At 71.1% G+C, this 448,095-nt stretch carries 427 protein-coding genes, 36 pseudogenes and 1 riboswitch (2 of these 464 running past the window's edge); of the genes and pseudogenes, 257 read left to right on the top strand and 206 right to left on the bottom strand.

The genetic code is table 11. From position 1 onward, the window contains the following. Positions 1–433: the start of an NADP-dependent oxidoreductase gene (locus tag AB5L52_RS39005; protein ID WP_369368029.1), read on the bottom strand. It extends 575 nt beyond the left edge of the window; 433 of the gene's 1,008 nt are visible here — the first part of the coding sequence; it begins with the start codon at positions 431–433; its stop codon lies beyond the left edge, outside the window. 1,259 nt (positions 434–1,692) lie between these two features. Between AB5L52_RS39005 and AB5L52_RS39000 the strand changes: the two genes are divergently transcribed. The 5 genes from AB5L52_RS39000 (at position 1,693) to AB5L52_RS38980 (ending at position 7,641) form a co-directional block, all read left to right on the top strand. Beyond that, positions 1,693–2,514 (top strand): hypothetical protein, encoded by an 822-nt coding sequence (locus AB5L52_RS39000; protein WP_369368028.1) that lies wholly within the window; start codon positions 1,693–1,695, stop codon positions 2,512–2,514. A 721-nt stretch (positions 2,515–3,235) separates the two neighbouring features. After that, positions 3,236–4,252, top strand: a complete 1,017-nt coding sequence (locus AB5L52_RS38995; RefSeq protein ID WP_369368027.1) for a GlxA family transcriptional regulator — start codon at positions 3,236–3,238, stop codon at positions 4,250–4,252. Continuing rightward, complete coding sequence (locus AB5L52_RS38990) at positions 4,249–6,000, top strand: thiamine pyrophosphate-binding protein (protein ID WP_369368026.1); 1,752 nt, start codon at positions 4,249–4,251, stop codon at positions 5,998–6,000. Before AB5L52_RS38995 ends, AB5L52_RS38990 begins: the two co-directional genes overlap by 4 nt. Next, positions 5,972–6,625 (top strand): SRPBCC family protein, encoded by a 654-nt coding sequence (locus AB5L52_RS38985; protein ID WP_369368025.1) that lies wholly within the window; start codon positions 5,972–5,974, stop codon positions 6,623–6,625. The genes AB5L52_RS38990 and AB5L52_RS38985 overlap by 29 nt, the downstream gene beginning before the upstream one ends. Further along, the gene (locus tag AB5L52_RS38980) at positions 6,622–7,641 is read left to right on the top strand and encodes a 3-oxoacyl-ACP synthase III family protein (RefSeq protein ID WP_369368024.1); all 1,020 of its coding nucleotides are present in this window, start codon (positions 6,622–6,624) and stop codon (positions 7,639–7,641) included. The genes AB5L52_RS38985 and AB5L52_RS38980 overlap by 4 nt, the downstream gene beginning before the upstream one ends. Positions 7,642–7,927: 286 nt before the next feature. Here the strand turns inward: AB5L52_RS38980 and AB5L52_RS38975 are convergent, their stop codons facing one another. Next, positions 7,928–8,842: a 4-hydroxy-tetrahydrodipicolinate synthase gene (locus tag AB5L52_RS38975; RefSeq protein WP_369368023.1), complete on the bottom strand. Its 915-nt coding sequence runs from the start codon at positions 8,840–8,842 to the stop codon at positions 7,928–7,930. 71 nt (positions 8,843–8,913) lie between these two features. Between AB5L52_RS38975 and AB5L52_RS38970 the strand changes: the two genes are divergently transcribed. The 4 genes from AB5L52_RS38970 (at position 8,914) to AB5L52_RS38955 (ending at position 13,661) form a co-directional block, all read left to right on the top strand. After that, on the top strand, positions 8,914–9,864 hold the full coding sequence (locus AB5L52_RS38970) for a LysR family transcriptional regulator (protein WP_351578929.1): 951 nt from the start codon (positions 8,914–8,916) through the stop codon (positions 9,862–9,864). A 252-nt stretch (positions 9,865–10,116) separates the two neighbouring features. Continuing rightward, entirely contained in the window at positions 10,117–11,019 is a 903-nt protein-coding gene (locus AB5L52_RS38965; protein WP_351578932.1) for a VCBS repeat-containing protein, read from the top strand. A 303-nt stretch (positions 11,020–11,322) separates the two neighbouring features. Next, positions 11,323–12,147: a M55 family metallopeptidase gene (locus AB5L52_RS38960; RefSeq protein ID WP_351578935.1), complete on the top strand. Its 825-nt coding sequence runs from the start codon at positions 11,323–11,325 to the stop codon at positions 12,145–12,147. A 146-nt stretch (positions 12,148–12,293) separates the two neighbouring features. Then, entirely contained in the window at positions 12,294–13,661 is a 1,368-nt protein-coding gene (locus AB5L52_RS38955) for an IS701 family transposase (RefSeq protein WP_369362616.1), read from the top strand. 266 nt (positions 13,662–13,927) lie between these two features. Here AB5L52_RS38955 and AB5L52_RS38950 read toward each other — a convergent pair whose 3' ends face one another. The 4 genes from AB5L52_RS38950 to AB5L52_RS38935 all read right to left on the bottom strand — a co-directional run bounded on the left by AB5L52_RS38950 (position 13,928) and on the right by AB5L52_RS38935 (position 18,296). Beyond that, entirely contained in the window at positions 13,928–14,233 is a 306-nt protein-coding gene (locus AB5L52_RS38950; protein ID WP_351019171.1) for a hypothetical protein, read from the bottom strand. Positions 14,234–15,196: 963 nt separating this feature from the next. Further along, the gene (locus AB5L52_RS38945; RefSeq protein WP_369368022.1) at positions 15,197–16,033 is read right to left on the bottom strand and encodes a hypothetical protein; all 837 of its coding nucleotides are present in this window, start codon (positions 16,031–16,033) and stop codon (positions 15,197–15,199) included. After that, complete coding sequence (locus AB5L52_RS38940) at positions 16,030–16,350, bottom strand: PadR family transcriptional regulator (RefSeq protein ID WP_369368021.1); 321 nt, start codon at positions 16,348–16,350, stop codon at positions 16,030–16,032. The genes AB5L52_RS38945 and AB5L52_RS38940 overlap by 4 nt, the downstream gene beginning before the upstream one ends. A 632-nt stretch (positions 16,351–16,982) precedes the next feature. Further along, positions 16,983–18,296: a helix-turn-helix domain-containing protein gene (locus AB5L52_RS38935; protein ID WP_369368020.1), complete on the bottom strand. Its 1,314-nt coding sequence runs from the start codon at positions 18,294–18,296 to the stop codon at positions 16,983–16,985. Positions 18,297–18,517: 221 nt separating this feature from the next. On the opposite strand from AB5L52_RS38935, the gene AB5L52_RS38930 reads away from it, so the two are divergent. The 6 genes from AB5L52_RS38930 to AB5L52_RS38905 are packed head-to-tail and all read left to right on the top strand — an operon-like array spanning position 18,518 to position 23,907. After that, on the top strand, positions 18,518–19,957 hold the full coding sequence (locus AB5L52_RS38930) for a hypothetical protein (RefSeq protein WP_369368019.1): 1,440 nt from the start codon (positions 18,518–18,520) through the stop codon (positions 19,955–19,957). Positions 19,958–19,983: 26 nt separating this feature from the next. Continuing rightward, positions 19,984–21,033: a hypothetical protein gene (locus AB5L52_RS38925; RefSeq protein ID WP_369368018.1), complete on the top strand. Its 1,050-nt coding sequence runs from the start codon at positions 19,984–19,986 to the stop codon at positions 21,031–21,033. A gap of 1 nt (position 21,034) precedes the next feature. Then, the gene (locus AB5L52_RS38920) at positions 21,035–22,108 is read left to right on the top strand and encodes a hypothetical protein (RefSeq protein WP_369368017.1); all 1,074 of its coding nucleotides are present in this window, start codon (positions 21,035–21,037) and stop codon (positions 22,106–22,108) included. After that, a complete protein-coding gene (locus tag AB5L52_RS38915) occupies positions 22,101–23,333 on the top strand; it encodes a hypothetical protein (RefSeq protein ID WP_369368016.1) in 1,233 nt (410 codons plus the stop codon). Before AB5L52_RS38920 ends, AB5L52_RS38915 begins: the two co-directional genes overlap by 8 nt. After that, on the top strand, positions 23,330–23,641 hold the full coding sequence (locus AB5L52_RS38910; RefSeq protein ID WP_351580540.1) for a hypothetical protein: 312 nt from the start codon (positions 23,330–23,332) through the stop codon (positions 23,639–23,641). Before AB5L52_RS38915 ends, AB5L52_RS38910 begins: the two co-directional genes overlap by 4 nt. Continuing rightward, on the top strand, positions 23,638–23,907 hold the full coding sequence (locus AB5L52_RS38905; protein ID WP_351580543.1) for a hypothetical protein: 270 nt from the start codon (positions 23,638–23,640) through the stop codon (positions 23,905–23,907). The genes AB5L52_RS38910 and AB5L52_RS38905 overlap by 4 nt, the downstream gene beginning before the upstream one ends. 223 nt (positions 23,908–24,130) lie before the next feature. Here AB5L52_RS38905 and AB5L52_RS38900 read toward each other — a convergent pair. Further along, positions 24,131–24,811 (bottom strand): annotated as a pseudogene (locus AB5L52_RS38900) (phytanoyl-CoA dioxygenase). 239 nt (positions 24,812–25,050) lie between these two features. Beyond that, positions 25,051–25,503 (bottom strand): MarR family winged helix-turn-helix transcriptional regulator, encoded by a 453-nt coding sequence (locus AB5L52_RS38895; protein ID WP_351019199.1) that lies wholly within the window; start codon positions 25,501–25,503, stop codon positions 25,051–25,053. 445 nt (positions 25,504–25,948) lie between these two features. On the opposite strand from AB5L52_RS38895, the gene nthB reads away from it, so the two are divergent. The 6 genes and pseudogenes from nthB to AB5L52_RS38865 all read left to right on the top strand — a co-directional run. Continuing rightward, positions 25,949–26,614 carry a nitrile hydratase subunit beta gene (gene nthB, locus AB5L52_RS38890; RefSeq protein WP_369368014.1) on the top strand — a complete coding sequence of 222 codons (666 nt, stop codon included), beginning with the start codon at positions 25,949–25,951 and terminating at the stop codon, positions 26,612–26,614. Further along, positions 26,611–27,210, top strand: a complete 600-nt coding sequence (nthA, locus tag AB5L52_RS38885; protein ID WP_369368013.1) for a nitrile hydratase subunit alpha — start codon at positions 26,611–26,613, stop codon at positions 27,208–27,210. The genes nthB and nthA overlap by 4 nt, the downstream gene beginning before the upstream one ends. After that, positions 27,207–27,563, top strand: a complete 357-nt coding sequence (locus AB5L52_RS38880) for a nitrile hydratase accessory protein (RefSeq protein ID WP_369368012.1) — start codon at positions 27,207–27,209, stop codon at positions 27,561–27,563. The genes nthA and AB5L52_RS38880 overlap by 4 nt, the downstream gene beginning before the upstream one ends. Positions 27,564–27,897: 334 nt before the next feature. Next, on the top strand, positions 27,898–28,602 hold the full coding sequence (locus AB5L52_RS38875) for a hypothetical protein (RefSeq protein WP_369368011.1): 705 nt from the start codon (positions 27,898–27,900) through the stop codon (positions 28,600–28,602). Between the two features lie 83 nt (positions 28,603–28,685). Next, on the top strand, positions 28,686–29,591 hold the full coding sequence (locus AB5L52_RS38870) for an NAD(P)H-binding protein (RefSeq protein WP_351578547.1): 906 nt from the start codon (positions 28,686–28,688) through the stop codon (positions 29,589–29,591). A 322-nt stretch (positions 29,592–29,913) separates the two neighbouring features. Further along, positions 29,914–30,264: pseudogene (locus tag AB5L52_RS38865) on the top strand (MFS transporter); the annotation flags it as partial. Here the strand turns inward: AB5L52_RS38865 and AB5L52_RS38860 are convergent. Next, a complete protein-coding gene (locus AB5L52_RS38860) occupies positions 30,169–30,969 on the bottom strand; it encodes a helix-turn-helix transcriptional regulator (protein WP_369368009.1) in 801 nt (266 codons plus the stop codon). The pseudogene AB5L52_RS38865 and the gene AB5L52_RS38860 overlap by 96 nt on opposite strands. A 157-nt stretch (positions 30,970–31,126) precedes the next feature. Here AB5L52_RS38860 and AB5L52_RS38855 point away from each other — a divergent pair, with 157 nt between their 5' ends. Then, positions 31,127–31,342, top strand: a complete 216-nt coding sequence (locus AB5L52_RS38855; RefSeq protein ID WP_351019219.1) for a 4-oxalocrotonate tautomerase family protein — start codon at positions 31,127–31,129, stop codon at positions 31,340–31,342. Positions 31,343–31,443: 101 nt separating this feature from the next. Continuing rightward, positions 31,444–32,526, top strand: coding sequence for a Kelch repeat-containing protein (locus tag AB5L52_RS38850; protein WP_369368008.1), 1,083 nt, complete (start codon positions 31,444–31,446; stop codon positions 32,524–32,526). A gap of 60 nt (positions 32,527–32,586) precedes the next feature. Here the strand turns inward: AB5L52_RS38850 and AB5L52_RS38845 are convergent. Together AB5L52_RS38845 and AB5L52_RS38840 are read right to left on the bottom strand one after the other, a co-directional pair. Beyond that, a pseudogene (locus tag AB5L52_RS38845) lies at positions 32,587–32,709 on the bottom strand (transcriptional regulator); the annotation flags it as partial. A gap of 145 nt (positions 32,710–32,854) precedes the next feature. After that, the gene (locus AB5L52_RS38840) at positions 32,855–33,928 is read right to left on the bottom strand and encodes an alkene reductase (protein ID WP_369368007.1); all 1,074 of its coding nucleotides are present in this window, start codon (positions 33,926–33,928) and stop codon (positions 32,855–32,857) included. Positions 33,929–34,042: 114 nt separating this feature from the next. Here AB5L52_RS38840 and AB5L52_RS38835 point away from each other — a divergent pair, with 114 nt between their 5' ends. Beyond that, entirely contained in the window at positions 34,043–34,468 is a 426-nt protein-coding gene (locus AB5L52_RS38835) for a MerR family transcriptional regulator (protein WP_369368006.1), read from the top strand. On the opposite strand, the gene AB5L52_RS38830 is transcribed toward AB5L52_RS38835, so the two are convergent. From AB5L52_RS38830 to AB5L52_RS38810, 5 genes are all read right to left on the bottom strand, one after another. Continuing rightward, positions 34,427–34,816: an AQJ64_40280 family protein gene (locus AB5L52_RS38830; RefSeq protein WP_351766902.1), complete on the bottom strand. Its 390-nt coding sequence runs from the start codon at positions 34,814–34,816 to the stop codon at positions 34,427–34,429. The genes AB5L52_RS38835 and AB5L52_RS38830 overlap by 42 nt on opposite strands. Before the next feature lie 148 nt (positions 34,817–34,964). Next, positions 34,965–35,252: a hypothetical protein gene (locus AB5L52_RS38825; protein ID WP_351578568.1), complete on the bottom strand. Its 288-nt coding sequence runs from the start codon at positions 35,250–35,252 to the stop codon at positions 34,965–34,967. 661 nt (positions 35,253–35,913) lie between these two features. Continuing rightward, the gene (locus tag AB5L52_RS38820; protein WP_369368005.1) at positions 35,914–36,360 is read right to left on the bottom strand and encodes a heme-binding protein; all 447 of its coding nucleotides are present in this window, start codon (positions 36,358–36,360) and stop codon (positions 35,914–35,916) included. A 66-nt stretch (positions 36,361–36,426) separates the two neighbouring features. After that, the gene (locus AB5L52_RS38815) at positions 36,427–36,747 is read right to left on the bottom strand and encodes an NIPSNAP family protein (protein WP_351019239.1); all 321 of its coding nucleotides are present in this window, start codon (positions 36,745–36,747) and stop codon (positions 36,427–36,429) included. Positions 36,748–36,777: 30 nt separating this feature from the next. After that, complete coding sequence (locus AB5L52_RS38810; protein ID WP_369368004.1) at positions 36,778–37,746, bottom strand: NADP-dependent oxidoreductase; 969 nt, start codon at positions 37,744–37,746, stop codon at positions 36,778–36,780. Positions 37,747–37,887: 141 nt separating this feature from the next. Between AB5L52_RS38810 and AB5L52_RS38805 the strand changes: the two genes are divergently transcribed. The 5 genes and pseudogenes from AB5L52_RS38805 to AB5L52_RS38785 all read left to right on the top strand — a co-directional run. Further along, positions 37,888–38,262, top strand: a complete 375-nt coding sequence (locus AB5L52_RS38805; RefSeq protein ID WP_351019245.1) for a helix-turn-helix domain-containing protein — start codon at positions 37,888–37,890, stop codon at positions 38,260–38,262. Between the two features lie 309 nt (positions 38,263–38,571). Next, complete coding sequence (locus tag AB5L52_RS38800) at positions 38,572–39,003, top strand: IS110 family transposase (RefSeq protein ID WP_369368003.1); 432 nt, start codon at positions 38,572–38,574, stop codon at positions 39,001–39,003. A 106-nt stretch (positions 39,004–39,109) separates the two neighbouring features. Continuing rightward, positions 39,110–39,253: pseudogene (locus AB5L52_RS38795) on the top strand (transposase); the annotation flags it as partial. A gap of 206 nt (positions 39,254–39,459) precedes the next feature. After that, the gene (locus AB5L52_RS38790) at positions 39,460–40,674 is read left to right on the top strand and encodes an FAD-dependent oxidoreductase (protein ID WP_369368002.1); all 1,215 of its coding nucleotides are present in this window, start codon (positions 39,460–39,462) and stop codon (positions 40,672–40,674) included. 56 nt (positions 40,675–40,730) lie between these two features. Continuing rightward, positions 40,731–41,384, top strand: a pseudogene (locus AB5L52_RS38785) (FAD-dependent oxidoreductase); the annotation flags it as partial. On the opposite strand, the gene AB5L52_RS38780 reads toward AB5L52_RS38785, so the two are convergent. The 8 genes from AB5L52_RS38780 to AB5L52_RS38745 all read right to left on the bottom strand — a co-directional run bounded on the left by AB5L52_RS38780 (position 41,295) and on the right by AB5L52_RS38745 (position 48,031). After that, on the bottom strand, positions 41,295–41,480 hold the full coding sequence (locus tag AB5L52_RS38780; RefSeq protein WP_369369098.1) for a hypothetical protein: 186 nt from the start codon (positions 41,478–41,480) through the stop codon (positions 41,295–41,297). The pseudogene AB5L52_RS38785 and the gene AB5L52_RS38780 overlap by 90 nt on opposite strands. A gap of 129 nt (positions 41,481–41,609) precedes the next feature. Then, entirely contained in the window at positions 41,610–41,837 is a 228-nt protein-coding gene (locus AB5L52_RS38775; protein ID WP_369369097.1) for a hypothetical protein, read from the bottom strand. A 366-nt stretch (positions 41,838–42,203) separates the two neighbouring features. Further along, positions 42,204–42,434: a hypothetical protein gene (locus tag AB5L52_RS38770; protein WP_369368001.1), complete on the bottom strand. Its 231-nt coding sequence runs from the start codon at positions 42,432–42,434 to the stop codon at positions 42,204–42,206. Positions 42,435–42,533: 99 nt separating this feature from the next. Beyond that, complete coding sequence (locus tag AB5L52_RS38765) at positions 42,534–44,102, bottom strand: serine/threonine-protein kinase (RefSeq protein WP_369368000.1); 1,569 nt, start codon at positions 44,100–44,102, stop codon at positions 42,534–42,536. Between the two features lie 593 nt (positions 44,103–44,695). After that, positions 44,696–45,577, bottom strand: coding sequence for a cyclase family protein (locus AB5L52_RS38760; protein ID WP_369367999.1), 882 nt, complete (start codon positions 45,575–45,577; stop codon positions 44,696–44,698). After that, positions 45,552–45,944, bottom strand: a complete 393-nt coding sequence (locus AB5L52_RS38755) for a hypothetical protein (protein ID WP_369367998.1) — start codon at positions 45,942–45,944, stop codon at positions 45,552–45,554. The genes AB5L52_RS38760 and AB5L52_RS38755 overlap by 26 nt, the downstream gene beginning before the upstream one ends. A gap of 73 nt (positions 45,945–46,017) precedes the next feature. Beyond that, the gene (locus AB5L52_RS38750; protein WP_369367997.1) at positions 46,018–46,959 is read right to left on the bottom strand and encodes an alpha/beta hydrolase family protein; all 942 of its coding nucleotides are present in this window, start codon (positions 46,957–46,959) and stop codon (positions 46,018–46,020) included. 52 nt (positions 46,960–47,011) lie between these two features. Continuing rightward, on the bottom strand, positions 47,012–48,031 hold the full coding sequence (locus AB5L52_RS38745; protein WP_369367996.1) for an aldo/keto reductase: 1,020 nt from the start codon (positions 48,029–48,031) through the stop codon (positions 47,012–47,014). A gap of 154 nt (positions 48,032–48,185) precedes the next feature. On the opposite strand from AB5L52_RS38745, the gene AB5L52_RS38740 reads away from it, so the two are divergent. Together AB5L52_RS38740 and AB5L52_RS38735 are read left to right on the top strand one after the other, a co-directional pair. Beyond that, positions 48,186–48,776 carry a TetR/AcrR family transcriptional regulator gene (locus AB5L52_RS38740; protein ID WP_369367995.1) on the top strand — a complete coding sequence of 197 codons (591 nt, stop codon included), beginning with the start codon at positions 48,186–48,188 and terminating at the stop codon, positions 48,774–48,776. A gap of 5 nt (positions 48,777–48,781) precedes the next feature. Further along, on the top strand, positions 48,782–48,916 hold the full coding sequence (locus AB5L52_RS38735; protein ID WP_369367994.1) for a hypothetical protein: 135 nt from the start codon (positions 48,782–48,784) through the stop codon (positions 48,914–48,916). 24 nt (positions 48,917–48,940) lie between these two features. Here AB5L52_RS38735 and AB5L52_RS38730 read toward each other — a convergent pair whose 3' ends face one another. Both AB5L52_RS38730 and AB5L52_RS38725 read right to left on the bottom strand, forming a co-directional pair. Next, on the bottom strand, positions 48,941–49,198 hold the full coding sequence (locus AB5L52_RS38730; protein ID WP_369367993.1) for a hypothetical protein: 258 nt from the start codon (positions 49,196–49,198) through the stop codon (positions 48,941–48,943). Between the two features lie 332 nt (positions 49,199–49,530). Beyond that, positions 49,531–50,142, bottom strand: a complete 612-nt coding sequence (locus AB5L52_RS38725) for a TetR/AcrR family transcriptional regulator (RefSeq protein WP_351578612.1) — start codon at positions 50,140–50,142, stop codon at positions 49,531–49,533. 137 nt (positions 50,143–50,279) lie between these two features. Between AB5L52_RS38725 and AB5L52_RS38720 the strand changes: the two genes are divergently transcribed. The 4 genes from AB5L52_RS38720 to AB5L52_RS38705 all read left to right on the top strand — a co-directional run bounded on the left by AB5L52_RS38720 (position 50,280) and on the right by AB5L52_RS38705 (position 53,929). Next, positions 50,280–50,738 (top strand): cupin domain-containing protein, encoded by a 459-nt coding sequence (locus AB5L52_RS38720; protein WP_351019275.1) that lies wholly within the window; start codon positions 50,280–50,282, stop codon positions 50,736–50,738. A 49-nt stretch (positions 50,739–50,787) separates the two neighbouring features. After that, positions 50,788–51,606: an alpha/beta fold hydrolase gene (locus AB5L52_RS38715; RefSeq protein ID WP_369367992.1), complete on the top strand. Its 819-nt coding sequence runs from the start codon at positions 50,788–50,790 to the stop codon at positions 51,604–51,606. Between the two features lie 14 nt (positions 51,607–51,620). After that, on the top strand, positions 51,621–53,111 hold the full coding sequence (locus AB5L52_RS38710; RefSeq protein WP_369367991.1) for an MFS transporter: 1,491 nt from the start codon (positions 51,621–51,623) through the stop codon (positions 53,109–53,111). A 224-nt stretch (positions 53,112–53,335) separates the two neighbouring features. Then, a complete protein-coding gene (locus tag AB5L52_RS38705) occupies positions 53,336–53,929 on the top strand; it encodes a hypothetical protein (RefSeq protein WP_369367990.1) in 594 nt (197 codons plus the stop codon). 96 nt (positions 53,930–54,025) lie between these two features. On the opposite strand, the gene AB5L52_RS38700 is transcribed toward AB5L52_RS38705, so the two are convergent. Beyond that, the gene (locus tag AB5L52_RS38700) at positions 54,026–54,787 is read right to left on the bottom strand and encodes a DeoR/GlpR family DNA-binding transcription regulator (RefSeq protein ID WP_351578622.1); all 762 of its coding nucleotides are present in this window, start codon (positions 54,785–54,787) and stop codon (positions 54,026–54,028) included. A 471-nt stretch (positions 54,788–55,258) separates the two neighbouring features. Between AB5L52_RS38700 and AB5L52_RS38695 the strand changes: the two genes are divergently transcribed. Beyond that, a complete protein-coding gene (locus tag AB5L52_RS38695; RefSeq protein ID WP_369367989.1) occupies positions 55,259–56,014 on the top strand; it encodes a LamG domain-containing protein in 756 nt (251 codons plus the stop codon). 109 nt (positions 56,015–56,123) lie between these two features. After that, positions 56,124–56,684 carry a sigma-70 family RNA polymerase sigma factor gene (locus tag AB5L52_RS38690; RefSeq protein ID WP_351578627.1) on the top strand — a complete coding sequence of 187 codons (561 nt, stop codon included), beginning with the start codon at positions 56,124–56,126 and terminating at the stop codon, positions 56,682–56,684. 27 nt (positions 56,685–56,711) lie between these two features. On the opposite strand, the gene AB5L52_RS38685 is transcribed toward AB5L52_RS38690, so the two are convergent. After that, positions 56,712–57,671 (bottom strand): hypothetical protein, encoded by a 960-nt coding sequence (locus tag AB5L52_RS38685; protein ID WP_369367988.1) that lies wholly within the window; start codon positions 57,669–57,671, stop codon positions 56,712–56,714. 213 nt (positions 57,672–57,884) lie between these two features. Between AB5L52_RS38685 and AB5L52_RS38680 the strand changes: the two genes are divergently transcribed. Beyond that, a complete protein-coding gene (locus AB5L52_RS38680) occupies positions 57,885–58,028 on the top strand; it encodes a hypothetical protein (protein WP_369367987.1) in 144 nt (47 codons plus the stop codon). 6 nt (positions 58,029–58,034) lie between these two features. Further along, positions 58,035–58,331: pseudogene (locus AB5L52_RS38675) on the top strand (TetR/AcrR family transcriptional regulator); the annotation flags it as partial. A gap of 590 nt (positions 58,332–58,921) precedes the next feature. Here AB5L52_RS38675 and AB5L52_RS38670 read toward each other — a convergent pair. The 3 genes from AB5L52_RS38670 to AB5L52_RS38660 are packed head-to-tail and all read right to left on the bottom strand — an operon-like array spanning position 58,922 to position 61,520. Beyond that, entirely contained in the window at positions 58,922–59,824 is a 903-nt protein-coding gene (locus AB5L52_RS38670) for a PHB depolymerase family esterase (protein WP_369367986.1), read from the bottom strand. Further along, positions 59,821–60,186 carry a hypothetical protein gene (locus AB5L52_RS38665; protein WP_369367985.1) on the bottom strand — a complete coding sequence of 122 codons (366 nt, stop codon included), beginning with the start codon at positions 60,184–60,186 and terminating at the stop codon, positions 59,821–59,823. The genes AB5L52_RS38670 and AB5L52_RS38665 overlap by 4 nt, the downstream gene beginning before the upstream one ends. Beyond that, entirely contained in the window at positions 60,183–61,520 is a 1,338-nt protein-coding gene (locus tag AB5L52_RS38660) for an acyclic terpene utilization AtuA family protein (RefSeq protein ID WP_369367984.1), read from the bottom strand. Before AB5L52_RS38660 ends, AB5L52_RS38665 begins: the two co-directional genes overlap by 4 nt. A gap of 122 nt (positions 61,521–61,642) precedes the next feature. Between AB5L52_RS38660 and AB5L52_RS38655 the strand changes: the two genes are divergently transcribed. Next, positions 61,643–62,560 (top strand): LysR family transcriptional regulator, encoded by a 918-nt coding sequence (locus AB5L52_RS38655; protein WP_369367983.1) that lies wholly within the window; start codon positions 61,643–61,645, stop codon positions 62,558–62,560. A gap of 648 nt (positions 62,561–63,208) precedes the next feature. On the opposite strand, the gene AB5L52_RS38650 is transcribed toward AB5L52_RS38655, so the two are convergent. Beyond that, positions 63,209–63,655, bottom strand: coding sequence for a MarR family winged helix-turn-helix transcriptional regulator (locus AB5L52_RS38650; protein WP_369367982.1), 447 nt, complete (start codon positions 63,653–63,655; stop codon positions 63,209–63,211). A 108-nt stretch (positions 63,656–63,763) separates the two neighbouring features. Between AB5L52_RS38650 and AB5L52_RS38645 the strand changes: the two genes are divergently transcribed. After that, positions 63,764–64,693: an alpha/beta hydrolase gene (locus AB5L52_RS38645; protein ID WP_369367981.1), complete on the top strand. Its 930-nt coding sequence runs from the start codon at positions 63,764–63,766 to the stop codon at positions 64,691–64,693. Between the two features lie 274 nt (positions 64,694–64,967). Next, positions 64,968–65,120 (top strand): annotated as a pseudogene (locus AB5L52_RS38640) (IS5/IS1182 family transposase); the annotation flags it as partial. A 337-nt stretch (positions 65,121–65,457) separates the two neighbouring features. On the opposite strand, the pseudogene AB5L52_RS38635 reads toward AB5L52_RS38640, so the two are convergent. Beyond that, a pseudogene (locus tag AB5L52_RS38635) lies at positions 65,458–65,643 on the bottom strand (transposase); the annotation flags it as partial. Between the two features lie 32 nt (positions 65,644–65,675). Then, entirely contained in the window at positions 65,676–66,089 is a 414-nt protein-coding gene (locus AB5L52_RS38630; RefSeq protein WP_351578653.1) for a helix-turn-helix domain-containing protein, read from the bottom strand. Positions 66,090–66,188: 99 nt separating this feature from the next. Between AB5L52_RS38630 and AB5L52_RS38625 the strand changes: the two genes are divergently transcribed. The 3 genes from AB5L52_RS38625 to AB5L52_RS38615 all read left to right on the top strand — a co-directional run bounded on the left by AB5L52_RS38625 (position 66,189) and on the right by AB5L52_RS38615 (position 70,581). Next, positions 66,189–67,040 (top strand): alpha/beta fold hydrolase, encoded by an 852-nt coding sequence (locus AB5L52_RS38625; RefSeq protein ID WP_369367980.1) that lies wholly within the window; start codon positions 66,189–66,191, stop codon positions 67,038–67,040. Between the two features lie 623 nt (positions 67,041–67,663). Next, the gene (locus AB5L52_RS38620) at positions 67,664–68,905 is read left to right on the top strand and encodes an IS110 family transposase (RefSeq protein ID WP_369362924.1); all 1,242 of its coding nucleotides are present in this window, start codon (positions 67,664–67,666) and stop codon (positions 68,903–68,905) included. A gap of 290 nt (positions 68,906–69,195) precedes the next feature. Continuing rightward, the gene (locus tag AB5L52_RS38615; RefSeq protein WP_369367979.1) at positions 69,196–70,581 is read left to right on the top strand and encodes an MFS transporter; all 1,386 of its coding nucleotides are present in this window, start codon (positions 69,196–69,198) and stop codon (positions 70,579–70,581) included. Between the two features lie 128 nt (positions 70,582–70,709). Here the strand turns inward: AB5L52_RS38615 and AB5L52_RS38610 are convergent, their stop codons facing one another. From AB5L52_RS38610 to lnt, 4 genes are all read right to left on the bottom strand, one after another. Next, positions 70,710–72,629 carry a helix-turn-helix domain-containing protein gene (locus AB5L52_RS38610; RefSeq protein ID WP_369367978.1) on the bottom strand — a complete coding sequence of 640 codons (1,920 nt, stop codon included), beginning with the start codon at positions 72,627–72,629 and terminating at the stop codon, positions 70,710–70,712. A 100-nt stretch (positions 72,630–72,729) separates the two neighbouring features. Beyond that, positions 72,730–73,545 carry a 3-hydroxybutyrate dehydrogenase gene (locus tag AB5L52_RS38605; RefSeq protein WP_369367977.1) on the bottom strand — a complete coding sequence of 272 codons (816 nt, stop codon included), beginning with the start codon at positions 73,543–73,545 and terminating at the stop codon, positions 72,730–72,732. Between the two features lie 54 nt (positions 73,546–73,599). Further along, positions 73,600–74,079: an NUDIX domain-containing protein gene (locus tag AB5L52_RS38600; protein WP_351565132.1), complete on the bottom strand. Its 480-nt coding sequence runs from the start codon at positions 74,077–74,079 to the stop codon at positions 73,600–73,602. A gap of 119 nt (positions 74,080–74,198) precedes the next feature. Next, the gene (gene lnt, locus AB5L52_RS38595) at positions 74,199–75,809 is read right to left on the bottom strand and encodes an apolipoprotein N-acyltransferase (RefSeq protein ID WP_369367976.1); all 1,611 of its coding nucleotides are present in this window, start codon (positions 75,807–75,809) and stop codon (positions 74,199–74,201) included. Between the two features lie 410 nt (positions 75,810–76,219). Between lnt and AB5L52_RS38590 the strand changes: the two genes are divergently transcribed. After that, positions 76,220–77,200 (top strand): O-antigen ligase family protein, encoded by a 981-nt coding sequence (locus AB5L52_RS38590; RefSeq protein WP_369367975.1) that lies wholly within the window; start codon positions 76,220–76,222, stop codon positions 77,198–77,200. Between the two features lie 91 nt (positions 77,201–77,291). Here the strand turns inward: AB5L52_RS38590 and AB5L52_RS38585 are convergent, their stop codons facing one another. Together AB5L52_RS38585 and AB5L52_RS38580 are read right to left on the bottom strand one after the other, a co-directional pair. After that, positions 77,292–77,837, bottom strand: coding sequence for a hypothetical protein (locus tag AB5L52_RS38585; RefSeq protein WP_369367974.1), 546 nt, complete (start codon positions 77,835–77,837; stop codon positions 77,292–77,294). A gap of 104 nt (positions 77,838–77,941) precedes the next feature. Then, a complete protein-coding gene (locus AB5L52_RS38580; RefSeq protein WP_351019313.1) occupies positions 77,942–78,727 on the bottom strand; it encodes an aspartate/glutamate racemase family protein in 786 nt (261 codons plus the stop codon). 39 nt (positions 78,728–78,766) lie between these two features. Here AB5L52_RS38580 and AB5L52_RS38575 point away from each other — a divergent pair, with 39 nt between their 5' ends. Then, positions 78,767–79,960, top strand: coding sequence for a glycosyltransferase (locus tag AB5L52_RS38575; RefSeq protein ID WP_369369040.1), 1,194 nt, complete (start codon positions 78,767–78,769; stop codon positions 79,958–79,960). A gap of 6 nt (positions 79,961–79,966) precedes the next feature. Here the strand turns inward: AB5L52_RS38575 and AB5L52_RS38570 are convergent, their stop codons facing one another. Then, the gene (locus tag AB5L52_RS38570; RefSeq protein ID WP_369367973.1) at positions 79,967–81,334 is read right to left on the bottom strand and encodes a TerD family protein; all 1,368 of its coding nucleotides are present in this window, start codon (positions 81,332–81,334) and stop codon (positions 79,967–79,969) included. A 275-nt stretch (positions 81,335–81,609) separates the two neighbouring features. Between AB5L52_RS38570 and AB5L52_RS38565 the strand changes: the two genes are divergently transcribed. From AB5L52_RS38565 to AB5L52_RS38545, 5 genes are all read left to right on the top strand, one after another. Further along, positions 81,610–82,047, top strand: a complete 438-nt coding sequence (locus AB5L52_RS38565; protein WP_351019322.1) for a DUF6643 family protein — start codon at positions 81,610–81,612, stop codon at positions 82,045–82,047. 43 nt (positions 82,048–82,090) lie between these two features. Next, positions 82,091–82,915, top strand: coding sequence for an MOSC N-terminal beta barrel domain-containing protein (locus AB5L52_RS38560; RefSeq protein WP_351565151.1), 825 nt, complete (start codon positions 82,091–82,093; stop codon positions 82,913–82,915). Between the two features lie 230 nt (positions 82,916–83,145). Next, positions 83,146–83,751 (top strand): hypothetical protein, encoded by a 606-nt coding sequence (locus AB5L52_RS38555; protein ID WP_369367972.1) that lies wholly within the window; start codon positions 83,146–83,148, stop codon positions 83,749–83,751. 226 nt (positions 83,752–83,977) lie between these two features. Then, the gene (locus AB5L52_RS38550; RefSeq protein WP_369369039.1) at positions 83,978–86,422 is read left to right on the top strand and encodes a right-handed parallel beta-helix repeat-containing protein; all 2,445 of its coding nucleotides are present in this window, start codon (positions 83,978–83,980) and stop codon (positions 86,420–86,422) included. Positions 86,423–86,460: 38 nt separating this feature from the next. Then, on the top strand, positions 86,461–86,811 hold the full coding sequence (locus AB5L52_RS38545; protein WP_369367971.1) for a VOC family protein: 351 nt from the start codon (positions 86,461–86,463) through the stop codon (positions 86,809–86,811). 7 nt (positions 86,812–86,818) lie between these two features. Here the strand turns inward: AB5L52_RS38545 and AB5L52_RS38540 are convergent, their stop codons facing one another. Then, positions 86,819–89,056 (bottom strand): hypothetical protein, encoded by a 2,238-nt coding sequence (locus tag AB5L52_RS38540; protein WP_369369038.1) that lies wholly within the window; start codon positions 89,054–89,056, stop codon positions 86,819–86,821. 401 nt (positions 89,057–89,457) lie between these two features. Here AB5L52_RS38540 and AB5L52_RS38535 point away from each other — a divergent pair, with 401 nt between their 5' ends. Continuing rightward, positions 89,458–90,288, top strand: coding sequence for a DeoR/GlpR family DNA-binding transcription regulator (locus AB5L52_RS38535; RefSeq protein ID WP_351019332.1), 831 nt, complete (start codon positions 89,458–89,460; stop codon positions 90,286–90,288). 71 nt (positions 90,289–90,359) lie between these two features. Then, on the top strand, positions 90,360–90,833 hold the full coding sequence (locus tag AB5L52_RS38530; protein WP_351019335.1) for an SRPBCC family protein: 474 nt from the start codon (positions 90,360–90,362) through the stop codon (positions 90,831–90,833). A 53-nt stretch (positions 90,834–90,886) separates the two neighbouring features. Here AB5L52_RS38530 and AB5L52_RS38525 read toward each other — a convergent pair whose 3' ends face one another. The 6 genes from AB5L52_RS38525 to AB5L52_RS38500 form a co-directional block, all read right to left on the bottom strand. Further along, positions 90,887–92,191, bottom strand: a complete 1,305-nt coding sequence (locus AB5L52_RS38525) for a cytochrome P450 (RefSeq protein WP_351019490.1) — start codon at positions 92,189–92,191, stop codon at positions 90,887–90,889. A gap of 118 nt (positions 92,192–92,309) precedes the next feature. After that, positions 92,310–92,912 carry an ATP/GTP-binding protein gene (locus AB5L52_RS38520; protein ID WP_351019336.1) on the bottom strand — a complete coding sequence of 201 codons (603 nt, stop codon included), beginning with the start codon at positions 92,910–92,912 and terminating at the stop codon, positions 92,310–92,312. Beyond that, positions 92,887–93,261: a DUF742 domain-containing protein gene (locus AB5L52_RS38515; RefSeq protein WP_351019338.1), complete on the bottom strand. Its 375-nt coding sequence runs from the start codon at positions 93,259–93,261 to the stop codon at positions 92,887–92,889. Before AB5L52_RS38515 ends, AB5L52_RS38520 begins: the two co-directional genes overlap by 26 nt. Beyond that, complete coding sequence (locus AB5L52_RS38510; RefSeq protein WP_351019341.1) at positions 93,258–93,659, bottom strand: roadblock/LC7 domain-containing protein; 402 nt, start codon at positions 93,657–93,659, stop codon at positions 93,258–93,260. Before AB5L52_RS38510 ends, AB5L52_RS38515 begins: the two co-directional genes overlap by 4 nt. Beyond that, complete coding sequence (locus AB5L52_RS38505) at positions 93,656–94,858, bottom strand: ATP-binding protein (RefSeq protein WP_351019343.1); 1,203 nt, start codon at positions 94,856–94,858, stop codon at positions 93,656–93,658. Before AB5L52_RS38505 ends, AB5L52_RS38510 begins: the two co-directional genes overlap by 4 nt. 232 nt (positions 94,859–95,090) lie before the next feature. After that, positions 95,091–96,215: a PLP-dependent cysteine synthase family protein gene (locus AB5L52_RS38500; RefSeq protein ID WP_369367970.1), complete on the bottom strand. Its 1,125-nt coding sequence runs from the start codon at positions 96,213–96,215 to the stop codon at positions 95,091–95,093. A gap of 353 nt (positions 96,216–96,568) precedes the next feature. Here AB5L52_RS38500 and AB5L52_RS38495 point away from each other — a divergent pair, with 353 nt between their 5' ends. Next, entirely contained in the window at positions 96,569–96,892 is a 324-nt protein-coding gene (locus AB5L52_RS38495) for a hypothetical protein (protein ID WP_351019349.1), read from the top strand. 252 nt (positions 96,893–97,144) lie between these two features. After that, positions 97,145–97,555: pseudogene (locus AB5L52_RS38490) on the top strand (ATP-binding protein); the annotation flags it as partial. 585 nt (positions 97,556–98,140) lie between these two features. On the opposite strand, the gene AB5L52_RS38485 reads toward AB5L52_RS38490, so the two are convergent. From AB5L52_RS38485 to AB5L52_RS38475, 3 genes are read right to left on the bottom strand one after another with little or no spacing between them, the layout of a single operon-like run. Next, positions 98,141–100,702 (bottom strand): ABC transporter permease, encoded by a 2,562-nt coding sequence (locus AB5L52_RS38485; RefSeq protein WP_369367969.1) that lies wholly within the window; start codon positions 100,700–100,702, stop codon positions 98,141–98,143. Next, positions 100,699–101,448, bottom strand: coding sequence for an ABC transporter ATP-binding protein (locus AB5L52_RS38480; RefSeq protein WP_369367968.1), 750 nt, complete (start codon positions 101,446–101,448; stop codon positions 100,699–100,701). The genes AB5L52_RS38485 and AB5L52_RS38480 overlap by 4 nt, the downstream gene beginning before the upstream one ends. Next, positions 101,445–101,735: an SHOCT domain-containing protein gene (locus AB5L52_RS38475; RefSeq protein ID WP_351019426.1), complete on the bottom strand. Its 291-nt coding sequence runs from the start codon at positions 101,733–101,735 to the stop codon at positions 101,445–101,447. Before AB5L52_RS38475 ends, AB5L52_RS38480 begins: the two co-directional genes overlap by 4 nt. Positions 101,736–101,961: 226 nt before the next feature. On the opposite strand from AB5L52_RS38475, the gene AB5L52_RS38470 reads away from it, so the two are divergent. The 3 genes and pseudogenes from AB5L52_RS38470 to AB5L52_RS38460 all read left to right on the top strand — a co-directional run. Beyond that, positions 101,962–102,537 (top strand): TetR/AcrR family transcriptional regulator, encoded by a 576-nt coding sequence (locus AB5L52_RS38470; RefSeq protein WP_369367967.1) that lies wholly within the window; start codon positions 101,962–101,964, stop codon positions 102,535–102,537. Positions 102,538–102,542: 5 nt separating this feature from the next. Further along, positions 102,543–103,127, top strand: a complete 585-nt coding sequence (locus AB5L52_RS38465) for a DUF4865 family protein (RefSeq protein ID WP_351565177.1) — start codon at positions 102,543–102,545, stop codon at positions 103,125–103,127. A gap of 12 nt (positions 103,128–103,139) precedes the next feature. Further along, positions 103,140–103,238 (top strand): annotated as a pseudogene (locus AB5L52_RS38460) (phosphotriesterase); the annotation flags it as partial. Between the two features lie 15 nt (positions 103,239–103,253). On the opposite strand, the pseudogene AB5L52_RS38455 reads toward AB5L52_RS38460, so the two are convergent. Beyond that, positions 103,254–103,657: pseudogene (locus AB5L52_RS38455) on the bottom strand (ketol-acid reductoisomerase); the annotation flags it as partial. A gap of 2 nt (positions 103,658–103,659) precedes the next feature. Between AB5L52_RS38455 and AB5L52_RS38450 the strand changes: the two are divergent. Continuing rightward, positions 103,660–104,236 (top strand): annotated as a pseudogene (locus tag AB5L52_RS38450) (LysR substrate-binding domain-containing protein); the annotation flags it as partial. On the opposite strand, the gene AB5L52_RS38445 reads toward AB5L52_RS38450, so the two are convergent. The 3 genes from AB5L52_RS38445 to AB5L52_RS38435 are packed head-to-tail and all read right to left on the bottom strand — an operon-like array spanning position 104,221 to position 106,874. Then, complete coding sequence (locus AB5L52_RS38445) at positions 104,221–104,946, bottom strand: NUDIX domain-containing protein (RefSeq protein ID WP_351565180.1); 726 nt, start codon at positions 104,944–104,946, stop codon at positions 104,221–104,223. The pseudogene AB5L52_RS38450 and the gene AB5L52_RS38445 sit on opposite strands and share 16 nt — an antisense overlap. Then, positions 104,943–106,181 (bottom strand): ROK family protein, encoded by a 1,239-nt coding sequence (locus tag AB5L52_RS38440; RefSeq protein WP_351565182.1) that lies wholly within the window; start codon positions 106,179–106,181, stop codon positions 104,943–104,945. The genes AB5L52_RS38445 and AB5L52_RS38440 overlap by 4 nt, the downstream gene beginning before the upstream one ends. Before the next feature lie 48 nt (positions 106,182–106,229). After that, a complete protein-coding gene (locus AB5L52_RS38435; protein WP_369367966.1) occupies positions 106,230–106,874 on the bottom strand; it encodes an alpha-ketoglutarate-dependent dioxygenase AlkB in 645 nt (214 codons plus the stop codon). An 80-nt stretch (positions 106,875–106,954) separates the two neighbouring features. Here AB5L52_RS38435 and AB5L52_RS38430 point away from each other — a divergent pair, with 80 nt between their 5' ends. Beyond that, positions 106,955–108,088 carry a methyltransferase gene (locus tag AB5L52_RS38430; protein WP_369369037.1) on the top strand — a complete coding sequence of 378 codons (1,134 nt, stop codon included), beginning with the start codon at positions 106,955–106,957 and terminating at the stop codon, positions 108,086–108,088. A gap of 60 nt (positions 108,089–108,148) precedes the next feature. Here AB5L52_RS38430 and AB5L52_RS38425 read toward each other — a convergent pair whose 3' ends face one another. Then, positions 108,149–109,006, bottom strand: a complete 858-nt coding sequence (locus AB5L52_RS38425) for a class II fructose-bisphosphate aldolase (RefSeq protein WP_351020270.1) — start codon at positions 109,004–109,006, stop codon at positions 108,149–108,151. Positions 109,007–109,031: 25 nt separating this feature from the next. Then, on the bottom strand, positions 109,032–109,913 hold the full coding sequence (locus tag AB5L52_RS38420) for an SIS domain-containing protein (RefSeq protein ID WP_369367965.1): 882 nt from the start codon (positions 109,911–109,913) through the stop codon (positions 109,032–109,034). 167 nt (positions 109,914–110,080) lie between these two features. Here AB5L52_RS38420 and AB5L52_RS38415 point away from each other — a divergent pair, with 167 nt between their 5' ends. Continuing rightward, the gene (locus tag AB5L52_RS38415) at positions 110,081–110,860 is read left to right on the top strand and encodes a DeoR/GlpR family DNA-binding transcription regulator (protein ID WP_369367964.1); all 780 of its coding nucleotides are present in this window, start codon (positions 110,081–110,083) and stop codon (positions 110,858–110,860) included. A 143-nt stretch (positions 110,861–111,003) separates the two neighbouring features. Here the strand turns inward: AB5L52_RS38415 and AB5L52_RS38410 are convergent, their stop codons facing one another. Then, a complete protein-coding gene (locus AB5L52_RS38410) occupies positions 111,004–111,399 on the bottom strand; it encodes a luciferase family protein (protein WP_351020264.1) in 396 nt (131 codons plus the stop codon). Between the two features lie 393 nt (positions 111,400–111,792). Between AB5L52_RS38410 and AB5L52_RS38405 the strand changes: the two are divergent. Beyond that, positions 111,793–112,953, top strand: a pseudogene (locus AB5L52_RS38405) (MFS transporter); the annotation flags it as partial. 3 nt (positions 112,954–112,956) lie between these two features. After that, on the top strand, positions 112,957–113,754 hold the full coding sequence (locus AB5L52_RS38400) for a maleylpyruvate isomerase family mycothiol-dependent enzyme (protein ID WP_369369036.1): 798 nt from the start codon (positions 112,957–112,959) through the stop codon (positions 113,752–113,754). A gap of 25 nt (positions 113,755–113,779) precedes the next feature. Here the strand turns inward: AB5L52_RS38400 and AB5L52_RS38395 are convergent, their stop codons facing one another. Then, positions 113,780–114,178 carry a MarR family transcriptional regulator gene (locus AB5L52_RS38395; protein ID WP_351020260.1) on the bottom strand — a complete coding sequence of 133 codons (399 nt, stop codon included), beginning with the start codon at positions 114,176–114,178 and terminating at the stop codon, positions 113,780–113,782. Positions 114,179–114,263: 85 nt separating this feature from the next. Here AB5L52_RS38395 and AB5L52_RS38390 point away from each other — a divergent pair, with 85 nt between their 5' ends. Then, positions 114,264–115,754: an MFS transporter gene (locus AB5L52_RS38390; RefSeq protein WP_369367963.1), complete on the top strand. Its 1,491-nt coding sequence runs from the start codon at positions 114,264–114,266 to the stop codon at positions 115,752–115,754. 71 nt (positions 115,755–115,825) lie between these two features. Further along, the gene (locus tag AB5L52_RS38385; protein WP_351020258.1) at positions 115,826–116,110 is read left to right on the top strand and encodes a DUF6332 family protein; all 285 of its coding nucleotides are present in this window, start codon (positions 115,826–115,828) and stop codon (positions 116,108–116,110) included. Here AB5L52_RS38385 and AB5L52_RS38380 read toward each other — a convergent pair. From AB5L52_RS38380 to AB5L52_RS38370, 3 genes are all read right to left on the bottom strand, one after another. After that, on the bottom strand, positions 116,071–116,736 hold the full coding sequence (locus AB5L52_RS38380) for a response regulator transcription factor (RefSeq protein WP_351565208.1): 666 nt from the start codon (positions 116,734–116,736) through the stop codon (positions 116,071–116,073). The two genes, AB5L52_RS38385 and AB5L52_RS38380, sit on opposite strands and share 40 nt — an antisense overlap. Then, a complete protein-coding gene (locus AB5L52_RS38375; protein ID WP_369367962.1) occupies positions 116,733–117,953 on the bottom strand; it encodes a sensor histidine kinase in 1,221 nt (406 codons plus the stop codon). The genes AB5L52_RS38380 and AB5L52_RS38375 overlap by 4 nt, the downstream gene beginning before the upstream one ends. A 121-nt stretch (positions 117,954–118,074) precedes the next feature. Continuing rightward, positions 118,075–118,761, bottom strand: coding sequence for a TetR/AcrR family transcriptional regulator (locus AB5L52_RS38370; protein WP_369367961.1), 687 nt, complete (start codon positions 118,759–118,761; stop codon positions 118,075–118,077). Between the two features lie 127 nt (positions 118,762–118,888). On the opposite strand from AB5L52_RS38370, the gene AB5L52_RS38365 reads away from it, so the two are divergent. After that, complete coding sequence (locus AB5L52_RS38365; protein WP_369367960.1) at positions 118,889–119,338, top strand: nitroreductase family deazaflavin-dependent oxidoreductase; 450 nt, start codon at positions 118,889–118,891, stop codon at positions 119,336–119,338. Positions 119,339–119,402: 64 nt separating this feature from the next. On the opposite strand, the gene AB5L52_RS38360 is transcribed toward AB5L52_RS38365, so the two are convergent. Continuing rightward, on the bottom strand, positions 119,403–120,644 hold the full coding sequence (locus AB5L52_RS38360; protein WP_351020248.1) for a geranylgeranyl reductase family protein: 1,242 nt from the start codon (positions 120,642–120,644) through the stop codon (positions 119,403–119,405). 131 nt (positions 120,645–120,775) lie between these two features. Here AB5L52_RS38360 and AB5L52_RS38355 point away from each other — a divergent pair, with 131 nt between their 5' ends. Then, the gene (locus AB5L52_RS38355; RefSeq protein ID WP_369367959.1) at positions 120,776–122,131 is read left to right on the top strand and encodes a dipeptidase; all 1,356 of its coding nucleotides are present in this window, start codon (positions 120,776–120,778) and stop codon (positions 122,129–122,131) included. 62 nt (positions 122,132–122,193) lie between these two features. Next, entirely contained in the window at positions 122,194–122,898 is a 705-nt protein-coding gene (locus AB5L52_RS38350; RefSeq protein ID WP_369367958.1) for an MBL fold metallo-hydrolase, read from the top strand. Between the two features lie 220 nt (positions 122,899–123,118). Here AB5L52_RS38350 and AB5L52_RS38345 read toward each other — a convergent pair whose 3' ends face one another. After that, positions 123,119–124,162, bottom strand: coding sequence for an NUDIX domain-containing protein (locus AB5L52_RS38345; RefSeq protein ID WP_369367957.1), 1,044 nt, complete (start codon positions 124,160–124,162; stop codon positions 123,119–123,121). 156 nt (positions 124,163–124,318) lie between these two features. After that, on the bottom strand, positions 124,319–124,525 hold the full coding sequence (locus AB5L52_RS38340) for a hypothetical protein (RefSeq protein WP_351565227.1): 207 nt from the start codon (positions 124,523–124,525) through the stop codon (positions 124,319–124,321). 305 nt (positions 124,526–124,830) lie between these two features. On the opposite strand from AB5L52_RS38340, the gene AB5L52_RS38335 reads away from it, so the two are divergent. The 3 genes from AB5L52_RS38335 (at position 124,831) to AB5L52_RS38325 (ending at position 128,329) form a co-directional block, all read left to right on the top strand. Continuing rightward, entirely contained in the window at positions 124,831–125,184 is a 354-nt protein-coding gene (locus AB5L52_RS38335; protein ID WP_351565230.1) for a hypothetical protein, read from the top strand. Beyond that, on the top strand, positions 125,181–126,011 hold the full coding sequence (locus AB5L52_RS38330) for a maleylpyruvate isomerase family mycothiol-dependent enzyme (protein ID WP_369367955.1): 831 nt from the start codon (positions 125,181–125,183) through the stop codon (positions 126,009–126,011). Before AB5L52_RS38335 ends, AB5L52_RS38330 begins: the two co-directional genes overlap by 4 nt. Positions 126,012–126,274: 263 nt before the next feature. Next, complete coding sequence (locus AB5L52_RS38325) at positions 126,275–128,329, top strand: NPCBM/NEW2 domain-containing protein (RefSeq protein ID WP_369367954.1); 2,055 nt, start codon at positions 126,275–126,277, stop codon at positions 128,327–128,329. Positions 128,330–128,752: 423 nt separating this feature from the next. Here the strand turns inward: AB5L52_RS38325 and AB5L52_RS38320 are convergent, their stop codons facing one another. Next, positions 128,753–129,703: an ROK family protein gene (locus AB5L52_RS38320; RefSeq protein ID WP_351020232.1), complete on the bottom strand. Its 951-nt coding sequence runs from the start codon at positions 129,701–129,703 to the stop codon at positions 128,753–128,755. A 274-nt stretch (positions 129,704–129,977) separates the two neighbouring features. On the opposite strand from AB5L52_RS38320, the gene AB5L52_RS38315 reads away from it, so the two are divergent. Both AB5L52_RS38315 and AB5L52_RS38310 read left to right on the top strand, forming a co-directional pair. Further along, a complete protein-coding gene (locus AB5L52_RS38315) occupies positions 129,978–131,027 on the top strand; it encodes a LacI family DNA-binding transcriptional regulator (protein WP_351020230.1) in 1,050 nt (349 codons plus the stop codon). 7 nt (positions 131,028–131,034) lie between these two features. Beyond that, positions 131,035–131,832 (top strand): hypothetical protein, encoded by a 798-nt coding sequence (locus tag AB5L52_RS38310; RefSeq protein ID WP_351020228.1) that lies wholly within the window; start codon positions 131,035–131,037, stop codon positions 131,830–131,832. Positions 131,833–131,876: 44 nt separating this feature from the next. On the opposite strand, the gene AB5L52_RS38305 is transcribed toward AB5L52_RS38310, so the two are convergent. Beyond that, positions 131,877–132,443: a hypothetical protein gene (locus AB5L52_RS38305; protein WP_369367952.1), complete on the bottom strand. Its 567-nt coding sequence runs from the start codon at positions 132,441–132,443 to the stop codon at positions 131,877–131,879. 303 nt (positions 132,444–132,746) lie between these two features. Then, on the bottom strand, positions 132,747–134,045 hold the full coding sequence (locus AB5L52_RS38300; RefSeq protein ID WP_369367951.1) for an aldolase: 1,299 nt from the start codon (positions 134,043–134,045) through the stop codon (positions 132,747–132,749). A gap of 213 nt (positions 134,046–134,258) precedes the next feature. Here AB5L52_RS38300 and AB5L52_RS38295 point away from each other — a divergent pair, with 213 nt between their 5' ends. Then, positions 134,259–135,185: an endonuclease/exonuclease/phosphatase family protein gene (locus AB5L52_RS38295; RefSeq protein WP_369367950.1), complete on the top strand. Its 927-nt coding sequence runs from the start codon at positions 134,259–134,261 to the stop codon at positions 135,183–135,185. Positions 135,186–135,228: 43 nt separating this feature from the next. Here the strand turns inward: AB5L52_RS38295 and AB5L52_RS38290 are convergent, their stop codons facing one another. From AB5L52_RS38290 to AB5L52_RS38270, 5 genes are all read right to left on the bottom strand, one after another. Further along, on the bottom strand, positions 135,229–136,191 hold the full coding sequence (locus tag AB5L52_RS38290) for an electron transfer flavoprotein subunit alpha/FixB family protein (RefSeq protein ID WP_351020220.1): 963 nt from the start codon (positions 136,189–136,191) through the stop codon (positions 135,229–135,231). Positions 136,192–136,244: 53 nt separating this feature from the next. Further along, positions 136,245–137,030, bottom strand: coding sequence for an electron transfer flavoprotein subunit beta/FixA family protein (locus AB5L52_RS38285; protein ID WP_351565253.1), 786 nt, complete (start codon positions 137,028–137,030; stop codon positions 136,245–136,247). A 217-nt stretch (positions 137,031–137,247) separates the two neighbouring features. After that, complete coding sequence (locus AB5L52_RS38280; RefSeq protein WP_351565255.1) at positions 137,248–137,757, bottom strand: flavin reductase family protein; 510 nt, start codon at positions 137,755–137,757, stop codon at positions 137,248–137,250. Between the two features lie 44 nt (positions 137,758–137,801). After that, positions 137,802–137,882, bottom strand: coding sequence for a putative leader peptide (locus AB5L52_RS38275; RefSeq protein ID WP_351020305.1), 81 nt, complete (start codon positions 137,880–137,882; stop codon positions 137,802–137,804). Between the two features lie 71 nt (positions 137,883–137,953). Continuing rightward, positions 137,954–138,367, bottom strand: a complete 414-nt coding sequence (locus tag AB5L52_RS38270) for a TlpA family protein disulfide reductase (protein WP_369369035.1) — start codon at positions 138,365–138,367, stop codon at positions 137,954–137,956. A gap of 75 nt (positions 138,368–138,442) precedes the next feature. On the opposite strand from AB5L52_RS38270, the gene AB5L52_RS38265 reads away from it, so the two are divergent. Further along, on the top strand, positions 138,443–138,859 hold the full coding sequence (locus AB5L52_RS38265; RefSeq protein ID WP_351020214.1) for a DUF4395 domain-containing protein: 417 nt from the start codon (positions 138,443–138,445) through the stop codon (positions 138,857–138,859). A 188-nt stretch (positions 138,860–139,047) separates the two neighbouring features. After that, positions 139,048–139,776, top strand: a complete 729-nt coding sequence (locus AB5L52_RS38260; RefSeq protein WP_351020212.1) for a lysophospholipid acyltransferase family protein — start codon at positions 139,048–139,050, stop codon at positions 139,774–139,776. Positions 139,777–140,083: 307 nt separating this feature from the next. Here the strand turns inward: AB5L52_RS38260 and AB5L52_RS38255 are convergent, their stop codons facing one another. The 3 genes from AB5L52_RS38255 to AB5L52_RS38245 form a co-directional block, all read right to left on the bottom strand. Next, positions 140,084–141,304 carry a beta-ketoacyl-[acyl-carrier-protein] synthase family protein gene (locus AB5L52_RS38255; RefSeq protein ID WP_351020210.1) on the bottom strand — a complete coding sequence of 407 codons (1,221 nt, stop codon included), beginning with the start codon at positions 141,302–141,304 and terminating at the stop codon, positions 140,084–140,086. After that, complete coding sequence (locus AB5L52_RS38250; protein WP_351565263.1) at positions 141,301–141,555, bottom strand: acyl carrier protein; 255 nt, start codon at positions 141,553–141,555, stop codon at positions 141,301–141,303. The genes AB5L52_RS38255 and AB5L52_RS38250 overlap by 4 nt, the downstream gene beginning before the upstream one ends. Positions 141,556–141,634: 79 nt before the next feature. Then, complete coding sequence (locus AB5L52_RS38245) at positions 141,635–142,645, bottom strand: 3-oxoacyl-ACP synthase III family protein (RefSeq protein WP_369367949.1); 1,011 nt, start codon at positions 142,643–142,645, stop codon at positions 141,635–141,637. Positions 142,646–142,868: 223 nt separating this feature from the next. On the opposite strand from AB5L52_RS38245, the gene AB5L52_RS38240 reads away from it, so the two are divergent. From AB5L52_RS38240 to AB5L52_RS38230, 3 genes are read left to right on the top strand one after another with little or no spacing between them, the layout of a single operon-like run. Beyond that, on the top strand, positions 142,869–143,795 hold the full coding sequence (locus tag AB5L52_RS38240; RefSeq protein WP_369367948.1) for an alpha/beta fold hydrolase: 927 nt from the start codon (positions 142,869–142,871) through the stop codon (positions 143,793–143,795). Positions 143,796–143,798: 3 nt separating this feature from the next. Next, complete coding sequence (locus tag AB5L52_RS38235; protein WP_369367947.1) at positions 143,799–145,496, top strand: AMP-binding protein; 1,698 nt, start codon at positions 143,799–143,801, stop codon at positions 145,494–145,496. Then, complete coding sequence (locus AB5L52_RS38230) at positions 145,493–146,470, top strand: NAD-dependent epimerase/dehydratase family protein (RefSeq protein WP_369367946.1); 978 nt, start codon at positions 145,493–145,495, stop codon at positions 146,468–146,470. The genes AB5L52_RS38235 and AB5L52_RS38230 overlap by 4 nt, the downstream gene beginning before the upstream one ends. Here the strand turns inward: AB5L52_RS38230 and AB5L52_RS38225 are convergent. From AB5L52_RS38225 to AB5L52_RS38210, 4 genes are all read right to left on the bottom strand, one after another. Further along, positions 146,413–147,030 carry a transglutaminase domain-containing protein gene (locus tag AB5L52_RS38225; protein WP_369367945.1) on the bottom strand — a complete coding sequence of 206 codons (618 nt, stop codon included), beginning with the start codon at positions 147,028–147,030 and terminating at the stop codon, positions 146,413–146,415. The genes AB5L52_RS38230 and AB5L52_RS38225 overlap by 58 nt on opposite strands. Before the next feature lie 78 nt (positions 147,031–147,108). Beyond that, positions 147,109–148,179 carry a low specificity L-threonine aldolase gene (locus tag AB5L52_RS38220; protein WP_351020196.1) on the bottom strand — a complete coding sequence of 357 codons (1,071 nt, stop codon included), beginning with the start codon at positions 148,177–148,179 and terminating at the stop codon, positions 147,109–147,111. Then, a complete protein-coding gene (locus tag AB5L52_RS38215) occupies positions 148,176–148,976 on the bottom strand; it encodes an SDR family NAD(P)-dependent oxidoreductase (RefSeq protein ID WP_351020194.1) in 801 nt (266 codons plus the stop codon). The genes AB5L52_RS38220 and AB5L52_RS38215 overlap by 4 nt, the downstream gene beginning before the upstream one ends. Then, on the bottom strand, positions 148,973–150,370 hold the full coding sequence (locus tag AB5L52_RS38210; RefSeq protein WP_351020192.1) for a DUF6421 family protein: 1,398 nt from the start codon (positions 150,368–150,370) through the stop codon (positions 148,973–148,975). Before AB5L52_RS38210 ends, AB5L52_RS38215 begins: the two co-directional genes overlap by 4 nt. Before the next feature lie 436 nt (positions 150,371–150,806). Here AB5L52_RS38210 and AB5L52_RS38205 point away from each other — a divergent pair, with 436 nt between their 5' ends. Further along, positions 150,807–151,490, top strand: a complete 684-nt coding sequence (locus AB5L52_RS38205; RefSeq protein WP_351020190.1) for a glycerophosphodiester phosphodiesterase family protein — start codon at positions 150,807–150,809, stop codon at positions 151,488–151,490. 17 nt (positions 151,491–151,507) lie between these two features. Here AB5L52_RS38205 and AB5L52_RS38200 read toward each other — a convergent pair whose 3' ends face one another. Further along, positions 151,508–152,047, bottom strand: coding sequence for a GNAT family N-acetyltransferase (locus tag AB5L52_RS38200; protein WP_351020188.1), 540 nt, complete (start codon positions 152,045–152,047; stop codon positions 151,508–151,510). A 69-nt stretch (positions 152,048–152,116) separates the two neighbouring features. Between AB5L52_RS38200 and AB5L52_RS38195 the strand changes: the two genes are divergently transcribed. Further along, positions 152,117–152,509 carry a VOC family protein gene (locus AB5L52_RS38195; RefSeq protein WP_351020186.1) on the top strand — a complete coding sequence of 131 codons (393 nt, stop codon included), beginning with the start codon at positions 152,117–152,119 and terminating at the stop codon, positions 152,507–152,509. Here AB5L52_RS38195 and AB5L52_RS38190 read toward each other — a convergent pair. Then, positions 152,506–153,360, bottom strand: coding sequence for a methyltransferase domain-containing protein (locus AB5L52_RS38190; RefSeq protein WP_351020184.1), 855 nt, complete (start codon positions 153,358–153,360; stop codon positions 152,506–152,508). The two genes, AB5L52_RS38195 and AB5L52_RS38190, sit on opposite strands and share 4 nt — an antisense overlap. Positions 153,361–153,513: 153 nt before the next feature. Here AB5L52_RS38190 and AB5L52_RS38185 point away from each other — a divergent pair, with 153 nt between their 5' ends. Beyond that, the gene (locus AB5L52_RS38185) at positions 153,514–154,278 is read left to right on the top strand and encodes a VOC family protein (protein ID WP_369367944.1); all 765 of its coding nucleotides are present in this window, start codon (positions 153,514–153,516) and stop codon (positions 154,276–154,278) included. 25 nt (positions 154,279–154,303) lie between these two features. Here AB5L52_RS38185 and AB5L52_RS38180 read toward each other — a convergent pair whose 3' ends face one another. Both AB5L52_RS38180 and AB5L52_RS38175 read right to left on the bottom strand, forming a co-directional pair. After that, positions 154,304–154,786 (bottom strand): MarR family winged helix-turn-helix transcriptional regulator, encoded by a 483-nt coding sequence (locus AB5L52_RS38180; RefSeq protein WP_369369034.1) that lies wholly within the window; start codon positions 154,784–154,786, stop codon positions 154,304–154,306. Between the two features lie 212 nt (positions 154,787–154,998). Next, on the bottom strand, positions 154,999–156,696 hold the full coding sequence (locus AB5L52_RS38175; RefSeq protein ID WP_369367943.1) for an FUSC family protein: 1,698 nt from the start codon (positions 156,694–156,696) through the stop codon (positions 154,999–155,001). A 222-nt stretch (positions 156,697–156,918) separates the two neighbouring features. Here AB5L52_RS38175 and AB5L52_RS38170 point away from each other — a divergent pair, with 222 nt between their 5' ends. From AB5L52_RS38170 to AB5L52_RS38150, 5 genes are all read left to right on the top strand, one after another. Then, positions 156,919–157,512: a DUF5134 domain-containing protein gene (locus AB5L52_RS38170; RefSeq protein WP_369367942.1), complete on the top strand. Its 594-nt coding sequence runs from the start codon at positions 156,919–156,921 to the stop codon at positions 157,510–157,512. A 93-nt stretch (positions 157,513–157,605) separates the two neighbouring features. Beyond that, positions 157,606–158,541, top strand: coding sequence for a M56 family metallopeptidase (locus tag AB5L52_RS38165; RefSeq protein ID WP_369367941.1), 936 nt, complete (start codon positions 157,606–157,608; stop codon positions 158,539–158,541). A gap of 74 nt (positions 158,542–158,615) precedes the next feature. Beyond that, entirely contained in the window at positions 158,616–158,876 is a 261-nt protein-coding gene (locus AB5L52_RS38160; RefSeq protein ID WP_351565303.1) for a hypothetical protein, read from the top strand. Positions 158,877–159,123: 247 nt separating this feature from the next. After that, entirely contained in the window at positions 159,124–159,870 is a 747-nt protein-coding gene (locus AB5L52_RS38155; protein WP_369367940.1) for an HAD family hydrolase, read from the top strand. A gap of 409 nt (positions 159,871–160,279) precedes the next feature. Next, on the top strand, positions 160,280–160,945 hold the full coding sequence (locus tag AB5L52_RS38150; RefSeq protein WP_351020170.1) for a helix-turn-helix domain-containing protein: 666 nt from the start codon (positions 160,280–160,282) through the stop codon (positions 160,943–160,945). A 24-nt stretch (positions 160,946–160,969) separates the two neighbouring features. Here AB5L52_RS38150 and AB5L52_RS38145 read toward each other — a convergent pair whose 3' ends face one another. Next, on the bottom strand, positions 160,970–161,875 hold the full coding sequence (locus tag AB5L52_RS38145) for a DUF6214 family protein (RefSeq protein WP_369367939.1): 906 nt from the start codon (positions 161,873–161,875) through the stop codon (positions 160,970–160,972). A gap of 115 nt (positions 161,876–161,990) precedes the next feature. Between AB5L52_RS38145 and AB5L52_RS38140 the strand changes: the two genes are divergently transcribed. Next, positions 161,991–163,361: an FAD-dependent oxidoreductase gene (locus tag AB5L52_RS38140; RefSeq protein ID WP_369367938.1), complete on the top strand. Its 1,371-nt coding sequence runs from the start codon at positions 161,991–161,993 to the stop codon at positions 163,359–163,361. A 182-nt stretch (positions 163,362–163,543) separates the two neighbouring features. Further along, positions 163,544–164,884, top strand: a complete 1,341-nt coding sequence (locus tag AB5L52_RS38135) for a nucleobase:cation symporter-2 family protein (protein ID WP_369367937.1) — start codon at positions 163,544–163,546, stop codon at positions 164,882–164,884. Positions 164,885–164,935: 51 nt separating this feature from the next. On the opposite strand, the gene AB5L52_RS38130 is transcribed toward AB5L52_RS38135, so the two are convergent. Continuing rightward, the gene (locus tag AB5L52_RS38130) at positions 164,936–165,292 is read right to left on the bottom strand and encodes an ArsR/SmtB family transcription factor (protein WP_369367936.1); all 357 of its coding nucleotides are present in this window, start codon (positions 165,290–165,292) and stop codon (positions 164,936–164,938) included. A 186-nt stretch (positions 165,293–165,478) separates the two neighbouring features. On the opposite strand from AB5L52_RS38130, the gene AB5L52_RS38125 reads away from it, so the two are divergent. Next, a complete protein-coding gene (locus tag AB5L52_RS38125; RefSeq protein WP_351020162.1) occupies positions 165,479–166,558 on the top strand; it encodes an NADH:flavin oxidoreductase/NADH oxidase in 1,080 nt (359 codons plus the stop codon). Between the two features lie 593 nt (positions 166,559–167,151). Further along, on the top strand, positions 167,152–169,368 hold the full coding sequence (locus tag AB5L52_RS38120; protein WP_369367935.1) for a DEAD/DEAH box helicase: 2,217 nt from the start codon (positions 167,152–167,154) through the stop codon (positions 169,366–169,368). Positions 169,369–169,415: 47 nt separating this feature from the next. On the opposite strand, the gene AB5L52_RS38115 is transcribed toward AB5L52_RS38120, so the two are convergent. Next, positions 169,416–169,826, bottom strand: a complete 411-nt coding sequence (locus AB5L52_RS38115; protein WP_369367933.1) for a DUF6221 family protein — start codon at positions 169,824–169,826, stop codon at positions 169,416–169,418. Next, positions 169,823–170,581 carry a PaaX family transcriptional regulator C-terminal domain-containing protein gene (locus tag AB5L52_RS38110; RefSeq protein WP_369367932.1) on the bottom strand — a complete coding sequence of 253 codons (759 nt, stop codon included), beginning with the start codon at positions 170,579–170,581 and terminating at the stop codon, positions 169,823–169,825. The genes AB5L52_RS38115 and AB5L52_RS38110 overlap by 4 nt, the downstream gene beginning before the upstream one ends. 70 nt (positions 170,582–170,651) lie before the next feature. On the opposite strand from AB5L52_RS38110, the gene AB5L52_RS38105 reads away from it, so the two are divergent. Next, complete coding sequence (locus tag AB5L52_RS38105) at positions 170,652–172,367, top strand: DNA alkylation response protein (RefSeq protein ID WP_369367931.1); 1,716 nt, start codon at positions 170,652–170,654, stop codon at positions 172,365–172,367. Positions 172,368–172,544: 177 nt separating this feature from the next. Next, positions 172,545–174,533, top strand: a complete 1,989-nt coding sequence (locus AB5L52_RS38100) for a HEAT repeat domain-containing protein (RefSeq protein WP_369367930.1) — start codon at positions 172,545–172,547, stop codon at positions 174,531–174,533. Between the two features lie 418 nt (positions 174,534–174,951). Here AB5L52_RS38100 and AB5L52_RS38095 read toward each other — a convergent pair whose 3' ends face one another. Beyond that, complete coding sequence (locus tag AB5L52_RS38095; RefSeq protein WP_369367929.1) at positions 174,952–175,563, bottom strand: hypothetical protein; 612 nt, start codon at positions 175,561–175,563, stop codon at positions 174,952–174,954. 286 nt (positions 175,564–175,849) lie between these two features. On the opposite strand from AB5L52_RS38095, the gene AB5L52_RS38090 reads away from it, so the two are divergent. The 4 genes from AB5L52_RS38090 (at position 175,850) to AB5L52_RS38075 (ending at position 179,927) form a co-directional block, all read left to right on the top strand. After that, on the top strand, positions 175,850–176,938 hold the full coding sequence (locus AB5L52_RS38090) for a sialidase family protein (RefSeq protein WP_351565337.1): 1,089 nt from the start codon (positions 175,850–175,852) through the stop codon (positions 176,936–176,938). A gap of 225 nt (positions 176,939–177,163) precedes the next feature. After that, a complete protein-coding gene (locus AB5L52_RS38085; protein WP_351020146.1) occupies positions 177,164–177,841 on the top strand; it encodes a uracil-DNA glycosylase in 678 nt (225 codons plus the stop codon). Further along, positions 177,838–178,812: a BadF/BadG/BcrA/BcrD ATPase family protein gene (locus AB5L52_RS38080; RefSeq protein ID WP_351565340.1), complete on the top strand. Its 975-nt coding sequence runs from the start codon at positions 177,838–177,840 to the stop codon at positions 178,810–178,812. Before AB5L52_RS38085 ends, AB5L52_RS38080 begins: the two co-directional genes overlap by 4 nt. A 230-nt stretch (positions 178,813–179,042) precedes the next feature. Then, the gene (locus AB5L52_RS38075; RefSeq protein WP_369367928.1) at positions 179,043–179,927 is read left to right on the top strand and encodes a sirohydrochlorin chelatase; all 885 of its coding nucleotides are present in this window, start codon (positions 179,043–179,045) and stop codon (positions 179,925–179,927) included. Between the two features lie 211 nt (positions 179,928–180,138). On the opposite strand, the gene AB5L52_RS38070 is transcribed toward AB5L52_RS38075, so the two are convergent. Together AB5L52_RS38070 and AB5L52_RS38065 are read right to left on the bottom strand one after the other, a co-directional pair. Continuing rightward, entirely contained in the window at positions 180,139–181,176 is a 1,038-nt protein-coding gene (locus tag AB5L52_RS38070) for a lactonase family protein (protein ID WP_351020142.1), read from the bottom strand. 414 nt (positions 181,177–181,590) lie between these two features. Beyond that, positions 181,591–183,081 carry an FUSC family protein gene (locus AB5L52_RS38065; protein WP_369367927.1) on the bottom strand — a complete coding sequence of 497 codons (1,491 nt, stop codon included), beginning with the start codon at positions 183,079–183,081 and terminating at the stop codon, positions 181,591–181,593. A 230-nt stretch (positions 183,082–183,311) separates the two neighbouring features. Between AB5L52_RS38065 and AB5L52_RS38060 the strand changes: the two genes are divergently transcribed. The 4 genes from AB5L52_RS38060 to AB5L52_RS38045 all read left to right on the top strand — a co-directional run bounded on the left by AB5L52_RS38060 (position 183,312) and on the right by AB5L52_RS38045 (position 188,895). Beyond that, the gene (locus AB5L52_RS38060) at positions 183,312–183,788 is read left to right on the top strand and encodes an Lrp/AsnC family transcriptional regulator (protein WP_369367926.1); all 477 of its coding nucleotides are present in this window, start codon (positions 183,312–183,314) and stop codon (positions 183,786–183,788) included. Between the two features lie 28 nt (positions 183,789–183,816). Next, the gene (locus AB5L52_RS38055) at positions 183,817–184,506 is read left to right on the top strand and encodes an HAD family phosphatase (protein WP_351565352.1); all 690 of its coding nucleotides are present in this window, start codon (positions 183,817–183,819) and stop codon (positions 184,504–184,506) included. A 146-nt stretch (positions 184,507–184,652) separates the two neighbouring features. Continuing rightward, positions 184,653–187,349 carry a beta-L-arabinofuranosidase domain-containing protein gene (locus AB5L52_RS38050; RefSeq protein ID WP_369367925.1) on the top strand — a complete coding sequence of 899 codons (2,697 nt, stop codon included), beginning with the start codon at positions 184,653–184,655 and terminating at the stop codon, positions 187,347–187,349. Positions 187,350–187,431: 82 nt separating this feature from the next. After that, positions 187,432–188,895, top strand: a complete 1,464-nt coding sequence (locus AB5L52_RS38045; protein WP_369367924.1) for an MFS transporter — start codon at positions 187,432–187,434, stop codon at positions 188,893–188,895. Positions 188,896–188,995: 100 nt separating this feature from the next. On the opposite strand, the gene AB5L52_RS38040 is transcribed toward AB5L52_RS38045, so the two are convergent. Continuing rightward, a complete protein-coding gene (locus AB5L52_RS38040) occupies positions 188,996–189,802 on the bottom strand; it encodes a LysR family substrate-binding domain-containing protein (protein WP_369367923.1) in 807 nt (268 codons plus the stop codon). Positions 189,803–189,908: 106 nt separating this feature from the next. Here AB5L52_RS38040 and AB5L52_RS38035 point away from each other — a divergent pair, with 106 nt between their 5' ends. The 5 genes and pseudogenes from AB5L52_RS38035 (at position 189,909) to AB5L52_RS38015 (ending at position 194,356) form a co-directional block, all read left to right on the top strand. Further along, positions 189,909–190,310 (top strand): DUF5997 family protein, encoded by a 402-nt coding sequence (locus tag AB5L52_RS38035; RefSeq protein WP_369367922.1) that lies wholly within the window; start codon positions 189,909–189,911, stop codon positions 190,308–190,310. A gap of 135 nt (positions 190,311–190,445) precedes the next feature. Beyond that, positions 190,446–191,298, top strand: a pseudogene (locus tag AB5L52_RS38030) (DUF4132 domain-containing protein). After that, on the top strand, positions 191,295–191,456 hold the full coding sequence (locus AB5L52_RS38025; protein WP_351020308.1) for a hypothetical protein: 162 nt from the start codon (positions 191,295–191,297) through the stop codon (positions 191,454–191,456). Before AB5L52_RS38030 ends, AB5L52_RS38025 begins: the two are co-directional and overlap by 4 nt. A 185-nt stretch (positions 191,457–191,641) precedes the next feature. After that, on the top strand, positions 191,642–192,433 hold the full coding sequence (locus tag AB5L52_RS38020; RefSeq protein ID WP_369367921.1) for a response regulator transcription factor: 792 nt from the start codon (positions 191,642–191,644) through the stop codon (positions 192,431–192,433). 231 nt (positions 192,434–192,664) lie between these two features. Then, on the top strand, positions 192,665–194,356 hold the full coding sequence (locus AB5L52_RS38015) for a hypothetical protein (protein WP_369367920.1): 1,692 nt from the start codon (positions 192,665–192,667) through the stop codon (positions 194,354–194,356). Here AB5L52_RS38015 and AB5L52_RS38010 read toward each other — a convergent pair. After that, positions 194,349–196,778 (bottom strand): NB-ARC domain-containing protein, encoded by a 2,430-nt coding sequence (locus AB5L52_RS38010; protein ID WP_369367919.1) that lies wholly within the window; start codon positions 196,776–196,778, stop codon positions 194,349–194,351. The two genes, AB5L52_RS38015 and AB5L52_RS38010, sit on opposite strands and share 8 nt — an antisense overlap. Positions 196,779–196,936: 158 nt before the next feature. Between AB5L52_RS38010 and AB5L52_RS38005 the strand changes: the two genes are divergently transcribed. Further along, positions 196,937–197,941 carry a hypothetical protein gene (locus AB5L52_RS38005; protein WP_369367918.1) on the top strand — a complete coding sequence of 335 codons (1,005 nt, stop codon included), beginning with the start codon at positions 196,937–196,939 and terminating at the stop codon, positions 197,939–197,941. Between the two features lie 59 nt (positions 197,942–198,000). Here AB5L52_RS38005 and AB5L52_RS38000 read toward each other — a convergent pair whose 3' ends face one another. After that, positions 198,001–199,452 carry an amidase gene (locus tag AB5L52_RS38000; RefSeq protein ID WP_369369033.1) on the bottom strand — a complete coding sequence of 484 codons (1,452 nt, stop codon included), beginning with the start codon at positions 199,450–199,452 and terminating at the stop codon, positions 198,001–198,003. Between the two features lie 212 nt (positions 199,453–199,664). Beyond that, a complete protein-coding gene (locus AB5L52_RS37995; protein ID WP_351020085.1) occupies positions 199,665–200,087 on the bottom strand; it encodes a secondary thiamine-phosphate synthase enzyme YjbQ in 423 nt (140 codons plus the stop codon). A gap of 121 nt (positions 200,088–200,208) precedes the next feature. On the opposite strand from AB5L52_RS37995, the gene AB5L52_RS37990 reads away from it, so the two are divergent. From AB5L52_RS37990 to AB5L52_RS37970, 5 genes are all read left to right on the top strand, one after another. After that, the gene (locus AB5L52_RS37990) at positions 200,209–200,292 is read left to right on the top strand and encodes a putative leader peptide (protein WP_313884353.1); all 84 of its coding nucleotides are present in this window, start codon (positions 200,209–200,211) and stop codon (positions 200,290–200,292) included. Positions 200,293–200,429: 137 nt separating this feature from the next. Next, entirely contained in the window at positions 200,430–201,362 is a 933-nt protein-coding gene (locus AB5L52_RS37985) for an ABC transporter permease (protein WP_369367917.1), read from the top strand. Continuing rightward, positions 201,335–202,072 (top strand): ABC transporter ATP-binding protein, encoded by a 738-nt coding sequence (locus AB5L52_RS37980; protein ID WP_369367916.1) that lies wholly within the window; start codon positions 201,335–201,337, stop codon positions 202,070–202,072. Before AB5L52_RS37985 ends, AB5L52_RS37980 begins: the two co-directional genes overlap by 28 nt. An 86-nt stretch (positions 202,073–202,158) precedes the next feature. After that, entirely contained in the window at positions 202,159–203,172 is a 1,014-nt protein-coding gene (locus AB5L52_RS37975) for an ABC transporter substrate-binding protein (protein ID WP_369367915.1), read from the top strand. A gap of 107 nt (positions 203,173–203,279) precedes the next feature. Further along, the gene (locus AB5L52_RS37970; protein ID WP_369367914.1) at positions 203,280–204,359 is read left to right on the top strand and encodes an NAD(P)-binding domain-containing protein; all 1,080 of its coding nucleotides are present in this window, start codon (positions 203,280–203,282) and stop codon (positions 204,357–204,359) included. Between the two features lie 12 nt (positions 204,360–204,371). Here the strand turns inward: AB5L52_RS37970 and mltG are convergent, their stop codons facing one another. Beyond that, positions 204,372–205,253 (bottom strand): endolytic transglycosylase MltG, encoded by an 882-nt coding sequence (mltG, locus tag AB5L52_RS37965; protein ID WP_369367913.1) that lies wholly within the window; start codon positions 205,251–205,253, stop codon positions 204,372–204,374. A gap of 109 nt (positions 205,254–205,362) precedes the next feature. After that, the gene (locus AB5L52_RS37960; protein WP_369367912.1) at positions 205,363–207,171 is read right to left on the bottom strand and encodes an ABC transporter ATP-binding protein; all 1,809 of its coding nucleotides are present in this window, start codon (positions 207,169–207,171) and stop codon (positions 205,363–205,365) included. A gap of 113 nt (positions 207,172–207,284) precedes the next feature. Here AB5L52_RS37960 and AB5L52_RS37955 point away from each other — a divergent pair, with 113 nt between their 5' ends. Further along, positions 207,285–207,734: a MarR family transcriptional regulator gene (locus AB5L52_RS37955; protein ID WP_351020071.1), complete on the top strand. Its 450-nt coding sequence runs from the start codon at positions 207,285–207,287 to the stop codon at positions 207,732–207,734. Between the two features lie 19 nt (positions 207,735–207,753). Here AB5L52_RS37955 and AB5L52_RS37950 read toward each other — a convergent pair whose 3' ends face one another. The 3 genes from AB5L52_RS37950 to AB5L52_RS37940 all read right to left on the bottom strand — a co-directional run bounded on the left by AB5L52_RS37950 (position 207,754) and on the right by AB5L52_RS37940 (position 211,856). After that, on the bottom strand, positions 207,754–209,163 hold the full coding sequence (locus AB5L52_RS37950; RefSeq protein ID WP_369367911.1) for a cation:dicarboxylase symporter family transporter: 1,410 nt from the start codon (positions 209,161–209,163) through the stop codon (positions 207,754–207,756). Between the two features lie 166 nt (positions 209,164–209,329). Next, entirely contained in the window at positions 209,330–210,940 is a 1,611-nt protein-coding gene (locus tag AB5L52_RS37945; protein ID WP_369367910.1) for a peptide-N4-asparagine amidase, read from the bottom strand. A 181-nt stretch (positions 210,941–211,121) separates the two neighbouring features. Continuing rightward, on the bottom strand, positions 211,122–211,856 hold the full coding sequence (locus tag AB5L52_RS37940; protein ID WP_369369032.1) for a L,D-transpeptidase family protein: 735 nt from the start codon (positions 211,854–211,856) through the stop codon (positions 211,122–211,124). Between the two features lie 291 nt (positions 211,857–212,147). Between AB5L52_RS37940 and AB5L52_RS37935 the strand changes: the two genes are divergently transcribed. From AB5L52_RS37935 to AB5L52_RS37920, 4 genes are all read left to right on the top strand, one after another. Then, the gene (locus AB5L52_RS37935) at positions 212,148–213,953 is read left to right on the top strand and encodes an ABC transporter transmembrane domain-containing protein (protein ID WP_369367909.1); all 1,806 of its coding nucleotides are present in this window, start codon (positions 212,148–212,150) and stop codon (positions 213,951–213,953) included. Next, positions 213,950–215,731, top strand: coding sequence for an ABC transporter ATP-binding protein (locus tag AB5L52_RS37930; protein ID WP_369367908.1), 1,782 nt, complete (start codon positions 213,950–213,952; stop codon positions 215,729–215,731). The genes AB5L52_RS37935 and AB5L52_RS37930 overlap by 4 nt, the downstream gene beginning before the upstream one ends. 593 nt (positions 215,732–216,324) lie before the next feature. After that, a complete protein-coding gene (locus tag AB5L52_RS37925; protein WP_351020061.1) occupies positions 216,325–216,795 on the top strand; it encodes a DUF5709 domain-containing protein in 471 nt (156 codons plus the stop codon). A gap of 39 nt (positions 216,796–216,834) precedes the next feature. Further along, positions 216,835–217,098 carry a type B 50S ribosomal protein L31 gene (locus AB5L52_RS37920; RefSeq protein WP_369367907.1) on the top strand — a complete coding sequence of 88 codons (264 nt, stop codon included), beginning with the start codon at positions 216,835–216,837 and terminating at the stop codon, positions 217,096–217,098. A gap of 70 nt (positions 217,099–217,168) precedes the next feature. Here the strand turns inward: AB5L52_RS37920 and AB5L52_RS37915 are convergent, their stop codons facing one another. Next, entirely contained in the window at positions 217,169–217,963 is a 795-nt protein-coding gene (locus tag AB5L52_RS37915) for a metal-dependent hydrolase (protein WP_351020057.1), read from the bottom strand. Between the two features lie 145 nt (positions 217,964–218,108). Here AB5L52_RS37915 and AB5L52_RS37910 point away from each other — a divergent pair, with 145 nt between their 5' ends. Together AB5L52_RS37910 and AB5L52_RS37905 are read left to right on the top strand one after the other, a co-directional pair. Continuing rightward, positions 218,109–220,622 carry a DEAD/DEAH box helicase gene (locus AB5L52_RS37910; RefSeq protein WP_369367906.1) on the top strand — a complete coding sequence of 838 codons (2,514 nt, stop codon included), beginning with the start codon at positions 218,109–218,111 and terminating at the stop codon, positions 220,620–220,622. Between the two features lie 40 nt (positions 220,623–220,662). Beyond that, positions 220,663–221,532 (top strand): acyl-CoA thioesterase II, encoded by an 870-nt coding sequence (locus AB5L52_RS37905; protein WP_351020053.1) that lies wholly within the window; start codon positions 220,663–220,665, stop codon positions 221,530–221,532. Between the two features lie 52 nt (positions 221,533–221,584). Here the strand turns inward: AB5L52_RS37905 and AB5L52_RS37900 are convergent. Further along, positions 221,585–222,226: pseudogene (locus AB5L52_RS37900) on the bottom strand (substrate-binding domain-containing protein); the annotation flags it as partial. A gap of 173 nt (positions 222,227–222,399) precedes the next feature. Here AB5L52_RS37900 and AB5L52_RS37895 point away from each other — a divergent pair. After that, positions 222,400–222,685 (top strand): annotated as a pseudogene (locus tag AB5L52_RS37895) (transposase); the annotation flags it as partial. Between the two features lie 92 nt (positions 222,686–222,777). On the opposite strand, the gene AB5L52_RS37890 reads toward AB5L52_RS37895, so the two are convergent. After that, the gene (locus AB5L52_RS37890) at positions 222,778–224,928 is read right to left on the bottom strand and encodes a recombinase family protein (RefSeq protein ID WP_369367905.1); all 2,151 of its coding nucleotides are present in this window, start codon (positions 224,926–224,928) and stop codon (positions 222,778–222,780) included. Between the two features lie 343 nt (positions 224,929–225,271). Between AB5L52_RS37890 and AB5L52_RS37885 the strand changes: the two are divergent. Together AB5L52_RS37885 and AB5L52_RS37880 are read left to right on the top strand one after the other, a co-directional pair. Next, positions 225,272–225,394, top strand: a pseudogene (locus AB5L52_RS37885) (IS701 family transposase); the annotation flags it as partial. Positions 225,395–225,513: 119 nt separating this feature from the next. Then, a pseudogene (locus AB5L52_RS37880) lies at positions 225,514–225,687 on the top strand (acyl-CoA thioesterase II); the annotation flags it as partial. 468 nt (positions 225,688–226,155) lie between these two features. Here AB5L52_RS37880 and AB5L52_RS37875 read toward each other — a convergent pair. Both AB5L52_RS37875 and AB5L52_RS37870 read right to left on the bottom strand, forming a co-directional pair. Beyond that, positions 226,156–226,941: pseudogene (locus AB5L52_RS37875) on the bottom strand (DUF6397 family protein); the annotation flags it as partial. Between the two features lie 126 nt (positions 226,942–227,067). Beyond that, positions 227,068–227,481: a roadblock/LC7 domain-containing protein gene (locus AB5L52_RS37870; protein WP_023552660.1), complete on the bottom strand. Its 414-nt coding sequence runs from the start codon at positions 227,479–227,481 to the stop codon at positions 227,068–227,070. An 89-nt stretch (positions 227,482–227,570) separates the two neighbouring features. On the opposite strand from AB5L52_RS37870, the gene AB5L52_RS37865 reads away from it, so the two are divergent. Next, positions 227,571–227,999 (top strand): PPOX class F420-dependent oxidoreductase, encoded by a 429-nt coding sequence (locus tag AB5L52_RS37865; protein ID WP_369367904.1) that lies wholly within the window; start codon positions 227,571–227,573, stop codon positions 227,997–227,999. 9 nt (positions 228,000–228,008) lie between these two features. Here AB5L52_RS37865 and AB5L52_RS37860 read toward each other — a convergent pair whose 3' ends face one another. The 5 genes from AB5L52_RS37860 to AB5L52_RS37840 form a co-directional block, all read right to left on the bottom strand. Continuing rightward, positions 228,009–228,611 carry an ATP/GTP-binding protein gene (locus AB5L52_RS37860; RefSeq protein WP_351020049.1) on the bottom strand — a complete coding sequence of 201 codons (603 nt, stop codon included), beginning with the start codon at positions 228,609–228,611 and terminating at the stop codon, positions 228,009–228,011. Positions 228,612–228,883: 272 nt separating this feature from the next. Beyond that, positions 228,884–229,297 carry a DUF742 domain-containing protein gene (locus AB5L52_RS37855; protein ID WP_351020047.1) on the bottom strand — a complete coding sequence of 138 codons (414 nt, stop codon included), beginning with the start codon at positions 229,295–229,297 and terminating at the stop codon, positions 228,884–228,886. Between the two features lie 19 nt (positions 229,298–229,316). Next, positions 229,317–229,757, bottom strand: coding sequence for a roadblock/LC7 domain-containing protein (locus AB5L52_RS37850; RefSeq protein ID WP_351020045.1), 441 nt, complete (start codon positions 229,755–229,757; stop codon positions 229,317–229,319). Then, on the bottom strand, positions 229,754–232,294 hold the full coding sequence (locus tag AB5L52_RS37845) for a nitrate- and nitrite sensing domain-containing protein (protein WP_369367903.1): 2,541 nt from the start codon (positions 232,292–232,294) through the stop codon (positions 229,754–229,756). Before AB5L52_RS37845 ends, AB5L52_RS37850 begins: the two co-directional genes overlap by 4 nt. Positions 232,295–232,364: 70 nt before the next feature. Further along, positions 232,365–233,138, bottom strand: a complete 774-nt coding sequence (locus AB5L52_RS37840) for an MHYT domain-containing protein (RefSeq protein ID WP_369367902.1) — start codon at positions 233,136–233,138, stop codon at positions 232,365–232,367. Positions 233,139–233,289: 151 nt separating this feature from the next. Here AB5L52_RS37840 and AB5L52_RS37835 point away from each other — a divergent pair, with 151 nt between their 5' ends. After that, positions 233,290–233,889 carry a class I SAM-dependent methyltransferase gene (locus tag AB5L52_RS37835; RefSeq protein WP_369367901.1) on the top strand — a complete coding sequence of 200 codons (600 nt, stop codon included), beginning with the start codon at positions 233,290–233,292 and terminating at the stop codon, positions 233,887–233,889. 27 nt (positions 233,890–233,916) lie between these two features. Here AB5L52_RS37835 and AB5L52_RS37830 read toward each other — a convergent pair whose 3' ends face one another. Next, positions 233,917–234,672, bottom strand: a complete 756-nt coding sequence (locus AB5L52_RS37830) for an alpha/beta fold hydrolase (RefSeq protein ID WP_369367900.1) — start codon at positions 234,670–234,672, stop codon at positions 233,917–233,919. Between the two features lie 61 nt (positions 234,673–234,733). Here AB5L52_RS37830 and AB5L52_RS37825 point away from each other — a divergent pair. After that, positions 234,734–234,963 (top strand): annotated as a pseudogene (locus tag AB5L52_RS37825) (PadR family transcriptional regulator); the annotation flags it as partial. On the opposite strand, the gene AB5L52_RS37820 reads toward AB5L52_RS37825, so the two are convergent. After that, complete coding sequence (locus AB5L52_RS37820; RefSeq protein WP_369367899.1) at positions 234,940–235,845, bottom strand: oxygenase MpaB family protein; 906 nt, start codon at positions 235,843–235,845, stop codon at positions 234,940–234,942. The pseudogene AB5L52_RS37825 and the gene AB5L52_RS37820 overlap by 24 nt on opposite strands. A gap of 106 nt (positions 235,846–235,951) precedes the next feature. Here AB5L52_RS37820 and AB5L52_RS37815 point away from each other — a divergent pair, with 106 nt between their 5' ends. Next, positions 235,952–236,236, top strand: coding sequence for a hypothetical protein (locus AB5L52_RS37815; protein WP_351020292.1), 285 nt, complete (start codon positions 235,952–235,954; stop codon positions 236,234–236,236). Positions 236,237–236,374: 138 nt separating this feature from the next. After that, positions 236,375–237,301, top strand: coding sequence for a hypothetical protein (locus AB5L52_RS37810; RefSeq protein ID WP_369367898.1), 927 nt, complete (start codon positions 236,375–236,377; stop codon positions 237,299–237,301). A 284-nt stretch (positions 237,302–237,585) separates the two neighbouring features. Here AB5L52_RS37810 and AB5L52_RS37805 read toward each other — a convergent pair whose 3' ends face one another. After that, the gene (locus AB5L52_RS37805) at positions 237,586–237,768 is read right to left on the bottom strand and encodes a hypothetical protein (protein WP_351020031.1); all 183 of its coding nucleotides are present in this window, start codon (positions 237,766–237,768) and stop codon (positions 237,586–237,588) included. Between the two features lie 254 nt (positions 237,769–238,022). Between AB5L52_RS37805 and AB5L52_RS37800 the strand changes: the two genes are divergently transcribed. Next, entirely contained in the window at positions 238,023–240,893 is a 2,871-nt protein-coding gene (locus AB5L52_RS37800) for a DEAD/DEAH box helicase (protein WP_369367897.1), read from the top strand. Continuing rightward, positions 240,890–242,344 (top strand): SWF or SNF family helicase, encoded by a 1,455-nt coding sequence (locus AB5L52_RS37795; protein WP_369367896.1) that lies wholly within the window; start codon positions 240,890–240,892, stop codon positions 242,342–242,344. The genes AB5L52_RS37800 and AB5L52_RS37795 overlap by 4 nt, the downstream gene beginning before the upstream one ends. A gap of 92 nt (positions 242,345–242,436) precedes the next feature. Here AB5L52_RS37795 and xylA read toward each other — a convergent pair whose 3' ends face one another. Beyond that, entirely contained in the window at positions 242,437–243,603 is a 1,167-nt protein-coding gene (xylA, locus tag AB5L52_RS37790) for a xylose isomerase (RefSeq protein ID WP_351020029.1), read from the bottom strand. Between the two features lie 164 nt (positions 243,604–243,767). On the opposite strand from xylA, the gene xylB reads away from it, so the two are divergent. From xylB to AB5L52_RS37745, 9 genes are all read left to right on the top strand, one after another. Then, positions 243,768–245,222 (top strand): xylulokinase, encoded by a 1,455-nt coding sequence (xylB, locus tag AB5L52_RS37785; RefSeq protein WP_369367895.1) that lies wholly within the window; start codon positions 243,768–243,770, stop codon positions 245,220–245,222. 35 nt (positions 245,223–245,257) lie between these two features. Continuing rightward, on the top strand, positions 245,258–246,463 hold the full coding sequence (locus tag AB5L52_RS37780; RefSeq protein WP_369367894.1) for an ROK family protein: 1,206 nt from the start codon (positions 245,258–245,260) through the stop codon (positions 246,461–246,463). A 332-nt stretch (positions 246,464–246,795) separates the two neighbouring features. After that, entirely contained in the window at positions 246,796–248,280 is a 1,485-nt protein-coding gene (locus AB5L52_RS37775) for an APC family permease (RefSeq protein WP_369367893.1), read from the top strand. Between the two features lie 144 nt (positions 248,281–248,424). Beyond that, positions 248,425–249,438, top strand: coding sequence for an acetamidase/formamidase family protein (locus AB5L52_RS37770; RefSeq protein WP_369367892.1), 1,014 nt, complete (start codon positions 248,425–248,427; stop codon positions 249,436–249,438). A 108-nt stretch (positions 249,439–249,546) separates the two neighbouring features. Continuing rightward, positions 249,547–250,191: an N-acetylmuramoyl-L-alanine amidase gene (locus AB5L52_RS37765; RefSeq protein WP_351020288.1), complete on the top strand. Its 645-nt coding sequence runs from the start codon at positions 249,547–249,549 to the stop codon at positions 250,189–250,191. Between the two features lie 58 nt (positions 250,192–250,249). Then, positions 250,250–251,557: a GAF domain-containing protein gene (locus tag AB5L52_RS37760; RefSeq protein WP_369369031.1), complete on the top strand. Its 1,308-nt coding sequence runs from the start codon at positions 250,250–250,252 to the stop codon at positions 251,555–251,557. Between the two features lie 56 nt (positions 251,558–251,613). Next, positions 251,614–253,137 carry an aldehyde dehydrogenase gene (adh, locus tag AB5L52_RS37755; protein WP_369367891.1) on the top strand — a complete coding sequence of 508 codons (1,524 nt, stop codon included), beginning with the start codon at positions 251,614–251,616 and terminating at the stop codon, positions 253,135–253,137. A gap of 206 nt (positions 253,138–253,343) precedes the next feature. Further along, a complete protein-coding gene (locus AB5L52_RS37750) occupies positions 253,344–253,916 on the top strand; it encodes a PadR family transcriptional regulator (protein ID WP_369367890.1) in 573 nt (190 codons plus the stop codon). A 97-nt stretch (positions 253,917–254,013) separates the two neighbouring features. Continuing rightward, on the top strand, positions 254,014–255,738 hold the full coding sequence (locus AB5L52_RS37745; RefSeq protein ID WP_369367889.1) for an acyl-CoA dehydrogenase family protein: 1,725 nt from the start codon (positions 254,014–254,016) through the stop codon (positions 255,736–255,738). Between the two features lie 501 nt (positions 255,739–256,239). Here the strand turns inward: AB5L52_RS37745 and AB5L52_RS37740 are convergent. Next, positions 256,240–257,138: pseudogene (locus tag AB5L52_RS37740) on the bottom strand (amidohydrolase family protein). 327 nt (positions 257,139–257,465) lie between these two features. Here AB5L52_RS37740 and AB5L52_RS37735 point away from each other — a divergent pair. Genes AB5L52_RS37735 through AB5L52_RS37725 form a run of 3 tightly spaced genes read left to right on the top strand, consistent with a single transcriptional unit; the run spans position 257,466 to position 261,410 of the window. Then, positions 257,466–257,843, top strand: coding sequence for a hypothetical protein (locus AB5L52_RS37735; protein WP_351020011.1), 378 nt, complete (start codon positions 257,466–257,468; stop codon positions 257,841–257,843). Positions 257,844–257,845: 2 nt separating this feature from the next. Continuing rightward, a complete protein-coding gene (locus AB5L52_RS37730) occupies positions 257,846–258,736 on the top strand; it encodes a hypothetical protein (RefSeq protein WP_369367888.1) in 891 nt (296 codons plus the stop codon). 16 nt (positions 258,737–258,752) lie between these two features. Beyond that, entirely contained in the window at positions 258,753–261,410 is a 2,658-nt protein-coding gene (locus tag AB5L52_RS37725) for a CHAT domain-containing protein (RefSeq protein ID WP_369367887.1), read from the top strand. Between the two features lie 26 nt (positions 261,411–261,436). Here AB5L52_RS37725 and AB5L52_RS37720 read toward each other — a convergent pair whose 3' ends face one another. The 9 genes from AB5L52_RS37720 to AB5L52_RS37680 form a co-directional block, all read right to left on the bottom strand. Beyond that, positions 261,437–262,036, bottom strand: a complete 600-nt coding sequence (locus AB5L52_RS37720; protein ID WP_351020003.1) for a YdcF family protein — start codon at positions 262,034–262,036, stop codon at positions 261,437–261,439. 216 nt (positions 262,037–262,252) lie between these two features. Further along, a complete protein-coding gene (locus AB5L52_RS37715) occupies positions 262,253–263,551 on the bottom strand; it encodes an ATP-grasp domain-containing protein (RefSeq protein ID WP_369367886.1) in 1,299 nt (432 codons plus the stop codon). Next, entirely contained in the window at positions 263,548–265,173 is a 1,626-nt protein-coding gene (locus tag AB5L52_RS37710; RefSeq protein WP_369367885.1) for a condensation domain-containing protein, read from the bottom strand. The genes AB5L52_RS37715 and AB5L52_RS37710 overlap by 4 nt, the downstream gene beginning before the upstream one ends. Before the next feature lie 17 nt (positions 265,174–265,190). Further along, the gene (locus AB5L52_RS37705) at positions 265,191–266,474 is read right to left on the bottom strand and encodes a cytochrome P450 (RefSeq protein WP_351019997.1); all 1,284 of its coding nucleotides are present in this window, start codon (positions 266,472–266,474) and stop codon (positions 265,191–265,193) included. Next, positions 266,471–268,255, bottom strand: coding sequence for an amino acid adenylation domain-containing protein (locus AB5L52_RS37700; RefSeq protein WP_369367884.1), 1,785 nt, complete (start codon positions 268,253–268,255; stop codon positions 266,471–266,473). The genes AB5L52_RS37705 and AB5L52_RS37700 overlap by 4 nt, the downstream gene beginning before the upstream one ends. Beyond that, positions 268,252–269,046 (bottom strand): thioesterase domain-containing protein, encoded by a 795-nt coding sequence (locus AB5L52_RS37695; protein ID WP_351019993.1) that lies wholly within the window; start codon positions 269,044–269,046, stop codon positions 268,252–268,254. Before AB5L52_RS37695 ends, AB5L52_RS37700 begins: the two co-directional genes overlap by 4 nt. Further along, positions 269,043–270,305 (bottom strand): MFS transporter, encoded by a 1,263-nt coding sequence (locus AB5L52_RS37690; protein ID WP_369367883.1) that lies wholly within the window; start codon positions 270,303–270,305, stop codon positions 269,043–269,045. Before AB5L52_RS37690 ends, AB5L52_RS37695 begins: the two co-directional genes overlap by 4 nt. Continuing rightward, positions 270,302–270,535, bottom strand: coding sequence for an MbtH family protein (locus AB5L52_RS37685; RefSeq protein ID WP_351019989.1), 234 nt, complete (start codon positions 270,533–270,535; stop codon positions 270,302–270,304). Before AB5L52_RS37685 ends, AB5L52_RS37690 begins: the two co-directional genes overlap by 4 nt. Beyond that, positions 270,532–276,372 carry an amino acid adenylation domain-containing protein gene (locus AB5L52_RS37680; protein WP_369367882.1) on the bottom strand — a complete coding sequence of 1,947 codons (5,841 nt, stop codon included), beginning with the start codon at positions 276,370–276,372 and terminating at the stop codon, positions 270,532–270,534. Before AB5L52_RS37680 ends, AB5L52_RS37685 begins: the two co-directional genes overlap by 4 nt. Before the next feature lie 549 nt (positions 276,373–276,921). On the opposite strand from AB5L52_RS37680, the gene AB5L52_RS37675 reads away from it, so the two are divergent. Next, positions 276,922–277,695 (top strand): SDR family NAD(P)-dependent oxidoreductase, encoded by a 774-nt coding sequence (locus AB5L52_RS37675; protein ID WP_369367881.1) that lies wholly within the window; start codon positions 276,922–276,924, stop codon positions 277,693–277,695. A 67-nt stretch (positions 277,696–277,762) separates the two neighbouring features. Here AB5L52_RS37675 and AB5L52_RS37670 read toward each other — a convergent pair whose 3' ends face one another. Then, complete coding sequence (locus tag AB5L52_RS37670) at positions 277,763–278,695, bottom strand: LysR family transcriptional regulator (RefSeq protein ID WP_369367880.1); 933 nt, start codon at positions 278,693–278,695, stop codon at positions 277,763–277,765. Between the two features lie 146 nt (positions 278,696–278,841). Between AB5L52_RS37670 and AB5L52_RS37665 the strand changes: the two genes are divergently transcribed. The 3 genes from AB5L52_RS37665 (at position 278,842) to AB5L52_RS37655 (ending at position 281,730) form a co-directional block, all read left to right on the top strand. After that, on the top strand, positions 278,842–279,918 hold the full coding sequence (locus tag AB5L52_RS37665) for a YncE family protein (protein WP_369367879.1): 1,077 nt from the start codon (positions 278,842–278,844) through the stop codon (positions 279,916–279,918). Between the two features lie 104 nt (positions 279,919–280,022). Next, complete coding sequence (locus tag AB5L52_RS37660) at positions 280,023–280,985, top strand: alpha/beta fold hydrolase (protein WP_369367878.1); 963 nt, start codon at positions 280,023–280,025, stop codon at positions 280,983–280,985. A gap of 118 nt (positions 280,986–281,103) precedes the next feature. After that, positions 281,104–281,730, top strand: coding sequence for a DedA family protein (locus AB5L52_RS37655; RefSeq protein ID WP_351020284.1), 627 nt, complete (start codon positions 281,104–281,106; stop codon positions 281,728–281,730). Between the two features lie 318 nt (positions 281,731–282,048). On the opposite strand, the gene AB5L52_RS37650 is transcribed toward AB5L52_RS37655, so the two are convergent. Continuing rightward, positions 282,049–282,585 (bottom strand): hypothetical protein, encoded by a 537-nt coding sequence (locus tag AB5L52_RS37650; protein ID WP_369367877.1) that lies wholly within the window; start codon positions 282,583–282,585, stop codon positions 282,049–282,051. A 106-nt stretch (positions 282,586–282,691) separates the two neighbouring features. Further along, complete coding sequence (locus AB5L52_RS37645) at positions 282,692–283,180, bottom strand: hypothetical protein (protein WP_369367876.1); 489 nt, start codon at positions 283,178–283,180, stop codon at positions 282,692–282,694. A gap of 77 nt (positions 283,181–283,257) precedes the next feature. Here AB5L52_RS37645 and AB5L52_RS37640 point away from each other — a divergent pair, with 77 nt between their 5' ends. The 3 genes from AB5L52_RS37640 to AB5L52_RS37630 all read left to right on the top strand — a co-directional run bounded on the left by AB5L52_RS37640 (position 283,258) and on the right by AB5L52_RS37630 (position 285,408). Continuing rightward, the gene (locus AB5L52_RS37640) at positions 283,258–283,605 is read left to right on the top strand and encodes a VOC family protein (protein ID WP_369367875.1); all 348 of its coding nucleotides are present in this window, start codon (positions 283,258–283,260) and stop codon (positions 283,603–283,605) included. A 111-nt stretch (positions 283,606–283,716) separates the two neighbouring features. Then, positions 283,717–284,085, top strand: coding sequence for a DUF779 domain-containing protein (locus AB5L52_RS37635; RefSeq protein WP_369367874.1), 369 nt, complete (start codon positions 283,717–283,719; stop codon positions 284,083–284,085). Between the two features lie 150 nt (positions 284,086–284,235). Further along, positions 284,236–285,408: a phosphodiester glycosidase family protein gene (locus AB5L52_RS37630; RefSeq protein ID WP_369367873.1), complete on the top strand. Its 1,173-nt coding sequence runs from the start codon at positions 284,236–284,238 to the stop codon at positions 285,406–285,408. 2 nt (positions 285,409–285,410) lie between these two features. Here the strand turns inward: AB5L52_RS37630 and AB5L52_RS37625 are convergent, their stop codons facing one another. The 6 genes from AB5L52_RS37625 to AB5L52_RS37600 form a co-directional block, all read right to left on the bottom strand. Continuing rightward, positions 285,411–285,605 carry a hypothetical protein gene (locus AB5L52_RS37625; RefSeq protein ID WP_351019970.1) on the bottom strand — a complete coding sequence of 65 codons (195 nt, stop codon included), beginning with the start codon at positions 285,603–285,605 and terminating at the stop codon, positions 285,411–285,413. 102 nt (positions 285,606–285,707) lie between these two features. Next, positions 285,708–286,571, bottom strand: a complete 864-nt coding sequence (locus AB5L52_RS37620) for a phosphatidylinositol-specific phospholipase C/glycerophosphodiester phosphodiesterase family protein (RefSeq protein ID WP_369367872.1) — start codon at positions 286,569–286,571, stop codon at positions 285,708–285,710. A gap of 173 nt (positions 286,572–286,744) precedes the next feature. Next, entirely contained in the window at positions 286,745–287,818 is a 1,074-nt protein-coding gene (locus AB5L52_RS37615; RefSeq protein WP_369367871.1) for an acyl-CoA dehydrogenase family protein, read from the bottom strand. Beyond that, positions 287,815–288,996 carry an acyl-CoA dehydrogenase family protein gene (locus AB5L52_RS37610; protein ID WP_351019964.1) on the bottom strand — a complete coding sequence of 394 codons (1,182 nt, stop codon included), beginning with the start codon at positions 288,994–288,996 and terminating at the stop codon, positions 287,815–287,817. The genes AB5L52_RS37615 and AB5L52_RS37610 overlap by 4 nt, the downstream gene beginning before the upstream one ends. Next, the gene (locus tag AB5L52_RS37605) at positions 288,993–289,958 is read right to left on the bottom strand and encodes an NADPH:quinone oxidoreductase family protein (RefSeq protein WP_369367870.1); all 966 of its coding nucleotides are present in this window, start codon (positions 289,956–289,958) and stop codon (positions 288,993–288,995) included. Before AB5L52_RS37605 ends, AB5L52_RS37610 begins: the two co-directional genes overlap by 4 nt. Positions 289,959–290,064: 106 nt before the next feature. Beyond that, on the bottom strand, positions 290,065–290,637 hold the full coding sequence (locus tag AB5L52_RS37600; protein WP_351019960.1) for an XRE family transcriptional regulator: 573 nt from the start codon (positions 290,635–290,637) through the stop codon (positions 290,065–290,067). Between the two features lie 65 nt (positions 290,638–290,702). Between AB5L52_RS37600 and AB5L52_RS37595 the strand changes: the two genes are divergently transcribed. The 5 genes from AB5L52_RS37595 to AB5L52_RS37575 all read left to right on the top strand — a co-directional run bounded on the left by AB5L52_RS37595 (position 290,703) and on the right by AB5L52_RS37575 (position 295,503). Next, the gene (locus tag AB5L52_RS37595; RefSeq protein WP_369367869.1) at positions 290,703–291,728 is read left to right on the top strand and encodes an NAD(P)/FAD-dependent oxidoreductase; all 1,026 of its coding nucleotides are present in this window, start codon (positions 290,703–290,705) and stop codon (positions 291,726–291,728) included. A gap of 46 nt (positions 291,729–291,774) precedes the next feature. Next, positions 291,775–293,313, top strand: coding sequence for an ATP-dependent DNA ligase (locus tag AB5L52_RS37590; protein ID WP_369367868.1), 1,539 nt, complete (start codon positions 291,775–291,777; stop codon positions 293,311–293,313). Then, positions 293,310–293,783, top strand: a complete 474-nt coding sequence (locus AB5L52_RS37585; RefSeq protein ID WP_351019955.1) for an NUDIX domain-containing protein — start codon at positions 293,310–293,312, stop codon at positions 293,781–293,783. Before AB5L52_RS37590 ends, AB5L52_RS37585 begins: the two co-directional genes overlap by 4 nt. A gap of 75 nt (positions 293,784–293,858) precedes the next feature. Beyond that, on the top strand, positions 293,859–295,244 hold the full coding sequence (locus tag AB5L52_RS37580) for an NADP-dependent succinic semialdehyde dehydrogenase (RefSeq protein WP_369367867.1): 1,386 nt from the start codon (positions 293,859–293,861) through the stop codon (positions 295,242–295,244). A 25-nt stretch (positions 295,245–295,269) separates the two neighbouring features. After that, on the top strand, positions 295,270–295,503 hold the full coding sequence (locus AB5L52_RS37575) for a DUF6213 family protein (protein ID WP_023552609.1): 234 nt from the start codon (positions 295,270–295,272) through the stop codon (positions 295,501–295,503). Between the two features lie 14 nt (positions 295,504–295,517). Here the strand turns inward: AB5L52_RS37575 and AB5L52_RS37570 are convergent, their stop codons facing one another. Beyond that, complete coding sequence (locus AB5L52_RS37570) at positions 295,518–296,165, bottom strand: transcriptional regulator (RefSeq protein WP_369367866.1); 648 nt, start codon at positions 296,163–296,165, stop codon at positions 295,518–295,520. Positions 296,166–296,351: 186 nt separating this feature from the next. On the opposite strand from AB5L52_RS37570, the gene AB5L52_RS37565 reads away from it, so the two are divergent. Genes AB5L52_RS37565 through AB5L52_RS37555 form a run of 3 tightly spaced genes read left to right on the top strand, consistent with a single transcriptional unit; the run spans position 296,352 to position 299,167 of the window. After that, positions 296,352–297,416 carry a type III polyketide synthase gene (locus tag AB5L52_RS37565; RefSeq protein ID WP_351019949.1) on the top strand — a complete coding sequence of 355 codons (1,065 nt, stop codon included), beginning with the start codon at positions 296,352–296,354 and terminating at the stop codon, positions 297,414–297,416. Positions 297,417–297,423: 7 nt separating this feature from the next. Continuing rightward, positions 297,424–298,638, top strand: a complete 1,215-nt coding sequence (locus AB5L52_RS37560) for a cytochrome P450 (RefSeq protein ID WP_351019947.1) — start codon at positions 297,424–297,426, stop codon at positions 298,636–298,638. A 7-nt stretch (positions 298,639–298,645) separates the two neighbouring features. Next, complete coding sequence (locus AB5L52_RS37555; protein WP_351019945.1) at positions 298,646–299,167, top strand: cupin domain-containing protein; 522 nt, start codon at positions 298,646–298,648, stop codon at positions 299,165–299,167. Between the two features lie 83 nt (positions 299,168–299,250). Here AB5L52_RS37555 and AB5L52_RS37550 read toward each other — a convergent pair whose 3' ends face one another. Beyond that, complete coding sequence (locus AB5L52_RS37550) at positions 299,251–300,477, bottom strand: acyl-CoA dehydrogenase family protein (protein WP_351019943.1); 1,227 nt, start codon at positions 300,475–300,477, stop codon at positions 299,251–299,253. A 170-nt stretch (positions 300,478–300,647) separates the two neighbouring features. Between AB5L52_RS37550 and AB5L52_RS37545 the strand changes: the two genes are divergently transcribed. After that, entirely contained in the window at positions 300,648–301,292 is a 645-nt protein-coding gene (locus AB5L52_RS37545) for a TetR family transcriptional regulator (RefSeq protein WP_023552603.1), read from the top strand. 12 nt (positions 301,293–301,304) lie between these two features. On the opposite strand, the gene def is transcribed toward AB5L52_RS37545, so the two are convergent. Continuing rightward, on the bottom strand, positions 301,305–301,844 hold the full coding sequence (gene def / locus AB5L52_RS37540; protein WP_351019941.1) for a peptide deformylase: 540 nt from the start codon (positions 301,842–301,844) through the stop codon (positions 301,305–301,307). A gap of 154 nt (positions 301,845–301,998) precedes the next feature. On the opposite strand from def, the gene AB5L52_RS37535 reads away from it, so the two are divergent. The 10 genes and pseudogenes from AB5L52_RS37535 to AB5L52_RS37490 all read left to right on the top strand — a co-directional run. Next, the gene (locus AB5L52_RS37535) at positions 301,999–303,237 is read left to right on the top strand and encodes a MurT ligase domain-containing protein (RefSeq protein WP_351019939.1); all 1,239 of its coding nucleotides are present in this window, start codon (positions 301,999–302,001) and stop codon (positions 303,235–303,237) included. A 21-nt stretch (positions 303,238–303,258) separates the two neighbouring features. Next, positions 303,259–303,987 carry a glutamine amidotransferase gene (locus AB5L52_RS37530; RefSeq protein ID WP_351019937.1) on the top strand — a complete coding sequence of 243 codons (729 nt, stop codon included), beginning with the start codon at positions 303,259–303,261 and terminating at the stop codon, positions 303,985–303,987. Positions 303,988–304,211: 224 nt separating this feature from the next. Further along, positions 304,212–305,237: a 6-phosphofructokinase gene (locus AB5L52_RS37525; protein ID WP_351019935.1), complete on the top strand. Its 1,026-nt coding sequence runs from the start codon at positions 304,212–304,214 to the stop codon at positions 305,235–305,237. Positions 305,238–305,339: 102 nt separating this feature from the next. Continuing rightward, positions 305,340–306,290: a cytochrome c oxidase assembly protein gene (locus tag AB5L52_RS37520; protein ID WP_351565561.1), complete on the top strand. Its 951-nt coding sequence runs from the start codon at positions 305,340–305,342 to the stop codon at positions 306,288–306,290. A gap of 95 nt (positions 306,291–306,385) precedes the next feature. After that, positions 306,386–306,565, top strand: coding sequence for a hypothetical protein (locus AB5L52_RS37515; RefSeq protein WP_351019932.1), 180 nt, complete (start codon positions 306,386–306,388; stop codon positions 306,563–306,565). Between the two features lie 36 nt (positions 306,566–306,601). After that, positions 306,602–307,087, top strand: a complete 486-nt coding sequence (locus AB5L52_RS37510) for an Lrp/AsnC family transcriptional regulator (protein ID WP_351019930.1) — start codon at positions 306,602–306,604, stop codon at positions 307,085–307,087. A 153-nt stretch (positions 307,088–307,240) separates the two neighbouring features. Further along, a complete protein-coding gene (gene ddaH / locus AB5L52_RS37505) occupies positions 307,241–308,050 on the top strand; it encodes a dimethylargininase (RefSeq protein WP_351565564.1) in 810 nt (269 codons plus the stop codon). Next, positions 308,050–309,270 carry an ornithine--oxo-acid transaminase gene (gene rocD / locus AB5L52_RS37500; protein ID WP_369367865.1) on the top strand — a complete coding sequence of 407 codons (1,221 nt, stop codon included), beginning with the start codon at positions 308,050–308,052 and terminating at the stop codon, positions 309,268–309,270. The genes ddaH and rocD overlap by 1 nt, the downstream gene beginning before the upstream one ends. 144 nt (positions 309,271–309,414) lie before the next feature. Beyond that, positions 309,415–311,886 (top strand): SpoIIE family protein phosphatase, encoded by a 2,472-nt coding sequence (locus tag AB5L52_RS37495; protein WP_369367864.1) that lies wholly within the window; start codon positions 309,415–309,417, stop codon positions 311,884–311,886. Between the two features lie 205 nt (positions 311,887–312,091). After that, positions 312,092–312,597, top strand: a pseudogene (locus tag AB5L52_RS37490) (PP2C family protein-serine/threonine phosphatase); the annotation flags it as partial. 71 nt (positions 312,598–312,668) lie between these two features. Here the strand turns inward: AB5L52_RS37490 and AB5L52_RS37485 are convergent. Beyond that, positions 312,669–313,361 carry a DUF305 domain-containing protein gene (locus AB5L52_RS37485; RefSeq protein WP_369367863.1) on the bottom strand — a complete coding sequence of 231 codons (693 nt, stop codon included), beginning with the start codon at positions 313,359–313,361 and terminating at the stop codon, positions 312,669–312,671. A gap of 204 nt (positions 313,362–313,565) precedes the next feature. Continuing rightward, on the bottom strand, positions 313,566–313,970 hold the full coding sequence (locus tag AB5L52_RS37480) for a DUF6153 family protein (protein WP_351019918.1): 405 nt from the start codon (positions 313,968–313,970) through the stop codon (positions 313,566–313,568). 145 nt (positions 313,971–314,115) lie between these two features. On the opposite strand from AB5L52_RS37480, the gene AB5L52_RS37475 reads away from it, so the two are divergent. Together AB5L52_RS37475 and AB5L52_RS37470 are read left to right on the top strand one after the other, a co-directional pair. Next, positions 314,116–314,841 carry a lysophospholipid acyltransferase family protein gene (locus tag AB5L52_RS37475; protein WP_351019915.1) on the top strand — a complete coding sequence of 242 codons (726 nt, stop codon included), beginning with the start codon at positions 314,116–314,118 and terminating at the stop codon, positions 314,839–314,841. Positions 314,842–314,901: 60 nt separating this feature from the next. Next, the gene (locus AB5L52_RS37470) at positions 314,902–315,927 is read left to right on the top strand and encodes an NAD-dependent epimerase/dehydratase family protein (protein ID WP_369367862.1); all 1,026 of its coding nucleotides are present in this window, start codon (positions 314,902–314,904) and stop codon (positions 315,925–315,927) included. Between the two features lie 51 nt (positions 315,928–315,978). Here the strand turns inward: AB5L52_RS37470 and AB5L52_RS37465 are convergent, their stop codons facing one another. From AB5L52_RS37465 to AB5L52_RS37430, 8 genes are all read right to left on the bottom strand, one after another. Further along, positions 315,979–317,580 (bottom strand): alpha/beta hydrolase, encoded by a 1,602-nt coding sequence (locus AB5L52_RS37465; protein WP_351019909.1) that lies wholly within the window; start codon positions 317,578–317,580, stop codon positions 315,979–315,981. Between the two features lie 177 nt (positions 317,581–317,757). Beyond that, positions 317,758–318,516, bottom strand: a complete 759-nt coding sequence (locus AB5L52_RS37460) for an urease accessory protein UreD (protein ID WP_369367861.1) — start codon at positions 318,514–318,516, stop codon at positions 317,758–317,760. Next, positions 318,513–319,190 carry an urease accessory protein UreG gene (gene ureG, locus AB5L52_RS37455; RefSeq protein WP_351577192.1) on the bottom strand — a complete coding sequence of 226 codons (678 nt, stop codon included), beginning with the start codon at positions 319,188–319,190 and terminating at the stop codon, positions 318,513–318,515. The genes AB5L52_RS37460 and ureG overlap by 4 nt, the downstream gene beginning before the upstream one ends. Positions 319,191–319,244: 54 nt before the next feature. Continuing rightward, positions 319,245–319,919 (bottom strand): urease accessory UreF family protein, encoded by a 675-nt coding sequence (locus AB5L52_RS37450; protein WP_351019900.1) that lies wholly within the window; start codon positions 319,917–319,919, stop codon positions 319,245–319,247. A gap of 10 nt (positions 319,920–319,929) precedes the next feature. Next, a complete protein-coding gene (locus tag AB5L52_RS37445) occupies positions 319,930–321,651 on the bottom strand; it encodes an urease subunit alpha (protein WP_351577189.1) in 1,722 nt (573 codons plus the stop codon). Continuing rightward, on the bottom strand, positions 321,644–321,955 hold the full coding sequence (locus AB5L52_RS37440) for an urease subunit beta (RefSeq protein ID WP_351019894.1): 312 nt from the start codon (positions 321,953–321,955) through the stop codon (positions 321,644–321,646). Before AB5L52_RS37440 ends, AB5L52_RS37445 begins: the two co-directional genes overlap by 8 nt. A gap of 10 nt (positions 321,956–321,965) precedes the next feature. Next, entirely contained in the window at positions 321,966–322,268 is a 303-nt protein-coding gene (locus AB5L52_RS37435) for an urease subunit gamma (RefSeq protein ID WP_030339960.1), read from the bottom strand. 226 nt (positions 322,269–322,494) lie between these two features. After that, entirely contained in the window at positions 322,495–322,827 is a 333-nt protein-coding gene (locus tag AB5L52_RS37430; RefSeq protein WP_351019891.1) for a type II toxin-antitoxin system Phd/YefM family antitoxin, read from the bottom strand. Positions 322,828–322,912: 85 nt separating this feature from the next. On the opposite strand from AB5L52_RS37430, the gene AB5L52_RS37425 reads away from it, so the two are divergent. From AB5L52_RS37425 to AB5L52_RS37415, 3 genes are all read left to right on the top strand, one after another. Continuing rightward, positions 322,913–323,548 carry an ATP-dependent Clp protease proteolytic subunit gene (locus AB5L52_RS37425; RefSeq protein WP_369367860.1) on the top strand — a complete coding sequence of 212 codons (636 nt, stop codon included), beginning with the start codon at positions 322,913–322,915 and terminating at the stop codon, positions 323,546–323,548. A gap of 7 nt (positions 323,549–323,555) precedes the next feature. Continuing rightward, a complete protein-coding gene (locus tag AB5L52_RS37420) occupies positions 323,556–323,861 on the top strand; it encodes a hypothetical protein (protein WP_351019885.1) in 306 nt (101 codons plus the stop codon). A gap of 341 nt (positions 323,862–324,202) precedes the next feature. Continuing rightward, positions 324,203–324,434, top strand: a riboswitch (cyclic di-AMP (ydaO/yuaA leader). 3 nt (positions 324,435–324,437) lie between these two features. Beyond that, positions 324,438–324,911 carry a C40 family peptidase gene (locus AB5L52_RS37415; RefSeq protein ID WP_351019882.1) on the top strand — a complete coding sequence of 158 codons (474 nt, stop codon included), beginning with the start codon at positions 324,438–324,440 and terminating at the stop codon, positions 324,909–324,911. Positions 324,912–324,918: 7 nt separating this feature from the next. Here the strand turns inward: AB5L52_RS37415 and AB5L52_RS37410 are convergent, their stop codons facing one another. Next, positions 324,919–325,536, bottom strand: a complete 618-nt coding sequence (locus AB5L52_RS37410) for a LysE family translocator (RefSeq protein ID WP_369367859.1) — start codon at positions 325,534–325,536, stop codon at positions 324,919–324,921. Between the two features lie 83 nt (positions 325,537–325,619). On the opposite strand from AB5L52_RS37410, the gene AB5L52_RS37405 reads away from it, so the two are divergent. Beyond that, the gene (locus AB5L52_RS37405; protein WP_351019876.1) at positions 325,620–326,531 is read left to right on the top strand and encodes a LysR family transcriptional regulator; all 912 of its coding nucleotides are present in this window, start codon (positions 325,620–325,622) and stop codon (positions 326,529–326,531) included. 10 nt (positions 326,532–326,541) lie between these two features. On the opposite strand, the gene AB5L52_RS37400 is transcribed toward AB5L52_RS37405, so the two are convergent. Next, entirely contained in the window at positions 326,542–326,979 is a 438-nt protein-coding gene (locus tag AB5L52_RS37400) for an ATP-binding protein (RefSeq protein WP_351019873.1), read from the bottom strand. 214 nt (positions 326,980–327,193) lie between these two features. Between AB5L52_RS37400 and AB5L52_RS37395 the strand changes: the two genes are divergently transcribed. Then, positions 327,194–328,057 carry a helix-turn-helix transcriptional regulator gene (locus AB5L52_RS37395; protein ID WP_351019870.1) on the top strand — a complete coding sequence of 288 codons (864 nt, stop codon included), beginning with the start codon at positions 327,194–327,196 and terminating at the stop codon, positions 328,055–328,057. Positions 328,058–328,066: 9 nt separating this feature from the next. After that, positions 328,067–328,288, top strand: a complete 222-nt coding sequence (locus tag AB5L52_RS37390; RefSeq protein WP_351577176.1) for a DUF397 domain-containing protein — start codon at positions 328,067–328,069, stop codon at positions 328,286–328,288. Between the two features lie 56 nt (positions 328,289–328,344). Here AB5L52_RS37390 and AB5L52_RS37385 read toward each other — a convergent pair whose 3' ends face one another. Next, positions 328,345–329,472, bottom strand: a complete 1,128-nt coding sequence (locus tag AB5L52_RS37385) for an 8-amino-7-oxononanoate synthase (protein WP_351019864.1) — start codon at positions 329,470–329,472, stop codon at positions 328,345–328,347. A gap of 147 nt (positions 329,473–329,619) precedes the next feature. Between AB5L52_RS37385 and bioB the strand changes: the two genes are divergently transcribed. From bioB to AB5L52_RS37365, 4 genes are all read left to right on the top strand, one after another. Then, entirely contained in the window at positions 329,620–330,810 is a 1,191-nt protein-coding gene (bioB, locus tag AB5L52_RS37380) for a biotin synthase BioB (protein WP_369367858.1), read from the top strand. Then, positions 330,803–332,092, top strand: a complete 1,290-nt coding sequence (locus AB5L52_RS37375) for an adenosylmethionine--8-amino-7-oxononanoate transaminase (RefSeq protein ID WP_369367857.1) — start codon at positions 330,803–330,805, stop codon at positions 332,090–332,092. The genes bioB and AB5L52_RS37375 overlap by 8 nt, the downstream gene beginning before the upstream one ends. Position 332,093: 1 nt before the next feature. Then, complete coding sequence (gene bioD / locus AB5L52_RS37370; RefSeq protein WP_369367856.1) at positions 332,094–332,810, top strand: dethiobiotin synthase; 717 nt, start codon at positions 332,094–332,096, stop codon at positions 332,808–332,810. A 121-nt stretch (positions 332,811–332,931) separates the two neighbouring features. Then, positions 332,932–333,624, top strand: coding sequence for a class I SAM-dependent methyltransferase (locus AB5L52_RS37365; RefSeq protein ID WP_369367855.1), 693 nt, complete (start codon positions 332,932–332,934; stop codon positions 333,622–333,624). Here AB5L52_RS37365 and AB5L52_RS37360 read toward each other — a convergent pair whose 3' ends face one another. Both AB5L52_RS37360 and AB5L52_RS37355 read right to left on the bottom strand, forming a co-directional pair. Then, positions 333,625–333,999 (bottom strand): fic family toxin-antitoxin system, toxin component, encoded by a 375-nt coding sequence (locus AB5L52_RS37360; protein ID WP_351019849.1) that lies wholly within the window; start codon positions 333,997–333,999, stop codon positions 333,625–333,627. 4 nt (positions 334,000–334,003) lie between these two features. After that, positions 334,004–334,267: a toxin-antitoxin system HicB family antitoxin gene (locus AB5L52_RS37355; protein ID WP_351577163.1), complete on the bottom strand. Its 264-nt coding sequence runs from the start codon at positions 334,265–334,267 to the stop codon at positions 334,004–334,006. A gap of 161 nt (positions 334,268–334,428) precedes the next feature. On the opposite strand from AB5L52_RS37355, the gene AB5L52_RS37350 reads away from it, so the two are divergent. The 7 genes from AB5L52_RS37350 (at position 334,429) to AB5L52_RS37320 (ending at position 343,051) form a co-directional block, all read left to right on the top strand. Next, positions 334,429–335,229: an ABC transporter ATP-binding protein gene (locus tag AB5L52_RS37350; protein WP_369367854.1), complete on the top strand. Its 801-nt coding sequence runs from the start codon at positions 334,429–334,431 to the stop codon at positions 335,227–335,229. Between the two features lie 4 nt (positions 335,230–335,233). Next, a complete protein-coding gene (locus AB5L52_RS37345) occupies positions 335,234–337,804 on the top strand; it encodes an ABC transporter permease (RefSeq protein ID WP_369367853.1) in 2,571 nt (856 codons plus the stop codon). A gap of 82 nt (positions 337,805–337,886) precedes the next feature. Continuing rightward, complete coding sequence (locus AB5L52_RS37340) at positions 337,887–338,312, top strand: GNAT family N-acetyltransferase (RefSeq protein ID WP_351019837.1); 426 nt, start codon at positions 337,887–337,889, stop codon at positions 338,310–338,312. Positions 338,313–338,463: 151 nt separating this feature from the next. Next, on the top strand, positions 338,464–339,807 hold the full coding sequence (locus AB5L52_RS37335) for a hemolysin family protein (RefSeq protein ID WP_351019834.1): 1,344 nt from the start codon (positions 338,464–338,466) through the stop codon (positions 339,805–339,807). Further along, positions 339,804–340,823: a hemolysin family protein gene (locus AB5L52_RS37330; RefSeq protein ID WP_369367852.1), complete on the top strand. Its 1,020-nt coding sequence runs from the start codon at positions 339,804–339,806 to the stop codon at positions 340,821–340,823. The genes AB5L52_RS37335 and AB5L52_RS37330 overlap by 4 nt, the downstream gene beginning before the upstream one ends. Positions 340,824–340,885: 62 nt before the next feature. Next, entirely contained in the window at positions 340,886–341,734 is an 849-nt protein-coding gene (locus AB5L52_RS37325; protein WP_369367851.1) for an SGNH/GDSL hydrolase family protein, read from the top strand. 210 nt (positions 341,735–341,944) lie between these two features. Next, complete coding sequence (locus AB5L52_RS37320; RefSeq protein ID WP_369367850.1) at positions 341,945–343,051, top strand: hypothetical protein; 1,107 nt, start codon at positions 341,945–341,947, stop codon at positions 343,049–343,051. A 42-nt stretch (positions 343,052–343,093) separates the two neighbouring features. Here AB5L52_RS37320 and AB5L52_RS37315 read toward each other — a convergent pair whose 3' ends face one another. The 3 genes from AB5L52_RS37315 to AB5L52_RS37305 form a co-directional block, all read right to left on the bottom strand. Continuing rightward, positions 343,094–343,936 (bottom strand): IS5 family transposase, encoded by an 843-nt coding sequence (locus tag AB5L52_RS37315; RefSeq protein ID WP_369367849.1) that lies wholly within the window; start codon positions 343,934–343,936, stop codon positions 343,094–343,096. Positions 343,937–344,070: 134 nt separating this feature from the next. Beyond that, positions 344,071–345,411 carry an NF041680 family putative transposase gene (locus AB5L52_RS37310; protein WP_369364252.1) on the bottom strand — a complete coding sequence of 447 codons (1,341 nt, stop codon included), beginning with the start codon at positions 345,409–345,411 and terminating at the stop codon, positions 344,071–344,073. Positions 345,412–345,643: 232 nt separating this feature from the next. Next, on the bottom strand, positions 345,644–346,501 hold the full coding sequence (locus AB5L52_RS37305; protein WP_351580049.1) for an alpha/beta hydrolase: 858 nt from the start codon (positions 346,499–346,501) through the stop codon (positions 345,644–345,646). A gap of 100 nt (positions 346,502–346,601) precedes the next feature. On the opposite strand from AB5L52_RS37305, the gene AB5L52_RS37300 reads away from it, so the two are divergent. Both AB5L52_RS37300 and AB5L52_RS37295 read left to right on the top strand, forming a co-directional pair. Then, positions 346,602–347,012 (top strand): helix-turn-helix domain-containing protein, encoded by a 411-nt coding sequence (locus AB5L52_RS37300; protein WP_351580052.1) that lies wholly within the window; start codon positions 346,602–346,604, stop codon positions 347,010–347,012. A 26-nt stretch (positions 347,013–347,038) separates the two neighbouring features. Then, entirely contained in the window at positions 347,039–347,335 is a 297-nt protein-coding gene (locus tag AB5L52_RS37295; RefSeq protein WP_369367848.1) for a hypothetical protein, read from the top strand. Between the two features lie 54 nt (positions 347,336–347,389). On the opposite strand, the gene AB5L52_RS37290 is transcribed toward AB5L52_RS37295, so the two are convergent. Further along, positions 347,390–348,082, bottom strand: a complete 693-nt coding sequence (locus tag AB5L52_RS37290; protein WP_351580058.1) for a hypothetical protein — start codon at positions 348,080–348,082, stop codon at positions 347,390–347,392. Next, positions 348,082–348,690, bottom strand: coding sequence for a hypothetical protein (locus tag AB5L52_RS37285; protein WP_351580061.1), 609 nt, complete (start codon positions 348,688–348,690; stop codon positions 348,082–348,084). Before AB5L52_RS37285 ends, AB5L52_RS37290 begins: the two co-directional genes overlap by 1 nt. A 390-nt stretch (positions 348,691–349,080) precedes the next feature. Between AB5L52_RS37285 and AB5L52_RS37280 the strand changes: the two are divergent. After that, positions 349,081–349,200, top strand: a pseudogene (locus tag AB5L52_RS37280) (SGNH/GDSL hydrolase family protein); the annotation flags it as partial. A gap of 79 nt (positions 349,201–349,279) precedes the next feature. On the opposite strand, the gene AB5L52_RS37275 reads toward AB5L52_RS37280, so the two are convergent. Next, the gene (locus AB5L52_RS37275) at positions 349,280–350,005 is read right to left on the bottom strand and encodes a hypothetical protein (RefSeq protein WP_369367847.1); all 726 of its coding nucleotides are present in this window, start codon (positions 350,003–350,005) and stop codon (positions 349,280–349,282) included. A 263-nt stretch (positions 350,006–350,268) separates the two neighbouring features. Here AB5L52_RS37275 and AB5L52_RS37270 point away from each other — a divergent pair. Continuing rightward, positions 350,269–350,936, top strand: a pseudogene (locus tag AB5L52_RS37270) (transposase); the annotation flags it as partial. Between the two features lie 31 nt (positions 350,937–350,967). Here AB5L52_RS37270 and AB5L52_RS37265 read toward each other — a convergent pair. Together AB5L52_RS37265 and AB5L52_RS37260 are read right to left on the bottom strand one after the other, a co-directional pair. After that, entirely contained in the window at positions 350,968–351,825 is an 858-nt protein-coding gene (locus tag AB5L52_RS37265; protein ID WP_369367846.1) for an IS3 family transposase, read from the bottom strand. A 350-nt stretch (positions 351,826–352,175) separates the two neighbouring features. Then, positions 352,176–352,496: a hypothetical protein gene (locus AB5L52_RS37260; protein WP_351580095.1), complete on the bottom strand. Its 321-nt coding sequence runs from the start codon at positions 352,494–352,496 to the stop codon at positions 352,176–352,178. 52 nt (positions 352,497–352,548) lie between these two features. Here AB5L52_RS37260 and AB5L52_RS37255 point away from each other — a divergent pair. After that, positions 352,549–353,043: pseudogene (locus AB5L52_RS37255) on the top strand (helicase associated domain-containing protein); the annotation flags it as partial. 756 nt (positions 353,044–353,799) lie between these two features. Here the strand turns inward: AB5L52_RS37255 and AB5L52_RS37250 are convergent. Both AB5L52_RS37250 and AB5L52_RS37245 read right to left on the bottom strand, forming a co-directional pair. Then, positions 353,800–354,144 carry a MerR family transcriptional regulator gene (locus tag AB5L52_RS37250; RefSeq protein WP_351554943.1) on the bottom strand — a complete coding sequence of 115 codons (345 nt, stop codon included), beginning with the start codon at positions 354,142–354,144 and terminating at the stop codon, positions 353,800–353,802. A 470-nt stretch (positions 354,145–354,614) separates the two neighbouring features. Next, entirely contained in the window at positions 354,615–354,782 is a 168-nt protein-coding gene (locus tag AB5L52_RS37245; protein WP_351580101.1) for a hypothetical protein, read from the bottom strand. Positions 354,783–355,202: 420 nt separating this feature from the next. On the opposite strand from AB5L52_RS37245, the pseudogene AB5L52_RS37240 reads away from it, so the two are divergent. Next, positions 355,203–356,096 (top strand): annotated as a pseudogene (locus AB5L52_RS37240) (MFS transporter); the annotation flags it as partial. A gap of 149 nt (positions 356,097–356,245) precedes the next feature. Here the strand turns inward: AB5L52_RS37240 and AB5L52_RS37235 are convergent. Then, positions 356,246–356,353: pseudogene (locus tag AB5L52_RS37235) on the bottom strand (alpha/beta fold hydrolase); the annotation flags it as partial. A 100-nt stretch (positions 356,354–356,453) separates the two neighbouring features. Between AB5L52_RS37235 and AB5L52_RS37230 the strand changes: the two are divergent. Then, on the top strand, positions 356,454–356,645 hold the full coding sequence (locus AB5L52_RS37230; RefSeq protein ID WP_351580066.1) for a hypothetical protein: 192 nt from the start codon (positions 356,454–356,456) through the stop codon (positions 356,643–356,645). 259 nt (positions 356,646–356,904) lie between these two features. Further along, positions 356,905–357,096: a hypothetical protein gene (locus AB5L52_RS37225; protein ID WP_369367845.1), complete on the top strand. Its 192-nt coding sequence runs from the start codon at positions 356,905–356,907 to the stop codon at positions 357,094–357,096. A gap of 140 nt (positions 357,097–357,236) precedes the next feature. Here the strand turns inward: AB5L52_RS37225 and AB5L52_RS37220 are convergent, their stop codons facing one another. Next, a complete protein-coding gene (locus AB5L52_RS37220) occupies positions 357,237–357,440 on the bottom strand; it encodes a cold-shock protein (protein ID WP_071377710.1) in 204 nt (67 codons plus the stop codon). A gap of 282 nt (positions 357,441–357,722) precedes the next feature. Here AB5L52_RS37220 and AB5L52_RS37215 point away from each other — a divergent pair, with 282 nt between their 5' ends. Together AB5L52_RS37215 and AB5L52_RS37210 are read left to right on the top strand one after the other, a co-directional pair. After that, the gene (locus AB5L52_RS37215; RefSeq protein WP_351580072.1) at positions 357,723–357,935 is read left to right on the top strand and encodes a hypothetical protein; all 213 of its coding nucleotides are present in this window, start codon (positions 357,723–357,725) and stop codon (positions 357,933–357,935) included. 138 nt (positions 357,936–358,073) lie between these two features. Then, positions 358,074–358,265, top strand: coding sequence for a hypothetical protein (locus AB5L52_RS37210; RefSeq protein ID WP_351580075.1), 192 nt, complete (start codon positions 358,074–358,076; stop codon positions 358,263–358,265). Between the two features lie 303 nt (positions 358,266–358,568). Here AB5L52_RS37210 and AB5L52_RS37205 read toward each other — a convergent pair whose 3' ends face one another. From AB5L52_RS37205 to AB5L52_RS37185, 5 genes and pseudogenes are all read right to left on the bottom strand, one after another. Beyond that, positions 358,569–358,766: a hypothetical protein gene (locus tag AB5L52_RS37205; protein ID WP_369367844.1), complete on the bottom strand. Its 198-nt coding sequence runs from the start codon at positions 358,764–358,766 to the stop codon at positions 358,569–358,571. Between the two features lie 199 nt (positions 358,767–358,965). Then, positions 358,966–359,301 (bottom strand): annotated as a pseudogene (locus AB5L52_RS37200) (DUF3883 domain-containing protein); the annotation flags it as partial. Between the two features lie 54 nt (positions 359,302–359,355). Continuing rightward, positions 359,356–361,295: pseudogene (locus AB5L52_RS37195) on the bottom strand (catalase); the annotation flags it as partial. Continuing rightward, on the bottom strand, positions 361,292–361,840 hold the full coding sequence (locus AB5L52_RS37190; RefSeq protein ID WP_369367843.1) for a type 1 glutamine amidotransferase domain-containing protein: 549 nt from the start codon (positions 361,838–361,840) through the stop codon (positions 361,292–361,294). The pseudogene AB5L52_RS37195 and the gene AB5L52_RS37190, both read right to left, overlap by 4 nt. 334 nt (positions 361,841–362,174) lie before the next feature. Then, on the bottom strand, positions 362,175–363,515 hold the full coding sequence (locus tag AB5L52_RS37185) for an NF041680 family putative transposase (protein WP_369364252.1): 1,341 nt from the start codon (positions 363,513–363,515) through the stop codon (positions 362,175–362,177). Between the two features lie 433 nt (positions 363,516–363,948). Here AB5L52_RS37185 and AB5L52_RS37180 point away from each other — a divergent pair, with 433 nt between their 5' ends. Further along, positions 363,949–364,899 carry a cation diffusion facilitator family transporter gene (locus AB5L52_RS37180; RefSeq protein WP_369367842.1) on the top strand — a complete coding sequence of 317 codons (951 nt, stop codon included), beginning with the start codon at positions 363,949–363,951 and terminating at the stop codon, positions 364,897–364,899. Between the two features lie 260 nt (positions 364,900–365,159). On the opposite strand, the gene AB5L52_RS37175 is transcribed toward AB5L52_RS37180, so the two are convergent. Then, a complete protein-coding gene (locus AB5L52_RS37175; protein WP_351580084.1) occupies positions 365,160–365,435 on the bottom strand; it encodes an isoamylase early set domain-containing protein in 276 nt (91 codons plus the stop codon). 624 nt (positions 365,436–366,059) lie between these two features. Here AB5L52_RS37175 and AB5L52_RS37170 point away from each other — a divergent pair. The 4 genes from AB5L52_RS37170 (at position 366,060) to AB5L52_RS37155 (ending at position 369,807) form a co-directional block, all read left to right on the top strand. After that, complete coding sequence (locus AB5L52_RS37170) at positions 366,060–366,359, top strand: hypothetical protein (RefSeq protein ID WP_369367841.1); 300 nt, start codon at positions 366,060–366,062, stop codon at positions 366,357–366,359. Beyond that, complete coding sequence (locus AB5L52_RS37165) at positions 366,338–368,362, top strand: hypothetical protein (RefSeq protein WP_351580089.1); 2,025 nt, start codon at positions 366,338–366,340, stop codon at positions 368,360–368,362. Before AB5L52_RS37170 ends, AB5L52_RS37165 begins: the two co-directional genes overlap by 22 nt. Before the next feature lie 6 nt (positions 368,363–368,368). Further along, complete coding sequence (locus AB5L52_RS37160; RefSeq protein ID WP_369367840.1) at positions 368,369–369,475, top strand: hypothetical protein; 1,107 nt, start codon at positions 368,369–368,371, stop codon at positions 369,473–369,475. Positions 369,476–369,564: 89 nt separating this feature from the next. Further along, entirely contained in the window at positions 369,565–369,807 is a 243-nt protein-coding gene (locus AB5L52_RS37155) for a hypothetical protein (protein WP_369367839.1), read from the top strand. A 341-nt stretch (positions 369,808–370,148) separates the two neighbouring features. On the opposite strand, the gene AB5L52_RS37150 is transcribed toward AB5L52_RS37155, so the two are convergent. Beyond that, a complete protein-coding gene (locus AB5L52_RS37150; protein ID WP_369367838.1) occupies positions 370,149–372,455 on the bottom strand; it encodes a tetratricopeptide repeat protein in 2,307 nt (768 codons plus the stop codon). A gap of 255 nt (positions 372,456–372,710) precedes the next feature. On the opposite strand from AB5L52_RS37150, the gene AB5L52_RS37145 reads away from it, so the two are divergent. Then, a complete protein-coding gene (locus AB5L52_RS37145) occupies positions 372,711–373,220 on the top strand; it encodes a hypothetical protein (RefSeq protein WP_351580689.1) in 510 nt (169 codons plus the stop codon). Positions 373,221–373,618: 398 nt separating this feature from the next. Here AB5L52_RS37145 and AB5L52_RS37140 read toward each other — a convergent pair whose 3' ends face one another. The 8 genes from AB5L52_RS37140 to AB5L52_RS37105 form a co-directional block, all read right to left on the bottom strand. Further along, positions 373,619–374,185 carry a dihydrofolate reductase family protein gene (locus AB5L52_RS37140; RefSeq protein WP_369367837.1) on the bottom strand — a complete coding sequence of 189 codons (567 nt, stop codon included), beginning with the start codon at positions 374,183–374,185 and terminating at the stop codon, positions 373,619–373,621. Positions 374,186–374,943: 758 nt separating this feature from the next. Continuing rightward, the gene (locus AB5L52_RS37135) at positions 374,944–375,099 is read right to left on the bottom strand and encodes a response regulator transcription factor (RefSeq protein WP_369369030.1); all 156 of its coding nucleotides are present in this window, start codon (positions 375,097–375,099) and stop codon (positions 374,944–374,946) included. Between the two features lie 26 nt (positions 375,100–375,125). After that, positions 375,126–375,632 (bottom strand): response regulator transcription factor, encoded by a 507-nt coding sequence (locus tag AB5L52_RS37130; protein ID WP_369367836.1) that lies wholly within the window; start codon positions 375,630–375,632, stop codon positions 375,126–375,128. After that, positions 375,629–376,882 carry a sensor histidine kinase gene (locus AB5L52_RS37125; RefSeq protein ID WP_369367835.1) on the bottom strand — a complete coding sequence of 418 codons (1,254 nt, stop codon included), beginning with the start codon at positions 376,880–376,882 and terminating at the stop codon, positions 375,629–375,631. Before AB5L52_RS37125 ends, AB5L52_RS37130 begins: the two co-directional genes overlap by 4 nt. A gap of 52 nt (positions 376,883–376,934) precedes the next feature. Further along, a complete protein-coding gene (locus tag AB5L52_RS37120; RefSeq protein WP_369367834.1) occupies positions 376,935–377,540 on the bottom strand; it encodes a hypothetical protein in 606 nt (201 codons plus the stop codon). A gap of 739 nt (positions 377,541–378,279) precedes the next feature. Then, on the bottom strand, positions 378,280–378,663 hold the full coding sequence (locus AB5L52_RS37115) for a VOC family protein (RefSeq protein ID WP_351580674.1): 384 nt from the start codon (positions 378,661–378,663) through the stop codon (positions 378,280–378,282). A gap of 154 nt (positions 378,664–378,817) precedes the next feature. Then, complete coding sequence (locus AB5L52_RS37110) at positions 378,818–379,141, bottom strand: TfoX/Sxy family protein (RefSeq protein WP_351580671.1); 324 nt, start codon at positions 379,139–379,141, stop codon at positions 378,818–378,820. 153 nt (positions 379,142–379,294) lie between these two features. Continuing rightward, positions 379,295–379,735, bottom strand: coding sequence for a VOC family protein (locus AB5L52_RS37105; protein ID WP_369367833.1), 441 nt, complete (start codon positions 379,733–379,735; stop codon positions 379,295–379,297). A gap of 216 nt (positions 379,736–379,951) precedes the next feature. Between AB5L52_RS37105 and AB5L52_RS37100 the strand changes: the two genes are divergently transcribed. From AB5L52_RS37100 to AB5L52_RS37080, 5 genes are all read left to right on the top strand, one after another. Continuing rightward, positions 379,952–380,983: a WYL domain-containing protein gene (locus AB5L52_RS37100; protein ID WP_351580666.1), complete on the top strand. Its 1,032-nt coding sequence runs from the start codon at positions 379,952–379,954 to the stop codon at positions 380,981–380,983. A gap of 628 nt (positions 380,984–381,611) precedes the next feature. Continuing rightward, positions 381,612–382,529, top strand: a complete 918-nt coding sequence (locus AB5L52_RS37095) for an NADP-dependent oxidoreductase (RefSeq protein ID WP_351579045.1) — start codon at positions 381,612–381,614, stop codon at positions 382,527–382,529. 447 nt (positions 382,530–382,976) lie between these two features. Beyond that, positions 382,977–383,201 carry a hypothetical protein gene (locus tag AB5L52_RS37090; protein ID WP_351578941.1) on the top strand — a complete coding sequence of 75 codons (225 nt, stop codon included), beginning with the start codon at positions 382,977–382,979 and terminating at the stop codon, positions 383,199–383,201. Between the two features lie 64 nt (positions 383,202–383,265). After that, positions 383,266–384,267, top strand: coding sequence for a Ku protein (locus AB5L52_RS37085; protein WP_369367832.1), 1,002 nt, complete (start codon positions 383,266–383,268; stop codon positions 384,265–384,267). A gap of 32 nt (positions 384,268–384,299) precedes the next feature. Beyond that, entirely contained in the window at positions 384,300–384,578 is a 279-nt protein-coding gene (locus AB5L52_RS37080; protein WP_369367831.1) for a hypothetical protein, read from the top strand. A gap of 13 nt (positions 384,579–384,591) precedes the next feature. Here AB5L52_RS37080 and AB5L52_RS37075 read toward each other — a convergent pair whose 3' ends face one another. The 3 genes from AB5L52_RS37075 to AB5L52_RS37065 are packed head-to-tail and all read right to left on the bottom strand — an operon-like array spanning position 384,592 to position 386,125. Next, on the bottom strand, positions 384,592–384,900 hold the full coding sequence (locus tag AB5L52_RS37075; protein ID WP_369367830.1) for a hypothetical protein: 309 nt from the start codon (positions 384,898–384,900) through the stop codon (positions 384,592–384,594). A 26-nt stretch (positions 384,901–384,926) separates the two neighbouring features. Then, a complete protein-coding gene (locus AB5L52_RS37070) occupies positions 384,927–385,373 on the bottom strand; it encodes a DNA-formamidopyrimidine glycosylase family protein (RefSeq protein ID WP_369367829.1) in 447 nt (148 codons plus the stop codon). Between the two features lie 2 nt (positions 385,374–385,375). Then, positions 385,376–386,125, bottom strand: a complete 750-nt coding sequence (locus tag AB5L52_RS37065; RefSeq protein WP_351578953.1) for a UdgX family uracil-DNA binding protein — start codon at positions 386,123–386,125, stop codon at positions 385,376–385,378. A gap of 122 nt (positions 386,126–386,247) precedes the next feature. Here AB5L52_RS37065 and AB5L52_RS37060 point away from each other — a divergent pair, with 122 nt between their 5' ends. After that, positions 386,248–386,430, top strand: coding sequence for a hypothetical protein (locus tag AB5L52_RS37060; RefSeq protein WP_369367827.1), 183 nt, complete (start codon positions 386,248–386,250; stop codon positions 386,428–386,430). A gap of 49 nt (positions 386,431–386,479) precedes the next feature. On the opposite strand, the gene AB5L52_RS37055 is transcribed toward AB5L52_RS37060, so the two are convergent. The 3 genes from AB5L52_RS37055 to AB5L52_RS37045 form a co-directional block, all read right to left on the bottom strand. Beyond that, positions 386,480–386,974: a hypothetical protein gene (locus AB5L52_RS37055; protein ID WP_369367825.1), complete on the bottom strand. Its 495-nt coding sequence runs from the start codon at positions 386,972–386,974 to the stop codon at positions 386,480–386,482. Between the two features lie 141 nt (positions 386,975–387,115). Further along, positions 387,116–387,583, bottom strand: a complete 468-nt coding sequence (locus AB5L52_RS37050; RefSeq protein WP_351578959.1) for a hemerythrin domain-containing protein — start codon at positions 387,581–387,583, stop codon at positions 387,116–387,118. Positions 387,584–387,823: 240 nt separating this feature from the next. Further along, entirely contained in the window at positions 387,824–388,300 is a 477-nt protein-coding gene (locus AB5L52_RS37045; RefSeq protein WP_351578962.1) for an SRPBCC family protein, read from the bottom strand. A 176-nt stretch (positions 388,301–388,476) separates the two neighbouring features. Between AB5L52_RS37045 and AB5L52_RS37040 the strand changes: the two genes are divergently transcribed. The 20 genes and pseudogenes from AB5L52_RS37040 (at position 388,477) to AB5L52_RS36945 (ending at position 406,591) form a co-directional block, all read left to right on the top strand. Further along, entirely contained in the window at positions 388,477–389,166 is a 690-nt protein-coding gene (locus AB5L52_RS37040; protein ID WP_351579048.1) for an HAD family hydrolase, read from the top strand. A gap of 343 nt (positions 389,167–389,509) precedes the next feature. Further along, a pseudogene (locus AB5L52_RS37035) lies at positions 389,510–390,465 on the top strand (LLM class F420-dependent oxidoreductase). Positions 390,466–390,486: 21 nt separating this feature from the next. After that, positions 390,487–390,810 carry a hypothetical protein gene (locus AB5L52_RS37030; RefSeq protein WP_369367824.1) on the top strand — a complete coding sequence of 108 codons (324 nt, stop codon included), beginning with the start codon at positions 390,487–390,489 and terminating at the stop codon, positions 390,808–390,810. Further along, positions 390,807–393,860, top strand: a complete 3,054-nt coding sequence (locus tag AB5L52_RS37025) for an FAD-binding and (Fe-S)-binding domain-containing protein (protein WP_369367823.1) — start codon at positions 390,807–390,809, stop codon at positions 393,858–393,860. The genes AB5L52_RS37030 and AB5L52_RS37025 overlap by 4 nt, the downstream gene beginning before the upstream one ends. Before the next feature lie 36 nt (positions 393,861–393,896). Beyond that, positions 393,897–395,687 (top strand): thiamine pyrophosphate-requiring protein, encoded by a 1,791-nt coding sequence (locus AB5L52_RS37020; RefSeq protein ID WP_369367822.1) that lies wholly within the window; start codon positions 393,897–393,899, stop codon positions 395,685–395,687. Then, positions 395,684–396,793 (top strand): enolase C-terminal domain-like protein, encoded by a 1,110-nt coding sequence (locus AB5L52_RS37015; RefSeq protein ID WP_369367821.1) that lies wholly within the window; start codon positions 395,684–395,686, stop codon positions 396,791–396,793. The genes AB5L52_RS37020 and AB5L52_RS37015 overlap by 4 nt, the downstream gene beginning before the upstream one ends. A gap of 89 nt (positions 396,794–396,882) precedes the next feature. Then, positions 396,883–397,440 (top strand): hypothetical protein, encoded by a 558-nt coding sequence (locus tag AB5L52_RS37010; protein ID WP_351578977.1) that lies wholly within the window; start codon positions 396,883–396,885, stop codon positions 397,438–397,440. A 20-nt stretch (positions 397,441–397,460) separates the two neighbouring features. Continuing rightward, positions 397,461–397,991: a hypothetical protein gene (locus AB5L52_RS37005; protein WP_351578980.1), complete on the top strand. Its 531-nt coding sequence runs from the start codon at positions 397,461–397,463 to the stop codon at positions 397,989–397,991. Between the two features lie 33 nt (positions 397,992–398,024). Beyond that, positions 398,025–398,180, top strand: a complete 156-nt coding sequence (locus AB5L52_RS37000; protein ID WP_351578983.1) for a DUF6131 family protein — start codon at positions 398,025–398,027, stop codon at positions 398,178–398,180. 279 nt (positions 398,181–398,459) lie between these two features. Beyond that, positions 398,460–398,960 (top strand): hypothetical protein, encoded by a 501-nt coding sequence (locus tag AB5L52_RS36995; RefSeq protein ID WP_369367820.1) that lies wholly within the window; start codon positions 398,460–398,462, stop codon positions 398,958–398,960. Next, a complete protein-coding gene (locus tag AB5L52_RS36990) occupies positions 398,957–399,247 on the top strand; it encodes an MrpF/PhaF family protein (RefSeq protein ID WP_351578989.1) in 291 nt (96 codons plus the stop codon). The genes AB5L52_RS36995 and AB5L52_RS36990 overlap by 4 nt, the downstream gene beginning before the upstream one ends. Position 399,248: 1 nt before the next feature. Beyond that, positions 399,249–399,557 carry a monovalent cation/H(+) antiporter subunit G gene (locus AB5L52_RS36985; protein WP_351578992.1) on the top strand — a complete coding sequence of 103 codons (309 nt, stop codon included), beginning with the start codon at positions 399,249–399,251 and terminating at the stop codon, positions 399,555–399,557. Further along, positions 399,554–399,859, top strand: coding sequence for a DUF4040 domain-containing protein (locus tag AB5L52_RS36980; RefSeq protein WP_351578995.1), 306 nt, complete (start codon positions 399,554–399,556; stop codon positions 399,857–399,859). Before AB5L52_RS36985 ends, AB5L52_RS36980 begins: the two co-directional genes overlap by 4 nt. Further along, positions 399,849–400,604, top strand: coding sequence for an MnhB domain-containing protein (locus AB5L52_RS36975; RefSeq protein WP_351578998.1), 756 nt, complete (start codon positions 399,849–399,851; stop codon positions 400,602–400,604). Before AB5L52_RS36980 ends, AB5L52_RS36975 begins: the two co-directional genes overlap by 11 nt. Beyond that, on the top strand, positions 400,601–400,945 hold the full coding sequence (locus tag AB5L52_RS36970) for a sodium:proton antiporter (RefSeq protein ID WP_369367819.1): 345 nt from the start codon (positions 400,601–400,603) through the stop codon (positions 400,943–400,945). The genes AB5L52_RS36975 and AB5L52_RS36970 overlap by 4 nt, the downstream gene beginning before the upstream one ends. A 10-nt stretch (positions 400,946–400,955) precedes the next feature. Next, a complete protein-coding gene (locus AB5L52_RS36965; protein WP_369367818.1) occupies positions 400,956–402,809 on the top strand; it encodes a complex I subunit 5 family protein in 1,854 nt (617 codons plus the stop codon). Positions 402,810–403,070: 261 nt separating this feature from the next. Further along, a complete protein-coding gene (locus AB5L52_RS36960; RefSeq protein ID WP_369367817.1) occupies positions 403,071–403,217 on the top strand; it encodes a hypothetical protein in 147 nt (48 codons plus the stop codon). Positions 403,218–403,399: 182 nt separating this feature from the next. Further along, a pseudogene (locus tag AB5L52_RS36955) lies at positions 403,400–403,981 on the top strand (hypothetical protein). A 310-nt stretch (positions 403,982–404,291) separates the two neighbouring features. After that, positions 404,292–405,335, top strand: a pseudogene (locus tag AB5L52_RS36950) (SDR family oxidoreductase). Positions 405,336–405,589: 254 nt separating this feature from the next. Further along, a complete protein-coding gene (locus AB5L52_RS36945; protein ID WP_369367816.1) occupies positions 405,590–406,591 on the top strand; it encodes a YihY/virulence factor BrkB family protein in 1,002 nt (333 codons plus the stop codon). 13 nt (positions 406,592–406,604) lie between these two features. Here AB5L52_RS36945 and AB5L52_RS36940 read toward each other — a convergent pair. Beyond that, positions 406,605–407,147: pseudogene (locus tag AB5L52_RS36940) on the bottom strand (TetR/AcrR family transcriptional regulator). Here AB5L52_RS36940 and AB5L52_RS36935 point away from each other — a divergent pair. From AB5L52_RS36935 to AB5L52_RS36920, 4 genes and pseudogenes are all read left to right on the top strand, one after another. Next, positions 407,130–407,793 (top strand): annotated as a pseudogene (locus AB5L52_RS36935) (zinc-binding dehydrogenase); the annotation flags it as partial. The pseudogenes AB5L52_RS36940 and AB5L52_RS36935 overlap by 18 nt on opposite strands. Positions 407,794–407,853: 60 nt before the next feature. After that, positions 407,854–408,663, top strand: a complete 810-nt coding sequence (locus tag AB5L52_RS36930; RefSeq protein ID WP_369367815.1) for a patatin-like phospholipase family protein — start codon at positions 407,854–407,856, stop codon at positions 408,661–408,663. Next, on the top strand, positions 408,660–408,899 hold the full coding sequence (locus tag AB5L52_RS36925; protein WP_351579016.1) for a hypothetical protein: 240 nt from the start codon (positions 408,660–408,662) through the stop codon (positions 408,897–408,899). Before AB5L52_RS36930 ends, AB5L52_RS36925 begins: the two co-directional genes overlap by 4 nt. Before the next feature lie 20 nt (positions 408,900–408,919). Then, on the top strand, positions 408,920–409,717 hold the full coding sequence (locus tag AB5L52_RS36920; RefSeq protein ID WP_351579019.1) for a 1-acyl-sn-glycerol-3-phosphate acyltransferase: 798 nt from the start codon (positions 408,920–408,922) through the stop codon (positions 409,715–409,717). A 94-nt stretch (positions 409,718–409,811) separates the two neighbouring features. Here the strand turns inward: AB5L52_RS36920 and AB5L52_RS36915 are convergent, their stop codons facing one another. Together AB5L52_RS36915 and AB5L52_RS36910 are read right to left on the bottom strand one after the other, a co-directional pair. Further along, the gene (locus AB5L52_RS36915; RefSeq protein WP_351579022.1) at positions 409,812–410,003 is read right to left on the bottom strand and encodes a hypothetical protein; all 192 of its coding nucleotides are present in this window, start codon (positions 410,001–410,003) and stop codon (positions 409,812–409,814) included. A gap of 158 nt (positions 410,004–410,161) precedes the next feature. Beyond that, positions 410,162–410,506 carry a helix-turn-helix domain-containing protein gene (locus AB5L52_RS36910; RefSeq protein ID WP_071384668.1) on the bottom strand — a complete coding sequence of 115 codons (345 nt, stop codon included), beginning with the start codon at positions 410,504–410,506 and terminating at the stop codon, positions 410,162–410,164. Between the two features lie 195 nt (positions 410,507–410,701). Between AB5L52_RS36910 and AB5L52_RS36905 the strand changes: the two genes are divergently transcribed. Continuing rightward, positions 410,702–411,391 (top strand): ANTAR domain-containing protein, encoded by a 690-nt coding sequence (locus AB5L52_RS36905; protein ID WP_351766988.1) that lies wholly within the window; start codon positions 410,702–410,704, stop codon positions 411,389–411,391. Between the two features lie 316 nt (positions 411,392–411,707). Further along, a complete protein-coding gene (locus AB5L52_RS36900; protein ID WP_143076795.1) occupies positions 411,708–411,863 on the top strand; it encodes a DUF6131 family protein in 156 nt (51 codons plus the stop codon). Between the two features lie 137 nt (positions 411,864–412,000). Here the strand turns inward: AB5L52_RS36900 and AB5L52_RS36895 are convergent, their stop codons facing one another. The 4 genes and pseudogenes from AB5L52_RS36895 to AB5L52_RS36880 form a co-directional block, all read right to left on the bottom strand. Next, positions 412,001–412,174, bottom strand: coding sequence for a CsbD family protein (locus AB5L52_RS36895; protein ID WP_351579029.1), 174 nt, complete (start codon positions 412,172–412,174; stop codon positions 412,001–412,003). 156 nt (positions 412,175–412,330) lie between these two features. Then, positions 412,331–412,750, bottom strand: coding sequence for a gas vesicle protein K (locus AB5L52_RS36890; protein ID WP_351579032.1), 420 nt, complete (start codon positions 412,748–412,750; stop codon positions 412,331–412,333). Further along, a pseudogene (locus tag AB5L52_RS36885) lies at positions 412,747–412,981 on the bottom strand (gas vesicle protein). Before AB5L52_RS36885 ends, AB5L52_RS36890 begins: the two are co-directional and overlap by 4 nt. After that, entirely contained in the window at positions 412,978–413,097 is a 120-nt protein-coding gene (locus tag AB5L52_RS36880; protein ID WP_369369029.1) for a GvpL/GvpF family gas vesicle protein, read from the bottom strand. The pseudogene AB5L52_RS36885 and the gene AB5L52_RS36880 overlap by 4 nt, the downstream one beginning before the upstream one ends. Before the next feature lie 45 nt (positions 413,098–413,142). Between AB5L52_RS36880 and AB5L52_RS36875 the strand changes: the two are divergent. From AB5L52_RS36875 to AB5L52_RS36860, 4 genes and pseudogenes are all read left to right on the top strand, one after another. Further along, positions 413,143–413,587 (top strand): annotated as a pseudogene (locus AB5L52_RS36875) (transposase); the annotation flags it as partial. Next, positions 413,584–414,006 (top strand): hypothetical protein, encoded by a 423-nt coding sequence (locus AB5L52_RS36870; RefSeq protein WP_351579037.1) that lies wholly within the window; start codon positions 413,584–413,586, stop codon positions 414,004–414,006. The pseudogene AB5L52_RS36875 and the gene AB5L52_RS36870, both read left to right, overlap by 4 nt. Positions 414,007–414,157: 151 nt before the next feature. Next, a complete protein-coding gene (locus tag AB5L52_RS36865) occupies positions 414,158–415,153 on the top strand; it encodes a recombinase family protein (protein WP_369367814.1) in 996 nt (331 codons plus the stop codon). 472 nt (positions 415,154–415,625) lie between these two features. Further along, positions 415,626–416,495 carry an IS5 family transposase gene (locus AB5L52_RS36860; RefSeq protein ID WP_369367813.1) on the top strand — a complete coding sequence of 290 codons (870 nt, stop codon included), beginning with the start codon at positions 415,626–415,628 and terminating at the stop codon, positions 416,493–416,495. A 427-nt stretch (positions 416,496–416,922) separates the two neighbouring features. Here the strand turns inward: AB5L52_RS36860 and AB5L52_RS36855 are convergent, their stop codons facing one another. Both AB5L52_RS36855 and AB5L52_RS36850 read right to left on the bottom strand, forming a co-directional pair. Then, positions 416,923–417,282 carry a nuclear transport factor 2 family protein gene (locus AB5L52_RS36855; protein WP_351548614.1) on the bottom strand — a complete coding sequence of 120 codons (360 nt, stop codon included), beginning with the start codon at positions 417,280–417,282 and terminating at the stop codon, positions 416,923–416,925. Positions 417,283–417,307: 25 nt separating this feature from the next. Continuing rightward, a complete protein-coding gene (locus AB5L52_RS36850; RefSeq protein ID WP_351571580.1) occupies positions 417,308–418,093 on the bottom strand; it encodes an SDR family oxidoreductase in 786 nt (261 codons plus the stop codon). A 98-nt stretch (positions 418,094–418,191) separates the two neighbouring features. Between AB5L52_RS36850 and AB5L52_RS36845 the strand changes: the two genes are divergently transcribed. Then, positions 418,192–418,770 (top strand): helix-turn-helix domain-containing protein, encoded by a 579-nt coding sequence (locus AB5L52_RS36845; protein WP_351571583.1) that lies wholly within the window; start codon positions 418,192–418,194, stop codon positions 418,768–418,770. Positions 418,771–418,883: 113 nt separating this feature from the next. Here AB5L52_RS36845 and AB5L52_RS36840 read toward each other — a convergent pair whose 3' ends face one another. The 4 genes from AB5L52_RS36840 to AB5L52_RS36825 all read right to left on the bottom strand — a co-directional run bounded on the left by AB5L52_RS36840 (position 418,884) and on the right by AB5L52_RS36825 (position 423,066). Then, positions 418,884–420,476 (bottom strand): hypothetical protein, encoded by a 1,593-nt coding sequence (locus AB5L52_RS36840; protein ID WP_369367812.1) that lies wholly within the window; start codon positions 420,474–420,476, stop codon positions 418,884–418,886. 4 nt (positions 420,477–420,480) lie between these two features. Continuing rightward, positions 420,481–420,810 (bottom strand): helix-turn-helix transcriptional regulator, encoded by a 330-nt coding sequence (locus tag AB5L52_RS36835; protein WP_351571589.1) that lies wholly within the window; start codon positions 420,808–420,810, stop codon positions 420,481–420,483. Beyond that, the gene (locus tag AB5L52_RS36830) at positions 420,807–421,886 is read right to left on the bottom strand and encodes a site-specific integrase (protein WP_351571592.1); all 1,080 of its coding nucleotides are present in this window, start codon (positions 421,884–421,886) and stop codon (positions 420,807–420,809) included. Before AB5L52_RS36830 ends, AB5L52_RS36835 begins: the two co-directional genes overlap by 4 nt. 757 nt (positions 421,887–422,643) lie before the next feature. Next, positions 422,644–423,066, bottom strand: a complete 423-nt coding sequence (locus tag AB5L52_RS36825) for a transposase (RefSeq protein WP_351571595.1) — start codon at positions 423,064–423,066, stop codon at positions 422,644–422,646. Between AB5L52_RS36825 and AB5L52_RS36820 the strand changes: the two genes are divergently transcribed. Further along, on the top strand, positions 423,053–423,331 hold the full coding sequence (locus AB5L52_RS36820) for a hypothetical protein (protein ID WP_351571598.1): 279 nt from the start codon (positions 423,053–423,055) through the stop codon (positions 423,329–423,331). The genes AB5L52_RS36825 and AB5L52_RS36820 overlap by 14 nt on opposite strands. On the opposite strand, the gene AB5L52_RS36815 is transcribed toward AB5L52_RS36820, so the two are convergent. Beyond that, a complete protein-coding gene (locus tag AB5L52_RS36815) occupies positions 423,312–423,815 on the bottom strand; it encodes a recombinase family protein (protein WP_351571601.1) in 504 nt (167 codons plus the stop codon). The two genes, AB5L52_RS36820 and AB5L52_RS36815, sit on opposite strands and share 20 nt — an antisense overlap. Before the next feature lie 219 nt (positions 423,816–424,034). Between AB5L52_RS36815 and AB5L52_RS36810 the strand changes: the two genes are divergently transcribed. From AB5L52_RS36810 to mug, 3 genes are all read left to right on the top strand, one after another. Beyond that, entirely contained in the window at positions 424,035–424,376 is a 342-nt protein-coding gene (locus tag AB5L52_RS36810; protein WP_369369028.1) for a DUF4326 domain-containing protein, read from the top strand. Between the two features lie 73 nt (positions 424,377–424,449). Further along, a complete protein-coding gene (purB, locus tag AB5L52_RS36805; RefSeq protein WP_369367811.1) occupies positions 424,450–425,892 on the top strand; it encodes an adenylosuccinate lyase in 1,443 nt (480 codons plus the stop codon). Positions 425,893–425,939: 47 nt separating this feature from the next. Further along, positions 425,940–426,461, top strand: a complete 522-nt coding sequence (mug, locus tag AB5L52_RS36800; RefSeq protein WP_351571838.1) for a G/U mismatch-specific DNA glycosylase — start codon at positions 425,940–425,942, stop codon at positions 426,459–426,461. Positions 426,462–426,533: 72 nt separating this feature from the next. On the opposite strand, the gene AB5L52_RS36795 is transcribed toward mug, so the two are convergent. Genes AB5L52_RS36795 through AB5L52_RS36785 form a run of 3 tightly spaced genes read right to left on the bottom strand, consistent with a single transcriptional unit; the run spans position 426,534 to position 428,652 of the window. After that, positions 426,534–426,977 carry a hypothetical protein gene (locus tag AB5L52_RS36795; RefSeq protein WP_369367810.1) on the bottom strand — a complete coding sequence of 148 codons (444 nt, stop codon included), beginning with the start codon at positions 426,975–426,977 and terminating at the stop codon, positions 426,534–426,536. 41 nt (positions 426,978–427,018) lie between these two features. After that, the gene (locus AB5L52_RS36790) at positions 427,019–427,729 is read right to left on the bottom strand and encodes an ABC transporter permease (RefSeq protein WP_369367809.1); all 711 of its coding nucleotides are present in this window, start codon (positions 427,727–427,729) and stop codon (positions 427,019–427,021) included. A 2-nt stretch (positions 427,730–427,731) separates the two neighbouring features. Next, positions 427,732–428,652, bottom strand: a complete 921-nt coding sequence (locus tag AB5L52_RS36785) for an ABC transporter ATP-binding protein (protein ID WP_369367808.1) — start codon at positions 428,650–428,652, stop codon at positions 427,732–427,734. A 107-nt stretch (positions 428,653–428,759) separates the two neighbouring features. Here AB5L52_RS36785 and AB5L52_RS36780 point away from each other — a divergent pair, with 107 nt between their 5' ends. The 3 genes from AB5L52_RS36780 (at position 428,760) to AB5L52_RS36770 (ending at position 431,881) form a co-directional block, all read left to right on the top strand. Continuing rightward, entirely contained in the window at positions 428,760–429,914 is a 1,155-nt protein-coding gene (locus AB5L52_RS36780; protein ID WP_351571618.1) for a histidine kinase, read from the top strand. A gap of 41 nt (positions 429,915–429,955) precedes the next feature. Then, positions 429,956–430,612: a response regulator transcription factor gene (locus AB5L52_RS36775; RefSeq protein ID WP_351019809.1), complete on the top strand. Its 657-nt coding sequence runs from the start codon at positions 429,956–429,958 to the stop codon at positions 430,610–430,612. A gap of 114 nt (positions 430,613–430,726) precedes the next feature. Further along, the gene (locus tag AB5L52_RS36770; RefSeq protein WP_369369027.1) at positions 430,727–431,881 is read left to right on the top strand and encodes an ROK family transcriptional regulator; all 1,155 of its coding nucleotides are present in this window, start codon (positions 430,727–430,729) and stop codon (positions 431,879–431,881) included. Positions 431,882–431,925: 44 nt separating this feature from the next. Here the strand turns inward: AB5L52_RS36770 and AB5L52_RS36765 are convergent, their stop codons facing one another. After that, on the bottom strand, positions 431,926–432,687 hold the full coding sequence (locus AB5L52_RS36765; protein ID WP_369367807.1) for a GntR family transcriptional regulator: 762 nt from the start codon (positions 432,685–432,687) through the stop codon (positions 431,926–431,928). Positions 432,688–432,928: 241 nt separating this feature from the next. Continuing rightward, positions 432,929–433,813: an RNA polymerase sigma-70 factor gene (locus AB5L52_RS36760; RefSeq protein ID WP_369367806.1), complete on the bottom strand. Its 885-nt coding sequence runs from the start codon at positions 433,811–433,813 to the stop codon at positions 432,929–432,931. A gap of 122 nt (positions 433,814–433,935) precedes the next feature. Here AB5L52_RS36760 and AB5L52_RS36755 point away from each other — a divergent pair, with 122 nt between their 5' ends. The 4 genes from AB5L52_RS36755 to AB5L52_RS36740 all read left to right on the top strand — a co-directional run bounded on the left by AB5L52_RS36755 (position 433,936) and on the right by AB5L52_RS36740 (position 439,046). Beyond that, positions 433,936–434,589, top strand: coding sequence for an NAD(P)-binding domain-containing protein (locus AB5L52_RS36755; protein WP_351019800.1), 654 nt, complete (start codon positions 433,936–433,938; stop codon positions 434,587–434,589). A gap of 105 nt (positions 434,590–434,694) precedes the next feature. Next, the gene (locus AB5L52_RS36750) at positions 434,695–435,528 is read left to right on the top strand and encodes an alpha/beta fold hydrolase (protein ID WP_369367805.1); all 834 of its coding nucleotides are present in this window, start codon (positions 434,695–434,697) and stop codon (positions 435,526–435,528) included. 217 nt (positions 435,529–435,745) lie between these two features. Next, on the top strand, positions 435,746–437,329 hold the full coding sequence (locus tag AB5L52_RS36745; protein WP_351571629.1) for an alkaline phosphatase D family protein: 1,584 nt from the start codon (positions 435,746–435,748) through the stop codon (positions 437,327–437,329). A gap of 271 nt (positions 437,330–437,600) precedes the next feature. Beyond that, positions 437,601–439,046: a GNAT family N-acetyltransferase gene (locus tag AB5L52_RS36740; protein WP_351571632.1), complete on the top strand. Its 1,446-nt coding sequence runs from the start codon at positions 437,601–437,603 to the stop codon at positions 439,044–439,046. A 150-nt stretch (positions 439,047–439,196) separates the two neighbouring features. Here the strand turns inward: AB5L52_RS36740 and AB5L52_RS36735 are convergent, their stop codons facing one another. Further along, entirely contained in the window at positions 439,197–440,396 is a 1,200-nt protein-coding gene (locus tag AB5L52_RS36735) for a PLP-dependent aspartate aminotransferase family protein (protein WP_369367804.1), read from the bottom strand. A 60-nt stretch (positions 440,397–440,456) separates the two neighbouring features. Here AB5L52_RS36735 and AB5L52_RS36730 point away from each other — a divergent pair, with 60 nt between their 5' ends. Next, positions 440,457–440,942 (top strand): Lrp/AsnC family transcriptional regulator, encoded by a 486-nt coding sequence (locus AB5L52_RS36730; protein ID WP_351571638.1) that lies wholly within the window; start codon positions 440,457–440,459, stop codon positions 440,940–440,942. 53 nt (positions 440,943–440,995) lie between these two features. Continuing rightward, positions 440,996–442,687: a DUF885 domain-containing protein gene (locus AB5L52_RS36725; RefSeq protein ID WP_369367803.1), complete on the top strand. Its 1,692-nt coding sequence runs from the start codon at positions 440,996–440,998 to the stop codon at positions 442,685–442,687. Positions 442,688–442,715: 28 nt separating this feature from the next. On the opposite strand, the gene AB5L52_RS36720 is transcribed toward AB5L52_RS36725, so the two are convergent. Then, on the bottom strand, positions 442,716–443,588 hold the full coding sequence (locus tag AB5L52_RS36720) for an SDR family oxidoreductase (RefSeq protein WP_369367802.1): 873 nt from the start codon (positions 443,586–443,588) through the stop codon (positions 442,716–442,718). Positions 443,589–443,867: 279 nt separating this feature from the next. Between AB5L52_RS36720 and AB5L52_RS36715 the strand changes: the two genes are divergently transcribed. From AB5L52_RS36715 to AB5L52_RS36700, 4 genes are all read left to right on the top strand, one after another. Beyond that, complete coding sequence (locus tag AB5L52_RS36715) at positions 443,868–444,539, top strand: hypothetical protein (RefSeq protein ID WP_369367801.1); 672 nt, start codon at positions 443,868–443,870, stop codon at positions 444,537–444,539. A gap of 175 nt (positions 444,540–444,714) precedes the next feature. Continuing rightward, on the top strand, positions 444,715–444,960 hold the full coding sequence (locus tag AB5L52_RS36710; protein WP_351019774.1) for a ferredoxin: 246 nt from the start codon (positions 444,715–444,717) through the stop codon (positions 444,958–444,960). Continuing rightward, on the top strand, positions 444,950–446,341 hold the full coding sequence (locus AB5L52_RS36705; protein WP_351571648.1) for an FAD/NAD(P)-binding oxidoreductase: 1,392 nt from the start codon (positions 444,950–444,952) through the stop codon (positions 446,339–446,341). The genes AB5L52_RS36710 and AB5L52_RS36705 overlap by 11 nt, the downstream gene beginning before the upstream one ends. A gap of 34 nt (positions 446,342–446,375) precedes the next feature. Beyond that, complete coding sequence (locus AB5L52_RS36700) at positions 446,376–447,611, top strand: cytochrome P450 (protein WP_369367800.1); 1,236 nt, start codon at positions 446,376–446,378, stop codon at positions 447,609–447,611. 18 nt (positions 447,612–447,629) lie between these two features. On the opposite strand, the gene AB5L52_RS36695 is transcribed toward AB5L52_RS36700, so the two are convergent. Further along, a protein-coding gene (locus tag AB5L52_RS36695; RefSeq protein WP_369367798.1) for an immunity 21 family protein crosses the window boundary here: on the bottom strand, positions 447,630–448,095 show its 3' portion. 50 nt of this gene lie beyond the right edge of the window; the window shows 466 of its 516 coding nt (coding positions 51–516); its start codon lies beyond the right edge, outside the window; it ends in the stop codon at positions 447,630–447,632.

Raw genomic sequence — 448,095 nt, 5'->3', positions numbered from 1 at the left:
TCAGTGCCCCGACGTCCAGCAGGCCGAAGTACGCGGTCATGCCGGGCATGCCCAGTGCGCCGAGATACGTCGAGGGCGGGGCGAGGGCGGTGTCGATCTTGATGGCGCCCTTGCCGTCGGAGACCACGTGCTCCTGAACGCCGAACATGCCGACCACATGATCTCCCGGCTGGAAGTCGGGGTGGTCCGAGGCGGTGACCTCGATGACCGATCCGGCGCGCATCACCTCGCCGATGCCCACCGGCGGCAGGTACGAGGGACGATCGTCCAGCCAGCCCCGCATCGCAGGGTCGAGGGAGATGACGCGCGTCCGGCCCGCGAACCGGCCCGGGCCCGGCTCGTCGACAGGCCCTGAACCGTGCTGCCAGTCATCGGGTTTGACCTCGCCCACGGGGCGGGCTGCCAGACGGATCTGGCGGTTGGTCGCAGACATCACGCCTCCTGTCGCTCACGCTTCACCGCAGGATACCGACCAGTAGGTACGTCGACGTGTGTGATGTTCGCCATATGCCGCGCTCAGCCCCTTCGTGGTGCATGTCATGCTGGTGCTGCAAGGAGGCCGCCCTTCGGCCGGGCACCTGGCTCGGAGCGTGTCAGACCCGGATTCCACGGGAACGCCCGGGCGGGCGGGAAGAGCGCGAGCCGGCGCTGGGCCCGATGGCGTTCGGTGATGCCCTCGATCATCTCGCCCCCCCGGGATGCGGCCGGAGCGGTCCTCCGTCCCGAAGGACGAGACCGCCATGACCCGCTCTCCAGTCGGATCCCACTTCAGACGAACAAGTTGCTCGGAATAGACCAGCAGTCTCCCGGTCTCCATCACCTGACGTACCCGGTCCACAGCTTTGCGGGCCCGGATCCCTCTTTCCACGTGCCGTCCGTCGCGGTGCCGTACCTTCAGCACCCCGGGCCAGCCGCCGGCTCTCCTCGCAGCAGGCCACCGGTCGCCTGGGGAAACACCGTGGGAGTCGGGTCTCGTCGTCGGTTCCGTGGCGGGGCTGCGCGCCTTGCCGCCACCGACTCGCCCGCCTACGACAGGTCCAAGGCGGGCCTGTTCGGGCTCACCCGCCATGCCGCCATGACGCCAAGGAGGGTGCGCCGCGCGGGATCCGCGCCGACCTGGTCGTCCCGGGCCCGATCGACACCCCGATGAGCCGCGAGGCCTCGGGTCTTCGGGCATCACCTGCATACCGCCCGGGCCGCCAGGGCACCCCCTGGGCACCGCCTGGGAGGTGGCCGAAGTCGTCGCCTTCCTGCCGAGCGGGCCGACTCTTTGCAGCTGTTCACCGGGCTTCACGTCTGCCAGGTTTGTGCACCGCTTACCACAGCCCTTCCCTGGCCGGGCACTTCATCGCGTCCACGGCCTTGTGCGGGCGGGAGGCTACGGCCCGGACGAGGCCACGTTGTTCTAGGGTCGGTGACCTCGGCGCCACGCGCTCGCGCCCTTGACAGCCCGCCCTCCCACCTGAAGGCTACCGACCAGTCGGTATGAGGAGGCTGAGGGTGACCGAGCTGAGCAACTCCACTATCGCGGGCACGTTCGACGCGATCGTGGTGGGTCCGCCCGAGGGCCGCCCGGTCCTGTAGGAGGTGCCGAAGACACTGAGCCGCCTGCTGCCACAACGCCCGCGAACGCACTGCGAGTACAGGACCACGACGCACATCCCGCTCATCGACTCCCCGAAGAGGTGACCCATGAAGACAGCACATGCGGCCTGGCGCCGGCTCGAACCCGTACACGGCATGATCTACTTCGTCCCCGAGGCAAGACAACGATACGCGGACCTGGGACTGAGCGGACGCGCCGGGTACTTCGCCTCCCGGAGCGCCGCGTTCGGCCGGGCATCCGCCGAGCTGATCATCTCCACCTTCTACAACTTCAATCCCGCATTCGTACGCCAGGCGATCGACGGGGTCTGGGACGCGACGACGCCGCAACAGGTGCTGGATGCGCGGTACGCCGCAGCGGGCGATGCCCTGCGGCGGGCCGGAATCCACGAGCTGCCCCGCTTGCCGGAGGTCCTCACACTGGTGCGCCGGGCAGCCGAGGCGGCCTGCGAACACATGGAGGGCCGCCCGCTGTTCGCCGCTCACGCCGCACTGCCGTGGCCGGAGGAGCCGGTACTGCAGCTGTGGCACGCCCAGACGCTGCTACGGGAGTTCCGTGGAGATGCCCATGTCGCATGCCTGCTGAGCGAGGGCGTCGGAGGCCTGGAGGCCCTGATTCTGCATGCCGCCACCGGTGAGATTCCGGTCGACTTCCTCAAGGCGAGCCGCGCATGGCCCGAGGAGCAGTGGGCCGAGACCGAGGAACACCTGCGCAAGCGAGGTCTCCTCGACGGCGACTCCCTCAGCCCGGAGGGCGCCCTCCTGCGCCGGCACATCGAGGACCGCACCGACCGTCTGGCCCTGCCGGCCTACGCCGCCCTGGGTGAAGCCGGCTGTGAGCGTCTCGCCGAACTCGCGAGCCCCTTCGGCCGCGCCGTGGTCGAAGCCGGCCTTCTCAAACTCGGCTGACCCGGCCTCGTACGCCCTCCACGTCGCGCTCGATCTGCTGGAACTGGTGGCCATATCCTGCGAGAAGAGGACGCGGCGGCTCGACTTCGCGCCCGGTTCACGCGCCGCTCCCTGCCCGCAGAGGCGCGAACCGGCCTCGCCAACGCGCCGTTACCGCGCCGTTGATCCCGCTGACCGGCCGGCACACTTCCCTCCGTAGGTAAGCCGGCAGGCACACTTCCCTACGGAGGGACTCGGCCCGGCGAGCGTCACTACGACGGCTCTGCCGAGCCCCCCTCGCCCCCGCAGCTTCCGTCAAGCGCCGCGCCATCTCGATGCGCAGCGCACTGTCATGCCTCGAACCGCACCGAGCCGCGTCGACCGGGAAATGCTGAACGCAGCCGCAGCCTCTGGCCCTTGCCTTTCGACGGCGCCCTCGCCCCCCAAGCCCGCACTCGACGCGCCTGATGCACATCGCTCCGGCATCGCGCACACAGGCCGTCTGGCCTCAGATCTGAGCCGTGGCTGGCCGCGACATGCGATGGGCCAACGACGGTCGACGAACAGCGACGACACGAGCCGTCCCGTGAGCTGTCCTGTGAGCTGTCTCACCCCTCGCTGTCTGCTCGGCGCGCGAAGTGCCTGACCAGCGCCCTTCCTTCCCGTCCGACGGCGCACGCTGGCCGGATACGTCAGTAATCTGTCATTGCAGCCAGTGCGGCGCCCGATACAGGCTGTGACCGTGTTGGAGCGACGTGTTGTTGTGGTGGTGTACGCGGGCGCGATGGCCCTGGACATCACCGGACCGATTGAAGTGTTCGATACCGCGAACCGGCTCCTGGGCCCCTCGGGCACCCACTACCGGACCGACTTCGTCTCTGCCGACGCACCACTGGTGCGGATGAGTTCGGGTGTGGTGATGGAGGCCTCGCCACTGGAGGCGGGGCAGGGCCCGATCGACACGCTCCTCGTGCCGGGCGGATGGAGTCTCGACAGCGCGCTCAGAAATCAGGCTCTCGTGTCCTGGATCGGCAGGGCAGCGGCCCGGTCGCGCAGAGTGGCCTCCGTATGCGGCGGATCCTTCCTGCTCGCGGAGGCGGGGCTCCTCGACGGCAGACGCGCCACCACGCACTGGGCGTACAGCGAGGCGATGGCGTGCCGCTATCCGGATGTGACGGTGGACGCCGAGCCGATCTTCGTCTGGGACGGCCCCTTCGTGACCTCCGCGGGCGTGTCGACGGGCATCGACATGGCGCTGGCTCTGGTGGAAGCCGACCATGGATCGGCGCTCGCGCTGGAGACGGCACGGTTTCTGGTGCTGTTCCTCAAGCGGCACGGAGGACAGTCCCAGTACAGCGCCGTCCTCGACGCCCAGTTGGCCGACCATCCGCCGATCCGGGCGGCACAGGAGTGGATTCTCGACAACCTGGACAAGGCGCTGCCCGTGGCCGAGATCGCGCAGCAGGCCAACATGAGTCAGCGCAACTTCGCCCGGGTCTTCCGGCGCGAGGTGGGCACGACGCCCGGCCAGTACGTCGAACGGACGCGTATCGCCCGCGCACGCGAACTGCTGGAAACCACAGACCTGACGATCAGGCAGATAGCCGGCCGCTGCGGATTCGCCGCCACCGAGACGTTCTTCCGTTCCTTCGGACGAACCCTGGGACTCAGTCCCAAGGAATACCGGCTCCGTTTCCAGGTCATCTCGCCGTCCGGCCTCATCGACCACCGCCACGACAGGGAGGGGAGCCCCGCATGACCACCACGATCTCGGAGTTGCCCGAGACACGAACGGTACGCCTGGTCGACCATCTGGCCGGGGAACTCGCCAGGGCCGGCGTCACCCACGTGTTCGGGGTCGGCGGCGCGAACATCGAGGACCTGTATGACGCTGTGCACCGCGGAGGCACAGTCCGCGGCATCGTCGCCAAACACGAGTTCTCCGCCGTCACCATGGCCGACGGATACGCACGTACCACCGGGCGCCTCGGCGTCGTTGCCGCCACCTCGGGCGGTGGGGCGATGAACCTCGTACCGGGTCTGGCGGAGGCGTACGCCTCCCGGGTGCCCGTGCTGGCCCTGGTGGGCCAGCCGCCGACCGGCCAGGAAGGGCACGGGGCGTTCCAGGACTCCAGCGGCAAGGCGGGCTCCTTCGACGCACGGGAGGTCTTCGCACCCGTATCCCGGTTCTGCGCCCGGGTCGACGACGCGGACTCGCTCCCGGAGTTGCTGCCTCGGGCAGTCGCGGCGGCACAGGCCGATCCGCGCGGGCCGGCCGTGCTGTTGCTGCCCAAGGACATACAGCAGGCACGGATCCGGGTGCCCGCCCGCGACGCGGCCCCGATACCGGGCGGCCCCGCGACGGCCTCCGCGGCGCGGCCCGACACCGCTGCCGTCAGCGCCGTGTCGGACGCCCTGCGCGGAGCCGGTCGGGTCCTGGTCATCGCCGGTGAGGATGTCGCCGCCGCCGACGCACGTGACGATCTGGCCGAACTGGCCCGGCGCCTCGGGGCATGGGTGGCCGTCACCCCCGACGCCAAGGACGTCTTCGACAACCGTGATCCCCGATTCGCGGGCGTGGCCGGGGTGATGGGGCACGCCAACGTCGAGGACTGTCTACGGCGGGCCGACCTGTGCCTGCTGGTCGGCACCCGACTGCCGCTCCTGGCACGCGGGGGCCTCGACGAGGCCCTGGCCGCGACCGACGTCGTCTGTCTCGGTCCGGAACCGCCGTTCGTGGCAGGCACCGCACTCGGCGGGAACCTGCGGGACGCACTCCGCGCGGTGACGAGCCGACTGCCGTCGCACCCACGTCCCTGCCCGCCGCACGCCGGCCCCCTTCCCACACCCATGCCGGGTCCGCTCGTTCAGGCCCAGGAGCGAACCGTCCCCCATGCCCAGGCGATCGCCGCGGTGGAGGCGGCACTCCCCCAGGACGCACACGTCTTCGTGGACGCCGGCAACACAGGAGCCGGCGCGGTCCATCTCCTCCCGGCGCCGCGCCACGGCCGCTTCGTGGTGGCGGTCGGCATGGGCGGCATGGGCTACACCTTCGGTGCCGGCATCGGCGCCGCGCTCGCCACCGGCCGACGCACCTACGTTCTCGCAGGCGACGGAGCCTTCTTCATGCACGGGATGGAAGTGCACACCGCCGTGGAGTACGACGCACCCGTGACGTTCGTGGTCTTCAACAACAACGCCCACGCCATGTGCGCACTGCGAGAGGAGTTCCTCCAGGGCGGGGTCCGCAGCGACGACCTGTTCGCCCCGACCAACCTCGCCGCCGGAGTGGCCGCCGCCTTCCCGTCCCTTGAGGCCACGGGAGCCCTCGACGCGGCGCACCTGCGCACGGCCCTGCTGCGCAGCAACGCGGCCGGCGGCCCGGCGTTCGTCGCAGTGGCTTGCGACCCCCGCGAGATCCCCCCGTTCCTTCCCTTCCAGTCCTTCACCGAAGCCGCCAAGAGCAAGGAGGGTTCAGATGAACGAGGAGTCGTCCACGTTGGCTGACATCCCCGGTCTGATACGCATCGAGAACGCCGGCAAGGAGGAACTCACCGCCCGCTGCATGGAACTCACCCACGCGGTCTACCCCCACCATCAGGTCTACGGGCAGTACTGCACCATCCACGAGTACGTCGACTGCCCCCCGGAACTGGCCTACGACTACCTGCGGCAAGGACACCATCTGGAGGAGTGGACCTGCAGCCTGCGGGACTTCGCGCCCACCGGCTCACCGGGGCTGTGGGTCGGTCACGACCGGTTGGAGGACGACACCAGGATCTATTGCAAGGTGCTAGCGAACCCCGAGGCCATGACCGTGGACTACCACTGCTCCTGGGACCAGGGCGAGAAGCTGTGGATGATCTACCTGATGCGTGTCGTACCCGCCCGACTGGTTCTCGACAAGCCGGGTTCGGTGATCACCTGGACCAACTGCCGACACCCCTACTACGACGACAACCCGCACCCCGACCTGGCGCCCGGCCCGGACCGCCCCTGGGTGGGCGACTACTGGGACCTCTTCTACGCAGGGCACACCGTGGAGATGCACAACCTCAAGGCCATCCTGGAACACCGTCACCGGCGCGGCCTGCCGATCGGTTCGGCTCCGACGAGGGCGGTGGCGCAGTGACCACGGTCAGCCTCACCGACGTGGCGAGCTACCTGCCCGGCAAGCCGGTCCCCGCGGAGTTCTACACGGACTTCCCCGGAGCCGAGGACAAGCTCCGCGACCATCCCATGTTCAGGGTCCCGCCGTTACGGCATCACGTGGCCAGGGACGAGACCAACGCGGACATGGTCGAGCGCGCCGTACAGCCCCTGATCGAACGGCACGGCAGGGCCGCGATCCGAGGTGTCGACGTGCTGTTGGTGCACAGCCAGTTGCCGGACCTGCCGTTCGTGGGCGCCGGAACCGAGGTGGCGCGCCGGCTGGGCCTGAACCCGGAGTGGCTCGTCGACGTGGCCACCGCGGGCTGCGCGTCCTTCGTGCACATGGTGAAGCTGGCCCGGCAGATCCTCACCTCCACCGATGCGAAGACCGCGCTGATATGCAACGCGCAAAGCGCCGCGGGGCAGTGGTTCACCCAGTCCGAGGTGCGGAAACTCGCCCAGGCGGCGGTCCCGGGCGACGGGTGCGGTGTCGGGTACGTGACGACGTCGGCACAGTCGCCGGTCCTGGACGTGGAGACCCGGCACATCGGCGAGTACGCCGGCGACATGACCGTGGCGGTCGACGACGGTCGCAAGTACTGGGAGCCGGGAGAGTCCCAGCTGCGGATCGGGTTCACCGACGCCGGCGTCGCCAAGGTCCTGGCACGCGGGAACCGCCTCGTCCCCGAGGTGGTCACGGACCTGTGCCGGCGGCTGGGCGTGGCGAGCACGGACATCGATGTCCTCATCACCAACCAGCCCAACCGTGCCTTCTTGCGGAACTGGCGCGAGGCGCTCCAACTGCCGGCCGAACGGCACCTGAACACCTTCGATGAATACGGGAATCTGTTCGGAGCGGCGATCCCGATCACCCTGGACCGCGCGATCGGCTCCCGGCAGGTGAAGGAAGGCGACCTGATGGTGCTCGGGGGATTCGCCCATGCCGGCGACTTCGCCGGTGCCGTCGCCGTTCGCTGGCACGGCGGACGGAACTGAACCACGGACATCTCCGCGCTGCACCGTCATACGGGACCTGCGCGAGTACCGACCGTCGGCTTCCGTGGAGGAGCCGGAGCGTAGGCCAAGTCCGAGCGCAATTCCCCGGGACTCACGGCGACGAACCCGAACTAGGCAGGACGACATAGCCGCGTTCGACCCTCCCGTCCACGGCCCCTCGACGGCCATTCGCAGTCCGAGGGTGACCAGCACGGTCCCGCTGACGGTGTCCAGCCGACGGCGGACGGTCGTCCGGCGAAACCACGCACCCCGCCGGCTCGCGGGGTCAGGCCGGGGACGTGTGGCGTGCACGGCTGTTGGCCAGGAGCGCCGCTCGGCGGACCGTACTGGCGGAAGCGGCCAGCAATGGCAACCGGACGGCCGGGCTCGGAATGCGTTCCTGAGCGTGCAGTACTCCCTTGATCACCGTCGGGTTCGGTTCAGCGAAGAGAGCAGCGGACAACCGGGCCAGCTCGGCTCCGAGCCTGCGAGCGGGTGCACCGCAGCCACGCCGCCACAACGAGATCAGTTCGGCGTAGTCGGCGGTGCGGACATTGGCCGATGCGACGATTCCGCCGTGGGCGCCCGCCGCGACGAGCGGTGAGATGACGACGTCGTCGCCGCCGAGCACGGCGAAGCCGGGCGGGGGGCAGCCGAGCAACTCCACCGTGGTCGCGTCGATCGCGCCGGTCGCGTGCTTGATCCCGACGATCCCTGGTAGACGGCCGAGTGCGGCGATCGCGCCGGCGCTGAGGGTCTGTCCGGTGCGGTAGGGGATGTCGTACACGATCAGCGGTATGCCGCCGTGTTCGGCCAGCGCGGTGAAATGCGCCAGTGTCCCCGCTTCACCGGGTCGGATGTAGGGCGGCGCGGGAACCAGCGCTGCGGCTATGTCGCCGGTGGCCGCCAGCTCGCGCAGCGACTTGACGGCGGTGGCGGTGTCGTTGGTGCCGACACCGACGATCAGTGGGGCGCCGTGTCCCTGGCAGGCGGCTGAGCAGATGCGCACCACAGTCTGCTTCTCCTCCGCGGTCAACGCGGCCGACTCCGCGGTGGTGCCGAGGGCGACGAGTCCGGAGGCGCCGGCTGACAGCGCCTCGTCGGCGAGTCGGGCCAGCGCGTCGGGGGCCAGGCGCAGATCGTCGGTGAACGGAGTCACCAAGGGGACATACAGGCCGTCGAAGAGGCGATTGGGCTTCATGGTCCTACCCTGGCTCACACTGATCCGGTAGATCCATTTCTGATTTCTACCTCAATACCTAAGGTGAACTTATGCTCGATGTTCGTCGTCTCCACCTGCTTCGCGAGCTGGACCGGCGGGGCACGATCGCGGCCGTGGCCGAGGCGCTGACGTTCACCGCATCCGCCGTCTCCCAGCAGCTGGGTGTGCTGGAACGTGAGGCGGGCGTGGCCTTGCTGGAACGCAGCGGCAGGCGCGTGATCCTCACGCCCGCAGGCCGGTCCCTCGTCGCACACGCCGACGCCGTGCTGCAACGCCTTGAGCTGGCGGTGTCCGAGCTGGCCGGCGCGCGGGAGGGCATCGGTGGGCCGTTGCGTATCGGGACCTTCCCCTCCGGTGGCCACACCATCGTGCCCGCCGCGCTGGCCGAGTTGACTCAACGGCATCCCGCACTGGAACCGATGGTGCAAGAGATCGACTCTGCGCGCGTCTCCGACGGTCTGCGAGCCGGCGAACTCGATGTGGCCCTTGTCCATGACTACGACTTCGTACCCGCGTCACCGGACACCGCGGTGGACGAGGTACCCCTGCTGGAAGAGCCGATGTACCTCGTGACCGATACCGCGACCACGGCCACGGCCACGGCCACCAGCCGCAGTGACACGCTGGCAGAGCTGCTCGGTCCCCATGCCGACGTCCCGTGGATCACCGCGCGGGATGGCACGACCGGTCACGCGATGGCCGTGCGCGCCTGCCAGGCGGCCGGGTTCCAGCCGAGAATCCGCCACCAGGTCAACGACTTCCGCACCGTGCTGGCCCTGGCCGCCACCGGGCAAGGGGCCGGTTTCGTACCGGAAATGGCCACTGCGCACAGCCCCGCAGATGTGGTGTTGACCAAATTGCCGTTGTGTCGTCGCTCGAAGGTCGCCTTCCGCGCGGGCGGCGGTACTCATCCGGCGATCGCCGCTTTCGTGGCTGCGGCAACAGCGGCGGTGGGCCGCACGCTGGGTCGAGGACTCGATGAGAAGACCGCGATGCGCTAGGCGGACTCCGCACAGACCCCGCTGGTCAGCCATGCCCGCGGAGTTTCTGACTGACGAGCAGGCCGAGACGTACGGCAAGTTCGCTGCCGTGCCGGCGCGTCCGGAGCGGTGCCGTCTGGGCGGAATTGCGCATTCCGTACCCCACCGCAAAACCGCTGGGACAGACGTGCGAAGATCCGGACAATGATGCGGGCGCTCCCCATATCCATACAGAGCGCACCGCCTGATTCCGCATACCTCATGGAGTCATACGTGACCCAGTCTTCCCGGCGTGCACGTGCCCTGTCGCGTCTCGTCACCTCGGCGATCGCCGTCGCCCTGGTCGGCACCACCGCCGGCACCGCTCTGGCCGACGCCCCTGCGACGACCGTTCCGGCGAAGAACGTCGCCCGGAGCGCCTCCGCGGCCGGTCAGCACAAGCCCACCCCCGCCGCGCCGGACTTCTTCCTGTCCGGGATCCTGCCGTCGGGCCAGATGTACGTCTACTCGCCCGATGGGAAGGGCGGCTTCGACGAACGGTCGGGTGCCTACGTCTGGCCGCACTTCAGGTACGGGGTGTCGATCGACCCCGATCTGACCGGCTACCAGGACGGTGCGTACCACGTCATGGACGACGGCACGCTGAACCTCTGGCGCAACGCGCGCCTCAAGAAGGTGGCCAGTGGCTGGGGTCAGTACAACCTCGTCTTCTCCCCCGGCACCCTGGTCGGCGCCAAGCACCCCGACCTGCTGGCCCGCGACAAGCAGGGCATCCTCTGGCGCTTCCAGACCAAGGCGGACGGCTCGCTGGCACCGCGCGTCGAGGTCGGCCCCGGCTGGAGCCAGTTCACCCAGATCACCGGCCAGGGCGACCTGACCGGCGACGGCAAGCCGGACATAGTCGCCCGCGACAAGCAGGGCGTCCTGTGGCTGTACAAGGGCACGGGCGATGCGCGCAAGCCGTTCGCCTCCCGGGTGAAGGTGAGTGCCGGCTGGAACCAGTTCAACAAGCTGGTGGCGACGGGTGACGTGGACGGCGACGGCCACAGTGACCTGCTCGCCCGGGACCTCGAGGGCAACCTGTGGCTGTTCAAGGGGACGGGCAAGGCGGCCGCGCCCCTCAAGTCCCGAGTCAAGGTCGGCACCGGCTTCAACCAGTACCGCGACCTCTTCTGACGTGAGAGAGCCGAGTTGACGTCCTGCGCCGGCGTCACCATTCGCGGCTGGGACATCGGGAAGTGGCCGGCTGGACCACGCCAACGCATCTTCCGAAAGGGCCTGATCGCCACGCGGCGTGTACCGCATCGCGGGAGGCCATGGGAAGAGCGCAAGGTGCCAGGGCCCGGACAGAGAACCGTCCGGGCCCTGGCGCCTGTCAGGGTTGACTGCACCAGCACGCCGACTACCGGACTTTCCCGGCCCGGGACGATGATGTGTTCCTGACTCCCCAACTCGTCACCGATGTTGAGAGGAACACGGATGAGGGTCTTCATCTCGTCGGACATGGAGGGCACCGCAGGGGTCGTCGACTGGAACCAGTGCCGGCCATCGGGCTCCGAGTACGAGCACTATCGGGAGTTGCTGCAGCAGGAGGTCAACGCGGCGATCGAGGGCGCGGCGGCGGCCGGCGCACAGGAGTTCCTGATCAACGACTCGCACTCGGCGATGTCCAACCTGCGGCCGGACCGCCTGGCACGCCGGGCTCGTTACCTGTCCGGCCGGCACAAGCCCCTGTACATGATGCAGGGACTCAACGCGTCGTTCGACGCGGTCTTCTTCGTCGCCTACCACGGATCGATGTCCGGAGCCGCTGCCACCCTGTCGCACACCTACAACCCACGTGCGATCGCCGAGGTCCGGATCAACGGCGTGCCGGCCGGAGAGGCCGCAATCAACGCCTTGGTCGCGCTCGGGCACCGGGTTCCGGTCGTGCTGATCACCGGCGACGACGTCACCGCCGCACAGATGGAGCCGTTCTGCCCCGGCATCCAGGCGGCAGTGGTCAAGAACTCGGTCTCCCGCTTCGCCGCCGACAGCCTGCACCCGGAGGAGGCCCGCGAGGTGATCACGCGGAGCGCTGGTGCCGCGATGCGCCGGCTGGCAGACGCCCGCCTCCCCACGATCGCCCTGCCGGCAAGTCTTACCGTCCGCTTCAACAACGCGGACCTGGCCGAGATGGCGACCTGGATCAACGGCGTGGTCCGCGAGGACGACCTCACCGTCCGCCTGCGCGATGACGACCCAGTCCGCCTGTACCGCACCTTCGTCACCCTCGTCCTGCTCACCCGCGGCATCGCCGAGTAGCGGTAGTTCGTTAAATCCGGTGGCGGTGCGGGTTGACGGCAGGTCGGATTGGCCGTAGGTCGGGTGGTAGGGGTCAACAAGTTCAACCGCCTTGCTGGGGGCTGAAGATGACTGCTCGCCGCCCGTGTCCGCCTGCGCCGGGGCCGTTGGAAGAGTACGCGGCCCGGTTCGACGACCTCTTCTTCAGCCTGGCCCAGCGGCGGGGGTTTCGCGAGTACCTGACCGGACTGCTGGCGCCGCGGGAGCGGAACAAGACGATCACCTGCCTGGCAGGTGCGGAGCCGGTGGCGGGTGCGGGGATGCCGGGGGTGCAGCGGCTGCAGTTCTTCCTGTCCGAGTCGCCTTGGGAGGCCGAGCAGGTCAACGACCGGCGGCTCGAGCTGCTGCGCGAGCAGCCGGCGACCGCTCCGCACGACGGCGGGGTCATCGTGATCGACGATTCCGGGGACCGCAAGGACGGCACGGCGACCGCGCATGTCGGCAGGCAGTGGCTGGGCCGGCTGGGCAAGACGGACAACGGCATCGTCACGGTGACCACGGTGTGGACCGACGGCCGCGTGTACTACCCGCTGCACGCGACTCCCTATACCCCCGCCCATCACTTCGACCGCGGCCGGTCCGATCCGGCCTTCCGCACGAAACCGCAGCTGGCCGCCGCCCTCGCGGCCCGCGGGAAGGAGGCGGGCTTCGGCTGCCGCGCGGTGGTCGCCGACTGCGCCTACTCCGTCAGCGACGACTGGTACCTCGCCCTGCGCGAAGCCGGCCTGGCCTACGTGGTCGCGCTCAAGCCGCACCGCGGCACCTGGGCTCGGGCCGACCAGCCGCACACCCCCATCGAAGCCGCCCATGCCCTGGCCTGGAAGGATGCCAGGCGTCCAGGCGACTGGACACCCGTTGAGCGTCACTTCCGCGACGGGCACACCGAGACCTGGTGGGCCGCCGATGCCCGCCTGGGCGGCTACGGACCCGACTCACCCTGCCGGCTGGTCGTGGCCACCACCGACCCGGCAGGCCTGCCGGAGAAGGCCACCTGGTATCTGGCCACCAACCTGCCCCACCCCGACGCCCCGCACGCCACCACCGGCCCGCACCCGCCGGCCGACCTCGCCGAGATCGTCCGCCTCTACGGACTGCGGCCCTGGATCGAGCAGAGCTACAAACAGATCAAGGACGAACTCGGCTGGGCCGACTTCCAAGTCCGCTCCGACCGAGCCATCCGCCGCCACCAGACCCTGGTCAACTGCGCCTTCTCCTTCTGCTGGGACCAGTGGTTCACCCCCGGACCCCTGGATGCCACCGCGCCCGACCCGTGCCCCGACGAGGGCCCAGAGAGGGGGCCAAGCCTTACCCCACCAGCCCCAACAGCCCTGCTGGCCCAGGGCCTTACGGGCCATCCGCTCCTGGCTCACCCCAGCCATCACCCTCACCCGATGGTGGCGAGCCTGGACGGACACGGACCCACCCTCCGAGCTCCAGGCGCTGATCAACGCGGTCACCACAGGACACGGCATTGACCTCTATCTCCGGATTTAACGAACTACCGGTAGTCCGCGCTGTTCCTGCGGACGCGCCCATGCACCGGTAGGCCCTCTCGCGAAAGGGCGCGGGAGGGCCTACCGGTGTGCAGGTGGATCTTCGTCTCACAGGTCGTCAAGCCGGGGCAGTTGCACAGCTCAGGCGGCCGCAACACCGCGTACAGGACGAGGGAGCCCAGAACAGTCCGCCCGCAGCGGCGGGTCCCGGCGCCGGGCGGGTGGCTCGGCGCCGGGACCCGTGCGATCTACTTGCCGATGACGAGGGTGTTGTTGCACCCCAGGCTTGAGCCGACGTTGGTCTTCTGCGGGCCGGGTGAGCCCTTGCCGTTGGACCGGTTGGCCTCCCGGCCGTTCTCGTACCCGGACTCGCCCTGTACGTCCTCGTTCTCTTCGGTCGTCGTGCATGAGGTGCCCTGGTTGATGATCGTCGTCGTGCTCTCTCGACCGTGGTGCCCTTTCCCTTGGCCGTGAGCGTAGGCGGTGCCGGCGCCGAGGAGGCCGACGGTACCGAGAAGGAGGGCCACGACAGCGGTCTTGCGAGTCTTGCGCATGTCTTCTCCGAGCCTTGAAACGGACGCGTACGCGATCCGCCACGTCATAAGATGACGAGAGGTTAAAGCACAAATGCCCGATATCCGCTCGTCGGCACGCCGCATCGTACGATCAACGAGCACGGGCGTCGACCCGGCGGCCGGCCCAACTCCCCTGTGCTGTCAAGGCATCACGAGGCGGAACGCGGGCCTGGGCGCTCCGCGCAGAACCACCCGTGTGGCCGCGCCGCGAGCGTGCTGCGGCATGGGCCATTCGGCGCTGAACTCGGGCCCACCGACGAAACTCCCGTGCGTCGACGCCGAGTTCGCCTCACGACGGCGCGGCTCGACGATGTCAGCCGCCGCGTACAGCGAGAAACGATCTACGGCAGCGTGGGAAGCAGCCACGGGACTGGGGCACGTCGCCCCTGGCCACGGAGACTCGTCCGTGCCCCATCGGCGGATCTCGGCTTGCCGTGCCGATGCGCTCGCGCCTCGTACGATCATGGAGGGTGCGGGGCCGCCGGGAGTGATCGCCGCTTTCGGTGCCGCCGAGCGCCGAGCCCACCTTGTGGGAGCCACACGGTGCCGTGTCGCAGCCGCGTGAGGATCTGCGCGGCGAGCATGATCAGCGGCGGAGCGTGCCGAGCAGCAGCACCGTGAGACCAAGCGCAGGCCACGGCGGCGCGGCGGCCAGGTGTGCTGTCCGGGATCTTGGTGACAGGTGACGCGCCTTGGCTGGTCCTTGAATGGAACGAGGGCCTCTGTGTCCGGTATGTGGATTGCGAAGTCTGCGCCGACGCTCACGCGCCGATGCGAGGGGCACGTCCGCGGGCAGGCCGGCCCACTTGACGCGAGTTGGACTCCTCGCACGCGAGCACGAAGAACTGCCGCAACATGGCCTCCTGGCGCTGGGGTTGGTTCGCACCCCGAGCTGCCAAGAGGCCCTGCCTCTCGTGCACCGGCGCCGACGCGATCGCCCGGTCAGGAACTCTGTTCCCTGTGGAGCGCCGCCTTGGCCCCGCGACCAGAGCTGACCAGGGCTGCTGCAGAAGCGGCAACGGTGACGGCGAGCATGGGCACCGTGACCAGCTGGGCCGCGTCACCGGCATTCATGATCAACCCCGTGACGACCGCGACGCAGGCGATGCCCGTCGTCGTCACGGCGAACGCCACCGCAACCCCGGACAGGGCAAGCAGCCGCAAGACCTTGGCAGATGGCCGGCACCGGGTGATGGCGACGGCCGGTGCCACCGCCATCGTGATCAGGAACGCTACCGGCCCAAGCACCGCCAAGGCCGCGACCCAATAGGAGAGCGGGTCGATGGAGGCGAACGCCAGGAGGAACGGCGCGATCAGCCACGTGGGCAGCGTCGGGGCAAGAGCCACCAGTGGGCGCCATGCGGCCCTGTTGCCGGTTCTGGAGGTTTCCGCAAGGAGCGCGAGGGCGCCGACCAGCAGGATGAGCCCGGTGCCGAACATGGCGTACTGCGCAACGTCGAGCAGTCGGCGTACCAGGTCCGGAGTCGGCCAGGGTTGCTCGGACAGGATGAAGTCCAGCATCGGCAGGGCATACAGTGCGGCGCACCAGGTGACCCAGGTGGTGGCGACGCTTGCCTGCATGCGGCGCCGGCGCCGTTCGGCGGACTCATCGGGCATCACCGGGCGAAGCCATGCCCGCAGCGCGCCGACAAGAAGGTCCGCGACGATGCTCGGGCCGGCGCCGGTGTCCTCGACCAGTGCTTCAAGTTCGCAACCGTAGCGCTCCCGGAACGAGGGAGGGTATGACCGCAAAGCCACCCGGGCCGCCATGTTGATCACGCGTTTGCCACCCCCAGCCGGGTCAACCCGGTGCGTGCGAAGCGGGCCATCGCCCGGAGTTTGTCGTCGAGCACGGTCTGGCCCTCCGCGGTGAGGCGGTAGGGCCGCCGACGCTCGTCCTCGTCCAGCGGCGCGACCAGGCCGCGTTCCTCCATCCGCGCGATGGCGGCATACAGCGTGCCTGGTCCCAGCCTGATGGATGTCTGTTCCTCGACGTCCTTGGTGATCGCGTAGCCGTGCTTCGGGCCATCGGCCAGGCTGGCCAGGATCAGCAACGCGGGTTCGGCCCATCCAACGCGGTCCCGTTGACGCGGCATCAGGCACCTCCTTCGCCCCTCCTGATACTACGTTATACGATACTGCGTAGTACGTAGTAAAAGTCCAATGCGGCAGTACCCGACCACGATGACTCTCGCAGCGCCCCGCCCACCGTGGAGTCCACGCTGACCAGCGGCAGTTCCACCTGCCCCGGCATGCCCCCATGGTGATCATCCCGCCCATCAGCCGCTCGAAGACGCCCACTTCAGGCCCTGTGCTCGCGGCCCGTGGACGACGGCGCCGTGCGGTGGCGGTCCCTTGCCGACGGTGCCCGTACGCGTGCCCGTACCCCAAGGCGACGTCGTTCGGAGGATCTGTCCGGCTCGATGCCGGTTCAGGTAGCTGTGATGCCCTCGACGCCGCCGTCGGTGCCTGGTTCGCCCACCGCGAGGCAGACCGGACCGGCCCCGCCCGACCGGCGTTCCCGCCCTGGCCGTGGACGGCAAGACGGTCCGAGCCGCCCGCCGCGCGGACGGCACCCGGGCCTACCTTCTCGCCGCGATGACCGGCACCGGCACCGGCAAGGTCATCACCCAGCGCGAGGCCCGGCAAAGCAGGTTGTTCTGGCCGAGGCCACGCGGATCTGTGCGACTCCGCGGATCCGGCTGCCCTGACCGCAGCCGGCAGCGTCTCATGTGCCGCCCCTTGCCGCATCGTCGCCGGAGAGGTCGGTGCGCACGTATTCGCGGACGCTGCTGGTGATCAGGTAACGACCGTTGGTCGAGCTGTGGTTGACCAGGCCGTGAGCGACCAGGGGGCGCAGTTCGGTGATCACGTGGATGCCGGGTGCGTGGTGGCGAGCCGCCGTGTGGGCCTCGTCGAGGGTCCAGGCGGAGGGGAGACGAGTGGCGAGGACCACGAGCAGGTCCCGTTGGCCAGGAGTGAGCAGCTGGACGCTTCCGGCGATGGTCGCCGTAATGGCTTTGTGGCGGGCGGGCCCGTCGCGGTGGGAGTCGGCGAGTATCTCCAGGTGGCGGCCGGGGGTGTCGAGGCGGTCGGCAATCTGTTTGAGGGTGAGTGTCTCCGTCCAGCCCGCGGCGAGTTCGAGGGAGAGCGGGAGCCCTGCGACGGCCCGGCAGATGCGGGCGAGGTCCACGGCCGCATCGTCACCGGGGTCCCAGTCCTTGCTCAGCATTCCCGCGTAATAGTGGAACAACTGTCCGGACGAGGTGGTCAGGACCTGCTCGATCGTCGGCTCTTTCCCCTCGGGGACGGCGAGCATGCAGAGCCGGATCCGGTGTTCGCCGCGCAGACCCAGGGGCGTTCGGCTCGTCGCCAGGATCGTCAGGCGTGGGCACTCGGCGAGCAGGTGGGCGATGAGCGGCGCCGCGCCGGGCAGTTGCTCGACATTGTCGAGCAGGAACAGGACGTGCCGTGCGCCGATCATGCGGGAGAGTTCGGTGTGTTCCCGCACGGCCGTGGCGGGTGAGAGGGCGGCACCGATCGCGGGGGCCGGGTCGTGGTCCTGGGGAACGGCGGACAGGTCGGCGGCATGGCATCCACCGGAGAAGCGTGACCCGGCGAGTTCGAACGCCCGGGTCGCGGTCCTCGTCTTCCCCACGCCTCCGGGACCGGTCAGGGTGGCGAGCCGGACGTCCTCGCGGCATATCGTGTCGACAAGTTCGCCGAGCTCGCCGTCGCGCCCGATGAGCCGCGTGGGAGGTACGTACACCGGTGCGCCGCCCCAACGGCGGCCGTCGATGCAGGCGTCCCGTCCCATGGACGAGGTACGGCTGTAGGGCCAGGCGAGTACGCGTTTGCGCTCCTCGCCTGCCAACTCCAGGGCGCCGGCGAGCAGCAGCGCCGTGTCGGCGCGCGGCTTCACCTTGTCCCTTTCCAAGTTGGAGATGGTGCTCTCGGAGACGTTGGCGCGTCTGCCGAGTTCGCTCTGGGTGAGGCCGGCGAGCTCACGGAGCTCACGCAACCGCTGACCGTTGCCGTGCATATGGCTTACTGCTCCCTCACCACCGGGGGTGAAACGTCGGCAGTATCCTCATCGCCCCGTTACGGAGGAAAGGCTTCCATCCGCAATTGGCCGCGTTATCCCGCAATTGCGGTAACAGCTCACCCGTAGCTTGGAGTTGCGGCCACAGGACAGGGTCTGTCGATGCCGGTGGACGCCTACGGTCAACGCATCAGCACCCTCGATCCGGAAGGCCGGAGGCGATGGCCACGAAACCTTCCCTGCCGAAACCCGTCCAGGAGCTCGTGGTTGACGGCGTGTACGCCACCAAACGCAATCTCACCCTCATTCGCACCACCGACACCAGGATTGCCGCCGAAAGCGCCGCCCTGAACAAACAGCTGGAATTCGAAGAGAAACTGACCCATGCGAAGATCGCGGCCGACGTCGGGGTGCGCATGGTCGAACTCGCGGGCCGCACCAAGATGAGCAAGGCCGACCTGGCCGTCAAGATCGCGATGACGACGCTGTCGGTCGGCACCCAGGCGTTCACCGCCTACCAGCAACAGCAACGCCTGATGAAGGAGTCGCGCGCCGCGGCCGACCGGCGGGCGGAGGAACTGGAGGAGCAGTTCGCACGCTCCTTGCAGGCGATGGACCGCAAGGCCGCGCTCGAGCTGATGGTGGCGCGCCGGCGCATCGCCGACGCCCAGTACCCCTTCGAGGCCGGTCCAGGAGCGCTGGCAAGCAACCTGGCACTGGCCTACACGCCCGGAACGCTCCCGCTTCTGCTGGTGATGTCACCCGCTGCGCACCATGACGGTGACGGTACCCGGTGGAAGGGAATCAGCGCCCGGGCCGAGATGGAACTGCAGGAGTACCACACCCGGACGCTGCTGCGCCCCGTCCTGGCGGACCGGTCCTTCACCTGGCCGAACCGTCCGTTGTACGAGGGGGACTTGGCCGGTCGGCCGACCATTGTGCTCGGCTCGAAGGTCACCCGGGAACGCCTGACGGTCTGGCTGGGCGGATGCCACCTCGACCCCGCCGCCAGCCCCCCGGTCCAGGACAGCTTCGACGTCCTCAAGCTGGGCTACCTCGACGCGCACGTCTGGACGCCGGAACTCGTCGCCCATGTCAACGCCACCAGCTCGCTGCCGCAGATCTTCGAGATCCCCCAGCCGGGCAGCGACCCGATCCTGCTCGACCGCCTCAACCAGGAAGCAGCCGCCCGTGCCATCGCGCTCTGCGCGGTCGCCGCGATGGACGCCTACTATCTGCTGACCAAGCCCGGCTACGACGAACAGATCGATCATGCCGTGCGGGCAGCGGCGCTGTTCGGTGAGGACTGGCCCGTCGACCAGACGCTCCCTCTGTGGCAGCTGGCCGACCCGGCGTACCACCTGCTGCACCGGGCTCGCCGCTACCTGCGCTCCGGCGACGAGGCGGCGGCCGAACTGGAGACCTGCCTGGCCCTGAACATCCTGGCCGGCCACCGCACGGTCCCGCTGGACGCGACCACCGACGAACTCGCGCGAGAAGCCGTCCACGGCAGCGCCGCCCGCCACCACCTGCGCCTGGCCACCGCGATCCTCAGCGAACTGCCCGACACCCGCGACGCGGCGGCAACGCTGCGACACGCCCTGCAGACCATGCCCGACCAGCCCGGCATCGAAGCCTCGCGCGACGACGACCTGCTGTGAATCTCCGACCCGGAGGGAGAACCCTCATGGACACCCTCACCGCTCCCCATCTGGACGCCGTCCTGTTCGGCATCCCCGGCGCGGACACCAGCGGCCATCTGGCCGCCGCCTATGGGACGTTGTGCCGCGGGCTGGCCGGAATCGGCGTCCGGGCCGTCCAAGGTGCCGAGCACGAACAACTGCACACCGCTTGGCGACGCCTGCAGCAAGCCCCCACGGCCCCCTGCCGGATTCCTCCCGACCGCTACCGGATGCGGGCCAGTCACCGGGCCGAAGAGATCCGTCAGGTCACCCTCGTGCATCTCCCGCCGGACGCCTTGCCCCCGACGGGCACCGAAACCGACAGGACGCGGTCCTTGGACCGGGCCTTCGCCACCTGCGGCGCGCTCATCATCTGCCTGCCCGCCCGGCAACTCGCCGACCAGGACGGCACGCCCGGACTCACCGGCCTGACCCTGCGACTGCACAAGACCCTCACCGAACGCACTGCCCCGCTGTCGGTCGCCTTCGCCTTCACCCACGACCCGGCCCTTCCGGGAGCACCGGACGACCTCCGACCGGCCCTTCCGGGAGTATCGGCCGACCTCCCACCGGCCGTCCGGGAACTGCTCGACTACACCGCCGCCATGAACCACGTATCCGCCGCCGTGATCCACATCCGCCCCGGAGCCTCCGGCCAGGACCACGCCGCGCCTCTCTTGTGGTCCCTGCTGCACGGCTCAACCCGCACCGCCTCCGAGACCCCGCCACCGGCACACACGAGAACGGCGTTCAACAGCCGATCGGCAGTGCCAGCCGCCGTCTCCGGAGCAAGGGCCGGCGCCCGGTGGGGTCCCACCGGCATGGTTGTCGGTGCGGTGATCGGTGCGACCCTGGGCGGCGCGGTCGGCGGCCTCCCGGCGAACCCCGACAGCGAGAACCGACCTCAGGGCCCGACGGACACCGTAACCGCGCCGAAGACCGGCACGGCCACCCCCGAATGGAAAGCCCGCGCCGAGCAGCTCCTCAGGGCGTCGTCCATGATCCCACTCGGCGCGGACCCGATGCCCAGCGACCGTGGCGAAGGAGGCCGGTGACATGGCAGAGGTTCCCCGCAAAGGGGTGTTCCTGGCAGGCGCGACAGGATCGGGGAAGTCCACCTTCCAGATCGGCATGTACGCCACACTCGCCGGCGGAATGATCAGCGGCTGCTCGCTGCACTGCCGCGATCGCCGACTGGGACTCGAACTGCTCGGCCTCTGGGACGAGTTCGCCGACACCGGCAAGCTCCCGCCCATCACGGCCCGGGGCGTCGCCGTCACGTACCCGTTCACGTTCAAGCTGGGGATCGAGCCGTGGCTCGACTTCGACATCATGGACTATCGCGGCGGCGTGTTCACCGAGCTGGATGAGGCCCAGGACGAGGTGGCGGCGATGCTCCAGCATCTGAGCCGCTCCTCCAGCATCTACCTCGTGCTGGACAGCAGTTACCTGACCGCTCCCATCACCAGCAAGAACCGGGGCATCGTCACCCGGAAATTGCAGCTCAACCAGCTCGCCGACCCCCTTGACCGGGCCATCGCGCAAGCCCGGCAGGAGGGGCGGCCCGCACCATCGGTGGTGTTCCTGCTCACCAAGTCCGACAAACTGCGCCCCCGGTTCTCCTCCGGAATCCCCACGTCCGAGGAGTGGCGGGACCTCATCGACGACCTGGAACAGCTGATGCCGCTCGTCTTCAGCACAGGCATCTCCGCCCTCGTCTGCCCTGTCCGCATCGGGCGCATCGACAAGGACCACGGGGAGGCCGATCCCAAGAACCTGCACCTTCCCATCGCCTTCACCCTCCTGCACCACCTCCAGGCCGACAGGAACACCGTCACCGCCCAGCTCGCCCAGCTCCAAGGGCGGCTTACCGCCGTCTCCCGGGTGAAGGACCAACTCGACCAGAAGCTCTTCAAGTTCGCCCGCGTCAAGGCGGAACTCGCGCAGGCCGACCAGAACATCGCCCAGTTCAAGAGCCAGATCCGGGCCGCCAAAGCTGACCTGGCGGACATCGACCAGCGGACCGAGGAGCTGGCCAGGCTTCTGGACCGGGTACCGATCCTGCAGGACGGTGTGGTCGTCAACATGGACCTGGCCGACCCCGGCACCACGGAGACCTCCGATGCCTGACCTTCCCGCCCAGCCACCCGCCTCCACCGAAGCGTGGGCCGACGTACTGGTCAGCCGTACCCTGCGCGCCGACAGCTGGTGGCGTGCCGAACCTCCGGGCTCCCGCGCTCTCGTCCGCTCGCTGTGGGCGGCGGTCCTCGGTCGCAGCATCCAGCACGATCTCGACCACGGCGCCCGCTACGTCCTGCACCGTACCGAGGACGGCCGGGTGTTCGTCGGAGCCGCCTGCATGGCCGGCGACCTGCGCGACATCAACATCCGCGACCACGTGAACCGACCCATACCGATCATGATCGGCTGGCTGTCCGAATCCGAGCCCGGGCACGTCCCTGCACGCGCACAACTCGAAAGCAACCTGCGACGCTGGGCCGCGCCCGTCCTGGCACACTGGCTCGACGACGTGTGGGCCGCTCCGGACGGGCACCTGCTGCGCGATCCCCGGCCCAGCCCCTACCAGCCTCCCCTCTGGGGGGACACCGGCCCCAAGGACGTGCCACCGCTCGAACACCCGGCGCTCGACGGGCACGTATGGCTGTACCCGGCCGGGACGGCAATGGACGACCTGTGGCTGTCCTCGGCGGCCGACAGCCGCCCCTGCACCCTGATCACCGGCTGGGCCAGGCACACCATGGCCGATCTCACCCTCGCCACGCACATCAGCGCCGAGGACGTCGTGGAACCCCGTAGTGTGCCCGCATCGGACGTCAGGGACGTCAGCACCTCGTCGGCCATGCCATCGGCCTCGCCGCGCGACACCTTCTCGGATCCTGACACCGCCCTCGTCCTGGAACCCGACACAGGGCACGACGAAGAACCCTCGCCAAGGCGGCCGGTCCTGACGAAGCTGGCCGGAGCAGGAGGCTTCTCGGGAGCGGGAGCGGGAGCCCTGTTGGCTTCCCAGCTCGACCAGACCCCGCAGTACATTTCGCTGGCTCTCGCAGGTGCGGTGATCGGCGCTGCCCTCGGCGGCGCTGTGGGCACGGCGATCGGTGGGCGACGAGGCGGGGAGCAGGGAGGGAGAATCGCCCAAATCGGATGGGATGTCATCAGGAGCGAGGCTCGCAGAACTTCGCGGCGTGAACCCGATCCGCGAGCCGCTCGCGCCGAACTCCCCGAACTCCCCGAACTCCCCGAGCCCGAAGGATCCCCGGCGTCCCCCACCCTCAACCGCTCCCTGTTCGGCCGCCGCAATCCGGTGCACCGTGATGAGGAGGACCTCCTATGACCTCCCGCTCCGCCAACAGCGGGCTGCCGGCCAGGAGAGCCAAGGCCCGTTTCGTCGGAACCGTCGTCGGTGCCGCCGTCGGCGCGGTCGTCGGCGCCGCCGTGGGGGTGGCCAGAGGCGCCACCGCAGGAGCGGCCGAGGCCCTGCGGTGGCACGAAGCCCGGTCGGGCGCCGCGCACACCAGCCAGGGCGCCGAACCCTCCTCGCCGTCGGCCCGCACCGACCACAGCGTTCCCGAGGCAAGGCTCGACGGCCTGTTCCCCAAGCCCCACCGTGCAGCACCGAACGATGAAGGAGACCTGCTGTGACCTTCGAGCCGGATCCATGGAACCCGACCGACCAGTGGTCCTCTGACCCCGAGTCGTGGGAAAGTCCGTACGCGGACGACCCGTTCACGGACGACAGCGATTCCGCGGCTCTCACCCCGGTCGCCGAAGACCCGGCAGCGCCCGACCCTGACGTCCGCTTCGGCAGCGGCGGCTACTCCGGAAGCTACGACGGCATCGCCGACTGCTGGTTCAGCAGCGACGGCTATGTCTACGCCCCTGACGGAACCCGCGTCGGCGCCCACTGACGAAGGCAGTCACTTCTCGCCCTCAGGCAGCGAGAAGAGCGTCGAGATCACGAATGAACTCTCCCATGCGCCCGCTCAAGGTTCCCCACGGTGACACGCCCGTCATCTCCGGATGCCAACTCCTCCGCTCGTGCCGTCGCCGACAGACTTGGCGCGGCGCTGCCTGACATGCCGCTGCCGGGCACTGGTGCTCCGCCCAGTTCCAGGAGCGGATGAATCATGTCTACCCGGCGCTGCAGTCGGTGCCGTCCCCGTCCGGACCGGGGGTGTCCTGTCCCAGGCCCCGACGGATCGCGATCTCCACGGGTGAGTGCGCGCCGTCGGCCCGCTCCGGTTCGTACGGTGGAGCCGGCATCAGCGGCGGCTGGGCCATGAACCGCGGCCGTACGCCATGGTGCGGTTGCGCCGCGTGCACAGGGAACGGATGGCATAGGAAGACGTCGCCCGGGGACCCGGTGGCGAGGGCGAGTGGCCGGTGGTCGGACGCCGCCACCAGGTCGGGCGCAAGGGTCAGCCCGCTCGCCCCGTCCTCACCGTACTTCTCCAGCACTTCGGCACGTCGAGGTGCGAGCCGACCCGGATCCGGGTCAGGGTGTCTCCCCTCGATGTGCCAGCCCGCGTCGTCCGGCTCCTCCTCGTGCGGGAAGCGCAGCGGGAACGTGCCCAGCGAGTAGCGCGGCTCCCAGCGTCCCACGCCGACGAGCAGGTCGTACGCGCGCTGCAGGGACGGGGAGTTGGGTGCGGCGGCGAACGGCCCCTGCGCCATGCCGGCCACCCCGTGCGCGGGTTGCGTCCACGTCGCTGGATCGTCCGGGTCACAGCCCGTCTCTCGCCACAGCAGCCGCGCGCAGTCCGCGGCCACACGCGGCGCGACGGCGCCTCCACACGACAGCGACTGACACACCGCCCCGCATCACGGTGCTGGGTGGGAGACGAGAACGTGCTCGGTCTGGCTGGCTGGCTGGCTGGCTGCGGGTCGATGACACCTACCAACTATCATCACTCACCGTAGCGCTTGCGTCTGTTTCCACCTGTCTCCGGTGGTCGCAACAGGTGGGCATAGTGAACACCGCTCGTGTCGGACGAGCGGCGGTCCGGTGGCGCGTCCGGATGGCTGCGATCGGCCTCGATGGCGTTCCGAACCTACTCGGCCCAGGGTTCGAAGCCGGTCTGGAGGACGGCTCCGAGGGATGTGCGCAGTTGGGCCGCCTCGTCGGCTCCGAAGCGCTCTTCGAACTGGGCTTGCACGGCTTGCCACAGTGGCAGCGCGGCCTTCATTCGGGCGAGGCCGTCAGGTGTGAGCGTGACGATCCGTGCGCGGCGGTCGGTTGCCGATGGCTCGACGGTCACCAGGCCCTCCCGCGCGAGCGGCTTGAGGTTCGAGGCCAACGTCGTGCGGTCCATGGCGATCGTGTCGGCGAGGCTGGTTATCGTCATCTCGTCGTGAGTGCTGAGCTTCTGCAGGATGCTGAACTGGGTTGCGCGAAGTCCGACCGGGGACAGGGCCTTGTCGTAGGTGGCACTGAGGTACCGGGACGCCTTGCGAAGCGCCAGGTTGTTGCAGGGGTCGTTCAGGTGGGTCGGTGCCGCGGTCATCTTTGTCCTCCAGAGCGTGCACGCCCATGATAGGAGCATGTGCTCGCAGATGTGAAGGGGCACTCAGTTCGCGCCTACGGGCACAACCCCCGTCGAGCCAAGGGGTCGCACCTGCGGATACGCGTCAGCGCATCGGCGGCAACCGTGACGCCACCTTCCAGCCGCCTTCAGTGTGAGTTGCGCCGCCCTGGGTGACCGGACCGCTGGGCCGAAGCGCCCGGGCTTGCCACTCTGCGAATACGTGCATATGCTCGTAATGCTTGCGGAGCTCATGGTTCAGACACCGACACCCCCGGCCGCCGGCGAATCGGCGCATCCGCCGAACGGTGTCGCACGTGCCGCAATGGCGCGTTCGGGCCCGGCCCGGCCAAGACGCCGAAGGCGCCATCAGCATAAAGTCAGTAACACGCGTATCCGTCATCACGGACACGTGAGAGGTGATGTCATGGATGGTATTGCCGACATGGGAGGAACCCCTGGCTGGGGTCCCGTGCAGCCACCGAAAAAGAACGAACCCGTCTTCGCGGAGCCCTGGCAGGGCCGGGCCTTCGCTCTGGCAATCTTGTCCAATCGGGTGTCCGGAGGGAATCTCGACTCCTTCCGGCACGCGCTGGAGCGCCTGGACCGGGCCGCCTACCTCGAGGAGGGCTACTACGGTCGCTGGCTCAACGCCGGAGAGCTGAGACTCCTCGACAGCGCCATCCTGGCGCCTGGTGCGGTCGACGCCCGCGCCCGCAACCTCCGCGGCGAGCACGTGGAGGAGCCCCCGATCCCGGCGCCGGCCAAGCCCGACTACACGCCCGCCGCCGAGGGCACGCTGCGCTCCGTAGACACTGCGCCCGCGTTCGGCGACGGTGAGCACGTGCGCGCGAAGGACATGTCGCCAGCCGGACACACCAGGCTGCCGCGCTATGTGCGAGGGCATATCGGCGTTGTCGACATGGTTCAGCCCGCCGGCGTGCTGCCGGACACCAACGCCCACTTCCTGGGCGAGAACCCGCAGTACGTCTATTCGGTGCGGTTCGACTCCCACGAGCTGTGGGGCGCCGACGCCGAGTCCTTCGACCTCACCGTAGAGCTTTTCGAGAGTTACCTGGATGCGACCTCATGACCACCACCAGCGGACCGGACGAGACCCTTCCCCCAGCCCTGCGCACCGAGGCGCTTGAGCAACTGCTCACCGAGCGGGGCCTGATCGACCCGAAGATGATCGACGGAATCATCACCACCTACGAGACCAACGTCGGTCCGCTCAACGGCGCCAAGGTCGTTGCCAGGGCCTGGACCGACCCGGAGTACCGTCGCCGGCTGCTCGAGGACGGCACGGCCGCCATCAAGGAAATGGGCTTCGGAGGGTTTCAAGGCGAGCACATCGTCGTCGTGGAGAACTCCCCCACCATGCACAACGTAGTGGTGTGCACGCTGTGCTCGTGCTACCCCTGGCCGGTGCTGGGCCTGCCGCCGGGCTGGTACAAGGACCCGGCCTACCGCGCGCGCGTGGTGAAGGAGCCCCGCGCGGTGCTGTCGGAGATGGGGCTCGACCTGGTCGACGACGTGCAGATCACCGTCCGCGACTCCACCAGCGAGGTGCGGTGGCTGGTCCTGCCCGAGCGTCCGGCCGGCACCGAGCACCTGACCGAGCAGGAGCTCGTGCCGCTGGTGACGCGGGACGCGATGGTGGGCGTGGCGAAGGTGGCGGCACCGTGAGCGCGCCGCTGGACATCGAGGGCCCGGCCGCACCGCCCCGCTCCAACGGGGAGCTCGTCTTCGCCGAGCCGTGGGAGAGCCGCGCCTTCGGCATGGCCGTCAGCCTGTACGAGGCAGGCGTGTTCACCTGGCCGGAATTCCAGGCCGCACTGATCGCCCGGATCGCGGCCTGGGAAACCTCGGCAGCCCCAGGTGAGCCGTACAGCTACTACCAGCTGTGGCTGGCCGCCCTGGAGGACGTCCTCGCCGGCCTGTGCGCCGTTTCCCCGGATGAGGTCACCACGCGCACCCGAGCTCTGGCGCAACGCCCCGCAGGCCACGACCACTCCGACGGCCACGACCACCCGCACTGAGCCGCAACCGCCTCCCGGTCTCAAGGCAATGCAGTGTGTGCCGGCGTGCCGGAGGGTGCATGCGGTATCAGCACTTGCCACGTCCCAGATACGAGCATATGCTCCTAAGTGTCGATGGGGCCTCCTCCTTCCCGCGAGGATGCATGCTCCACGCGCGCATCCCGACCAGGCGGCCGTCCGCTGGGGAGCGAGAGGGCGGTAACTGGTGCGGCGCAGCGGGAGCTGCGCGGGCGTCCGGGAGCAGTGTGTCGGTTGCGCCCTATCCAGCGGCTTGAGCCCTGTCCAGCAGAGCAGCGCGCAGAGCGCGACTGCGGTACCAGCGAAGGAATCTTCTATGTCTGTCGAGAACAAGGTGCTCACCAACAAGGTGCTCACTGCGGCGGCGATGGTCACCATGGTGGGTGGCCTCGGTGTGGCGGGAACGCTGTCCGCGAGTGCGGCCACCCCGGAGTGCGGCGACAGCTGCATCAAGATCTACAGCACCGAGTTCGGCACCTCCGAGCAGCCCAATCTGGTCGAGACCGTGTACCAGGGAGCAGCCAGGGTCGGCCGGCCCACCGCGATGTACCCCGTCAGCAACACGGACCCGGCCGGGGACATAGTCGGCCACCGCAAGGGCCTGGTCACCGACTTCTACAAGGACGGCTTGGTGTCCGCCGAGGTGAACAGGCACTACGGCAACCTGACCGCGGTGGAGGTCGAGTACGTGCCGCACGGCAAGCGCACCGGCCTGTGCGCGGGCCTGGCCGACACCGCGTACCAGAACGAGGGCCTCACCCTGCAGAAGTGCGGCACCTCCGCCAAGACTGTCTGGATCATCAACACCGCGGACTCACCCTCCACCGCCCCCCAGGGACACTTCCCCCTGGTCAGCGGCTCGACCACCAACTTCACCCACCCCTACGCCATGACCGCCACCCACAGCGGCTCCACGCGCAGCCGCCACCAGACCACGGCACCCATGCAGATCCGGGTCACCAAGCTCACGGGCTCGCCCTACCACGTGCCCGCCGGCCAGCTCTGGGGCACGACCAAGTAGGCGGCTCTCCCCGAGCCCTCAGCGGCCCTGCTGCGGCGCTGCGACAGCCATGTTCTCGATGAGTCATTAAGGAAAACAAACTGATGGTTACCAGCAATCTCGTTCTCATTCCCGGCGCCGGCGGCGTAGGCCGCAGCGTCTTCGAGTATCTGCGCGCGCAGGACGTGCCGGTGCGCTTCATGGTTCGCAGCGAGGACGAGCGAGCCGCCGAGTTGCGCAGGCTCGGCGCGGAGGTCGTCATCGGCGATCTGACCCGGCCCGAGACCGTCGCGGCCGCGCTGCAGGGTGTGTCACGGATGTACTTCGCGATGCCCGTGTCGCCGGACCACCTGCTGGCGGCCGCCGTGGTGGCCTCCGTCGCGCGGGAGTACGGACAGCTGGACGCACTGGTCGACCTGTCGCAGATGACGGTGTCGCAGATGACCGCCACCAGCACCTCGGAGTCGCACCAGCAGCGGCTGCACTGGCTGGCCGAGCAGGTCTTCGACTGGTCGGGCCTGCCGGTGGTGCACATCCGGCCGACATCGTTCCTGGACAATCCCCTCTTCACCGCACTGGCGGCGCGGACGATCCAGGAGAACGGCACGATCGCGCTGCCGTTCGGCACCGGACGCACCTCGCCGGTGGCCGTGGACGACGTCGCCAGGGTGGTCGCCACCGTACTGCGCGACCCGGCCCCGCACATCGGGCAGGTCTACGAACTGACCGGGCCACGGTCGGTCGACATGAACGAGTTGGCGCGGGAGTTCTCCCACGCGTTGGGACGGCCGGTGACCTACGTGGACGTGCCCCCGGAGAAGTGGGAGGCCGAGGCGCTCGCCAAGGTGGGCCTGCCGCCGCACGTCGAACGGCACATCGCCGTCATGGCCCGGCTCCACCGGGAGAACCGCTATGACCGCACAGCCGACGGCGTCCAGCGCGTGACCGGCACCCCCGCCCAGTCGATCGAGGAGTTCGTGGCCGCTCGCAGGGACTTCTATCTGGGCTGAGCCCCCTTTCGTCAGGGACATAGGTGCGTCAGGGACATAGGTGCGCTTCGCCGGGTCGGCATGCACATACCCAAACCCTTCATGGCCATGGCGCTGGCAGCGCTCTCGGCAGCCGTTGCCGTGGGCTGCTACGCCCAGGTCTTCTGACCATCGCCGACGCTCGAAGGGGTCAAGGATCGCGTGACCCCCTGAGCGGACTGCCCCTTCATACAAGCCGATCCGCATGTGATCGGCCTCGCCGCGGGCCATTTCCGTATCCGATCCCCTACATCAGGGGGGAACCTCCAACGTGTACCGATCACTCCTCGTACTGACCGCTGCAATGTTCGCCATCGGCACCGACAGCTTCGTGATCGCCGGGATCCTGCCGGGCGCGGCCCACTCCCTCGGTGTCGGCGTCGGCACCGCAGGATGGCTGATCACCGCCTATGCCTTCTCCTACGCCGTCCTCGGCCCCGTCATGGCAGCAGCCACCACGCGGTGGCCGCGTCGCAGGCTGTTCCTCACCGGGCTCGGCATCTTCGTCGTGGGCAACCTCCTGACGGCCCTCGTCCCCGTCTTCGGCGTGGCCCTGGCCTCACGGGCGGTCGCCGGGCTCGGCGGCGCCCTGGTCAGCCCCACCGCCGTCGCTGCGGCCGCCGCGCTCGCGCCGCCTGAGCGCCGGGGACGCGCCATCGCCACGGTCCTGGCCGGCCTCAGCGCCGCGACCGCCCTTGGCGCCCCCATCGGCACGGGTGTCCCACAGCGCCGCGAACTCCTCGCTGTGCCGCCGCAACACGCCCACAAGACCGTCCACTTCGGCATCACGGCCGCGCCGGGCAGCAACCGCCCGCAGGTCGGCGACGAACACCCGGGACTGGTGCGGGTGTTCGTCCGAGGGGTAGATCGCGCGGGAGGCGGGATCGGTGAACCAGCGGTGGATGAAGCTCGCCCTGGCCCCGCGCCTGGTCGGCTGCCGGCCCACGAGCGCGATGGCCGCCTCGTTCTGTACGAGGGTCTCGTGCAGGTCGGTGATGATCTGCGCGGGAGTCGCCGCGAGCCGGTCGAGGAGCGCCAGCAGCCCCGGCGTGATGTGCGCGGTCAGGCCGCCCGCGGCTGGGGGCACGGGACGCTCGGCCAGGTGGAACAGATGGTCGCGCTCGTCGCCGCCGAGGCGCAGCGCACGGGCGAGGGCGGCCAGGACCTGCGCCGACGGCCGAGTGCCGCGCCCGCGCTCCAACTCGGTGCAGTAGTCCGCCGACAGGCCCGCGAGCTGAGCCACCTCCTCCCGCCGCAGCCCGGGTACCCGGCGGCGGGGCCCGGCGGCCAGACCGACGTCGCCCGGCCGGATCCGCGCCCGCCGGGACTTGAGGAACGCGGCGAGTTCGGAAAGGTCCACGCCCGCATCGTGCCGTGTACGACGCGTGCGAACCAGGGGCCGGCAACCGCAGGGTGTGCACAGCCTGGTTGCCGCCCGCAGACCGGGTGATGGTGGGAGGGCGGCGAGCGCACGACGTCGCGGCTCACCCATCCGAACCCTGGCAGGAGCGAAACCGATGCCGTACGCGAACTTCAAGGTCCCCGCAGGCACCCTCACCGACGAGCAGAAGGCGCAGATCATCACCCGCACCACCGACCTGTACAGCGAGATCTACGGCGAACGTGCCCGCGCCACCACGCTGGTGCTCGTCGAGGAGGTGCCCGACGGCGGCTGGGGCATCGGCGGCCACGTCCTGACCGCCGCCGAGATCCAGCAGCCGCCCGCCGGCTGACCGCACCTCCGTCGGCGCCGGCCCGGCCCCGCGCATCCGTGGCCGGGTCGGGCCGGCGCCGACGGCCACCCCCCACCCGCAGGAGCGAAAGGCAAGCCGAGATGCACCGACGCGACGTTCTGATCCGTGGAACGGCCCTGCTGGCCGCGCTGGCCACACCCGCCGTGCCGGCCCACGCCCATCCCGGACCCGTGGAACCACCCGGCTCACCGGGCACTCCGAGCTCACCGGTCCCGCCCGAGTACCGCAGCGGGTGGCAGACACTGCCGCCCATAGGAGGCGGCGCCCGACAGGAGCACGGTGTCGTCGCCCTCGGCAGCAAGGTCTACGTGATCGCGGGCATAGCCCCGACACCCGGCGGCGGCTTCACCACCACCAACCGGGTCGAGGCCTACGACTCCCGGACCGGGCGCTGGTCGGACGTCGCTCCGCTGCCGGTGGCGATGAATCACCCCAACGCGGCGGCGGTCGGCGGCAGGATCTACGTACTCGGCGGCCTGTCCGGTGGGGAATCCTGGCAGGCGCTGCGCGACGCCTATGTCTTCGACCCGCGCACGAACCGGTGGTCCCCCGTGCCCTTCATGCCGCCGGGCACCGAGCGGGGCAGCGCCGCCGTCGGCGTACACGGACCGAAGATCTACCTCGCGGGCGGGATGCGGACACTGACGCCCCAGCCCGGCGGCCTGCAGGACACCGTCGATGCCGTGTCCTGCTTCGACGTCACCACCGGCCGTTGGGAATCGCTGCCCAGCCTGCCCGAGGCCCGCGACCACGCCGGTGGCGCCCTGATCGCGGCGACCCTGTACGTCGTCGGTGGCCGTGACCGGGGGCAGGCCCACGTACGGGGCGAGGTCTACGCCCTCGACCTGCGCACCCGTCGGTGGAGCCGGCGTGCCTCCATGCCGACGGCCCGTGGCGGCATCGCGGCGGCGGCCATCGGCACGACGATCTACACCTTCGGCGGTGAAGGAAATCCGGCACCCGGATCCCAGGGCGTCTTCCCCAACACCGAGGCGTACGACACCACGCGCGACCGCTGGCAGATCCTCGCGCCCATGCCGGTGCCCCGCCACGGCACCGCCGCTGCCGCCGTGGGCAACACGATCCACATACCCGGAGGAGGCACCAAGGGCGGCGGCGCCCCCGTGGACACCCACGACACCTACCCCCCGCACGGACGCTGACCCGGACACGTTCCTCCGTAGATCAGCAGTGTCCGTTCCGGCTGTTCGGCCAAGTGAAACGCGGTGTCGAACGTCCCGGGCCGCAGGTTCGAGGAAGACCCAGCGGGCGAAGTTCGCCGACCGGTCCGGGGCCGTGGTGAGGTGCGGAAACAGCTCGTCGGCCGCCTCCTTGTAGCTGAGCACGTCGTAGGTGCCGCCGATGGCGTACGCGGGGGTGGCCGGAGCAGGAGCGGGACCATCGCCACCTCGGCCGCGAGCGGCTCAGCTACTTCGGGCTCGGCCACAGGCGCGTGTCCGGCCAGCCGGAAGAGGTGACCGCGCGTGCGCGTCAGGCCGTGTGCTGGTAGGCCGGATAGGTGAGGTAGCCGGTGTCGCCGCCCTGGTAGTACGTGTTCTCGTCGACGGGGGCGATCGGCAGGCCGGTGCGGAGGCGTTCGACAAGGTCGGGGTTGGCGAGGAAGCCGCGGCCGAAGCTGATCAGGTCGGCGCCCAGGCCCAGCCAGTGGTCGGCTTCCGCGCGGCCGGTCTGCTTGGGGCCCATCGGGAGGACCGGATTGACGATCAGGGTTCCGGGCCAGGTGCGGCGCAGGCCGATGAGCACCTCTTCGTCCGTGGTCATCTCCAGGTGGACGTAGGCGAGTTGGAGCCGGTCCAGTTCGGTCAGCAGTGCGGTGTTGAGGGCGAGCGCGTCGGTCTCCTCGACGCCCCAGAAGCCGCCCCCTGGGGAGAGCCGGATGCCCGTCCTGGCCGCGCCGATCGCGTCCACCGTCGCGGCCACGGCCTCTACGGCGAACCGGATCCGGCCCGTGATCGTGCCACCGTAGCGGTCCGTGCGCCGGTTGGCGTTGGAGGAGAGGAACTGGGAGATCAAGTAGCCGTTGGCACCGTGGAGTTCGACTCCGTCGAAGCCCGCGTCGATCGCGCGGCGGGCAGCCTCGGCGTACGCGTGGGCATGCTGGGGCACCTCGGCGGTGTCCAGTGCGCGGGGCGTGGGTGCGGGCTGCGGGCCGGTCGGGGTGAAGACGTCACCCACTGCGGCGATCGCCGAGGGGCCGACGGGCTGGTGGCCGGTCGTGTCGGGGTGCGAGACCCGGCCGCCGTGCATGAGCTGGGCGAAGATCCGCCCGCCGTTGATGTGTACGGCGTCGGTCACGGCACGCCACGAGGTTACTTGCTCATCGGTGTGCAGTCCGGGCGTGCCGGGGTTGGACTGCCCGATGAGGCTGGGCTGCACGCCCTCGGACACGATCAGTCCGGCTGTCGCGCGTTGCGCGTAGTACCTGGCCATGGACGGTGTGGCGAGGCCGCCGGCCGCGGCCCTGACGCGGGTCATCGGGGCCATCACCATCCGGTTGGGCAGGGTCAGGTCGCCGAGTCGGTAGCTGCTGAACAACGTCGTCACGTCGGGCTCCTCCGTCCGTATCGTGTGCCCGGATGCCGGGCACAGCGCTACGCTAAAACCTGACATGGATGTCAGAGGCAAGCGGTGTGGCGTGGTTCACCAGGGGAGGCAGTCGTGCGGATCGGCGAGCTCGCGGCGCGTACCGACGTCAGCGTCCGGTCGCTGCGCTACTACGAGGAGCAGGGGCTGCTGACCAGCAGCCGTAGCGCCAGTGGACAACGGCATTACACGGAGGCCGAGGTGGAGCGGGTGCGATTCATCCAGCGCCTGTACGCGGCGGGCCTGTCCAGTCGTACGATCGCCGAGCTGCTGCCCTGCGTCGAGACACCCAGCGAGGGCAACTCCGATGCCGCTCTTGAGCGGATGGCGCAGGAGCGCAACCGGCTCACCGAGCACATCGACGAACTCCTGCGGACCCGGGCCGCATTGGACGGCCTGATGGCCACGGCACGGGCCCATCGGGAGAGCGAGGCAACCGCTTCAGGTGTCCGGTCCGGGTCAGGTGAGGGGACGAGCGCCCCACGCGTTCTGGAGAGCTGACTGCACGCCTTCCCCGAGAACCAGGTGTGTCATCCCGCCTGGCAGGGTGGGCAGCTCAGCCCAGTGAGTCACGGTCTCATCACTGGCCAGGCCGTGAGGCAAACGGACAACGCCGTCGGAGTCGACGAAGCAGTCCCTGTGCTCCGCCCCGTCCTCACTCCGGTGCACAGTCGTGAAGACCATTGGCCTCACCAGCCAGAATTCCTCACCCAACGCCGTATCGGCCCCGGACTCAGTGGCGCTGTCAGCTGGATACCGGCCCGTGATCGCCGCTGCCACCGGTGTACCGCTCCGAGGCAGCCTCTCGCGTGCGTCAACCCACGTCACCACGGTGTTCAGATTCGTCATCTTCACCCTCGCTTCGGGCACTCGGCACATCGTCTTCTGCCCCTATGCCGACGCCCGGCATAGTGACACTGCCCCGACCCCGGCATCTGGCAAGACCCACCGGCGCGCGCGAGGGTTGCTCGAGCCGGAACGAGCACGGCCGACGACGTCAGGTGCGTTCCGGCTCGTTCGTCTCCTCGGTAGCGGCGGTCCGGGCGCGACGGCGGCTCAGCAAGGTGCCGCCAGCGACCACCAGGCCGATGGCGATGACCCTGGCGGCCTGGTAGTAGCCGGACGCCGGCTCCTCCGGGGTGCCGGGCAGCCGGAAAAAGACCCACACTGCCGCGAGACCCCCGAAGACGATCAGTGCGACAGCCCCCCACGTCCCGAGGCCCGCCCACCAGGGCCCGGGGTCGTAACCCCGCTCGTCGGTCTGCTCAACGTCCTTGTCGGCCACGGTCAGTTCTCCTGGGCGTGTGGTGGCGGTCGCGCGGGAAGACGCGGGCCGGGCGCGGAAGGTTCACCGGGCTGCACGTTCCCTGCTGGAGCCGCATCCTGCCAGCCGACGAAATCCCCCGCCGCCCAACCCAGATGAACGACTCCCGCAGGGGTGCCGGCGCCCTCCCGGCTCACGTGCTTCCAGCGGTCGAACCGGACATCGCCGCGCATTCCATCGCCATGACCATCAACTCGGCGAACTTATGTGGTCACAGCGCCGGGGGCACCGGGCAGGTGCCCCTCACCGGTCCGCGTGTGCCCCTCAGCCGTGGCCCGCACTGCCGAGAGGCACTGATCCGTAGGGGTCTGCCAGGTCGCGTAGTCCCTCGTGTCCGGCCCGTGGCTCGGTTGCCGTGTCGACGCAGGCCACGCGCACACCCTCACCGAGGGTGCCGGCGCTGCGTGAGTCCGGTCGTCCTGACGCTCGACCGCCGCACACCACCACCGAGCGTCTTCTCCGGCCGCCTCAACCGCACGATGGCGACCCTGGCCCGCAGCAACGCCGGTGAGGACGCAAGCCCACCCTTGGTGGGAGATCTTCGACGCGATCCGGTTGTAGCTGGTCTGTGCGGGCCATGGAGACCGTCGGTCGGGCTTCTCAGGGCTTGGATGACACCTCGTCAGTGAGTGGGCAGCTCGAACCCGAGGGCGACCAGGGCTTCTTCGGCGGCCTGCTGGTCCTGCTCGTAGCTGCCGCCGGAGATTCCGAGACCTCCCACACACCGACCGTTGTCGACGATCGGGTAGCCGCCGCCGACCGCCATCAGGCGGGGGTGACCGGCCAGCGGCGCGACCCGCGGATCAGCGAGGTAGTCGTTCCACACGTGGGTGGGGATGTGGAAGGAGGCCACGGTCCAAGCCTTGTCGACAGCCACCTCGGCGGCGAGGAAGGGCACGCCGTCGGCGCGGTCGAACGCCTTGAGGTGCCCGCCCGGGTCGGTGACGGCGACGGCAGCGGCGAAGCCGATCCGGGCGGCGGCCATGTGCACCGCCGCGACAAGTGCACCGGCGGCGGCCTGAGTGATCGAGGAGGCGGGGCAGGACTTTTCGAGCGTGTCGGTGTTCATGAACGGTTCCCTTTGTAACTGTGTTGTACGGGTGGCGCAGTGACAGTCGGCACCGTCGCGGCGCGGTCAGCGCAGAGGCGAGGCGGGGGTGGGGGCCACGCGGGTGACAACGGTCTTCTCGGGGATCAGCAGGCTGTGGACGACCGGGCCGATCTCGTCCTTCCACCGGTCGTGGTGGTAGACCGCCGCGTACAGGGCCTCGCTGTGGGCCTCGTTCTCGAACCGGCGGATCCACACATAGCGGTCCTCGTCCTCGTCGTCGATGAAGGAGGCGGTCACGTCCATGCCCAGCGAGGTCTGGAACGGGAGGACGACGTCCTCCATGTAGCGCACCCATTCCTCGCGACGTCCGGGCTGTGCCTGGTAGCGGCGGATCTCGTAGTACACAGTGCTACTCCAAACTACTTGAGGGGATGGTCAGTTGGTGATGGTGAGGACGAGCTTGCCGCGGGTGCGGCCGGTCTCGCCACGGGCGTGGGCCGTGCCCGCCTGCTCCAGCGGGAAGGTGTCCTCCACCTCAACGGCGACATGACCGGCGTCGATCAGGTCGGCGATCGTCGTCAGCGCCGCGCCGTCCGGCTCGACCAGGAACGGCGTGACCCGCATACCAGCCGTCTCGGCGGCCTGAGCGAGTTCCGGGGAGACGCCGGCCGGGATCGCGACCAGCAGACCGCCTGGGCGCAGGACCTTCAGCGAGCGGGTGCTGGTCCGGTCGTGGGCATCGCCCACCAGGTCGATGACGACGTCGACGTCGGCGGTGGCGTCCTCGAAGCGGGTGGTGGTGTAGTCGATGGCCTGCTGCGCGCCGAGCTCCTTGAGCCAGGTGTGGCGGGCCGTTCCGGCGGTGGCGATGACGTGGGCGCCCAGGTGCCGGGCGAACTGGACCGCGAAGTGGCCGACCCCGCCGGCGGCGGCGGTGACGAGGACGCGCTGGCCGGCCTGGACATGGGCGGTGTCGACCACGGCCTGCCAGGCGGTCAACGCCGCCAGCGGCACCGCGGCCGCGTGCACGTGATCGAGGGTGGCGGGCTTTCGGGCGAACTGACGGGCCGGAGCGGTCACATATTCGGCATAGGCGTTCGCGACACGTGGGAACCACGGCATGCCGTACACCTCGTCGCCGGCCTTCAGCGTGGTCACACCGAAGCCGACCTCCTCCACCACCCCGGACACGTCCCAGCCGAGGGTGAACGGCGGATCACCCAGCACTCCGGCCATGCCGGTGCCGCCGCGGGTCTTCCAGTCCACCGGATTGATCCCGGCCGCGTGCACCCGCACCAGCACTTCGGTGGGCAGCGGTACCGGGCGCGGAACTTGCTGCATCCGCAGCACCTCCGGACCGCCGAAACGGTCCTGGACCACTGCGCGCATCGTGTCTACGGACATGCGTCATCTCCTGATAAGGCACTCAGCGGACGGCCCTCGGCGGGCCCTCCCTTGGACGTCGACGACGCTATCCCCGGGGATATAGTTACCTTCAAGGTCTAGTACTTCCCATTGGGAAGTGACCTGGTGAGGAGAGCGAGCATGACAACCACCTGCCCCAGCGGCCAGCACGCGCATCACGACGTCTACGCCGCGCAGTGCCCATGCCGCGCCCTGCTCGACCTGCTCGCCAACAAGTGGTCCGCGCTGGCCATCGGCGCCCTTGAGGACGGGCCGCAGCGCTTCGGAGAACTGCAGCGCAGGCTCCAGGGCGTCAGCCCCAAGGTGCTGACCCAGACGCTGCGCCGCCTTGAGGACTTCGGCATCCTCGACCGCACGATCTACCCCGCCGTACCGCTGCACGTCGAGTACGCCCTCACCCCTCTCGGTCAGAGCGCCGCACTCCCGCTCAACGCGCTCCGCGCCTGGGTCGAGGACAACATCGACCAGGCGTTCCGGCCGGAACCTGGTCGCTGATCACCCCGACGAGCACCGCCGGGTCCGCCAGAGCTACTTCACCCACCGGACCATGCAGCGTTCGAGCACATCACGCCCCACCCTTCTTCTCGGTCTGAGCTGGTCACTCGTAAGTTGGATGGTTCATGGAGCTTGGCCGCCAGTGGTCCTGCGACGACTCCACCGCCAATCGGGAACTGCGACTCGATCGTTGCTGCAGGGCGACGCCGGCGAGGTCGTCTGCGGATTCGATGTACGACGAGTTCGCGGAGAGGACGTGCCGGAGATCTGGGCCGGACTGGACATCGGCAAGACGCGTCACCACTGCTCATGATCAACGCGGACGGCACACGCCTGCTGTCCCGCCGAGTTCACAACGACGAGCCCGAATTACTCGAACTCATCGCTGACGTCCTGGAGATATCCCACGACGCCCTACGGGCTGTCGACCTCAATCACGACGGCGCCGCGCTGCTGGCCGGCCTGCTGGCCAACCATCAGCAACCCGTCGCCTACCTCACCGGCCGGCCTGTGCATCGAGCCTCGGGCGCCTACCGAGGGGAGGGAAAGACTGATGCCAAGGACGCGTTCCTCATCGCAGACCAGGCGCGCGGCCGCCGGAACCTCGGGTTGCTGCGGCCGGGAGACGAGATCGCCGTCGACCTGCGCACGCTGAACCGGCTCCGCGCTCAACTGGTGGAAGTCTTCCCGGCGTTGAAACATACCTGGACCGGACGATCAAGGGTCCGGTCACACTGCTGACCGGGTATCAGACCCCGGCCGCCATCCGCCGCGCGGGACCCAGTCGGATCGAGACCAGGCTGAAGAACCGCAAGGTCCACGGCGCCGCCGCCCTGGCGCGAACCGTGGGAGCCACCGACTCGGTGCCGAGTTCATGGCCGCGACCGGCGGCGACATGGACGCCTTCGGGAGCGCGGACCGGCTGGCCGGCTTCGCCGGGCCGGCGCCCAGACCTCGTGACTCCGGCCGCGTCAGCGGCAACCTCCACCGGCTGAACTCGCCGCTTGCTTCGCGGTGGCTCGGCGAGGGGCGACACGCCCCGGTGCTTGCCGATGAACCTGTGCTAGCGTTTTTGACGGACGTACGAAAGTCACGGTCCGGTAGGTAGTCCGGATGGCGAACAGTCGCTCGTACAGTGCCCGTTGAGGCACGTCCGGTGCGTCCCTTTTCGTTTCACGATCGAGAAGGGACACGACTGTGTCGGATCTGCACGTCATCATCGCCGGCGGCGGGCTCGGTGGCCTGGCCCTCGCGCAGGGGCTTCACCAGGCGGGGATCAGCGTCGCCGTCTACGAGAAGGACCCCATCCCGGCCTTCCGCAACCAGGGCTACCGCATCCGGATCAACCCCGACGGCATCACCGCCCTCAAGGCCGTGCTGACGCCATCGGCGTTCGAGGTCTTCGCCGCCACCGCCGGTACCCCTGGTCCTCGCATGGACACCTTCGACCACCAATTGAACCTGCTGCACGCCCAGGAACTCCCGCCCTTCCCGGACCTGCCCGGCGGCGGGAACCTGGCGGTCAACCGGATGACGCTGCGCCAGATCCTGCTGTCCGGCCTGGAAAAGACAGTGCACTACGGCGCCCGGCTCACCCACTACGACATCAACGTCTCAGGCTCGGTGACCGCGCACTTCGCTGACGGCACCAGTGCCCGCGGCGACGTACTGATCGGTGCGGACGGGGTCAACTCGGCGGTCCGCAAGCAGTACCTGCCCAAGGCCCGGGTCGTCGACGCCGGACTGCGGCTGCTCTACGGCAAGGTCCGCTTCACCGGCGACGAGGCCCGCTCCCCGCTCCCGCCGGAACTGCTCGGACTGTGGACCACCGTCGTCGGCCCGCAACGGCGATTCGTCGGATTCGCCCCCGTGCAGTACCGCGAACCGATGCACCAGGTGACAGCCCGGCTGGCCCCCGGCGTCGAGCTCAGCGACGACAGCGACTACCTCGCGTGCGTCTTCGGTGCTCGCCGGGAGCAGTTCCCCTGCGGCGACGCGGAACTGTTCGCCATGAGCGGCGCACAACTGCAGGCGCTGACGTTGTCCCTGGTGGAGGGCTGGCACCCGCAGCTGATCGAGACCGTGGCCCGCCAGGACCCCGCCTCGATCTTCCCGGTCTCGGTGCGCACCAGCATCCCCATCGCCGCCTGGGAGACCACCGCGGTCACCCTGCTGGGCGACGCCATCCACGTCATGAGCCCCGCCATCGGCGTCGGCGCGAACACCGCGCTCCGGGACGCCCGCGTCCTGACAGACCGCCTCCTCCAGGCCGCCGGCGGTCGGCCGCTCGCCGAGGCCCTGCATGCCTACGAGGACGAGATGCGCGGGTACGGCTTCGACGCCGTGCGCGACTCGGCCGCCCGCGGACACCGCCTGGTGGGCCAGGACCCACTGCCCACCCCGCAGGCCTAGGGGCAGGAGGCGTCCGCCGGCTCGGCGCCCGACCGCACACTCAACCGCGCGAACCGGTGCCGGCCCTGCCTCTGTGTCCGCCACCCCGGGGGCCGAGCCCAGGGCCGAACCCCGACGACCCGCGACACCGCCGCAGAACACAGACCGGCTGCCCGCACACCCTACGTCCGGCACATCCCTGTGCCCGACGTCCACGCGGTCACCGGAACGCGTACCCAGCACGCCTTCGAGGAGGAAGTACCGTGCCCGCTCTCCGTGTCTCCGCCGTCGGCTCCGGGCTCGCCGGACTGACGCTGGCCCACCACCTTCACCGCCACTGCCTGGACGTGACCGTCTACGAGCCCGACCCCTATCTGACCAGCCGAAGCCCGGGCTACCGGCTGCACATCAACTCCACCGGTACCACCGCCCTGAGCAGCGTGCTGCACCCGCGACTCGGTGAACTGTTCGCGGCCACCGCAGGCATACCCCGCCAGGGCGCCCTGCTGTTCGACGCACAGCTCACCCCGGGCCCGGCTCGCGACCTCAGCGACTCCCGAGGCATCGGCGACCCGGCCTCGGGCCTCCCGGAACACCTCGTGGTGGACCGCTCGACCCTGCGCAGAATCCTGTACACCGGGCTAGAGGGCGTGGTGCAATTCGGCGCCCGAGTCACCGGCTACCACCACAACCCGGACGCCGACGTCACCGTGCACCTCGCCGACGGACGCCGCGCCGACGCCGACGTACTGATCGGCGCGGACGGCATCAACTCCGCCGTGCGGGCCAGGCGCCTGCCCGAGCACAACGCCGTCGACCTGGGGCACGACACATCGCCGCGAAGATCCCCCTCACCGACCGCACCAGAGCCCAGATCCCGCGAAAGCCGTACGCGGATCCGCGCACAAGGGAGAACGCATCATCGGGCACCGTCCGCTGCCCGCTTGATCCCGCCATCAGATGCTGGACTCCGGCCCCGGGGGGGGGCAGGGCTGGGCGTCGCCGTCGGCGCGGTCGAGCGCCTTGAGGCGCCCTCCCGGATCGGTGACGGTGACGGCGACGGCCGCCGGGAAGCCGATCCGCGCGGCGGCTGTGTACGCGGCCGCGACAATGCGCTGGCGGCGGAAGGAGGCGGTCACTTCCATGCCCAGCGAGGTCTGGAACGGGAGGACGACGTCCTCCACGTAGCGCCCCCACTCCCTCGCCGCGGGCGTGAGCCGCGCCGGCCTGCTCCAGCGGGAAGGATTCCTCCGCTTCGACGGCGACATGGCCCGCGTCGATCAGACCGGCGATCGTCGTCACCGCGGCACCGTCCGGCTCGGCCAGGAAGGGGGTGACCCGCACACCGGCCGCCTCGGCTGCCTGAGCCAGCTCCGGGGAGATGCCGGCCGGATGGCGACCAGCAGGCCGCCGGGGAGCGGGACCAGCGCTGAGGCGCCGGCGGGGACGTCGGTCTCCGGGCCGAAGGGCATGCCCGCTCCGCGGTACTCGGGCAGGACGACGGGCTTGAGGGCGGCGAGAGTCTGTTCGCAGATCGCCGGATCCGGCATTCAGATCTGACCGGCAGCCTTGGTGAAATCCCATCCGTGGCCGAGTACTTCGGCGATGAGACTGTTGATGACAAGGGTGCCCGGCAGGTCGCCGCCGACAGGCGGCATGTTCACGTTGCTGCTTTCGACATCCTTCGCCAACGCGACACGTACCGTGTCGGCGTGACGCCGGATCTCTGCTGCAGCGTCCTTCGAACCCTTCTGATGAGCCCGGACGACCGTGGACTCCACCGAGCCGGCCCGGCCCGTGGCAAAGCCCCTTCCCCGGATGCCGTCGATGCGGGTGCCGCCGCCCGAGCCGTGGTGTGACGAGTGGTCGGCAGCTGTCCGTCAGGGATGGGGCGTGACGCTCACCTTTACGGTCAGCGCGCCCCTGTTGTCCTGGGAGCAAGCCCCGGCAGCGTCGTTCATGCCCAGCTGCAGAGTGCCGTCCCGGGTGGCTCGGAAGGTCAGTTTCCGTCCTACGACGTGGACAGGGGGGTTCTTGTCGCCGTCAAGGACCGCCAGTAGCGTCCCGAACGGCGCCTCGGGCCTGATCTTGCAGGCCTTCGCGCCGTCCAGCCGCTTGTCGGTGTCCGCGTCGTAGCCGGCCGGTCCTGTCATGGGCATGCTGCGATAGTCGGCCGTCCACTCTCCTGAGACGAACCGCACGGTGACCAGGTCTCCGCGCCGGACGGACGCTCCGGTCACCGGCTGCCAGCCGGTCGCCGACTGGACGACCTGGCTGGTGGCCGTCGTCTTCGGGCCCTCCTTGAACGGCAGTGTCCCGGTGAGGAACAGGCCGCCTCCGACACCCGCCGCCAGCACCGCCGCGGCGGACAGTGCCCACCACAGACGCTTCGGCCCCGGCGGACGGCGCGACGGATGCTGTGAGGGCTGTAGCGCGGTGGTGTGCCGGGCCGTCTCCCTGGTGGGGACGAGCCGCGCCTGGCCACTGGTCACGGTGTCGGCGTCGGCGTCGGCGTCGGTCAACTGGGGCGAAGGCCGCGGCGTGCGCACGGTCGCCGGCGGCAGCGGCCCGGCGTCCGGCTCGTCCGCCGCGACACGCCGCAGCGCGGAACGCACGCGTTCCGTCGACGGGCGCTCGCTCGGAGACTTACGCAGCAGTGCCTCGACGATCGGGCGCAACGGGCCGAGCCGCTCTGCCAGGACGGGCTCCTCGTACGCCACCGCGTTGAGCGTCGCGGGTGCTGCCGGTCTGCGAAACGGGGATTGACCGGCGCAGACCGTGGCGAGGGTCGCGCCCAGTGACCAAAGGTCGGAGGCCGGTCCGGCCTGCGTTCCCGTCACCCGCTCCGGCGCCATGAACTCCAGGGAGCCGACCAGTTCGCCGGTGACGGTGAGGCCGTCGCCGTCATCGAGGGCCGCGATGCCGAAGTCGGTGAGGACGGCGTCATCGTCGCGGCGTAGCAGGACGTTGGCGGGTTTGACGTCACGATGCAGGGCGCCGGCGGCGTGCACGGCTTCCAACGCGTCGAGCAACTGCAGGCCCAGCGCGGCGGTGTGCTGCGGTGTGAGCGGCCCGGTCTCGGTGATCCGATCGGCCAGTGAGGGCCCCTCGACGAGTTCCATGATGATCCACAGCCGGTCCTCGGCCTCGACGAGGTCGTGGACGCCCACCACGTGCGGGTGCGGCACCCGGGCGACCGCGCGCGCCTCTCGGGTCGCCCGGCGCAGCCGTGTACGATGCTCCTCGTCGCCATGGGTGAGGATGTGCAGTTCCTTGGCGGCCACCGCCCGGTCCAGCAGCCGGTCGTGCGCACGCCAGACCGTGCCCATGCCGCCTCGGCCGAGGACGTCATGGAGCAGATACCGATCGGCGATCAGCCGTCCTGAGCCGTGTTCCGGACGCGTCGCCGGCTGGTGATCGCCGTCTCCGGGTATCACGCGGTCCCTCACTCTTCCTTCCCGGCGGGCCGGGCGCCCGCCGGTCCTCGTGCGTTCAGCGCTCGAACCGGGCCGAGCATAACGGAGCGCGGTACAGGGGCATGCCGTCAACTGCCATGCATCAGCCGGGCTTTGATGTGACAGGCCGTCTCCGGAGGTGCGGTTGGCAACGAAGTCTTGCTGCCGTACCAGGAAGGCTTCAGGGCCACTCGAACGCTTCCGTCACCCCGGAGTCGGGCAGGCGTTCGCTTGTGAGCACCGTTCACAGCGTCGGCGCGCTGTCGCCCGCCGGAGTCCGGGGTACGGACCGGCCATGCCGCCTTGGCCGTGGCGGTGGGAGGCTCGATCCGCACGTTGGTCGGGGCCGTGCCTGCACTGGTCTTCGAGCCGCTGGGCGCACCACCGCTGCCGGTGGAGCCGGCGACCTTCTTCTCCAAGCCGGCGGCGACGGCCACCAGGCCGCGTGGAACGGATGTGGACTGCCGGCATGTGAACTGGCCAACAAGAGAACTGCCAACATGGCGGCTGGGCGGGAACCGGCCGCACCTCCCGAAGTAGCGCACGCGGGCGGCGGTCCTGGCGACCAGGCGGGAACTCATCGGGTCTCAGAAGATGGCGAGCGGGTTGACGGGAACCCCGGTCAGTGCGTGGATACGTGGCGCCGCGACCGTGAGCAGGAAGCTGTAGCGAGAAAGCTCCTCGCACACGGCAGCCAGTTCTTCGACGTTCGCGGCATCGATCAGCGGCATGCCCAGCCGCACCAGGCCGATCCCGTGCAGGGGCGCCGGCGCTTCCGCGTCCAGGGCGGGGAGGGCGTCGCCGGTGTCGCCCACGTAGATCGACACGCCGCGCAGGTGCATCCACCGCACCGCGTCGACGCTCATGCCGGGCATCGGTGAATCGAGCGTGGCGGTCCATCCGAGCCGGACCACCAGCGCGTCACCGGCTTCAACCGTGACACCTTCGCGCTCCTCGGCGGCATCGAGGTCCCGCGCGGTGACCGCGTAGCCTGCGGGCAGCGGGCCGTCCGCCGCCAGATCGAGCAGCACCCCCCGCGTGACCACGCCGGCGGCGAACGCCGTCGTGGAAGCATGCTTGACCCCGGCCGGGGACACGCTGTCGCCGAGCAGCCGACCCGGGTAGACCCGTCCGTCCATCGACTGGTGGCTGAGAGCGTCCAGATGCGTCGAGCGCGGATGGTGGTTGGTCACCACCATCACATCCGCCGTCGCATGCATCGCCGGCCCGGTGTGGACCATCAGCTGCTGGACCGGTGAACCCTCCGTCGTGGCCGGTGCGAAAGGACCGCTGATGATGGGCGTCGGCTGGATGGGCAGCGCCAGCGACACCACCCGGCCGCTCAGGACCTCTGCCGCCGCCCTGGCCCGTGTTTCGTCGGTGATGAGGTTGAGCGTGCCGAGCTCGTCGTCATCGCCCCACCGACCCCAGTTGCTCGGCAGATCACTCAATCCCTGCGTGATAGCCACTCCTTGATCGTGTCCTTCCATGCTCATGACGAGTGTTGTTCCTGGTCGAGGTGGTGATGAGTTCCTCGGTGAGCCACCGTGCGACGTGGTCGGGGTAGGGCGGTGCCGGTCCGAGGATGGTGTGCCGGAAACCGGCGTCGGTGCCTCTGCCGATCGTGTCCCGGGCGGGGTCGGCGTGCTCGGCGGCCATGCGAGGCGTCGAGGAGACGCGTCCGCCGATGTGGATCGGTGGGTGGGTTGGGGGGACGGGTTTGGGGTTGCCGAAGCCGTCGGTCAACTGGAGGCGGGTGCCGTGGAAGTGGAAGGCGAACGGTTCGGCCTCGGTCCGTCGGAGAGGAGCGAGCCGCCCTGCCGCGTATATGCGCATGGTGCTTGGTCGTGTCGGCGGTTCCCGCCGGATGTGCGGCGCCCGAGGCGGGGCGGGTCCTGGTGCGACTCGTCTACTTCCTCTGCAGCTTGCCCAGCGGGTTGGGGTGTTCCTCCAGCGCGGTGGCAGCCGCCTGCCAGCTGGTGTCCTCGGGGTAGAGGGCGCTGCGCAGGAAGGCGGAGGTGAGCTGCTGGATCAGAGCGACACGCGCGGGACTCTCGTCCGTCGTCTCGGCGACCTCGTACCCGGGGATGCCGCCGAGCGAGTGCTCTGCTCCGAACAGTGTGAGCAGGCTCTTGCTCCCCGGGCTGTAGGTGTAGGGGTCGGTGAACCAGTCCGGTCCGCGAGTGGACAGCGCGGACTGGTCGTGGTCCCCGGCCACGATGAGAGCTGGCGTGGCCATGGTGTCGAAGGATGGCTTCAGGAAGGGGAGGTTCTCCGCGGCGAACGGGGTCAGGTCGTCGCCCAGACCGGTCAGGGCCAGCAGCACGCCCGCCTTGACACGCGGGTCGGACATGTCCTCGCCGGGAACGCCGTCGGAGTCGAGGACGCGCGCACCCAGCAGCGTGCTCGCCGTCTGGGCTCCCCAGGAGTGTCCGGCCACCGCGATGCGGCTGCCGTCGAGGCGCCCGCCGAGGCCCGGCACGGAGGTCTCCAGCACCTCAAGCCCGTCCAGCACGCGCTTGAGGTCCTCAACGCGGAAGCGCCAGATCCGCGGCGTACGCCGGTCCTCGGCAGGAAGGCCGAGCGTCCGTGAATCGAGGTGGGTGGGCTGCAGGACCACGAAACCGTGAGCGGCCCAGAAGTCCGCCAGCGGGGCGTAGCCGTTCATCGACCAGCCGAAGCCGTGCGAGAAGACGACGACGGGCAAATCGCCGCCGGTCGCGGGCGCGGACACGCGGACCTGGAGGTCCTCACCACGGCCGGGGGCGGACAGGACGACCGGCTTCACGGACACGATCGCAGCGGGCGCACCCACGGCCCTCTGCGTGATCGCGATGTGCGAGTCGGACATCGAAGTACCTCCGTTCAGCTTCTTTACGTGGTCGGCGGGGCGGGCCCGGTGGTCAGCGGCGCCGCAGTGCCGCGTCGAGCAGGGCGGGCGGAGCGTCGTTCTTCTCGTGCGCGGCCAGGTCGACACCGGGAGCGACGACGGTGTCGATGGCGTCGAGTACGTCGGCGGAGAGCACGGTGTCTGCGGCGGCGAGCTGCGAGTGCAGGTGGTCCAGCGTGCGGGGGCCAATGAGCGCGCTGGTCACGGCGGGATGCGCGGTCACGAATCCGAGCGCGAGCTGGATCATGGTCAGGCCCGCCTCGTCGGCGACCTCGGCCAGCCGCTCGACGGCATCGAGCCTGGCCCGGTTGGCGGTGAAGGTGACATCGAAACGCTGCGGCATGAACGCCGAGCGGTTGCTGGTGATCTCCCGGCCCTCGCGAACCGCCCCCGACAGCCAGCCCGAGGACAACGGGCTCCACACCAACACACCGAGTCCGTATTCCTCGGTCACGGGCAGGACGTGGGTCTCGATCCCGCGCTGGAGGATCGAGTAGCTGGGCTGTTCGGTGACGTACCGGCCCAGGTGGTGCTCGCGGGCGGCCCACTGGGCTTGCACGATGCGGTACGCCGGGAAAGTCGAGGAACCGAAGTAGCGGATCTTTCCTGCGCGTTGCAAGTCGGTCAGCGCCGACAGCGTCTCCTCGTCGCTGGTGCTCGGGTCCCACCGGTGGATCTGGTAGAGGTCGACGTGATCGACACCCAGACGGCGCAGACTGTTGTCCAGCTCGGTGACCAGCCAGCGACGCGAACTGCCCTGGTGGTTACGTTCGTCGCCCATCGGCAGGCTCGCCTTCGTGGCCAGGACGATGTCGTCGCGGCGGCCGGCGATGGCCTTGCCGACCATCTCTTCCGACTCGCCGGCGCTGTACACGTCGGCAGTGTCGATGAGGTTGACCCCGGCCTCGAGAGCGGCGTCGACGATGGCGGTGACCTCGTCCTGGGTGGTACGCCCCATCCTGCCGAAGTTCATCGCGCCGAGCGCGAGGGAGCTGACCTGCACACCGGTACGGCCCAAGGTGCGGTACTGCATGACCGTGTTCCTCCATTGCGGGTGAAGCATGGTGGCAATGCATGGCTTTGTTGTCGGGCCCCTGCTCTGACATCATGAACAAGCGGAACCTCGTTCCGGAACGATACGGAACACTGTTCCGTTTAGCAAGCTCGGCAGTGGAGGAAGTGGCGCGGTGAACGACAGCGACGAGGGCGCGGGGCCCGCAGCCCAGTCCAAGCGCAAGGACGCCCGGCGCAACAAGGAGACTTTGCTCGACGCGGCCGCCGCGGTCTTCGTCACGTCGGGCGTGGAAGCGCCGGTACGTGACATCGCGGCCAAGGCCGGCGTCGGGCTGGGCACGATCTACCGCCACTTCCCGACTCGAGCAGATCTCATCATCGCCGTCTACCGGCACCAGGTCGACGCCTGCGCGGAGGCCGGCCCGGCTCTGCTGGCGACCAGCCCGACACCTCACGCCGCCCTCGGACGGTGGGTCGGCCTCTTCGTCGATTTCTTGGTCACCAAGCACGGACTCGCGGCCGCGCTGCAGGCCGACAGCTCCGGCTTCGAGACGCTGCACGCCTACTTCCTCGACCGCCTGCTGCCGGTGTGCACCCAGCTCCTCGACGCTGCCGCCGACGCCGGCGAGATCCACTCCGACGTCAGCGCCTACCAACTCATGCGCGGCATCGGGAACCTCTGCATAGGCGCCGACAACGACCCCCGCTACGACGCACGTCGAGTGGTCGAGCTCCTCGTCGCAGGACTACGCCAACCGCACTGACTGCGATGCCGGTGAATGTCAGCGCCCTCGCACAGACGGTCATCCGCGACATCGGCGCGCTGCGCACCGACCTGTCCGAATTCCCCAAGCACGCATGGCAATTGGCCGGTGAGCGGGCGCCTGATGCCGACGGAGAGTGATCGTCAACGTCGATGGCGTCCTGGTCATCGCACGCTACCGAGCGCGTGCCAGGTGTCGGCCGGCGAGTACGGCCCGAGGCCGTCGCCGAGCGTGAGCGCCGCCTGCTCGTGCGCAGGGCCGAGCCGGCCGAGCCGCACCTGGGCCCAACCCACCGCGTTGAGCGCCCAGGCCCGGTGACTCGCACCGGTGCCGGACGGGCACATGCCCAGCAGGCGTTCCGCCAGTTCGAGTTGCGGTTCGTGCTCACGGGCCGCGGAGTACCGGCCCAGGTTCGACTCCACGAGCGCCGACCCACGCCGGGAGTGTCCCTCCGACGAGCCGGTCCCCCAGTCGCCACGAACGCCCGTCGAACCCCTCCCGGTGGGCGAGGTCGTACGCTGCCACCAGCGCAGGGTGCTTGTCGGCGAACCACGTGGCGGTATCCGGCGACGGGGCGGAAACCACCACGCACGGCAGCGCGGGCGGACCTCGACCCCGTCACGCCGTAAGACGAACGGCGAACGGCGAACGGCGAACGGCCCGAGCATCTCGACCCGGATCACCCCTCACCTCTCCCGGCCCGCAGCATGTGCACATGCTCCCCCCGCTGGACGACTTCGGCGGATGTCCCGGCTCACCCCTGTGCGATCGCGCGCACCGCGGATTCGGTCAGCGTGGTCGCTGTCCGTACCGCGCTCGCGACGGCGACGTCGGGGGCGAGGCCGCACAGGTCGGTAAGGGTGAAGAGGGCTTCGGCGCTGACGACTACGGCGAGGTCTCGCTTCAGCTGGGCAAGGGCTTCCGGATCCGTCGCCCCCAGAGTGTCCTCCAGGGGGGCGAGCGCCTGGTCGATCAGCCCGAAGCGGACCCCGGGCCTCTCGGCCGCCGCCGCGGGGCGGGTGATGGTGGCCGCGATCATGGCGCGAACCGCGCCCTGGCGCCGAAGTATGCCGCGGAGCAGGAACTCGCAGGCGAAGGCGACCCGTTCGGCGGGGTCGGTGGAGTCCGCGACCGGCGCGAGCGCCTCGGCGGGGGGCGGCCAGGCGCCGGCCAGGGCCTCGCTGATCAGCGAGGGGAGGTCGGGGAAGTAGCGGTAGGCGGTGGCCTCGGAGACCAGGGCGGCGCGCGCGACCACGGGCATGGTTACCTCGCCGCCCGAGGCGATGAGTTCGCGAGCGGCTTCGATGAGGGCCGTACGCGTGCGCTTCTTCTGGTTGCTGCGGCCGGTGTCGATCGGCGTCGTCATCGGTGCGTCCCCTTCTCGCTCTTCCCTTTCACAGCCACTTTAGCACTGTGAACCCTCGTAATGAGAGCTCACTTGCATGAAGAGAGTCGACCGCCTACTCTCCTTCCTGAGAGTTGGCTCTCACGAAGGAGATTGTGATGACACGGACTTCCGTAGTCGGCCCGGACGATGGCGAGACGATCCGACTGGGACCGGCGCAGATCCGCATCCTGGAAGACGGCAGCACCACCGGGCACCGGATCGGGATCGGCGAGATCACCCTCGCCCCGCACTCCGAAGGGCCGCCGCAACACCGCCACGCCCAGCACGACGAGGGCTTCTACGTCGTGTCCGGCACCGTGCACTTCACCATCGGCGAGACGACCCACGTGGCGCCCGCCGGCACGCTGGCGATGGTGCCGCCCGGCGCTCCGCACACCTTCGCCAACCACGGCGACGAGCCCGCGGTGATGCTCAACACCTTCACGCCCGACCTGTACGTGCAGTACTTCCGGGACCTGCGCGACATGATCGCCGCCGGTCAGGAGCTGACCCCGCAAGCCACGGTCGAGGTGATGAGCCGGTACGCCACCGTTCCGGCCACCGACTACGCGTAACGGCCTGCGCCAGTAACCCCCAACAACGAAAACCGACTTGGAGACTCCCATGACCAGCACCGCCCACACGATCACCCTCACCCTCGACTCCGGCGACGTCGACCTGAACTTCACCGTCGACGAGCGGGGCAAGGGCCACCCCTTCCTGCTCCTGCACGGCGGCGGCGGTCCGCAGACCGTCGCCGGGTTCGCCGGGTTCCTCGCCGAGCAGCGGCCGGCGCGGGTCATCACCCCGGTCCACCCCGGCTTCGGCGGCACCGCCAGGCCCGACTGGCTGACCGACGTGCCCACCCTCGCCCAGGTCTACGTACGGCTGCTGGACGAGCTCGGCCTGAGCGACGTCACCGTCGTCGGCAACTCCATAGGCGGCTGGATCGCCGCCGAGATGGCCCTGCTCGGCAGCGCCCGGATCAGCAGTGTCGTCCTCGTCAACGCCGCCGGCATCCACGTCCCCGGCCACCCGGTCGCCGACCCCTTCACCCTGACACCGGCCGAGCTGTCCGCTCTCTCCTTCCACGACGTCGAGAAGTTCCGAATCGACCCCAGCACGTTCTCCGACGAGCAGCGCGCGGCGGCCGTCGCCAACCGGGCCGCGCTGCAGGTCTATTCGGGCCCGCACGCCATGGCCGACCCCACCCTGCGCGAGCGCCTGACCAAGATCACGCACCCGGTCCTCGTCGCATGGGGCGAGAGCGACCAGGTGGTCGACACCGACTACGGGCTGGCCTACGCCGACGCCATCCCCGGCGCCCGGTTCGAACTCCTCCTTCGCACCGGTCACATGCCCCAGATCGAGACCCCTGAGCAACTCCTCCCCGTGGTCTGGGACTTCGCCGACACCCACGCCACCAACCGGCCCAACGACTGAGCCGGGGGACCCACATGCCCGTCCCCCGACGCGGGCGGCGCGTGCCCGTCCTGGCCGTCTGCTGCCTGAGCGTGCTGCTGGTCAGTCTCGACGTCACGATCCTCAACGTCGCGCTGCCCTCGATGCAGCAGGACCTGGACTCCTCGGTCTCCGGGCTGCAATGGACGCTCGACGCCTACACCCTCGTACTGGCCTCGCTGCTGACCCTGGCCGGTTCCACCGCCGACCGCGTAGGACGCCGACGGATCTTCCAGCTCGGTCTCGTGCTGTTCACCGCCGGGTCGGCCCTGTGCAGCCTGGCACCCGCGACCGACTGGCTGGTGGCCTTCCGCATGGTGCAGGCGGCGGGCGGCAGCATGCTCACCCCCGTCGCCATGGCCATCCTCACCAACACGTTCACCGAGCCGCGCGAGCGCGCGCGGGCCATCGGCATCTGGGGCGGGATCGTCGGCCTCAGCATGGCGGCCGGGCCGGTCCTCGGCGGCGTACTGGTGGAATCGGTCGGATGGCGATCCGTGTTCTGGCTGAACGTGCCGATCGGGCTGGCCACGCTCGCACTCGCCGCGCTGTTCGTGCCGGAGTCCCGCGCGCCGCGGACCCGACGGGCCGACCCGGTGGGGCAACTCCTGCTGATCGTCCTGCTCGGCACACTGACGTACGCCATCATCGAGGCACCCGGCGAGGGATGGACCGCGCCGCCGATCGTGGCCTGCCTGATCGTCGCGGCGTGCGCGCTGGCCGCCTTCGTACCGTACGAGAACCGGCGCGCCGAACCACTGATCGAACCGCGGCTCTTCCGCAGCGCGCCCTTCAGCGGAGCCACCGCGACAGCGGTCCTCGCCTTCGCCGCGCTCGGCGGCTTCCTGTTCACCAACACCCTCTATCTGCAAAAGGAGTTGGGGCTGAGTGCCCTGGGCGCCGGGCTGCACCTGCTTCCGATGGCTGTGCCGGCCCTGATGTGCCCGCCGCTGTCCGGGCGGATCGTGGGCAGCCGCGGCCCACGGACTCCCTTGCTTGTCGCGGGGGCCGGCATCACGGCCAGCGCAGTACTGGCCGTCGCCGCCACCCGCTCCGCCCACCCGTCCGACACCCTGCTGTACGTCACATACGCACTGTTCGGCCTCGGCTTCGGTTTCGTCAACGCACCGATCACCTACACAGCGGTGTCCGGCATGCCGCGCGCCCAGGCCGGGGTCGCCGCCGCCATCGCCGCGACCAGCCGTCAGATCGGCTCCTCACTCGGCATCGCGGTGATCGGCGCCGCGGTCGCCGCCGGGGCGCGCCCGGCCGCCTGGTGGATCATCGCCGGCTGCGGAGCGGCCATCCTCGTCCTCGGCGCCGTCACCACCGGGCGCCGGGCTGCCGCCACCGCGGAACGCGTCGCGGCCGTCCCCACGGCCGACCCGACATACACCCTGGAGGAGACCGCCACGCTTCCGCTGCCGATTTCCCTGCCGGAACCCCGGGACGGCAGACGCACGCGCCGACAGGGAGAGCAGCTGTGATCACCGCAGAGCGTTCGCAGACGCACTGGCCGCAGGGACCACGACCGTCGGCACCCCCAATCCCGGGCATTCGACACCCCCATTAGCGGCGCGCGCGTCGTCGCGAGGGCATTGAACCGTTTTGGCTCCCCTTCCCGTCTCCCCGGTCGATGTGCCACTTGGACGAGAAGTGCCTCGGGGTGGCACAGACCCCTACGAGTACCTACTGAAAGGTCTCCGAAGTGATGGCAGAGAACTACCGGAACAAGGCCGTCCGTTGGATCGCCGGGGCCGCGCTGGTGGCGACCGTCGCGGGTGTCACGGGCTGCTCGAAGGGCACGGACTCCGCCGCGGACAAGAAGCCAACCGCGAGCAGGTCGACGGCAGCCTCGCCGCCCTCGGCCACACGCCCGTCGACAGCCGAAGGGGCGGTTGCCGCCTGGGTCACCGCGATCCTCAAAGGCCGGCCGAAGCAGGCGTGCCTGGTGATGGCATCCCCCGCCGCCGATGCGTCGCCCGCCCGGGTCGGTACCCCGGCCATGTGCAACAGCAACACGCCCGACGTACGGAAAATGCTGGACAACGTCGGGAAGTTCCGCGCGTCGTTCACGCCCAAGGGGTCCACGGGCGACCCGAAGGTGGACGTCGCGCAGGTACCGGTCACGGGCGACAAAGCGGTAGTGCCCGCCGACAAGGTCACCGTCGACGGACAGACTCTCGACAAGGTCATCCTGTCCAACTCCACCGGACTGAAGCCAGGGCAGTTGGACGTCAAGATAGAGTCCGCCAAGATCGACGGCGCCTGGTACGTGACCAACTTCGATCTCCACGTCGGCTGATGAATGACCCGATGGCCATGCGCAGAACGGGGAGGGCGACGTGAAGCACCGCTCGACCACTGCACAACTGGCGTGCGCCGACGGCGGACAGCGAGCTCACACCCGGATGACGTCGGGTCCCAACTGTTCATAGCGACGGGCCTCCGACCGGGCCAGCGAGGTGTCGGTGACGATGGCTTCGAAATCCCGCACTTCGGCGAAGCGACAGAAGCTGACCGCGCCGAACTTGGTGTGTATGCCGCAGAACACCCGCCGCCGGGACGACTCCACGGCCTGTGCCTTGACGTGGCCGACCGCCGGGTCCGGCGTGGTCAGGCCGAACTCGCGTGAGATGCCGTTCGCCCCGACATAGGCGAGGTCGATCACGAACCCGGCCAGCATCCGCGTCGCCCATTGGTCCACCGTGGCCGCGGTGCGTCCGCGCACCCGCCCGCCCAGCAGGATCACCTGGATGTCCTCCCGCGTGCACAGCGTGGCCGCGGTGGCCAACGAGGCCGTGACCACGGTCAGCCGGCGCCCGTGTGGCAGGGCCTCGGCGATCAGTTGCGGGGTGAAGCCCTCGTCGATGAAGACGGTCTCCGCATCACTCAGGAGGTCCGCGGCCGCGGCGGCTATCCGGGCCTTCTGCGGCACATACCGGGTGGTGCGCACGGCGAGGGCGGTCTCGAATCCGGCGCTCTCCACCGGATAGGCACCTCCGTGCGTCCGCCGCACCAGACCGTTGTCCTCCAGCATGCGCAGATCGCGGCGCACGGTCTCGGGGGACACTTCCAACTCCACGGCGAGCGCAGCGACATCGACCGAGCCGTGGTGCCGGGCGATCTCGAGCGCCCGGCGCCGGCGAGCGTCTGAGTCCACGACGTCGTCTCCTTCGACGAGTGATCCCGGAGTGTCGGCTCCATCCTCCCGGGTGCGCAATCGTTCCCGCATGCGTACGAACGGGCAGGGTCTGGGCCCGTGGTTTGGAGGAATTGGGCACACCAAAAGATGGACCGAAATCGCTGTCTGTTCGCTGACCTGCATCGATGCCCCTGACTGAACGGGCAACGTTGGTCATGAATCGATCAATCAGGCTCCTGTGCAGCGCCAGCCGCGCCCTTATATACACATTTACAAGCCTGAACGGGCATCGAGTCGCACCGACGCGAGGAAGAGTGCCGTGGACGCCGGGAAGGGACGAGGAGCACCTGTCGCCGTTCCACGTCGCCGTCTTCGGTACACGTCCCGGCGTGCACGTTTCTCCATCCTCTGCGCGGACCGGTGCGAGCCCGCGGCCCTGGCGCCGACCGCACTTCGCCCCGCACCTCATCGAGTTACCGGGAGTTATTCATGACGCGCAGATGGTCGCTCATCGCCCTGACCGTTGCGCTGACCTTCGTCATCATCGACATCAACAGCACCGCGGACTCCGGCAAGAAGGCGGACTCCGGCAAGAAGAAGGCCCCGGCGGCCGGGGCCGACCTGCGGGGTGTGGGCTGGTGGCCGCTGCACGAGAAGAGCGGCACCGTCGCCGCGGACAAGGCCGGCCGGCACGACGCAACGGTCCAAGGCAGAACGAAGTGGGTGGACGGCCCGCGCGGCGGGGCGCTGGAACTCGACGGCTCCACCGGATACGCCGACGCCGGAGATCCGGTCCTGGACACCGGGCGCGACTACTCGGTGGCCGCCTGGGTGCGGCTCGACAACCCGGGATTCCGCACCGCCGTTTCCCTCGAGGGCCAGCACGGGAGCGTCTTCTACCTCCAGTACTCCGGCTACGACCAGCGGTTCTCCCTGAGCTTCGTCAACGTGCGGGCGCTGGCCGCCCGGGTGGGTCCGGCCGTGTCGGGCCGCTGGTACCACCTCGTCGGCACCTACCGCCGCTCCGCGGGGTTGCTCAGTCTCTATGTGAACGGCGCCCTCGCCGGTTCCGCCCACGCCGACAACCCGGAGCCGGCGGCCGGGCATCTCCTGATCGGCCGAGCCAAGACCGATGACAAACCTGCCGACTTCTGGTGCGGCGCGATCTCCGACGTACACGCCTATCAGCGGGTCCTCACCCCGACCGAAGTCAGGGCACTCGCCGCCGCGGAGCCCGGCGCCTAGCGCCTGCGCCGCCCGTGCCGAGGCGGCCGTAGCGCGAGGCCGGCCACCTCCGGGCCGTGGCCGGCATCCGCCCCGCCGAGTCCAGCATGCCCAGCCCGAAGGAGCCGTTGTGCCCGAAATATTAGTGTCCGCCACCGGTGCGACGGGCAACCGGGACCAGGAACCGACCGAGGAATTCCTCAGAGCCCTCTACGAGCGGCACGGGGCGGTCCTGCGGCGCTTCGCGACGCGGCTGCTCGCCGGCGACTGGCACCGCGCCGAGGACGTGCTGCAGGAGGCTGCGATACGTGCCTGGCAGCACGCCGAGGAGCTGGATCCCACGGCGGTGGGAGTCCGCCCCTGGCTGTTCGCGGTCATCCGCAACCTCGTCATCGACGGCTACCGGGGCCGGCAGGCGCGGCCACCGGAGGCCGGTGACCCGGACCTGACCACCCTGTCCGTGCCGGACGGCGTGGATCGCGTGCTCACCGCACAGGTGGTGGTCGACGCTATGGCGGACCTGGCCCCGTTCCAGCGCGAAGTGCTGCTGCAGCTGTACTACATGGGCCGCACCGTGACCCAGACTGCCGAACTGCTCGGCGTGCCGCCCGGCACGGTCAAGTCACGCTCGTACTACGCGATCCGGGCCCTGCGCAAGGGCCTGAGCAGCCGCGGTCTGAGTGCCGGCTGAGCCCGTCCATCCCTCGCCGGCGGACGGTCAGCTCGGTGACAGGCGTCCGGCGTGGACATCCACCCTGACCCCCAGCGGACCGGTGTCGAGCGAGCCGTCGGCCTCGACCTGGAATCGCCAGACGCAGCCGGGCGCGTCCCCGAGCACCAGCAGGGCGTCCCCCGCGTGCAGACCGTCCACGGCGTCCTTCTCGTCGCGGTACGCCGCGGCATCCAGGACGAAGAGCCGGGGCGTACGGCCCTCCACCCCCACCGGGCTGCTGCCCTCGATGAGCCGGTAGACCTGGGTGACCTGATCGGCCGAGGCCGACGAGGCCGCTCCGTGCGCCGGCTCCGCCCCGTTGGACAGCGCCTCCTCCAGCGTGGCCACCGTGTGCAGCCGTACCGAGTGCATGCCGAGGCCCACGGTCAGTTCGGCACCGGCCGCCGAACCCACCAGGGTCACCTCGGCGTGCCGGCCCACCGGGCCCGTGATCAGCTCGGCGACGAACGCCCGCACCAACTGCCGTACGCCGTCCATGGCACCGGTCACGGCGATCGCCGCCGAGGCCCGGGACAGGTCGACCAGCACTCGGGAGCCCTGGTCCAGCCCGATGGTGACGGCCAGTGCGTACGGGTGCGACGCCCCCGCCGCACCGCCGTGCCCGGCCAGTTGCTCCGCATCGAGCAGCCACTCCTCACCCCTGTCGTCGGTGACCCAGGAGGCGGGGGCGTTCAGATCGACGCCGGCCAGCCGCAGCGCCAGCCCGTCACCCGAGTACGCCAGCGCGTACACATCGGGCAGCGGACGCCGGGACCGCACGCACTCCGCGGCCAGGGTGCGCAGCCCCAGGTCGATGCGCTCCAGGGCCTCGCGCCCCGTCACCACTGCGGGCGGCGGCCCGGCCGGGGCGGCGCCGGGGGACTTCAGCTCGGTCACGACGAGCGCGGCGATGGCACCGATCAGCGCCACACCGAGCACCACAGCCAGGACAACGGACAGCGACATACGGCCACCTCGGGATCGGGGCGAGGATCACGTCAAGGGAAGTCGATGACGAGCCTCGGGCCGGCTGCTACGGACCCGGCGGCGAAATGGTTCACGGGACTGGCCGCATCGGTGAACCCCCCGAGTGGATTGTGCGTAGGGCCCGGAGCGATCCGGGGTGCCCGAGCATGCCCGATGCCGCCAACCGTCCCATCCGCCCCGTCGGGAGTCCTCGTGCCGTTGATATTCACTGTCGTCGACGATGTCGGCGAAGCCTTTGACGTCCACCTCGACGCCGACCCGGACACGCCTGTGGGAGCCATCGCGCAGGCCCTGGCCGAGACCTGCGGCTCCGCGCTGCCCACGACGCCTTCATGACGACCCTTCCCCGAGGTCATGGACTTCGCCGCCGAACGAGAGCGGACATCGCGCGCGGTTGGCGAACTTGCCCGACGTGCCCAGGAGAGCGGCCGGCTGCGACCTGGCTTCGTCGTCGACGACCTGATCCTCATGCTCATGGCCCACCGGGGCGTCCAGGGCCTGCCGCGTGCCGCTCAGCTCGCGGCTTCCCGCCGCTTCGCCGCCTGCGTCGTCGAGGCGTTCCGTGCCGTACCGGAGATGCGAGAAGCTGCGCCGCCGGCGCCACGCCTGTGGCTCGCGCACTCTCCCAGCACGCCATAGATCCGTCATCAGGAGGTCTGTCGATCCTTGCAGCCCGGCAGCCTCATCGGTATCCAACCGCGGCCAGGTTGGAAGAGGCTCGTTGCCCCGCTCCACCTTCAGGTGCAGCCGACGAGCATCGACCGCATCAGTCGAGGGGCGGCTGCCGCCGGGTTCGGCATGGGCTCCGCAAGACGGTGCGTCCGCGTCGGCAGGACGCCCGCCCATACGGGCCGCCAGCCGTTCGGCGAGGGGAGGCTGAACGAGTTGCCGAGGAGTCGGGGCGGGAATCTCACGCCTGACCGCCGTCCATCCGGGTCGGCCACCTCACGATATTCGGCACCCGGATGCCGTCTTCCCGCAACGTCGCAGGTCGACGAGCCAAGGTACCCCTCGGTGAACGGATGCCCTCGGCGGCCGGCTCGTGAAGGTGGGGGGCTTGAAGTGCGGCGATCCGTAGCGCGAGAGATCAGCCCGGCCCGAAGTCGTCGTCGGCTTCGACGGTGTCGCCGAAACCGCGGCGGCACGGGTTGTGTTCGGACACGGACTCGGTTCGCTCCTTTGCCGGGCGGACGAAACTTGCAGGCACACGTGGTGGTCGGTGCGGAGGGCTACGCGGGGTGCGCGGCGCCGGCGGGCAGGGCGTGGAAGGCGGCTACGGCGGCGACCGTGTCGAAGGTCAGGTCGGTGCGGCCCATGAGGAAGGGTGCCTTCTTCGTGCCGGGGATGGTGTGGCCGCCGCCGTTGACCGTGTACAGGGAGACGGGATGGCGGCCGGGCTGGCGGTAGTGAAGCGCCGTCACGGAGGTCTTTCCACGCCCGGTGCCGCTGCCGTCCATGGTGCCGACCTGCTCGGTGACCGGTTCGGTACTGATCTCGTTGCGCTGAGCGTAGTAGCGGGCGGTCTGGGGTGCCGACAGGCCGAGGCCGCGGGGGCGCAGGCCCCACATGCTGGCCATGCCACCGTTGTAGGGCACGAGGGGGTCCTTGGTGCCGTGTACGAGCATGATGGGCAGTGGGTGGTGTACGGGGTAGGTGGGGGCGAAGTTCTCTTCGGCCGGCTGGGTGGCGGAGATCACTGCGGCTCCGGCCAGCAGGTCGGGGATTTCATGGACGAGGCGAATCGTCATCTGTCCGCCGTTGGAGAATCCGACCACGTACACCCGGGAGGGGTCACCGCCGTGGCGGCGCACCAGCAGGTCGATGGCGTCGCGCACAAAGGCGACGTCGTCGTACCCCTCGGTGCGCGCGGCGAACTGATTCGAGACGCGGGCGTCGTTCCAGTGCTGCTGGTAGCCGTCGAGATAGGCGAGCACGGTTGCGCCGTCGGCGGTGAGCCGGTCGAAGGCGTGGGCGGTGAAGGCACGTAGCTTGGCGGCCGTCTGGTTGGAGCCGTGCAGCAGCAGGACGATCGGTCGCGGCTGCTCGCCCGTTCGGCCTACGACGGTGAGTGTGCGGGTCTTTCCCTGGACCTGGAGCGTCTGTGTGGTCGCGGGTATGTCAGGTGGGGTCATGTTGATTCCAGTCGTCGGGAGGGGGCGGACGGTTCCGTGGGGATGGGGAGGTCCAGGAGAAGGCCGGAGAGGGTCTTGCCGTGCCGGTCGCGGTGCAGCGAGGTGGTGACGGAGTCGTCGGGAGCGCGTTCGCACAGGAACAGCAGCATTGCGGTGACGGGCATTTCATAGCGGTGGACGTCGCCGCTGATGCGCGGTGACAGGTGCTCGCGTACGGCGGCGGCGGTGAGGCCGGCACGCAGCATCGGGTAGTCCGCCGCGTTGCGGGCCACGACGGTCAGGGTCACGCTGCGTCCCTTGTCGCCGGCACGCGCGTGGGCTCGATCGCGCAGGGTCGGGCCGGGTGGACTCGCCGATGTCATGAGCGGCTCCCCAGCAGGTCGATCGAGGGGACGGCGGCGCTGCGGTGCACAGTGCCGGAGACCACGCCGAGGACCGGTTCGGTGGTCGCCCGAACCCCGCCTCCTCCGGCGGGGCCGTTGGTGTACAGCGCGGTGACCTCTTCACCGAGCCGGGCGGCCGTGTCCGCGTCATCCGCGTGCGCGACCATGGACAGCCGGCACCGGCCCGAACCCGGCAGCAGGGTGCCGTCCGGCTGCACCATCGGATCGACTCCCAGCAGATCCTCCTGCAAGCGCCGGAAGAGTCCCCGGGTGCGCTCGCGCACGACCGCCGCCGCGAGTTCGGCCCGCCCGCGGGCGCCGGACCCGCAGTAGTCGATTTCGGCCTCACACCGGTAGCCGGCCTGGAAGCCCACGCTGACCTTGAGGTCTTCGGGAGCCGTCCGTCCCCGTGCGCCGCTCACACGTACCCGGTCGCCGCCCTGGTCCTCGATGACGACGCCGGTGAAGTCGGCCCGCACATCGGGAGTGACGTAGTCCGACGGATCGCCGATCTCGTAGCCCAGTTGTTCGGCGACGGTGGCGCCGTCCACCCGGCCGCCGGTGCCCGGGAGCTTGGTGATCACGGCGTCGGTGTCGGTGACCTCGGCGATGGGGAAGCCCAGGTGCGCGAGGCCGGGTACCCGGCTCAGCGGTGGGTCGGCGAAGTACCCGCCAGTGACCTGACCCGCGCATTCCAACAGGTGGCCGACCAGCGTGCCGTGGGCCGCCAGGTCCGCGTCCTGCAGGTCCCACCCGCGATGGTGGGCCACGCAGCCGACGAACAGCGAGGGGTCGGCGACACGACCGGTGATCACCACATCGGCACCGGTGTCCAGCGCGGCGCGGACGGCGTCCGCCCCCAGGTAGGCATGGGCGGCGACCAGGCGGCCGTGATCGGCGAGGGCCACTCCGTCCTCCTGCGCCGGTCGGAGGGGGTCCATGAGCGCCGTCACCTCGTCTCCGGTCACCACGGCGATGGTCATCTCCAGCCCGAGTCGCTGGGCGAACCGGGCGGCCACTTCGCCGGCGGCCGCGGGGTTGGCCGCTCCAAGGTTGGTGACCAGCCGTGTCCCGTGTGCGGCCGCCGCGGGAAGCAGCGGGGCCAGCCGCCGTTCGAGGAGCGGGTCGTAGCCGCCCTGCGGGTCCGTGAGACGGTGCAGCGTGGCCGCGGCGATGGTGCGCTCGGCCAGGCACTCCAGGACGAGATAGTCCAGCCCACCGCGCTCCAGCAGGTCGGACGCCGCATCGAAGCGGTCGCCGGCGAACCCGGCCCCGCAGCCGATCCGGGTTGCCGCGAGCGCCTTGACTCCCATGAGACCAACTTCCGCCTAGATGAAGCCATTTGCCTGCGCGCAGGCGGCCGATGCCCCCACGCTAGGTCGGCCACTTACCCATGAGAAGACATTGATTCTGCATAGACCTATGCTCTGCCAACATGGACGTGTCCCTGTCCCAGATGGCGGTCCTCGACGCCGTGGCCCGCAACCGCTCGTTCAGCGGCGCGGCCCGCGACCTGCACATCGGCCAGCCGGTGGTGTCACGGACCGTGGCTCTCGTAGAGCGCGTGTTGAACGCCACGCTGTTCACCCGGACCACACGGGCGGTCGAGCTGACGGATGCCGGCCGCGCCTACCTTGCGATCGCCCGGAGCGTCCTCGCTGCCGCCGACCGCGGTCACCGGCAGTGGGACGGATACCTGGCGGGCGAGAACGGCGAGGTCGCCGTCGCCGTGCTGCCCTCCGTGGCGGCCACTGTGCTGCCGGCCGCCGTCAGAGAGTTCACACGCGGCAGGCCAGGCCGTTCGGTCACCGTCTTCGACGTACCGTCCGACGAAGGCATAGACATGCTCAAGGCCGGACACGTCGATCTGGCGATGTGCGAGGCCCGGCAGACGTACCTGGCTCCCGACTTCGCCGACGTCGAACTCCTGACCACCGACACGCTGGTCGCCGTCACACCCCCGGACAGTCCCCTCGCCGCCCTGGACGAGATCACCTGGGCGCAACTCGCACAGCACCCTTTTGTCGCCCTGCTGCCCGGCAGCAGCGTCCGCGCGCTGACCGATTTCGGATTCGACGCGGCAAGCATTAGTCCCCGCGCGCTCGTCACTGCCCGGGGGGTGCCCACGGTGGCCGGACTGGTCGCGGCGAACATCGGCGTCAGCGCGGTCCCGACAGGAGTCCTGCCGCTGCTCGGCTCCCAGGCACTCGCCGTCAGACCACTGGTCGATCCCGTGGTCACCAGGCGAATCCACCTGCTCGAACGCACACCACCGTCACCCGCGGCACACGCGTTCCGAAAGGCCCTCACGCACGCGTTTGCAGTCCGACCCACCCAAGGGTGGGTGCTCTGATCGAGCGAGGTCGACCCCGAGTTCCAGGAGTGCTCCGGTGCCGGTGAAGCCGGTGTGGTGGTAGGTGAAGCGTGTTCCGCCGCCGCGCGGTTCGAGTGGGTAGGCGACTTCCGTCACCTCGCCGCCGCCCTGGTCCTGCCAGGAGTAGCGCAGCAGCGAGGGACTGGGCCGTCTCGGTGGACTCCACGATCGTGCGGGTCCACCAGCACGCCGGCCGGAGCCCGCAAAAAGGGCTCCGACCCCGGCCTGGGAACCGGACGATCATGCCATCGGCCGGTCTCGCGGCGGACTGACCACGAAAACCCACCTCGCCACCGACGGGAACTGACGACCGCTGGCCTTCGTCCTCACCGCGGGGCGACGCCGACAGGCATCCGGCTTGCTGATTGAGATATGCGCTTCGGTCGCTAATTACGAAGATGACAGCGGGGTGTTCCTCGGGCCGCCGGCGAGCCGAGCGAAACTGCCTAGTTCGGTCGACGACCTGTGTGTTCAGTGGCCGATGCTGTCCAGTTCGGCGAAACAGGCGACGGGTGAGTGAGGTTTTCTCAGAGGCTACTGAACTTGAATGCGTGATGTCGGCCTTGCGGGGCCAAACAGCGTCACTCAACCCTGGAGGGTCGGATGCCATTCCCGGGTCATGTCCCCTCATCCCGGCCGGCCATGAGAGCCCGCCTCTAGGGTTGCGCGAAGGGTGGCCAGGGTTGAGGCGATGCGGGCCAGGGCGTCAGGGGGAACCGCCGCGGTCAGTGAGATGAGCTCGCTTTCGACAATGGGGCGGGAAGCGGACAACTGCTTCTCGCCCTCGGATGTGAGGCGGAGGACGGACGAGCGGCGGTCCTGAGGGTGCGCGACTCGCAGGCACCAGCCCGCAGCCACCAGCCGGTCGACCGCCTTGCTGACGGCCCCCACGGTGATCGCCAGTTCGCCGACGATGTCGAGCACGCGGCACCCCGGCACGCGGTCGATGATCTCCAAAAGCTCGAACTGTCCCAGCCCCAGCCCTTGTTTGGCGCGCAATCGGGCGCTCACCGCGTTGTAGAGCCGGGTCTCGACGCGGACCAGATCGCTGAAGATTGGGGTGATGTGGCTCACATTAGCTCCAGTGGATTCCTGGGAATCATCTTCCTTGGAATCCGGTTGGGGTCAGACAGGTGGATTCCCAGGAATCCATCCTCGCACCCCGACCCATGGAGGCCCCGCATGTCCCGACAGCAGCGCGACGCCCTGGACGCCATACTCCGTTCCGCCCCTCGCAGCGACAGGCGGCCCACTCCCGAGGAGCAGCGCAGCGGTTTCGCCGCGGCTGTCACCCGCCCCGCACCGGAGGGCGTGGTCACCCGCAGGACCGTCCTGGGCGGGCGGCCGACCCTGGAACTGGAGCCGGCCGAAGCCTCCGGCCGCGGCCGACTGCTCTACCTGCACGGCGGCGGCTACGTCATCGGCTCACCGGACACCCACGCAGGGCTGGTCGGTGAACTGGCCCGCCGCGCCGGGCTGCGCGCGACGTCGGTGGATTACCGGCTGGCGCCCGAGCACCCTTTCCCCGCGGCTGTCGACGACGGGCTCGCGGCCTACCGCGAGCTGCTGGCGTCGGGCACCGACCCACGGGACCTCGTCATGGCCGGTGACTCCGCCGGTGGCGGATTGAGCATCGCCACGCTGCTCGCCGCCCGGGAGGCCGGGCTGCCGCAACCAGCGGCCGTGGTCGTCTTCTCCCCCTGGGCCGACCTCACCCTCGCTGGAGGAAGCATCCGTTCCAACGAGGGCGCCGATCCCATTTTCACAGAGGCCGACGTGCGCGCCTACGCCGATCTCTACGTCGGCGCAGGCGACAGGGCGCACCCCCTGGCCAGCCCGGTGTTCGCCGACCTCACCGGACTGCCCCCACTCCTCGTGCAGGTCGGGGCGAACGAGGTGCTCCTCGACGACGCGGTCCGGCTGGCCGGCCGCGCGGGCGCCGACAGCGTCGAGGTCACGCTCGAAATCGGCCCCGGCCTCCCCCACGTCTTCCAACACCACTACGGCCACCTCGACGAGGCGGATGCCGCACTCGACCGCGCCGCCCGCTTCCTCACCGCCCACCTGAGCGCCGGGCGCCCGCGCGCCGACCACCTCGAACCGCTCCACTGACACCGACCCCGGCGGCTTCCACGTGATGTCGGCGACGGCCGCAGGAGCACCATCGCCAACATCACGGGCTCAATGTCAGTTAGTTCAACGTCTCCGCGGGATCAGGCTGGTCTGCCAAGACCATGTCCGCTCGAATCAGAGGCTTCAGGTTGGGCACCTATGCTGCCGCGCTCGATGTCCCACGCCAGATCGTGGAGTCCTCGCCCGGTTGTCGGCCGCCCACCAGCGCGGGATCGCCACGCCGAAGGGCTCTCGCGCCCTGGGCCCGTTCCGCCAGGCGGCACTGGTGCTGCGCTGGTTCCGAGAACACGGCTGCGTGCACTGCCCCGCCCGGGACACCGGGATCTCGCAGGCCACCGGCTACCGCTACCTCCATGAGGGCATCCGTGTGCTGGCCGCCCAAGCTCCCGATCTCCACGAGGTGTTGGGCCTCTGCCGCGCCCAGGGTGTGACAGATCACGATGGACATGGACTTCTGGCCTTGTTCGACGGCCAGGTGCAGCTTGGTGGTCAGGCCGCCACGCGAGCGCCCGAGCCCGTGGTCGTCCGGCTCGACGCCGACGCCGCCGGGCAGCTCCTTCTGCAGGTCCACTTTTTTTCCTCGCCGCGGCGGCGTGCTGGTGGGCCCGGCCCACGGTGGAGGCGACGTTGATGTCCCAGGTGATCAGGCCCTTGGCGTCGGCTCGGGCTTGGAGCTGCTCAACGATGCGGTGCGAGGTGCCGTCCCGCTGCCACCGGCGGAACAGGTCGTGCACCCGGCCCCACTGCCCGTACTCGGCGGGCAGGTCCCGCCACGGGATGCCGGTGCGGACCCGGAACCGTATGCCGTCGATCAGTTGCCGCCTGGCCCACGTCGGCGGGCATCCGGGCTTCTGGCCCTTCGGCAACAGCGCTTCCAGCACCGTCCATTGCTCGTCCGTAGATCTCCACGCGCCACAAACCAAGACCATCCCATGTCCAAGATCCACTTCCGATGCACGCCCTAGTTGGTGAGTGACTCGTCGGCGAGCTGGTTGTTGCGGTCGATCTCCGGCATGTGTGTCTCGGCCCAGACCCGCAGGGCGGAGAGCGGCCCTTCGAGGGACAGGCCGAGCTCGGTGAGCCGGTAGTGGACGGCGGGCGGCACGGTGGGTTCCACGCGGCGCGCGACCAGGCCGTCGCGGACCAGGCTCTGCAGGGTGACGGACAGCATCTTCTGTGAGATGCCCGGGATGCGGCGCCGCAGTTCCGCGAAGCGGAGCTCGCCCGGAGCCTCCTCGGCCAGCACCTTTACCGCCATCGACGTCCACTTGGTGCCGATGCGGTCGAGTAGCCGGCGGGTCGGGCAGCGCGGATCCAGCAGGTCGCCGCGTCCACCGGTCCGCTGGTCTTGTTCGCCGGGCCTCGACGTGGTCACCCGGGGCTCACCGCCTGAAGGGAAAGTGCCGTCTTGGGCAGACCAGGTTAGTTCCCTAGCGTGACCTTGTCACTTTCTCTCACCACCCGGAGTCCTTCCATGCCCGAGCTGCGATGCGTCCCTGTCAACGGTGTCGAACTGAACGTCGCCCTCGCCGGATCGAGCCCGGCCGTCCTGCTCCTGCATGGCTTCCCGCATACCTGGGAGCTGTGGACGGACGTCATGGCCGATCTGTCCGGCCGCTACCGCGTCATCGCGCCGGACCTGCGCGGTTTCGGCGGGAGCAGCCGGGCCGCCTCGGGGTACGACGCGGGCACCCTGGCCGAGGACGCCGCGGCACTTCTCACCGCGCTCGGCGTGTCCTCGGCCGCGGTGGTGGGCATCGACGCAGGCACCCCGCCGGCCTTCCTCCTCGCCCTGCGCCGTCCCGGTCTCGTCCGGCGCCTGGTCGTCATGGAGTCCCTGCTGGGCAGGCTGCCCGGCGCCGAGGACTTCCTTGCCGACGGACCGCCGTGGTGGTTCGGCTTCCATTCCGCAGCGCCCGGCCTCGCCGAGACCGTGCTGGAGGGCCACGAGGCCGCTTACGTCGACTGGTTTCTACGAGCCGGCACGCTCGGCGACGGGGTGCGCCCCGCAGTCCGGGACGCCTTCGTCCGCGCATACACCGGCCGCCAGGCGTTGAGCTGTGCGTTCTCGTACTACCGGGCCCTGCCCGAGAGCGCTGTACAGATCGAGCAGGCGGTCACCACTGCCCGCCTGACGGTGCCGACGATGGCGCTGGGCGCCCGGCCTGTCGGTGCTGCGCTGGAACGCCAGCTCCGCCCGGTCACCGACGATCTCACCGGACACGTCATCGAAGACTGCGGCCACATCATCCCGCTGCACCGGCCGCGCGAACTGCTCACGCTGCTGCGTCCGTTCCTGGCCGGCGAGGACGCGAGAGCCGCGTGACGGGGGCGGGGGCACTCCGACGCGGGGCAGTCGGGTATCGCCTACGTCATGTTGTCCGGTGACGTACGACCCCGAGGACTACAAGGCGAGGCATGCGGTCGAGCGCGGCATCAATCGCCCGTACCCTTCAAGCAGGCTCGATCGGGCATGAGCGGCAGCCCTGGGACACCGGTGCCGCTGCTCGCCCTCGCTGCTAATTAAGAGCTGCGATCATGATCGCTACAGTACGGGCGTGCAGGTGGGCACCCGGTCGGGCTGTAAACTCCGCGTCCAGCCAGAAGGCCGGATGCGACTCTCATCAGCCTGCCCACCAAGGGCTCTCCAAGACTCCGTCGGCCGGCCTTCTGGGGCACCCCAGACTGCTGATTAAGAGTGGCGACTCGATCGCTTGTACGGACTTGCCAGCGGGTGTCCCTGCTGTCCGATGATCGTTACATCTACAGCCTGGAAGGCTGGATGCGACTTTCAATCGCCTGCCCATCGAAGGGGCTCCTTGAGACTGCGTCGGCCAGCCTTCAGGCCACCCTCACTAACTGATTAAGAGCTGCGATTCGATCGCTCGTACGGACTTACTCCAGGGGTGGCCTGGCACTTTTTGTCCGTGATCGACCTGGAGAGACGAGATGACGCAGCGGCCACCGCAGGTATGGGCTGGGATCGACGTAGGAAAAGGACATCACTGGTTCACAGTGGTCGACAGCGACGGCGAGTCGCTGTGGAACCGCAAGGTGGTTAACTCTGAGTCCGACATCCTGGCCGCATTCGGCGAGGTCATGGGCATGTCGGACCACGTAACCTGGGCTCTCGACCTCATTGACGGCCCGGCATCTCTGCTTCTAGGAATTATGGCTAACCACGGCCAGAACCCGCGGTACGTCGCCGGCTCGAAGTTCGCGGCCTTCAAGAAGAGCTTCAGTGGGCAGGGCAAGACCGACTTGAAGGACTCCTACATCATTGCCGAGTTCACCCGTTGCCTTCGACGGCAGACGGTCCCTGTGCCAGCGCCCCCAAGGGTCACCAAGGAACTCACGCTCATCCTGTCCCACCGCAACGGCCTCTCAACCGAACGCACCAGGACCATCAACCGCATGAGAGCCCTGCTCACCAGCATGTTCCCGGAGCTGGAGCGGTCCTTCGACTACGCCCAGGCCGCAGGGCCTCTGGTCCTCCTATCCGGATACCAGACACCAGCTGCCATCCGACGCATGGGCGAGAGCAGGCTGACTGCCTGGCTCACCAAGCGTGGAGTAAGGAATGCGGCAGCCCTCGCAGAAAAGGCCGTAACAGCCGCTAAATCCCAGGAATCAGCAGCCAGTGAAGAAGACCTGGCAGCCGAGCTGGTGGCCGAACTCGCTCAAAAGATCACGGAGATGAACAACCGGCTGAAGGAGCTGGAGAAGAAGATCAAGGAACTTCTCTCCCAACACCCCCAGGCGCCCATCGTCCTTTCCATGCCTGGCTTCGGCCAACTCCTTGCGTCCGAACTTCTCGCAGCGATCGGCGACATCTCACGGTTCCCGACCGCTGGGCGACTCGCTGTCGCGTCGGGAATGGCTCCCGTCTCTCGTGACTCCGGATCAAACACGGGAAACCGCCTGCGCCCGACCCAATACAGCCGCCCCCTCCAGCGGGCATTCTTCCTGTCGACCCAGGTCGCATTCTTGACCGCGGGGACGTGGGAGAACGAGATGTACCTGCGCAAGTACAAGGGCTACACACACGACAAAGGCCGCCACAAGAAGGCCGTCATCGCTGTCGCCCGCCAGCGAGTCTCCATCCTGTGGGCCATGCTCCGGGACGGTCGGCTCTACGAGAGGGAGTACAACCCCCGCGAGAAGACAGCCACAGAGGTTCAGGCTGCTTGACGAAACCCATTAAGAGTCTCAAGAGGCACCGGGCCGTGGCCACCCGGTACGACATGTTGGCGGTCCGCTACGAGGCGAGCGTCCTCGTCGCGGCCATCAACGAGCGGCGGAGCTCTGCGTTGCGTAGTCAGCACCAAGTCAGCACGGGAGTCAGCACGGCGCCTCCATGGTGTTCGCGCGGACTCCGACGCCCAGAACTATGGTGTCCCACCACATACGCCCCTGACCTGCACGTTCCTACGGTGTGGCAACACGCAAACGTCCCCGTCGAACGCCAGGAAGTGGTGCCGATGTCGTCGCCCGCAAGCGCTCCACCAGCCCCGACCAGTCTCGCCCGCATCGTCGCCGCCAGCCTCATCGGCACCACCATCGAGTGGTACGACTTCTTCCTCTACGGTTCCGCCGCCGCGCTGGTGTTCAACAAGCTGTTCTTCCCGGGCTCCGATCCGCTCGTCGGGACGCTGCTGTCGTTCCTGACGTATGCCGTCGGGTTCGCGGCGCGCCCGTTGGGGGCGCTCGTGTTCGGGCACTACGGTGACCGGCTGGGGCGGAAGAAGCTGCTGGTGCTGAGCCTCGTGATGATGGGCGGCGCGACGTTCGCCATCGGGCTGCTGCCCACGCACGCCGCGGTCGGATCCGCCGCACCCGTACTGCTCACCGCTCTACGGCTCGTCCAGGGGTTCGCGCTCGGCGGCGAGTGGGGCGGTGCCGTCCTACTGGTGTCGGAGCACGGGGACGCGCGGCGGCGCGGCTTCTGGGCCTCGTGGCCGCAGACCGGCGCGCCGGCGGGCCAGTTGCTCGCGACCGGTGTGCTCTCGCTGCTCACCGCCGTGCTCTCCGACGACGCCTTCGGAACCTGGGGATGGCGGATCCCGTTCCTGCTCTCCGGGGTGCTCGTGCTCATCGGTCTGTGGATCCGGCTCTCCGTCGATGAGTCGCCCGTTTTCAAGGAGGCGTTGGCGCGCGCCGAGTCCCGGCGGACGGCGGAGCCGGAGAAGCTGCCGATCGTCTCCGTGCTGCGGCACCACTGGCGGGACGTACTGGTGGCGATGGGCGCCCGCATGGCGGAGAACATCGGCTACTACGTCATCACCGCCTTCATCCTCGTCTACGCAACCACCTCCGCCGGCGTCTCCAAACAGACCGCGCTCAACGCCGTACTCATCGGCTCCGCCGTGCACTTCGCCGTCATCCCGGCCTGGGGCGCGCTGTCCGACCGCGTCGGCAGGCGGCCGGTGTATCTGTTCGGTGCGGCCGGTATCGGCCTGTGGATGTTCCCGTTCTTCTCGCTCGTGGACACAGGTTCGTTCGGAAATCTGGTCCTGGCCGTCACCGTCGGGCTCATGCTGCACGGCGCCATGTACGCGCCCCAGGCGGCCTTCTTCGCCGAGATGTTCGCCACCCGGATGCGGTACTCGGGCGCGTCCATCGGCGCCCAGTTCGCCTCGGTGGCGGCCGGTGCGCCTGCCCCGCTCATCGCTACCGCCCTGCTCGACGGCTACGGCAGCTCCACCCCGATCGCCCTCTACGTGATCGCCGCCGCGGTGCTGACCCTGGTCGCTGTGGGCGTGGCGCGGGAGACACGGCACCGGGATCTCGCCCGCGTCGAGGGGGAGGGCGGCGAGAGCGGCGGGGCCGCCGGTTCGAGCCCGACCACGAAGGCGCGGACGGTCTGACCGGCGCGCCCAGCTCACCACACGCGCGCCCCTTGCCTGCCCATCCTGTGCGCGCCCTCCGCCCGGCCCTCCCCGGCCCGCCACACGCACTCTTTGCCCGACCCCCCGTACGGCACATCCGTACGGGGTCACCGTCTGTCCGGGGACGCCAACCGGTGCAGTCGCAGGGCCAGTTGGATCTCCAGGGCGCGGGCCGGGGTCTGCCAGTCCTCGCCCAGCAGCCGTCCCACCCTCTCCAGCCGCTGGGCGACCGTGTTCACATGGACGTGCAGCGCGTCCTTGGTGCGGGCCGGGCTCATCCCGCAGGCGAAGTAGGCGTCCAGGGTGCGCAGCAGTTCCGTACCGCGTCGGTCGTCGTAGGCCGCGACCGGGCCGATGGTGCGGTCGACGAAGCCGGCGACGTCCCGGTCGCCGGCGAGGAGCAGACCGAGGAACCCGAAGTCCTCGGCTGCCGCTCCGTCCCCGGCGCGGCCCAGCAGGTGCAGCGCGTCCAGACAGCGCCGGCCCTCGGCGTAGGCGGCGGCGACCGTCTCGGGGTGGGTGGTGAGGCCGGTGACCGGGGCCGAGGCGCCGACCGTGACGGGTTGGTGCACGGCCGTGCCCAGCTGGCGGGCGGTGCGGCGGGCCAGGTCCGTGGCGCTGTCGTCGGCGCCGAGCGGCAGCAGCAGGACGGTTCCGCCGTCGCGTGCGGCGGCCAGGCCCTGCCGGGTCGCGGCGAGGTGGGAGGCGGCGGACCACAGGCGACGGCGGGCCGCGGCCTCCTCGTCGGCGTCGGCCGCCGGACCGTCCAGGCGTGCGGCGAGGACGACATGGGTGGCGTCCAGGTCGGCGCGCAACCGGGCGGCGCGCTCGCGCAGCAGGCGCGGGTCCCGGTCGCGCGCGTCCAACAGGTCGTCCAACAGCTCGCCCCGCACCCGCTGTTCGGCCTCGGCCGCCGAGCGGCGGGCGAGCAGGAGCAGCGAGGTGACCATCGCCGCGCGCTCCAGGGTGCGCTCGTCGACGGGGTCGAGGCCGGGGTGCCCGCGCAGGACCAGCGCGCCGAGGAGTTCACCGCCGGCGGCGACCGCGGCGATCCAGGCACTGCCGTGCTGTACGGCGTGTCCCTCGGCGCGGGACGCCTCCAGCGCCTCGGCCGGTGCCGCGTCGGCCTCCGTGAACTCGACGGCACCGCCGAGGACTTCGGAGACGGCGGCGGCCACGTCGTGCACCCCGCCGCCGCGCAGGACGAGCTCGGCGAGACGGTCGTGGACGTCGGAGGCGCGCTCGATGACGGCGCTGCGATCCCGGATGATCTCGTTGGCCCGCTCCAGGCTGGCCAGGGCCGCGCGGGTCTCGGTGAGCAGATTGGCGGTGTCGATGGCTGCCGCGGCGAGCGCGGCGAAGGAGCCGAGCAGGGCGATCTGCGCGCGTTCGAAGACGCGTGCCCTCCGGTCGGCGGCGAAGAGGACACCGATGACCTGCGGACCGAGCATGAGAGGGACGCCGAGGATGGCGACAAGGCCCTCGTCCCGGACGCCGGCGTCGATGGTGAGGGTGTGCTGGAAGCGGGCGTCCTTGAAGTAGTCGTCCGTGACGTACGGCCGGGTCGTCTGGGCGACCAGTCCGCCGAGTCCCTCGCCCATGCCGAGGCGCAGTTGCTGGAAACGGGCGGAGACGGAGCCCTCGGTGACCCGCATGTAGGTGTCGCCGCGACCCGGGTCGTTCAGGGTGAGGTAGGCGACGTCCGTGCCGAGCAGGGAGCGGGCGCGCTGCACGATGGCCTGCAGGACGGCGTCCAGATCACGCAGGCCCGCGAGGTCGTGAGCGGTCTCGAAGAGCGCGGACAGCTCCGCCTCGCGGCGCCGGCGCCCCTCCAGCTCGGCCCGGACCCGCAGGGCGAGCAGCTTGGCCTCTTCCAGCGCGGCGATCCGGTCGGCCGGTCTGCCCTCTGCGCGGGCAAGCAGCACCGGCTGCTCGTACGCCTCCGCGGAGGCGTCACGGGCCAGCAGTTCGAGGTACGGGGCCTCGGTGCCGGCGCTGGGTGCCGGCTGAACGTGATCGCGAGACATGGTCACAGGATTCCGCATCGGCCGCCGGGCCCGGCGGGTCTGTGGACAACTCCCGGTCCGCGCGCCGCCGGGCACTTCGGTGGGCCGTACGCGCGCCGTTTCAGTGCGCCGTCCAACCGCCGTCGAGCGCCAGCGAGGTACCCGTGACGAAGGAGGCCTGCGGGCTGCACAGATAGGCCACGGCCTCGGCGACCTCCTCGGGTTCGATGAGCCGCTGGACCGCGCTGTCCCTGAGCAGGACCTCGGACAGCACACGCTCCTCGGGGATGCCGTGCGCCTGCGCCTGGTCGGCGATCTGCTTCTCGACCAGGGGGGTGCGCACATAGGCGGGGTTCACACAGTTCGAGGTCACCCCATGGGCGGCGCCTTCCAGTGCGGCCGTCTTCGACAGGCCTTCGAGGCCGTGTTTGGCGGCCACATACGCGGACTTGAACGCGGAGGCACGCAGACCATGGACGGAGGACACATTGACGATCCGGCCCCAGCCCTGCGCGTACATGTGCGGCAGGGCGCCACGCATGAGGCGGAACGGCGCCTCCAGCATCACGGTCAGCACGGTGTGGAAGACCTCGGGCGGGAACTCCTCGATGGGGCGCACCAGTTGCAGGCCCGCATTGTTGACCAGCACATCGGTACCGGCGGCGGCGCGTTCGGTGGCGTCGAGGTCGGTGAGGTCCACGACCTGCGGTTCGACGGTTCCCGGGAGGTCGCCGGCCCGTTCCGCCCGCTGGGCCAGCTCGGCAAGGCCCGCCGCGTCCCGGTCGACGGCCCGCACCCGCGCCCCGGCGGCCGCGAGGCGCAGCGCGCAGGCGCGGCCGATGCCGCCGGCGGCACCGGTGACGAGGGCGGTGCGGCCGCCGAGGTCGAGGGCGAGGGGCTGTAGGCGCAGGCCGGGTGCGGGGCTGGACGTGGTCATGCGCCGACCCTAAGCGGACCCCACAGCTCACCACATATGGTGAGCACCCATACTTCAGCCGAGAGTCGTAGGGTCAAACCATGTGGGTGCGTCAGATATGGCCTGCTTGATCCGGAAGCGGCTGAACTCGTCGAGATCGGGCAGCGCGTCCACCGCGAACCAGCCCACGTCCACGGACTCGTCGTCGTTGACCCGGGCCTCGCCGCCCACCGCCCGGCAACGGATGGTGATGTCCATGAACTGGCAGCAGTCACCGTTGGGGTAGGTGAACGGATCCAGCGCCTGGACGAGCACGACCCGCTCGGCCACGCAGTGCACCGCCGTCTCCTCGAAGACCTCCCGCACGGCACAGGCCGCGGGCTGCTCGCCGGGATCCGGGATGCCCCCGATCACCGACCACCTGCGGGTGTCGGACCGCCGGCCCAGGAGCACTCTGCTCTCGTCGTCGAGGACGATCGCGGTGACTCCTGGGAGCCAGAGCAGCTGACGGCCGGCGGAGGCCCGGAGCGTGCGGATGAAGTCAGGAGTAGCCATGCGCCCGACCCTAACCGGCCGGGCCCGCGCCTTCCTCGCGGTTCGGACGTCGTGCGCACCAGTTCAGAGGGCGTATGCCGGTCGTACCGCCCGGCGCCACCGGGGTCGTACGGATACGGCTATGCGCCGGCGGCACGCCGGGCACGCAGCCCCGAGCCGATCGCCCAGCCGAGACCGCCGGCGGCGACCAGCACCAGAGCGATCTCCGGGAGGATGCCCAGCTCGGTCGCCGGGGTCCTGGACGTGCGCAGCGGCACCTTCTGGACCAGGTAGGCGGGCACGAACATGCCGGTCCGCTGGGTGATCTTCCCGTCCGGCATGATGACCGCGCTGACGCCGCTGGTCACCGGCACCGTGACGGTGCGGCTGTGCTCGACGGCGCGGATCCGGGACATGGCGAGCTGCTGGTAGGTCATCTCGCTGCGGTCGAAGGTCGCGTTGTTGCTGGGCACGGAGATCATCTCCGCGCCGTGGGTGACGTTGTCCCGCACGGCCCAGTCGAAGGCGGCCTCGTAGCAGGTGGCGAGGCCGACCTTGGCGCCGTCGATGTCGAACACGCCCGGCTTGCTGCCCCGGCTGAAGTCCTGCCGGACCATGCCGGTCCAGTTCTTGTTGACCGCGCCGACGAGCCCGCGCAGCGGAAGGTACTCGCCGAACGGCTGGATCTGCCGTTTGTCGTAGGTCTGCGTCGGCCCCTTGGCCGGGTCCCACAGGATCTGCTCGTTGAGCAGCTTGCCGTCCTTCTCGACGACACCGCCGACCGAGATGGGCACGCCGACCGCCTTGGCGGCGCCGTCGATGACGGCGGCCGCGTCGGGGTTGGTGAAGGGGTCGATGTCGGAGGAGTTCTCCGGCCACAGCACGTAGTCGGGCTTCGGGGTCTTCCCGGCCTTGACGTCGGCGGCGAGCTTCAGCGTCTCGCGCACGTGGTAGTCCAGGACGGCCCGCCGCTGGGCGCTGAACTCCAGCCCGGAACGGGGCACGTTGCCCTGGATGAGCGCGACGGTCCGGGTGCCGTCCTCGGCCTTGTCACTCACGAGCGGCCGGGCCGCGACCGCGCCCGCCACCGGAACGGCCACGCTCAGCAGCGCCGCGGCCGCCGCACCGCGCCGCACCGTCCGTGACCTGCGCCGCTCGGTGATCAGCCAGCCGGCCTCGTACAGGCCGAATCCGCACAGCACCACCGCGAACCCGAGCACGGGCGTGCCGCCCACCGCGGCGAGCGGCAGGAAGACGCCGTCCGCCTGCCCGAACGCGATCTTGCCCCAGGGGAAGCCGCGGAAGGGCACACGCGCGCGTACCGCCTCGCCCGCGATCCAGACGGCGGCGGCCCACAGCGGCGAGGCGGGCAGCCGGGAGACAGCGGCGACGCCGACACCGACCAGGGCGATGAAGACCGCCTCGATGGCGACGAGGGCCAGCCAGGGTCCGGGACCGACCTCCACGCCGGTCCACACCAGCAGCGGCAGCAGGAAGCCGAGCCCGAAAAGGTAGCCGAGGCCGAGGGCCGCCTTCCAGCCCCGGCCGCGCAGCACCCAGCCGAAACCGGCGAAGGCGGGCAGCGCCAGCCACCACAGGGTGCGCGGCGGAAAGCTGACGTAGAGCAGCACTCCGCAGAGCGCGGAGGCGACGGCCGGGACCAGACGCAGCAACCGGCCGCCGCGCACGCCGGAGGCGGAGGTCGGCTGGAGCTGGTCCGGCTGGTCCACGGAAGTTGCGGTGACGGTCACCCGGGTGAGTGTACGGCGGCTTCCTGGGCCTTCGACAGCGCGGTACGAGGGCCGGGCACCGGCTCGGCCGACCGCGATCACCCCTGGTCGCCGCCCTGCCGGACCCGCGTCTTTCGTGGCAGGGCACCCACCGCCGGCGCCGGTCCGCACCCGCTCACCAGCCGCATACAAGCGGCGTTCCGCCCATTCCCCCAGCGACGTTCCGTCGCATCTCGTACCCAAACCGGTCATCAGCCGCTACGGTGAGCCCAGCCTCGGCAGTGCGGCCGGATCCGCCGCCGTACCCGGCCGTGGCCTGCGACAGGGACGGGGACGAGGGGCGGCGGGTGGGGTCGACGGGGACGAGGTCCGTGGCCGGCGTGGACAGGGACGTGGCCGGCGTCAGGCGAAGCGTTTCTGACGGGGCGGGCATGATCCTGCTGGGTGCCTGCGCCGGCTGGTCGCTGATCACCGCCGCGGTCCACGACGGACGGCCCGAGGGCGTGCTGCTCGCGGTGCTCGCCGTGACCGCCGGTCATGCCGCCGGCCGGGTCTCCGGGGCCTTGCTGCCGGTGGCCGCGCCGGGTGCCGGGGCGGCGGCCGGACTCGCGCTGGCCATGGCGCTGCCCGCGCTGTCCGCCGGTCCCCGCTACGTCGCCCCGCTGGGCCACGCCGGTGGCACGGCCGCGCTGCTGACGCTGGCCACGGGAGCCGCGTGCTGTGCCGCCTGGGCGACGTCCGTACCGGAGCTGCGGCTGGCGCTGCGGGCGCTGGCCACAGGCATCGTGCTGACCGGGGCCGTGCTGGGGTCGGTGGCCGGTTGCGTGGCGAGTGCGGCCGTACTGCTGTGGTCGCTGGCCATGGGCTGGGTGTCCCGCCGGGGTGGCTGTCTGCTGGGTCTGGCCGGGGCAGCGGCTCTGGTGGCGGGCACGGCCTGGGCGCTCGCCGGGGACGTGCTGCCGGACGGCCTCGCCCGGGTGCTCGAAGGCCGGCTGACCGCGCCCCGGGTGGCCCTGTGGCAGGACGCCCTGCACCTCGCGGGCCGGAATCCGGGGCTCGGGGTCGGTCCCGGACGGTTCGGCGAGCCGGGCGGCCCGGCGCCGCAGACGCTGTCGACGCTGCCCGCCGACGGCAAGCCGCACTCGGCCGTGCTCCAGCTGGCGGCGGAGCAGGGCCTGGTCGGGGTGTCCCTGTGCGTCGCCGCGTTCTGCTGGGTGCTGTACGCGCTGTGGCGCAGCCCCCGCTCCACCCCGGTCGCGCTGACCGCCGGCGCCGCCCTGACGGCCCTGGCCGCGCTCGCCACGGTGAGCAACGCCCTCAGCTTCACGACGGTGACCGTGGGCGCGGGGCTGCTGGCCGGATGGGCGACGGCACGACCGTGGGCGCGGGATTGCGTGGAGGCACGCACCTGAACGCGAGGGCACGGAGCCACGGCCCCGACGTGGCGGCGTGGAGTCATGCCTCCGAACAGTGCTCTGCCCCGCACGAATGCACGGTGCGGCCTCAGCGGGCCGGACCGGGGGTGATCGTGCGCAGCCGGTCCCGGATGACCCGGACCGCCGACTCCGCGTTGTCCACGGTGATCGTGAAGGTGTGGCCGTCCCACAGACGCAGCACGATGCCCTCGCCACGGCGTACGACGACGGCAGTGCCCTTCTCGGGACGCCACCGGTAGCCCCAGCCGCCCCAGTGCCGCGGCGTGACCAGCGCGGTGAAGTCGGCGCCCGCCACATGGGAGAGCGGGATACGGCGGCGCGGCACCCCCATGTGGCCGCAGCGCACCTCGAGGGACTCCTTGTCGAGCCTGAGGTCGACGTGCACGAAGGCGAGTGTCCCGAAGAGGACCAGCAGACCGGCGGCGATGCAGCCCACGACGGACATCACCAGCGGGGCGATACCGGAGGTCCATGCCGAGTCCACCGCCAGCTCGATACCGAGCGCCATGCAGGCCGCGCCGACCAGGGCCAGCAGCCACTGGATCCGGTTGGTGGCGCGTCCGGTCCAGACCTCGGGGTGCGGGGTGTCGTCGGTGTGGGACTGGTCCCTCATGTTTATGAGGTTACTCAGGTTTCGCTGCGCGGGTAGGGCGTAGCGGAGGGTGACGCCCTAGGAGCCCGCACTGTGCCGAGTGCGCTCCGGCGGCGCCGGTCCGGTCAGCGGACGGGGCTGACCGCCTGCAGAAAACGGCCTTCCCCGTAGGACAGCGCCGTGTCCGGGAGGGTGGCCTCGCGACCGCTGAGCAGCACCGTGAGCGTGGTGTCGGCGACGGCGTCCGGGGCGGGCCGCGCGCCGATCCGGCGCAGGGCCTGTGCGGCCACCGCGTCGGCGGAGCCGTGCAGCATCAGCGGCGGACGGCCGGGCCGCTCGACGGCTGCCCGGATCCGCTCACCGACCAGCTCGTAGTTGGTGCAGCCGAGGACGACGGTGGTCACGTCCTCGGGGGTGCGGGCGGCGGCCGAGGCGATCGCGGCCTCGATCGCGGCCTCGTCGGCGTGGTGCACCGCGTCCGCGAGGCCGGGGCACGCCACCTCGGTGACGGCGACACCGGCGGCGAACTCCTCGATCAGACCACGCTGATAGGCGCTTCCGGTGGTGGCGGGGGTCGCCCAGATCGCGACGTGGCCGCCGCCCGCCGCGGCCGGCTTGATCGCCGGGACGGTGCCGATGATCGGCAGAACCGGTTCGAACCGGGCCCGCAGCTGCGGCAGGGAGTGCACGGACGCGGTGTTGCAGGCGACGATCAGGACATCGGCCTCATGGGCTGCGGCGGCCTCGGCCACGGCGAGGGCCCGCTGGGTGATGTCCTGCGGGGTGCGCGGTCCCCAGGGCATCCCGTCCGGGTCCCAGGAGAGCACGAGATCCGCGTCGGGCCGCAGCCGCCGTACCGCCGCGGCGGCGGGAAGCAGACCGATTCCGGAGTCCATGAGCGCGATCTTCACCCGGCCACGATAGACGATCGGGCCGTACGGGCCGGTCTGCTGGGGCAGACTGCGGGCGTGAGCGCCCCCCTGTGGATCACCGTCGTATCGCTGGCCGCCTGGTGCTGGCTGCTGCTGTGCCAGGGCTTCTTCTGGCGCACGGACGTCCGGCTTCCACCGCGCCGGGAGCCGGAGGCCTGGCCGCCGGTCTGTGTGGTCGTACCGGCCCGGGACGAGGCCGCCGTGCTGCCCGCGAGCCTGCCGTCGCTGCTGGCGCAGGACTATCCGGGGCGGGCCGAGGTCTTCCTGGTCGACGACGGGAGCACCGACGGCACCGGGGAGCTGGCCCGCGAGCTGTCCCGGCGGCAGGGCGGGCTGCCGCTGACCGTGGGCTCGCCGGGCGACCCGCCGGCGGGCTGGACGGGCAAGCTGTGGGCGGTGCGGCACGGCATCGGCCTGGCACGCGCGCGTGACCCCGCATACCTGCTGCTGACGGACGCGGACATCGCGCACGCGCCGGACAGTCTGCGCACGCTGGTGGCCGCGGCCCACGCCGGGGGCTACGACGTCGTGTCGCAGATGGCGCGGCTGCGGGTGGAGAGCGCGTGGGAGCGGCTGGTGGTCCCGGCGTTCGTGTACTTCTTCGCGCAGCTGTATCCCTTCCGGTGGATCGGCCGGAAGGGCTCGCGTACGGCCGCGGCGGCGGGCGGCTGTGTCCTGCTGCGCACGGGGGCGGCGGAGAAGGCGCGCATCCCGGACGGCATCCGGCACGCCGTCATCGACGACGTGGCGCTCGCCCGCGCGGTGAAGGGCGCCGGGGGGCACGTCTGGCTGGGGCTGGCGGACCGGGTGGACAGCGTGCGGCCGTATCCGCGGCTGCACGACCTGTGGCGCATGGTCTCGCGCAGCGCCTACGCCCAGCTGCGGCACAACCCGCTGCTGCTCCTCGGTACGGTCGCCGGGCTCGCGCTGGTGTACCTGGTGCCGCCCGCCGCGGTGGCCGTGGGAGCGGCGGGCGGCGGTACGGCGACGGCGGTCGCCGGCGCGGTGGCGTGGGCGGTGATGGCGGGGACGTACGTGCCGATGCTGCGCTACTACGACCAGCCGCTGTGGCTCGCCCCGCTGCTGCCGTTCACCGCGCTGCTGTACCTGCTGATGACGGTCGACTCGGCCGTGCAGCACTACCGGGGGCGCGGGGCCGCCTGGAAGGGCCGCACGTACACGCGTCCCGGCGCGGTGCCCGACGAGGGCTGAACCGGGTCACTTGCGGCCGGGGGTCCAGTTCATGCCCCATCCGTAGGCGCGGTCTATGGTCCGCTGCGGGCTCACCCCGCGCTCCGGCACCAGATACCGCGCCTCGCGCTGCACGAGGAGGTCACCGCCCGTGTTGGTGATGAGGGCGAGCGCGCACACGGTGGAGGGGACGGTGCACTCGTCGAGCGAGAAGTCGATCGGCGCCCCGTGCTGCGGCTGGAGGGTGACCGTGGCGTGCAGGTCGGCGAAGGAGCTGGCGCCCTCGTAGATGGTGACGAAGACGAGGATGCGCCGGAAGTCCTGCTTGTGGTCGAGGTTGATCGTCAGGTTCTCGCCGCTCGCCACCGCACCGGTGCGGTCGTCGCCGTCAAGGTGGATGTACGGCGGCCGGTTCAGCGCCCCGAAGGCGTTGCCGAGGGCCTGGACGACCCCTTTGCGGCCGTCGGCGAGCTCGTACAGGGCGCACAGGTCGAGGTCGACGTCTCCCTGCCCGCCTCCCCAGCGGCCGCCCCAGCCGGAAAGGTGTTTCCGCATCTGCCAGTTGAGGTTCACCCGCATCGCTCCGGAGGTGCCGCCCTGCTTGGCGAGCGAGACGGACGGCGCCGCCTTGGTGAGGGTGACCTTGGACAGCCGGACCGGCTGCGGCGCCGGGGGCGGGGCCATGGGCGGGGACGGCATGGCCGCCGGGGGCGGGGGCGTGGTCACCGGGTACGGCGCCGGGGCGGGCGGGGCGGGCGGAGCCGGGTAGGGCGCGGAGGCCGCCACGGTCGGTGGCGCGGGGTGTGGCGCGATGGGCGGTGCCGGGTGTGGGGCCGGGGCGGGCGGAGCCGGACGCCGGGGCTCGTCCACGGTGATGCCGAAGTCCGTTGCCAGACCTTCGAGTCCACTGCTGTAGCCCTGACCGACGGCGCGGAACTTCCACGCGCCCTGGCGGCGGTAGAACTCGCCGAGCACGAAGGCCGTCTCCACGGTCGCGCCGGGGCTGTCGAAGCGGGCGACCGCCTGGCCGCTCACGGCGTCGGTCACCTGGACGTAGAGGCCGGGAACCTGCCCGAAGGTCCCGCCGTCGGCGGAGGCCGCGAGCACGATCCGCTCGATCGCGCCCTCCACGCGCGCGAGGTCCACGGAAAGCGTGTCGGTCACGCCCGTGCCCGCCGTCCTCTTGCCTTCGTGACGCACCGCGCCGGAGGGATGGGCGGGCTGGTTGTAGAAGACGAAGTCGCCGTCGGAGCGGACCTTCCCGGTGGCCAGCAGCAGTGCGGAGGCGTCCGCGTCGGGCACCCCGGGCCCTGATCGCCAGCCCAGTTCGACGCGCAGGGCCGTGGTCGGCACCGGCGTGTTCGATCCTTTCTGCATTGACATGTCCGCCCCCATCCGTGTCGGTTTCCGGGCGGCCTCGGCCGTCGAGGTCACCCCTACCCGCACAACCTATTCGCGGGCACAGCGATCTCCCATGACCGGCACCGGAAGATCACCGGCCAACTGCCGGTAACCCCGCAGGAACTCGCCCTTTACACGATTAAAACGCCGGCAGACGTCCCATTTTGCCAAGTTCGCTCGGATTGGGGATCCCCGGTCACTGCCGGCACGGAAAACAACCCTCTTATCGGTCTCCCCAACGAGCACATCGTGGGCTTAACTTATGTCCCATGACCTCCCCCCGCTCCACTTATGGTGGCGGCTACTACTCCGCCTCCTTCCCGGACACCCCGATCTACGACTCGCTCGTCGCCGAGCGTGGCACCCCGCAGATCGCCCCGATCCGGGTCCCCGCCGCCTACGACACGGGCAGCAGCCTGCCCGCTCTGCCGTCGGCACTGCCCGCCCTCCCGGCGGCCCCCTCCCCGCAGGCCCCCGCCTACGGCTACCCCCAGACGCCGCAGCCCGCACCGCTGCAGCAGGCGCCCACGGCGTACATCCCGCAGCAGGCGGGCGCCCCGCGCGGCTATCCCGGCCAGCAGGCGCCGCAGCAACAGCGCCCGATGGGCATCGGCACCGGGTACGAGGCCATGCGCCCGGCCGCGCCGCGGCCCACGCCGGCTCCGTACCAGGACCCGTACAACAACCAGCAGTACCGCGGCTACTGACCGGCACCCCACCGCTGTCGGTGCCGGCTGGCACGATGGCGGTATGGGACACGCCGAAGTGCAGTCGATTCACGTTCATCCGGTCAAGGCACTCCAGGGGCACGCGCCCCGGGAGGCTGTGGTGGAGCCCTGGGGCCTGGCCGGAGACCGGCGCTGGACACTGATCGACGACGGGGGAAAGGTCGTCACTCAGCGCGAACAGGCGCGCCTCGCCCTGGCCGCCGCCGAGCTGCTGCCCGGCGGCGGCGTTCGTCTGTCCGCGCCCGGCCAGGAGCCGCTGACGGTGTCCGTGCCCGAGCCGGCCGGGACCGTGCCGGTGAACGTCTTCGGCGCGAAGGTCGAGGCGGTTCCCGCCGCGCCGGCCGCGCATGCCTGGTGCAGCGCCTATCTGCGGGCGGACGTCCGCCTCGTGCACATGGACGATCCGGCCACCCGCCGCCCGGTCGACCCCGAGTACGCCCTGCCCGGCGAGACGGTCAGCTTCGCCGACGGCTACCCCCTGCTGATCGCCACGACGGCCTCCCTCGACGCCCTGAACTCGCTGATATCCGACGGCTCGCACGCCCACGAGGGCCCGCTGCCGATGAACCGTTTCCGGCCCAACGTCGTCGTCGCCGGCACCGAGGCCTGGGCCGAGGACCACTGGTCACGGATCTCCGTCGGCGAGGTGGTCTTCCGCGTCGCGAAGGCGAGCGGGCGCTGTGTCGTCACCACCATCGACCAGGACACCGCCGTACGCGGCCGGGAGCCCCTGCGCACCCTGGCCCGCCATCGCAAGGTCGGCACGAGTCTGATCTTCGGCCAGAACCTCGTGCCCGTGTCGCCCGGCACGATCAGGGTGGGGGACCCGGTCCGGGTGCTGGGCTAGCCCTGACGACGGCCCCGACGGCCTCGACGGCCCGCGCGGCCTGCACGGCCTCGACGTAGAGACGAAGAGGGGAACCGTCGGCGGGGCATGGTCGTTGGGAGAACATGAGAGATTCATGAGAAGCCGCGTTCGCGAGCGTCCGCGGTGGACGTGATGTCGCTCTCTCTTGCTCCGGGCCGTGGATGCCCGCGCGGTCCGGGAGTTATGACGGAGCGGAAGGGGGTGGGGAGATGCGCGCTCTCAGCGGCCTCTGGCGCTGGCGGCACAATCCGCTGCGCCGCTCGACCGATCTCGCCGAGGCATGGGTGGCTCTCGTGGCGCTGGCGCTGATCGCCGTGGCCGTGCCCGTGACCGGCTGCCTGGTCGGCGCCGCCGCCCAGGACTCGCTGCAGCGGTCCGTGCGCGAACAGCACCGCACACGCCACCTGGTGATCGCCACAGTGGTGCGTGACCTGGGTGAAACCGCGCTCGACCCCGACCCGGACACCACGACGGTGCACGAGACCCACAGGCGGGTCCTGGCGGACTGGACCGCGGCGGACGGCACGCACCGCAGCGGCCCGGCCCTGGCGGACCTCAAGTCCCCGCACCCGGGTGACCACTTCAGGCTCTGGACGGACCCGCAGGGCCGAATAGCGGCTCGCCCGCTGGACTCCCCCACCGCGACGACCCACGCGGTGCTGGCCGGGATCGGCGCGGCCCTGCTGGTCGCAGGCCTGGTGGAAGGCTGTCGGCGGCTGACCGTGTGGCGCATGGTCCGCAGCCGGTACGCACGTTGGGACCAGGCCTGGGACCGGGCGGGACCGGACTGGGGCAAGGCGGGCACCGGCAGCTGACCGCCTTCCCGCTCTGGTCTACCCACCCTGCACGCACACGCTACGGTGGACCGGCCGAAGCGCTTTCGGCGACAACCCGCGGATGAGCGAACCGCAGGGGCACGCAGGTTTCGGGAGCGCGAGCGCGCACCAGCCCAGGCTGAGCACGGTCGCGATCCCGGCACCGGCGGCGCTGCCCCGACGGGAGCGAGCCATCAGTACGACGAGGTGGGGGCACAGCAACGCCATGGCACAGGGCACGGTCCAGGTGACGCACACCGGTACGTCGCGGTGGCGGCGCCGCACAGGTGAGTACGCTTCGCTCGCCGCCGCCCTGGAGGCCGCCGCCGACGGCGACGTCCTCACCATCGCCCCGGGCACCTACCGGGAAAATCTGGTGGTACAGCGGGCGGTGACGCTCCGTGGGCCCGAGGGCTCGCCCGGCTCCGTGCGGATCGCGCCCGTGGACGGCGTGCCGCTCACCGTGCGCGCCTCGGCCGTGGTGCAGGACCTGCATGTGGAGGGCCAGGACGCGGCGTCGCCCGCGCTGCTGGTCGAGGAGGGCACGCCCGAGCTGATGGACGTGCGGATCGTCACCCGGTCCGCCGCGGGCATCGAGGTGCGCGGCGGCGCCCGGCCGACGGTGCGCCGCTGCACCGTCGACAATCCGGCGGGCATCGGCATCGCCGTACTCGACGGCGGGGGCGGGGTGTTCGAGGAATGCGAGGTCGTCGCGGCCGGGCAGGCGGGCGTGGCCGTCCGGGGCGGCGCCCATCCGCGCCTGGAGCGCTGCCGGGTGCACCATGCCTCAGGAACCGGGCTGTCCGCGACCGGGGAGAACTCCGCGCTGGAGGCGGTGGGTTGCGAGATCTACGAGGTCCGCGGCTCCGGTGTGCAGGTCACCCAGCGGGCGGCGGCACATCTCACCGACTGCGATGTGCACCGCACCACCGCCGACGGCGTCACCATGGACACGGACGCGGTGCTCACCCTCGCCGACTGCCGTATCCACGACATCCCCGAGAACGCGGTCGATCTGCGCTCCCGCTCGGTGCTCACGCTCACCCGGACGACGGTCCGTCAGTTCGGGCGCAACGGCCTGTCGGTGTGGGACCCGGGGACCCGCGTGGACGCCAACCAGTGCGAGATCTTCGACAGCACCGGCGACTATCCGGCGGTGTGGGTCAGTGACGGCGCCACCGCCGTCCTCGACTCCTGCCGGGTGCACAATGTGCCGGACGCCCTGTTCGTGCTGGACCGAGGGTCGCGCGCGGACGTCGTGGACAGCGATCTGTCGCAGGTGCGCAACACGGCGGTGTCGGTGAGCGACGGTGCGACGGCGCAGCTCGACGACTGCCGGATCCGGGAGGCGGCGACCGGAGCGTGGTTCCGCGACCACGGCAGCGGCGGCACGCTGAACAACTGCACCCTGGACGGCACCCAGACCGGTGTGATCGTCACGAAGGGCGCCGACCCGACCATCGAGCGCTGCACGGTCGACTCCCCCGCCGAGGCCGGCTTCTACGTCTCCGCGGGCGGCCGCGGCAGCTTCCTGAACTGCCGGGTCAGCGGCAGCGCCGGGTACGGCTTCCATGTGATCGACGGCTGCCGCGCGACGCTGCGCAAGTGCCGTACGGAGCGCTGTGCGCGCGGCGGATACGAGTTCGCCGACGCGGGCCCCGACGCCGGGTCCGGGACGGGCCCGGTCGTGGAGGACTGCACCAGCGACGAGAGCGCCGGGCTGCGGCCGCCCGCGGCCCGTGAGACCGCCGTACAGACGATGGCGCACTCCCCCGGTCTGCTCGGCTCGATCCCCGGGCAGCGCAACACGGAGCAGGAGCCGCTGATCGCGGCCGCCGCGGCGGAGCCGCAGCAGCCGGTGCGGACGTCGAAGGACGTGCTCGGGGAACTCGACGCGCTGGTGGGCCTGGAGAGCGTCAAGCGGGAGGTGCGGGCGCTGACCGACATGATCGAGGTGGGCCGGCGCCGGCAGCAGGCCGGACTGAAGGCGGCCTCGGTCAAGCGGCATCTGGTCTTCACCGGCTCGCCGGGCACCGGCAAGACGACGGTCGCCCGGCTCTACGGCGAGATCCTCGCCGCCCTCGGTGTGCTGGAGAAGGGGCATCTGGTGGAGGTGTCCCGGGTCGACCTGGTCGGCGAGCACATCGGCTCCACGGCGATCCGCACCCAGGAGGCCTTCCAACGGGCGCACGGCGGTGTGCTGTTCATCGACGAGGCGTACGCGCTGTCCCCGGAGGACGCCGGGCGTGACTTCGGCAAGGAGGCCATCGACACGCTGGTGAAGCTGATGGAGGACCAGCGGGACGCGGTGGTGGTGATCGTCGCCGGCTACACGGCGGAGATGGAGCGCTTCCTGTCCGTCAACCCCGGTGTCGCCTCCCGCTTCTCGCGCACCATCACCTTCGGCGACTACGGCCCCGACGAACTGCTGCGGATCGTGGAGCAGCAGGCCGACGAGCACGAGTACCGGCTGGCGCCGGGCGCGTCCGAGGCGCTGCTGAAGTACTTCACGGCCATCCCCAAGGGCCCGGCGTTCGGCAACGGCCGTACCGCGCGCCAGACGTTCGAGGCGATGGTGGAGCGGCACGCGAGCCGCGTCGCCCAGCTGACGGACCCCACGACCGACGACCTGACCCTGCTGTTCGCGGCGGACCTGCCGACTCTGCCCTGAGCATCCGGCCGCACACGTTTTCCTGAGGGGGATCCGGTATGAAGGCGCTGGTGACGCTCGCCCGGCTCTATGTGACCGACCTGGACGAGGCACTGCCCGCACTGCGCGAGCTGACGGGTCAGGACGTGCGCACCCGGTTCTCCTACGGCGAGGTGGAACTCGCCAGTATCGGCGGCTTCCTGCTCGTCGCGGGCAGCGAGCAGGCCCTCGCCCCGTTCCGGGACGTGCAGAGCACGGTGCTCGTGGACACCCTGGACGGCCTGCAGGCGCTGCTGGCCGAGCACGGCGGAGAGCTTCTCGACGGCCCGAACGAGGTGCCCACCGGCCGCAACGCGACCGTGCGGCATCCGGGCGGTGTCGTCCTGGAGTACGTCGAGCACACGGCCTAGCCGAGGCCTAGCTGGGCTCCCCCGTAGGCACCCCGGGCTCGACCGGTTCCGGTCGTTGCCTCGGCAGCTCGGGGCGTAGCCGGTTCAGCAGTCTGGCGCGTTCTCGGGCGAAGTCGGGGTCGGCCTGGTAGTCGGAGTGGCCGAGGATGGGGGCGGGGAGGGGGTGCGCGGGTGTGCGGCCGTAGGCGAGCGGGTCGCGCAGGGGGGCGTGGTCGACCTCGGGGGTGGTGTCGTCGGGGACGCGGACGGGGCCGCCGATGGGGTCGGTGAGCCGGTAGAGATTGCCCCAGCAGGCGACGTCGCGGTGCAGGGCGGCCAGCGCGGGCGGTCCGAAGTGGGCCGGGAACCAGCGGCCGTAGAGGCGCTCCAGCGGGGAGCCGTAGGTGAGCAGCGCGATCCGGCCGCGGACGGACGGGGGCAGCTGCCAGGCGGCCGCGGCGGCGAGGACGCTGCCCTGGGAGTGGCCGGAGAGCACGAGACGGCCTCCGGTGCGCTGGGTCCAGGTGGCCATGCGCCAGGTCAGGTCCGGCACGGCGCGCTCGGCGTAGCACGGTGGGGCGAAGGGGTGCGCGGCGCGCGGCCAGAAGGTGCCGACGTCCCAGAGGATGCCGATGGTGCGGCGCGCCGAGGCGTCCTTGTAGGCGCGCCGGCCCCAGGTCACGAACAGTATGAAGCCGAGGCCGACCAGCCAGGAGCCCAGCGCCTGTGAGGTCTCGGCGACGGCCTGCATGACGTCGTAGGTGCGGCGGGCGGCTCCGTCGGGCGTCTTCCCGGTGGCCAGCGCACCGGCCAGCGCCACGGCACCGAGCACCAGGGTGGTGACGGTGAGCACGGCGACGACGAAGGGAGCCCGGTCGGTGAGGGCGGCCATCGCACGGACCTGGGCGATGGCGTGGGTACGGCCCGGGTCCTCGGGTTCGCCGGGATGCTCCTCGCGGACCCGGTCGCGTTCGGCGCGGGCCAGCCGGGCGGTGCGCATCCCGAGACCGGCGGCGACGATCAGCAGGACCGCGAGGACCGGCGGGATCGTGGACGCCTGCCAGGTCAGCAGGACGGGCGGCCCGGGCAGCAGGGCGTGGGTGCCGTCCAGCCAGTCGGCGACGCGCTGCGCGACCCCGCCGGACATCACACCGCCCAGTGCACAGGCGAGCAGGGCGACGGCCGGTCCACTGAGGCCGCGCATCCCGGCGCGCGGATCGGGGCTGCGGCGGTACAGGTCCCGGGCCACCACGGCGAGCGCGACGACCAGCAGCCCCTGGGCCAGCATGAGGGTGCCGAAGGCCGGGTCGCCCGCCAGCCGCCCGGTGGACCGCCAGCCGGGCCGGGCCCAGCCGGCGTAGACCATGGTGAGCAGGAGCAGAGCGAGCGCACCGAGCGGCAGCCCGCGGACGAGTTGCCGGTCGAGTCGCTGGTCCAGCAGGTTCTCGCTGCGGCCCCGGCGGCAGACGACGGCCACCGCGGCCATCGCGCAGGCCAACAGGGCCGCGGTGAGCAGCCAGCTCAGGACGTCCAGGGCGGCGGGGCCGCCGGGCCGGTGGTCGAAGGCGGCCGGCGGGGCGGCCACGGCGGCGGCGACGGTCAGCAGGGCGGCGGCGGTGTGCGCGGCGCGCAGCCGGGCCACGATCCGGCGGCCGTACCAGAAGCCGGGCAGGGCGAGTGCGCTGCCCTCGGTGTCCGGTTCGGGGTCGTGGGACATCGGCCGGTGGGATTCGTACGCGCTCCATGTGCGGTGCGACAGGTACCAGAGCAGGCAGGTCAGCGCGGCCGGCGCCAGTGCGGCGAGGGCGAGCCGGCGGCCGGGCAGGCTCCACCAGGTGTCGTGTCCGGCGCGGGCCGCGGGCACCCGGGGGGCGAGGAAGGCGAGCCAGGAGTGACGGCTGGTGCAGTCGTGGACGCCGGCGCATTGCCAGGCGACCAGGTCCAGGGCCACCTCGCAGGCGGCGGCGACCAGCAGCACGGTCAGGGTGAGGGCGGCCAGCCGTACGAGGAGGCCGTACAAGCGTACGGCGCGGTGCCGGCCGGGGGCGGCGGGGCGCATCCAGTGGGCAAGGTTGACCACCATGAACGGGAGCAGCACCAGCCACAGGGCGCGACTGCTGTCGCCGGAGGTGAGGTTGCACCAGACGTACGCCTCCTGGACGGGTTCGTCCCGGTGGCTGTCCTTGGCCTCGGTGTCCTCGGCGCGCCGGTAGACGGCGGCCGTGTCGTCACCGGTGACCCGGACGGTGCGCGGGTCGCCGAGCATCTGCTCGGGAGTGGTCCCGCCCACCCCGTGCACCAGCAACTCCAGCTCGGGCTCCGGCCCGACATCGTTGTCAGCTCGCTGTCCGGCAGGGCGTTCCTGTGTGCGGTCCACTGTTCTCGCACCCCCGAGAGGCGCCGAAGGCAGGTGTCGATGCGGGCTTCAGGTTCTCCGCTCCGGTGGCGGTGTACACCTCTCGTCACGGAATCTCCCCGATCCGTGTGACGGCGGCCGAAACGGGCGGGGCGGGCGTGGCATGTGCGCATGGTGACAGGTGGTGGCGCAATCCCCGCCGACCCGTGAAAGGATGGGGCGCCCGCGTGTCTCCGGACGGACGGTATCTCCTGGTCGGAGGCGTGGCGCGGGGGTGTCCAGCGGATGACGGCGAAAGGACCGGAGCGTACGTGAGCGAGAATCAGAACCTCCTCGCGGAGCAGCGACGCGCCCTGATCCTGGACGAGGTCCGGCGCCGGGGCGGTGTGCGCGTCAACGAACTGACCCGCAAGCTCGGCGTGTCGGACATGACGGTGCGCCGCGACCTGGACGCCCTCGCCCGCCAGGGCGTGCTGGAGAAGGTGCACGGCGGCGCGGTGCCCGTGGTCGAGGCCAGCACCCATGAGCCGGGCTTCGAGGCCAAGTCGGGTCTGGAGCTGACGGCCAAGGAGGACATCGCGCGGACCGCCGCCCGGCTGGTCACCCCGGGCACGGCGATCGCCCTGTCCGGCGGTACGACGACGTACGCGCTCGCGCAGCACCTGCTGGAGGTGCCCGACCTGACCGTGGTGACGAACTCGGTGCGGGTGGCGGACGTCTTCCACGCGGCGCAGCGCACCTCGGGCCAGCGGCAGGGCGCGGCCACGGTGGTGCTGACCGGCGGGGTGCGCACCCCGTCGGACTCGCTGGTGGGCCCGGTGGCCGACCAGGCGATCGCCGCCCTCCACTTCGATCTGCTCTTCCTCGGGGTGCACGGCATATCGGTCGAGGCCGGTCTGTCCACGCCGAACCTCGCCGAGGCGGAGACGAACCGGCGGCTGGTGCACTCCGCACGCCGGGTCGTGGTGGTCGCCGACCACACCAAGTGGGGCACGGTGGGCCTGAGTTCGTTCGCCACGCTGGAGCAGGTGGACACGCTCGTCACCGACGCGGGGCTGCCGGCCGAGGCGCGCACGGAGATCTCGGAGCATCTGCGCGTGGTGGTGGCGGGCGAGCCCGGGGAAGACGACACAGACATCTGAGGGCCCGTCAGCTATGGTGGCCCTTGCCCGGTCGGCCGCCCTGCGGGAGGGGCACAAGGGGGTTTGCGTCCATGGCTCGTCGTCTGCGCCCGGTGGGCCTCGACTTCGTCGGGGCGGCGCCCGTCCGTCTGGTCTTCGCGCGGAACCTGTCCGCGTCCCCCGAGCAGGTCTTCCACGCGCTCGCGGAGGACGTGCCCGGCTGGACGCAGTGGTTCTCGGCGGTGACGCTCGCCCGGGCCACCGACGGCGGCGCCGGGCGTGAGATCCGGCTCCGGGGCGGGACCCGCTTCACGGAGACGGTCCTCGTGGCCAAGGAGCCCGAGGTGTACGCCTACCGCGTCGACACCACCAACGCACCGGGCGCTCAAGCCCTGGTCGAGGAGTGGCGCCTGACCCCTCGCGGCGCCGGCACACTCGTGCAGTGGACCTTCGCCGCCGACGGGACGGCGCCGTTCCGGTTCGTCCTCGGTCTGGCCCGGCCGGGCCTGGGGCGCGCCTTCCGTGACGCGGTGACATCCCTGGACCGGCGCCTGACGCAGCGGTGATCAGCCGGGGCCGCGGGCGTGAAGTGCCGCGGCCCCGGAGGGACTCCGCCGCGTCAGACCCGGAAGATGTCCAGGAAGGTGCTCCAGAACCCCTTCTTCCTGGCCGGTTCCTGGCGGGCGGCGGTGGCCGACACCGTGGAGAGCGGCTGGTCCGCTGCGGCGGGAACGGTCCGGCTCTGCAGTGCGGAGGCCATGCGGGTGGCCGGTGTCGGGCTGAAGGCCACGGGCAGCGCGACCAGCGCCCGGTGGAACGGGCCCGGCCGCCATTGGAGGTCCTTCTCGGGGACGGCCAGGATCAGATCGGGCAGGGCGTTGAGGAGCTTCTCGATCGCGGTGACGGCGATGACCTGCGCCGGGTCCTTGGCCGGGCACGCATGCGGTCCTGCTCCCCAGCCCAGGTGGGCGCCCTTGCTGTGCATCCGGCGGGCCTCGACGAGCGCGGGATCGCTGTTGGCCGCGGCGAAACTGATGACGACCGGCGTCCCCTCCTCGGCCACCACTCCCCCGAGGTCCACGTCCTGGACCGGGTAGTGGGTGGCGTAGTTGGCGATCGGCGTCTGGTTCCACAGCACGTGATCGATCGCCTCCTCGATCAGCAGCCCGGAGTCGCGCCCGCTGGTGTCGGGTGACAGCAGCAGGAGCAGTGCGTTGCAGATGAGGTTGCGCTCGGGTTCCACGCCGGCGCCCATCAGAACGATGAGCTGGTCCCTGAGCTCCTCGTCGGTCAGTCCCGCGGGGTGCTCGATCAGCCAGGAGGTGACGTCGTCGCCGGGCTGGCGCCGCTTCAGGGCGACCAGTTCCATGAGGCAGGTGTTGATGTCCTCGCTGGCGCGCTGGGCGTCGTTGCCGTCGAACATCGCCGACATGGCGCTGGTGAGGGTGTCACCGATGTCCGCCGGGCAGCCGAAGAGCTTGTTGAACAGCAGCAGCGGCAGCAGTTTGGCGTAGTCGTTGAGGAGGTCGGCCCGGCCCCGCTCGCTGAACCGGTCGATGAGGTAGTCGGCGATGGGCTCGACGTCGCGGCGGACACGGGTGATGTTGAGCCGGGCGAGGCTGTCCGTGACGGCCTTGCGCAGCCGCAGGTGCACGGCGCCGTCGGTGAACAGGCAGTTGGGCCGGTACGCCATCATCGGCAGCACCGGGCTGTCCAGCGCGATCCGCCCTTCGTTCAGCGCCTTCCAGCGGCGGGCGTCCCGGGCGAAGAGCGTGGAGTTCTGCAGCACGCGCAGCGCCAGCTCGTGGTCGACGACCAGATGGGCGTCCACGCCGGGGGCGAGTTCGACCGGGCCGGCCGGACCGTGGGCGCGCAACCGGTCGTAGACCTGGTGGGGGTCGGTGGCGAACGCCGCGTCGTGCATGGGGCATCTGGCCCCGGCGGGGGCGGGGACTGACTGGCGGTCCATGGGGGTTCCTTCTGCTGGCTCCGGGCCGATGGTGCGGCGGGGATGGTCCGGCGGGGATGGGGGTGTCTGGGGGTCAGGCGGCTCGGGTGAGCAGGTGACGCACGAGCTCGATCAGCGCGTGGGCGGAGGACTGCCGGTCGCGGGCGTCGCAGTAGACGACGGGGGTGTCCGGGAGCAGGTCGAGCGCCTCACGCACCTCCGCCTCCTCGTACACCCGGCCCTCCGTGAAACTGTTGACCGCGATGGCGTACTCGAGGCCGTAGCGCTCGACGAGGTCGATGACGGGGAAGGTCTCCTCCAGCCGGCCGGGGTCGACCAGGAGCAGCGCGCCCAGCGCGCCGCGGGCCATGTCCTCCCACAGCTGCATGAAGCGCTGCTGTCCGGGGGTGCCGAACAGGTACAGCACCAGTTCGTCGCTGAGCGTCAGCCGGCCGAAGTCCAGGGCCACGGTGGTGGTGGTCTTGTCCGTCACGCCCCTGAGGTCGTCCACGTGGAGGGACGCCTGCGTCATCTTCTCCTCGGTCCGCAGCGGGGCGATCTCCGACAGCGAGCCGATGAAGGTCGTCTTGCCCACCGCGAAGTGCCCGACGACGAGGATCTTGGCGGCGTTGGTCACCGCGCTGGAGACGTAGATGGATCCAGAGGCCGTCTCAGCCGATGAGGGATTGGAGTCCATGCAGAACCTTCTCGAGGGTCGCTCTGTCAACGTTCTGAGCCCGGGGTGGCTCGGCGCGGCGCAGGAGGTGTCCCTGCTCGAATAAATCGGTCAGCAGCAGCCGGGCCACCCCCACCGGCAGTCCCACATGGCCGGCCACTTCGGCCACCGAGAGGTAGCCGCCCGCGCACAGCTGCCAGATCGCCATCACCTCGGGGCCGGCTCCCAGCGGAGGAGTCCGCTCGGGAGCCAGGGTGACGAGGGTGTGCAGCGCCAGGTCATCCGAGGCCGGCAGGCTCCGCCCGCCGGTGATGACGTAGGAGCGGACGAACGCGCTCGTGACGGAGGCTTCCTCGCCGGGCCTCGTCATGCTCCGGCACCGTTGTCCGAACGCGGCGCCACGCTCATCGCCTTGCTCAGGCCCGCCACCGTCTTCTGCATCCGGAACGACATGGCCTCCATGTCCACGTCCAGCGCGGCCGAGACAGCGAGATACGAGCCCTGGCCGGCGGCGATCAGGAAGATCCAGCCGCCGTCGTACTCCAGCAGCGTCTGCTTCCAGATCCCGTGTCCCGCTCCGACGAACCCCGCGACGGCACGGCTCAGCGACTGCATCGAGCTCATCGCGGCGGCGTTCGTCTCGGCGTCGTCCCGTGCGATGTCGTCGGAGCGCTGCAGCAGCAGGCCGTCACCCGAGACGAGGACCGCGTGCCGGGCTCCGCGCACTTCCAGCACGTCGTTCAGCACCCAGGACAGGTCGATCTTCACTTGTTGTCAGATCCTTCCGTGGTGTTCGTGGTGCGCCCGAGCTGTGTGCCGCGCGCGAACGCCCCGAGCCGCGACGCCGTGACCTCGTTGTCCGGCTCGGCCGTTCCCTCCCGGCCGGCGGTGTCGAGGGCCGGGACCACCGTGACCGGGCCACTGCGCCTGCGCCGCTTGGGCAGACCTCCATGGGTCGTTCCCACCACGTGCGAGGGGCCCACGACCGGGACCGACGCCAGTCTCTGGGGGGCCTCCTCCGGGCCTACGGGGTCCTGGGCTTCGGCCGGCGGGGAAGGAACGTCGGCCGCGAGAAGGCTTTCGGGTACACGGATCACTGCACGCACTCCGCCGTAGGGGGACACGGAGCCGACGGAGACGGCGAAGCCGTAGCGGGCGGCGAGCATGCCGCACACGGCGAAGCCGAACCGCGGCGGATCGCCGAGACCGGTGATGTCGACGGGACCGTCGACGGTGAGCAGCGCCGCCGCCCGGTCCTTGGTCTCCTGGTCCATGCCCAGACCGGCGTCATCCACGATGAAGCACACACCGGTCGGTACGGCCTGGATGTTGACCTCGACGGGCGTTCCGGGCGCGCTGTAGTTCGTCGCGTTGTCCAGCACCTCGGCCAGCACGACGGCCACCGGCTCGACCGCCTTGCCGACGAGCGAGACGTTGACCTGCGAGTGGACGCTGACCCGGTTGAAGTCCTTGATCCGGCCCTGGGCACTGCGCGCGACGTCGTAGACCGTGGCGGCGCCGTCACGCCGGCCCAGCCACCCGCCGCACAGCACGGAGATGCCCTTGGCGCGGCGGCCGAACTGGCTGCCGGTGTGGTCGACCGACATCAGGTCGGCCAGGACCTCCGTGGTGTCGCCGTACTTCCGCAGGAGGCTGTCCAGGAGAACCTGCTGCTCCTCGGCGAGCGACTGCAGCGTTCCCATCGCGGACTTCAGCACCGCCTTGGTCGCCGCCTCGGCGTCCGCCCGTACGTCCGCGAGATCGCGCTGTTGCTGTGCGGTCAGCGCGGCGATGTGTGTGTGGAGCTGACCGACATCGCCGCGGGCCTCGCTCAGTCCTGTCTCCAGATCCTTCCTCGTTCTTCGGAGCGCCATGTTGGTTCTCCGGGCCCGCATCACTGCGACGACCGCAGCGATGAGCACCACCAGCAAGATCCACAACAGTGGATCCTGGGTCAATGACGTCATGAGACTCTCTTCAAGTCGCATCGCGCCAGGAGCAATTGAGCGCGATGGTGGCTTTGCGACTGTCCCCCAGGCGCGCAACGTGACACGCCGTCAGCCCACTGAAAAGTGGGATGATCTTATCAGTCACTCAGACACAACCAGCTTGCCCACAAGCCGGATTGAGACGTCACCAAACCCACACAGTCCCGTCACCCTCCCGTCGGGCAACGGCCGCCGAAGAGGCGGGACCGGGTCAGTCCGGCCACACGCCCGTCGCCAGGAGCGTGTCGATCGCCGCCGCGTACGGCGTGATGTCCAGGCCCTGTTCCGCGAGCCAGGCGTCGGAGTAGTACTTGTCGAGGTAGCGGTCGCCCGGGTCGCAGAGCAGGGTGACGACGCTGCCCCGGCGGCCTTCGGCCACCATCTCGGAGACGATCTTCAGCGCGCTCCACAGTCCGGTGCCCGTGGAGCCGCCCGCCTTGCGGCCGATGGCCGCCTCCAGGGCGCGTACGGCGGCGACGCTGGCCGCGTCCGGGACCTTCATCATCCGGTCGATCGCGCCGGGCACGAAGCTCGGCTCCATGCGCGGCCGGCCTATGCCCTCGATCCGGGAGCCGCAGTCGCACGTGACGTCCGGATCGCCGGTGGTCCAGCCCTCGAAGAAACAGGAGTTGTCCGGATCGGCGACACAGATACGGGTGTCGTACTGCATGTAGTGGACATAGCGCGCGAGGGTCGCGGAGGTGCCGCCGGTGCCCGCCGTGGCGACGATCCACGCCGGCTCCGGGAATCGCTCCAACTCCAGCTGGCGGAAGATGGATTCGGCGATGTTGTTGTTGCCGCGCCAGTCGGTGGCCCGCTCGGCGTAGGTGAACTGGTCCATGTAGTGGCCGCCCGTCTCCACCGCGAGGCGGGCCGACTCCTCGTACATCTTCCGTGAGTCGTCCACGAAGTGGCACTGGCCGCCGTGGAACTCGATGAGACGGCACTTCTCGGCGCTGGTCGTGCGCGGCATGACCGCGATGAAGGGCACGCCGATCAGCTTGGCGAAGTAGGCCTCGGAGACGGCGGTGGAGCCGCTGGACGCCTCGATCACCGGGCGACCGGGGCGGATCCAGCCATTGCAGAGGCCGTAGAGGAAGAGGGAGCGGGCGAGGCGGTGCTTGAGGCTGCCGGTGGGGTGCGTCGATTCGTCCTTGAGGTAGAGGTCGATGCCCCAGTGCTCGGGCAGCGGGAAGCGCAGCAGGTGCGTGTCCGCGGACCGGTTGGCGTCGGCCTGCACCTTTCGGACGGCTTCTTTCAGCCAGTCACGGTAGGCGGCGTCGCTGCGGTCGAGGTCGAGGGTGGCGCCGGGTCTGCTCTGGTGGGTAGTGCTCACGACGGTGCTCCTTACGCTGGGCGCCGACGACGCCTCACGCGCCCGGCATCTCGAGCATAGGCATCTTTGACACCGCTTCCCACCTGCATAAACGCATCTTTGGTCCCCCCAAAGCCACCCTGTGCCACAGGCGTAGCGGGTCTGCGGGGGCGCATTTGGCGGGAGTGCTCCGGGCGGCCGCGGTACGCACCCCGCGTGCACTGGTGCTCCCGGCCGCATCGGGGCAGACTGCACGCGATGGGGCGATCGTCCCTGGGTGCCGCCTGCCGGGCGGACGAGGGGGATCGCCGCACAGGCGCTGCCGGAGGCGCACACTGGATCGCGGGAGCACACGGGCAAGGGGGCGGCGAGGGATGGCGGAGCCGGAGTTCACAGCCTCGGGCGTGCGGATCGGCAAGCGGATGCGTTCGCTCACCCGCGCCGGGCAGGTCCGGATCAATGACGGCAGGGTGGAGTTGCTCACCAGCTACGGCAGCGAGATCGACAGCGCCCCGGTGCAGGCGGTGCGTGCGTCCAAGCCGTGGTTCGGGCCGGGCGACAAGGCGTTGGCCGACATCAACGGCAAGCGGTACCAGCTGACGCTGGGCGAGCAGGACCCCGCCCCGGGCGAGCCGGGGCCGCCTGCGGCACGGCGCTTCATCGAGGCGGTGCGCCGGGCCGCCAAGCGCGACGGCTGACCGACCTGCGGCAGCCGGCCGGGATCACCCCGGCGGCGTACTCCGGGCAGCGGACCGTCGCGGCGAGTTGCGGGAGCGCATCACCTGCGTCACGCTGGTCACACATCACTCTGGGTTTACCGGCGATAACGCTGCGAACCAGCCCGCCGGCCATGGCAGCAGGCGGCTGTCTGGACGCAAGCACCCTGCTGGATCCGTTGTTCTCCGTGTTCTTCCGGTCCCTTCGGACCTCTACATCGGGGAGTCGCAGCCGTGATCAGTCACCCAAGCAGGCACTGCACGGTGGAGCTCCAAGCCCTGCCGTCGCGGATCGGCCAGGTCCGCAGAATCGTATCTGCGCAGTTGCGCTACTGGCATATGGACCCGTTGATAGACCGGGCCGCGCTCGGTGTGACGGAGCTGCTGAGCAATGTGCACCGGCATGCCAGGCCCGACAAGTCGTGCACGGTCGAGCTGGAGCTCGCGCCGGACCGGCTCACGGTCTCCGTGCGCGATCACGACCCGCGGCTGCCGGTAGTGGCCGACGCCGCGCACGTGCTGGAGGCCGCGCCGCTCGCCACCTGTGGGCGGGGGCTTGCGATGGTGGCGGCGGTGAGCGAGAGCTGGGGCGCCCGGCCGGACGGTGAGAACGGCAAGGTCGTGTGGTTCACGCTGTCCGCGCCGGCGGTGGCGCGACCACATCCGACCCATACGCCGCGCCGCACAACGGAGCCACGGCCCGCGCCGGAGCCGGCCGCGGTGCGGTCCACGGTGCCCGTGGTGGTGGCACCTGTGCCGGTGTCAGCACCTGTTCCGGTGTCAACACCCGTGCCCGCGGCGACTTCGGTGCCCACCTCGGCACCCGTGCCGGTCGTGGCTCCGGTGCCCGCCGGGGCTCCCCTGGGCGCCGCGGCACCTGTCACCGGCGCGGCGCCCGCCCCCGCTGTGACCGGGGTACAGACTCCCGCCCGGTCGGCCGTTCCTGGCTGACCGGGCGGTGACTTGGCCCGGGCGCGGGGGTTTCGCTGACCGGCACTGAGAGGGCGCGGGCTGCTGTGGCTGCGGGGGTGGGTTCGCTTGCCGACGCTTGCCGGGTGCCCCCTCTGAGGGAGGCACGAGTGCCCGCAGCGACATCGGGGCCACGCAGCGGATGGCACGGCAACTCCCCAAGGGGCGCGGGGAACTGCGCGACCAGCCACAACGGACCCGAACCCGAAGCCGCACCCGCACCCAGTCCCCCGCGGCCCAGCGGATACGCGCCCCCGCACGTCACTCCGTCGCGATGGCCCGCAACACATCCAGCCGGGACGCGCGGCGCGACGGGCGGAGGCCCGCGAGGGCGCCGGCGGTGAGGCCGACCAGGGCCACCACGGCGAGCCGCGCGGGTGGGAGGGCGAAGGCGAAGGCCGTGTCGCTCGCGCCGTCGGACGCCTTCACCAGCACCCAGCCCAGGAACGCGCCGAGCCCGAGCCCGCCCGCCGTGCCGAACGCGGCGACCAGGACCGACTCCCAGCGGACCATGGCCCGCAGCTGGGCGCGGGTCTGGCCGACGGCACGCAGCAGGCCCAGTTCCCGGGTGCGTTCGTGCAGCGCGAGGGTCAGCGTGTTCGCGATGCCGAGCAGGGCGATGACCACCGCGAGGGCGAGCAGCGCGTAGACGAGGGTCAGCATCATGTCGATGCCCTTGGCCGACGACTGCGCGTACTCGTCGCGAGTCTGCACCTCGGGGTTGCCGTACCGCGCGGCCGCCTCCCGCACCGCCGCCTTGCCCGCGTCGACACTCACCCCGTGCCGGAAGGTGACGGCGACCAGGGAGTCGGCGTCCTGGATGCGATGCGGGGCCCAGGCGGCACGGGTGATGACGTAGTCGCCGGCGAGTTCCGACTGGCCGTACACGGCCCGGACGGTGAAGTTCTCGCTCTTTCCGTCGGTGAAGGTCAGGCGTGCGCTGTCGCCGGTACGCAGATGCTGCCGGTCGGCCTCCGTCCGGGTGATCGCGACACCGTCGACGCCCAGGTCGCGCAGCGAGCCCGTGACCGTGCCGAGGTCGAAGGTGCGGGCGAGTGCCGCTGGATCGGTCACGGTCAACGCTCTTCCCCTGCCGTTGACTTCGGCGACTCCGCGGCCGAGCCCCACGGCCGTGTCCACCTGGGGCAGCCGCTGCAGGGCAGGGGCCAGCCGGGGGCTGAGTCCGCTGCCGCCCGCGCCGAAGGACGGGCTGCTGACGGCGACGTCACCGGCGAAGGACCGGGACACCGTCCGGTCCATCGTGGCCTTCAGCGAGGCCCCGAAGACGGTGAACAGCGACACGACGGCCACGCCGATCATCAGCGCGCTCGCGGTGGCCGCCGTCCGTTTCGGGCTGCGCAGGGCATTGCGCCGGGCGAGCCCGCCGGTCACACCGCGCAGCCTGTCCAGGGGGGCGCCCAGCAGCCGTACGGCCGTCGTCGCGGCTACCGGGCCCAGGACGACGAAGGAAGCCAGGGCGAGCACCGCGCCGAGTCCCGCCAGCCAGACCGACGGGGTGACGAACACCCCGGCGAGCGTCGCGGCGAGCGCGAGCGCGCCCACGACGGTTCCGGCGAGCGCACGGGGGCGGGACGCGCCCGAGGTGTCGACGGCCGTCTCACGCAGGGCGGCGAGCGGCGCGGTGCGCCCGGCGCGCCGGGCCGGCAGCAGCGCGGAGCCGAGGCACACCACGATCCCCACCGCGAGCGGCAGCACCATCGACAAGGGCTTGATCACCAACTCGCCGTCGGGGAACGGGAATCCGATCGCGGGAAACAGCGCCTGGAGCCCGGCTGCGATGCCGATGCCGCCCGCGAGTCCGGCGAGGGACGCGGTGAGGGCGACGAGGCAGGCCTCGGCGAGCGCGGCGGCGGTCACCTGTCGGCGGGCCGCGCCCAGGGCCCGCAACAGGGCGTTCTCGCGGGTGCGTTGGGCGACCACGATGGCGAACGTGTTGTGGATGGAGAAGGTGGCGACGAGCAGGGCCACGCCGGAGAACACGAGCAGGAAGGTCGTGAAGATGGTCAGGAACTGACTGGAGATCATGTCGGTGTTCTCCTGCGCCGCCCGCTGACCGGTGATGGCCTCGACTCCCCCGGGCAGCACGGGAGTCAGCCGCCGCACCAGCTCCCCCTGGCTCACTCCGGGTCCGGCCCGCACGTCGATCGCCGCGGCCTGGCCGGGTCGCGCGGTGAGGTACTTCTCGGCGTCGGCCCGGGTCATCCCGGTGAACGTCACCTGGGCCATGCCGTCCTGGCCGCCGAAGGTGGCGAGGCCGACGACGGTGACCTTCACCGGGTCGGGGGTGCGCAGGGTGGTGGTGTCACCGATCTTCAGACCGCCCTTCTTCGCGGCACCCCGGTTCACCACGACCTCGCCGGGCCTGGCGGGCGCACGCCCCTCGGCGAGCCGGTACGGGTTGAGCCGTGTGTCGGTGATCCAGTTCCCGGCGAGCGTCGGCGGTCCCTGGCCGCCGACGGGCTTGCCGTCGGAGCCGATCAGTTGGCCGGCACCCTGGATGTCCGGGGCGGCGGCCGCCACACCGGGGACCCGTTCGATGGTCCGCACCAGCGAGGTGTCCACCGGCCGTCGTACACCCTGGGCCTCGCCGGGTGTGGTGATGGCGTCGGCGCCGCGTACGACGGCGTCCGTGCCGCTGGTGGCCTCGCCGAACATGCTGCCGAAGCTCGCGCGCAGCGTGTCGCCCATGACGAGGGTGCCGGCCAGGAAGGCGACGCCGAGGAACACGGCGAGGAAGGTGCCGGCGAACCGGCGCCGGTGCGCGCGCAGGGACGTGAGGCTGAGCCGCAGCGAGGCGTTCATGTCCGCACCTCCAAGGCCTTCATGCGGTCCAGGACCCGGTCCGCGGTCGGCGCCTGGATCCGGTCGACCAGACGTCCGTCGGCGAGGAAGAGCACCTCGTCGGCATGGGCGGCGGCCACCGGGTCGTGGGTCACCATGACGACCGTACGGTCCATCTGCCGTACGGCACGGCCCAGCAGGCCGAGGACCTCCGCGCCGGAGCGGGAGTCGAGGTTGCCGGTCGGCTCGTCGGCGAAGACCACGTCGGGCCGACCGGCGAACGCCCGTGCCACGGCGACGCGTTGCTGCTGCCCACCGGAGAGCTCCGCGGGCCGGTGGTGCAGCCGGTCGCGCAGCCCGACGACGTCGACGAGCGCGTCGATCCACTCCCGGTCGCCGCGCCGGCCGGCCAGGTCCAGCGGCAGCGTGATGTTCTCCGCGACGGTCAGCGTCGGCACCAGGTTGAACGCCTGGAAGACGAAGCCGATCCGGTCGCGGCGCAGCAGGGTCAGCCGCCGGTCGTCCAGCGCGCCGAGTTCGGTGTCGCCGATGTAGGCGGCGCCGGAGGTGAGCGTGTCGAGGCCGGCCGCGCAGTGCATCAGGGTGGACTTGCCGGAGCCCGAGGGGCCCATGATCGCCGTGAAGCGGCCGGCGGGAAAGGAGACGTCGACGCCGTCCAGGGCGCGTACGGCGGTGTCGCCACCGCCGTACACCTTCACCGCGTCGGCCACGCGGGCGGCGGCCCGCAGGGCGGTCATGGTGGTCATGCCGCTCCTCCCTTGCCGGCGCGGCCGAACTGCTCGTCCAGGACGGACAGACGGCGCCAGTACTCGTCCTCGTCGATCTCGCCGGAGGCGAAGCGGCGGCCGAGCACCGCGAGCGGCGAGTCGCCCGCCGGGCGCCCGCCGTCCATGGACCGCCAGGGGCCGCCGCGTCCGCGCCAGACGGTGCGGCGCAGCACGGTGACGGCGCCGAGCACGACGGCCGCCCAGATCAGCGGGAAGAACAGGATCCACGGGCCGGGCCCGCCGTTCCAGCTCGCCAGGGTCTGCATCTCGGGTCATCTCCCAGGTCGTTTTCGTCGTCTTCGGGGATGCCACGAGGCTCCCTCCGGCAGGGGGTCCGGGTCGTCGTGCGGCCGGCGGCAGTGCGGCTACCTCCCGGGGAGTACGGCGCGGGCGGCGCGCTGCTCCCTACGGACTGGCGGAGGACGGGCTGGCGGAGAGCGGGCTGGCGGAACGGGCTGGCGCTCTGTAACTACTGGTATGTACAGTGTGGGCATGAGCACCCCGGAACGACTGATCGAGTCCACCCGTGAGCTGCTGTGGGAGCGCGGGTACGTGGGCACGAGCCCGAAGGCGATCCTGGAGCGCGCGGGCGCGGGCCAGGGCAGCATGTACCACCACTTCAAGGGCAAGCCGGACCTCGCCCTGGCGGCGATCCGACGGACCGCGGAGGAGTTGCGCGCCACCGCCGAGCGGGCACTGAGCGGGCCGGGCACGCCGTACGAGCGGATCGAGGCCTATCTGCTGCGCGAGCGTGAGGTACTGCGCGGCTGTCCGATCGGCCGGCTGACCATGGACCCGGACGTGATCGCCAGCGACGAGCTGCGCGCGCCGGTGGACGAGACGATCGCGTGGATCCGCGAGCGGATCGCCGGGATCGTCGAAGAGGGCAAGCGCCAGGGGCAGTTCGCGTCCTCGCTGGACGGCGAGGAGATCGGCGCGGCCGTCCTCGCGACCGTGCAGGGCGGCTACGTCCTGGCCCGCGCCGCCGGCTCCCCCGCCGCCTTCGACGCCGGCGTCCGCGGCCTGCTCGCCCTCCTCGCGCCCCGAACCCCCGGACAGGAGCACTGAGTCACATGCACGCCATGCAGTACGAGTTCACCCTACCCGCGGACTACGACATGGGCGTCATCCGGTCCCGCGTCGCACGCGTCGGGCATCTGCTGGACGACTGGGACGGCCTCGGCATCAAGACGTATGTGCTGCGCGAGCGCGGGGTGCACGGCTCGCCGGTGAACCAGTACGGGCCGTTCTACCTCTGGAACACCGTGGAGGGCATGAACAGCTTCCTGTGGGGAGGCGCCTTCCAGGGACCCGTGGACGACTTCGGGCGGCCGGCGATACGGCAGTGGAGCGGCCTGGCGTTCGAGGAGGGCGCCGCCACCGGGTCCGCGCCCGCGTACGCCGTGCGCCGACGCCAACCGGTGCCGGAGGGAGTGGAGTTGGCGGCCTTCATGGCGGACGCGGCGGCCGAGACCTGCCGACTGGCGGCGGAGGACGGTGCGGTGCTGGCGGCGGCCGCCGTGGACACACGCGTATGGGAACTCGTCCACTTCTCGCTCTGGGAGCACGACACACCGAAGGCCGACGGGGACGTCTACCAGGTGCTGCACCTGTCCGCGCCGGGCCGGGACCGGCTCCCGCGCGGACGGCAGTGGTGAACCGCGTCCGGCCTGCTGTGCGGCGAGTTGGATGTCCCCGGTGACCGGGGGAACCTGGGCCATCTGAACCGCTTCCCCGACCCGGTGGTACAGCGGCAGGCCGCCGCGTCGTCCATGGAGGCTCGCTCACGCCACCGAAATGTCCACCGCCGGGCGGAGTTTCGCCGCCGCGGCCAGGGCCTCGTGCACCAGGTGTTCGGTGCAGGCCGTCAACAGGGCCTGATCCGCGGGGTGTTCGGTTCGGATGCCGGGTAGGCGATCTGCTCGTAGGCGGCCTGGAACCGCGGGCCCCAGCGGCGGGCGCCTAGGCGGGCCGTGCGGGAGCAGTTGTCGACCCTGTACGCCACGTCGCGGGCGTGCATGTACGGGAGCAGGGAGTCGACGGCCTCGATGACCGACTCGTTGACGATCTCGGACCAGGGGTGGCCGCGCTCGGCGAACTCGTCGATCTGGGCGGTCATGGTGGCGACGAAGACGTCTGCGGTGAACGGCTCCACGGAAAGGGTGCGTTCGGCGCGGCGGGCCCGCACCGGTGGCGGTTTTCGCCACCGTGACCGCGTGCCAGACGCTGCTGCCGGACCTGCTGGCGCCGTTGCGTGCCGCGCATCCTCAGGTGCGCCTGGATCTGCGCACCGGCGATGCGGCGGCGGCCCTGGCCCGGCTGGACGAGGGCGAGGTGGACGTGGCGGCGGGTGTTCCGGCGCGGTTGCCGGATCCCCTGGTGAGCCGGACGGTCGCGGTCACCGGCCTGGTCCTGGTGACCGCTCGCGACCGCCCGGACCCGGGCCTCTCGGGCCCGTTCGTGCTGCCCCGCCGGGGCTGGTGCGCGACGCGGCGGACCGCTGGTTCCCGCGCGCGGCCGGCTGCCGGAGGCGGTCTGCGAACCGGACGGCCACGAGGGCCTGTTGACCCTGGTCGCGCTCGGCTGCGGCACGGGTGTGGTGCCCCGGCTGGTGCTGGAGAACAGCGCGGTCCGCGACCGGCTGACCGTCCTTGCGGCGGACCCGGCCCCGGAGCGGTTCCCGATCGGGCTGTGCATCCGCAGAGCGGACCTGCGCCGGCCCCTGGTGGCGGCGCTGTGGAGCCTGACGGCTCAGGACCCGGTGTAGCGGCGTACGACGGGGCGCAGATAGTCGACGTGCGGTCCTTCGAGCCCGTCCAGATCCGACGGTGAGCCGATCAACTCGACGCGGTCCAGCTCCGGTTCCACGCCTTGGGCGGTCTCCGAGCGCACCAGCTGCGCGTAGCGGTCGTGCAACTCCCGTGCGGGGCGCGGCGGGGCGGTGAACATGATGCCGACGTCGCCGCGCCCGCCCCGGGTGGTGAGCCACGGGGTGAGGCCGTCGGCCGGGGTGTCGGAGCCGGTCTCCTCGGCGAGTTCCCGGGCCGCGTGCGCGCACAGCACCGTCAGGTCCAACTCGCCCTCTCCGTCCGGGGGTTCGACGGTTCCGCCGGGCAGCTGCCAGCGGCCCGGGGCGGAGGTCGAGGGCGCCATCCGGCCCACCATCAGGCGGCCGTCGGAGCTGGGCTGCAGCACGGACACGAACAGGGACGACAGCACGGGCGCGCCGGGCACCTTCCGCAGCGCGCGGTACCGGTAGCTCGCCCGGGCCCAGGACAGCACCAGGCCGTCCGCCGCGTCCCGCGCCGACGCGGTGAGGGCGGCCACCGGGCCGTCGAAGAGGGCCGGGTTCGCCCGTACGGCCTCCTCCCACACCCGGTCCATCTCCGCACGGTGCCGCTCCGACAGCCGCGGCAGCTCCGTCTCGACCAGACGGATGCGCCCGGCGGGCAGGATCTCCACGGTCGCAGCGGTCACCGCAGGGCCCCCAGCGGATCGTCCAGGACCGGCTGCCAGGCCAGTTCGGCGGCTCCGACGAGGCTGTTGTGGTCGAGGGTGCAGGGCAGGATCGGCACTCCGCCGCTCTGGCCCCACAGGCTGCGGTCGGCGACGACCGCGCGCAGTCGGTCGGGGTCGGTGTCCAGGAGGGTGCGGTGCAGGCCGCCGAGGATGATGCGGTCGGGGTTGAGGATGTTGACGAGGCCGGCGAGGCCCAGGCCGAGGCGGTCGATCAGGGCCTCGGCGGCCCGGCGGACGGCCGGGTCGGCGTACTGCGTGCGCAGCAGATCGTCGGCCTGCTGGAGCAGGGACACCTCGGGGCCCGGCTCGCGGCCGGCCTCGACCAGCAGGGCCAGCGGGTCGGCCTCGACGTCCAGGCAGCCCCTGCTGCCGCAGTGGCAGGGCCGTCCTTCCGGGTTCACGGTGAGGTGGCCGACCTCCAGAGCGAGGCCCGAACTGCCCGTGTGCAGGCGGCCGTCCAGGACCAGGGCGCCGCCGACGCCCCGGTGTCCGGTGGCCACGCACAGCAGGTCCCGGGCGCCACGGCCGGCGCCGTGCCGGTGCTCGGCGAGCGCGGCGAGGTTGACGTCGTTGCCCGCGAAGGCCGGTCCGGTGATGCCGGCCGCGCGCACGCACTCGGCGAAGGTCCGCCGGACGGGGGCGCCGACGGGCCAGGCCAGGTGCAGCGGGTTGAGGGCCAGGCCGTCGGGTTCGGCCACGGCGGACGGTACGGCGAGGCCGGCGCCGACACAGCGGCGGCCGGTCGTGCGCAGCAGTTCCGCGCCCGCCTCCACGACCGAGCCGAGCACCTTGGCCGGGTCGGCGTCGACGGTCTCGCAGCCGGGCGAGGTCGCCACGATCCGTCCGCCGAGGCCGACCAGGGCCGCCCGGAAGCCGTCGGCGTGGACCTGCGCGGCGAGCGCCACCGGCCCGTCCTCGGCGACCTCCAGGCGGTGCGAGGGCCGCCCCTGGGAGCCGGCCGCGGCGGCCGGGCGGGCGTCCACCCGGATCAGCCCGAGCGCCTCCAGCTCGGCCGCGACCGCGCCCGCGGTCGCCCGGGTGACGCCGAGTTCCGCGGTGAGTACGGCGCGGGTCGGCGCCCGCCCGGTGTGCACCAGCTCCAGCGCGGGTCCGAGCGCGCCGCGCCCTCGGTCCAGCCGCGCTCTGGAGGTGGTCCTCTCCCCCGCCGTCCGGGGCTCCGCCTTGCCGCTCATGAGGGCGAGTCTCCCATGATCCGTATCTGTGGTGGCCCGGGGCGCCGGTTACCGGCCGCTCACCCGCAGGGTGATGTTCAGGCGGCCGGTGAGGCCCAGCGCGGGCGGGGCCGTGCCCGGGTGTACGCGCGGCACGCCGTGGTAGGCGAGCCGGGAGGGCCCGCCGAAGACGAACAGGTCACCGCTGCGCAGCTCCACGTCGGTGTACGGCCTGGTGCGCGTCTCGGTGTTGCCGAAGCGGAAGACGCAGGTGTCGCCGAGGCTGAGGGACACCACCGGCGCGTCCGCCCGCTCGTCGCTGTCGCGGTGCATGCCCATGCGGGCGTCGCCGTCGTAGAAGTTGATCAGTGCGATGTCGTACCGGTACGGCTGCTGCGGGCCGAGCGCGGTCTCGGCGGCGCGGTGGCCCAGTGCGCCGAGCCAGTCCGGGAACGGTTTCACGGGGGCGCCGTCGCCGTCCACGGCGGTGCGGGCGTAGGCGTACGGGTACCAGTGCCAGCCGAGGCAGACCTGCCGGGCGGTCATCGTGCCACCGCCCGGGGTGCGGACCGTGCGCAGGCCGGCCGGTGGCCGCGCCCACTTCCGGCAGGCGGCGAGCAGGTCGCGCTGCCGGCCGGCGTCCAGCCAGTCCGGGACGTGCACGGCGCCCGGCGCGACCTCCGCGCGCTCCCGGGCAAACAGCTCCGCGTCCATACGCTCCATCGTGCCGCAAGCCCGCCCCACCCCTGCTGAGCTGCGGCTCCGCTAGCCTGGGAGGCACGATGAGCGACCGTATGACGACACCGTGGGGCGAGATCGAGCTGGCCCGCTTCCCCGAGGACCCGCGCGACCGGCTGCGTGCCTGGGACGCCTCCGACGCGTACCTGCTGCGCCATCTGGCCGAGGAGGGGGTGCCGCTCACGGGCGCGGTCGTGGTGCTCGGGGACCGCTGGGGCGCGCTGGTCACGGCGCTCGCGGCGCACCGTCCGACACAGCTCACCGACTCCTTCCTGAGTCAGGAGGCGACGCGGGCGAATCTGGCGCGGGCCGGTGTCGAGCCCGGTGCCGTACAGCTGCTGACCACGCAGGATCCGCCGCCCGAGCGGGTGGACGTGCTGCTGGTGCGGGTGCCGAAGAGCCTGGCGCTGCTGGAGGACCAGCTGCTGCGGCTGGCGCCCGCGGTGCACGCGGACACGGTGGTCGTCGGCACCGGGATGGTGAAGGAGATCCACACCTCCACGCTGCGGCTGTTCGAGCGGATCCTGGGGCCGACCAGCACCTCGCTGGCCCGCCAGAAGGCCCGGCTGATCTTCTGCACCCCGGACCCCGAGCTGGATCGGCCGGTGAACCCGTGGCCGTACGGCTACACCCTCCCGGACGGGATCGGGGCGGTCTCCGGGCGCACGGTCGTCAACCACGCGGGCGTCTTCTGTGCCGACCGGCTCGACATCGGCACCCGGTTCTTCCTGCGGCATCTGCCCGGGCCGGGCGCGGGCCGCGTGGTGGACCTCGGGTGCGGCAACGGCGTGGTCGGTACGGCGGTGGCGCTGGCGGATCCGTCGGCCGAGGTGCTGTTCGTGGACGAGTCCTTCCAGGCGGTGGCCTCGGCGGAGGCGACGTACAAGGCCAACGGGGTGCCCGGGCACGCCGAGTTCCGGGTCGGCGACGGGCTGGCCGGGGTCGCCCCCGGCAGCGTGGACCTGGTCCTGAACAACCCGCCGTTCCACTCCCACCAGGCGACGACCGACGCGACGGCCCGGCGGATGTTCACCGGGGCGAAGCGGGCGCTGCGGCCGGGCGGCGAGCTGTGGGTGGTCGGCAACCGGCACCTGGGCTATCACGTGACGCTGCGGCGGCTGTTCGGGAACAGTGAACTGGTCGCCGGCGACCCGAAGTTCGTGATCCTGAGGGCCGTGAAGAAGGACTAGGTCCTGTCGTCAAACTCCCGTCTGCCCTCCGGGCGGACGACGGGAGTTTGACGACAGGACCTAGGCCGTCCCGGACAGCACGCCGATGATGCGCCGTACCTCGTGGGCCATCGCCTCCCGCCCCACGCTCAGGTACTTGCGCGAGTCGACGGCCTCCGGATGGGCGGCGAGGAACTCCCGGATCGCGCCGGTCATGGCCATGTTGAGGGCCGTGCCGACGTTGACCTTGGCGATGCCGCCGGCGACCGCCGCGACCAGTGCGTCGTCCGGCACGCCGGAGGAGCCGTGCAGGACGAGCGGGACGGGCAGCGCGGCGGACAGCCGTTTGAGCAGGCCGTGGTCGAGGGTGGCGGTGCGGGTGGTCATCGCGTGCACGCTGCCGACGGCGACGGCGAGCGCGTCGACGCCGGTGCCGGCCACGAAGTCGCGGGCCTGGTCCGGGTCCGTGCGGGCGCCGGGCGCGTGGGCGTCCAGCGGAGGCCTGCCGTCCTTGCCGCCGACCTGGCCCAACTCGGCCTCGATCCACAGCCCTTGGGAGTGCGCCCAGTCGGCGGCGGCCCGGGTCGCGGAGAGGTTGTCGGCGTACGGCAACCGGGCCGCGTCGTACATCACCGAGCTGAACCCGGCGTCGAGGGCCTGGCGCAGCAGGCTGTCGCTCTGCACATGGTCCAGGTGCAACGCGACGGGTACGGTGGCCCGTTCGGCGGCGGCGACGGCCGCGCGGGCCAGCGGCAGCAGCCGGCCGTAGCGGAACTTGACGGCGTTCTCGCTGACCTGGAGGACGACGGGCGCACCGGCCGGCTCGGCGCCGGCGATGACGGCCTCGATGTGTTCCAGGGTGATGACGTTGAACGCGGCGACGGCGGATCTGGTGCGGGCGGCTGCGGTGACCAGCTCGCCGGTGGACGCGAGGGGCACGGGGGGTCCTTCCGGAGCGTGGACTCTAGAGGGCGAGGATCACGGAGCGGGTGAGGTGGCGCGGCTGGTCGGGGTCGAGTCCGCGGGCGGCCGCGACGGCGACCGCGAGCCGCTGGATGCGGACGAGTTCGGCGAGCGGGTCGAGTCCGCCGTCGATCCACAGCCCGCCGGTCGCCCCCACCTGCTGGGCGAGCCCTTCGGGTGCCGCGCCGAGCATCCAGGCGGCCGTGCCCTCGGTGGTGACGCTGATCGGGCCGTGCCGGTACTCCATCGCCGGGTACGCCTCGGTCCAGGACAGCGAGGCCTCGCGCATCTTCAGCCCGGCCTCGTTGGCGAGCCCGACGGTCCAGCCGCGCCCGAGGAACGTGAACTGGGTGCAGCCGACGAGTCCTTCGGGAAGAGAAGTGGACAGGGCGGTGCGCGCGTCGGCGACGACGGAGTCGGTGTGCAGGCCGAGATGGGCGCGCAGGAGGGTGAGGGCGGTGGTGGCGAAGCGGGTCTGGACGACGGAGCGTTCGTCGGCGAAGTCCAGCACGACGAGGTCGTCGGCGGCGGACATGACGGGAGTGCCGGGGTCGGCGGTGACGGCGGTGGTACGGGTCCGTCCCCTCAACTCCCCGAGTAGTTCGAGTACTTCGGTCGTCGTACCGGAGCGGGTGAGGGCGAGGACCCGGTCGTACGACCGCCCGTGCGGGAACTCGGAGGCGGCGAACGCGTCGGTCTCGCCCTGCCCGGCGCCCTCCCGCAGTCCGGCCACCGCCTGCGCCATGAAGTACGAGGTCCCGCACCCCACGATCGCGACCCGCTCTCCCGGCTCCGGCAGCGCGTCCCGGTGCCGCCCCGCCGCCTCGGCCGCCCGCATCCAGCACTCCGGCTGGCTGTTCAGCTCGTCCTCGACATGAGTCATGCCCACACCCTCCCCCTATCTGATTGTTCTTGCAAGATACAGCGAGCTTTCGAACACAATCAAGCATTTGAGCGCAGCTGGGGTGCGCTAGGGTCGCCGAGGAGTCGGAGTGCGGTCGGCGAGCGACCGGGGAACGGCCGAGGAACGGCCGGAGAACGGAGGTCCGGATGTCCCGGGACGCCCGCTGGAAGGCGCTGCTGGAACTGCTCGTCGAGCGCGGCCGGCTGGAGGTCGAGCAGGCGGCGGCCGAGCTGGAGGTGTCGGCGGCGACGATCCGCCGGGACTTCGACCAGCTGGCCGAGCAGCAGATGCTGGTGCGCACCCGGGGCGGAGCAGTGGTGCACGGGGTGTCGTACGAACTCCCGTTGCGCTACAAGACGGCCCGGCGCGCCTCGGAGAAGCAGCGCATCGCCAAGGCGGTGGCCGAACTCGTCGCCCCCGGCGAGGCGGTGGGGCTGACCGGCGGTACGACCACCACGGAGGTGGCCCGCGCCCTGGCCGTACGCGGCGATCTGTCCACCGGCTCGCCCCCGCTGACCGTCGTCACCAACGCGCTCAACATCGCCAACGAGCTCGCCGTACGGCCCCAGTTCAAGATCGTGGTGACGGGCGGGGTGGCACGCCCGCAGTCGTACGAACTCATCGGCCCGCTCGCGGACGGGGTGCTCGGGCAGATCACCCTCGACGTGGCGGTGCTCGGTGTCGTCGCGTTCGATGCCGTGCACGGCGCGGCCGCCCATGACGAGGCGGAGGCCGCGATCAACCGGCTGTTGTGCGAGCGCGCCGAGCGAGTGGTGGTCGCCGCGGACTCCAGCAAGCTGGGCCGGCGGGCGTTCGCCCGTATCTGCGACACGGCACTGGTGAACACGCTCGTGACGGACACGGCGGTGGAGCAGGAGACGGTACGCCGCTTCGAGGAGGCCGGCGTCCGGGTCCGCACGGCGTGACGGAAGGCCGCCGGTGCGACGGGAGGCCGGCGGCATCGCGGAGGACCGGCCCGGCTGCGGTCGGCCGCGCCGAAGTCGTCGCAGGTCACCCGGCCCGGATGCGGCCGAGGCCGGCCCGCACGGAGTTTTCGCGGGCGCCCGGCTCAGAGACGGCTGAGGTCGGCCTTCACAAAGCCCGCGCCGCGCTGGTCGTTGCAGCCGGTCGGCGGTCTGTCGAGCGGGTCGGGCCAGGCCTGTTGGGCCTGCAGCGCCACGCTCACCAGGGTCAGCAGCAGGTCGACGTCGCTCGCCGCATCGAGGCGGAGCGTCACCCACTGCGAGCCGGGCACGATCCTGATCGCACCCGAGCCCCTGAGGTCCTTGGCGAACCGCCTGATCGCCCGGTCGGTCAGCCGTAGATCGACATCGCGGTCCGAGTGGAAGTGGGCGATCTCGCCCTGGGCCGAACTCACCGCCTGTCCCAGGCCGCAGCTCGGGGCCGCCTGCCTCAGGTCGGGCCAGGTCGCCAGTTGCGCGAGCGCGCGCGAGGCCAACGTCATGGGCTCATCATGGCCCGCTCACCCTTCGGCAACCAGCTCGTGAGCAAGCATTAACCAACCCGTTTCCCGCCGCTGACCGGGCACGTGCGCCCCCGGAGCACCCGAACAGGACATGCGGAACGCCGTGTTGACGCCCTCGCCATCCCGGACGTGCGCAAGTCGGCGCAGGTCATGGCCGCGTCGGTCAACCCGCGCGCACACGGACCCCGGTCAAGGAGTGTCCGGAACCAGACCGTCGCGCGGGCGAGGAAGGACCACTGTCGCCGAAGCCGGTGACCGCGGAGAAGTCCCCAACCCCGGCCCTCATCTCGCCCCTCGCGCTTGCCGCACCCCCGCATCCCCGCCTAGCCTGAGTTTGTGCCGCAAATAAACAAACTCCGCTCGCACAGTGTCGTGCCGGATGCCGGCCGTGATCTCACCCGCCTCCGCATCGCCCTCACCACCTTCTTCGCCCTCGACGGCTTCATCTTCGCGGGCTGGGTGGTCCGGATCCCCGCCATCAAGCAGCAGACGAACGCCTCCGCCGGCGATCTGGGGCTGGCCCTGCTCGGTGTCTCCGCCGGTGCCGTCGTCACCATGACCCTCATCGGGCGGCTGTGCCGTCGCTACGGCAGCCATCCGGTCACCGTGGTATGCGCGGTGGCGCTCTCCCTCAGCGTCAGCCTGCCCCCGCTGACCCACTCCGCACCCGCCCTCGGCGCCGTCCTTCTCGTCTTCGGAGCCGCCTACGGCGGTATCAACGTCGCCTTCAACAGCGCCGCCGTCGACCTGGTGGCCGCGTTGCGGCGGCCGGTCATGCCCACGTTCCATGCCGCGTTCAGCCTCGGCGGCATGACCGGCGCCGGCCTGGGCGGGCTGGTCGCCGGGGCGCTCTCCCCCACCCGGCATCTGTTCGCCCTCACCGTCGTCGGGCTCGTCGTCACCGCCGTCGCCGGACGCACCCTGCTGCGCCAGGAGCCGCCCGCACCGGCGGAAGCACGCCCGTCGCCGCACCGCGCGGAGCGGCAGGGCACAGCACGGACCGGGCAGCGCGGGCTCGTCCTCGTCTTCGGCCTGGTCGCGCTGTGCACCGCCTACGGCGAGGGCGCCATGGCCGACTGGGGCGCGCTCCACCTCCAGCAGGACCTCACGGCGTCCTCCGGTGTGGCGGCGGCCGGGTACTCGTGTTTCGCGCTGGCCATGACCGTGGGCCGGGCGACCGGCACAACCCTCCTGGAACGGCTCGGCCGGGCCCGTACCGTGATCGCGGGCGGCACCGTCGCGGCGGCGGGCATGCTGCTCGGCTCGCTCGCGCCCTCCGTGTGGGCCGCGCTGATCGGCTTCGCCGTCACCGGGCTCGGGCTCGCCAACCTCTTCCCGGTCGCCGTGGAGCGGGCGGGCGCGCTGACGGGTCCGTCCGGCGTGGCCGTCGCCTCGACGCTGGGCTACGGGGGCATGCTCCTCGGACCGCCCGCGATCGGGTTCATGGCCGACTGGTTCTCCCTGCCGGCCGCACTCACCAGCGTGGCGGCGCTGGCCGCCGTCGCCGCGGTCATCGGAGTGGCCACACGGCGGACGATGGGCAGTTTGACCCGGAAAGGGCACTCCTTCGACCGCACTTCATCCGGCAGACTCACCCCCATGGACACTGCCGACTTCCTTCACACCCTGGACCGCGAGGGCCGACTGCTCGCGGCGGCCGCCGAGGCCGCGGGGACCGACGCCAAGGTGCCCACCTGCCCGGAGTGGCAGGTGCGGGACCTGCTGCGGCACATCGGCGCCGTGCACCGCTGGGCCGCCGGTTTCGTCGCCGACGGACTCACCGCGCCGCACCCCCTGGACGACGCGCCGGACCTGAACGGCGCCGAGCTGGTGGACTGGTACCGGGACAGTCACCGGCTGCTGGTCGACACCCTGGCCGCCGCGCCCGCCGACGTGGAGTGCTGGACCTTCCTTCCGGCACCCAGCCCGCTGGCGTTCTGGGCCCGCCGGCAGGCACACGAGACGACGGTCCACCGCTACGACGCGGAGGCGGCACGCGGGGGTACGGCATCCCCCATCGCGCCGGACTTCGCGGTGGACGGCATCGACGAACTGCTGCGCGGCTTCCATGCCCGCTCCAGGAGCCGCATGCGTACCGAGGAGCCGCGGGTGCTGCGGGTGCGCGCGCTGAACGCGGGGGCGGACGCCGTGTGGACCGTACGGCTGACGGCCGAGCCGCCGGTGACCGAGCGGGCGGCGAACGGGGAGGCCGCGGCCGAACTGTCCGGTCCCGCCGAGGAGTTGTATCTGGCGCTGTGGAACCGAAGGGCCGTGCCGAGCGTGTCCGGTGACCGCTCCCTCGCCGCGCTGTGGCAGGAGAAGGGCGGCATCTGACCCGCGGCCGACCGCCGGCGCCCCGTCAGTCGGCGTCGGCCAGCATCCGGGCCAGCACCGCGCGCTGCACGGGCCGCACCTCGCCGTGCAGCGCGCGCCCCTTGGCCGTGAGCGCGACCCGCACCCCGCGCCGGTCCTCGGCGCACATGGCGCGCTCGACCAGGCCGTCCTTCTCCAGGCGGCCGATCAGGCGGGACAGCGCGCTCTGGCTCAAGTGGACGCGCTCGGAGATCTCCTGCACGCGGAAGGCACAGCCGCCGTCCGTCACCGCGCCCTCGGCGAGCAGGTCGAGAACCTCGAAGTCACTGGCGCACAGGCCGTGTCCGTGCAGCTCCCGGTCCAGCTCGCACTGGGTGCGGGCGTGCAGCGCGAGGATGTCCCGCCACTGCTCCACGAGCGCCTGCTCGGCCCTGTTCGACGCCATGGGCGCACCGTAGCAGAGAAACAAGATTATTGCATCGGCATTAAATGCATTTGCATTCAATGCATACGCATGTAGTCTTATCGCCATGACCTCTCCGCTCAACCCCTCCGCGGCCCCGTCCCCGTTGGTCCGCTGGACCCCCCGGCTGTGGGGCACCCTGCTGGTGCTCTGCGCGGCGATGTTCCTGGACGCGCTGGACGTGTCGATGGTGGGCGTCGCACTGCCGTCCATCGGCTCGGACCTGCATCTGTCCACGTCGACGCTGCAATGGATCGTCAGCGGCTACATCCTGGGCTACGGCGGCCTGCTCCTCCTCGGCGGCCGCACCGCCGACCTGCTCGGCCGGCGTCAGGTGTTCCTCGTCGCACTCGGTGTCTTCGCGCTCGCCTCGCTGCTCGGCGGGCTCGTGGACTCGGGTCCGCTGCTCATCGCCAGCCGTTTCATCAAGGGTCTGAGCGCGGCCTTCACGGCACCGGCCGGCCTGTCGATCATCACCACGACGTTCCCGGAGGGCCCGCTGCGCAACCGCGCGCTCTCCATCTACACCACCTGCGCCGCCACCGGCTTCTCCATGGGCCTGGTGCTCTCCGGCCTGCTCACCGAGGCCAGCTGGCGCTTCACCATGCTGCTGCCCGCGCCGATCGCCCTGCTCGCGCTCCTCGCCGGCCTGCGGCTGCTGCCGCGCAGCGCCCGCGAGGAGAACCACGACGGCTACGACATCCCCGGCGCCGTCCTCGGCACCGCGTCGATGCTGCTGCTGGTCTTCACCGTCGTCCAGGCCCCCGAGGCCGGCTGGGCCTCGGCCCGTACGCTGCTGTCCTTCCTCGCCGTCGCCGTACTGCTGACCGCGTTCGTCCTCATCGAGCGGCGCTCGCCGAGCCCGCTGGTCCGGCTGGGCGTGCTGCGCGCGGGCAGCCAGGTCCGCGCCCAGCTCGGCGCCATCGCCTTCTTCGGCTCGTACGTCGGCTTCCAGTTCCTGACGACGCTGTACATGCAGTCCCTGCTCGGCTGGTCGGCGCTGCACACGGCGCTCGCGTTCCTGCCGGCGGGCGCGCTGGTGGCGGTGTCCTCCACCAAGGTCGGCGCGATCGTCGACCGGTTCGGCACGCCCCGGCTGATCGCGGCCGGCTTCGCCTTCATGGTCCTCGGCTACGCGCTGTTCCTGCGCGTCGACCTCGACCCGGTGTACGCGGCCGTGATCCTGCCGTCCATGCTGCTGATCGGCGCGGCCTGCGCGCTGGTCTTCCCCTCGCTGAACATCCAGGCCACCAACGGGGTCGAGGACCACGAGCAGGGCATGGTCTCCGGGCTGCTGAACACCTCGGTACAGGTGGGCGGCGCGATCTTCCTGGCGGTGGTCACCGCCGTGGTGACCGCGGCCGCCCCCGCGCACGCCACCCCGCAGGCCGTCCTCGACAGCTACCGGCCCGGCTTCATGGTCGTCACGGGCATCGCGGCGGCGGGCCTGCTGATCACCCTCACCGGACTGCGCGGCCGTCGTACCCAGTCGTCGCTCGTGGTCGCCAGGTCCACCGTGAAGGAGGCGGAAGCGGAACGCGTCGCGGTCCGCGACTAGGGGGAAGCCTCCAAGTGCGCGCCCGGCGGAGCTGGTTGCTCCGCCGGGCGCGCTTCTGTGAAGCTGGGGGAATGTACGCATACGGGGGACGCCGTACCAAAGCCCAACAGGACGCGGCGACGGTGGAGATCGGCTATGCGCTGGCGAGCGCGACCTTCGCGGCGGCGGTGCTGTTCGGAGCCGTGGCCGGCCCCGCGCTTCTCTTCGACCTGCCGCACCTGCCGGCCAAGATACTGGTGCGGCTCGGCATGGCGGTCGCGGTGCTCGTGTTCGTGGCCCGGGTGGTGAGCGTGCTGGTGCGTTTCCGGCAGACGGCTCAGCCCAGCCAGCCGGGCCGCACCAACCCCGACTCGTAGGCCAGCACGACGAGTTGGGCGCGGTCCCGCGCGCCCAGCTTCACCATCGTGCGGCTCACATGGGTCTTGGCGGTGAGCGGGCTGACCACCAGCCGGCGGGCGATCTCCTCGTTGGACAGGCCGATGCCGACGAGCGCCATCACCTCCCGTTCCCGCTCGGTGAGCCGGCCGAGGGCGTCCGCCGCCGCGGGTTCCTTGGAACGGGCCGCGAACTCGGCGATCAGCCGGCGGGTCACGCCCGGCGACAGCAACGCGTCCCCCTGCACCACCGCCCGTACCGCGCGCAGGAGTTCCTCCGGTTCGGTGTCCTTGACCAGGAACCCGGAGGCGCCGGAGCGGATCGCCTCGAAGACGTACTCGTCCAGCTCGAAGGTGGTGAGCATGACCACCTTCACGTCCTGCAGCTCCGCGTCGCCGGTGATGCGCCGGGTCGCGGCGAGACCGTCCAGCCGGGGCATGCGGATGTCCATCAGGACGACGTCCGGCCGCAGTTCGCGCACCAGGCGCAGCGCCTCTTCGCCGTCGGCCGCCTCTCCGGCCACCTCGATGTCCGGCTGTGCGTCGAGCAACGCCCGGAAACCGGCCCGCACCAGCGACTGGTCGTCGGCGAGCAGTACCCGGATCACTGGTCCTCCCTGAGGTGCGACGGCAGTACGGCGAGCACCCGGAAACCGCCGTCGGGGCGCGGGCCCGCCTCGATCGTGCCACCGAGCGCGGCCGCCCGCTCCCGCATGCCGGCCAGCCCGTTCCCGCTGCCCCCGGCGTCGGCGCCGGTGGCCGGACCGTCGTCGTCGATGCGCAGCCGCAGCGCGTCGCCGTCGTGGGCGAAGCGCACGCGCGCGTGCCGCGATCCGGAGTGCCGTACGACGTTGGTCAGGGCCTCCTGCACGATACGGAAGGCGGCGAGGTCGGCACCGGGCGGCAGCTGCGGCGGCTCGCCCTCGATCCGCACGGTCAGTCCGGCGGCGGCCGCCTGCGCCACCAGCTCCGGCAGCCGGTCCAGGCCGGGCGCGGGGGTGCGCGGCGCGGCGCCGGACGTGCGCAGGGTGTCGAGGACCTGGCGTACTTCGCCGAGGGCTTCCTTGCTGGCGGCCTTGATGGTGGTGAGCGCGGCCCGCGCCTGCTCGGGGTCGCTGTCGAGCAGTGCGAGCCCCATGCCGGCCTGGACGTTGATGACGGAGATGCTGTGTGCGAGGACGTCGTGCAACTCGCGGGCGATCCGCAGCCGTTCCTCGTCCGCGCGGCGCCGCGCCGCCTGCGCCCGGTCGGCACGCTCCCGCGCCCACTGTTCGCGCCGTATCCGGGCCAGTTCGGACAGGGCGACGATGGCCAGTACCCAGGTGGCGATGACGATCTCCTGGGTGAGGCCGGCGCCCTTGTCGCCCGCGGGCGGCAGCCAGCGGTAGAGCCAGAGGGCGATCAGGGTGTGCCCGCACCACAGCAGGCCGACCGAGGCCCAGGCGGCCCGCCGGTGCCCGGCGACGACGGCGCTGAAGCAGCCGACGGCGACGGTCAGGAAGACCGGCCCGTAGGGGTAGCCCGCGGCGAAGTAGGCGAGGGTCACCGTCGCGGTGCCGAAGGCCACCGCCACCGGGTACCGGTGCCGCCACAGCAGCAGGACCGAGGCGACGAGCAGCAGCACGCGCGCGTACGGATCGAGCGGCACACGGAGCGGCTGGCTGTGCGCCGCGAAGTTGGTGCCGACCAGGACGAACGCGGTGAGCAGCACGGTCGAGCGCCAGGGCCGGCGGGCGTGGTGCGGCTCCGCCCCGTCGCCGTCCGGGGCGCCGCGCCACGGCGGCCCGTACCGCCACCCGTGCGAGGGGGCGCGCTGCTCTTCCATGACCGCCACGCTAGACGCCGGCGGCAGGGCAGGGCGTCAGCCGAGCGAGGTGATCACTCGTACTCCCCGGGAAGTACGGCGCCGGGCACGGCGAGGTGCAGCGCCCGGCCGCCCGCCCCGCCTAGCGCAGGCCCACCGTGTGTGCCAGCCCCGTCGCCGCGTACCGGAAGAAGTCCTCCCGGTCCTCGACCAGGTTGTTGAACTGGCCGAACAGCTCGAAGCTCACCAGCCCGAACAGCTGGGCCCAGGCCGCCACCAGGGCCGCGATCACCTCGGGGGGCAGTTCGGGAGCGAGTTCGGCGGTCAGGCGCTCGGCCTCGGGACGCAGCCCTGCGGGGAGGGCGAGGTCCGCGAGGCCGAAGCGCTCGCGGGCGTCCCGCACGATGCCGAGGAAGACGAAACCGATGCGGGCGGCGGCCGGCACGGTGGTCTGGGGGGCGGCGTAGCCCGGCACGGGCGAGCCGTAGATCAGCGCGTACTCGTGCGGGTGGGTGAGCCCCCATGCGCGCACCGCCTCGCACACCGCGGTCCATCGGGCCACCGGAGCGGCGTCGGCTGTGGCGTCCCGGACCTGCTCCGCCGCCTCGCCGAGGGAGTCGTAGGCGTCAATGATCAGGGCGGTGAGCAGCTCGTCCCGGCTGGGGAAGTAGCGGTACAGGGCCGAGGAGACCATGCCCAGCTCGCGGGCGACGGCCCGCAGCGAGAGCTTGGCCGCGCCTTCGTCCGCCAGCTGCCTGCGGGCCTCGTCCTTGATGGCCGCCGTGACGGCGATCCGAGCCCGTGCGCGGGCGCCCTGTGCAGTGCTCATGCCAGCAGTATGCCACGCAGCGAGAGCATCGCACACAAAAGAGAACGCTGCTCTTGCTTTGGAGCGGCGCTCTGCTCCACACTGGAGTCAAGCGAGAGCACCGCTCTCCCGAATCGTGGGGGTCGTCATGTCGACACACGTCAAGAAGCCCGGCTGGCTCACCGTCAACGTCCTCAACCGGGCCGTCGCCTGGCTCACCCGGCGCGGCATGAGCGTCTGGGGTTCCCGGGTCCTCGCGGTGCGCGGACGCAAGAGCGGAGAGTGGCGCACCACTCCGGTCAACCTGCTGACGGTGGACGGGCAGCAGTACCTGCTCGCGCCGCGCGGCCATGTCCAGTGGACCCGCAACATGCGGGCGGCCGGCGGCGGCGAGCTGCGGCTCGGCAAGACCGTGGACGTGTTCACCGCCACCGAGGTCGCCGACGACGACAAGATCCCGCTGCTGCGGGCCTACCTCAAGCGCTGGAAGGCGGAGGTCGGTGTCTTCTTCAACGGCGTCGGCGCCGACTCCCCGGACGCGGACCTGCGCCGTATCGCCCCCGACCACCCGGTCTTCCGGATCAGCGTCACGAGCTGAGCCGTCACGAGCCCAATCGTCACAAGCTGAGCCGTCGCGGTCCGAGTCGTCACGCACCGAGCGGTCAGGAGCCGACGGGTTCCTCCGCCGGGACGGCCTCCCCGCGGTCCAGCGCGGTCAGGGCGCGCTGGGCGATCGGGTGGGAGCGGACGATCTCGCCCAGCGAGGTCGAGCCCTGCGTGATGTCCCGGAACGCCTTCCACGCCGGGCGGAAGCCGGTGAGGGCCGCGTGGAAGAGTCCGGGACGCTTCTCGAACACGGTCAGCATGCGCCTGCCGACACTCATCTCGACACCGAGCCCGGCCTTGATCGCGAACGCGTAGTTCAGCGCCTGGCGCCGCGTGTCGACCGCGTCGTGGGCCTCGGCGATGCGGACCGCCCACTCCCCCGCGAGCCGGCCCGAGCGCAGCGCGAAGGAAATACCTTCGCGGGTCCACGGCTCCAGCAGCCCGGCCGCGTCACCACAGACCAGCACCCGCCCCCGGGACAGGGGCGAGTCGTCGGCGCGGCAGCGGGTGAGATGGCCGGAGGAGACGGTCGGCTCGAAACCGGACAGACCGAGGCGGGCCGTGAAGTCCTCCAAGTACCGCTTGGTGGCGGCGCCTTCGCCGCGCGCGGAGATCACCCCGACCGTCAGCGTGTCGCCCTTCGGGAACACCCAGCCGTAACTGCCGGGCATCGGGCCCCAGTCGATGAGGACCCGCCCCTTCCAGTCCTCGGCGACCGAGTCCGGGACCGGGATCTCCGCCTCCAGACCGAGGTCCACCTGGTCCAGCTTCACACCGACATGCGCCCCTATGCGGCTGGCGCTGCCGTCGGCACCGACGACCGCGCGGGTCAGCACCGTCTCACCGCCCTGCAGGACGACGGCGACCGTGCGCCGGTCGGGGACCGCCGAGCCGTGCTGCTCGACCCGCTGCACCGTGACGCCCGTACGCAGCTCGGCGCCCGCCTTCTGGGCGTGCTCGACCAGCTGCTGGTCGAACTCGGGCCGGTTGATCAGCCCGAACAGCATCTGCTTGGAGCGGCGGGTGCGGGTGAAGCGGCCGTTGTTCGAGAAGGTGACCGCGTGCACCCGGTCGCGGAGGGGCAGCTCGAAGCCGGGGGGCAGCGCGTCGCGCGAGGGGCCGATGATGCCGCCGCCGCAGGTCTTGTAGCGGGGCAACTCGGCTTTCTCCAGCAACAGCACGCGCCGTCCCGCGACCGCGGCCGCATAGGCGGCCGAGGCCCCCGCGGGTCCCGCGCCCACCACGACGACGTCCCACACCCGCTGCACGTCGTCCGCCGAAGAGTTCTCGCCGCTCACGATGGTCTACTGCTCCGATCCAGCCGCTGCCGTAGTGTCCCTCGCATCCTACGGCGGCCGTCGTCGCAGGCCACTGTGGGAGTATCGGGGCTATCACCCCGTACAACGTCGCACCCACGAGGAGCGTGCCCATGTCGTCGAATCCGGTCGCCGAGACCGTCGCCTCGCTGCTGCCGCAGGCCAAGGCGGAGCTGGCCGAACTGGTCGCCTTCAAGTCGGTGGCGGATTTCGCGCAGTTCCCGAAGAGCGAGAGCGAGGCCGCCGCGCACTGGATCGCCGACGCCCTGCGCGCCGAGGGTTTCGCCGACGTGGCCCTGCTGGACACCCCGGACGGCACCCAGTCCGTGTACGGCTTTCTGCCGGGCCCGGAGGGTGCGAAAACGGTTCTCCTCTACGCGCACTACGATGTGCAGCCGCCGCTGGACGAGGCCGGCTGGACCACTCCGCCGTTCGAGCTGACCGAGCGTGACGGCCGCTGGTACGGCCGCGGCAGTGCCGACTGCAAGGGCGGCGTCCTCATGCACCTGCTCGCGCTGCGCGCCCTGAAGGCGAACGGCGGCGTCCCGGTCCACGTCAAGGTGATCGTCGAGGGCTCGGAGGAGCAGGGCACGGGCGGCCTGGAGCGGTACGCCGAGCAGCACCCGGAGCTGCTGGCCGCGGACACCATCGTGATCGGCGACGCGGGCAACTTCCGCGCCGGCCTGCCGACGGTGACCACCACGCTGCGCGGCATGACCCTGGTCCGGGTGGCCGTCGACACGCTCGCGGGCAATCTGCACTCCGGCCAGTTCGGCGGTGCCGCCCCGGACGCGCTGGGCGCGCTGGTCCGTGTGCTGGACTCGCTGCGCGCCGAGGACGGTTCGACCACGGTCGACGGGCTCGACGCGACGGCGGCGTGGGACGGCCTGGAGTACACCGAGGAGCAGTTCCGTTCGGACGCCAGGGTGCTGGACGGCGTGGAGCTGATCGGTGACGGCTCGATCGCCGACCGTATCTGGGCCCGCCCGGCGGTCACCGTGCTCGGCATCGACTGCCCGCCGGTCATCGGCGCCACCCCGTCCGTGCAGTCGAGCGCCCGTGCCCTGATCAGCCTGCGGGTGCCGCCGGGCGTGGACGCCGCGGCGGCGACCAAACTGCTCCAGGCGCACGTCGAGGCGCACACACCCTGGGGCGCCCGGGTCACCACCGAGCAGATCGGCCAGGGCCAGCCCTTCCGTGCCGACCCCTCCAGCCCGGCGTACCAGGCGATGGCCGACGCGATGGCGGTCGCCTACCCCGGCGAGACCATGCAGTACGCCGGCCAGGGCGGCTCCATCCCGCTGTGCAACACCCTCGCCCGCCTCTACCCGCAGGCGGAGATCCTGCTCATCGGCCTGAGCGAGCCGGAGGCACAGATCCACGCGGTCGACGAGAGCGTGTCCCCCGAGGAACTGGAGCGGCTCTCGGTCGCCGAGGCGCTGTTCCTGCGCAACTACGCGGCGGGCTGAACCCTTCTGCCGACGGCAGAGCGCCCTCGCCCGCGGGCGGGGGCGCTGCCTACGGTCGGCGCATGGACGTCATCGAACTGCTCCCCCGCCTGCACCTCCTCCGCTTCCCCGTGGGCCAGGCCTATCTCTGGCGCGACGACGACGCGTTGACACTGATAGACGCGGGCACGATCGGCGCCGGCCGCGCGATCGCCGACGCGGTCACGGCGCTGGGGCACGCGCCGGGGGACGTACGACGGATCGTGCTCACCCACTTCCACGAGGACCACGTGGGCGGCGCGGGCGAGTTCGCCGCGCTCAGCGGTGCCGAGGTGCTGGTGCACCGGCTGGAGGCGCCGTTCATCCGCGGTGAACTCCCCGGTCCGCCCCCGCGGTTCGAGGAGTGGGAGCTGCCGATCCACGCGGCGGCGACCGAGCTCCTGCCCGCGGGCACACCGGTGCCGCCGGCGTCGGTCACCACGGTGTCCGACGGCGATGTACTGGACGTCGGCGGCGGCGCCCGGGTGCTCCACGTACCCGGCCACACCGACGGCAGCATCGCTCTGTTCCTGCCCGCGCAGGGCGTGCTGTTCACCGGGGACACGGTGGCGGCCTCGCCGGCCGACGGTACCGTGATCCCGGGCGTCTTGAACCTCGACCGCCCCCAACTCCTCGCCTCGCTCGACCGGTTGGCCGAGCTGGACGCGGACGTGGCGTGCTTCGGCCATGGAGACGCGGTCGTCGGGGGCGCGGCCGCCGCGCTGCGCAAGGCGGCGAGCGCCCGATGAACGCGGGGCACAGCATCCAGCAATCGCAATCGCCGGTCGGCATCCATCAGTCGCCGGTCCACGCGGCTGGACACGGAGGCACGGCTTTCGGCCACCGTCGGCGGACGTGTGCCGGGCGGCTCGGCTGACCCCGAGGCACGACTTTCTGCCGCGTTGGGCTGGCGCATGAGCGCCGTTGGGCTGGCGCATGAGCCCCGTTGGGCAGGCGCGTGCCGGCGGCTCAGCCGACCGGAACCCCGGCCTCCAGGTACAGGGCGGTGCCCCGCTCGCGGGCCCGCAGGGCCCAGTGCAGGCGCTCGTAGCGGACCGGTGGCAGCATCCCGGCCGCCTCCTGCTCGGTGGCGAAGCGCCAGGCGCGCAGTTCCGGGCCGGGCAGCAGCACCCGGGACGCCTCGCCGGATTCCAGCCGGCCGCCGTCGAACAGCAGCCGCAGCCCGCCGAAGCCGGGCGGCACCGGCCGTTCCCAGTCGACGACGAGGAGCCGGGGCACCTCTCTCAGCCGTATCCCGGTCTCCTCGGCGACCTCGCGCATCCCGGCGCGGGCCGGCGCCTCGCCGCGCTCTACCACCCCGCCGGGGAACTCCCAGCCGGGCTTGTAGGTGGGGTCCACGAGCAGCACCCGGTCGTGCTCGTCGAAGAGCAGCACCCCGGCGGCGAGGGTCTCGGCGGTCGGCTCGGGGGTCTGCACGATGTCGCAGGGCGGTACGGCCCCGCTGCCGACGGCGTCGGCGATGCGGACGGCGGTGGCGTACGGCGTGAGGGCGCTGGTGTCCACGAGGTGCGCGTCGGCGGTGAGCCAGGAGGCGAGGGCGGCGCGGTAGGGCTCGATGTGGTCGTAGGCCCACTGCCGCTGCCGTATCTCGCCGTCGGGCAGGTCCGGCGGGATCTCCCGCGCGGCTGTCCGTTCCCGCAGGATCGTTTCAGCCGGAGCGAGCAGAAAATGGTGCACCGGGATGCGGCGGGCGGCGAGGCCGCCGAAGATCTCGTCGCGGTATTCCTGGCGGAGCAGGGTCATGGGCACGACGAGGGTCCCGCCCAGCTCGGCGACGAGCGCGGCCGCCGTGTCGACCACGAGCCGACGCCAGATCGGCAGGTCCTGGAAGTCACCGACCTCGGCGAGGCGCTTGGCCGGCAGCAGCTGCGCGAGCCCTCCGCCGATGACCTCGGGGTCGAAGAGCGTGCTGTTCGGGATCAGTTCGATCAGCTCCCGTGCGGTGGTGGTCTTCCCCGCACCGAACGCGCCGTTGATCCAGACGACGGTCACGGACTCCCCCTCTTCTGTTGGCCCCCTGAGGCTTGCCCGCTCCACCCTGCCACGGAAACCCCGCCCCGGTGAGGGCGCCGGAACGGCGGTGCCGGTGCCCCCTGTAGCGGGGACACCGGCACCTGCACCGCGAGCCGTCGGGGACCTCCGGCGTGTCTACTCCGGCGCGCGGGTGCCGTTGTCGATGCCGAGGCTGTCCAGGGCGACCGGGTGGCCGCCGGTGGACTCAAGGGTGTCCGTGACGTTGACGCCGTCGACGGTCATCCCGCCGTGGCCCTTGTCCGCCGCGTGCGAGGGTGTGACAGCGGCCACGACGAATCCGGTGGCCAGGGTGGCGATGGCGAGCATGCTGCGCTTCTTCATGCCCTGACCAACTGCGGATCCGGCCCGGAGTCACGCCCATACCGGCAAGCGGAGGACCCCGGACATCGTCTGCGCGGACAGGCCACCGGCTCGCCGACCGCCTCGACGGCCTGACCGGCGCCCTGTCCGCCGGGCCCGGCTGGAGCGGGCGATCGCCCAACACCGCGCGTCGGCACGGCGGTTCGCGACGCCGTGAGGGTGCGGGCCGCGCCGTAATCGGCTGGCCGGCCCCCGCATGGCACCGGTATCGTCCGGCATCCCGCCCTGCCCGCTCGTACGGCAGGCCCGAACGGAAACGCGTCATCATGACCAGCCCGCCCCTGACCACGACCCTCTGGCGCCCCACCGGCCCCAAGGAGCTGGAGCTGGTCCGCGCGCTCGATTGGCGGGCCTGGCCGCCCCGGCTCCCGGAGCAGCCGATCTTCTACCCGGTCCTCAACGAGGACTACGCGATCCGGATCGCCCGGGACTGGAACGTCAAGCACGACGGCGCCGGTTTCGTGACCCGCTTCGAGGTCGACACCGAGTTCCTCGGCCGGTATCCGGTACGGCAGGCCGGGGGCGAGACGATCCTGGAACTGTGGGTACCGGCCGAGGAGTTGGATGAGTTCAACGCCCATATCGTCGGCCGTATCGAGGTCGTAAGGGAGTTCCGGTGAGCGGACCCACGGCCTCCGGACCCGCGGACGATCGCGCCGCGGAAGCACGCACCGCAGACGACAGCGGCACAGTCGATCACATCGCAGTCGAGCGCATCGAGGACGTGGTGTGCTCGGGCGACCGGCTGGTCCGGGCCGCGGCCCGGCTGTCCGACGGCGGGCTGCGCGCCCCGTCGGAGCTGCCCGGCTGGACGCGCGGCCATGTGCTCGCCCACGTCGCCCACAGCGTCGACGCCTATGTGTGGCTGCTGCGGCTCGCGCACACCGGCCGGGAACCGAGCCCCCGCGCGGACGCGGCGACGCTGTCCGCGGCGGTCGGGCGGGACGCGACACTGTCCGCGGACCGGCTCGTGGCCCGGCTGCGGGAGAGCCTGGACCGGTTCGCGGCGCAGGCGCGTACGACGCCCGCCTACGCCTGGGACCGTCTGGTCCCGGCGCTGGCCGGCTGGCGCCACCCGGCCTGGTATCTGCTGCTGCGCTGTCTGCGGGAACTGGAGACCCATCACCTCGACCTGGGCGTCGGCCACCGCACCGACCAGTGGCCGGACGCGTACGTCTCCTGGGCGCTGGACGACACCCTCGCCACGCTGCGCGCCCAGGACTTTCCGCTCACTTCGGTGGAGGCGGTGGACCTCGGCCGGCGCTGGCCGATGGCGGCTCGGGGCCCCTCGGTAGCCGGGGCCGGGCACCAGGTACTCGGCTGGCTCAGCGGACGGACTCCGGCCGACACGCTGACGTGCGACCGCCCGGAACACCGGCTGCCCCGCCCGCCCGCCTGGCCCCAGCCTCCACTGCCCGGCTGGGGGCGCGTCGACGGCGAGGTGTGAGCCCGGGAGTCCGCATGATCCGAAGCCACGAAACCCCGCACAGCCAAAGCTCCGGAAGCCAACACATCCGAACGCTCCATCACACCTGCGGGGCGAATCAACCCTACGGTCCTGGCATCTGACGGGGTTTCGAACAGTTCGGACGCGCCTCTTCCAACACAGTCCGACACGTCCTACCGTAAACGCGCACAGTCGGCACACAGATGACGCCCAGGCGGCGCCATGTCGTCATCCACCGTTCGCGAGTCGGAGGAACGTCAACGATGCGTCACCCTCACACCCGCACAACCTGCACAACCCGCCGAAGAGTGGTCGAAGCGTGCACCGCGGGACTGCTGTGCACGGCGGGCCTCGCCACCCCCGCACACGCCTCCCCCGCGCAGGCGGCCCGCGCCCAGGCCCGTGCCGCCTCCGCCGCTCCCGCCCTGGCCGACGGTCTCGCCCTCACCCCGCCGATGGGCTTCAACAACTGGAATTCCACGCACTGCGGTGCCGACTTCAACGAGAGCATGGTCAAGGGCATCGCCGACCTGTTCGTGGCGAAGGGCCTGAAGGACGCCGGCTACCAGTACGTCAATCTGGACGACTGCTGGGCGCTGCCGCACCGCGACGCCGACGGCAAGCTGGTGCCCGACCCGGCCCGCTTCCCGAACGGCATCAAGGCCGTCGCCGACTACGTCCACGCCAAGGGGCTCAAACTCGGCATCTACACCAGCGCCGGCACCAAGACCTGCAACAGCGCGGGCTTCCCGGGCGCGCTGGGCCACGAGTACAGCGACGCCCGGCAGTTCGCCGACTGGGGCGTGGACTACCTGAAGTACGACAACTGCAACAACCAGGGCGTCGAAGCCAAGCAGCGCTACACGACCATGCGCGACGCGCTCAAGGCGACCGGGCGGCCCATCGTCTACAGCATCTGCGAATGGGGCGAGAACAAGCCCTGGGAGTGGGCGGCGGACGTCGGTCATCTGTGGCGCACCACCGGTGACATCAGCGACAACTGGGGCTCGATGCTGTCGATCCTCAAGCAGAACCTGCCGCTCGCGCCGTACGCCGGACCCGGCCACTGGAACGACCCCGACATGCTGGAGGTCGGCAACGGCGGCATGACGGACACCGAGTACCGCTCGCACTTCTCACTCTGGTCGGTCATGGCGGCACCGCTGCTCATCGGCACCGACCTGCGCAAGGCCTCCCCGGCGACCTTCGGCATCCTCGACAACAAGGAGGTCGTCGCCGTCGACCAGGACCCGCTCGGCAAGCAGGGCACGGTCGTCTCCGCCACGGGTGGACGCTGGGTCATCGCCAAGGCGATGAAGGACGGCAGCCGGGCGGTCGCCCTGTTCAACGAGTCCGGTTCCGCCCAACGGATCGCCACCACCGCGGCAGCCGTCGGCCTGCCCGACGCCCCCGCGTACACCCTGCGCGACCTGTGGCAGCACAGCAGCTACAACACCGCCGGCGCCATCGCGGCCACCGTCCCGGCCCATGGCACGGTCCTGCTCCGCGTCTCGGCCGACCCGCACTGGGCGGCCCACCCTCCCGCCGCCGAACTGGGCCTGGGCGGCAGCCCGTTGCTGGAGGCCGCCACCCCGGCCACGCTGACGAGCACCGTCACCGACCTCGGCCGTACCCCCGCGCGCGGGGTGTCCGTGTCCCTGACCGGCCCCGAGGGGTGGACCGTACGGCCCGCATCGGCGACCACGGCCACCGCCCTCACCACCGGCAAGGCGCTGCGCACCGGCTGGAGTGTCACCGCCCCGGCCGGGACCCCCACCGGCTCCTACGGCCTCACGCTCCAGGCGCGCTACCGCTCACCGGCCGGACAGCGCGTCACCAGCACGCTGCCGCTGACCGCGTCGGTCGTGGTACGGCCGCCCGCCGGTACGTCGTATCTCAGCGATCTGAACTGGCTGTCGGCGACGAGTGGTTGGGGCCCGGTGGAGCGCGACACCAGCAACGGGGAGAGCGACGCGGGCGACGGCCGCCCGATCACGATCGGCGGCACGGTGTACGCCAAGGGCCTCGGTGTCCATGCGCCGAGCGACGTCTCCTTCTACACCGGCAAGGCCTGCCGGAAGGTCACCGCGGACGTCGGCGTCGACGACGAGAAGGGCACGAAGGGCACCGTCGCCTTCGAGATCTGGGCGGACGGCACGGAGGTCGCCTCGACCGGCGTCCTGACCAACGCGATGCCCGCCCAGCCCCTCACCGCCGACGTCACCGGCGCCCAGGTGGTCCGCCTCGTCGTCACCGACGGCGGAGACGGCAACGACTCCGACCACGCGGACTGGGCGGACGCCCGCCTGAGCTGCTGAACCGGACGGTCGGGCGCCGGGTCTCACCCCGGGGCCTGACCGAAGTCCCCCACGGCCCCCGGGCGAGGAGGATGTGGGGGGCGCGAGAGGTGTCGCGCGGTGCGGTACGGCCCGGCCGGGTTCGGCGGACCAGCATCCGGCTCGGCGCCCCCACGCCCCGTCAGGTGGCCGACTTGAGCCGGCCGGCGGGGTCCGTGCCCATGACCACGTGGGTGCTGCGCTTGCTCCCGGTTCCGATCGTCCTCCTGGTCCTCCTGCTGTGGCACCGCCGGCGCCGCCGGGTCGCAGCCATGGCCGGCCTGATGGCTCGCCCCGGCCGCCACCCGGCGGGTCGCTCAGCCCCAGCCGGCCGACCACGCCTCGACTGCCCCTCCAAACAAGCGACCTCACCAGAGCGCCGTCCGTGCGGAACCGCCGCTCGGGTCAGACCCCCGCGCGGGCGTCCGGTCGGCAGACCAGTGCGGCGGCTGCGGCGCCGACCAGGCCCGCGTCCGTGCCCATCTGGGCGGGGACGACGGTCAGGCGTTGGACGAAGGACAGGGTCGCGTAGTCGGTCAGTGCCTTGCGCAGGGGGGTCAAGAGGATGTCGCCGGCCTTGCCGACGCCTCCGCCGATGACCGCGATGTCGATCTCGACCAGGGTCGCGGTGGCCGCGATCCCGGCGGCCAGTGCCTGCGCCGCCCGCTCGAAGGAGGCCACGGCGACCGGGTCGCCCTCGCGGGCGGCGGCGGCCACCGCGGCGGCCGAGGTGTCTCCGTCGGGGCCGGGACGCCAGCCCTGTTCCACGGCGCGGCGGGCGATGTTGGGCCCGCTCGCGATCCGCTCCACACAGCCGCGCGAACCGCACGGGCACGGGTCACCGTCGAGGTCGACGCTGATGTGTCCGATGTGCCCGGCGTTGCCGGTCGGGCCGGGGTGCAGCCGGCCGTTCAGGACCAGGCCGCCGCCCACACCGGTCGACACCACCATGCACAGCGCGTTGTCGTGGCCGCGCGCGGCGCCCTGCCAGTGCTCGGCGGCCGTGATCGCGACGCCGTCGCCGATCAACTCCACCGGCAGCCCGCCGGTGGCCGCGCGCACCCGCTCGACCAGCGGAAAGTCGCGCCAGCCCGGCACGTTCACCGGGCTCACGGTGCCCGCCGAGGCGTCCACCGGGCCGGCACTGCCGATGCCTATGGCGCCGGCGCGTCCCCACAGCGGTGACGCGGCGAGGTCGCCGAGCACGTCCTCGACGGCCCGCATGACCGCTTCGCCGTCCTGCTGGGCCGGCGTGCCTCTCTGGGCCCGGGTCAGGATCCGTCCGTCGTCGGCCACCAGCGCGCCGGCGATCTTGGTGCCGCCGATGTCCAGGGCCGCGACGAGGTCGGTGTGCATCAGAGTCAGATCTCCCCGTTGAAGCTTGAAAACCAAAGGAGGTGCGGGCCGGTCACACGGTGGGGGCGCAGGCCGACGGAGAACGGTGGACAGTGTCTCGCGCATCTGACAACGTTGTCCAGGCCCTATGCTCGACGCCACATCCTCGTACAATCCACGGGTCGGCGCATCACCCCGGACACATTCGGTACCGAGCACCTCGTGCGTACCGCCGCAGCGCTCCGGACGCACCGATTCCGCGGACCATACGGACGACAGGACAGGACACCGCATCGTGCCCGAGACCACGCGCCGCGCAGACAGCCTTCCCGGCACCCGTTACGGCAACCGCCCGACCATGAAGGACGTGGCGGCACGGGCCGGTGTTGGACTGAAGACGGTCTCCCGGGTGGTCAACGGCGAGCCCGGTGTCACCCCGGACACCGAGCGCCGGGTGCAGGAGGCCATCGACGCGCTGGGCTTCCGCCGCAACGACAGCGCCCGGGTGCTGCGCAAGGGCCGTACGGCGAGCATCGGGTTGGTCCTGGAGGACCTCGCCGACCCCTTCTACGGTCCGCTCAGCCGCGCCGTGGAGGAGGTGGCCCGAGCCCATGGCGCCCTGCTGATCAACGGCTCCAGCGCCGAGGACCCGGAGCGCGAGCAGGAGCTGGCGCTGGCCCTGTGCGCCCGCCGGGTGGACGGTCTGGTGGTGATCCCGGCCGGTGACGACCACCGCTATCTCGAGCCGGAGATCAGGGCGGGCGTCGCGACCGTGTTCGTGGACCGTCCGGCCGGGCGGATCGACGCCGACGTGGTGCTCTCCGACAACTTCGGCGGTGCCCGGGACGGCGTCGCCCATCTGATCGCGCATGGCCACCGCCGGATCGGGTTCATCGGCGACATGCCCCGCATCCACACCGCCGCCGAGCGGCTGCGCGGCTACCGGGCGGCCATGGAGGACGCCGGGATACCGGTCGAGGACGCCTGGATGTCCCTCGGTGCGACGAATCCGGAGCGGGTGCGCCGCGCGGCGGAGGAGATGCTGTCCGGGCCCGACCCCGTCACCGCGATCTTCGCCGGCAACAACCGGGTGACGGTCACCGTGATCCGGGTCCTGGCCGAGCAGTCCCGCCGGGTCGCCTTCGTCGGCTTCGACGACATCGAGCTGGCCGATCTGCTCCAGCCGGGTGTCACGGTCGTCGCCCAGGACGCGGCCGCCCTCGGCCGTACCGCCGCCGAGCGGCTGTTCCGTCAGCTGGACGGCGGGCTGATCGCACCGGAGCGCATCGAACTGCCCACCCGGCTGATCACCCGCGGCTCGGGCGAGCTGCCGCCAGCCGACTGAGCCGCCCATGACCGGCCGCACTCTGGCGGAGCTCGGCCTCGCCGACGCTCCCCGCGAACATCCGCTGACCTATCCCGGTGCCTGGCCCGCCGAGTCCGGGCTGCTGCACGGCGACCGGATGCTCCCGCTGGAGCGCCTGGTGTACGACGACCGGGTGCCGGTGCTGGCCGTCGGCTCCAACGCCTGTCCCGGCCAACTGCGCTACAAAATGGAGCAGTTCGGGATCGACTCCCCGCTGCCGATGGTGCGGACCCGGGTGTCCGGGCTGGACGTGGGCGTCTCGGCGCACGTCAGCCGCTTCGGCTATGTATCCGCGTCTCCCGCCAAAGCCCCGCGCGCGTCCACCGAGTTGTTCGTCCTCTGGCTGGACCGGCGCCAGCTGGAGGTGATCGACGCGAGCGAGGGCGTGCCGCTGCCCGACGGCAACTTCTGGCGGGCCTGGCTGCCCGCGCCACAGGTGCGGATCGAGTTGCCGGACGGTTCCGCGCTCACCGGGGCGTACGCCTATGTCAACCGGCACGGGGTGCTGCACAACGGCGTCGGTGTGCCGCGCCGCCATCCCGGCGACCAGCATGTCCTGCTCACCGAACTCCTCGCGGGATCGGCTCCGTTGCGGGAACTGTTCGGGGTCACACCGGAGGAGTTCTGTGCGCGGGCGCGCCGCGACGCCGGGCTGTGTGCGCGGGGTACGCGGCTGTTCGCCGAGCAGAAGTGGGTGACGCAGTCGGGCTTCGAGCCGTACGCCGGCGGTCAGCAGACCGGGAGCCCGGGGACCGGGGCGTCGTTGTTCCCGCCCTTCAGGTAGACGTCGCTGACGTAGACGCCGGTGTTGCCGCTGTCGTCGTCGGTCTACGCCCACCACACGTTCGTCCAGCGGCCGTAGGTCTCCCTGCGCCCCAGATTCCCCTGGCAGTAGAAGTAGTTGATTCCCGCGTTCACGGTTCCGGCCGCGGTGCCGGAGGCCGTGTAGGACGTGGCGGTGCGCCAGACCTGGCAGTTGTACTTGCCGCCGCCGATGGACGCGCAGGCCGGTGCCGCGCTGGAGGTGTGCCCCGTACCTCCGGTCCCGGTCGGGGTGTGGGAGGGTTCGGCGGGCGTGGAGGCGGAGGCCGAGGGGGTGGCGGAGGCGCCCGAGGACGGCTTGGCGTCACCGGCCCCGCCCGGCTTCCCGGTGGGCCCGGCGCTCTTCCCGCCGGCCCGGTGCGGATGTCCGGGCCGGGTGGACCACTCGGTACCGGCCCGTTGCGTGCTGGCGTCCGCGCTGGACGAGGCGGCCGAGGCGGAGTCCGTCCTCGACGCTCCCCGATCGCGCACCAGGGCCACCGTGACTCCGGCAGCGGCGAGCACGACGGCGACGGCAGCGGCGGCAAGCAGAGCCCGCCCCTTCCGGCGAGGCGAACCGGAGGCCGTACTCATGGGCCCGGTGGGCGCATCGGACGCGAATGCAGGGACTGGACCTATGGGCGCGCCGGTGTGCGGAGCGGGGCCCTCCGGGTGGGAGGACACCGGCCCCATCGGCCCACCGGCCTCCGGGGCGGAATCACGCGCACCAGCCTGCTGCCCAGAACCTTCTGCACCGGTCAGCTGAGCAGGGCCGTAAGCCGCCGCCGGAGCGCCGGCGCCCGGCGTACGGGGCGGCGGCGACGGCTCAAGCCGCCGGCCGAGGCTGTGGCAGCTTCTCCATCCGGCCTCCGCTGTATCGCGCAGGCGCCGCGTCCGCTACTTCGCGGAGGCCGTCAGGTCACCGCGCCGGGGTGCCGCGAAGCCTTCCAGGTCGGCGCGGGTCAGGCCGGTGAGGCGGGCGACCTCGGTGATGTCGAGGGCGCCGCAGTCCAGGCCGCGCAGCAGATAGCCGCTGAGGGCCTTGGCGGTGGCGGGCTCGTCCATCACGTCGCCGCCCGCGTGGTTGGCGTAGCGGGCGAGGCGGGCCGCCGCCTGCTCGAAGCCCTCACGGTAGAAGGCGAAGACGGCCGCGTAGCGGGTCGGGATGTGCCCGGGGTGCATGTCCCAGCCCTGGTAGTAGGCGCGGGCGAGGGCGCGGCGGGTGAGGCCGTAGTGCAGGCGCCACGCGTCGTGGACCTTCTCGGTCGGGCCGACGGGCAGCACGTTGGTCGAGCCGTCCGAGACGCGTACGCCGGTGCCCGCGGCCGCGACCTGCATGATCGCCTTGGCGTGGTCGGCGGCCGGGTGGTCGCTGGCCTGGTACGCGGCGGAGACGCCGAGGCAGGCGCTGTAGTCGAAGGTGCCGTAGTGCAGCCCGGTGGCGCGGCCCTCGGCGGCCTGGATCATGCGGGCGACGGTGGCGGTGCCGTCGGTGGCGAGGATGGACTGGCTGGTCTCGATCTGGATCTCGAAGCCGAGCCGGCCGGCGTCCAGGCCGTGCGCCTTCTCGAAGGCCTCCAGGAGGCGTACGAAGGCGCTGACCTGCTCGGCGTAGGTCACCTTGGGCAGGGTGAGGACCAGGCCCTCGGGCAGGCCGCCCGACTCGATCAGGCCGGTGAGGAAGACGTCGAGGGTGCGGATGCCGCGGTCGCGTACCGCCGCTTCCATGCACTTCATGCGGATGCCCATGTACGGCGCCGCCGTGCCGTTCCGGTACGCCTCGGCGATCAGCCGGGCCGCGCGGGCCGCCGTGGCGTCCTCCTCGGCGTCGGGGTGGGCGCCGTAGCCGTCCTCGAAGTCGACGCGCAGATCTTCGATGGGCTCGCGCTCCAGCTTGGCGCGGACGCGGGAGTAGACCGGCTCGGCCAGCTCGTCGGACAGGCCGAGGAGCGCCGCGAAGGAGGCGGCGTCGGGGGCGTGCTCGTCGAGGGCGGCGAGGGCCCGGTCGCCCCAGGAGCGGATGGTGTCGGCGGCGAAGGCGTCACCGGGGACGTAGACGGTGTGGACGGGCTGCCGGGTGCCCGGGTCCCCGGGGTAGCGGCGCTCCAGCTCCGCGTCGACCGGTGCGAGGGAGGCGCTGATCTCCTCGCTGACGGCGCCCGCGAGGCTTGTCGCCACCTTCTCCTGCTGACCCATCCCACACCCTCCAATGTTTCCGCACTACGGAATCAACAATCCGTATAGCGAAGTTATCTGCCAACCTTCCCGCTGGTCAACACCGCATTCCGTTTGCTGCACCCTGCCATCCCGGCGTGTTCACGTCCCTCTGCCAGCGTCCGGGGCCGCACTGCCCCTACCGTCACAGCGCATCCGCAACGCCTCGCCGAAGCCGCCGCAGAAGGAGCGCCCGTGCCGACCCGCAGCCGCGTCACCCGCCGTCTGGGCCTGAAGTCCGTGCCGGCGGTCACGATGCCCCTGTCCCTGTCCAGTACAGCACTCTCGGTGGGCCCCGCCGCGGCCGGCGAACGGCACAGCGGTCCGCTGCGCGTCATGTCGTTCAACCTGCGCTACGCGAGCACCGTCGAGCCCCACAGCTGGGCCGCCCGCAGGCCGGCGATGCGCGCTCTGCTGCAGCGCGAGGGCCTGCATGTCATCGGCACCCAGGAGGGCCTCTACAAGCAGCTGCGCGACATCGAGGCCGACCTCGGCGCCGCGTACGACTGGATCGGCACCGGACGCGCCGGCGGCAGCCGCGACGAGTTCATGGCGGTCTTCTACGACACCCGCCGGCTCGCCCCGCAGGAGTACGACCACTTCTGGCTCTCCGGCACACCGGACGTGATCGGCTCCAACACCTGGCGCGGCGGCTCCGTCCGGATGGTGACCTGGGTGCGGTTCCGGGATCTGCTCGACGGCGACCGTGAGTTCTACGTCCTGAACACACACCTCGACAACCGCCGTCAGAACGCACGCGCGCGTGCCGCCGCCCTGATCGCCCGGCGCATCGCCGGGCTCGACCGCTCACTCCCGGTCGTCGTCACCGGCGACTTCAACGTCGCCGCCCACAAGAACCCGGTCTACGACACGATGCTGGGCGCCGGCCTGGTCGACACCTGGGACAGCGCGGCCGAGCGCAGCGAGCTGTACGGGACCTTCCACGGCTACAAGCCGCTGACCCCCGACGGCGACCGTATCGACTGGATCCTCGCCACCCCCGGCGTCACGGTGCACCGGGCGGCGGTCAACACCTTCTCGCTGAACGGCCGGTTCCCCAGCGATCACCTGCCGGTGCAGGCGTCCCTGACGCTGGGACGAGACGAGGCGAGGCCCCCGTGACCGGCTGGGCGGTCGCGGGGGCCTCGTACGGCGAGGGCGGGGATCAGCCCTTGCGGGACTTGATCTCCTCGGTCAGCTGCGGGACGACGTCGAAGAGGTCGCCGACGACGCCGTAGTCGACCAGCTCGAAGATCGGGGCCTCGGCGTCCTTGTTGACGGCCACGATCGTCTTCGAGGTCTGCATACCGGCGCGGTGCTGGATCGCACCGGAGATGCCGTTGGCGATGTACAGCTGCGGCGAGACCGACTTACCGGTCTGGCCGACCTGGTTGGTGTGCGGGTACCAGCCGGCGTCGACGGCGGCACGCGAGGCACCGACGGCCGCGCCGAGGGAGTCGGCGAGCGCCTCGATGATCGAGAAGTTCTCGGCGCCGTTCACACCGCGGCCGCCGGAGACCACGATCGCGGCCTCGGTCAGCTCCGGGCGGCCCGTCGACTCGCGCGGGGTGCGGGCGGTGACCTTGGTGCCGGTCGCCTTCTCGGAGAAGGACACCGACAGGGCCTCGACCGCGCCGGCGGCCGGGGCGGCCTCCACGGCGGCCGAGTTCGGCTTGACCGTGATGACCGGGGTGCCCTTGATGACCCGGGACTTGGTGGTGAAGGACGCGGCGAACACCGACTGGGTGGCCACCGGGCCCTCGTCGCCGGCCTCCAGGTCGACGGCGTCGGTGATGATGCCGGAGCCGATGCGCAGCGCCAGGCGGGCGGCGATCTCCTTGCCCTCGGCGGAGGACGGGACCAGCACGGCGGCCGGGGAGACGGCCTCGTAGGCGGCCTGCAGGGCGTCCACCTTCGGCACGACCAGGTAGTCGGCGTACTCGGACGCGTCGTGGGTGAGGACCTTCACCGCGCCGTGCTCGGCGAGCGTGGCGGCGGTGTCGGCGGCGCCGTTGCCGAGGGCGACGGCGACGGGCTCGCCGACGCGGCGGGCCAGGGTCAGCAGCTCAAGGGTGGGCTTGCGGACGGCACCGTCCACGTGGTCGACGTAGACGAGGACTTCAGCCATGGGATTGCTCTCCTGCGTAACGAAGTTGAGGGGCGGTCAGCGGGGGCGAGCCCTTAGATGAACTTCTGGCTCGCGAGGAACTCAGCGAGCTGCTTGCCGCCCTCGCCCTCGTCCTTGACGATGGTGCCGGCCGTGCGGGCCGGACGCTCGTTGGCCTCGTCGACCTTGGTGAACGCACCTTCCAGGCCGACCTCTTCGGCCTCGATGTCCAGGTCGGACAGGTCCCAGGACTCCACCGGCTTCTTCTTGGCGGCCATGATGCCCTTGAAGGACGGGTAACGCGCCTCGCCCGACTGGTCGGTGACGGAGACGACGGCCGGGAGGGAGGCCTCCAGCTGCTCGCTGGCGGCGTCGCCGTCGCGGCGGCCCTTGACCGTGCTGTCCTCGACGGAGACCTCGGAGAGCAGGGTGACCTGCGGGACGCCGAGACGCTCGGCCACGAGGGCCGGGACGATACCGCCGGTGCCGTCGGTGGACGCCATGCCGGAGATCACCAGGTCGTAACCGGCCTTCTCGATCGCCTTGGCCAGCACCAGGGAGGTGCCGATGGCGTCGGTGCCGTGCAGGTCGTCGTCCTCGACGTGGATGGCCTTGTCGGCACCCATGGAGAGGGCCTTGCGGAGCGCGTCCTTGGCGTCCTCGGGGCCGACCGTCAGCACGGTGACCTCGGCGTCGTCCGCGTCCTCCGCGATCTGCAGCGCCTGCTCGACCGCGTACTCGTCCAGCTCGGAGAGCAGACCGTCCACGTCGTCGCGGTCGACGGTCAGGTCATCGGCGAAGTGCCGGTCGCCAGTGGCGTCGGGCACGTACTTCACAGTGACAACGATCCTCAAGCTCACGCCGGCTCTCCTACTGCATCGTCTATTTCGGGCTGCCTCTTGCAGGCAGCATAGGCGCCTCAAGCGGCCGATTCCGGTCGGGGCGTCCGTGCGCTCCGACCGAAATATTACTCGTCAGTACACCCAGTTCACGTCCGCTAAGCAAGCGCTTTGAAGTGTGACCTTCGCAACGCAGCGTAACCGGAACTCGACGGGCCCCCAGGGGACGGACGCGTGATCAGTCCCGCAGGCCGTTGAAGCGGCCCTGGTGGTACAGGAGCGGGCGGCCGGAGCCGGAGAGGTCGCCGAGGACGACCTCGGCGAGCACGATGCGGTGATCACCGGCCGGGACGCGGCCGGTGATCCGGCAGACCAGCCAGGCCAGCACGCCGTCGAGCACCGGTACGCCTTCCGGGCCCTCCCGCCAGGCGGTCGGCGCGCCGAAGCGGTCGGCGCCGCTGCGGGCGAAGGTGGCGGCCAGCTCGCTCTGGTGCTCACCGAGGATGTGGATGCCTATGTGGTCGGTCTCGGCTATCGCGGGCCAGCTGGAGGCGCCCGTGCCGATGCCGAAGGAGACGATCGGGGGCTCGGCGGAGACGGAGGTGAGGGAGGTGGCGGTGAAACCGACCGGACCGGAGTCACCGCGTGCGGTGATCACCGCCACACCGGCGGCGTGCCGGCGGAAGGCGGAGCGCAACAGGTCGGGGGAGGCGAGCTGAACGGTGCCGAGGTCGGGCGAGGCCGTCATCGAGGTGTCCTTCTGCTGGAGGTCGCGAGCTGGGCCGTCGGTGCTCAACAGTCCGGACAGGTGGCGCTCGCGGTGCGGGCGAGGTCGACGTGGACCCGCCCGTGGAGAAGGAGTTCGATCGGCATAGGGTCAGGCTGACGATAGGTGGCAGGCGCAGTCAAGTACGTTCCGCGATCCGGGAGATACGTCACCGCGCTCACACGGCCTCCCCCACCGCCGCGATGACGTCGGCCTTGCGGGGCTGTCCGGTGGCGCGCCGCACCACCCGCCCCTCGGCGTCGAGCACCAGCACGGTCGGCGTCTTCAGGATCTCCAGCCGGCGTACGAGGTCCAGGTGGGCCTCGGCGTCGATCTCGATGTGGGTCACCCCGGGGACCATGCCGGCGACCTCGCCGAGCACGCGCCGGGTGGCCCGGCAGGGCGCGCAGAAGGCGCTGGAGAACTGGACCAGCGTGGCCCGTTCACCGAGTTCGCCGCCCAGTTCGGCGGCGCCGAGCCGCTTGCCGTCGTCCCGCCCGCGCACCCGCACTCTTCCGCTCCGCCACTTGTGCAGCACTCCGGCGGCGCTCGCCACGACGAGCACCGCCACGCACACCACCATTCCGGTCATCATCTGCACAAGCATTCACGAGACTGCAAACATTCCCTCCTCCCGCGGGAGATTCCGTTGCGGAATGCTTGCTTCATGGACATCGATGCGAGGGGGCCGCGGTTCGCGGCGGCCGTGACGACGGTGGTTCTGGTAGCCGCCCTGAGCCTGCAGAGCGCCTGGCTGCTGGGCTGGCAGACGCTGGTGTTCGCGCTCGGCGCGGCCGCGGGTGTGCAGCGGTCGCCGTACGGCTGGGTGTTCCGCACCGCCGTACGGCCGCGGCTCGGGGCGCCACGGGAGTTCGAGGCGCCGGAGCCGCCACGGTTCGCGCAGGCGGTGGGGCTGGTGTTCGGCGGGCTCGGCCTTGTCGGGTTCACGGTGGGGCCGCAGTGGTTGGGGCTGGCCGCGACCGGGGCCGCGCTCGCCGCCGCCTTCCTGAATGCGGCATTCGGGTACTGCCTGGGGTGCGAGATGTTCCTGCTTCTGAAGAGGGCAACAGTACGGGCGGAGTAAAGGGGCCTTAAAGATCCAAGGTGGGATGGCGGCCGACGTGACGAGGATCTCGCCACTCCGGGGCACGAGGACTGGCTACCCGTCCGTTCTTCGGGCACGATCTGCGAGACGCCGTAAACCTACGGCTGCGTAACTTTCCCGCCGGGAGCCCCCTTTCCCGAGCAGAGCAGAAAGGGTCCGTCCCGCCCATGGCAGAGCTGGTCTACCGTCCCGTCGTCGGATTCGCCAAGACGTTGTTCAAGGTCTGGGACCTGAAGATCGACTGCCAGGGGTCGGAGAACATCCCGCGCTCGGGCGGCGCCGTGCTGGTCAGCAATCACATCAGCTATCTGGACTTCGTCTTCAACGGCCTGGCGGCCCTGCCGCAGAAGCGCCTGGTGCGCTTCATGGCGAAGGAGTCCGTCTTCCGGCACCGGATCTCCGGTCCGCTGATGCGCGGCATGAAGCACATCCCGGTGGACCGCAAGCAGGGCGAGGCGGCCTATGCGCACGCGCTGGACTCGCTGCGTTCGGGCGAGGTGGTCGGGGTCTTCCCGGAGGCCACCATCTCGCAGTCGTTCACACTGAAGAGCTTCAAGTCCGGTGCGGCCAGGCTCGCCCAGGACGCCGGCGTCCCGCTGATCCCGATGGCGGTGTGGGGCACCCAGCGGCTGTGGACGAAGGGCCAGCCCCGCAACCTGAAGCGCAACCACCTGCCCATCACCATGCGGGTCGGCGAGGCGGTCGAGGCGCCCCGCGACCAGTACGCGGGCGCGATCACCCGCCGGCTGCGCGAGGCCGTCCAGGACGTGCTGGAGGCCGCGCAGCGCGCCTACCCGGGCCGCCCCAAGGGCTCCGAGGACTCCTGGTGGCTGCCGGCCCATCTGGGGGGTACGGCACCTACGGTGGAGCAGCTGCGGGCGGCGGAGGCGCACTGACCCCGCGGTGCGTCAGCAGTTTGGGGTCCTGCGCCGTTTGTACGGCTGCGGGCCGGTGGGGGGCCGGTCCGGCTCGGGGGGGCGGCCGTCTTCGGGCTGCAGGTCCGTTGTCGCTTGTCGCGCAGTTCCCCGCGCCCCTCGGGAGTTGCAGAGCCGTCGGCTTCACGGCGCCGCCCGCACGAGCCTCGGCCTGTACGAGACGGTCGTTCCCTCCGTACGTCAACTCCGCCTCCCGGCATATGGGTTGCGGCGCAGTGCCCGCGCCGGCGGGCTCTTCCCGATAGGCGCCGTTCTGCTCCCCCGTTGCTCAGGGCACGGTGAGGACGAGGACGACGTTGTGGCCGCCGAAGCCGAAGGAGTGGCTGACCGCGATGCGCAGGTCCTGGCGGCGGGGTTGTTTGGTGACACAGTCGATGTCGAACTCGGGTGCGGGCGCCTGGAGGTTCGCGATCGGCGGGATGCGGCGGTGCTGGAGGGTGAGGACCGTGAGCGCCGCTTCGATCGCGCCGGACGCGCCGAGGGTGTGCCCCAGCACGCCCTTGGCGGCGGTGACGCTCGGGCGGTGCGGCAGGACGCGGGCGATCAGCGCGGCCTCGGCGGCGTCGTTGAGCGGTGTCGAGGTGCCGTGCGCGTTGACGTGCTCCACGTCGTAGGGGGCCAGGTCCGCCTCGGCGAGGGCCGTACGCAGGGCGGCCTCGGCACCGTGGGCGTCCTCGGGCAGTGCCGTCGGGTGGTGGCCGTCGGACGTGCTGCCGCAGCCGGCGAGCAGGGCACGGGGGCGTACACCGCGGGCGGTGGCGTCGGCGGTGCGTTCCAGGACGAGGATCCCGGCGCCCTCCGCCATGACGAAGCCGTCCCGGTCGGCGGCGAACGGGCGGGAGGCCGCGGCCCGGTCGGCCCGCTCGGAGAGGGCGCCCATGCGCCAGAAGCCGATGGTGGACACCCGGCTGACCGCGGCCTCCACGCCTCCGGTGACCGCGATGTCGCACAGATCGGCGGCCAGCAGATCCCGGGCCGTGGCGAGGGCACTGGCGCCGGAGGCGCAGGCGGTGGCGGGGCTGAGGCCGGGGCCGCGGGCCTGGAGGTCGATGGAGACCTCGCCCGTACCGAGGTTCGGGATGATCATCGGAATGGCGAGGGGTGACGTCAGGTCGGCTCCCCGGTGTTCGAGGCGTGCGTACTGTTCCTCGAACTTCTCCAACCCGCCCATGCCGCAGCCGATGACCGTGGCGACCCTGGTCCCGTCCCAGGTGGCGGGGTCGAGCCCGGCGTCGCGGACGGCCTCCCGGGCCGCCAGGACGGCGAGCTTGGCGAAGCGGCCCATGCGCCAGGCCTTGCGGCCGGTCCGCCGGTCCAGCTCCCGCTCCGTGAGCGGGATCCGGCAGGAGAAGTCGACGGGCAGTCCGGCGAGGGCGGGGTCCGGGGCCGCGGTGGCCTGTCCCGCGCACACGCCGGTCCAGGTGTCGTCGACGCCGATCCCGGCGGGAGTGACGAGTCCCAGGCCGGTGACGGCGATCGAGGCGGTCACGGGGCCGTCACCGGGTCCGAGGTGCGCAGTGTCTCGACGTACTCGGTGACTTCGGCGAGTGTGGCGGTCCGGGTGGCGCGCTCGCTGTCGATCCTCACTCCGAGTCTCTCGTCCAGGATCAGCGCGAACTCGGCCAGCGCCAGGGAGTCCAGTTCGAGCTGCTCCAGAGTGACCCCGGGGCCGAGTTCGGTTTCCGGAACGAGGAAGCTGCCGGTCAGTACGGAGCGGATGGTGGCGTAGGTGTCGGTCATGGCCTGTTCCTCAGGGGTGCGATGGGGGTGCGATGGGGGTGCGGTCGTCGGAACCGCGGGCGGGGACTGCGGACGTGTGTCAGGGCCGCCACTCCAGGAGCACCAGCCCGCCGGAGGCACCGCCGGCCAGCCCGAACAGGGCGACCAGATCGCCCGGGTGCAACCTGCCCTGCCGCGCGGCTTCCACGAGCTGCAGGGGAAGGCCGGCGGTGGCGACGTTGCCGTAGGCCGTGAAGACGGGTACGGCCTTGTCCTCGGGTACGCCGAGGGTGCCGAGGATGGTGCGGGTGAGGGCGACGGACGGCTGGTGCACGCACACGAGGTCCAGGTCTCCCGGCTTGCGACCGACCGCGCGGAGCACGTCGAACACGCGGGCCTCCAGTCCCGGGAAGGAGGCGGCGAGCGCCGCGGAGTCGAAGCGGACCACAGGCCCGTCGACTGCTTGCGCGAAGTACGGGTTGGCGACGGTCGCGGCCTGCCAGCCGGACGAATTGGCGCAGAACGCGGCGGCGAGGATCCCGGGCCGGTCGCTCGCCTCCACGAGCAGCGCGGCCCCGAGGTCGCCCAGCGTCAACGCGGGCAGCAACAGGGCCAGTTCCCGGCGGTCGCGGACCGGGAGCGCGGACAGCCGGCTGCTGCCCTCCCCCGTGGTCACGAGGACGCATGCGTAGCGGCCCGCCCGGATCAGGGCATCGGCGATCTCCAGGGCGTTCAGGACGCCGTTGCAGGCGTTCTGCACGTCGAAGACCGGTGCGGTGACGCCGAGTTTGTGCGCCACCGCGTGGGCGGTGGCCGGTTCCTCGACGTCCTCGCTCGCGGAGGCGAAGATCAGCAGGTCGACGGCGTCGGGGGCCAGGCCGGCCTGCTCCAGGGCGCGGCGGCCGGCCGCGGCGGCCAGGTCGGAGGGCCAGGTGCCGGGCGGGGCGACGCGGCGCTCCTCGAAGCCGTACATCTGCCTCAGCAGGCCGGGCATGAGCCGCACGCCGGGGTTCCGGGAGCGGACCTCGTCCTCGATCTCCGGGCCGGTCTGCCGGCCGGCGGGCACATGGACGGCGACCCGACGGATCGTGCTGTAGCGGGGGTTGGTCATCGAAGTCGTGTCGTCTCCGCGGCGTACCGCATTCGGTGCGGCATACCGCAGTCGTCGTCGAGTGCCGCCCGTCGGCGGCTCGGGCCAGTGAAATGAGCAGGAGCGGTGCACCGCAAACGGATGAAGGCCCGCATGCGCCCATTGGAGTGATCATGGTCGGGGGCTTCATACGGTGGAGTTACGCGCGACACGCAGAGGGTGTCCGGGGGCCGACAATGCTCCGGTGTCGCTGACCGAGGCCGAATTCCCCCTTGCCGATTACGACTTCAGCCCCCACTGGTTCGAACACGAGGGTGTGCGGCAGCACTACCTCGACGAGGGGGCGGGTGCGCCGCTGCTGATGCTGCACGGCAACCCCACCTGGAGCTACATGTGGCGGGCCCTGGTGCGGGAGTTCCGCCCCGGCCACCGGTGCGTCGTCCCGGACCACGTCGGTATGGGTCTGTCCGACCGCCCCGGCGAGTCCGCCTACCCCTACACCGCCTCCCGCCGCCTGGCGGATCTGGAGCGGCTGGTGGAGCATCTGGTGACCGAACGCGGGCTGCCGGACCGGGGCTGGACGCTGATCGGGCACGACTGGGGCGGGGTCATCGGCATGGCCTGGGCGCGCCGTCGGCCCGAGTGGCTGTCCCGCATCGTCATGCTCAACTCCGCGGCCTTCCCGTTGCCGCCCGGTGCCCGCCTGCCGTGGTACCTCCGGCTGATCCGCGGCGGGGGCCGCCCGCCGGCCTGGTTCGTGCACCGCACCAACGCCTTCGTCCTGGCCGCCTCCCGCCTCGGGGTGACCTCGCCGCTGCCCGCGCCCGTGCGCCGTGCCTATACAGCCCCCTATCGCGGCAGGCAGCGGCGGCTGGCGGTGGTGCGGTTCGTCCAGGACATCCCGCTGGCCCCCTCCGACCCGGCGTGGCCGCTGATCGATGTGGGCCCCGTCGAGGAACCGGAGATGACGTCGCTGCCCATGCTGGTGTGCTGGGGCGGCCGGGACCCGGTCTTCGGCCACCGCTTCCTCGCCGAGTGGATGCGGCGCTTCCCCGCCGCCGAGGTGCGGCTGTTCCCCCGCGCCGGGCACTTCGTCCAGGAGGACGCCCGCGACGAAGTCATCGCGTGCGTACGGGACTTCCTCGGCCGCCACGCGGAAGGGCGGAGCTGAGCCGTGTCCGTCTCCGCAACCGCCGCTACCGGTGCGCAGGCCGGGCTGCTCGGGCAGCTGGCGTACTGGCAGGAGTCGCAGCCCGCCGCCGTCGCCCTCGACCTGTTCTGCGGCCGGCGCCGGCAACGGATCACCTATGCAGGGCTGTACGCCCGCTGCCTGCGCACCGCGGACGCGCTGGCGGCCGCGGGCATCGGCCCGGGCACGCGTGCTGTGGTGCTGACCCGCCGTCCGCTGGACCTGTTCACCACGGTGTACGCGCTGTCCGCGCTCGGCGCCTGCGCCGTACTGATCGACCCCGGCCTGCCCCGTGCGGCCCTGCACCGGTGTCTGCGGGAGGCCGCCCCGCAGGCGTTCGTGGCGGAACCGCTCGCCCACGTGGCACGGGTGCTGTGCGGCTGGGCACGACCGAGTGTGCACACGGCGGTCTCCACCGGGTCGGGACCCGGGCCCTGGCCGACGGTCGCCGCGCTCGCCCGCACGGCACCACGCGCCGCGCTCGACGCCACCGGCGACGGCACGGCGCTGATCGCCTACACCTCCGGCTCCACGGGCACGCCGAAAGGCGCCGTCTACACCAACGAACAGCTGGTGCGCCAGTGCGGCGCCACGGGAGGCGTGCTGGGAGCACAGCCGGGAACCGTCGCGGTCGTCGGCTTCCTGCCCTTCGCCCTGGGCGGCCCGGCGCTCGGCGTCACCGTCGTCCTCCCCCGGATGGACTTCCGCAGGCCGGGCCGGGCCCGCCGGGACGACCTGCTGCGCGCGGCCGCGCAGACCCGTGCGGCCTGTGTGCTGGGCTCCCCGGCGCTCATGGACGTGCTCGCCGGTGACGGCCGCGGGGAACCGGCCCTCGCCACCGTACGGTCGGTCGCCACCTTCGGGGCCCCGCTGGAGTACGGCCTGCTGGACCGCCTCACCTCCGCCCTGCCGGACCAGGCCGTGATCCGGAGCGTGTACGGCGCCACCGAGAGTCTTCCGGTGAGTGCGATCGACGGCCGGGACCTGCGGGCCGCGCGCGCCGTGTCCGAACGGGGCGGTGGCCGGTGCGTGGGCCGGGTGGTGCCGGCCATGTCGGTGCGCGTCATCCCGGCCGGCGCCGGACCGATCGCCCACTGGTCCGCGGTCGAGCCGCTGCCCGCGCACGCCGTCGGCGAGATCACCGTGCGCGGCCCCCTGGTCAGCCGCGGCTACTACGGCCGCCCGCACGCCGACGCCCAGGCGAAGATCCCCGACGGGGAGTACGTCTGGCACCGCACGGGCGACCTGGGCCGCACGGACGACGAAGGCAGCCTGTGGTACTGCGGGCGCAAGGCCCACACCGTACCCGGCCCCGACGGTCCCCTGTACACCGAGTGCGTCGAGCCGGCGTGCAACGCGGTCGACGGAGTCCGGCGCACCGCGCTGGTCGACGCCGGCGGCGAGCAGCAGGCCCGGCCCGCGCTGTGCGTGGAGACCGACGGCCCGCGGCGCGGCGCCGAGCGCGGCCGGATCGTCGCGGACCTGCGTCGCGCCCTTGCCTCGCTGGAACGCGGCTCTCAGGTCCGGGCGATCCTCTTCCACCCGGGGTTCCCGGTCGACATCCGGCACAACTCGAAGATCGACCGAGGCGTGCTCGGCCGGTGGGCGCGGCGTCGGCTGGCGGCGGACGCCGCTGCCGCGAGGGCGCCGGAGCACGGCGTGGGTACGGAGGTCCGTGGATGAAGATCCTGGTCACGGGCGGCAGCGGTTTCCTGGGCGCCGAGATCTGCCGGCGCCTCGCGGCCCGGGGGCACCAGGTGCGTTCCCTGCAACGCGGCCACCGGGCGCCGCCGCCGCACGGGACCGAGGCCGTGTGGGGCGACATCCGCGATGTCGCGGCGGTCGGGGCCGCCGTACGCGGGTGTGACGCGGTCGTCCACACGGCCGCGCTGGCCGATGTGTGGGGTCCGCGGCACGACGTCGCCTCCGTCAACATCGCGGGCACGGCGGCCGTTGTCGACGCCTGCCGGCGCCAGGGGGTGCCCCGGCTGGTCCACTGCTCCAGCGCCAGCGTGGTCTTCGCCGGCGCTGACCTGGAAGGCGTCGACGAGTCCGCCCCGTACCCCCGGCGGTTCCTCGCCCCTTATCCCTGGTCCAAGGCCCGTGCCGAGCAGCTGGTGCTGGCCGCCAACGGCCCCCGGCTGGCCACCGTGTCCCTGCGCCCGCATCTGATCTGGGGCGAGGGCGACCCGCATCTGCTGCCGGGGCTGCGCGCCGCGGTCCGGCGCGGGACACTCCTGCTCCCCGGAACGGGCACCAACCGCGTGGACACCGTCCATGTCGCCGACGCCGCCGAGGCACATGTGCTGGCGGTGGAGAAGCTGACCGCGAACTCCCCGCTGGCAGGCGCCCGTTACTTCATCACCCAGGGGCGGCCCTGCACCCTCGCCGACACCGTCCGGGGCCTGCTCGCGTACGGCGGCGGCACCGTGGAGGTGCGCGGTGTCCCCGCCTCCGCCGCGCTTGCCGTCGCCGCGCTCCTCGAAGCCACGGGGAAGGCGACCCGCAGGCGCCGGCGTCCCCTGCTGACGCGCTTCCTCGTGGCCGAACTGACCCGTGCCCATTGGTTCGACATCAGCGCGGCGCGGCGCGACCTCGGCTACGTCCCCGCCGACCACTCGTGGTCCAGTGCGTCGGGCAGCGTCTTCCACAGGTAGGGCCGGTCCGGAGCCGCCTTCAAGGCGTCGAGGACGACCGGGTGGGGTGCGGCGTACAACACCGGATAGTCGACCTCGCCGGCCGCGGGGTCGGGGATCCAGGCGAGCCGCTCGCCGTCCAGGGAGAACCGGGCGTCCACGCCGGGTTTGTTGCCGCGCGGGTCCTGGCGGTGCCAGGCGCCGTGGAAGCGGACGGCGACCAGACCGTGCACGGCATGACCGTTGCCGTCGTCGTGCGCCAGGCGTTGGTAGCACAGGGCCGTGGGGATGTCCTCGGCACGCAGCAGGGCGGCCAGCGCGTGGGCCTTGGCGTAGCAGATGCCGGTGCCCAGGGTCAGCACGTCGGAGGCGCGCCAGGTGACGCGCAGGTCGCCGGAGTCCTGGGAGTGCGGGATGGTGTCCCGTACGAAGTCGAAGGCGGCCCGCGCATAGGCATACGAGTCGGCGGCCCCTGCGGCCAGCCGCGCGGCCGTCTCGCGGACCACGGGATGGTGATGGTCGATGACCTCGTCGGCGGCCAAGTATGCGGAAAGGTCGGCGGTGTTCTGGATCAGCTCCATGCCCGCAGAGCATAGGAATGCGATCACTCGACAGTCAATGACTTTTCGAGCGACCGCATACCTATGCACAGCCTGGAGCTAGCGCGCCATCTCCTCCTTGAGTGCGGCCACGAAGGTGTCGACGTCCTCCTCCGTGGTGTCGAAGGAGCACATCCAGCGCACCACTCCGGCCGCCTCGTCCCAGAAGTAGAAGCGGAAGCGCTGCTGCAGGCGCTCGCTCACGTCGTGCGGGAGCTTCGCGAAGACGCCGTTGGCCTGCACCGGGTAGAGGATCTCCACACCGTGCACCGCGCGCACGCCCTCGGCGAGCCGCTGGGCCATCTCGTTGGCGTGCCGGGCGTTGCGCAGCCACAGGTCCTTCGCCAGCAGCGCCTCCAACTGCACCGACACGAAGCGCATCTTGGAGGCCAGCTGCATCGACATCTTGCGCAGGTGCTTCATCTTCCGCACCGCGTCCTGGTTGATGACCACGACCGCCTCGCCGAAGACGGCGCCGTTCTTCGTCCCGCCCAGCGAGAGGATGTCGACGCCGACCGCGTTGGTGAACGTCCGCATGGGCACGTTCAGGGAGGCGGCCGCGTTGGCTATCCGGGAGCCGTCCAGGTGCACCTTCATGCCGTGGGCGTGGGCGTGCTCGCAGATCGCCCGGATCTCCTCGGGCGTGTAGAGCGTGCCCAGCTCCGTGGACTGGGTGATCGAGACGACCTGCGGCATCGCGCGGTGCTCGTCCTCCCAGCCCCAGGCCTGCCGGTCGATCAGCTCGGGGGTGAGCTTGCCGTCGGGCGTGGGCACGGTGAGCAGCTTCAGGCCGCCCATGCGCTCGGGCGCGCCGCCCTCGTCGACGTTGATGTGCGCGCTCTCGGCGCAGATCACCGCGCCCCAGCGGTCGGTGACCGCCTGGAGCGCGACGACGTTGGCGCCGGTGCCGTTGAAGACCGGGAAGGCCTCCGCGGTGGCCCCGAAGTGGCCGCGGATGATCCCCTGGAGGTTCTCGGTGTACTCGTCCTCGCCGTAGGCCACCTGGTGGCCGCCGTTGGCCAGGGCCAGGGCGGCCAGCACCTCGGGGTGGGCTCCGGCGTAGTTGTCACTTGCGAAACCGCGGACCAGCGGGTCGTGATGGCGACGCGCGTCGGTCTTGGGAGGGTTCACGGCTTCTCGGTCAGCCACAGACGGTTTCCATTCACTTCGGCGGCGGACTTGGCCCAGACGCCCTCGATGGCCTCGGCGAGGTCCTTGACGTCCGTGAAGCCCGCGAACTTCGCGTTGGGGCGTTCGGCGCGCATCGCGTCGTGCACCAGCGCCTTCACCACCAGGATCGTAGCCGCGGAGGTGGGACCCTCGGCGCCCTCGGAGACCCCCGCCTTGCGGAAGTAGTCGGCCATGGCCAGCGTCCACGCCTCGGCCGCGGCCTTGGCGGCGGAGTACGCGGCGTTGCCCGCGGTGGGCTTGCTCGCGCCGGCCGCACTGATCAGGACGTACCGGCCGCGCTCGCTGCGCTGCAGCGCCTCGTGGAAGGCGAGGGAGGTGTGCTGCACGGTCTTGACGAGCAGCAGCTCCAGGAAGTCCCAGTCGTCCAGGCTGGTCTTCGTGAAGGTCTCGCTGCCGCGCCAGCCGCCGACCAGGTGGACGAGGCCGTCGACCCGCCCGAAGTCCTTCTCGATGTGGGCGGCCCACTCCCGGGTGGACTGCAGGTCGAGCAGATCCACGGTGTCGCCGGTGACGGTGGCGCCACCGGAGGCGTAGCGGGCCGCGTCCACGGCCTCCGACAGACGCTGCGGGTCGTTGTCCGCCCCGACGACGGTCGCCCCGGCCTCGGCCAGGCGCAGCAGCGTCGCGCGCCCCGCGGGTCCGCCCGCGCCGGCCACCGCGATCACCGCACCACTCAGAGACCCGTTGTTCCCCACGTTCTTCCCCTCTTGAACAGTGTTCTGGACGCGGTCGCTCACGCGGCGATCCGCTCGGCGCCGTCCGCCGTGATGCCCTTGGTGGAGGCGATCACATTCTTCAGCTTCTTGGACAGAGCCTCATAGAACATGCTCAGCGGAAACTCGTCCGGAAGCACGTCGTCCACGAGTTTGCGTGGCGGCTGGGTCAGGTCGAGGGCGTCCGGGCCCTTGGCCCACCGGGAACCGGGGTGCGGGGCGAGGTAGGTCGAGACCAGCTCGTAGCCGGCGAACCAGTGCACGAGCTTGGGGCGGTCGATGCCGTCCTTGTAGAGCTTCTCGATCTCGGCGCACAGCTCGTTGGTGACCTGCGGGGCGCGCTCCCAGTCGATGGAGAGCTTGTTGTCGGTCCAGCGGATGACGTCGTGCTTGTGCAGGTAGGCGAAGAGCAGCTGGCCGCCGACGCCGTCGTAGTTGCGGACGCGGTCGCCGGTGACGGGGAAGCGGAACATGCGGTCGAAGAGGACCGCGTACTGCACGTCACGGGCCTGTGGGACGCCGTCCGCCTGCAGCTTCACGGCCTCCTTGAAGGCGGTGAGGTCGCAGCGCAGCTCCTCCAGGCCGTACATCCAGAACGGCTGGCGCTGCTTGATCATGAACGGGTCGAACGGCAGGTCGCCGTGGCTGTGGGTGCGGTCGTGGACCATGTCCCACAGCACGAAGGCCTCTTCGCAGCGCTTCTGGTCGTGGATCATCGCGGCGATGTCCTCGGGCAGCTCCAGACCCAGGATGTCGACGGCGGCGTCGGTCACCCGGCGGAAGCGCGCGGCCTCGCGGTCACAGAAGATGCCACCCCAGGAAAAACGTTCCGGCGCTTCGCGTACGGCGATCGTCTCCGGGAACAGGACGGCGGAGTTGGTGTCGTAGCCCGAGGTGAAGTCCTCGAACGTGATGCCGCAGAACAGCGGGTTGTCGTAGCGGGTGCGCTCCAGCTCGGCCAGCCAATCGGGCCAGACCATCCGCAGCACGACCGCCTCCAGGTTGCGGTCCGGGTTGCCGTTCTGCGTGTACATGGGGAAGACGACCAGGTGCTGCAGGCCGTCCGCGCGCTGCGCGGCGGGCTGGAAGGCCAGCAGGGAGTCCAGGAAGTCCGGCACCTGGAAGCCGCCCTCGACCCAGTGGTGCAGATCCTTCACCAGGGCCTCGTGATAGGCCTCGTCGTGCGGGAGCAGCGGGGAGAGCTGCTCGACCGCGTCGACGACAAGCCGTACGGCGGCCTCGACGTCCGCCCTGACCGGGGCGCCCTCGGCCTCGAAGTCGATCGATCCGTCCTTCGACTGCCATGGCCGGATCTGCTCCACGGCATCCTTGAGCACGGACCAGGCCGGGTGCTCCACCACCCTGATCGATGAAGGAGCCGGTCCCCCCGTAGCCGCCTGCACAAGAATTTCCGTCATGTCCCATCCTCCACGGGAGAACCTCGCGTAAGGACACCGTATGCATACCCGGTTTCCGCCAGCAAGAGCCTGCTCGGGAAATTATTCTGTCCGGCGCCTTGGTCACCGATGTTTTTCCTGCCGGAAACCGTGACGACGCTCACTTTCATCGAGGGCGACCGGCCCTGGCGTGGCACTTCGCGGCGCGGTCACGCGCTCGACGCAGGGTGGTCACGCGCACGTCGCGGAACGGTCAAGGCGAGCGGGGACTCGCCCACGGCAGGGTGATGCGGGGGCGGTTACCGGCCAGCTGGGACACGGCCGCGCCCCGGATGCCTCATGCACGTGCGGGTTCATCGCGGGTCACGCCCACTAGGCTGCGATTCTGCTCGCGCGGACGACGGCGTCCGCCCGTCCCGCGCGTGCCGAGCCGCCGTCGACGGAAGCGAGTCGAACCTTGAACTTTCTTACCATCGGTCACCGCGGGGTCATGGGTGTCGCACCCGAGAACACCCTTCGCTCCTTCGTCGCCGCCCAGGAAGCCGGCCTCGACGTCATCGAACTCGATCTGCACCTGAGCAAGGACGGCGCCCTGGTCGTCATGCACGACGCCGAGGTGGACCGTACGACCGACGGCACCGGGCCGATCGCCGACAAGACCCTCGCCGAGCTGCGGGTCCTGGACGCGGGCGACGGAGCGCGGGTGCCGGTGTTCGAAGAGGTGCTGAGCGCGGTGCGCACACCGCTGCAGGTCGAGATCAAGGACGTGGCGGCGGCCCGGGCGCTGGCGGCGGCGATGCACGAGCGCGACCTTGTCGGGCGCGTGGAGGTGTCCTCGTTCCAGGACGAGGTGATCACCGAGATCGCCCGGCTGGTGCCCGGCGTCCGCACGGCGCTGATCGCGAGCCGCTACGGCATGGACGTGGCCGAGCGCGCGGTCGCCCTGGGCGCGGCGACCGTCTGTCTCGACATCCGCCGGCTCACCCTGGAGGTCGTCGAGCACGCGCGCGCGTCCGGGCTGCGGATCATCGGCTGGGTCGTCAACACGCACAATCATCTCCGGTTGGTCCGCGCCCTGGAGCTGGACGGCGCGACGACCGACCTCCCGGAGATCAAGCGCACGGCACGCTTCACCGCGTAGGGATCACGCGGGAATGTTCAGCCGAGCTTCTTGACCAGGAGCTCGAACTGCAGGTCGTCGCGCTGCGGGATGCCGAAGCGTTCATCGCCGTACGGGAAGGGCGACATCTGTCCCGTACGGCGGTAGCCGCGACGCTCGTACCAGGCGATCAGATCGTCCCGGACGGAGATCACCGTCATGTGCATCTCCGTGGCCCCCCAGATCTCGCGCACCCGGCGCTCGGCCTCGGCCATGACCTGCTTGCCGAGACCGGCGCCCTGCAGGGTGGGGCTCACCGCGAACATCCCGAAGTAGGCGTGGTCACCGCGGTGTTCGAGCTGGCAGCAGGCGATGATCCGGCCGTCCTGTTCCACCGTCAGCAGTCGGCTGTCCGGTGACTTGATCACCTCGCGCACGCCCTCGGGATCCGTCCGCCGGCCGTCCAGGATGTCCGCCTCGGTGGTCCACCCGGCCCGGCTGGCGTCCCCGCGGTAGGCCGACTCGATCAGCGCGACCAGCGCGTCGACGTCGGCGTCGGTGGCGTCCCGGAAGCTGGGTCCGGCGGCGGGGTTCTCCATGAGGCGGTCTCCGATCTCGGCGTGGCTCAGCCAGGGTCGAGGGTAACCCTGCCATTAGGCTCCGCCTGCATGGTGCACGTACTCAGCAGCCGGACACTGCTCTGCCCCACCGACCCCGAGCGCTCCCGGACCTTCTACGGTGAGCGGCTGGGGCTGCCCGTCTACCGCGAGTTCGGTACGGGGCCCGAGCGCGGGACGGTCTACTTCCTCGGCGGCGGCTTCCTGGAGGTCTCCGGGCGGTCCGAGACCCCGCCGTCGTCCGCGATCCGGCTGTGGCTGCAGGTCGACAGCGTGGCGGCCGCGCACGAGGAACTGCGGGCGAAGGACGTCGACGTCGTCCGGCCGCCGATGAAGGAGCCGTGGGGCCTGATCGAGATGTGGATCGCCGACCCCGACGGCATCCGCATCGCGCTGGTGGAGGTCCCGGCGGACCATCCGATGCGCTACCGGCCGGGGATCTAGGGTTCGGCCGTCTGACGTCCGTTCCCCTTCGCGGGCCTGGTGCCCGCGGTGAGCACGTGACCGCTGATGCCGAGCAGTGAGGGAACGGACTCGGTGCGCCGCATCGCCGCGAGAACCAGCGGCCGGCGCTCGGGGTCGTCGAGCCAGGAGGCGATGTCGCCCATCAGCCAGGCCGCGCCTTCGAGACCGTACTGCCCCTGCGGCGTCAGTCCGGCGTCCGCGAACTCGGCGGGAACGTCGGCGGGTTCATGGAAGTAGGCCGTGGTGAACAGGGACTTCGGCCGACCGGTCGGGCGCATCCGCCCGTCCCCCACGGCGGCCTCGATCTGCGGCCGGTGCTCGGCATCGAAGTAGAGCCCGGTGCTCAGATTGTCGTGCAGCGGAGCGAACCGGTTGATCGTGGCGGCGACCACCAGACCGCCCGGCCGTACCACCCGGCGGGCCTCGGCGAGGGCCCGGATCCGGTCCGGGCGCTCGGGCAGGTGGTAGAGCGGCCCGAGGAGCAGCGCGACGTCCACGGACGCGTCCGGGGCGGCCAGGGCGCGGGCGTCGCCCTGGCGTGCCCGCACGCCCGGCAGCCGCGCCGCCCTCTCGACGTGCAGGGGTACCGGGTCGAGGACTTCCACGTCGTGGCCGTCGCCGGCGAGCCACTCCGCGTGCACGCCGCTGCCGCCGCCCACGTCGAGGATCCGGACCGGAGCGGGCGGCAGGAGCCTGCGCAGCACGTCCTGGGTGCGCCAGAACTCGAGCCGCCCCGTGCCCGCGCGCAGCCGGGCGTCCTCCCGGTCGCGTCCGTAGTACTCGGCGATCTCCCCGGCCAGCGAGGGTGCCGTGGTGTCCTCGGTCTCCATGGCGGGAACCCTCGCGCACCCCGCGCCGCGTCGGCAAGCGAATTGCGTGCCCGCGGGGAGCGCCCCGGATGGCCGCGACTGGAAGCCGGGGTTAGCGTGCCGTAAGACGTCCCTGGGCGCTGCGGCGGCCCGCCCCGACGCAAAGGAACCGTGATGAAGTTCGACAAGCCGGTGACCGGCGGACCGTGCTGGACGGAGCTGGGGACCAGCGATCTGGAGGGGGCCAAGCGGTTCTACACCGAGTTGTTCGGATGGCGGCCGGAGACCGATGCACGCAAGGAGGCGGGCGGGTACACGGTGGCGCACCTGGGCGACGCGGCGGTCGCCGCGCTCACCCCGCTGTACCAGGAGTCCCAGCCGGTGGCGTGGAACGTCTCCTTCGCGGTGCCGGACGCGGACACGGCGGTACGACACGTGGAGGAGGCCGGCGGGACGGTGATCCTCGGCCCGACGGACGTGTTCGACCTGGGCCGGTTCGCGGTGGTCCGTGATCCGACGGGCGCGGTGTTCCAGGTCTGGCAGGCGCGGTCCTACGCGGGCGCCGGGCTGTTCAACGCGCCCGGGTCCCTCGGCTGGGTGGAGCTGGCCACCCGGGACACCGAGCGGGCCCGGGACTTCTACACCACGGTGTTCGGCTGGAGCGTCAACGCCTCGGAGTGGTACACGCAGTGGGGCATCGACGGCGACGACTTCGGCGGCATGGCCGACATGGGCGACCGGTTCCCGCCCGAGGTGCCGCCGCACTGGCTGCCGTACTTCGCGGTGACCGACGTGGACGCGACGGCCGACGTCGCGCAGAGCGCGGGCGGAGCGGTCGTCCTGGCCCCCGTGTCGGTGCCGGACGGGCCGCGTATCGCGGTGCTGCGGGATCCGCAGGGCGCGGCGTTCGGGGTGCACCTGGCGGGCGAGGAGGGGTGAGAGCGTTCCGGGGCGCACCGGGCCCCTACGCCCGCAGCGCTCCCGTCCGTCCCTCCAGTCGGCCGAGCAACTCGGCGAGCAGGGAGGCGAGTTCGCCCTGTCCTTCGGGCGCCAGGACGGACAGTACGGCGGTCTCGTAGGCGAGTTGCTCCGGGAGGATGCCGTCGACCAGCCCGCGGCCGGCGTCGGTGAGACGCAGATGGGCGACGCGGCGGTCGCGGGTGTCGCCGCGCCGCTCGACCAGTCCGCGTTCCGTCAGCTGCTTGAGCCGCTTGGTGACGGCGGCCCCGGAGGAGAAGGTCTCCCGGGCCAGCTCACCCGGGGTGAGCTCGTGGCCGGTCCGGCGCAGCGCGCCCAGCAGATCGAACTCGGGGCGGCTCAGCCCGGCCCGGCGCAGCGGCGCGTCCTCGGCCTGCTGGAGCAGCGCGGCACAGCGGTTGATCCGGCCGATGACCTCCATGGGCCCGGTGTCCAACTCGGGGTGCACGGCCTGCCACTGCCGGACCACGGCGGCGACGGTGTCCTGACGGTCGGCGGCTCGGGTGTCCGTGCCGGGGCCGGTTGCGGGTGAGCCGCTGTGCCGTGGGCGGGTGCCGGCCGTGGCATCGCCGCTGCCCGGTTCGGCGCCGGCGGGCCCATGGCCGCCCGCAGGATCCCCTTCGGCCGCGCCGTCCGATCCGGCCGTGTCGTCCACCGGCGCCCGTCCGCCGTTCGTCGCCGTCATGGCCGTATGCCCTCCGTCGTCCTGCCCGGGTCATGACCCCGGTCCTGGTCCTGGACCTGGTCGTCGTAGTCCTGCGGTACGAAGCCCTGCCGTCGTACCGTCGCCGCGAGCGTACGATGTCCGGTCTGTTCGGCGAGGACGACCCGCTCCTCGGGCAGGGCGCGTTGCCACCACTCGCCTGACGCGGCGTCGGCCGTGGCACGCAGGTCGGCGAGGGCGGCGGCGAGGGCACGGCGGGCGGACTCCAGGGCGCGGGGTGCCGGGTGCGGCTCGGCCAGCAGCCGTGCGGCGTTCTCGCGGGCGCGTTCTGCCATGGTCAGGGCGTGTTCGAGGCGGTCGCCGGCGCGCCGGTTGGTGACCGCGACGGCCGCGCCGAAGCCGACCAGGGCACCGACGAGGGTGTCCGCGACCCGCTCGGTGATCAGCTCGGCCGGGTTCTGGGCGTGGGCGAACTCGGTGACGAGCAGGGCCATCGGGGTCACACAGACGCTGCCGAGCCAGTAGTTGCGGCCGATCAGCGCCTCGGCGCCGAAGTTGAGGGCGAGGCAGCACAGCACCAGGACGGCCGGATGGAGATGGGCGAGCGGGGCGAGGGCGGCGAAGAGGAGGACGCCGACCACGTTGCCGACGACGCGCTGGATGCCGCGGCTCCAGGTGAGGGTGACGTTGGCCTGGTAGAGGGAGGCCGCGGTGACCAGCGCCCAGTAGGGGCGGCCGACGCCGAGGGCGAGGGAGGCGTAACCGGCGAGGGCGCAGCCGATCGCGGTGCGCGCGGCGATCGGGGCGAGGGGGGCCAGCCGGTGCCGCAACGGCCTGCGCGGCTGGGCGAGTTCGGTCTCGACGCCGAGGAGTTCGTCGGCGGACTCGCGCGGGGACTCGACGCGCGGGATCCGCGCGGTGCCGCGCAGCTTGCGGGCCCAGGCGCGCAGCCGGGCGGGGTCGGTGTCGGCGGGGGCGGCCAGGGCGACCTCGGCGCGCACGAGGAGCCGTTCGAGGGCGCGCCGGGTGCGGTCGGGGCGGGCCCCGGGGGCGAGCAAGGACTGCCAGGCGGCGTGGATCGCGGCAGCGCTCGCGGCGCGGGCCCGGGCGTGGCCGTCGGCGGTGCCGCGGGTGTCGGCGTACGCGGCGGCGGAGTTCAGGGCCTGGGCGGTGGCGCGGCGCTCGGGACCGTACGGCCGGAGCAGTCCGGGCGCCATGCCGACCAGCCAGGCCCAGGCGCCGGCCGCGAGGGCCAGCCCGATGTGTCCGGGCACCTGACCGAGGGTCTGCGGCGCGAACAGCGAGGCGGAGCTGATGAAGGTCAGGACCACGTGCGCGGGCGGTCCGAGCCGGGTGGCGTCACAGACGGTCTTCTGGACGGCCGCCATGACGGCGCCGACGGTGACGAGGACGACGGCGTCGCCGGTGAGCGACGCGGCGAGCAGGGAGACGGCGAGGCCGCCGACCATGCCGAGCACCACCCAGGCCAGGACTCGGGCGCGGGCGGCGTAGGGCCGGTGGTGGCCGTAGAGCGCGCACAGCGACCCGGCCATCGTGTACATGGCGAGGTCGAGGCGGCCGAAAGCCAGCAGGGTCAGATTGGGCGGGGCGACCGCGGCGACCACGCTCAGCGCGGGCTTGAACCAGATGTCGGAGGGACGCCCGAGGCGGAGCACTCCGGCGAGGGGAAGTCGGTGGAGGGTCGCACTGCTCATTTCAACAATTTAGCATATGTTTTACTAGTGAAATATTTGGGGCCGTCACTCGCGGAGTCTCACACCCGGACTCGCTGCGCCCTCGCCCCCGCGCCACGCTCACCTGCTGTCACCTGCTGTGCTCCGCTACGTGCTCCCCGTGTACACCCTTGCGCTCGCGTGCGCTCCGCCCGGCGTGGGCATCGCATCCCTCGACCGACTGTCGAGCGGGGAGGTGCGCGCGTGCACGGACCGGTGTCGGCAGCGTGGCTGCTGGTCGCGCTCTGCGCGGCGACCGGCGCCTACTGCCTCCTGCGGATGCGCAGCGGCGTCGAGGAGCAGCGCCGGGCCGCGGGCGGCGAGGCACTGATGGGCTTCGGCATGGCCGTGATGGCCGTACCGGCGGCCGTGTTCACGCCGCCGCGGTGGGCGTGGCCGGTGTACGCGGCCGTGTTCGGCGCGGCGGCACTGCGCACGCTGTGGGCCGCGCTCGCCGCCCCGCACCATCTGCACCACCTGGTGGGCGCGTCCGCGATGGTCTACATGTCGGTGGCGATGGCCGCGGCCCCGCCCGAAGCACATCACGCACACGCCGGCACCGGCGTGCCGCTGCTGACCGGTGTCCTGCTGGTGTACTTCGCGGGTTACGTCCTGCTCGCCGGCGCCCGCCTGGTGCCGGCCGCCGTCGCGACGACCGGGCGCGGGTCCGCAGCCGTGACCGGGCCCGGAGCGGGGATCCGGGCCGGGGCCGTCGGCTGGGGCGACCGGCCGGAGCTGGCGCGGGCCTGCCGGCTGTCCATGGGGATCGGGATGGTGGCCATGCTGATGACCATGTGAGCGGAGCAGGTGAGCCATGGGGCGCGTTGTGTGCGTCACTTCGCGTACGCGGACCGTACCCGTGAGCGGCCTCGCGCTCATAGGGTGCTGACCATGATGGTCCCCGTGACCCTGCTGCTGCTCGGCGCCCTGACCGCCGTCGTCGCCCCGCGGCTGCTGGCCCGGGCCGACTGGCCGGACCGCGAACCGGTCGTCGCCCTCTGGGTGTGGCAGTGCGTCGTGGCGGCCGTCCTCCTGTGCTGCGCGCTGTCGATGACGCTCAGCGCCTCGGCGGCCTGGCAGGCGGTGCGCGGGCACGTCTTCGCCCGGGCTCCGCGCGTGGTCGTCGACGCGTACGCCCTCGGTACGGCCGACCCGTGGGCGGCCCTCACCGCCGTACTGCTCGCCGCCGGCGGCCTGTGGAGCCTCGCGATGCTGGTGCGCGAGGTCGTACGAGCCCGTGCCCGGCGGCGCACCCGGCGGGCCGAACTCCTCGTGCGCGCCCCGCTGTTGCCGGGCGAGGAGCCGGCGAGCGGCCGGCTGGTGGTCCTGGAGGGCGAGCGACCCGACGCCTGGTGGCTGCCCGGTACGGCACCCCGGCTGGTCATCACGACGGCCGCGCTGCGCCGCCTGAAGGGGCGTCAGCTGGACGCGCTGCTCGCGCATGAGCAGGGTCACGCACAGGCCCGGCACGACTGGCTGCTGCACTGTTCGGCGGCGCTCGCGGGCGGGTTCCCGCAGGTGCCGGTGTTCGCCGCGTTCCGCGACGCGATGCACCGGCTCGTGGAGCTGGCCGCCGACGACATGGCGTCCCGGCGTTTCGGCCGGCTGACGACCGCGCTGGCGCTGGTCGAACTGAACGAGGAGCGGGGCGTGTTCGGCCCTTGCCCCACCCCGCAGGCCCATGTGCCGCAGCGGGTGCACCGGCTGCTGACTCCCCCGGACCGGCTCCCCGCCCTGCACCGGCTGCGGCTGACAGCGGTGGCGGCGCTGGTGCCGGTGCTTCCGGTGCTGGTGGCCGTGGTCCCCGGGTTGCGGGCGCTCGGCTGACCTGACGGCCCGGTGCGCCACGCGGCCGGCCGGACGGTGACCACAAGGCCGCCCGACCGAACAAGGATCGCGGCATGCTCACGGCCCTCGTCGCGGTCGACTGGCAGCCGCTGCTCACCGTGGACGGCACCCTCTCCCGCACAACCCACCGCTGGGCCGTCCACGATCGCGCCCTCACACAGGCCTTCCGGAGGCTGACGGACTGGGCCTGGGACCCGCTGACCATGGGCCTGGTGCGCGCGGCCGTCGCGGTGCGGCCGGCACGGCCACCTGGTGGGCGGCGCTGTGGCCGGCGGTCACCGTGGCCGTGGCGTCGCTCGTGCGGCAGACGGTGAAGGGCGCGGTCGGCCGGCCCCGCCCCGCCCGCGAACGGTTCGTACCGCGACCTTCCCGTCCGGCCAGGCCATGACGGCCACCGTCATGTGCGGCCTGTGGCGTGCACTGGCCTTCGCACGTCCTCGGCGGCCGGCTGTTCGGGCGTTGATAGTGGCGCTGGTGGTGGCGTCGGCCGTGGTGGTCCAAGCGGGGGCGCGGTGCGGTGGCCCGGTACGCCGGTGCACCGCCCGCCGATAGGGTCGGCGCATGACTGCCGTGTTGTTCGACTTCTCCGGGACGCTGTTCCGCGTCGAGTCCACCGAATCCTGGCTGCGTGCGGTACTGGACGAGACGGGACACACCCTGCCCGAACCGGAACTCAAGGCAACCGCACAGGCCTTGGAGACGGTTGGCGCGCTCGCCGGCGGTGCGTCGCCGGTGGAGCTGCCGCAGGACCTGGCCAGGGTCTGGGCGGTGCGGGACGAGAGCGCGGAGTTGCACCGGGCCGCCTACACGGGCCTGTCCCGGCGGGTACCGCTGCCCGATCCCGCCCTGCATGACGCGCTGTACGAGCGGCATATGACCCCCGCCGCCTGGGCCCCGTACCCGGACGCCGCCGAGGTGCTGCGCACGCTGCGCGAGCGCGGGATCGGCGTGGGCGTGGTCAGCAACATCGGCTGGGATCTGCGCCCGGTGTTCCGCGCGCACGGGCTCGACCGGTACGTGGACGCGTATGCGCTGTCGTACGAGCACAGCGTGCAGAAGCCGGACCCGCGGCTGTTCTCGGTCGCCTGCGCGGCGCTGGGCGCCGATCCGCGCGAGGTGGTGATGGTGGGTGACAGCAAGGAGGCGGACGGCGGCGCGGCCGCGCTCGGCTGCCGCGTGCACTTCGTCGACCACCTGCCGGTGACGGACCGGCCCGACGCGCTGCTGCCGGTGCTGGACCTGGTGGACCAGGGCCTGCCGTCCGGGCCAGGACCCACGACCCGGCAAGATCCGAAAGAGCGCCTCTAGGACCGGAAAGCGGCCGACTGCGGAGCGGTCGCAGCGCCGGCGGTCGTGGAGCGGTCAGCCCTGGTAGTCCTCGGGCTGGGTGGCGGGGCCCGCTCGCGCCTCGTCCTGGTTCTCGCCGAACCCGGTCTTGGCGCGGCGCCGAAGGCCGGGTGGGATGCCTGACCGGACGCATGAGTCCGGGCGGCTCGGGCTGCCCGGGCACCGCCGGGCACGGCATCGCGAGCGCGGGGAGCTGCCCGCGGCAAAGGGCTCGGCCGCGGGTGATAAACGCTCGCACGTGCGCCGTCCGCCTGAGACGATCCCCCGCGTCGCCCCAGACGGACGGCAGCCCTGGGCGGGCCCCGCGCGTGCCGGTGCCCGCTGCGTTGAGTATAGTTGGCTGGCAGCCAGTCAACGCAGGAGTTTCGGAATGTCCCCGCGCAGCGCCTCGGTCAATGAAGAGTTGCGGCGCCGTTCCCGGGAGCGGCTGCTGCAGGCCGCGGTGGAACTGGTCGACGAGCGCGGTTTCGAGGCCACGACACTGGGCGACATAGCGGACCGGGCCGGTTCGGCGCGCGGACTGGTGTCGTACTACTTCCCCGGCAAGCGCCAGCTGGTGCAGTCCGCCGTGCACCGGCTGATGCACCGCACGCTGGAGGAGGCGCTGGAGCGGGAGCCGCGCACCGAGGACGGCCGGGAGCGGCTGGCCCGGGCCATCGACGCGATCCTGGGCCTGGCCCGCGACCGCCCGGTGCTCATGCGGCAGCACATGGCGGGGCTGCTGCAGGCGGAGGGCTTCGTGCCGTGCCCGGAGCAGCGCCGGCTGGCGGAGCTGCTCAGCGACACCGTCGCCCGGTACGGCTCCGAGGACGTCACCGCCGACTACCCGATGCTGCGCGCCCTGCTGATGGGCGCGGTGTACGCGGCGCTGATCCCGGGGGCGGCGATGCCCGTCCCGGTGCTGCGGGCCGAGCTGTTCCAGCGGTACGGACTCGACAGGGAAGCGGGCGTGCCGGAGAGCGAGAGGGGCGAGGAGGCGCGGGAACGGGATCTGTCCCGGTTCTTCGCCACGGAGGAGCGCCCGAGCGGCCAGTGACGACCGCTCGAACCTCAACTCCCCTCAGCGACGGCGCGCGTGACGCGGCGTCAGCAAACCGGCGTCCCGTGCCTGGGCGATCATCCTGAGGGAGCGGCGGCGGCTGCGTCCGGTCGCGCTCATCACGGCGAGCACCGGATCGACGCCGCCCTGCTGTGCGGCGCGGTACTCCCGTGCGACGAGCCGACGGCCCTCGATGCCCCGCGGCCAGCCGGCCCGGGCGCGCCGGAGACCCACGCCGAGTGCGATCTCTTCCACGGCGCGGACCCGCGGTGCGTACGGCCCCTGCGGCCGCTCACCGGCGCACCACCCCTCGGGGCGCTCGCCGTCGATCCGCCCCTGAGGACGCTCGCCGTCGATCCGGTCCTGCGGCGGCTCGCCTTCGCGCCGTTCTGTCATGTCGCCGGCTTGCGGTTCGTACCGTTCGTGCGGTTCGAACCGTTCATGTGCTTCGAACCGTTCATGCCCTTCGAACCGCTGCCGCGGATCGCACCGCCCCCCTGGTTCATCCGGCTCGCACGGCTTCTCCGGCTGCTCGCCTTCGGGTCGCCCCTCCGGCTGCTCGCCCTCGTGCCGTTCCTCGGGGCGCCCGTCGCCGTCGCCCTCGTGCGGCCGCTCCCCGGCCACCCCGCAGGATGCGAACAGCGGGCCCCCGATCCAGTTGGCGAGTGCCGTGAGGTCGGCGAGGGACAGGGCCGGCTGCGCGGTGACGTCCTCGATGGACACGCATCCGTCGTGCAGGACGGCCAGGGCGTCGACCCGGGCGCCGTCGGGGAAGGCCAGCCGGACCTGGTACCAGGAGGTGGTGCCGCCGTGCTCCCGCACCTTCCACGCGGGCCACACGGACACCGCGCCGTCCTCCGCGTTTCGATCGGAAAGATTAAGCAAGGATGCTTCTAGCACACACGCAAAGTAACCGCATGATCGCATTCCATACGAACGGACACGCGTCGGGGTCACCCCGCCGGACCCTGCCGCCATGGGCCAGGGGATGCAATGCTGGAGCCGTCCGCACACCACCCTCCTTCGGGCAAGGAGTACCGCTGTGCTGCGTGTCGCCGTCGTCGGTTCGGGGCCGAGCGGGTGCTATACCGCCCAGAGCCTGGTCCAGGGGGATCCCGGCGTCCACGTGGACGTCGTGGACCGGCTGCCGTGCCCCTACGGCCTGGTCCGCTACGGTGTCGCCCCGGACCACGAGAAGATCAAGTCCCTGCAGGGCAGTCTCCGTACGGTTCTGGAGCACGAGCGGGTGCGGTTCCTCGGCGGTGTCCGGGTGGGCGGCCCCGGCGGGCTGCCGGTGGAGCGTCTCAGGGAGCTGTATCACGCGGTGGTGTACTGCGTGGGCGCCGCCACCGACCGCCGGCTGGGGATACCGGGCGAGGAGTTGCCCGGCAGCTGGTCGGCGACCGACTTCGTGGCTTGGTACAGCGCACATCCGGACGCGGCCGACGCCGGCTTCCTACACGGAGTGCGATCGGCCGTCGTCATCGGCGTGGGCAATGTGGCGGTCGACGTCACGCGGATGCTGGTGCGGGGCGCCGCGGAGCTGCGCCCGACGGACATCCCGCAGGCGGCGCTGGACACGCTGACCGCGAGCGGCATCGCCGAGGTGCACATGGTGGGCCGGCGCGGCCCCTCGCAGGCCCGTTTCACCACCAAGGAGCTGCGCGAGCTGGGCGGGCTGCCCGGCACCGAAGTCACCGTCGATCCCGCCGACTTGGCGCTGGATCCGGCCGACCCCGCCGCGCTGCCCGCCGTACAGCGCCGCAATCTGGAAGTGCTGCGCGGCTGGGCCGAGCGGCCGCCGGCCGACGCCGCCCGGCGGATCGGGCTGCGGTTCTTCCTGCGCCCCGTGGAGGTGCTCGCGAGTGGGGGCACCTCCCGCTCGGGCGAAGCGGGGAGCGGCGAAGGCCGGGTGGGCGCCGTGCGGTTCGAGCGGACGGCGCCGGACGGGCACGGCGGGGTGACGGGCACGGGCCGGTTCGAGGAGGTGCCCGCCCAGGTGGTGCTGCGCGCGGTGGGCTATCGCGGAGTGCCGCTGGACGGGCTGCCGTTCGACGCGGTGACCGGTACGGTGCCGAACGCGGCGGGGCGCGTCGTCCGCGACGGCGCCCCCTCCCCCGGCGAGTATGTCGCCGGGTGGATCAAGCGCGGCCCGACGGGTGTGATCGGCACCAACCGGCCCTGTGCCAAGGAGACGGCGGCCTCGGTGCTCGCGGACGCTCCCGCGCTGGTCGCCCGGCAGGTGCCCGAGGATCCGCTGGCGGCGCTGCGGGCGGCCGGGATCGAACCCGTCCTGTGGACGGGGTGGCTGGCGATCGAGCGGGCCGAGGCCGCACTGGGCGCGCAGCTCGGGCGGGGCGTGGTCAAGCTGGCCGACTGGGACGCGCTGCTCACGGCGGCAGGGTCGGCATAGGCCTCGTCGACGGACATTCCCTCGCGGCGCGGTGGGCGCGGGCCCGGTGGCCAGGGATGTCCCGGCTGCCCGGCGGGCATGACACACAGCGGCAACAGACCGGAAATCAACAAACTGTTCAAGAAGCTTACGGTCTCGTGCTGTTCGGATGTCCCTTCCCGCCCGGCACCGTTGGAGTCCCCATGGCCACCACCGCAGAGGTCCACCCCGTCGACGAGATGCCGCCGGCACGGCAGTTGGCCGCCTTCGGGCTGCAGCATGTGCTCGCGATGTACGCCGGTGCGGTCGCCGTGCCGCTGATCGTGGGCGGCGCGATGAAGCTGTCGCCCGCCGACCTGGCGTATCTGATCACGGCCGATCTGCTGGTGTGCGGGATCGCGACGCTGATCCAGTGCGTCGGCTTCCGGCGGTTCGGCGTCCGGCTGCCGATCATGCAGGGCTGTACGTTCGCGGCCGTGTCGCCGATGGTGCTCATCGGCACGACCGGCGGCGGACTGCCCGCGATCTACGGCGCGGTGATCGTCGCGGGTCTTGCGATCATGCTGCTGGCGCCGGTCTTCGGCCGGCTGTTGCGGTTCTTCCCGCCGCTGGTGACCGGCACGGTGATCCTGATCATCGGGCTCTCGCTGCTGCCGGTCGCGGGCAACTGGGCGGCGGGCGGAGCCGGTGCGAAGGACTTCGGGGAGCCGAAGAATCTGGCGCTGGCCGCCTTCGTGCTGCTGGTCGTGCTGGCCGTGCAGCGGTTCGCGCCCGCCGCGCTCGGCCGGATCGCCGTCCTGACCGGCATCGCGGTGGGCCTGGCGGTCGCGGTGCCGTTCGGGTTCACGGACTTCAGCGGGGTCGCCGACGCCGACTGGGTGGGCATCAGCACGCCGTTCCACTTCGGGACGCCGGTCTTCAAGGCGTCCGCGATCGTGTCCATGCTGGTGGTTGCGCTGGTGACGATGACGGAGACGACCGGCGACCTGATCGCGGTCGGCGAGCTGACCGGCCGGAAGGTCGAGCCGCGCTCGCTCGCCGACGGCCTGCGCGCCGATGGCCTCTCGACCGTCCTGGGCGGTGTCTTCAACACCTTCCCGTACACGGCGTACGCGCAGAACGTGGGCCTGGTCGGCATGACCCGGGTGCGCAGCCGCTGGGTGGTCGCGGCGGCGGGCGGGATCCTGGTGCTGCTCGGGCTGCTGCCCAAGCTGGGCGCGGTGGTCGCGGCGATCCCGGCGCCGGTGCTGGGCGGCGCCGGTCTGGTCATGTTCGGCACGGTCGCGGCGAGCGGGCTGCGGACGCTGGCCGGGGTCGACTTCCGGGGCAACCACAATCTGACCGTGGTGGCCGTCTCGGTGGCGATCGGCATGCTGCCGGTGGGCGTGCCGACGGTCTACGAGAAGTTCCCGGACTGGTTCCAGACGGTGATGAACAGCGGCATCAGCGCGGGCTGCCTGTCCGCGATCGTACTGAACCTGCTGTTCAACCACCTTCCCGCTCAGGCGGGTTCGGAGGTGGGTGCCGTAGCCGAGGCGGACTGACTGCCGGCCGGCGGCGGACCGAGCCGCTCTGCTGCACCCCGTACGTTCCCGTCAGCCACCGTCGCCGAGGCGGGCGGCCTGCCGGTCCGCTGCGGCGAGGAGGCTGTCGAGCAGGCCAGGGAAGAGATGCTCCAGGTCGTCCCGGCGCAGGGCGTTCATCTTGGCCGTGCCGCGGTAGACCTGCCGGATGACCCCGCTTTCGCGCAGCACGCGGAAGTGGTGCGTGGTGGTGGACTTGGTCACCGGCACGTCGAACTGGGAGCAGGACAACTCGGCTTCCACGGCGGCCAGTTCGCGCACGATCCGCAGCCGCATCGGATCGGAGAGCGCGTGCAGCACGGTCTCCAGGCGGATCTCCTGCGGCCGCGGGTGCGGCAGTGCGCGGCCGGTTGTGGCGGTTTCGGTCACGGCGGCTGCCCTTCTTCGCGGAACTCGTCGACTCGTCGACTCTTCGCGGAACCCGCGGAACCCATGGAACCCGCGGAACCCGTCGACCGCGACCATTGTACGAGACGCATCGTAGTTTGACAGATCTCGTAGTACGAGGGTTATCGTACGAGTCGACCAGTGGTCCCGTGACGAATGGAGTCCGTCGTGAGCGCGCTCTTCGAGCCCATCACTCTGCGCGAAGTGACCATCCCGAACCGGGTGTGGATGCCTCCGATGTGCCAGTACTCGGCCGAGCCGGAGGGGCCGCTCGCCGGCACCCCGAACGACTGGCACTTCGTGCACTACGGCGCGCGCGCCACGGGCGGCACCGGCCTGATCATCGTGGAGGCCACCGCGGTCTCGCCGGAGGGCCGGATCTCCCCGTACGACCTCGGCCTGTGGAACGACACACAGGTGGAGGCCTTCCGCCGGATCACCCGCTTCCTCAGCGCCCAGGGCGTGGTCCCGGGGATCCAGCTGGCGCACAGCGGGCGCAAGGCGTCGACCGACCGCACGTGGACGGGGGGCGCGCCGGTCGGACCGGAGGCGCACGGCTGGCAGCCGCTCGCGCCGAGTGCGGTGCCGTTCGACGAACGCCACCCCGTGCCCACCGAGTTGACCGTGGATCAGATCCACGAGGTCGTCGGGCAGTTCGCGGCCGCAGCGCGCCGGGCGCTCGCCGCCGGCTTCGAGGTCGCCGAGGTACACGGCGCCCACGGCTATCTGATCAACGAGTTCCTCTCGCCGCACTCCAACCGCCGCACCGACGCCTACGGCGGCTCGTACGAGAACCGCACTCGGTTCGCGCTCGAGGTCGTGGACGCCGTACGCGCGGAGTGGCCCGAGGACAAGCCGGTGTTCTTCCGCATCTCGGCCACCGACTGGCTCCAGGACGGCGGCTGGACCGAGGAGGACACGGTCCGCTTCGCCCGCGATCTGCACGCCCACGGCGTCGACCTCCTCGACGTCTCCACCGGCGGCAACGCCTCCGGCGTGACCATTCCGACCGAGCCCGGCTACCAGGTGCCGTTCGCCGCCCGGGTGAAGGCCGAGACCCCTTTGCCCGTCGCCGCCGTGGGACTGATCACCGAGGCCGAGCAGGCCGAGAAGATCCTCACGAACGGCGAGGCCGACGCCGTCCTGCTGGGCCGCGAGCTGCTGCGCAACCCCTCCTGGGCCCGGCACACCGCTCGTGAGCTGGGCGGCGAGATCAACGTGCCGAACCAGTACCACCGCTCGGTCTGAGCAGAACCGCCCCGCCGCCCGGCAGTCCCCTCCGGGACGGGGCCGTCTCCTCCCGGCGAGGTGGCTGAGCGGGGCACACCGACGACTGCCCCAGGGCCGCCGGCCGTCACGGACGACTCCCCGAGGCCGCCTGCCGCCACGGACGACGGCCTCCAGGACCGCTTGCCGTCACGGACGACTGCCCCGGTCCGCGAGTCGGCACGCCCCGCACACCCCGCCCGCCAAGCCACCGCCCGACCCCGCACGTGCTCCAACCCACCGGGTCCGCGCCGGACTTGCTCCGGGCCCGCCCCGAGCCCCCGTCTACCAGCCGTCCCCTCCGGACGTCGGGGCCGAGCGGGGCACACCCGAGGACTGCTCGGGGCCGCCTGCCGCCACGGACGACGGCCTCCAGGGCCACCTGCCGTCACGAACGGCGGCCCCGGTCCGCGAGACGTCACACCCCGCCCGCCGAACCACCGCCCAACCTCGCACGTACTCCAATCCACCTCCCCGCACACGCTCCAACCCACCGGGTCCGCAACGGACTTGCTCCGGGTCCGCCCCGAGTCCCCGCTCCCCGCGATGCGAGGATGTGGCGTGAGGGAGGGTGGATGGGGCGCAGGGAGCGGGAGGCGGTCGCGCGGGCGGCGCGGCTGTACGAGGCGGCGCGGTCGCTGGCCGACGACCACGACAGGGCGGTCGAAGCGGCACGCGCGGCGCTGCAGCCGATCCAGGACGCGACGGTGGAGCAGGCGCTCGACGCCATACCGGTGGCGCGGCTGCAGGACGCCACGGGCGGTCGGCTGCGGCTGGGCAGTGTCGACAAGAGCGGGCTGCACACGGTCCGGCAGGTGCTCGACGCCGGTCCGTACCGGTTGCGGCAGGTCCCCGGAGTGGGTCAGCGGACCGCGGACCAGATCGTCGCGGCCGCTCGACAGCTGTCCGCCGCCGTGCACGAGACGGCGGCCGTACACATCGACGTCGACCACCCGGAGCCACGGACGACCGCGCTCGTCCAGGCCCTGCACGTGCTCGTGGAGGCGGGGCCGGAGGCCCGGCGCGCCGTCGACACGGCCGCCGCGCTGTCGAAGCGGCTCGGTCCCCTGCTCGCCGACGCCCGGCCCGCCGCCGGCCGGCTGAGCATGCTGGTGGCCGGGCAGGCGAAGAAGGCCCGCGCGCTGGAGGCGGTCGAGGAGATACGGACGCTGGTGGCGGAGGCGGAGCAGGCCGGCACCCCCGAGGCGCTCGCGCAGGCGTCGGTGGACCTGCTGCGCGGGACGTCGGCCGACCTCGCCGCCTGGGTGGACTTCGAACTGCGCTCCGCCGAGTACTACGGCCTGCTCGCCGAGATCTCCGGGCGCGCTCCGGACCCGGCCGCCGCCGAGGGGTTCCTGCCCGACGGCATCGCCGAGCGGGTGCGGGACCAGCAGCTCGACGACTCCCGGCTGCGGGTGTCGCTGCGCGGCTATCAGGCGTTCGGCGCCCGCTTCGCCCTGGCGCAGCGCCGGGTGATCCTCGGCGACGAGATGGGGCTCGGCAAGACCGTCCAGGCCATGGCCGCGCTGACGCATCTGGCCGCCGCAGGGCAGAGCCGCTTCATGGTCGTCTGCCCGGCGAGCGTGCTGGTGAACTGGACTCGGGAGATCGAGGCACGCACCTCGCTGCACGTCACTCCCCTGCACGGGCCGGACCGGCACGACGCGTTCGCCTACTGGAAGGGGCGCGGCGGCGTCGCCGTGACGACGTTCGACGCCCTGCGCGGATTCCCGGTGCCGGGCGGAGGAGAGATCGGGATGCTGGTGGTGGACGAGGCGCACGCCGTGAAGAACCCCAGGACCCTGCGGTCCCAGGCCGTCGCCCAGTGGGCCGGGCACTGCGAACGGGTCCTGTTCATGACGGGCACCCCGATGGAGAACCGGGTGGCCGAGTTCCGCAACCTGGTCCGGCTGCTCGACGAGACGGTGGCGGAGCGCATCGGCGACCAGGCCGGGGTGCCCGGCTCGGTGGCCTTCCGGAGGGCGGTCGCCCCTGTCTATCTGCGCCGCAACCAGGTGGACGTCCTCGCCGAACTGCCCGCCCTGCAGCAGACGGACGAGTGGGAGGAGCCCAGCGCCGCGGACGAGGAGGCGTACCGCGAGGCGGTGTGGTCCGGCAACTTCATGGCGATGCGCCGGGCCGCGTACGCCCGCCCGGAGAAGTCCGCCAAACTCGTCCGGCTCCGCGAGATCGTGCACGAGGCGGGCGAGAACGGGCTGAAGGTGGTGGTGTTCTCCAACTTCCGGGACGTCCTGGGCGTGGTGCGGGACGCGCTCGACACCGGGCCGCGGACCGGCGGGCCCGTGGTCGGCCCGCTCACCGGAAGCGTGCCGCCCGAGCGGCGCCAGGGGCTCGTCGACGCGTTCACGGCCGTGTCCGGTCCGGCGGTGCTGCTGGCCCAGATCCAGGCGGCGGGCGTCGGGCTCAACCTGCAGGCCGCCTCCGTCGTGATCATCTGCGAGCCCCAGATCAAGCCCACCGTCGAGCAGCAGGCGGTGGCACGGGCCCATCGCATGGGCCAGGTACGGCCGGTCCGGGTGCACCGTCTGCTGGCTCCGGGCGGCGTCGACGAGCAGATGGTGGAGATGCTGCGGCGAAAGGCCCGCCTGTTCGACCGATACGCCCGCCGCAGCGCGGTGGCGGAGGCGACCCCGGACGCCGTCGACGTGTCGGACACGGAGATGGCGCGGCAGATCGTCGCGGCGGAACAGAGCCGCCTGGGCTGCGGAAGCGGCCCCACAGGTGACGCCGACTCCAGCGAAGGCGTCGACGGCCGCACTTCTCCGGCCTAGGTCCTGTCGTCACACTCCCGTCGTCCGCCCGGGTTCGACGACAGGACCTAGGGCCGCCAGGAGTCGTCGTACCCGGGGTGGTCGGCGAACGGCACGGCGAGCAGGCGCAGCGTGGTGCAGGGTGATGGGAGGCCGGCCTCCTCGCGGCAGGTGCGGCAGCCGCCGTCGTTCCGTGTCCGGTGCTCCGCCAACAGCACCTGTTTCGCCTCCAGTTCGCGCAACACCCGGGCCGGATCGTGCCGGGCCACATGGGTGAGCAGCCGCACCGGGTCGGGGGCGCCGAACTGCACCATCGGCGTGTGCGTGGTCCCGCGGTCCTGGGAGGTGAGCACCTGCTCGATGTCGTCGGCCATGACGCCCCAGACGGCGCCGGGCGCGCCGGCGATCGCGTCGCGGGCCACCCGTTCCTCCTCCTCGTAGCGGGCCCGCAGAAACCGTTCGAGGGTCGCCGCCGTCATGCGGCACGCTCCCTTCGCCCCACCGACGCGGCCAACTCCCGCTGGTAGCCGGCGTACGCCGTGCGCAGGGCCTCTCCGGGCCAGTCGGCGGGGAGGAGTTCGGGCGGCAGGACCGGGTCGGTGAGCAGATGCCGTACGGCCGCGGCGTAGGCGGTGAGGCGGTCCGCCGGGGTCCGGGCGGCCGCCGTGCGGGCGAGCAGGGTCCGCGCGGTGGCCGCCCAGGCGTCCAGCGGCCAGAGCCGGGTCACCAGGTCGTGCGGGGGCTCGTCGGGGCGTGCGGTGTACGTCCGGGCGACGGAGTTCAGCGTGTCCGGCAGGGCGCGGTCGAGGTTGGCCGGGCGCAGCCACACGCCCTCGCGGAGTTCGGCCAGGCGCAGGGCGGTCAGCCGGGCGCGCAGTTCCGCGCGTTCGGCCGGGCCGCGGCCGGTCGCCGTGATCACCAGCATCTCCCAGTCGCCGCCCCACGCGCGCGTGCCGGGGCGCAGCGCCTCGTCCTGGCGCCGCTGGCGGGCCAGCAGCCGGTCACTGAGCCGATAGACGGCGTCGGTGCGGCGCAGGTCCCCGGCGGTCACCATCCGGCTCAGCGCGGCCCGCAGCGTGGAGCCGCCGACGCCGAAGGGCTCCACCAGCCGGACCAGGTCCTTCACCGGCAGCTCCGCCGGGTGCGCGCCGAGGAGCAGGCTCAGCACCACCGACCGCGCGGACAGCGGCCGCAGGCCTGGCTCCGCCGGCTCGAGCGAGACGTTCATGCGCATGGGCACGTACTGTACGTGGACTCCGTGTTGCACTATTGCTACAGCTGCAGGAAGAGTGCAACATGCTCTCATGGCCTCGATCCCCGCGCCCCCGCCGTCGCCGTCACCTTCGCCTTCGCCTTCGCAGTCACGGTCGACGTCGTCGTCTCCACCGCAGTACGCCACCCACGACGTCACCAATCAGGCCCCGCCGCTGGCTCCGTACGACGCCTCCGACGACCCTGCCCTGCTGGAGGGGCTGCGCCGGGAGGGGGCCGGGTGGGCCGAGGACGGCATCCGGCGGTTGGGAGCGCACGCCGGGAGCGCGGAGGCGCAGGAGTGGGGTGAGCTGGCGAACCGGTACGAGCCGGTGCTGCGCACGCACGACCGTTACGGCCATCGCGTCGACGAGGTGGAGTTCCACCCCAGCTGGCACCACCTGATGCGCACGGCGGTCGCCGAGGGACTGGCCGGGGCGCCGTGGGCGGACGAGCGACCCGGCGCCCATGTGGCCCGTACCGCGGGCGGACTGGTGTGGGGGCACACGGAGGCCGGGCACGGCTGCCCGACGTCGATGACGTACGCCGCCGTGCCCGCGCTGCGCGCCCAGCCGGATCTGGCCAAGGTCTACGAACCGCTGCTGACCAGCCGGGAGTACGACCCCGAACTGCGCGTGCCCACCGAGAAACCGGGCCTGCTCGCGGGCATGGGCATGACCGAGAAGCAGGGCGGCTCGGACGTCCGGACGAACACCACCGTGGCCACGCCCACCGGGGAGCCCGGGGTGTACACGCTGCGCGGGCACAAGTGGTTCACATCGGCGCCGATGTGCGACGTCTTCCTGGTGCTCGCGCAGGCCCCGGGGGGCCTGTCGTGCTTCCTGGTGCCGCGCGTGCTGCCGGACGGCAGCCGCAACACCTTCCGCATCCAGCGCCTGAAGGACAAGCTGGGCAACCGTTCCAACGCGTCCTCGGAGCCGGAGTTCGACCGGACCGTGGCCTGGCTGGTGGGTGCCGAGGGGCGGGGTGTGAAGACCATCATCGAGATGGTCAACTGCACCCGGCTGGACTGTGTGATGTCCTCCGCGACGCTGATGCGCAAGACGCTCGTCGAGGCGGGCCATCACGCCCGGTACCGCAGCGCCTTCGGTGCCCGGCTCGTCGAACAGCCGCTGATGCGCAACGTCCTGGCCGACCTCGCCCTGGAGTCGGAGGCGGCGACGACGCTCACGCTGCGGCTGGCCGGCGCCGCCGACCGCGCGATGCGCGGGGACGCCGGGGAGCGAGCCTTCCGGCGGATCGCCACCGCCGTCGGCAAGTACTGGGTGACCAAGCGGGGCCCGGCGTTCACCGCGGAGGCGCTGGAGTGCCTGGGCGGCAACGGCTACGTCGAGGACTCCGGCATGCCCCGGCACTACCGGGAGGCTCCGCTGCTGTCGATCTGGGAGGGCTCGGGCAACGTCAACGCGCTGGACGTGCTGCGCGCCCTCGGCCGTGAACCGGACACCGCCGAGGCCCTGTTCGCCGAACTCGCCCTCGCGCGCGGGGCGGACGCCCGCCTGGACGCGACCGCCGCGTCCTTGAGGGACGAGTTGGCCGAAACCGACCAGGTGGGCGCGCGCCGGCTGGTCGAGCGGATGGCGCTCGCCCTGCAGGCCTCCCTGCTGGTCCGGCACGCCCCGCACCCGGTGGCGGACGCCTTCTGCACGAGCCGGCTGGGCGGCGACTGGGGGCACGCTTTCGGCACCCTGCCCGCCGGTTCCGGCCTCGACACCATCCTGGAGCGCGCGCTGCCCGGCCTGAACTGATCCCTCCCCCGGGCGAGCACGAGCCCCGCGCACTCCTCCCGCCGGGCGGGCACGGGGCCCTCCCACACTGGCCGGTGACAGCCGACGGATCGCACACAGTCAGCGCGCGGTTCCGGTCCGTTGTCAGTGCCGTGGTGCACACTCGCGATCAGGTGGCGCTCGTCTGGGGAGGACAACGTGTTCACGGGGATCGACGAGGTCGACTGGGCCTCGCTGCAGCACGCGTACGGCAGCGCGGAGGACGTGCCCGGGTGGTTACGGGCGCTGGCCTCCGCGGACACCGCCGAGCGGGCGACCGCGCTCGACGGGATGTACGGCGCGCTGTACCACCAGGGATGTGTGTACGACTCGACGCTGGCCTGCGTCCCGTTCCTGCTCTCGCTCGTGGCCCGCGAGGAGCTGCCGGACCGGGGCGGCATCGTGGAACTGCTGGTCGGCATCGGCACGCAGAGCGCGGACGCAGACCTGCGGGCGCGAGAGGCGGTGTGCGCGGGCGCCGAGGTCTTCGTCGGGCTCGCCGGGGACCCGGACCCGGCGGTGCGCCGGGCGAGTGCCGGGGCCCTCGTGCACTTCCTGGCCGAGCCCGCGCGGATCCTGGACCTGTTACGGCAGCGGCTGCGGGCCGAGCGGGACGACCGCGTCCTGCTCGCCCTCACGGAGGCGCTGGGCCTGTTCGTCCGGCGGTACCCCGCGCACGCCGACGGTGCGGTGGACCTCCTGACCGAGCACAGTGCGCCGCCGTACGCGCCGGAGCTGCGGCTCGCCGCACTCGGGCAGCTCGCGCTGGTCGCGCCCGCCCGGCTGCCCGCAGAGCCGGTGCCGACGGCCGTCCGGCTGCTGCGGGAGCGCTCGGCGCATCGAGCCCGGGTGCCCGAGCCCCGCGCCGCCGACACCCTCGTCGGGCGCATACGGCGGCTGCGCCCGTCCGACGAGGAGGGCGCCCGTCTGCTGCGCACCCTGCACACCGCGCTCGGCGACCGCGTGACCGAGCGGACCGCACTGCTCGGCGGGCAGTTGACCAGTCCCGACCCGGTGGACCGGTGCAACGGGGTATGGATGGCGGCGGCACTGCTGCGCGGCTGGCGCGGCGACCACAGTGGCACGGTCCGGCTGCTCGGCGCTCAACTGGACGCGGAACAGGACCGGTTGCGGGACGCGGCGGTGACGGTCCTGGCGGAACTGTGCACGTCGGCCGCGCCCGCCGCGGACGCCCTGCACGCACTGGTCCGCGCCCGCCCCGACCTGTGGACGCACCGCTTCGAGCGCGACTCCCCCACGCTGGGCGGGCCGCTCAAGGCGCTGGCCAGGAGCGGCGATCCGCGCGCGGTCCCGCCCCTGGCCCAACTGCTGGCCGGCCCAGCCGCACCGCTGGACCTGGGCTTCGAGCTGGCCCACCTGGGCGCCGCCGCGGCCCCGCTCGCACCCGCGTTACGGCACCGGCTCCGCCGCATCCCGCTGTCCTCCCCCGCCGCCGCCCGGCTCGCCGCCCCGCTGCTGGCCGCGGTCGCGGCCGTAGGAGACGAGGAGGCGGTCCCGGAGGTGCTACGGCTGCTGTCGGGTGCCCCCGACCGGCTGGGGGCGCGGAACGCGATCGCGGGCCAGGCCATCGGGACCCTGGAGACCCTGAGCGGCGCCGCTCAGGCAGCGCCGACACTCCGCGCGCTCCTGCGCACCCGGCACGCCGCCGCAGCGGCCGGCGCGCTCTGGTCGGCGCGGGAGGACGTCGACGTCGTACTCCCGGTGCTGCTACGGGAGTTGACCCAGGGTGATCCGGCGCACCGGCGGCTGGCCGCAGGTCAGCTCGGCCGACTGGGGCCGGCCGCGCGCGCCGCGCTGCCCGCGCTGCGCCGGATGCCCCGCTCGTGGCCCGCGCGGGAGCGGGTGGCGGCCGCGTGCGCGCTGTGGCGCATCGAGGGGGACCCTGAGCCGGTCCTGCCCGTGTTCCGGGCGGCCTGGGCCGAGGACCCGCACACCCGCACCCCGATCGCCCACTGCCTCACCACGATGGGCCCGGCCGCCGCGCCCCTACGGCACTTGGTGGCGGCCGAGTTGTCCGCCCCACGCCGCCACCGTGCCCACGCGGGCGGATTCGGCGGCCGAGGCATACCGGAGGACGAAGCCCTGCTGAGAGCCTGCCGGAAGGCGCTGACGGAGATGGAGATGTAGATGCAGCAGCGGCACGGCAGACACGCGCCCGAGCAGCCGAGTTCGGGGGAGGTGGCTGTTCACCTCGGGCACGCGGACACTCCACCCGTGCGGCTGAACAGCCCACCCCGGGCGGGCTTCAATCGGTGCGGTGGAGCGACGTGGGGCAACGCACCCCGGGCGGCTCTCAACCAGTGCGGTGGAGCGACGTGGACGAGCGCACCCCGGGCGGCCCTCAGCCGGTGCGGTGGACCGGCACACGCCGGGAAGCCTGAGCCGGAGCCGGAGCCGTAGAGCGACCCACCCGGGGCAGACCTCAGCCGCCGCAGCGGCTGGCGCGCCCCGGGCAAGCCTCAGCTCAGCCGGTGTGATCGCCCAACACGCCCAGGGCAGGCCTCAGCTCAGCCGGTGCGGTGGCTCAACACACTCAGGGCAGGCCTCAGCCGGACCGGCGGTCGTGGTCGGACCAGCCGCCCCACTGGGGTCCCAGCCGTGCCCATTCCGTGTCCCAGGCGGCCATGCGGCGCCGTTCCAGCCGGCCGCGCACGGCGAGGCCGGCGCCGAAGGGGACGGCCGCCGCGCTCACGCCCACCAGGCAGCCGATCAGCGCGCCGCGGAAGTCGGCCTCGGCGGCGGAGGTGGGGCGGTTGACGAGACGGCCCTGCGGGTCGGTCCAGACGGTGACCGGCGTGCCGGCCTTGCTGCCGGGCCGCACCCGGACCTGCCCGGTGTGGGCGGAGCCGTCGGCCACGGTCCAGCGCACCTTGGCCCAGACCCGTTCACCGGCGGAGGTGTGACCGTGTCCGGGGGAGGTTCCCGGCGCGCGGCGCACGACACGGGCCACGACGGGACGCCAGTCCGCCCGCTCCTCGGCGAGTCCGTGCTCCACCGAGCGGGCCGCCAGAAGGCCGGCCGAGACTCCCGCCAGGACGGTCAGTAGCCAGGCACCGAGGAGCACCCAGGCCTCCACCACGTCGGCCCGGCGTTTGAGCGGGCTGCGCCGCCAGCGCCACAGCCACGCCTTCGGACCACGGATCGCCTTCAAAGGCATCCTCCTCACGAGCGCACCGACCGGCCGGAACGCCCTCCCATACGCGGGAGATCGCCCCGTTGCTCACGAAGCCGTCTCCTCGACGGTCGCACGAGGCACCCCGGTCGCGCAGGCGCATGCCGCAACGGACCGCGGCCGATCTCCGTCAGCTACCGACGACACCGCTCTGACCTGCGGAAACATGCACGGCAGGGGAGAGTGTCAGTGGTGGGGTGCAGACTGGCCGATAACCGACGACTACCTGTCTCACTACTACCTGGACGAAGGCGTCCCGGAGGTGATCGGCATGACCGAGGTACTGCTGGCGGTGGGCACCCGCAAGGGGCTGTTCATCGGGCGGCGAAGCGCCCGCGCCGCCTGGGAGTTCGACGACAGTCCCTACTTCAACGCACAGGCGGTCTACTCGGTCGCCATCGACACCCGCGAGGACCGGCCGCGGCTGCTGGCGGGCGGCGACAGCGCCCACTGGGGTCCGTCGGTCTTCCACTCCGACGACCTCGGCCGCACCTGGGCCGAACCGCCCCGGCCTGCCGTCAAGTTCCCCAAGGACACCGGTGCTTCCCTGGAGCGCGTCTGGCAGCTGCACCCGGCGGCGGCCGAGCCCGGCGTGGTCTACGCGGGCACGGAACCGGCGGCGCTGTACCGCTCGGAGGACCGCGGCGAGAGCTTCGAGCTGGTCCGACCCCTGTGGGAGCATCCGACGCGCTCGCGCTGGGTGCCGGGCGGCGGCGGTGAGGGCCTGCACACCGTGCTCACGGACGCCCGCGATCCCCTGGCGGTGACCGTGGCCGTCTCGACGGCCGGGGTGTTCCGCTCAACCGACGGTGGCGCGAGCTGGGTGCCGTCCAACTCCGGTGTGTCCGCGGTGTTCCTGCCGGATCCGAACCCGGAGTTCGGCCAGTGCGTGCACAAGATCGCCAAGGACGCGGGCGACCCGGACCGGCTGTATCTGCAGAACCACTGGGGGGTGTACAGAAGCGACGACGCGGGCGCGCACTGGACCGACATCGGCGCCGATCTGCCGTCCACGTTCGGTTTCGCGGTGGCCGCCCATCCGCACCGGGCCGACACGGCCTACGTCTTCCCGATCAACGCCGACGCGGACCGGGTGCCCGCCGAGCACCGGTGCCGGGTCTTCCGCACCACGGACGCGGGCCGGACCTGGGAGCCGCTGGCCAAGGGCCTGCCGGAGGAGGATCACTACGGCACGGTCCTGCGCGACGCCCTGTGCACGGACGATGCCGACCCGGCGGGCGTGTACTTCGGCAACCGCAACGGCGAGGTGTTCGCGTCGGCCGACGACGGCGACAGCTGGCAGCAGCTGGCCGGACATCTGCCGGACGTGCTGTGCGTACGGGCGGCGGTGATCGGCTGAGGCGTGATCGACGGACAGCTGATCGACCGAGAGGTGACGACGAGAGGTGATCTACCGGGAGGTGATCTATCGAGAGGTGGCATACCGAGACGTGATGAGCCGAGAGGGGACCGGCCCCATGGGGCATCGGGCTGAGACTCACGGGCGGGCCGCAAGGGGTGTCGGCTCGTCGAGCTTCGGCCATCGCTTGATCGCCTCCCTGTGCGCGGCAGTAGGGTGACGCCCGTGGCACCACGACCCTTGCATGAAATCGTCGAACCGGGCTGGGCGAAGGCCCTGGAACCCGTCGCCGGACGGATCGCCGAGATGGGCGACTTCCTGCGCACGGAGATCGCCGCGGGGCGCACCTACCTCCCGGCCGGACCCAACGTCCTGCGGGCCTTCCAACAGCCCTTCGACGACGTACGGGTGTTGATCGTCGGTCAGGACCCGTATCCGACCCCGGGGCACGCGGTGGGCCTGTCGTTCTCGGTCGCGCCCGAGGTACGCCCGCTGCCACCCAGCCTGATCAACATCTTCCGTGAGCTGAACACCGACCTGGGGCTGCCCCAGCCGGCCAACGGCGACCTGACGCCGTGGACCCAGCAGGGCGTCCTGCTGCTCAACAGGGCGCTGACCACGGCGCCGCGCAGCCCGGCCGCCCACCGCGGCAAGGGCTGGGAGGAGGTCACCGAGCAGGCGATCCGGGCGCTGGCGGCACGTGGCAAGCCGCTGGTGTCCATCCTGTGGGGGCGTGACGCGCGCAATCTGCGGCCGCTGCTGGGCAGCCTGCCGGCAGTGGAGTCCGCGCATCCCTCACCGATGTCGGCCGACCGCGGCTTCTTCGGTTCGCGCCCGTTCAGCCGCGCCAACGACTTGCTGGTCCAGCAGGGCGGACAGCCGGTGGACTGGCGCCTGCCGTGACCGTCCCGGGCTATCTGGCGGTGGACTCCGGAGGCTCCGGTCTCCGGGTCGCCGTCGGTGTGCCGGACCAGGCACCCGCCGCACAGCGGGAGTCACGGGAACCGGTTCGCACGGGTGCGCGGGGCATCGATCCGGGCCATCTGATGACCCAACTCGTCCCGCTGGCCCGCGCCTTGGCCGTTGAGGCCGGAGTGGACGCGCTGGACACGGCCGTCGTCGGCGCCGCCGGGTTCGCCAGCCTGGGCGACGAGCTGCGGGCGGAACTGCCGGGCGCCCTCGCCCGCGAGCTGGGCGTACGGCGCGTAGCGCTCGCCGCCGACGCCGTCACCGCCTATGTCGGCGCCCTCGGGCCGCGTCCGGGCGCGGTGCTCGCCGCGGGCACCGGGCTGATCGCCGTCGGCACCGATCTGACGTCCTGGCGACGGGCCGACGGCTGGGGGCATCTGCTCGGCGACTGCGGCAGCGGCGCCTGGATCGGACGGGCCGGCCTGGAGGCGGCGCTGCGCGCCCACGACGGCCGGGACGGCGGCTCCGCTGCGCTGCTGGGCTGCGCGGAGCAGCGGTTCGGCCCGGTGCCCGGCCTGCCGGGGCAGCTCTATCCCCGCTCCGACCGGCCCGCCGTACTGGCCTCCTTCGCACCCGAGGTGGCCGGGTGCGCCGCGCACGACCCGGTCGCCGCGCGCATCCTGCGGGCCGCGGCCCGGCACATGGCCGAGTCGGCCGCGGCCGTGTGCCCGGCGCAGGGGGTACCGCAAGTGGCGCTCACCGGTGGACTGTTCCGCCTGGGCGACCCCCTCCTCGACCCCCTGCGGGAGGAGCTGGCGGCCCGGCTGCCGCATGCCCGGCAGGTACCGGCCGAGGGTGATCCGCTGCACGGCTCGGTACGGATCGCGACCGATCTGGCGGCCGGGCGGCTCACCCTGCCGGGTGAATCGACCATGCTCCATGTGATCTCCGTACGACGGGATTGAGTTCACTATTGAGTTCACCGTAAAAGCGGCCTGTTCCCCCTTATGGAGCTTTTGTCGCCCCATGTGCTCGGCACGTGCCCGGAACATGTGTCCTTAGCGTGTAACTCATCAGACAAAACCGGACGGAAACCGCTCACCTGCACCCTCCCCGAACGGAGGAACCCCCGAAGCCAGTAACATGCGGCGCCATGAGCTCCCCCACTGGACCCGAGTCCGGCCTGCCAGTACGAATGCCGCGACCCCGCCAGCCCGGACGGCACCGCCGCCCGGAGCCGCTGGTGGCTCCCGAGGGCGCGCCCACGCTCGCCCTCGCGGTGCCCGGTGCGCCCAGCGCTGCCACGCGCGGCCTCGCCGAGGAGGTCGTGAGCATCGCCCGCTCCGAGCTGCCCGGACTGGACGCCCGGATCGGGTACCTGGACGGGGACGACGCCGAGTTCCCCACGCTTCGGTCCGTGCTGGCGCGGGCCGCGGAGGAGCGGGCGGCCCGTTACGAGCAGGCCGTCGCCGCCGGGCTCGAAGGCGTCAAGGAGCCCGACGGCCCGGTCGCCGTCGTCGTGCCGCTGCTGGCCGGTCCGGACAGTGCCCTGCTGCGGCAGATCCGTCAGGCCGTGATGGACAGCCGGGTCGCGGCCGATCTGACCGACGTCCTCGGTCCGCACCCGCTGCTCGCCGAGGCGCTGCACGTGCGACTGTCCGAGGCGAGTCTGGCCCGCGCCGACCGTGCGCGCCTGTTCACCGTGGCCACCGCCGCGGACGGCATCATCCTGGCGTCCGTGGGGGGCGAGGAGGCGGTGCAGGCGGCCGGGATCACCGGCATGCTGCTCGCCGCGCGCCTGGCCGTGCCGGTGATGGCCGCGGCCCTGGACCAGGACGGTTCGATCGCCTCCGTCGCCGAGCAGCTGCGTTCCTCAGGCTCGCAGCAGCTGGCCCTGGCGCCGTATCTGATCGGCCCGGAGATCGACCCGGCGCTGCTGGCGACGGCCGCCCAGGAGGCGGGCTGTGCCACGGCCGAGGCGCTGGGCGCGTACCCGGCGATCGGCAAGCTCGCCCTCGCCAAGTACACGACAGCGCTGGGCATCACCCCCCAGCAGCCCCAGGGCATGCCGGTCCGCTGACCCGCGCCCACGGCACCCGTACGGCGGAGGGCCCGCTCCACACTTCGGAGCGGGCCCTCCGCCGTGCCGGGGCCTCAGCCGACGACGCCGTGCCGTGCGGGATACAGCGGACGATGCCGGCTCGGCCAGACCTCGGCCGACCACACCTCGGCCGACCACACCATGACCGCCACGCCTCAGCCGATGACTCCGCGCCGCGCCGCGCAAGACCTCAGCCGAAGACGATGCAGGAGGCCGCGGGGACCCGTACCGCGCCGTCGTAGCGGGGCAGTCCCGTCGTCTCGTCGACGGCGAACCACGCCACGTCCCCGGAGCGCTCGTTGGCCGTGTAGAGGAAGCCGTCGCGTTCGGCGAGCGCGCGTGGCCAGCGGCCGCCGCAGGGCACCGTGCCGATCAGCCGGAGTCCGTCGCCCTCGACGGCGAGGACCGACAGGACGTCCTCGCCACGGGTCGCGGTCCATACGAAACGGCCGTCGGGCGACACCACGATCCCCGACGGATAGGCGTCGCCGGCCGGGGCGCCGGGCAGCACGGGGATCTCGGTCAGCGGCCTGAGGGAGCCCGCCTCGGCGTCCCAGCGGCACACGGTCACCGTCGGGGTGAGTTCGTTGACGACGTAGGCGTGCGCGCCGTCCGGATGGAACGCCAGATGGCGGGGGCCGGAGCCGGGGCGCAGGGCGAACTCGCGGTGCAGGGCGGGAGCGCCGTCCGCGAGGGTGCAGACCCGTACCGAGTCCGTGCCGAGGTCGACGCTCACGGCCCACCGCCCGCTCGGGTCGGCCTGCACCTGATGGGCGTGCGGGCCGCGCTGCCGCCGGTCGTGCGGGCCGGAGCCGGTGTGCTGGAGCCGTCCGGAGGGCTTTGCGGCGAGCGTGCCGTCCGGCCGCAGGGGTACGGCGGTGACGCTGCCGCAGCCGTAGTTGGCGGTCAGCACGTGCCCTGCGTACAGGCCGAGGTGAGTCGGTCCGCTGCCGTCCACCGACACGGTCGGTCCGGCGAGTTCCGGCCGGTCGCCGTCGACACGGTAGGCGGCTACGGCGCCCTCCGCGATCTCGCTGACCGCGTAGAGCGTCCCGCCGTCCGGCGACAGGACCAGGTAGGACGGGTCGCGTACGTCGTTCACGGCGATGCCGAGGGTGAGGGCGCCGCCCTCCGGCACGACATCGGCGGTCACGAGGCCGGGGCCGCCCGCTGCCGTGAAGGAGCCGATGAACGCCCGGCGCCTGCCGGACCTGCCGCCCTGTGCCACCGCTGTCCCCTCTCGGTCGAGCCCGTCCGGGGCCGACGGTAGCAGTCGATCAAGGCGGTCTAGACCAAGGGGCGGGTGTGGGGCGAGATTGTTTTCCCCGGTTTTCCTCGCGCGCCCATGCACCGGCGCCGCACACCTCCGAAGGCGCCCGTCTCAGGCGCCCACGAGCCGCGTCCCGAAGGTGCCTGACCCAGACCCCGACCAGCCACACCCTCGACGGCACCCGCCTCGGACCCCGACCAGCCCCCCGACGGGCACCGCCTCAGACCCCCACCAGCCACACCCCCGACGGGCACGGCCTCACACCTCCACCAGCCACGCCCCTCGACGGCACCGCCTCACACCCCGACCAGCCAACCCTCGACGGGCACCGCCCGACGTCCCCACCAGCCACACCCACCGACGGGCACCACCTCACACCCCCACCAACCGCGACCCCGACGGAGCCCGCAGGGGCTCGGCCAAGTCGGCGAGGGCTCGTTCCAGGCCGTACAGGTGGGCCAGCGCGGGTTCGGCGGGCGGCTCGGCGGGGTGGTGGACGGGCTCCGGGCGGCTCGTGGTGAGCGCCTCGACCGCGGCCTCCACCCGCCGGCAGGCCGCGGTCAGCCGGGCATCGTGGGAAGCCTCGGGATCGGCGGCGACCGCCACCAGGCCACGGACCTCGCGGGCGCAGTCGTCGAGGAGCGCTAGGACGCGGCGGGCGCGCGCTTTGCGGGCCGGCATCGGGTTCAGCGGATGGACCAGCGGGGCCACCGAAAGCCGTACCCGGCCGAGCAACTGCTCCAGTTCGGCCACGCGCGGCGCCGGGTCGGCGGTCGCGGAACCCCCGAGCCGGGCCGCGACCTCTGCCGTGCAGGCGTGGACGCAGCGCAGCGCCCGCTGGATCCAGGCGTCCGTGATGGCGTGGGTGGTGACCGGCAGGACGAACAGCACGGCGAGCGCGGCGCCGAGCGCGCCCACTCCGGTCTCGGCGACGCGCAGCGCGAGCAGGCCGGGGCTCAGGACGCCGAGGAGGCCGTAGAGCAGTTCGGCGAGCAGGGTCACGCAGAGCATCATCCAGGTGTAGGAGACGGCGGCCGTGTAGAAGATCCCGAAGACCGCGACGGCGACGAGGACGGCCGTCGGGACCGGCGCCCCGCCCACGGGTACGGCGACGAGGAAGCCCAGGCAGATGCCGATCACCGTGCCGAGGACCCGGCGGAAGCCGCGGACCAGCGTCTCGCCGCGCGAGGCGGTGTTGACGAAGATCCACCAGGTGGCGCCGACGGCCCAGTACCAGCGCTGCCCGGACACCAGCTGGCCCACGACCAGCGCGAAGCCCGCACCCGCGGTCGCCTGCACGGCCTGCCGGGTGGTCACCCGCGCCAGGCCCCGTCCGGCGGGCGGGGCGGGTACGGGGGCCGGGGGCAGCCGGCGCTCGTAGCACCACACGCCGAAGCGCACCACGGCCGCGCTGAGCACGGACAGCAGGACGGCGGCGTACAGCTGGGGCAGCTGCGCCGGGGTGGCGTGCAGGAACTGGGCCACGAAGAAGGTCATGAAGGCGAACACGCCGAGGCTGTGCCCGCGCGGGCCCCAGCGGCGCGCGTACACCCCGGCGCCGACGACGGCCAGGAAGGCCAGGTCGCGGGCGACGGGAACGGCGTGCAGCTCGGCCGCGGCGGCCAGCACCGGCACGCCCACGGCGGGCAGCAGCGCGGTGGTGACCGCCTGTCCGCGCACGGTCGGGTCGGCGACGGTGAACAGGGTGAGCAGCGCGGCGAGGCCACCGGTGACCGCGCCGACGACGGAGTGTCCGGCGAGAAGACAGACGGCGACCGCCAGGCCGGTGCCGAGGACGGCCCGCGCGGCGAAGCGCAACCGCGCCCGGCCCGGGTCCGGAGCCACGAACATCCTCTTCAGCACTGCTGCCCTCCCCAGGGAACACCGGCACGGAAAAGGCGCCGCGGGGACCCGCAGCGCCATCGACGTGTCCATGAGAGCATCACCGAGGTCACTGGCTCAAGCGTGCTCCGAATCGCTGAGCCATTGGCCCAGCGGAGCGCGGGCGATCACGCCGACCGGAAAGCCAACGGACCAGGTCGGACGGCATACCCGGACGCCTGGCCGCTGAGCCATTGGTACAGTCGTCCATCATGGCCGTGGACGAACTCGACACCCGCATCCTGCGGCTGCTCCTGGAGCAGCCGCGCACCAGCGTGCGCGAGTACGCCCGCATCCTCGGCGTCGCCCGCGGCACGCTCCAGGCCCGGCTGGAGCGCATGGAACGGAACGGGGTGATCACCGGCACGGGCCCCTCCCTCTCCCCCTCCGCCCTCGGCCATCCGGTGCTGGCGTTCGTGCACATCGAGGTCACCCAGGGCCACCTGGACGACGTGGGGGACGCGCTGGCCGCCGTGCCGGAGATCGTGGAGGCGTTCTCGATCACGGGCGGCGGGGATCTGCTCGCCCGGGTGGTGGGCCGGGACAACGCCCATCTGGAGGACGTCATCCAGAAGCTGATCAGCCTGCCGGGCGTGGTGCGCACCCGCACCGAGGTCGCGCTGCGCGAGCGCGTCCCGTACCGGCTGCTGCCGCTGGTGGAGTCGGTGGGCCGGTCGGCTCGCACCTGACGGCCCGCCCCTTGGCATGCTGGACGGCATGAGCGAGCTCGGCGCCCTCGCGGCCATCTTCGATCTCGACGGGACGCTGGTGGACAGCGAGCCGAACTACTACAAGGCGAGCCGGCAGATCCTGGCCGAGCACGGCGTCCCCGACTACACCTGGGCGGACCACCAGAGCTACGTCGGGATCAGCACCCGGGAGACGGCGGCGATCTGGCGGGAGCGCTACGGCCTGCGCGCCCCGCTGGACGAACTGCTGGCCGCGACGAACCGGCGCTACCTGGAACTGGCCCGCGCCCACACACGCGTGTATCCGGAGATGCGCAAGTTCGTGGAACTGCTGGCCGCCGAAGGCGTGCCGATGGCGGTCGCCTCGGGCTCCTCTCCGGAGACCATCGACGCGATCCTGGCGGGCACCGGCCTGGACGCGTTCCTGCGTACGGCGGTCTCGGCCGACGAGGTCCCGCACGGCAAGCCCGCCCCCGACGTCTTCCTGGAGGCGGCCCGGCGGCTCGGCGCGGACCCCGCGCACTGCGTGGTCCTGGAGGATGCGGCACCGGGCGCGGCCGCCGCCCACGCGGCCGGCATGCGCTGCATCGCGATCCCGTACGTGCCCGCGCAGGCCGACGCACCCGAGTTCGCCACCGCGGGCCTGCTGCTGCGCGGCGGCCAGCCGGAGTTCACGGCGCAGTCGGCGTACGCGTGGCTCCGCGGGACACCCGCCTGACCGGCACCACCTGACCGGCAACATCCGTACCCGACAGGACTGTTGACGCCCCTTCGACCCTTCTCTATCGTCTGGTCGGCTTCGCGAACCACATACGAAATGCCGGACACACTCGAACACACCCGAGCGGCTCCAACAAGGACCCCATGCCCCCGCACCCCCCTCTCCGGCCGTTCGCCCTCGCGGACGTGGCCCTCGGACCGGGCCTGTTCGCCGACAAGCGGGCTCTCGTGCTCGAACACGCCCGTGGGTACGACGTGAACCGGCTGCTCCAGGTCTTCCGGGCCACCGCGGGCCTGGACACGGGCGGCGCCGTCGCGCCCGGTGGCTGGGAGGGGCTGGACGGGGAGGCCGACGGCAATCTGCGCGGGCACTACACCGGGCACTTCCTCACCATGCTGGCGCAGGCGTACGCGAGCACGGGCGAGGAGGTGTTCGCGGAGAAGATCAGCGGCATGGTGGGCGCGCTGGCCGAGGTCCGTGCGGCGTTGCGGCACGATCCGGTGGTGCTGAGCAGGGGCGGCCGGTTCGGCCCGGCCGTCGAGCAGCTGCGCGGGTCGTACCAGTACGTCGAGCTGCCCGCCGGGGTGCTCGACGGTGCGTCCGCCCTCACTCTGTCCGTCTGGGTGAAGCCCACGCACGACGCGAGCGGGGCCCGTGTCCTCGACTTCGGCGACGGCACCACCCGGTGGCTGTATCTCGCGGTGCGCAACGCCGCCGGCGCACCGCGGTTCGCCGTCACCGTCTCCGGCGCCGGCGGCGAGCAGGGGCTGGACGGCACCGCACCGCTGCCACTGGGCGAGTGGAGCCATCTGGCCGTGACGCTCGGCGGCGGCACCGGCACGCTCCATGTGAACGGCACGGCCGTCGCCCGCAATACCGCCATGACGCTCACCCCGGCGGACCTGGGCGGCCTCGCTGGCCACTGGCTGGGCCGCTCGCACCATCCCGCCGACCCGGTGTTCGCGGGCGGCCTGGCGGAGTTCCAGATCTGGTCACGGGTGCTCGGCGCCGACGAGATCGCCGAGCTGCGGCGGGCACGGGCGGCCGAGACCGCCGCCGGGCCCGGCGACCTGGTGTCATACCGCCTCGACGAGCAGTCCGGCTCGCGCTTCGCCGACTCCTCCGGGCGCGGCCTGACCGCCGCCTTGCGGCGCACCTGGGGCGGACCGAGCCATCCGGGGTTCCTCGCGGCGTACCCGGAGACGCAGTTCGTCCTGCTGGAGTCGATGACGAGCAGCGACTACACGAAGGTGTGGGCGCCGTACTACACCGCGCACAAGATCCTCAAAGGCCTGCTGGACGCCCACTGCGCCACGGGCGACGCGCGGGCGCTGGACCTCGCCTCGGGCCTGGGCGACTGGATGCACGCCCGGCTGTCCCTGCTGCCCGCGGCCACGCTCCAGCGCATGTGGGGGATCTTCTCCAGTGGCGAGTACGGCGGCATCGTCGAGGCACTCTGCGAACTGCACGACCGCACCGGCAGACCCGAACATCTCGCGCTGACCCGCCTGTTCGACCTCGACCGGCTGATCGACGCGTGCGCCGCGGACACCGATGTGCTCGACGGGCTCCACGCCAACCAGCACATCCCGATCTTCACGGGCCTGGTCCGGCTGTACGAGAAGACCGGCGAGGAGCGCTTCCTCGCCGCCGCGAGGAACTTCTGGCGGATGGTCGTACCGCACCGCATGTACGCCATCGGCGGCACCAGCAGCGGCGAGTTCTGGAAGGCACGGAACGTCATCGCGGGCACGGTCGGCGCGACCACGGCGGAGACGTGCTGCGCGTACAACATGCTGAAGCTGAGCCGAGCGCTGTTCCTGCACGAGCAGGATCCGGCCTGCATGGAGTACTACGAGCGGGCGCTGTACAACCAGGTGCTCGGCAGCAAGCAGGACCGGCCCGACGCCGAGAAACCGCTCGTCACCTACTTCATCGGGCTGGGTCCGGGGCACGTCCGGGACTACACCCCCAAGCAGGGCACGACCTGCTGCGAGGGCACCGGCATGGAGAGCGCCACGAAGTACCAGGACTCGGTGTACTTCACGGCGGCCGACGGCAGCGCCCTGTATGTGAACCTCTACACCCCGTCGACGCTGACCTGGGCCGAGCAGGATGTCACGGTCACCCAGCGCACCTCCTTCCCCTACGACCAGGGCAGCACCCTCACCATCGGCGGGCGCGGCCGCGCCCGGTTCGCGTTACGGCTCCGGGTGCCCGCGTGGGCGACGGACGGATTCCGGGTGACGGTCAACGGGCGCATGGCGCAAGGGAGTTCGGTGCCAGGCCGGTACTTCACGGTCGCCCGGACCTGGCAGCACGGCGACACCGTACGCGTGCGCATGCCGTTCCGGCTGCGGGTGGAGCGGGCCCCGGACGATCCGTCCCTGCAGGCGCTGTTCCTCGGCCCGGTCAACCTGGTCGCCCGCGACCCCGCCACGGACTACCTGAAGGTGAGCCTGTACGGCAATGCCGCGCTCTCCGGCGACCTGCTGCCCTCCCTGACTCCGGTCCCGGGCGCCCCGCTGCACTTCACCCTGAACGGCATCACGTTCGCCCCGTTCCTCGAAGGGACCGAGGACCCCACCCACGCCTACGTGCGGCGCTGCGAGCCCCGGGTGGTCCTCGGCGGCCTCGACTCCGGCGTCGCCAACCCCGCCCGGCCCGACGGCACCACGCTCCTCGACGCGGTGTGGGCCGGAGCACCCTTCCGGAGCAAGGGGGCGCTGCTCGCGCGGGTCGGAGCCGTCGTGGACGCGTGGGTGGCGGACGGACTGCTGGAACGGGCGGGCGGCGTGGCGGTGCTGCGGACCGCGCGGCAGGCGTCGTACCCGCGCTGAGGGGGTGTCGTACCCCGTCGGCAGGGGTGGAGCGGGAAGTTCCCGCCGTGCGCGGGGTGCGGTGGCTGCCTAGCGTGATCCCATGACCACAGACCGAGCCGGGCCGGACCCGCACGACCGACGGTGGAAAGCGCTCGCCGTCTGTCTGACCGCGGCCTTCATGACATTGCTCGACACGTCGATCGTGAATGTGGCGCTGCCCTCGATGGAGCGCGGACTGCACGCCAGCACGGCCGACCTGTCGTGGGTGATGTCCGGATACGCCCTCACCCTCGGTCTGGTCCTGGTCCCGGCGGGACGCCTCGGTGACATGCGCGGACGGCGCCGGACCTTTCTGACCGGGCTCGCCCTGTTCACGCTCGCCTCGGCCGCCTGCGGGCTGTCCTCGGGCGCCGGCTGGCTGGTGCTGTTCCGGCTGCTCCAGGGGGCGTCGGCGGGCCTGATCGCACCGCAGACCTCGGCGCTGATCCAGCAGATGTTCCAGGGGGCGGAGCGGGCTCGCGCGTTCGGCATCATGGGCAGCACGATCGGCATCTCCACGGCGGTCGGCCCACTGGCGGGCGGTCTGCTGATCCAGGCGGCCGGCGGCCCCGACGCCTGGCGCTGGGTGTTCTACGTCAACCTGCCCATCGGGGTGGCCGTGTGCTGCGCGGGGCTGCGGCTGCTGCCCCACTCCCCCGGCTCGCCGGGCAAGCGCGAGTGCTTCGACATCCCCGGCGTCCTGCTCCTCGGCTCCGGCGTGCTCGCCCTGATGCTGCCCCTGGTGCAGCAACAGCAATGGCACGGGCGGCTGAAATGGGCTCTGCTTCCGATCGGCGCCGGGCTGCTGGTCGCGTTCTGGGCGTGGGAGCGACGGCAGGGGCGGCGCGGCCACGCACCACTCGTCGACCTCAAGCTCTTCTCCCTGCGCTCCTTCTCGCTCGGCGCGCTGCTGAGCCTGGTGTACTTCGCCGGCTTCACGACGCTGTTCTTCGTCTACACGCTGTTCCTGCAGAACGGCATGGGCTACGGCGCGCTGGCGGCGGGCCTGTCGTCCATGCCGTTCGCGGCGGGGTCGGCAGCGGGGGCCGCGGCCGGCGGCCGCCTTGTGGTGCGCTTCGGACGCAAGCTGGTGATCGCCGGGCTGTGCACGGTGGCGGTGGCGATGCTCGGGGTCGTCGCCGCCGTGCACTGGGCACCGGGGCGGGGCGTGGCCTGGGCGGTCGCGCTCCCGCTGCTCGTCGCCGGCATCGGCTCCGGGCTGACCATCTCCCCGAACACCACGCTCACGCTGTCCCTCGTGCCCGTGCGAGGAGGCGGAGCGGCGGGCGGGGTACTGCAGACCGCGCAGCGCATCGGCTCGGCGGCCGGAGTCGCCGCGGTCGGCTCGGTGTACTTCGCCCACCTGGCCAACCGCGCCGCCCCCGCGACCGCGCTCCAGTACGGACTGCTCACCTCCGTCGCCATCATCCTGCTCGCCCTCTGCCTGGCCTTCGCCGACCTGCACGAACGCCGGGTCCGTCCCCGGACGGAGCAGAAGCGGGAGGCGGCACGGCAGGAGGCGTAGGACGCCATGGCATCCATGGCATCCATGGCTTCCATGGCATCCATGGCATCCATGGCATCCATGGCTTCCATGGCTTCCAGATGAAGCGCCGCTGCGGCTCTCACGACCTCCGGCGCGGTTTGCCCCGCTTGGGGGTCTGCTTGGCGCCCGCTGTGCGCGCGCTGCCCCCCGCCGTGCGGGCGCGCGGGTTGCGGCCCGTGGACGCCGCCGCCGGCTTCTGCCGGGTGCCCTTCGCCTTCGGCTCCGCACGCTTCGGTTCGGACCGCTGCTGCTTCTGCTGCTCGGCCGGAGGCTTGGCGCGGCCCCGGGTGCTGTTGACCGTGCGGCCGCGCACGATGCCGATGAAGTCCTCCACCAGGCCGGTGGTGGCCTCCTCCGGCCAGGACAGGGCGATGCTGGATTGGGGGGCGTCGGTGACCGGGCGGTAGGTGAGGTCCTTGCGGTGGTACAGGCGGGCCAGGGACTGCGGCACGAGCAGGAGGCCGACGTTCGCCGCCACCAGCTCGATCGCGTCCGGTGTCGTCGCGGGCCGCTCGAAGGCGGGCTCGCCGGGCGGGCTGTCCCAGTCGAAGACGTCGTCCAGAGGGTGGAAGAGCACCTCCTCGGCGAGATCGGCGAGGGTCACCTCGTCCGCGGCCGTGATCAGGTGGTCCTTGGGGACGACGACCACCGTGGTCTCGGTGTAGAGGGGGATCGCGCTGAAGTGCGTACGGTCCACGGGGAGCCGTACGAACCCCGCGTCGGCCTCGCCCGCCCGCAGCACCTCGGGCGCCTCCGCGGCCGGGACCTGGACGAGGGTGAGCGGGATGTCCGGCAGGCGCTCGTTCCAGATCCTCACCCATTTGGCGGGCGTCACTCCGGGTACGTACGCGAGCCGGAACGACGGTGATTCCTCCGAGCCTGTCACCAGGCCAGGTTACCGGCCGCGGCCTGCCGCCCGTCACCCGCCGCGGCCCAGCCTCCGTCACCGGCCGTGGTCGGCGGCCGGGCACGCGGCCCTTACCCTTGACCTCATGAGTTCGCAGCAGAGCACCCAGTCGATGAAGCCCGCGACCGCGGCGAAGAAGCTGGGTGTGTACCTCCCCGCCACCCCCGCCTCGTTCCAGGAGGGCGTCGTCACGCGCGCCGAGCTGAACGAGCTGCAGGCGAACCCGCCGGAGTGGCTGAGCGAGCTGCGGCGCAACGGCCCGCACCCGCGTCCTGTGGTCGCCGCGAAGCTCGGCGTGTCCATCGCCGGCCTCGCGCGCGGCGGGGTCACCGAAGCGCTGACCACCGAGCAGATCGAGGCGCTCAAGCAGGAGCGGCCCGAGTGGCTGGAGAAGGAGCGCGCCACCCAGGCCGAGGTCCGCAAGGAGGCCGTGCGGATCAAGCAGGAGAAGCAGGAGAAGGAGCAGCGGGCCGCCGAGCGCGACTGACTCCTCCCCCCGAATCCTCCCCCTGTCTCGGTCCAGAACCGTTTTCCCACAACGCCCTCCGGCTTCCGGAGGGCGTTGTCAGTGCGCTGCCCTACAGTTCCCGTCACTTGATCAACGCGGGTGCGGGAGGCACGCATGGGGTGGGTGCCGGCCGGTCTACGAGGTCGCCCTGGACGACGGCACGGTGGTGTGCCGCAACGCGTCCGGACGGCGGCTGAAGTCGGTGCCGCCGAAGATCGCCGACGATCCGGCGGTCGTGGGGGCTCAGGCAGCTCGTCGCATGGCTGGCGCGGCATGAGCGGGAGTGCCTGGCCACCGCCGAGCGCTGAATGGTCCGCTCGCTGCCGGTGCCGCTCGCCGTCGTCACGCGCGTGTGGCCCGACCCCGCCGGGCGGGCCGCGCTGCGCGACCTCGTGGTCACCGGCGCCGACGGGAGATCGTCGGCTTCCTGCGGGACGCCGGCCCCGAGCGCGCTCTGGGCCTGGTCGACCTCGACGGCGACACCGTCCGTATCGCCCCCGACCTCGTCCGCATCCCCCACCCGGTCCTCCTCGAAGACCTGGCGGAGCTGCGGGAGTTCGCCATCGAGGTGGGCGTCGAGCAGGGCGCGCAGCAGCTCTTCCGGGAGGCCTGGCACCGGCCGGCCGCGCGTGACTCCGAGGCGACCCAGGTCGAGGAGTACGTCGGCGGCTCGTTCAAGGAGCTGCGCTTCCTGCACCGCCGGGCCACCCAGCTCGGCTACCGCGTGCGCGGTGGCAACGCCGTGTGCCCGGTCCTGGAGGACGGCCGGGGCGTGGAGGCCCGGGTGTGGATGGGGGACTACGACGGCTGGTCGGAGACCGAGACCGGTCCGCCGGCCTGGTCCGGCCCCTCCGGAAGGGTGCTGAAGCTCGGTCAGGTCGGGCCGGTGGCCTGGTCGGAGGGCAGGCGGATGGCAGCCGCGCTGTACGCGGGGCGGGACATCGAGGACGAGGAGCGGGCGGCATGACGTACACGGAACTGCACGCAGCGGCTGCCGAGCGCTCTCGCGATGTGTTCGGCCGCCTCCTGCCGGCCGACCCGGACCGCGTCGCCCACGCATGGCTGGCGGCGGCACGCTGCACCGAGGAGGTGGATCGCGCGCTCTGCATCGCGGCCTGGAGGTGAGGGGAAGGGATACGACACCGGGCGGGCCGCCGTTCCCCCGTGTCGGCGGCCCGCCGGGACATACGTCCCGCCCAGGCCGGTGTCGCAGGGTTGCAGTGTGCGACAGCCGGGACCGGCGGTGGTATGCGTACAAGTACGTACGCGGACGGGGCGGACGGGCCGCGAGGCGACCGGAGAGGAGGCAGGTGGGGCTGGACAGGGCCTACGAACGCATGACGGCCGTCGCCGTGGCGGCGCTGCACGAGCGGGAGCCCGCGCTCCTGTGGCCGATACTCGCCGGTGCTCTGGCGGACCTGTGCGGCGGTGAGGCGGTCGTGCACAAGCTGGACGAGTGGAGCGAGCGCGAGGGCACGATCGGTGTGGCGCCCGACGCCGCGGCCGCCGAGTTGGAGCGGCTCGGGAACGCGGACCTGGCTCTGCTGCGCGCGGGCTACCCTCTCGCCCAGCACTACGCGGACAGGACCGACCGGATGCCGGCGACCGCGCACCGGGCGGTGGGCCGCGCCTGGCCGGACAGCCCGACGGCACGTCTGCTCAACGACGTGTGGGACGTCGACCACATGCTGGGCGTTCCGCTCCCCGACAGCACCAGCCCCGTCACCGGGTGCCTCGTCTACCGGGCCGGTACGGACTTCACCGACGACCAGCTCGCCATGGCGGAGCGAGCCCAGCCGCTGCTGGCGGCCGTCGAGCGGCAGCGGCAGCTGCTGGAGGAGTGGCGGCGCGTGCTCGGCCCGGCCGGAGCGCCGGACGAGCGGGCGGCGGACGCTGCGCTGACGCCCCGCGAGGCAACCGTACTGCTGCTGCTCACCGACTCGCTCACCGCCGACGCCATCGGCCGACGCCTCGGCATCTCGGTCCGCACGGTGCACAAGCACGTCGAGAACATCTACCGCAAGCTGGGCACCCGCGACCGCCTGGGCACCGTACTGCGGGCCCAGCGACTCGGCCTGGTGCCGGCGCCCGGTCCCCCCTGAGCCTGGGCTCGCCCTGCGAGATTCGTTACCGTGGACCGGCCCGCACCCGCAATCGAGCCGACCTGAAGGGTTGTCAGCCAACTTGTCCCGTGATAGGCCGACGGTCCCGCGAACCGCGAACCGCGAACCGCGAACCGCGAACCGCGAACCGCGAACCGCGAACCGCGAACCGCGAACCGCGAACCGCGAACCGCGAACCGTCTGACGTCTGAGAGCTTTCTGCGGGTTCCGGTGGGCCCCGACGCCCACCGCTGGCGCACCTTCCCCGCCGAGCGGACGCTCGTCGTCGCCGCCCGTACCGTCACCTCCACCGTGCGCGTACTCGAGACGCTGCCGGCGCTGCTGCGTGACGACCCACGGGTGAGCGTGGTCTTCGCCCACGACCCCACCTCAGCGTTCGCCTCCGGGGTACGGGATCTCCTCCAGGCGTCCGGTTGCCGGATCATGCCCTGGGAGCAGCTGGCGCACATCAGCGCGGACCTCATCCTCACGGCCAGCGAGAACGTGGACATACCGGAGGGCGACTGCCCGGTTCTGGTGCTGCCGCACGGTGTGGGGTTCCAGAAACGCGTCCCGGACGCGCGCGGACCGCAGGACCGGCTGTCCGGCCTCGTCCCCGACGCCCTGCTGGAGTCCGGCCGCGCGTGGCTCGCCGTCTCGCACCCGGACCAGGAACGACAGCTCCTGGCCGCCCACCCCAAAACCGCCGGCCGCACCCTGCTGCTGGGCGACCCCTGCTACGACGAGTTGCTCACCGGCCGAACCCTCCGGAACACATACCGGCAGGCTCTCGGTGTCGCAGACGGGCAACGGCTCGTCGTGATCAGCTCAACCTGGGGTCCCACCTCCCTGCTCGGCCGCCACCCCGATCTACCGGTCCGCCTCCTCGGCGCACTGCCCCACGACGCCCACCGCATCGCGGCCATCGTCCACCCCAACGTCTGGTCGGCACACGGGTCCTGGCAGATCCGCGCGCTTCAGGCCTCGGCACTCGATGCGGGCCTGATGCTGATGCCGCCCGTGCACGCCTGGCGTCCCGCGCTCGTCGCGGCGGACGTCGTGATCGGTGACCACGGCTCGGTGACCCTGTACGGCGCCGCCCTCGGCCACCCGGTCCTGCTCGGCGCGTTCGGCGCGGACGCGGTGCCGGGGACGGCGGCCCACGACCTGGCCGCCGCGGCCCCGCGGCTGGATCCGGGCGGTGATCTGGCGGCCCAGATCGAGGATGCCGTAGCCGCTCACACCCCCGAGCGGTACGCCGAGGTCACGCGGCGGGCCTTCGCCGCGCCGGGGCAGGCGCCGGCCCGGCTCCGCGAGGTCGTCTACGAGTTGCTCGGCCTCCCGGAGCCCGGCTCCGCGCCCCCGCCGGACCTGCTGGTGCCCGCCCCGGAACCGGCCCCCGATCCCGTCACCTCGTGGCTGGTCGTCACCGGGCTGAGCGAGGAGTCGGCCGGCCTGGTCGTGACGGTACGGCGGTATCCCGCGGCGGCGCGCGCGTATGCGCAGGGCGGGACAGGACCCGAGGACGGGTCGCTGGGCCACGTCCATCTCGCCTGCTCGGACGGCGAGCGCGACCGCCGACGGCTGGAGAGCGCATCCGTGATCGAGCGGACCGCTCCGGCCGATTCGCCGACCGAGGCACTGCGCTGGGCCCGGGCCACCTTGGCCGAACTGCCCGGCAGTCTGCTGGCCGCCTGCGCCGTGCGGGGTGGCGGTCATCTGGTGGGGCTGCGCGACGGCCGGGTGGTCGAGGCGACGGTGACCGGACCGGCCACGGCTCCCGGGCTCGCGGCCGCGGTCGTCTACGCCTGGCTCCGGCAGGGGCGTCCGCCGGGCGAGGCGCTGCTGACCCTGCGCCTCGCCGGCGTGCGGGACGAGGACGTACTGCTCCGCCCGCGCCCCGCGGCTCCGAGCATCAGCTGAGGTCCGTCAGGCGCCGGCGCAGCTCTTCCGCGCGCCGACTGCCGTTCGCCTCCCGGATCTCGACGACCCGGCCCAGCCACTCGCGCACCCTCTCCGGGTGGCTGCCGGTGCGCTCGGCGATACCGATGAGGGCCTCCAGGGCATCGGCTTCGTAGCTGGTCGCGCGCTGCTCCCGCAGGATCTCCGCCGCCGTGGTCAAGGCGTGGACGGCGTCCTCGGTCTGCCGCAGGTGGTCGTGGGCGAGACCGGCGGCGAGGAGAGCACGTGCGGCCATGCGCTCGTCGGGCTCGGGAAGGTTCAGCAGATAGGCGCGCGCCTGCCGGAGTACGGCGAGGGCTTCCGCGTGCTCGCCCCGCGCGTCCATGGCGGATCCGAGGAAGAGCAGGGCCAGGGCCTCACCGCGCTTGTCCTCGGCCCGCCGGTTGAGTTCGACGCAGTACCGGTAGGTGTCCACCGCGCGGCGCGGGTCGAGGCGATCGAGGCAGCGGCCGTGGAACTCCTGGACGGACGCGCGCAGCAGCAGGCGGTCGGTGGACTCGGCGAGCGTCACGGCGCGTTCGGTCTCGGCGCGGGCGCGGTCCCCCTCACCGAGGTCCATCAGCGGCCGGGAGAGCAGAGCGCGCAGGCGGGCCTCACCGGCCACGGCCTCGGCGGCGGGGCCGTCGGGACGGTCGGAGGCCGCAGCTGCCAGCGCGGCGGCGGCCTCGGCGCCCAGCTCCAGCGACTCCTTCCAGGCGCCGAGGTAACGGTGGTGCAGGAAGAGCACCGTGAAGGCCTCGGCCAACGGCCAGGCAAGGGCATGCAGTCCATGCCGTACGGCGGCGCGCAACACGGCCAGGATCGTGGCGCACTCGGCGTCGAGCCACGTCAGCGCGGAGGGGCCGTCGGCTGCGGCGAAAGGATCGGTCGCGTCGGCGAGCAGGCTGCTCAGATCGGCGATGCGCAGCCGGTCCGCGCGCACCGCACGGTCGGCGAAGGCGACGAGCACGAGGTAGTGGGTGGTGACCCGCTCGATGAGAGCCGTCTCCTCGGCGGCCCGCTCCTCCTCGGCCGCGCGCTCACGGGCGTAGAGGCGGACCAGGTCGTGCATGCGGTAGCGGCCGTCGCGTGCGGACTCCAGCAGGCTCGCGGCGACGAGTTCGCGCAGCAGCCGCCGGGCCGTGCGCAGGTCGACGCCCGTCGCGGCGGACGCGACCCCGGCGTCGAAGAGCCCGGCCGGAAGCCAGCCGAGAAGACGGAACATCCGCGCGGGTCCGGGCGGCAGCAGACGGTACGACGGTCCGAGTACGGCGGACACCGAATAGCCGCCACCCGGCAGGGACATGCCGTCCAGGCGTGCGGCCTCGTCCTCGAGTTCGCCGACGAGGTCGGCCATGGTCAGGAACTCGTCGCTGAGCAGCCGGGCCGCCACGATCCGCAGCGCCACCGGCAGACCGCCGCACAGTTCCACGAGGCGTTCCGCGGCGGCGCGGTGGGCCGTCACCGTGGACTCACCGAGGCGGTCGGCGAGCAGTTTCAGACCGCCTTCGGCATCGAGCGGTTTGAGTGCGATGAGTTCGGCACCGTCCAGGGCGACGAGTTCGCCGAGCTTGCTGTGGCTGGTGACGACGACCGTGCTGCCGGGTCCGCTCGGGATCAGCGGCCGGACCTGGGCGGGCAGGGTGACGTTGTCGATGAGGACGAGCATCCGCCGGTCGCGGGAGTGGGTCGCGTACCGCCGGGTCAGCTCCGCGAGCGTCGCGGGGACGTGCTCGTCGCTCCCCAGCAGCGCCTGCAGGATCCCGGCGAGGGCCTGGGAGACGTCGGCGCCCATGGCGGCACCGACGGCGGCCTCGTCGCGCAGGGCGGCGTAGTCGACGTAGAACAGGCCGTCGGGGAAGCGTCCGCGTTCCTTGTCCGCCCAGCGGCAGGCGATCGCGGTCTTGCCCACGCCGGGCAGCCCGGCGAGCACCGCGAGGTTGACCCGGCCGGGTGCGCCGCACACGGTGTCGAGCCGGTCGAGTTCGGCGACGCGGTTGCTGAACGTGCCGGTCAGGGCGGGGAGATGGTCGGGCTGGGTGCCGGGCGCGGTCGGTGCGGCCCGGCGGACGTCGAAGGTGATGTCGTACGACGTTCTCGGCAGGATCTCGGCCAGCAGCCGGCGCAGTTCCTCGGCCGCCTCGGGGTCGTCCTCGAGGATGCGGAGCAGGCGCCGTTCCCAGTCGGCGGCGACGCGGCCCGCCACGCTCTCCTCGTCACCGCTGTCCCGGGCCGTCTCCAACTCTGCGCGCGAGGCGTCCAGTTCGTCATCCGCTCCGCGCCGGGCCAGCCAGCGGGTCACCCGTGACCGGGCCTGCTTCATCTGCGCCCAGGCGTCCGCGATCACGAGCCCGACAAAAGTCGTGGCCGCCTGCGCGGCGAGCGTCCCCAACTCGGCTTCCACCAAGCCCCCTTACGTCGTCCAGCGGCACCGGGACAGGCGGACCCCACGGTAGAAGGATCTTCGCCGGATTCCCAGTCGGCACGACGGGAGCGGGGGCGCGGGGGCGGGGGGCGGGCGGAGTCGGCCCAGGGCCGTAGCCAGCGGTGGGATCGGACAGCGTGCCCGCGCCCTGGGCCGAGGCGTTATGGCTGACCCACGACGCGGCCGACCGATGGGCGATCGCCATCGCCTTCGCCGTGGCGGCCTCCGGCGCCGTGGACAAGGCGCTGTCTCCGTGGGCCGGCCACGCCCCGTCCCCGTCCGGGCCGTCGCCCGGTCCGGGCGACGGCCGGTCGGCCGCCTCCGGGACCACACCCCCGGACGCGGACCCGCCCGGCCCTCCGCCGGAGCCGTCCGGCGGGCGTCGCACACGAACCCGGGGCCGGGTGACGACCGCCTTGGTGTCGGCAGCTGTCACGGCCGCGCTGGTCGGTGTGGTGTACGGCCTGCTGGCGCCGAAGGCCGGACACAGCGGGCCGGCATCGTCCGCAACGACCCCGACGACCTCGGCGGCATCACAGACGACTCCACCGCCCGGCGGCGGGTCGACCCCGGACGGCTACACCCTGGTCTACGGGCACCGGACACTGTCCTTGAAGAATGACAACTACTACTTCGACCTGCGCGCAGGCGCGGTCAGCGGTTCGGAGACGGCGTGGAGCGTCAGCACGAACGCCGGCGGCGACAGCAAGGGTGCCTTCGAACTCCAGCCGCTCACCGACGTGTACGTCGTGCCCGGCAAGGCCGCGCCGAGCGCCGGACTGTGCGCTGCCAACCATCATCGATGTCGACTACGGCAATTGGGCCACCACGGACGACATCATCTACTACCGCCACCGGAGTTGACCGACCACGCACGCACTCGCCACTGCCGCAGCGGCCCGTCACGTTCCTGGCTCCCCTCCGTCCTGGCGCCCGCGCAAGCCCGCCCGACCATGACGACCGCGAGGCCGTCGGTCACCACGCGCACCGGTCCGATCGCGAGCAGCTCGTGCGCCGCGGTCAAAGCCGCCCTTCGACCGCGGATCGCGGCGCGTCTGGCCGAGGCGGACCAGCGGGCAGCAGGAGATACTCGACGGTGCCGAGGCGACTCGGGAAGACTCAGCCGTGACCAGAGCCGATGACACCACCCGCCAGGCCCCACTCCGCCGGGGCTTCGTCTCGGACACCCGGTAGTGCCCCCCTATTTCGGCGCCTCGAAGCCGCCGATCTTCTGCTCGAGCAGTTCGGCCAGCCGCAGCGGGGTGCGGTCCTCGAACATCGGGCCGATGAGCTGCACTCCCACTGGCAGCCCCTCGGGGGACCGGCCCGCTGGTACGGCGGTGGCGGGCAGGCCGGGCATGGTGGCCAGACCGGCCCAGACGAGCTGGTCGAGGTACGGGTACTCGACGCCGTCGATGTCGATCCGGCGTTCCCTCAGATCGGGGTTGTGGTCGTGTTGGAACGCGGGAGTGGGCGTGATGGGACACACCACGGCATCGAACTCGGCGAAGAGCTGCCGCCACCCGTGGCGGTGAAGCTCGCGACGGTTGTCGGCCTCGATCCAGTCGCGGTGGCTGAACACCATGCCGCGCAGCCGCACCGCGTCGAGACTCCGGTCGTCTGCGCTCAGTCCGGCGGCGATGGTCCGCAGCTGCTCGTACGCTTCGACGGGAAAACGCGCAACGGCGCTCGAAAACAACAACTGCATGTAGAGCACCGCGGCTTCGGTCAGATCGGGCAACAGCGGACTGTGCCGTTCGACGCGGGCGCCGCCATCGGCGAGCGCGTCGGCCACCCGGTTCACGCCCGCCAGCACAGCGGACCCGGTCGGAATGAGCGGATGCGTGTCGAGGACCAGGACCCGGAAGTCGCAGAGCCGCTCGTGGCGCGCGGGCGGCAGCGTCAAGTCGTGCGCCTTGCCGAGCGTCAGCGGGTCCGGTCCGGCCATGACGTCGAGCAGGAGCGTGAGGTCGCGGGCAGTGCGCGCCATCGGACCCACGACGGCGAGGTCAAGGTCGGCCGGCAAGGCCGGCGCGGGCGGCGGGACCATACCGCGGTTCGCTGCCAGGCCGAGTGTCGGCTTGTGTGCGTAGACACCGCAGAAATGCGCGGGTGTGCGCAACGAACCGCCGATGTCGGAGCCGATGGACAGCGCACCGAATCCGGACGCCAGGGCCGCCGCTGATCCGCCGGAGGATCCGCCCGACGTGCGATCGTGATCCCACGGATTGTTAGTGGTGCCGTAGATCTCGTTGAAGCTCTGGATATCTTGCAGCCCCAAGGGCACATTGGTCTTACCCAGCACCACCGCGCCCGCGGCCTTGAGCCGCGACACCTGTACCGCGTCCTCGGCCGGCACATAGGCCCGGTGTTGCGGCATGCCCCAGGTCGTGGGCAGCCCAGCTATGTTGTAGGACTCTTTGACCGTCACCGGAATACCGAGCAGCGGCCGGTCCTCACCGCGGGCGCGTACCTGGTCGGCACCGCGCGCGGCGGCCCGTGCACGGTCGAAGTCCGGCACACAGATCGCGTTGATCGCCTTGTCGTCCCGCTCGATACGAGCGATCGCCTCGTCGGTCAGTTCCGCCGAGCTCACTTCACCGGCACGCAAAGCAGCCGCGAGTTCTTCGGCCGACTGAAAATTCCACTCCATGAATCCGACCGTACCGGCCGCTGGAACAGGCCATGAAATGCCGTTTCGCGCAACAGGGTTGAACGTTTCCATGCGTGTCATGTTCCGCTCCGGCACGGACAATTCGCCCGACCGCCGGCGATGGCGACGCGCGGCGGGATCGATCCGCAGGGTGCGGGGAACGACTCGCTGCACCCACCGGCCGACCGCCGAAGTTGCTCCTCGGAAGGCGGTTACGCCAGGAAGCTCAGCCGCACCTGACGGTTGGCATTGTCCCGATTCGTATCGACCAGGCAGACCGACTGCCAGGTGCCCAGCTCCAGACGGCCGGCGATGACCGGGAGGGTCGCGTGGGGCGGGACGATGGCCGGGAGGACGTGGTCGCGGCCGTGGCCGGGGCTGCCGTGGCGGTGCTGCCAGCGGTCGTCGGCGGGGAGCAGGGTGTGCAGCGCGGCAAGGAGGTCGTCGTCGCTGCCGGCACCCGTCTCGATGACGGCGATTCCGGCGGTGGCGTGCGGGACGAAGATGTTGAGCAGGCCGTCGCGGCCGGCCGCCGCCTCCCGGAGGAAGTCCTCGCAGTCGGCGGTGAGGTCGACGACACGTTCCCGGGAGCCGGTGGAGACGTGCAGCATTCGGGTGGTGAAGGCATCTGGCATGCCCCCATCCTGGCCCAACACCGGGTTCGACACCTTGTGGCGCGGCCGTTTCCTGATACGCGAGGTCCACAGGCCGAGACGCCGTTGACCATGGCACGGCAGGCTGGCTACGTTCTGCCGCATGTTGCGTTCAGCCCTGCTCACCACGCGCGGTCATATCGACCTGCTGCGGGTGGCCTCCGCCGCGTGTCGCCGCGGCCGCTGACGCCCTTCTCGCCTTTCCCCACCTCACCCTTCTTCAGGGCTCCGCCGCCGTGTCCGTGACCTGCCTTTGAGGCGGGCCGGGCGTATCGGCGCCGAGCCGAATGCCCCCTGCCCCGCCCTCTTCCGCGTGGAGCGTTCATGAGCATCAGCCATGCCCCACCCAGCTCTCCAGAACCCGATATTTCCGGTATATCCAAGTCCAAGGCTGCCGGAGCAGAGCACCCCGACCGCGCCCCTGCCGACATCCAAGCGACCGATCCCCAGCCCACCGATCTCCAGCCCGTCGTCCCCGCCTCCTCCCGCCGGCTCCGTATCCCCCGCTGGCTGCGCCGTACCGCAGGCCCGATCGTGCTGCTCGCCCTCTGGCAAGTCCTCACCGTCACCGGTGTATTGACGGCCGACGTACTCGCCTCGCCGGGCAGGATCGCGCAGGTCGGCTGGGATCTGGTGAGGGACGGTTCGCTGCCGTCGGCCATGGGGACCTCGCTTCGGCGCGTCGCGTTCGGCTTGCTGTTCGGGACCGCGATCGGCACCGGACTCGCCCTGGTCTCCGGCCTGTTCCGGGTCGGCGAGGACCTGGTGGACGCGCCGGTGCAGATGCTGCGGACGGTGCCGTTCGTCGGTCTCATCCCGCTGTTCATCATCTGGTTCGGCATCGGCGAGACCCCGAAGATCGCCATCATCACGCTCGGCGTGACCTTCCCGCTCTATCTCAACGTGTATGCCGGGATCCGTGGCGTGGACTCCCAACTCATCGAAGCAGGTGAGTCGTTGGGGCTCTCCCGGTGGGGTCTGGTGCGGCACGTCGTACTGCCGGGCGCGTTGCCCGGCGCGCTCACCGGGCTGCGCTACGCGCTCGGCATCGCCTGGCTCGCGCTGGTCTTCGCCGAACAGGTCAACGCCGACTCCGGCATCGGGTTCCTGATGGTGCAGGCGCGGGACTTCCTGCGGACCGACGTGATCGTGGTCTGTCTGATCGTCTACGCCTTCCTCGGCCTGCTCGCCGACTTCGTCGTCCGCTCCCTCGAAAGGCTGTTGCTGCAATGGCGACCGACGTTCACCGGCCGGTGACCGGGCACGCTGTCCATGTCGAGGGGCTGACCCGCTCCTTCGACGACCGCGCCGTGATCGACGACCTCCACCTCGACATCGCTCCCGGCGAGTTCGTCGCGCTGCTCGGCCGCAGTGGCTGCGGCAAGTCGACGCTGCTGCGCATCCTTGCCGGGCTCGACCGTGACATCCGGGGCACCGCACTCGTACCGCGCCGCAGGGCCGTCGCGTTCCAGGCGCCCCGGCTCATGCCCTGGAAGAAGGTGTGGCGCAACGTCCTGCTCGGGTTGCCCGGCAGGCCCGAACGCACCGTCGCCGAGCGGGTGTTGGACGAGGTGGGCCTCGGTCACCGGATCGACGCCTGGCCGAAGACCCTCTCCGGCGGCGAGGCCCAGCGCGCCTCCCTCGCCCGTGCCCTGGTGCGCGAGCCCGACCTACTGCTGCTCGACGAGCCGTTCGGCGCCCTCGACGCGCTCACCCGTATCAAGGCTCAACGGCTGGTCGGGGAGGTGTGGCAGCGCCGGGGCTGCGCCGTGCTGCTGGTCACGCACGACGTCGAGGAGGCCGTGTTGCTCGCCGACCGGGTCCTGGTGATGGACGCCGGCCGCATCGCCCATGAGCAGCGCATCGGCCTCGACCGGCCGCGTGAGATCACCGACCCGCGCTTCGCCGCCCTGCGTGCCGGTCTGCTGGCACGGCTCGGCGTCGACACGGCCACCGAGGCCGCCTGAACCCACCTCGATCCACCTCAACCCACCTCGATCCACCTCCCCCCGTCGAACCCCCTTTGAGACTCTCGCTCAAGAACGGAACCCCCATGCGCCGACGACTTCTCCCCGCCGCGCTGCTCCTCCCCTTCGCCCTCCTGCTCACCGCGTGCGGTGGGAACTCGTCCGCCAGTACGGGCACCGACACCGACGGGAAGGGCTCCGTCACGCTCAACGTCGGTGACCAGAAGGGCGGTTCCGAGGCCATCCTGCGTGCCGCCGGTGAACTGAAGAACCTGAACTACAAGATCCAGTGGTCGACCTTCACCTCCGGCCCGCCCCTGCTGGAGGCCGTCAACGCGGGGGCCGTCGACATCGGTGGCGTGGGCAACACCCCGCCCGTCTTCGCGGCCGGCGCCGGCTCGAAGATCTCCGTCGTGGCCGCCTGGCACGGCACGTCCAAGGGCGACGCCATCCTGGTGCCCGTCAGCTCCAAGCTCACCGAGGCCAACCAGCTCAAGGGCAAGTCGATCGCCGTGGCGCAGGGTTCGTCGGCGCACTATCAGCTGGTCGCCTCGCTCAAGGCAGCCGGGCTGAGCCTGTCCGACGTCCAGGTGAAGTACCTCCAGCCGGCCGACGCCCTCGCCGCGTTCACCTCCGGCAAGGTCGACGCATGGGCGGTCTGGGACCCGTACACCTCGCAGATCCTCCAGGCCAAGCAGGGCCGCGTGCTGACCACGGGCGACGGCATCACCAACGGGCTCACCTTCCAGGTGGCCGCGCCCGCCGCGCTCAAGGACCCGAAGAAGACCGCCGTCATCAAGGACTATCTGGCCCGGCTACGACGGGCACAGGTCTGGGTCTACAGCCATCAGGAGGAGTGGGCCAAGGTGTGGGCCAAGAACACCGGGCTGCCGTACGACGTGGCGCTGGCCTCAGTGAAGCGAACCAACGCCACCCGCGTCTCGGTCGCCGTCGACAAGCCGCTCGTCGCCTCCGAGCAGCAGATCGCCGACGCCTTCGCCGAGTTGAAGCTCATCCCGAAGAAGGTGGACTTCGCCGGTTTCGTGGACACTCGGTTCAACGGCGATCTGCCACCGTCGACGACGCCGGCCAAGGGCTGAGGAGGGGCTGGGGCTCCCCGGCTCAGGCCTGGGCGTGGCAGATGCGACGTATGGGCCTGCAACGCTGCCCCGGGAAGGTCTCCGCCCCGCTCATGGTTGGTAGAAGCGTGAACGAATCGCGTGAGGTCGAGGTCGTCGTCATCGGTGCTGGTCAGGCCGGGCTGTCCAGCGCCTTTCACCTGGTACGCAGCGGCTTCGCGCCGGAGCGCGACTTCGTGGTCCTCGACCACTCCCCCGCACCGGGCGGCGCCTGGCAGTTCCGGTGGCCCTCGCTGACGTACGGCAAGGTGCACGGGATGCACGCGCTGCCCGGCATGGAGCTGACCGACGCCGATCCCGGGCGGCCCTCGGCCGAGGTGATCGGTGACTACTTCGACCGGTACGAGCGCACTTTCGACCTGCGGGTACGCAGGCCTGTCGACGTGCGGGCCGTACGGCAAGGTGACGGCGGGCGGCTGGTCGTGGAGACGTCGGACGGTACCTGGTCGACACGGGCCCTGATCAACGCGACCGGCACCTGGGACCGGCCGTTCTGGCCGCGCTATCCCGGTCAGGAGACCTTCCGCGGGCGGCAGTTGCACACCGCGCAGTACGCCGGGCCCGAGGAGTTCGCCGGGCGTCGGGTGGTGGTCGTGGGCGGCGGTGCCTCGGGCACCCAGCATCTGCTGGAGCTGGCCCCGTACGCGGCCGCGACCACCTGGGTCACGCGGCGCCCTCCGGTGTTCCGCGAGGGTCCGTTCGACCAGGAGGCGGGCCGCGCGGCCGTCGCGCTGGTGGAGGAACGGGTGCGCCAGGGGCTGCCGCCGCGCAGCGTGGTCTCGGTCACCGGGCTGCCCCTCAACGACGCCGTCCGTCAGGGGCTCGCGGACGGCGTCCTGGACCGGCAGCCGATGTTCGACCGGATCATCCCGGACGGCGTGGCGTGGGACGACGGACGGCACGTCGCCACCGACGTCATCCTCTGGGCGACCGGATTCCGGGCCGCGCTGGACCATCTCCGTCCGCTGCGGCTGCGCGAACCGGGCGGCGGGATCCGGGTCGAGGGCACCCGGACCGTGGCCGATCCACGGGTCCACCTCGTCGGCTACGGCCCCTCGGCCAGCACCATCGGCGCCAACCGGGCCGGCCGCTCGGCCGTCCGGGACATCAGGCGGTTGCTGGCCGAGGAGCAGCCGGTCGCCGCGTGACGTCCCGCCGGCTCAGCGGACCGCGGGCGCGGAGCCGGCCGGGCTCTGGGACGGGGGCTGCGGCTGCGCCGCGCCTTGGTGCAGGGCGTTGAAGTCCGCCACATTGCGCAGGTGCGTCGCGTAGTCGGCGGTGAAGCGGGTGTCCCCCGGTTTGACCGTGACGAAGTACAGCCAGTCGCCCGGCGTCGGATTCAGCGCGGCGTGCATGGCCTCCTCACCGGGGTTGTCGATGGGCGTGGGCGGCAGGCCCATGCGCTGGTAGGAGTTGTACGGGCTCTCGACACGGGTGTCGTCCTGGCTGGTCTGGACGGTGCTGCGGTTCAGCGCGTAGTTGATCGTCGAGTCCATCTGCAGCGGCATGCCACGCTCCAGCCGGTTGATGACGACCCGGGCGACCTTGCCCATGTCCGCCCGCGTCGCGGCCTCGGCCTGGACGATGCTGGCGATGGTGACCGCCTGGTAGACGTTCATCGCGTCCTGCTGCGCCCCCGCCGCGATCGGTGCCGCGTTGAACACGCTGCTGGCGGTGTCGACCATGGAGCTGAGCAGGGACTCGGGCGTCGCACCTTTGCGGACGGAATAGGTCGCCGGAAACAGGTAGCCCTCCGGATTGCCCAGGGCGTCGCCGGGCAGTTTCAGGCCGGCCTTCCCGATGGACTTGCGCGTGCTGCCCGGGGGCAGTTCGAGAGCCTTGTCGATCGCGTCGTACACCTGGCTCGCGCGCCAGCCCTCCGGAACGACCAGGGCCTTGGGCGGTACTTCCTCGGGACCGCTGTCCGGCGTCAGCAGCGGCACCGCCACGGCGGTGCCGACGACGAGGCCGGCCACAACCAGGACCAGCCTGCCCCGGCGTGTCAGTCGGATCGCGCTCCGCGGCGGAATCTTCCTCTGCATGCGGGCACGGTAATACGCATATCGCCATTAACCCGGCACATATTCCATGTGGCCGTCACGGCTGTTCCATGTGGCCGTCACAGCGTCGGCTCGGCGGTCACGGCTCGTTTCAGCTCGTCGGTTCCAGCTGCGCGTCCCGGCGCACCAGGGCGGCGTACCTCCCGTCCGTTTCCAGCAGTTCCTCATGGCTGCCGCGTTCGGCGACCCGCCCGGAGTCGAGGACCACGATCTGGTCGGCGCCACGGATCGTGGACAGACGGTGGGCGATGGTGATCGTCGTCCGGTCGGCCGACAGGGCGTCGATCGCCTCCTGCACGGCGGCCTCCGTACGAGTGTCGAGCGCGCTGGTCGCCTCGTCGAGGATGAGGACCGGCGGATCGCGCAGGATCGTGCGGGCTATCGCGAGGCGCTGCTTCTCACCGCCGGAGAAGCGGTGGCCGCGTTCACCGACGACCGTGTCGTAGCCGTCGGGCAGCGCGGCTATGTGGTCGTGTATCTGCGCCGCCCCGGCCGCCGCCCGCAGTTCCTCGTCGGTGGCGTCCGGCTTGGCGAAGCGGAGGTTGTCGGCGACGGAGGCGTGGAAGAGATACGTCTCCTGCGAGACGACGCCGACCGCGCGCGCGAGGGTGTCGAAGTCGAGGTCCCGGACGTCGACGCCGTCCACCGTGACACGGCCGCCGGTGACGTCGTAGAGCCGGGGCACCAGATAGCCGAGGGTGGACTTGCCGGCTCCGGTCGGCCCGACGACGGCGAGGCTACCGCCCGCGGGGACGGTGACGTCTATGCCGTCGAGGACGGGACGGGTCCTGTCGTCACTGTCGTAGCGGAACGCCACGTCCTCGAAGCGGACTTCGCCCTTGACCTGGTCGAGGTGGACGGGACGCGCGCGCTCGGTGATGTCGACCGGCAGGTCCAGATATTCGAAGATGCGCTGGAAGAGCGCGAGAGAGGTCTGGATCTGGACACCGGTCGCGAGCAGACTCACGGCCGGGCGGAACAGCCCCTGCTGGAGCGAGACGAAGGCGACGATGGTGCCGAGCGAGACCTTGGGGCCGCCGAACTGAAGGGCGAGACCGGCCGTCCAGTAGATGATGGCGGGCATCGCGGCCATGACGATCGTGATCACGGCCATGCGCCAGCGGCCTGCCATGTTCGCCTTCACTTCCAGGTCGACCAGGCGCTCGGACTCGTCGGCGAAGGAGGCGGTCAGCGAGTCGGAGCGGCCCATGGTGCGGCCGAGCAGGATGCCGCTGACCGAGAGTGACTCGGTGACCGTGGCCGCCATCGCGGCCATCTGCTTCTGCCGCTGCGTGGTGATCTTCTTGCGTTCGTTGCCGACACGGCGGCTTATCCATACGAACGCCGGCAGCAGGACCAGCGAGACGATCGTGAGCCGCCAGTCGAGGGCGACCATCGCGACGATCGTGGCGACGACGCTGGTGGCGTTGGATACCAGGGAGGTGGCGGTGGAGGTGACGGTGGCCTGCATGCCGCCGATGTCGTTGGCGATCCGGGACTGGACCTCGCCGGTGCGGGTCCGCGTGAAGAAGGCGAGCGACATGCGCTGCAGGCGGCCGTAGACGGCGGTGCGCAGGTCGTGCATGACGCGCTGGCCGACGGTGGTGGAGATCAGCGTCTGGAGCACGCCGAAGACGCTGGAGAGGACCGCGCTGAGGATCATGCCGAGCGCGAGCAGGCTGAGCAGGCCGGTGCGGCCCTGGGGGATCGCGACGTCCAGGGTCTCCTTGAGCAGGAACGGCGTGGCCACCGAGACCAGCGAGGAGGCGCCGACCAGCAGGCCGACGATCGCGAGGCGCCCGCGGTAGGGGCGGAAGAGTTTCAGGATGCGGCGCACCTGCCGGGGCTGTTCCTTGGCGTCGGCAGGCGGGGTCCAGGACGTTTCACGGTCGGGGTGCATGGGCTCCTACGGAGGTGAACGGGCACCGGCCTGAGTCGGCCGACGATGACGAACGGATCGTAGCTCATTGTTACCTATACTCACAATGAACGGTATCCTGATATTGTTCCCGCATGACCACCCCCGATCCCGACGGCCTGCTCGCCGAGCAGTTGCTACGGCTGACCCGCCGGGTGCACCGCATCCAGAAGCGCCATCTGGAACAGCACGATCTGGGTGTCACCCCGGCCCAGTCCCGTCTGCTGCGCACCCTCGCGCACTACGCCTCGCCCCCGCGCATGGCCGACCTCGCCGAGCGCCTGGAGGTGGTGCCGCGGGCGGTGACGACGCTGGTAGACGGCCTGGAGGCGAGCGGGAAGGTACGGCGGATGCCGGATCCCGCGAACCGGCGCGTGACCCGGATCGAGCTGACGGACGAGGGGCTCACGACCCTGCGCGAGCTGCGCGGCGCACGCCGCTCGGCGGCCGAGGAGATACTCGCTCCACTGACGGAGAAGGAGCGCCAGGTGCTCGGCGTGCTGCTGGACACCCTGATCGAGGGGGACAGCCGCACGCGCTGCTGAGCGGCCCGTCGGCGCACGATCACCCCGCTTCCGGCGCGGGCTCCTTGGCAGTGGACCGTTTCTCCACGGTGGACTCCGCCCCAGAGCCCTCGTCGGATGCGGCAGATTCCGCCTCCGGGCCTTCGCCGACCGCGCAGGCAATCCCGCCGTCCAGCACCTTCTTGGCCCGCGCCGTGTCCAGCGCGCCCTCCCAGCGGGAGACCGCGAAGACGGCGACGCAGTTGCCGAGCAGGTTGGTGGTGACCCGCATGGAATCCATGATCCGGTCGACGCCGAGCAGCAGGGCGACCGCTCCGGCGGGGACGACGCCCAGCGAGGTCGCGGTCGCGGACAGCGCGAGGAAGGCCGAACCGGGCACACCCGCCATGCCCTTGCTGGTCAGCATGAGCACGAGGACGACCGTGATCTGACGGCCCAGGTCGAGGTCGACGCCCACCGCCTGCGCGATGAACAGGGTGCCGATGGAGAGGTAGATCGAGGCGCCGTCGAGGTTGAAGGAGTAGCCGGTGGGCAGCACCAGGCCCACGGCGTCGTCCCGGCAGCCGGCCTGCCGCAGCTTCTGCATCATGCGCGGCATGACGCTCTCGCTGGAGGCCGTACCGAGAGCGAGCAGCAGCTCCTCCCGGGTGTAGCGCACGAACTTCCACAGGCTCAGTCCGCTGACCAGCCGCAGCGCGACCCCGAGCAGCACGAGGAAGACCGCGGCGACGGCGTAGCACAGGACGATGAGCTTGCCGTAGGTCTGCACGACCCCGAGGCCGTACTGCCCGACGAGGTGGACCATCGCGCCGAACACGGCGAGCGGCGCGAGCCGCATGACGAAGCCGACGACGGCAAAGACGACCTCCTGCGCCTGCTCGATCGCCGGCAAGATCTTCGGGACTCTGGTGTGACCGAGGTGGAGCAGTGCCGCACCGACCAGACAGGCCAGGACGAGGACCTGCAGCAGCGCGTTGTCCGCGAAGGCCCCGACGGCACTGTTCGGCAGGGCGTTCAGGACGAACTCGGTCGTGGACGGCAGCGCGCCGCCCTGGGTCTGCCGGTCGACCGCCGAGGCGTCGAGCTTCGCGGGGTCCACATGCATCCCGGTGCCGGGACCGGCCACATTGGCGGCGGCCAGGCCGAGGAGCAGGGCGGCCGTGGACGCCACTTCGAACCAGACCAGGGCCTTCAGCCCGATCCGCCCGAAGGCCTTCAGGTCACCGGCCTTGGCGATGCCGACGACGACCACGCAGAACACCAGCGGCGAGATGACCGCCTTGATCAGGCGTAGGAAACCGTCGCCGAGCGGCTGGAAAGCCGTGGCCGACTCCGGCCACAGCTTCCCGACGACGATGCCGAGCACGAGCGCGCAGGCGACCTGCGCGAAGAGGGAGGTACGCAGTATGCGTGCGACGCGTCGCGGCAGGGACAGTACGGACTGCGGCACGGGCACTCCTAGAGGGCGTCGACTCGCAGAGGCCGAACGGGACTTCTGCGATACGGAAGGCGGCTTCCGTGTCGATCACTCTGGAGCCGTTGTCGATCCCCGCGGAGACACCCGTGTCACAGCCAGGTAAATCACCGCGCGAGTGGCGCACTCCACATCGCCCTGCTCAACAGCGGTAGCGGTCCTCCGTCAACACCCCCTGAACCGTGGTCAGCGCATGGTCGTAGCAGCCGTCGGAGCCGTACAGCCGATAGCGCTCGCTCGACGTGCCGACCGCGTGCCGCTGATCGCGCGGGACGTTCATCGTGTACGCGGCGTCGCCGCTGTAGGTGTCGTCGAGCCGCGACCACGCGGTGCGCCGGCCGTCCCGCAGCTCCACGACGGACGCGCGGTCGCCGAGCGTCAGCACGGTGCGCAGCCGGTTGTCCGTGCCGATGGTCGTGGCACCGTTCATGGTGTACGTGCGGTGGGTGTGCGTCGTCCGCGCGGGCCCCTGTCCGCCGACGGTGACCGTCTGGTCGTCGGACCACGTCGCGTCCAGTCCGTCCGTGTTCTCGCCGTCGGTCCAGCGGTGGACGGAGGTGTTGGCGAGCGTCCGTGCGACGGTGGTGGTCACCCGGCCGTGCGAGGTGTCGAGGTAGCCGGACACCGTGAGCCGGTGCCCGGCGTCGGTGTTCACGCGGTTCTCCGAACCGGGCGTGTAGGTCGAGGAGTTGGCGATGTCCGTCGCCTTGTGCGCGGTGAGCGCGCCGGTGACCTGGGCGCGGTGCGCGTCCTGCCAGACCAGGACGTTCACCGGCGCGCTCCAGCCCGACTGGCCCGCGGGCACGCCGACGACGGACACGTCGACGCGATGCGGACGGCCGTCGTCGAGCAGACCCGCGAACGGCGTGAGGTCGTATGCGATGGGCCGCACGTCGAAGGCGCCCGGCGCCGGGAGGACGTACCAGAGGAAGGGGTTGGACCAGCCGCCGGTCCAGACGTTCGGGAACGGCGCGGCGATTCCGGCGAGTTGGCCGTCGACCTTGATCTGCACCTCACGGTAGGGACCGTGATCGGCCTTGCAGGAGTACGACGCCGGGTCGGCCACGGTGAGATACCAGAACTCCTCGCAGCCGCCGCCCGAACCGGTCGCGTAGACCTCGGCGACGATCCGCTCGCTGTTGCGCGGGGTGGTGAGGGTCGTACCGTCGGGCGAGTCGGCGAGCGTGAGGACGCGGTCGGGGGTCCGCTCGGCGGGGCGCCCCGCGTAGAAGGTCAGGGTGACGTGCACATCGATGACGCCGGTGTATGTGCCGTCGACCGTGTTGCCGATCAGCATCTCGACGTCTTGCGGGCTGCGGAAGGTGTCGCTGTAACGGGTGACGTCCTTCTCGGCATGCCATGCGATGCCGTCGGGCGAGGGCTCGGGAGTGGAGGTACGCAGGATCTCGACGCCGCCGACGTGCAGATAGCCGAGGCGGTCGTACTGACGGCCCTTCACCTTGCCGTCGAGCCGCAGCACGACCTTGCTCCAGTGGTCGCCGCAGCCCTGGGGCGGGGTGTAGGCACCGCGGTAGGGCGTGAAGTCGCGGAACTGGGCGTCGGCAAGGGTGACCTGGCACGACGTGGTGTGCGGCCGGTCGACGGGCGGGGCCGCGGTAATGGGGTCGTGCCAGCCGGTACCGAACTCGGGCGGAACGTCGGCCGCTTGGGCGACGGCGGCTCCGGTGCCGAAGAACGCGCCCGCCAGGAGGGTCACTCCGGCGAGCATGGACATGACTATCCGTCTACTCATGGCCGGTGTTCTACGGGGAGTCGGGGCCGGCCCGCAATGACGCGTCGGGAAGAACGGCGTGATCGGGCCTGATCGGGCCCGATCGGCCCAGAGGCCTGTCGGCGCCGAGATGCGCCTTCGGCACGCTGACGTCAGCGGCAGTCTTGGAAAGACCGTCTGAAGCGCACGAGGTGCTGGTGCGTCAGGCGCGCAGTTCCTCCCTGTCGCCCATCACCATCACCGGATGCCGGGCCGGATCGAGCGTGCGCAGCAGGAACTGCATGGCGTCCTTGGGGACGCTGACGCATGCGGACGTGCCGTCACCGTGGTCGAGGTGCAGCCAGATGCCGCCACCCTTCGCGTCACCCTCGGGGCGTGCGCCGTCGTCCGGCGGGCGGCCCGGGCGACGGTTGTAGTCGATGGCGATGACGTAGTCGAAGTCGTGCTGATGCGCCTCGCCCCGGTTCGGGGGCGCGAAGGAGTTCGGGTCCTGGAGGTACGGCAGCCTGGTGCCGGGGTTGTCGAGCACACCGCCCGCGTCGGAGAGGCCGAACACGCCGACGGGACTGCGCCCGTCACCCTCGCGATGGGCTCGGGTCCAGCCGTTCCGGCCGTTGTGCGCCGGCCACGTGGCCATCGGCCGCCACTCCGGCCCCTCCCGCATGTACAGCACGGCCGTGGAGTAGGGCGAGTTCTCGCCTTCGCCGTACACCACGAGGACCTGGCCGGAGTCCTGGGGGATGTACCGGTACAGCCGGTCGCCGACGCCCGGGATGCGAGTTGGGTCGGTCACGGGGACGGTCGACACCATCGGGGTGCGTGGGGCCTGCCCGCGGGGGCCCGCCGCCCCGCCGGCGCGAGCCGGACCGGAGGCATCGATCCCGCACGCGGACAGAGTCGTCATGAGCGTCCCAAAGGCCGTCACCGCGACCGTCATTCGCCACACGTTGTCCATCAGCACACGACCATCGTGGATCACATACGGGTCGATAGTGCGATCTTCTGGACATTCGGGTGACGGCCTCCCGGCCGCATGGCCGGAAGCCGGTGGATTTCACCGCTTCGTCAGGAAAACCGTTTGAAATTCACCACTCGGCGACGCGAACCTTTCACGTCTCGTCACCGCTTCCAGCCGCCTCCCCACGTCCCCTCCCCTCTCCTCCCGTCCCCCTCCCTTGCCTCCCCTGTATCCCCGTCCCTTCCTCCTGACACGAGCCACTGAGACCTCATGCAGATTCAAGACCTTCCGTACTCCGATCCGGGCGTCCCGGACGCACGTTCGGGCCCCCGATTCCTGTGGTGGCTCTGGCGGAACCAGCTGGGCGGTCAGCTGAAGTCACTCGCCTGGGGCCTGCTGCACTTCGTCGCCGTCTCGGCCCTGCCCTTCTGTGTGGGCCTCGCCGTCCAGGCGGTAGTCGACCGCTCCGGCATCCGGCTCGCCCTGACGGGTGGTCTGATGCTGCTGTGCGGCGCGGGCATCGCCCTCGGTGACACCTTCCTGCACCGCACCGCCGTCACCAACTGGATCACGGCCGCCGCCCGCGTCCAGCAACTGCTGGCTCGCAAGGCCGTCCAGCTGGGCTCCGCCCTGACCCGGCGGGTCGCCGCCGGCGAGGTGGTGGCTGTTTCCACCGGCGACGTCGAGAAGATCGGCTGGTTCGTCGAGGCGGTCTCCCGGTTCACCGCGGCCGCGCTGACGGTCGTGGTGGTCTGTGTCGCCCTCGCCGTCTACCAGCCCGCCCTGGGCGTGGTCGTCGCCGTCGGACTGCCGGTGGTGGCGCTCGCGGTGCTGCCACTGCTGCCCCGCGCGACCCGCCGTGCCGACGTGCAGCGCGAAAAGGCGGGCCGGGCCACCGAGCTGGCCTCGGACACGGTCGCCGGGCTGCGTGTGCTGCGCGGCATCGGCGGCGAGGAGCTGTTCCTCGACCGCTACCGCCGTGCCTCGCAGGAGGTACGGCACGCCGCGGTGCGCAGCGCCCGGATGTGGTCGCTGATCTCCGCCATTCAGGTGCTGCTGCCCGGACTGCTGCTCATCGCCGTCGTCTGGCACGGCATCCAGCTGGCCCGCCAGGGCCGGATCACCGTCGGCGAACTCGTCACCGTCTACAGCGCGGTCATGGTTCTGAACTACCCGCTGCGGCACTTCGAGGAGATCGCCATGGCGTACTCCTTCTCGCGCCCGTCGGCCAAACGGGCGGCCCGGGTGCTGTCACTGGAGCGGTCGACGGCCACCGAGGGCACCCGTGCGGCAGAGGTGCCGGGCGGCGATCTGTACGACCCGGTCACCGGTCTGCTGGCTCCCGCCGGCCGGCTCACCGCCGTGGTCTGCGGCGACCCGGATGCCGCGGGCAGGCTCGCGGCGCGGCTGGGCGGCCACGCGTCCGAGCAGGGCCGCTCGGTGCTGCTCGGCGGTATCGCCCTGGACGAGCTCCCGCTGGACAGCGCCCGTACCGCCGTCCTCGTCCAGGACAAGGAACCGGTGCTGCTGTCCGGCACGCTGCGCGAGCTGCTCGACGTGCCGACCTCCGGAACCGTTGAGGCCACGGACGCGCTGGCCGCGGCGCAGTGCGACGACGTCCTGGACGCGCTCGTCCAGGGCTCACTGGACGCCGTGGACCCGATGGACGCCCGGATCACCGAGCGCGGACGGTCCCTGTCCGGCGGCCAGCGCCAGCGGCTGGCACTGGCCCGGTCGCTGATCACCGACCCCGAGGTGCTGGTGCTGGACGAGCCGACGTCCGCGGTCGACTCGCACACCGAGGCACGGATCGCGGACGGGCTGCGCCGGCTGCGCTCGGGACGCACGACGGTGGTGTTCACCTCCTCACCGCTGCTGCTGGATCGCGCGGACCGGGTCGCCCTGGTCCATGAGGGCGAGGTCGTGGCAGTCGGAGTGCACCGCGAGCTGATCGGCAGCGAGCCCCGATACCGGGCCGTGGTCACGCGCGAGACGGACGACGAACTGGCCATGGCCGACGACGCTGCCCTTGTGGGCGCGAACCAGGAACGGAAAGAGATCGAGGAGAGCGCATGATCGGCGTTGCACCGCCGGCGTACGACCCGGCGGCCCCGACGACCGCCACCACCCTGCCCGTCGGTGCGGCCGCGACCGTGCGCGGCTATGTCGCCGAGCTGTTCCGCCGGCACCGCCGGGCGTTCCTGCTGCTCATCGGCGTGAACACGGTGGCCGTGATCGCCTCCATGGTGGGTCCGTACCTGCTCGGCGGCTTGGTCGAGCGGGTGTCGGACCGGTCCAGGGAGCTTCATCTCGGCCTGACCGCCGGGCTGTTCGTGCTCGCGCTGGCCGTGCAGGCCGTGTTCGTACGGCAGGTGCGGCTGCGGGGCGCGATGCTCGGCGAGCGGATGCTGGCCGACCTGCGCGAGGACTTCCTCGTCCGGTCGGTCGGGCTGCCGCCGGGCGTGCTGGAACGGGCGGGCACCGGCGACCTGCTCTCCCGCATCACCACCGACATCGACCGCCTGGCCAACGCGATGCGCGAGGCGGTGCCGCAGCTGGCGATCGGTTTCGTATGGGCCCTGCTGCTGCTCGGCGGGCTCGTCGTGACGGCTCCGCCGTTGGCGGCAGCCGTGCTGCTCGCCGTGCCGGTGCTCGTGATCGGCTGCCGCTGGTACTTCAGGCGGGCACCTGCCGGATACCGCTCCGAGGCCGCCGGATACGCGGCCGTCGCCGCCGCCCTCGCCGAGACGGTGGACGCGGGCCACACCGTCGAGGCGCACCGGCTCGGCGCCCGCCGCATCGCGCTGTCGGAGCGGCGGATCAAGGAGTGGACGGCCTGGGAGCGGTACACACTCTGGCTGCGGTCCGTGCTCTTCCCGGTCATCAACGCCGTCCATGTGATCGTGCTCGGCTCGGTCCTCATGGTCGGCGGGGTGTTCGTCCTGCGCGGCTGGATCGGGGTGGGGCAGCTGACCACGGGCGCCCTTCTCGCGCAGATGCTCGTCGACCCGGTGAACCTGATCCTGCGCTGGTACGACGAGGTGCAGGTCGCCCAGGTGTCGCTGGCCCGGCTGGTCGGTGTGCGGGACATCGAGCCGGACGCCGGGGACGCTGCGCTGGCGCCGGACGGCCGGGAGGTGCACGCCGACCGGGTGCACTTCGGCTACCGCGAGGGTGTCGACGTGCTGCGCAAGGTGTCCCTGGAGGTCGCCCCGGGCACCCGGCTGGCCCTGGTCGGCCCCTCGGGTGCGGGCAAGTCCACCCTGGGCAGGCTGCTCGCCGGGATCTACGCACCCCGCGACGGGCGGATCACCCTGGGCGGCGCGGAACTGTCCCGGATGCCCGCGGAACGGGTCCGCTCCCACGTCGCCCTGGTCAACCAGGAGCACCACGTCTTCGTCGGCTCCCTGCGGGACAACCTCCGGCTGGCCCGGACCGGTGCCAAGGACGCCGAGCTGTGGGCGGCGCTGGGCGCGGTCGACGCGGACGGCTGGGCCCGGGCCCTGGACGACGGCCTGGACACCGAGGTCGGGTCCGGTGGTCTCGCGCTGACCCCGGCGCAGGCCCAGCAGATCGCACTGGCCCGGCTGGTGCTGGCCGATCCGCACACGCTGGTCCTGGACGAGGCGACCTCGCTGCTGGACCCGCGTGCGGCCCGGCATCTGGAACGCTCCCTGGCCCGGGTGCTGGACGGCCGCACCGTCGTCGCCATCGCACACCGCCTGCACACCGCCCATGACGCCGACGTGATCGCCGTCGTGGAGAACGGCCGCATCAGCGAGCTGGGCAGCCACGACGACCTGGTCGCGGCGGACGGCGCGTACGCGGCACTGTGGCGGTCCTGGCACGGGTGAGGATGCGCCCGGTGCGCGGATGCCCGATGCCGCGGCGCAACGCCGGCCGACGGCGCCGGTCACCGTGATCACCGCGGCTGCGCCGCAGACAGTGCCCGGGACGGCACCGCCGGGTGCCGTGGCCACCACCGCCAGGGCCTGACGCAGCCGGGCCGCGGCGAGTCGGCGTGCGGTGGGGCCTGCCGACGCTGGAGGCCGGGCCGCGTCGGGCCGGCCGCACGGTGCCGTCTTTCCGTGCCTGAGGCCGGCCCGTCGCGACGCGCCAGCACGCAGTGAAGCCTGCCGAACGTCTGGAGCCACCAGGCCGAGGCGGGCCGATGCGCCGTGCAGTCTGCCGACGCTCGGGGTCGCCGGGCCGCGCCGAAGGGGTGGACTCCGGCGGCTGCCGGACGCCGGTGCACGGGTGCGTGCACTGAGCCGCGTCCGTGCCGTTGCGCGGTGCCGAGCTGGGGTGGAAGGCTGGAGAACGGCACCGGCTCGGGGAACGTCTCGGAACCACCCGGTTCACGGCGTGTGACACCCGTGCCGCGCGTGCCGGCGGCCCGCCGCCCGCTGCGGTGGCACATGGCCGTCCTCACCACCTGGAGGTACTCGTGGACCGCGCCGACAGCTGGGGGGACGATGTCTACCAGCCCGATTCCTCGGAGATCCGGGAGGACTCGGGGGTGCTCGACGTCGAGGACACACTGGACTTCGACGGCGTCGAGGACCCGCTCGACCGCGGCTGGTCCCCTCCGGAGCGTCCCTGGGCGGTGGAACACAGCGGTGTGACGGCGGCTGAGCGCCAGGCGGGCGAGACCCTCGACCAGCGGCTCGCCGAGGAGCAGCCCGACCTGGCCACGCCGGACGGCGACGACCTCGGCGACTGCTCCGGAACCGACGGAGAACTCCTCGACAACGAGGTCGGCAACCTGCGCTCCGGCCGGCTGGTGGCCCCGGACGAGGGAGCGCACGAGGACGAAGAGGCCGCCCTCGTCGCCACCGACGTCGGCATCGACGGCGCCGCCGCCTCCGCCGAGGAAGCCGCGATGCACATAGTCGACGAGGAATCGCTGTCCGGCTGACCCATACATCCCCTGCCCCGCCCCGGACGAGGAGCCGCCATGCAGCAGGACAAGCACCCCGGCTACCACGCCGTGGTCTTCCGTGACCGCGCCGCCGGCTACGCCTTCCTGACCCGCTCGACCGCGCAGAGCGAGCAGACCATCGAGTGGGACGACGGCCGGACCTACCCGGTGATCGACGTGGAGATCTCCTCGGAGAGCCACCCCTTCTACACGGGCAAGGCCCGCACGGTCGACACCGAGGGCCGCATCGCCCGCTTCGAGCGCCGGTACGGCGGGGCGGAGTCCGGCGAGGCGACCTGATGGCGAGCGGTGCCTCGGGTCAGGTGCCGGGCGCCTCGAGGTGTAGGACGCCCCGGTGGTGAGGGGCACCTCAGATCACGTTGAGGGCCGCCGCGCAGCCTATTCCGCCGAGCAGCATGAACAGCGGCATCAGCACCTTCAGCTCCACCCAGCTCCCGGCCCGGAACCGCATCGCCTTCGGCGGCCCCAGGGGATACCAGCGCTTGCGGCCGACGGGGATCGGCCACAGGATCGGGCAGCCCGAGACCGTCAGCGCGTCCCCGATGTCGTGCACCAGCGCGCCCAGCACCACCGGCAGCCCCAGCCACAGGTACGGCTGGCCCGGCGCGGTGAACAACCAGTCGGAGCCGTTGCCGGGCTTGTCCAGGACCCCCGCGAGGATCCACGCGCTGGTCGCGGCCAGCAGCCAGACCAGGACGTCCGCACTGGAACCCCGGGCCGCCCGCCACAGCAGACCCTCGATCGCCAGCACCATGTGCACGAAGAGGATCGCCAGCACCGCCCAGCGGCCGCCCGCGATCGCCGCCGCCGAGCAGCCGGCACCGAGCAGGGCCGCCCACAGCCAGGTGTGCGTCAGTGTGCGGTGGCCGCCGTTGCGGCGCGGGTCGCCCTTCATCCTGGTCGCCTTGTAGACGGCGTAGGACAGCTTGTCCACGATCTCGCAGATCCAGTGGGAGATCGGCCCGAAGGAGCGCGAGATGGTCGCCGCCTTGTGGTCGAGGTCCGGGGCGAGTGCGGCACCGGCACAGATCAGCGCCCCGACGAGGAGGACCGGCCAGGGCATCGGGTGCCCCGTCGCCGCGGCGGCCGCTCCGACGCCGAGCCACGCCGCGGCCCCCGACAGTGAGTGTGCTGGTCCCATCATGGCCGCTTCCCGCTCCATTCCTCGTGTGCCGCTGTCCAGTTGACCCGGTGCGCTGACGCTCCGTCGGCGACCCAGCGTAGCGTCCGTGATCTTCGCTCTCGCAGTCGATTCCCCTCTTGAGGACAAGGGCAGGCAAGATGGGTCCGTGACCCTCATCGATCAGCTCCCGCCGACCGCCGACCCCGACGCCCTGTACGAAGCCTTCGAGTCGTGGGTGCAGGAGCGCGGCCTCACCCTCTACCCGCACCAGGAGGAGGCGCTGATCGAGGTGGTCTCCGGGGCGAACGTGATCGTCTCGACCCCCACCGGCTCCGGCAAGAGCATGATCGCCGCGGGCGCCCACTTCGCCGCGCTGGCACGGGACGAGGTCACCTTCTACACGGCCCCGATCAAGGCGCTGGTGTCGGAGAAGTTCTTCGAGCTGTGCAAGATCTTCGGCACCGAGAACGTCGGCATGCTCACCGGCGACGCCTCCGTGAACGCCGACGCCCCCGTGATCTGCTGCACCGCCGAGGTGCTGGCGTCGATCGCGCTGCGCGACGGCAAGAACGCGGACATCGGCCAGGTCGTCATGGACGAGTTCCACTTCTACGCGGAGGGCGATCGCGGCTGGGCCTGGCAGATCCCGTTGCTGGAGCTCCCCCAGGCGCAGTTCATCCTGATGTCGGCCACTTTGGGCGATGTGTCGTTCTTCGAGAAGGACCTCAGCCGCCGTACCGGCCGCCCCACTTCGGTGGTCCGTTCGGCGACCCGCCCGGTGCCGCTCTCCTACGAGTACCAGCTCACCCCGCTCACCGAGACCCTCACCGACCTGCTGGAGAGCAGGCAGGCGCCGGTGTACATCGTGCACTTCACGCAGGCGCAGGCCGTGGAGCGGGCACAGGCGCTGATGAGCATCAACATGTGCTCGCGCGAGGAGAAGGACCAGATCGCCGAGCTGATCGGCAACTTCCGCTTCACCACCAAGTTCGGCCGCAACCTCTCCCGTTACGTCCGGCACGGCATCGGCGTCCACCACGCCGGCATGCTGCCCAAGTACCGACGCCTGGTGGAGAAGCTCGCCCAGGCCGGACTGCTGAAGGTCATCTGCGGCACGGACACCCTCGGCGTGGGCGTCAACGTGCCGATCCGCACGGTGCTGTTCACCGCCCTCACGAAATACGACGGCAGCCGGGTGCGCACCCTGCGCGCCCGGGAGTTCCACCAGATCGCGGGCCGGGCCGGCCGGGCCGGCTTCGACACGGCGGGACTGGTCGTGGCACAGGCGCCCGAGCACGTCATCGAGAACGAGAAGGCGCTGGCCAAGGCCGGCGACGACCCGAAGAAGCGGCGCAAGGTGGTGCGCAAGAAGGCGCCGGAGGGCTTTGTCGGCTGGACGGACAACACCTTCCAGAAGCTGATCGATTCGGATCCGGAGCCGCTGACCTCGCGTTTCCGGGTGACGCACACGATGTTGCTGTCGGTGATCGCCCGCCCGGGCAACGCGTTCAAGGCGATGCGTCACCTCCTGGAGGACAATCACGAGCCGCGCAGGCAGCAGCTCAGGCACATCCGCCGGGCCATCGCGATCTACCGCTCGCTGCTCGACGGCGGGATCGTGGAGAAACTCGACAAGCCCGACGCCGAGGGCCGGATCGTCCGCCTCACGGTCGACCTGCAGCAGGACTTCGCACTCAACCAGCCGCTGTCCACGTTCGCGCTCGCCGCGTTCGAACTCCTCGACCCCGAGTCGCCCTCCTACGCCCTCGACATGGTGTCCGTGGTCGAGTCCACCCTGGACGATCCACGGCAGATCCTCGTCGCCCAGCAGAACAAGGCACGCGGCGAGGCCGTGGCCGCGATGAAGGCGGACGGCGTCGAGTACGAGGAGCGCATGGAGCGCCTCCAGGACATCACGTACCCGAAGCCGCTGGAAGAGCTGCTCTTCCACGCGTACAACACCTACCGCAAGAGCCACCCGTGGGTCGGCGACCATCCGCTGTCGCCGAAGTCCGTCATCCGGGACATGTACGAACGGGCGCTGTCCTTCACCGAGTTGGTGTCCTTCTACGAGCTGGCTCGCACCGAGGGCATCGTGCTGCGCTACCTCGCCAGCGCCTACAAGACCCTCGACCACAACATCCCGGACGACCTCAAGTCCGAGGACCTGCAGGATCTGATCGAGTGGCTGGGCGAGATGGTGCGCCAGGTGGACTCCAGCCTGCTGGACGAGTGGGAGCAGCTCGCGAACCCGGAGGAGATGACCGCCGAAGAGGCCCAGGAGAAGGCCGACGAGGTCAAGCCGGTCACCGCCAACGCGCGCGCGTTCCGGGTCCTGGTCCGCAACGCCATGTTCCGCCGTGTGGAGCTGGCCGCCCTGGATCAGGTCGAGGAGCTCGGCAAGCTGGACGCCGAGTCCGGCTGGGACGCAGACGCCTGGGGCGAGGCGATGGACAAGTACTGGGACGAGTACGAGGATCTCGGCACCGGCCCCGACGCCCGCGGCCCCAAGCTGCTGGTCATCAAGGAGGAGCCGGAGAACGGCCTCTGGCGCGTCCGTCAGATCTTCGACGACCCGAACGGCGACCACGACTGGGGCATCAGCGCGGAGATCGACCTCGCGGCCTCGGACGCCGAGGGCCGTGCGGTCGTCCGCGTCACCGAGGTCGGCCAGCTGTAAGCCGTTCGCGACCCGTTGTGAGCCAAGGAGAATCCCACCGATGACGAACCCGGCCGAGAGACTGGTCGACCTGCTCGACCTCGAACAGATCGAGGTCAACATCTTCCGTGGCCGGAGCCCGCAGGAGTCCCTGCAGCGGGTCTTCGGCGGCCAGGTGGCGGGCCAGGCGCTGGTCGCCGCCGGCCGGACCACGGAGGGCGACCGCCCGGTGCACTCCCTGCACGCGTACTTCCTGCGCCCGGGCCGCCCCGGGGTGCCGATCGTGTACCAGGTGGAGCGGGTCCGCGACGGCCGGTCGTTCACCACGCGCCGGGTCACGGCCGTACAGCAGGGGCGCACGATCTTCAATCTGACCGCGTCCTTTCACAAGCCTGAGGAAGGATCGTTCGAGCATCAGCTGCCGCCTGCCCGCGAGGTGCCGCACCCGGAGTCGCTGCCGACGGTCTCCGAGGAGATCCGCAAGCATCTGGGCGCGCTGCCGGAGCAGCTGGAGCGGATGGCGCGCCGCCAGCCCTTCGACATCCGCTATGTCGACCGGCTGCGCTGGAACGCCGAGGAGATCGAGGGCGCCGAGCCGCGCAGCGCGGTGTGGATGCGTGCGGTCGGACCGCTCGGCGACGACCCGCTGGTCCACACATGCGCGCTGACCTACGCCAGCGACATGACCCTCCTGGACGCGGTCCGTATCCCGGTCGAACCCCTGTGGGGTGCGCGGAACTTCGACCTGGCCTCGCTGGATCACGCCATGTGGTTCCACCGGCCGTTCCGCGCGGACGAGTGGTTCCTGTACGACCAGGAGTCGCCGATCGCGGTGGGTGGCCGAGGTCTGGCCCGGGGCCGCATCTACAACTTGGAGGGGCAGCTGATCGTGTCCGTGGTGCAGGAGGGGCTGTTCCGCAAGCTGGGCTGACCTGCGGTTTCACCAATCGTCGACGTTCTTGCCGAGAATGAAGCAGGGGCGTCTAGGCGGGCGCCGACGCCGCTGGGCCGGCTCGCCAGGTTCTGGCGGCGGCCAGCAGGTGCTTGCCGACCAGGATCAGGTGGGGGTTGGTGGGGCTGCCCGGGCGTCGGACCAGGTAGGCGGTGTTGATCCCCGGGTCGTGCGGCTGGTGCAGCAGCTGCAGGACGCCGGAGGCGAGTTCGGTGCGGCACAGCTAGCTGGGCAGGACGCTCCAGCCGGCGCCGGCGGTGACGGCGGTGAGGACGCCGCGCATGTCGGGGATGGTGATCGCGGCCTGGGTGTGCAGGCGGCGGTCGAAGACGTGACGCCAGTAGCGGCGGGCGATGGGCAGGTCCTCGGCGTAGGCGATCAGCGGGAGGCACTCCAGGGCGATGGGCAGCTCCCGGCCCTTGAGCCGTTCGGCCCATGCCGGGGCGGCGACCAGGACGAATACCTCGTCGGCGAGGAGTTCGGCGTGCAGCGTCCGGCCGTGGGGCCGCCGGGTGGCGACGACGAGGTCGTGGCGTCCGGCCCGCAGCTCTTCGAGCAGCGGTTCGGTCAGTCCAATGGCCACCCGTAGCCGTACGCCCTGTGCGACCAGCGGGGCCGGCACCTTGAGGCCGGTGCCGCTCAGGAACTCCGCGGGCCCGGCCAGATGCACCGGCGCCGGGGGGCTGCTCGGCGCCTCGCCGGTAGTTCGACATGGGCGGAACGGTCTTGGGCCGGCCGTCCCGCGAACGTGTGCCCGCGCCGGATGTAATGACAGCGCTGCGAGCATTCCCACACGGCCTGCACCATCTGCTCTCCCACAGCCGGCTGGGACAGTGACGGCCTGGCGACGGCCTCCAGGCATACGTGGCCGAACAACTCGGCCAGACAGACGGCGTGTTGATCCTCGACGACACCGGCTTCGTGAAAAACGGGCACCACTTCCGCGGGGGTGCAGCGCCAGTACTCCGGCACCGCCGGGCGAACGGAGAATCGCCAGCTCGCCCGAGGGATGATCCTGCGCGCCCTGGCCTCCCGGCTCCCCATCGCCTGGGTCACCGCGGATCCCGCCTACGGCCAGGAATCGCATTTCCGGCGCCTCCTCGAAGACCGCGGCCCCTCCTACGTGGTCGCCGTGCCCAAGTCCCAGCCCGTCCATAGCTCGCACATCGACCACCTCCTCGCCGGATGCCGCTGGCGGATCGAGATGTGTCAACCACAGTGCACTCATAAATGGGAACTGGCTGTTTGATCTCCGTCTTGGGCCGGGAGGGGTGGTTCGGTGTCGGTCCAGCGGAGTCGGGTGTACCAGCCGGGCGGGCGGGTGCGTCGCTCGCGGAGTTCGGCGAGTTGGGTGGGTCCGGCGTGGAGGATCCAGCGGTAGGGGCGCCGGGACTCTTTGCGGGCGTTCACCCAGCCGCGGTAGATCCACGAGTAGAGGGTGACTGCAGGCATGTCGAGTTCTGCGGCGAGGTCTTCCAGCCACCATTCATCGCGGCCGGGTTCTTCGCCGGGTGGCGGGGCCGACCGGGTGCGGGCGGGCGGCTGCAGGCAGCCGAGTTCGCGCAGGATCTCCTTGACCGCGGTGGCGCTGATCCGGTTCCCGCGTCCTCGGGCCGGGCGGAAGCCCTCTGCGTGCAGGCGCCGGGCGATCGCCTCGGGGCGGTGTCCCTGTCCGGCCAGCTCGCGGACACGTTCCTTGATCTGCGGGAAGTAGCTGAGCTGTTGCAGGAGGGCGACGGGGCGGGCGGTCTCGTCGGTGGTGGTCTGGCCGCCGGCCCAGGTGATGGTGACGGTGACCCGTTCGCTGGTGCCCAGCACGGTGACGGTGACCTGCTCCACGAGCGCGCGGATGATTTCTTTGCGATCGGTGGTGGTTGTCGTCGGTGCACTCCACAAGCCTTCGATGTCGCCGGCGAGCGCGGTGATGGCCTGCTGCTCGGCGGCAGTGAGGGTGCGCGGACGGGTCAGGGTGAAGCGGTCGTACTCCTCCTGCAGGGTCTGCTGGGCGACAAGGGCCTGTTCCCAGTCCTTTTCTAACTGCCGTACGACCAGGCGGTTCTCGGGCTCGGCAAGGCGGTAACAGCGCCGGGCCCGGTCGACGCTGATCGCAACGCGTTCCAGCCGCTGGGACCAGATCTTCTCGAGCTCGGCCCGTTCGGCCAGGACATGCTCGGCCGCACGTAAAGAGACCTCAAGCGCGGCCGGGGCCAGCGCGGCCAGGACATGGGCGGTCACGAAGGCGTCCACGCAGGCCCCGTTCAGTGCCTGGCAACGGTCGCCGGCCCCGTAGTCGGTCATCTGCCGGGCGCACACGTAGTCGGGGCGGGTGCCGCCCGCCTGCTGGTGATAGCGCACGGTCATGCGCTTGCCGCAGCGACCGCAGCGCACCAGCCCGGCCAGCAGCGCGGGGCCGCTGCGGACCGTGCCGGGGGCCTCGGCCCGGGCAGCGTTGGCCTGAAGCCGAGCCAGGTTGGCCCGGTACTGCTCGACGGTGATGTAGGCGGGCAGGGCGTCGGGGATGAACACCAGCCACTCCTCCTCACCGCGCACCACCCTGCCCGTGGAGGGGCGCCCCGGTTGCTGCCGGCGGTGCTCGACCCTGCGGCGCCCGTAGGCGTAGATCCCGGCATAGACCGGACTGTGCAGCATGCACTGCAGCGTCATCCGGTTCGGCCGCCGCCACTCCAGCTCGCCCTTGTCCGGGCCCCGGCGTAACCTCACGGGCAGTTCGATCCCGTGCTCGACCAGCCAGCGCAGCACCGCATGCAGGGTGCCGAGCTCGGCGAACTTCGTGAAGACCAGCCGCACCACGGTCTGTGCCTGCTCGTCCGGGTCGAGGACCGCCTCGCCGGACGGCCGGCGCACGTAGCCGATCGGCAGCGGCACGGCCAGTTCTCCGCGGCGGGCCTTGCTCACCCGCCCGGTCTGCATGCGCTGCTTGATCAGATGGAGTTCGGCCTCGGCCATCGTCCCCTTCAGTCCCAGCAGCAACCGGTCATTGTGCTCCGCTGGGTCGTAGACCCCGTCGGTGTCCGCCAGCAGCGCACCGGACAGGGCGCACAACTCGATGCGCTGGTACCAGTCCTTCCCCGATCGTGCCAGGCGAGACATCTCGATGCCCAGCACCAGGCCGACATGGTCCAGCCCGATCTCGGTGACCAGGCGCTGGAACCCCGAGCGTGCGACCGCACTCGCCCCGGAACGACCCAGGTCCTCATCGATCACCACCACCCGCGAGGCAGGCCAGCCCAGCGCGACCGCCCTGTCCACCAGCGCGTACTGCAACCGCGTCGACTCCTGATGATCCGCGACCTGCTGCATGCTGGACTGCCGCACATACACGACCGCGAGCCTGGTCAGCTGCCGGTCGCTCACCTTGCTCCCCGACCGCTCTACGGCATCAGCACCGTCATGACCGGTACGCCTCACCGCTCACCGACGGAGCCATGTCCGGCAGAGCCCGGCCCGCCAACACCGCCAGCCATCGCACCGCCAGCAGCCGGTTCACCTCCGGCAGCCCCGCCCACACTTCCGCGCCCAGGCCCTGACTGGTCAGGCTCTGGGGCAGCCGCCCCCTGCGTCGTCCACGACGACTCGCTCTCCTCTTCACCTTGACGAGCCCGCAGCCGCTCGACCACCGCGACCAGCCGCAACAGCCCCTCACGTCCGATTACTGGCACATCACCTACTTGATACCCATTCATAGGTGCAGTGTGCTTGGCAGATTGAGGAGTGCTTCCAGAGCGCGAAGAACGAGTGCGGCCTGGACCAGTACGAAGTCCGCCGCTCTGTGGGCTGGTACCGGCCCATCATGCTCGCCCACGCCGTCCTTGCGGTGATGGCCGTGCAGGAGCACGAAAAGGGGGGGCCCAGACCGACACACCCGACCTCGTGGACCTCACGCCAGCCGAGATCCATCGCCTGCTGGCAGCTGAACCCCGCCGCCGCCCTGCACGCCGCGATCACGCGGTGTGGTTCCACCGGCCGTTCCGTGCGGACGAGTGGTTCCCGTACGACCAGGAGTCGCCCATCGCCATCGGCGGGCGCGGTCTGGCCCGCCGCGGGCGCATCTACGACCCGCTGGGGCGTCTGCTTGTCTCGGTCGTCCAGGAGGGCCTGTTCAGGTCCCTGTAGCGAGCCGTCGGCCGGAGTCTCGACCGGATGGGTTCACACCCGGGCAGTGCGAGGGCTTCTCCGACGTAGCCAAGCCCGCAGGCCGCGGTCGGGGCGCGTCGGGGCCGACTCCCGACGGCGCCCCCTGCGGACCGGGGGCGGCGCGGCCTGCAGCACCACCGGCGTGCGGTGCCACTCGAACGCCCGGGTCACGGGCTCGTCCATCGGCTCGGACGTTGCCGGCAGCGGCTCTCCGTTCGGCCCGGACGCCCCCGCCACCGGCCCGGTCTTCGGCCCAGACGCCCGCGCCGCCGCCTCGGTCTTCGGCTCGGACGGCTCCAGCAGTGGCTCGGGTGCGTGCACTCCGGTCGGCTCTTCGCCGAGGGTCGGCCACGCCCGTGCTGTCGGCTCCGCGCCTCGTGTGACCGTTCGGGCCATGGAGGGGATGGGCCGTGCGGCTGCTCGCGGGGGCGGTGCGGTGCGGCGGGCGGCCGGGCGTGGGGCCGGTGCGAGGGCGCGGGCCTCCTCTAGCACTTGGGCCAGTTCGCTGCGCAACCATGCGATCTCGTCCGCGTCCTGCGCCGTCGTGATCCGCTCGGCGAGGTGCGCGGCAGGCGATCCCGGAGTGCCCTGGCCGGGTGGCGCGGGACGGAACCGGTTCAGAAAGGCACGCTCGTACGGGTCCCTGACGACGTCGGCGATCTCGACAGGTGAGAGGAACGCGGCCACGGCTCCGGCCCGGGCCCACGGCTCGCCGACTTGACGCAGCAGAAACCCGAGGTGGCGTCCTCGCCAGTTTCGGGCGCGCAGGTCCACCCCGGCCTCCAGCTGGCCGCGCAGGTTCTCGGGAGTGCGCCCCTTGAACAGATGCGCGTTCTCGGCGTCCGAGGTGAACGCGCGCAGGTCTTCCGCCAGATAGAGCCAGACCACGACCCTGTAGCGGTTCAGGTACCACTTCACCGGCACGAGCAGGCCCAGTCGGGCGAAGCGGGTGAAGCGGCCGGCCGGGATCTCCATGAGCGCGGCGCCCTCCGTCGTACCCACCACCCGCACGCGATCACGCAGAGTTTTCGGGTGGCCCTCCTGTGCGCGCAGGCGGTCGATCTCCGCGCGCTCCACCCTCCGGCCTCCTCCCCCGCCCTCGTCGGGCACGGTCCGGATGTGGCCGAGGTGGACAGCGAGGTCGAACTCGCCTCGTTTCAGCTCCAGTTCCCGAGCCGCATGGCTCAGGGTGCAGGTCATGGGCCGGGGCGGGCTGGCGGTGCTTGCAGACATGGTCGTACTCCCCCGCGAAGTCCTTGGCTCACGCCCTGTGCGTTCGCCGTGCACACACCGTAGCCAATTCGCCGCCAGTCGTGGCGAGCCTGTGGATAACTCCACGAGGGAAGGAGAATCCGCAGGTCAAGCGTCTTTGATGGGGGTTCGCTCGGGTTGCCTGGCGTCCACGCCGAGATGTTCGCCGACGCGATTGACGAGGAGGGTCATCTCGTAGGCGATCTGACCGATGTCGGCCTCCGCACCGCTGAGCACGCACAGGCAGCTGCCGGTGCCGGCCGCGGTCACGAACAGCACCGCGTCGTCGTACTCGATCATGGTCTGGCGCACTCTGCCCGCGCCGAAGTGGCGCCCCGACCCCTTGGCCAGGCTGTGCAGCCCGGACGCCACGGCGGCCAGATGCTCGGCGTCCTCCCGGCGCAGGCCCGTACTCGCCCCGGTGACCAGTCCGTCGTTCGACAGGACCAACGCGTGCCGCACATGGTCCACCCGCTCGGTCAGATCGTCCAGGAGCCATCCGAGTCCCTGGTTCTGCCCCATCTCCGTCTCCCCGTGTGATCTCCCCCTGGCTGGAGGAACTCTGCGCCAGCCTTCCCCACGACCGGCGTCCGGGCAAGCAAGATGGGCGTATGGCACAGAAGATGACCGACGAGGAATGGCGGGCGTTCGTCTCGAACGGCACCCGGACCGGCAAGCTGTCCACCGTTCGCGCCGATGGGAGCCCTCATGTGGCCCCGATCTGGTTTCTGCTGGACGGGGACGAACTGGTCTTCAACACCGGTAAGGACACCGTAAAGGGGCGCAATCTCGCCCGCGACGGACGGATCGCCCTATGTGTGGACGACGATCGGCCGCCGTTCCACTTCGTGGTGCTGAACGGCAGCGCACGGCTGTCGGAGGACCTGGACGAGGTGCGTCACTGGGCCACCACGATCGCCGCCCGGTACATGGGCGAGGACCGCGCCGAAGAGTACGGCGCCCGCAACGGCGTTCCGGGTGAGCTGCTGGTCCGTGTCACGGTCGACAAGGTGGTGGCCGTGAAGGATCTGGCGGCCTGAGCGCCGGGCTCAGCCGACCGAGTCCAGCAGCCGGGCGGTGTGCATCCGCCCGGCGTACTCGACGAGCCGGATCAGGACTTCCTTGCCGGAGTCCCGGTCGCGCGCGTCGCACAGCACCACGGGGGTGCCACGGTCGAGGTCGAGGGCACGGGAGACGTCGTGGGCACCGTGGGCGCGGGCTCCCGCGAAGCAGTTGACGGCCACCACGAACGGGATGCGCCGGTGCTCGAAGTAGTCGACCGCGGGGAAGCAGTCCTCCAGGCGCCGGGTGTCGGCGAGAACGACGGCGCCGAGGGCGCCTTGGGACAACTCGTCCCACAGGAACCAGAAGCGGTCCTGTCCCGGGGTGCCGAAGAGGTACAGGGACAGGCCTGAGCGGATGGTGATGCGGCCGAAGTCCATGGCGACAGTGGTGGTGACCTTCTGGTCCACGCCGTCGGTGTCGTCCACCAGCTGCCCTGCCTCGCTGAGGAGTTCCTCGGTGCGCAGCGGCCGGATCTCGCTGACGGCGCCGACCAGGGTCGTCTTGCCGACGCCGAACCCGCCGGCGACCAGTATCTTCAGTGCCAGGGCGGAGGTGTCGTCGACGGCTTCGGAGTGCTCGGTGACCATGATCACTTCTCTCGGGAGGGCCGGCTGCGGTCGGCGTCCGCCTGACGCGGGGATGAAGGCAGCATCATGACAACGGGGCCGTTTCTCGGGGCGGTTGGACCGAAACGCACCTGATGTGACCGACTCGGACCCGGTCGGCGGCGCAGTGCGCACGGATCGGGATCCCACGCGCTCGGATCGGCGGACGACGCGTACGGACCAGGATGCGACGCGTACGGATCGGCGCATGGAGCCGCACGCGGCGCGGTGCACGGCGAGTTCTGAACGTTCATCTACAGCGCTCGCAATCCCTCGATGACCTCGCGCAGAATCCGTTCGTCGGGCAGCTGCGCCGGGGGCACGGGGCGGCTGATGACCACGCAGCCCAGTTCCAGGAGGTCGCCGAGCAGCACCCTGACCACGCCGACGGGGAGGTCCGCGTCCGCCGCGAGTTCGGCGACGGACTGTGTCTCGGTACGGCACAGCTCGATCAGGGTCCGGTGTTCGGGGCCGAACGCGGTGTCGCCGTCGAGCGCCGGCGCCGCGGGGTCGAGGGTGACGAGGGCGATCAGGTCGAAGCGCACCCCCGTGGGTCCCGGCTGGGTGCGCCCGCCCGTCATCGCGTAGGGGCGCACCAGTGGTCCGGCCTCGCCGTCGTACCACTGGCTGCCCGGCTCCCGCAGGCCGCCGGTCCGGTTCTCGGTCATCGGTGCCGCCTTTTCGGGGTCATCCGGCGGCCGGCGGCTGCGCGGTGACGCGCGGTGCTGTGTAGAGGTGTTCGCCGACCCTTTTGACCAGGCGTGCCATCTCGTAGGCGACCAGTCCGATGTCGGCGGTGACGGCGGTGAGGACGGCGAGGCAGGAGCCGTCGCCGGCGGCGGCCACGAAGAGGAACGCGTCGTCCATCTCGACCATGGTCTGCCGCACGCCACCCGCTCCGAAGTGCCGTCCCGCGCCCTTGGCGAGACTGTTGAAGCCGGAGGCAACGGCGGCGAGATGTTCGGCGTCCTCCCGGGCGAGGCCGGTGGAGGCGCCGACGGCCAGACCGTCGTTGGAGAGCACGACGGCGTGCCGCACCTCGTTCACGCGCATCACCAGGTCGTCGAGCAGCCAGTCCAGTTCGCCGGAGCCCTGGCCGGCGGCCCTCGTGTTCGGGTCCTGGATCATGCCGGGTCTCCTTCGCTGCTGTCTCTGCCCGTTTCGGGTTGCGGGGCGCTGCCGCGACCGGGCTGTCTGCCGCCGCCGCGCGCCCAGCCGTCGCGGTAGGCCGTCATGCGGTCCCGTACCAGTTCGGGGGTGCGCCGTTCGTCGTCGTGCCGTGCGGTCTCCAACGACGGTGCTTCGGGGCGTTGTTGCCGGAGTTGGGGAGCGAGGCTTGCCTGGCGCACGCGGCGTGGGAGGTCGTCGGTGGTCTCGGAGTCCTGGGGCGGTCGGTGCAGCCTCAAGGCGGTGACTCCGGGGGGCGGGGTTTCGTCGAAGGTCGCCTGCCGAGCCGATTCCTCCGCGGCGCCGTGCGGGCTGGGAGCGGTGGCGGCGAGGGCGGGCCGGTCCGAGCGGGCGACGACGGATTCCTGGCGCGGGCTCGTGCCGGGCACACGCGCGTACTCGCGTTCCGGCTCGTGACGGGCTTGCTCGCCTTGATGGGAGGCGCGTTCCGCCACACCGCTGTGCAGCAGGGCGGTGGGCAGCAGGACGACGGCGGTGGTGCCTCCGTAGGGGGAGGGCCGCAGATGCACCTTGACGGCGTGCCGTGAGGCGAGCCGGCTGACCACGAAGAGGCCGAGCCGGTCGCTGTCGAACAGGTCGAGGGCCTCGGACTGTTCGATGCGGCGATTGGCCTTGGCGAGAGTCTCGGCGCCCATGCCGAGTCCACGGTCCTCGATCTCCAGGGCGTAGCCGTTGCCGACGGGTTCGCCGGTGACGCGCACGCGCGTGTGCGGCGGTGAGAACTGGGCGGCGTTCTCGATGAGTTCGGCGAGCAGGTGGGTGAGGTCGGCGACGGCGGCGCCGATGACATGGGCTTCGGGGAGCTGGCGCACCTCCACGCGCGCGTAGTCCTCGACTTCCGACACGGCGGCCCGTACGACGTTCGTCAAAGACACCGGCACACGCCAGGCCCGGCCGGGTGCGGCGCCGGAGAGGATGATCAGGCTCTCGGCGTGCCGTCGCATACGTGTGGTGAGGTGGTCCAGGCGGAACAGGTCGCTCAGCTCGTCGGGATCGTCCGAACGGCGCTCCATGCTGTCCAGGAGGCTGAGTTGGCGATGGACCAGCACCTGGCTGCGGCGGGCCAGGTTGACGAAGACACCGGAGATTCCGCTGGCGAGTTCGGCGCGCTCCACGGCGGCGCGCAGGGCCGCGCGGTGGACCGTGGTCAGGGCTTCCGCGACCTGACCTGTCTCGTCCTCGGCGGGTGGTCCGGCGGGCGCCTCCGCCTGGATGTCGATCTCCTCGCCCGCGCGCAGTCTGCGTATCGCTTCGGGGAGTTTGCGGCGTGCGATCTCGAGGGCGTCGTTGCGCAGGCTCACGAGTTCGACGACGAGTGCGCGTCCGATGCGTACGGAGATGACGAGTGAGGCGGCGACCGCGGCGAGGCCGAGGAGCACAGCGGCACCGGCGGGGCTGAGCAGGCCGCGCGTGACCGGGTCGGCGCGGCCGGCGACAACGCGGCTCGTGTCTGTCGCGATGTCCCGCATGCCGTCCTGCACGCGCGCGTGGGCTGCGTCCCAGGCAGCCTGCGGTGCCGCGGTGGCCGGCTTGGCGCCGGGACCGGCGGCGAGGATCTTGTCCTCGGCGCCGCCGAGGGCGGTGTAGGAATCGCTTTCCGCGAGGTGCTGCCACGCGGCGCGCTGAGCGGCGGGCAGATCGGAGACGGCGGCCTCGGTGAGGGTACGGCGTGCGGCGACGGCAGCACCGAACAGCCGTAGCCGCTCGCCCTGCTGCTGCCCGGCAGCCCGCGCACCGCCGAGAACGGTGTCCTCCTGGGCCAGCGCCTCGGCGGCCCGGCTGAATTCGAGCAGCACGCGCGCGTCGGAGCCGACGTCGGCCTGCTGAATGCCGGTGAGGGCGCCGTCCACGGCGAAGGCCGCGCCGATGGTCTTCGTGTACTGCGCGTACACCGTGTCCCAGCCGGCCTTGTGGTCGAGTACGGCCGTACGCAGTGCGCGCAGGCGCTCGGCACCGGAGACGAAGGTGTCGAGGCGCCCGGAGACACCGGCGGGCAGTTCCTCCGTGTCGGCGACGGTGTTGTCGCGGCCGAGCCGCAGTTTGGCCACGGCCCCGTCGGTGCGGGCGGCCAGGCTCTGGACGTCGCTGCCGTCGTCGGCGCCCGGCGCGGTCGCGTACCGCACGGCTGCGGTGCGCTCGGCCTGGAGGGCGGCGACGGCCGTGGCCACCGGGGTGCGCAGTTCGGCGTCGATGCGCTGGGACTGCCGCAGCCGGGCGACGTCCTGGGCGGTGGTGACGGTGGCGTACGCCCACAGGGCGAGCAGCGAGACGACCGGCACCATCAGCAGGCTGACCACCTTGGCGCGCACGGTGCGGGGGCGCAGGTGCCGGCGATTCGCACGCGTGCGTGCCTTGGCCGGTGGTGTGCCGAGCGGGCGGTCGGTTCCCTCGGCTGCGGGCGGTCCGGCGTGTGCGCGGCGGCCGCGCGGCGGGCGCGCCGGAGTGCCGGCTTTCGGGGTAGCACGGGGTGGGCGCATGGCCTCCTCGCTCGGTGAGTGGAATGGGCTCGCTCGGGACGTGGGTCGGGGCGCTCGGCCCATGCTCCCGCTAGCGGGCGAAGCTCTCGACGGGCCGCTGGGCGGAGGCGGAGGCCTCGCGCTCGTCGGCCGTGGGCGAGAGGGCGACGAAGGCCGAGGTGATGAAGAGATAGGACCCGAGGCCGACGGCGAGGGGGAAGATGAACTGCATCGCCGTGGCCCCGGGAAGGGTTTGGCCGGACGGGTCCACATGCACGCTCACCGCGAACATCCCGGTGTAGTGCATGCTGCTGACGGCCGCTCCCATGACGAGGGAGGCGACGGTGACCGCGCGCGGCGACTTGATGTTGAGGCCCGCCCACAGCGCCGCGGTCGCCGCGACGACGGCGATCAGCACCGACACACCGACGAGGACGGGGTCGTAACTGATGTCGCCGTGCAGCCGGACGGCCGCCATGCCCAGGTAGTGCATGCTGGCGACGCCCAGTCCGGTGGTGAGGCCGCCGAGGAGGAGCGCCCGGTTGCGGTCCCGGCTGTAGCCGACCGCGAAGACGCCGACGCAGACGACGACCACGGCGATGAGAAGGCTGAGGATGGTCAGCGGCACGTTGTAGCGGATGTCGGTGCCGCTGACACGGAAGCCGAGCATGGCCACGAAGTGCATGGTCCAGATGCCCGTTCCGATCGCGGAGGCCGCGGTGACGAGCCAATTGCGGCGCGAACGGCCGGTGGTGGCGAGCGCGCGGACGGTGCAGCGCAGTCCGAGCGCGGCGCCTATACAGGCCATGACGTATGACAGCACGGGGGTCAGCCAGCCGAAGGCTGCGTGGTCCAGGTGTCCCATGGCCAAAGGACGCTAGGGGGGCACGGGCGCGCGAAGGGGGCGCATTTCGAAAGCTGTTGGAATATGACAGACGGATGCGACGGAACGATCGAGTCCGGCTCGAACATGTGCGCCTACGTATCCCCCGCGACGGTGAGGAATCATGCCGAGCATGAGCGATGACCACACACATGTGCAGGATTTCTTCACCGCCCGAGCGGCCGACTGGGACAGCCGGTTCCCGGACGACGGTCCCGCCTACGCGGCAGCCGTCGCCGATCTCGAACTGCGGCCGGGCGACCGGGTGCTGGACGCGGGCTGCGGCACGGGACGCGCCCTGCCACCGCTGCGGGCCGCCGTGGGCCCGTCCGGGGTGGTGCTGGGCGCCGATCTGACCCCGGCGATGCTCGAGGCCGCCGTGCGGGCGGGCCGGGACCGGGACGGCCGGCTGCTGCGCGCGGACGTCGCCGCGCTGCCGTTCATGTCCAAGTCCCTGGACGCCGTGTTCGCGGCCGGCCTGATCGCCCATCTGCCGCGTCCGGAGGCGAACCTGCGGGAGCTCGCCCGTGTGGTGCGTCCCGGTGGCACGCTCGCGGTGTTCCATCCCATCGGGCGCGCGGCCCTGGCGGCACGTCAGGGCCGGCAGATCACCCCCGGCGATCTGCGCGCCGAGGCCAACCTCGCCCCGCTGCTGATCCGTTCGGGGTGGAGCATGACGTCGTACGTCGACGAGGACAACCGCTTTCTCGCGCTCGCCACGTGCGCGAACTGACCGTCGTAACGGCGCAGGCCGGGCGGGTCAGTCCGTTCCGGCCACGGCCGCCGCGAAGGCGTCGGGGTTGTCGAACATGACGTTGTGCCCGGCGCCGGGCACCGTCACCACGCGCACCCCGGCGGCTTCCAGGCTCTCCCGGCCCTCCAGTTCACCACTCAGCTCGCCCTGCAGATAGACACGCTCGACGGGCAACTTTTCGAGGATCGTGCGCATCACAGGAGCGGAACCCTGACACAGCCCGACGGCGCTGCGGTGCAGGGCGCGGGGGTCGGCCAGGCGCATGGTGGCCGCCCACAGCGGGCCGACGGACTCCAGCACACGCGCGTGCTGCCTCTCGACGAAATCGTCCTCTTCGTATGCGGCGATTCCGCTGCTGGCGGCCGTGAGCGGCGGAAAGGCGTCGAGGTTGGCCTCCGTGAGGACGAGCCGGGAGACAAGGTCGGGCCGCCGGTGGGCGAGCACAATCGCCACGGCGCCGCCCATGCTGTGCCCGATCAACTCGGCACCGCGGACTACGGAATCGTCCAGAGCGGCCGCCACCGCGTCGGCGTGCTCCTCCAGCGTGTATCCGAACGCACTGGGCCGGTCACTGATGCCGTGTCCCGGCAGGTCCACGAAGAGGCTGTGCCGACCCGCGAGTTCGGGCCGGGCCGCGATGTGTGCGTGGTAGACGGCGGACATCGAGCCAAGCCCGTGCAGATACACCCGCGCGGGCTCCGCGCCCGGCACCTCGGTCCAGCGGATCCGGCTTCCCTCGTCGTCGAACACGGCCTGCTTCATAGCGCCCCTCCCTGGTGCCATCCTGTGCTCCGGACGATACTTCGGTATCGAGGTATGACGGCAAACCGGTGCGGTGGCGGCCCCGCGCCACGTGCTGCGGCTGACCGATGAGGGCGGCACCGAACTGAAACGCCGACGAGCTCCTTCTACGACGGGGACCGGACCATGCGCGCCGAAGAGTCGGACGACCCGTTCCGGCGCGGTGTGCTCCTCAGCGCGCGTGCCACCAGCCGGGCCGAGCCGGCCTGGCTGCGCGACACCCTGGCGTCACTCGACGGTGCCGGCCGCTGAGCTGTCCGTGTGCCGCACTGGGCAGCCGCGGGGCCCGGGAACCGGGCGAGTGCCGAGGTCGGCCACCCGGTAGCCGCCCGGGTAGCCCTTGATCTCCCAGTTCTGGCGTGCGAAGTGCGGGGAGCGGCGCGGCGGCAGCAGTCGGACGAGCCGGCCACGCGCGCGTACAGCACGGCGCACGTACGCCGTGGTGCCCGCGCCGGGCCGGGGGTATCGGAACGCGCGCAGCAGGTGCTCGTCGAACAGGGCGAGCATCGCCTTGCGCAGCAGGGGCGCCAGAGGGCGCGGATACCAGGACACCATCAGGTCGAGGGTGGCGTCGGAGACCGTCCGGGACCGCTCGTCCCAGCCGAAGTGCTCCCGCTCGTAGGTGTCGAGGAGGGTCTCGAACTCCTCGTACGTCTCCGGAATGTCGGGGATGCCCATGTGCCGGCCGAGGGTGCGGTAGTACTCGGTGGCGGCGACGACCTCGTGCCGGGACAGCCGCCGCCAGCCGTAGGCGTCGATCCAGCGCCGGGGCACCACGACGAAGGTACTCAGCACATACCGCATGTCGTCGTCGCTGATGTCGTAGCTGCGGTGCATCTGGTTGATGCGGCGGATCGCGGTACGGCCCTCCTCGGCGACGAAGCCGTGCTCGACGATGGTGTCGAGGAGCAGCGCGGTGTCGTCGTACCGCTTCTGTGTGCGCTCCGTCAGCTCCGCCGTCCCCGCGAGCAGCCGCCCGATGCTGGGGACGGCGTAGGTGCGGTACAGGGCCAGTTCGAGTGCGCGCGTGTAGTCCCACGGGAACTCGAAGGTCGCACTGAGCCGGTAGATCTCCAGCGCGTCCGCCACCGGATCCAGCCGGCGGATCTGCCCGAGCCGCTCGAAGCGCTTCACCGCGCCCTCCCCCTTCTGCCGCAGAAAGTTCAACTCTACGTTGAATGACAGCAGATGAGCGTCGACATGACGCCGTTCAGGGAGGGTGATTTGCGTGCTCGGCCAGATACGCAGGTACGCCAGCAGACTCCGCACTGCCACGCCCGCGCAGCCGACGGGCACGCGGGAGAGACGTGCACACAACTTGTTCGAAGCGGCGGCCGTCTACGTCGTGGCCCGCGCGGAGGACGATCAGGAGCGGATCGAGGAGGCCGCGGCCTGGGTGTCTCCGGAGGCACTGTCGTTCGGGGTGAGCGAACTGGCCTGCCGTGCCGTCGTGGCGCTGGCCCGGGAGCGTGACGAACCGCCCGCGGCAGTGGCCCGCGACCTCCTCGGGCTGCCCATGGAGTGAGGAAGACCCGCCAACTGTGGTCGTTTCGCCCCCGTCCAGGCGGAAACCTGCAGGTCCGCGTGGTGTGAGGAGTCGTGACAAGCGGCTTCCGCTCGCACTAGGGTGCGCGCCGTTGGACGAACCACTGGGGAGGCAGGGATGGCCCGGACCGACGATGAGGCCGTCGCCGCCGCGGACGATGCGCTGTACGTGCTGACGGCGGTGCTGCTGACGCCGGCACAGTTTCCGAGCGTTCTGGGCGACGACTATCCGGAGGCGTGCGCGGCGCTGGGACTCGTGCCGCACGCCGACGGGTACGGCCTGGTGCTGGGCCAGGACGGCGACGGCGCGCGCTGGACGGTCGTCATCGACGACGTCTCGCTGGTCGCCGTGGCGATCGCGTCCTGGGACTGCGGCATGGAGTACGAGCTGTCGCCGGACGAGCGCGCGGTCGTGGCCGCCCTGCCGGGCTGGCCGCTGGCGGTCGCCGTCGCGGCTCCGGGCATCCCCGCCCCGCACGATCCCGCTCCCGACGTGGCGGACCGGCCTGCGCTGAGCCCGCCGGACACCAGCGCCTGGGGGCCGGCCCAGCGCCGCTTGGGCGCCGACGAGATAGCGCTGCAGTGGGCGGCATGGCGCGACCAGATCAACGACGAGGAATTCTCCGTGCCGGGCGGGCAGAAGGCGGCGGACGGACAGAAGGCTCCGGACGGGCCGGAGGAGCCCGCAGGGCAGGACAGCCCGGGAGGACTCCCGGAAGGGCAGGAGAAGGCCGAGGAGCCGTCGCCGGAGGGCGCGCAGGACGTGCCACAGAGCGGCCACCGGGGAGTCAGGCGGGTGCTCGCGGAGGCGCGCGCCTATGTCGACTCGCCGCCGCCACTCGGCCGGGTGCGCTCGTCGTTCGCCCCGGGAGACGCGCGTACGCTGCGCGCCGACGGCCCGGGCTGGTCGATGGTGGCCCGCACCGACGACATCGCCTTCGTCCTGCTCGACGACGAGCCGGGCGAGGTCCTGCCGGTGGGCCGGGGCCCCGAGCTGCCGGGCCTGCTGGAGGCACTCGACAAGATGGCCGTACGCCCCATCTGAGGCCGCACGCCACTACGCGGTGCGGTGCCGCGCTCCGGGGAACGGCGTGTCGGGGCTGCCCTCCAGTGCCAGGTGCCCCGTGCCAGGCACCCCAAGCCAGGCACGCGCCCTGCAGGGCCGGGCGCCCCACGCCAGGCGCATCCTTCGGAGCCAACACCGGCCCTCAGAGGCCGAGGCACCCCCGCCTCAGGGGTCAGGCGTCGCCCGCGAGAGCCGGACCAGCCCAAAACCGGTCCGGCCCCGCGGCCGACTGCGCGAGCCTTCCAGGGGCCTCCGCCCGCCCCTCAGCGGCCGAGTTCCTTGCGGGTGACCCTGCGGAGCCTGCGCCGCTGTGCGGGGTCCAGCGCCAGATACGCGGCGACCGGAACTCCGACCACGATCAGGAACGCCACCCACCAGGGCAGCCAGATCAACAGGATCAGCCCGACCGCCACACCCCCGACGGCGATCTTCGCGTTGTTCGACATGAGCGTCGCCTCCTTCACGGCCACTGCCGCTCTCTGCCGTGAAAACGGCCCTCAGGTCCGCACAGTTCCGGAACCCGGCCCTGAGGCGTCCCTGAGGCCCACCCCTAGTGGGTTCCTGGTCGGTGAGACCCTCCGCCGTCGAACAGATTGTGAAGTGGCCTGGATCACGACGCCAGTATGCCGGGTCATCCTCGCCGTGCTGTACCCTCGGCGACTCCGACTCATTAGTCAAATTTGAGGAGTGCGCAAGAGCTGTGCAGCCCCTTCCCACGGCACCACCCTCCGAGCTCCCCGAACTGGCCCGATGCTGTACGACGTTCCTGCCGTCCGACCCCGCTCGCACGAGCCGGATCGCATTCTGGCGGTGGGACGGTGCGGTCCTTCCCATCGTCGCCGACGGATCTCCGGCGGAACTGGACGTCGTGATGCCCGCGGTGGACGGCGGCATCGAGCCGGTCCGCACGCCCGTGCTCCTGCTGCCCGCGCACCGTGCCCTGCCGTTGCTCACACGCGCGCGTGCGCTGCCCCAGAACCACCGCTCGACCGCCTTCTGGGGTGCCGCCTGCCAACTGGCCCTGCACTTCCTGGCGCGGGGCCTGCTGCTACCGGGGCTCTCCCCAGGCGATCACGACGTCTGGCGGGTGGCCCCGCTGTCCGCGCGGGACGCGGAGCTGATCCGTGAACTCGCCGCCGCCATGCCTCCGGAAGCGCATGCGATACCGCTCGCGGCCGAAGAGCCACCTCGGCTGCCGGAGCCTGAGCGGCTCCTGCGCGCCTTCCTGGACACGGTCGCCGATGTACTCCCGCGCTCCCCCGCGGCCCAGTCGGTGACCGGTGGCCCCGCCTTCGCGGCGCACGAGCCGCAGCACTTGCCCGCCCTGCGGGCGTGGGCCGACGACATCGCCGCCGGCCATGACGCGGATGTGCGGCTGTCGCTGCGCGTGGAGGTCGACGGGCTCGACGACGCCGCAGCGGGGGACGACGCTCCGGTCCGGTTCCGGGCGGTACCGCAGGTGCACGGCGTGAGCGGAGCGGCAGACGTCCTGGACGCAGCCGCCCTGTGGACCAGTACGGAAGCTGTACACGAAACAGACGGTCCACGCGCGCGTGCCGACGCGTTGCTGGCACTGCGTCGCGCCGCCCACGCCTGGCCGCCGTTGGCGCCGCTGCTCTCCGCCGCCGTACCGGACGCCGTGGAACTCGCCGACGACGAGATCGCCGAACTGCTGGGCGCGGGCACCCGGGCGCTGGCCACGGCGGGAGTCGAGGTGCACTGGCCGAAGGAGCTGTCGCGGGACCTCACGACGCACGCGACCGTCGGCCCGCCGGAGGACGGCACGTCCGCCCCTCGGTATGCCGCGGGGCCCGCATCGCTGCTCTCGTCGGACGCCACGGTCGGCTTCAGATGGTGGTTCGCGCTGGGCGGGCGGGAGTTGTCCCGCCAGGAGCTGGACCGGCTCGCGGAGGCGAAGCGTCCGCTCCTGCGACTGCACGACGGATGGGTCCTGGTCGACCCACAGCAGGCACACCAGGCCCGGACCCGCCAGGGCCGCACTCTCACCCCCGTCGAGGCGCTGGCCGCCGCTCTGACGGGTTCGGCGGAGGTCGACGGCCACGAGGTCGACGTACGGTCGTCGGGGTGGCTGGAGCGGCTGCGGGAGCGGCTCGCGGACACCGGGGCGGGACACACCGTGGGGCAGCCGCCCGGACTGGCCGCCACCCTGCGCGCGTATCAGCTCCAGGGACTCGACTGGCTCGCCCATGTGACCTCCCTCGGCCTGGGCGGCTGCCTGGCCGACGACATGGGCCTCGGCAAGACGGTCACCCTGATCGCGCTGCATCTGCACCGGCAGACGGACGCCTCGGCCGCCGGACCCACGCTCGTCGTCTGTCCGGCCTCCCTGCTCGGCAACTGGCAGCGCGAGATCGAGCGGTTCGCTCCGGGTGTGCCGGTGCGCAGGTTCCACGGGCCCGGGCGCACTCTCGGATCCGTCAGGGACGGGGAGTTCGTGCTGACGACCTACGGCACGATGCGTCTGGACGCCGAGCGGCTCGCCGCACAGCCCTGGGGCATGGTCGTGGCCGATGAGGCGCAGCACGTGAAGAACCCCTACTCGGCGGCCGCGCGGGCACTGCGTTCGATCGGAGCACGCGCGCGCGTGGCGCTCACCGGCACCCCGGTGGAGAACAACCTCACCGAATTGTGGGCCATCCTCGACTGGACGACTCCCGGCCTGCTGGGCCGCCTCGGCATCTTCCGCGCCCGCTACGCACAACCGGTCGAGAGCGGCCTCGACCCCGCCGCCGCACAGCGGCTCGCGAAGCTCGTGCGGCCGTTCCTGCTGAGACGGCGCAAGTCCGACCCCGGAATCGCCCCCGAGTTGCCGCCGAAGACCGAGAGCGATCACCCGGTGGCGCTCACGTCCGAACAGGCGGGACTGTACGGGGCGCTGGTGCGCGAGACGCTGGACCGGATCGCGGCAGCCGACGCCATGGCCCGCCGGGGCCTGATCGTGCAGTTGCTGACCGGGCTTAAGCAGATCTGCAATCACCCGGCGCAGTTCCTCAAGGAGGACGAGCCAGGGCTGTCCGGACGCTCGGGGAAGCTGGAGCTGCTCGACGAACTCCTCGGCACAGTCCTCGCCGAGGGTTCTGGGGTGCTCGTCTTCACGCAGTACGTGCGGATGGCCCGCCTGCTCGAACGGCATCTGGCGGCCCGTGGGGTGCCCTCGCTGCTGCTGCACGGCGGGACCCCGGTCACGGCGCGCGAGGAGCTGGTACGGCGCTTCCAGGACGGCGAGGTACCGGTGTTCCTGCTGTCCTTGAAGGCCGCGGGGACGGGCCTGAACCTCACCCGGGCCGAGCATGTCGTGCACTACGACCGCTGGTGGAATCCGGCGGTCGAGGCCCAGGCAACCGACCGCGCGTACCGCATCGGGCAGACCCGCCCGGTGCAGGTGCACCGGCTGATCGCCGAGGGAACCCTGGAGGACCGGATCGCGGATCTGCTCGGCCGCAAGCGGGAGTTGGCGGACGCGGTGCTCGGCACCGGCGAGGCCGCGCTGACGGAGCTGACGGACGCGGAACTGGCCGCGCTGGTGGAACTGCGGGAGGAAGCGCGATGAGCCGCTACGACGACGAACACGGCCGCGCGAGGGAGCGCACGATCACCGCGCCGCCACCCGCGCGCGGGCGTGGATTCGCGCAGACCTGGTGGGGGCGCGCTTGGCTGCGGGCCCTGGAGGACGCCGCCCTGGACGGTGCCGCGGTCAAGGCGGGCCGGCGGCTCGCCCGCGCGGGCGGTGTGGGGGCGGTGACCGTGCGGCCGGGCCGGGTCACCGCCGTCGTACGCGAACCCGGGGGCGCGGCCCACCGGGCCGACGTTCTCCTGTCGGAGCTGTCCGAGGAGGAGTGGGGACGGCTGCTGGACGTGACCGTGGAGCAGGCCGGGCACCTGGCCGCGCTTCTCGACGGGGAGCTGCCACCGCATCTGATCGAGGACGCCACGGTCGGCGGTGTCGAGCTGCTGCCGGGCCTCGGCGATCTGGAGCCCGAGTGCGACTGCGGGTCATGGGATCACTGCGGGCACACCGCAGCGCTGTGTCACCTGGCGGCCCGGCTGCTGGACGAGGATCCGTTTCTGCTTCTGCTGCTGCGCGGGCGCGAGAAGGAGGCGTTCCTGGCGGAACTGCATCTGCGCAGTGCGACGTCCCGCATGGCACCCTTCGCACCCGGGATCGCAGGGGTCGACGCGGCTCAGGCGTGGGCCGACGGGGACATCCTGCCTCGGCTGCCCGAGCTGCCCGGACTGCCGCAGGCACCGGGCACGCCGCCACCCCTCACCGCCGGGACGGCACCGGCGCCCGGGATCGATGCCGTGGCACTGGAGCACCTGGCGGGCCGCACCGCCGTGGAGGCGTACCGGATCCTTGCGGAGACCTTCCGCACGGATCCGCAGGTCCCTCACACGGATCCGGGGGTCCCTCGCACGGATCCGGGGGTCCCTCGCACGGATCCGGAGGTCCTCCGCCCGGAAGCCGTCGGTCTCCGCCCGGATCCCGACGATCTCCGCCCGGAAGCCGACGGTCTCCGCCCGGTTCCGCCGGCCCTCCGCTCGGATCCCTGGGACAGGGCCGGCGTCACGGCCGCCCAGGACGCCGTACGACTCGCGTGCGGCGCGCCTTCCGGCGCCGTCATTGAACGACTCGCCGAGGAATCAGGCTGCGGCCGAGCCGGGTTGGCGACGGCTGTCCTGGCCTGGAGTGCCGGGGGTGCGGCGGCGCTGGCCGTGCTCGACGAAGAGTGGCAGGTGGAGGGTCTGGCGCTCGCACGCGCGCGTGCGGCACTCGAAGCGGCCTGGGAGGCGGACGAGCGGCCGCCGTTCCACAGGAGTGGCAACCGGTGGACCGCCCCGGGCCAACGGGTCCAGCTGCGCCTCGACCGGGACGGCCGCTGGTGGCCGTATCGCGACGAGGAAGGCCGCTGGGTCCCCGCGGGCGCTCCGGACCGTGATCCGACGACGGCGCTCGCCACGGCGCAGCTCGCCGCCGATTCACAGACCACAGAAGGCATCTGACGTATCGCCAGATCCGAGCTGAGGGTCTCCTCGGTCGTGGGGGAAGAACGGGAGGGCGGCGCGCACCGCAGCCCTCCCGCCCCTCTCCACGTTCAGCCCCGTGCCCCCAGCAGATGGTCCATCGCGAGCTGGTCGAGACGCTCGAACGCCATGCCGCGCGCGGCCGCCGCCGTCGCATCGAAGTCCTCGAAGGCGGCGCGGTCGGCGAGCAGGGCCTGCAGGCCGTCGGCCGCGGTCGGCTGGGCGAGCTGGTCCAGCCGTGAGGCGCGCAGCGCCTCCTGGACCTCCGGGTCGGCGCGGAAGGCGGCCGAACGCTCCTTGAGGATGAGGTAGTTGCGCATGCAGCCGGCCGCCGATGCCCACACGCCGTCGAGGTCCTCGGTCCGCGGCGGCTTGAAGTCGAAGTGGCGCGGCCCGTCGTAGCCGGCGCTCTCCAGCAGGTCGACCAGCCAGAACGCGGCCCTCAGGTCGCCGGCGCCGAACCGCAGGTCCTGGTCGTACTTGATGCCGGACTGGCCGTTGAGGTCGATGTGGAAGAGCTTGCCCGCCCACAGCGCCTGCGCGATGCCGTGCGGGAAGTTGAGCCCCGCCATCTGCTCGTGGCCCACCTCCGGATTGACGCCGTACAGCTCGGGGCGTTCCAGGCGCTCAATGAAGGCCAGCGCGTGGCCGACGGTGGGCAGCAGGATGTCGCCGCGCGGCTCGTTCGGCTTGGGCTCGATGGCGAAGCGGAGGTCGTAGCCCTGGGAGGTGACGTACTCGCCGAGGAGGTCGAAGGCCTCCTTCATGCGGTCGAGGGCGGCGCGTACGTCCTTGGCGGCACCGGACTCGGCGCCCTCGCGGCCGCCCCAGGCGACGTACGTCTTCGCGCCCAGCTCGACCGCCAGGTCGATGTTGCGGATCGTCTTGCGCAGCGCGTAGCGACGCACGTCGCGGTCGTTGGCGGTGAACGCGCCGTCCTTGAAGACGGGGTGCGTGAACAGGTTCGTGGTGGCCATCGGGACGGTCATCCCGGTCGCGTCCAGGGCCTGGCGGAACCGCTTGATGTGCGACTCGCGCTCGGTGTCCGAGGATCCGAAGGGGATCAGGTCGTCGTCGTGGAAGGTCACCCCGTAGGCGCCGAGCTCGGCCAGGTGCTGCACCGTCTCGACCGGGTCGAGGGCGCGGCGGGTGGCGTCGCCGAACGGGTCCCTTCCCTGCCAGCCGACGGTCCACAGGCCGAAGGTGAACCTGTCCTCGGGGGTGGGCTGCAAGCTCATGCCACGGCTCCTCGCTGCGTACGACTATTTCGTCATGGCCGTTTACAAATTAGTATGCGCTCGCACCGCTGGGAAGAGACAAGATGTCTTTGTCCCCCAATGTCTTTGTCCCCATGTCTTTGTCCCCGCAGAGTCGCGGAACATCGCGGAAAAGGGAGAGCTCGATGTCAGCAGCCGAGGGTCCGCTCGTCGTCGGCGTGGACACATCCACCCAGTCCACGAAGGCACTGGTCGTCGACGCGGCCACCGGCGAGGTGGTGGCGAGCGGCCAGGCGCCGCACACCGTGTCCTGCGGCGCGGGCCGTGAGAGCGATCCACGTCAGTGGTGGGAGGCGCTGTGCGAGGCCCTGCGCCAGTGCGGCGACGCGGCGCACGAGGCGGCGGCCGTGTCGATCGGCGGCCAGCAGCACGGCCTGGTCACGTTGGACGAACAGGGCGAGCCGGTGCGTCCGGCGCTGCTGTGGAACGACGTCCGTTCGGCACCACAGGCCCGCCGCCTGGTGGAGGAACTGGGCGGCCCGAAGGCCTGGGCGGAGCGCACCGGCAGCGTGCCCGGTGCGTCGTTCACCGTCACGAAGTGGGCGTGGCTGGCCGAGCACGAGCCGCAGTCGGTGCGCGCGACGCAGGCGGTGAGGCTCCCCCATGACTACCTCACCGAGCGGCTGACCGGGCAGGGCACGACCGACCGCGGCGACGCGTCCGGCACCGGCTGGTGGGCGTCCGGGACGGAGACGTACGACGCGGAGACCCTCGCACACGTCGGTCTCGACCCGGCGCTGCTGCCCCGGGTGGTACGGCCGGGCGAGGTGGCCGGCACCGTGCGCGACAGCCATGACCTGCCGTTCTCCAAGGGAACGCTGGTCGCCCCCGGCACCGGCGACAACGCTGCGGCGGCCCTGGGCCTCGGCCTGCGGCCCGGCACCCCGGTGCTCAGCCTCGGCACGTCCGGCACCGTGTACGCCGTCTCCAGACGCCGCCCGGCCGATCCGACCGGCACGGTGGCGGGGTTCGCCGACGCGCACGGGGACTGGCTGCCCCTGGCCTGCACGCTGAACTGCACGCTCGCCGTGGACCGGGTCGCGGCGCTGCTCGGCCTGGACCGGGAGGCGGTGGAGTCGGGTGGCTCGGTGACCCTGCTGCCGTACCTGGACGGCGAGCGCACGCCGAACCTGCCGAACGCCTCGGGTCTGCTGCACGGCCTGCGCCACGACACGACCGCCGGGCAACTGCTGCAGGCCGCGTACGACGGTGCCGTCCACGCGCTGCTCGGCGCGCTCGACCTGGTCCTGGACGACGACGCGGACCGCAGCACCCCGCTGATGCTGATCGGCGGCGGGGCACGGGGGACGGCCTGGCAGCAGACGGTACGGCGGCTGTCGGGGCGGCCGGTGCAGGTGCCGGAGGCCAGGGAACTGGTCGCACTCGGCGCCGCGGCGCAGGCCGCCGGCCTGCTGACCGGCGAGGACCCGGCCGCCGTGGCCCGCCGCTGGCACACGGCCGCGGGCCCGGTGCTGGAGGCCGTGGAGCGGGACCAGGAGACGCTGGAGCGGATCACCGGGGTACTCTCCGACGCGGCCCCGCTGCTGGACCGGGGGATGGAGACCACGCCGCGCGCATGACACCGGGCGGAAGACACCGAGGATCGACTTCAGGCATGAGCGCACCGCTGCACGAGGCCCGCCCGCCGGACGGCCGCGCCCTGCCGGACACCCAGCAGGGCATACGCCGGCGCAATCTGGCCCGCGTGCTGCATGCCGTCAGCGCCGAGGGTTCGCTGTCGCGGGCCGCGGTCGCCTCGCGCATCGGGCTGACCCGGGCGGCGGTGTCGACGCTGGTGGACGAGCTGATCCGGTGGGGACTGCTGGAGGAGCTGGGCCCGGAGCGGCCGGGCCGGGTGGGCCGGCCGGGGTCGCCGCTCACGGTGAGCGGCCTCGGTCCGGCCGGGATCGGAGCCGAGATCGGCGTCGACCACCTCGCGGTGTGCGCCGTCGACCTGCGCGGCACGGTCCGTGCGCGGGCCGCACGGCACAGGGCGAACCGGGGCCGGGCGCCCGCAACGGTGGTCGAGGAGCTGACCGAGCTGGTGCGCCGGGTCGTCGCGGAGGCGGAACGGGAGGGGCTGTGGCCCGCCGGGCTCGCGGTCGCCGTGCCCGGACTCGTGGCCCGGGACGGGCGTACGGTCGTCCGCGCCCCGAACCTCGACTGGCACGACGCCGACCTCGGCGCCCTGCTGCCCGGCGACTGGCCGCTGATGGTGGACAACGAGGCCAACTTCGGTGCGCTCGCGGAGCTGTGGCTCGGCGAGCGCACCCCGCGTGACTTTCTGCATGTGTCGGCCGAGATCGGCATCGGCGCGGCGGTGGTCGTGGACGGCGCGCTGCTGCGCGGCACCCGCGGCTTCGCGGGCGAGCTGGGCCATGTACCCGTGCGGCCGGACGGGCCGCCGTGTCCGTGCGGCGGCCGGGGCTGCCTGGAGCAGTACGCGGGCGAGGAGGCGGTGCTGCGCGCCGCCGGGCTGGAGCCGCGCGAGGACTTGGTGGGCCTGCTCGCGGGGCACGCCGACCGGGGCGACGCGAGCGTACGGGCGGCCCTGCGGGACGCCGGTGCGGCACTCGGGATCGCGCTGACCGGGGCGGTGAATCTCCTCGACCCCGAGACGGTGGTCCTCGGCGGTGCCCTGGCCGGTCTCTCCCCCTGGCTGCTGCCGTCCCTGGAGACGGAGCTGACCAGCCGCACGGCGGGCCCGCCCTGCCCGGTGACGGTGTCCCGGCTGGGCCCGGAAGGCCCCCTGCTGGGCGCGGCGCACTCGGTCGTCCGGGGCGTACTGGACGATCCGGCCGTGGTGGCGGAACGATCCTGAGACCCCGGGTCAGGGCCAGGACCTGGACCAGGGCCAGAGCCAGGGCCTGAGGCTCAGCGGGGAGCACGACAGGCGGGAGGGACTGTCGCCGGGCTGGGGACAAACGGCCCGGTGGCGGCCGATGTTCGCCTGATCGGGTGGCCGGGTTTTCCACAAGCAGGGGCTTCTCCACGGAACCGGTGCGGGCTCTTCTGCGCAACCCACCTGCGCCGTACCGTGATTCACGCGAGGCGCAGCCGCTGGGCCGTCAAGAACGGCTGGTGGTGGCTGACGGTTGACGGTACTTCACACGCATCGGGTGACAGTGGGCTGACGGACATCGGGGGACGGACATGTACGAGGACACGGCCGGGGCGCTGCGCCGCGACGCCGTCGGGTTGCGCGAGGTGCTGTTCCAGAGCGTCACGGCGATGGCGCCGGCCGCAGCGGTGGCCGCGTCGATTCCGGCCGGTGCTGCCTTCGCGGGCGGCAGCCTGCCGCTGGCTGTGCTGATCGCACTGGTGGCCTGTCTGTTCACCGCTTCCTGCGTGGCCGAGCTGGCCCGGGAGCTGCCCGCGGCGGGCTCGGTGGCCACGTATGCGGCGCGCGGCCTGCATCCCGCGGTCGGCTTTCTCGTCGGCTGGGGTTACGTCTTCGTGGAGATGCTGGTCCCCCCGCTGCTGCTCCTGCAGCTGGGCTTCACGGCGGCGGGGACGCTGCACGAGGAGTGGTCCTCGTATCCGGCGGACCTCTGGTGGCCGTGGTCCCTGGCGGGCGCCGGTGTGATCGCTGTCGCCGGCTATCTGGGTGTCCGCGCCTCGGCCCGCTTCGGTACCGTCCTCGGCGTCTTCGAGATCGTCGTCTTCCTGGTGTTCGCGGTGCTGCTCATCGGCAGGGCGGGCGACGCCAACACCCTGTCGGTGTTCGGCACTTCGCACACCGCCGACGGGTACGCCGGGATCAGCGGCGTGTTCGCGGGATCCGTGTACACGGTGCTGGCCTTCGCGGGGTTCGAGGCGGCGGCGCCGCTCGCGGAGGAGACACGCGACCCACGGCGGACGATGCGCCGCGCGGTCCTCGGAGCGGCCCTGGGCATCGGTCTGTTCTATGTGATCACGACGTATGCGATGACGGTCTACTTCGGCCCGGACCGGTTCGCGAAGTTCGGCGCCTCGGGGGCGGCCTCCTGGGACGGTGTCGCCCGGGCCTCTTTCGGCCTGTTCTGGGTGCTGGTCTTCCTGGCGGTGATCAACTCCACGATCGCCAACGCCAACGCGTGCGCCACCGTCTCGACCCGTACGGCCTTCGCCCTGGCCCGCATCCGGGTCCTGCCCCGCCTGCTCGCCACGCTCCACCCCCGGCACCGCTCCCCCGTGGCCGGTATGGCGCTGCAGACCGTCGTGGCGGTCGGGGCGGTGCTGGGGCTCGGTTTCGGCTACGACCCCGTGACCGCGTTCCTGCTGCTCGCGACGGTGATCGTCACGGTCGTCGTCGGTGTCTACATCGTCGTGAACCTCGCCTGTGCGGGCTACTTCCTGCGGGCAGGCCGGGCCACCTTCAAGCCGCTACGGCATCTGCTGTTCCCGGTGCTCGGCACGGTGGCCTTCGTCCCGGCCCTGCTGACGGCCGCCGGTCTTCCGGTGTTCGACTTCGTCACCGGGCTGACGGCCCCGGTGTCCTACGCCGGCCCGCTCGTCGGCGTCTGGATGGCGGTGGGCGTGGTGGTGCTCCTCGTGCTGATGCGCCGTCACCCCGACCGCATAGCCGAGACCGCGCGGGTGCACCTCGACGCGTACGACCCGGCCGGCGACCGACAGGACGGGACGGTGCCGCGCTGACCTGCCCACGCCCCGCCCACGGCCTCCCCGCCGGCCCACCGACGCCACGCAGATGAGCCACCCTCCGCAAGCCCGCGCGCGATGGAGCCGCAGCCGCGGGACCCCGTCCCACCGACCGACCCGTCAGAAGGGACCACCCCGACGATGACCGATCCCCGAATCCTCACCGTGCGCCCGGAACCGGACGCATACGCCTGGACGTTCGGCGGCGCGCCGCCCGTGGCACGGATCGCGCCCGGCACGGTCCTCGACCTGTACACGGAGGACTGCTTCGCCGGGCGGGTGCGCTCAGAGAAGGACCTCGTCTCCGAGGTCTGCGAGTTCCCGTTCCTCAATCCGCAGACCGGCTCCTTCCACATCGAGGGCGCCGAGCCCGGCGACACCGTGGCCGTGCACTTCGTGTCGATCGAACCGGCCCGTGACTGGGCGGCCTCGACGACGGTCCCGCTCTTCGGCGCGCTCACCTCCACCCACACCACGGCCACGCTGCAGCCCCCGCTGCCGGAGCGCGTGTGGATCTGGCAGCTGGACCGCGCGCGCCGCACCGCCCTGTTCCAGGCACAGGACAGCGACATCGAGGTGGAGCTGCCCATGGACCCCATGCACGGCACGGTGGGCGTCGCCCCCGCCAGTCTGGAGGTGCGCTCGGCCCTGGTCCCGGACGCCCACGGCGGGAACATGGACACGCCCGAGATGCGGGCCGGCGTCACCTGCTATCTGGGCGTCAACGTCGAGGGCGCCCTGCTCAGCCTCGGCGACGGACACGCCCGGCAGGGCGAGGGCGAGACCTGCGGCGTGGCCGTGGAGTGCGCGATGCACACCGTGGTGGTCGTGGACCTCCTCAAGGACGTCGCCACGCCGTGGCCCCGGCTGGAGTCGGACACCCACATCATCTCGACCGGCTCGGCCCGCCCGCTGGAGGACGCGTTCCGGATATCCCAGCTCGACCTGGTGCAGTGGCTGGTGCGCGACTACGGGTTCAGTGCGCCGGACGCGTACCAATTCGCAACCCAGACGGTCGAGTCACCGTTGGCCAATGTGTGCGACACGAACTACACGTGCGTGGCCAAGCTCCGCAAGGAGTGGCTGCCGGCCCGCGAGACGTACCGCGGCGTGCACACGCGGCTACGGGAGACCTCGCGAGCCCTGCGGGGCTGAGGCCGACCACGTCCCCGTGGGGCCTCTCTGCCCGCCGAACCCCGTCCCCCGCAATCCCCCGCACAACTTCTGACACCCCCACACGCTGAAAGGCATCCGCCGATGGACATGGATCCGGCCGGCCCGGCACAGCCGACAGAGTCGGCACGAGCGGCGAACGCGGCACAGCCGCGTGTTGACAGGCGACGGCTGTTGAAGGGTGCGGCACTCGCCGCCATTCCCTACGCGCTGCTTCCCGACCCGCGAGCCGACGCACAGTCCCCGCCCGTCGACTACCCGCCCGCGGAGTGGCAGCCGGCGAGCACCTCCAACTACACCGCGTCCGAGCGCCCCGACACCTTCGCGATCGACCGCGTGATCATCCACGTCACGCAGGAGACGTACGCCAACGCGCTGGCGATCTTCGCCAACCCGGACAAGAAAGTGTCCCCGCACTATCTGGTCCGGTCGAGGGACGGGCACGTCACCCAGTGCGTGCACGAGGCGGACATCGCCTGGCACGCGGGCAACTGGGACTACAACACCCGCAGCATCGGCGTCGAACACGAAGGATGGGTGGACCGGCCCGCCTATCTCACCCACGCCCTCTACCAGCAGTCGGCCAAGCTCACGGCGGCGATCTGCACCAAGTACGACATCCCCAAGGACCGAGAGCACATCATCGGCCACTACCAGGTGCCCGGCACCGACCACACCGATCCGGGTCCGAATTGGGACTGGGTGCGGTACATCAGACTGGTCAACTTCGCCTAGCCGCAAGACGATGGGTCGCAGCACCGACATCATCGTTTCACCGTCCGGGGAGGCCGAGTTGACCGATCCGTGGGTGGCCCTGGAGCCGGGGGCCGACCCCGCCGAGCGGGTCCGTGTGCTGCGCCGGGCGCATGAGACGTTCACCAGAGTGGGCACGGTGCCGCGCCCGGTGCGGTCGGTGGTGGCGGAGTCGTGGCGGCGCAGCGCACGGGCCGGAGTCGGGCCGGACGGCACCGCCAGCGTCGAGCTGAGCGACGGCGCCCTCGGGACCTATCGGGCGGAGCACCCGCTGGCCAGGGTGATGCCGCTGTTCCGGGAGCTGATGGGCACGTTCGCCGCCGACGGCGAGCATCTGCTGGCGGTGTGCGACGCGCACGGAAGGCTGCTGTGGGTCGAGGGGCACCGGGCGACCCGGCGCCGGGCGGACGGGATGAACTTCGTGCCGGGGGCGCGCTGGTCGGAGAGCGCGGTCGGCACCAACGCGCCGGGCACCGCGGTCGCCGTGGACCGGCCGGTGCAGGTGTTCGCGGCGGAGCACTTCATACGGCGGGTCCAGCCGTGGACCTGCGCGGCGGCACCGGTGCACGATCCGCGCACCGGCCGGGTGCTGGGTGCCGTGGACATCACCGGCGGGGACGGGCTGGCGCATCCGCACAGCCTCGGTTTCGTACAGGCCGTGGCGCGGGCCGCGGAGGCACAGCTCGCCCTGCTCGCGCCGCCGCGGAACGCCCCGGACACCCCGCTGCTCGGCGCGCTCGGCCGGGACGAGGCGGAGCTGGTCCTGGACGGCCGCCGGGTCCGGCTCAGCCGTCGGCACAGCGAGATCCTCGTGCTGCTCGCCCGGCATCCCGAGGGGCTGACCGGAGACGAGCTGCTGTGCGCGCTGTACGCGGACGAGTCGGTGACCCCGGTGACCCTGCGTGCCGAACTGGCCCGGTTGCGCCGAGTGTTGGGAGCGGGATTGCTCGGCTCGCGGCCGTACCGGCTCACCGCCGCGGTCGAGTCGGACGTCACCGTGGTGGAGCGGCGGCTGCGGGCGGGGGCGGTCACGGCGGCGGCGCAGGCGTACACCGGTCCGCTGCTGCCCGGTTCGCAGGCGCCGGCGGTCGTACGGCTGCGGGACCGGGTCGCCGACGGGCTGCGGACGGCACTCGTGGCGCACCGCGACCCGGACCTGCTGGCGGACTGGGCGCACGCACCCTGGGGTGAGGACGACCTGGAGGTGTGGCGGGCGCTCGCCGCGGTGCGGCCCACCGCGCCGGTGCGCGCCCGACTCGCCGCACTGGAGGCCGAGCTGGCGGCACCGGCCGGCCGGGCACGGCGACGAGCCTGCGGCGCAACGTACTTGCAACGTCCGCACGCCTAGCCTCACGCCGACCGCTGCCCAACGGCGGGCAGCGCTGCACCGGGAGGCAGACCAGCATGACTCGTTACGCGGCGCCGGGCACAGAAGGCGCGATCGTCTCCTACCAGGCGCGCTACGACCACTTCATCGGCGGGGAGTACGTGCCGCCGGTGCGCGGGCAGTACTTCGAGAATCCGTCGCCGGTCAACGGGCAGCCGTTCACCGAGATCGCGCGCGGCACGGCGGAGGACGTCGAGCGGGCGCTGGACGCGGCGCACGAGGCCGCGCCCGCGTGGGGTCGTACGCCGGCGGCGGAGCGCAGCGACATCCTGCTGAAGATCGCCGACCGCATGGCGGCCCATCTGGAGCCGTTGGCGGTGGCCGAGAGCTGGGAGAACGGCAAGCCGGTCCGGGAGACGCTGGCGGCCGACATCCCGCTGGCGATCGACCACTTCCGGTACTTCGCGGGGGCGATCCGGGCGCAGGAGGGGTCGCTCGCCGAGATCGACGACGACACGGTGGCGTACCACTTCCATGAGCCGCTCGGGGTCGTCGCGCAGATCATCCCGTGGAACTTCCCGATCCTGATGGCGGCGTGGAAGCTGGCGCCGGCCCTCGCCGCGGGCAACGCGGTCGTCCTCAAGCCCGCCGAACAGACCCCGGCCTCCATCCACTACTGGGTCGGCCTGATCGCGGACCTGCTGCCGCCGGGCGTGCTGAACATCGTCAACGGCTTCGGTGTGGAGGCGGGCAAGCCGCTGGCGTCGAGCCCGCGGGTGGCGAAGGTGGCGTTCACCGGGGAGACCACGACCGGGCGGCTGATCATGCAGTACGCCTCGGAGAACATCAAGCCCGTCACCCTGGAGCTCGGCGGCAAGTCGCCGAACATCTTCTTCGACGACGTGTGGGCGCACGACGACGAGTTCCGGGACAAGGCGCTCGAGGGCTTCACCATGTTCGCGCTCAACCAGGGCGAGGTCTGCACCTGCCCGTCCCGGGCACTGATCCAGCGCGGTCACTACGCGGACTTCCTCCAGGCGGCGGTCGAACGCACCCGGCAGATCAAGCCAGGGCACCCGCTCGACACCGACACGATGATCGGCGCCCAGGCCTCCAACGACCAGTTGGAGAAGATCCTCTCCTACCTGGACATCGGCCGGCAGGAGGGCGCGAAGGTGCTCACGGGCGGTGAGCGCGTGGAGTACGACGGCGAGTTGAAGGGCGGTTACTACGTCCAGCCGACGATCTTCGAGGGCGACAACCGGATGCGGATCTTCCAGGAGGAGATCTTCGGCCCGGTCGTCTCGGTGGCCTCCTTCGACGACTTCGACGACGCCATCAAGATCGCCAACGACACGCTGTACGGCCTCGGCGCGGGAGTCTGGACCCGGGACGCCAACACGGCCTACCGCGCGGGCCGCGCGATCCAGGCGGGCCGCGTGTGGACCAACTGCTACCACGCCTACCCGGCGCACGCGGCGTTCGGCGGCTACAAGCAGTCCGGGATCGGCCGCGAGACGCACAAGATGATGCTGGAGCACTACCAGCAGACCAAGAATCTCCTGGTGTCGTACTCGCCGAAGAAGCTGGGCTTCTTCTAGAGGTCCGAGAAGAGGCGCCTGACCTGGGATTTTGCCGGTCAGGCGCCTTCCGTTCGCCCCACTCGCTCGCCACCGGCGGCGCAGGCGTTCTTCGCGATGCCATCTCACCGTCTTCCTCCGAATACGACGCCCCCCGCACCCCGGCAACTCGGCGGGCATCTGTCATAGACTTGCTATGCAACGAGTTGCATAGCAGGATCGGCGTCATGGCGCTCGAACACGCGATCCTGGTGTCGCTCTTGGAGAAGCCGGGATCCGGCTATGAGCTGGCCCGGCGTTTCGAGCGGTCCATCGGCTACTTCTGGACCGCGACCCACCAGCAGATCTATCGCGTGCTCAAGCGCATGGAGAACGACGGCTGGGTCGACGCCCGGGACATCCCGCAGCAAGGCCGGCCGGACAAGAAGGAGTACTCCGTCGCCGATCTCGGCCGGGCGGCGCTGTCCTCGTGGTTGCACGATCCGATCGAGCCGGAGAGCGTCCGCCACGACCTGGCAGTGAAGATCCGGGGTGCCGCCTTCGACGACCCGGCCGCCCTGATCCGCGAGGTGGAGCGGCACCAGCAGGCGCACCGGGACCGGCTTGCGCACTATCTCGTGGGCGAGGAGCGGGACTTCACGGGGCCCGAGGCAAGGGCGGTCGCTCCCAAAGCGCCGCTCGACGCGGAGCGAGAGCTCCAGCACGTCGTACTGCGCGGCGGCATCGCGTACGAGCGGATGATGATCGACTGGCTGGACGACGTGCTGGCCACGCTGGCCCGGTTCGGCCCGGACAGCTGATCGCCGCCACGCCCGTCGGCTGGTCCTCCCCTCCGGCTCCTCCAGCCGCCAGACCTCCCGATTCCCATCCGTCCACCAGCCGAAAGGGGTCCTCACCATGGCTGACCAACTGCTCTTCAATCCGCGCACCTACGACCCCGCGCACTTCGACCCCGAGACGCGCCGCTTGCTGCGCGCCACCGTCGACTGGTTCGAGGAGCGCGGGAAGCGTCGGCTGATCGAGGACTACCGGACCCGCGCGTGGCTCGGTGACTTCCTCGCCTTCGCCGCGAAGGAGAACCTGTTCGCCACCTTCCTGACGCCGTCGTCCGCCGCAGGGGAGGAGGAGCCGGACAAGCGGTGGGACACCGCCCGTATCGCCGCGCTCAACGAGATCCTCGGCTTCTACGGCCTGGACTACTGGTACGCCTGGCAGGTCACCATCCTCGGCCTCGGCCCGGTCTGGCAGAGCGACAACGCCGCCGCCCGCGCCCGCGCCGCGGAACTCCTCACCCAGGGAGAGGTGTTCGCGTTCGGCCTGTCCGAGAAGGCCCACGGCGCCGACATCTACTCCACCGACATGCTGCTCGAACCCGACGGCAACGGCGGCTTCCGCGCCACCGGCTCCAAGTACTACATCGGCAACGGCAACGCCGCCGGACTCGTCTCCGTCTTCGGCCGCCGTACCGACGTCGAGGGCCCCGACGGCTACGTGTTCTTCGCCGCCGACAGCCGTCATCCGGCCTACCACCTGGTCAAGAACGTCGTCGACTCGTCGAAGTTCGTCAGCGAGTTCCGTCTGGAGGACTACCCCGTAACGGCCGAGGACGTCCTGCACACCGGCCGCGCCGCCTTCGACGCCGCCCTCAACACGGTCAACGTCGGCAAGTTCAACCTGTGCACCGCCTCGATCGGCATCTGCGAACACGCGATGTACGAGGCCGTCACCCACGCCCACAACCGCATCCTCTACGGCCGCCCCGTCACCGCCTTCCCGCACGTGCGACGCGAGCTGACCGACGCGTACGTCAGGCTCGTCGGCATGAAGCTGTTCAGCGACCGCGCTGTCGACTACTTCCGCTCCGCCGGCCCCGACGACCGCCGCTACCTGCTCTTCAACCCGATGACGAAGATGAAGGTGACCACGGAGGGTGAGAAGGTCATCGACCTGATGTGGGACGTCATCGCCGCCAAGGGCTTCGAGAAGGACAACTACTTCGGCCAGGCCGCCGTGGAGATCCGCGGCCTGCCGAAGCTGGAGGGCACGGTCCACGTCAACCTGGCGCTGATCCTGAAGTTCATGCGCAGTCACCTCCTCGACCCGGTCGAGTACCCCGGCGTGCCGACCCGCCTCGACGCGGCCGACGACAACTTCCTGTTCCGGCAGGGGCCGGCCCGCGGCCTCGGCTCGGTGCGCTTCCACGACTGGCGCCCGGCCTTCGAGACGTACGCGCATCTACCCAACGTCGCTCGCCTCCGCGAACAGGCCGACGCGCTCTGCGAGTTCGTCACCACGGCCTCCCCCGACGCGGAGCAGAGCCGCGACCTCGACCTCGTCCTCGCGGTCGGTCAGCTCTTCGCGCTCGTGGTGCACGGGCAGCTCGTCCTGGAGCAGGCCGCCCTGACCGGACTCGACGAGGACGTGCTCGACGAACTCTTCGCCGTCCTCGTGCGGGACTTCTCCGGGCACGCCGTCGAACTGCACGGCAAGGACTCCGCGACCGAGCAGCAGCAGGAGTGGGCGCTGGGGTCGGTCCGGCGGCCGGTCGTCGACGAGGCGCGCACGGAGCGAGTCTGGCTGCGGGTCGAGGCGCTGTCCGGCGCGTACGAGATGGCCCCGTAGGCGCGCCGTACGCATCACCGGTGGCTGAGCCGCGTGGACCCGGCCACCCGCCGGTCAGGGATCGGCTCCGCGTACGGGACCAGGTAGCGGCGAGGTCACGCGCCGACGCACAGATAGCCGACCCGCCATAGGGGCGCTCTCCTCCTGTCGGCAGGAATCCGCAGGTGGAGAGGTCCCACTCCGACGGCTACGACCGCCGCGATGAGCGCGTATCGCGCACCGGCCGAGCCCCACCCCAGGCGGGTTCTTGGTGGGCTCGGTGACAAGGCGGGCGAGTAGGTCCACCCACGTCGAGCTCGAAGTCATCGAGGTGCGTCGGGTGTTCGGGGTGCCCGACTACTTCCTGCGGGTCTCCGTCGCTGACGGATGCCGGTCGCCTCCCCATCGGCTGAGGCGCGGCGACGGGCTCTGGGTCGCGGACCGGCCGGTGGACGATGCCGGCCCTGGGATGCTGGTGGGTGCCGCACCAGCCCTCAACGGGTGACGGTCGGTTTGACGGCGCTACAGCCCGAACAGGTCCGCCGCCTTGTCGTGGCATACGGCCCGTAGCCAGTCCTGCCCGAGTCCCAGCCGTTCCAGGGCGTGGAGCTGGTGCAGGTAGGGGTAGGGGATGTTGGGGAAGTCGGAGCCGAGCAGGATGCGGTCGCCGAGTGCGGCGAGCCGGGGCAGGGCCCGGTTCGGGAACGGCATGAATCCTTCGGTGAAGTCGGTGAAGGCCATCGTCGTGTCCAGCCGTACCTGGTCGTACCGTTCGGCGAGGTCGAGGAACTCCTCGTACTCGGGCATGCCCATGTGCGCGACGATCAGCCGGAGTTTCGGGTGGCGTGCCAGCACGCGCGCGATGGGCTCGGAGCCGGTGTGCTTGCCGGGCGCGGGCCCGGAGCCGCAGTGCATCACCACGGGGATCCGGGCCTCGGCGAGCAGCCCCCATGTCTGCTGGAGGAGTTCATCGGCCGGGTCGTACGCTCCCACCTGTACATGCGCCTTGAACACCCGTGCCCCTGCTTCGACGGCCTCGCGGACGTACGCCTCGGGTCCGGCTCGGGGTAGAGAGTCGCGGTGTGCAGGCAGTCGGGGGTGTGGCGGGCGAAGTCGGCCGCCCATCCGTTCAGCCACCGGGCCATGCCGGGCTTGTGGGGGTAGAGCATCGTGGTGAAGGCCCGCACCCCGAACTCCCGGAGCAGGGCCGTGCGTTCCGCCTCCGGCTTCCGGTAGGTGATCGGCCACTTCAGCCCGCCGATCAGCGGCCCGTCGGTGCTGAAGTAGTCCCAGACTTTGTGCAGGACACGCTCGGGCATGAAGTGGGTGTGGACGTCGATCAGCCCGGGAAGTCCGAGCCCGCCCCAGAAGCGGCGGACCTCACCGGCCTCCTCGCCCAACGCCACGCGGGTGGAACCCACCTGGTACCGCCTCTCTCGAACGACCTGCACCTGTCACAACGCCGGGACACTCTGAACGCTCATCGTGCCTTGGCCCCCGAGCACCTGAAAGGGACGTCCGGCCGGCAGTGCCAAGCGGGCGAGCACCGCCCCGGCTCCCACGGCCTTCCTCGTTGCCCTCAGGGGCAACACGGCATACGCCCGGTCAGGGCCGTGCACCGCAATCAGGGTGCGGAACCGATCGCCGATCGATGCGAGGAGGAATGGCAGAGGACCTGCAGAGGAATCGCATCGGAGGCACGTGAGAGCCTGGGTGCGATCGGATCGGGCCTGTGAGACGAGGTGTCGATGGGGGAAGCCACTCGTGACGACGTGGCCGACGGGCTGGCGATGTTCTGCGCGGAACTGCCCGACCTGCGGGAGTTGGCGGCCGAAGCAGGTTGCTTGGACGACTTGGCCGAGATCATCGCCGCCGCCCGGGTGAACCGCGACCTGCCGGGTGTTCTGATGCGACTGCGCGAACTGCTGCACCGCCTCGGTGTGGCGGGCGGGCCTGCGTCCTGGACGGGGGCCCGCGGCATCGGCGGCCTCCCGGACCTCGGCGGAGGGCATCCGGTCGAGGAGGCGTACGTGTGCCCACTTGAGCGGTGTTCGCGTGTCGAACTGCCGGGTGGTGTCACGGTCTGTGGACTGTCGGGGCAGTCACTGCACCTCGTCAGGCTCTGACCGTGGCGTCGTTCCTGACCGAACTCGGCAAGCGGTTCGCCGAGAAGTGGTTTGCCCTGCTGGTGTTGCCGGGCCTGGTGTTCGTTGTGGTGGCGAGCGGCGCGGTGGTGCTCGGCCAGCGGCGCTGGGCTGATGTCGGACGGATTCCGGCCGATGTGCACAGAATCCATGCTGCGGCCGGACAGCATGACGCCACCACCGTCGTCCTCCTCTCCTGTGTTGTGCTCTCGGGCTCGGTGGCGGCGGGCTTGCTTGCCCGGGGGCTTGGTCACGCGGTGGCGCGGTTATGGCTCGGAGAATGGTGGCCGGCTCCGCTGGCCCGGCGGCTGATCGCACGTCGCCGGCGTCGGTGGAGCAACGCTCAGCGCCGCTACGAGGACGCACTGCGCGCCAGGGCCCGGCAGCGGGACGATCCGGAGGTCGAAACCGCCCAGCTGAATGCCGCTCGAAACCGGATCTCGCTCGCGCGGCCTGTCCGGCCGACACGGATCGGTGACCGGATCGCCGCCGTGGACCGCCGCGTGTTCGAGAATTACGACCTGGACCTGTCCTCGGCGTGGCCTCGGCTGTGGCTGATTGTCCCGCAGACCACCCGCGACGAACTGGGCTCGGCACGGGAGGGATTCGACTCGGCGGCCGGCCTCGCCGGATGGTCGGTTCTGTATCTCGTACTTGCGTGCTGGTGGTGGCCTGCGGCTCTCATCGCCCTCGTCGGCGGAACGGCCGCCCTGATCCGCGGCCGAGCCGGCATCGACGCCTTCGCCCAACTCGTCGAGTCCGCAGTGGATGTTCACGGCCGGGATCTCGCGGAGGCTCTGGGGATTCCGTGCCCTGGCCAACTGGAGCCTGCCGTGGGCCTGCAGATCACCCGGGCCCTGCGTAAGCGCACGTGATCCGAGAGGAGGCACCGTGAGTTTCCCGAATCGGCCGCCAGGAGGTGGGGAAGACTTCCGGCGCGGCAACGAGATGTTCCTGCGCTACGAACGGACTCGCCGTCCTGCCGACCTCGACCGGGCCGTGGACGCCTACTTTCGAGCGGTCGGCAGTGATTCGACACGAACCGCGTGGTGGCGCAACCTGGCGGTCGCGCTGTTACGCCGGTTCACTTCGACTGGCTCCGTCGATGCTTGTGACCAGGCCATTGCCGCGCTCGGCTCGGCGATGGACACGACCGGCGCCGATCCCCTGGTGTCGCCCGACTTGTGGCAGATGCTCGGGCTGGCCTGGAACGCCAGATTCGAAGAGACCGCCGACCTGTCGAGCCTGGACGAATCGATCAAGGCATACCGCAATTCCTTGAACCCGGGCGCGCCGGACCCGACCACCCTCCAGTACCTGAGCAGCGCTGTATGGCACCGCTTCGAGCGCACGGGTCAGCATTCCGCGCTCGAAGCCGCTGTCACGATGTATCACGAAGCCATCGCCGCATTCCCCGAAGGCCACCCGGAATTCGCCGCCTTGCTGGAGAACGCGGGTATCGCGCTGCGGACCCGCTTCGAGCACACGAGCAGGCCGGAGGACCTGACCGAGGCGATCTCCTTGGCTCGGCGCTCCGCCGCCGTTACCGCACCGGACGATCCACGGCTGTTCGCGCGCCTGGTCAACCTCGCGGGGGCGCTGATGTACCGATTCGAGCTGCTCCCCGAAATGGCGCTACTGAACGAGGCCATCGCCTCGTTCCAGAGCGCCGCGGAGTCATTGCCGGACGGGCATGCCGAACGTGCGGGTGTTCTCAGCAATCTGGCAGGTGCCCTGCTGACGAGGGCCTGGAGGCTGGACGATGCCGGCGATCTGGACCTGGCCATCGGCCTGTTCCGGGAGGCGACGAGCCTGCCCGACGGCGGATGCCACCTGGTGAATCTCGCATCGGCCTTGACGATGCGGTACAAGCGCACCCGCGAACACCGTGACCTGAACGAGGCGATCACCGTCGGCCGGCGGGCCGTGGCGGACGACGGAAGCGGCCCGCAACTGGACGTCCTGGCCTCAGCACTGCTTCTGCGGGCTGCCCAGGACGGAGCGTCCGACGCCCTGGATGAGGCCACCGACCTGCTGCGACGCTGCCTGGCCCGCACGCCGGAGGGCAGTCCACTCCGTGCGCACAGCTTGCTTTCTCTCGGGCGCGCGTGGGAGAAGCGGTCTCCTGTGTCCGCCGAAGCTCTCGACTCGTACCGTCAAGCGGCGTCGATTCCCCACGCGCCGGTCCACCTGCGGATCGAAGCGGCGCTGAGCCGGAGCCGCATCGGTGGCGCGGTTCAGGACTGGACCGAGGCAGCCGCCGGCGCCGAGCTCGCCGTCGAGTTGCTCCCTCATGTGGCGCGCCAGGACCTCACCCGCATCGACCAGGAATACGGGCTCGGCCGGTGGGGAGGCATCGCGGCGCATGCGGCGGCCTGCGCCCTGCAGCTCGGCGACGCACGGCGTGCGCTGCGACTCCTCGAACAGGGCCGCGGCATCCTGCTGTCCCGGGTACTGGGCGACGAGGACACGGAGTCGGCCGAGGCCACCCCGCTCGATGGCACCGTCGTGCTGATCAACACGACGCATCTGCGCAGCGACGCCCTGATCCTCACGCCCGAAGGCGTGTCCAGCGTGGCACTGCCCGATTTCACTGACATCGCCACGCACCTGGCACGGTTCGTCGGTGCCGTCGAAGCAGGGGGAGGCAGGCACGGGCTCCGTGAGCGGCAACGCGCCCAGCAGGTGATCCATGCGGAGTTGGCCTGGCTCTGGGACACCGTGACAGGGCCCGTGCTCGAACACCTGGGCCTGACCGGCCGGCCCGAGGACGGCGGGGAGTGGCCGCGGATCTGGTGGGCACGGGCAAGCCTGCTGGCGGACCTGCCACTGCACGCGGCTGGTCACCACGACGAACGCGACGCACCCCACCCGCGGACCGTTATGGACCGGGTCGTCTCGTCGTACACCCCGACCGTGCGCATGCTGCGGCGGCTCAGGGCCGCGTCAACCGGCCCGGTGAACGACCCGAGACTGCTGGTGGTGGCCGTGCCCGAGGCAGCCGGCGCACCCACACTGCCCGGCGTGCTCCAGGAGGCGGCCTCGCTCGCGGAACTGACCTCCGCCGACCTGCTCGTCGGAGGTCGGGCGACCCATGCCGCTGTCGAAGCCGCGCTGGAGACGCACGCGTTCGTGCACTTCGCCTGCCATGGCGTCAGCGACCCGGACGAACCATCGTCCAGCCGACTGCTGTTGCACGACCGCCCTCTCACCGTGCTGGACCTGTCCAAGCTGAACCTCACCGGCGCCAAACTCGCCTACCTCTCCGCCTGTGAAACCTCTCGGGTTGCCCTGGAACTGGCGGACGAGGCGATCCACATCACCACGGCGTTTCAGCTCGCGGGCTATCCGCAGGTAATCGGCACGCTGTGGCGGATCGAGGACACCCTGGCCCGCGAGGTCGCCGAATCCGTCTACCGAGCGTTGCACGCCGCCGGCTTCGACCCGAGCCGTACGGCCTTCGCCCTGCACACGGAAGTACGTGCCCTCCGCGACCGGTATGTACGGACCCCGACCCTGTGGGCCGCCCATATCCACGCCGGCGCCTGAGAACTCCCCACGAAATGATCGGCTGTCTACAGCGAGACCTTCCGTTCGTCGGCCTTGAGACCGCGAAGGGTCCAAAGTCCATAAAGAGCCAGCAGCGGTTTGACGACCGTCCACTCGCCAGGGCGGTAGTCGTCCGCGCGAACCAGCCTCTCGGCAAGATCAGGGCGCTGCCGCCGCAAGTAGGCACGAGCCTTGAGCGCGTGAGCCGGTTGGGAGGCGATCTTGATGCGGTCGACGTCCTCGATCAGTGGGATCACGTTCGTGATGTTCTCCCATGTCGTGCTGCTTCGGTCTTCGAGGAGCACTGTGCCGTCGAACTCAAGCACCGACTTCGCATAGGCAGCCATCAACTGGGCCTCCGCGGCGCCACCGCTTGTCGCACCACCGCTGAAGACCACGCGAGTCCCCTGCGCACGGTCGGCGGAGACGGAGCGAATCCCGGCACGGACTCGCCAGCGGTTGATGAGGTTCGCCGTAGCTTGGGGGTTCCGGTACCCCAACACCACCACGGCCTCGGATGCGCCCTCGCTGTTCCCCACGAGAACCCGAGACCAGCGCCAGTTCAACCACTCGCCCCAGGCCAGGGCCGCAACCCCAGCCATCGCCAGTCCTGTCCTTCGCCGCATGGGGCGACTCTAGGGCACCTCGATATCGGGCCGCGAAGGAGCCGCGCTGCAAACGACGTATTCTGTCAGGACTTCTTGGCGGGAATGGCTTCGTCCAGGAATAGGAAGAGGGCGCCTGACCGAGGCAGATGCCCGGCAGGCGCCCTTTTCAGACTCGCCTGGGCCGCGAGCCCGAATTCAGCCTTTCTTTCGGTTCAAGCCCGGTCAGGGACCGGCTCATACGGTGATCGTGGCCTCGGTGAGTTCCTCGGCCGTGATGCGTCGGACCGGTCCGCCGGAGAAGGCGAAGTCGTACGACAGCACCTGGAGCGCTTGCCGCACCACCTCGATCATGGACGGGTGATCAGCGCAAGTGCCCCAGACGACGTCGAGCGGATACGTCATGACGCCCCCGGGAATGTCCGTGCCCGGCTTGGCGTAGGTGCGGTACCCGACGACTCCCGGTATCCGGCGGACCTCGGCGGCCCCATGGATGCGCTCCAGCCGGCATGTCCGAGTCGGAGCCATGGTGTTGAACTGGAAGTGCACCTGCCCGCCGAAGTCGAGCGGCCCTGTGCCGGGCTGCTCGCCCAGCGCCAGCAGCCCCCCGATACGTACCAGGTCGATCCCCAACGCACTCCGCGTCGTGAGATTCATGTGGCCGGTCAGCCGGCCGTTGATCTCGATGATGCGGGGGCCGGACGCCGTCAGCTTCAGTTCGGTGTGGGTGAGGCCGTACGTCACACCGAGGGCCTGGAGCGCACGGGTGGTGAGGTCCAGGATCGCTCGCTCCTCGTCCGCGGACACGTTCGCGGGCCAGAACCTGCCGGGCTCCCGGAACGGCTTCATGAGCGGGAACTTGCCCGTGACGGCCAGGTGGACGACGCCCTGCTCGGTGCACACGCTCTCCACCGACACGTAGTCGCCGTAGGGCAGACTCGGCCTGCCCTCCAGCAGCTCCTCGACGGTGAACTCGGTGGAGCCGGTCTCGTTCTCCCCGGAGAAGAGCAGCGCCAGCACCTCCGCCGCCTCGGCGTCCGTCGTCACGGCATAGGTGTCACGGCTGCCGCCGCCCTGGACGGGCTTGATGATCGCGGGCAGGGACACCGCCGACAGCGCGGCCGGCCACTCCTGCGGCGAGCGCAGCGGATGGGAGCGGACCTCGTCGACGCCTCGGTCGCGCAGGATCCGGCGCTGGCGCACCTTGTCCGTCAGGGCGCGGGCCACGTCCGGGGAGTGCGAGGGAAGTCCCAGCGCCTGCGCCAGCTCGGCCGTCTTGCGGATCATCCGCTCGCTGTAGGTGAGGACCGCGTCCGGGGCCACCTTCCGTACGAGGTCGATGTCCTCCTGGGGCGAGCCGGTCAGCGCGACGACGTCACCCAGGTTCTCCATGACCGGGCGCAGCAGGCGGTTGTGCGGGGTGTCGGGCACGAGGAAGACCACGCGGCCCAGGTCTCCCAGCCCCACCCCGATCTCTCCCGCGGACGCCGCGCCGTCGTCGTACACGACGGCCAGGGTCCGTCCCCCGCGGCTCATGCCACCGCCCGCGAGGCGGCGTCGGCCAGAGCGGACTCGAAGTGCCGTACGTACTGTTCGACGCCGTCTGCCTCCAGCAGCGCGGGGTCGTAGGCGACGACGACGCGGCTGCCCGCCTCGGTGCCGTCGACTTCGAAGTCGACACGGAAGGGGAAGCTGGGCTTCCCCCGTACCCACCAGGAACGGGTCTCCACGCCGACCGTGTCCGGAAGTTCCTGGTAGACGTGGAAGTCCATGAAGTTGAACACGGTGTCGAACGGAGCCCGCTCCAGCCGGCTCTCGATCTGGGCCAGCGGGAAGCCGCGGTAGGGACCCGCCTCGCGCTCCAGGTCGAACGCATGTCGTGCCAGGTCGGCCCAGGACTCGTCGAGGGACGCGAAGCGCAGCGGGACCGTGTTGAGGTACAGCCCGACCATCAGGTCCGACCCCGCGTTCTCCGGCCGGGTGTTGACGACCACGCCGGTCACCAGGTCCTCCTGGCGCCCGGTCCACGCCGACAGCGCTCGGACATGGGCTGCGAGAGCGACGGACTTGAGCGAGGTACGGGCCGTACGGGCCGCGCTGCGCAGACCGCTCAACACCTCCTCGCCGAGCGGGAATTCGGCCTTCGCCACGGCGTTGGCCGCCCCGCTGAACTGACCCCGTTCGAAGAGGAGCGGCGGGACGTCTGCCCGCTGGTGCCAGAAGTCGGCGGCTTCCGTCGAGGCGAGCAACGCGCGCTCGGCCACGATGAAGTCGCTTTCTCCGGTGGCCGGCAGCTCGGGCAAGCGGGCCTCCTCACCCTTGACGCCGGCGGCGTACAGCTCCAGAAGGTCGACGATCAGCCGGCCGTAGCTCCAGCCGTCGACGACGGCGTGGTGGGTGGCGATCGCCACGTGGAAGGATTCCGGCTGAGCCACCACATGGCAGCGGAACAGCGGGGCGTGGCTCCAGTCCAGGGGCAGCTGCAGGCCGTGCTCGCGCCATGCGCCGACCAGTTCGCGGGCCTTGGCCGGATCGGACTCCGGCAACCGCTCGATGGACAGCGGCAGTTCGATGTGCCTCCACTGCAGCTGAACGGCCTCGGAGAAGGTGCCCAGGTCGAAGGAGGTGCGCAACGCCGCGTGGCGGTCGCACAGCCGGCCGAGGGCCGAGCGGAAGACGGCCTCGTCGAACGGGGCGAGAGTTTCCCAGCCGATCACCGAGTGGTACAGGTCGGGGTCGCCGCTGGTCTCACAGAGGTAGATGATGCCGACCTGCAGGGCGGAGGCGGGCAGGGCCGTCTCCACGTCCGCGGGCACGAGGGCCAGATCGCCCGCGGCGAGGAGGCCGTCGTCACTCGCCGGGCCGGCAGAGGGCTGCGCGGTGACAGACGGCGGCTCGCCCTGCGCCGAGGACAGATACGCGGCCAGTTCGCGCACCGTGGGGTAGTAGAGCAGGTCTTTCAAGGTCATGGCGATGCCGTGCTGTTGCGCGGACGCCACGACCCGCAGCGCGATGAGCGAATCGCCGCCGAGCGCGTAGAAGTCGTCGTCGGGGCCGACGTCCTGCCCGGACAGGTGCTCGCTGAGGATGGCCGTCAGGGTTGCGGGCAGGTCGGTCGTCGCAGCTGCCGCCGGGATGCCGGCGTCGGTGTGCTGCATGGAGCTGGTCCTCTCGTTCATGCGCTCAGTGCCGTTTCCGTGTGACCGCCGAGTGGCGTTTGCGGGCGGCGCGGTGTGACGCGTACGGCGAGACTGGTGAGGCCGGCGACGAAGTTCGACGCGAGGTGACGCGGTTCGCCGGCCAGGGTCATGTCCTCGGTGGTACGCAGAAGTTCCTCGAAGAAGATGCGCAGGGTGAGGCGTGCCACCGTGGCGCCGAGGCAGTAATGGGCCCCGTATCCGAAGGCGATGTGCCGGTTTGCCTCCCGTGCCACATCGAAGCGATACGGGTCCGGGAAGACGCCCGCGTCGCGGTTGGCGGAGCCGACCCAGACGGCCACCGCGTCGCCGCGGGGCACGACGCCTCCGCTGAGCTCGACGTCCTCGACCGCGTGGCGCAGGAAGCTGCTCGCCGGTGAGGTCCAGCGCAGCCCCTCCTCGACGAGCGACGGGACGAGGGCGGGGTTCTCCCGGACGGCCCGGAACTGCTCGGGCCGTTCCAGCAGGGCGAGCACCGTGCCGGCCACCGTGTGCGGGGTGGTCGCGTTCGCCCCGAGCAGCAGGCTGTAGCAGTTGACGACGACTTCTTCGAGGGTGAGTTCCCCGTCGCGCATCGTCATCAGCACACCGATGGCGTCGTCGCCCTCGGCTCCCTTGCGGGCGGCGTACTGCTCGGAGAAGTACTTGAAGAGCTCGTGGTGGGCAATGGCGAGGGTGGCGTGCGCGTTGCGGATCATGAAGACCGGGTCGTCCGGGGCGGCGGCCATGCCCGTCGACCGCACCAGGTCCGCCCAGTGCGCCTCCGGCAGGTCCATCAGCGTCCCGGCCACGGCCATGGGCAGCATGGTGGCCCGCTGGGCGAGATCCCACTCACCGCCGTCGAGCGACGGTGCGAGCAGGGCCCGTACCGCTTCCCGGATACGATCCTCGCTCTTCGCCAGCCCACGGCCGGTGAACAGCTTGTTCAGAGGCCGACGGAGTTCGCTGTGGCGCGGAGGGTCGGTGGCGACCAGCATCTTGCCCGCGGCGGCCTCGCCCTGGCCGAGCTGGTTCAGCAGACTGCCGCGCTCGGAGGTGAACTCCTGGTGGTTGCCCAGTACCCGGCACGCGTCGTCGTAGCGGGTCACCGACCAGAAGAAGCGGCCGTCCGGCAGTTCCTGGCGATGGAGCGGGGCGTGCTCGCGCATGAACGCCCAGACCGTGTGCGGGTCCTGCTCGGCGTGGAAGGCCGCATCGAAGAGGTTCACCTTCGACAGGTCGACGGCCGCCATGCCCGCGGCGGTGACTTCGGGGATCCTCACGGCGTGACACCCGCCTTCTCGACGGACCGGGCCAGACCCGCGGGAGAGGGGTCGAGGTAGAAGTCGATCGGCGAGATCTCGACCCCGAACTCCTGGTGCAGTTCGGCGATGATGGTCACGGCCATCAGTGAGTGACCGCCCAGCTCGAAGAAGTCGTCGTCCGCGCCGATCCCGTCGAACCCGAGATGGTCCGACCACATGCCGACGACGGCGGTCTCCAGGCGCCCTTCGGGGGCCCGGTACTCGGCGTTGACCTCCGGCCGTTCAGCCGTGTCCCTGCGCTCCAGCGCCGCCCGGTCCACCTTGCCGTTCGCGGTGAGCGGCAGTTCGTCGACCGCCCGCACCAGGGCGGGCACGGCGTAGCTGGGCAGAATGTCGGTGAGCCGCCTGCGCATCTCCAGAGCGGACGGCTTGGCGCCCTTGGCGCCCACGACGTAGGCGATCAGACGCCGGTCGCCCGAACCCCGGCGCTGGGCCACCACCTCGGCCCGGCTCACACCAGGGAGGGCGGTCAGCGCGGCCGCCACCTCACCGGTCTCGATGCGGAAGCCGCGGATCTTCACCTGGCCGTCGCCGCGGCCGATGAACTCCAGGCTCCCGTCGGTCTGCCGGCGCACCAGGTCACCCGTGCGGTACATGCGCTCGCCGGGGGTCTCGGCGTAGGGATTGGCGACGAAGCGCTCCGCGGTGGTGCCTGGTCTGTTGAGGTAGCCGTGGGCCAGGCCCGCTCCGGTGGCGTAGAGCTCGCCCGGTTCTCCGTCCGGGACCGGTCGGAGACGGTCGTCGAGCACCAGCACGCCGGTGCCCGGGATGGGTCGGCCGATCGGCACGGTGGTCCCGTCCACCGGCTCCCGCAGGGTGTGGGTCGTGGTGAAGGTGGTGTTCTCCGTCGGCCCGTAGCCGTTGGTCACCGCCGTGTGCGGGAGCGCGGCCATCGCACGGTTCACGTGCGCGACCGACAGGGCGTCACCGCCCGCGAGCAGATGACGCAGGTGGGGCAGGTCCGTCAGTCCCGCGTCCACGGCCCGGTGGAAGAGCCCGGCGGTGAGCCACATGACGCTGACCCGCTCTTCGCGTACGAAGCGGAGCAGTTCGCCCAGGGAGAGGTCGCCGGGCGGGGCGACGGCGAGGGTGGCGCCGTTGAGCAGCGCGCCCCAGATCTCCAGCGTGGAGGCGTCGAACGCGACGGGAGCGAAGTGCAGGAAGGTGTCGGTGCTCTGCATGCTGATGAAGTCGGTGTCGACGACGAGCCGCAGCACGGCGCGGTGGGGCACGCACACGCCCTTGGGCGTACCGGTCGACCCCGAGGTGTACGCGACATATGCGGTGCGGTCGGAGCCGGAGTGGGAGCCCGAGTGCGGGGCCGACCGGGCCGACGACCGGTCATGGGCCGCGTCCTGTTCCTCGCCGGCCACGATGACGGTGTAGCCGCCGCCGTCCAGGCCGGTCGCGGAGGCCGCGTCCGCGAGTACGACCCGCACGGACGCGTCCCGCAGGACGAGGTCGCGGCGCGCCGTGGGCTGCTTGGAGTCCAGCCCGAGGTAGACGGCGCCCGCCTTGAGGACGGCGAGCAGCATGACGATGCTCCGGGCGGAGCGCTCGCAGCACAGTGCCACGACGTCGCCGGGGCGTACCCCGCTGCCGGCCAGCAGTCGGGCCAGCCGCTCGGCCTGCGCGTCGAGTTCGGCGTACGTCAGCCGGCCATCGGTGCCGTGCACGGCGACGCGGTCGGGGTGTGCGGCGGCCCGGCGGGCGAAGAGGGCATCGATCGTGTCGGTCATGACGGATTTCCTTCGTGGTCCGGGGCCGTCGGTGCGGGCGGCGGATCCTCGGGGAGGGCCAGCGAGTGCAGCGTCCGCAGCAGCTCGGGAGGCGCCGACAAGAACGCGTAGTGGGCACCGGGAAGTCCGGTGAACCTGACGCGCTCGGAGTACGCGCTCCAGCCGTGCATCTGGGACGGCTCGATCTCCGGGTCCTCGTTCCAGTGCAGCACGGTGATGCCCGACGGAACGGTCACCGGCGTCGGCCGGTGATAGGCGCGGTTGGCGTCGAGATCCTGGTGCAGCACGCTCAGGGTCAGCTCGATCAGCATCGGATGCGGTGTACCGCCCCGGGCGACCACGAGCTGCCCCAGTTCCTCGGACAGTTCCGCGTCCGTCATGTGGAGGAACCGGTCGTTGGGGCAGTCATGGGGCGCGACCTGGGCCGATACGACGACCTCGGCCGGTGTCGGCAGACCCTTGTCGGCCAGGCGCAGAGCCGTCTCGAACGCGGGCAGCGACCCGGCGCAGTGTCCGAAGAACACCGACGGCCGGTCGAGGTAAGGAGCCAGGTCCTCGGCCAGAACGGCGGCCAGCTCCTCGTAGGTCCCGAAGTGCTCGTCACGGATGCGGTTCTCCCGCGCGGGCAGCTGAACGGGGCAGACCTCCGCGTCCCCGATCATCCGGGGCCACTGGTTGAACATCGAGGCGCCGACGCCCGAGTACGGGAAGCAGAAGATGCGGGCCGCCGCCTCCTGCGAGGGGCGTCGCAGCAGCGACCGGGGGAACTTGACGGGGGCGGGAGCGGTCATGCCGTCACCTCCGAGGTCTCGGTACCGGCGGTCTGCGCGGAGTCCGTCCTGTCGGTCACACCGCGCACGGAACGGAGCAGCAGAACCGCCGGACCGGCCAGCATGATCAGTACTGCGGCGCCGCAGAGGGCCGTGTCGACCCCCACCAGGTCCGCCACGGGACCTGCGCCCGCCATGCCGAGCGGAACCAGTGCGAAGGATCCGAGTGACTCGTAGGACATGACGCGCGACAGGGCCTCCGGCGGCACGTGCTTCTGCAGTGCCGTGTCCAGGAGCACCTCGTAGACGTCGATGCACACACCGGCGAGGAACGTGGCCGCGGCGATGGCCGCGAGCGGCGCCTCCACCGCCATCAGCAGGACCGAGAGGGGGAATCCCATGGTCAGCAGCGCTGCTGCCTGCGCGGGGTGGCGCGGCCTGACCTTCATGGAAGCCACGCTGCCGACGACGAAGCCCGCCGCCTGCGCGACCAGCACCGTGCTCCACGCGGACGCTCCGCCGAGGGCCCGGTCGGCCACCACCGGACCGAGGACGTAGAAGCTGCCGGCCAGCAGCACGTTCACGAAGGCGAGTTGGGAGACCATCACCCACACCCACTGCTGCGCCGTGAACTCCCGCCAGCCCTCGCGGATCTGCCGGGCCAGCGAGGGGCCGCCCTTGGCGGGTGCCACCGGATCGGTGATCCGCACGGTGAGCAGCAGCAGCGCCGACAACAGGAAGGTCCCGGCCGGCACGAGCATGGTCCTGTCCGCGCCGATGGCGGAGACCAGCACACCGCCCAGGGCGGCGCCGAGGATGCTGCCGCCGCGCATGGACAGCTTCAGCAGGGCGTTGGCGGACTGCAGCGCGTCGCCGGACACCAGCTGGGGCATGGCCGAGCGGGACGCGGGCTCGAAGATGGCCGCTGCCGCACCGCTCAGCGCGGCGAACCCGGCGAGCATCCACGGTGTCGCATGCCCCGTGATGACCAGACAGGCCGCGAGCCCCTGGGAGAGTCCCGCGCCGAGGTCGGCGGAGACCATGACGCGCAGTTTGGGCCACCGGTCCGCGAACGCGCCGCCCAGCAGGACGAACGTGACCTGGCTGAGCAGCCTCGCGGCCAGCACCACACCGAGCATCGAGGGAGATCCGCCGGGCAGGTGCAGCACCGTGAAGGCGAGGGCGATCGGTGCGACGGCGTTGCCGAGAAGTGACACGGAACGGGCGCTGAAGAGCGCCAGTACCGCGCGATCCCTGAGGATCGCGAAATCGCCCATCATGCGCCGCTGTTCCCTTCACCGGCGGGCGACGCGGCCAGGGCCGTCGCGGTCGGCCGCAGGTCGGTCCAGTGGGCCTCCACATAGGCCAGGCAGGCCTCCCGGGTGTCGGCCGGGTGCACCACGGTCCATCCGGCCGGCACCTCGGCGAACACGGGCCAGAGCGAGTGGCATCCCTGACCGTTGAGCAGTACCTGGAAGCGGCCTTCCCGGTCGTCGAAAGGATTGGTCATCGTGCGTCCCCCTGCGTACGGCTGCGGTCGGCAGCGTGAAGGTCGGCCAGAGCTGCGGCCAGGATCGGCCCCATCTGCGCCAGTGACTCGGGCTGGTTCATCGCGGTGTGGGTGGAATCGACGGCGTGCCAGCGCACGGCGCCGCTGACGTACTGCTCCCAGACGTCGGGCATCGGCGCGCCCTCGATACGGCCCTCGGTGGCCAGGAAGAACAGCAGATCGCCGTCGTACCGGCCGGGCACATGGTCCTTGACGATGTGCCGGTTGTGGGACATGGCGGTGAGCAGTGCCACCAGCTGGTCCTCGGTGAGACTCGCCAGGGCACCGGTGTCCTGTTTCAGGACCTCCAGCACATCGGCGACCTCCTTGGACCCCGCTTGCGGCACCACTCCGGGCCGGGAGGGGTCCAACAGCGCGGCGACCATGTTCTGTTCGTCGACGCGGTAGTGGTCCGGCACGCCCGGATAGCAGTCCAGCATGGCCAGCAGGCCGATCTCCGCGCCGTCCGCCTGGAGCCGGGTCGCCATGTCGAAGGCGACGATGCCGCCGAAGGACCAGCCGAGCAGGTGGTACGGGCCCTCCGGCTGGATGCGCCGGATCTCGGCGACGTAGGCCGCCGCCATCTCCTCGACGGTGGCCGGCATGTCGTCCGGGTGCAGGAGTCCCCGGGCCTGGATGCCGTAGAACGGCATGCCCGGCGGGACGTACTTCATGAAGCTCGCGTAGCTCCAGGCCAGACCCCCACCGGGATGGATGCAGAACAGCGGCGGCAGGTCCCCTCCGGTGCGCAGGGGCAGTACGACCTCCAGCGCATCCGCTCCGCTGTCCACGCCCGCCCGCTCGGCGAGACCGGCCACGGTGGGGGCCTCGAAGAAGCTGCGCATGGAGAGTTCGAGCCCCAGCACGGTCCGCACCCTGGAAATGAGCCGGGCGGCGAGCAGGGAATGACCGCCGAGCTGGAAGAAGTCGTCGTCGATGCCCACGTGCGGTACGCCCAGCACCTCGGCGAAGAGGCCGCACATCACTTCCTCGCGCGGGTTGCGGGGGGTCCGTGAGCCGGCGGTGCCGGCGAGGGACGGACGGGGCAGCAGGGCGCGGTTCAGCTTTCCGTTGCCGCGCAGCGGCAGCGTCTCCATCTCCACATACGCGGCCGGGACCATGTAGTCCGGCAGCCGGCCGCTCAGGTGGTCCCTGAGCTGACCGGGGCTGGGCACGGGGCCGTCACCGGCGGGTACGACGTAGGCCGCGAGGCGCGGGTCGCCCGGCTGGTCCTCGCGCACGATCACCGCCGCGCGCGACACCGCCGGATGCTCGGCGAGCACCTCCTCGATCTCGCCGAGTTCGATCCGGAAGCCGCGGAGCTTGACCTGCCCGTCGGCACGGCCGACGAAATCGAGCGAACCGTCCGGGAGCCGGCGCGCCAGGTCGCCGCTGCGGTACATGCGCTCACCCGGTGCGCCGAAGGGGTCGGCCACGAAGTGGGCGGAGGTGAGCCCGGCGCGCCCCAGGTACCCGCGGCCGACGCCGACACCCGCGAGGTAGACCTCGCCGGTGACCCCCGGCGGGACCGGACCGAGATGCTCGTCGAGCACGTAGACCCGGGTGCCCGACAGGGGCCGTCCCACGGGTATACGGGTCCGCAGGTCCTCCGGGCGTACCGTGTGGACGCACGACATCATCGTGTTCTCCGTGGGGCCGTACTGGTTCAGGACCTCGCAGCCCCAGTTCTCCAGCAGCGCCCGTGCCTCGGGAGCGCGCAGGGCCTCGCCGCCGGTGGCCACCAGCCGCAGGCAGGAGAAGACGGCCGGATCCGCCCCCTCGGCCAGCACCGCCTCAAGGAGCGAGGGCACGATGAACAGGATGACCGAGGGCCGTACGGTGCGGATTTCGTCGATGACGGTCCGCGGGTCACGCGCGCCTTCCGGTGGCAGCAGGGCGACGGCGGCGCCGGCGGACAGCGGGGCGAACAGCTCACGCACCGAGGGGTCGAACCCCAGCGCGGTGATCTGCAGGCTGGTGTCCTCGGGCGTGACCCGGAACCGGTCGACGACGTCGTACAGCCTGCTCACCACGCCACGGTGCTCGATCATCACGCTCTTGGGCGTGCCGGTGGAGCCGGAGGTGTAGATGATGTAGGCGAGGTCGGACGCACTGGCCACGGACGCGGGCCGGTCCTTCGCCGCCGTGCGCAGCCGCTCGTCACCGTCCACGAGCAGCACATGTGCCGTCGCCGGCAGGTCGAGGTCGCCGGCCAGGCCCGTCTCCGTCAGCAGGACCGAGGCACCGCTGTCGGCGAACATGAAGGCACGACGCTCCGCGGGGTGTTCGGGGTCGAGCGGCACATAGGCGGCTCGCGCCTTCCAGATGCCGAGGATCGCCGCGACCGCCTCCGGGCCGCGGGACATGCTGAGGGCGACCCGGCTCTCGGCGCCGACGCCCAGCTCGCTCAGCCGGTGGGCGAACTGGTTGGCCCGCTCGTCGAGTTCACGGTAGGTCCAGCGGGTGTTCCGCTGGATCAGGGCCACGGCGTCGGGGGTCAGGCCGGCCTGCCGCTCGACCATGGCCGCCGCGGTGTCGGGCAGTACGGCCGGGACCGGTGCCGTGTCGTTCCACTCCGAGAGCAGCCGCCGCTCCGCACCGGAGAGGATGTCGACCTGGCTGAGCCGGCTGCCGGGCGTCGCGCACACGGCTCGCAACAGCCTGTCCAGCCGGCCGGCGATCGCCTCGGCCGTCGTACGGTCGAAGAGGGCGGAGCTGAACTCCAGGCCGCCACCGATGCCGAGCAGGTTCCCGTCGTGGTCGCGACGCTCGTTGAACTTGAACGACAGATCGAACTTGGCCGTGCCACCGGACACGGGACAGGCGTCCACCGAGAGCCCCGGCAGACCGAAGTCGTCGGGCATGTCGTTCTGTGAGGCGATCATGACCTGGAACAGCGGGTGACGCGACGCGGAACGCGTCGGGTTGAGGGCCTCCACCAGCCGCTCGAACGGCAGGTCCTCGTTGTCGAAGGCGGCCAGGCTCAGGGTGCGTACGCGCTGCAGCAGCTCGACGAAGCTCGGGTCACCGGAGGTGTCCGCGCGCAGCACCAGGCTGTTGACGAAGAAGCCGACCAGGTTGCTCAGGACGTCATCGGTCCGGCCGGCGACGGCGATGCCGATCGGCAGGTCCGTGCCGGCTCCCAGGCGGGTGAGCAGTCCGGCCACGGCGGCCTGCAGCACCATGTTGACGGTGGTGCCCGTCGTCCGTGCCAGCTGCGCGATCGCCCGGTGCAGATCCGGGTCCAGGTCGATGCCGACCAGGTCGCCCGAGAAGTCCGCGGCAGTGGGCCGGGGCCGGTCGAAGGGGAGGTCGAGTTCCTCAGTTGAGCCCTGCAACGCCTCGGTCCAGAAGGTGAGTTGACGGGACAGGCGGGTGTCCGGTGTCTCCTCGTCGCCGAGGAGTTCCTGCTGCCATCCGGCGTAGTCGGCGTACTGCACGGGCAGCGGCGCCCAGTCCGGCGCCCGGCGGCTGAGCCGCGCCGTGTAGGCATCCGCCAGGTCACGTACGAGAGGTTCGAGCGACCAGCCGTCGCCCGCGATGTGGTGCAGGACGAGGAGCAGGACGCTCTTCTCCTCCCCCAGCACGAACAGGTGCGCGCGCAGCGGAAGATCGACGGCCAGGTCGAACGCCGCTCGTGCCGTGGCCGTCACCTGGGCGTCGAGGTGGTCCTGGGTGGTGTGCGAGACGGCCAGCGGCGAGCCGACCCCGTCGGGCGGAAGAATGTGCTGGTACGGCGTGCCGTCCTGCTCCGGGTAGACGGTCCGCAGCACCTCGTGCCGCAGGACGACATCGCGCAGGGCCGCACCGAGGGCGTCCGTGTCCACACGGCCCGTCAGATGCAGGGCATGCGGAATGTGGTACGCGGGCGAGCCGACATGGACCTGCTGCAGGAACCAGAGCCGCTGCTGGGCGTACGACAGTGGGATCCGGCCGTCGCGAGGGCGCGGGCGTGGGCGCAGCGCTGGGCGACTGGAGTCCGTGGCGCCCGTGGCCGCGAGCGCCGCTGGGGTGCGGGCCTCGAAGAGATCCTTGACCGCGACTTCGAGGCCGACCGCCGCGCGGATGCGGTTCACCAGGCGGATCGCCATCAGTGAGTGGCCGCCCAGGGCGAAGAAGTCGTCGTCGGGGTTGACCGAGGGGCGGTTGAGCACCTGTGCGAACAGCTCGCAGAGCAGTTCTTCGCGCAGCGACCGCGGGGACGCCCCGTCAGCCGGCCCGCTTCCGCCGACGTTCCGGTGCTCGGGCAGCGCCTGGTCCGGTTCCGGCAGGGCCGCCCGGTCCAGTTTGCCGTTGACCGTCATCGGCAGCGCGTTCAGCGTCACGAACGCCACGGGCACCATGTAGGCGGGCAGGAGTTCGGACAGCCGGCCGCGCAGCGTGGGCTCGTCCGGCGCCGCCCCGTCGGCCGGGACCACGTAGCCCACGAGTTCGCGTTCGCCGTCCACGTTCTTGACGGCCACCGTCGCCTGTCCGACAGCCGGCAGTGAGGTCAGGGCGGTCTCGATGTCACCGAGTTCGATCCGGAAGCCCCGGAGCTTGACCTGCTCGTCGCGCCGTCCGCGGTACTCCAGTTCGCCGTCCGGCAGGCGCCGTGCCAGGTCGCCCGAGCGGTAGCCGCGCACGGTGCGGCCGTCCGTGTCGCTGACATCGACGAAGCGCTCCGCGGTCAGCTCCGGCCGAGCGAGGTAGCCCAGGGCCACGCCGGGGCCGGTGACCACGATCTCCCCGGTCTCCCCGTCGGGTACGGGCCCGAGGTCTTCGCCCAGGAGAAGGATGTCGAGATCGGGAAGCGGAACGCCGATGAGGCTGCCTTCCCGGCCGAGATCCTCCCGCGTGACCCTCCGGTGCGTGGCGTGCACCGTGATTTCGGTGATGCCGTACATGTTGACGAGTTCCGGGGCGGAATCTCCGTACTTCTCGAACCAGGGGGCCAGGTCGGAGAAATTGAGTGCCTCTCCGCCGAAAACCACGTATCGGAGCGGAAGCCTGTCCTCGTTCCGGGACTCCTCGGCCATCAGCTGAGCGAAAGCCGTGGGCGTCTGGCTGAGCATCGTCACCCGCTCGTCACGCAGCAGCGCGCGGAATCTCTGCGGATCCTTTGCCGCGTCGCCCGGAACGATCACCACGGTTCCACCGTGAAGCAGCGCCCCCCATATCTCCCACACGGAGAAGTCGAATGCGAACGAGTGGAACATGGACCAGACGTCGTCCGGCCCGAAGCCGAACAGCGGGTCGGTGACGGCGAACAGCCGCACAACGTTTTCGTGCGTGACCTGAACGCCCTTGGGGCGCCCCGTGGTTCCGGAAGTGAAGATGATGTACGCGCGGTCGGACGGAGCGACCACGGGCGGCAGGAAGGGCTTGTCGACGCGGTTCGGGTCGTCGTTGCGGCCCTTGTCCAGGGACAGGACCGCATGCCCAGCCGGCACTGTGCGCACCAGGGCGTCCGAGGTCAGGACGAGCGCGGGCGCCGCGTCCTCGAGTATCACCTCGAGCCTCGCGGCCGGGGACTCCGGGTCCAGCGGGACGTAGCAGGAACCGGTCTTGAGGACCGCGATCGCCGCGATCACCATCTCCGGGGACCGTTCCAGCAGGATGGCGATCGGCCGGCCCGGGAGGGAAGTCCGTTCCTGGATGTCCGCCGCCAGCACATCGGATCGGAGGTCGAGATCCTCATAGGTGAGGACCTGTTCTCCGAATTTTATGGCGACGCGTTGAGGAAAATTCTTGACAGACGACGCAAAGGCTTCGAGGAGCGTAGCGAATGCAGAGTTGACGACAGAATTGTCCGGCATTATTTACATTTCCCCCGTAACTGAACCCTGAATGATGCCGTCGCGGTTCGAACGATTTCCCGCGTCGGGTAGTTCGACGTATGTGCACCCTCCTGAGCGGTGATCAAACTAGCCAGCGCGACTCACCCGAACAAGACGGTGTGATCCAGATCACTAAGCGATTGAATGGCTTGATTCATGACACCGGCGACTGTCAAGGATGCCATTCCGATTGCCCTACGGGCGGCGATGATGTATAGGTCCGCCGATGCTTCTGGTGGGCGAATTGAGATGAAATACCATCGCATGCCGTGCCCGCCTGCGCCGCGGCGATGGTTACCGCCGACTCACGGAAGACGGCATGGGGAACCGGCCATGAAGAAGATGCGACGGAATTTTCCGGCCATCCCGGCTCGGTGCGTTCCTTTCCAGCCAGCGGCAGGTCTGGCGGGGGCCTGCCGGGGCAACTGCCCGGCAGGCGGCGCTCTTGCGCCGTCTCTCGCTGTCGGGTTTACCTGACGCCGGGAACTGACCGGTTGGCGTGCGACGAGAAGCACCTGAGGAGTGACTGTGGACGGGAAGCGGTTCACCGGCAAGGTCGTGATCGTCACCGGTGGCGGGTCCGGTATCGGCGCCGCCACCGCGTACCGTCTCGGGCGCGAAGGCGCCACGGTGATCGCCGTCGGGCGGACCGAGGACCGGCTCAAGGCGGCCGTCGCCGAGGCTCCGGCCGGTTCGACGATCGCGATGCGCGTCGCGGACGTCTCCGACGAGTCGGCGATCACGGCGGTGGTCGACGCGGTGGCGCGGGAATACGGCCGGCTGGATGTCCTGGTCAACAACGCCGCCACCGCGACGCCCGGAACGGTCGAGCACACCGACACCGCCGCCTGGCGCCAGACCTTCGCCGTCGACGTCGACGGAGTCTTCTTCGCGTCCCGGGCCGCGCTGCCTCATCTGCGGCGCGTCGGCGGCTGCATCGTCAACGTCGGCTCGGTGTCCGGGCTCGGCGGGGACTGGGGTCTGGCCGCCTACAACGCCGCCAAGGGGGCACTGGTCAACCTGACCAACGCCATGGCGCTCGACCACGGCCACGAAGGCGTGCGGGTCAACGCCGTGCACCCGAGCCTCACCCGCACCGCGGTGGCCGTGCCGATCGTCGAGAACGAGGCGGCGCTCGCCGCGTTCCGTGAGCGCATCCCCATGCGGCGCCCTGCCGAACCGGCCGAGGTCGCCGATGTCATCGCCTTCCTGGCCAGTTCCGACGCCCGTTTCGTCAACGGCGCGCACCTTCCCGTCGACGGCGGGCTCGGCGCCTCCAACGGTCAGCCCCGCATGTTCTGAGCAGCCAGTGTTCTGAGCGTCCAGGGTGGTGAGCGGCCCGGACGGCGAGAGCCCGGTGCTTGCGCCGCTACGACCTCGCGGCCCCCTGGGACTCCGTGTCGTCGCCCGGCGCCGACGGTGCCAGGACCGTGGCCGCCAGGCGGTCACGGAACCAACGGTGGCCGGGATCCGCCGAGTTGCGGGGGTGCCAGGCCATGCCGAAGTCGAGCGGGGCCAGGTCGAGGGGGAGGGGAAAGGTACGCAGCCCCAGCGCAGCGGTGGTGTCGGGGAGCCAGTCGGCCAGGGTGAGCGCGACGAGGTCGGTGTCCCGGGCGAGGATCATGGCGCTCGTGTGGCTCGGTACGACGACGGCGATACGGCGTCGCAGTCCCCGCTCGGCGAGGGCGTGGTCGATGGAGCCGAGGCGTTTGCCGTGCCGGGAGATGCCGATGTGGCCGGCGGCGGCGAAGCGGCGGGCGTCGATCCGCCTGTCGAAGAGCGGGTGACCGCTGCGGGCGACCCCCACCAGCGTCTTCCGGGTGAGATGCCGGGTGCGGATCTCCGGGTCCAGGTTTCCGAGGACGCCCAGTTCGACGTCCACTGCTCCCTGTCGCAGGGCCGGTCCGCCTTCCAGGGCTTCGGGCAGGAAGACCACGTCCGCCTGCGGGGCCTCCGCCCGGATCCGGTCGGTCAGGGGTCCGGCGATGCCCGCCAGCAGCAGGTCGGTGGCCTGCACGGTGAAGGTGCGTTGCAGATGTACGGCCTCGAAGCCGGCGCCGGGCCTGAGGACGTTGTCGCAGCCGCGCAGCAACACGCCCACCTCTTCCCGGAGTTCCTGGGCTCTGGGGGTGGGGACCATCCCTTGGCCCGCCCGGACCAGCAGCGGATCGCCGACGGCGCGGCGCAGGCGGGCCAGCGTACGGCTGACTGCCGCGGGTGAGGTGCCGAGGCGTTCGGCCGCGCGGGTCACGCTGTTCTCCTGGAGCAGGGCGTCCAGGACGCGCAGCAGGTTGAGATCCATGGATGATGGCTCCTGAACTGCATTTTTGCGTGTGAGGCAAGGATTGGGTGCCGATTCTTGCATTGTTGCGGCGCCCTCGCGTGCGGAGAGTGGAGCTGTCCGCGAGAAACACCGGACCCCCATCCCCTCTTGAGAAGGAGTCCGCCATGGAGCAGTCCCCGCGCGCCGGCCGGGAAGGTGATGTGCTGGCCGTGGTCAGCCAGAGCGGCCCCTCGGTTGCGTTCTTCGACACCGCGTCCGACCGGCACCTGGGCACGGTACAAACCCTCGCCGAGCCGCACGAGTTGTGTTTCGACCCGGTGCGGCGGCTGCTGTGGTGCACGATGACGTATCGCTCGGGCTTCTATCGCGCGAACAGCGGCCGGCGTACCGAGCTGACCGTCATCGACCCCGACACGCGCCGCGTCGTCGAGGTGGTCGACCTCGCCCCGGAACACGCGCCGCACGGCATCGCGCTGGACGCGGCGGGCGGTCGCCTGTACGTCAACGTGGAGGGCGGCACCGACCGGCCCGGCGGTGTCGTCGTCATCGACACGGAGACCCGCCGCCCCGTGGGCCGGATCGACACGGACGCGCCCGGCTCGCACTGGGTCGCCGTCGACGCGGCCGGTACGACGGGCTGCGTCGCCAACAAGGAGGCACCGTTCGTGTCCGTCCTCGATCTCAAGCGGGGGACCCTCACGGCGAAGGTCGAGGTGCCCGGCTGTGAGGGCATCGCGGTCTCCGCCGACGGCTCGCACGCCTACGTCGCCACGCCCTACCAGGGCTCCCTCTCCTCCGACTCCTCCGGCTCCTCGGACGCCTCCGGGGAGGCAACGCCCCCTGGTATCAAGGTCATCGACATCCGCTCGGCGAACGTGGTCGGCACGCTGCCTCTCGGGTCCGCCGCCATGCCGGTGCATCTGACCTCGACGGGCAAGCTGCTCGCGGGCGAAGTGCGCACGGAGCCCGACCCCGTGTCCCGGGCCGGCCGGATGGCGCCGGGGCGCCTCACGGTGTTCTCCGCCGACACCCATGAGCGGGTGGCCGACTTCGAGGTGGGGCTCTGCCCGCTGACCATCACCTCGTCGCCCGACGGCCGGATCGCCTATGTGGCCTGCTACGCGTCGGCCACCGTCGACATCCTCGATCTGGAGACACTGCGGCACCTGGCCCGGCTCGACCACCCGGCATTCGGTACGTCCGGCACCCACGGCCTGGCCTACATCCCGCGCCCGGCCTGACCTCGGGTCCACTCCCAGCGGCGAGTGGACCCCTCTTCACGATCAAGGAGCAGGCAGTAGCGCAAAGCGCCGCCCTGAAGATCACTTCACGTACGCTCGGGTCCATGGTTGAGCATCGAATGATTGACGTGCACGGCATTCGGCTGCACATCGCCGAGCAGGGCGACGGCCCGCTGGTGGTGCTCCTGCACGGCTTCCCCGAGTCATGGCACTCCTGGCATCACCAGTTCGGCCCGCTGGCCGACGCGGGATTCCACGTGGTCGCCCCCGACCAGCGGGGATACGGGCGCAGCGATCATCCCGAGGACGTCGGCGCGTACTCCATCCTCCACCTGGTCGGCGACGTCGTCGGGCTGATCCAGGCCCTGGACGAGGAGCAGGCGTACGTCGTCGGGCACGACTGGGGCGCGCCGGTCGCCTGGCACACCGCGCTGCTCCGGCCGGACATCGTGCGCGCGGTGGCCGGCCTGAGCGTGCCGCCGCCGTTCCGCGGGACGCAGCCTCCGCTGGCCGCCATGGACAAGATGTTCGACGGCCGCTTCTACTGGAACTACTTCAACCGTCCCGGTGTCGCCGACGCCGAGTTCGCACAGGACGCGCGCACCACTCTGCGGAAGTTCTTCTACTGGGGTTCCGGCGACGCACCTCACGCCGGGAACGGCCAGCAGCCACTCGTCGATCCCGACCGCGGCTGGCTCGCGGACATGGAGGACCCCGACGTACTGCCGGAGTGGTTCACCGAGGACGACCTCGACGCGCTCACCGAGAGTTTCTCCAAGGGCTTCACCGGGGCCCTCAACTGGTACCGCAACCTCGACCGCAACTGGGAACTGACCGCTCCGTGGCACGGCGCCCGCGTCACCCCGCCCGCCCTCTACATCTACGGCGACCGCGATGTCGTGCCCGCCTTCCCCGGTACACCCGAACTCATCGCCAAGCTCCCCGACCTCATGCCCAACCTCTGGCGCGCGCCCCTCGAACTGGCCGGCTGCGGACACTGGACCCAGCAGGAACGCCCGGACGAGGTGAACACGGCACTCATCGAATTCCTCAGGGCCCACCCCTGAGCGACGGTGCGATATCCGGGCAGCCCACCGCCGGCGAGCCGGCGGCGGGCGGTTTCGGGGTGCGCGGGCGATGCTGGGGAGCGAGTACCCCTGCGACGTGGCCAGGAGGCTCGGCCAGGTGATAGCCGTCAACCCGATGAACAGCGCCTCCGTGCTGGCCGCCTTCGGCGCGCTCGGCGTCCTGGTGGTGATCTTCGCTGAGTCCGGGCTGCTGGTCGTCGGCTTCTTCCTGCCCGGTGACACCCTGCTGTTTCCGGCCGGTGTGCTGTGCGCCGGAACCGCGCAGCAGCCGCCCCGGCTGGCGTTGTGGCAGGTGCTGCTGTGCGCGGCGGTCGGGGCGGTGGCCGGCGGGCAGGCCGGCTATCTGATCGGGCGGCGCGGCGGACGGGCGCTGCTGGCCCGTACCTCGAACCCGCGGGTGAAGGCGGCGGCCGTCCGGGCCGAGGAGCTGCTGGCCCGGTACGGCTATGGGAAGGCCCTGGTCATCGGCCGGTTCGTGCCGATACTGCGGACGGTCCTGCACCCCGTGGCCGGTGCGCTCGGGGTGCCCGTGCGCACTTTCACGATCTGGCAGACCGTGGGCGGGGTGCTGTGGTCGCAGACGCTCGTCCTGGCGGGCTACAGCCTGGGGGCGTCGGTCCCGCACCTCGACGAGTATCTGCTGCCGCTGGTCGGCGTGGTCGTCGTCGTGTCGATGCTGCCCCTGCTACTTGAGGCATGGCGGGCGAGGCGGGAACGCCGGTGACAGTGCGACCGTCAGCAGCACCGGCAGCCCCGCCAGCTCCGTATCAGGCACCGTCGGCGGGTCCTCCGCCGGCACCGTCGGGTCGGCGCGACACGCCACGGCTACCCGGCCCGCCCGGGCCTCCTCCCCAGCGGCCCAGGCCGCGTTGACGATCACGCCCTGGAGTGCCCGGAGCGGCGTGAGCATGGGCCGGCCCATGCGGGGCATCGAGAGATCGGCCGGGCGCCGGCGCCGCACTCCGGCCATCACCCGGAGCGGCGGATACGGCGCGATGGGCCAGTCCGGGCAGCGGACGACCCGCGCCCCGGCTCCCCCAGGTCACGGCAGCGGAACGCCCGCCCGGCACCCGGCACGCTCCTCGCCGAGCCGCCGCGACCAGTTGTCCGTGGGATCGGCGCGGGTGAACTCGCGGCAGGCGACCTCGGATCCCTGCTGGAACCGGCGCGGACCGTCGAGGTCGGCGAGTTCCAGCGCGCGCTCACCGGTCGGCGCCGCGTGCGCGTCGAAGAAGTCGATGAGGGCGGGGACACCGTCCAGGACCGGGCCAAGGGCCGGTGCCGACCGGGCCGGTGCCGACCGGGCCGGTGCCGACCGGGCCGGTGCCGAAGGCGTTGGGGTCCGGGCCCTGGCCGCGCGGCCAGGCGCCCGCGCCGCCGTTCCCGTACCGCGGCGGCCGGCGTGGTGCCGTGCGTCGGCACCGTCCGCACCGGGGTGGTAGCCGCCGACCTGGGCGGCATCGACCTGGCCCTGCCGGCGGGTCTGGTGGGGTCCTCGGCGGCGTACGCGCTGCCGATGCGCCGGATCCGCGCCACCGGGTGAGGACGCTCCTCCGACACCGAGGAACTCGCGTCGCACACGCCCGGCCGTCGCGTGAAGTCGGCGGCGGCCGCGCGGACTTCCCCCACCGGCTCGCCGCGCTCCCGCACCGGAGAACGAGCGCCGGCCCGGTGCGGCGGGCGGGTCAGCGGAGTCTGCGGTTCTTGGGGCGTTTGCGGTGGGGGCGGCGGGGTTGGTGGATCGTGTCCAGTTCGCCGATCGCCGCGCGGACATGGGCCGGGGCGTCCCGGCGGGCCCCGCCGGCGCACCACCAGGACGGCCGTCCGTCGAGGTCTCGCGGGTGCGTGCCGAGGTCATGGACGGTGCAGACCGGCCACGCCCGCCACAGCCGCTCCGAAACCGTGTCCTGGGCCGCTTCGGCGACGGCCGTCAGGGCTTCGGCGGCGGACTCGGCCGGTATCAGGGAGTTGCCGTGCAGTTCGCGAGGGGAGAAGGCCACGTAGATCTGTGCGTCCAGGTCCTCGGTGTCCGGGTGGGCGATCAGGCGCAGGGGACGCTGGTCGGGGAGGGTCGCCGCCAGGTCCCGGTTGACGACCGCCAGCGCCTCGTCCCAGCGCGGATACTCACCGTCGAGCACGGGGCGCGGCTCGGGCCGACCGAAAAAGGCGCTCATTCCCCCATCCTCTCAAAGGCACGGCCCACTACTCTGGCCGCCGTCCACACCAGCCCACCGCCCCGCGGAGCCGCGAGATGCCTGTTCGTCGTATCGTGCCCAACGTCCAGTCGACGGCGCTGCCGCAGAGCGTGGAGTTCTACGGAGAGCTGGGGCTGGAGGAGGTCATGAACCACGGCTGGATCGTGACGCTGGCCTCCCCCGGCAACCCGGCCGTGCAGCTGAGCGTGATGACCGAGGACCGCACCGCGCCCGTCGCCCCGGACCTGAGTATCGAGGTCGAGGACGTCGACGCGGCGTACGCGGCGATGCTGGAGCGCGGCGCGGAGATCGTGCACCCGCTGACGGACGAGGAGTGGGGCGTACGACGGTTCTTCGTGCGGGACCCCAACGGGCGGGTGGTCAACGTGCTCGGCCACCGCTGAGCACCCGAGCGGGTTCGGCCGAGGCAACACCGCGCGCTGGACGGGACCGTGACGACCCGTGAGACTGGACCGGGTCCACGCCTGTGCCCCGGCTCTCCAGGACGGTGACCCATGGTTGAGGAATCCCCCGAGTCCCCCCGTGTCGAACTCACCCCGCAGGCCGCCGACCTGGTGCGGCGGCTGCGCGCCGAGCACGGTCCGCTGATGTTCCATCAGTCCGGCGGCTGCTGCGACGGCAGCGCCCCCATGTGCTATCCGGACGGCGAGTTCCGTACCGGCGGCTCGGACGTGCTGCTGGCCGAGCTGTCGGTGGACGGCGTGGCCGAGCCCGTCACCTTCTGGATGTCCCGCAGCCAGTACGCGGTGTGGAGCCACACCCGGCTGATCGTCGACGTCGTCCCCGGACGGGGGAGCGGATTCTCGCTGGAGGCACCCGAGGGGGTGCGTTTTCTCACCCGTTCTCGCGTAGTCGACGTCTAGTCGGCCCGGCGGTCGCCGCACTCTGGTCCACTGCCCCTTAACACCCTTACGACAGGGACAGTTGACGAGACATCAGGGGGCACGGTGACCAGACGGCGCAGGCGTTCGGCAGCGGGCAGAGCGGTTCTCACACTTGTCACGGCGTTCGGGATGCTGGCCGGTGCGGCCCTCGCGGGGGCGGCACCGGCCGGCGCCGTTCCGGACGGCAAGCGGATCGCGCCGGGTGTCACCTACCGGCAGTTCGACGTCACCGCGAGCGCGGGCCGGACCCACGCCCATCTGCTCACGGTCGACCTGGCCAATCCGCACGTCAAGGTCGACCTGCTCCACCCGGGCGCGGTGGCGGCCCGGGCCACCGTCTCGGCGATGGCGGACTCGGCCGGGGCGGTGGCGGGCGTCAACGGTGACTTCTTCGACATCACCGAGACCCAGCACCCGGGCGTGGAGGCCACCGGCGCGAGCGTCGGACCGGCGATCGCGGCCGGGCACGTCCTCAAGGCGGCGGTGCCGAACGGCCAGCGGTTCGGGCCCACGCTGCCGCCGGGCACGAACACCCGGGACGTCATCGGGGTGGGCACCGACCGGCGGGCCCGGCTGGACCGGCTGACCCTCGTCGGCAGCGTCAGCACACCGGAAGGCACCCTCACGCTGAAGGGCCTCAACCAGTACGCGCTCCCGGAGAACTCCGTCGGCGCCTTCACCGCGCGGTGGGGCAGCGCCTCCCGGATGCGCTCCGTGTGCGGCACCGACATCGAGCGGTCGGCGCCGTGCAGCACCGACACCTACGAGGTGAAGGTGCGAGGCGGCCGGGTGGTGTCCGCGGCCACCACCCCGGGCAGCGGCCCGATCCCGGCGAACACCACGGTCCTCGTGGGCCGCGAGGAGGGCGCGCGGCAGCTGCGCAAGCTCGTGGTCGGCAAGCCGGTGACCGTGACGCGCCGTCTGGTGGCCGCCTCGTCCGCGGTGCCCTACGCGTGCGCGATCGGCGGCTTCCCGGTCCTTGAGGGCGGGGCGGCGCTGTCCGGCCTCGACAACGTCACCTCGGCGGTGCGCACGGTCGTGGGCTTCAAGGACGGCGGACGGAAGCTGCTCATCCTGGCGTTGGACGGCGACACCGACCGCCGGACCGGTATGACGGTCGCGGAGGAGGCCGGCACCATGCGTGCGCTGGGCGCGTCCGACGCGTTCAACCTCGACGGGGGCGGCTCTTCGGAGCTGGTCACCCGCGACGCGGGCGCGAGCACCGTGACGGTCCGCAACCATCCGAGCGGTGGCGACGAACGTCCCGTCGCGAACGGCATCGGCGTCTTCTCGGCCGCCTGAACTCAGGGCCGCAGACTGCTCACCAGGTCGGCGGTCGTGGTGAGTCCGCTGTGGATCGTGGGTGCCATGCTCGTGCCGGCCAGATAGAAGCCGAGCAGCACGCAGACCAGCGCATGGGAGATCTTCAGCGCGCCGTTGCGCATGAAGATCACGGCCAGGATCAGCAGCAACAGCACCGCGGAAATGGAAACGGCCATCGGGAACCTCCTCCGCCACGCCCCTTGTGCGGCGTTCGGCCGCAAGTGTGGCGTAGCGGAGGGTCCGTCCGGGCGGCTGACGTGTCCCCCGAACGTGTGGTGTTACGCGGTGGGGTGGGTGTCGAGGAAGGTCTCCAGGCCCGCCAGGTCGTCGGTGTTGAGGTAGTCGACGCCGGCGGCGAGCAGCTCCGTCCACAGGGCGTCGCGGGCCGGGCCCGCGGCGTCCGGGGTGGCCCAGAACCGCACCTGCTGCCCCCTCGCGTGTGCGGCGGCGGTGATGCCGCGCAGCTTCTGCCGCTCGGCGTCGGGGAAGGTGCCGTCGCCGGACCAGGTGAAGTTCTGGGTCCAGTTGTCGCTGATCAGCGAGATGAACGAAGCGGGAGCGGTGCTGCCGAGGTCGGTGAGCCGGCCATCGTAGAAGGCGAGCCGCTCGTCCTGCGCCGCCATGGGGATGCGGGCTGCGCGGTCACCGGAGATGACGGCGGTGACGGGTCCGCGGTGGATACGGCCGCGGTCGTACCGGGTGAACAGGTACGGGCAGCGGCGCAGATGGCGGTCGAGTTCGAGGTACGTCGAGGAGCCCTCGGTCTTGATGTCGATGAGGAGCTGCAGTGGCCGGCGCCAGCCTCGGTACACCGGGCCGTGGTTGCCCTTCACGATCGCGGCCAGCGGGTCGAGGTAGAGGGATTCGAGGGTGCGGGTGGGGTCCAGCTCGGAGCTGTCGTGACCGATGAGGAGCTGGTCGCCGACGAGGAAGATGTCGGCCTCGACGCTGCCGAAGCGGTGGTCGAGCGCGTCGAACAGGGGCCGGGGGTGCTCGTAGTCGTTGTGGGCGTGCGCGTTCCACAGCGGACGCCGGCCCCGGTGGGAGCCGCCCGCCCAGGCTTGTGCCCCGGGCAGGACGACCGCGCCGGCGAGCGCGGCGCCGAGGGTGGTGAGGGCTCTGCGACGGGTGGTGAGGGCCATGCTCTGCCTCCCTTGGAGGTGCCGGATGGGACCGGGGAGAGTATGCGTGGCCCTACCACCCAAGGGGCGCTGTCTCGCGGGGAGTTGGCGCGTTGTTCACTTCGGCGGAGCAGGCACATGAAGAAGCCCGCCCCTGGAATTCGCCGGTGGGGGCGGGCTTCACCTGGCCGGGATCAGGGCGCCTGGAGATCGACCAGTTCGGCCAGTGCTTCCCGGTGCGCTCCCGCCGTGCCGAAGGCGATCGAGTCCGCCTTGGCCCGCTTCAGATACAGGTGGATCGGATGCTCCCAGGTCATACCGATCCCGCCGTGCAGCTGCACCGCCTCCTCCGTGGCGTGGACGGCGACGGGCGCCGCATACGCCTGCGCGACGGCGACCGAGGTCTCCACGTCCTCGCCGGAGGCCAGCGCGTCGGCGGCGGCACGGGCGGCCGCCCGGAGGTTGACCACCTCCAGCCACAGCTGGGCGAGCCGGTGCTTGAGGGCCTGGAAGCCGCCGACCGGCCGGTTGAACTGCTTGCGCTCCTTCAGATAGCGGACCGTCTCGGTCAACGCCCAGTCGGCCACGCCGAGTTGCTCGGAGGCGAGCAGTCCGGCGGCGGCGCGCAGCGCGCGTCGTACGGCGGGTTCCGCGGCGCCGACACGGCGGCCGGGGGCGCCCGCCAGCCGTACCGTCGCCAGCGGCCGGGTCAGGTCCAGGGAGACCTGCCCGGTGACCGTCACGGCGTCCGCGGTCACGGCGTACAGGCCGCCGTCGTCCGCCGGGACGAGCAGAACGTCGGCCACGGCCGCGTCGGCGATGCCGGTCAACTCCCCGTGCAGCGTGCCGTTTTCGAGTCGTACGGTCTTGACGGCGCCGCCCGGTGCCGTGTGCAGGCCGACGGCGAGGGCGCCGATGGTGCGCCCGGAGGCCAGCCGGCCCAGCAGTTCCTCGTCACCGCAGGCCAGCAGGGCCTCGGTGGCCACGACCGCGCTGGTGAGGTACGGCACGGGGGCCACCGCCCGGCCCAACTCCTCCAGTACCACGGCGACTTCGCGGGCGGAGGCGCCCTGACCGCCCTGTTCCTCGGGCACCAGGAGCCCGGCGAGGCCCATGCCCTCGGCGAGGGACTTCCACAGCGCGAGGTCGTGCGGGACGCCGGACTCGCTGCGGGCGATGACGTCCGCCGGCGCGCAGTGGTCCGTGAGCAGATCGCGGACGGCGGCGCGCAGCGCCTCTTCCTCCTCGGAGTAGAGAAGATCGGTCATCGGGCCAGGTCCTTCCAGGCGACGTCCTTGTCGGTGCGCGGCTCGGCGGGCAGGCCGAGGACCCGCTCGGCGACGATGTTCAGCAGCACCTCGCTGGTGCCGCCCTCGATGCTGTTGCCCTTGGCGCGGAGGTAGCGGTAACCGGCGTCACGGCCTGTGAAGTCGACCAGCTCGGGGCGGCGCATGGTCCAGTCGTCGTACAACAGGCCCTCCGCGCCGCGGAGTTCGACCTCCAGGCCGCTGATCTCCTGGTTGAGGCGGGCGAAGGCGAGCTTCATACCGGCGCCCTCGGGGCCGGGCTGGCCGACGGTGAGCTGCTGGCGCAGGCGCTCCGCGGTGAGGCGGGAGACCTCGGCCTCGACCCACAGCTTCAGCAGCCGCTGATGCAGGTCGTGGGTGCGCAGTTCGGGGCGCTCGCGCCAGGTCCGGGCGACCGGGCCGATCATGCCGCCCTCACGGGGCAGCCGCATGCCGCCGATGGCCACGCGCTCGTTGTTGAGGGTGGTCTGGGCGACCCGCCAGCCGTCGCCGGCCTCGCCGAGGCGGCGGGTGTCGGGGATGCGGACGTCGGTGAGGAAGACCTCGTTGAACTCGGCCTCGCCGGTGATCTGGCGCAGCGGCCGGACCTCGACGCCCGGGTCGGTCATGTCGCAGATGAAGTAGGTGATGCCCGCGTGCTTGGGCACGTCCGGGTCGGTACGGGCGATGAGGATGGCCCAGCGGGCGAGGTGGGCGCTGGAGGTCCACACCTTCTGCCCGTTGACGACCCAGTCGTCGCCTTCCCGTACGGCGCGGGTGCCGAGCGCGGCCAGGTCGGAGCCGGCGCCGGGCTCGCTGAACAGCTGGCACCAGACCTCCTCCCCCGTCCACAGCGGCCGCAGATAGCGCTGCTTCTGCTCCTCGGTGCCGTACTTGAGGATCGTCGGCGCGGCCATGCCGAGGCCGATGCCGATGCGCCGGGGGTCGTTGTCGGGGGCGCCCGCGGCCTCCAGTTCGGCGTCCACGGCGCTCTGCAGGGAGCGCGGGGCGCCCAGTCCGCCGAGTCCTTCCGGGTAGTGCACCCAGGCGAGGCCGGCGTCGAAACGGGCCCGCAGGAAGTCCAGGCGGTCCGTGCTCGCCGGGGGATGCTCGGCGAGCAACTCCCGTGTGCGGCGGACGAGTTCGTCGGCGTCGGTCATGCTGCTTCCTCCATCACCACGGCGATCCGGCCGGTGGACCGGCCGTCCGCCACCTTCTGCACGGCCCCGGCGGCCTCGCCGAGCGGCACCCGCTCGCTGACCAGCGGCTTGATCGCGCCCCGGGCGGCCAGTTCGGTCAGTTCCTCGTGGCAGCGCAGGATGAGCTTCGGGTTCTTGGTCGCGTACAGGCCCCAGTGCAGGCCGAGGATCGAGTAGTTCTTCACCAGCGCGTGGTTGAGGGCCGGGCTGGGGATGCTGCCGCTGGCGAAGCCGACGACGACGATCCGGCCCTCGAAGGCGACCAGCTTGGCGGACTGGGCGTAGGCCTCGCCGCCGACGGGGTCGTAGATCACGTCGGCGCCCCGGCCGCCGGTGGCCTCCTTCACGGCCGCGATCACGTCCTCGCTGCGGCGGTCCACGACCACGTCACAGCCCAGCTCGCGGGCCACGGCGGCCTTGTCCGCGCCGCCGACGACCCCGATCACCCGGGCCCCGGCCGCCTTGCCGAGCTGCACGGCCGCGCTGCCGACGCCTCCGGCCGCGGCGTGCACGAGCAGGTTCTCGCCGGCCTCCAGGCGGGCCCGGCGGTGCAGGCCGAACCAGCCGGTCTGGTAGCCGATGTGCAGGGCGGCGGCCTCGGCGTCGTCCAGCGCCTCGGGCGCGGGCAGCAGGGCGCGGGCGTCGGCGAGGGCGTACTCGGCGAAGCCGCCGTACGGCAGGGCTGGGTTGGCGATCACCCGGCGGCCGTCCGCGGTCTCGCCGCAGATCTCCACGCCGGGCGTGAACGGCAGCGGCGGGCGCACCTGGTACTGGCCCCGGCACAGCAGCGCGTCCGGGAAGTTGATGTTGGCGGCACGCACGCGGAGCAGCACCTGGCCGTCACCGGGCGTGGGCCGCTCCACCTCCGCCAGGCGCATCACCTCGCTCGGCTCGCCGTTCTCGTGCACTTGCCATGCCTGCATGCGGGGCCTCCACGGGACTGCTTCGTCTGACCGGGTCCGACGGCATACTAAGCGGTCGCTTGCCGATCAGGGAACAGTCGGCCGTGTCACGGGAGAGTCGGCCACGTCACTTCCGCGTCGGCCGCGCCCGCACATGCATCCGTTCCCCCTGCGGCCCGAACAGGCTGAGGAACTCCACCGGCCCTTCGCCCGTCGACCCGAACCAGTGCGGCACGCGCGTGTCGAACTCGGCCGCCTCCCCCGCCGACAGCACCACGTCGTACTCCCCGAGGACCAGCCGCAGCCGCCCCGACAGCACGTACAGCCACTCGTACCCCTCGTGGACGCGAGGATCCGGATCCTGCTTCCGCCGCGGTTCCAGCACCTTGAAGGCCTGCAGACCGCCGGGCTGGCGGGTCAGCGGCCAGTGGGTGCGCCCGCCCCGCACGATCGGCTTGGACCGCACCCGCGGATCGCCCACCGGCGGCGCGCCGACCAGTTCGTCCAGCGGCACTTGATGGGCCTGGGCGATCGGCAGCAGCAGTTCGAGGCTGGGCTTGCGCAGACCCGACTCCAGCCGGGAGAGGGTGCTCACGGAGATCCCGGTCGCCTCGGACAGCGCGGCCAGGGTCACCTCCCGCTCCTTGCGGATGCGCCGCAGCCGGGCACCCACCTCCGCCAGTACGTCGTCCGTGCTCATGGCCCCTATTGCAGGATCGGCAAACAGGTTTGTCAATCGCGCGGCCGTCGGGCGACCGTCGCGTCATGACCGAGAACGACACAACCGAGAACAACGCATACGAAGCAGTCGTCGTCGGAGGCGGAGCCGCCGGGCTGTCCGCCGCGCTGGTCCTCGGCCGGGCCCGGCGCCGCACGCTGGTGGTCGACGCGGGCGAGCCGCGCAACGCGCCGTCCGCGCACCTGCAGGGCTATCTGTCCCGGGACGGCATGTCGCCGGCCGAGTTCCTGGCGGTCGGCCGCGAGGAGATCGCCCGGTACGGGGTGGAGCTGGTCCGGGACCGGGTGGTGGACGCGGAGCAGGACGAGGCGGGCTTCACGGCGCGGCTCGCCGACGGCCGGACGGTGCGGGCCCGGCAGCTGGTGATCGCGACGGGCCTGCGGGACGAGCTGCCCGAGGTTCCCGGGCTGGCCGAGCGGTTCGGCCGGGACGTGGTGCACTGCCCGTACTGCCACGGCTGGGAGGTCCGCGACCTGCCGACCGGGGTGCTCGCGACCTCGCCGCTGAGCGTGCACCAGGCGCTGATGGTGACCCGGTGGACGAAGGACGTGCGGTTCTTCCTGCACGAGGTGAGCGAGTCGGAGCTGACGGACGACGATCTGCGTCGGCTGGCCGTGGCCGGGGTCATGGTCGTGCCCGGGAAGGTCACGGAACTCGTCGTGGCCGACGACCGGCTCACCGGGGTCCGGCTCGCCGACGGCACGGTCCACGAGCGCGAGGTGCTGTACGCCGCCCCGCGCGCCGTTCCGCGGAACGATCTGCTGGTGAAGCTGGGCGCCGAGCTGCGCGAGACGCCGTTCGGCAGCTACCCGGTGATCGACGAGCGGGGCCTGACGAGCGTGCCCGGACTGTGGGCGGCGGGCAACGCGAGCGGCTTCGCGGAGCAGGTGATCAACGCGGCGAGCCGGGGGTACCGGGCGGGGGCGGCGATCAACGGGGAGCTGCTGTTCGCCGACCTGGACGCGAGCGCGCCCCAAAGGGGTGCGGGGAACTGGGCGACCAGCCACAACGGCGCCGCAGCCGGCAACGCACCTCACCAGGCAGACGAATGACCGGAGGCACCGCGCACCCGGCGGAGCGCTGAGGCACGATGGCTGCATGCTGCTGGCCCGGCTGGCCCAGGTGTCCCGGGAGGTCGCCGCGACAGCGGCCCGCTCCCGCAAGACGGCCCTGCTCGCGGAGCTGTTCCGGGAGGCGGAGCCGGACGACGTGCCGGTCGTCATCCCGTATCTGGCCGGCCGGCTGCCGCAGGGCCGGCTCGGCGTCGGCTGGAAGGTGCTGAGCCGTCCGGTGCCGCCGGCCGCCGGGCCCACCCTCACGGTCCGGGAGGTCGACGCACTGCTCACCGAGCTGGGCACGGTGTCCGGGCCGGGCTCGCAGGCGGAGCGGGCGCGGCTCGTCGGCGAGCTGATGGGCGCGGCCACCGAGCAGGAGCAGCGTTTCCTGCGCGGTCTGCTCACCGGCGAGGTACGGCAGGGCGCGCTGGACGCGGTCGCCGTGGAGGGCCTCGCCCGGGCGACGGAGGCGGACCCGGCCGCCGTACGCCGGGCGGTGATGCTCGCCGGGTCGCTGCAGACGGTCGCTCGGGCGCTGCTGGCCGAGGGGCCCGGGGCACTGGAGCGCTTCCGGCTCACCGTCGGCCGGCCCGTGCTGCCGATGTTGGCGCACACCGCGTCCTCGGTCGCCGAGGCGGTGGAGAAGCTGGGCGCGTGCGCGGTGGAGGAGAAGCTGGACGGCATCCGGGTGCAGGTCCACCGGGACGGCGACACGGTCCGGGTGTACACCCGCACGCTGGACGACATCACCGACCGGCTGCCCGAAGTGACCGCCGCCGCACGGGAGTTGGGGGGTGAGCGGTTCATTCTGGACGGCGAGGTGATCTCCTTCGACGCGGCCGGGCGGCCCCGCTCCTTCCAGGAGACGGCGGGCCGGGTCGGCTCCCGGACGGACGTGGCGAAGGCGGCCGGTCAGGTCCCGGTCTCCCCCGTGTTCTTCGACGTCCTGTCGGTCGACGGCACCGAGTTGCTGGACCTGCCCTTCACCGAGCGGCACGCACGGCTGGCCCGGCTGGTGCCCGAGCCGATGCGGGTGCGCCGGACGGTCGCCTCCGGGCCCGAGTACATCCCGGAGGCGGAACGGTTCCTCGCCGAGACCCTGGCCCGCGGGCACGAGGGCGTGGTGGTGAAAGCGCTGGACGCGCCCTACAGCGCGGGCCGGCGCGGCGCCGCCTGGCTGAAGGTCAAGCCCGTCCACACCCTCGACCTGGTCGTGCTGGCCGCCGAGTGGGGTCACGGCCGTCGCACGGGCCGGCTCTCCAACCTCCACCTCGGCGCCCGCAATCCGGACGGCACGTTCGCGATGCTCGGCAAGACCTTCAAGGGCATGACCGACGCGATGCTCGCCTGGCAGACCGAGAAGCTCCAGGAGTTGGCGGTCGAGGACGACGGCTGGGTGGTCCGGGTCCGCCCCGAACTCGTCGCGGAGATCGCCTACGACGGCCTCCAGCGCTCCTCCCGCTACCCGGCCGGCGTCACCCTCCGCTTCGCCCGCGTGATCCGCTACCGCGAGGACAAACGCCCCGAGGAGGCCGATACGGTGGAGGCCCTGCTGGCGGCCCACCCGGAGGTCAGGCCATGACGGTGCGTACGACGAAGCGCAGCGCGGGACTTCTCCTGTTCCGGCACACCGACGACGGCCTTGAGGTGTTGCTCGGCCATATGGGTGGTCCGCTGTGGGCGAAGAAGGACGCGGGGGCGTGGACGGTCCCCAAGGGCGAGTACGCTCCCGACGAGCCCGCCTGGGAGGCCGCCCGGCGCGAGTTCCGCGAGGAGCTGGGGCTGGCACCGCCCGGCGGGACGGCCGTACCGCTGGGCGAGGTCGTGCAGAAGAACGGCAAGATCGTCACGGCGTGGGCCGTCGAGGCGGACCCGGACCTGAGCGCCTTCAGCCCCGGCACCTTCACCATGGAGTGGCCGCCGAGGTCCGGCCGGGAGCAGGAGTTCCCCGAACTGGACCGCGTGGAGTGGCTCGGCCTGGACCGGGCCCGGGAGCTGATCATCACGGCCCAGAACGCGTTTCTCGACCGGCTGGCGGAGCACACGGACTGAACCGGACGCCACGCGTTGCGGACCGCACGCCCGCGCGCGAAGGTCGAGTCAAGCCCGCTCCCAGGGAGGTCAGCCATGCCCATCGCGACGGTGAACCCGGCGAACGGCGAGACGCTCAAGACGTACGAGCCCATGGGCGAGGAAGAGCTGGAACGCCGGCTCCAGCTCGCCGAGGCCACGTTCCGCACGTACCGGACCACCCCGTTCGCCGAGCGGGCCCGCCTGCTGAACCAGGCCGCCGAGCTGCTGGACGAGGACCAGCCGGAGATCGCCCGGACCATGACCCTGGAGATGGGCAAACCCGTCGGGCAGGCACGTGCGGAGGCCGCGAAGTGCGCGAAGGCGATGCGCTGGTACGCCGAGCATGCCGAGGCACTGCTGGCGGACGAGGAGCCCGCCGAGCCGGATGTGCGGGACTCCGGGGCGTCCCGGGTCCGGGTGCGCTACCGCCCGCTCGGGCCGGTGCTCGCGGTGATGCCGTGGAACTTCCCGCTGTGGCAGGTCGTACGGTTCGCCGCGCCCGCGCTGATGGCCGGCAACGTGGGCCTGCTCAAGCACTCCTCCAACGTGCCCCAGACGGCCCTGTACCTGGAGGACCTGTTCCACCGTGCGGGCTTCACGGAGGGCTGTTTCCAGACGCTGCTGATCGGCGCGGGCGCGGTGGACGAGATCCTGCGCGACGAGCGGGTGAAGGCGGCGACGCTGACGGGCAGCGAGCCCGCGGGCCGGGCGGTCGCCGCCACCGCCGGGCAGATGATCAAGAAGACGGTGCTGGAGCTGGGCGGCAGCGACCCGTACGTCGTCATGCCGTCCGCCGACCTGGACCGGGCGGCCGAGGTGGCGGTCACCGCACGCGTGCAGAACAACGGGCAGTCCTGCATCGCGGCGAAGCGGTTCATCGTGCACCGTGACGTCTACGACGCCTTCGTCGCGAAGTTCGTCGCCGGGATGCGGGCGCTCAAGGTCGGCGACCCGCTGGAGGAGGACACCGACGTCGGGCCGCTCGCCACCGAGCAGGGGCGGCGGGATCTGGAGGAACTGGTCGACGACGCGCGGCGCAGCGGCGCCGAGGTGCTGTGCGGCGGCCTGCGGCCGGACGGGCCGGGCTGGTACTACCCGCCGACCGTGCTGGCCGGGATCACCCGGGAGATGCGGATCCACCGGGAGGAGGCGTTCGGGCCGGTGGCCACGCTGTACCCGGCCGGTGACCTGGACGAGGCGCTGCTCATCGCCAACGACTCGCCGTTCGGGCTGAGTTCCAATGTGTGGACGCGGGACGACGGCGAGGTGGCGCGGTTCACCCGCGATCTGGAGGCCGGATGCGTGTACGTCAACGGGATGACCGCCTCCCATCCGGCGTTCCCGTTCGGCGGGGTCAAACGGTCCGGGTACGGGCGTGAGCTGTCCGGGCACGGAATCCGCGAGTTCTGCAACATCACCACGGTTTGGCAGGGTGCGTGAGCGCCGCGCGGCTAGCATCCGGTCTGTGAACGGCGAAGTGACTCTGCCTCTGATCGTGGACGACCGTGGGACCTTGCAGGTGGCCGCGGCCGATGTGAGTAAGTTGCTGCGGACCGTGGGGGCTCGGTGGCTGCGGCTTGTCGAGGGCGGGGAGCAGAGGCTGGACGAGGATACGGTCGCCGCGCTGACCATTGAGTTGGCCAAGCTGGCGGATCGTATCGACGTGGCGTGTATCGCGCACAGCAGCGGGGCGCCGTAGGTCGTTCGGCTCCGTCAGCTCAGCGCTGCCCAGAACATGCTCTCGTACGTCTGGAGCAAGGTTCCGTAGGTGTGTGCGCTGTTCGTGTGCAAGGTGCCGGAGTCCAGGCCCGCCTGTACCGCCGCCGTCGCCTGTTCGTCCAAGTCCGGGGACGGCTCGGCGAAGAAGTCGAAGAAGGCGCAGGCCTCGTCCCCGAAACCGTAGTGCGTGCGCAGGCCCGTCGCGATGCGGGCGCAGTAGCCGCCCCAGGCGGAGAAGTTCGCCGTGAGGGCCAGGACGGCGTCCGCCGGGTCGGCATTGAGGGCCAGCCAGGAGACGTAGGCGGGGTAGGCCTGGCAGCCGGGCAGGGGGAGGTAGGCGCGGGAGTGGTCCGCCGTCACGCCGACGGCCCGGGCGAAGGCCTCCAGGTGCGTTCCCGCCCGTTCCTCGCCGGTCGCGAGGGTGGTGAAGAAGACCGCGGCGGCGGGGCCGGAACGCTGGGCCAGGTGCTCGAAGGAGCGGCGGTCGGCCGGGATCACCCACTGCTGTTCCAGGGCCAGCCTCGCGAGGGTCCGCGGGGGCGCCTCGCCGCGTTCCACTAGGGGGACGACTGGGTTGGCCGTCGGGTCCGGGGCGAGTGCCCGGGTGGTCGTCTGCAGCAGGTCCCCGGCCGTTGCCGTCATGGTGCTTTCTCCCTCGCGCGGACGTGCTTCTTCTCGTCCGAGCCTGACACGGTGTCCCCAGTCTGGAGTAGTTCGGCGAGAGATCGTCGCCAGTCCGAGTGATCGTGGGTGAACCACCTCCCAAGGGTGAACGACCTCTGACCGGTGGGCGAAGGCCTTCCGGAAGGCTGAAAGCAGGCACGGTTCATGGCGACTTTGTGCAGACCCTCGGTGTCGGTTCCGGAACATGTGATCACGATGGAGGAGACGCTGGAACTGGCGCGCTCCCGTCACGCGGATCACCCGCAACTGCCGCTCGCGCTGCGGCTGATCGAGAACACGGGCGTCAAGACCCGGCACATCGTGCAGCCCATCGAGGAGACCCTCAAGCACCCCGGCTTCGAGGAGCGCAACAAGCTCTACGAGGCCGAGGCCAAGGCCCGGGTCCCCGCGGTGATACAGCGGGCGCTCGACGACGCGGAGCTCCTCACCACCGACATAGACGTGATCATCTACGTCTCGTGCACGGGCTTCATGATGCCCTCGCTCACCGCGTGGCTGATCAACGAGATGGACTTCGACTCCACCACCCGGCAGTTCCCCATAGCCCAGCTGGGCTGTGCGGCCGGCGGCGCGGCGATCAACCGCGCACACGACTTCTGCGTGGCCTACCCCGAGGCCAATGCACTCATCGTGACCTGCGAGTTCTGCTCGCTGTGCTACCAGCCCACCGACCTCGGCGTCGGCTCGCTGCTCTCCAACGGCCTGTTCGGTGACGGCATAGCCGCGGCCGTGGTCCGCGGCAAGGGCGGCACCGGCATCGAGCTGGAGCGCAACGGCTCGTACCTGATCCCGAAGACCGAAGAGTGGATCATGTACGACGTCCGCGCGACCGGCTTCCACTTCCTGCTCGACAAGCGGGTGCCGGCCACCATGGAACCGCTGGCCCCGGCCTTGCAGGACCTCGCGGGCACCCACGGCTGGGACGCGTCCGACCTGGACTTCTACATCGTCCACGCCGGTGGGCCGCGCATCCTCGACGACCTGAGCAAGTTCCTCCAGGTCGACCCGCACGCGTTCCGGTTCAGCCGGGCCACCCTCACCGAGTACGGCAACATCGCCTCCGGCGTCGTGCTGGACGCGCTGCGCCGGATGTTCGACGAGGGCGGCGCCGAGCACCGGGCGCGCGGGCTCCTCGCCGGGTTCGGACCCGGCATCACCGCGGAAATGGCGCTGGGCCGCTGGCGCAGCTCTGACCGAGAAACGGCATGAGTACGGCATGACCGAAGAGACGCTCACCGAGACCCTGCCCCCGATCCGGCACTGGCCGGCGCTCGACCTGACCGGGACGGACTTCGACCCGGTGCTGAGAGAGCTGATGCGCGAAGGACCCGTCACCCGCATCCAGCTGCCCAACGGCGAGGGCTGGGCCTGGCTGGTGACCCGGATGGACGACGTCCGCATGGTCACCAACGACCCCCGCTTCAGCCGCGAGGAGGTGATGAAGAAGCCGGTCACCCGGCTGGCCCCGCACTTCATCCCCGACCCGGGCGCGGTCGGCTTCCTCGACCCGCCCGACCACACCCGGCTGCGCCGCTCGGTGGCGGCCGCGTTCACCGCGAAAGGGGTGGAGCGGGTGCGCGAGAAAGCGCGCGCCATGCTGGACGAACTCGTCGACGAACTCCTCCAGGACGGCCCGCCCGCCGATCTCACGGCCACGATCCTCAGCCCGTTCCCGATCGCGGTGATCTGCGAAATGATGGGCGTCCCGGCCGCCGACCGGCACACCATGCACACCTGGACCCAGCTCATCCTGTCCTCCTCGAACGGCAAGGAGGTCAGCGAGAAGGCCAAGCGGGAGATGGCCGCCTACTTCTCGGACCTGATCGCGCTGCGCGAGAACAGCACGGCCGAGGACGTCGCCTCACTGCTCGGTGCCGCGGTCGGCCGGGGCGAGGTCACCCTGGAGGAGGCCGTCGGGCTCGCCGGTCTCCTCCAGATCGGCGGCGAGGCGGTCACCAACAACAGCGGGCAGCTGTTCTATCTGCTGATGACCCGCCCCGACCTGGTGGACCGACTGCGCGCGGAACCGGAGATCCGCCCCAGGGCGATCGACGAACTCCTGCGCTGGATCCCGCACCGCAACGCCGTCGGCCTGTCCCGGATCGCCCTGGAGGACGTGGAGATCCGGGGCGTCCGGATCCGCGCGGGCGACGCGGTGTACAACTCCTACCTGGCCGCCAACCGCGACCCGCAGGTCTTCCCCGATCCGGAGACCATCGACTTCTCCCGCAGCCCCAACCCGCACGTCTCCTTCGGCTTCGGCCCGCACTTCTGCCCCGGCAACATGCTGGCCCGGCTGGAGGAGGAACTCATGGTGGACGCCCTGCTGGACCGGGTGCCGGGCCTGCGCCTGGCCGTACCGCCGGAGCAGGTGCCCTTCAAGAAGGGCGCGCTGATCCGGGGCCCCGAGGCCCTGCCGGTGACCTGGTGAGCCTCCCATGACATGGACCGAGGGACTGTATGTACCGCCGGGCCACGGCCGCGTCGTCGAGACACCGGCCCAGCGCGTGACGTTCAAGGTCACCGGCACGCATTCGCGGATGGCCTCCACCTTCGAGGTGGAGGTCCCGCCGGGCTTCGACGTGGGCGCCCATGTGCACACCCGCAGCGAGGAGTTGTTCTACGTCCTGGAGGGAGAACTGGACGTCCTCGCCTTCGAGCCGGTCATCCGCACCCCCGACAAGTGGCAGAAGTGGGAGTCGAGTTCGGGCAACAGGGTGGTGCGCGCGACTCCGGGCACGGTCATCGTCGTTCCCCCCGGTTGTCCGCACGCCTTCGCCAATCCGACGGACAGCCCGGCGAAGATGTTCTTCCAGGCCGCGCCCCCACCGGACCACGAGCGCTATTTCGAGGAGCTGCTGGAGATCCTGGGCAACGGCGGCCCGCCGGACCAGGAGGCGATCGAGGCGCTACGGGCCAAGTACGACATCGAGCAACTCACACCTTTGAGACACAGGTGAGTGTCCCTGCCATGGGGCGCGGGGAACTGCGCGACCAGCCGCACTCGGCGGTGTGACCGGATCGCGCAGCAACCCTGACGTCGCTACCGAATCGGCATCCCGGCCAAGGTCCGCGCGATGACGAGCCGCTGAATCTCACTCGTCCCCTCGAAGATCGTGTAGATCGCGCTGTCCCGGTGCATCCGCTCGACCGGGTACTCACGCGTGTACCCGTTCCCGCCCAGTATCTGGATGGCCTGCGCGGTCACCTTCTTCGCGGTCTCGCTCGCGAACAGCTTGGACATCGACCCCTCGGCGGCGGTGAACGGCTTGCCGTTGACGGCCATCCACGAGGCCCGCCAGACGAGCAGACGAGCCGCGTCGATCTGCGTGCGCATGTCCGCGAGCTGAAAGGCGACGCCCTGGTTGTCGATGATCGGCCGCCCGAACTGCTCGCGGGTCCTGGCGTAGTCGAGTGCGACCTCGTAAGCCGCCCGAGCGGTGCCGACCGCCATGGCTCCCACGGCGGGCCGGGACGCCTCGAACGTCGCCATGGCGGCGTTCTTCACCCGCTCCCCGGAGGCCTTCGCCTTCTCACGGGAACGGGCGAGCCGCTCGTCCAGCTTCTCCTTGCCTCCGAGCAGGCAGGAACCGGGAACACGGACGTTGTCGAGGATGACCTCGGCGGTGTGCGAGGCACGAATCCCGTGTTTCTTGAACTTCTGGCCCTGGGCGAGCCCCGGCGTGCCCGGCGGGACGATGAAGGACGCGTGGCCCTTGGAGCCCAGCTCCGGGTCGACGCTGGCGACGACGACGTGGACGTTGGCGATGCCGCCGTTGGTCGCCCAGGTCTTCGTGCCGTTGATCACCCACTCGTCCTTGGCCTCGTCGTACACGGCTCGCGTCCGCATGGAGGCGACGTCGGAGCCGGCGTCGGGCTCGGAGGAGCAGAACGCGGCCACCTTGACGTCGGTCTGGTCGCCGTACATCTGCGGGATCCAGGTGCCGATCTGTTCCTCGGTGCCGTTGGCGAGCACGCCCACGGCGGCCAGGCCGGTGCCCACGATGGAGAGGGCGATGCCCGCGTCCCCCCAGAACAGCTCCTCCATGGCCATCGGGATGCCGAGCCCGGTGGAGTCGAAGTACTGCTGCGCGTAGAAGTCCAGGGAGTAGATGCCAACCTTCGCGGCCTCCTGGATGACGGGCCAGGGAGTCTCCTCGCGCTCGTCCCACTCGGCTGCCGCGGGACGGATCACATCGGCGGCGAAGCCATGGAGCCAGTCCCGGACTTCCCTCTGTTCGTCGTTCAGCTCCATGGTGAACTCGGCCATGTCCCCTCCAGCGGCGGCGATACGGTGTTACTAGCGGTAACCCGAGTGTGTTACCGACGGGTAGGAAAAGTCAACCTTCGATGACACCTCGGCATCCCGTTCGATGCCAGGGGCACAGTCAGTGTTAGTTTGCGCAAGCGTCACCGAATCAGCACGGGTGGGGAGAGCACATGGACACCACACAGCGGACCGAGCAGCAGCGGTCCGCCGACCGCCGACGGCGCGAGCTGCTGGAGGCCGCCGACCGGGTGGTGCTGCGCGACGGCCCACAGGCGTCGATGAACGCGATCGCTGCGGAGGCGGGGATCACGAAGCCGATTCTGTACCGGCACTTCGGCGACAAGGGCGGGCTTTACGCCGCCCTTGCCAAGCGGCACACGGACGCGCTGCTCGATTCACTGCGGGCGGCGCTGGACGCTCCGGCGGATCGACGGGAGCGGGTCGAGTCCACGCTGGACACGTATCTCGCCGCGATCGAGGCACGGCCGCAGGTGTACCGGTTCCTGATGCATCCGGCGGAGGGGAGTCAGGGCGGCGACCAGGGCTTCGACGTCGGCAAGCATTCGGCGCCGCTGCTTCGGCGGATGGGCGAGGAGCTTGCCCAGGTCATCGAGGAGCGGGTGGATCTCGGACCTGAGAGTCAGCAGCTGGCCCGGGTGTGGGGGCATGGGATCGTCGGGATGATGCATGCGGCCGGGGACTGGTGGCTGGGTGAACGTCCTTGCTCCCGGGCCGAGTTGGTGCGGTCCCTTGCCGATCTGTTGTGGGGTCGCCTTGCGGCCGCCGGGGACAGAATGGGAGGCCCGGGGTTCTGAGGGGCGACTCCCTCACCGGCTCCATGAAGCTCGGGAGATCTGCCTGGCCAATCTGCGCTTGCGCCACCCCGTGAGGTGATCCGCGTACACGCGGCCCTCCAGGTGGTCGTACTCGTGCTGCAGGCAGCGGGCGAAGAACCCCGTGCCGTGGACGGTGACCGGCTCCCCCGTCATCGTCACGCCCTCGATCACCGCATGGTCGTAGCGCTCCGTCCCCGCCTCCAGCCCCGGCAGGGACAGGCAGCCCTCCGGGCCGCGGATCACCACGCCGTCCGTCTCGACGAGGCGGGGGTTCACCACGTGGCCGAGGTGGCGCACATCGTCATCATCCGGACAGTCGTAGACGAAGACGCGCCACGGCACCCCGACCTGATTCGCCGCCAGCCCGACCCCTTGCGCGGCGTACATGGTCGCGAACAAGTCCTCCACGAGGGCGGCCACTTCGGGTCCGAAGCCGGAGACCTCGCGGCAGGGCTCGTGGAGAGCGCTGTCGCCGAGCAGGGAAAGGGGCCGGACTCGCCCGTGGGCGCCCGGGATCGTGCCGTGTCGCATAGCGGCAAGGGTACGGTTCCTTCAGCTCATGCCCGCCGCGCATGGCGTGGGCCGGGATTCGGGTGTGCGAATGGATCTCGATAGGCTGAGGACCCCACACCACGTTGCCGGATGGCCCCAGGCGCGGCGCGTACGCAAGGAGGATCGAGAACTGATGGCAGGCAACTCGGACCCGCTCACGCCGCGGGCCAAGCTGGCAGTGACCGCCGGCAAGGCGGTCGCTGCGGCATCGCGCGCCGCGGGGCGCGGCAGCGGGTCGGTGATCGGCGGCCGGGTCGCGCTGAAACTCGACCCCGACCTGCTCGCCCGGCTCGCGCAGAACCTGGACGTCGTCCTGGTCTCGGCGACCAACGGCAAGACCACGACCACCCGGCTGATCGCCGAGGCGCTGCGCGCCGCGGGCCCGGTCGTCTCGAACGCGCTCGGCGCGAACATGCCGGCCGGTATCACCTCCGCGCTCGCGGGCAGCTCGGACGCCAAGTTCGGCGTCATCGAGGTCGACGAGAAGTACCTGGCGGGTGTGGCGCGGGACACGGCTCCCAAGTGCATCGCGCTGCTCAACCTCTCCCGTGACCAGCTGGACCGCGCCGCCGAGACCCGGATGCTCGCCGAGAACTGGCGCGAGGGCCTCGCCGGCTCCAAGGCCGTCATCGTCGCGAACTGCGACGACCCGCTGGTGGTGTGGGCCGCCTCCTCGTCCCCGAATGTGATCTGGGTCGCGGCCGGGCAGATGTGGAAGGACGACGCCTGGTCCTGCCCGTCCTGCGGTGGCGTGATGCAGCGCCCCGGCGACGACTGGTTCTGCGGCGAGTGCGGTTTCCGGCGGCCCCAGCCGGCCTGGGCGCTGTCCGGGGACCATGTGCTGGACCCGCACGGGTCGGCCTGGCCCATTCATCTGCAGCTGCCGGGGCGCGCGAACAAGGCGAACGCGGCCAGCTCCGCGGCCGTCGCCGCCGTCTTCGGGGTGCCGCCGCAGGTCGCGCTGGAGCGGATGTACCAGGTGCAGGCCGTGGCCGGCCGGTACGACGTGGTGCAGTTCCAGAACCGTGATCTGCGCCTGCTGCTGGCCAAGAACCCGGCCGGCTGGCTGGAGACCTTCTCCCTGATCGACCCGCCGCCCGCGCCGGTGATCCTGTCCGTGAACGCCCGCGGCGCCGACGGCACCGACACCTCCTGGCTGTGGGACGTCGACTACACCCGGCTGACCGGCCACCCGATCTTCGTGATCGGCGACCGCAAGCTGGACCTCGCCGTCCGTCTGGAGGTCGCGAACCAGCACTTCCAGGTCTGCGAGAATCTCGACCAGGCCGTGCAGATGTGCCCGCCCGGCCGGATCGAGGTCATCGCGAACTACACCGCGTTCCAGGACCTGCGCCGCCGCGTCGGCAACTGATCTTCGAAGGGCGATCACCTCATGAGCGACAACCAACTGCGGCTGGTGTGGATCTACCCGGACCTGCTGAGCACCTACGGCGACCAGGGCAACGCTCTCGTCGTGGAGCGGCGGGCCCGACAGCGCGGCCTGGACGTGGCCCGGCTCGACGTGCGCAGCGACCAGCCGATCCCAACCTCAGGCGACATCTATCTGATCGGCGGCGGCGAGGACCGGCCGCAGCGGCTCGCGGCCGAGCGGCTGCGCCGGGACGGGCATCTGTCCCGCGCGGTGCAGAACGGCGCGATCGTGTTCTCCGTGTGTGCCGGCTACCAGATCCTCGGCCACGAGTTCATCAACGACCTCGGCCAGCGCGAGCCGGGTCTCGGCCTGCTCGACGTGGTCTCGGTGCGCGGCGAGGGCGAGCGGTGCGTCGGCGATGTGCTCGCCGACATCGACCCGCAGCTCGGGCTGCCGCAGCTGACCGGCTTCGAGAACCACCAGGGCGTCACCCACCTCGGCCCGACCGCCCGCCCGTTCGCGCGGGTGAAGATCGGCCGGGGCAACGGCACCGGGGACGGCACGGAGGGCGCGTACAACGGGACCGTGTTCGGCACGTACATGCACGGCCCGGTCCTCGCGCGCAACCCGCAGATCGCCGACCTGCTGCTGAAGCTGGCGCTCGACGTCAACGCGCTGCCGCCGGTCGACGACCGCTGGTACGAGGCGCTGCGCGACGAGCGCATCACGGCGGCCCAGCAGCCCGCGTGAGGCTCCTTCCGGGGCTTCTTCCAAGGGTGCTCAAGGGTTCCTCCAGCACCTGCCGGCACGGTGGTCACGAGCCCGCCTGACGGACCGTCCGCTCACATGTGCGGGCGCGTCCAGCAGGCGGACGCCCGCTACGGAGCGACCCCCTCACGCCGGTAGGGTGGCCGGGAATCCGCCGGACAACGTGGTCCGGTTACCCGGCCCACGTTGAGAAGGTATTTCGGGCTATGCGCATTGGTGTCCTCACGTCCGGCGGCGACTGCCCCGGCCTGAACGCCGTCATCCGGTCCGTCGTGCACCGCGCCGTCGCCGACCACGGCGACGAGGTCATCGGTTTCCGGGACGGCTGGAAGGGCCTCCTGGAGTGCGACTACCTCAAGCTCGACCTGGACGCCGTGGGCGGCATCCTGGCGCGCGGCGGCACCATCCTCGGCTCCTCCCGGGTCCGCCCGGAGCATCTGCGGGACGGTGTCGAGCGGGCCAAGGGCCATGTCGCGGAACTCGGCCTGGACGCGATCATCCCGATCGGCGGTGAGGGCACGCTGAAGGCGGCTCAGCTGCTGTCGGCGGGCGGGCTGCCGATCGTCGGCGTGCCCAAGACCATCGACAACGACATCGCCGTCACGGACGTCACCTTCGGCTTCGACACGGCCGTCACCGTGGCGACCGAGGCCCTGGACCGGCTGAAGACCACCGCCGAGTCGCACCAGCGAGTGCTGATCGTCGAGGTCATGGGCCGGCACACCGGCTGGATCGCGCTGCACTCCGGCATGGCGGCCGGCGCCCACGCCATCGTCGTCCCCGAACGGCCCTTCGACATCGAGGAGTTGGCGGCAAGGGTCGGCGAGCGTTTCGAGGCCGGCAAGCGGTTCGCGATCGTCGTCGCGGCGGAGGGCGCCAAGCCCAAGGCCGGCTCCATGGACTTCGACGAGGGCGGCAAGGACATCTACGGCCACGAGCGCTTCGCCGGGATCGCCCGGCAGCTGTCCATCGAGCTGGAGCAGCGGCTCGGCAAGGAGGCGCGGCCGGTGATCCTGGGGCATGTGCAGCGGGGCGGGACGCCGACGGCGTACGACCGGGTGCTGGCCACGCGGTTCGGCTGGCATGCGGTGGAGGCCGTGCATCGCGGTGAGTTCGGGAAGATGACGGCGCTGCGGGGGACCGACATCGTGATGGTGTCGCTGGCCGAGGCCGTCGAGACCCTGAAGACCGTGCCCGTGGAGCGATACGACGAGGCGGAGTGCGTCCTGTAGTTCACCCGAGAACAACCCGCCCCCGGTCACGGCTGTGACCGGGGGCGGTTCTACTCTTGGGGCGGACAACTTGCACAACCCCCACGAATCAGGAGCCGCCGGATGAACCACAGCGGGCACGGCATGATGATGGATCTGCCGCCGTTCACGCTGGGGCGGGGGCTCCAGTGGTCGGCGGATCCGTTCTTCCTCGTCGCCTGCGTGGCCGGGCTCGCCCTGTACGGCTGGGGTGTCGCGCGGCTGCGCCGGCGCGGGGACGGCTGGCCCGTGTCCCGTACGGTGTCGTACGTCATCGGCGTCCTGACCGTCGCCCTGGTGATGTGCACCAAGCTGAACGACTACGGCATGGTCATGTTCAGCGTGCACATGGTGCAGCACATGATCATCAGCATGCTGTCGCCGATCCTGATCCTGCTCGGCGCGCCGGTCACGCTGGCGCTCCGGGCGCTGCCGGTGGCCGGCAAGGGCCGCACGGGGCCGCGCGAGCTGCTGCTGGCCCTGCTGCACAGCCGGTACATGCGGATCATCACCCATCCGGCGTTCACGATCCCGCTGTTCATCGCGAGCCTGTACGCGCTGTACTTCACCCCGCTGTTCGACCTGCTGATGGGCTCCCGGGCCGGGCACATCGGGATGATGGTGCACTTCCTCGCGGTCGGCGTGGTGTTCTTCTGGCCGATCATCGGCATCGACCCGGGCCCGCACCGGCCGGGGTATCTGATGCGGATGCTGGAGCTGTTCGCGGGCATGCCGTTCCACGCGTTCTTCGGTATCGCGCTGATGATGGCGTCGACGCCGATGGTGGAGACCTTCAAGCACCCGTCGGCCTCGCTCGGCATCGACGCGCTGTCCGACCAGAACGCGGCCGGCGGGATCGCCTGGGCGTTCAGCGAGATCCCGTCCGTGCTGGTGCTGATCGCGCTGCTGTTCCAGTGGTACGGCTCCGAGCAGCGGCAGGCCAAGCGCAAGGACCGGGCCGCCGACCGGGACGGCGACAAGGAGCTGGAGGCGTACAACGCCTATCTGGCCTCGCTGAACGCGCGCGAGGGCTAGTCGCGGCGAACTGCGCACGAGCTGCGCGGAGGCGTCCCCTCCGGGCGGGATCCGGGGCACCATGGTCGAGGACGGACCACGAGGAGGGTGTCGCGATGCCCGGTTCCATGAACGGCCCGACGAACGGCTCCACCAAGGTGATGGGGGCTGTCACGGTCGGCGGTCTCGTCGTCGTGACCGCCTACACGGTCGCGATCGGCAGTAATGGCTGGCTGTGGTTCGGCTGGGTCGTCCTGGGCCTGCTGACCCTCGCGATGGTCGTCACACAGTCCTAGGTCCCCGCGGCGGACCTGGCTGATTACAGTGCCCGCATGAACAGCAGGACCGCCTCCTTCGACGACCTCGACCGCAAGATCGTCACCGCGCTGATGGCGAACGCCAGGACCAGCTTCGCCGAGATCGGCGCGGCGATCGGGCTGTCGTCCACCGCGGTCAAACGGCGCGTGGACCGGCTGCGCGAGACCGGGGTGATCACCGGGTTCACGGCCACGGTGCAGCCGTCGGCGCTGGGCTGGCGCACCGAGGCGTACGTCGAGGTGTACTGCGAGGGCGCGGCTCCGCCCCGGCGGCTCGCGGAGGTCGTCCGGAACCATCCGGAGATCACGGCGGCCATGACGGTGACGGGCGGCGCGGACGCGCTGCTGCATGTGCGGGCGCGGGACGTGGACCACTTCGAGGAGGTGCTGGAGCGGATCCGCACCGAGCCGTTCATCCGCAAGACGATCAGCGTGATGGTCCTGTCCCATCTGCTCCCGGAAAGCCCGGAGGCGGGCGCCACCCATCCGGCACCGGAGTGACGCGGAGTATGCGCAGCATCCGTGCGTGGAGCCCGATGAAAACGCAGTGATGCTGCGTATGCGTGCAGCTTTTCTCGCTTGTCGGTCGCCGATCTCCGTTTCTACCGTTGTGGCACCCCCCAGTGACACACAGGAAAGCGGAGGAAACCCTCTGTGTCCGAAAGTCGTGTACCGCGCCCTCGGCGCTTTCTCGTCTGCGAACCCAGACATTTCGCCGTTCAGTACGCGATCAACCCTTGGATGCATCCCGACAAGCCCGTCGACGTGGACCTGGCCCAGGAGCAGTGGCAGACGCTGATCCGCGCCTACCGCGCCCACGGTCACGCCGTCCAGTCGGTCGAGCCGGTGGCCGGCCTGCCGGACATGGTGTTCGCCGCGAACGCCGCGTTCATGGTCGGCGGCCGGGTCTTCGGCTCGCTGTTCCACGCGCCGCAGCGGCGCCCCGAGTCGGTGCACTACGACACCTGGTTCAAGGCGGCCGGCTACGACGTGTACCGCCCCGAGTCGGTGACCGAGGGCGAGGGCGACCTGGTGTGGACGGGCCGGTACGTGCTGGCCGGCACCGGGTTCCGCACCACCCGCGAGGCGCACCGGGAGGCCCAGGAGTTCCTCGGCCACCCGGTGATCGGCCTGACCCTGGTCGATCCGTACTTTTATCACCTGGACACGGCGCTGTTCGTCCTCGACGAGGACAACATCTGCTACTACCCGGAGGCGTTCTCGGCGGGCAGCCGGGAGGTGCTGCGCCGGCTGTACCCGGACGCGGTGCTCGCCACCCGCGAGGACGCGCTGGCGTTCGGCCTGAACTCCGTGTCCGACGGCCGCAACGTCTTCATCGCGCCGCAGGCCGAGGCGCTGGCCGAGAACCTCTCCGGCCACGGTTACGTCCCCGTCCCCGTCGACCTGTCCGAGTTCCACAAAGCCGGCGGTGGCATCAAGTGCTGCACCCAGGAGATCCGCTGATGACCGCACCCGCGCGCACGCGTACGTCCGACGACCTGATCAAGGCGGAGGAGCCGGTCCTCGCGCACAACTACCACCCGCTGCCCGTGGTCGTCGCCCGTGCCGAGGGCACCTGGGTGGAGGACGTCGAGGGCCGCCGCTACCTCGACATGCTCGCCGGCTACTCGGCGCTGAACTTCGGCCACCGGCACCCGGCACTGATCGAGGCCGCGCACCGCCAGCTCGACCGGCTCACCCTGACCTCCCGCGCCTTCCACAACGACCGGCTCGCCGAGTTCGCCGAGCGGCTCGCGGCGCTGACCGGCCTGGACATGGTGCTGCCGATGAACACCGGCGCCGAGGCGGTGGAGAGCGGCATCAAGGTGGCCCGCAAGTGGGCGTACGACGTGAAGGGCGTTCCCGCCGACCGGGCGACGATCGTGGTCGCGGCGGAGAACTTCCACGGCCGTACGACGACGATCGTCAGCTTCTCCACGGACGAGACGGCCCGGTCCGGCTTCGGCCCCTTCACGCCCGGCTTCAAGATCGTGCCGTACGACGACCTGGCCGCGCTGGAGGAGGCCGTCGACGAGACCACGGCGGCCGTGCTGATCGAGCCCATCCAGGGCGAGGCCGGCGTGATCATCCCGGAGGACGGCTATCTCGCCGGGGTGCGGGAGCTGACCCGCCGCAAGGGCTGTCTGTTCATCGCCGACGAGATCCAGTCGGGCCTCGGCCGTACCGGCCGTACCCTCGCCGTCGAGCACGAGGGCGTCGTGCCGGACGTGCTGCTGCTCGGCAAGGCGCTCGGCGGCGGGATCGTGCCGGTGTCGGCGGTGGCGGCCCGGCGCGAGGTGCTGGGGGTGCTGCACCCGGGCGAGCACGGCTCCACGTTCGGCGGCAACCCGCTCGCGGCGGCCGTCGGCACGGCCGTGGTCGAGCTGCTGGAGACCGGCGAGTTCCAGCGGCGGGCGGCCGAGCTGGGCGTGGTCCTGCGGGACGGGCTGACCGCGCTGGCCGGGCGGGGCGTGGTCGGCTTCCGGGCGCGCGGGCTGTGGGCGGGCGTCGACGTCGACCCGGCTATCGGCACCGGCCGGGAGATCAGCGAGCGGCTGATGCGGGAGGGCGTCCTGGTGAAGGACACCCACGGGTCCACGATCCGGCTGGCACCCCCGCTGACCATCACGGCGCAGGAGCTGCGTTCCGCGCTGGCGGCGCTGGAGAAGGCGCTGGGTTCGTGACCCCGGTGCGGGCGCGGGAGGCGTGATGTGTGGGGGGCGGCCGCGGGCCGCTCCCCACACGTTCGTACGCCTCCACCCGATGGCCGAAGAGTGACGATTGAGCCAAGAGGGGGTAGACCACTCTCAGCTACAGAGAGGTCGACCGTGGGCACTCACGAGGAGCAGAACGTTGCCCGGCAGCGGTTCGACGTGGCCGACGCCGCGCCCCTGCTGCTCGACGCGCAGGGCGTGGTGACGGGCTGGACCCCCAACGCGGAGCGGCTGCTGGCGTACCCGGCCGCCGAGGTCGTGGGCGCCAGTGCCGTCGGCCTGCTGTCCGCCGAGGACGCCGCGCGCGTGCCGGAGCTGGTCGAGCGGTGCCGCAGCGACGGCGGCTGGGCGGGGCTGCTGACCGCGCGGCGCGGGGACGGGCAGCCGGTCCGGTTGATGGTGCGGATCACGCCGGCGGTGTATTCCGGCGGGGCGCCGCAGTGGCTGGTTCTGCTCTCCGAGGTCTCCGGGGCACGCGGCTGGGACATGAGCCGTGCGGTGCTGGAGCAGATGGTGACCGGCTCCCCCGTCGGCATCGCGATCGTGGACACCGATCTGCGGTGTGTCTGGTCGAACGCCGCGCTGGAACGTTACGGCGGCGGCTCTCCGATGGAGCGGCTGGGGCGGCGGCTCGCGGAGATCCAGCCGGGCATCGACTCCGCGGACATCGAGACGCAGATGCGGAGCGTGCTGGAGTCCGGCCGCCCGGTGGTCGGGTACGAGCATGTGGGCCAGGTGCGGTCCGCGCCGCACCGGGAGACGGCGCACATGATGTCGTTCACCCGCCTCGAGGACGACCTGGGTCACCCGATGGGCGTGTACTACACCGTCGTCGACGTCACCGAGCGGCACCGCGCCCGGCAGCGGCTGGCCCTGCTCGACCGGGCCGGTGAGCAGATCGGGCGCACCCTGGACGTCTGGCGGACCGCGCAGGAACTCGCCGACGTGGCCGTGCAGGGCTTCGCCGGCGCCGTGCGGGGCTTCGCCGACTTCGTCGGTGTGGACCTGCTGGAATCCGTACTGCGCGGCGCCGAGCCCGAGCCGCCGGGCCGGACGGATCAGGTGCCGCTGCGCCGGGCCGGGCACCAGTCGGTGAACCCCGCGGTCCCGGAGACCGTCGTCGAGATCGGCGAGGTGGCCACCTACCTCGCCGGATCGCCCCCGATCCGCTGTCTGACCACGGGCCGGTCCTGGCGCGAGGAGCGGCTGGACCCGCTGGCCAGGGAGTGGGCCACGGACATCCCGGCGGGCCGGGCGGGGACCTTCCTGGACCTGGGCCTGCACAGCGTGATCATCGTGCCCATCCAGGCGCGGGGCGTCACGATGGGCGTCACCACCTTCTTCCGGCGCCGCCGCCAGGAACCGTTCGACGAGGACGACCTGAGTCTCGCCGAGGACCTGGTGTCCCGGGCCGCGGTCTGCGTGGACAACGCCCGCCGCTACACGCGCGAGCGGGACGCGGCCCTGGTCCTGCAGCGCAGCCTGCTGCCGCACCGGCTGCCCGAGCAGGAGGCAGTGGAGGCGGCCGCCTGCTACCGGCCGGCCGACGAGCTGACCGGCCTCGGCGGCGACTGGTACGACCTCATCCCGCTGTCCGGCGCACGCGTGGCCCTGGTCGTGGGCGAGGTGCCGGGGCACGGGATCGACGCCGCCGCGGCGATGGGGCGGCTGCGCACCGCCGTACGCACCCTCGCGGCGCTCGATCTGCCGCCCGAGGAGATCCTCGCGCACCTCGACGACCTGGTGGCGCGGACGTCCGACGAGGAGGGCGTGCCGGAGACCCCGGAGGCCGCCGACGCCCAGGCGTTGGGCGCCGGGTGTGTGTACGTCGTCTACGACCCGGTCGACGGTCGGTGCACGATGGCCGCCGCGGGCCATCCCGCGCCCGCCGTCGTACGGCCCGACGGCACCGCCGGTTTCGTCGACCTCCCGCAGGGGCCGCCGCTCGGGGCGGGCGGTCCGCCCTACGAGGCGGTCGAGCTGTCCCTGGCCGAGGGCAGCACGCTGGCCCTGCACACCGACGGGCTGCTGGCCCACGGGGGCGACGGGGCCGTCGACGCGGACCGCGAGCGGCTGCGGCGCGTCCTGGAGCGGCGCGGCCCCTCGCTCGACCAGCGCTGCCGGTCCGTGATCGACGCGCTGGTCCCGGCCCGGCCGCACGACGACGTGGCCCTGCTGATGGCCCGGACCCGGCTGCTCGACGCCGGGCAGGTCGCCGACTGGGACCTGCCCGCCGACCCCGCCGTGGTCGCCGACGCCCGCAAGCAGGCCGCCCAGCAGCTGGCCGAGTGGGATCTTGAGGAGCTGGTGTTCACCACCGAACTGGTCGTGAGCGAGCTGGTCACCAACGCCATCCGGCACGCGGAGGGCCCCATCCGGCTCCGCCTGATCAGGGATCGGACGCTGATCTGCGAGGTGTCCGACGGCGGCACCACCGCGCCGCATCTGCGCCATCCGCGCGCCACGGACGAGGGCGGCCGCGGACTGCTGCTGGTCTCGCAGCTCACCCAGCGCTGGGGAACCCGTTTCGCGCCCAAGGGCAAGGTCATCTGGGCGGAGCAGCCCCTGACGGAGCCGCCGGGGTGAGCGACCACCCTCATGAGCGACGCCCTCGTGAGATCGGCTACGGCCTCGCTGGACCGGGTGCGATCCACCGGCGAGCGGGACACCATGGCCCCACAGCGCTACGACATCGAGGATCCCGACCGGCCCGGAGAGTGGGAGGAGCGCTACTGGAGCCTCGTCAACGCGCCGGTGTTCGACACGACGGGACCGGCCCGCGGTCGGCGCGGTGAACGTGTGCGGGGACTGGTACGACATCGTCGACCTGGTGGGCGGCCACCGCACGGGCGTGGCCGTGGGCGACGTGGTTGGGCACGGTCTGGAGGCCGCCGGGGTCATGGGCCGGCTGCGCAGCGCGCTGAGCGCCATCTCCCGTGTCGCCGCGGGGCCGGCCGAGGTCCTGAACATCCTCGGTCGGTACGCGCATGTCGTCGACGGCGCCGAATCGGCCACCGTCGTCACGACGTTCATCGACTTCGACGACCACACGATCACTACAGCAGCACCGGGCATCCGCCGCCCGTGCTCGTCCAGCCGGACGGCCGCGTGGAGTTCCTCGACCAGGCCACCGACCCGCCGCTCGACGCCCGCCCCGACCCGATCCCCAGACCCCAGGCCCGCACGGGCCACGCCGAGGGCGCCACCCTCGTCCTGTACACCGACGGCCTGATCGAGCGCCGCGGCGAGGACATCGACACCGGGCCGGCCCGCCTCGCCGACTCCCTCGACCGCCACCGCCACCTTGGAGAGGACCCCGAGGCCCTCGCGGACGCCGTCCTGCTGGAACTGCTGCCGCCCGCGGTACGTCAGCTCATGCCGCTCATACCGCTCATGCCGCCCGAGTCGCCCGAGTCGCTCGTTCCGCCGGTGCCGAGGAGCTTCTTCATCTCCCTGATCTCGGCGTTCTGCGCGCTGACGACGGCGTCGGCCAGGGCCTTGGCGGGCCCGTACGCACCCTTGGCCTTCTCCGTTCCGGCCATCTGCACGGCGCCCTGGTGGTGCTTGACCATCATGGACAGGAACTTCGTGTCGAAGCCTTTGCCCTGGGCTCTCTTCAGCTCGGCCATGTCGGCGTCGCTCATCATCCCGGACATGCCGGGGTGGCCCGAGTGGTCCATGCCGGTCATGGGCACCCGCTCGCCCCAGGACCTGAGCCAGCCGGTCATGGTGCGGATCTCCGGGGCCTGCGCCTTCTCGATGCGGAGGGCGAGGTCCTTCACCTGCGCCGAGGAGGCCCGGCCGGGGGCAAGCCGCGCCATCTCCAGGGCCTGCTGGTGGTGCGGGATCATGGCCTGCGCGAAGGCGACGTCCTGGGCGTTGTGGGCGGTGCCCGCCGTCGGGGCCATCCCGCCCCGGGTGCCGGCGGCGCCGTGCGCGGCGTGCGCGCCGCCGGCACCGCTGCCGCCGCAGGCGGCCAGGACGAGGGCACAGCTCGCGACGACGGCGGCCAGGGCGGCACGACGCGTCAGGGTACGGCGGGTGAGGGTGCGACTGGTCATGCTGGAACTCCTGTGGTTCTCAAGGGATTTGGGGCAGACGCGAGCACGACCGCGGGTGCCGCAGTGCAGGGGCGGGCTGTGCGGCCGACGGAGCCTTCCAGGGCCCGTCCGGCGGATCAGGTCGCAGGAAATTCACGGCGCCTCATCGGCGCAGGTGAGCGGGGGCTGGTGCGCGCGTCTGCGACAGGATCCGCCGGGCAGGCCCTAGATCCGCAGGAGCTGGAGTTCGGCCAGGGAGGGCGGGGCGCGGGCGCCTTCGGGCCCGGTGGCCGCACGGGAGCGCGGGCAACGGTCCGGCGCGGCGACGGCCACGGGGTCGGGGACGAGTGCGGGCAGCTCCGGGCCACCGTTCACCGCACCCGACGCACAGGTGGGATCGGCGTGCTGCGGCCGGCCCCCGCCGCAGTGCCGGTCGGCGTTCGCACAGCCGTCCTGTGCGACGGTGCCGGCGGCGACGGTGTGCTGCCCCGGACCGCCGTGCCCGGCATCCCCCGTGCCGCCGACGGGCCCGAGCGCATGCATCCCCAACAGCCCGGCCCACAGCACCAGCACGAGCGCCCCACGCCGCCACCGGGGCGGGCGCGAGGTGTGTGATCCGGCGCTGTGCATGGGCGCCATCGTACGAGGGCCGGGCGGGGGTGACCGGTCGCGGCTCGCGGGAGGCTCGATGTACCCGGCATGAGCATGGCCTGTTGCGGTTACAGATGACCACAGGCACACGCTGGGGTGGCCGGGACGATGTGAGGGGCGAGCCGTGTTCTATTACCTGCTCAAGTATGTGCTGCTGGGGCCCCTGCTGAGACTGGTCTTCCGGCCCCGGATCGAGGGCCTGGAGCACGTGCCGGAGTCCGGCCCCGCGATCGTCGCGGGGAACCATCTGTCTTTCGCCGACCATTTCCTGATGCCGGCGATGCTCAAGCGCCGGATCACGTTCCTCGCGAAGGCCGAGTACTTCACCGGCCCGGGGCTCAAGGGCCGGCTCACCGCGTTCTTCTTCCGCAGCGCCGGACAGATCCCGGTGGACCGCTCGGGCAAGGAGGCCGGGCAGGCCGCGATCCGCGAGGGCCTCAAGGTGCTGAACCGGGACGAGTTGCTCGGCATCTATCCGGAGGGCACCCGTTCGCACGACGGCAGGCTCTACAAGGGCAAGGTCGGCGTCGCCGTGATGGCGCTGAAGGCCGGGGTGCCGGTCGTACCGTGCGCGATGATCGGCACGTTCGAGGCCCAGCCGCCCGGGAAGGTCGTCCCGAGCATCCACCCCGTCACCATCCGCTTCGGCAAGGCCCTCGACTTCTCCCGCTATGCGGGAATGGAGCAGGAGCGGGCGATCCTGCGGGCCGTCACCGACGAGATCATGTACGCGATCCTGACGCTGTCCGAGCAGGAGTACGTCGACGAGTACGCGGCCGTCGTCAAGGAGCGGCAGGCCGCGGAGAAGGGCGCGAAGGAGCGCCGGTTCCCGCGGGCGCCGCTCAGCTGACCCCTCTGCCGTCGGCAGAAGTTCCGTGGCCCCGCCGGTCCGTTCTCCTAGGCTCGCCGTATGAAGAGGGCTTTGGTGATCGGGGCGAGTGGGCAGATCGGCCGTCCGGCCGTGGACGCGCTGGCGCGGGACGGCTGGGCGGTGACGGCCGCCTCGCGGAGCGGCGGCCGGGACGAGGCATGGGACGAGGGGGTACGCACGGTCCGGCTGGACCGCTCCGACGACGCGGCCCTGGCCGCGCTGGTCGGCGACGGCTGCGATCTGCTGGTCGACATGGTGGCCTACGACGCCGTGCACGCCCGGCAGCTGACGTCCCTGGCGGGCCGGATCGGCTCGGCGGTGGTGATCTCCAGCGTGGCCGTGTACGACGACGGCGCGGGCCGGAACTTCGACACGATGGGCACGCCGGACGGCTTTCCCACCTACCCGGTGCCGATACCCGAGACCCACCCGACGGTTGCGCCGGGCGAGGCGTCGTACAGCACGCGCAAGGTGGCGCTGGAGCGTGAACTCCTCGCGGCCGCAGGCACGTTGCCGGTCACGGTGCTGCGGCCGGGCGCGGTGCACGGGCCGTACAGTCCGCTCCCCCGTGAGCTCTACTTCGTGAAGCGGAATCTGGACGGCAGGCGCAGGCGGGTGCTGTCGTACCGGGGCGAGAGCCGGTTTCATACGGCGAGCGCCCGGAACATCGCCGAGCTGGTACGGCTGGCGGCGGCCCACCCCGGTACCCGGGTGCTCAACGCCTGTGACGGCGAGGCGCCGACGGTCGCCGGGATCGGTGCGGCGGTCGACGCGGTGATGGGCGTGGAGACGGAGACAACGTTCCTCGCCGCTCCGCCCGAGGGCTCCGTGGGCCAAAGTCCGTGGTCGACGCCGCTGCCGGTGGTCGCCGGCATGTCCGCCGCCGAGCGGGAGTTGGGCTACCGGCCGGTGGTGTCGTACGCCGAGAGCCTGCCGGAGACGGTCGCGTGGCTGACCGATGGGCTGCGCGCCGGGCGGGACTGGCGGGAGTGCTTCCCGCTCCTCGCCCGGGTGTATCCGGACCTGTTCGACTACGCGGCCGAGGACGCCTGGTTCACGGCATGAGCGAGGGGCGGCCGGGAAGTCCGGCCGCCCCTCGTCACCGCATGGGACCGGTTACGGCTTGGGCGTGGCGTGCGGGCCGCAGGTCACGTCCGCACCGTCCAGCTTGCCGTCGATCAGGTAGGAGTCGACGCGCTGGTTGATGCAGGAGTTGACCAGGCCGGTCACTCCGTGGGAGCCCGCGTCCTTCTCGGTGATCAGACGGGAGCCCTGGAAGCGCTTGTGCAGTTCGACGGCGCCCTCGTACGGGGTGGCGGCGTCCCGGGTGGACTGCACGATCAGCACCTGCGGCAGGCCCTCGCCGGTCCGCACCTCGACCGGGGTCCGCTGCTTCACCGGCCAGGTGGCGCAGGGCAGGTTCATCCAGGCGTTGGCCCAGGTCATGAACGGATAGTCCTGGTTGAGCCGGGTGTTGTCCCGGTTCCACCTCTGCCAGCTGGTGGGCCACTTGGCGTCGGTGCACTCGACGGCCGTGTAGACGGCGTTGCCGTTCTCGGCGCTGATGTTGCCGGCCGTGTTCGACAGGTTGGGGCCCGCGGCGTCGACGAGCGCCTTGGTGTCACCGGCGAAGTACTTGCTGAACACGGTGGCGACCGGCACCCACGAGGAGTCGTAGTACGGCGCGCTCTGGAAGAAGGCGATCAGCTCGGCCGGGCCGACGACCCCGCCGATGGGGCTCTTCTTGGCGGTGGCGCGCAGTTCGAGCCACTTGGCCTGGACGGCGGCGCGGGTGGTGCCGAGGTGGAAGGCGGCGTCGTTGGTGGCGACCCAGTCCTCCCAGTCCTTCCAGCGGCCCTCGAAGGCGATGTCCTGGTTCAGGTTGGCCTGGTACCAGATGTTCTCGCGGGCGGGGTTGACCACGCTGTCCACGATCATGCGGCGCAGGTGGCCCGGGAACAGGGTGCCGTAGACGGCGCCGAGGTAGGTGCCGTAGGAGACGCCGAGGTAGTTGAGCTTCTGCTCGCCCAGGGCCGCGCGGATGACGTCCAGGTCGCGGGCGGTGTTCGGCGTGGTCATCTGCTGGAGCATCGCGTGGCCGGTGCGCTCCAGGCAGCCGTCCGCGTACGCGCGGGCCAGCTTGCGCTGAGCGGTCTTGTCCGCCTCGGTGTCCGGCACCGGGTCCATCTTCGGCGCCTTGACGTACTCCTGCGGGTCCTCGCAGGAGATGGGCGCGGAGTGGCCGACGCCGCGCGGGTCGAAGCCGACGAAGTCGTAGGCCTTGGCGACGTTCGCCCAGACGGGGTTCTTGGTGGTGATCCGGCGCGGGAACTTCAGGCCCGAGCCGCCGGGGCCGCCGGGGTTGTAGACGAGCGCGCCCTGGCGCTCCTGCGGGGTCCCCGTGTTGCCGATGCGGTCGACGGCGAGCTTGATCTGCTTGCCGTACGGGTGAGCGTAGTCGACCGGCACGCTGACCCAGCCGCACTGGATGGGCTTCTCCAGCCCCCAGTCGGCGGGGCAGTCCTGCCAGTCGATGCCGGCCTTGGCGGCGCGGGCGGCGGCGATCGCGGCGCCCTTGGCCTCCCGGTCCGGGCCGGGCCGGGAGGCGGCGGCGCTGGCCGCGGGTGCCGAGACGGCACCGGCGACCAGGGTGGCGGTGACGAGCGCTCCGGCCGAACCGAGCGCCAGCAGGCGGCTCTTCGGTCTGTTGTGCCTCAAGTGGGCCCTCCCCCTACATCAGGATCACTGCGAGTGGTCAGGCCGGGATCCTCTCGGCTGTGAGCGGCCTGAGAACAGGGGTAGCCCGCCATCTTTACCAATCCGATAACCGGACGATCATGTCCAGTGGGACGAGGCCCTCCGCCGAGAGGGTGACGACAGGACGCGGGGCGCTCCTCAGCCGAGCTTGGTCAGTGCCTCGTCCAACAGCCGTCGCAGTCGCAGTGCGTCGGGGGCCACCGCGCTGACCAGGGCGGCCGGGCCTGCCAGAGGTATCAGGGCGGCGCACTCCCCCAGGGCCTCGGCCTGGACCGGGTGATGCGCGAACTCGGGCCGTACGACGACGAGTTGACCCACCGACCGGTGCCCGGCCAGTACCGCCGGACCGTCCCAGCCGCCGGGTGCGCCGGGGCCGCAGGACAGTTCCTGGTCCAGCACCGTGCGGCCCGCGACCCGTACGGTCAGCCGGCTGGTGAGCCGCCCGGGTTCCTCTCCCGCCCGCCCGAGCACCTGCTCCTCGCGCAGCACCAGCCGGGCGTCGGCGGCGAGTTCGGCTCGCGTGGTGACGTACAGGTCACTGCCGCGGGCCGAGATCAACTGCTCGGGCAGCCAGCGCAGTTCGGCGCCGTCGGCCACGTCCAGCCGTACGTCGTAGCGGGCCTCCCCCTTGGCCTGGCCGGGCAGGGCGAGGGTGGCGGCGGCCGAGCCGATGTGCAGCCGGGCGCTCTCCGCCACGCTCGCCGTGACCGCGAAGCGGTCGCCGCCGAGCGGGCCGCTCATCGCGCCGACCAGCATGACCTTCGCCTCGGAACCGCCGGACCGGATGCGGCGCAGGGCCAGCGGCCCGTCGCCGTCCAGCACGGGCAGGGCCGTACCGCCGCGCCCGTCGGAGCGGGCGACGATCCGCGCGTGTGCCCGGACCCCGGTCGCCGTCATGCCGTCCACGCGGCGAGCCGCGCCCGTACCCAGGCGGCCACGTCCGCGACCCCCGGCTCACCGCGCAAGGACTGGAAGACCACCGGGAGTTCGGCCCGCTGGGCCTTGGCGTCGGCGGCCATCCGGGCGAGGTCGGAGCCGACGTGCGGCGCGAGGTCGGTCTTGTTGACGACAAGCAGGTCGGCCGTGGTGACGCCGGGTCCGCCCTTGCGCGGGATGTCGTCGCCGCCGGCCACGTCGATCACGAAGATCTGCGCGTCCACGAGTCCCCTGGAGAAGGTCGCGGTGAGGTTGTCGCCGCCGGACTCGACGAGGATCAGATCCAGCGGGCCGACCGCGTCCTCCAGGTCCTCCACGGCTTCGAGGTTGGCCGAGATGTCGTCGCGGATGGCGGTGTGCGGGCAGGCGCCCGTCTCCACTGCGGTGATCCGCTCGGGCGGCAGCACGGCCTCCCGGAGCAGGAACTCGGCGTCCTCACGGGTGTAGATGTCATTGGTGACGACGGCCAGCGACAGCTCGTCGCGCAGCGCCCGGCAGAGCGCGGCGACGGTCGCGGTCTTCCCGGACCCGACGGGCCCACCGAGCCCGATGCGCAGGGCGCGGCGGGTTCCGTCGGGGCGGTGCGCGTCGGCGCTGACGGCGGCGGGACCGGAGTGGGTGTGGTCGAGGTGCATAACAGCGGCTCCAGAGGAGGACGGGACGGGCAGGGGCGGCGGGGGCGAGGGATATCAGGATGCGAACAGGCGTACCGGCCAGGCCGCGTGCCACTCCGCACCGACTTCCAGCAAGGGCCCGGAAGCGGCGGGCAGCGCGTCGACCCCCTCGGCGGCAGCCCGCCGCGCCGCCTCCACGGCCCGGTCGGCGACCCGGTCCAGCTCGGGCGCCAGCCGCGCCAGCACACCGGTCGCGTCGAACGGGTCCAGGCTCAGCAGACGCACCGTGGCCGTCGCCGGCCCGCTCACGCTCTCGTACGCCGCGCAGTACGCCGCGTCGTCCGGGCCCAGTCCGGCCGCCCGCGCGGCCAGGCCGAGCACCACCGGCTGATGGGCTCCCTTGGGGAACTCCCCTGCCAGCGCTTCGAGTTCGGCCGACGGCCAGCTCGCCCGGGCGGCCCGCAGCAGCTGCCGGCCGAGCCGGCGCGCGGCGATCCGGAGAGCCGGAGACGGTGTGCGGGCGTCCGCCGCCGCGTCCAGCTCCCCCGGATCCACGCCGAGTACGGCGGCGGCCGCCACCGCTCCCGCGACCAGCCCGGCGGTCTGCAGCCGGCCCCGGCAGAAGTCCTCCAGGTGCGCGGCGCAGGTGATGCGCCCGGCCTTGACGGCGGCCTCCGCCCCGCCGGAGTGCGCGTGCCCTCCGGCGGGGAAGCGGCCGTCGGCCAGGACGAGAAGTGCTGCCCGTGCCATCACGCCGCCATCAGAAGAGGAAGTAGCGCTGGGCCATGGGCAGTTCGGCCGCCGGTGCCGCCTCGACCAGTTCGCCGTCGATGTGCACGGCGAAGCTGTCGGGGTCGATCCGGACGTCGGGCCGGGCGTCGTTCTCGCGCATGTCGGCCTTGGTGACGCCGCGCGTGGACTCGATCGCCACGAACCGCTTGCCGAGCCCCAGGCGCTCGGGCAACCCGTCCTCGATCGCCAACGGGGCGGCGAAGTTCACCGAGTTGGCGGCCGGGGCGCGGCCGATCGCGCCGTACATCGGGCGCGGCAGGATCGGCTGCGGGGTCGGGATGGAGGCGTTGGCGTCGCCCATCTGCGCATACGCGATCTGGCCGCCCTTGAGCACGAGGAGCGGCTTGACGCCGAAGAAGACCGGGTCCCACAGCACGAGGTCGGCGAGCTTGCCGGTCTCGACGGAGCCGATCTCGGCGGCGAGGCCCTGGGCGAGCGCGGGATTGATCGTGTACTTGGCGACGTACCGCCGTACCCGTCGGTTGTCGGCGCGCCCGTCGCCCGGCAGCGCGCCGCGCCGCCGCTTCATGACATGAGCCGTCTGCCAGGTCCGCAGGACGACCTCGCCCACCCGTCCCATCGCCTGGGAGTCGGAGGAGATGATCGAGATCGCGCCGAGGTCGTGGAGGATGTCCTCCGCGCCGATGGTGGACGGCCGGATCCGGGACTCGGCGAACGCCAGGTCCTCGGGGACGGCGGCGTTGAGATGGTGGCACACCATCAGCATGTCGAGGTGTTCCTCGGCGGTGTTGACGGTGTACGGCCGGGTCGGGTTGGTGGAGCTGGGCAGCACGTTGGGCTGCGAGACCACGGTCATGATGTCCGGCGCGTGCCCGCCGCCGGCGCCTTCGGTGTGGTACGAGTGGATGCCCCGGCCCGCGATCGCGGCGAGGGTGTCGCCCACGAATCCGGCCTCGTTGAGGGTGTCGGTGTGGATGGCGACCTGGATGCCGGTGCGGTCGGCGACGGTGAGCGAGGCGTCGATGACGGCCGGGGTGGTGCCCCAGTCCTCGTGCAGCTTCAGGCCGGCCGCGCCGCCGCGGATCTGGGAGAGCATCGCCTCCTGGGAGACGGTGTTGCCCTTGCCGAGGAGACCGACGTTGACCGGGTAGGCCTCCATCGCCTCGAACATCCGGGCGAGATGCCAGGGCCCGGGCGTGACGGTGGTGGCCTTCGAGCCCTCCGCGGGGCCGGTGCCGCCGCCCACGAGGGTGGTGATGCCGGAGGCCAGCGCCTCGTCGGCGATCTGCGGGCAGATGAAGTGGACGTGCGCGTCGATGGCGCCGGCGGTGAGGATCCGCCCGTTGCCCGCGATGATCTCGGTCTCGGGGCCGATGACCAGGTCGGGGTGGACCCCGTCCATGGTGTCGGGGTTGCCGGCCTTGCCGATCGCCGCGATCCGGCCGTCGCGGATGCCGACGTCGGCCTTGACGACGCCCCAGTGGTCGACGACGACGGCACCGGTGATCACGGTGTCGGGGGTGCCGTCGGCGCGGGTGGCGCGGGACTGGCCCATGGACTCGCGGATGACCTTGCCGCCGCCGAAGACCGCCTCGTCCCCGGAGGCGCCGGGGCCGCCGCAGCGGTCCTCCTCGATCTCGATCAGCAGGTCGGTGTCGGCGAGCCGGATGCGGTCGCCGGTGGTGGGTCCGAACAGGTCGGCGTAGGCGCCGCGGGCGATCTCAGGCATCGAGGGCACCTCCGGTCTCCCCGCGCAGGCCCGGCACGATCCGGGCGCCGGCGAGGGGGACGAGTTCCACGGCGACGGGGATGCCGGGCTCGAAGCGGACGGCGGTGCCGGCGGCGACGTTCAGCCGCTTGCCGCGGGCCGCGGCGCGGTCGAACTCCAGGCCGGGGTTGGCCTCGGCGAAGTGGTAGTGGGAGCCGACCTGGACCGGCCGGTCGGCGGCGTTGAGCACGGTCAGCCGGGTGATCTCACGGCCGGCGTTGACATGGACGGGGTCGTCCGCGAACAGGATCTCTCCGGGAATCATCGCGGCCCCCTCAGATGATCGGCTCGTGGACGGTGACGAGCTTGGTGCCGTCCGGGAAGGTGGCCTCCACCTGGACGTCGTGGATCATCTCCGGGACGCCGTCCATGACGTCGTCCCGGGTGAGGATCTTGCGGCCGGAGGACATCAGCTCGGCGACCGTACGGCCGTCACGGGCTCCTTCGAGGATGTGCGACGTGATGAGGGCGACCGCTTCCGGGTGGTTGAGCCTCAGCCCGCGGGCCCGGCGCTTCTCGGCGACGTCGGCCGCCACATGGATGAGCAGCCTCTCTTGCTCGTGCGGGGTCAGTTGCACGTCCCACCTCACAGTCCTTGCTCCGGACCGTGCGGGGTCCGGTTGCCGCTGCCATCACGACGGGGATAGATGTAACACACAGACAAATCCCCGGATCGTCCTCAATCCGGGCAGAAAAACCCCTGATGGCGTGGACCGGCAGGTTAGTTCGCCGGAGTTTCAACGACGTTAACCAGAGCTTGATCCACGTATGACCGCGCGAGGGGCGCGCCGATACCCGTCCGGGTCAGGACACGCCGGGCCCGCGATGCTCGGCGGCGACGCCCGGACCGCGCCGCTCGGCCGCGGCTCCCTGGCCGCGATGCTCCGCGGCGATCCCGAACCGCTGCTGTTCGCGCGGGGCGGAACCGATCTCACGGACCCCCGAGACCGAGCTGACGACCTGCTCCTCGGCCGGCTCGTCGAGCGCGGCCAGTCGTTCCAGATCGGCGGCCGAGACCAGCGCGACCAGCGGCTTGCCGTGCCGTGTCACGACGACGCGCTCACCGCCGTACACCACCCGGTTGATCAGGTCGGCGAGCTCAGCCCTGGCTTGCGTCACCGGAATCTCGTAGGCCATGACCCCATTCTAACGTCACGTACGTCCTGTACATTTTTTACAGAAGCCGAGCCCACCGGGGCCGTGCGCCGAGAAGGGGTGTCCCATGTCCCGAGCTTTCGCCCGTCATGTCCTGCCCGAGTTCACCGAGCGCACCAGCGGCGGCGTGCGCACCCTCGACCCCTACGGCAAGCTCTTCGAGGACCGGATCGTCTTCCTCGGCACCGCGCTCGACGACGCGGCCGCGAACGACGTGATGGCCCAGCTCATGTACCTCGAACACGCGGCCCCGGAGCGGGACATCACGCTGTACGTCAACTCCCCGGGCGGCACGTTCAGCGCCCTGACGGCCGTCTACGACACGCTGCGCTACGTCAGCTGCGACGTGGCGACCTACTGCCTGGGCCAGGCCGCGTCCCACGCCGCGCTGCTGCTCGCGGCCGGCACCCCGGGCAAGCGGTTCGCCCTGCCCGGCGCACGCATGGTGATCGAGCAGCCCCGGCTCGCCGAGCCGGTGCAGGGCCAGCCCAGCGACCTGCTCATCCAGGCCGAGGAGCTGACCCGGGTGCGCGCGCTGATGGAGGAGATGCTCGTACGGCACACCGGGCGCACGGCGGAGCAGGTACACCGGGATCTGGAGCGGGACGTGATCCTGGACGCCCCCGCGGCGGTGGCCTACGGCCTGGTGGACGGCATCGTGCCCAGCCGGCGGAGCATGCCCGGCGCACCGGACGCGAAGTGAGCCGCCGATGCTGCCGGACCTGCCGCCGCTGCCCGCACTGACGCGTGCCGAGGGCGATCTGATCGACCGTTATCTGGAGGCGGCCGACCTGCTGGGCCGCGTCAATCCCGCGCACGGCGGGGACACCTACCACGGGCTGCGCGCGGCCCAGGCCCTGGTACGCAAGGCCGCAGAGCTGCGCGACGCCCTCGCGTTGATGCACCAGCGGGGCGAGACGGAGCTGCACCGGGACACGCTGGCACGGGCCTTGCGGGTCCTGGACGGTGAGCGTCGTACCGCGCGCGTCGCGCTCCCGCCCGACGGCGGCCACTGATCCGGACGCCCGACCGGCCGGACATGATCCGAATGTCGACACGGCTCGCGAGGAGCGGCCTCGAAACAACCCGAACGGGGCACCGCCGACCGGTGGATATCCAGGCCGCTTTTCAGGCTTTCAGACTTGCACACTGCGCGGGTCCCGGGCCCGGGACGAGTTGCTCCGCCCCAGGTCCGGGGCTACGACCGGGATCTGACGATGCCTTGAACAGCACGTTGTCCACCCGAACGAGTGAGTGGTGAGTAACGCCACAAATCCCCGATTCCGTTGGGATTTTCAGACAGCTGTAGGTGAAGATCCCTGTCTGACGACAAGCCCCCGCCACCGCGGCGGGGCGGTCCGGGCGGACGCCGAATCCTGCCGCCGCCCGGATGACCGGTCGACAGGAGTGGATCGGCAGGAGTGGAGGACCCGAGCAAGACGGGTCACCGGAACGGAAGTTCGTCTGTTCGTCGCGGACGGCCGGAGGTTCCGAGCAGCCCTTGGGGTGAAGCCGCGGCAACGCGGCCGGGCAACTTCGCCAGCCCGAATCCGACAGGTCATCCTTCACAGGCGGCTGACGAAGGGTTGCGCATGACTGCGCTCAATCGTGTCCCGTCGCTCATGGCCCGGGCCGGAACGGCCTCGGCACTCACCCTCGCCGCCGTCGGCGGCTCGATCACGGTCCCCGGTCTGGCTCCTGACGCCTCGGCCGCGACCCTCGCGTCGAAAGCACTCCAGGTCGCGGCCTCCAAGCAGGGGGCGCCGTACCAATGGGGGGCAACCGGGCCGCACAGGTTCGACTGCTCGGGCCTGACGCTCTACTCGTTCAAGAAGGCGGGCAAGAGCCTGCCGCGCACCGCCGCCGCACAGTACAACACGTCGCACCACATCTCAGCCGGCAGCCGGAGGGCCGGTGACCTGGTGTTCTTCCACTCGGGTTCCTACGTCTACCACGTCGGCATCTACGCCGGTCACGGGAAGATCTGGCATGCACCGAAGACCGGTGACGTGGTGCGGCTCCAGAAGATCTGGACCTCCAGCGTCTGGTACGGACGGATCAACTGACCCGACGTCAGGCCAGGAGCGGCTCCAGCAGCAGAGCCGCTCCCAGCACCGTCAGCGCCACCCCGGTGCCCGCCTGGAGCCCACGGGCGGCCCGGGGTCGGCGCAACCACCTGCCCAGCCGGTCCACCAGCAGCACGACCGCCTGGAACCACACCAGTGCCAGCGTGCAGACGATCAGCGCGAGCAGCAGTGTCCGGGGCAGCGCATGGCTTCCGGCGGGCACGAACTGCGGCAGCAGGCTGAGGAAGGTCAGCGACGCCTTCGGATTGAGGACGTTGGTGACAAAGCCCTGGCGCAGCGGGTGTGCCGCCCGGGCCGCCGTCTCCTCGGGTGCCTCGGCGGACCCGCGCAGCGACCACAGGGTGCGCACCCCCAGCTGCAGCACATAGGCGCCGCCCAGCAGCTGCATTGCCCGGAACAGCGCGGGGACGGCCACCAGTACGGCCGCGACGCCTGCCACCGCCAGGGTGGCGTGCACCAGGAGCCCGCCCGCGATGCCGAGCCCGCAGACCGCGCCGGCCCGGCGCGAGACCAGCGCGTTGCGTACGACCACGGTGAAGTCGGCGCCCGGCATGGCGACGAGTCCGGCGGCGATCCCGGTGAAGGCGATGAGCTGTGCGTCCATGCCGCCAGCGTGCCCCGGCGGAACCTTCAGCAGGTATTTCGGATTCTCTGAGTGAGCCTAAAGGAATGCTTTAGGCTGATGGGGTGTACGACCCCACTCGGCTGGCCGCGCTGGTCGCCGTGGCGGAGGCCGGCTCGATCACCCGGGCCGCCGACCGGCTCGGCTACACCCCGCCCGCCCTCTCCCAGCAGCTGGCCAAGCTGGAGCGGGAGGCGGGCACCGCGCTGCTGGTCCGCCATCACCGGGGAGCCCGGCTGACCGAGGCGGGCGAGGTGCTGGTGGCTCGGGCCCGGAGGGTGCTCGACGAACTGGAGCGGGCCCGGCACGAACTGGCGCGGCTCACCGGACTCACCGGCGGCACACTGCGGCTCGGCACCTTCCCGACCGCCGGGGTGCATCTGCTGCCGCCTGCGCTGAGCGCGTTCCGCCGGGCGCATCCGGAGGTCACCCTGTCGGTCGCGGACTACGACCCGCCGGCCGGGGTCACGGCGGTGGCGGCCGGCGAGGTGGACCTGGCGCTGACCCACACCTATCACCCGGCCGAGCCCGTGCCGGTGCCGTCGTCGGTGCGTCTGGAGCCGGTCCTGGTGGAGGAGCTGGTGCTGGTGACCGCACCGGGACACGCCCTGAGCAGTGCCTCGTCCCGGCTGCCGCTGGCGGAGCTGGCCGGGCAGCCGTTGATCAGCATGGCGCCGCACCATCCGGCCCGGCGCGAGGTCGAGGCCCTGCTCGCCGAGGCGGGCGCCACCCCGGCACTGCTGGTCCCGACGCCCGGGTACGCCGTGGTGTGCGCGCTCGTCAGCGCCGGCCTCGGCGTGGCCGTCGTACCGGAGATGGTGGCCCGCACGGCCGTCACACCGGTGGGGGTGCGCCCCCTGGAGCCGGGCCGTCTGCGCCGGACCATCTCGGTGGCCCACCGCGCGGACGAGACGACTCCGGCCGCGGACGCCTTCCGGGCGCTGCTGCGCGGAGCCTTCCGCCGAGCCGGGCGATGACGACCGGGGTCTACGGCACCGGCTCCACCGGAGACGTCCACGGGAGTTCGATGGAGATGGTCTTGCCGCCCTCGCGGGTGGGGCGGACGAGGAGTTTGCCGCCGCATTCGGCGGTGAGCCAGCGGATGATGACCATGCCGCGGCCGTTGTCCTGCTGGACGGCGGCAGGCAGTCTCTTCGGAAATCGCGGGTGACTGTCCGTGACGCCGATGCGCAGATGTTCGTCACGGTCCAGCGCGATGTCGACCGTGAAGGTGGGTGACTGCCCGAAGGTGTGCTGTACGGCGTTCGTGGCGAGTTCGGAGACGATGAGGCGGACGGTGTCGGCCACGTCGGTGTCCGACGGCAGGCCCCACTCCGCGAGCGTGCCCACGACGTACGAGCGGGCGGCGGAGACCGAGGCGGGATCGCTCGGCAGAGTGACGGATGCTTCCAGATGGTCTGCCATGGCGACGTCGTCCCTTTCCCACGGGACCGCAGTCCGACACGGAGCGGAAGGGTTCGAGTACGGTCCCGGACTGGTGCTTGCTCGTCAGCCTGCCATCACCGGGCCGGTCACGGGGAGCGATCCACCAAGATATGCATATATCTGTCGCCCGAAGCGGTGAACTCTACGACGCGAGACCGTATTTGGGCGGCCCGGAAGGAGTAAGGAGGAGCCCATGCAGAACGGGCCGGCGGTGCGGCGCCGCAAACTGGGCGCCGAATTGCGCACGCTGCGTACCGGTGCGGGGCTCACGAGCGGTGAGGCGGCCCGGCTGGTCGGCTGGCACCAGTCGAAGGTGAGCCGGATCGAAACCGGTGCCAGCGGCGCGAAACCGGCCGATGTGCGGTTACTCCTGGACGCCTACGGGGTCCACGCCGGGCAGCTGCGCGAGCTGCTGCTGATGCTGGCGGGCTCCGAGGAGGCGGCGGGCGACCGGCACCACTGGTGGCACGCCTACCGCGGGGTGCTGCCGCCCACCTACCGGGATTTCATCAACCTGGAGTCGCAGGCGAGCGCGATGCGCACCCTGGAGACCACGGTCGTACCCGGCCTGCTGCAGACGCCCGAGTACGCCCGCGCGGTGACCCGGGCGGCCGTGAAGGACCTGGACGACGAACATCTGGACACGCTGGTCGAGGTGCGGCTGGCCCGGCAGGACGTGCTGCGCTGCGAACGGCCGCTCAGGCTGAGCGCGGTGCTGGACGAGGCGGTGCTGCGGCGCGAGATCGGCGGCCCCGAGGTGATGGCCCGCCAGCTGGAGCGGCTGCTGGACGCGGCCCGGCTGCCCCAAGTCCGGCTCCAGGTCCTGCCGTTCGGGGCAGGCGCGCATGTCGGCCTCACCGGACCTTTCGTTATCTTCTCATTTTCGAGCACTTCTGATCTGGACGTAGTTGTTCTCGACCAGTTGACGAGTAGCCTCTACCTGGAGCGGAAAGAAGACCTCATGGCCTACACGGAGGCCTTCGACACCCTTCGGATGCACGCCCTTTCACCCGAGGAATCGTTGGATTACATCGCCGGAATAGGTGACGGCGCGTAAGGAGGCACCATGCCAGCACTGCCTCGTAACGTCCCTGCCAGTACCGATCTGCACGACGTGCAGTGGCTGCGCAGCAGCTACAGCACGGGAGCCAACAACTGCGTGGAGACGGCCCGGCCGCGCTCCGGCCCCTGGGCCGGGCTGCTCGCCGTGCGCGACTCCAAGAGCCCCGCCGGACCCGCGGTGTTCTTCTCCGACCGGAGCTGGGCGGGGTTCCTCACCGCGCTCTGATCAGAACCGATCACAGGTAATCACTCCTAGGTGAAGCACGGCCGTGTCACGCCGACTCATGGTCGCGTTTCGCCGATGACCCGTACAGCGCGTTCGATCTCCGCCCCGGACAGGTCCGCCCGGGCGGTCAGCCGCAGCCGGGAGATGCCGTCGGGCACGGAAGGAGGACGGAAGCAGCCCACGGCCAGCCCCGCGGTACGGCAGTCGGCCGCCCAGCGCACCGCCTGCTCCGGGGACGGAGCCCGTACGGAGACCACCGCGGCATCCGGACGCACCGCTTCCAGACCCGCGGCGGTCAGTCGTGCGTGCAGTTCCGCGGCCACCGCACGGGCGCGCGCCGCACGCTCCGGTTCGCGCACGAGCAGCCGCAGTGCCGCGAGCGCGGCACCGGCTGCCGCCGGGGCCAGGCCCGTGTCGAAGATGAAGGTCCGGGCCGCGTTGACCAGATGGCCGATCACCCGCGCCGGGCCGAGCACCACGCCGCCCTGGCTGCCCAGCGACTTGGACAGGGTGGCCGTGACCACCACGTCCGCGGCGCCCGCCAGCCCGGCCGCGTACGGCGCGCCCTGGCCGCCCTCGCCCAGCACCCCGAGCCCGTGCGCGTCGTCGACGACCAGCCCCGCGCCGTGCTCCCGGCACGCCTCGGCCAGCGCGGTCAGCGGGGCCCGGTCGCCGTCGACCGAGAACACGGTGTCGGAGACGACGATCGCCGGCCCCTGGTGGGTGGCCAGGGCCTTGCGCACCGACTCCGGGTCGGCGTGTCCCACGACCTGCTTCTCGCCCCGGGCGAGCCGGCAGCCGTCGATGAGCGAGGCGTGGTTCCCGGCGTCGGAGACGATCAGCGAGCCGTGCGGGGCCAGCGCGGTGACCGCGGCCAGGTTGGCGGCGTAACCGGAAGAGAAGACCAGCGCAGCCTCGAAACCGCAGAAGGCGGCCAGTTCGCGCTCCAGCTCGGTGTGCAGCTCGGTGGTGCCGGTGACCAGCCGGGAGCCGGTGGCACCGCCGCCCCAGAGCCGGGCGGCGCGGGCGGCCGCCTCGGTGACCTCGGGGTGGTGGGCGAGGCCGAGGTAGTCGTTGCTCGCCATGTCCAGCAGGGCCGAGTCGGCGGGGCGGGGGCGCAGGGTGCGGACGAGTCCGGCGCGGCGACGCGCCTCGGCCTGCTCGTCGATCCAGCCGAACGCCATGGGTCCTCCAAGGCTTTTGTAGGTAGCGGACAGACCCTAGCCGTACGGTCGGCCGCCCAGGGTGTGGCAATACCCACACGGTGAACCGTCTCCGTTGTGCAAACTCTCCTTGGCCCGGAGCGGTCCCGTAGGACAGGATCAGGCCTCATGGACCTGCTGAAGACGCTGGTGGACAAGGGGCTTCGGCGTGAGCTGCCGACCCGCGAGGAAGCGCTCGCCGTACTGGCCACCCCTGACGACGATGTGCTCGATGTGGTGGCCGCGGCCGGAAAGGTGCGCCGGCACTGGTTCGGGCGACGGGTGAAACTCAACTATCTCGTCAACCTCAAGTCGGGCCTGTGCCCCGAGGACTGTTCCTACTGTTCCCAGCGGCTCGGCTCGAAGGCCGAGATCCTGAAGTACACCTGGCTGAAGCCCGACGAGGCCTCCCAGGCGGCCGCCGCCGGTCTCGCGGGCGGCGCCAAGCGGGTCTGCCTGGTGGCGAGCGGACGCGGCCCGACGGACCGGGACGTGGACCGGGTCTCGGAGACCATCAAGACGATCAAGGAGCAGAACGAGCAGGTCGAGGTGTGCGCCTGCCTCGGTCTGCTCTCCGACGGCCAGGCAGAGCGGCTGCGCGAGGCGGGCGCGGATGCCTACAACCACAACCTCAACACCTCGGAGTCCACCTACGGGGACATCACGACCACCCACACGTACGCCGACCGGGTGGACACGGTGAACAAGGCGCACGCGGCCGGCCTGTCCGCCTGCTCCGGTCTGATCGCGGGCATGGGCGAGAGCGACGAGGACCTGGTCGACGTCGTCTTCTCGCTGCGCGAGCTGGACCCGGACTCGGTGCCGGTGAACTTCCTCATCCCGTTCGAGGGCACCCCGCTGGGCAAGGAGTGGAACCTCACCCCGCAGCGCTGTCTGCGGATCCTCGCGATGGTCCGGTTCGTCTGCCCGGATGTGGAGGTCCGCATCGCGGGCGGCCGCGAGGTCCATCTGCGCACGATGCAGCCGCTCGCGCTGCACCTCGCCAACTCGATCTTCCTCGGCGACTACCTGACCAGCGAGGGCCAGGCCGGCAAGGCCGACCTGGAGATGATCGCCGACGCCGGGTTCGAGGTGGAGGGCGCCGGCGAGGTGACGCTGCCCGAGCACCGGGCGACGACGGCCGCGGGTGGCTGCGGTTCGCACGAGAGCGCCGGGTGCGGATCCGGCTCCGGCTGCGGCTCGCACGAGGGGGCGGACGTATGCGGTACGACGGCCGCGCCGGCCGCCCAGGAGGCGCGCACCGACCTCGTCACCGTCCGCCGCCGGGGTGCCGGAACGGATCTCGCGCCCAATGCCTGACCTGCCCGGCCTGAGCGTGCCCGAGCTGCTGGAGCTGGACCGACGGCACGTGTGGCACCCGTACGGCCCGATGCCCGGACGGGCCGAGCCACTGGTGGTGGAGTCGGCGAGCGGGGTCCGGCTGCACCTGGCGGACGGCTCGGGCGAGTTGGTGGACGGCATGTCGTCCTGGTGGTCGGCGATCCACGGCTACAACCACCCGGTCCTCAACGAGGCGGCGCACGAGCAGCTCGGGCGGATGAGCCATGTGATGTTCGGCGGGCTGACCCACGAGCCCGCCGTACGGCTCGCGAAGCGTCTTGTCGACATGTCTCCGCAGGGACTGGAGCACGTCTTCCTCGCCGACTCCGGTTCGGTGTCGGTCGAGGTCGCGGTGAAGATGTGCCTGCAGTACTGGCGCTCGCTCGGCCGGCCCGGCAAGCAGCGGCTGCTGACCTGGCGGGGCGGCTACCACGGCGACACCTGGCAGCCGATGTCGGTGTGCGACCCGGAGGGCGGGATGCACGGGCTGTGGTCGGGTGTGCTGCCGCGCCAGGTGTTCGCCGACGCGCCGCCCGCGGAGTACGAGGAGTCGTACGCGGACGGGCTGCGGGAGCTGATCGGGCGGCACGCGGACGAGCTGGCCGCGGTGATCGTGGAACCGGTGGTGCAGGGCGCGGGCGGGATGCGCTTCCACTCCCCCGCGTATCTGCGGGTGCTGCGCGAGGCCTGCGACGCGCACGACGTGCTGTTGGTGTTCGACGAGATCGCCACCGGCTTCGGCCGCACGGGTGAGCTGTTCGCCGCGGACCATGCGGGCGTCACGCCGGACGTGATGTGTGTGGGCAAGGCGCTGACCGGCGGCTATCTGACGATGGCGGCCACGCTGTGCACCGCGCGGATCGCAGAGGGCATCTCGCGGGGCGAGGTGCCGGTGCTCGCGCACGGCCCGACGTTCATGGGCAACCCGCTGGCGGCCGCGGTGGCCTGCGCCTCGCTCGATCTGCTCCTGGGGCAGGACTGGCGGGCGGAGGTCAAGCGGATCGAGGCGGACCTGTGGGACGGGCTGGCACCCGCGCGTGAGCTGCCCGGGGTACGGGACGTCCGCGTCCTCGGGGCGATCGGCGTCGTCCAGCTCGACCACGAGGTGGACATGGCGGCGGCCACCGCGGCCGCCGTGCGGGAGGGCGTCTGGCTGCGCCCGTTCCGGGATCTGGTCTACACGATGCCGCCGTACATCACCTCGGACGAGGACGTGGCACGGATCGGACGCGCGGTGTGCGCCGCGGCGCGGGAGGGATGACGTGCCGGTACTGGTGATCACGGGGACGGGCACGGAGGTCGGCAAGACCGTCACCACGGCCGCCGTCGCCGCCGCCGCGCTCGCGGCCGGACGCTCGGTGGCCGTGCTCAAGGCCGCCCAGACGGGCGTACGACCGCACGAGCGCGGGGACGCCGACGAGGTCGCGCGGCTCGCGGGGCCGGTCACGGCCGCCGAACTCGCCCGCTTTCCGGAGCCGTTGGCACCTGGGACGGCGGCCCGGCGGGCGGGCATGACCCCCGTGCACCCGCACGAGGTGGCCGAGCGGGCCGCCAAGCTGGCCACCGAGCACGATCTGGTGCTGGTGGAGGGGGCGGGCGGGCTGCTCGTCCGCTTCGACGCGGGCGGCGGCACGCTGGCCGACGCGGCGGGGCTGCTCGGCGCACCGGTGCTGATCGTGGCCTCGGCCGGGCTCGGCACGCTGAACACCACAGAGCTGACGGCGCGCGAACTACGGCTTCGGGAGCTGGAGTTGGCCGGCGTGGTCATCGGCAGCTGGCCCGACTCCCCCGACCTCGCCACCCGGTGCAACGTGGCCGACCTGCCGGAGGTGGCCAACGCTCCGCTGCTCGGGGCGATTCCCGCCGGGGCGGGCAGCCTGCCACCGGCCGGCTTCCGTACGACGGCTCCGGCCTGGCTCGCACCCCGGCTGGACGGGACGTGGGACGCGGAGGCGTTCCGGGTGCGGGAAGCGCCGTAGGGACGCGGAGCCGTAACAGGGATACGGGGCGTCGCCGGAGTGCGGGTGGGTCCGGGCGGCGAAGGGTGCCCCCGCCGTTTCCGGGGGACACTCACCGTAGGAACGTCCTCCGGGAGATGCCATGCGACTGACGTCGGCCGTTTCCGGCAAGGTGACGCGGAGTCCCGTCCACCACCCGCTGTTCGCGCGTTTCTATGCGCGCTACAGCGTGAGCGCCGAGACGCGGCTCGGCGTGGCCGGGCTGCGGGAGCGGCTGCTCGCCGGACTGTCGGGGCGCGTGATCGAGATCGGAGCGGGCAACGGGCTGAACTTCGCGCACTATCCGGGGACCGTCGCAGAGGTCGTCGCGATCGAACCGGAGCCGCTGCTACGGCAGTTGGCGCTGGAGTCGGCGCTGCGCGCCCAGGTGCCGGTCGACGTGGTGCCGGGTGCCGCCGAGGCGCTGCCGGTCAAGAGCGAGGCGTTCGACGCGGCGGTGCTGTGCCTGGTGCTGTGCAGCGTGCGGGACGTGCCACGGGCGCTCGGCGAGGTACGTCGTGTGCTCAAGCCGGGCGGCCAGGTGCGGTTCTTCGAGCACGGGCTGGGCGGCGGCCGCCTGATGACGCTGACCCAGCGCACGCTGGACCGGACGGTGTGGCCCACGCTGACCGGCGGCTGTCATCTGGCCCGGGAGCCGGTGGCCGCGTTGCGCGCGGCCGGGTTCACCCTCGGACCGCGGCGACCGGTGATGTTGCCGGAGAAGGGGCCGGCGCTGCCGTCCTCGTACTGCACGCTCGGGGTCGCCTGGCGGCCGGACGAGCCGGCCGCACGCTGATCACAGGCTCCAGCGGCGCAACTCGCGCGCGATGGCGTCCACGTCGGCCGTGCCCTCCTTCACCAGCCGGGCGAGGTCGCGCACCTGCTCGGGCGAGGTGGCCACCTTCGCGCCGCTGGCGACCAGGTAGGCATAGGCGACCGCCGAGGCGAACAGCGCGTTGGACCGCTCCAGCGCCGGCACGTGGATCAGCAGCTGGAGCAGGGCGGCGGCGCGGGCGTACGGGTTGTCGTAGACGGGCACGCCGAATATCTCGGCGCGGTGCCGTGCCACGGCGGCGACGAGCGCGCCCCAGTCGGTGACCTGCGGGTCCCCGGGCGTCTTCTGTTCGGCGAGCATGAGGAGCCAGGCGAGGTCGATGCTGAGCTCGTTCAAGGGATCAGCGGCCGTCCCCGGTGCGGGTGCCGCGGGTCTCGGTGAACTTCTCGGTGAACTTCTCGGTGAACTCCTCGGCGAACACGGACTCGTACTGCTTCATGAAGTCGGCGGCGGCCTCGACGAAGGTGCGGCCGGCTTCCCCGGTGTCCTGCCTGACCAGCTCTTCTATGTAGCGGTTGACGCTGATGCCACGGGCCAGGGCGCGTTCGCGCGCCGCGCGGGCGGTGTCCTCGTCCACGCGCACATTCAGCTGGGTCTTCGCCATGCCTCGACGCTAGCGTCGGGATGCTAGCGAGGCAAGGGCGCACAACCGGCACGGCAAGGGCGCACGGACAGCAGAGCGAGGGCGCACGGAAGGGCTGCGCCGGGCCGGTGTGTCCCTTACGCTCGCCCGGGACGGGCGGTTCCGGCGACCGGGAGGCGGTCTTGTCCACACCTGTTGCACGACATGCGCCGGACGGCGCCGTCGCGGCCCGCGCCCGCGGGCTCACCAAGGCGTACGGCGCCGGCGAGACGGCCGTCATCGCCCTGGACTCGGTGGACGTCGACATCGCGCGCGGCCGTTTCACCGCCGTGATGGGGCCCTCGGGGTCGGGGAAGTCCACGCTCATGCACTGTCTGGCGGGGCTCGACACGGTGTCGGCCGGCCAGGTGTGGCTGGGCGGCACCGAGATCACCGGGCTGAGGGAACGGGAGCTGACCCGGCTCAGGCGCGACCGGGTCGGGTTCATGTTCCAGTCGTTCAACCTCATCCCGACGCTGACGGCCGCCGAGAACATCACCCTGCCCATGGACATCGCGGGACGCAGGCCCGACGAGCAGTGGCTGCGGCAGGTCATCGACACGCTCGGCCTGCGCGACCGGCTGAAGCACCGGCCCGCCCAGCTCTCCGGCGGTCAGCAGCAGCGGGTCGCGTGCGCGCGGGCGCTGGCCTCCCGGCCGGAGCTGATCTTCGCCGACGAGCCGACCGGCAACCTCGACTCGCGGGCCGGTCTAGAGGTGCTGGGCTTCCTGCGCGGCGCGGTGGACGATCTCGGGCAGACGGTCGTCATGGTCACCCACGATCCTGGCGCAGCCGCCCATTCCGATCTGGTGCTCTTCCTGGGCGACGGGCGGATCGTGGACGGGATGGAACGGCCGACGGCGGAGGCCGTACTGGAACGCATGAAGCAGTTCGACGTCGTCCGGGACCGGCTCGGCGACGACGGTACCGCTCTGGAGGACTGACCCGGTGCTCAAGGCGACCCTGAGGAGTTTCCTCGCGCACAAGGGGCGGCTCGCGCTGTCCGCGCTGGCCGTGATCCTTTCCGTGGCGTTCGTCGCGGGCAGCCTGATCTTCTCCGACACCGTCACCCGTACGTTCGACCGGCTGTTCGCCTCCACGGCCGCCGATGTGACGGTCCAGCCGAAGCAGCAGGATCTGCGGTCGGCCCGCGTGAGCGGTGCGGTGCAGACGCTGCCCGCCGCGCTGCGGGACCGGGTGGCGAAGGTCGACGGGGTCGCGGCGGCCCGCGCCGAGGTGTCGGTGCAGAACGCCGTCGTGGTCGACAGCCGCAACAACTCCGTCGGCCCGACCACGGGCGCCCCGACCATAGCCATGGCCTGGCACGTCAGCGACCGCAGCCCGGTGAAACTCACCTCCGGTCGTGCGCCGCACGGTGCGGGCGAGGCGCTGCTGGACGCCGACACGGCCGGCAAGAAGCACGTACGGATCGGCGACACGCTGACCGTGCAGGCGCAGCCGGGCACGTTGCGGGTGCGGGTGGTCGGAATCGCCACGTTCACCACCACCAACCCCGGTGCGGCCCTGGTCTTCCTGGACCCGGCGGTGGCGGGCCGCGAGCTGCTGGGGTCGGCCGCGCAGGCGACCAGCATCACGGCGGACGCGGTGAAGGGGGTGTCCGACGCGGAGCTCAAGCACCGGATCGGCGCGGCGATCGGCACCGGCACCTACGACCTGAAGACCGCGAACGAGCAGGCCAAGTCGGCGGCGGCGAGCCTCGGCGCGTTCCTGGACGTCATCAAGTACGTGATGCTGGGCTTCGCCGGCGTCGCGCTCCTCGTGGGCGTGTTCCTCATCGTCAACACCTTCTCCATGCTGATCGCCCAGCGCACCCGGGAACTGGGCCTGCTGCGCGCACTGGGCGCGGACCGGCGGCAGGTGCGGCGCTCGGTGCTCACGGAGGCGCTGCTGCTCGGGCTGGTCGGTTCGACGCTCGGCCTCGCCGCCGGGATCGGGCTGGCGCTCGCGCTGATCCGGCTGATGACCGCGTTCGGGATGAATCTGAAGGCCACGGAGATGGTCATCGGCTGGGGCACGCCCGTCGCCGCGTACGTCGTCGGGGTCGGCGTCACCTTCGTGGCCGCCTATCTGCCCGCGCGGCGCGCGGCGGTCGTGTCGCCGATGGCGGCGCTCGCCGATGCCGAAGTCGCCGGTGTGGGCAAGCCGTTGAGGGTGCGGGCCGTCGTCGGCGCAGTGGTCGGGGCGGTCGGCGCGGCGGCGCTGGCCGGCTGCGTGGCGGCCACGAAGACCGCGCAGGCGGCCTCGCTGCTCGGGGTCGGCGTGGCCCTGACGCTGATCGCGACCGTCGTCGCCGGTCCGCTGCTGGTCCGGCCGGTGATCCGGGTGCTGGGCGCGGCGTTCCCCGCGCTGTTCGGCCCGGTCGGCCGGATGAGCCAGCGCAACGCCCTGCGCAATCCGCGCCGTACCGGCGCCACGGCCGCCGCGCTGATGGTGGGGCTGGCCCTGGTCGGCGGCATGTCGGTGGCGAGCGCCTCGATGTCCGCGTCGTTCGACCAGCAGATCGACAAGAACCTCGGCGCCGACTTCATCGTCCAGAACACCAACTTCGTCCCGTTCACCAAGCAGGTGCGGACCGCCGTCGCGGCGACGCACGGCGTGGGGCTCGTCGTACCGCAACGGCTGACCCAGGTCGCCGTACGGCTGCCGAACGGCGACCGGGTCCAGACGGCCGCCGCCGCGTACGGCCCGCGGCTCGACGACGTCGTGCACATGACGTACGCCCAGGGCGGTTCGGCGGCCGCGCTGGCGGACGGTCGCCTCGCCATGGACGCCGACTTCGCGAAGAACCACGGCGTGCGCGTCGGCAGCGTCCTGCCGGTCGGGTTCCCGGGCGGGCGGCAGGCCGAGCTGACCGTCGGAGCGCTCACCGACCAGGGCACGGCGGACGGCTTCGGCGCGCAGGGCGGCCTCTACTTCGGCCTCGGCACCCTGCAGAAATACCTGCCGGACGCGCAGGACTCCGTGCTCTACGTCAACGCGGCCCACGGCACCGCACCGCAGGACCTGCGCCCTCGCCTGGAACGGGCGCTCAAACCGTTCCCGCAGGTCCAGGTGCGCAACCAGTCCGACTACAAGCAGCTGGTGCACGACCAGATCGCCGTCCTGCTGTACCTGGTGTACGCGCTGCTCGGGCTGGCGATCGTCATCGCCGTGCTCGGCGTGGTCAACACCCTCGCGCTGTCCGTGGTGGAGCGGACCCGCGAGATCGGGCTGCTGCGTGCGATCGGGCTGGGGCGGCGGCAGTTGCGCCGGATGATCCGGCTCGAATCGGTGGTGATCGCGGTGTTCGGCGCGGTCCTCGGGCTGGCGCTGGGGCTCCTCTGGGGCGTGTGCATGCAGCGGGTACTGGCCCTGCGCGGGCTGACGGCGCTGGCGATCCCCTGGACCACGATCGTCGCCGTCGTACTCGGCTCGGCGGTGGTCGGCGTGGTGGCGGCCCTGCTGCCGGCGCTGCGGGCGTCGCGGATGAACGTGCTGGCGGCGATCGCCCACGAGTGAGGGGACCTCGGAGGGGTTGCGCGAGGAGTCCGCATGACGGAAACCCCCGCACCGGGCACGCACCTCGTGATCCGATGATCACATGACCGATCTGTGTATACGCCCGGCAGCGCACGACGACCTCGACAGCGTTCTCGCCTTCTGGAAGACGGCCGCCGAGGGCACCAGCATCAGCGACGACCGGGCCGGGGTGCAGCGCCTGGTGGACCGCGATCCCGAGGCTCTGATCCTCGCCGAACAGGGCGGCGAGTTGGTCGGCACGGTGATCGCGGGCTTCGACGGCTGGCGCTGCCATCTGTACCGGCTCGCTGTGTGTCCCGAGCGGCGTCGGCAGGGCATCGGCTCGGCACTGCTGGCCGCCGCCGAGGAGCGGTTCGCACGGCTCGGCGGGCGGCGGGCGGACGCGATGGTGCTGGTCCGCAACGAGCGGGCACAGTACGCCTGGAGCGCGGCCGGATACGGCCCGGAGGAGCACTGGCGGCGCTGGGTGAAGCCGCTCACCGACTGACACACCGACCCTCTTTGCCCATCCTTTACTATTGAGGGAGCAGTCGGCCCTCGATGAAAGGTTGTGAGCGTCCGCCCATGGGCGAGCCTCCCAGTCCGCGCCACCGCGCGTCCCGTCCTGCCCTGTCCGATCATGGGACGGGGGTGACCCGATGACCGAAGTGCTCCTCCTCCTGGTGGCGATCCTGCTGTCGCTGGCCTGCGGCGCCTTCGTGGCGGCGGAGTTCTCGCTGACCACGGTCGAGCGCGGCGAGCTGGAGCGCGCCGCCGAGCGCGGCGAGCACGGCGCACCGGGCGCCCTGAAGGCCGCACGGAACCTGACCTTCCAGCTCTCCGGCGCCCAGCTCGGCATCACCGTCACCAATCTGGTGGTCGGCATGCTCGCCGAGCCGTCCATCGCCAAGCTGCTCGCCGGGCCGTTCCGGGCGACGGGCCTGTCGGGCGGCGCTGCGAGTTCGGTCGCCCTGGTGGTCGGTACGGCGCTTTCGACGGTGTTCCTGATGGTCGTCGGCGAGCTGGTGCCGAAGAACTGGGCGATCTCCTCGCCGCTGGCCGTGGCCAAGCGGGTCGGCAACCCGCAGCGCTGGTTCAGCGCGGCCTTCCGGCCCTTCATCACACACCTGAACAACACGGCCAACCATGTCGTGCGTCGGCTCGGCATCGAACCGGCCGAGGAACTGGCCTCCGCGCGCGGCCCCCAGGAGCTGGCGGCGCTCGCCCGGCACTCCGCCAAGGAGGGCGCGCTGGAGGCGGACACCGCCGAGCTGTTCGTGCGGACACTGAACCTGGCCGACCTGTCGGCGGAGAACGTGATGACCCCGCGCGTCCAGGTCGTCGCCCTGGACACCCAGGCGACCTGCGAGGACGTGGCGAACGCGACCCGGGCCACCGGTCTGTCCCGGTTCCCGGTCTACCGGGGCAGCCTGGACTCCGTCGTCGGCGTCGCCCACATCAAGGACGTGCTGGCGGTGCCGGCCGAGCAGCGCCGCCACCGCCGCGTCGGCCAGGTGATGCGTGAGCCGCTGCTGGTCCCCGAGTCGCTGACCGTCGACCGGCTGCTGGACCGGCTCGGCGGCAGGCGCACCATGGCCGTCGTCATCGACGAGTACGGCGGCACGGCCGGCGTGGCGACGCTGGAGGACATCGTCGAGGAGGTCGTCGGCGAGGTGCGGGACGAGCACGACCCGCACGAGACGCCCGACCTCGCGCCCGCCGGCGCGGACGAGGACGGCCGGGCCCTGTACTCGGCCGACGGCGCCGCCCGCACCGACCAGCTCGCCCGGGTGGGTCTGCGGGTGCCCGAGGGGCCGTACGAGACCCTGGCCGGTCTGGTCGCGACCCTGCTGGGCCGGATACCGCGGACCGGTGACACGGTCGAGGTGGCGGGCTGGCGGCTGGACGTGGTGGACGCCACGGGCCGCCGGGCGGCGCGGGTGCTGCTGCACGCGCCGCTGGACGACGAGCAGGCCCGCGAGAGTACGGAGGGATCGCGATGACCGCCGTACAGCTGCTGATCGGCCTGGCGACCCTGGTCGTCAACGCCTTCTTCGTCGGTGCCGAGTTCGCGCTGATCTCCGTGCGCCGCTCGCAGGTCGAGCCGCTGGCCCAGGAGGGCGACCGGCGGGCGAAGGCCGTGCTGTGGGGCCTGGAGCACGTCTCCGCGCTGCTGGCCGCAGCCCAGCTCGGCATCACGCTGTGCACGCTGGTCCTGGGTGTGGTCGCCGAACCGGCGATCGCGCATCTGCTGGAGCCGGTGTTCCACGCGCTCGGCGTGCCGCAGAGCGCGGGCCACGCCGTGTCCTTCGTGATCGCGCTGACCCTCGCGACCTATCTGCACATGCTGCTGGGCGAGATGGTCCCGAAGAACATCGCGCTCGCGGAACCGGTGCGCAGCGCGCTGCTCCTCGGCCCCCCGCTGGTCGGGCTGTCCCGGGCGCTGCGCCCGGTGATCTTCACGATCAACGCCTTCGCGAACGGGCTGCTGAAACTGCTCAGGGTGGAGGCGAAGGACGAGGTCGCGGCCACCTTCACGGACGCCGAGCTGGCCGAGATCGTCAAGGACGCGGGCGAGGCCGGCCTGATCGACGACCGGGCGCGGGAGCGGCTGCACGACGCCCTGGAGCTGGGCAGCCGCCCGGTGCGGGACGTCGTGGTGCCGCTGGAGCGGGTGGTGTACGCGCATGTCGGCGTCACCCCGGAGCAACTGGAGCGGCTGTCGGCCGAGTCGGGCTTCTCCCGGTTCCCGGTGGTCGACGTGGGCCGGCGGATCGTGGGCTATCTGCACGTCAAGGACGCGTTGGACGCCTCGCCGCGGGACATGCCGTTCCGGCTGCGGGACATGCGGTCCATCGCGCGGGTACGGGAGCGGACCCCTCTGGACGACGTGCTGACCGCGATGCGGGGCAGCCGTACGCATCTCGCGGCGGTCCTCGGCGACGACGGCCGGCTGGCCGGCCTGGTGACCATGGAGGACGTGCTGCGGCAGCTGTTCGGACAGCCTGCACCAGGGTGACGCCGAGCGTTCACGGGGCGACCGACCGGCGGGTATGGAGCCGGGATACCATCGCTCACGCCATGCAGACGAATCCCACACCTCCCCCGTACAGCAGCCTGGTCGCGGTCGGCGACTCGTTCACCGAGGGCATGTCGGACCTGCTGCCCGACGGCTCCTACCGGGGCTGGGCCGATCTGCTCGCCGCGCGGATGGCCGCCCGCACGCCGGGCTTCCGGTACTCCAACCTGGCCGTGCGCGGGAAGCTGATCGGGCAGATCGTCGACGAGCAGGTGGACGTGGCGGCGGCCATGAAGGCCGACGTGGTCACGCTGGTCGGCGGGCTCAACGACACCCTGCGGCCCAAGTGCGACATGGGCCGGGTGAAGGGCCTGCTGGCCGAGGCCGTGGAGCGGCTGGCACCGTCCTGCGAGCAGCTGGTGCTGATGCGCAGCCCCGGCCGCCAGGGCCCGGTGCTGGAGCGGTTCCGGCCGCGCATGGAGGAGCTGTTCGACTGGGTCGAGGAGCTGGCCGGCCGGCACGGCGCGGTCGTCGTCGACCTGTACGGTGCGCCCTCGCTCGGCGACCCGCGACTGTGGGACGTGGACCGGCTGCATCTGACGGCGGAGGGGCACCGCCGGGTCGCCGAGGCGGTGTGGCAGACGCTCGGGTACGAGCCGGAGGACACCGAGTGGCGGGTGCCTCTGCCGGCCACGCTTCCGCCGGGCTGGGCGACGCGCCGGGTCGCGGATGTGCGCTTCGCCCGGCAACACCTGCTGCCCTGGATCGGGCGGCGCCTGACCGGGCGCTCCTCCGGGGACGGCCGGTCAGGCGCCCACTTTAGCGCTGAGCTGGGCAAAGCCTTCTGGGTCACCCCTGTGGACCACACAAACCCCGGCTCTGTGACGGACTGGCGACGGGTGGGGCACTAACCCGGAGCCCCGCCCGGCTGCCATGCACCGATTAAGAGGCGGCGCAGATAGGCCCGGTGGTGGCACCCCGGCAGAAACCCGTGCAAGATCTTGCGGTCGTGGAGGTGCGACGCTCTGTGATCACTGGAATGCTTCGCAGCCGTAAGTGGCTGTGGTAACGGAAAGGCGAAGATCGCCTGAGGCCCGGCCTCCCCCGCTACGCTCCGCGGCATGGGCGGGATAGACATGGTCAACGGCGTCGCCGGTGCCGTGATCGGGATGCTGTTCGCAGTGCTGTTCCAACAGCCCCTTCAGGACTCGTGGTTCAGGGTGCGCAGACGCTGGTTCGGTGCGGTTCGAAGCCTTCGGTTCCGGGCGGAGGAGCCCGGTCCCTCGTGGACGACCTTCTCGCTGGGCCCTCTCCGCACACCGGCACTGATCGTCGAGGGAGACGGCGAAACACCCATTCCTGCCGAGGGCGTGCACATCCAGGTACTCGACGACGAGGCCAGGCTTCCCGCGGAGATCGCGCACTGGTGGGACGAGATCGAGGCCGAAAGCACCCGGCTCCGGGCGGAGGGACGAACGCCGATCTGGAACGGTCAGCGGTACGCGGTCGAGTCGTTCGACATCTCCCGGACACCCCTCGACGAGCGACCGGAAGTCCGCCTGCGGCTGCGGCCCACGGACTACTACACCTTCCTCGCCGCCCAGCAACTCGACCGTCGGCTGCCCGACGGGAGCACACTGCGCTCCCGCTACCTCGACCCCGACCACCCCCTTGAGGCGCCGGCGTTCCTGCAGTGCAGCCTGGGCGTCAACATCGCCGTGGTGACCGCCGACGACATGCTGGTGGTCAGCCGGCGCAGCGACCGGGTCCGGACGGCACCGGGCACGTGGAACTCCTCCGTCAACGAGGGTGTGTCCCGGCACATCGACTCATCCGGCAGGAGCGCACCGGTCCTCCATGCGGTTGCTCGGCGCGGGATGCGGGAGGAGCTGTCCCTGGAGCCGCACGAGCACTCCCTCGCCCTCCTGGCCTTCGTGCTGGACGTGGAGAAGCGCCAGTGGAGCGCCCATTTCTACGCGCGCCTGAACGAGCTGACCCACCAGGGGCTCCGGGCCCGGCTGAGCAGAGGGGTCGCCGACAGGTGGGAGCACCAGTCCATCGACTACGTTCCGTTCCGCGCGGCGACGGTGGCCAGGTATCTGCTGCACTCGGATCGCATCCACCGCTGGGCTCCAGTGGCCCCGGCGCTGTTCCACCTGGCATTGGTCCACGTCCACGGGCGAGCAACAGTGGAACGGGCCGAGGCGCAGGCCGTCCGACGTCATTGACTTTCGCTCCCTCGGCCAAGGGCCACAGTGATAGGTGCGTGGTCATGGTCGGCGTCGGGGGCGGGTGTCCCAGCGGTGGGTGGTCCAAGTCTGGCGGATCAGGCTGCGCACGGTGATGATCGTGTCGGTGAGGTCGAAGAAGGCTTCGATGACGGCAGTTCGGCGTTCGTAGCAATAGGCGAGGCGGTGGACGGCGTTCTGCCAGGCGTGTGTGCGCTCGACATGCCACCGCTGAGTCGCTTGGACCGGGGCTCTGGTCCCCTTCCTCGCGATTCGGCCGCGTAGTTTTCGCTCGTCGAGCACGGCACGGGACTTGTCGGAGTCGTAGCCGGCGTCGAGGTCGACGGTGATCTCGTCGGGTCGTGGCCCAAGTCCGTTCAGTAGATCGAGAGTCGGTGCGAGCAGTGGTGAGTCGTGACGGTTGGCGCCGGCCAGGACACGGCCGAGCGGGATACCGTAGCCGTCGGTCATGCCCGACCGTTTCATGCCCCGCTTGCCCCGGTCGACGGGTGAGCGTCCGGCAGCTTCGCCGCCTCCGGGCGCCTTGGTGACAGCGCCGTCCACGGCGATCCGCTCCAGGACGAGACCGATGACGCGGTCGTAGGAGTCGAGTGCGATCTGCTTCAGTCGGGACAACAGACCCAGGCCGATCCACTCGTCACGGCGACTGCGGATCGTCGTGGCCGAGCAGGTCGAGTCGGCGATCGCCTCGTAGGAGCAGCCGAACCGAAGGACCTGCAGCAGCTTGTCGAAGACGATCCGGTCGCTGATTCTGCGTCGATGGCAGCCCAGCGGGTGGCTCGGATCGAACTTCGGCCGCGGCGGCAGAAGAGCAGCGAACTGATCCCAGAGCGGTTCGGTCAGCCACAAGGGCAGCACAGGCACAGGTCTCCCCAATGATCACACAGCGTCGCAACTCCATGATCACGGAACCTGTGTCTTTGCCCTCTGCCCACCAGGCCGTCGACCGCCTATCCGCGCGGCCTCTAAGCTTGAAATTAAAGGTTTCCCCTCGGTCTTCAGGGTCGGGGGGTGTCCTGTTTTTGGGGATGTTTGCCGACAGGGTGGCGGGGTGCGGGGCTGGTGGTGCGGCCTGGCGGGCGGCCGGGGCCGGGGCGGGTGGCTTTCGGCGGTCTGGCGGGGGTGCCCAGGATCCGGCGGATCCGGGGATAGCCGCGTCGGACGCGGCCGGGGGTGAGCCGATCCGGTGTGAGGGGTTTCTCCCAGGGCCGGCGCAGGTCGTCGGCGAGGGGGCGGGCGAGGCTGAGCTGGGTGTAGGCGGCGAGGATCAGCCAGACCCATCGGTCGGCCTGTTCTGGCGTGCGCAGGCGGGGGCGGGTCAGGCCGAGGGCCTGCTTGAAGAACCGGAATGTGTGTTCGATGTCGAATCTTCTGAGGAAGATCCGCCACAACCGGTCGACGTCGTGCGTGGCGGCGTCGGGGACGGAGTGCCACAGCCACAGCGGCTTGGGATCTCGATTGCCGGGCAGGTACTCGACCGCGAGGTGGACCAGGGTGCCCTCGACGTTGGGCAGGGCGCCGGGATGGTCGGCCCAACCGCCTTGGCGGCGCTCCAGCTTGGGGTGCAGGCGTCCCCAGCAGCGGGCCGTCACGGCACCGAACCGGTCGTGGCGGGTAGTGGACTCCTGGGCGGGCGCGGGGTGGGTGGCCGGGTCAGCGAGCCGGAAGGGCTCGCCGTGACGCGGTTGCCGGCCCTTGGTGGGTCCCTTGCGGCGCCCGGGTGGGTGGTGCATGACGCGGTCGGCGCGGATCCGCCCGAGCAGGCGGACCGGCTCGTCGCGCAGCAGCCACGTCAGACGCACGATGTCGTAGCCGGAATCCAGCACGAACAGCACCTCGGGGTCGCCCTCGCGCCACTGCCCGGCCTCGCGCAGACGCGCGAGCAGGTCCCGGACCTGGGTGGCGGTGACGTCAGTTAGGTCATCGTCCGGGCTGAGGCGGACTGCGTCCAGCGGCCCGGTCCATGAGGTCCGGCCCCCGCCCAGCGCGGCGGCGACCTGGTAGGGCCACCCCGGGATCGTCTGCCGCACCCCGTCGCAGCGACATGGCCGGTAGCAGTGCAGCCGGTCCGGCGAGCACTCCGCATCCGGGCGCGGCCACGGTGTCACGTCCAGCGCGATCGAGATCTGCCCGTCCGTCCCACGCGACAGCTCCAGGCTGGCCAGCGCCAACCGCAGCCGCGACACATCCAGGCGGCCCTGGGCCAGCGCGTCGTACATCGCCCCGTGCCCGCGCCGGTGCACCACCTGGAGCGACAGTTCCGGCAGCGACACCACCGGGCCGTCGGCACACAGCACCGCGTCCGTCAACTCGAACAACGCATCGGCACGGCGCGGCATTGCCGCGTACAACTCCATCCGAAAGGACGACAGTTCTGCAAGTGCCTGCCGATCAGCGGCTCCATGGACGACACTCGACACCGACGACCTCCCGGCCCGTTGTGCGACTCGACATCACACAGCGTGAAGCGGAGGTCGTCGCCATGTCCGGCAGATCCCCGTGTGAGTGAACGACTCGAACCTCAGACGATCACTGAAGGTTTAATTCCAAGCTAAGACGTCGCGCGGATGGTCACTTCGGCAGATCGGCGGAGAGGAAAGGAGCAAGGAGCGCGAACAACGCGTCGGGGCGGTCGAGGGGGATGATGTGGCCGCAGTCCTGGAGATGGTGTCCGACCAGGTCATCGGCGATGGGACGGAGTTGGCGTTCGAGCCCGGTGCCGACGGGGTGAGAGCCGACGGCCATGGTGGGCATGGCCAGCCGAGCCGTCGCGACGGCGTCCTGGATCTGCTGCGCGCTGGTGGGCAGGGCCCGGTAATAGGAGAACGCGCAGCGCAGGGCCTCACCCCCGGTGTACGCGTGGACGAAGGCCGCACGGATGTCGTCGGGTACTCCTCGCCCGAGCGTCCCCGAGTCGAGAACCCAGTCGATGTACGGGGCCTCGTTGCCGGCCAGGACGGTCTCGGCGAGGCCGGGGATGGCGTGGAAGCCGAACCACCACGGGGCACCGCCCGCGACGACGTCCTCTGCTCCGGGCAGGCGGCCGAGCAGTGCCTCCATCACGACCAGGCGCCGGACGAGGCCGGGTCGGCGCAGCGCGAGCAGGACGGCGGGGGCGGTGCCCGCGTCGATGCCGACCACCGCTGCCGAGGGCTCGCCGAGTGCGTCTGGCAGCCCTTCGGCGTCGGCGGCGAGGGTGCCTGCGTCGTAACCCTCGCTGGCACGTGCACTGGCACCGAAGCCTCGGAGGTCCGGGGCGATGACCCGGTACTGCCCGGCCAGTCGGCCCATGATGCCGCTCCAGAGTTGCCAGGTGTGCGGGAAGCCGTGCAGCAGGAGAACCGCAGGTCCGTCCCCGGCGATCGCGACATTGAGTTGGACGCCGTTCGTCGCGATGCGGCGCAGGTGATGTGCGGTCGTGACGGGCATGACGGCTCCTCCGGCTGGTTACCATTGGTGACCACAGAACGATAGGTAACTGTCCGACTTCTTCCTAGACGGCACTTCCAGGGAAGGTGGTGAGCCACAGGTGACCACCCGAGGAGCCCGGGCCGCCGGTCGCGGGGTACGCGGCGATCTGTTCGATCCCCATTGCCCGACGCGGCAGTTACTGGACCGCATCGGTACGAAGTGGACGTCCATGGCCGTCAAGACGCTCGCCGATGCCGCACCGGACGAGGTGCGCTTCGCGGAGCTGAGACGCCGGATGCCCGGCGTCTCACAGAAGATGCTGTCCGTGACGCTGCGAAGCCTGACCCGCGACGGGCTGGTGTCGCGCCGGGTCGAACCGACCGTGCCACCGCGGGTCTTCTACCGACTCACCGGACTCGGGCTGTCCCTGGAAGCCGCGCTTGCGGGGCTGCGGACCTGGGCGGAGGAGCACATGGCCGAGATCGACCGCGCCAACGAAGCCACCGACCAGGAGGCCCATGAGGGGTAGGCAGGCCGGTTCCGCGCTCAGTGCTGGTGGCTCGGGTATTCGATGTAGCCAGCGTTGCCGACCTGATACCACGTCGCTTTGCCAGGTCGACGCCGGAGGAGGACCTCGACGCGATGGTGTTGGGCACGTCGTTCCACCTCGACGGGCAGGGCACGGCGACGGCCGCGGACGCGATGAAGCGGTACTGCGGGCTGCTGGGCGGGCAGGAGATGGAAGGGAAATCGCCGGCGCAGTGGCTGGCGACAAAGGAGCTGGCGAAGGACCACGGGGAGATGGTGTTCGAGGACGACATCTCCCGGTTCTGCCCGAAGCGCGCAAGATAATGAAGTCGGCCGTCGAGGGCAGCTATCTCCCGCCCTCCAGGGCCGACTCCAGCACTAGCGTCGCTTGCGCTTCTTCTTGCTCCGGTTGTCGGCGCTCGGCTTGGCACGGCTCGGCCGGCCGGGCGCCGTCGGGTTCGCCGCGGCCTCGCGCAGGCCGATCCGGCGAGTCTGCCAGACAGTCAGCTCCCACAACCCGATCGCGACGCCGACTCCCACGACGCCCACGGGGAGGGAGCCGAAGTCGGTATCGGCAGGCTGCGGGGCCAGCCAGCCGCTCGGGTCCACCAGCAGGTCCTCGGTGGTGCCCGCGTCCTCCGTGCCGTTGCAGCCCATGCCGACGATGTCGGCGTGGTCCATCGGCCTGCCGTCGGTCCGCTTCAGCCTGCAGTGGTAGATCGGGCCGGTCTTGCCCTTGGTGGTGTACACCGAAGTGATCCGCACCTCGGTACGCTGCCCCCGGCTCTGCATCAGCGCGCCCCGGAAGACCAGCCCGGAGCCGAGCATGACAGCGAGTCCGATGATCAGCCCGGCGAAGAACACCCACCCCTTGGTCGCGGTCGCCATCAGCACCGCGATCGCGAGGGCCACGGTCAGCACTCCGAGGATCAGCGCCGCCGGAAACCAGTCCGGGCTGGTGCCGAGCACGCCGATGCCCACCATCAGCAGGGGGACGAGCGCGGTTATGCGGGTGAGCCGCCGCACCACATGCGGGGGCCAGGCCACGTTCTTCCGGGACCCGGGCGCCATCAGCAGCCCTCGAACCGGCGCAGCCCGACCCGCCGGGACAGCCAGACCAGCAGCTCGAAGAGCACCAGTACCACCGGCAGGGCCCACGCGGCGACGTCGATCCCGCTGTAGTCCGTCTCAGCCAGCTCCGGCGCCGTCCAGCCGTGCGGGTCGACGAGCACGTCCTCGGTATGCCCGACTTCCACCGGCCCGCCGCAGGAGTCGTTGCCCAGCTCGGCGTGCTTGAGCGGCTTGCCGTCCACCCGCCCCAGAAGGCAGGTGAACTCCGGCCCGTGCTTGCCCTGGTACGTCTTCACCGAGGTGACCCGCACCTCCACCCGCCGCCCTTGGTGCGCCATCACCTCCGCCTGCAGCACCGGCCCCGGCCCGGACAGCGCGGCGATCCCCACGATCACCCCGCCGACGATCAACCACCCGTTCGGCGCTGCGATGGTCATCAGCGAGAGAGTCGCGATCAGCACGAAGGTCCCGAGCACCAGTCCGAGCCCGCTCCAGTCCGGATTGGCGGCCAGCAACGACAGCCCGACGATCACCGGCGGACCGAAAAACGCCATCATGGTGAGGCGGCGGACCTGCCGGGACGAGGTGGCAGTGGCTATGCGAGGCACGGCGTCAGTGTGACGAACGGGGTCGTCAGGCTGAAGAGCGGGGTCCGTGACTACAGTCGTCGCTCTCGATGAGTACCCGTGATCCGAGCGATGTGGCATGCCTGGTGCACCGGGCACCGGCCCTGGCATGAGGAGATGTTCCGGCCCGGCGAGCGTGCGATGGCCTGCTTCTGCTCCTGCCGTGCGCAGTTCTGGCCCCTCACGAAGGAGGCGCCGTACCCCGACTGGCGCGACAACCCGGTCCGCAGGGAGCGAGTGATCTTGGCGCGTAGAGCAGGACGAATGCCCCGGCTGCCCGGACGTCGGCGGGCAGGTCGGTGTCGCTGACGCATCGGGGGAGCAGGGCGACCTGCTCGTCCTGGTCCACGACGCCGGTTCGCTGTCGCGCCATCGGGGGACGGCCGGTCAGGCGCCCACTTTAGCGCTGAGCTGGGCAAAGCCTTCTGGGTCACCCCTGTGGACCACACAAACCCCGGCTCTGTGACGGACTGGCGACGGGTGGGGCACTAACCCGGAGCCCCGCCCGGCTGCCATGCACCGATTAAGCGCAGGCCTCACCCGCACGACACCGGCAGCCGACGGACCGACGTCACGCCGCGAGTCGTACGGCATCCTGAGCGAGGACCTGCGTCCTGCCGACCTCAACGACCGGCCGCCTGTAGCTCACGGCGAGCCCGGAGCATGTGATGAACTCCACCAGTTCGCATCGCAGCACACCCAAGGCCGGAACTGCCTCCGCGTCCAGGGCAGCAGCCAACGCGGGTAGCTCGGCAGCAAGTTCCCACGAGGTCGACACGAAAGAGAACACACCCAGCTCAGGAAGATCCACCAGCCGGAAGTCGATTCGGACTTCCGGCATCGGCCCGCGACCTGCCTGGGCTGCCACCTTGCGGTCAGCCAGGCTCGTCGGACAACCACACAGCGATCCACGTGCACCGGTTGGCTCCAAGAACCTGGTTCCGTCACAGACATGGAAAGTCTCACCAGGCCCACGCATCACCATCCGAAGCGAAACGGCCCCCCTGCCATCCAGCAAGACAGGAACGCGATCGCAGCGAGTCAGGACCTCAGCGACACGTCCGTCGCCGGTGTCCAACAGCTGCGGCACACCTCCATAGAACCCACCCAGAGCGTCAGCGATCGCACGGTTCTCCGTCGTGATGCGCCACGCCGACACCGCAATGGGCCTTCCACCTCGCTGTCGCACCACATGGAAGCGGCACACGGGATCGGCTGCGGATACGCGCGGCAGATCCGCTCCATCGTCGTCGAGCTTCTGATCCCCGCTGGGGCTATGGTGCGGGTGGGGAGCCATAATCTTCCTCCGGCGGCGCGATGTTCAGGGGCTCCGAGGATCCAAAGTACTCACCGCTTGGCCTGACCGGAATTCACATGTAGAGAGACCAGCCCGCACATCATCAGGTCCGATCAAGGTCTGATCAGGGTTGCGTCCTGAGAAGTGGTGTACGGGCTCCCACCTGATCCGGGTGTTTGCACCGGCGTCGGAGTGAGTGCCCGGATACAAGAACGGCCACCGGCTGATCTTCGAGATGTCGAGTCACGAAGGAGATCAGCACGATGACCGCACCCGACAGTCTGCCCCTGCACGCCCTCGCGGAAGACAACCTCGCCGCGGCGAGTCCCGATCTGCTGCGCGCGATGGTCAAGACATTCGGACGCCCTCATGTCCGCGGAGGCCGATGCCCTCTGCAACGCCGAATACGGGCAGGTCAGCGACGAGCGAGTCAACCACCGCAACGGCTATCGCCCGCGCGAGTGGGACACGAGGGCCGGCACCGTCGAACTCGCCATCCCCAAGCTCAGGTCCGGGAGTTACTTCCCGCACTGGCTGCTGGAACGCCGTGGGCGTGCCGAGCAGACCCTCATCTCGGTGGTCGCCACCGCCTACCTGCTGGGCGTGAGCACGCGCCGGGTCGAGAAGCTCGCCGAGTCGCTCGGGGTGACCCAGCTGTCGAAGTCTCAGGTCAGCGCGATGGCCAAGCACCTGGAAGCAAGTCGCCGCGTTCCGTAACCGACCCCTGGATGCCGGCCCCTACCCGTTCGTCTGGGTGGATGCGCTCACGCAGAAGGTCCGCGAGGGCGGCCGCATCATCAACGTCCACGCGTTGATCGCGGTCGGCGTCAACGCCGACGGCCACCGCGAGATCCTCGGCCTGGACGTGGCCACCGCCGAGGACGGCGCCGGCTGGCCGGCCTTCCTGCGCTCGCTGATCGCCCGCAGCCTGGGTCTGCTGCAGGTTTGGGTGACAGGTTCGGTCACGCGGCCTGGATGGCCAGTGTGGTCATGACGGTTTCGTATTCGACGGGGGTCAGCCGGCCGAGTGAGGCTTGTCGGCGGCGTCGGTGGTAGGTCCTCTCGATCCAGGTCACGATCGCGATGCGCAGTTCCTTGCGGGTGGCCCACGATCGGCGGGTCGAGGACGTTCTTCTGCAGCAGGCTGAAGAAGGACTCCATGGCCGCGTTGTCGCCTGCCGCCCCGACCCTTCCATCGAACCGGCCATCCCGTGGCTGTCGAGTGCCCGGACGAATTTCCGTGACCGGAACTGCGATCCGCGATCGGTGTGCAGAATGCACCCAGCGACGTTCTGACGCCGGGCGACGGCGTTGTTCAGGGCGGTCACGGCGAGGCGGGACTTCATCCGCGCGTCGATGGAGTAGCCGACGATCCTCTTGCTGAAAACGTCCTTGATCGCGGAGAGGTACAACTTGCCTTCGGCGGTGGCGTGTTCGGTGATGTCAGCGAGCCACAGCCGGTTCGGGCCGGTGGCGGTGAAGTTGCGGCTCACGAGATCGTCGTGCACCGGCGGGCCGGCCTTACTGCCCCGGCCACGCTTCTTGCCGAAGACGCTCCACCACCGGTTGTCCCGACAGATCCGCCACGCGGTGCGCTTGGCCATGCCCGCCCCAGCACCACGCGCTTCATCGGCCAGGAACCGGTAGCCGAACTCCGGGTCGTCGCGATGGGCGTCGAACAGCGCGTTCGCGTGATATGCCTCCTCCAGGACAGCGTCGGCAACCGGCTTGCCCAGCCAGCGGTAGTAGGGCCGTCTGGCGAGCTTGAGCACCCGGCACGTCACCGTGACGGGCACCCCGTCCACGGCCAGCTCCTTCACGAGCGGGTAGATCCTTTTCCCGGCAGATGCGCCTGCGACAGATAGGCCGCGGCCCGGCGCAGGACCTCGTTCTCCTGCTCGAGCAACTTGATCCGCCGAGGTGCTTCCCCAGCTCCGCACTCTCCTGGCTGGTCGTTCCGGGCCTGGTCCCGTCGTCGACATCCGCCCGGCGCATCCACTTCCACAACGTCATCGGGTGGACCCCGAAGTCGGTGGCCACCTGCTCCACCGTCACACCCGGGCCGCGGTTCCTCGCGACCCGCACGACGTCTTGGCGGAACTCTTCCGGATAGGGCTTGGGCACAGCGGCCTCCTTCCCACCTGCCCCACAGGGCAAGCCAGTTCGGGTGTCACCCGATCGTGCGGCAGACCCGTCCCAGGCCCAGGACTCCCAGAGTGGCGTGGTGCAGGGTCGTTCCCAGGCCGACCTGCCAGCCGCCGCGGCGTACCGACTCGACGTTCTGGGGGATCAGGCGGGTTGCTGAGAGGATCAGTCCCCAAGTCAGTTCGGCCGTGGGGCGAGAGAAGTACCCCGTACCGCTGACGGAGATGTTCAGTCGCCGGGCAGCATCGACATCGATCGCGGCGTTGCCGGGGCCCGTGGTGACGAGCAGAGCAAGCTTGGGCAGCCGGTCCAGTGTCGAGCTCGGAAAGGGCGTCCGCTCCCGCATCGCCACGATGACGTCGTAGTCGGCCAGCGCCGCGGTGACTTCCGCCTCGTCGGTGGAGCAGTTCGCCGAACCACAGGCACCAAGCCGTGTCAGAGGCGTACAGAGCCGCAGCGGGCCCGAAGACGAGGAAGCCGAGAGCGACCGACTGTCCCTACCGGCCCGCGCACTTCTGGAATTCAGCATCCCCCGAGACCCCGCGCAGCTGGCCGCGTTCATCAACCTGCGCGTCCTCAACCCCGAACACGCCCACTGGCGACGCGGCATTGAGGCCGCCGCCATCTACAACCGGCTCAACGGCGACCTGCAGGTCCCCTTCACGTACCGCGTCCCCAAGCGCGGCGACCAGGAGGCGCAGACCGAGGGGTGGCCGACCACGCTCGCCGGGTTCCCGCTGGGGCAGTGGATCGCCGACGCCCGCCGCTTCTACGCCCGCGGCCGCCTGGACACCGACCGCATCGCACAGCTGGAGAAGCTGGGCATGGTCTGGTCAGACGACGACGTCGCGTGGGAAGAGCGCCTGGCCGCCGCGCGTGGGTGGGCCGAGGACCGACGGGTGAGCTGGATCCCGCCGGGCGGCGGGACGCAGAGTATGAGGGCATCCGCACCGCTTTGCGCCAGGCGCTGCTGGAGATTCTCACGCAAGCCGGTTACGTGGTGCAGGCAGACCGGTCCAATGGCGAGGTGCGGGTGATGCCGACGTGACCGCGGCCGGGTCGAGCGCCCGGTGCGTGAAGCGGGCGGCCGTGAAGGTGGCGCAGCAGTTGCTGTACGCGGGTCGTTGCCCGCCGGGGCGGGCAGGCGCGGGGATTCCACCTGCCCGCCCCGGCGGGCAACGACCCGCGCACGGGGGGATGCGGGCCTTGCTCCGAGCCGTAGTCACGGCCCGCTGGTGACAGCGCACCAAGCGCCGCAAGTGTCACACCCGGCGTGCCGAGCCGCCCAAGGGACCCGCGGAGCGGTTGCAACATCTCTTGCGTCAACCCTTGCGGCTTCTCCTGCGGCATCTCTTGCAAGCCTTCGCCGACTTCGCCCTGTCTGTGCAGGTCCCCCCCGTGCGGGCGTGGTCGGGACTCTGACATCCCCGTTGCGGCCGCTTTCTCCCATGCCTGGCTGGAGTTGAGGGTGAGGGACAAGGCGGGACGGACGGCGCGGCCGCAGCCGGGGATCGGGGCGCGCTCACCGAGTTGCGCGTCGGCACCGCCGCCGCTCCCGGCGGCGGCCGCCGTCGGGAGCCGGGGACATGATGTAAAGGAGTACCTGGTCCGCTGCTCGGTCGGCGTTGGGGCCGCACCCGGCGTCCTTGTCAGGCTGAGGGCTTCGACTGCGGCTGGCCGCCTTGGGCGCGCAGTTGCTCGTTGATGCGCTGAGCTTCTTCGAGCTGGTCTTCGAGAATGACGATGCGGCAGGCGGCCTCTATGGCGGTGCCCTGATCGACGAGTTCGCGGGCGCGGGCGGCGATGCGCAGCTGGTAGCGGGAGTAGCGGCGGTGGCCGCCTTCGGAGCGCAAGGGAGTGATCAGGCGGTGTTCGCCGAGGGCGCGGAGGAAGGCGGGGGTGGTGCCGAGCATCTCGGCGGCCCGGCCCATGGTGTAGGCGGGGTAGTCGTCGTCGTCGAGGATGTCGGCGGGCCGGGTACTGCGAGGGGGCATAGACCTCTTCTTTCGGCGGATGCGTCGGGGGGCCCGGATGCCGTACCGGCACCCGGGCTCCGAGCTTGCAACACCATCTACCGGCCGACTGCGCCGGCCTTCTTCGTCCGCAGGTTCCGCCTGGGAGGGCGGGGCTGCGGGGATCGCGTATGCGTGACCGGGGACCACCTTCCAATCCGGGGCCTTGCGGTACCCGGGCGGACTGCTTCCTCGCCCGGGCGATCCTGATGGCGTTCTGCTCCTTACCTTCGGTTACTCGGTTGTACTGCTGGATAACGCGGGTACTGCTCGCGAACCCTTCGGGTCGCGTCCTGCTTGACCTGCATGCACGGCAGTTCCTGTCTGCCGTGCCCACTTCGACTTCCTGGGTACGGTAGAAACCGTAGCCCTGTGGATGACCGATGTCTACCACAGCCATGACAGATTTCCTCCGTTACACCTGGAAGAGTGCTTCACGGCAGGTTGTGGCTTCAGGCTCGGCTGTCTTGGTAGTTGGACAGTGCCAGCAGGCCGCGGACGGGCAGGTGGGCCTCTGCTGGATGGCGGAGGGTGCCGTCCACGGCGCCTTCGAGGAACACGACCAGGTGGTGGTCGCTGTGGGCGGTGCCGAGGACCTCGTCCCGGCCCTGACGGTGCACAGTGACTCTCCGGCCGCCCGTTCCGGCGGGCCGATGCACGATGATCGGTGCGCTAGTCACGCCTCCCAGCAGTCACGCCTCCCAGCGTGCCCTTGACGGGATCGCGGGGCGAGTCGGCCAGGGGCACGGTCAAGGAGTGTCGCCGCACCAGTCCCAGCGGTCGGGCCGCCGGGGCGCGGGTCGTAGAGCGCCCGCTCCTCGGCGCCGAACTGTCCCAGCTCAGTCTGGAGGGAGACGCCGGTGTCGACTGGACCACGTGCCCGTGGCGGGCAGCGCCACCTCGGTCGCGTAGGAGGCGAGGGTGCCCAGCCCGGCCGGGGCGTCGACGTCGGCCTGCGCGGCGGCGAAGGCTTCGGCCGGCTCGCCATCGAGTTGGGGTCAGGTCCGGCTTCGGGCGCAGCAGCGCCAGCAGGCCCGTACGCCGACACCCTGCTGGTGACCTTCGGTGTCCAGGCGGGTATCACCGTGGTCCTCCTGCCGTCCTTCCAGGCCGTGCTGGGCTGGTCGGCGCTGCTGTCCTCGGTGGCGATGCTGCCCATGGCCGTGGCGCTGATTGTGGCTTCCGGTGTGGCGCCCAGGTTGGCTGCACAGATCGGCGTCCGCCGGACCCTGGCCATCGGCATCGCGTTGGCCGGTGTCGGCCTGGCCCTGATGGCGCTGTTCGTCTCCGTCGACGGCGGCTATCTCTCCGTCCTGGCCGGCCTGCTCGCCCTGGGTTTCGGCTCGGGTCTGGCGATAACGCCGTCCACGGAGGCCATCACCAGCTCACTGCCGCGCGAGAAGCAGGGCGTCGCCTCCGCCCTCAACGACGTCACCTGCGAGTTCGGCACCGCACAGGGCGTCGCGCTGCTGGGCGCGCTGCTATCGGCCGGCTACCACAGCTCCATCGACGGCAAGCTTCAGGGCATCCCCCAGGGCACCGCGGACACCGCGCGCGACGGCATCGCCAACGCCCTGGAAGCCGCGCCCAGCGCAGGCCCCCGCGCGCAGGACCTGGTCCACACCGCCCAGCAGTCCTTCGTCGACTGATGGCAGCAGGCCATGTGGGTGGGCACTGCCGTCGTGGGCCCCCTGTTCGTCTACATCGCCCTGCGCGGACCGAAGAAACTGGCCCCCGTTGCCGCGGACGAGGCAGAGGTCACCGAGAACGTCGCCGCCGGTGATCCCGTAGAGGATCGGACAGACGGGCACGCAGACCGTGCATGCCGTGGCAGGGCGCTAGGCCGCGCGGCGACTGCCGCCCTGCCACCACGGCGACCGGCTCGGTGCGGTCCAGGTCCCGAACGGGCCGCAGGCAGGGGCCGTCGGCGCTGAGGGGCTTTCAGCCGCAGCCTTTGCCGACGCCGGATGCGTCGTCGCCCTCGGGAGCGAGGGTGGCGTTCGGTGAGTTCGCGGTGAGCCGGAAACAACGCTGTGAGCCAGCACAAGCCGGTCGCCTGGCAGGCGGGTGGGTGTGGCCGGGGTCAATCGCTTTCAGCGATGAAGTCGGCCAGAGCGGCAGCGACGGCGTCGGGTTGTTCGTCCGGGATGAAGTGGCCTGCGTCCGGCACGACGATCCCGGCTTGATCGTCAGGTCCGGTCCGGCCGCCGCCCCTGCACCACGACGAGCCCGGCCTGCACCTGACCTTCGCCATCCGGGAGCGCACCCCACTATGGCTGGCCGAGCAACTCGTGGCGCGCGCGGTCGAACAGCCTGCCTTCCGGCGCGTGGTCCTGCCCCGGGATCTAGAGCAACCAGCGCTCGTCGACCAGTTGGCAGAAGCCCGGCGCGCGCTCGTCGCGTTCCTCGGTGAGCTGGACATGACTGAGATAGCGACCATGGTCCGCCAGGCGGCCGTGACCGACCTGGAATACACCACCTGACAGTCGGCAAAGGCTTTCAAGCCGGCCCCGCTCGTCTGCCTCCCCCGTGGCGGATCAGCGGGGCCTTCCGCATGTCTGCAGCCGCTCCCCGCGTGTGCCAGACGGGTGCCATCCACCCGATAAAGCAACAGGTCACAGCCACCGAACCCCAGCATCCATGCGGTTAGGGGGCACTGGTCGGGTAAAGCCATTCGCCTCACTGCCCTGCTCCCGCGCGGCTAGGCTGCGGCCGTCCGAAGCTGCGGCGATCGGGGGGCACGTGAACACCGCACTGAAGATCGTTCTGGCTGTGACCATGATTGCGTTGGTCGTCGGCATCGTTGTGATCACCGGTGTCGTGCAGGATCAGCACCAACGGGAGCAGCAACACCAGAACGCGTGCAACGGCTTCACGGTGGACGCCAACGGCGGAGCTCAGGCAGTCAGCGCGTTCCCCACCGACTGCCCCTGACGGAGGTCAGGGGCAGCACCAACGTATCCGGCCTCGCACAGCACGACGCCCCGCCGTCCGGACCGTACAGGTCTGGGGGCGGGGCGAGACGGGCGAGCCCTGGCCGGTGGATGCACTGGCCGGGGCTCGCCGTGGCGTTGCTAGGCGGGAGTGACGTTCTCCGCCTGCGGGCCCTTCGGGCCCTGGGTCACGTCGAAGTTCACCACCTGGTTCTCTTCGAGAGACCGGAAACCGCCAGAGTTGATGGCGGAGTAGTGGACGAAGACGTCGGGGCCGCCGCCGTCCTGGGCGATGAAGCCGAAGCCCTTTTCCGCGTTGAACCACTTCACAGTGCCGGTAGCCATGTGCCTGTCTCCTTCAAGGGGAGTCGTATCGGGCCCCGCACCGTGCGGGATCCGGAGGTGATCGCCCTGGTCCGGAGAGGCGTTGAACAGCAAAAACGCCCGTGAATGCGATCACGGGCGAACGGGACTTCGGAACCACGACTGCTAATCACGACGCTACACCGGCTGGTGGAGCTCGGCCACAAAGACTCACGACGGCAACCGCCCCCCGTGGGTCGACCGGCCGCCACTGACAGCCGTCTCCTGAGTGCGCCTCCCCTGCCACTGGGTGAGGCTGAGGCTATGGCTGAGCGTCGCGTGATCGTGTTCCCGCCCGGTGAGGGTGGCGGCCGGCGTGTCCAGGTCGGCAGCGAGACGTTGGGCACCGCATACGGTCTGCACGACCTGAGCGTGTTCCTGGAGCGTGCCGGCCTGGAGGGACTGGACGAGGTCGACGTGGCGAACTCGCTGCTGATCGAGTGGCACGGGGGCGGCCCGGAGGTATGGGAGCGCTGAACGTCCGTCGGCGAGCTGGGGGCCAGCGTCGCCCGTTCGGCGCGCAGCGGTCGCTGTCGTAGGTGGGTGCGGGTTCGCTGGGAGCGAGCCCGGCATGTGACCGGAGCTCGTCCCCCATCAAGCCAAGGAGACACAGCCATGGACCAAGGCAAGATCCATGAGTGGGACGCGGACCCGGGCGAGGGAAGCATCAAGAACGACCGAGGTGGTCCCGTGCTGTACTTCACGGTAGACGACCTCATGATCGACCCCGACGAGATCCATCCGGGGGACACCGTCTCGTTCCAGATCGAAGGGCCCGGACGCGCGGCCAGGGTCAACAAGGCCTGAGTCTCGAAGGCACCATGTGGCAGGCACCACCCCGAGGCGAGTCGGGTGGTGCCTGGCGCACGCAGATCGGCCGCAGCCTCGTCGTGAAGGTGCCGGGGCCCATCGGAGGCCCCGGCGGTCCCGAGCACCCAGAACGGCGGGACAGCATGACTGTACCGGTCAGCGCGGCGCCTGGCACTGAATCACTCGGAGGGCTGCCGACCCATTCGGCGCGTCCGTCGAGGACGGAGCCGAGGCGGCCGGCTTCCGGTGCGGGACACAGCCGTTGACGGCCAGCGCCGCCTGCAGCGGGCAGGATGAAGGTCAGCGCTTCTTCGCCTGGAGCGCGATCCCGAGCACGACGACCGCGACGGTGACCGCCAGCAGGATTGAGCCCGCGATCTTCCCCGCTACCCCGCCATACATGAACATCCCGCCGGGAATCGAGAACGCGGTGACTCCGGCAAAGAAAAGGACGAGGCAGTTCCCGCATCCTCTGCTGAGTTCCGAGTTTCCCGACATGGCAGTCCCCCTTCAAGGCGCTGGGCGCCCACCGCGCTGCCCCGGGCAAAGTTGCCTGCGGCCACAGTGACAGCTGTACGGGACGAAGGCGCCATTGTTGTCGGAACGTGAAGAAGCCGGGGCCTATCGGAGGCCCCGGCAGTCCCGGGCAATCCCCGCCTCAGCAGGAGGGGCCGCTCGTCGACGTGCCCCCGCAGAGTCACGAGGGGACGTCGACCTGTTCCCCCGCGGCGAGGACGTCCGCTGGCATCGTGCCCCATTTGCCTTCGTCGCCCACTCCGCGGAATCGCCCTTCCGGAAGCTCCCGGGCTGGAGTGATCAACTTCCAGGGCAGCCTGCTCGGCTCCCGGACCACGACCAGGACCGGGGTCGTTTCGCAGTCCAGCGCGACGTACAGCCACCAGTCCGGCCCGAGGTCGAGCATCGCCTTACGCTGCCGGTCGATGATCGGAACTGACGAGCCGCGCCCGCGCTTGCCCTTCACCTCGATCAACCGGGCGATGCTGCCATCCGGTTCACGCGACACCAGGTCGCACGTGAAGCTGCGGGCGCCAGGGCGGCGCCCTTCCACCCACTCTCGGACTTCCCCGAGAGCCGTCAGTACGTCCACTCCGTTGCCCAGCGCCCCCACCGGCTTACCGTGACGGTACGCGTCCCGTACGAAGCGCATCGCGTGCTGATCGCCGTTGAGCGGCGAGGCGTCCGTGGCATGACCGGGCAGCACCACAGCGTCGTACAGCACGGAGGCGACGGTGGCCAGCGCACGGTCGACCGAGCACGGCTCACCGTCGGCTGTCGGCACGGTGCCGTCCGTCGCAGCCAGCACGTCCACGACCGCGCCCTCGGGGGTCAGCGCCCCACGTATCGAGGCAACGTGGCGTTCGTCCACCCCGTCGGCGGCCAGCACGGCTACCCGGCGGGTGCGGATCGACCCGTCCGCGGACAGAGCCTCGATGCTGAGGGCGGGTGAGCACTGCTTGGACGCCGCTCCCGTACGGCCCTGCGGCTCGGGCACCCCGATGCCTCGCGCCACCAGGTTCGCCAACTCGACGTCCACCTGGGCGAGTTGATCGACCATCCGGGCGCGCACGTCCCGTGCACCAACCTTGCCGAGTTCGAACCGGAACGCCTGCACGATGTGCCGCTTCCCCCAGTTCGCCATGCTGTTCCAGAACAGCGACGGCTGGCTGTAGTGGTCCTGGAAACTCGCGCTGCGTTGGCGGACCTTGGCACCGTCGACGCGTTCTGCGTAGTGCGTGTAGGCCGTGCTGTCCATGCCCGCCGGGGCCGGGCAGCCTCCGCCGAGGGAGTTGGGGAAGTAACTCGTGCCGCGGTGGATCGTGCTCTGGTGGTAGCCGTCGCGCTTGTTGTTGTGCACGGGGACCACCGGGCGGTTCACCGGCAACTTGCTGAAGTTGGGACCGCCCAGCCGGATCAGCTGGGTGTCCAGATACGAGAAGTTGCGGGCCTGGAGCAGCGGGTCGTTGGTGAAGTCGATCCCGGGCACGAGGTTGGCGGTGTGGAAGGCGATCTGCTCCGTCTCCGCGAAGAAATTCTCCGGGTTGCGGTTCAGGACCATGCGGCCGATCGGCAGGACCGGGACCTGCTCCTCCGGGATGATCTTCCTGGCGTCCAGGAGGTCGAAGTCGAAGACGAACTCGTTTTCCTCCGGCACGAGTTGGACTCCCAGCTCCCATTCCGGAAACGCCCCCGCCTCGATAGCGTCCCAGAGGTCTCGCCGGTTGAAGTCCGGATCACGGCCCTGGCACTCCTGCGCCTCGTCCCACACGAGCGAGTGCACGCCGAGCCGCGGCTTCCAGTGGAACTTCACGAACGTGCCACGCCCCACGGCGTTGACGAAGCGGAAGGTGTGCACCCCGAAGCCCTGCATCATGCGATAACTGCGAGGGATCGCGCGGTCCGACATCAGCCACATGACAGCGTGCAAGGATTCCGGCTGCAGGGAGACGAAGTCCCAGAAGGTGTCGTGGGCCGAGGCTCCCGTCGGGATCTCGTTATGCGGTTCCGGTTTTACCGCGTGCACGAAGTCCGGGAACTTGACGCCGTCCTGAACGAAGAACACCGGGAAATTGTTTCCAACCAGATCATAATTCCCTTCCCTCGTACAGAACTTGGTGGCGAAGCCCCGTACATCGCGCACCGTGTCGGCGGAGCCGCGGGGTCCCTGCACGGTCGAGAACCGGACGAAGACCGGCGTGCGCACGGAGGGATCTGCAAGGAAGGCCGCATGGGTGAACTCGGCGCAGGATTCGTACGGTTCGAAGTATCCGTACGCGCCCGAGCCGCGTGCGTGGACGACCCGCTCCGGGATCCGTTCATGGTCGAAGCGGGTGAGTTTCTCCCTTGGGTGGAAGTCCTCCATCATCGTGGGCCCGCGCTCACCTACGGTCAGCGGTCGTCAGTGTGGTCAACCCGCACGGCCTGGTCCGTGGTGAGCGGCCCCGAAGCGGGGTCGGGGGCGCGGAAGGCATCAAGCTGTTCGCCCTTGTGGTCGGGGGTCGCGCTCATCGGCCCGTCTCCTGCTGCTCGAACACGTCCAGATACGCCGCGCAGAACGCCTTGAGGTCGTCCGGCTTCCGGCTAGTGACCAACTTGTTGGGCCCGTGGCCGCAAATCTTCACCTGCTCGTCAACCCAGATGCCGCCGGCGTTACGGATGTCCGTGCGCAGGCTGGGCCACGAAGTCAGCTCGCGACCGCGTACCACGTCCGCCTCGACGAGCGTCCACGGCGCGTGACAGATCGCGGCGACCGGACGCCCCTGTTCGAAGAAGTCCTTCACAAACGCGACGGCCTTGTCATTCATCCGCAGGAAATCCGGATTGGCGACCCCGCCAGGCAGCACCAGGCCGCCGAAGGACTCCGCCGACGCGTCCCCGACGACCTCGTCCACGGTGAACGTGTCGGCCTTGTCGAGATGGTGGAAAGCCTGCACCTGGCCGAGGCTGGTCGACACCAGCACCGGATCAAGCCCGGCCGCCAGAGCCGCCTGCCAGGGCTCGGTCAACTCCACTTGTTCGACGCCCTCCGGCGCTGTCAGAAACGCGATACGCATGATCCGTCAACTCTCCTTCCCGATGTCCCTCGGTCTGCGGTGGTAGCGGTGGCGCGGTCACATGGGCAATCACGGCCGACCAGGCCGATCAGTTCGCTGTCGGCCACCACCGTGCCCAGGCCGATGCCCCGGTCGCACATCACCCGGGACCCACGTCACCGACGCGGGCGTCCACGGCGGTCGGAGCGTCAGTCACGACGTCCCGCACATCCCATTGCAGCCCCCTATCCAGGCTCTGGCCCGGCGCTGTCACCGCGCTTCCCGCGCCGGGTACCCCACCGCGACCGCTTTACCGCCTGCCCTAGGCTTGAAATTAAAGGTTTCCCCTCGGTCTTCAGGGTCGGGGGGTGTCCTGTTTTTGGGGATGTTTGCCGACAGGGTGGCGGGGTGCGGGGCTGGTGGTGCGGCCTGGCGGGCGGCCGGGGCCGGGGCGGGTGGCTTTCGGCGGTCTGGCGGGGGTGCCCAGGATCCGGCGGATCCGGGGATAGCCGCGTCGGACGCGGCCGGGGGTGAGCCGATCCGGTGTGAGGGGTTTCTCCCAGGGCCGGCGCAGGTCGTCGGCGAGGGGGCGGGCGAGGCTGAGCTGGGTGTAGGCGGCGAGGATCAGCCAGACCCATCGGTCGGCCTGTTCTGGCGTGCGCAGGCGGGGGCGGGTCAGGCCGAGGGCCTGCTTGAAGAACCGGAATGTGTGTTCGATGTCGAATCTTCTGAGGAAGATCCGCCACAACCGGTCGACGTCGTGCGTGGCGGCGTCGGGGACGGAGTGCCACAGCCACAGCGGCTTGGGATCTCGATTGCCGGGCAGGTACTCGACCGCGAGGTGGACCAGGGTGCCCTCGACGTTGGGCAGGGCGCCGGGATGGTCGGCCCAACCGCCTTGGCGGCGCTCCAGCTTGGGGTGCAGGCGTCCCCAGCAGCGGGCCGTCACGGCACCGAACCGGTCGTGGCGGGTAGTGGACTCCTGGGCGGGCGCGGGGTGGGTGGCCGGGTCAGCGAGCCGGAAGGGCTCGCCGTGACGCGGTTGCCGGCCCTTGGTGGGTCCCTTGCGGCGCCCGGGTGGGTGGTGCATGACGCGGTCGGCGCGGATCCGCCCGAGCAGGCGGACCGGCTCGTCGCGCAGCAGCCACGTCAGACGCACGATGTCGTAGCCGGAATCCAGCACGAACAGCACCTCGGGGTCGCCCTCGCGCCACTGCCCGGCCTCGCGCAGACGCGCGAGCAGGTCCCGGACCTGGGTGGCGGTGACGTCAGTTAGGTCATCGTCCGGGCTGAGGCGGACTGCGTCCAGCGGCCCGGTCCATGAGGTCCGGCCCCCGCCCAGCGCGGCGGCGACCTGGTAGGGCCACCCCGGGATCGTCTGCCGCACCCCGTCGCAGCGACATGGCCGGTAGCAGTGCAGCCGGTCCGGCGAGCACTCCGCATCCGGGCGCGGCCACGGTGTCACGTCCAGCGCGATCGAGATCTGCCCGTCCGTCCCACGCGACAGCTCCAGGCTGGCCAGCGCCAACCGCAGCCGCGACACATCCAGGCGGCCCTGGGCCAGCGCGTCGTACATCGCCCCGTGCCCGCGCCGGTGCACCACCTGGAGCGACAGTTCCGGCAGCGACACCACCGGGCCGTCGGCACACAGCACCGCGTCCGTCAACTCGAACAACGCATCGGCACGGCGCGGCATTGCCGCGTACAACTCCATCCGAAAGGACGACAGTTCTGCAAGTGCCTGCCGATCAGCGGCTCCATGGACGACACTCGACACCGACGACCTCCCGGCCCGTTGTGCGACTCGACATCACACAGCGTGAAGCGGAGGTCGTCGCCATGTCCGGCAGATCCCCGTGTGAGTGAACGACTCGAACCTCAGACGATCACTGAAGGTTTAATTCCAAGCTAGGCGCTCCCACGGGAAAGCACGCCGTCGGCGCGCTCCGCACACGCAGGCGTTCTCCCTTGTCCCCGCATGAACGCGGCTCACCGGGGAATTCGGGGCATGTCCGGGCCCGATGCGAACGGAACGGCGGGGCGGGCCCGGGATCCGCGCTCGGTCTCCGTCGTGCCCGGTCGGCGAGCCGGCAAGCGGGGTCCGCACGGCAGGCTGGAGGGCTGCATTGGTGACGGACACGGAGAGGCGGCGCGATCGGAACTCCACGGCCCGGAACATACGGACCCGGACGACCGTTCTGGTCGCCCTCGCAGCCAATCTCGTGATCGCCGCGGCCAAAGCGGTCGCTGGGCTCTTCGCCGGGTCCCCCGCCCTTCTTTCGGAGGCGGCACACTCGGTCGCGGACTGCCTGAACGAGGTGTTTCTCCTCATCGCCGTACGCCGCAGCAAGCGGCCCGCCGACGATCGTCATCCGTTCGGCTATGGCAAGGAACGCTACTTCTGGGCGCTGCTGGCCGCGGTGGGTATCTTCGTCATGGGCGGCTGTTTCTCGGTGTACCAGGGCGCTCAGGCCTTGCGGTCGGACCGCCAGGAGTCGCCGGCAGGCTATACGGCGGGGCTCGCCGTGCTCGGCATCGCACTCCTGGCCGACGGGGCCTCCCTGCTCCGCGCCCTGCACCAGGCGCGCCGGCAGCGGGACGGCGCGGCCGACCCGGCGCTGCGCACGGTGATCGCGGAGGACACCACAGCAGTGACCGGCGCGATCGTCGCGGCACTCGGCATCGCGCTGCACATGGCGACCGGGCAGGTCGCCTGGGAGGCCGGCGCGTCCATGGCGATCGGACTGCTCCTGCTGTACGTGGCCTATCGGCTGGCCCGGGAGGCACGCGGCCGGCTGATCGGCGAGGCGGTCGACACGGAACTGCGCGACCGGATCGGTGACTTCCTCGGGTCCCAGAACGAGATAGACAAGGTCGCGGCGCTGCTGACCATGCGACTGGGGATGGACTCGGCGCTCGTCGCCGCCCGCGTCGATCTGGTGCCGGGGCTCGACAGCGAGGAGGTCGAACTGGTCTGTGTGCGACTCAAACGACGGATCACCACGCAGTGGCCGCAGGCCATCCACGTGTTCCTGGACATCACCGAGGCACCCGGCCCCGAGGAAGACCCGCCCTCCTAGGCTCGCAGCTTCCCTTCGAAGGGCAGGCATCCTTCCCCCGCGGCCGCGGCCGCGCCCGCGACCCCGGCGCCGGCCCCGCCCCGCCCCGCCCCGCCCCCGCCCCGCCCCGCCCCGCCCCGCCCCGCCCCGCCCCGCCCCTGGCATCCGGGAACCGTCCGGCTCCACCGTCAACCCACTCATCCGGTTTACCCCCGCCGACCGGCTGGGGGCCGGACCACAGCTCCACGACTGCCCACGCCTGGGCCGAGGAAAGGGGCAGGTCAGGTGTGCAGAAGGCTGTTACGGCCGTCGTGGCCGTCGGCGTCGGCCTCGTCGAACCAGTAGTCGCCGTGTGCGAGGTAGCGGAAGCCCAGCTGCTGGTCGACCGGCAGGGTGACGGTGACCGCGCGGCTGCCGTCGGGACGCGGCGTCAGCGGGTGGGCGCCAGGCTGCCAGTCGTTGAAGTCACCCACCACGCTGGCCTCTCTGGCCGGATGGCCTGCGGGCAGGATGAAGGTGACCTTGGTGTGCTGCTTGTGCCGGGTGCGCTCCAACATCGGGCTGATCACTCCTTGAGGGTTCGGTGAGGCGTCTTTGCCGATCATCGCGTGCGGGGCACCGGCTGCCACGTGGCGCTGGACCGACTCGGCCACGCTGTCACCCATCCGGCCCGGCCGTGTAAGGCACCGCATACCAGGTACTCGGCACCAGACATCCGCCACCGGCCCGATCCCACCGGTCGGCCCACCTAGGAGATTGGCTGACGCAGTCGCGCCCCGGGCGTGCCGAGGGAAGTGGCGGGTCGCAGCCCGGTGGCCGCACAGCCGGTACGCACCCTCCCAAGAAGACCCACCGGTCGGCCGACCGGTGAGTCCATCGGTTCCGCGAGGTGAGAGATGGTCCTTGGCGCGGTGAGCCGGCTTCCTGCTGCGGGGCTGAGTCTCTCGGCGCGGGTTGCCGGCCGATTCCTCCCGAGCGCGCGTGCTGCTGTCCGGCTGGCGACCTCCGCGGCAGAAGCGGGGGGACGTGCCACCGAACGCGGTGCGGTGGCGGTGGCGGAGAGCGCTGTGCGGGTCGGCCGGGTCGGGCTGAACGCCATGGCTCCCGGTCAGGGATACTGGCGTGCCGGCACCCGTGTGCAGCTCCCGTTGCGCCCGCGTCCGGGCGCCACGGTACATAGTATGGAGGCGGCTGCCAGGCGCGTGGCAGCCGGCCTGGCGAAGCATGCGGATGTGCTGGCCGCCTATTGGGACGGCGGGCTGGCGCGGCTGGTGATACAGACGACGCAGGACGCCGTCACCGACCGTGTGGTGGACAGGGCGACGGAACTGGCCGGCCGACAGAAGCTGGAGCGGCCGGAGGAGGATGTCCTGGAGCCCGCGCATCCGGGCCACACAGGGGGATACGTTCCGGGGCGCTCGCGCTGTTCTGCGACGCGGTCGGGATCAGCACCGCCGTCGTGGCGCGGACTGTCCGCCTGAGACAGGGGCCGCACCTGCTGACCGCCGGGGTGGCACTGCTGCGTGAGGAGCCGCGGATACGGAGCGTGCTGCGGCGCCGTCTGGGCCGTTCGGCCACGGATCTGGTTCTGGCCGCCGTCAACGCGGCCGCCAACGGAATCGGGCAGTCGCCGACCGCCCTCGCCCTGGACGCCGCATTGCGGGCGGGCCAGCAGGCCGAGGCCGTGGCCCGGGCCGCGGCGTTCGACGCCGCGCACGACACTGTCTGCGCGCCGGAACGGCTGAGCCTGGCCGGCCGCGCGGTCGCCCGCCCGCCGCTTCACCAGTACGCGGGCGAGGAGTACCGGGACCAGGCCGTCACCGGAACCCTGCTCGGCGCGGCCGGAGCCCTCCTCTTCACCCGCGATGTCCACGAGAGCGCCGAGGCGCTGCTGGCCGGGAATCCCAAAGCCGCGCGCTACGGACCAGCCGCTTTCGCCGCGACCCTGTGCACTGAGCTGGCCTGCGAGGGCGTACTCGTGCGTAACCTGGACCGGCTGAGGCAGCTGGAGCTCGTCGACACGGTGGTCCTCCATCCCGAGGCGCTGCGAAGCACCCGGCGCACGGTCCTGGACGTCCACCCCAACGTGCCCGAATGGGACCACGACCATCTGTGGCAGGCCGCGGCAGCCGCCCTGCGGTCCGGCGAGGAGCACGGGCTCGCACTGCGCCCTGTGCCCGACCAGGGAGAGTCGGACACCGGCTTGATGATCGCTTCGGGGCGGGGCCGGGACATCGGTACCGTGCTGGTCGGCTGGGAGATCGACCCACTGGTCGAAGCCGCGATGGACGCGGCCCGCCGGGCCGGTCTCCACGGGGTGGTGCGGGACGACGGATCACTCGGCGACTTCGACGCTCTCGCGGACCAACTCGTCAGCTTGGGCGTGCCGTTGCCCGACGTGGTGAAACAACTTCAGGACGAGGGCCGCGTCGTGCTCACCGTGGCGCACGTTCCCTGCGCCGGGGCCGATACGGAGGAAGAACTGGACCCGGAGAGCCGTGACGTGCTGGCGGGTCTGCTGCGCAGCGACACCAAGGGCCTGCGGGGCGGGAACATGGCCCAGTGCAACGCCGTGCTCGCCCGCTTCGCGAACAACGCGGACAAGCTCAAGCTGGTGGAGGGGATCGAGCGAAAGATCCGTTTCCCGCACAGCATCATCCAGGCCTACCTCGGCTACCGCATGCTCGACCACCTGAAGGAGAACGGCGCCGGAGAATTCACCGAGCAGGCACTCCAACCGCCTGGTCCCAGCCGTGAGTTGCTCATCGCCTTGGTGTTCCCGTCCCGGCGCCGGGCCGCACAGCATATGGACAAGGGCGGCAGCGTCCTAGCCGAGGTGAAGAAGTGGAAGGACGACCGGGTGCGGCGGGCACCCGTGGGCGGGCGCACCCTGGCCCACCGGCTCCTCGCGGCCGCGAACCGGCGACCGGACGACCCGAAGGTCCTCGATCTCTACGCGGCCGCCCTGGAGATCGAAAGTGTGGAAGACGACCCGAGACTGCTGGGCGACATCGTCTCCGCGGTGCAAGGCCGCTGGAACCGCGTCAAGGGGGATCGGCGCACTCTCGAGGACGCCAAGCTGAGACTGCTCCAGCAGATCGGCGCGGCGCTGCGGACGGTCGACAAGAAGATCGACACCTCGCCGCTGTACTGGCGCCTCTTCCAAATCGGCAAGGCGGAGCTCTCCTACTCCATCCGACTGGCCGCCGCCCAGGAGTTCGGCACCGGCGGCAACTCGGCCTTCGCCGTGATCCGCGAGCGGATCGGTCTGCACACCGACCCGTTGAGGCAGTGCGACGACGAGATCAAGAAGCTGAAGGCCGAGAAGAGGCGGCAGTGCGACGCATGGGCCCACAAGATGAGGAAGGAGAGGTCCGCTCCCAGACCCTCGCAGGCCGTGCTGGCCGAGAACATCGAGACGCTGCAACGCGAACGGGAGAAGTTCAACCGACAGTACCAGCAGCAACGGCTCGAATTATTCTGAGAGTTCGTGATGCGGGCCTGGATGCTGCCCATGCTCCTGGGCTCCGTCGACGACGCCCACCGTGGCGAGGCCCGGGAACGCCTCGACAAGTGGCTGCGCCACCTCGACCCGACATTCACTCGCGGCGCCCCCGGCCTGCCGCTCGCTCTGGAGGCCGCGCTGGCCCAGGGTTTCAAGTACGCGGCCAACCGGCGGCAACGTCATCCGGACGCGTATCCGGGTGGCCGCGCCGACCTGATCCGGCAGGCGGAGGCCGTGCTGCAGCAGTCCCGGTGCTGGTACGCGCAGCTCTGTCTCCTCCAGGCGCTGTGCCTGTGGGAGCTTCCGGACAGTGTCAGCCGCTACGACGACCGCGACGGTTCGCGCGAGCCGCCCCGGGCGATCGGGAGGACGACCGCCGTCCAGACCGTGGAGCGCTGGCTGTCGATGGCGGGCACGGTCAACAGAGTGCCCAGCCCGCCCGGCGTGAACGGCGACTCGCCCAGGCGGCAGCTGCATCCGTTCGTCGCTGAAGCGGGCGATCTGGTGGCCCTCGCTCTCGAGACCGGACAGCCCGAGCGCTTCCTCTGGGTCGATGAGAAGGGCGTCACCGACAACATCGGCTTCCGCACCGGCAACTCCGGGGCGTACCGCAAGCACAATCTGTGGATCCCGCCCTCGGTCGGCTGGAGCACCCTCGACGGACGCGCCCAACGCCTCGTCGCCGACGTGCTGGTCATGCTGAACCTCATCGAACGCGACGGGCTCCCGGAAGGCGTTGAGGAGCGCCCGACCCGGGCCGAGCAGCCCGGCATGCAGCTCCCGCCGTGCATCCGTACCAACAGGGAGCCGCTGCGGCCCGACATGCCGGCCGGAACCGCGGCCCCACCCACGCCGGGCTCGGCCTGTCTGCCCGACTGCACGTTTCAGCTCTGCCCGTACCCGCCCCGCGGCAGCCTCCCCAGGAGCGAGATCCGCGAGCCGTTCTGCCGCCAGCAGCAGGCCCTGCTGCCTGGACCGTGGAGGCGGCATCTGCCCAGGGGCCTGCGCAGGAAGACACCGCAGTGGGTCGGCATGCGCGTCCGGGAACTGGACCGGTTTTGGGACGTGATGGCCGGGCGGACCCGGAACTAGTAGGACTCCGTTAGGTCTTCCTGTCGGGCCTGTCCAGGAGCATGTTGGATTGGGTGGACACCTATGAAGTGAAGTGAGTTCGGGCGAAGTTGGCGCTGTTCATCGCCGATGTGTTCGCCTCCGTGCCGCGCAAGGATCAGCGGGCCCAGGTCGCCGTGATACACAAGATCGCTGTCGCGATCTGGCACATCCTCCGCAACAAGACCACCTACCAGGACCTCGGAGCCGACTACTTCACCCGCCGCGACCCCGAACGCGCCATGCGGCGCATGGCCAAGGAAGCCAACCGCCTCGGACTCACCGTCCGGTTCGACCCCATCCCAACGGCCTGACCCGCACGCACTCTATTTTTCGTGTCAGAGTCAAGTTAGGATCCGCGAGTCGATGCCCAATGTCGGCTGAGGATGCGCACTGAATGCGCAAATCCGGGGATCAGTGCGCATTCGTTACGGTCCGTAGCCTGCCGTTGCTGATCTCTTGTGATCTTTCAGAGAAGGGCATGCAGGGGGCCCGTACCGTCCAAGCATAACGACGCGAAGCACAGGCAGCGTGCCTCGTACGCGTAAGATTCCCGCAGCGTCGATCCGGTACGAGGACACGTTGGTACGTGAGGTGCCGGTCCGGCAGCTTCGGTTGGCAGACTTCACGGAGTCGAAGCCGTGGCGGAATGTCCTTACGGGGCGAGGCTGTCCAGGCGGGCGCGGACGGCTTCGGCGTCGCGGTGTTGAAGCCGGTCGAGGATGGCGAGGCTCTCGGTCCAGGACCGGCGGGCGGCCTCAGTGTCACCGAGGGCGAGGTGGGTGTCGCCGAGGTGGGTGTGGATCTCGGCCTGGAGGAAGTAGTCGCCGATCACCTGACGCAGCCTCAGGGACTCGCGGTAGGCGGGCAGCGCCTCCTCGTACTCGCCGAGGTGGTGGTGGATGTAACCGATGCTGTCGAGGATGGAGGACTGGGCGGGGAGGTTGCCGTCGGCGCGGGAGAGCTCGAGCGCGCGCCGACAGTACGGAAGTGCCGCCCGGGGCTCTCCGAGGAAGGTCAGGTACCAGCCGATGCTGTTGAGCGAGAGGGCCTGGCCGGACGGGTCCTCGACGGCCTCGAACAGCTCCAGCGCCCGTTCGGACTCGGCCACCGCTTCGGCGTAGGCGCGTTCCTCGCCGTGGGTGATGGCGATGTCGAGCCGGGTCCTGCCCTGGCGTTCCCGGTCGCCGAGGGCGACGAACAGGCCAAGGGCGAGCCGCAGTTCGACATGGGCCTGGGCCAGCCGGCCATGGGAGCGGTGCACCTGGCCGAGCCAGCGGTGCGCGTGGGCCTGCCGGGCGAGGTCCGCGGTGCGTTCGGCTGCGGCCAGAGCGGTTTCGCCGGCGCGCTGCCACTGCTGCCACAGGCCCGATTTGAGCAGGTAGGACACCTGCGCGCCGGCGAGCTGCCAGGCATGTCCGTCGAACTGCAACTGGTGGGCCCGGGCGACGAGTTGCTCCAGCGTCGGCTGCTCCTCCCGGTACCAGTCCAGCGCCTGCCGGCGGTCGGCCAGGGCCTCGGGAGTCACCCCGGCGGCCGGTTCGGCGAGGTCGAGCGGGGGCCAGGAGCTGTCGTGGGCATAGGCGAGGGAGCCGGCGCGGTAGGCGGTGTGGAGGTAGTGGTCCAGCATCCGCAGCGTCGCCTCGGCCTGCTGCTGCGGGGAGTCGTGGGTGGCCGACTGCTCGGTGGCGTAGGCACGCAGCAGGTCGTGGAAGGTGTACCGTTTCCGGTCCGGCGCGGTGATCAGATGGGCCCGGTGGAGATCGTCCAGGAGGCGGCGGGTCTGCGGGAGCTGCAGTCCGGCGAGGCTCGCGGCGGCGGCCGCGCTGATGTCCGGGCCCGGGTGCAGACCGAGCAGGCGGAACAGCCGGGCGGCCTGCGGGGCCAGGGCGCGGTAGGACCAGGAGAACACCGCCCGGACGTCCGCGTGGTCGTCGCCCGCCGACAGCAGGTCCAGACGGGCGCGGGTGTCGCGCAGTTCACCGGCCCAGACGCCCAGCGGGGTGCCGGGATGGTCGGCCGCGTGCGCGGCGGCGATATTGAGGGCCAGTGGCAGCCGGGCGCATAACTCGATCAGCTCGTCGGTCGCGTCCGGGTCTCCCAGGACCTGCTCGGCGCCCAGTCGGCGGACCAGCAGTTCGCGTGCCTCCTCGCGGGAGAGCACGTCGAGCGGGAGCGGGACGGCGCCGTCCAGGGCGACCAGCCCGGGCAGCCGGTTCCTGCTGGTGACCAGCACCAGGCAGGTGTCCGAGCCGGGCAGCAGTGGGCGGACCTGCTCCGCCTCGCAGGCGTTGTCGAGCACGATCAGGGTCCGGGTGCCGGCCAGCCGGCTGCGGTAGAGCGCGAGTTGGAGCTCCGGGTCGGCCGGGATGCGGACGGCCGGCACCCCCAGCGCGTCCAGGAAGCCTCGCGCCACCCCGGCGGCGTCCGCCGGGGGCCCGCCCGGATCGAAGCCGCGCAGGTTCGCGAAGAGCTGCCCGTCGGGGAAGTGGCGGGCCACCCGGTGGGCGAAGTGCACGGCCAAGGACGTCTTCCCCACCCCGGCGGTCCCGGCGATCGCCGAGATCACAACCGCGCCACAGCTGGGCAGTTGACCGGCCATCAGCGCGTCGAGCTCCTTGAGCTCCCGGGTGCGCCCGGTGAAGTGCCTTACGGCGGCGGGCAACTGCTGCGGCACGGTCACCCCAGGGGGCGCCGCCGACCCGGTGCCCGACTGGTCGTTGTCGGGGACGGCGTCGACCTGCGGGGCCGTGTCCCGTGCCGCCCGCAGCCACCGGGTACGGGTACCGGCATCGACGCCGAGGGCGTCGGCGAGTTGGACCACGGAGGACATCCGGGGACGGCGCCGCCCCGCCTCCAGCGCGCTGATGGAACGTGCCGACACCCCCGAGCGCTCCGCGAGCTCGTCCTGGCTCCACCCCAGACACAGACGCCGCTCCCGAAGTAGTGCGGCAAAAACCACAGACCCCACCCAGTCCCCCAGTCCCCCATCGTGCCACCCGTCGCCCCGCTGGTCGGGCGCAGAGCGCACATGAGCCTACTCGGGGCCGACAGGAGTGTCAGGTCAATGACAGGTGAACGTCGTGGCCGAGCGGCACAGCCGACGGCGAGGATAGGCAGCGAGCCGACTGACCTGCACGAACGTAGGCATCGCAGTCCGGTTCACTGCTCCACGAGCCAGCAGCACGTCGTCATCTCTGTCACTACGGAGGATCACGTGAACACTCTCAAGGACGCTTCGCGCCGGGCCAGGATCGCGACCCGCGGGGCGGTGGTCGCCGCGGCCCTCGCGGCGCTGGGCACGGTCGGCGCGACCAGCGCCTCGGCCGCCACGCCCACCGCGTCCACCCACTCCGGGGCCGTCCTGGTCAAGGAGGTCCGGACCGCGGACGGGGTGCTCCAGCTCTTCAAGGAGTCCGGGGTCGTGCGGCCCGACACCGCGGGCGGCTGCAACGGCAACGTCTGCTTCACCGTCAACGGGAGCCACACGTATGTCAGCACGATGTACAACGCCACCTACTACGGCTCGTCCGGCTCGGCCGACATGCAGATCAAGAACCCGTACGGGGGCGTGGTGAAGGACACCGGGACGTTCTGGGCGACCGGGGGCAACACCTACGTCCTGACCTACGCGCCGTACGCCAACGTCAGCGCCGGCTCGTGGTGCGGCTACAGCAACCAGAACGGCGGCTGGTACACGGGCGAGTGCGTCAGCGTGCTCAACTGATCCGAATGGGCGGCTAGTTCCGCGTTCCGCATGCGTGTGGCCCCGGGGCGCCCCGGGGCCACACGCACCTGCGCACCCGGCGGAACGGCGGTGTCAGTACCGGGCGGAGAGCCCGCTGTCCGCGCCCAATGGTCATGGTGGGTGGTTGGGGCTGTGAGCTGCGGTGCTCAGGTAGGTGGTTCGGGCTGCGGGGGTGAGGCGGGCGTTGGGCGGGGTTCGGGTGGGTGGGTGGTTGGGGGCCTCCCCCTGAGTGGTGGACACGCTGATACTGGATCTGCTTGATCCGGAGGAACCCGGGTTCGACAGAAGTGGAGGCGCCCTGGTCCACGAAAATTCCCGCTGACCTGCACGAATGCGATGTTGATCTAGATGGGGGCGTGTCACTAGTGTGCTGCTGCTCAGCGCCTCGTCTCGTACCTGGTCAGGACCACGCCGCCGGGAAACCTCCGCGTCTCCACCAGGTTCAGGTTCACCCAGCTGTCCAGCGCGGTGAAGAACGGCGTGCCGCCGCCCACCAGGACCGGATAGGCGGCGATCACGTACTCGTCGATCAGCCCGGCGCGCATGGCCGCCCCGGCGAGCGTTGCGCCGCCGATGTTCATCGGGCCGCCGTCCTCGGCCTTGAGCCGGGTGATCTCGGCGATCGCGTCGCCGGTGACCAGGCGGGTGTTCCAGTCGACCTTGTCGATCGTCGAGGAGAACACCGCCTTCGGCGTGTCCCGCCAGTTCCGCGCGAACTCGATCTCCGCCGGGGTGGCGCCCGGCTGCTGGTCGCCGGTCGGCCAGTAGGAGCTCATCGTCTCCCACAGCTTGCGCCCATACAGTGACAGGCCACTCGCCTGCTCGTGGTCGAGCCACCACTGGAACAGCTCGTCGCTCGGCGGTCCGCTCCAGCCGATGTCGTCGCCGGCCGCGGCGATGTAGCCGTCCAGGGTCAGGTTCATGCCGTAGATCAGTTTCCGCATGGCCCAGCCTTCCGTCCGTGGGCGTCCGGCGTATAGACCAGCGCGGCGCGGGAAACTCATCGGTGCGCGATCCGGGCTCGCCGGTAGCCCTCGTGCTCGGGGCTCAGCGTGGTGTACTCGGCCGACTCGGACAAGCCGCCTGATCTCGACCTCGCCCTCGCGAGGAAATGCCACGGATTTGAGACTGATCATGGGTGACAAGGCCGTGAGACAGCCAAGAACGCCAAGGTCACGCGAGATCGACATGTCGCGAGCGGCGAGACCCTACACCAGTTGTGGGATCTCAGATCCCGTGGCCGAATCTCAGGGGAAATGGACAGTCCGTGGCCGAACGGCCTCGGATCTGAGACTGCCTGGTCAGCCTGTTCACTCTTTGGAGTGGGTGAGACGTGGCTGAGACCTCTTTTGGACATTCTCCTGGCAGGAGGGTCGGTCGGCATCCGGCCCGCCCTGGGGACGCAATGGACAGCGCCGAGATCACTCTCAGTATTCGCCGTGGGGATGGTGCCGTCGACGAGATCCGGGACCGGTCGTCAGCGTCGATTGATCTGATGCGCGGCCGCCCCGTGGCGGACGTTTCGCTGGTACAGGGGACAGGCGCACTACTCGGGAACGTACTGGTCAGTGACGACGCAGAGGCCCACATGGTCGGCAGCCGCAGCATCCGGCAGGCGATCCAGCCCGCCTGCGGGACGCGTACGACCGTGCGGGTGCTCGATACGCTCCTGCGAAACGTCCCGACTCCGGGGCCCGGGCCGTCACCCGTTGCGCTTGGCCGAGTCCGCCTCGGGAGGAATCCCGTGCTGGTGGGCATACACAATGGCCTGCGGGCGGTCGCGGCTGCCGGTCTTGGCGAAGATCTGATGGATGTGCGTCTTCACCGTGGCGCGGCTCAAATACAGTCTGGCGGCGATCTCCGCGTTGGACAGGCCCTGCGCGATCAGGCCCAGTACCTGGGCTTCGCGTTCATGAGGCCGTCGGGGAGGGCGGTGTTCTTCGAGGTGTGGCCCGGGTCGTTTCGGCGGCTCGCACGGATCAGACGGGCTGCGGCGATCGGGTCGAGCATGGCGTGGCCACCGACGGCGGCCTCGATAGCGCGGTGGATGTCCGCGGCGGAGGCGTTCTTGGTGAGGTAGCCGGTGGCGCCGGCTTCGAGTGCGGCGAGGATGGAGTCGTCGTCGGTGTAGGTGGTGAGTACCACGACGGCCGTGGCCGGACGTTCGGCCTTGAGCCGGCGTGTTGCCTCGACGCCGTCCATGCCGGGCATGTGAAGGTCCATCAAGACCACGTCGGCTTCGTGCAGGGCGGCGAGATCGACGGCGTGCGTGCCGTCCGCGGCCAGCCCGGCGACGTGCACTGCGTCGACGGCACCGAGGATGGTGGCCAGGCCCTCGCGGACGACCCGGTGGTCATCGGCGATGATCACAGAGATCGGTGTAGGGCTCATCGGTCGCTCCCGTCGCTCACGTTGCTGTGATTGCGCAGGTCGTCCCGTTGGTAGGGGATGCGTGCGGCGACCCGCCAACCCCCGTCGGGCGTGGGACCGGCCTGGAGATCACCGCCTGCCTGCTGGATGCGTTCCCTCATGCCCTGGAGCCCGAACCCCCCTCCGCTCATGCGCAGCGCCGAGGGTGTGTCCGGGCCCAGGGCGGAGCTGGTGTTGGCGACCTGCACGGTCACGTCCCTGGCACCGAAGCCGACGCGCACGCTCACGCGCGCCCCGGGGGCATGCCTGGCGGCGTTGGTCAGTGCTTCCTGGGCCAGGCGGTAGAGCGCGAGCGTGGCCTCGGCATCGAGCTCCTGTGGGCTTCCGTCCAACTTCAGCTCTGCCTGATGGAGTTCGCAGAGCCGTTGGAGCTGAGCGGCCAGCGGTGCCTTCTCCCCGCGCAGTGCGCGCACGGCGTGGCGTGCCTCGTCCAGGCCCGTACCGACCAGCTCGTGGCCGAGCTCGATCTGCGTGATGAGCTTGTCGCGCGGCGCGTTGGTACGGGCGAGGGTGTCGATCGCGGTGAGCTGGATCGACAGGGCGCCGAGGGTGTGGGCGAGGACGTCGTGCAGCTCGCGGCCGAGACGGTTGCGTTCACCGGCGAGTTCCGCCTCGGCCCGGGCGAGCTCGGTACGTCGGCGTTCGGTCGCGACCAGGGTGCTGTGCCGGGCACGCTGGTCGATCTCGCGTCGGCTCGCACCGGCTACCAGTCCGGCGAGAGCCACAGCGGCGGTGGCCAGCAGGCGGCCAGGGAAGGCCCCCTGGGGGATCGCGGCAAGACAGTAGGCGACGGGACCGGCAGCGGACAGCACGAGGGCGGCGACGGGATCGAATGCGACGGCGGCTGTGCTCGCCGCGACGCCGGTGAAGATCAGCCCGTTGGTGTCGGTGGCAGCGATCACCGCTCCGGCCGCGCACATCATTGTGACGACTGCGGCCACGCGCGGGCCTCGGGTGCCGAGGATCAGGAGGATCCAGGACAGCGCGGCGACGGCCAGGGCGAGGGGCGCCACGATCCCCGGGTCGGCGGGAAGCGCCGCCACGTTGATCCAGATCGACACGCCCAGTCCCGCGAGCATGGCCGCGGCGCGTGCCCGCGGCTCGGGGATTATGCCGCTCAGCCCGATCCCGGGATGCTCCGCGGCAGGGCTGAATCTGCCGACGATGTTCATCGGTACGAAGTATTCCAGGATGGTGTGCCTGAAGAGCACGCCCGCAGCGTGCGGGCAGCCGGTTCGATCCCGGTGAGTGGCGGTATGGGAATCACTGCGCGCCGCCCGTGAGACGGGCGGCGCCCACGACCGATTCCTTGGCAACGACTGTGCCGGCCTGGGCCAGGCGCGTCCGGCCTCGCACCCACAACCCCAGACTGCGGAACAGGCTCATGCTCACCGACAGGAGGATGAAGCCGTTCGTCACAGCGGCCTCGCTCAGGTGATGGGCGGCTAGGAACGTGCCGAGCTCCACCGGGAAGATGTGCTGGGCGCCGTAGGCGAAGCCGAGCCGGGCGGCGGTTACGGCGATCCAGACCGTTGCGTAGCCAGCCCCCGAGCGGCTGATAGCTGCGGGCCTGCCTGGGGCGGGCGAAGTGCGAGGCCAACGGCGTCGCCAATGCGGGTCGTACTCGACGGAGACCAGCAGCGGGCAGACCGAGAACAGCCCGAGCGCCGCCCCGGCCACCGCGCTGGCGCCCTGCAGCAGCAGGTCGTTGCCGCCGATCGGCGGCGTGGTGAAGAAGAACGGCACGATCACGGCGACGCCGATGACCGGCCGTCCCACCCGGAACCAGCCGATCTTGCGGCGGCCGAGATCCGACTCGAGCACTACGGCCAGGATCGCCAACTGCATGATCACGATGTTCGCTGTCATGCACCCACCCTCGCCGCGACGCTCGGCCCTGCCATCGGCCCCCGGGCCGGTCACCGGGTGGAGTCGCGCAGCCGGGGGGTGGAGATCACGGTCCACCCCCCTTCTTCCGACGCCCGGGAGCCCTGCGTTCAGTCAGCGCTCCCGGGCGGGAGTCGCATAACCGGTTCGCGAGCGCCGCCCGCGTGGCGACCTCGGCCGAGTTCTCGTCCTCGGGCACCGAGGCCACCGCCGTCGCGGGGCTGACCGTCTCCGACGCGACAACCCAGGGGTGCAAAACGGGATGTATTGCGACAGGACGTGGTTCCTGCCCATCGCTGTGGCCCGCCCTGAGGATTCGGCCACAGCTGTGAGACTGGACGTCTGGCCAAGCAGCGAGACGGAGCGACAACCACAAAGTCACAGCACCGCCGTTGGCCACGGGCGGCGAGATCGTACACCAGTTGTGGGGTCTCAGATTCCGTGGCCGAATCTCACGACCGATGGCCATTCGGTGGCCGATCGGCCACGAATCCGAGACAGGCTGGTCAGTCTGTTCGCTCATTGGAGTGAGTCGGACGTGAGGCAGACCTCCCATGGACAGTCTCCTAGCAGCGCGGTCCTTCGGCCACCGGCCCGCGCTGGGGGTACGCCATGGATGCACCTGATGTCACGCTCAGTGTTCGTCGCCGACACAGTGATGTCGTCGACGATCAGGCGTGGTCGACCTTGGCAACCGGGGTTGCGGTGGTGGTCATGGGGTTCACCACTCCTGCTTCTGGACGACGCCGATGATGTAGCCGTCGGGGTCGGTGAAGTAGAAGAGGTTCTGCCCGTTGTGGGTGCCTTCCTTGGTGGCGTTGACCAAGGGCCGGATCGTGGCGACGTAGCTGTCGAAGTCGTCGACGGCAAGGTAGAACATGCCGAACGCGCCGGGCGTGCGGTCCTTCAGGACCGGCAGCCAGTCCCGCAGGTGGGCGTCTCGGTAGACCATCAGCGCGAAGTCCTCGCCGAAGAGCAGCGAGCGGATGTCGTCGTTGGGGTCGTTGCCCGCGGGCAGCGCGGTGAAGCCGAGCTGCTCGTAGAAGTCCACGGACGCACTCGTGTCCTTCACACCGAGGCAGGGGGCGATGGCGGGAGCCTTCATGACGGTTCACTCCTTGAGCGAAAGCGGGCAGAGAGGGTGCAGGGCGTGGGGAGGCGGGGCCTGCCCAAGGTTGGGTGGCGGCAGGCGGCACAGACGTATTGAGCCGTGGTGGCCGGCCGTACTGATGTGACCACGGGCTCAGCCAGGCGGGGTGTCACTTGGGCGGGAGTTCGGCGGTGGCGTCCAAGGCCCATGCCAGCCAGTCGTCCAGGACGTCGTCATCGAGGGTCTGCTCCGCCAGCAGGACCCAGCCTCTTTGTTCCTTGCCGCGGATCACCAGGGGTGCGGCACCGGGGCGGGCCAGGGCCTCGTCGGTTCTTTCCTTGCCCACGCGCACCATGAGGCCCTCGTCGTACAGGTTGGCCAGCGCGTTGCCCTGAAGGAGGAAGGTCAGGCCGCTGAACATCTTCTTCGCGACCACTCCCTCCGCCTCCAGCCGCTCCCTGATGCGTTCGGCGAGCACTTCGTCGTAGGCCATGACTCCACCCTGGTGTCGGGCAGCCCGGAAAGGGCCGACTGTGGTCATCGTTTCGGCTGGTCGCCGATGCGGCCACCCGTGGACCGTGCGGTGGCCGGGGGCGAGATCCGCCTGCCGGCGTACCGGGGCAGTCAGCTGCTGGGCCGGCGAGGGTCAGGAAGTCTGGCCGGCTGTCTCCTGGCCCTGGTGGTGCGGCTGGAGGAGCTCGTGGCAGGTGCCGGAGTCGTCGTGGAAGGTCGCGGAGATGCCCCATGGCCTGGGCTGCGGCTCCTGGAGGAAGGTCACGCCCCGAGCCGACAGCTCCGTGACGGCCGTACGGCAGTCCTCGACGGTGAACGTGCAGCCGACGAGCGCGCCCTTGGCAAGCAGCGATTTGAGCTGCTCGGCGGTCTCCGGATCCTGCACCGGTGCGCCCGGAACCATCAGGCTGAGCTGGACCTCGGGCTGGTTCTTGGGGCCCACGGTGACCCAGCGCACGCCCTCGCCGAACGGCACGTCCGTGCGCGCCTGCAGGCCGAGGGTCTCGGTGAAGAAGGTTTTGGCCGAGTCCTGGTCCAGGACCCAGACCACCACCGTGTTCAGTCCAGTGATCATGATCTCTCCCGTTGTGTGAGGGGCACATCCGCTCGCCCACGCGGTGCGGACACGTTTCTGCGGTGGCGAGGAGGCGGCGGGCCCGGCAGTCGCCGTCTGCCCCTGGTGGGAGTGGCTGCTGCCGCCCGTGGAAGCGGCTCCTCGACGCTTGGACGTTTTCGACGGTAGAGCCCCTTTAGGACAGCTCACGTCACTAATGCCTGGCAGCCTGGAAACATGACCCAGGACCTGCCCGCCCGCATGCTGCGCCTGCTCTCCCTGCTCCAGACGCGCCGCACCTGGACCGGCACCGAACTCGCCGACCGCCTCGGCGTCACCCTGCGCACCATCCGCCGCGACATCGACCGGCTGCGCGCGCTCGGCTACCCGGTCCAGGGCACCACCGGCACCGCCGGCGGATACCGCCTCACCTCCGGCGCCGACCTGCCCCCGCTCCTGCTGGACGACGACGAGGCCGTGGCCATCGCGGTCGCCCTGCGCACCGCCACCAGCGGCGTGGCCGGGATCGAGGAGACCGCGGTGCGCGCCCTGGCCAAACTGGAACAGGTGCTGCCCATCCGGCTGCGCCACCAGGTCGCCACCATCCAGGCCACCACCGCCCCGCTCCCGGTGCCCTGGAGCACCGGCCCCAAGGCCGATCCCACCGCCCTGGCCACCCTGGCCACCGCCTGCCGCGACCACGAGATCGTCACCTTCACCTACCGCACCAGCGGCGGCGACACCGGACTGCGGCGTGTGGAGCCGCACGCCCTGGTCGCCGCCGACCCGGTCTGGTACCTCGTCGCCTACGACACCGACCACGACCAGTGGCGCCTGTTCCGCGTGGACCGGCTCACCGACCCCGCCCCCACCGGCCACCGCGTCACGCCCCGCGAGCTGCCCACCCCCAACGCGGCCGCCTACGTCGCCGAGCGTCTGGCCGCCGCCCCCGCCCGCTACACCTTCCACGCCACCGTCCCCGCCGACGCCGAAACGGTGCGGGCCCGTACCTGGTCGCTGCCCGGCCGCGTTCAGCCCGTCGACGAGACCACCAGCACCCTCGGCCTCGCCGCCGACAACCCCCACCACATCGCCGAACAACTCCTCGGCATCGACCTCGGCCCCGACGACACCGTCTATGGCAACCCCGAACTCGCCCCGCACCTGGAGCAGTTGGGCAACCGCCTGCTGCGTGCCGCCCACGCGCTCACCGGACAGGACGACCAGAGCAAACGGCACGTAGAGCCGGACGCCCGGCACAAGCAGTAAGACGGAAGTCCCTCCGAGCACGCCTTCCGCGACCTCGAGCCGGGCAATGCCCCCTCAACCTCAGCGGCATCAGCAAGAAGACTGGCGGTCTAGCGTCCAGCCCTGGCTTGGGGTGCCCAGGTGTGTGATGGCAAGTGAGGCTGCGCTTGGCCTGACAGACCAGGTAGAGCCCCTGGGCGGGTCAGTGCTGGGCGTCAGGTGCGGGTGACGGGGCGGCCGTGTCGAGTTCGATCTCGGTGTAGATCGAGAGGGAAACGCCGCACCCCTGAGACAAAGACCGCGTCCAGTGCCGTGAGACGGTTCTGCAAGCCGCAGGTCACAGCGTCGGCTCATGCCACGGAATTCGAGATCCCACACGAACCTGTTGGGTCTTACGGCTGATGTCGTAATCGCACGAGCCGTGTCGTACCGATGTCGTATACGACATCGCCGTGAGACTGGCGCGTGGGTGGGTGTTGCTGCCCTGGGTGTGTGGTGCTCGTCGAGCTCCGGTTGGACTCGACGCACTTCAGTGGTCCATCCGTCTGTGGTGACGGATCTTGTTGCCGTTCCTCTGTGGGCTAATCAGCCCACTCCATGGCTTGGGCGGCGCACGGAGCCGGCGAGCACGAGATATACGGAGGTGCCAGTGAAGGCAATCGTCGCGACGGATCCGGGCGCGGAAGCAGCCGGGATCACACTCGCGGAGCGGCCTGAGCCGGCGCCGGCGATCAACGACGTCGTCGTTGAAGTCCATGCGTCGGGCTTCGTCCCCGCGGAGTGGGAGTGGCCCTCGACGTGGGTCGATCGCGCCGGTCGCGATCGAGCCCAGGCGATCATCGGCCACGAGTTCGCCGGAGTGGTCACCTCCCTCGGCTACGGCACGACGGGGCTCTCGCTGGGACAGCGGGTGTTCGGGATCACGGACTGGCACCGCGATGGAACCCTGGCCGAGTACGCGGCCGTGGAGGCACGCAACCTGGCGCCGCTGCCGGGGAACGTCGACTTCACGGTGGGTGCGAGCCTGCCGATCTCCGGCCTGACCGCGTGGCAAGGTCTGTTCCAGCACGGTCGTCTTCAGGCGGGGCAGAGCGTCCTCGCACACGGCGCCGCCGGCGCGGTCGGGTCTGTGGTTACGCAGCTTGCCCGGGAGTTCGGCGCCTACGTCATCGGTACTGGGCGGGCGGCGGACCGCCAGGCGGCGCTCGACTTCGGCGCGAACGAGTTCCTCGACCTCGCCACCGAGGATCTCGACGACATCGGCGGGGTCGACGTGGTCTTCGATGTCATCGGCGCTGACATCCAAAGGCGCTCGGCGAGAATCATCCGGCCTGGCGGGACGCTGGTGTCGGTGGTCGGGCCTGTTGAGGCTCGCCCTGTCGACGGCTTGGCGGTCGACTTCGTCGTCGAGTCCGTTCCGAGTCAGCTGGTGGAGATCGTCGACCGGGTGCGGGACGGGCGCCTTCGCACGCACATCGGAACCGTCGCGACCCTCGACGACGCCGTCCCTGCGCTCAACCCGACCGGGCGGCGCAAGGGCAAGACCGTCATTCGCGTGCGCCCCTGAGCGCCCTGGAATGGGCCAACAGCGGTGGTGGGCTGGACGACCGCTGACCTGCCCGGTGTCGGACGAGGAAATGCCACGGACTTGAGACTGATCATGGTGACATGGCCGTGAGACAACCAAGAAAGCCCAGGTCGCAAAAGATCGACATGTCGGACGCGGCGAGGTCCTATAGACGATCAGCGAATTGCGGTGGGACATCGAGCGAACCGCGCTCGAGACAGCACTGACAGCCACCGCCTCCGCCGGAGGACTTCCCGCCACGTGCTCGGTGATCCCGTCGCAGCCCAGAAATCCCGAGTAACGCAGGGCATCACCGGGATCACGGCATTCTCCCGAGCACAGGGCCTCTCGCACATCAACAGGCGTGTCGATCGCCGTCCTCGCCCACGCGGCCGCACGCGGAGACGGAGGTCCTCAGCGAGGGATCACACACTCCACCCGGCGACCATGCGGCCCCGGACCGCCGAGGACGTGGTGCCTTCGCTGCTGGACCACAGCGGCGACATCCGCGCCGAGAACGGCGACGGGGCCCGCGTCGAGCACACCGTGGCCCGGCTGCTCGACCGGGGCAACGGCGCCTGCGAACAGCGGCTGCTCCTGGAACGCACGGGCAGCCTGCGAGACGTGGTCACGGAGTGCGTACGGCCAGGTGGGACGTGGGGCGAGGGGTAGGCAGCACCGCGCTGGGTACTCGCACTCCCAGCAAGTCCGTCCGTCCCGCGGAGGTGGCCGCGACATGGCACGCGCTATGTGGAACGGTGTCCTCACCTTCGGGCTGGTGTCCCTGCCGGTCCAGCTGTTCGCGGCTACCGACAGCCACACCATCCGGTTCCGTCAGCTTCAGCGGGGCACCTCCGACCGGGTGCGCAACAAGCGCGTCAACGAGCGCACCGGCGAGGAAGTGCCACCGGACGAGATCGTCAAGGGCCTGGACGCCGGAGACGAGTACGTGATCCTGGAGCCCGGGGAACTGGACGAGATCGCCCCGGGCCGCTCCCGAGAACTGGAGACCACCGGTTTCGTCGACCTCGCGGACGTCGAGCCTGTCTTCTTCGACAGGACGTACTACCTGGGGCCCAAGGGAGAGCAGTACGAGAAGGTGTACGTCGTTCTGCAGACGGCTCTGGAGCGTGCCGACAAGGCGGGGATCGCCACCTTCGTCATGCGGAACCGGGAGTACCTGGTCGCGGTGAAGTCCGAAGGCGGGATCCTGACCCTGCACACCTTGCACTGGGCGGACGAGATCAGGGATCCGCACGCGGAGATCGACGTTCTTCCCCAGCGGGTACGGCCCGCCGACCGCGAGTTGCGGATGGTCGAGCAGCTGATCGACTCGCTGGGCATGGACTGGGACCCGAGCGACTTTCACGACACGTATCACGAGAAGGTGCGGGAACTGGTCGAGGCCAAGAAGAAGGGCGCGAGCGTGGAGAAGGCCGAGCAGCCGGCCGAAGCCACGAACGTCATCGACCTCATGGACGCGCTGCGGGCCAGCGTCGACCGCGCGAGGTCACGGAAGGGCCGGACGTCGGGGAGGACGCGCAGCGCGTCGACGAAGGCGACCGCCGACCACCGGGCACGTTCAGGGACGAAACCTTCGCTCGACTCGCTCACCAAGGCACAGCTGTACGACCTGGCGGCCGAAGCCGATGTCAAGGGCCGCTCCTCCATGAGCCGCCAGGAGCTTGTCGAGGCGCTGTCGCACACCGACAGGCGCGGACACGCCCGGGCCTCGTGACGCATCTCAGCATCCGACGAGGAGAGACACCGATGAATCCACGCCCGCAGCGGAACGGCCCGCATCCCCTCCCGAGGGATCTTCCCGACCAGCAGGCCGGGGACGGAGACGACCGGTGGGACCCGCACACGACCGACCGCCGCACGCCGGAGCGGAACGGTGCGGACGACCGGGAGGACACTGGCGACGTTCCCGACGTGGACGAGGCAGACGTCCCCGACGTGGACGAGGCAGGCGCAGGGCCGCGCGGCGCCCCACGGCGCACCGGGGTCCATCCGGACCATCCCGTACCCGAGGAGCCCTCCGGCTAGTGAGGGGACTCGATCAGTGCTGGCAGTGCGTGCACCAGAGGGTGCGTCGGCCGGCCACACGCTGTGAACGCAGCCGTTCTCCGCAGCGGTGGCACACCGGTTCACCGTCGTCGCGATGGCCGGTGAGCCAGGTTGGACGCGGTGGTACGCGACCGGCACGTGTGGCGGTGGCGAGTACGCGGCGCATAGCCGTGAACACCTGGCGCGCCTCGGTGTCGTCGAGCCCCCGCGCTGGGCGCCCGGGGGCCACTCGGGCGCGCCACAGGATCTCGTCGCTGAGCAGATTACCGAGCCCGGCGATGAGGGACTGGTCCATGAGCACGGCTTTGACGGCGCCCCGCCGCGCGGCTAGCAGATCCAGGAAATCGGAGCGGGCATTTCGAGGGCGTCGGGGCCGAGCCGGTCCAGCAGCCGCTGCAGGGCACGCTGATTCGGGGCCAGCCGTATGCTCTGGAGTTTGCGCTGGTCGCGGTAGCGCAACTGCCGATCGTCGGCGAAGGTCAGAACGACCCGGTCATGGGGGGCCGGCGGATCGTCCGCGCGGGCGCAGACGAGCTCGCCAGTCATCCCGAAGTGCCAGACGGGGGCCTGGCCGTCCCCTACGGGGACGATCAGCACCTTCCCGTGCCGCCACGGCCGGCCGAGCCGCCGCCCCTCCACCTCCCGCCGCAGGCGCCGCACGCCGACCCCGCGCAGTACATCCGTATCGTGCACGTCAACCCGCCGGACGCACCTGCCCCGGCCACAGCCGTTCAGCACGTCACGGAAGCCCTCGACGTCGGGCAACTCCGGCATGGTCACCTCCTGCGGCCCTCAGCTCGCCGATCGGTTCCGTCACCGTCGGCCAGGAGGCGTGACACGATGCGCAGATCTTCGACGAGGCCGTCGTAGACCCGCGTGCGGTCGGCGTCGTCGGCGCGCAGCACGGCGGACGGATGGATCGTCGCCACCAGCGCGGTGATCCCCTGCTCGGCTCCGCCTGCCCCGTCGCCGTCTTCGCCGCTCCCGACGAGGCCGGGCCAGGGCAGCAGCGCGCCGCGTTGCTCGGACACCCGGAAGGCCGAGCCGAGCAGGGCCTTGCCTGCCGTGCCGCCGAGCGCGACGACCACCTGCGGTGCCACGACTCTCAGCTCGGCCCTCAGCCAGGGCCGGCAGGCGGTCATCTCACGGAGTGTCGGGGCTTTGTGGATCCGGCGCTTACGACCCTCGGGGAGGGTGAACTTGAAGTGTTTGACTGCGTTGGTGACGTAGACCCGCTCCGGGTCGATGCCCGCATCAGCGAGGGCGCGTCTCAGCACCTTGCCCGCGGGGCCGACGAACGGTCGGCCCTGACGGTCCTCCTGATCCCCGGGCTGCTCACCGATGAGCAGGACGCGTGCGGTCGTGTCGCCCTCGCCGAACACGGTCTGGGTCGCGTCTCGGTACAGCGGACAGCCCCGGCACTGCGCGGCAGCTTTCCGCAGCCCGGGCAGTCCCGCGCGCCGTCCCGGGAGGTACGGCGTCGCGTCATGATCCCGGCCGAGTGCCTCGGCAGTCGTCCCGGCCATGGCCTGTCGCCCCTTCTCATCCTGGCACTGAGCTCTGCACAGGCGGTTACGGGTTCCGAGTACCCGGGTACTCGCGGGATGGACACCGGCCGCCGACTGGAACAGAGGGAGAGGACGTTGCCATGAATGCCAACCGCAACCGCAGGGGCGACACTCAGCCCGACGAAAAGACACGAGAGCGGTCCGCGGAGGAACGGAACATCGTGACCCCGACCCCACGGGACGTGCGGGCCAAGGCCGAGGGCGACGAGGCGGAGGACCACGAGAAGTCCGGCCCTCCGGCGACCGGCCCCCGGTCCCTGTGACCGGCAGACCAACGTGCCTTCGCGGAAGGCGTCACGCCGTCCCGACGGCCTAGACGTCCAGCAGCTCCAGTAGCTGGGACCGGTGCAGGGCGGCGACGGGTCCGACCAGGTCGGGGTGGCGCAACAACACGGTGGCTTCGCTGTCGTGGGTGCCCGGGTCGACGAGCCATCGCAGGCCGCCAGTATCGGTCCGGTGCTCGGTTGCGGCCACTACCTGCTGTGCCTGAACGGCAAGAGAGCGGTCGGACAGCAGGCAGGCGGCCGCACTGACGACGCTCTCGTCCACCCAGGTCCGCCACGCGCTGACGTCCTCGTGCGGACCGTGTCCCGTGCGCGCGTCCGGCTGGTCGGCTCCGCCCGGGCCGCACAGGTGGAGCAGTTGCACGTCAAGGCCGGTGGGGTACCGCAGATGGGCGGCAAGCTCGGCGGCCTGGCGTGCTTGGGCCTCGGCCAGGGCACTGCTGAGCGCGCCTGCGGGCGGCGGGTAGGCGGCAAGGAGCCATCGGGCGCACGCATATATCACGGGTGTCAGATCGGTGGGCACGGCGATCGGTTTCCCTGGGAGCGTGCTCGCCCCCTCCGGTTGGTCGGGTGCGCGAGTTGGAGCTGGTGCGCGGGGACGACGCTGCCCCGTTCGTGGCCAACCAGTCTAGGCGGCATCCAGGTCCCTGGGGCACGACCGAGGTCACGCTGTGCCCTGTTCGTGTTCGGGCGCGAGGGGCCGGGCATCCCTCCTGGGCGGCCCGGCCCCTGGCACGTCGCCGAAACCCCGGGCCAGGACTTGCCGCGGCCGGTGGCGAAGTCGCGGGTCCGGTCCACCAGCCGGCGCCCGGCGAGAGGAGCTTGCTGGCTGTCGGGTTGCTCGGCGCGGAGGGGTGTGGGCGAGTGGGGGCCATGGCCTTGGCCCGAGGATCTTCTCGACGCGGCCGTGGTCGGCGATCTCCTTGTCCGCGAGCCGGGCGCCGCCCTCGGTGTGTTCGCGCACCGCCGCGTGCAGGTACTGCTCCTCGGCGACCGGGTGCAGCACCCCCAGCTCCGTGGTGAGCTCGTCCGAGAGGTCACGCAGTTGCCGGCCGCCCGTGGGAATGGCCTGGAGGCGGCCGAACATCTCCTCGACCTCGCGGTGGTCGGCTATCACCTCGTCGAGCAGCATTCCGCCGTGTCCCCTCGTGCGTTCCGCCTTTCGTCCGTTCGGTTGGTCTGTGCCGCCCGGCGCAGGCCCTTGCACACCGCAACTCGCAGGTGGCGCGGTACCACCTCATCGGCGGTTCACGCCGGGCCCTGCCGACGCCACCGTGCGCCGCGACCGAGCCCGGCCGACAGCGAGCCCGGGGCCCGACCCGGGCGTGCGCCATCGAGGGCTCGGGTACGTCGAGGATGCCCGTGCACCTCGTCAGAGAGGAGAGCCGGGGTCTGCGGGGCGGATGCGGCCGCGCCAGCCGCCGCTCTCGCGGCCGCGGCTTTCGAGGTAGTCCTTGAAGCGGCTCAGGTCGCCTTTGACCCTCCGGTCGATCATGCCCAGCGCGTCCGCGCCTTTCTCGGCGATGCCTGTCGGCTCGACATCCATCGTGAGTTCCACACGTGTGTGCGTCTCGTCGATGCGCTCGAACCGGACCGATCCGCGCTGCCGGGTGTCTCCCGCGACGGATCGCCAGGTGATGCGGTCGTCCGGAAGCTGATCGACGATCTCCGTGTCGAACTCGCGCCGTACCCCGCCGATACTGGTGGTCCAGTGGTTGTGGCGGTCGTCGAGTTGCCTGACCTCGTCGACGCCTTCCATGAAGAGGGGGAATTCCTCGAACTGAGTCCACTGGTTGTACGCGATGCGGAGCGGGGCCGCCACGTCGACCGTTTCCTTGACCGAACTCATGGGTTCCTCCTTGTCGGCTCGTGGTGGGGAGCACCGGGTACCCAGGAAGAGTGCGGCGAAGACAGCTGTCCTCCCCCATGGCAGGGGCCGTGCGTGCCATACCGCCTTGGCGGGAACCCGGCAGCCACTCGAGCCAGGCTGAGGTGGCCGGTCATGACATCCAGAGGAGTCTCGTCATGTCCACAATCAAGAGCCATTCGGGCAACGACAACGGCCGCGCAGCCGTGTTCGATGTGGACGGAACTCTCGTCGACACCAATCATCTGCACGTCGTGACCTGGTGGGAGGCGTTCCGTCAGGCAGGCCACCGAGTGCCGACGCACGCGATCCATCGGGCGGTCGGGCTCGGTTCAGAGGACCTTGTCGCCCATCTTCTCGGTTCGGACCGGGCCGAGGAGGAAGGTGCCGATCTCAGAGCAGCCCACAAGACGCTCTATGCCCAGCATTTCGAACTCCTCGCCGCGCTGCCGGGCGCGGGACGTCTGCTGCGGCGGCTGGCCACAGACGGCTGGACGGTCGTCCTCGCCACATCGGCGAGTGGCAGCGAGCTGTCTGCGCTGCGGCGTGCGATCGACGCGGACGACGCGATCACGGCGACAGCGAGTGCCGATGACGTCACCAAGGGCAAACCGGCCCCCGAGCCCGTGGAGAGGGCCTTGGAGCTGGCCGGGATCCCGGCGGAGCGTGCTGTGTTCGTCGGCGACACCGTGTGGGACATGCGGGCGGGCAGCCGTGCGGGCGTGCGGTGCGTGGGGCTTCTCTGTGGCGGCATTCCGCGTAACGAGCTGGAGGAGGCCGGCGCCGAAGCCGTCTTCGCGGACCCGGCCCACCTGCTCGCCTCGCTACCACGGAGCCCGCTGGCATGACGGCGGCTGCCGAACTGCGGCCCCATAGCCCATCGGATCTGATGGGATCGGCGCCGCCCCCGCAGCCGGAATATCCAGGTTCGATTGATGTATGCGGCTGAGCGGTGCATCAACCGCATGCAAGCAATGGCACGGGACCGCCATCCGCCGCGAGATTCAACCTGGGCGACCTGGGCCGCTCTGCCCCCTTCCCGGGAGTGACCGTCCGGGCTGCCGGGGCCGAAAGACATGTGCCCGTATCGCCCATTCAGGACGGCACCACGGACGCACCCAGTTAGACCTGCCGATCCGGGGGGTACCCGGCGCGTCCAGGATCACCGACATGTTCCCTCTGGGAGGCGCGATGCCCGGCTTCGGATACTTCCTGTCGTGCGAGGAGCACGGCCCGGCGGACCTTGTCGAGCAGGCACGCATGGCCGAGCAGGCCGGCTTCGAGTCGCTGTGGATATCGGACCACTATCACCCGTGGAACGGCCAGCAGGGCCAGAGCCCGTTCGTGTGGTCGGTGATCGGCGCTCTGTCACAGGCGGTGTCGCTGCCCGTGGAAACGGCAGTCACCTGTCCGCTGCTGCGCACCCACCCGCGGTGATCGCCCAGGCCGCCGCGACCAGCGCGGTGCAGCTGGACGGGCGCTTCCGGCTGGGCGTGGGTACCGGCGAGGCGCTCAACGAGCACATCCTCGGCGCCGTCTGGCCGGAGGTACCGGTACGGCTGGAGATGCTGGAGGAGGCCCTCCAGATCATCCGGCGGCTGTTGACCGGGGAGCAGATCAGCCACCACGGCAAGCACTACACCGTCGAGAACGCCCGCCTGTACACGGTCCCGGACGAACCGGTGCCGATCGATGTGTCGGCCTTCGGCCCACAGGCCGCCGAGGTCGCGGCCCGCGTCGGTGACGGGCTGATCACCATGGCGCCCGATGAGGCCGTGGTGGAGCGTTTCCGGCGAGGTGGCGGCGGGAGCAAACCGGTGTACGGCGGGCTGAAGGTGTGCTGGGGCACGGACGAGCGGGAGGCGGTCCGCACCGCGCACCGCCTGTGGGCCACCGAGCAGCTGCCCGGCGAACTCCCGCAGGTCCTGCCCACCCCGACCCACTTCGAGCAGGCCTCCGAGCTGGTCACCGAGGAGCGGGTGGCCCGGGCCGTGCGATGCGGCGACGATCCGGACGCCCACGTCGAGGCGCTGTCCGCGTTCGTCGACGCGGGCTTCGACGGTGTGTACGTCAACCAGATCGGCGCGGACCAGCAGGGCTTCTTCGACTTCTACCGCACCAAGGTCCTGCCCCGGCTTCGGGACTGACCGCGCGAGGTGGTGGACACCGTGCCCGGACCCGCGGAGACCGACGGCAACACACTCGTCGTGATCGACACGATCAACGCGTACGACCACGAGCACGCCGTGCTGCCGGTGCCGGCCGCCGAGCGCGCCGTGCCCGTCCTGGCCGAGCCTCGCGGCCGGGCCCGGAAGGCGGACGTTCTGGTGATCTACGCGAACGACGGCTTCGGGACGTGCCGCTCCCACTACGGGGAGCTGCCGGAACGGGCGTCGGCTCGGCCGCACGCCGGCATGGGCACCCTGATCGCCACGGCAAGCACACGGCCCGTACCGGACAGTCCACTGCTCCCAGGGGGAATACGATCATGACTGAACGCATCCGTGGAACCAGCCTCGACGCACTGGCCGCGGCCCTGCGCGCCGGGGCCGACGCCGAGGTCCGGTTCGATGCGGGGAGCCGGGGTGCCTACGCCACCGACGGCTCCAACTACCGGCAGGTACCCCTCGGCGTGGTCGTCCCCCGGTCAGTCGAGGCGGGAGCCCACGCGGTGGAGATCTGCGCCCGGTTCGACGCGCCCGTGCTGTCGCGCGGCGGAGGCACCAGCCTGGCCGGGCAGAGCACCAACACGGCCGTCGTGATCGACTGGACCAAGTACTGCGACCACCTCGTCGCCGTCGACCCCGAGGCCCGCACCTGTGTCGTCGAGCCGGGCATCGTCCTCGACGAACTCAACCGCCGGCTCACCGATCACCGGCTGCAGTTCGGCCCTAAGCCCTCGACACACAGCCACTGCGCCCTGGGCGGCATGATCGGCAACAACTCGTGCGGCGCCTCCGCGCAGGCCTACGGCAAGACGGCCGACAACGTACGCCGGCTGGAGGTCATGACCTACGACGGGCTGCGCATGTGGGTGGGACCCACCGGCCGGGCCGAGCGTGCGCGGATCGCCGCGGAGCGCGGGCGGCGGGCGGAGATCTACGACGGCCTGGACCGGATCGTCGCTACCTACCTGGCCGACATCCGGCGCGGCTACCCGAAGATCCCACGCCGGGTCTCCGGCTACAACCTCGACTCGTTGCTCCCGGAAAACGGCTTCGACGTCGCACGGGCCCTGGTCGGCAGCGAAGGCACCCTGGTGACCGTCCTGCACGCCGAACTCGATCTCGTCCCGGTGCCCCCCTGCCAGTCGCTGCTCGTGCTCGGGTACGACGACATCTGCCGGGCCGCGGATGACGTGCCTCATCTGCTGGAGCACTGCGCCCCCACCCAACTGGAGGCTCTGGACGGCCGCATGGCCCAGCTGATGCGCGAGGAGCACGCCTATCTCGACTCGCTCGCCGCCCTCCCCCAGGGTGACAGCTGGCTGCTCACGCAGTTCTCCGGGGACAGCCAGGAGGACGTGGACGAGCAGGCCCACGCCCTGCTGAAGGCGATCGGCCGCGCCGAGCACGACCTCTCGGTCGCCTTCTCCGACCAACCCTCGCGCGAGCAGGAGATGCTCAGGGCCCGGGAGGCCGGCCTCGGGGTGACGGCACGCCCGCCGGACGACCGGGAGACCTGGGAGGGCTGGGAGGACTCGGCCGTACCGCCGGAACGGCTGGGTAACTATCTGCGGGATCTGAAGCGCCTGTTCGACGAGTTCGACTACGACGACCCTTCCCTGTACGGCCACTTCGGGCAGGGCTGTGTGCACACCCGCATCCCGTTCGGGCTGCGGACCGCCCAGGGCGTCGCGGACTTCCGCCGGTTCGTGGAGCGGGCCGCCGATCTCGTCACGTCCTACGGCGGCTCGCTGTCGGGTGAGCACGGGGACGGTCAGGCCCGCGGTCAGCTGCTCACCCGGATGTTCGGCGAACGGCTGGTGACCGCCTTCGGCGAGCTGAAGGCCTTGTTCGACCCGGACAACCGGATGAATCCGGGCAAGGTCGTCGACCCGAACCCGGTCGACAGCGAGTTGCGTCTGGGTGGGGACTGGCGTCCCGCCGACCCGGAGACCCGCTTCGGGTATCCCGAGGACGACCACTCCTTCACCCGGGCGGTGCTGCGCTGCGTGGGCATCGGCAACTGCCGCAGCCGGCGTGGCGGCGTGATGTGTCCCTCCTACCGGGCCACACGGGAGGAGGAGCACTCCACCCGGGGCCGGGCGCGGCTGCTGTTCGAGATGCTCGACGGGCATCCGGACTCCACGGTCACCGACGGGTGGCGCTCGACCGAGGTGCGCGACGCCCTGGACCTGTGCCTGGCCTGCAAGGGATGCAAGTCCGACTGCCCGACCGGCGTGGACATGGCCACGTACAAGGCGGAGTTCCTCTCCCACCACTACGCCGGCCGGCTCCGCCCCGCCGCCCACTACTCGCTGGGCTGGCTGCCGCTGTGGGCACAGCTGGCCTCTCACGTCCCCTGGTTGGCGAACGCCGTGCTGGACGCCCCGGGCCTCGGCCGGACGGGACGGTGGCTCGCCGGCGTCGAACCGGACAGGACGGCTCCGCTCTTCGCCGAGCGGTCGTTCGTGCACTGGTGGCAGGAGAACGGCAGGCAGCGGCCCGACCCGGCCGATCCGGCGACGGTACTCCTGTGGCCGGACACCTTCAGCAACCACTTCCATCCGTCGGTGGCGGTCTCCGCGGCACGGCTCCTCGAAGACGCCGGATTCCGGGTCGCCGTACCCGACACGCCCCTGTGCTGCGGGCTGACGTGGATCTCCACGGGCCAACTCGCCACGGCCCAGCGGGTGTTGCGCCGCACCACGCGGGCACTGCGTCCCTATCTCGACGCGGGAACCCCCGTCATCGGCCTGGAGCCGTCCTGCACGGCCGTGTTCCGCTCCGACGCCCCCGAACTGCTCCCCGGCGACGAGGACGTGCGGCGGCTGGCGAAGCAGACGCGCACCTTCGCCGAGCAACTGGTTGAGCACGCGCCCGCCACATGGAGTCCGCCCCGACTGGCCAGGCAGGCGACCGTGCAGACCCACTGCCACCAGCACGCGGTCATGAAGTTCGACGCCGATCGTGAGCTGATGCGCCGCGCCGGCCTGGACGCCGATGTCCTGGACGAGGGCTGCTGCGGCCTGGCCGGCAACTTCGGCTTCGAACGGGGCCATCACGACGTGTCCCTGGCGATAGGCGAGCTGGGGGTCCTGCCGTCCGTCCGCGCGGCGGCGCCGAGCGCCCTCGTGCTCGCCGACGGCTTCAGTTGCCGCACCCAGATCGAGCAGGGCGGCACCGGGCGCCGGGCCCTGCACCTGGCCGAGGCGCTGGCTCTCGGTCTCGCCGGCAACCTGCCCGCCGAACAACCCGAACGCCTCGCCGCCCGCCCCGAGCCACCGTCCGCCGGAGCCCGTTGGGCGACGGCGGCCGGCACCGCCGCACTCCTCGCGACGGCCGGTCCACTCGCCGTACGAACGCTGCGCCGCCGGTAACCGCAACTGCACCCCCGCCGGAAAGGATCGCGAACCATGTCGACGAAGGTGTCCGACTACATCCTCCAGCGCCTGCGCGAGTGGGACGTGGAGCATGTCTTCGCCTATCCCGGCGACGGGATCAACGGTCTCCTCGCCGCCTGGGGGCGAGCCGAGAACAACCCCCGCTTCGTCCAGTCCCGCCACGAGGAGATGTCCGCCTTCGAGGCCGTGGGATACGCCAAGTTCTCCGGCCGGGTCGGTGTCTGCGCCGCGACCTCCGGCCCCGGCGCCATCCACCTCCTCAACGGCCTGTACGACGCCAAACTCGACCACGTGCCCGTGGTCGCGATCGTCGGGCAGACCAACCGCAGCGCCATGGGCGGCTCGTACCAGCAGGAAGTCGACCTCATCAGCCTGTACAAGGACGTCGCCTCGGACTTCTGCGAGATGGTCACCGTCCCCGAGCAGCTCCCGAACGTCCTCGACCGCGCGCTGCGCACGGCGATGGCACGCCGCTCGGTGACGGCCCTGATCGTCCCCGCCGACGTCCAGGAACTGGACTACTCGCCGCCCGAGCACGCCTTCAAGATGGTCCCCTCCAGCCTCGGCATGCCGCACTCCACGGCGGTGCCGGACGACGACGACCTGCAACGAGCCGCCGATGTACTCAACTCGGGCGGGAAGACGGCCGTCCTGATCGGCCAGGGCGCGCGCGGCGCGCGAACGGAGGTCACGGAGGTCGCCGAGCGGCTCGGCGCCGGAGTCGCCAAGGCCCTGCTGGGCAAGGACACCCTGGACGACGACCTGCCCTACGTCACCGGCGCCATCGGCCTGCTGGGCACCCGGCCGTCGTACGAGATGATGCGCGACTGCGACACGCTGCTCGTGATCGGTTCGTCCTTCCCTTACACGCAGTTCCTGCCGGAGTTCGGCCAGGCACGGGCCGTGCAGATCGACATCGACCCGCACATGGTCGGGCTGCGCTACCCGTTCGAGGTCAACCTCGTCGGCGACGCCGCACGCACGCTGCGCCGGCTGCTGCCGCTGCTGGAGCAGACCGAGGACCGGACGTGGCAGAAGACGATCGAGGACAACGTGGCACGCTGGTGGGAGGTGATGGAACGGCGGGCCACCGTCGAGGCCGACCCGGTCAACCCGGAGTACGTCACCCACGCGCTCAGCGGACTGCTCCCGGACGACGTCATCCTGTCCTCCGACTCGGGCTCGGCCGCCAACTGGTACGCCCGGCACCTGAAGCTGCGCGGCGCGATGCGCGGCTCGCTGTCGGGGACGCTGGCCACCATGGGGCCCGGCGTGCCGTACGCCATCGGCGCGAAGTTCGCGCACGGCGACCGGCCGGCGATCGCCCTGGTCGGTGACGGGGCGATGCAGATGAACGGCATGGCCGAGCTGATCACCGTCGCCAAGTACTGGCGGGACTGGGCCGATCCGCGACTGATCGTCGCCGTCTTCAACAACCGGGACCTCAACCAGGTGACCTGGGAGATGCGCGCGATGGAGGGCGCCCCGCAGTTCCTGCCCTCGCAGTCGATCCCCGACGTCGGGTACGCCGACTTCGCCCGCTCGCTCGGCCTGGCCGGCATGCGGATCGAGAAGCCAGACGGTGTGACGGGTGCCTGGGAGGCCGCCCTGGCGGCCGACCGCCCCGGCGTGCTCGACTTCGTGACCGACCCCGCCGTACCTCCGATCCCGCCGCATGCCACGCTCGACCAGATCGAAGCAGCCGCGGCATCCGTCCTCAAGGGCGACAGCGACCGGGCCGCCATGATCCGGCAGGGCTTCAGGGCCAAGGTTCAGGAGTTCCTGCCCGGAGGCCACCGGTGACGGACGCCCGGCCGGTGGAACGCCTGACCAGCGAGGTCTACACCGTCCCCACCGACACGCCCGAGGCGGACGGCACCCTCGCCTGGGACAGCACCACCCTGGTCCTGGCCACCGTCCACTGCGGGACGGTCACCGGCCTCGGCTACACGTACGCCCCGCCCGCCGCGGCCCGTGTCATCGACGGCCTGCTCGCGGACGTCGTCACCGGCGTCTCCGTTCTCGACGTACCCCGGGCGAACGAGGCCATGGCCCGCGCCGTACGCAACGCGGGTCTGCCCGGTGTCGCGGCCCAGGCCCTCTCCGCCGTCGACATCGCCCTGTGGGACGCCAAGGCACGTGTGCTCGGCCTTCCTCTGGTCCAGCTTCTCGGAGCGGCCCGCGACGACGTGCCTGTCTACGGCAGCGGCGGCTTCACCGCCTACGACGACAGCCGTCTGGAGCGGCAGTTGCGCGGCTGGGTGGAGACGGAGGGCATACCGCGCGTCAAGATCAAGATCGGGGAGTCGTGGGGCCGATGCGAGGACCGGGACCTGCGCCGCGTCACCCAGGCGCGCGCCGTCGTCGGGCCGAAGACCGGGCTGTACGTGGACGCCAACGGCGGCTACGGCATGAAGCAGGCGGTCCGTGTGGCCGCGGGTCTCGCCGACGAAGGCGTCGTGTGGTTCGAGGAACCTGTCTCCTCCGACCATCCCGATGCCCTGGCCGCCATCCGCACCCAGGTCACGCCCGACGTCACGGCCGGCGAGTACGGCTACACGCTGTCGTACTTCCGGCACATGCTCGCCGCCCGCGCCGTCGACTGCCTCCAGGCCGACGTCACGCGGTGCGGCGGCATCACGGAAGGGCTACGCGTCGCCGCTCTGGCCCAGAGCCACGGCCTGGAGATCTCGGGCCACTGCGCCCCGCACGTCCACGTGCACGCTGCGGCCGCGGTGCCCAATCTGCGCCATCTGGAATGGTTCCACGACCACGTCAGGATCGAGCGGCTGCTCTTCGACGGCACCTTGGACGCTGAGGGCGGCTCCCTCGCTGTCGGCCAGGCACAGGCACCAGGCCTGGGCCTGAGCATCGCGGGCGAGCGAGCGGCTCCCTACCGAACCGGTTGAAGGGACGCCTACGCCTTTCCACGAAAAGGAGTAATTCGCAGAGAACGGGAACACGGAAAACATCGGATTATCCGGAAGGAGGTGGCACGATGTCCACCGGCACACTTCTGGCGATCGTCATTCCCGTCGCGGTGGTCGTCGTGCTGTTCGCCGTGGGCCTGGCTCTCTTCATGCGGCACCGGGCCCTGCGGGAGCGCTACGGCCCCGAGTACGAACGGACGGTCGACGCCGCCGACAGCAGGCTCGCCGCCGAGCGCGAGCTCAGCGCGCGCGAGAAGCGACACGACAATCTCGACATCAAGCCCCTGCCCGACCGTCTCCGCGAGCGCTACACACGGGACTGGGAACACGTGCAGCACGAGTTCGTGGACCGCCCGGAGGACGCCGTGCACGACGCGGATCGACTGGTGACCTCCGTCATGCAGGAACGCGGCTATCCCACCGAAGGCTACGACCAGCAGCTGAAGGACCTTTCCGTGGAACACAGCCGCACCCTCGAGCACTACAGGGCCGCCCACGAGATCGACACGCTCAGCGAGGGCCACAAGGCCACCACCGAACAGTTGCGCAGCGCCATGGTCCACTACCGGGCACTGTTCGACGAACTTCTCTCCGACGGCGGCCAGACCCGCCATGTCCCGGCGTGACATCCCGACAGCCGGGACCGATGGACACGGAGCAGTTACACGGAGCAGTTATGCAACACGACGACACACCGCACACCACCGACAGCGGACTGTCCACCGAAGACCTCGCACAACCCCGCGAGACCGACGCAGCCTCGAGCACCGCCCCAAGTCCCCCGGTCTACCCGGGCGAGGGCGAGGATGCCAAAGGGGCGGACGCGTCCGACGACACCACGTTCCGCGAGACGAAAGACCCCGCGGCCGGCGATGCGGCGAAAGCACGGACCGGGGACGCGGACGAGATGCCGCAATTGTTGACGGCCGAGGACGCGGACGACTTCCGCAATCGCTGGGAGAAGATCCAGACCACCTTCGTCGACGATCCCCGTGAAGCGGTGCAAGCCGCGGACAGCCTGGTCGCCAACCTCATGCAGACGCTCGCCACGACGTTCGACCAGCACAAGAAGACGCTCGAAGAACAGTGGAGCCGGGGCGGGCAGGCCGACACCGAAGCCCTGCGTATGGCCCTGCGGCACTACCGCTCTTTCTTCAACCGCCTGCTCACCACCTGAGAAACTCACCAGCCGGAGAGAAAGAAGAGCGCCATGATCGCACTCGGCGTCATCCTCCTCATCGTCGGATTCGTCCTGCACATCGGCATCCTGTGGACGATCGGAATCATCCTGCTCGTCGTCGGCGCCATCCTGTTCCTCCTCGGGTCCGTCGGCCACGCCGTCGGCGGCCGACGCCACTACTGGTAGACGCGCCCGGGTTCCACAAGGCGCGCCGCTCGCCGAGGCCGATGGCGGCACGAGCGGTCCCGTAGGTGGGCGCCTCCATGCCGCCCACCGACGGGACCGCGTCTGCCGCAGCCGACATCCGGGTGATACCCGATGGCGTGGTTACCCGCCTCGGACGCGATGCTCCATCGCGGTGATGCTCGGCCCGAGGGGTCGCTCTCCCCGGCGTGCGCAGGGCATGGCGGTGGCGGCGCGCGGTACACGTTGCTGGTCCACGACGGCTGTGGGTGAGGAGGGGTGATGCGCGAGGCACGGGTGGCACTCGGCGAGGTACTGGCCTGGTGGGTGGTGCTGGTCGTCGTCAACGTCCTGTTCATCAGCACCGTCTCGCCCCTCGAAGTCGTCGTCGTCGCGGGCGGAGCGCTGATCGCGGCGGTCGCCGCCCGGGCCGTCCACTCGGCGTCCGGTGCCCGGCTGGGCGGCACCCGGCGATGGGGAGCGGCCGTGCTCGCGTGGCCCGGCGCGGTTCTCACCGACCTGAGCAGACTGTGCCTGGCCACCGCGCGTGCCCTCGGCGGCCATTCCTCGCAAGGGAGCCTGAAGATGATGACGCTTTCTCCCGGAACGGGTGCCGCGTGGGCCTGCGCCCTGCTGTCGTCCACCCCCGGCGCATACGTCGTCGACGTACACGGAGGCGAACCGCGGAGGACGGGGCGAGCCTCGCAGACAGCCGTTGCGCACTTTCTCTCCGATGACCGTACGAGCCTGGAGGATGTGCTCACCGAAGGGATGCGCCGGTGAACGCCTGGCTACTCGCGATCGCAGTCCTGCTGACCCTGGGTATGCCGCCGTGCGTCTGGGCCGCCGGCCGGGACTCGGCGGTCGAGAGGCTCGCGGGGCTCAGCCTGGCGACCTCCGTCGTCACCGCCGTTCTGCTGCTGACGGCCCAGGGGTTCGGCCGCAGTTCCTTCGCCGACCTCGGCCTCGTCCTCGCCGTCCTGGGACCCGCCGGAACGCTGGTCTTCTCCCGTTTCCTCGGCGGCCGGTCGATCGAGGCCCCCGATGCCCAGACTCATGGGAAGCCGTGACATGGCTGCCCGTCATGTGTGTGCACTCGTCCTGCTCATCGCCGGTACCGGTGCGCTGGTGCTGTCCGCCGTCGGCCTGGTGGCACTCCCCCGGCCGTACCAGAGACTGCATGCCCTCACCCCCGCCTCCACCGTCGGCACTCCGCTCGTCGCGCTCGCCCTGGCGGTCGAGAACGGCCCCGGGCGCGCCGCCGTCAAGCTGGTCCTCGTCGCGGTGGTCGTGGCGGTCGGCGGGACGGTCACGGCGATGGCGATCGGCAGGGCGACGGCCCAGCACGAACACCTGCTGCGAAGGGACTCCCCGGAGTGAGCACCGCTGTCGTCCAGGAGTATCTGATCGCCGGCGCGCTGGTGCTGGTCGCCGCGAGCGCCACAGCCGCGGCGCTGGCCCGCGACCCGGTACGGCAGGCCGTCCTGCTGGCCGTCCTCGGTCTGTGTCTCACCGTCCTGTTCACGTTTCTCCAGGCACCCGACGTGGCCCTGTCCCAGTTGGCCGTCGGTACGGCGGTCACCCCGCTGCTCATCCTGCTGACGGTCCGCAAGGTGCGCCGCCCGACAGCTTCGCGACACGACGGGGACGAGCGCGGGCAGGAGGGCGGCGATGAGTCGTAGCGCGCGCATCCGGCTGTTCTGGGCCGCGGCCGTCGTCTTCGCCGTGGTGTACGCGCTCGCCTGCACCGGGCTGCCGCACTTCGGGACGGCGGTGCACCCCTACGCCACCCGCGCGGTGGCCGCGTCCCTGCAGCAGCGCACCGCCAACGTGGTCTCCTCGGTCAACTTCGACCAGCGGGCCCTGGACACCCTCGGAGAGGAGTCGATCCTGTTCGCCTCGGTACTCGGGACGCTCGTGCTGCTGCGCCGTGCCCGCGACGAGCGCGTCGGCCCGCCGCAGGCCGGGCGGGTCCTGCCCAGCACCATGCTGCTGGGCTTGGTGATGGTGCCGCTCACGCTGCTGACCGGCGTGTACATCGTGGCGCACGGCCAGTTGTCGCCGGGCGGCGGCTTCCAGGGCGGTGTCGTTCTCGCCACCGGGCTGCACATGGCGTATGTGGCCGCGGACTACCGCGTGCTGAAACGCATCCGCCCGCTGGCCGTGCTCGACGTGGCCGATGCGCTCGGCGCGGGCGCCTTCGTGGCTCTGGGGTTCGCCGGACTGATCGCCGGCGGGGCCTACCTCCAGAACGTGCTGCCGCTCGGCACCTTCGGGCAGCTCTCCTCCGGCGGCCTGGTGCCGTTGCTGAACGCGGCGGTCGGCGTCGAGGTCGGCTCGGGCATCATCGTCCTGCTCGCTTCCTTCCTCGACCAGGCCGTCGAGGTGAGACCGGCGCGGAACTCGGGCTCGGGAGGCGGCACATGACGATGCTGCCCTTCCTCGCCGCCGGGTGGATCTTCCTCGCCGGCGTGTACGGCATGGTCACCAGCCGCGACATCATCCACGCCGTCGGCTGTCTCGCGGTGGCGCAGTCGTCGACGTATGTGCTGCTGCTCACCGTCGGATACCGGCGCGGCGGCATCGCGCCGTACTTCACCGACACTCCCCTGCGCACCCGCACCGTCGATCCGGTCGTGCAGGCGCTCGCGCTGACCGACGTCGTGGTGGGCGCCACGGTCACCGCGCTGCTGCTGGCGCTCGCCATGCAGATCCGCAAGCGCCACGGCACGGTCGACCCGGACGCCCTGACCGGGCTGAAGGGCTAGCGGGCCGGGCATGGTGCGTACCTCCGATCTGCTGCCGCTCGCGATCGCCGTACCTCTGCTGGGCGCCGTGGTCCTGGTGATCGTCGGGCGGTGGCTGCCGCGCCCGGCCATCGATGTGCTGGTCACCGTCTGGGCGGCGCTGGAGGTCGGGTGTCTCGCCTGGCTGTGGCTGCGTACCGGCGACGGGCACAGTGTCTCGTGGCTGGGCGGCTGGTCCCCGGTCCACGGTGAGAGCGTGGGCATCGTGCTCGTGGGCGACCGGATCGGTGTCGGTCTCGCCCTGCTCACCGGCGCGCTCGTCCTCGCGGTCGTCGTCTACTCCTGGCGCTACTTCGACGAGCCGCCAGAGGCACACGCGGGGACCTTCCCCGCCCTCATCCTCCTGTTCGAGGCGGGTATGGTCGGCTTCGCGCTGACCGGCGATCTGTTCGACGCGTTCGTCTTCTTCGAGCTGATGGGCGCGGTCGCCTACGCTCTGACGGGCTATCGCATCGAAGACCCACGGCCGGTGCAGGGCGCCCTGGTCTTCGGTGTCGTCAACTCCCTGGGCGCATATTGCTCGTTGCTCGGCATCGGGCTGGTCTACGCCCGGACCGGTGAGCTCGGTTTCGCGCAGATCGGTGTGCAACTCGCCCGGCACAGCCCCGATGCCCTGCTGTCCGTGGCCTTCGTGCTGATCGTCAGCGGGCTGCTGGTCAAGGCGGCGGTGGTGCCCCTGCACTTCTGGCTTCCGGACGCCCATTCCGTCGCGCCGACCCCCGTGTGCATGCTGCTCTCCGGCGTCATGGTGGAACTCGGCGTCTACGGCACCGCGCGCGTCTACTGGGTCGCCTTCTCCGGACCACACGGCATCACGCACGCGCACCTGCGCGCCGTGTTCGTGGCCGCCGGGGTGCTGACGGCACTGGTGGGGGCCGTGATGTGCTGGCAGCAGCGCCACCTCAAGCGGCTTCTCGCCTTCTCCACCGTCGGGCACGTCGGCCTCTTCCTCGCCGGGACGGCACTGCTCACCCCCGCCGCGACGGCCGGGACCGCCCTGTACGTCGCCGCCCATGCCGGGGTCAAGGCGGCGCTGTTCGCCACGACCGGTGTCCTGCTGGACCGGTACGGCTCCGTCGACGAGCACGGGCTGTACCGGCGCGGCCGCGATCTGCCCTTCGTCGGCGCGCTGTTCGTCGTGGGCGGCCTCGGACTCGCCGGTCTGCCGCCGTTCGGGACAGCCCTCGGCAAGGCTGTCGCCGAGCATGCCGGGGAGGACGAATTCCCTTGGCTGCCCGCGGTGTTCGTGCTGGTCTCGGCCCTCACCGGCGGAGCCGTGCTGCGGGCCGCCTCCCGGATCTTCGCCGGCGCCGGGCCCCGGCCGCGCGACCGGTACGCCGGCACAGAGACCACCGGCGGCGGTGAGGAACCGGAGATCCGCGATCCGCAACGCCGGATCCCCGTCCCCATGCTCATCGTGCCCGCCGTACTCCTCGCCGCCGCGCTCGCCGTCGGGCTGCTCCCCGGCCTCGGCGCCGCCCTCGCCCATGCCGCCCGGCAGTTCACCGACCGCACCGCCTATACGACGGCGGCGATCCACGGCCACACCGTCGCACCGTCCGCGCCGGTTCCGGACGTCGGCTGGAGCGCCGAGGGCGTGCTCCTCGCGCTTGCCTCGACCGTCCTGGCGGTGCTCCTCGCCACGGCCGCCGTGTGGGGGCCCGCGCTGCGGTCACCGGCGTTGGGCCGGGTCGCGGCCGTCTGTGAAGGCGTGGGACGGCGCGTGATCGTGCCCCTGCGCCGACTGCACTCGGGACACCTCGGTGACTACGTCGCCTGGCTCGCCGTAGGGACGGCAGTGCTGCTCGTCGTCATGACCGTGTAGCGCACTGTGACCGAGTCCTGCGCGCGCATGGCGTCGGGTCCGTCGGGCACCCGGAAGAAGTGACCAGTCGTTCACCCGGTGGAAGGGGTGCATGAGGATGTCCGTCTCCACATCGCTGACGGACCTGGTCGGTCCTGTGGGATAGGCGCAATGGACTGATGACGGAAAGCTCCGCCATCGCCTCCGCACCGGACTGCTCACCGACGAGGCTGCGACAGGCATCCCGCGGAGGCAGCCTGGAGACAACCCGAGGAAGACCTCATGAACACCAGGGCGAGGACCCGGGGGGAGATACGGGTCGGCAGCCGCACTGGGCCGCTGTCGAACCCGGACAAGGAGCTGTTCCCGGACGACGGCATCACCAAGGCCGAGCTGATCGACTACTACCGCGGAGCATCGCGCCCCTGATGCTGAGCCACCTCAGGAGCCGCCCGCTGGTGATGGAGCGCTACCCGGACGGCTACGAGGGTTCTACCACAAGGACGTTCCCGACTACTCCCCGACTGGATCCGCACGGTGCGCGTGCCCAAGGTGGGTGGCCGTCTCACCATGGCCGTCTGTGACGACACTATCTTGCCAACCAGGCGTGTATCACCCCGCACCCCTGGCTGAGCTCCGCGGACTGCCTGGACTGCCCCGACCGACTGGTCTTCGACCTCGACCCGCCTGACAGCGAACGCGATGGCTGCGAGAGCGTCCGGTGGGGCGCGCGCCGGCTGGGCGACCTGCTCACCGAGCTGGGCTGCGCCCCGCGCTGATGACGACGGGATCACGCGGCCTGCACCTCCTGGTACCGCTCGACCGGCACACCGACCGACACGGCCAGGCACTTCGCCCGGCGCGTCGCCGACCTGCTCGCGGCACGGCACAGCGACCGGCTGACGACGGAGGCACGCAAGAGCAAGCGCCCGGGCCGCCTCTACCTGGACACCCAACGCAACGCCTACGCCCAGACCTCGGTCGCCCCCTACGCCGTGCGCGCCCGCCCGCACGCCCCGGTCGCCACCCCGCTGGCGTGGACGGAACTCGACGACCCGGAGCTGGGCCCGCGGCGCTGGGCCCTGCGCACCCTCCCTGAACGCCTGGACAAGCACGAAAACCCATGGAAGGACCTGAGCCGCTGCCGACGCTCCCTCGACAGGGCACGACGCCACTTGGACGACCTCGCGTGATCCTCGCCTCCGGACCGCGGCACGGAGGCTCGGCGACCCGTCGAACGCGCTGCGCTCCCCGACCGCGGGCCGGACCGGGCTCTGACGTCCAAGCAACACGCGCCCCAGGCTGACATGCAACTGTGTCTGCAGGTGCGTCGGCACTGGTCGGCACCATCCTGCAGGTGTGACCTCGGCCAGCGGCGGGAGGTTTTCGGACGCACCTGAGGGTTACTCCGCAAGTGCACGACTGTTCCTGTGCCGGCGGTCCCGCCACAAGGGGCACCGGTCGTCAGACCCGTGACAGGGGCGAGAAACGGAGGCAGCAGCCATGTTCCAACGGTCCGGTCATGGGTCGCACAGCCCACGGGTCGTCGTGGTCACCGGAGCCAGCGGGGGCGTCGGCCGGGCCTCAGCCCGGGCGTTCGCCACGCGAGGCGACCGCGTGGCGCTCGTGGCACGGGGCCGAAACGGGCTGGACGCCACAGCCGACGAGATACGCCGCGCCGGCGGAACGGCGCTGCCACTGGAGGCGGACGTCGCCGATCCCCGTGCCGTGGAGGACGTGGCAGCACGGGTCGAACGTGAACTCGGCCCGATCGACGTCTAGGTCAACGACGCCTTCACCACGGTGTTCGCGGAGTTCACCGACATCGAGCCGGACGAGTTCCGCCGGGTCACCGAGGTCTGCTACCTCGGCTACGTGTACGGCACGCAGGCAGCCCTGCGCCGGATGCTGCCGCGCGACCACGGCGTCGTCGTACAGGTCGGCTCGGCGCTCGCCTACCGCGGCATCCCCCTCCAGTCCGCCTACTGCGGCGCCAAGCACGCGATCCAAGGATGGAACGAGGCAGTGCGCTGCGAACTCCTGCACCGCCGCAGCGGGGTGTCGGTCACCATGGTCCAGCTGCCGGCCCTCAACACCCCCCAGTTCGACTGGTCGTTGAGCCGGATGCCGTACCGTCCACAGCCCGTTCCACCGATCTACCAACCCGAACTCGCCGCCCGTGCTGTGGTGTACGCCGCCGGTCGCCCGCGCAGGCGTGAGTACTGGGTCGGCGCGAGCACCGTGGGCACACTGCTCGCCAATGCCGTGGCACCCGGCCTGCTCGACCGCTATCTGGCCCGGACCGGCTACGACTCGCAGATGACTGACGAGCCGAAGCCGCCCGGCAGCCGGGACAACCTCTGGCAGCCGCTGGACGGCATCGACGGGAGGGACTTCGGCGCGCACGGCCGCTTCGACGAACGGGCAGCATCGCGCGCGCCGCAACCATGGGCCTCTCGTCACCACGACGCGCTCGCCTTGGCCGGAGTCGCGGCGGCCACGGCCGCGGCCGGTTTGGCGGTGCGGCACCGTCCTCGGCGGCGCTAGGCGACGTCCTGCCCCCCCCGCACAGTTGGTGGCAGATTCGGCTGGTCAGGCGTCTGCATGAGCTGGCACATTCTTGGTGCATCGAGGCGACCCCTAGGACGGCTCACTCGCGCTCTTCACTGCGAGAGGCAACCGTGGTGGTCCGGTCACCCAGAGCACGGCAGCAGGAGGCATGGCGTTCTGACCTGCACAGGCTGAGTGCCCGGGCCGACGGCCCGCTCATATGGCGATGCGGGCAGGGCACTCGTTGCCCCATGGAAGTCGTCGCGCGCGTGGACGCGTACCAGCGTCGGCACCGCTGGGTGGGGTTCCCGCTGGCTGTGGTCTACAAGTTCTTCGACGACCAGGGCAGCTATCTCGCGGCCCTGCTCGCTTACTACGCCTTCGTGTCCCTCTTCCCGCTCCTGCTGATCCTCGTGGCCGTCCTCGGCACCCTGCTCAGTGGCGATCCCGGCCTGCGGAAGCATGTCCTCGACTCGGCGCTGGCCGAGTTCCCCGTCATCGGCGACCAGTTGGGCCACAGTGTTCACCCCCTGCACGGCAGCGGACTCGCCCTCGCGGCCGGTGTCATCGGCACTGTGTACGGCGCCTTGAACGTGGGGCAGGCCGCCCAGTACGCGCTGAACAAGATCTGGGCCGTGCCCCGCCACGCCCGGCCGGACCCCCTCCGTTCCCGGCTGAAGGGGCTTGTGTTCCTGGTGATCCTGGGGACCGGGCTGTGCGTGACCACGCTGCTGTCCTCGGCAGTGGCGGCCGCAACGGTGTTCGGCACCCGCCCGGCGGCCGGGGCGCGGGTCGCCGCGGTCGCCGGGGCGGTCGTGCTCAACACCGGACTGATCGTGCTGACCCAGCGGGTCCTGACCCAGCGCGAGCTGCCGCTGCGCCGACTGGCCCGGGCGGCCCTCGGCGGCGCCTGCGCCTGGCAGCTCGTGCAGTGGGCCGGCTCCTACTACGTCAGCCATGTGCTCCGGGGAGCCACAGCGACCTACGGGATGTTCGGTATCGTCCTCGGCCTGCTGGCCTGGCTCTACCTGGGTGCACTGATCTTCCTGAGCACGGCGGAGGTGAGCGCGGTCGGGGTAGGACGGATGTGGCCGCGCAGCCTGCTGACCCCTTTCACCGACCGGGTGCGCCTGAGCCCGGGGGACCGCCGCGCCTATCAGTCGTACGCGACCACGGAGGCCTTCAAGGGCTTCGAGAAGATCCGCGTGCGCTTCGCCCGGCCTCCAGAACCTCCGCGGCCCCCTGGTCGGTAACCGACGCGGAACGTCACGTGACCAGGGAGTTACCGGAGAGGCGGGTGACGGCCCAGGCTGCCTCGATCATCCGGAAGATCTCATCGAGCGCGGTCTGCGGGTCGGTCGCCTCACGGGCCAGTGAATAGGCGTCGATCACGAACCTCGCGATCGTCCGGCAGGCCGTTGTGGACTATGACAGGTCGGGATCGGCGGCGATGGCCGTTGCCAGCGCCTCCGCGTGGCGAAGTCTCATCGACTCCTGGTACTCCCGCAGGGCAGGTGATGCGTCGATCATGCGCCAGATCGGGGGGGCGCTGTCCGCCGTGCAGTGCCGCACGAGCGCCTGGACCTCGCGGCGCAGCGCGGGGATGAGCGGCTCTTGGGGCGCCCGGCCGGTGACCGCCTGCGTGAGGCGTTGCTCGAAGTCTTCGTCCTGCTCGAACACCAGGGCCTCTTTCGAGGCGAAGTGGGAGAAGACCGTCGTGACGGCCACGTCGGCCTCGGCGGCCACGTCGCGGATGCCCACCGCGTCGGATCCGCGCTCCAGGAAGAACCGCAGGGCGGTGTCGGCGATCCTCTGGCGGGTTGCGGCTTTCTGCTCCAACACCTATGCCGAGTTCGCCGTACTGTCGACCTGGGCCCATATGCCCGAGGGGCTGACGTTCGAAAAGGCAGCTGGATACCCCTCCGTGGTCGAGACCGCGCTGCGCACTATCCGCGAGGTCGGAGTACGGTCCGGGCAGACGCTGCTGGTCAACGGTGCGTCCGGAGGAGTCGGATCAGCGGTGCTGCAGATCGCCCGCGACCGCGGCATCACGGTGATCGGCACAGCCGGGGCCGCGAACCAGGACTATCCACGCGGCCTGGGCGCCCTCGCCACGACGTACAGCGAGGACTGGGCCGAGTGGGTGCGTCGGCTCGGACATGCTGGCGCAGCTCTCGATCTGGCCGGCTCGGGCGTGATCCGCGAGCTCGTCGGGCTGACCGGGGATCCGCAGAAGGTGATCTCCATTGCCGATCTCGGTGCACCGGCGCCCGGAGTCCGGTTCTCCGGCGTGGCCGGGAGCACGCCGGATACGCTCACCGAGGCCGTCGGCCTCATCTCGCGGGAAAAGTTGCGCATCCCGGTCGAGAGGTCGTACCCGCTGACCCAGGCCGCGGCGGCGCACATCGACAGCCAGGCCGGTCACACACGCGGGCGCCGGGTCCTGGTCATCTGAACGCCGGCGCCGGCTCTCGGGCCGGTGGTTGACGGCGTCGTACCGGGGCACCCTTCGGCCATGGAGGGCAGCCGTCCAGCCCACCCACCGACCCGCGCCTTCGTGCTGGGCGGCGGCGGTGCGCTCGGCGCCTACGAGGTCGGCATGCTCAAGGCGCTCTTCGCCGCCGACCCGTCGCGGGCGTCGGTGGCCCGGCTCGCCGACCTGTGGACCGGCCTTGGACGTGCCGGCGTGTTCTCCGGATCACTGCTCAGGCGGATGAGCACCGTCGTGCGCAGCGGCACTCACGCTTACCACCCCACACCGCTGCGCGAACTGCTCTCCTCCCACCTTCCGGTGACAGACATCGAAGATCTGGCCCTGCCGTTCCAGTGCGTGGCGGCGAACATCGAGCGGGCCGCCGAGCACTGGTTCGCCGCCGGGCCGCTGGTGGATGCCGTGCTCGCTTCGTGCGCAGTACCCGGGCTGCTACGGCCCGTCCCCCTTGACGGCGAGCACTACGTCGACGGCGGACTGGTCAACAGCATCCCCGTCGGCCGCGCGGTGGCCCTCGGTGCGACCGAGGTCTATGTGCTGCAGGTCGGCCGCGTCGAGCGAGCCCTCTGCCCGCCGCGGGCCCCCTGGCAAGTGGCCCTGGTGGCGTTCGAGATCGCCCGCAGACACCGATTCGCCCGCGACATGGCGGACCTGCCGCCCGGCGTCACAGTACGCGTGCTGCCGTCGGGCTCGGGTCCCGAAGAGGGCACAGCCACCCTGCGGCAGTTGCGCCACCGCAGCTTCGGCCGGACCGTCGAGCGCATCGAGCGCGCCTACGCCGCCTCCTCCCGCTATCTCGAGACCGCTCTCAGCACACCCGACGGCGAGCCATGACCGATGCGAGTACATCCCGAAGACACGCGGCGCGGCTGGCCGGGACGCTGGTAACCGGGCTGCGCCGCACCGACACCGCCACGCTGCTGTTCGCCTTCATCCCGACGGTGGCCACGCTCGTCGCCGCCGCAGGCGTGCTCTGCGCGCCGGTCTCACTCGCCACACGCGGCCCGTGGAAACCGGTGCGGATCACCAGCTTCGCGCTTTTCTACCTCCTGGTGGACTGGCCGGGCTGAGGGCCGCCGCCATTCTGTGGGTGCGGCAGCTGCCCGACAAACAGAACCGCGAGGAGCGACGCGCCGCGGACGCATTCGCCGTGCTGGAGCGGCTGCTGCGGCTGCTACGACGCGCGGCCGAGCGAGTCTTCCGGCTCCAGGTGGAAGTGAGGCTCCCGCCGCCAGGCGAGACCGGACACGCCGTGGTACCAGTCCTGGTCTTCGTACGGCACGCCGGAGTCGGTGATTCCTTCCTGCTGCTCCAGATATTGCTCAGCCAGGCCGGGTTGCGCCCGCACACCGTTCTGAAGCGGACGCTCCGCGCCGACCCCGCTCTGGACGTCCTCATCGGGCGGGTCCCCCACTGCTTCCTCCCGCCCCTCGACGGCCGCGCCGAGGACGCGATCGGGGACCTGGCGGCCAAGCTGGGACCGGGCGACGCCCTCGTGATCTTTCCGGAGGGCGGCAACTTCACACCGCGCCGCCGCCGGCGCGCGATCGCCTCATTGCGCCGCCGGGGATTGCCGCGCCGGGCATCCCGCACGGAACAGATGCGCCATGTCCTCCCAGCACTGGACGCCGGCGCACTCGCCGCGATCACCGCCGCGCCCGCGGCCGACGTGGTCTTCGTCGCCCACACCGGCCTCGACGTCGTCCACTCGGCACGCACCGTTTGGAGCCGGCTGCCGCTCCGTGACGGCGTGCGGGCACGCTGGTGGCGCATACCCGCGAGCCGCGTCCCACTGGGCGACGATGCCCGCAGCGAGTGGCTGCTCACCCAGTGGGCTCGTGTCGACCACTGGATCGCCGACCACGTCACAGACGTGGCGCACGCGTGAGCCATGGCGGCTCCAAGCCGTCGTCGCCCCGAGGAACGACTCCCGGGCAAGACCCAGGGCTGAGGCACCCGGCCAGTCGGCACAGGCACCACGACTATGGCTGCTCGCTTTCTGCCTCCCGCTGCTCTTCCATGCGCTGCCTCATCCGTTCGACGGTTTCGGGGGAAATCTCTCCGCCTGAGGCAGGTATCAGTTCGTCAGGGTCGAAACGCCGCTCGCGTTCGGCGTCTCGGCGTTTCGTGCCGTCGTCGGCCTCGGGCCTCTCTTTGTCAGGTGAATCCCGCATCAGTGTCACCTCGCAACCTCGACCAGCGAGCCCTCTCTCAACTTTCCCTCGGACGCCATGAGGCCCAGCGCAGCCTCGGCGGCGTTGATCGGCAGAGGACCGACCCGTGACTCGAGCCCGACCGGCAAGCCGCGCCTGCCCGCAGCCGACCGCTGCCCTCACGTGTCGGGCCGGACGTGCTCGCCAAAACCTCGGCGCTCGTCCTCGTCCCTGACCAGCACCGACAGCAGGGAGGCCACGGTCAGGCCCGCCTCGGCCGGATGGCGAAGGACCCTGTCCGGGTCGATGCTGTACCGATTGACGCGGCCGACCCGGGTGTGCGACAGGTACCCGTTCTGCTCCAGGTCCACGATGATCTTTTGCACAGCGCGTTCCGTGAGCCGGCAGCGCGCCGCGATGTCACGGACGCGCGCGTTGTGGTTGTCGGCGATGCTGGCCAGTACCCGCGCGTGATTGGTCAGGAACGTCCACCCGTTGTGCGGTTCGGGCACTCCATCAGCCATGACTCCATCGTACGACCGCACGTTCACGCACTCCAAAGTACGAACTTGGATTCGTGCAGGGCTTGACGCCCCATGGGGTACGGGTGAGCCTGGAGGAGACACGCGGAGGAGGCGAGCATGTACCAACCGCCCCAAAACAGATCCCCCGCAAGCGACGAAACCGACGGCACACTGTCGCCCTGCACGACTCTGCTCGTGCAGGCGGGGCCGCCCGGCGTCCGCGTGACCGTCGCCGTGAGCGGGAAGTTCTGCCTCGACAACAGTCAGCGCCTCAGGCACGCCCTCGGCAAGGCCCTCGCGAAGTCGGAGGAGGGCGTGGACCTCGACCTCGGCGAACTCATGTTCGTGGACTGCTCCGCGCTCAACGTGCTCCTGACCGCTCGCCGCGACGCTCTCAAGACGGGAAAAACGATCACCGTCACCGAGGCCAGCCCCGCGACGGAACGCCTGCTGACCTACACCGATACCTACCCCCTCTTCTCCCCGGCGCACGACCACGCCCACCCGGCCGCCGGCAGGCCCGGCCGGGTGGGCGAGGGCCCCGAGGACGGCCTCCTGCAGACGGAGGTGGTCCAGTTGCGGCGTGCGCTGCGGACCCGGCCGGAGATAGACCTGGCACGCGGCATCCTCATGGCCTCCTTCGGCCTGAACGCCGACGAGGCGTGGAAAGTACTGGTCACGGCATCACAGAACACCAACACCAAACTGCACCTCCTGGCCGAAGACGTGGTCACCGCCGTGCAGGGCACATCTCTGCCGGACCCGGTCCAAAGGCAGCTCACGGCAGCCGTCGCCCGAACGCGTCTGGCCGACGGACACCCCCGGCACCGCACCTGCGGAGGCCGGACCCGGCGCCCGATGCTCCAAGGCCAGGAGCATGCATAGACCGGGCGCACGTCACTCGGTGCGTGCGCAGGACGGCTGAGGGCCCAAGTGCCACTCCAGCGCCGAACACTGCTGCTTCCCCGTAGGGAGGCACTCGGGGACAAGGCCAAGCCTGACAACGGGGCCCGGTCACAGGCCGATGGACACCCAGGCGCCCTCACGGGCCGGCTCACGAGGACGCCCTGCCGCCAACGGGCGGGCCATCGACACCACCAAGGATTGAGTGCGCTCCAGATTTCCCCGCACCGCTGATGAAAGGAACCATTTTCCGGGAACCCGTCAACGAGGAGCCGTTACCCACCGCAGGAGGCACGCCATGATCGCACTCGGGATCATTCTGCTCATAGTCGGTTTCGTCACAGGAATATCGATCCTGTGGACCATAGGCCTCATTCTGGCGGTGGTCGGAATCGCCTTGTGGGCCATGGGGTCCATGGGGCATGCAGTAGCCGGCCGACGTCACTACTGGTGATTTTGACGTCCTGCCGTCCGCCTCCGATCCGGACGTTCTTCATGGCATGAGCCCTGCTGGATCAGACTGGTGACGTGCGACTTGACTGCAGAGGGGCGGGATCCGGATTTCAGGGATCCCGCCCAGGACTTTCCTGATCAGTGCTTGAATACGTCCTTGGTCTTCTCCTTGGCCTGGCGCGCTGCGCCCTTCGACTTCTTGGCCTGTCCTTCGGCTGTCATCCGCTCGTTGCCCACGGTGCGTCCGACCGCCTCTTTGGTCTTGCCTGCGGCTTCTTCCATCTTGCCCTTGGCCTTTTTCTCTACGGCCATCGTTGTTCACTCTCCTAGCCATGGGAGGTTATGGACACCCATGTCGGGTACCCCGTATCTCGCAGGAAAACAGCAGTCACTGCGGTGGGGGACGCGTAGCATCCATTGCGTGATCACGACCGCGGGACCGCTCAGGGAGGGGTGTCACTTGCGCGATCAGGGGGGATCAGGGGGAAGGAGGGGGCCGAGCGGGCCCAGGTCCAAGTTGAGGTCCTCCATGGTCAGGCCGTAGCGGGTGCAGAGCTCGGACATCCGGTCGTGGAGGATCATGAGAGTGGAACCGAGCCGCTCTTCCTGCTCCTCGGTGAGATCGCCTTGGTCAACGCGGTGCAACGCCTGGCGCTCCATGAGTTGCCGCAGCAGTTCAACCAGGGTGAGGACAAGCCGGACCAGGTCCCGTTGGACGCTGTCCGGGTCGGTACTGATGCGGCGGGCGGGGCGCGGTGACGGACGGGCCGGCGTGGTGAAGTCGGGTACCGCGGACAGCAGCCGGCAGGCCCGGTCGGCCGCTTCGGCGATCTCGCCCAGACGGTCGGGCGGATCGGCGTGCCCGCCCCCGGCGACCACACCCGTCATGACGCCTCCCCGGGGCGCGTCGGCGTCATCCATGGTGACGGGTTCTGGGCGCTCACAGAGACGATCAGAGCCCGCAGTGAGATGCGCACCAGGTCGATGTCGGCGATCGACAGGACCACGTCGCCGGTGAGGACGACGCCGCCGCTCAGCAGGCGGTCGAGGCAGGTCGATGAGGGCCACCTGGCGCTGCGCCAGCGGCTCGGCCCCGGGCGAGTGCGTCACGTCGTTCATGGCGCCCGGTCCGTTGCTGATGACTGCGTGCCCGGCGGGGCGACGAAGGAGTACGGCGCCCAGGGTCCAGTGACGTCGATCCGCACGCCGGACAGTCCCTGGGCGACCTCAAGCACTCGCGTGCGGAAGCCTGCCGCCGCCTCACGCGAGAGGAGGTAGGCTACTTCTACCTCTGGCGCGACGAGGGCACCGACCAGGACATCCACGACCTGCTGCGCTGGCAGCTGCGGGAGAAGCGGAAGCGATTAGCCGACCCGAGCCTGGTGGTCCTGGACACGCAGAGCATCCACGCCGCCGTCGGCGTCCCGGCCACGACGACGGGCCGGGATGCCGCGAAAAGGGTGCCGGGCAGGAAGAGATGCCTGGCCGTGGACGTGTTGGGGCTCGTCGTCGCGGTCGTCGTGCTCGCGGCGTCCGCGCATGAGAACACCGCCGGCATCGCGCTGCGTGGAGCAGACGAACGGGATCCTGATGTTCTACCGCCGCCTCGCACGCGACTACGAACACCGCCCCGCCTCCTCCCGCTCCCGCGTCTTGTGCGCGATGACCTCCGTCATGAGCCGCCGCCTCACCGGCCGCACCATCGCCTCCTGGAGGACCGCATGAGCGAGAACCCACAGGTCAAACCCATCCTGGAACACATCGAGGCCCGCGAGCGCGAACTGGTCGGCCAGGCCGAGCAGTTCCGGGCCCGCATCGAAGAACTCACCCGACAGCTTGGCGAGGTCGACGTGGAGAACGAGAACCTGCGCATCACCCGCAAGACCCTCCTCGCTCTCCCCATGCCCTCACCCGACGCTGAGCCGGAGCGTCCTGACATCCCGGACCACCCCGCCTACCAGCAGATCCTCACCGCCCTGGCCGACGCGGGCCGGCCGATGCGCGCCCGCGACCTCTGCCAAGCCCTCGACGCGACGATCCTCCCGAAGAACACCGAAGGCATCCGCTCCAAACTGAAACGCCTGGTCAGCCGCGGCATCCTCATCGAACCCGAACCCGGCTTGTTCGCCCGCCCCAGCGCCTGAGGGCCAGCCCCGCCCCCGCGACCAGCAATCCTTCCCCAACCTCAACTACGAAACGGACAAGAGCTCACGTTCCGCACTCTCAGAACCGGTTCCCCTTCAAATGTGGGCCGGACCCCCTTCTGAGACTTGTGTTGTGCGAGAATCCGGGGCCGTGACGGACGCTCAGGACCCCTCGCCGCGCGACGCGGACGACGTCGAGCGCCACCCCTGCCCCCGCTGTGATGTTCAGCCCGGCTCGCCGTGCCGCTCGCGCGGCGGCGCGGTCGCCGGCGCCTACCACACGGGCCGGTTCACGAAGGTGCCCCGGCTCGCGAAGCTGCTGCGGGTGCAGACGCCTGCCGACCGCGGGCCGGGACAGCCCTGGCGGCCCGGCACCCCGCCTCCGGCCCCGGCCGTGGCGGACTCCCCGGGCGCGGACATCCGTATCGGCTATGCCCGTTGTTCGCACCTGAGCCAGGAACTCGACTCCCAGCTCGACGCGCTCACCGCGCATGGCATCCCGCGCGACAAGGTGTTCAGCGAGAAGATCAGCACCCGGGTGCGGGTGCGCCCGCAGTTCGAACAGGCGCTGCGTACGGCGCGGGAGATCAAGGCGCACGCCCCGCACTGCCGGATGATCGTCACCGTGTACGAGATGAAGCGGCTCGGGCGCGACGCCGCCGAGCTGACCGCGCTCGCCGACCACCTCACCGCGCACGGCCTGGTCCTGGAGATGCTCGCCGGTCCCCTGCCCGGCATCTATGACCCCACCGGCCCCGGGAAGCTCCTGTTCGCGTTCTTCGCGGCGATGGCGGAGACAGAGCGGGAGAACATCCGGGAGTCGACGCTGGAGGGGCTCGACACCGCAGCCCGCAAAGGCAAGCACGGCGGCCGGCCGCCGGTCATCACCGACGACATGCTGCACACCGTGCTACGCCGGAGGGCCAACGGCGAGTCCGTCGAGCAGATCCAGCCCGACCTGATCATCCCCACCGGCCGACGCAAGGGACAGAACCCGTCGGTGGCCAGCGTCTACCGGGCGCTCGCCGAGCACGCCAAGCGCGAGGCATACCCCGAAGCCGTCGAGGCGGCACACGCCGACTTCGCCGCCCTCCAGGCCGGCGAACTCCCCGGCCCGCGTACGGCGACGGCGGAGGCCGCCCGGTGACGTAGTACCGCGTCCGCCTCCAGTTCCGGGCCAACAGCCCGGCGGTCACCGGGGAATGGGCCGAGGAGACCACCGCACGCCGGACCTGGCGCGACCGGGTCGGGCTCTATGGCAGCGACGAGAACGTGGTCATTCGGCTCGTCGACGAGGACGACGACCAGGAGCACGTGCTCACCGCCTGGGAGCACGAACACGTCTCCGTACCGACCGAGGAACATCGGAACGAAAACCGGCGCTAAGAGGTCGTTTTCATCTGTACTGCCTGGATATAGGGCGGTTCTTGGAGTGTGGGATTGCGGTGCGGAAGAGGTAGCGGGATGTGGTCGGCGCTTGTGTGCTGGGCGGGGTGACTGGTGGGGTGGGATGTGGCTTGTTCCTGTCTCATCCCAGGACGTCCGGTCTTCCTGGCTGTGCTTCCGTCGCCGCTGCTGTGCGCCTGGGCGCACTCGATCTGCGGCGATACGCCGGAAGCATGCTGACGCGACGCCCGTATCCGAGTGATCTGTCCGATGCGCGCTGGGAGTTGATCGAGCCGGTGCTCTCGGCCTGGCGCTTCGAGCGCCGCGGCAGGGCCCTGGACTTCGGCCGGCCGCCCGAGCACGATCTGCGCGACATCATGAACGCGATCTTGTACGTGGGCCGGACCGGCGTTCAGTGGCGCTATCTCCCGCACGATTTTCCACACTGGAACACGGTCTACGGCTACTTCGCCAAGTGGGCGGACGAGGGCGTGTTCGCGCAGCTCAACGGCTTGCTCCGGCAGCTCCTCCGGGAGAAGGAGGGGCGGGATGCCGAGCCATCGGCCTGTGTGATCGACGCCCAGAGCGTCAAGACCTCCACCAGCGTCCCCGCCGCCGGCCAGGGCATCGACGCCGGGAAGAAGATCGTGGGCAGGAAGCGGAACATCGTCACCGACACCATCGGTCTCCTGCTTGCCGTGCTGGTCACAGCGGCGAGCGTGCAGGACTCCGTCGCCGGCACCAGACTCCTGGACCAGGTCGCTGCCGAACACCCCGGCATCCGCAAGGTGTGGGGCGACGGCGGCTACCGCCAGCACCTCGTCGAGCACGCGGCCACCCTCGGCATTGACATGGAAATCACTCAACGCAACCCCGGGACCAGGGGATTCACCCCGATCCCGAAACGCTGGGCAGCCGAGCGGACCTACGGCTGGCTGATGCTCCACCGCCGACTGGCCCGTGACTACGAGACCCTGTCCGTCCGCTCCGAAGCCATGATTCAACTCGCCATGGCCGACCTGATGGCCCGCCGCCTCACCGGCGAGAACACCATCTCCTGGCGCGACCCGACACTGCAGACCAAACGACAGATTCCGGGATGAAACAACGGGAGAAAACGACCTCTAAGCGCCCAGGGCCAAGGCGCAGCCACACAAGATCAGCGGCTTAGCGTTAACCGCTGTACCGATGTTCCCCGAGGCCGTCGACGCCCGCGAGTTCGTGGAAACTGAGGGTTCTTCAGCGCGAACCCGAGGGTGCAGTGCCCGGATTCTGGGGGATGGCCCCGTCGGTTCGGGGTCAACTCGCGGGGTGATGGAGACCTTTGAATCTCCTCACCCTGTGCTGAGGACGGCCCCGGAGTTGCTCGCCTTGATTCCTCAGGCGTGCAAGTGCTGATCTGCGGGTGGATGCCGAACTTGAGGGCTGGCTCTTGGTCGGGTGGCTGGATGGGTACGAGGGCTGGGACGGGGTGGTCTGGAGTGGGTGGGGCCTCTCCCCTGGCCGGGAATAGGTGGTGTGGGAGCGGGCTCAGGGTTCGATGGCGAGGTGTTCGATGAGGTCGTCGCGCAGCGTGAACCGATAGCGGAGATCGATGGTGCCGCCGGGGAAGTTGCCTTCGAGGTGGTGTGTGGCGATGTAGTGGGCCGTGTCGGTCTGCTGGGCGTTCGTGAGGTGGATGGTGTAGGTGAATTCGGTGGCGGATCGGTCCAGCCACCGTTCGATCGCGGCGCTGCCCTGGTAGGTGTTGCCGTCGTCGATCACTGTGGCGTCGTCGGTGAACGTCGTGACCGCGGTGGCGGTGTCGTGGGCGCGATGCGCTGTGAGGTAGCGGGTGATCACCTCGGGCAGGTCGTCCGGGGTGATGGTCCGGGGCTGGTTGTCGTGCATGACGCTCCTGATGGTGGTGGCGGGTTCAGACGGTGGGGGTGGTGCCGCCGTCGATGACGTGTTCGGCGCCGACGATGGCGGAGGCGCGGTCGGAGACGAGGAAGGCGACGAGCTCGGCGACCTCCTCGGGCCGGTTGGGACGGCCGAGCGGGATGCCTCCCAGGGAGTCCATGAGCCGGCCCAGCGCCGCTTCCTGGCTGATGCCGGCGTCGTCGGCGATCCGGGTGACGAGGTTGTCCGCGGCCGAGGTCTGGACGAAGCCGGGCGAGACGGTGTTGACGCGGACGCCGTGCGGGGCGACCTGGTTGACCAGGCCCTTGCTGTAGGTGGTCAGGGCGGCCTTGGCGGCGGCGTAGGCCAGGGTGCCGTTCCACAGCGGCATGCGGCGCTGGATCGAGGTGACGTGCACGACCGCGCCCTTGCCCGTGGCGATCATGTGCGGGAGGAGTGCGCGGTCCAGGCGGACGGCGGCCAGCAAGTTCGTGTTCAGCTCCCTTGCCCAGTCGTCCTCGCCGAGCGCGGCGAATCCTCCTGCCGGTGCCTCGGAGCCGCCGAGGGTGTTGACCAGGATGTCGACGCCTCCCATGCGGGCGTCCACCTCGGAGGCGACGTGGGCGGCGCCCTGGGCGGTGGACAGGTCGGCGGTGATGAACGTCTTCTCCTCGACGTCGTCGGGGCGGCTGCGGGCGGTGACCAGCACGGTCGCACCGGCCTGGGCCAGGCGTCGGGCGATCGCGGCTCCGGTGCCCTTGGTACCGCCGGTGACCAGAGCGCGTCGGCCTTCGAGGGATTCGCTGATGGATGTGGTCACGGTGTGCTCCGTCCCCGGGCGCGGGTATTCAAGGCGCCGCCCCGTCTCTACTGCTAAAATAGAAGCTACTAACTTCGACTTTAGCAGTAACTGAGGGGATGGTCGCCTTGGCAAGCCGGATCAGGCTGGAGGACCGGGAGTGCCCGCTGTCCACGACGGTGGAACACGTCGGCGAGTGGTGGACACTGCTGATCCTCCACGACGCCTTCGACGGCTACACCCGCTTCGACCAGTTCCAGGAGAGCCTGGGCATCTCCTCCAGCATGCTCACCACCCGGCTGAAGACCCTGGTCGCGGACGGTCTGCTGGAGCGTCGGCCCTACCAGACCAGCCCTGTCCGGCACGAGTACGTCCTGACCGAACTCGGGCGCTCCCTGCGCCCGGTGATCGTCGCCCTGGCCGCATGGGGCAACTCCCGCCTCACGCCGACGGAGCGCAGCATGATCCTCGTCGACGCGCACAGCGGCGAGGAAGTCGAGCCCGTGGTCGTCGACGCCAAAACCGGCCGCCGACTCGACGACAGCGCCGCCTACGTCTTCACCGCGGGCCCCGCAGCGAGCGACGCGATGCGCAGCCGCTACGCGGCACGGCCGGCCACTCCCGCGGAAGAGGCGAAAGTAGGCCCGGAAGATTCTCGTACAGCCTTGAGCAGGGCCGCGAGCACGGGCTGCACCTGATCAGCCTCGCGGCACCGGCTTGTCGCCGGCGTGATACCTGCCAACCCTCCCCAGTCGTTGAGAACTGGATCAAGTAAGGTGAGGGCAACACCAGTCGTTGCCAAGAATCCCCATCAGGGGTCGGTCTCGGCAGCCTGCTCCAGCAGAGCTCGTGCGGACTCCGCGTAGCGCATGGCCGTCTTCTCGTGAAGCCCGAACACCTCAGCAAGGTGGAGGGGGTCAGGGCCCTGGGCCATGGCCTCTTCGAGTTGTCGATCGACGCGGAGCCGTTCCAAAGTCGCCTCCTGGCCGCGCAGGGGCCCACGGATCCAGCGGTTACTGGCGCGACCAGTGCCCGGAGCGGTCTGGTTGTTGATCAGCAGGTGGAGGTTGGCCGTGTTTGGCCAGCGCTCGCGCCGGTATTCCAGCCAGGCCAGCAGTAGTTTCAGGGTGAGATCGTCGACGGGCCGGACACGGCCGGCGATGGTCAGGCGGCGGTTCCCGATGTCGACATCGCCGAGCATGAGAGTGGCGATCTGGGCGACCCGGGCCGCGTGCACCGCCGCGAGAGCGAGGACAAGCCGGGCGGCAGGGGTGGTGGCCGCGGCGACGGAGCGGTCGATCTTGTCGGGTGCGAGCGGTTGGAGCACGCTGTACTCGATCTGGCCGACCTTGATACGGCTGGCCGGGTTACGAAAGATCAGGCCGGACCGCTTGGCCCAGGCGAACAGTGAGCGCAGGGCAACCAGCTCGTCCATGCGGTGGCGGCCGTGCAGTGTCTTGGCATGGGCCAGCACGTCTTCGCGGGTCACCTCCCGCAGATGGTCGTAGCGGTTCGACCACGCCAACAGCGCTGGGCGGGTCCGGTTGAGGTAGAGCCGGACCGTGGCTTGCTGCCGGGGCAGGCTGCGGGGGCCGCCGTCGCGCAGAACTCGGGTCCAGCGTTCGGCTTCCGCAGCGATGCCGGGGGCAATGCCTTCCAGACGCTCAGCGAGCCATCGCTCGAAGAAGGGTTCCTCGTCATCCAGGAAGATTCCCATCTCCTCAAGGACCGTGATGACGTGGCCAACCCGCAGGTCGAGGGCACGGAGCGGGGTGAGTATCTCGCTGTGGCGGATGATGTCGCCCTCGGTGTATCCGGTGAGCACGATGGCCAGGCCGCGGTTGACAGCGAAGCGGATGCCGCGTCCCCAGCCCCGGGCTTCGGCGAGTTGGTGGGCGAGGTGCGTCGCCCAGGCCAGCCAGGGGCTGGCCAGGTCGGCGGCGGCCGGGTCGAGCCGACCGTAGTCACGCGGAACCTGCTCGAACAGTGGCAGTTGCCTCCAACCGGTTCTCGGCCGTGAGCGCGACACGGGCGGCGGCCTGCGGGATGCTTCTCGCGCCTTGACGTGGTGCAGGACGGTGAGAGCCGATCCTCTGCAGTAATGCAGTCCCACGAAGAAGAGCTGGCGATGGCGGACGGCCTGGAGCCACGGGGTCATCACCTCGCCGCTGACGGTCGGCATGCCGGTGGCGGTCCTGGCGTTGAGCCGGGCCTGGCACCAGCACAGACGGCAGTACTCCCACTTCAGCGGCTGGACTCGCTGGCAGCCGATGCAGACGGCCGTTTCGTGGCTGCGGCCGAACATGTAGCAGGTGTGACAGAGCCGACCGCGGAAGTCGCCCCAGGCCAGGCAACCTGGGAAGGAGCTGGTGGGCTTGACGTAGCCCTTCGGGAAGCGTGCCACCAGTTCACTCCGGTGGCAGCGACCGGCCGTCCCTGTGCTTGGGGATCACCGCCGGTGCGGCGGTCCCTGCACCGACCGCCGCTCGTTCCGTCTCCGCCTGCCCCGGGCGGCTGACCTTCTCCGGCTCGGGGCTCAGCAGGTCGCCGATCTCACAGCCGAGGACGACACAGATGACGTCCAGGTCCTCCAACTTGAGCGAGACGGGCTGCCCGGACCACAGACCGGACATCTTCCCCGCCGAGATCACCAACCCGTGCTCGGCCAGGCTCCGCTGGAGCTCAGAAGCCTTCCAGACCCCTTTGTTCGCGGCGGTCAGCCGCAGGTTCCACCTCATCGGATCAGTCCTTTCAGCCGCTTCGCAGCCCGTTCCATCCCGGCGACCCAGGCGTCCTCGACCCGGGTCTGCTGAACGTGGATGTATCGCATCGTCGTGGCGATCCATGAATGTCCCAAAACCTCCTGGATCGCGAGCAAGTCCAGCCCGTTTCCGTAGAGTTGGGACGCGCAGAAATGCCGCAGGACATGTGGGGTCAGCTTCTCGCCCCAAGCGGGCAGGTGCGCTTTGGCCGCGTCCTTGAGTCCACCTCGCAGGGCGTCGTCGCCAACCCGACGCGAGGAGCCGTCGGCGTTCTTCCGCTCGGAGGGAAACAGCGGGGCGCCGGGGCGGGTGTGGTCGTCGTCAAACTGGCCCCAGACGTCCTCGATGAACCACCGAAGGGTCCGGTCGGCGCCGTTGATCAGCGGCACCATGCGCTCACGCGGGCCCGATCCGCGGGCGCCCTTGCCGTGGCGGACGTGGAGCTTGCCGAAGCGGCCCAGGTCCCACTTGATGTCGTCCAGATCGAGCCCGCATGCCTCGCTCACCCGCAGGCCGACCTGGGACAGCAGCTTCGAGGCGGTGTAGTTCCGCGCGGTAGGAGCGAACTTTCGGCACGTGGCCAGCTCACCACCCCAGCCGGCGAAGAGCGTTCCGACCTCTGGCTCACTCGGCGGGACCCGCAGCTGGGCGTCCTTCGTGCCGCGCGGCCGGTTCATCTCGTCGATCGGGCACTCGATGACCCGGCCGGTCATCCTGTGCAGCTCGACCTTGTGCCGCAGCTCCAGGAACATGAAGTACGTGGTCAGCGCCTGTGATCGGGCCAGCCGGGTGCCGCTCGGCGAGCCACGCAGCACCTTCCCGAAGTACGCGTCGGCGTCGGCCGGCTCCATGCCCCACAGCGGTCGCCCGAACCAGGACCTGATCTGGTCCAGATGCCCGACATCCCCGCGGATCGTGCCGTCAGCCAGTCCTGCCGAGGCGCGTGCGAGGACGAACCCGGATAGCGCGTCGGTCTCGAACTGCTTCAGTTCCTCCGCCGACGCGGGCGCCCAGTGCTCGCGCAGGTCCCGTACGACTGCCAGCGCCGCCAACCCAAGCCCCCTCACCTTCGGCCCGACTGTGGATCGGTCGGACGAGGTCCGAACGCTTCAAGAATCCCGAAGTTACGTCACAAGTCCGCAAAGCACCCGAAGGAGGAACAACCCGCTGGCCACGGGCGCAGGGACTCAGCGGGGCTCAGGTGAACTCGCGGGATGTCGCACATTACAGAGAGCTACTTATCACTTCGCCGTATCTTCGGGAGAACAGGGCACATGCAGGGGGAACCCACCCGGAGGATGACGCGGACCGACCTACCGACGAGTCATCAGCCACTTCGAGTGCCCCTGCGCCAGCCTCACGGGAAGGTTCAAGGGCCGGGGTGTCACCGGCACGAAGGGCCACGTCAGAGGGCGGGGAGCACCCCGAATGACCGCCACAGGATCGCCACACGGCATCCAGTAAACGGGCCGGGAAAGAGGGACAACAGGCAGGAAGGGCGGGGGTCGGCCCCTGAGACTAAACTCCCCCCTGATCTGCAAAACAGCAGGTCAGAGGGGGTGAGTACGGCCCCCCACCCCCTCGAAAGGGGTGGGGGCGTGAGACGAGTCGACCTATACGCCGGGTTCTGCTCGGCATGCGACACGGGATGCCAGAACAGCTGATGAGCTCGACGGTGGGTAGGTGCACCATCCGGTGGTAGGCCAGTCCCCACGAGGCTCGCATCGCGCCTGGGCGCGCCGTCCGGTCGATGTCTCATGAGAAAAGCGGATCGTGGAGAACACTTCGATGCTCTCTTGAAAATCCCCTTCAGGCGGTCTGTCGTCGTTCCAAAGTGACGTCGTAGCCGAGGGCGTCGAGTTGGGCGAGGAGACGTCGGCGGTGGCGTTCTTCACCGAGGCGGCGGGTGAAGTGGTCGGGGCCGAGGTCCTGGTAGGGCACGTCGGTGGTGAGCATGTGGTAGGCGGAGACGAGCATGCTGTGCGCGACGGCGACGATGGTGCGTTTCTCGCCGCGCCGCGGTCGCAGCCGGTGGTACTGGGCGGCGAGATACGTGCCCTTGGTGCGGCCGATGGCCAGGGCGGCGACGCCGAGTCCGCCCTTGAGCCACACGTTGCCGTGCCGGGTCGGTGCCCGTTTGCGTTTCCCGGCGGACTCGCGGTTGCCGGGGGCGAGCCCGGCCCAGGCGGCCAGGTGCCCGGCGCTCGGGAACCGGCTCATGTCCGCGCCCATCTCCGCGATCATCACGTGGGCCACCGTGGTGCTGATCCCGGGGATCGTGATCAGCAGATCGACCTGGTGGCGAAAGGGGGGCGATCTGCCGTTGGATCTCTTCCTCCAGCAGCACGATGCGCGCGTCCGCGTCGCGGATCGCGCGGATCAGGACACGGACCATGAAACCGTGGTGATCAGTGAAGTCGCCCGTGAGTGCCTCGACCAGCTCGTTGTGCTTGCGGCGCATGGCACCGCGGGCCAGCTCACGGGGGCTGAGCGGTAACCCACTGCCCGTCTTCCCGCTGCTGCTGCTTGGTGTCCCTCGTACGCGCGGAAAGCTGATCGCTGTATTCCTTGGCGTCCATCGCCCGGTTCAAGATCCAGCGCTTGTCTCGATCGTTCGCGGAGTCAAGGTTGTCGTACTCAAAGATCAGGCGGCCGGGCTCGGTGCCGTCTGCCGGGTCGATCACGTCGAGAACAGCATGGGCGCCCTGGCGAGAGAACCGGTCCACCATGTAGCACCACAGCGCCGAGGTCTCACGGTTCCGTAGCGCTGCTAGCGCCTTGTCGAAGTCGGGACGCTTGGCATCCGCCTTGTAGCCGGACGCCAGGTCTACCCACACATGACGGACGGTGCAGCCGTTGCGGTCGGCCCAGCGACGCCCGGAGGCCTCCTGCGTGTCGGTGGACTGCTCTCGGCGGTGGTCGTCCTCCCGCAAGTTCTTGCTCTTGCGCAGATAGAGGCCTATGAGAGGCTTGACGGCCATCGAGGGTGGTGCTCCTTGGTGCTCGGATTGCGCCGCCCCCCTTGCCGCACGCGCCCTCTACCCTACGTGCAGGGAAGCTGGGCGGGTGTCACACCGTCCGGGGACGGCCGCCCGCCCAAGCGTCCCGAGCTGCTGCCGTACGAGGGCCAGGCGTAGCCTCTCGCCATGACCACGCGGGTGATCAATGTCCGGGGCCGGATCCACTAGTTCGGCCCCCGGCTGGAGCACGCGCCCGCCGACGTCGTCTACGTCGGCCGCCGCTGGACGCTGGGCGGCTGGGACCTGCCCCGGCATCCGCTCTACAACCCGTTCGCCTACGACACCCCGAAGAAGAAGCGGGACGGCACCCGGGCCGAGGTCATGGCGAAGTACCGGGCCCATCTGCTGGAGCGGCCGGAGCTGCTGGAGCTGGTCGCGGAACTGCGCGGCAGGACCCTGGCCTGCTGGTGCGCGCCCGAGTTGTGCCACGCGGACGTGCTGGCGGAGCTGGCCGACGCCGACGAGGGGGGCGACGGCACGAGCTCGGGCGGTGCGGCAGCCCGGTCGGCCCGGTCCGGGTGACCGGGGTCTCGTAGCTTCCGCCGAATGGGGGCGCGGCGCTGGCCTGCACAAAGCGCCAGTAGAATCTGGACACGTGACTTCTGCGCCCGCCAAGCCCCGCATCCCGAACGTCCTCGCCGGACGCTACGCCTCCGCCGAGCTCGCCACGCTCTGGTCCCCCGAGCAGAAGGTGAAGCTGGAGCGGCAGCTCTGGCTCGCCGTGCTGCGCGCCCAGAGGGACCTCGGCATCGAGGTGCCGCACGAGGCGATCGCCGACTACGAGCGTGTCCTCGACACCGTCGACCTGGCCTCGATCGCCGAGCGTGAGAAGGTCACGCGGCACGATGTGAAGGCCCGGATCGAGGAGTTCAACGACCTCGCCGGGCACGAGCACGTGCACAAGGGCATGACCTCCCGCGACCTCACGGAGAACGTCGAGCAGCTGCAGATCCGGCTGTCGCTGGAGCTGATGCGCGACCGTACGGTCGCCGTGCTGGCGCGCCTCGGCAAGCTGGCGGGCGAGTACGCCGAGCTGGTCATGGCCGGCCGCTCGCACAACGTGGCCGCGCAGGCCACGACACTGGGCAAGCGATTCGCGACGGCCGCCGACGAGCTGCTCGTGGCGTACGGCCGGGTCGAGGAGCTTCTTTCCCGCTACCCGCTGCGCGGCATCAAGGGCCCGGTCGGCACCGCGCAGGACATGTTGGACCTGCTCGGCGGTGACGCGGTCAAGCTCGCCGAGCTGGAGGACCGGATCGCCGGGCATCTGGGCTTCTCGCAGGCGTTCACCTCGGTCGGCCAGGTGTACCCGCGCTCGCTGGACTACGAGGTCGTCACCGCGCTGGTGCAGCTGGCGGGGGCGCCGTCCTCGCTGGCCAAGACGATCCGGCTGATGGCCGGGAACGAGCTGGTCACCGAGGGCTTCAAGCCGGGCCAGGTGGGCTCCTCGGCGATGCCGCACAAGATGAACACCCGCTCCTGCGAGCGCGTCAACGGCCTCATGGTGATCCTGCGCGGCTACGCCTCGATGACCGGCGAGCTGGCGGGCGACCAGTGGAACGAGGGCGACGTGTCCTGCTCGGTGGTGCGCCGGGTCGCGCTGCCGGACGCCTTCTTCGCCCTGGACGGCCTGCTGGAGACCTTCCTGACGGTCCTCGACGAGTTCGGCGCCTTCCCGGCCGTCATCGCCCGCGAGCTGGACCGCTACCTGCCGTTCCTGGCCACCACCAAGGTGCTCATGGGTGCGGTGCGAGCCGGGGTGGGCCGCGAGGTCGCGCACGAGGCGATCAAGGAGAACGCCGTCGCCACCGCGCTCGCGATGCGCGAGCAGGGTGCCGAGCGCAACGAGCTGCTCGACAAGCTGGCCGCCGACGAGCGCCTCCCACTCGACCGGGAGCAGCTGGCGGCGCTGATGGCCGACAAGCTGTCCTTCACCGGTGCCGCCGCCGCCCAGGTCGGCGTCGTCATCGGCCGGATCGAGGAGCTCGTCAAGCAGCACCCGGAGGCCGCCGGTTACACCCCCGGGGCGATCCTCTGACCGGCGCACCCCGCGCTCCCCGCTCCCCGCGCTTCACCAAGGCGGAACTGGAGGCCGCCCGCGACCGTCTCGTACCGGACGTCGTCGCGGACGGTCTCCGGGTGCTGTTCTGCGGCATCAACCCCGGGCTGATGACGGCGGCGACCGGTCACCACTTCGCCCGTCCCGGCAATCGCTTCTGGCCGGTGCTGCATCTGTCCGGCTTCACGCCACGGCTGATGAAGCCGGCCGAGCAGCGGGAACTGCTGTCGTACGGACTGGGCATCACGAATGTCGTGGCGCGGGCGACGGCGCGGGCCGACGAGCTGAGCGCTGAGGAGTACGTCGAGGGCGGGCGGCTGCTCACCGAGAAGGTGACGCGGCTGCGGCCGAGGTGGCTGGCCGTGGTCGGGGTGACCGCGTACCGGGCCGCCTTCGGCGACCGCACGGCCCAAGTGGGGCCGCAGGAGCGGACGTTCGGGGACACCCGGATCTGGGTGCTGCCCAATCCCAGCGGGCTGAACGCGCACTGGACGGCGGCGACCATGGCGGAGGAATTCGCCCGGCTGCGGGCCGCCGCACAGGCCTAGATCGCCCGGCCGGAGGCTGTCACGCAGGCCTGGAAAGCCCGGCCGCGGGCCGCCACGCCCGGTTGGAGCGGGTCACGGCGGGTCCACGGTGGTGACCACCGCCAGCAGCTGGAACGGCGCGTGATCGGTCCACTGGGACACCCCGAGGGCGAGCCAGCCGCCGCTTCCGGGCAGTTGCCAGAGCTTGACGTCCGGGACATGCCCGCCGAGGCCGGCCCACGGCTGCGGTATGTCCTCGCCGAGCGTCGTCCGCTCCAGGACGCTGTACAGGCTGATGTACTGCGCGGGCCCCCACCGCTCCGCCATCCGCTCGGCCAGTGCGTCCCGGTCGGCCTCGAACTGTGCCGCCGTTTCCTCCCGCCCGGTTCCGTCGTCCTCCGAGAAGTCGCCGCTCGTCTCTAAGGCGGCTATGTGGAATCCGGGCCCGCTCTCGCCGTGTTCCGTTCTGCTGTGCGCCGTGGGGAACTCCCGTGCGCACAGCGACTCGATGGCGGTCAGGCACGTCGCGATGTCCATGCGATCCAGTAAACCGGGCGGCACTGACAATTGGCGGACCGTCAGGCGTCCCGGCGGTCCAGTCTCCACGCGCCCGCGAGCAGCGCGGCCGCCGCCCACAGCGCGGTCACCGCGAGCCCGCTCCACGGGCCGAGGGCGCCGTCCCAACTGCTGTGCAGGGCGACTTGACCGGCTCGGTCGGGAAGGTAGTCGGCGACGCTGCCGGACAGATCGCCGACGACGAAGGACACGATCAGCACGAACGGGATCAGAACGGACAGGGTGGCGACGCCACTGCGCAGCACGGCCGCGAGTCCGGCGGCGAAGAGCGCCATCAGCGTCAGCTGGAGGCCGCAGCCGACGGCGCCGCGCAGGCCCTCGCCCCACGTCGGACCGTCGGCGCCCAGGACCGCCTTGCCGACCAGCAGGGTGGCCAGCCCGGTGAGGAGGCCGACGGCCAGCGCGGGCAGGGCGATCGCGGTTGCCTTGGCGGCGAACCACCGCCGGCGGTCGGGCACCGCCGACAGGGTCAGCCGCAGCGCGCCGCCCCGGAACTCCGCTGCCACGGCCGTCGTACCGAACGCGATCGCGGCGATCTGGCCGAGGCTCACGCCGAAGAACGCGGAGTACAGCGGGTCCGAACCGTCGGCGCCGGCGGCCGAGAGGGCCGAGAACCCGGTGGTGGCGAGGAGGATCCCGGCCAGGCCGCCGAGGAGCGACGGCAGGGTGCGGATCTTGATCCATTCGGCGTGCAGCACGGGTGCGAACGGCATGGTCAGACCTCCTGGGTCAGTGCGGTGAACTCGGCCTCGGCCGCGGTCAGATCGAGATAGGCCTCCTCCAAGGTGGCCTCCCGCGCGGCGAGTTCCAGGACGGGTACGCCCGCCTCGGCCATGATCCGGCCGAGGTCGTCCACGCCCGCGTGCCGCACGGTCCGTGCTCCGTCGGCGTCCCGGGAGGCGTCGAGGCCGTGGCGGGCTAGGAGGTCGTCCAGCGCGGCGAGGTCGGTGGAGCGGATCCGGACATGGGGCTGCACACGCGCGTGGATGAACTCCTGGACGGGCGTGTCGGCCAGCAGCCGCCCCTTGCCCAGGATCACGAGATGGTCGGCGAAGGCGGCGGTCTCGCTCATCAGATGGCTGGAGACCAGGACCGTACGGCCCTCCTCGGCGAGGCGGCGGAGCAGGGTGCGGATCCAGACGATGCCCTCGGGGTCGAGGCCGTTGGCGGGCTCGTCCAGCAGGATCACCTCGGGATCCCCGAGCAGGGCGGCGGCGATGCCGAGCCGCTGGCGCATGCCGAGGGAGTACGTCCGCACCCGGCGCCGTGCCACCGCGGCCAGCCCGGTCTCCGCCAGGACGGCGTCGACCCGCCGGTCCGGGATGCGGTTGCTCGCGGCGAGGGCGCGCAGATGGTCGCGGGCGGTGCGGGAGCCGTGCGCGGCCCGCGCGTCGAGCAACGCGCCCACCCGGCGCAGGGGTTCGCGCAGGGCGGCGTAGGCCTGGCCGCCGATCGTGGCGGTGCCGGAGGTGGGCCGGTCGAGGCCGAGGGCGAGGCGCATGGTGGTGGACTTTCCGGCGCCATTGGGGCCGAGGAAGCCGGTGACGCGGCCGGGGCGCACGCTGAAGGTGAGCTGGTCCACGGCCCGCAGTCCGCCGTACTCCTTGGTCAGGTCGCGTACGTCGATGCTGGTCATGGCACCAGCCTCGCCGTGCGGGGACGTCGGGGCCTCCCCCGCCGGTGGAGAGCGTCTCCCCCGTGCGGGGGAGGCCCGTTGTCCGTGCAGGCTGCGACGATGTCCGCATGGTCCGCTTCCTGCGCCCGCTGCTGCGCGGGACGACGTACACGCGCTTGCTGCACCAGTGGGTGCCCATGCTGATCCAGAGCATGTGGATGTTCATCGACATGTCGAAGCCCTGGGTCCCGGGCGTGATGCTCGTCGTGCTGGGCCTCGTGCCCGCCGTACGCAGGGGCGAGGGGGTGCAGGCGCGGCTGTTGCTGACGCCGGGTGAGCAGGAGCCGGGCATCTCCGAGGAGCCGTCGGCGACATGGCGGGACCGGACACGCACGGTGGTGTGGCTGGAACTGCGCTGGGTCCTCGGCTGGATCAGCATGTTCGTCACGGTGTGGCTGCTCGTCTTCGCGTTCGAGCTGGCGCGGGCCGCTTGGGGGCGGGCGCCGTCCGGGCTTCCCGTGCTGGGCCAACTGCCGCAGCACCGCGCCTGGGCACTGCTGACGCCGCTCCCGCTGCTCGTCCTGTACGGCGTGGTCGTGGGCCTCGGCATGCTGATCACGGTCTGCGCGCGCCGCCTGCTGGGGCCGTCGGCGGCCGAGCGGCTGGCCGCGCTGGAGGAGCGCACCGAGCAACTGCTGGAACGCACCCGTATCGCGCGGGAGTTGCACGACTCGATCGGGCACGCGCTGACGGTGGCGGTGGTGCAGGCCGGTGCGGCGCGGGCGGCGGGCGACCCGGAGTTCACCGAGCGCGCGCTGGACGCCATCGAGGAGACCGGCCGGGCGGCCCTGGAGGATCTGGAGCGGGTGCTGGGCATTCTGCGCGAGAGCGAGCGGCCGGTGAGCGCCCGGCCCACGCTCGCCGACGCGGGCCGGCTGCTGGACTCGGCTCGGGCCTCCGGAGCGAAGGTGGACGCCGAGGTGACGGGTCCGGTGGCGGCCGTGCCCGGGCCGGTGTCCCGCGAGGGGTACCGGATCCTTCAGGAGGCGCTGACCAACGTGCTGCGGCACGCCGGGGCCGTCCCGGTGCGGGTCCGGGTCACGGTCGGCGACGGCACACTCGCCCTGGACGTGCGCAATCCCCTGCCGGGCGCGATACCCGGCCCCGGGCGGGGCAGCGGTTTGCGCGGCATACGCGAGCGGGCCGCCCTGCTGGGCGGCAGCGCCCGCACCGGCCCGGACGAGGGCGACTGGCAGGTGTGGGCGGAGCTGCCGCTCGGCTGATCGGGGCGGGTGGGCCCGCTCACCTGATCTAGGCTGGCCGGATGCCGGTCACCGTACTCCTCGTCGACGACGAACCCCTGGTCCGCGCAGGTCTGCGGGCCGTGCTGGAGGCGCAGCCCGACATCGAGGTGGTGGGCGAGGCGGCCGACGGGGCCGCGGTCGTCCCGCTGGTGCGGCAACTGCGGCCGGACGTGGTCGCCATGGACGTACGCATGCCGCTCCTGGACGGCATCGAGGCCACGCGCGTGGTGCTGCGCACCGTGCCCGAGCCACCGAAGATCCTCGTGGTGACGACCTTCGAGGACGACGAGTTCGTGTACGAGGCGCTGCGCGCGGGTGCCGACGGGTTCCTGCTGAAGCGGGCCCGGCCGGCCGAGATCGTGCACGCGGTGCGGCTGATCGCGGAGGGCGAGTCGCTGCTGTTCCCGGCCTCCGTGCGGCGCCTGGCCGCCCGGTACGGCGACGGCGACCGGCCGGCGCGTGCCGTTCTGGAGCGGGCCCGGCTGACGGAGCGTGAGGCGGAGGTGCTGCGGCTGATGGCGCGGGGGCTGTCGAACGCGGAGATCGCCGCCCGGCTGGTCGTGGGCACGGAGACGGTCAAGTCGCATGTGAGCGCCGTACTGGCCAAGCTCGGCGCACGCGACCGCACCCAGGCGGTGATCACCGCGTACGAGTCGGGGTTCGTCGAGCCGTGCTGAGCCGGCGTCTGTCGCGCCCTGCCGTCGGCCCCGATGCGGAACCCGGCACTCGCCGGGGTGCGCCGGGCCGAGTACGATCCGGCCAACACGCCCGCGAGCTGGAAGGACGGACGGGTGGCGCAGCTGACCGGCGGCGATCCCTCGCTGCTGCGAAGGATCAATTCCGCGGTGGTGCTGCACGCGCTGCGTGCCACGGACTGCGCGACGCTCACCGAGATCAGCCGGGTCACCGGGCTGTCCCGGCCGACCGTGGAAGGTGTCGTCGAAGGGCTCATCGAGGCCGGGCTCGTCGTGGAGACGGCGGCCGACGAGGGCAGTGCGCGCCGTCAGGGGCGGCCTGCGCGCCGGTTCCGGTTCCGGGCCGAGGCGGGGCATCTGCTGGGCCTGGAGATCGGGCCGCACCGGGTCGCCGCGCTGCTGTCCGACCTGGACGGGCGGGTGCTGGGCACGCAGGCCAAGGAGGTCGCCGAGACGGCCTCGGCGGACGAGCGGATCGACCGGCTGCGTGGCACGGTCGCCGAGCTGCTGCGGCGCGCCGGGGTCGCCCGCGGCTCGCTGCGGGCCGTGGGCGTGGGCACGCCGGGGATCGTGGAGGCCGACGGCACGGTGCGGCTGAGCACGGCGCTGCCGCAGTGGACGGGTCTGAGGCTGGGCGAGCGGCTCAGCCGCTCCTTCAAGTGCCCGGTGCTGGTGGAGAACGACGCCAACGCGGCGGCCGTCGCCGAACACTGGAAGGGCTCGGCGGCCGGGACGGACGACGTGGTGTTCGTGCTGGCCGGGCTGAGCCCGGGCGCGGGATCACTGATCGGCGGCCGGCTGCACCGCGGCTTCGGCGGCGCCGCCGGGGAGATCGGCGCGCTGCATCTGCTGGGCCGGGAGGCGACCCCGGAGACGCTGCTGTCCACCACCGACGAGCCGCTGCACCCGCTGGACGAGCCGGCGGTCGCCGAGGTGTTCGCGCTGGCCCGGGAGGGCGACCAGCGGGCGCGGGCGGCCGTCGAGCGGTTCATCCAGCGGCTCGTGCACGACGTGGCCGCACTGGTCCTGGCGCTGGATCCGGAGCTCGTCGTGATCGGCGGCTGGGCGGCCGGTCTCGACGGTGTCCTGGAACCGCTGCGCCGCGAGCTGGCCCGCTATTGTCTGCGGCCGCCTCGGGTGGCGTTGTCCGTGTTGGGTGAGACGGCCGTGTCCACGGGGGCGCTGCGCTTGGCTCTGGACCATGTGGAGGAGCAGTTGTTCGCCGTTGAGGGCACGGTGACGAGGCGCTGAGCGCCGCTCCCTGGCGGTGCGGGCCGTGGTGAGACCGCGGGTGATCAGGAAGCCCGGCGCTCCGGGTCGTGGTGTATCTCCACGTCCGGTGAGTCGCCGAAGGTCAGGCGGCAGGTGTCGGCCCGGTACGTCGCGATGGACAGCGCGGCGGTGCGACCCGGCGCGAAGAAGCGGGTGGTGACGACCAGGACGGGCGAGCCGGGCAGCCGGTCGAGTTCCTTGGCGTCGTCCGCGCGGGCGGAGCCCAGCTCGACGGCGCGGTCCTGGCCCTCGAGCGTCAGGTGCTGGAGTTCGCGCAGCACCGCACGCGCGCGTGCCGGGCCGGACGGGGCGTCGATCGCGGTGAGGTCGGGCACCGAGACGGCCGGGATGTAGAGCAGTTCGGTGGCGACCGGCTGGCCGTGGGACATCCGGGAGCGGCGTACGGTGTGGACGGGCTCGTCGGCGCCGGTCTCCAGGGCCGTGGCGACGGCGGCGGGCGGTGCGGCCTGCTCGCAGTCGACGGGCTGCCAGGCGTCGGAGGCGGCGCCCGGCCAGGCGTGCTGTGCGGTGCCGACGGCCACGCCCACGCGCGGGGGCGCGACGGTCGTACCGACGCCGCGGCGGCGCTGCAGCCGGCCCTCCAGCTCCAGCTGTTCGAGGGCCTGGCGGAGCGTGGCGCGGGCCACGCCGAAGCGGGCGGCGAGGTCGCGCTCGTTGGGCAGGATCTCGCCGACCGAGAACTCGGAGTCCAGTGCTTCGGTGAGCACGATCTTGAGGTGCCAGTACTTCGGTTCCGGCACCGATTCCAGCTGCGTGGTCCCCACCCTGTCCTCCGCAAGAGCCGTGGTCCGGCGGCTTTTAGCGCCCTTGTTTATTAAAGGTTGTTGCACTTCTCTGCGACCATAGGGCGGCCGTCACCCTTGGTCAAGACCAATCCTCGATCCCTTGCGCAACCCGGGGGCGACCCACAGCGGAGCGTTCATGAAGCGTTCGTACGCGGCGGTGTGTGTGACATCGCGGCAAAGCCCCCGTCGCAGGACAGGGGCTCGCGGGGCGCGCGCGGGGTCAGTCGGCGATCAGGTGCCGCATCTTGTACGGGTTGCGGACGACGTACACGGTCGTGACGTGGCCGTCGGCGACGTCCAGCTGGAACAGACTGTCGGGCTTGCCGTCGGAAAGGATCAGCACGGCTGGGCCGCCGTTGGTCTCCAGCAGGCGGAGGGACAGGGCCGGCGGGAGCTTCCGTGTGACGCCGACCAGCAAGCGGGCGACCTTGTCGGCGGTGTGCACGATCCGCAGCGCCGCCCTGGCCTTGCCGCCGCTGTCGCTGACCAGGCGGACGTCGGGAGCGAGCAGGGAGACGAGGCCGTCCAGGTCGCCTTCTGCCGCGGCGGCGAGGAAACGATCGGTCAGCTCGCGTCGCCGGGCCGGGTCGACCTCGTAGCGCGGCCGCCGTTCCTCGACGTGCCGGCGCGCCCGCCCGGCGAGTTGCCGTACGGCCGCCTCGCCGCGGTCGAGGAGGGCGGCGATCTCGGCGTACGGGTAGCCGAAGGCCTCCCGGAGCACGAAGACGGCGCGCTCCAGCGGTGACAGCGACTCCAGGACGACCAGGACGGCGAGGGAGACGCTGTCGGCGAGCACGGCGCGGTCCGCCGTGTCCGGGGCGGCGTCGCCGAACTCGGTGAGGTAGGGCTCCGGCAGCCATGGTCCGACGTACGCCTCGCCGCGCGCCCGTACCTGGCGCAGTCGGTCGATGGCCAGCCGGGTGGTGATGCGCACCAGGTAGGCGCGGGGTTCGCGGATCTCCGCGAGGTCGGCGCCGGACCAGCGCAGCCAGGCGTCCTGGACCACGTCCTCGGCATCGGCGACCCGGCCGAGCATGCGATAGGCGACGCCCATGAGCAGGGGCCGGTGCTCTTCGAAGACGTCGGTCGCGGTGTCGGCGGTCACCGCTCCATCCCATCCGACACGCGACGGCTGTGTCCAGCCGGAATCGGCCCGTCCGGCGCCGGTCCGGATCACAATGACCGCGGACCGCCGGGGGCCGGCGGCCGGGGACCTGGAGGTGGCCGATGCGGTATGCGGTGCTGGGCACGGGCGAGGTGGGCCGCACCCTGGGCGGCAGGCTGGTGGAGCTGGGACACGAGGTGACCCTCGGGTCCCGTACCAAGGACAACCCGGTGGCGCTGGAGTGGGCCACCGCCGCGGCGGAGCGGGCCCGCGCGGGTACGTTCGCGGAGGCAGCCGCGGCGGCCGAGGTGGTCGTCAACGCGGTGAGCGGCCGGGTGGCGCTGGACGCCCTGCGGGCGGCCGGCGCGGAGAACCTCGACGGCAAGGTCCTGGTGGACGTGTGCAATCCGCTGGCCTTCGAGGACGGGGAACCGCGGCTGGATCCGGTGGAGTCGGACAGCGTGGGCGAGCAGATCCAGCGCGCCTTCCCGCACGCGCGCGTGGTGAAGACGCTGAACACGGTCAACTGCAAGGTGATGGTGGATCCGGGGCGGGTGCCGGGCGCGCACCACCTGTTCGTGTGCGGACAGGACGCGGCGGCCAAGGAACAGGTGACGGCCATGCTCGGGGAGTTCGGGTGGCCGGCCGAGCGAGTGCTGGATCTGGGCGGCATCCAGGCGGCCCGGACGGTGGAGATGTACCTGCCGCTGTGGCTCACCCTGATGCGGCAGTTCGGGACCGCGGACTTCAACATCGAAGTGCGCCGGGCGGGTTGACCGGCGCAGGTGAGCCAGGCGTACGCCCTGCGGGGGCTACCGACAGGTAGCAATTGCTGACAAGCTGTCTACAGCGTCGGTCAGCACCCAGACGAGGAGCACCCCATGTCCGCCACCGTCTCCTTCAAGGTCCCCACTCCGCACGGGCCGAAGGACGTGACCGTGTCCTACGCGCGCGTGGGACACGGGGCACCGCTCGTCCTGCTGCACGGGATCGGACATCACCGGCAGGCCTGGGACCCGGTCGTGGACATCCTCGCCACCGAGCGCTGCGTCATCGCCGTCGACCTGCCGGGCTTCGGCGCCTCTCCGGGCCTGCCGGCCGGCCTCGCCTACGACCTTCCGACCACCGACTCCGTGCTCGGCGCCCTGTTCGAGGCCCTGGAGCTGGACCGCCCGCACATCGCGGGCAACTCGCTGGGCGGCCTGCTCGCCCTGGAACTGGGCCGGGAGAAGCTCGTACGGTCCGTCACCGCCCTCTCCCCGGCCGGGTTCTGGACGGACGCCGAACGCCGGTACGCCTTCGCAGTGCTGCTCGCGATGCGGGGCATCGCCCAGCGGCTCCCGTTGCCGCTGGTGGAGCGGCTGTCGCGCACCGCGGCCGGCCGTACCGCGCTGACGAGCACCATCTACGCACGCCCCGCGCGCCGCACCCCGGAGGCCGTGGTCGCCGAGACGCTCGCACTGGCGGGCGCCACCGGGTTCGACGCGACGCTGCGGTCGGGCGCCACCGTCCGGTTCACCGACGATCTGCCCGGCCTGCCGGTCACGGTGGCCTGGGGCACGCAGGACCGGCTCCTCGTACGCCGTCAGGGCGTGCGCGCCAAGCAGCTCATCCCGCACGCCCGGCTGGTACGGCTGCCCGGCTGCGGCCACTGCCCGATGAACGACGACCCGGCGCTGGTCGCCCGGGTCATCCTGGACGGCAGCAGCAGCTGAGCGGGCCGGCGGACGTGACACGACCGGCTCACCGCCGGGACCCGGCTCGCTGAGGGGGTCGCCGGTCCCTGGCCGGGGGCCGGCCCGCGGATCGTCCGAGGTCAGGGCGCGCCGCCCCGAGGACGGTTGTTCACTTCGGGTTTCCGCACGCGCCGCAGCGTCCCAGTAAGTGTTGGCTCTGCACACCGGCCGGACCTTTTCCCTGGAGGCGTAAGCCATGTCAGACCGTTCGTTCCCCGGCCGCCGCAGCATGCTGCGCGGCTCCCTCGCCGCGTCGGCGGCCCTCGCCCTGCCCGTCGGCCTCGGCGCGGCCCCGGCGTTCGCCCGCTCCGGGCGCCCCCAGGCCGGCTGGGGTGTGCAGGCCGGCGACGTGACCACCGACTCCGGCCTGGTGTGGGTGCGTTCGGACCGGCCGGCCCGGATGATCGTGGAGACCTCGGCCACCGAGTCGTTCCGCAACCCGCGCAGATGGCACGGTCCGCTGCTGGGCGCCGGCACGGACTTCACCGGCACCACCCGGCTGCACGGCCTGCCCTCCGGCGAGCAGATCCACTACCGCGTGCTGCTCGCCGACCCGGACGACCCGCGCCGCACCGGCGAGCCGGTGACCGGCACCTTCCGTACGGCGCCGGTGAAGCGGCGCCAGGGCGTGCGGTTCGTGTGGTCCGGTGACCTGGCCGGACAGGGCTGGGGCATCAACGAGTCCATCGGGGGCTACCGCATCTTCGACGCCATGGCGAAGACCGACCCGGACTTCTTCCTGTGCAGCGGCGACAACATCTACGCCGACGGCCCGATCGCGGCGACCGCGACACTGCCCGACGGCAGCGTCTACCGGAACGTCACCACCGAGGAGAAGTCGCACGTCGCGACCACCCTGGACGACTACCGGGGCAACTTCCGCTACAACCTGCTGGACCCGGCGCTGCGCCGGTTCAACGCCCAGGTGCCGAACATCATCCAGTGGGACGACCACGAGGTACGCAACAACTGGTACCCGGGCGAGGTCATCGGCACCGGCACCCCCTACCCGGCCGGCACCAGGCTCGACGACCTGGCGCTGCGCTCGCGGCAGGCGTTCTCGGAGTACTTCCCGATCTCCACGATCAGCGGGCGCCCGGACGGCCGGATCTACCGGGTCGTCCACCACGGTCCGCTGCTCGATGTGTTCGTGCTCGACATGCGCACCTACCGCAACGCGAACTCGCCGGACAACCAGACCACGGACCCGGTGGGCATCCTCGGCCGCGAGCAGCTGGAGTGGCTCAAGCGCGAGCTGGCGAAGTCCCGCGCGGTGTGGAAGGTGATCGCCAACGACATGCCGCTCGGGCTGGTCGTGCCCGACCCGGTGGAGGGCAAGCCGGACTTCGAGGCGGTGGCGCAGGGCGACCCGGGCGCCCCGCTCGGCCGTGAGCTGCAGATCGCCGAGCTGCTGCGCTTCATCAAGCACCGGCGGATCACCGGCACGGTGTGGCTGACGGCCGACGTGCACCACACCTCCGCCCAGCACTACGACCCCTCGCGGGCCGCGTTCAAGGACTTCGAGCCGTTCTGGGAGTTCGTCTCCGGCCCGCTCAACGCCGGCGCCTTCCCGGCCAACGCGCTGGACGGCACGTTCGGCCCGGACCGGGTGTTCGTCAAGGCGCCCACGGCCGCGAACGTGTCGCCTGCCGAGGGCTACCAGTTCTTCGGCGAGGTGGACATCGACGGCGACAGCGGAGAACTGACGGTCCGGCTGCGCGAGTACGACGGCACGGTGCTGTTCACGCAGACCCTCCGGCCGGGCCGGGTCGGCCAGTAGCCAACTCCTCGGCCCTACGGGCCTTTTCGCAGGTCAGACCGATTGTCAGTGGTCGCGGCTACGGTTTTCACATGACGCGATCACTGCAGTCGACGACCCTTTCCCGTTCCTCCGCGCCGAAGTCGGCGACGGACGACAACGCCACGATCTGGGGCCGTGGGGTGCGGGCCCGACTGACCGTAAAAAGGCGAACAAAAAGGACGGAGCATGCTTTACCCATCGGTCACAAACAGTTCGTGATCACGCAACACCCTTCCTTCACAGTGGGTGCATGAGTACAGACATGTCTGATGTGACCCGGGCGAAGCACGGTCGGCCCGTGCACCACTGGCGGCGCGACCTCGTGGAACTCGCCGCCCTGTTCACCGCCGTGGCGGTAGCCGACGGAGTGGCGAATCTGATCGGGCACGGCCCCGACGGCCCCGCTCTGCTGGTGATCTCGGCCCTCGTGCTGGCCGCGACGGCCGGCTTCCACACATGGTGGGCACGGCGCCACGGACACGCACCGCCGGCCGACGATACCGGCGCCCGGCCGATCGCCGAGACGCGGTCGGCCGGGCCCGCCGAGCAGCCGGACGGGCCGGCGCACGACGTGGCGGACGCCAGTGCCCTGTGGCGGATGCGGACGACGGTCAAGGACGAGCCGGGTTCGCTGGCGGCGCTGTGCACGGCGCTGGCCGAGCGGCGCGTCGACATCCTGAGCCTGCAGACACATCCGCTGGCCGACGGCACCGTGGACGAGTTCCTGCTGCGGGCGCCCGGCGCGCTGACGGCGGCCGACATCATCCGAGCGGTCTCGCTGGCCGACGGCTCGTCCACCTGGATCGAGCGGGCCGACGCCCACGACCTGGTCGACGCCCCCACGCGAGTGCTCGGCCTGGCCGCGCGCACCGCGCTGGACGCCGCCGAACTGCCGCTCGCACTGCGCCAGTTGCTGGGCCGGTGCACGATCCGCTCGCTGCCCGGGACACCGGCCGGCGGGGACCGCGGGCCGCAGCAGGTGCCGGTCGAGGGCGTGCTGGAGGACACCATCATGCGGCTGCGGGCTCCGGAGGGCGGAGTGCTCACCGTGGAGCGGCCGTATCTGCCGTTCACACCGACCGAGTTCGCCCGGGCCCGGGCCCTGGTGGAGCTGGACAACCGGCTCGGTCCACGCATCCCGCGCGGCAAGGACGTGCTGACGCTGCCCGAGGGCAACGACATCACGGTCCGCCGGGTCGACACCTCGGACCTGGCCGCCGCGAGGGCGATGCACGAGCGGTGCTCGCCGCGCACCCTCGACCTGCGCTACCACGGCCCGGTCAACGACGCGGACCGCTATCTGAACCACCTGCTCAGTCCCCGTTTCGGCCGCACGCTGGCCGCGCAGACCGCCTCCGGCCGCATAGTCGGCCTCGGGCATCTGCTGTGGGACGGCGACGAGACCGAGGTCGCGCTGCTGATCGAGGACGAGTGGCAGCAGCGCGGCGTCGGGGGCGAGCTGCTCGGCCGGCTGGTGGCGATGGCCGTGGAGGCCCGCTGCGAGAGCGTGTACGCCGTGACGCAGGCGTCCAACACCGGCATGGTCGCCGCGATGCGCGGCCTCGGGCTGCCCCTGGACTACCAGATCGAGGAGGGCACCCTGGTCATCACGGCCCGCCTGGACGCCCTGCGGCACGCTTCCCGGCCACGGCACGACACCGGCCGCCGGCTCGGCGACCCGGCGCGCCGCGACTGACACCGGTCACGCGGGGACGACGGCCCGGCGCCCTCGGCCGGGCTGCACACACCGCGCACCGGCCGGGACGACTCCGCCGCGACGGCGCTCGGCCACGACCGGCATCCAGCACTGGCCGTGTCCGCGCATCCGACCGTCGGCCGGTATCGCTCAGCGCGCCGCTTCCCGAAGCGGTACCGGCTTCCGGGTCCGCTCCCCCAACGCCTGATCCAGATCGGCCCAGAGATCGTCCACGTCCTCCAGCCCCACCGACAACCGCAGCAGCCGATCGCTCACCCCGGCCCCGCGCCGGTCGTCGGCGTCGACGATGCGATGGCTGATGGAGGCGGGGTGCTGGATGAGCGTGTCGACGCTGCCCAGGCTGACCGCCGGGGTGACGAGCCGGACCCGGGAGATGACCTCGTGCGGGTCGTCGTACACCTCGAAGGCGATCATCGCGCCGCCGAGCCGTGGGTAGTGGACGCGAGCCACGCGCGGGTCGGCGGCGAGCCGGCGGACCAGTTCGGCGGCGTTCGCGGAGGCCGCCCGCACCCGGACCGGCAGAGTGGACAACCCGCGCAGCAGCAGATAGCCGGCCAGCGGATGCAGCACACCGCCGGTGGCGAACCGTATCTGGCGGAGCCGGCCGGCGAACTCCTCGTCGCAGGCGACCACTCCGGCGAGCACATCGCCGTGCCCGCCGAGGTACTTGGTGGCGCTGTGCAGCACCATACGGGCGCCGTGCTCGGCCGGGCGTTGCAGTACGGGAGTGGCGAAGGTGTTGTCGGCGAGCAGCGGTATCGAGCCGCAGCCATGCGCGATGGCCCGCAGGTCCAGCTCGGCGAGGGTCGGGTTGGCCGGGGACTCGACCATCACCAGGCCGGTGTCCGGGCGCACCGCGTCGGCGATGCCGGCCGGGTCGGTCCAGGTGACCTCGGTGCCGAGCAGCCCGGCGGTGAGCAGGTGGTCGCTGCAGCCGTACAGCGGCCGTACCGCCACCACATGGCGCAGGCCCATGGCGGAGCGCGCCAGGAGGACCGCGCTGAGCGCCGCCATGCCGCTGGCGAAGGCGACGGCGGACTCGGTGCCCTCCAGGCGGGCCAGCGCGGTCTCGAAGCGGGCGACGGTCGGGTTGCCGAGCCGGCCGTAGACGGGCCGTCCCACCGGGTCGGCGCCGTCGGTCGCGAAGGCGTCGATGCGGGCGGCCTCGGCGCGGCTGTCGTAGGAGGGGTAGGTGGTGGACAGATCGATCGGCGGGGCGTGCAGGCCCTGGCGGGCGAGGTCGTCACGGCCGGCGTGCACGGCCTCGGTGGCCAGGGCTCTCGATGCGGTGCGTACGCCGTCGTAGGCACCGGTGGTCGCTGTGTCCATGCGCGGAAGAGTGAACAGTGAACGGTTCACCGGGATCGAACACCGTGCTACGTTCGAGCCATGGCCGAATCTATCGTATTGGATCCGGTTGATCTTCATCTGCTGCGGCTGCTGCAGAACGACGCCCGGACCACATACCGCGACCTCGCCGATCAGGTGGGCGTGGCGCCGTCGACGTGTCTGGACCGGGTGACCCGGTTGCGCCGCTCCGGCGTGATCCTCGGGCATCGGCTACAGGTCGATCCGGCCAAGCTGGGGCGGGGACTGCAGGCCTTGCTGTTGGTGCAGGTCAGGCCGCACCGGCGGGAGCTGGTCGGCCCGTTCGTCGAGCGGATCCGGGCGCTGCCGGAGGCCCGGACGGTGTTCCATCTGACCGGGCCGGACGACTATCTGGTGCATGTGGCCGTCGCGGACATGGCCGATCTGCAGCGGCTGGTGCTCGACGAGTTCACCGCGCGGCGCGAAGTGGCACGGGTGGAGACCCGGTTGATCTTCCAGCAGTGGGAATGCGGCCCGCTGCTGCCGCCCGGCCACGCCCAGAGCTGAATCCCCCTGAACGTGGGTGACGCGGAGATCGTTGTCGTACGAGGATGGGCGGCATGTCTGAGACGAAGAGCCCGCTGCCCCGTCAGGTCGCCGACGCGTACGTGGACGACCTCATCGCCCTCGACCCGGTCACCGGTACCTACCTCGGTGTGCAGGAGAGTTCGAGCCGGCTGCCCGACTACTCGCCCGCCGGCCAGGCGGCCCTCGCCGAGCTGGCCCGGGCCACCCTCGCGAAGCTGGACGAGGCGGAGCGGCAGCCCGGGGCGGACAGTGACGCGGAGCGGCGCTGCGGGCGGCTGCTGCGGGAGCGGCTGACCGCCGAACTCGCCGTGCACGAGGCGGACGAACACCTGCGGGCGGTCGGCAACATGAGCACGCCGGGCCACTCGGTGCGGGAGGTCTTCACGGTCACCCCGACGCAGACGGAGGAGGACTGGGCGGCGATCGCCGAGCGGCTGCGCGCGGTGCCCGGCGCGCTCGCGGGCTACCGCGAGTCGCTGCAACTGGGCCTGGACCGCAAGCTGTTCGCGGCGCCGCGGCCGACGGCGACGTACATCCAGCAGCTCACCGAGTGGACGGACACGGACGGCCAGGGCCGCGGCTGGTACGAGGACTTCGCCGCCGACGGTCCCGAGGCGCTGCGCGCGGAGCTGGACGAGGCGGCCCGGGCGGCGACCGGGGCACTCGTGGAGCTGCGGGACTGGCTGCGGGATGTGTACGCGCCGGCGATCGAGGGCGCCCCGAACACGGTGGGCCGCGAGCGGTACGCGCGCTGGAGCCGCTACTTCAACGGCACCGATCTGGACCTGGACGAGGCGTACGCCTACGGCTGGGCGGAGTTCCACCGGATCCTCGCTGAGATGAAGCGGGAGGCGGAGAAGATCCTGCCCGGCGCCGAGACCCCGTGGGTGGCGCTCGCGCACCTCGACGAGCACGGCCGGCACATCGAGGGCGTGGAAGAGGTCCGGGAGTGGCTGCAGGGCCTGATGGACAAGGCCATCGAGGACCTGGACGGCACGCACTTCGAGCTCGCCGAGCGGGTGCGGAAGGTGGAGTCGCGCATCGCACCGCCCGGCGGTGCCGCGGCCCCGTACTACACGCCGCCGTCGGAGGATTTCTCCCGCCCGGGCCGCACCTGGCTGCCCACCATGGGTCAGACCCGCTTCCCGGTCTACGACCTCGTCTCGACCTGGTACCACGAGGGCGTGCCCGGGCATCACCTCCAGCTCGCGCAGTGGGCGCACGTGGCCGAGAACCTCTCCCGCTACCAGGCGACGATCGGCGGGGTCAGCGCCAACGCCGAGGGCTGGGCGCTGTACGCGGAGCGACTGATGGACGAGCTGGGCTACCTCACGAACCCCGAGGAGCGGATCGGGTACCTGGATGCGCAGATGATGCGGGCGGCCCGGGTGATCGTGGACATCGGCATGCACCTGGAGCTGGAGATCCCGGCGGACTCGCCCTTCCACCCGGGTGAGCGCTGGACGCCGGAGCTGGCGCAGGAGTTCTTCGGCTCGCACAGCAGCCGGCCGGCGGACTTCGTGGAGAGCGAGCTGACCCGGTATCTGACGATTCCGGGCCAGGCGATCGGCTACAAGCTCGGTGAGCGGGCATGGCTGCTGGGCCGGGAGAACGCCCGCGAGCGGCACGGCGACGCCTTCGATCTGAAGGCGTGGCACATGGCCGCCCTGTCCCAGGGCTCGCTGGGTCTGGACGACCTGGTGGACGAGCTGTCCCGGCTCTGACGGTCGAGCGCTCCCGGTGTCTGCCGCGTCAACGCCGGAAGCCGCCTTCGCAGTTGATGACCTCCCCGGTGATCCACCCGGCCTCGTCGGTCGCCAGCCAGGCGATGAGGCGGGCCGGATCGTCGGGGAGGCCCCAGCGTCCGCCGGGGAACCGCGCCGCCACGGCCGCGTGGACCTCACCGGTGGCGTAACCGGTGTCCACCGGGCCGGGGTTGACGGCGTTCACCGTGACGCCGTGCTCGGCGAGCGCGCTCGACAGGGATCGGGTGATCGAGGCCAGGGCGCCCTTCTGGAGGGCATAGGCCATCTCGCCGGGCATACCGCCGGCGATGTCCTGCCCCGAGGTCATCAGCACCACGCGCCCACCAGGTACGCACTCGTTCACTTCGGCGCGCGCACGGGCGTAGGCCTGGACGAGCAGCAGGACCGAGCGCGTGTCGACCGCCCAGTGCGCGTCGAGCATCGCGGCGTCGATCTCGTCCAGGGTGCCGTCCGAGCCGCTGAGGGCGTGATTGGCCACGAGAACGTCCAGCCGGCCGAACTCACCGACGACGGCGTCGATCAGCCGCGCCGGTTCCTCCGGGTCGCCCAGATCACCGGGCCCCGCGGCGACCCGCGCCCCGGGATCCCCCACCGCCTCGCGCACGGAGGCGACGACCGCCTCGATGCTGTCGGCGCCCCAGGGCATGGCGGCGTCGTGCGGCACATGGTGGTGCAGGTACACGCTCGCCCCGTAGGCCGCCAGCCGCCGGGCCACGGCATGTCCGATGCCCGCCCGCCGACTCGCCCCGGTCACCAGAGCGACCCGCCCACGCAGCGGCAGCGGATCCCGCCGCAGTTCTTCCGGGGTCGGGTCTTCCGGGTTCGGGTCTTCCGGGTTCGGGCGCAGATCGGAGGGCATGGCCGACGAGCCTAGAGCGCCTGCGGAACGCGGCGCGAGCGAATGGGCGGCGGGGCTGGAGGCCGCCGCATCGCAGACGGCGCTGGTGGCGAGCGCATGCGATGCCGGAGCACAGCGCGGGCGACGGTCGCCCGGGCCGGCTCTGCCCTGGAGATGTACGTCTCTTGGTGGGGGCGGCGCTCGGCCGTCCGGACGTCCCCGGTGGCGTAAGTGGGCGCGGGGCGGCTAGCTGGTGCCGGAGGCGAAGTGGAGGAGGCGAGGTGGAGGAGGCGGGGTGGCATGCAGGAGCAGGCGCAGCGGATGCCGGAGACGCGGCGGGCCGCCGGGCTGGCGGGGGTCGTGTTCGCGTTGCTGCTGGCCGCTGCGATCGTGCTGGTGCGGCTGAGCCTTCCCGAGGGGGCCAAGGCGGTCACTGCTCAGGGGTTCATCGACTCCGGGCACCGTGACGCGCTGCGTACGGCCCTCGCGCTCGTGCCGTTCGCCGGCGTCTTCTTCCTGTGGTTCGTCGGTGTGGTGCGGGCGCACATCGGCACCGGCGAGGACAAGTTCGTCTCCACCGTCTTCCTCGGCAGCGGGCTCGTCTTCATCGCCACGATGTTCGGCGCCGCCGCGGCCGCCGGCGCCGTTCTCGCGGTCACCCATCCCGCCGGTACGACGCCGACGCTGCCCTCCTGGGACTTCGGCCGTCATTTCGCGTACACGCTGATGACGGAGTACGCCACGCGGATGGCGGCCGTCTTCGCCTGCTCCCTGTCGCTGCTCGGCCACCGCCTGGGCATCCTGCCCCGCTGGCTGTCGGTCCTGGGCCTGCTGACCGCCCTCACGCTGCTCTTCGTCGCGTCCAGCGTGCCCTGGGCGGAGCTGATCTTCCCCGCCTGGTCGCTGCTGCTCAGCGTCCACCTCATCCTGGCGAGCGGTGGCGCCCGGTCCCGCACCGCAGCGCATACGTGACGCAACGCCGTAACACCTACTGCTTCGGGGTGGGCGGCGGTCCGAATGGGGCTTGCCGACGGGCGATGTTGCTCCGCCCCGCTCATGCTGGCAAACGGGACATGACCGCCGTCCGGAAGCGCCGCGCGAAAGACCGGCGCGGACCGGACCTGGCCACCGGAAGGGCGGAGCGTCGATGCGGCTCGTCGTCGATCTCAACAAATGTCAGGGGTACGCCCAGTGCGCGTTCCTCGCCCCCGATGTCTTCGCCATGCACGGCGAGGAGTCACTGGTCTACAACCCGCTCGCCCCCGAGGAGCAGCGCGAGCGGCTGGCCCGCGCTGTCGCGGCCTGTCCGGTGCAGGCGATCACGGCGGACGGGCTGGACGGCGTGGGTGAGCGGGGCCCGGGCCCCGCTCAGGAGGCGCACGATGCCCGCTGACTATGTCGACTGGCTCAGGCGGGAGGGCCGGATCGTGATCGTCGGTGCCTCGCTGGCGGGGCTGCGGGCCGCCGAGACCCTGCGTGCGGAGGGCTTCGCCGGTGAGCTGACCCTGATCGGCGACGAGCCGTACGAACCGTACGACCGGCCGCCGCTGTCCAAGTCGGTCCTGCTGGGCATGGCGTCCCCGCACCGCACCGAGCTGCCGCACCGCCGGGAGATCGACGCCAAGTGGCGGCTCGGCGTCCCGGCGACCGGTCTGGACCTGTCGGCCAGGCGGGTCAAGCTGGCCGACGGGGACGAGGTGGAGTACGACCGGCTGCTCATCGCGACCGGGGTCCGCGCCCGGCCCTGGCCGAAGGCGGAGGAGGCCCGGCTGGACGGCGTCTGCGTACTGCGCACACGGGACGACGCAGCCGACCTGTATCAGCGGCTGAAGGCGGGGCCGCGCCGGGTGTTCGTGATCGGCGCCGGGTTCGCCGGGTCGGAGGTCGCCTCGGCCTGCCGGGAGATGGGCATCCCCGTCACCGTGGCGGAGCGCGCGGGCGGGCCGCTGGTGGGCGCGCTCGGCGGGGTGATCGGCGCGGTCGCCGCCGGTCTGCAGACCGAGAACGGCGTGGATCTGCGCACCCATGTCACGGTGACCTCGCTGGAGGGGGACTCGGTCGGCCGGGTGCGTACCGTCCATCTGTCCGACGAGAGTGTCGTCGAGGCGGACGTGGTCGTGGTCTCGCTGGGCTCGGTGCGCAACACGGACTGGCTGACCGGGTCGGGGCTGGGCGCGGGCCCTCGGGGCATAGCCTGTGACGCGGGCTGCCGTGCCTTCGACTTCCGGGGCATCGTCACCGACAACGTGTTCGTCGCGGGCGATGTCGCGCGCTCCCCGCACGCGCTGTTCGGCTATCAGTTCCTCTCGCTGGAGCACTGGGGCAACGCGGTCGCCCAGGCGGAGACGGCCGCGCACAACATGATCTGTCACGGCGCCGACCGCCGCCCGCATCTGTGGATGCCCGCCTTCTGGTCGTCGATGTTCAGGGTGAACATCAAGTCGGTCGGCGTACCCCCCATGGGCGACCAGCTGATGATCACGCAGGGCTCGCTGGCCGAGCGCCGGTTCGTCGGGGTGTACGGCTACCAGGGCCGCGTCATCGCCGCCGTGAGCTTCGACAACACCCGGTGGCTGGAGTTCTACGCGCGGCAGATCGAGCGGGGCGCGCCCTTCCCGGTGGAGTTCCCGACGATGGACCGGCGTCCCGAGGGCCGGCAGCCGGTGGCGGCGGACTTCCCCGACCCGTCCCTGCCGACCCACGGCCCGACCGTGACCCTCACCGGCTACTCACCGGCGGACCAACAGCTGGTCTTCCACCCGGCGCGGCACTGAACGCCGCCCGGCCCCGAAGCTCCGAGGACGTGTCATGACGCAAGCCCCGCTGTTCCAGCAGATCACCGACTTCGCCAACCGGGCCGACCCGTACCCGCTGTACGAGGAGCTGCGCAAGAATCCGGTCCTGCACGAGGAGGAGGGCGGCCCGTACGTCTTCAGCTCGTACTGGGACATCGAGGCGCTGCTCCACGATCCGCGGATCAGCTCCGACGCCGCCAATCTGGCCGCCGGGGACGACGAGCTGTCCGGGCCGGAGGCGACGGGGCTGCCGCCGAGCTTCATCCGGCTCGACCCGCCGGAGCACGACCGGCTGCGAAGGATCGCCAACAGCTCCTTCGGGCCACCGCACAGGCCGCGCCGCATCGAGAACATGCGGGGCGAGCTGGGTGAGATCGTCACCGGGCTGATCGACGGCTTCGGGGACGCGCGGCAGATCGACCTGGTCGACCAGTTCGCGTACCCCTTCCCGGTGACCGTGATCTGCCGGCTGCTCGGCGTGCCGCGCGAGGACGAGCCCCGCTTCCGTGCCTGGGTCGACCCGATCGTCGCCGGCCTGGACCCCGACACCCGCACCAGCGCCGAATCCCAGCGCACCGCGCAGGAGGCACGGTTGCAGCTCGGCATGTACCTGAACGGGCTGGTTGAGCAGCGCGCCAGGGAACCTCGCGACGACATGCTCTCCGACCTGGTGAACAGTCACAGCCCGGACGGCGCCATGACGACGATGGAAGTACTCAGCACAGCGGTGCTGCTCCTCATCGCGGGCCACGAGACGACCGTCAATCTCATCACCAACGGCATGCTCACCCTGCTGCGCCATCCAGAGGTCCTGGAGCGGCTGCGCAACGACCCGGCCCTGTCGGTGAAGATCGTGGAGGAGCTGCTGCGCTACGAGCCGCCCGTGCAGATCGTGCCGCAGCGCACCAACATCACGGACATCGAGGTGCGCGGGGTCACCATCCCCAAGGGCTCGCGGATCTGGCTGGTCCTGGCCGCGGGCAACCGCGACCCGGAGCGGTTCCAGGACCCCGAGCGCTTCGACCCGGACCGCGGTGACATCCAGCATCTCGGCTTCGGCAGCGGCATCCACAGCTGCTTCGGCGCTCCGCTGGCCCGGCTGGAGACCCAGATCGCTCTGTCCGAACTGGCCCGGCGGCTGGAGAATCCCCGCCTGGTGGCGGACCCGCCGCCGTACCGGCAGAACGCGATCCTGCGCGGGCCCCGGCATCTGGAGGTCGCCTTCGACGGGCTGCGCCGAGCCGCGTGAGGTCAGGGCCGCGCCTGGTCAGTGCGCGAGCCGCGTGAGCCGCACCAGTCCGACCCAGGTCTCGGGCCCCGGCTGCACATACGCCGCCCGCACCGTGTACGTGCCCGCCTCCAGCGGTACCCGGAGGTGTTCGGTGCGGTCGGCAGCCTGGCCCGGCCAGGCCGAATCGAAGAGCAGTACCGGGCCGGGCACCCGCCAGTGCACCTCGCTCCCCCACATCGCCGCGTCAAGGGCGGCGGGAACGGTGGCGAGCAGTTCCGCCTCGGAGTTCGCGGCGGACCACCGTACGAAGGTGGCGTGGTCCGGCAGGTACGAGGTGGAGGCGGGTTCGTCGCCGAACACCAGGGCCGCGCTGTCCCCGACGGGCAGCAGCCCGACGTACCCGTCGACCTCGCACGCCCGGTCGTAGTCGGTGTCGAGTTCCTCGCTGTCGGCGCCCGCCCAGAACGGCAGCACCGTCTCCGGGACGGCTATGAGCGGGCCG

It is taken from the genome of Streptomyces sp. CG4 (assembly GCF_041080655.1).
In the GTDB taxonomy this organism is placed as follows: Bacteria; Actinomycetota; Actinomycetes; order Streptomycetales; family Streptomycetaceae; genus Streptomyces.
The sequence above is the reverse complement of the archived record's forward strand: the minus strand, read 5'-3'. Positions and strand labels throughout refer to the sequence as shown.

Excerpts from the sequence above, each read along its gene's own strand:
- AB5L52_RS39000 (WP_369368028.1), top strand. The coding sequence starts at position 1,693 with ATGAAGACAGCACATGCGGCCTGGCGCCGGCTCGAACCCGTACACGGC.
- AB5L52_RS38990 (WP_369368026.1), top strand. The coding sequence starts at position 4,249 with ATGACCACCACGATCTCGGAGTTGCCCGAGACACGAACGGTACGCCTG.
- AB5L52_RS38985 (WP_369368025.1), top strand. The coding sequence starts at position 5,972 with ATGAACGAGGAGTCGTCCACGTTGGCTGACATCCCCGGTCTGATACGC.
- AB5L52_RS38975 (WP_369368023.1), bottom strand. The coding sequence starts at position 8,842 with ATGAAGCCCAATCGCCTCTTCGACGGCCTGTATGTCCCCTTGGTGACT.
- AB5L52_RS38970 (WP_351578929.1), top strand. The coding sequence starts at position 8,914 with ATGCTCGATGTTCGTCGTCTCCACCTGCTTCGCGAGCTGGACCGGCGG.
- AB5L52_RS38960 (WP_351578935.1), top strand. The coding sequence starts at position 11,323 with ATGAGGGTCTTCATCTCGTCGGACATGGAGGGCACCGCAGGGGTCGTC.
- AB5L52_RS38950 (WP_351019171.1), bottom strand. The coding sequence starts at position 14,233 with ATGCGCAAGACTCGCAAGACCGCTGTCGTGGCCCTCCTTCTCGGTACC.
- AB5L52_RS38940 (WP_369368021.1), bottom strand. The coding sequence starts at position 16,350 with ATGCCGCGTCAACGGGACCGCGTTGGATGGGCCGAACCCGCGTTGCTG.
- AB5L52_RS38935 (WP_369368020.1), bottom strand. The coding sequence starts at position 18,296 with ATGCACGGCAACGGTCAGCGGTTGCGTGAGCTCCGTGAGCTCGCCGGC.
- AB5L52_RS38930 (WP_369368019.1), top strand. The coding sequence starts at position 18,518 with ATGGCCACGAAACCTTCCCTGCCGAAACCCGTCCAGGAGCTCGTGGTT.
- AB5L52_RS38925 (WP_369368018.1), top strand. The coding sequence starts at position 19,984 with ATGGACACCCTCACCGCTCCCCATCTGGACGCCGTCCTGTTCGGCATC.
- AB5L52_RS38920 (WP_369368017.1), top strand. The coding sequence starts at position 21,035 with ATGGCAGAGGTTCCCCGCAAAGGGGTGTTCCTGGCAGGCGCGACAGGA.
- AB5L52_RS38915 (WP_369368016.1), top strand. The coding sequence starts at position 22,101 with ATGCCTGACCTTCCCGCCCAGCCACCCGCCTCCACCGAAGCGTGGGCC.
- AB5L52_RS38910 (WP_351580540.1), top strand. The coding sequence starts at position 23,330 with ATGACCTCCCGCTCCGCCAACAGCGGGCTGCCGGCCAGGAGAGCCAAG.
- AB5L52_RS38895 (WP_351019199.1), bottom strand. The coding sequence starts at position 25,503 with ATGACCGCGGCACCGACCCACCTGAACGACCCCTGCAACAACCTGGCG.
- nthB (WP_369368014.1), top strand. The coding sequence starts at position 25,949 with ATGGATGGTATTGCCGACATGGGAGGAACCCCTGGCTGGGGTCCCGTG.
- nthA (WP_369368013.1), top strand. The coding sequence starts at position 26,611 with ATGACCACCACCAGCGGACCGGACGAGACCCTTCCCCCAGCCCTGCGC.
- AB5L52_RS38875 (WP_369368011.1), top strand. The coding sequence starts at position 27,898 with ATGTCTGTCGAGAACAAGGTGCTCACCAACAAGGTGCTCACTGCGGCG.
- AB5L52_RS38870 (WP_351578547.1), top strand. The coding sequence starts at position 28,686 with ATGGTTACCAGCAATCTCGTTCTCATTCCCGGCGCCGGCGGCGTAGGC.
- AB5L52_RS38855 (WP_351019219.1), top strand. The coding sequence starts at position 31,127 with ATGCCGTACGCGAACTTCAAGGTCCCCGCAGGCACCCTCACCGACGAG.
- AB5L52_RS38850 (WP_369368008.1), top strand. The coding sequence starts at position 31,444 with ATGCACCGACGCGACGTTCTGATCCGTGGAACGGCCCTGCTGGCCGCG.
- AB5L52_RS38830 (WP_351766902.1), bottom strand. The coding sequence starts at position 34,816 with ATGACGAATCTGAACACCGTGGTGACGTGGGTTGACGCACGCGAGAGG.
- AB5L52_RS38820 (WP_369368005.1), bottom strand. The coding sequence starts at position 36,360 with ATGAACACCGACACGCTCGAAAAGTCCTGCCCCGCCTCCTCGATCACT.
- AB5L52_RS38810 (WP_369368004.1), bottom strand. The coding sequence starts at position 37,746 with ATGTCCGTAGACACGATGCGCGCAGTGGTCCAGGACCGTTTCGGCGGT.
- AB5L52_RS38805 (WP_351019245.1), top strand. The coding sequence starts at position 37,888 with ATGACAACCACCTGCCCCAGCGGCCAGCACGCGCATCACGACGTCTAC.
- AB5L52_RS38800 (WP_369368003.1), top strand. The coding sequence starts at position 38,572 with ATGATCAACGCGGACGGCACACGCCTGCTGTCCCGCCGAGTTCACAAC.
- AB5L52_RS38755 (WP_369367998.1), bottom strand. The coding sequence starts at position 45,944 with ATGCGCATATACGCGGCAGGGCGGCTCGCTCCTCTCCGACGGACCGAG.
- AB5L52_RS38750 (WP_369367997.1), bottom strand. The coding sequence starts at position 46,959 with ATGTCCGACTCGCACATCGCGATCACGCAGAGGGCCGTGGGTGCGCCC.
- AB5L52_RS38745 (WP_369367996.1), bottom strand. The coding sequence starts at position 48,031 with ATGCAGTACCGCACCTTGGGCCGTACCGGTGTGCAGGTCAGCTCCCTC.
- AB5L52_RS38735 (WP_369367994.1), top strand. The coding sequence starts at position 48,782 with ATGCCGGTGAATGTCAGCGCCCTCGCACAGACGGTCATCCGCGACATC.
- AB5L52_RS38725 (WP_351578612.1), bottom strand. The coding sequence starts at position 50,142 with ATGACGACGCCGATCGACACCGGCCGCAGCAACCAGAAGAAGCGCACG.
- AB5L52_RS38720 (WP_351019275.1), top strand. The coding sequence starts at position 50,280 with ATGACACGGACTTCCGTAGTCGGCCCGGACGATGGCGAGACGATCCGA.
- AB5L52_RS38715 (WP_369367992.1), top strand. The coding sequence starts at position 50,788 with ATGACCAGCACCGCCCACACGATCACCCTCACCCTCGACTCCGGCGAC.
- AB5L52_RS38710 (WP_369367991.1), top strand. The coding sequence starts at position 51,621 with ATGCCCGTCCCCCGACGCGGGCGGCGCGTGCCCGTCCTGGCCGTCTGC.
- AB5L52_RS38705 (WP_369367990.1), top strand. The coding sequence starts at position 53,336 with ATGGCAGAGAACTACCGGAACAAGGCCGTCCGTTGGATCGCCGGGGCC.
- AB5L52_RS38695 (WP_369367989.1), top strand. The coding sequence starts at position 55,259 with ATGACGCGCAGATGGTCGCTCATCGCCCTGACCGTTGCGCTGACCTTC.
- AB5L52_RS38685 (WP_369367988.1), bottom strand. The coding sequence starts at position 57,671 with ATGTCGCTGTCCGTTGTCCTGGCTGTGGTGCTCGGTGTGGCGCTGATC.
- AB5L52_RS38670 (WP_369367986.1), bottom strand. The coding sequence starts at position 59,824 with ATGACCCCACCTGACATACCCGCGACCACACAGACGCTCCAGGTCCAG.
- AB5L52_RS38665 (WP_369367985.1), bottom strand. The coding sequence starts at position 60,186 with ATGACATCGGCGAGTCCACCCGGCCCGACCCTGCGCGATCGAGCCCAC.
- AB5L52_RS38660 (WP_369367984.1), bottom strand. The coding sequence starts at position 61,520 with ATGGGAGTCAAGGCGCTCGCGGCAACCCGGATCGGCTGCGGGGCCGGG.
- AB5L52_RS38655 (WP_369367983.1), top strand. The coding sequence starts at position 61,643 with ATGGACGTGTCCCTGTCCCAGATGGCGGTCCTCGACGCCGTGGCCCGC.
- AB5L52_RS38645 (WP_369367981.1), top strand. The coding sequence starts at position 63,764 with ATGTCCCGACAGCAGCGCGACGCCCTGGACGCCATACTCCGTTCCGCC.
- AB5L52_RS38625 (WP_369367980.1), top strand. The coding sequence starts at position 66,189 with ATGCCCGAGCTGCGATGCGTCCCTGTCAACGGTGTCGAACTGAACGTC.
- AB5L52_RS38620 (WP_369362924.1), top strand. The coding sequence starts at position 67,664 with ATGACGCAGCGGCCACCGCAGGTATGGGCTGGGATCGACGTAGGAAAA.
- AB5L52_RS38615 (WP_369367979.1), top strand. The coding sequence starts at position 69,196 with ATGTCGTCGCCCGCAAGCGCTCCACCAGCCCCGACCAGTCTCGCCCGC.
- AB5L52_RS38610 (WP_369367978.1), bottom strand. The coding sequence starts at position 72,629 with ATGTCTCGCGATCACGTTCAGCCGGCACCCAGCGCCGGCACCGAGGCC.
- AB5L52_RS38605 (WP_369367977.1), bottom strand. The coding sequence starts at position 73,545 with ATGACCACGTCCAGCCCCGCACCCGGCCTGCGCCTACAGCCCCTCGCC.
- AB5L52_RS38600 (WP_351565132.1), bottom strand. The coding sequence starts at position 74,079 with ATGGCTACTCCTGACTTCATCCGCACGCTCCGGGCCTCCGCCGGCCGT.
- AB5L52_RS38590 (WP_369367975.1), top strand. The coding sequence starts at position 76,220 with ATGATCCTGCTGGGTGCCTGCGCCGGCTGGTCGCTGATCACCGCCGCG.
- AB5L52_RS38585 (WP_369367974.1), bottom strand. The coding sequence starts at position 77,837 with ATGAGGGACCAGTCCCACACCGACGACACCCCGCACCCCGAGGTCTGG.
- AB5L52_RS38570 (WP_369367973.1), bottom strand. The coding sequence starts at position 81,334 with ATGGGGGCGGACATGTCAATGCAGAAAGGATCGAACACGCCGGTGCCG.
- AB5L52_RS38565 (WP_351019322.1), top strand. The coding sequence starts at position 81,610 with ATGACCTCCCCCCGCTCCACTTATGGTGGCGGCTACTACTCCGCCTCC.
- AB5L52_RS38560 (WP_351565151.1), top strand. The coding sequence starts at position 82,091 with ATGGGACACGCCGAAGTGCAGTCGATTCACGTTCATCCGGTCAAGGCA.
- AB5L52_RS38555 (WP_369367972.1), top strand. The coding sequence starts at position 83,146 with ATGCGCGCTCTCAGCGGCCTCTGGCGCTGGCGGCACAATCCGCTGCGC.
- AB5L52_RS38550 (WP_369369039.1), top strand. The coding sequence starts at position 83,978 with ATGGCACAGGGCACGGTCCAGGTGACGCACACCGGTACGTCGCGGTGG.
- AB5L52_RS38545 (WP_369367971.1), top strand. The coding sequence starts at position 86,461 with ATGAAGGCGCTGGTGACGCTCGCCCGGCTCTATGTGACCGACCTGGAC.
- AB5L52_RS38540 (WP_369369038.1), bottom strand. The coding sequence starts at position 89,056 with ATGCTCGGCGACCCGCGCACCGTCCGGGTCACCGGTGACGACACGGCC.
- AB5L52_RS38530 (WP_351019335.1), top strand. The coding sequence starts at position 90,360 with ATGGCTCGTCGTCTGCGCCCGGTGGGCCTCGACTTCGTCGGGGCGGCG.
- AB5L52_RS38525 (WP_351019490.1), bottom strand. The coding sequence starts at position 92,191 with ATGCACGACGCGGCGTTCGCCACCGACCCCCACCAGGTCTACGACCGG.
- AB5L52_RS38520 (WP_351019336.1), bottom strand. The coding sequence starts at position 92,912 with ATGGACTCCAATCCCTCATCGGCTGAGACGGCCTCTGGATCCATCTAC.
- AB5L52_RS38515 (WP_351019338.1), bottom strand. The coding sequence starts at position 93,261 with ATGACGAGGCCCGGCGAGGAAGCCTCCGTCACGAGCGCGTTCGTCCGC.
- AB5L52_RS38505 (WP_351019343.1), bottom strand. The coding sequence starts at position 94,858 with ATGACGTCATTGACCCAGGATCCACTGTTGTGGATCTTGCTGGTGGTG.
- AB5L52_RS38495 (WP_351019349.1), top strand. The coding sequence starts at position 96,569 with ATGGCGGAGCCGGAGTTCACAGCCTCGGGCGTGCGGATCGGCAAGCGG.
- AB5L52_RS38485 (WP_369367969.1), bottom strand. The coding sequence starts at position 100,702 with ATGAACGCCTCGCTGCGGCTCAGCCTCACGTCCCTGCGCGCGCACCGG.
- AB5L52_RS38480 (WP_369367968.1), bottom strand. The coding sequence starts at position 101,448 with ATGACCACCATGACCGCCCTGCGGGCCGCCGCCCGCGTGGCCGACGCG.
- AB5L52_RS38475 (WP_351019426.1), bottom strand. The coding sequence starts at position 101,735 with ATGCAGACCCTGGCGAGCTGGAACGGCGGGCCCGGCCCGTGGATCCTG.
- AB5L52_RS38470 (WP_369367967.1), top strand. The coding sequence starts at position 101,962 with ATGAGCACCCCGGAACGACTGATCGAGTCCACCCGTGAGCTGCTGTGG.
- AB5L52_RS38465 (WP_351565177.1), top strand. The coding sequence starts at position 102,543 with ATGCACGCCATGCAGTACGAGTTCACCCTACCCGCGGACTACGACATG.
- AB5L52_RS38440 (WP_351565182.1), bottom strand. The coding sequence starts at position 106,181 with ATGAGCGGCAAGGCGGAGCCCCGGACGGCGGGGGAGAGGACCACCTCC.
- AB5L52_RS38435 (WP_369367966.1), bottom strand. The coding sequence starts at position 106,874 with ATGGACGCGGAGCTGTTTGCCCGGGAGCGCGCGGAGGTCGCGCCGGGC.
- AB5L52_RS38430 (WP_369369037.1), top strand. The coding sequence starts at position 106,955 with ATGACGACACCGTGGGGCGAGATCGAGCTGGCCCGCTTCCCCGAGGAC.
- AB5L52_RS38420 (WP_369367965.1), bottom strand. The coding sequence starts at position 109,913 with ATGACTCATGTCGAGGACGAGCTGAACAGCCAGCCGGAGTGCTGGATG.
- AB5L52_RS38415 (WP_369367964.1), top strand. The coding sequence starts at position 110,081 with ATGTCCCGGGACGCCCGCTGGAAGGCGCTGCTGGAACTGCTCGTCGAG.
- AB5L52_RS38410 (WP_351020264.1), bottom strand. The coding sequence starts at position 111,399 with ATGACGTTGGCCTCGCGCGCGCTCGCGCAACTGGCGACCTGGCCCGAC.
- AB5L52_RS38400 (WP_369369036.1), top strand. The coding sequence starts at position 112,957 with ATGGGCAGTTTGACCCGGAAAGGGCACTCCTTCGACCGCACTTCATCC.
- AB5L52_RS38395 (WP_351020260.1), bottom strand. The coding sequence starts at position 114,178 with ATGGCGTCGAACAGGGCCGAGCAGGCGCTCGTGGAGCAGTGGCGGGAC.
- AB5L52_RS38390 (WP_369367963.1), top strand. The coding sequence starts at position 114,264 with ATGACCTCTCCGCTCAACCCCTCCGCGGCCCCGTCCCCGTTGGTCCGC.
- AB5L52_RS38385 (WP_351020258.1), top strand. The coding sequence starts at position 115,826 with ATGTACGCATACGGGGGACGCCGTACCAAAGCCCAACAGGACGCGGCG.
- AB5L52_RS38375 (WP_369367962.1), bottom strand. The coding sequence starts at position 117,953 with ATGGAAGAGCAGCGCGCCCCCTCGCACGGGTGGCGGTACGGGCCGCCG.
- AB5L52_RS38370 (WP_369367961.1), bottom strand. The coding sequence starts at position 118,761 with ATGAGCACTGCACAGGGCGCCCGCGCACGGGCTCGGATCGCCGTCACG.
- AB5L52_RS38365 (WP_369367960.1), top strand. The coding sequence starts at position 118,889 with ATGTCGACACACGTCAAGAAGCCCGGCTGGCTCACCGTCAACGTCCTC.
- AB5L52_RS38355 (WP_369367959.1), top strand. The coding sequence starts at position 120,776 with ATGTCGTCGAATCCGGTCGCCGAGACCGTCGCCTCGCTGCTGCCGCAG.
- AB5L52_RS38350 (WP_369367958.1), top strand. The coding sequence starts at position 122,194 with ATGGACGTCATCGAACTGCTCCCCCGCCTGCACCTCCTCCGCTTCCCC.
- AB5L52_RS38340 (WP_351565227.1), bottom strand. The coding sequence starts at position 124,525 with ATGAAGAAGCGCAGCATGCTCGCCATCGCCACCCTGGCCACCGGATTC.
- AB5L52_RS38335 (WP_351565230.1), top strand. The coding sequence starts at position 124,831 with ATGACCAGCCCGCCCCTGACCACGACCCTCTGGCGCCCCACCGGCCCC.
- AB5L52_RS38325 (WP_369367954.1), top strand. The coding sequence starts at position 126,275 with ATGCGTCACCCTCACACCCGCACAACCTGCACAACCCGCCGAAGAGTG.
- AB5L52_RS38320 (WP_351020232.1), bottom strand. The coding sequence starts at position 129,703 with ATGCACACCGACCTCGTCGCGGCCCTGGACATCGGCGGCACCAAGATC.
- AB5L52_RS38310 (WP_351020228.1), top strand. The coding sequence starts at position 131,035 with ATGACCGGCCGCACTCTGGCGGAGCTCGGCCTCGCCGACGCTCCCCGC.
- AB5L52_RS38305 (WP_369367952.1), bottom strand. The coding sequence starts at position 132,443 with ATGAGTACGGCCTCCGGTTCGCCTCGCCGGAAGGGGCGGGCTCTGCTT.
- AB5L52_RS38300 (WP_369367951.1), bottom strand. The coding sequence starts at position 134,045 with ATGGGTCAGCAGGAGAAGGTGGCGACAAGCCTCGCGGGCGCCGTCAGC.
- AB5L52_RS38290 (WP_351020220.1), bottom strand. The coding sequence starts at position 136,191 with ATGGCTGAAGTCCTCGTCTACGTCGACCACGTGGACGGTGCCGTCCGC.
- AB5L52_RS38280 (WP_351565255.1), bottom strand. The coding sequence starts at position 137,757 with ATGACGGCCTCGCCCGACCTCGGCACCGTTCAGCTCGCCTCCCCCGAC.
- AB5L52_RS38275 (WP_351020305.1), bottom strand. The coding sequence starts at position 137,882 with ATGCCGATCGAACTCCTTCTCCACGGGCGGGTCCACGTCGACCTCGCC.
- AB5L52_RS38270 (WP_369369035.1), bottom strand. The coding sequence starts at position 138,367 with ATGACCGGAATGGTGGTGTGCGTGGCGGTGCTCGTCGTGGCGAGCGCC.
- AB5L52_RS38265 (WP_351020214.1), top strand. The coding sequence starts at position 138,443 with ATGGACATCGATGCGAGGGGGCCGCGGTTCGCGGCGGCCGTGACGACG.
- AB5L52_RS38260 (WP_351020212.1), top strand. The coding sequence starts at position 139,048 with ATGGCAGAGCTGGTCTACCGTCCCGTCGTCGGATTCGCCAAGACGTTG.
- AB5L52_RS38250 (WP_351565263.1), bottom strand. The coding sequence starts at position 141,555 with ATGACCGACACCTACGCCACCATCCGCTCCGTACTGACCGGCAGCTTC.
- AB5L52_RS38245 (WP_369367949.1), bottom strand. The coding sequence starts at position 142,645 with ATGACCAACCCCCGCTACAGCACGATCCGTCGGGTCGCCGTCCATGTG.
- AB5L52_RS38230 (WP_369367946.1), top strand. The coding sequence starts at position 145,493 with ATGAAGATCCTGGTCACGGGCGGCAGCGGTTTCCTGGGCGCCGAGATC.
- AB5L52_RS38225 (WP_369367945.1), bottom strand. The coding sequence starts at position 147,030 with ATGGAGCTGATCCAGAACACCGCCGACCTTTCCGCATACTTGGCCGCC.
- AB5L52_RS38210 (WP_351020192.1), bottom strand. The coding sequence starts at position 150,370 with ATGACGGAAATTCTTGTGCAGGCGGCTACGGGGGGACCGGCTCCTTCA.
- AB5L52_RS38200 (WP_351020188.1), bottom strand. The coding sequence starts at position 152,047 with ATGGAGAACCCCGCCGCCGGACCCAGCTTCCGGGACGCCACCGACGCC.
- AB5L52_RS38195 (WP_351020186.1), top strand. The coding sequence starts at position 152,117 with ATGGTGCACGTACTCAGCAGCCGGACACTGCTCTGCCCCACCGACCCC.
- AB5L52_RS38190 (WP_351020184.1), bottom strand. The coding sequence starts at position 153,360 with ATGGAGACCGAGGACACCACGGCACCCTCGCTGGCCGGGGAGATCGCC.
- AB5L52_RS38185 (WP_369367944.1), top strand. The coding sequence starts at position 153,514 with ATGAAGTTCGACAAGCCGGTGACCGGCGGACCGTGCTGGACGGAGCTG.
- AB5L52_RS38175 (WP_369367943.1), bottom strand. The coding sequence starts at position 156,696 with ATGAGCAGTGCGACCCTCCACCGACTTCCCCTCGCCGGAGTGCTCCGC.
- AB5L52_RS38165 (WP_369367941.1), top strand. The coding sequence starts at position 157,606 with ATGATGGTCCCCGTGACCCTGCTGCTGCTCGGCGCCCTGACCGCCGTC.
- AB5L52_RS38160 (WP_351565303.1), top strand. The coding sequence starts at position 158,616 with ATGCTCACGGCCCTCGTCGCGGTCGACTGGCAGCCGCTGCTCACCGTG.
- AB5L52_RS38155 (WP_369367940.1), top strand. The coding sequence starts at position 159,124 with ATGACTGCCGTGTTGTTCGACTTCTCCGGGACGCTGTTCCGCGTCGAG.
- AB5L52_RS38150 (WP_351020170.1), top strand. The coding sequence starts at position 160,280 with ATGTCCCCGCGCAGCGCCTCGGTCAATGAAGAGTTGCGGCGCCGTTCC.
- AB5L52_RS38145 (WP_369367939.1), bottom strand. The coding sequence starts at position 161,875 with ATGCGATCATGCGGTTACTTTGCGTGTGTGCTAGAAGCATCCTTGCTT.
- AB5L52_RS38135 (WP_369367937.1), top strand. The coding sequence starts at position 163,544 with ATGGCCACCACCGCAGAGGTCCACCCCGTCGACGAGATGCCGCCGGCA.
- AB5L52_RS38120 (WP_369367935.1), top strand. The coding sequence starts at position 167,152 with ATGGGGCGCAGGGAGCGGGAGGCGGTCGCGCGGGCGGCGCGGCTGTAC.
- AB5L52_RS38115 (WP_369367933.1), bottom strand. The coding sequence starts at position 169,826 with ATGACGGCGGCGACCCTCGAACGGTTTCTGCGGGCCCGCTACGAGGAG.
- AB5L52_RS38110 (WP_369367932.1), bottom strand. The coding sequence starts at position 170,581 with ATGCGCATGAACGTCTCGCTCGAGCCGGCGGAGCCAGGCCTGCGGCCG.
- AB5L52_RS38105 (WP_369367931.1), top strand. The coding sequence starts at position 170,652 with ATGGCCTCGATCCCCGCGCCCCCGCCGTCGCCGTCACCTTCGCCTTCG.
- AB5L52_RS38095 (WP_369367929.1), bottom strand. The coding sequence starts at position 175,563 with ATGCCTTTGAAGGCGATCCGTGGTCCGAAGGCGTGGCTGTGGCGCTGG.
- AB5L52_RS38090 (WP_351565337.1), top strand. The coding sequence starts at position 175,850 with ATGACCGAGGTACTGCTGGCGGTGGGCACCCGCAAGGGGCTGTTCATC.
- AB5L52_RS38075 (WP_369367928.1), top strand. The coding sequence starts at position 179,043 with ATGCCGCGACCCCGCCAGCCCGGACGGCACCGCCGCCCGGAGCCGCTG.
- AB5L52_RS38060 (WP_369367926.1), top strand. The coding sequence starts at position 183,312 with ATGGCCGTGGACGAACTCGACACCCGCATCCTGCGGCTGCTCCTGGAG.
- AB5L52_RS38055 (WP_351565352.1), top strand. The coding sequence starts at position 183,817 with ATGAGCGAGCTCGGCGCCCTCGCGGCCATCTTCGATCTCGACGGGACG.
- AB5L52_RS38050 (WP_369367925.1), top strand. The coding sequence starts at position 184,653 with ATGCCCCCGCACCCCCCTCTCCGGCCGTTCGCCCTCGCGGACGTGGCC.
- AB5L52_RS38045 (WP_369367924.1), top strand. The coding sequence starts at position 187,432 with ATGACCACAGACCGAGCCGGGCCGGACCCGCACGACCGACGGTGGAAA.
- AB5L52_RS38035 (WP_369367922.1), top strand. The coding sequence starts at position 189,909 with ATGAGTTCGCAGCAGAGCACCCAGTCGATGAAGCCCGCGACCGCGGCG.
- AB5L52_RS38025 (WP_351020308.1), top strand. The coding sequence starts at position 191,295 with ATGACGTACACGGAACTGCACGCAGCGGCTGCCGAGCGCTCTCGCGAT.
- AB5L52_RS38000 (WP_369369033.1), bottom strand. The coding sequence starts at position 199,452 with ATGGAGTGGAATTTTCAGTCGGCCGAAGAACTCGCGGCTGCTTTGCGT.
- AB5L52_RS37995 (WP_351020085.1), bottom strand. The coding sequence starts at position 200,087 with ATGCCAGATGCCTTCACCACCCGAATGCTGCACGTCTCCACCGGCTCC.
- AB5L52_RS37990 (WP_313884353.1), top strand. The coding sequence starts at position 200,209 with ATGTTGCGTTCAGCCCTGCTCACCACGCGCGGTCATATCGACCTGCTG.
- AB5L52_RS37985 (WP_369367917.1), top strand. The coding sequence starts at position 200,430 with ATGAGCATCAGCCATGCCCCACCCAGCTCTCCAGAACCCGATATTTCC.
- AB5L52_RS37980 (WP_369367916.1), top strand. The coding sequence starts at position 201,335 with ATGGCGACCGACGTTCACCGGCCGGTGACCGGGCACGCTGTCCATGTC.
- AB5L52_RS37975 (WP_369367915.1), top strand. The coding sequence starts at position 202,159 with ATGCGCCGACGACTTCTCCCCGCCGCGCTGCTCCTCCCCTTCGCCCTC.
- mltG (WP_369367913.1), bottom strand. The coding sequence starts at position 205,253 with ATGCAGAGGAAGATTCCGCCGCGGAGCGCGATCCGACTGACACGCCGG.
- AB5L52_RS37960 (WP_369367912.1), bottom strand. The coding sequence starts at position 207,171 with ATGCACCCCGACCGTGAAACGTCCTGGACCCCGCCTGCCGACGCCAAG.
- AB5L52_RS37955 (WP_351020071.1), top strand. The coding sequence starts at position 207,285 with ATGACCACCCCCGATCCCGACGGCCTGCTCGCCGAGCAGTTGCTACGG.
- AB5L52_RS37945 (WP_369367910.1), bottom strand. The coding sequence starts at position 210,940 with ATGAGTAGACGGATAGTCATGTCCATGCTCGCCGGAGTGACCCTCCTG.
- AB5L52_RS37940 (WP_369369032.1), bottom strand. The coding sequence starts at position 211,856 with ATGACGGTCGCGGTGACGGCCTTTGGGACGCTCATGACGACTCTGTCC.
- AB5L52_RS37935 (WP_369367909.1), top strand. The coding sequence starts at position 212,148 with ATGCAGATTCAAGACCTTCCGTACTCCGATCCGGGCGTCCCGGACGCA.
- AB5L52_RS37930 (WP_369367908.1), top strand. The coding sequence starts at position 213,950 with ATGATCGGCGTTGCACCGCCGGCGTACGACCCGGCGGCCCCGACGACC.
- AB5L52_RS37920 (WP_369367907.1), top strand. The coding sequence starts at position 216,835 with ATGCAGCAGGACAAGCACCCCGGCTACCACGCCGTGGTCTTCCGTGAC.
- AB5L52_RS37915 (WP_351020057.1), bottom strand. The coding sequence starts at position 217,963 with ATGATGGGACCAGCACACTCACTGTCGGGGGCCGCGGCGTGGCTCGGC.
- AB5L52_RS37905 (WP_351020053.1), top strand. The coding sequence starts at position 220,663 with ATGACGAACCCGGCCGAGAGACTGGTCGACCTGCTCGACCTCGAACAG.
- AB5L52_RS37870 (WP_023552660.1), bottom strand. The coding sequence starts at position 227,481 with ATGGGGCAGAACCAGGGACTCGGATGGCTCCTGGACGATCTGACCGAG.
- AB5L52_RS37865 (WP_369367904.1), top strand. The coding sequence starts at position 227,571 with ATGGCACAGAAGATGACCGACGAGGAATGGCGGGCGTTCGTCTCGAAC.
- AB5L52_RS37860 (WP_351020049.1), bottom strand. The coding sequence starts at position 228,611 with ATGGTCACCGAGCACTCCGAAGCCGTCGACGACACCTCCGCCCTGGCA.
- AB5L52_RS37855 (WP_351020047.1), bottom strand. The coding sequence starts at position 229,297 with ATGACCGAGAACCGGACCGGCGGCCTGCGGGAGCCGGGCAGCCAGTGG.
- AB5L52_RS37850 (WP_351020045.1), bottom strand. The coding sequence starts at position 229,757 with ATGATCCAGGACCCGAACACGAGGGCCGCCGGCCAGGGCTCCGGCGAA.
- AB5L52_RS37845 (WP_369367903.1), bottom strand. The coding sequence starts at position 232,294 with ATGCGCCCACCCCGTGCTACCCCGAAAGCCGGCACTCCGGCGCGCCCG.
- AB5L52_RS37840 (WP_369367902.1), bottom strand. The coding sequence starts at position 233,138 with ATGGGACACCTGGACCACGCAGCCTTCGGCTGGCTGACCCCCGTGCTG.
- AB5L52_RS37835 (WP_369367901.1), top strand. The coding sequence starts at position 233,290 with ATGAGCGATGACCACACACATGTGCAGGATTTCTTCACCGCCCGAGCG.
- AB5L52_RS37830 (WP_369367900.1), bottom strand. The coding sequence starts at position 234,672 with ATGAAGCAGGCCGTGTTCGACGACGAGGGAAGCCGGATCCGCTGGACC.
- AB5L52_RS37810 (WP_369367898.1), top strand. The coding sequence starts at position 236,375 with ATGGCCCGGACCGACGATGAGGCCGTCGCCGCCGCGGACGATGCGCTG.
- AB5L52_RS37805 (WP_351020031.1), bottom strand. The coding sequence starts at position 237,768 with ATGTCGAACAACGCGAAGATCGCCGTCGGGGGTGTGGCGGTCGGGCTG.
- AB5L52_RS37795 (WP_369367896.1), top strand. The coding sequence starts at position 240,890 with ATGAGCCGCTACGACGACGAACACGGCCGCGCGAGGGAGCGCACGATC.
- xylA (WP_351020029.1), bottom strand. The coding sequence starts at position 243,603 with ATGAGCTTGCAGCCCACCCCCGAGGACAGGTTCACCTTCGGCCTGTGG.
- xylB (WP_369367895.1), top strand. The coding sequence starts at position 243,768 with ATGTCAGCAGCCGAGGGTCCGCTCGTCGTCGGCGTGGACACATCCACC.
- AB5L52_RS37780 (WP_369367894.1), top strand. The coding sequence starts at position 245,258 with ATGAGCGCACCGCTGCACGAGGCCCGCCCGCCGGACGGCCGCGCCCTG.
- AB5L52_RS37775 (WP_369367893.1), top strand. The coding sequence starts at position 246,796 with ATGTACGAGGACACGGCCGGGGCGCTGCGCCGCGACGCCGTCGGGTTG.
- AB5L52_RS37770 (WP_369367892.1), top strand. The coding sequence starts at position 248,425 with ATGACCGATCCCCGAATCCTCACCGTGCGCCCGGAACCGGACGCATAC.
- AB5L52_RS37765 (WP_351020288.1), top strand. The coding sequence starts at position 249,547 with ATGGATCCGGCCGGCCCGGCACAGCCGACAGAGTCGGCACGAGCGGCG.
- adh (WP_369367891.1), top strand. The coding sequence starts at position 251,614 with ATGACTCGTTACGCGGCGCCGGGCACAGAAGGCGCGATCGTCTCCTAC.
- AB5L52_RS37750 (WP_369367890.1), top strand. The coding sequence starts at position 253,344 with ATGGCGCTCGAACACGCGATCCTGGTGTCGCTCTTGGAGAAGCCGGGA.
- AB5L52_RS37745 (WP_369367889.1), top strand. The coding sequence starts at position 254,014 with ATGGCTGACCAACTGCTCTTCAATCCGCGCACCTACGACCCCGCGCAC.
- AB5L52_RS37735 (WP_351020011.1), top strand. The coding sequence starts at position 257,466 with ATGGGGGAAGCCACTCGTGACGACGTGGCCGACGGGCTGGCGATGTTC.
- AB5L52_RS37720 (WP_351020003.1), bottom strand. The coding sequence starts at position 262,036 with ATGCGGCGAAGGACAGGACTGGCGATGGCTGGGGTTGCGGCCCTGGCC.
- AB5L52_RS37715 (WP_369367886.1), bottom strand. The coding sequence starts at position 263,551 with ATGAGCCGCGGGGGACGGACCCTGGCCGTCGTGTACGACGACGGCGCG.
- AB5L52_RS37710 (WP_369367885.1), bottom strand. The coding sequence starts at position 265,173 with ATGCAGCACACCGACGCCGGCATCCCGGCGGCAGCTGCGACGACCGAC.
- AB5L52_RS37700 (WP_369367884.1), bottom strand. The coding sequence starts at position 268,255 with ATGACCGACACGATCGATGCCCTCTTCGCCCGCCGGGCCGCCGCACAC.
- AB5L52_RS37695 (WP_351019993.1), bottom strand. The coding sequence starts at position 269,046 with ATGACCGCTCCCGCCCCCGTCAAGTTCCCCCGGTCGCTGCTGCGACGC.
- AB5L52_RS37690 (WP_369367883.1), bottom strand. The coding sequence starts at position 270,305 with ATGATGGGCGATTTCGCGATCCTCAGGGATCGCGCGGTACTGGCGCTC.
- AB5L52_RS37685 (WP_351019989.1), bottom strand. The coding sequence starts at position 270,535 with ATGACCAATCCTTTCGACGACCGGGAAGGCCGCTTCCAGGTACTGCTC.
- AB5L52_RS37680 (WP_369367882.1), bottom strand. The coding sequence starts at position 276,372 with ATGCCGGACAATTCTGTCGTCAACTCTGCATTCGCTACGCTCCTCGAA.
- AB5L52_RS37670 (WP_369367880.1), bottom strand. The coding sequence starts at position 278,695 with ATGGATCTCAACCTGCTGCGCGTCCTGGACGCCCTGCTCCAGGAGAAC.
- AB5L52_RS37665 (WP_369367879.1), top strand. The coding sequence starts at position 278,842 with ATGGAGCAGTCCCCGCGCGCCGGCCGGGAAGGTGATGTGCTGGCCGTG.
- AB5L52_RS37660 (WP_369367878.1), top strand. The coding sequence starts at position 280,023 with ATGGTTGAGCATCGAATGATTGACGTGCACGGCATTCGGCTGCACATC.
- AB5L52_RS37645 (WP_369367876.1), bottom strand. The coding sequence starts at position 283,180 with ATGAGCGCCTTTTTCGGTCGGCCCGAGCCGCGCCCCGTGCTCGACGGT.
- AB5L52_RS37640 (WP_369367875.1), top strand. The coding sequence starts at position 283,258 with ATGCCTGTTCGTCGTATCGTGCCCAACGTCCAGTCGACGGCGCTGCCG.
- AB5L52_RS37635 (WP_369367874.1), top strand. The coding sequence starts at position 283,717 with ATGGTTGAGGAATCCCCCGAGTCCCCCCGTGTCGAACTCACCCCGCAG.
- AB5L52_RS37630 (WP_369367873.1), top strand. The coding sequence starts at position 284,236 with ATGCTGGCCGGTGCGGCCCTCGCGGGGGCGGCACCGGCCGGCGCCGTT.
- AB5L52_RS37625 (WP_351019970.1), bottom strand. The coding sequence starts at position 285,605 with ATGGCCGTTTCCATTTCCGCGGTGCTGTTGCTGCTGATCCTGGCCGTG.
- AB5L52_RS37620 (WP_369367872.1), bottom strand. The coding sequence starts at position 286,571 with ATGGCCCTCACCACCCGTCGCAGAGCCCTCACCACCCTCGGCGCCGCG.
- AB5L52_RS37615 (WP_369367871.1), bottom strand. The coding sequence starts at position 287,818 with ATGACCGATCTTCTCTACTCCGAGGAGGAAGAGGCGCTGCGCGCCGCC.
- AB5L52_RS37610 (WP_351019964.1), bottom strand. The coding sequence starts at position 288,996 with ATGACCGACGCCGACGAACTCGTCCGCCGCACACGGGAGTTGCTCGCC.
- AB5L52_RS37605 (WP_369367870.1), bottom strand. The coding sequence starts at position 289,958 with ATGCAGGCATGGCAAGTGCACGAGAACGGCGAGCCGAGCGAGGTGATG.
- AB5L52_RS37600 (WP_351019960.1), bottom strand. The coding sequence starts at position 290,637 with ATGAGCACGGACGACGTACTGGCGGAGGTGGGTGCCCGGCTGCGGCGC.
- AB5L52_RS37595 (WP_369367869.1), top strand. The coding sequence starts at position 290,703 with ATGACCGAGAACGACACAACCGAGAACAACGCATACGAAGCAGTCGTC.
- AB5L52_RS37590 (WP_369367868.1), top strand. The coding sequence starts at position 291,775 with ATGCTGCTGGCCCGGCTGGCCCAGGTGTCCCGGGAGGTCGCCGCGACA.
- AB5L52_RS37585 (WP_351019955.1), top strand. The coding sequence starts at position 293,310 with ATGACGGTGCGTACGACGAAGCGCAGCGCGGGACTTCTCCTGTTCCGG.
- AB5L52_RS37580 (WP_369367867.1), top strand. The coding sequence starts at position 293,859 with ATGCCCATCGCGACGGTGAACCCGGCGAACGGCGAGACGCTCAAGACG.
- AB5L52_RS37570 (WP_369367866.1), bottom strand. The coding sequence starts at position 296,165 with ATGACGGCAACGGCCGGGGACCTGCTGCAGACGACCACCCGGGCACTC.
- AB5L52_RS37565 (WP_351019949.1), top strand. The coding sequence starts at position 296,352 with ATGGCGACTTTGTGCAGACCCTCGGTGTCGGTTCCGGAACATGTGATC.
- AB5L52_RS37560 (WP_351019947.1), top strand. The coding sequence starts at position 297,424 with ATGACCGAAGAGACGCTCACCGAGACCCTGCCCCCGATCCGGCACTGG.
- AB5L52_RS37555 (WP_351019945.1), top strand. The coding sequence starts at position 298,646 with ATGACATGGACCGAGGGACTGTATGTACCGCCGGGCCACGGCCGCGTC.
- AB5L52_RS37550 (WP_351019943.1), bottom strand. The coding sequence starts at position 300,477 with ATGGCCGAGTTCACCATGGAGCTGAACGACGAACAGAGGGAAGTCCGG.
- AB5L52_RS37545 (WP_023552603.1), top strand. The coding sequence starts at position 300,648 with ATGGACACCACACAGCGGACCGAGCAGCAGCGGTCCGCCGACCGCCGA.
- def (WP_351019941.1), bottom strand. The coding sequence starts at position 301,844 with ATGCGACACGGCACGATCCCGGGCGCCCACGGGCGAGTCCGGCCCCTT.
- AB5L52_RS37535 (WP_351019939.1), top strand. The coding sequence starts at position 301,999 with ATGGCAGGCAACTCGGACCCGCTCACGCCGCGGGCCAAGCTGGCAGTG.
- AB5L52_RS37530 (WP_351019937.1), top strand. The coding sequence starts at position 303,259 with ATGAGCGACAACCAACTGCGGCTGGTGTGGATCTACCCGGACCTGCTG.
- AB5L52_RS37525 (WP_351019935.1), top strand. The coding sequence starts at position 304,212 with ATGCGCATTGGTGTCCTCACGTCCGGCGGCGACTGCCCCGGCCTGAAC.
- AB5L52_RS37520 (WP_351565561.1), top strand. The coding sequence starts at position 305,340 with ATGAACCACAGCGGGCACGGCATGATGATGGATCTGCCGCCGTTCACG.
- AB5L52_RS37515 (WP_351019932.1), top strand. The coding sequence starts at position 306,386 with ATGCCCGGTTCCATGAACGGCCCGACGAACGGCTCCACCAAGGTGATG.
- AB5L52_RS37510 (WP_351019930.1), top strand. The coding sequence starts at position 306,602 with ATGAACAGCAGGACCGCCTCCTTCGACGACCTCGACCGCAAGATCGTC.
- rocD (WP_369367865.1), top strand. The coding sequence starts at position 308,050 with ATGACCGCACCCGCGCGCACGCGTACGTCCGACGACCTGATCAAGGCG.
- AB5L52_RS37485 (WP_369367863.1), bottom strand. The coding sequence starts at position 313,361 with ATGACCAGTCGCACCCTCACCCGCCGTACCCTGACGCGTCGTGCCGCC.
- AB5L52_RS37480 (WP_351019918.1), bottom strand. The coding sequence starts at position 313,970 with ATGCACAGCGCCGGATCACACACCTCGCGCCCGCCCCGGTGGCGGCGT.
- AB5L52_RS37470 (WP_369367862.1), top strand. The coding sequence starts at position 314,902 with ATGAAGAGGGCTTTGGTGATCGGGGCGAGTGGGCAGATCGGCCGTCCG.
- AB5L52_RS37460 (WP_369367861.1), bottom strand. The coding sequence starts at position 318,516 with ATGACGGCGACCGGGGTCCGGGCACACGCGCGGATCGTCGCCCGCTCC.
- ureG (WP_351577192.1), bottom strand. The coding sequence starts at position 319,190 with ATGCACCTCGACCACACCCACTCCGGTCCCGCCGCCGTCAGCGCCGAC.
- AB5L52_RS37450 (WP_351019900.1), bottom strand. The coding sequence starts at position 319,919 with ATGGCACGGGCAGCACTTCTCGTCCTGGCCGACGGCCGCTTCCCCGCC.
- AB5L52_RS37445 (WP_351577189.1), bottom strand. The coding sequence starts at position 321,651 with ATGCCTGAGATCGCCCGCGGCGCCTACGCCGACCTGTTCGGACCCACC.
- AB5L52_RS37440 (WP_351019894.1), bottom strand. The coding sequence starts at position 321,955 with ATGATTCCCGGAGAGATCCTGTTCGCGGACGACCCCGTCCATGTCAAC.
- AB5L52_RS37430 (WP_351019891.1), bottom strand. The coding sequence starts at position 322,827 with ATGGCCTACGAGATTCCGGTGACGCAAGCCAGGGCTGAGCTCGCCGAC.
- AB5L52_RS37425 (WP_369367860.1), top strand. The coding sequence starts at position 322,913 with ATGTCCCGAGCTTTCGCCCGTCATGTCCTGCCCGAGTTCACCGAGCGC.
- AB5L52_RS37420 (WP_351019885.1), top strand. The coding sequence starts at position 323,556 with ATGCTGCCGGACCTGCCGCCGCTGCCCGCACTGACGCGTGCCGAGGGC.
- AB5L52_RS37415 (WP_351019882.1), top strand. The coding sequence starts at position 324,438 with ATGACTGCGCTCAATCGTGTCCCGTCGCTCATGGCCCGGGCCGGAACG.
- AB5L52_RS37410 (WP_369367859.1), bottom strand. The coding sequence starts at position 325,536 with ATGGACGCACAGCTCATCGCCTTCACCGGGATCGCCGCCGGACTCGTC.
- AB5L52_RS37400 (WP_351019873.1), bottom strand. The coding sequence starts at position 326,979 with ATGGCAGACCATCTGGAAGCATCCGTCACTCTGCCGAGCGATCCCGCC.
- AB5L52_RS37395 (WP_351019870.1), top strand. The coding sequence starts at position 327,194 with ATGCAGAACGGGCCGGCGGTGCGGCGCCGCAAACTGGGCGCCGAATTG.
- AB5L52_RS37390 (WP_351577176.1), top strand. The coding sequence starts at position 328,067 with ATGCCAGCACTGCCTCGTAACGTCCCTGCCAGTACCGATCTGCACGAC.
- AB5L52_RS37385 (WP_351019864.1), bottom strand. The coding sequence starts at position 329,472 with ATGGCGTTCGGCTGGATCGACGAGCAGGCCGAGGCGCGTCGCCGCGCC.
- bioB (WP_369367858.1), top strand. The coding sequence starts at position 329,620 with ATGGACCTGCTGAAGACGCTGGTGGACAAGGGGCTTCGGCGTGAGCTG.
- AB5L52_RS37375 (WP_369367857.1), top strand. The coding sequence starts at position 330,803 with ATGCCTGACCTGCCCGGCCTGAGCGTGCCCGAGCTGCTGGAGCTGGAC.
- AB5L52_RS37365 (WP_369367855.1), top strand. The coding sequence starts at position 332,932 with ATGCGACTGACGTCGGCCGTTTCCGGCAAGGTGACGCGGAGTCCCGTC.
- AB5L52_RS37355 (WP_351577163.1), bottom strand. The coding sequence starts at position 334,267 with ATGGCGAAGACCCAGCTGAATGTGCGCGTGGACGAGGACACCGCCCGC.
- AB5L52_RS37340 (WP_351019837.1), top strand. The coding sequence starts at position 337,887 with ATGACCGATCTGTGTATACGCCCGGCAGCGCACGACGACCTCGACAGC.
- AB5L52_RS37335 (WP_351019834.1), top strand. The coding sequence starts at position 338,464 with ATGACCGAAGTGCTCCTCCTCCTGGTGGCGATCCTGCTGTCGCTGGCC.
- AB5L52_RS37330 (WP_369367852.1), top strand. The coding sequence starts at position 339,804 with ATGACCGCCGTACAGCTGCTGATCGGCCTGGCGACCCTGGTCGTCAAC.
- AB5L52_RS37325 (WP_369367851.1), top strand. The coding sequence starts at position 340,886 with ATGCAGACGAATCCCACACCTCCCCCGTACAGCAGCCTGGTCGCGGTC.
- AB5L52_RS37320 (WP_369367850.1), top strand. The coding sequence starts at position 341,945 with ATGGGCGGGATAGACATGGTCAACGGCGTCGCCGGTGCCGTGATCGGG.
- AB5L52_RS37310 (WP_369364252.1), bottom strand. The coding sequence starts at position 345,411 with ATGCCGCGCCGTGCCGATGCGTTGTTCGAGTTGACGGACGCGGTGCTG.
- AB5L52_RS37305 (WP_351580049.1), bottom strand. The coding sequence starts at position 346,501 with ATGCCCGTCACGACCGCACATCACCTGCGCCGCATCGCGACGAACGGC.
- AB5L52_RS37290 (WP_351580058.1), bottom strand. The coding sequence starts at position 348,082 with ATGGCGCCCGGGTCCCGGAAGAACGTGGCCTGGCCCCCGCATGTGGTG.
- AB5L52_RS37275 (WP_369367847.1), bottom strand. The coding sequence starts at position 350,005 with ATGGCTCCCCACCCGCACCATAGCCCCAGCGGGGATCAGAAGCTCGAC.
- AB5L52_RS37260 (WP_351580095.1), bottom strand. The coding sequence starts at position 352,496 with ATGCGGGAGCGGACGCCCTTTCCGAGCTCGACACTGGACCGGCTGCCC.
- AB5L52_RS37250 (WP_351554943.1), bottom strand. The coding sequence starts at position 354,144 with ATGCCCCCTCGCAGTACCCGGCCCGCCGACATCCTCGACGACGACGAC.
- AB5L52_RS37220 (WP_071377710.1), bottom strand. The coding sequence starts at position 357,440 with ATGGCTACCGGCACTGTGAAGTGGTTCAACGCGGAAAAGGGCTTCGGC.
- AB5L52_RS37215 (WP_351580072.1), top strand. The coding sequence starts at position 357,723 with ATGGCTGAGCGTCGCGTGATCGTGTTCCCGCCCGGTGAGGGTGGCGGC.
- AB5L52_RS37210 (WP_351580075.1), top strand. The coding sequence starts at position 358,074 with ATGGACCAAGGCAAGATCCATGAGTGGGACGCGGACCCGGGCGAGGGA.
- AB5L52_RS37205 (WP_369367844.1), bottom strand. The coding sequence starts at position 358,766 with ATGTCGGGAAACTCGGAACTCAGCAGAGGATGCGGGAACTGCCTCGTC.
- AB5L52_RS37190 (WP_369367843.1), bottom strand. The coding sequence starts at position 361,840 with ATGCGTATCGCGTTTCTGACAGCGCCGGAGGGCGTCGAACAAGTGGAG.
- AB5L52_RS37185 (WP_369364252.1), bottom strand. The coding sequence starts at position 363,515 with ATGCCGCGCCGTGCCGATGCGTTGTTCGAGTTGACGGACGCGGTGCTG.
- AB5L52_RS37175 (WP_351580084.1), bottom strand. The coding sequence starts at position 365,435 with ATGTTGGAGCGCACCCGGCACAAGCAGCACACCAAGGTCACCTTCATC.
- AB5L52_RS37170 (WP_369367841.1), top strand. The coding sequence starts at position 366,060 with ATGGAGGCGGCTGCCAGGCGCGTGGCAGCCGGCCTGGCGAAGCATGCG.
- AB5L52_RS37140 (WP_369367837.1), bottom strand. The coding sequence starts at position 374,185 with ATGCGGAAACTGATCTACGGCATGAACCTGACCCTGGACGGCTACATC.
- AB5L52_RS37130 (WP_369367836.1), bottom strand. The coding sequence starts at position 375,632 with ATGAGCCCTACACCGATCTCTGTGATCATCGCCGATGACCACCGGGTC.
- AB5L52_RS37120 (WP_369367834.1), bottom strand. The coding sequence starts at position 377,540 with ATGACAGCGAACATCGTGATCATGCAGTTGGCGATCCTGGCCGTAGTG.
- AB5L52_RS37115 (WP_351580674.1), bottom strand. The coding sequence starts at position 378,663 with ATGAAGGCTCCCGCCATCGCCCCCTGCCTCGGTGTGAAGGACACGAGT.
- AB5L52_RS37110 (WP_351580671.1), bottom strand. The coding sequence starts at position 379,141 with ATGGCCTACGACGAAGTGCTCGCCGAACGCATCAGGGAGCGGCTGGAG.
- AB5L52_RS37105 (WP_369367833.1), bottom strand. The coding sequence starts at position 379,735 with ATGATCACTGGACTGAACACGGTGGTGGTCTGGGTCCTGGACCAGGAC.
- AB5L52_RS37100 (WP_351580666.1), top strand. The coding sequence starts at position 379,952 with ATGACCCAGGACCTGCCCGCCCGCATGCTGCGCCTGCTCTCCCTGCTC.
- AB5L52_RS37090 (WP_351578941.1), top strand. The coding sequence starts at position 382,977 with ATGCGGCCCCGGACCGCCGAGGACGTGGTGCCTTCGCTGCTGGACCAC.
- AB5L52_RS37085 (WP_369367832.1), top strand. The coding sequence starts at position 383,266 with ATGGCACGCGCTATGTGGAACGGTGTCCTCACCTTCGGGCTGGTGTCC.
- AB5L52_RS37080 (WP_369367831.1), top strand. The coding sequence starts at position 384,300 with ATGAATCCACGCCCGCAGCGGAACGGCCCGCATCCCCTCCCGAGGGAT.
- AB5L52_RS37070 (WP_369367829.1), bottom strand. The coding sequence starts at position 385,373 with ATGCCGGAGTTGCCCGACGTCGAGGGCTTCCGTGACGTGCTGAACGGC.
- AB5L52_RS37065 (WP_351578953.1), bottom strand. The coding sequence starts at position 386,125 with ATGGCCGGGACGACTGCCGAGGCACTCGGCCGGGATCATGACGCGACG.
- AB5L52_RS37060 (WP_369367827.1), top strand. The coding sequence starts at position 386,248 with ATGAATGCCAACCGCAACCGCAGGGGCGACACTCAGCCCGACGAAAAG.
- AB5L52_RS37050 (WP_351578959.1), bottom strand. The coding sequence starts at position 387,583 with ATGCTGCTCGACGAGGTGATAGCCGACCACCGCGAGGTCGAGGAGATG.
- AB5L52_RS37045 (WP_351578962.1), bottom strand. The coding sequence starts at position 388,300 with ATGAGTTCGGTCAAGGAAACGGTCGACGTGGCGGCCCCGCTCCGCATC.
- AB5L52_RS37040 (WP_351579048.1), top strand. The coding sequence starts at position 388,477 with ATGTCCACAATCAAGAGCCATTCGGGCAACGACAACGGCCGCGCAGCC.
- AB5L52_RS37025 (WP_369367823.1), top strand. The coding sequence starts at position 390,807 with ATGACTGAACGCATCCGTGGAACCAGCCTCGACGCACTGGCCGCGGCC.
- AB5L52_RS37020 (WP_369367822.1), top strand. The coding sequence starts at position 393,897 with ATGTCGACGAAGGTGTCCGACTACATCCTCCAGCGCCTGCGCGAGTGG.
- AB5L52_RS37010 (WP_351578977.1), top strand. The coding sequence starts at position 396,883 with ATGTCCACCGGCACACTTCTGGCGATCGTCATTCCCGTCGCGGTGGTC.
- AB5L52_RS37005 (WP_351578980.1), top strand. The coding sequence starts at position 397,461 with ATGGACACGGAGCAGTTACACGGAGCAGTTATGCAACACGACGACACA.
- AB5L52_RS37000 (WP_351578983.1), top strand. The coding sequence starts at position 398,025 with ATGATCGCACTCGGCGTCATCCTCCTCATCGTCGGATTCGTCCTGCAC.
- AB5L52_RS36995 (WP_369367820.1), top strand. The coding sequence starts at position 398,460 with ATGCGCGAGGCACGGGTGGCACTCGGCGAGGTACTGGCCTGGTGGGTG.
- AB5L52_RS36985 (WP_351578992.1), top strand. The coding sequence starts at position 399,249 with ATGGCTGCCCGTCATGTGTGTGCACTCGTCCTGCTCATCGCCGGTACC.
- AB5L52_RS36975 (WP_351578998.1), top strand. The coding sequence starts at position 399,849 with ATGAGTCGTAGCGCGCGCATCCGGCTGTTCTGGGCCGCGGCCGTCGTC.
- AB5L52_RS36970 (WP_369367819.1), top strand. The coding sequence starts at position 400,601 with ATGACGATGCTGCCCTTCCTCGCCGCCGGGTGGATCTTCCTCGCCGGC.
- AB5L52_RS36965 (WP_369367818.1), top strand. The coding sequence starts at position 400,956 with ATGGTGCGTACCTCCGATCTGCTGCCGCTCGCGATCGCCGTACCTCTG.
- AB5L52_RS36960 (WP_369367817.1), top strand. The coding sequence starts at position 403,071 with ATGAACACCAGGGCGAGGACCCGGGGGGAGATACGGGTCGGCAGCCGC.
- AB5L52_RS36945 (WP_369367816.1), top strand. The coding sequence starts at position 405,590 with ATGGAAGTCGTCGCGCGCGTGGACGCGTACCAGCGTCGGCACCGCTGG.
- AB5L52_RS36930 (WP_369367815.1), top strand. The coding sequence starts at position 407,854 with ATGGAGGGCAGCCGTCCAGCCCACCCACCGACCCGCGCCTTCGTGCTG.
- AB5L52_RS36925 (WP_351579016.1), top strand. The coding sequence starts at position 408,660 with ATGACCGATGCGAGTACATCCCGAAGACACGCGGCGCGGCTGGCCGGG.
- AB5L52_RS36915 (WP_351579022.1), bottom strand. The coding sequence starts at position 410,003 with ATGCGGGATTCACCTGACAAAGAGAGGCCCGAGGCCGACGACGGCACG.
- AB5L52_RS36910 (WP_071384668.1), bottom strand. The coding sequence starts at position 410,506 with ATGGCTGATGGAGTGCCCGAACCGCACAACGGGTGGACGTTCCTGACC.
- AB5L52_RS36900 (WP_143076795.1), top strand. The coding sequence starts at position 411,708 with ATGATCGCACTCGGGATCATTCTGCTCATAGTCGGTTTCGTCACAGGA.
- AB5L52_RS36895 (WP_351579029.1), bottom strand. The coding sequence starts at position 412,174 with ATGGCCGTAGAGAAAAAGGCCAAGGGCAAGATGGAAGAAGCCGCAGGC.
- AB5L52_RS36890 (WP_351579032.1), bottom strand. The coding sequence starts at position 412,750 with ATGACGGGTGTGGTCGCCGGGGGCGGGCACGCCGATCCGCCCGACCGT.
- AB5L52_RS36870 (WP_351579037.1), top strand. The coding sequence starts at position 413,584 with ATGAGCGAGAACCCACAGGTCAAACCCATCCTGGAACACATCGAGGCC.
- AB5L52_RS36860 (WP_369367813.1), top strand. The coding sequence starts at position 415,626 with ATGCTGACGCGACGCCCGTATCCGAGTGATCTGTCCGATGCGCGCTGG.
- AB5L52_RS36855 (WP_351548614.1), bottom strand. The coding sequence starts at position 417,282 with ATGCACGACAACCAGCCCCGGACCATCACCCCGGACGACCTGCCCGAG.
- AB5L52_RS36845 (WP_351571583.1), top strand. The coding sequence starts at position 418,192 with ATGGTCGCCTTGGCAAGCCGGATCAGGCTGGAGGACCGGGAGTGCCCG.
- AB5L52_RS36835 (WP_351571589.1), bottom strand. The coding sequence starts at position 420,810 with ATGAGGTGGAACCTGCGGCTGACCGCCGCGAACAAAGGGGTCTGGAAG.
- AB5L52_RS36820 (WP_351571598.1), top strand. The coding sequence starts at position 423,053 with ATGTCCGCGCCCATCTCCGCGATCATCACGTGGGCCACCGTGGTGCTG.
- AB5L52_RS36825 (WP_351571595.1), bottom strand. The coding sequence starts at position 423,066 with ATGGGCGCGGACATGAGCCGGTTCCCGAGCGCCGGGCACCTGGCCGCC.
- AB5L52_RS36815 (WP_351571601.1), bottom strand. The coding sequence starts at position 423,815 with ATGGCCGTCAAGCCTCTCATAGGCCTCTATCTGCGCAAGAGCAAGAAC.
- AB5L52_RS36795 (WP_369367810.1), bottom strand. The coding sequence starts at position 426,977 with ATGGACATCGCGACGTGCCTGACCGCCATCGAGTCGCTGTGCGCACGG.
- AB5L52_RS36790 (WP_369367809.1), bottom strand. The coding sequence starts at position 427,729 with ATGCCGTTCGCACCCGTGCTGCACGCCGAATGGATCAAGATCCGCACC.
- AB5L52_RS36785 (WP_369367808.1), bottom strand. The coding sequence starts at position 428,652 with ATGACCAGCATCGACGTACGCGACCTGACCAAGGAGTACGGCGGACTG.
- AB5L52_RS36780 (WP_351571618.1), top strand. The coding sequence starts at position 428,760 with ATGGTCCGCTTCCTGCGCCCGCTGCTGCGCGGGACGACGTACACGCGC.
- AB5L52_RS36775 (WP_351019809.1), top strand. The coding sequence starts at position 429,956 with ATGCCGGTCACCGTACTCCTCGTCGACGACGAACCCCTGGTCCGCGCA.
- AB5L52_RS36755 (WP_351019800.1), top strand. The coding sequence starts at position 433,936 with ATGCGGTATGCGGTGCTGGGCACGGGCGAGGTGGGCCGCACCCTGGGC.
- AB5L52_RS36750 (WP_369367805.1), top strand. The coding sequence starts at position 434,695 with ATGTCCGCCACCGTCTCCTTCAAGGTCCCCACTCCGCACGGGCCGAAG.
- AB5L52_RS36745 (WP_351571629.1), top strand. The coding sequence starts at position 435,746 with ATGTCAGACCGTTCGTTCCCCGGCCGCCGCAGCATGCTGCGCGGCTCC.
- AB5L52_RS36740 (WP_351571632.1), top strand. The coding sequence starts at position 437,601 with ATGAGTACAGACATGTCTGATGTGACCCGGGCGAAGCACGGTCGGCCC.
- AB5L52_RS36735 (WP_369367804.1), bottom strand. The coding sequence starts at position 440,396 with ATGGACACAGCGACCACCGGTGCCTACGACGGCGTACGCACCGCATCG.
- AB5L52_RS36730 (WP_351571638.1), top strand. The coding sequence starts at position 440,457 with ATGGCCGAATCTATCGTATTGGATCCGGTTGATCTTCATCTGCTGCGG.
- AB5L52_RS36725 (WP_369367803.1), top strand. The coding sequence starts at position 440,996 with ATGTCTGAGACGAAGAGCCCGCTGCCCCGTCAGGTCGCCGACGCGTAC.
- AB5L52_RS36720 (WP_369367802.1), bottom strand. The coding sequence starts at position 443,588 with ATGCCCTCCGATCTGCGCCCGAACCCGGAAGACCCGAACCCGGAAGAC.
- AB5L52_RS36715 (WP_369367801.1), top strand. The coding sequence starts at position 443,868 with ATGCAGGAGCAGGCGCAGCGGATGCCGGAGACGCGGCGGGCCGCCGGG.
- AB5L52_RS36710 (WP_351019774.1), top strand. The coding sequence starts at position 444,715 with ATGCGGCTCGTCGTCGATCTCAACAAATGTCAGGGGTACGCCCAGTGC.
- AB5L52_RS36705 (WP_351571648.1), top strand. The coding sequence starts at position 444,950 with ATGCCCGCTGACTATGTCGACTGGCTCAGGCGGGAGGGCCGGATCGTG.
- AB5L52_RS36700 (WP_369367800.1), top strand. The coding sequence starts at position 446,376 with ATGACGCAAGCCCCGCTGTTCCAGCAGATCACCGACTTCGCCAACCGG.